This is a genomic window from Leclercia sp. (assembly GCF_036780805.1).
In the GTDB taxonomy this organism is placed as follows: Bacteria; Pseudomonadota; Gammaproteobacteria; order Enterobacterales; family Enterobacteriaceae; genus Enterobacter.
Map to the genome: position 1 here is coordinate 574,908 of NZ_DAIQCE010000001.1, position 456,106 is coordinate 1,031,013.

At 57.4% G+C, this 456,106-nt stretch carries 418 protein-coding genes, 2 tRNA genes, 4 other RNA genes, 11 pseudogenes and 1 other annotated feature (2 of these 436 only partly in view); of the genes and pseudogenes, 260 read left to right on the plus strand and 175 right to left on the minus strand.

Annotated features, from left to right (window positions below):
* A protein-coding gene (gene fadR, locus V7Q49_RS02625) for a fatty acid metabolism transcriptional regulator FadR (RefSeq protein ID WP_333849180.1) crosses the window boundary here: on the plus strand, positions 1–199 show its final stretch. Its footprint begins 521 nt before the window's first position; 199 of the gene's 720 nt are visible here — the last part of the coding sequence; its start codon lies off the left edge, out of view; its stop codon occupies positions 197–199.
* 130 nt (positions 200–329) lie between these two features.
* Here the strand turns inward: fadR and V7Q49_RS02630 are convergent, their stop codons facing one another.
* Positions 330–1,862 carry a SpoVR family protein gene (locus tag V7Q49_RS02630; protein ID WP_333849181.1) on the minus strand — a complete coding sequence of 511 codons (1,533 nt, stop codon included), beginning with the start codon at positions 1,860–1,862 and terminating at the stop codon, positions 330–332.
* 323 nt (positions 1,863–2,185) lie between these two features.
* On the opposite strand from V7Q49_RS02630, the gene V7Q49_RS02635 reads away from it, so the two are divergent.
* The 3 genes and pseudogenes from V7Q49_RS02635 to V7Q49_RS23500 form a co-directional block, all read left to right on the plus strand.
* Positions 2,186–3,484: a D-amino acid dehydrogenase gene (locus tag V7Q49_RS02635; protein WP_333849182.1), complete on the plus strand. Its 1,299-nt coding sequence runs from the start codon at positions 2,186–2,188 to the stop codon at positions 3,482–3,484.
* Positions 3,485–3,496: 12 nt separating this feature from the next.
* Complete coding sequence (gene dadX / locus V7Q49_RS02640; protein ID WP_333849183.1) at positions 3,497–4,567, plus strand: catabolic alanine racemase DadX; 1,071 nt, start codon at positions 3,497–3,499, stop codon at positions 4,565–4,567.
* A gap of 39 nt (positions 4,568–4,606) precedes the next feature.
* Positions 4,607–4,735: pseudogene (locus V7Q49_RS23500) on the plus strand (hypothetical protein); the annotation flags it as partial.
* Here V7Q49_RS23500 and V7Q49_RS02645 read toward each other — a convergent pair.
* Both V7Q49_RS02645 and ldcA read right to left on the minus strand, forming a co-directional pair.
* Positions 4,688–6,403: pseudogene (locus tag V7Q49_RS02645) on the minus strand (potassium/proton antiporter); the annotation flags it as partial. The pseudogenes V7Q49_RS23500 and V7Q49_RS02645 overlap by 48 nt on opposite strands.
* 98 nt (positions 6,404–6,501) lie before the next feature.
* Complete coding sequence (gene ldcA / locus V7Q49_RS02650; protein WP_333849185.1) at positions 6,502–7,416, minus strand: muramoyltetrapeptide carboxypeptidase; 915 nt, start codon at positions 7,414–7,416, stop codon at positions 6,502–6,504.
* 113 nt (positions 7,417–7,529) lie between these two features.
* Here ldcA and emtA point away from each other — a divergent pair, with 113 nt between their 5' ends.
* A complete protein-coding gene (emtA, locus tag V7Q49_RS02655; RefSeq protein WP_333849186.1) occupies positions 7,530–8,141 on the plus strand; it encodes a membrane-bound lytic murein transglycosylase EmtA in 612 nt (203 codons plus the stop codon).
* 36 nt (positions 8,142–8,177) lie between these two features.
* Here emtA and ycgR read toward each other — a convergent pair whose 3' ends face one another.
* Positions 8,178–8,909: a flagellar brake protein YcgR gene (gene ycgR, locus V7Q49_RS02660; RefSeq protein ID WP_333849187.1), complete on the minus strand. Its 732-nt coding sequence runs from the start codon at positions 8,907–8,909 to the stop codon at positions 8,178–8,180.
* A 206-nt stretch (positions 8,910–9,115) separates the two neighbouring features.
* On the opposite strand from ycgR, the gene V7Q49_RS02665 reads away from it, so the two are divergent.
* Positions 9,116–9,370 (plus strand): GlsB/YeaQ/YmgE family stress response membrane protein, encoded by a 255-nt coding sequence (locus V7Q49_RS02665; protein ID WP_333849188.1) that lies wholly within the window; start codon positions 9,116–9,118, stop codon positions 9,368–9,370.
* A 455-nt stretch (positions 9,371–9,825) separates the two neighbouring features.
* On the opposite strand, the gene treA is transcribed toward V7Q49_RS02665, so the two are convergent.
* Complete coding sequence (treA, locus tag V7Q49_RS02670) at positions 9,826–11,607, minus strand: alpha,alpha-trehalase (protein WP_333849190.1); 1,782 nt, start codon at positions 11,605–11,607, stop codon at positions 9,826–9,828.
* Between the two features lie 332 nt (positions 11,608–11,939).
* Here treA and V7Q49_RS02675 point away from each other — a divergent pair, with 332 nt between their 5' ends.
* From V7Q49_RS02675 to V7Q49_RS02695, 5 genes and pseudogenes are all read left to right on the plus strand, one after another.
* Positions 11,940–13,298: a glycoside-pentoside-hexuronide (GPH):cation symporter gene (locus tag V7Q49_RS02675; protein ID WP_333849191.1), complete on the plus strand. Its 1,359-nt coding sequence runs from the start codon at positions 11,940–11,942 to the stop codon at positions 13,296–13,298.
* A gap of 160 nt (positions 13,299–13,458) precedes the next feature.
* Positions 13,459–14,682: pseudogene (locus tag V7Q49_RS02680) on the plus strand (carbohydrate porin); the annotation flags it as partial.
* Positions 14,683–14,771: 89 nt separating this feature from the next.
* Entirely contained in the window at positions 14,772–15,569 is a 798-nt protein-coding gene (locus V7Q49_RS02685; protein WP_333849195.1) for an OBAP family protein, read from the plus strand.
* A 12-nt stretch (positions 15,570–15,581) separates the two neighbouring features.
* Positions 15,582–16,418 (plus strand): MBL fold metallo-hydrolase, encoded by an 837-nt coding sequence (locus tag V7Q49_RS02690; RefSeq protein ID WP_333849197.1) that lies wholly within the window; start codon positions 15,582–15,584, stop codon positions 16,416–16,418.
* 128 nt (positions 16,419–16,546) lie between these two features.
* Entirely contained in the window at positions 16,547–17,296 is a 750-nt protein-coding gene (locus V7Q49_RS02695; RefSeq protein ID WP_333849198.1) for a phage antirepressor KilAC domain-containing protein, read from the plus strand.
* A 16-nt stretch (positions 17,297–17,312) separates the two neighbouring features.
* Here V7Q49_RS02695 and V7Q49_RS02700 read toward each other — a convergent pair whose 3' ends face one another.
* Positions 17,313–18,269 (minus strand): AraC family transcriptional regulator, encoded by a 957-nt coding sequence (locus tag V7Q49_RS02700; protein ID WP_333849199.1) that lies wholly within the window; start codon positions 18,267–18,269, stop codon positions 17,313–17,315.
* 115 nt (positions 18,270–18,384) lie between these two features.
* Between V7Q49_RS02700 and V7Q49_RS02705 the strand changes: the two genes are divergently transcribed.
* Positions 18,385–19,581: an MFS transporter gene (locus tag V7Q49_RS02705; RefSeq protein WP_333849201.1), complete on the plus strand. Its 1,197-nt coding sequence runs from the start codon at positions 18,385–18,387 to the stop codon at positions 19,579–19,581.
* Between the two features lie 85 nt (positions 19,582–19,666).
* Here V7Q49_RS02705 and hpaX read toward each other — a convergent pair whose 3' ends face one another.
* A complete protein-coding gene (gene hpaX / locus V7Q49_RS02710) occupies positions 19,667–21,049 on the minus strand; it encodes a 4-hydroxyphenylacetate permease (RefSeq protein WP_333849202.1) in 1,383 nt (460 codons plus the stop codon).
* A gap of 278 nt (positions 21,050–21,327) precedes the next feature.
* On the opposite strand from hpaX, the gene V7Q49_RS02715 reads away from it, so the two are divergent.
* The 23 genes from V7Q49_RS02715 (at position 21,328) to V7Q49_RS02825 (ending at position 40,038) form a co-directional block, all read left to right on the plus strand.
* Positions 21,328–21,792 (plus strand): MarR family winged helix-turn-helix transcriptional regulator, encoded by a 465-nt coding sequence (locus tag V7Q49_RS02715; protein WP_333849203.1) that lies wholly within the window; start codon positions 21,328–21,330, stop codon positions 21,790–21,792.
* Between the two features lie 335 nt (positions 21,793–22,127).
* Complete coding sequence (locus V7Q49_RS02720; RefSeq protein ID WP_333849204.1) at positions 22,128–23,252, plus strand: amidase; 1,125 nt, start codon at positions 22,128–22,130, stop codon at positions 23,250–23,252.
* Between the two features lie 106 nt (positions 23,253–23,358).
* Positions 23,359–24,486, plus strand: a complete 1,128-nt coding sequence (locus V7Q49_RS02725) for an acyl-CoA dehydrogenase family protein (RefSeq protein ID WP_333849206.1) — start codon at positions 23,359–23,361, stop codon at positions 24,484–24,486.
* Positions 24,487–24,507: 21 nt separating this feature from the next.
* Positions 24,508–24,864, plus strand: coding sequence for an IacB protein (locus tag V7Q49_RS02730; protein WP_333849207.1), 357 nt, complete (start codon positions 24,508–24,510; stop codon positions 24,862–24,864).
* 11 nt (positions 24,865–24,875) lie between these two features.
* A complete protein-coding gene (locus tag V7Q49_RS02735; RefSeq protein WP_333849209.1) occupies positions 24,876–25,388 on the plus strand; it encodes a nuclear transport factor 2 family protein in 513 nt (170 codons plus the stop codon).
* A gap of 28 nt (positions 25,389–25,416) precedes the next feature.
* Positions 25,417–26,730, plus strand: a complete 1,314-nt coding sequence (locus tag V7Q49_RS02740; RefSeq protein WP_333849210.1) for an aromatic ring-hydroxylating oxygenase subunit alpha — start codon at positions 25,417–25,419, stop codon at positions 26,728–26,730.
* Positions 26,730–27,209 (plus strand): aromatic-ring-hydroxylating dioxygenase subunit beta, encoded by a 480-nt coding sequence (locus V7Q49_RS02745; protein ID WP_333850475.1) that lies wholly within the window; start codon positions 26,730–26,732, stop codon positions 27,207–27,209. Before V7Q49_RS02740 ends, V7Q49_RS02745 begins: the two co-directional genes overlap by 1 nt.
* Positions 27,210–27,219: 10 nt before the next feature.
* Positions 27,220–27,960, plus strand: a complete 741-nt coding sequence (locus tag V7Q49_RS02750; RefSeq protein ID WP_333849211.1) for an SDR family NAD(P)-dependent oxidoreductase — start codon at positions 27,220–27,222, stop codon at positions 27,958–27,960.
* A 9-nt stretch (positions 27,961–27,969) separates the two neighbouring features.
* A complete protein-coding gene (locus V7Q49_RS02755; RefSeq protein ID WP_333849212.1) occupies positions 27,970–28,902 on the plus strand; it encodes a PDR/VanB family oxidoreductase in 933 nt (310 codons plus the stop codon).
* A 10-nt stretch (positions 28,903–28,912) separates the two neighbouring features.
* Positions 28,913–29,407, plus strand: a complete 495-nt coding sequence (locus V7Q49_RS02760; protein ID WP_333849213.1) for a flavin reductase — start codon at positions 28,913–28,915, stop codon at positions 29,405–29,407.
* Positions 29,408–29,430: 23 nt separating this feature from the next.
* Entirely contained in the window at positions 29,431–30,756 is a 1,326-nt protein-coding gene (locus tag V7Q49_RS02765) for an MFS transporter (RefSeq protein WP_333849214.1), read from the plus strand.
* Positions 30,753–31,439 (plus strand): 3-oxoacid CoA-transferase subunit A, encoded by a 687-nt coding sequence (locus tag V7Q49_RS02770; RefSeq protein ID WP_333849215.1) that lies wholly within the window; start codon positions 30,753–30,755, stop codon positions 31,437–31,439. Before V7Q49_RS02765 ends, V7Q49_RS02770 begins: the two co-directional genes overlap by 4 nt.
* A 9-nt stretch (positions 31,440–31,448) precedes the next feature.
* The gene (locus V7Q49_RS02775; protein ID WP_333849216.1) at positions 31,449–32,111 is read left to right on the plus strand and encodes a 3-oxoacid CoA-transferase subunit B; all 663 of its coding nucleotides are present in this window, start codon (positions 31,449–31,451) and stop codon (positions 32,109–32,111) included.
* Positions 32,112–32,879 (plus strand): 3-oxoadipate enol-lactonase, encoded by a 768-nt coding sequence (gene pcaD / locus V7Q49_RS02780; protein WP_333849217.1) that lies wholly within the window; start codon positions 32,112–32,114, stop codon positions 32,877–32,879. It abuts the gene before it with no gap.
* Positions 32,876–33,991, plus strand: coding sequence for a muconate/chloromuconate family cycloisomerase (locus V7Q49_RS02785; protein ID WP_333849218.1), 1,116 nt, complete (start codon positions 32,876–32,878; stop codon positions 33,989–33,991). The genes pcaD and V7Q49_RS02785 overlap by 4 nt, the downstream gene beginning before the upstream one ends.
* Before the next feature lie 12 nt (positions 33,992–34,003).
* Positions 34,004–34,291, plus strand: coding sequence for a muconolactone Delta-isomerase (gene catC / locus V7Q49_RS02790; protein WP_307762058.1), 288 nt, complete (start codon positions 34,004–34,006; stop codon positions 34,289–34,291).
* Between the two features lie 46 nt (positions 34,292–34,337).
* Positions 34,338–35,264, plus strand: a complete 927-nt coding sequence (gene catA, locus V7Q49_RS02795) for a catechol 1,2-dioxygenase (protein WP_333849219.1) — start codon at positions 34,338–34,340, stop codon at positions 35,262–35,264.
* 156 nt (positions 35,265–35,420) lie between these two features.
* Positions 35,421–36,068 carry an EcsC family protein gene (locus V7Q49_RS02800; RefSeq protein ID WP_333849221.1) on the plus strand — a complete coding sequence of 216 codons (648 nt, stop codon included), beginning with the start codon at positions 35,421–35,423 and terminating at the stop codon, positions 36,066–36,068.
* Positions 36,069–36,359: 291 nt separating this feature from the next.
* Entirely contained in the window at positions 36,360–36,764 is a 405-nt protein-coding gene (locus V7Q49_RS02805; RefSeq protein ID WP_333849222.1) for a hypothetical protein, read from the plus strand.
* A gap of 494 nt (positions 36,765–37,258) precedes the next feature.
* Entirely contained in the window at positions 37,259–38,326 is a 1,068-nt protein-coding gene (locus V7Q49_RS02810; RefSeq protein ID WP_333849223.1) for an FUSC family protein, read from the plus strand.
* Between the two features lie 142 nt (positions 38,327–38,468).
* Positions 38,469–39,203, plus strand: a complete 735-nt coding sequence (locus tag V7Q49_RS02815; protein WP_333849224.1) for an AzlC family ABC transporter permease — start codon at positions 38,469–38,471, stop codon at positions 39,201–39,203.
* 1 nt (position 39,204) lies between these two features.
* Positions 39,205–39,528, plus strand: coding sequence for an AzlD domain-containing protein (locus tag V7Q49_RS02820; protein WP_333849225.1), 324 nt, complete (start codon positions 39,205–39,207; stop codon positions 39,526–39,528).
* Between the two features lie 108 nt (positions 39,529–39,636).
* The gene (locus V7Q49_RS02825; protein WP_333849227.1) at positions 39,637–40,038 is read left to right on the plus strand and encodes a YybH family protein; all 402 of its coding nucleotides are present in this window, start codon (positions 39,637–39,639) and stop codon (positions 40,036–40,038) included.
* Positions 40,039–40,047: 9 nt separating this feature from the next.
* Here V7Q49_RS02825 and V7Q49_RS02830 read toward each other — a convergent pair whose 3' ends face one another.
* The 4 genes from V7Q49_RS02830 to V7Q49_RS02845 all read right to left on the minus strand — a co-directional run bounded on the left by V7Q49_RS02830 (position 40,048) and on the right by V7Q49_RS02845 (position 44,085).
* Positions 40,048–40,737: an RES family NAD+ phosphorylase gene (locus V7Q49_RS02830; protein WP_333849228.1), complete on the minus strand. Its 690-nt coding sequence runs from the start codon at positions 40,735–40,737 to the stop codon at positions 40,048–40,050.
* Positions 40,734–41,141: an MbcA/ParS/Xre antitoxin family protein gene (locus tag V7Q49_RS02835; RefSeq protein WP_333849229.1), complete on the minus strand. Its 408-nt coding sequence runs from the start codon at positions 41,139–41,141 to the stop codon at positions 40,734–40,736. The genes V7Q49_RS02830 and V7Q49_RS02835 overlap by 4 nt, the downstream gene beginning before the upstream one ends.
* Positions 41,142–41,246: 105 nt before the next feature.
* The gene (locus V7Q49_RS02840; protein WP_333849231.1) at positions 41,247–43,520 is read right to left on the minus strand and encodes an FdhF/YdeP family oxidoreductase; all 2,274 of its coding nucleotides are present in this window, start codon (positions 43,518–43,520) and stop codon (positions 41,247–41,249) included.
* Positions 43,513–44,085, minus strand: coding sequence for a HutD/Ves family protein (locus V7Q49_RS02845; RefSeq protein WP_333849232.1), 573 nt, complete (start codon positions 44,083–44,085; stop codon positions 43,513–43,515). Before V7Q49_RS02845 ends, V7Q49_RS02840 begins: the two co-directional genes overlap by 8 nt.
* 267 nt (positions 44,086–44,352) lie before the next feature.
* On the opposite strand from V7Q49_RS02845, the gene V7Q49_RS02850 reads away from it, so the two are divergent.
* Positions 44,353–45,738, plus strand: a complete 1,386-nt coding sequence (locus tag V7Q49_RS02850) for a purine-cytosine permease family protein (protein ID WP_333850476.1) — start codon at positions 44,353–44,355, stop codon at positions 45,736–45,738.
* Positions 45,739–45,783: 45 nt separating this feature from the next.
* On the opposite strand, the gene V7Q49_RS02855 is transcribed toward V7Q49_RS02850, so the two are convergent.
* The gene (locus tag V7Q49_RS02855) at positions 45,784–46,179 is read right to left on the minus strand and encodes a rhodanese-like domain-containing protein (protein ID WP_333849233.1); all 396 of its coding nucleotides are present in this window, start codon (positions 46,177–46,179) and stop codon (positions 45,784–45,786) included.
* A 109-nt stretch (positions 46,180–46,288) separates the two neighbouring features.
* On the opposite strand from V7Q49_RS02855, the gene ftrA reads away from it, so the two are divergent.
* The 5 genes from ftrA (at position 46,289) to V7Q49_RS02880 (ending at position 51,816) form a co-directional block, all read left to right on the plus strand.
* Positions 46,289–47,251 (plus strand): transcriptional regulator FtrA, encoded by a 963-nt coding sequence (ftrA, locus tag V7Q49_RS02860; protein WP_333849234.1) that lies wholly within the window; start codon positions 46,289–46,291, stop codon positions 47,249–47,251.
* 313 nt (positions 47,252–47,564) lie between these two features.
* Entirely contained in the window at positions 47,565–48,539 is a 975-nt protein-coding gene (locus tag V7Q49_RS02865) for a glycosyltransferase family 2 protein (RefSeq protein WP_333849235.1), read from the plus strand.
* Positions 48,540–48,550: 11 nt separating this feature from the next.
* Positions 48,551–49,198, plus strand: coding sequence for a class I SAM-dependent methyltransferase (locus tag V7Q49_RS02870; RefSeq protein WP_333849236.1), 648 nt, complete (start codon positions 48,551–48,553; stop codon positions 49,196–49,198).
* Positions 49,185–50,039 (plus strand): hypothetical protein, encoded by an 855-nt coding sequence (locus tag V7Q49_RS02875; RefSeq protein WP_333849237.1) that lies wholly within the window; start codon positions 49,185–49,187, stop codon positions 50,037–50,039. Before V7Q49_RS02870 ends, V7Q49_RS02875 begins: the two co-directional genes overlap by 14 nt.
* Before the next feature lie 10 nt (positions 50,040–50,049).
* Complete coding sequence (locus V7Q49_RS02880; protein WP_333849238.1) at positions 50,050–51,816, plus strand: hypothetical protein; 1,767 nt, start codon at positions 50,050–50,052, stop codon at positions 51,814–51,816.
* Positions 51,817–52,088: 272 nt separating this feature from the next.
* Here the strand turns inward: V7Q49_RS02880 and V7Q49_RS02885 are convergent, their stop codons facing one another.
* Entirely contained in the window at positions 52,089–53,102 is a 1,014-nt protein-coding gene (locus tag V7Q49_RS02885) for a LacI family DNA-binding transcriptional regulator (RefSeq protein WP_333849239.1), read from the minus strand.
* A gap of 343 nt (positions 53,103–53,445) precedes the next feature.
* On the opposite strand from V7Q49_RS02885, the gene V7Q49_RS02890 reads away from it, so the two are divergent.
* Positions 53,446–54,678 (plus strand): oligosaccharide MFS transporter, encoded by a 1,233-nt coding sequence (locus V7Q49_RS02890; protein WP_333849240.1) that lies wholly within the window; start codon positions 53,446–53,448, stop codon positions 54,676–54,678.
* An 11-nt stretch (positions 54,679–54,689) separates the two neighbouring features.
* A complete protein-coding gene (locus tag V7Q49_RS02895; RefSeq protein WP_333849241.1) occupies positions 54,690–56,750 on the plus strand; it encodes a beta-galactosidase in 2,061 nt (686 codons plus the stop codon).
* A gap of 82 nt (positions 56,751–56,832) precedes the next feature.
* Here the strand turns inward: V7Q49_RS02895 and gap (V7Q49_RS02900) are convergent, their stop codons facing one another.
* Entirely contained in the window at positions 56,833–57,843 is a 1,011-nt protein-coding gene (gap, locus tag V7Q49_RS02900) for a type I glyceraldehyde-3-phosphate dehydrogenase (RefSeq protein ID WP_333849242.1), read from the minus strand.
* Positions 57,844–57,921: 78 nt separating this feature from the next.
* Positions 57,922–58,893 carry a GlxA family transcriptional regulator gene (locus V7Q49_RS02905; protein ID WP_333849243.1) on the minus strand — a complete coding sequence of 324 codons (972 nt, stop codon included), beginning with the start codon at positions 58,891–58,893 and terminating at the stop codon, positions 57,922–57,924.
* 168 nt (positions 58,894–59,061) lie between these two features.
* Here V7Q49_RS02905 and V7Q49_RS02910 point away from each other — a divergent pair, with 168 nt between their 5' ends.
* Both V7Q49_RS02910 and V7Q49_RS02915 read left to right on the plus strand, forming a co-directional pair.
* Complete coding sequence (locus tag V7Q49_RS02910; RefSeq protein WP_333849244.1) at positions 59,062–60,021, plus strand: fatty acid desaturase; 960 nt, start codon at positions 59,062–59,064, stop codon at positions 60,019–60,021.
* On the plus strand, positions 60,014–60,814 hold the full coding sequence (locus tag V7Q49_RS02915) for a phosphate/phosphite/phosphonate ABC transporter substrate-binding protein (RefSeq protein WP_333849245.1): 801 nt from the start codon (positions 60,014–60,016) through the stop codon (positions 60,812–60,814). The genes V7Q49_RS02910 and V7Q49_RS02915 overlap by 8 nt, the downstream gene beginning before the upstream one ends.
* Positions 60,815–60,869: 55 nt before the next feature.
* Here V7Q49_RS02915 and ychF read toward each other — a convergent pair whose 3' ends face one another.
* Together ychF and pth are read right to left on the minus strand one after the other, a co-directional pair.
* Positions 60,870–61,964, minus strand: a complete 1,095-nt coding sequence (gene ychF / locus V7Q49_RS02920; RefSeq protein ID WP_032611353.1) for a redox-regulated ATPase YchF — start codon at positions 61,962–61,964, stop codon at positions 60,870–60,872.
* Between the two features lie 126 nt (positions 61,965–62,090).
* Complete coding sequence (gene pth / locus V7Q49_RS02925) at positions 62,091–62,675, minus strand: aminoacyl-tRNA hydrolase (RefSeq protein ID WP_333849247.1); 585 nt, start codon at positions 62,673–62,675, stop codon at positions 62,091–62,093.
* Positions 62,676–62,949: 274 nt separating this feature from the next.
* Between pth and ychH the strand changes: the two genes are divergently transcribed.
* Both ychH and V7Q49_RS02935 read left to right on the plus strand, forming a co-directional pair.
* On the plus strand, positions 62,950–63,225 hold the full coding sequence (gene ychH, locus V7Q49_RS02930) for a stress-induced protein YchH (protein WP_333849249.1): 276 nt from the start codon (positions 62,950–62,952) through the stop codon (positions 63,223–63,225).
* A 120-nt stretch (positions 63,226–63,345) separates the two neighbouring features.
* A complete protein-coding gene (locus V7Q49_RS02935) occupies positions 63,346–64,389 on the plus strand; it encodes a MerR family transcriptional regulator (protein ID WP_333849250.1) in 1,044 nt (347 codons plus the stop codon).
* Here V7Q49_RS02935 and dauA read toward each other — a convergent pair.
* The 4 genes from dauA to lolB all read right to left on the minus strand — a co-directional run bounded on the left by dauA (position 64,375) and on the right by lolB (position 68,720).
* The gene (dauA, locus tag V7Q49_RS02940; RefSeq protein WP_333849251.1) at positions 64,375–66,051 is read right to left on the minus strand and encodes a C4-dicarboxylic acid transporter DauA; all 1,677 of its coding nucleotides are present in this window, start codon (positions 66,049–66,051) and stop codon (positions 64,375–64,377) included. The genes V7Q49_RS02935 and dauA overlap by 15 nt on opposite strands.
* Positions 66,052–66,171: 120 nt before the next feature.
* Positions 66,172–67,119 carry a ribose-phosphate diphosphokinase gene (gene prs / locus V7Q49_RS02945; protein WP_003856663.1) on the minus strand — a complete coding sequence of 316 codons (948 nt, stop codon included), beginning with the start codon at positions 67,117–67,119 and terminating at the stop codon, positions 66,172–66,174.
* Between the two features lie 123 nt (positions 67,120–67,242).
* Positions 67,243–68,112, minus strand: coding sequence for a 4-(cytidine 5'-diphospho)-2-C-methyl-D-erythritol kinase (gene ispE, locus V7Q49_RS02950; protein ID WP_333849252.1), 870 nt, complete (start codon positions 68,110–68,112; stop codon positions 67,243–67,245).
* Positions 68,109–68,720 carry a lipoprotein insertase outer membrane protein LolB gene (gene lolB, locus V7Q49_RS02955; RefSeq protein WP_333849253.1) on the minus strand — a complete coding sequence of 204 codons (612 nt, stop codon included), beginning with the start codon at positions 68,718–68,720 and terminating at the stop codon, positions 68,109–68,111. The genes ispE and lolB overlap by 4 nt, the downstream gene beginning before the upstream one ends.
* Positions 68,721–69,055: 335 nt before the next feature.
* Here lolB and hemA point away from each other — a divergent pair, with 335 nt between their 5' ends.
* Genes hemA through kdsA form a run of 6 tightly spaced genes read left to right on the plus strand, consistent with a single transcriptional unit; the run spans position 69,056 to position 74,359 of the window.
* Complete coding sequence (hemA, locus tag V7Q49_RS02960; RefSeq protein WP_106993218.1) at positions 69,056–70,312, plus strand: glutamyl-tRNA reductase; 1,257 nt, start codon at positions 69,056–69,058, stop codon at positions 70,310–70,312.
* 42 nt (positions 70,313–70,354) lie between these two features.
* Entirely contained in the window at positions 70,355–71,437 is a 1,083-nt protein-coding gene (prfA, locus tag V7Q49_RS02965) for a peptide chain release factor 1 (RefSeq protein ID WP_333849254.1), read from the plus strand.
* Positions 71,437–72,267: a peptide chain release factor N(5)-glutamine methyltransferase gene (prmC, locus tag V7Q49_RS02970; protein WP_333849256.1), complete on the plus strand. Its 831-nt coding sequence runs from the start codon at positions 71,437–71,439 to the stop codon at positions 72,265–72,267. The genes prfA and prmC overlap by 1 nt, the downstream gene beginning before the upstream one ends.
* Positions 72,264–72,656 (plus strand): invasion regulator SirB2, encoded by a 393-nt coding sequence (gene sirB2, locus V7Q49_RS02975; protein ID WP_333849257.1) that lies wholly within the window; start codon positions 72,264–72,266, stop codon positions 72,654–72,656. The genes prmC and sirB2 overlap by 4 nt, the downstream gene beginning before the upstream one ends.
* Positions 72,657–72,659: 3 nt before the next feature.
* Positions 72,660–73,469: an invasion regulator SirB1 gene (gene sirB1 / locus V7Q49_RS02980; RefSeq protein WP_333849258.1), complete on the plus strand. Its 810-nt coding sequence runs from the start codon at positions 72,660–72,662 to the stop codon at positions 73,467–73,469.
* A gap of 35 nt (positions 73,470–73,504) precedes the next feature.
* A complete protein-coding gene (gene kdsA, locus V7Q49_RS02985) occupies positions 73,505–74,359 on the plus strand; it encodes a 3-deoxy-8-phosphooctulonate synthase (RefSeq protein WP_333849259.1) in 855 nt (284 codons plus the stop codon).
* A 148-nt stretch (positions 74,360–74,507) separates the two neighbouring features.
* Here the strand turns inward: kdsA and chaA are convergent, their stop codons facing one another.
* On the minus strand, positions 74,508–75,608 hold the full coding sequence (chaA, locus tag V7Q49_RS02990) for a sodium-potassium/proton antiporter ChaA (protein ID WP_333849260.1): 1,101 nt from the start codon (positions 75,606–75,608) through the stop codon (positions 74,508–74,510).
* A 268-nt stretch (positions 75,609–75,876) separates the two neighbouring features.
* Between chaA and chaB the strand changes: the two genes are divergently transcribed.
* A complete protein-coding gene (gene chaB / locus V7Q49_RS02995; protein WP_166182724.1) occupies positions 75,877–76,107 on the plus strand; it encodes a putative cation transport regulator ChaB in 231 nt (76 codons plus the stop codon).
* Positions 76,108–76,300: 193 nt separating this feature from the next.
* The gene (locus V7Q49_RS03000) at positions 76,301–76,996 is read left to right on the plus strand and encodes a gamma-glutamylcyclotransferase (protein WP_333849261.1); all 696 of its coding nucleotides are present in this window, start codon (positions 76,301–76,303) and stop codon (positions 76,994–76,996) included.
* A 42-nt stretch (positions 76,997–77,038) separates the two neighbouring features.
* Here the strand turns inward: V7Q49_RS03000 and V7Q49_RS03005 are convergent, their stop codons facing one another.
* The 3 genes from V7Q49_RS03005 to ychN form a co-directional block, all read right to left on the minus strand.
* Positions 77,039–77,281: a hypothetical protein gene (locus tag V7Q49_RS03005; protein WP_333849262.1), complete on the minus strand. Its 243-nt coding sequence runs from the start codon at positions 77,279–77,281 to the stop codon at positions 77,039–77,041.
* 212 nt (positions 77,282–77,493) lie between these two features.
* Complete coding sequence (locus tag V7Q49_RS03010; RefSeq protein WP_333849263.1) at positions 77,494–79,278, minus strand: methyl-accepting chemotaxis protein; 1,785 nt, start codon at positions 79,276–79,278, stop codon at positions 77,494–77,496.
* A gap of 106 nt (positions 79,279–79,384) precedes the next feature.
* Positions 79,385–79,738, minus strand: coding sequence for a DsrE/F sulfur relay family protein YchN (gene ychN, locus V7Q49_RS03015; RefSeq protein WP_333849264.1), 354 nt, complete (start codon positions 79,736–79,738; stop codon positions 79,385–79,387).
* A 71-nt stretch (positions 79,739–79,809) separates the two neighbouring features.
* On the opposite strand from ychN, the gene nasR reads away from it, so the two are divergent.
* From nasR to V7Q49_RS03050, 7 genes are all read left to right on the plus strand, one after another.
* Positions 79,810–80,964 (plus strand): nitrate regulatory protein NasR, encoded by a 1,155-nt coding sequence (nasR, locus tag V7Q49_RS03020; protein WP_333849265.1) that lies wholly within the window; start codon positions 79,810–79,812, stop codon positions 80,962–80,964.
* Between the two features lie 228 nt (positions 80,965–81,192).
* The gene (locus tag V7Q49_RS03025) at positions 81,193–82,440 is read left to right on the plus strand and encodes a CmpA/NrtA family ABC transporter substrate-binding protein (RefSeq protein WP_333849266.1); all 1,248 of its coding nucleotides are present in this window, start codon (positions 81,193–81,195) and stop codon (positions 82,438–82,440) included.
* Between the two features lies 1 nt (position 82,441).
* Complete coding sequence (gene ntrB, locus V7Q49_RS03030; RefSeq protein ID WP_333849267.1) at positions 82,442–83,320, plus strand: nitrate ABC transporter permease; 879 nt, start codon at positions 82,442–82,444, stop codon at positions 83,318–83,320.
* Positions 83,321–83,329: 9 nt separating this feature from the next.
* Positions 83,330–84,118, plus strand: coding sequence for an ABC transporter ATP-binding protein (locus V7Q49_RS03035; protein ID WP_333849268.1), 789 nt, complete (start codon positions 83,330–83,332; stop codon positions 84,116–84,118).
* A gap of 11 nt (positions 84,119–84,129) precedes the next feature.
* Positions 84,130–88,110 carry a nitrite reductase large subunit NirB gene (gene nirB, locus V7Q49_RS03040; RefSeq protein ID WP_333849269.1) on the plus strand — a complete coding sequence of 1,327 codons (3,981 nt, stop codon included), beginning with the start codon at positions 84,130–84,132 and terminating at the stop codon, positions 88,108–88,110.
* Positions 88,107–90,626 (plus strand): nitrate reductase, encoded by a 2,520-nt coding sequence (locus V7Q49_RS03045; RefSeq protein ID WP_333849270.1) that lies wholly within the window; start codon positions 88,107–88,109, stop codon positions 90,624–90,626. Before nirB ends, V7Q49_RS03045 begins: the two co-directional genes overlap by 4 nt.
* A gap of 574 nt (positions 90,627–91,200) precedes the next feature.
* Positions 91,201–92,604 carry a YchO/YchP family invasin gene (locus V7Q49_RS03050; protein ID WP_333849271.1) on the plus strand — a complete coding sequence of 468 codons (1,404 nt, stop codon included), beginning with the start codon at positions 91,201–91,203 and terminating at the stop codon, positions 92,602–92,604.
* Positions 92,605–92,606: 2 nt separating this feature from the next.
* Here V7Q49_RS03050 and narL read toward each other — a convergent pair whose 3' ends face one another.
* A complete protein-coding gene (gene narL, locus V7Q49_RS03055; protein ID WP_333849272.1) occupies positions 92,607–93,257 on the minus strand; it encodes a two-component system response regulator NarL in 651 nt (216 codons plus the stop codon).
* Positions 93,250–95,046, minus strand: a complete 1,797-nt coding sequence (gene narX, locus V7Q49_RS03060) for a nitrate/nitrite two-component system sensor histidine kinase NarX (RefSeq protein WP_333849273.1) — start codon at positions 95,044–95,046, stop codon at positions 93,250–93,252. The genes narL and narX overlap by 8 nt, the downstream gene beginning before the upstream one ends.
* A gap of 309 nt (positions 95,047–95,355) precedes the next feature.
* Here narX and V7Q49_RS03065 point away from each other — a divergent pair, with 309 nt between their 5' ends.
* From V7Q49_RS03065 to narI (V7Q49_RS03085), 5 genes are all read left to right on the plus strand, one after another.
* Positions 95,356–96,750 (plus strand): NarK family nitrate/nitrite MFS transporter, encoded by a 1,395-nt coding sequence (locus V7Q49_RS03065; protein WP_333849274.1) that lies wholly within the window; start codon positions 95,356–95,358, stop codon positions 96,748–96,750.
* 381 nt (positions 96,751–97,131) lie between these two features.
* Entirely contained in the window at positions 97,132–100,875 is a 3,744-nt protein-coding gene (locus V7Q49_RS03070; protein WP_333849275.1) for a nitrate reductase subunit alpha, read from the plus strand.
* Positions 100,872–102,407, plus strand: coding sequence for a nitrate reductase subunit beta (gene narH / locus V7Q49_RS03075; protein ID WP_333849276.1), 1,536 nt, complete (start codon positions 100,872–100,874; stop codon positions 102,405–102,407). The genes V7Q49_RS03070 and narH (V7Q49_RS03075) overlap by 4 nt, the downstream gene beginning before the upstream one ends.
* Positions 102,404–103,114 carry a nitrate reductase molybdenum cofactor assembly chaperone gene (gene narJ / locus V7Q49_RS03080; RefSeq protein ID WP_333849277.1) on the plus strand — a complete coding sequence of 237 codons (711 nt, stop codon included), beginning with the start codon at positions 102,404–102,406 and terminating at the stop codon, positions 103,112–103,114. The genes narH (V7Q49_RS03075) and narJ overlap by 4 nt, the downstream gene beginning before the upstream one ends.
* Positions 103,114–103,791 carry a respiratory nitrate reductase subunit gamma gene (narI, locus tag V7Q49_RS03085; RefSeq protein ID WP_333849278.1) on the plus strand — a complete coding sequence of 226 codons (678 nt, stop codon included), beginning with the start codon at positions 103,114–103,116 and terminating at the stop codon, positions 103,789–103,791. The genes narJ and narI (V7Q49_RS03085) overlap by 1 nt, the downstream gene beginning before the upstream one ends.
* Here narI (V7Q49_RS03085) and V7Q49_RS03090 read toward each other — a convergent pair.
* Positions 103,788–104,684, minus strand: a complete 897-nt coding sequence (locus V7Q49_RS03090) for a DMT family transporter (RefSeq protein ID WP_333850477.1) — start codon at positions 104,682–104,684, stop codon at positions 103,788–103,790. The genes narI (V7Q49_RS03085) and V7Q49_RS03090 overlap by 4 nt on opposite strands.
* A 107-nt stretch (positions 104,685–104,791) precedes the next feature.
* Here V7Q49_RS03090 and V7Q49_RS03095 point away from each other — a divergent pair, with 107 nt between their 5' ends.
* Complete coding sequence (locus V7Q49_RS03095) at positions 104,792–105,235, plus strand: Lrp/AsnC family transcriptional regulator (protein ID WP_333849279.1); 444 nt, start codon at positions 104,792–104,794, stop codon at positions 105,233–105,235.
* A gap of 123 nt (positions 105,236–105,358) precedes the next feature.
* Here the strand turns inward: V7Q49_RS03095 and V7Q49_RS03100 are convergent.
* The 8 genes from V7Q49_RS03100 to V7Q49_RS03135 form a co-directional block, all read right to left on the minus strand.
* Positions 105,359–105,485, minus strand: a non-coding RNA gene (locus V7Q49_RS03100) — RtT sRNA.
* 45 nt (positions 105,486–105,530) lie between these two features.
* Positions 105,531–105,657: non-coding RNA, RtT sRNA (locus V7Q49_RS03105), on the minus strand.
* 45 nt (positions 105,658–105,702) lie between these two features.
* Positions 105,703–105,787: transfer RNA gene (locus V7Q49_RS03110), tRNA-Tyr, on the minus strand.
* Positions 105,788–105,822: 35 nt separating this feature from the next.
* Positions 105,823–105,954: non-coding RNA, RtT sRNA (locus V7Q49_RS03115), on the minus strand.
* A 43-nt stretch (positions 105,955–105,997) separates the two neighbouring features.
* Positions 105,998–106,124: non-coding RNA, RtT sRNA (locus V7Q49_RS03120), on the minus strand.
* A gap of 45 nt (positions 106,125–106,169) precedes the next feature.
* Positions 106,170–106,254, minus strand: a tRNA-Tyr gene (locus tag V7Q49_RS03125).
* 156 nt (positions 106,255–106,410) lie between these two features.
* On the minus strand, positions 106,411–107,253 hold the full coding sequence (purU, locus tag V7Q49_RS03130) for a formyltetrahydrofolate deformylase (protein WP_106993192.1): 843 nt from the start codon (positions 107,251–107,253) through the stop codon (positions 106,411–106,413).
* A gap of 46 nt (positions 107,254–107,299) precedes the next feature.
* Complete coding sequence (locus tag V7Q49_RS03135) at positions 107,300–107,758, minus strand: YchJ family protein (RefSeq protein WP_333849280.1); 459 nt, start codon at positions 107,756–107,758, stop codon at positions 107,300–107,302.
* Between the two features lie 115 nt (positions 107,759–107,873).
* On the opposite strand from V7Q49_RS03135, the gene rssA reads away from it, so the two are divergent.
* The 3 genes from rssA (at position 107,874) to galU (ending at position 110,992) form a co-directional block, all read left to right on the plus strand.
* The gene (rssA, locus tag V7Q49_RS03140) at positions 107,874–108,776 is read left to right on the plus strand and encodes a patatin-like phospholipase RssA (protein WP_333849281.1); all 903 of its coding nucleotides are present in this window, start codon (positions 107,874–107,876) and stop codon (positions 108,774–108,776) included.
* A gap of 92 nt (positions 108,777–108,868) precedes the next feature.
* Positions 108,869–109,882: a two-component system response regulator RssB gene (rssB, locus tag V7Q49_RS03145; protein ID WP_333849282.1), complete on the plus strand. Its 1,014-nt coding sequence runs from the start codon at positions 108,869–108,871 to the stop codon at positions 109,880–109,882.
* A gap of 201 nt (positions 109,883–110,083) precedes the next feature.
* Positions 110,084–110,992, plus strand: a complete 909-nt coding sequence (galU, locus tag V7Q49_RS03150) for a UTP--glucose-1-phosphate uridylyltransferase GalU (protein ID WP_333849283.1) — start codon at positions 110,084–110,086, stop codon at positions 110,990–110,992.
* Between the two features lie 207 nt (positions 110,993–111,199).
* On the opposite strand, the gene hns is transcribed toward galU, so the two are convergent.
* A complete protein-coding gene (gene hns, locus V7Q49_RS03155; RefSeq protein ID WP_333849284.1) occupies positions 111,200–111,613 on the minus strand; it encodes a histone-like nucleoid-structuring protein H-NS in 414 nt (137 codons plus the stop codon).
* Between the two features lie 548 nt (positions 111,614–112,161).
* On the opposite strand from hns, the gene tdk reads away from it, so the two are divergent.
* Entirely contained in the window at positions 112,162–112,776 is a 615-nt protein-coding gene (gene tdk, locus V7Q49_RS03160; RefSeq protein WP_333849285.1) for a thymidine kinase, read from the plus strand.
* An 85-nt stretch (positions 112,777–112,861) separates the two neighbouring features.
* On the opposite strand, the gene adhE is transcribed toward tdk, so the two are convergent.
* Positions 112,862–115,546, minus strand: coding sequence for a bifunctional acetaldehyde-CoA/alcohol dehydrogenase (gene adhE, locus V7Q49_RS03165; protein ID WP_333849286.1), 2,685 nt, complete (start codon positions 115,544–115,546; stop codon positions 112,862–112,864).
* A gap of 477 nt (positions 115,547–116,023) precedes the next feature.
* Here adhE and V7Q49_RS03170 point away from each other — a divergent pair, with 477 nt between their 5' ends.
* The 6 genes from V7Q49_RS03170 (at position 116,024) to oppF (ending at position 123,029) form a co-directional block, all read left to right on the plus strand.
* A complete protein-coding gene (locus tag V7Q49_RS03170) occupies positions 116,024–116,671 on the plus strand; it encodes a YchE family NAAT transporter (protein WP_333849287.1) in 648 nt (215 codons plus the stop codon).
* 771 nt (positions 116,672–117,442) lie between these two features.
* Positions 117,443–119,074, plus strand: coding sequence for an oligopeptide ABC transporter substrate-binding protein OppA (oppA, locus tag V7Q49_RS03175; RefSeq protein WP_333849288.1), 1,632 nt, complete (start codon positions 117,443–117,445; stop codon positions 119,072–119,074).
* Between the two features lie 85 nt (positions 119,075–119,159).
* Positions 119,160–120,080 (plus strand): oligopeptide ABC transporter permease OppB, encoded by a 921-nt coding sequence (oppB, locus tag V7Q49_RS03180; RefSeq protein WP_333849289.1) that lies wholly within the window; start codon positions 119,160–119,162, stop codon positions 120,078–120,080.
* 14 nt (positions 120,081–120,094) lie between these two features.
* On the plus strand, positions 120,095–121,003 hold the full coding sequence (oppC, locus tag V7Q49_RS03185) for an oligopeptide ABC transporter permease OppC (RefSeq protein ID WP_333849290.1): 909 nt from the start codon (positions 120,095–120,097) through the stop codon (positions 121,001–121,003).
* 11 nt (positions 121,004–121,014) lie between these two features.
* Positions 121,015–122,028 (plus strand): ABC transporter ATP-binding protein, encoded by a 1,014-nt coding sequence (locus tag V7Q49_RS03190; RefSeq protein WP_333849291.1) that lies wholly within the window; start codon positions 121,015–121,017, stop codon positions 122,026–122,028.
* Complete coding sequence (gene oppF / locus V7Q49_RS03195; RefSeq protein WP_333849292.1) at positions 122,025–123,029, plus strand: murein tripeptide/oligopeptide ABC transporter ATP-binding protein OppF; 1,005 nt, start codon at positions 122,025–122,027, stop codon at positions 123,027–123,029. The genes V7Q49_RS03190 and oppF overlap by 4 nt, the downstream gene beginning before the upstream one ends.
* A gap of 43 nt (positions 123,030–123,072) precedes the next feature.
* Here oppF and V7Q49_RS03200 read toward each other — a convergent pair whose 3' ends face one another.
* Positions 123,073–123,402 (minus strand): HI1450 family dsDNA-mimic protein, encoded by a 330-nt coding sequence (locus tag V7Q49_RS03200; protein WP_142489827.1) that lies wholly within the window; start codon positions 123,400–123,402, stop codon positions 123,073–123,075.
* A 37-nt stretch (positions 123,403–123,439) separates the two neighbouring features.
* Positions 123,440–124,900: a cardiolipin synthase gene (gene cls / locus V7Q49_RS03205; RefSeq protein WP_333849293.1), complete on the minus strand. Its 1,461-nt coding sequence runs from the start codon at positions 124,898–124,900 to the stop codon at positions 123,440–123,442.
* Between the two features lie 142 nt (positions 124,901–125,042).
* Here cls and V7Q49_RS03210 point away from each other — a divergent pair, with 142 nt between their 5' ends.
* Both V7Q49_RS03210 and leuE read left to right on the plus strand, forming a co-directional pair.
* Positions 125,043–125,216, plus strand: a complete 174-nt coding sequence (locus tag V7Q49_RS03210; RefSeq protein WP_146145509.1) for a YciY family protein — start codon at positions 125,043–125,045, stop codon at positions 125,214–125,216.
* A gap of 70 nt (positions 125,217–125,286) precedes the next feature.
* The gene (gene leuE / locus V7Q49_RS03215; RefSeq protein WP_333849294.1) at positions 125,287–125,922 is read left to right on the plus strand and encodes a leucine efflux protein LeuE; all 636 of its coding nucleotides are present in this window, start codon (positions 125,287–125,289) and stop codon (positions 125,920–125,922) included.
* 36 nt (positions 125,923–125,958) lie between these two features.
* Here the strand turns inward: leuE and V7Q49_RS03220 are convergent, their stop codons facing one another.
* Complete coding sequence (locus V7Q49_RS03220; RefSeq protein ID WP_262660588.1) at positions 125,959–126,255, minus strand: YciI family protein; 297 nt, start codon at positions 126,253–126,255, stop codon at positions 125,959–125,961.
* A gap of 221 nt (positions 126,256–126,476) precedes the next feature.
* Here V7Q49_RS03220 and tonB point away from each other — a divergent pair, with 221 nt between their 5' ends.
* Positions 126,477–127,208, plus strand: a complete 732-nt coding sequence (gene tonB, locus V7Q49_RS03225) for a TonB system transport protein TonB (protein ID WP_333850478.1) — start codon at positions 126,477–126,479, stop codon at positions 127,206–127,208.
* A 42-nt stretch (positions 127,209–127,250) separates the two neighbouring features.
* Here tonB and yciA read toward each other — a convergent pair whose 3' ends face one another.
* The 4 genes and pseudogenes from yciA to V7Q49_RS03245 all read right to left on the minus strand — a co-directional run.
* Positions 127,251–127,646 carry an acyl-CoA thioester hydrolase YciA gene (gene yciA, locus V7Q49_RS03230; protein WP_106993174.1) on the minus strand — a complete coding sequence of 132 codons (396 nt, stop codon included), beginning with the start codon at positions 127,644–127,646 and terminating at the stop codon, positions 127,251–127,253.
* Positions 127,647–127,750: 104 nt separating this feature from the next.
* Positions 127,751–128,290, minus strand: a complete 540-nt coding sequence (locus tag V7Q49_RS03235; RefSeq protein ID WP_333849295.1) for a septation protein A — start codon at positions 128,288–128,290, stop codon at positions 127,751–127,753.
* A gap of 56 nt (positions 128,291–128,346) precedes the next feature.
* Entirely contained in the window at positions 128,347–129,090 is a 744-nt protein-coding gene (locus V7Q49_RS03240) for a YciC family protein (RefSeq protein WP_333849296.1), read from the minus strand.
* A 28-nt stretch (positions 129,091–129,118) separates the two neighbouring features.
* A pseudogene (locus V7Q49_RS03245) lies at positions 129,119–129,205 on the minus strand (YkgJ family cysteine cluster protein); the annotation flags it as partial.
* Between the two features lie 224 nt (positions 129,206–129,429).
* Between V7Q49_RS03245 and ompW the strand changes: the two are divergent.
* Positions 129,430–130,062, plus strand: a complete 633-nt coding sequence (gene ompW / locus V7Q49_RS03250; RefSeq protein WP_333849297.1) for an outer membrane protein OmpW — start codon at positions 129,430–129,432, stop codon at positions 130,060–130,062.
* A 32-nt stretch (positions 130,063–130,094) separates the two neighbouring features.
* On the opposite strand, the gene V7Q49_RS03255 is transcribed toward ompW, so the two are convergent.
* From V7Q49_RS03255 to V7Q49_RS03290, 8 genes are all read right to left on the minus strand, one after another.
* On the minus strand, positions 130,095–130,367 hold the full coding sequence (locus V7Q49_RS03255) for a DUF883 family protein (RefSeq protein ID WP_333849298.1): 273 nt from the start codon (positions 130,365–130,367) through the stop codon (positions 130,095–130,097).
* 107 nt (positions 130,368–130,474) lie between these two features.
* Positions 130,475–130,708 (minus strand): sulfurtransferase-like selenium metabolism protein YedF, encoded by a 234-nt coding sequence (gene yedF, locus V7Q49_RS03260; protein ID WP_039030671.1) that lies wholly within the window; start codon positions 130,706–130,708, stop codon positions 130,475–130,477.
* Positions 130,705–131,916: a selenium metabolism membrane protein YedE/FdhT gene (gene yedE, locus V7Q49_RS03265; protein ID WP_333849299.1), complete on the minus strand. Its 1,212-nt coding sequence runs from the start codon at positions 131,914–131,916 to the stop codon at positions 130,705–130,707. The genes yedF and yedE overlap by 4 nt, the downstream gene beginning before the upstream one ends.
* A 155-nt stretch (positions 131,917–132,071) precedes the next feature.
* On the minus strand, positions 132,072–132,881 hold the full coding sequence (trpA, locus tag V7Q49_RS03270; RefSeq protein ID WP_333849300.1) for a tryptophan synthase subunit alpha: 810 nt from the start codon (positions 132,879–132,881) through the stop codon (positions 132,072–132,074).
* Positions 132,881–134,074 (minus strand): tryptophan synthase subunit beta, encoded by a 1,194-nt coding sequence (gene trpB / locus V7Q49_RS03275; protein WP_333849301.1) that lies wholly within the window; start codon positions 134,072–134,074, stop codon positions 132,881–132,883. The genes trpA and trpB overlap by 1 nt, the downstream gene beginning before the upstream one ends.
* A gap of 10 nt (positions 134,075–134,084) precedes the next feature.
* The gene (gene trpCF, locus V7Q49_RS03280) at positions 134,085–135,443 is read right to left on the minus strand and encodes a bifunctional indole-3-glycerol-phosphate synthase TrpC/phosphoribosylanthranilate isomerase TrpF (RefSeq protein ID WP_333849302.1); all 1,359 of its coding nucleotides are present in this window, start codon (positions 135,441–135,443) and stop codon (positions 134,085–134,087) included.
* Positions 135,444–135,446: 3 nt separating this feature from the next.
* Positions 135,447–137,042 (minus strand): bifunctional anthranilate synthase glutamate amidotransferase component TrpG/anthranilate phosphoribosyltransferase TrpD, encoded by a 1,596-nt coding sequence (gene trpD / locus V7Q49_RS03285; RefSeq protein ID WP_333849303.1) that lies wholly within the window; start codon positions 137,040–137,042, stop codon positions 135,447–135,449.
* Positions 137,042–138,604, minus strand: a complete 1,563-nt coding sequence (locus V7Q49_RS03290) for an anthranilate synthase component 1 (RefSeq protein ID WP_333849304.1) — start codon at positions 138,602–138,604, stop codon at positions 137,042–137,044. Before V7Q49_RS03290 ends, trpD begins: the two co-directional genes overlap by 1 nt.
* A 23-nt stretch (positions 138,605–138,627) precedes the next feature.
* Positions 138,628–138,722: a sequence feature (Trp leader region), on the minus strand.
* A gap of 159 nt (positions 138,723–138,881) precedes the next feature.
* Between V7Q49_RS03290 and rnm the strand changes: the two genes are divergently transcribed.
* The 4 genes and pseudogenes from rnm to rluB all read left to right on the plus strand — a co-directional run bounded on the left by rnm (position 138,882) and on the right by rluB (position 142,186).
* Positions 138,882–139,763 carry an RNase RNM gene (gene rnm, locus V7Q49_RS03295; protein ID WP_333849305.1) on the plus strand — a complete coding sequence of 294 codons (882 nt, stop codon included), beginning with the start codon at positions 138,882–138,884 and terminating at the stop codon, positions 139,761–139,763.
* A complete protein-coding gene (locus V7Q49_RS03300) occupies positions 139,760–140,380 on the plus strand; it encodes an L-threonylcarbamoyladenylate synthase (protein WP_333849306.1) in 621 nt (206 codons plus the stop codon). Before rnm ends, V7Q49_RS03300 begins: the two co-directional genes overlap by 4 nt.
* A 305-nt stretch (positions 140,381–140,685) precedes the next feature.
* Positions 140,686–141,030: pseudogene (locus tag V7Q49_RS03305) on the plus strand (Hcp family type VI secretion system effector); the annotation flags it as partial.
* Between the two features lie 277 nt (positions 141,031–141,307).
* Complete coding sequence (rluB, locus tag V7Q49_RS03310; protein ID WP_333849307.1) at positions 141,308–142,186, plus strand: 23S rRNA pseudouridine(2605) synthase RluB; 879 nt, start codon at positions 141,308–141,310, stop codon at positions 142,184–142,186.
* A gap of 31 nt (positions 142,187–142,217) precedes the next feature.
* Here the strand turns inward: rluB and cobO are convergent, their stop codons facing one another.
* Together cobO and V7Q49_RS03320 are read right to left on the minus strand one after the other, a co-directional pair.
* Positions 142,218–142,808, minus strand: a complete 591-nt coding sequence (gene cobO / locus V7Q49_RS03315) for a cob(I)yrinic acid a,c-diamide adenosyltransferase (protein ID WP_333849308.1) — start codon at positions 142,806–142,808, stop codon at positions 142,218–142,220.
* Positions 142,805–143,566 carry a YciK family oxidoreductase gene (locus V7Q49_RS03320; RefSeq protein WP_333849309.1) on the minus strand — a complete coding sequence of 254 codons (762 nt, stop codon included), beginning with the start codon at positions 143,564–143,566 and terminating at the stop codon, positions 142,805–142,807. Before V7Q49_RS03320 ends, cobO begins: the two co-directional genes overlap by 4 nt.
* A gap of 249 nt (positions 143,567–143,815) precedes the next feature.
* Here V7Q49_RS03320 and sohB point away from each other — a divergent pair, with 249 nt between their 5' ends.
* Positions 143,816–144,862 carry a protease SohB gene (gene sohB / locus V7Q49_RS03325; protein ID WP_333849310.1) on the plus strand — a complete coding sequence of 349 codons (1,047 nt, stop codon included), beginning with the start codon at positions 143,816–143,818 and terminating at the stop codon, positions 144,860–144,862.
* Between the two features lie 34 nt (positions 144,863–144,896).
* On the opposite strand, the gene V7Q49_RS03330 is transcribed toward sohB, so the two are convergent.
* Complete coding sequence (locus tag V7Q49_RS03330; RefSeq protein WP_333849311.1) at positions 144,897–145,148, minus strand: YciN family protein; 252 nt, start codon at positions 145,146–145,148, stop codon at positions 144,897–144,899.
* Positions 145,149–145,544: 396 nt separating this feature from the next.
* Between V7Q49_RS03330 and topA the strand changes: the two genes are divergently transcribed.
* The 6 genes from topA (at position 145,545) to acnA (ending at position 153,025) form a co-directional block, all read left to right on the plus strand.
* Positions 145,545–148,139 carry a type I DNA topoisomerase gene (gene topA, locus V7Q49_RS03335; protein WP_333849312.1) on the plus strand — a complete coding sequence of 865 codons (2,595 nt, stop codon included), beginning with the start codon at positions 145,545–145,547 and terminating at the stop codon, positions 148,137–148,139.
* Positions 148,140–148,326: 187 nt separating this feature from the next.
* Positions 148,327–149,301: an HTH-type transcriptional regulator CysB gene (gene cysB / locus V7Q49_RS03340; RefSeq protein WP_032611190.1), complete on the plus strand. Its 975-nt coding sequence runs from the start codon at positions 148,327–148,329 to the stop codon at positions 149,299–149,301.
* A 317-nt stretch (positions 149,302–149,618) separates the two neighbouring features.
* A complete protein-coding gene (locus V7Q49_RS03345) occupies positions 149,619–149,780 on the plus strand; it encodes a YmiA family putative membrane protein (protein WP_333849313.1) in 162 nt (53 codons plus the stop codon).
* Between the two features lie 2 nt (positions 149,781–149,782).
* Positions 149,783–149,953 (plus strand): hypothetical protein, encoded by a 171-nt coding sequence (locus tag V7Q49_RS03350; RefSeq protein WP_333849314.1) that lies wholly within the window; start codon positions 149,783–149,785, stop codon positions 149,951–149,953.
* A 126-nt stretch (positions 149,954–150,079) separates the two neighbouring features.
* Complete coding sequence (ymiC, locus tag V7Q49_RS03355; protein WP_442913054.1) at positions 150,080–150,181, plus strand: small membrane protein YmiC; 102 nt, start codon at positions 150,080–150,082, stop codon at positions 150,179–150,181.
* 168 nt (positions 150,182–150,349) lie between these two features.
* Positions 150,350–153,025 carry an aconitate hydratase AcnA gene (gene acnA / locus V7Q49_RS03360; RefSeq protein WP_333849315.1) on the plus strand — a complete coding sequence of 892 codons (2,676 nt, stop codon included), beginning with the start codon at positions 150,350–150,352 and terminating at the stop codon, positions 153,023–153,025.
* A gap of 47 nt (positions 153,026–153,072) precedes the next feature.
* On the opposite strand, the gene ribA is transcribed toward acnA, so the two are convergent.
* Positions 153,073–153,663: a GTP cyclohydrolase II gene (gene ribA, locus V7Q49_RS03365; RefSeq protein WP_106993149.1), complete on the minus strand. Its 591-nt coding sequence runs from the start codon at positions 153,661–153,663 to the stop codon at positions 153,073–153,075.
* Positions 153,664–153,860: 197 nt separating this feature from the next.
* Between ribA and pgpB the strand changes: the two genes are divergently transcribed.
* The 5 genes from pgpB (at position 153,861) to yciH (ending at position 157,508) form a co-directional block, all read left to right on the plus strand.
* Positions 153,861–154,625, plus strand: a complete 765-nt coding sequence (gene pgpB, locus V7Q49_RS03370; protein ID WP_333849316.1) for a phosphatidylglycerophosphatase B — start codon at positions 153,861–153,863, stop codon at positions 154,623–154,625.
* A 151-nt stretch (positions 154,626–154,776) separates the two neighbouring features.
* Positions 154,777–155,085, plus strand: a complete 309-nt coding sequence (locus tag V7Q49_RS03375; protein WP_032611172.1) for a LapA family protein — start codon at positions 154,777–154,779, stop codon at positions 155,083–155,085.
* A gap of 6 nt (positions 155,086–155,091) precedes the next feature.
* Positions 155,092–156,261, plus strand: a complete 1,170-nt coding sequence (gene lapB / locus V7Q49_RS03380; RefSeq protein ID WP_333849317.1) for a lipopolysaccharide assembly protein LapB — start codon at positions 155,092–155,094, stop codon at positions 156,259–156,261.
* A 183-nt stretch (positions 156,262–156,444) separates the two neighbouring features.
* A complete protein-coding gene (gene pyrF / locus V7Q49_RS03385) occupies positions 156,445–157,182 on the plus strand; it encodes an orotidine-5'-phosphate decarboxylase (RefSeq protein ID WP_333849318.1) in 738 nt (245 codons plus the stop codon).
* Positions 157,182–157,508: a stress response translation initiation inhibitor YciH gene (gene yciH, locus V7Q49_RS03390; RefSeq protein WP_333849319.1), complete on the plus strand. Its 327-nt coding sequence runs from the start codon at positions 157,182–157,184 to the stop codon at positions 157,506–157,508. Before pyrF ends, yciH begins: the two co-directional genes overlap by 1 nt.
* Before the next feature lie 115 nt (positions 157,509–157,623).
* Here the strand turns inward: yciH and osmB are convergent, their stop codons facing one another.
* The 3 genes from osmB to yciZ all read right to left on the minus strand — a co-directional run bounded on the left by osmB (position 157,624) and on the right by yciZ (position 159,111).
* Positions 157,624–157,842 (minus strand): osmotically-inducible lipoprotein OsmB, encoded by a 219-nt coding sequence (gene osmB / locus V7Q49_RS03395; protein WP_032611163.1) that lies wholly within the window; start codon positions 157,840–157,842, stop codon positions 157,624–157,626.
* Between the two features lie 262 nt (positions 157,843–158,104).
* On the minus strand, positions 158,105–158,860 hold the full coding sequence (yciT, locus tag V7Q49_RS03400; RefSeq protein ID WP_333849321.1) for a DNA-binding transcriptional regulator YciT: 756 nt from the start codon (positions 158,858–158,860) through the stop codon (positions 158,105–158,107).
* A 68-nt stretch (positions 158,861–158,928) separates the two neighbouring features.
* Positions 158,929–159,111, minus strand: a complete 183-nt coding sequence (gene yciZ / locus V7Q49_RS03405; RefSeq protein WP_333849322.1) for a protein YciZ/DeoL — start codon at positions 159,109–159,111, stop codon at positions 158,929–158,931.
* Between the two features lie 192 nt (positions 159,112–159,303).
* Between yciZ and V7Q49_RS03410 the strand changes: the two genes are divergently transcribed.
* Positions 159,304–160,173, plus strand: coding sequence for a crotonase/enoyl-CoA hydratase family protein (locus V7Q49_RS03410; RefSeq protein ID WP_333849323.1), 870 nt, complete (start codon positions 159,304–159,306; stop codon positions 160,171–160,173).
* Here V7Q49_RS03410 and pdeR read toward each other — a convergent pair.
* From pdeR to pspF, 10 genes are all read right to left on the minus strand, one after another.
* Positions 160,170–162,161: a cyclic di-GMP phosphodiesterase gene (pdeR, locus tag V7Q49_RS03415; RefSeq protein WP_333849324.1), complete on the minus strand. Its 1,992-nt coding sequence runs from the start codon at positions 162,159–162,161 to the stop codon at positions 160,170–160,172. The two genes, V7Q49_RS03410 and pdeR, sit on opposite strands and share 4 nt — an antisense overlap.
* Before the next feature lie 324 nt (positions 162,162–162,485).
* Positions 162,486–164,420: an exoribonuclease II gene (locus V7Q49_RS03420; RefSeq protein WP_333849325.1), complete on the minus strand. Its 1,935-nt coding sequence runs from the start codon at positions 164,418–164,420 to the stop codon at positions 162,486–162,488.
* A gap of 88 nt (positions 164,421–164,508) precedes the next feature.
* The gene (locus V7Q49_RS03425; protein ID WP_333849326.1) at positions 164,509–165,516 is read right to left on the minus strand and encodes a CMD domain-containing protein; all 1,008 of its coding nucleotides are present in this window, start codon (positions 165,514–165,516) and stop codon (positions 164,509–164,511) included.
* Positions 165,517–165,678: 162 nt separating this feature from the next.
* Positions 165,679–166,467, minus strand: coding sequence for an enoyl-ACP reductase FabI (gene fabI / locus V7Q49_RS03430; protein WP_333849327.1), 789 nt, complete (start codon positions 166,465–166,467; stop codon positions 165,679–165,681).
* Positions 166,468–166,590: 123 nt separating this feature from the next.
* Positions 166,591–167,397, minus strand: a complete 807-nt coding sequence (gene sapF / locus V7Q49_RS03435) for a putrescine export ABC transporter ATP-binding protein SapF (RefSeq protein WP_333849328.1) — start codon at positions 167,395–167,397, stop codon at positions 166,591–166,593.
* Position 167,398: 1 nt separating this feature from the next.
* Positions 167,399–168,391 carry a putrescine export ABC transporter ATP-binding protein SapD gene (gene sapD / locus V7Q49_RS03440; RefSeq protein WP_333849329.1) on the minus strand — a complete coding sequence of 331 codons (993 nt, stop codon included), beginning with the start codon at positions 168,389–168,391 and terminating at the stop codon, positions 167,399–167,401.
* Positions 168,391–169,281, minus strand: a complete 891-nt coding sequence (gene sapC, locus V7Q49_RS03445) for a putrescine export ABC transporter permease SapC (protein WP_333849330.1) — start codon at positions 169,279–169,281, stop codon at positions 168,391–168,393. The genes sapD and sapC overlap by 1 nt, the downstream gene beginning before the upstream one ends.
* Positions 169,268–170,233 (minus strand): putrescine export ABC transporter permease SapB, encoded by a 966-nt coding sequence (gene sapB, locus V7Q49_RS03450; protein ID WP_333849331.1) that lies wholly within the window; start codon positions 170,231–170,233, stop codon positions 169,268–169,270. Before sapB ends, sapC begins: the two co-directional genes overlap by 14 nt.
* Positions 170,230–171,870: an ABC transporter substrate-binding protein SapA gene (gene sapA, locus V7Q49_RS03455; RefSeq protein WP_333849333.1), complete on the minus strand. Its 1,641-nt coding sequence runs from the start codon at positions 171,868–171,870 to the stop codon at positions 170,230–170,232. The genes sapB and sapA overlap by 4 nt, the downstream gene beginning before the upstream one ends.
* An 88-nt stretch (positions 171,871–171,958) precedes the next feature.
* On the minus strand, positions 171,959–172,936 hold the full coding sequence (gene pspF, locus V7Q49_RS03460) for a phage shock protein operon transcriptional activator (protein ID WP_333849334.1): 978 nt from the start codon (positions 172,934–172,936) through the stop codon (positions 171,959–171,961).
* A gap of 166 nt (positions 172,937–173,102) precedes the next feature.
* On the opposite strand from pspF, the gene pspA reads away from it, so the two are divergent.
* The 7 genes from pspA (at position 173,103) to tyrR (ending at position 178,867) form a co-directional block, all read left to right on the plus strand.
* A complete protein-coding gene (pspA, locus tag V7Q49_RS03465) occupies positions 173,103–173,771 on the plus strand; it encodes a phage shock protein PspA (RefSeq protein WP_333849335.1) in 669 nt (222 codons plus the stop codon).
* 54 nt (positions 173,772–173,825) lie between these two features.
* Complete coding sequence (pspB, locus tag V7Q49_RS03470; protein WP_333849337.1) at positions 173,826–174,050, plus strand: envelope stress response membrane protein PspB; 225 nt, start codon at positions 173,826–173,828, stop codon at positions 174,048–174,050.
* Positions 174,050–174,409: an envelope stress response membrane protein PspC gene (gene pspC, locus V7Q49_RS03475; RefSeq protein ID WP_333849339.1), complete on the plus strand. Its 360-nt coding sequence runs from the start codon at positions 174,050–174,052 to the stop codon at positions 174,407–174,409. The genes pspB and pspC overlap by 1 nt, the downstream gene beginning before the upstream one ends.
* A gap of 14 nt (positions 174,410–174,423) precedes the next feature.
* Positions 174,424–174,642 carry a phage shock protein PspD gene (pspD, locus tag V7Q49_RS03480; RefSeq protein WP_285125832.1) on the plus strand — a complete coding sequence of 73 codons (219 nt, stop codon included), beginning with the start codon at positions 174,424–174,426 and terminating at the stop codon, positions 174,640–174,642.
* A gap of 111 nt (positions 174,643–174,753) precedes the next feature.
* Positions 174,754–176,151 carry a YcjX family protein gene (locus V7Q49_RS03485; RefSeq protein ID WP_333849340.1) on the plus strand — a complete coding sequence of 466 codons (1,398 nt, stop codon included), beginning with the start codon at positions 174,754–174,756 and terminating at the stop codon, positions 176,149–176,151.
* Positions 176,148–177,197 (plus strand): YcjF family protein, encoded by a 1,050-nt coding sequence (locus V7Q49_RS03490; protein WP_333849341.1) that lies wholly within the window; start codon positions 176,148–176,150, stop codon positions 177,195–177,197. The genes V7Q49_RS03485 and V7Q49_RS03490 overlap by 4 nt, the downstream gene beginning before the upstream one ends.
* Before the next feature lie 128 nt (positions 177,198–177,325).
* Complete coding sequence (tyrR, locus tag V7Q49_RS03495) at positions 177,326–178,867, plus strand: transcriptional regulator TyrR (RefSeq protein ID WP_333849342.1); 1,542 nt, start codon at positions 177,326–177,328, stop codon at positions 178,865–178,867.
* A 39-nt stretch (positions 178,868–178,906) separates the two neighbouring features.
* On the opposite strand, the gene tpx is transcribed toward tyrR, so the two are convergent.
* Positions 178,907–179,413 carry a thiol peroxidase gene (gene tpx, locus V7Q49_RS03500; RefSeq protein WP_032611112.1) on the minus strand — a complete coding sequence of 169 codons (507 nt, stop codon included), beginning with the start codon at positions 179,411–179,413 and terminating at the stop codon, positions 178,907–178,909.
* Positions 179,414–179,518: 105 nt separating this feature from the next.
* On the opposite strand from tpx, the gene ycjG reads away from it, so the two are divergent.
* Positions 179,519–180,484 (plus strand): L-Ala-D/L-Glu epimerase, encoded by a 966-nt coding sequence (gene ycjG, locus V7Q49_RS03505; protein WP_333849343.1) that lies wholly within the window; start codon positions 179,519–179,521, stop codon positions 180,482–180,484.
* Here the strand turns inward: ycjG and mpaA are convergent.
* Positions 180,475–181,188: a murein tripeptide amidase MpaA gene (mpaA, locus tag V7Q49_RS03510; RefSeq protein WP_333849344.1), complete on the minus strand. Its 714-nt coding sequence runs from the start codon at positions 181,186–181,188 to the stop codon at positions 180,475–180,477. The genes ycjG and mpaA overlap by 10 nt on opposite strands.
* A gap of 185 nt (positions 181,189–181,373) precedes the next feature.
* On the opposite strand from mpaA, the gene V7Q49_RS03515 reads away from it, so the two are divergent.
* From V7Q49_RS03515 to V7Q49_RS03635, 25 genes are all read left to right on the plus strand, one after another.
* Positions 181,374–182,990: a peptide ABC transporter substrate-binding protein gene (locus V7Q49_RS03515; protein WP_333849345.1), complete on the plus strand. Its 1,617-nt coding sequence runs from the start codon at positions 181,374–181,376 to the stop codon at positions 182,988–182,990.
* Positions 182,991–183,396: 406 nt separating this feature from the next.
* Positions 183,397–183,888: a type VI secretion system contractile sheath small subunit gene (gene tssB / locus V7Q49_RS03520; protein ID WP_333849347.1), complete on the plus strand. Its 492-nt coding sequence runs from the start codon at positions 183,397–183,399 to the stop codon at positions 183,886–183,888.
* Between the two features lie 42 nt (positions 183,889–183,930).
* The gene (gene tssC / locus V7Q49_RS03525) at positions 183,931–185,466 is read left to right on the plus strand and encodes a type VI secretion system contractile sheath large subunit (RefSeq protein WP_333849348.1); all 1,536 of its coding nucleotides are present in this window, start codon (positions 183,931–183,933) and stop codon (positions 185,464–185,466) included.
* Positions 185,467–185,479: 13 nt separating this feature from the next.
* The gene (tssK, locus tag V7Q49_RS03530; RefSeq protein WP_333849349.1) at positions 185,480–186,817 is read left to right on the plus strand and encodes a type VI secretion system baseplate subunit TssK; all 1,338 of its coding nucleotides are present in this window, start codon (positions 185,480–185,482) and stop codon (positions 186,815–186,817) included.
* Positions 186,814–187,485, plus strand: coding sequence for a type VI secretion system protein TssL, short form (gene tssL / locus V7Q49_RS03535; RefSeq protein WP_333849350.1), 672 nt, complete (start codon positions 186,814–186,816; stop codon positions 187,483–187,485). The genes tssK and tssL overlap by 4 nt, the downstream gene beginning before the upstream one ends.
* Positions 187,482–189,185: an OmpA family protein gene (locus tag V7Q49_RS03540; RefSeq protein ID WP_333849351.1), complete on the plus strand. Its 1,704-nt coding sequence runs from the start codon at positions 187,482–187,484 to the stop codon at positions 189,183–189,185. Before tssL ends, V7Q49_RS03540 begins: the two co-directional genes overlap by 4 nt.
* A 4-nt stretch (positions 189,186–189,189) precedes the next feature.
* Positions 189,190–189,681: a type VI secretion system effector Hcp gene (gene hcp, locus V7Q49_RS03545; protein ID WP_333849352.1), complete on the plus strand. Its 492-nt coding sequence runs from the start codon at positions 189,190–189,192 to the stop codon at positions 189,679–189,681.
* A gap of 172 nt (positions 189,682–189,853) precedes the next feature.
* On the plus strand, positions 189,854–192,508 hold the full coding sequence (gene tssH, locus V7Q49_RS03550; RefSeq protein ID WP_333849354.1) for a type VI secretion system ATPase TssH: 2,655 nt from the start codon (positions 189,854–189,856) through the stop codon (positions 192,506–192,508).
* On the plus strand, positions 192,505–195,006 hold the full coding sequence (locus V7Q49_RS03555; protein WP_333849355.1) for a type VI secretion system Vgr family protein: 2,502 nt from the start codon (positions 192,505–192,507) through the stop codon (positions 195,004–195,006). The genes tssH and V7Q49_RS03555 overlap by 4 nt, the downstream gene beginning before the upstream one ends.
* Before the next feature lie 14 nt (positions 195,007–195,020).
* Positions 195,021–195,785, plus strand: coding sequence for a hypothetical protein (locus tag V7Q49_RS03560; protein WP_333849356.1), 765 nt, complete (start codon positions 195,021–195,023; stop codon positions 195,783–195,785).
* The gene (locus V7Q49_RS03565; protein WP_333849357.1) at positions 195,763–196,389 is read left to right on the plus strand and encodes a hypothetical protein; all 627 of its coding nucleotides are present in this window, start codon (positions 195,763–195,765) and stop codon (positions 196,387–196,389) included. Before V7Q49_RS03560 ends, V7Q49_RS03565 begins: the two co-directional genes overlap by 23 nt.
* Before the next feature lie 368 nt (positions 196,390–196,757).
* Positions 196,758–197,279: a hypothetical protein gene (locus V7Q49_RS03570; RefSeq protein WP_333849358.1), complete on the plus strand. Its 522-nt coding sequence runs from the start codon at positions 196,758–196,760 to the stop codon at positions 197,277–197,279.
* A gap of 370 nt (positions 197,280–197,649) precedes the next feature.
* Complete coding sequence (locus tag V7Q49_RS03575) at positions 197,650–197,877, plus strand: hypothetical protein (RefSeq protein ID WP_333849359.1); 228 nt, start codon at positions 197,650–197,652, stop codon at positions 197,875–197,877.
* 96 nt (positions 197,878–197,973) lie between these two features.
* Entirely contained in the window at positions 197,974–199,182 is a 1,209-nt protein-coding gene (locus V7Q49_RS03580; protein ID WP_333849360.1) for a hypothetical protein, read from the plus strand.
* Complete coding sequence (locus V7Q49_RS03585) at positions 199,179–202,652, plus strand: ImcF-related family protein (RefSeq protein ID WP_333849361.1); 3,474 nt, start codon at positions 199,179–199,181, stop codon at positions 202,650–202,652. Before V7Q49_RS03580 ends, V7Q49_RS03585 begins: the two co-directional genes overlap by 4 nt.
* Positions 202,652–204,250, plus strand: a complete 1,599-nt coding sequence (gene tssA, locus V7Q49_RS03590; protein ID WP_333849362.1) for a type VI secretion system protein TssA — start codon at positions 202,652–202,654, stop codon at positions 204,248–204,250. The genes V7Q49_RS03585 and tssA overlap by 1 nt, the downstream gene beginning before the upstream one ends.
* Positions 204,251–204,281: 31 nt before the next feature.
* Positions 204,282–205,562 (plus strand): PAAR domain-containing protein, encoded by a 1,281-nt coding sequence (locus tag V7Q49_RS03595; protein ID WP_333849363.1) that lies wholly within the window; start codon positions 204,282–204,284, stop codon positions 205,560–205,562.
* On the plus strand, positions 205,559–206,050 hold the full coding sequence (locus V7Q49_RS03600) for a hypothetical protein (RefSeq protein WP_333849365.1): 492 nt from the start codon (positions 205,559–205,561) through the stop codon (positions 206,048–206,050). Before V7Q49_RS03595 ends, V7Q49_RS03600 begins: the two co-directional genes overlap by 4 nt.
* On the plus strand, positions 206,043–206,273 hold the full coding sequence (locus V7Q49_RS03605; RefSeq protein ID WP_333849367.1) for a hypothetical protein: 231 nt from the start codon (positions 206,043–206,045) through the stop codon (positions 206,271–206,273). Before V7Q49_RS03600 ends, V7Q49_RS03605 begins: the two co-directional genes overlap by 8 nt.
* A gap of 112 nt (positions 206,274–206,385) precedes the next feature.
* A complete protein-coding gene (tssF, locus tag V7Q49_RS03610) occupies positions 206,386–208,140 on the plus strand; it encodes a type VI secretion system baseplate subunit TssF (RefSeq protein WP_333849368.1) in 1,755 nt (584 codons plus the stop codon).
* Positions 208,104–209,189: a type VI secretion system baseplate subunit TssG gene (gene tssG, locus V7Q49_RS03615; protein ID WP_333849369.1), complete on the plus strand. Its 1,086-nt coding sequence runs from the start codon at positions 208,104–208,106 to the stop codon at positions 209,187–209,189. Before tssF ends, tssG begins: the two co-directional genes overlap by 37 nt.
* A complete protein-coding gene (tssJ, locus tag V7Q49_RS03620) occupies positions 209,167–209,727 on the plus strand; it encodes a type VI secretion system lipoprotein TssJ (RefSeq protein WP_333849370.1) in 561 nt (186 codons plus the stop codon). Before tssG ends, tssJ begins: the two co-directional genes overlap by 23 nt.
* A 1-nt stretch (position 209,728) precedes the next feature.
* On the plus strand, positions 209,729–210,172 hold the full coding sequence (gene tssE, locus V7Q49_RS03625; RefSeq protein ID WP_333849371.1) for a type VI secretion system baseplate subunit TssE: 444 nt from the start codon (positions 209,729–209,731) through the stop codon (positions 210,170–210,172).
* 22 nt (positions 210,173–210,194) lie between these two features.
* A complete protein-coding gene (locus tag V7Q49_RS03630) occupies positions 210,195–211,532 on the plus strand; it encodes a VasL domain-containing protein (protein ID WP_333849372.1) in 1,338 nt (445 codons plus the stop codon).
* Between the two features lie 12 nt (positions 211,533–211,544).
* Entirely contained in the window at positions 211,545–212,024 is a 480-nt protein-coding gene (locus V7Q49_RS03635) for a hypothetical protein (RefSeq protein ID WP_333849373.1), read from the plus strand.
* A gap of 33 nt (positions 212,025–212,057) precedes the next feature.
* Here V7Q49_RS03635 and V7Q49_RS03640 read toward each other — a convergent pair whose 3' ends face one another.
* Together V7Q49_RS03640 and V7Q49_RS03645 are read right to left on the minus strand one after the other, a co-directional pair.
* Positions 212,058–212,624: a DJ-1/PfpI family protein gene (locus V7Q49_RS03640; RefSeq protein ID WP_333849374.1), complete on the minus strand. Its 567-nt coding sequence runs from the start codon at positions 212,622–212,624 to the stop codon at positions 212,058–212,060.
* Positions 212,625–212,668: 44 nt separating this feature from the next.
* The gene (locus V7Q49_RS03645) at positions 212,669–213,901 is read right to left on the minus strand and encodes a sensor domain-containing diguanylate cyclase (protein ID WP_333849375.1); all 1,233 of its coding nucleotides are present in this window, start codon (positions 213,899–213,901) and stop codon (positions 212,669–212,671) included.
* A 756-nt stretch (positions 213,902–214,657) separates the two neighbouring features.
* Between V7Q49_RS03645 and V7Q49_RS03650 the strand changes: the two genes are divergently transcribed.
* From V7Q49_RS03650 to dbpA, 4 genes are all read left to right on the plus strand, one after another.
* On the plus strand, positions 214,658–215,608 hold the full coding sequence (locus V7Q49_RS03650; protein ID WP_333849376.1) for a methyl-accepting chemotaxis protein: 951 nt from the start codon (positions 214,658–214,660) through the stop codon (positions 215,606–215,608).
* Positions 215,609–215,710: 102 nt separating this feature from the next.
* Positions 215,711–216,694: a zinc transporter ZntB gene (gene zntB / locus V7Q49_RS03655; RefSeq protein WP_333849377.1), complete on the plus strand. Its 984-nt coding sequence runs from the start codon at positions 215,711–215,713 to the stop codon at positions 216,692–216,694.
* Positions 216,695–216,975: 281 nt separating this feature from the next.
* Positions 216,976–217,149 (plus strand): proline-rich small protein YnaL, encoded by a 174-nt coding sequence (gene ynaL, locus V7Q49_RS03660; protein ID WP_333850480.1) that lies wholly within the window; start codon positions 216,976–216,978, stop codon positions 217,147–217,149.
* Between the two features lie 27 nt (positions 217,150–217,176).
* On the plus strand, positions 217,177–218,550 hold the full coding sequence (dbpA, locus tag V7Q49_RS03665) for an ATP-dependent RNA helicase DbpA (protein ID WP_333849378.1): 1,374 nt from the start codon (positions 217,177–217,179) through the stop codon (positions 218,548–218,550).
* Positions 218,551–218,595: 45 nt separating this feature from the next.
* On the opposite strand, the gene ttcA is transcribed toward dbpA, so the two are convergent.
* Together ttcA and V7Q49_RS23505 are read right to left on the minus strand one after the other, a co-directional pair.
* Complete coding sequence (gene ttcA / locus V7Q49_RS03670; protein WP_333849379.1) at positions 218,596–219,531, minus strand: tRNA 2-thiocytidine(32) synthetase TtcA; 936 nt, start codon at positions 219,529–219,531, stop codon at positions 218,596–218,598.
* A gap of 74 nt (positions 219,532–219,605) precedes the next feature.
* Positions 219,606–219,710, minus strand: a pseudogene (locus V7Q49_RS23505) (hypothetical protein); the annotation flags it as partial.
* Between the two features lie 33 nt (positions 219,711–219,743).
* Here V7Q49_RS23505 and V7Q49_RS03675 point away from each other — a divergent pair.
* From V7Q49_RS03675 to V7Q49_RS03685, 3 genes are all read left to right on the plus strand, one after another.
* Positions 219,744–219,821 carry a hypothetical protein gene (locus V7Q49_RS03675; protein WP_225759512.1) on the plus strand — a complete coding sequence of 26 codons (78 nt, stop codon included), beginning with the start codon at positions 219,744–219,746 and terminating at the stop codon, positions 219,819–219,821.
* 239 nt (positions 219,822–220,060) lie between these two features.
* Positions 220,061–220,576, plus strand: a complete 516-nt coding sequence (locus tag V7Q49_RS03680) for a hypothetical protein (RefSeq protein WP_333849380.1) — start codon at positions 220,061–220,063, stop codon at positions 220,574–220,576.
* 72 nt (positions 220,577–220,648) lie between these two features.
* Entirely contained in the window at positions 220,649–221,071 is a 423-nt protein-coding gene (locus tag V7Q49_RS03685) for a GFA family protein (protein ID WP_333849381.1), read from the plus strand.
* Here the strand turns inward: V7Q49_RS03685 and V7Q49_RS03690 are convergent.
* From V7Q49_RS03690 to nifJ, 4 genes are all read right to left on the minus strand, one after another.
* The gene (locus V7Q49_RS03690) at positions 221,068–221,193 is read right to left on the minus strand and encodes a hypothetical protein (protein WP_333849382.1); all 126 of its coding nucleotides are present in this window, start codon (positions 221,191–221,193) and stop codon (positions 221,068–221,070) included. The genes V7Q49_RS03685 and V7Q49_RS03690 overlap by 4 nt on opposite strands.
* A 41-nt stretch (positions 221,194–221,234) precedes the next feature.
* A complete protein-coding gene (locus tag V7Q49_RS03695; RefSeq protein ID WP_333850481.1) occupies positions 221,235–221,447 on the minus strand; it encodes a KTSC domain-containing protein in 213 nt (70 codons plus the stop codon).
* Positions 221,448–221,643: 196 nt separating this feature from the next.
* Positions 221,644–222,759, minus strand: a complete 1,116-nt coding sequence (gene ompC, locus V7Q49_RS03700) for a porin OmpC (RefSeq protein WP_333849383.1) — start codon at positions 222,757–222,759, stop codon at positions 221,644–221,646.
* Positions 222,760–223,158: 399 nt separating this feature from the next.
* Entirely contained in the window at positions 223,159–226,683 is a 3,525-nt protein-coding gene (nifJ, locus tag V7Q49_RS03705) for a pyruvate:ferredoxin (flavodoxin) oxidoreductase (protein ID WP_333849385.1), read from the minus strand.
* 267 nt (positions 226,684–226,950) lie between these two features.
* Between nifJ and V7Q49_RS03710 the strand changes: the two genes are divergently transcribed.
* Positions 226,951–227,217, plus strand: a complete 267-nt coding sequence (locus V7Q49_RS03710) for a putative hemolysin (protein WP_333849386.1) — start codon at positions 226,951–226,953, stop codon at positions 227,215–227,217.
* Here V7Q49_RS03710 and hslJ read toward each other — a convergent pair whose 3' ends face one another.
* Both hslJ and V7Q49_RS03720 read right to left on the minus strand, forming a co-directional pair.
* Complete coding sequence (hslJ, locus tag V7Q49_RS03715; protein ID WP_333849387.1) at positions 227,218–227,631, minus strand: heat shock protein HslJ; 414 nt, start codon at positions 227,629–227,631, stop codon at positions 227,218–227,220. It lies immediately after the preceding gene.
* A 513-nt stretch (positions 227,632–228,144) separates the two neighbouring features.
* Complete coding sequence (locus tag V7Q49_RS03720; protein WP_333849388.1) at positions 228,145–229,134, minus strand: 2-hydroxyacid dehydrogenase; 990 nt, start codon at positions 229,132–229,134, stop codon at positions 228,145–228,147.
* A 333-nt stretch (positions 229,135–229,467) separates the two neighbouring features.
* Between V7Q49_RS03720 and V7Q49_RS03725 the strand changes: the two genes are divergently transcribed.
* The 4 genes from V7Q49_RS03725 to V7Q49_RS03740 all read left to right on the plus strand — a co-directional run bounded on the left by V7Q49_RS03725 (position 229,468) and on the right by V7Q49_RS03740 (position 232,992).
* Positions 229,468–229,632: a hypothetical protein gene (locus tag V7Q49_RS03725; protein WP_333849389.1), complete on the plus strand. Its 165-nt coding sequence runs from the start codon at positions 229,468–229,470 to the stop codon at positions 229,630–229,632.
* 204 nt (positions 229,633–229,836) lie between these two features.
* Positions 229,837–232,476: a YdbH family protein gene (locus V7Q49_RS03730; RefSeq protein WP_333849390.1), complete on the plus strand. Its 2,640-nt coding sequence runs from the start codon at positions 229,837–229,839 to the stop codon at positions 232,474–232,476.
* Positions 232,473–232,664: a YnbE family lipoprotein gene (locus V7Q49_RS03735; RefSeq protein ID WP_059307766.1), complete on the plus strand. Its 192-nt coding sequence runs from the start codon at positions 232,473–232,475 to the stop codon at positions 232,662–232,664. Before V7Q49_RS03730 ends, V7Q49_RS03735 begins: the two co-directional genes overlap by 4 nt.
* Positions 232,665–232,671: 7 nt before the next feature.
* A complete protein-coding gene (locus V7Q49_RS03740) occupies positions 232,672–232,992 on the plus strand; it encodes a YdbL family protein (protein ID WP_333849391.1) in 321 nt (106 codons plus the stop codon).
* Here the strand turns inward: V7Q49_RS03740 and feaR are convergent, their stop codons facing one another.
* Complete coding sequence (feaR, locus tag V7Q49_RS03745; RefSeq protein WP_333849392.1) at positions 232,993–233,901, minus strand: transcriptional regulator FeaR; 909 nt, start codon at positions 233,899–233,901, stop codon at positions 232,993–232,995.
* 236 nt (positions 233,902–234,137) lie between these two features.
* On the opposite strand from feaR, the gene V7Q49_RS03750 reads away from it, so the two are divergent.
* Positions 234,138–235,637 (plus strand): aldehyde dehydrogenase family protein, encoded by a 1,500-nt coding sequence (locus V7Q49_RS03750; protein WP_333849393.1) that lies wholly within the window; start codon positions 234,138–234,140, stop codon positions 235,635–235,637.
* 192 nt (positions 235,638–235,829) lie between these two features.
* Here V7Q49_RS03750 and V7Q49_RS03755 read toward each other — a convergent pair whose 3' ends face one another.
* From V7Q49_RS03755 to paaZ, 3 genes are all read right to left on the minus strand, one after another.
* Positions 235,830–237,806, minus strand: coding sequence for an alkyl/aryl-sulfatase (locus V7Q49_RS03755; RefSeq protein ID WP_333849395.1), 1,977 nt, complete (start codon positions 237,804–237,806; stop codon positions 235,830–235,832).
* A gap of 327 nt (positions 237,807–238,133) precedes the next feature.
* The gene (tynA, locus tag V7Q49_RS03760; RefSeq protein ID WP_333849396.1) at positions 238,134–240,401 is read right to left on the minus strand and encodes a primary-amine oxidase; all 2,268 of its coding nucleotides are present in this window, start codon (positions 240,399–240,401) and stop codon (positions 238,134–238,136) included.
* Between the two features lie 176 nt (positions 240,402–240,577).
* Positions 240,578–242,623, minus strand: coding sequence for a phenylacetic acid degradation bifunctional protein PaaZ (gene paaZ / locus V7Q49_RS03765; RefSeq protein ID WP_333849397.1), 2,046 nt, complete (start codon positions 242,621–242,623; stop codon positions 240,578–240,580).
* 282 nt (positions 242,624–242,905) lie between these two features.
* On the opposite strand from paaZ, the gene paaA reads away from it, so the two are divergent.
* The 13 genes from paaA to paaY all read left to right on the plus strand — a co-directional run bounded on the left by paaA (position 242,906) and on the right by paaY (position 254,079).
* Positions 242,906–243,835: a 1,2-phenylacetyl-CoA epoxidase subunit PaaA gene (paaA, locus tag V7Q49_RS03770; RefSeq protein ID WP_333849398.1), complete on the plus strand. Its 930-nt coding sequence runs from the start codon at positions 242,906–242,908 to the stop codon at positions 243,833–243,835.
* 11 nt (positions 243,836–243,846) lie between these two features.
* Entirely contained in the window at positions 243,847–244,134 is a 288-nt protein-coding gene (paaB, locus tag V7Q49_RS03775) for a 1,2-phenylacetyl-CoA epoxidase subunit PaaB (RefSeq protein WP_032611057.1), read from the plus strand.
* Between the two features lie 8 nt (positions 244,135–244,142).
* A complete protein-coding gene (paaC, locus tag V7Q49_RS03780) occupies positions 244,143–244,889 on the plus strand; it encodes a 1,2-phenylacetyl-CoA epoxidase subunit PaaC (protein WP_333849399.1) in 747 nt (248 codons plus the stop codon).
* 14 nt (positions 244,890–244,903) lie between these two features.
* Positions 244,904–245,401 (plus strand): 1,2-phenylacetyl-CoA epoxidase subunit PaaD, encoded by a 498-nt coding sequence (paaD, locus tag V7Q49_RS03785; protein ID WP_333849400.1) that lies wholly within the window; start codon positions 244,904–244,906, stop codon positions 245,399–245,401.
* Between the two features lie 7 nt (positions 245,402–245,408).
* Positions 245,409–246,479, plus strand: a complete 1,071-nt coding sequence (gene paaE, locus V7Q49_RS03790) for a 1,2-phenylacetyl-CoA epoxidase subunit PaaE (protein ID WP_333849401.1) — start codon at positions 245,409–245,411, stop codon at positions 246,477–246,479.
* A complete protein-coding gene (paaF, locus tag V7Q49_RS03795; RefSeq protein ID WP_333849402.1) occupies positions 246,476–247,243 on the plus strand; it encodes a 2,3-dehydroadipyl-CoA hydratase PaaF in 768 nt (255 codons plus the stop codon). Before paaE ends, paaF begins: the two co-directional genes overlap by 4 nt.
* Positions 247,243–248,031, plus strand: a complete 789-nt coding sequence (gene paaG, locus V7Q49_RS03800) for a 2-(1,2-epoxy-1,2-dihydrophenyl)acetyl-CoA isomerase PaaG (RefSeq protein WP_333850482.1) — start codon at positions 247,243–247,245, stop codon at positions 248,029–248,031. The genes paaF and paaG overlap by 1 nt, the downstream gene beginning before the upstream one ends.
* Position 248,032: 1 nt before the next feature.
* On the plus strand, positions 248,033–249,457 hold the full coding sequence (paaH, locus tag V7Q49_RS03805) for a 3-hydroxyacyl-CoA dehydrogenase PaaH (RefSeq protein ID WP_333849403.1): 1,425 nt from the start codon (positions 248,033–248,035) through the stop codon (positions 249,455–249,457).
* Complete coding sequence (paaI, locus tag V7Q49_RS03810) at positions 249,447–249,869, plus strand: hydroxyphenylacetyl-CoA thioesterase PaaI (RefSeq protein ID WP_307763795.1); 423 nt, start codon at positions 249,447–249,449, stop codon at positions 249,867–249,869. The genes paaH and paaI overlap by 11 nt, the downstream gene beginning before the upstream one ends.
* Positions 249,869–251,074, plus strand: a complete 1,206-nt coding sequence (gene pcaF, locus V7Q49_RS03815) for a 3-oxoadipyl-CoA thiolase (protein ID WP_333849404.1) — start codon at positions 249,869–249,871, stop codon at positions 251,072–251,074. Before paaI ends, pcaF begins: the two co-directional genes overlap by 1 nt.
* Positions 251,075–251,101: 27 nt before the next feature.
* Positions 251,102–252,451, plus strand: coding sequence for a phenylacetate--CoA ligase PaaK (paaK, locus tag V7Q49_RS03820; RefSeq protein ID WP_333849405.1), 1,350 nt, complete (start codon positions 251,102–251,104; stop codon positions 252,449–252,451).
* An 85-nt stretch (positions 252,452–252,536) separates the two neighbouring features.
* The gene (paaX, locus tag V7Q49_RS03825; protein ID WP_333849406.1) at positions 252,537–253,472 is read left to right on the plus strand and encodes a phenylacetic acid degradation operon negative regulatory protein PaaX; all 936 of its coding nucleotides are present in this window, start codon (positions 252,537–252,539) and stop codon (positions 253,470–253,472) included.
* A 10-nt stretch (positions 253,473–253,482) separates the two neighbouring features.
* Entirely contained in the window at positions 253,483–254,079 is a 597-nt protein-coding gene (gene paaY / locus V7Q49_RS03830; protein ID WP_333849407.1) for a phenylacetic acid degradation protein PaaY, read from the plus strand.
* Between the two features lie 639 nt (positions 254,080–254,718).
* Here paaY and nadS read toward each other — a convergent pair.
* Together nadS and azoR are read right to left on the minus strand one after the other, a co-directional pair.
* Positions 254,719–255,003 carry a NadS family protein gene (gene nadS / locus V7Q49_RS03835; RefSeq protein WP_333849408.1) on the minus strand — a complete coding sequence of 95 codons (285 nt, stop codon included), beginning with the start codon at positions 255,001–255,003 and terminating at the stop codon, positions 254,719–254,721.
* A 199-nt stretch (positions 255,004–255,202) separates the two neighbouring features.
* On the minus strand, positions 255,203–255,808 hold the full coding sequence (gene azoR, locus V7Q49_RS03840; RefSeq protein WP_333849409.1) for an FMN-dependent NADH-azoreductase: 606 nt from the start codon (positions 255,806–255,808) through the stop codon (positions 255,203–255,205).
* 204 nt (positions 255,809–256,012) lie between these two features.
* Here azoR and hrpA point away from each other — a divergent pair, with 204 nt between their 5' ends.
* Complete coding sequence (gene hrpA, locus V7Q49_RS03845; RefSeq protein ID WP_333849410.1) at positions 256,013–259,915, plus strand: ATP-dependent RNA helicase HrpA; 3,903 nt, start codon at positions 256,013–256,015, stop codon at positions 259,913–259,915.
* A 96-nt stretch (positions 259,916–260,011) separates the two neighbouring features.
* Here hrpA and V7Q49_RS03850 read toward each other — a convergent pair whose 3' ends face one another.
* From V7Q49_RS03850 to V7Q49_RS03870, 5 genes are all read right to left on the minus strand, one after another.
* Positions 260,012–260,671, minus strand: a complete 660-nt coding sequence (locus tag V7Q49_RS03850) for an O-methyltransferase (RefSeq protein ID WP_333849411.1) — start codon at positions 260,669–260,671, stop codon at positions 260,012–260,014.
* 63 nt (positions 260,672–260,734) lie between these two features.
* A complete protein-coding gene (locus V7Q49_RS03855; protein WP_333849412.1) occupies positions 260,735–262,153 on the minus strand; it encodes an efflux transporter outer membrane subunit in 1,419 nt (472 codons plus the stop codon).
* The gene (locus V7Q49_RS03860; protein ID WP_333849413.1) at positions 262,150–263,229 is read right to left on the minus strand and encodes an HlyD family secretion protein; all 1,080 of its coding nucleotides are present in this window, start codon (positions 263,227–263,229) and stop codon (positions 262,150–262,152) included. The genes V7Q49_RS03855 and V7Q49_RS03860 overlap by 4 nt, the downstream gene beginning before the upstream one ends.
* A gap of 33 nt (positions 263,230–263,262) precedes the next feature.
* A complete protein-coding gene (locus V7Q49_RS03865) occupies positions 263,263–264,915 on the minus strand; it encodes an MFS transporter (protein ID WP_442913055.1) in 1,653 nt (550 codons plus the stop codon).
* Between the two features lie 152 nt (positions 264,916–265,067).
* Complete coding sequence (locus V7Q49_RS03870; RefSeq protein WP_333849414.1) at positions 265,068–266,390, minus strand: MFS transporter; 1,323 nt, start codon at positions 266,388–266,390, stop codon at positions 265,068–265,070.
* Between the two features lie 390 nt (positions 266,391–266,780).
* On the opposite strand from V7Q49_RS03870, the gene V7Q49_RS03875 reads away from it, so the two are divergent.
* Positions 266,781–267,584 carry a YdcF family protein gene (locus tag V7Q49_RS03875; protein WP_333849415.1) on the plus strand — a complete coding sequence of 268 codons (804 nt, stop codon included), beginning with the start codon at positions 266,781–266,783 and terminating at the stop codon, positions 267,582–267,584.
* 198 nt (positions 267,585–267,782) lie between these two features.
* Positions 267,783–269,222 (plus strand): aldehyde dehydrogenase, encoded by a 1,440-nt coding sequence (gene aldA, locus V7Q49_RS03880; protein WP_333849416.1) that lies wholly within the window; start codon positions 267,783–267,785, stop codon positions 269,220–269,222.
* A gap of 315 nt (positions 269,223–269,537) precedes the next feature.
* Here aldA and V7Q49_RS03885 read toward each other — a convergent pair whose 3' ends face one another.
* Positions 269,538–270,464: an alpha/beta hydrolase gene (locus tag V7Q49_RS03885; protein WP_333849418.1), complete on the minus strand. Its 927-nt coding sequence runs from the start codon at positions 270,462–270,464 to the stop codon at positions 269,538–269,540.
* Between the two features lie 103 nt (positions 270,465–270,567).
* Positions 270,568–271,569, minus strand: coding sequence for a type I glyceraldehyde-3-phosphate dehydrogenase (gene gap, locus V7Q49_RS03890; protein ID WP_333849419.1), 1,002 nt, complete (start codon positions 271,567–271,569; stop codon positions 270,568–270,570).
* A gap of 184 nt (positions 271,570–271,753) precedes the next feature.
* On the opposite strand from gap (V7Q49_RS03890), the gene cybB reads away from it, so the two are divergent.
* Together cybB and V7Q49_RS03900 are read left to right on the plus strand one after the other, a co-directional pair.
* Positions 271,754–272,281, plus strand: coding sequence for a cytochrome b561 (gene cybB, locus V7Q49_RS03895; protein ID WP_333849421.1), 528 nt, complete (start codon positions 271,754–271,756; stop codon positions 272,279–272,281).
* A gap of 9 nt (positions 272,282–272,290) precedes the next feature.
* Positions 272,291–273,559, plus strand: coding sequence for an MFS transporter (locus V7Q49_RS03900; RefSeq protein ID WP_333849423.1), 1,269 nt, complete (start codon positions 272,291–272,293; stop codon positions 273,557–273,559).
* Between the two features lie 65 nt (positions 273,560–273,624).
* Here V7Q49_RS03900 and V7Q49_RS03905 read toward each other — a convergent pair whose 3' ends face one another.
* The 3 genes from V7Q49_RS03905 to V7Q49_RS03915 form a co-directional block, all read right to left on the minus strand.
* Positions 273,625–273,834 carry a hypothetical protein gene (locus V7Q49_RS03905; RefSeq protein ID WP_333849424.1) on the minus strand — a complete coding sequence of 70 codons (210 nt, stop codon included), beginning with the start codon at positions 273,832–273,834 and terminating at the stop codon, positions 273,625–273,627.
* A 125-nt stretch (positions 273,835–273,959) separates the two neighbouring features.
* The gene (locus V7Q49_RS03910; protein ID WP_039028538.1) at positions 273,960–274,142 is read right to left on the minus strand and encodes a general stress protein; all 183 of its coding nucleotides are present in this window, start codon (positions 274,140–274,142) and stop codon (positions 273,960–273,962) included.
* 298 nt (positions 274,143–274,440) lie between these two features.
* Complete coding sequence (locus tag V7Q49_RS03915; protein ID WP_333849425.1) at positions 274,441–275,775, minus strand: aminotransferase-like domain-containing protein; 1,335 nt, start codon at positions 275,773–275,775, stop codon at positions 274,441–274,443.
* A 90-nt stretch (positions 275,776–275,865) separates the two neighbouring features.
* Between V7Q49_RS03915 and V7Q49_RS03920 the strand changes: the two genes are divergently transcribed.
* The 5 genes from V7Q49_RS03920 (at position 275,866) to V7Q49_RS03940 (ending at position 278,883) form a co-directional block, all read left to right on the plus strand.
* Positions 275,866–276,744 (plus strand): DMT family transporter, encoded by an 879-nt coding sequence (locus V7Q49_RS03920; RefSeq protein WP_333849426.1) that lies wholly within the window; start codon positions 275,866–275,868, stop codon positions 276,742–276,744.
* A 241-nt stretch (positions 276,745–276,985) separates the two neighbouring features.
* Positions 276,986–277,288, plus strand: a complete 303-nt coding sequence (locus V7Q49_RS03925; protein ID WP_333850484.1) for a type II toxin-antitoxin system HigB family toxin — start codon at positions 276,986–276,988, stop codon at positions 277,286–277,288.
* Between the two features lie 3 nt (positions 277,289–277,291).
* Complete coding sequence (locus V7Q49_RS03930; RefSeq protein WP_333849427.1) at positions 277,292–277,651, plus strand: helix-turn-helix domain-containing protein; 360 nt, start codon at positions 277,292–277,294, stop codon at positions 277,649–277,651.
* A 229-nt stretch (positions 277,652–277,880) separates the two neighbouring features.
* Positions 277,881–278,300: a translesion error-prone DNA polymerase V autoproteolytic subunit gene (locus V7Q49_RS03935; RefSeq protein ID WP_333849428.1), complete on the plus strand. Its 420-nt coding sequence runs from the start codon at positions 277,881–277,883 to the stop codon at positions 278,298–278,300.
* Between the two features lie 91 nt (positions 278,301–278,391).
* Entirely contained in the window at positions 278,392–278,883 is a 492-nt protein-coding gene (locus tag V7Q49_RS03940; RefSeq protein ID WP_333849429.1) for a GNAT family N-acetyltransferase, read from the plus strand.
* A gap of 15 nt (positions 278,884–278,898) precedes the next feature.
* Here V7Q49_RS03940 and V7Q49_RS03945 read toward each other — a convergent pair whose 3' ends face one another.
* The 5 genes from V7Q49_RS03945 to V7Q49_RS03965 form a co-directional block, all read right to left on the minus strand.
* A complete protein-coding gene (locus V7Q49_RS03945; protein ID WP_333849430.1) occupies positions 278,899–279,792 on the minus strand; it encodes a dihydrodipicolinate synthase family protein in 894 nt (297 codons plus the stop codon).
* A gap of 65 nt (positions 279,793–279,857) precedes the next feature.
* Complete coding sequence (locus V7Q49_RS03950) at positions 279,858–281,222, minus strand: TolC family protein (protein WP_333849431.1); 1,365 nt, start codon at positions 281,220–281,222, stop codon at positions 279,858–279,860.
* Positions 281,222–284,332 carry an efflux RND transporter permease subunit gene (locus V7Q49_RS03955; RefSeq protein WP_333849432.1) on the minus strand — a complete coding sequence of 1,037 codons (3,111 nt, stop codon included), beginning with the start codon at positions 284,330–284,332 and terminating at the stop codon, positions 281,222–281,224. The genes V7Q49_RS03950 and V7Q49_RS03955 overlap by 1 nt, the downstream gene beginning before the upstream one ends.
* Complete coding sequence (locus V7Q49_RS03960; RefSeq protein ID WP_333849433.1) at positions 284,332–285,453, minus strand: efflux RND transporter periplasmic adaptor subunit; 1,122 nt, start codon at positions 285,451–285,453, stop codon at positions 284,332–284,334. Before V7Q49_RS03960 ends, V7Q49_RS03955 begins: the two co-directional genes overlap by 1 nt.
* A 148-nt stretch (positions 285,454–285,601) precedes the next feature.
* Positions 285,602–286,171 (minus strand): TetR/AcrR family transcriptional regulator, encoded by a 570-nt coding sequence (locus tag V7Q49_RS03965; RefSeq protein WP_333849434.1) that lies wholly within the window; start codon positions 286,169–286,171, stop codon positions 285,602–285,604.
* A 241-nt stretch (positions 286,172–286,412) separates the two neighbouring features.
* Between V7Q49_RS03965 and V7Q49_RS03970 the strand changes: the two genes are divergently transcribed.
* From V7Q49_RS03970 to V7Q49_RS03985, 4 genes are all read left to right on the plus strand, one after another.
* Positions 286,413–286,853, plus strand: coding sequence for a GNAT family N-acetyltransferase (locus V7Q49_RS03970; protein WP_333850485.1), 441 nt, complete (start codon positions 286,413–286,415; stop codon positions 286,851–286,853).
* A 143-nt stretch (positions 286,854–286,996) separates the two neighbouring features.
* A complete protein-coding gene (locus V7Q49_RS03975) occupies positions 286,997–287,674 on the plus strand; it encodes a transporter substrate-binding domain-containing protein (protein ID WP_333849436.1) in 678 nt (225 codons plus the stop codon).
* 124 nt (positions 287,675–287,798) lie between these two features.
* Positions 287,799–290,447 carry an aconitate hydratase gene (locus V7Q49_RS03980; protein ID WP_333849437.1) on the plus strand — a complete coding sequence of 883 codons (2,649 nt, stop codon included), beginning with the start codon at positions 287,799–287,801 and terminating at the stop codon, positions 290,445–290,447.
* 14 nt (positions 290,448–290,461) lie between these two features.
* A complete protein-coding gene (locus V7Q49_RS03985; protein WP_333849438.1) occupies positions 290,462–291,400 on the plus strand; it encodes a LysR substrate-binding domain-containing protein in 939 nt (312 codons plus the stop codon).
* Here the strand turns inward: V7Q49_RS03985 and V7Q49_RS03990 are convergent.
* Together V7Q49_RS03990 and bdcA are read right to left on the minus strand one after the other, a co-directional pair.
* The gene (locus V7Q49_RS03990) at positions 291,359–292,450 is read right to left on the minus strand and encodes a lactonase family protein (protein ID WP_333849439.1); all 1,092 of its coding nucleotides are present in this window, start codon (positions 292,448–292,450) and stop codon (positions 291,359–291,361) included. The genes V7Q49_RS03985 and V7Q49_RS03990 overlap by 42 nt on opposite strands.
* Positions 292,451–292,626: 176 nt before the next feature.
* Complete coding sequence (gene bdcA / locus V7Q49_RS03995; protein WP_333849440.1) at positions 292,627–293,340, minus strand: SDR family oxidoreductase; 714 nt, start codon at positions 293,338–293,340, stop codon at positions 292,627–292,629.
* Positions 293,341–293,413: 73 nt separating this feature from the next.
* Between bdcA and V7Q49_RS04000 the strand changes: the two genes are divergently transcribed.
* Positions 293,414–294,007 carry a TetR/AcrR family transcriptional regulator gene (locus tag V7Q49_RS04000; protein WP_333849441.1) on the plus strand — a complete coding sequence of 198 codons (594 nt, stop codon included), beginning with the start codon at positions 293,414–293,416 and terminating at the stop codon, positions 294,005–294,007.
* Positions 294,008–294,019: 12 nt separating this feature from the next.
* On the opposite strand, the gene V7Q49_RS04005 is transcribed toward V7Q49_RS04000, so the two are convergent.
* Positions 294,020–294,775 carry an SDR family NAD(P)-dependent oxidoreductase gene (locus tag V7Q49_RS04005; RefSeq protein ID WP_333849442.1) on the minus strand — a complete coding sequence of 252 codons (756 nt, stop codon included), beginning with the start codon at positions 294,773–294,775 and terminating at the stop codon, positions 294,020–294,022.
* Positions 294,776–294,933: 158 nt separating this feature from the next.
* Here V7Q49_RS04005 and V7Q49_RS04010 point away from each other — a divergent pair, with 158 nt between their 5' ends.
* Positions 294,934–295,812 carry an AraC family transcriptional regulator gene (locus V7Q49_RS04010; RefSeq protein WP_333849443.1) on the plus strand — a complete coding sequence of 293 codons (879 nt, stop codon included), beginning with the start codon at positions 294,934–294,936 and terminating at the stop codon, positions 295,810–295,812.
* Here V7Q49_RS04010 and V7Q49_RS04015 read toward each other — a convergent pair.
* Positions 295,809–296,438 (minus strand): annotated as a pseudogene (locus tag V7Q49_RS04015) (aromatic alcohol reductase); the annotation flags it as partial. The gene V7Q49_RS04010 and the pseudogene V7Q49_RS04015 sit on opposite strands and share 4 nt — an antisense overlap.
* Between V7Q49_RS04015 and V7Q49_RS04020 the strand changes: the two are divergent.
* Positions 296,434–296,598: pseudogene (locus V7Q49_RS04020) on the plus strand (LysR family transcriptional regulator); the annotation flags it as partial. The pseudogenes V7Q49_RS04015 and V7Q49_RS04020 sit on opposite strands and share 5 nt — an antisense overlap.
* Here the strand turns inward: V7Q49_RS04020 and V7Q49_RS04025 are convergent.
* A complete protein-coding gene (locus V7Q49_RS04025; protein WP_333850486.1) occupies positions 296,572–297,495 on the minus strand; it encodes a LysR family transcriptional regulator in 924 nt (307 codons plus the stop codon). The pseudogene V7Q49_RS04020 and the gene V7Q49_RS04025 overlap by 27 nt on opposite strands.
* Before the next feature lie 91 nt (positions 297,496–297,586).
* Between V7Q49_RS04025 and V7Q49_RS04030 the strand changes: the two genes are divergently transcribed.
* Entirely contained in the window at positions 297,587–298,441 is an 855-nt protein-coding gene (locus V7Q49_RS04030; protein ID WP_333849445.1) for an MBL fold metallo-hydrolase, read from the plus strand.
* Positions 298,434–299,345 (plus strand): NmrA/HSCARG family protein, encoded by a 912-nt coding sequence (locus V7Q49_RS04035; RefSeq protein WP_333849446.1) that lies wholly within the window; start codon positions 298,434–298,436, stop codon positions 299,343–299,345. Before V7Q49_RS04030 ends, V7Q49_RS04035 begins: the two co-directional genes overlap by 8 nt.
* A gap of 42 nt (positions 299,346–299,387) precedes the next feature.
* Here the strand turns inward: V7Q49_RS04035 and V7Q49_RS04040 are convergent, their stop codons facing one another.
* The gene (locus tag V7Q49_RS04040) at positions 299,388–300,293 is read right to left on the minus strand and encodes an SDR family oxidoreductase (RefSeq protein WP_333849447.1); all 906 of its coding nucleotides are present in this window, start codon (positions 300,291–300,293) and stop codon (positions 299,388–299,390) included.
* Between the two features lie 100 nt (positions 300,294–300,393).
* Between V7Q49_RS04040 and V7Q49_RS04045 the strand changes: the two genes are divergently transcribed.
* From V7Q49_RS04045 to V7Q49_RS04055, 3 genes are all read left to right on the plus strand, one after another.
* Positions 300,394–301,230, plus strand: coding sequence for a helix-turn-helix transcriptional regulator (locus tag V7Q49_RS04045; RefSeq protein WP_333849448.1), 837 nt, complete (start codon positions 300,394–300,396; stop codon positions 301,228–301,230).
* A gap of 239 nt (positions 301,231–301,469) precedes the next feature.
* The gene (locus V7Q49_RS04050; protein ID WP_333849449.1) at positions 301,470–301,937 is read left to right on the plus strand and encodes a hypothetical protein; all 468 of its coding nucleotides are present in this window, start codon (positions 301,470–301,472) and stop codon (positions 301,935–301,937) included.
* A gap of 282 nt (positions 301,938–302,219) precedes the next feature.
* On the plus strand, positions 302,220–302,738 hold the full coding sequence (locus V7Q49_RS04055; RefSeq protein ID WP_333849450.1) for a CbrC family protein: 519 nt from the start codon (positions 302,220–302,222) through the stop codon (positions 302,736–302,738).
* Positions 302,739–303,704: 966 nt separating this feature from the next.
* Here V7Q49_RS04055 and V7Q49_RS04060 read toward each other — a convergent pair.
* Positions 303,705–304,664, minus strand: a complete 960-nt coding sequence (locus V7Q49_RS04060; protein WP_333849451.1) for an AraC family transcriptional regulator — start codon at positions 304,662–304,664, stop codon at positions 303,705–303,707.
* A 98-nt stretch (positions 304,665–304,762) separates the two neighbouring features.
* Between V7Q49_RS04060 and V7Q49_RS04065 the strand changes: the two genes are divergently transcribed.
* The 3 genes from V7Q49_RS04065 to V7Q49_RS04075 all read left to right on the plus strand — a co-directional run bounded on the left by V7Q49_RS04065 (position 304,763) and on the right by V7Q49_RS04075 (position 306,781).
* Complete coding sequence (locus V7Q49_RS04065) at positions 304,763–305,509, plus strand: SDR family oxidoreductase (protein ID WP_333849452.1); 747 nt, start codon at positions 304,763–304,765, stop codon at positions 305,507–305,509.
* 93 nt (positions 305,510–305,602) lie between these two features.
* The gene (locus V7Q49_RS04070) at positions 305,603–306,289 is read left to right on the plus strand and encodes a LolA family protein (RefSeq protein WP_333849453.1); all 687 of its coding nucleotides are present in this window, start codon (positions 305,603–305,605) and stop codon (positions 306,287–306,289) included.
* A 15-nt stretch (positions 306,290–306,304) separates the two neighbouring features.
* Positions 306,305–306,781, plus strand: coding sequence for an SRPBCC family protein (locus V7Q49_RS04075; protein WP_333849454.1), 477 nt, complete (start codon positions 306,305–306,307; stop codon positions 306,779–306,781).
* Between the two features lie 31 nt (positions 306,782–306,812).
* Here the strand turns inward: V7Q49_RS04075 and V7Q49_RS04080 are convergent, their stop codons facing one another.
* A complete protein-coding gene (locus V7Q49_RS04080) occupies positions 306,813–307,190 on the minus strand; it encodes a RidA family protein (protein WP_333849455.1) in 378 nt (125 codons plus the stop codon).
* Positions 307,191–307,227: 37 nt separating this feature from the next.
* A pseudogene (locus V7Q49_RS04085) lies at positions 307,228–307,809 on the minus strand (tyrosine-type recombinase/integrase).
* A 138-nt stretch (positions 307,810–307,947) separates the two neighbouring features.
* Here V7Q49_RS04085 and V7Q49_RS04090 point away from each other — a divergent pair.
* From V7Q49_RS04090 to pgaD, 7 genes are all read left to right on the plus strand, one after another.
* Positions 307,948–308,811, plus strand: coding sequence for a hypothetical protein (locus tag V7Q49_RS04090; protein WP_333849456.1), 864 nt, complete (start codon positions 307,948–307,950; stop codon positions 308,809–308,811).
* A 970-nt stretch (positions 308,812–309,781) separates the two neighbouring features.
* Positions 309,782–310,528 (plus strand): Slam-dependent surface lipoprotein, encoded by a 747-nt coding sequence (locus V7Q49_RS04095; RefSeq protein WP_333849457.1) that lies wholly within the window; start codon positions 309,782–309,784, stop codon positions 310,526–310,528.
* Positions 310,529–310,565: 37 nt separating this feature from the next.
* Positions 310,566–311,996 (plus strand): porin family protein, encoded by a 1,431-nt coding sequence (locus tag V7Q49_RS04100; protein WP_333849458.1) that lies wholly within the window; start codon positions 310,566–310,568, stop codon positions 311,994–311,996.
* 386 nt (positions 311,997–312,382) lie between these two features.
* Entirely contained in the window at positions 312,383–314,785 is a 2,403-nt protein-coding gene (gene pgaA / locus V7Q49_RS04105; RefSeq protein ID WP_333849459.1) for a poly-beta-1,6 N-acetyl-D-glucosamine export porin PgaA, read from the plus strand.
* Positions 314,786–314,794: 9 nt separating this feature from the next.
* Positions 314,795–316,810, plus strand: coding sequence for a poly-beta-1,6-N-acetyl-D-glucosamine N-deacetylase PgaB (gene pgaB / locus V7Q49_RS04110; RefSeq protein ID WP_333849460.1), 2,016 nt, complete (start codon positions 314,795–314,797; stop codon positions 316,808–316,810).
* Complete coding sequence (gene pgaC / locus V7Q49_RS04115; RefSeq protein ID WP_333849461.1) at positions 316,807–318,141, plus strand: poly-beta-1,6-N-acetyl-D-glucosamine synthase; 1,335 nt, start codon at positions 316,807–316,809, stop codon at positions 318,139–318,141. Before pgaB ends, pgaC begins: the two co-directional genes overlap by 4 nt.
* The gene (gene pgaD / locus V7Q49_RS04120) at positions 318,138–318,575 is read left to right on the plus strand and encodes a poly-beta-1,6-N-acetyl-D-glucosamine biosynthesis protein PgaD (protein ID WP_333849462.1); all 438 of its coding nucleotides are present in this window, start codon (positions 318,138–318,140) and stop codon (positions 318,573–318,575) included. The genes pgaC and pgaD overlap by 4 nt, the downstream gene beginning before the upstream one ends.
* Before the next feature lie 103 nt (positions 318,576–318,678).
* On the opposite strand, the gene V7Q49_RS04125 is transcribed toward pgaD, so the two are convergent.
* Positions 318,679–319,728, minus strand: a complete 1,050-nt coding sequence (locus V7Q49_RS04125) for an NAD(P)-dependent alcohol dehydrogenase (RefSeq protein WP_333849463.1) — start codon at positions 319,726–319,728, stop codon at positions 318,679–318,681.
* A 112-nt stretch (positions 319,729–319,840) separates the two neighbouring features.
* Between V7Q49_RS04125 and V7Q49_RS04130 the strand changes: the two genes are divergently transcribed.
* Positions 319,841–320,242: a winged helix-turn-helix transcriptional regulator gene (locus tag V7Q49_RS04130; RefSeq protein WP_333849464.1), complete on the plus strand. Its 402-nt coding sequence runs from the start codon at positions 319,841–319,843 to the stop codon at positions 320,240–320,242.
* 61 nt (positions 320,243–320,303) lie between these two features.
* Here the strand turns inward: V7Q49_RS04130 and V7Q49_RS04135 are convergent, their stop codons facing one another.
* Positions 320,304–320,621, minus strand: a complete 318-nt coding sequence (locus V7Q49_RS04135) for a YebG family protein (RefSeq protein ID WP_333849465.1) — start codon at positions 320,619–320,621, stop codon at positions 320,304–320,306.
* A 230-nt stretch (positions 320,622–320,851) separates the two neighbouring features.
* On the opposite strand from V7Q49_RS04135, the gene V7Q49_RS04140 reads away from it, so the two are divergent.
* Positions 320,852–322,117, plus strand: a complete 1,266-nt coding sequence (locus tag V7Q49_RS04140; RefSeq protein ID WP_333849466.1) for a Y-family DNA polymerase — start codon at positions 320,852–320,854, stop codon at positions 322,115–322,117.
* 439 nt (positions 322,118–322,556) lie between these two features.
* On the opposite strand, the pseudogene V7Q49_RS04145 reads toward V7Q49_RS04140, so the two are convergent.
* Positions 322,557–322,658: pseudogene (locus V7Q49_RS04145) on the minus strand (SOS response-associated peptidase); the annotation flags it as partial.
* A gap of 119 nt (positions 322,659–322,777) precedes the next feature.
* On the opposite strand from V7Q49_RS04145, the gene V7Q49_RS04150 reads away from it, so the two are divergent.
* A complete protein-coding gene (locus V7Q49_RS04150; RefSeq protein WP_333849468.1) occupies positions 322,778–323,179 on the plus strand; it encodes a type II TA system antitoxin MqsA family protein in 402 nt (133 codons plus the stop codon).
* Between the two features lie 58 nt (positions 323,180–323,237).
* Here V7Q49_RS04150 and V7Q49_RS04155 read toward each other — a convergent pair whose 3' ends face one another.
* On the minus strand, positions 323,238–323,915 hold the full coding sequence (locus tag V7Q49_RS04155) for an SOS response-associated peptidase (protein WP_333849469.1): 678 nt from the start codon (positions 323,913–323,915) through the stop codon (positions 323,238–323,240).
* 83 nt (positions 323,916–323,998) lie between these two features.
* On the opposite strand from V7Q49_RS04155, the gene V7Q49_RS04160 reads away from it, so the two are divergent.
* The gene (locus V7Q49_RS04160) at positions 323,999–324,826 is read left to right on the plus strand and encodes a DMT family transporter (RefSeq protein ID WP_333849470.1); all 828 of its coding nucleotides are present in this window, start codon (positions 323,999–324,001) and stop codon (positions 324,824–324,826) included.
* A 5-nt stretch (positions 324,827–324,831) separates the two neighbouring features.
* On the opposite strand, the gene V7Q49_RS04165 is transcribed toward V7Q49_RS04160, so the two are convergent.
* From V7Q49_RS04165 to V7Q49_RS04180, 4 genes are all read right to left on the minus strand, one after another.
* Positions 324,832–326,667, minus strand: coding sequence for a glycoside hydrolase family 15 protein (locus V7Q49_RS04165; RefSeq protein WP_333849471.1), 1,836 nt, complete (start codon positions 326,665–326,667; stop codon positions 324,832–324,834).
* A gap of 48 nt (positions 326,668–326,715) precedes the next feature.
* On the minus strand, positions 326,716–327,597 hold the full coding sequence (locus V7Q49_RS04170) for an SDR family oxidoreductase (RefSeq protein WP_333849472.1): 882 nt from the start codon (positions 327,595–327,597) through the stop codon (positions 326,716–326,718).
* A gap of 206 nt (positions 327,598–327,803) precedes the next feature.
* The gene (locus tag V7Q49_RS04175) at positions 327,804–328,001 is read right to left on the minus strand and encodes a hypothetical protein (protein WP_333849473.1); all 198 of its coding nucleotides are present in this window, start codon (positions 327,999–328,001) and stop codon (positions 327,804–327,806) included.
* 180 nt (positions 328,002–328,181) lie between these two features.
* Positions 328,182–328,769 (minus strand): DUF4142 domain-containing protein, encoded by a 588-nt coding sequence (locus V7Q49_RS04180; protein WP_333849475.1) that lies wholly within the window; start codon positions 328,767–328,769, stop codon positions 328,182–328,184.
* Between the two features lie 242 nt (positions 328,770–329,011).
* Here V7Q49_RS04180 and V7Q49_RS04185 point away from each other — a divergent pair, with 242 nt between their 5' ends.
* Together V7Q49_RS04185 and V7Q49_RS04190 are read left to right on the plus strand one after the other, a co-directional pair.
* Positions 329,012–329,503 (plus strand): DinB family protein, encoded by a 492-nt coding sequence (locus tag V7Q49_RS04185; RefSeq protein ID WP_333849476.1) that lies wholly within the window; start codon positions 329,012–329,014, stop codon positions 329,501–329,503.
* Positions 329,504–329,596: 93 nt separating this feature from the next.
* Positions 329,597–330,121 (plus strand): GNAT family N-acetyltransferase, encoded by a 525-nt coding sequence (locus V7Q49_RS04190; RefSeq protein ID WP_333849477.1) that lies wholly within the window; start codon positions 329,597–329,599, stop codon positions 330,119–330,121.
* A gap of 33 nt (positions 330,122–330,154) precedes the next feature.
* Here the strand turns inward: V7Q49_RS04190 and V7Q49_RS04195 are convergent, their stop codons facing one another.
* A complete protein-coding gene (locus tag V7Q49_RS04195; RefSeq protein ID WP_333850488.1) occupies positions 330,155–330,553 on the minus strand; it encodes a helix-turn-helix domain-containing protein in 399 nt (132 codons plus the stop codon).
* Between the two features lie 80 nt (positions 330,554–330,633).
* Between V7Q49_RS04195 and V7Q49_RS04200 the strand changes: the two genes are divergently transcribed.
* Positions 330,634–331,119, plus strand: coding sequence for a DUF2938 domain-containing protein (locus V7Q49_RS04200; protein WP_333849478.1), 486 nt, complete (start codon positions 330,634–330,636; stop codon positions 331,117–331,119).
* 87 nt (positions 331,120–331,206) lie between these two features.
* On the opposite strand, the gene V7Q49_RS04205 is transcribed toward V7Q49_RS04200, so the two are convergent.
* The 4 genes from V7Q49_RS04205 to V7Q49_RS04220 form a co-directional block, all read right to left on the minus strand.
* Complete coding sequence (locus V7Q49_RS04205; RefSeq protein ID WP_333849479.1) at positions 331,207–332,229, minus strand: methionine synthase; 1,023 nt, start codon at positions 332,227–332,229, stop codon at positions 331,207–331,209.
* 27 nt (positions 332,230–332,256) lie between these two features.
* Complete coding sequence (locus V7Q49_RS04210; protein WP_333850489.1) at positions 332,257–333,240, minus strand: DUF1852 domain-containing protein; 984 nt, start codon at positions 333,238–333,240, stop codon at positions 332,257–332,259.
* A 162-nt stretch (positions 333,241–333,402) separates the two neighbouring features.
* Entirely contained in the window at positions 333,403–334,173 is a 771-nt protein-coding gene (locus V7Q49_RS04215) for a hypothetical protein (RefSeq protein ID WP_333849480.1), read from the minus strand.
* Position 334,174: 1 nt separating this feature from the next.
* Positions 334,175–334,372 (minus strand): hypothetical protein, encoded by a 198-nt coding sequence (locus V7Q49_RS04220; protein ID WP_333849481.1) that lies wholly within the window; start codon positions 334,370–334,372, stop codon positions 334,175–334,177.
* Between the two features lie 173 nt (positions 334,373–334,545).
* Here V7Q49_RS04220 and V7Q49_RS04225 point away from each other — a divergent pair, with 173 nt between their 5' ends.
* The 8 genes from V7Q49_RS04225 to V7Q49_RS04260 all read left to right on the plus strand — a co-directional run bounded on the left by V7Q49_RS04225 (position 334,546) and on the right by V7Q49_RS04260 (position 341,383).
* Positions 334,546–335,919 (plus strand): FAD-binding oxidoreductase, encoded by a 1,374-nt coding sequence (locus tag V7Q49_RS04225; RefSeq protein ID WP_333849482.1) that lies wholly within the window; start codon positions 334,546–334,548, stop codon positions 335,917–335,919.
* Between the two features lie 399 nt (positions 335,920–336,318).
* Positions 336,319–336,558, plus strand: a complete 240-nt coding sequence (ycgZ, locus tag V7Q49_RS04230; RefSeq protein WP_333849483.1) for a regulatory protein YcgZ — start codon at positions 336,319–336,321, stop codon at positions 336,556–336,558.
* A gap of 132 nt (positions 336,559–336,690) precedes the next feature.
* Positions 336,691–336,990 carry a hypothetical protein gene (locus V7Q49_RS04235; protein ID WP_333849484.1) on the plus strand — a complete coding sequence of 100 codons (300 nt, stop codon included), beginning with the start codon at positions 336,691–336,693 and terminating at the stop codon, positions 336,988–336,990.
* Positions 336,991–337,019: 29 nt separating this feature from the next.
* Positions 337,020–337,286 carry a biofilm development regulator YmgB/AriR family protein gene (locus tag V7Q49_RS04240; RefSeq protein ID WP_442913057.1) on the plus strand — a complete coding sequence of 89 codons (267 nt, stop codon included), beginning with the start codon at positions 337,020–337,022 and terminating at the stop codon, positions 337,284–337,286.
* Positions 337,287–337,467: 181 nt separating this feature from the next.
* Positions 337,468–337,743 carry a metal/formaldehyde-sensitive transcriptional repressor gene (locus tag V7Q49_RS04245; RefSeq protein ID WP_131632708.1) on the plus strand — a complete coding sequence of 92 codons (276 nt, stop codon included), beginning with the start codon at positions 337,468–337,470 and terminating at the stop codon, positions 337,741–337,743.
* A 29-nt stretch (positions 337,744–337,772) separates the two neighbouring features.
* On the plus strand, positions 337,773–338,891 hold the full coding sequence (locus tag V7Q49_RS04250; protein ID WP_333849486.1) for an S-(hydroxymethyl)glutathione dehydrogenase/class III alcohol dehydrogenase: 1,119 nt from the start codon (positions 337,773–337,775) through the stop codon (positions 338,889–338,891).
* Positions 338,892–339,066: 175 nt separating this feature from the next.
* Complete coding sequence (locus V7Q49_RS04255; protein ID WP_333849487.1) at positions 339,067–340,758, plus strand: methyl-accepting chemotaxis protein; 1,692 nt, start codon at positions 339,067–339,069, stop codon at positions 340,756–340,758.
* 172 nt (positions 340,759–340,930) lie between these two features.
* Positions 340,931–341,383, plus strand: a complete 453-nt coding sequence (locus V7Q49_RS04260) for an energy transducer TonB (RefSeq protein WP_333849488.1) — start codon at positions 340,931–340,933, stop codon at positions 341,381–341,383.
* A 36-nt stretch (positions 341,384–341,419) separates the two neighbouring features.
* Here the strand turns inward: V7Q49_RS04260 and V7Q49_RS04265 are convergent, their stop codons facing one another.
* Together V7Q49_RS04265 and V7Q49_RS04270 are read right to left on the minus strand one after the other, a co-directional pair.
* The gene (locus V7Q49_RS04265; protein WP_333849489.1) at positions 341,420–343,798 is read right to left on the minus strand and encodes a glucose/quinate/shikimate family membrane-bound PQQ-dependent dehydrogenase; all 2,379 of its coding nucleotides are present in this window, start codon (positions 343,796–343,798) and stop codon (positions 341,420–341,422) included.
* Between the two features lie 280 nt (positions 343,799–344,078).
* On the minus strand, positions 344,079–345,002 hold the full coding sequence (locus tag V7Q49_RS04270; RefSeq protein ID WP_333849490.1) for a LysR substrate-binding domain-containing protein: 924 nt from the start codon (positions 345,000–345,002) through the stop codon (positions 344,079–344,081).
* Between the two features lie 274 nt (positions 345,003–345,276).
* On the opposite strand from V7Q49_RS04270, the gene hglS reads away from it, so the two are divergent.
* Complete coding sequence (gene hglS, locus V7Q49_RS04275; RefSeq protein WP_333849491.1) at positions 345,277–346,620, plus strand: 2-oxoadipate dioxygenase/decarboxylase HglS; 1,344 nt, start codon at positions 345,277–345,279, stop codon at positions 346,618–346,620.
* Positions 346,621–346,662: 42 nt separating this feature from the next.
* A complete protein-coding gene (locus tag V7Q49_RS04280) occupies positions 346,663–348,171 on the plus strand; it encodes a carboxylesterase/lipase family protein (RefSeq protein WP_333849492.1) in 1,509 nt (502 codons plus the stop codon).
* On the opposite strand, the gene V7Q49_RS04285 is transcribed toward V7Q49_RS04280, so the two are convergent.
* A complete protein-coding gene (locus V7Q49_RS04285; RefSeq protein ID WP_333849493.1) occupies positions 348,158–349,000 on the minus strand; it encodes a LysR substrate-binding domain-containing protein in 843 nt (280 codons plus the stop codon). The genes V7Q49_RS04280 and V7Q49_RS04285 overlap by 14 nt on opposite strands.
* A 109-nt stretch (positions 349,001–349,109) precedes the next feature.
* Between V7Q49_RS04285 and V7Q49_RS04290 the strand changes: the two genes are divergently transcribed.
* The 4 genes from V7Q49_RS04290 (at position 349,110) to rimL (ending at position 353,584) form a co-directional block, all read left to right on the plus strand.
* Positions 349,110–350,279, plus strand: a complete 1,170-nt coding sequence (locus tag V7Q49_RS04290; protein WP_333849494.1) for a pyridoxal phosphate-dependent aminotransferase — start codon at positions 349,110–349,112, stop codon at positions 350,277–350,279.
* Between the two features lie 11 nt (positions 350,280–350,290).
* Positions 350,291–351,064, plus strand: a complete 774-nt coding sequence (locus tag V7Q49_RS04295; protein WP_333849495.1) for an ABC transporter substrate-binding protein — start codon at positions 350,291–350,293, stop codon at positions 351,062–351,064.
* A 252-nt stretch (positions 351,065–351,316) separates the two neighbouring features.
* Positions 351,317–352,972, plus strand: coding sequence for a glucan biosynthesis protein D (locus V7Q49_RS04300; RefSeq protein ID WP_333849496.1), 1,656 nt, complete (start codon positions 351,317–351,319; stop codon positions 352,970–352,972).
* Between the two features lie 63 nt (positions 352,973–353,035).
* A complete protein-coding gene (gene rimL, locus V7Q49_RS04305) occupies positions 353,036–353,584 on the plus strand; it encodes a 50S ribosomal protein L7/L12-serine acetyltransferase (protein ID WP_333849497.1) in 549 nt (182 codons plus the stop codon).
* Here rimL and ydcK read toward each other — a convergent pair.
* Positions 353,579–354,559, minus strand: coding sequence for a YdcK family protein (gene ydcK, locus V7Q49_RS04310; protein ID WP_333849498.1), 981 nt, complete (start codon positions 354,557–354,559; stop codon positions 353,579–353,581). The genes rimL and ydcK overlap by 6 nt on opposite strands.
* Before the next feature lie 122 nt (positions 354,560–354,681).
* On the opposite strand from ydcK, the gene tehA reads away from it, so the two are divergent.
* Entirely contained in the window at positions 354,682–355,686 is a 1,005-nt protein-coding gene (gene tehA / locus V7Q49_RS04315) for a dicarboxylate transporter/tellurite-resistance protein TehA (RefSeq protein ID WP_333849499.1), read from the plus strand.
* Positions 355,683–356,279 (plus strand): tellurite resistance methyltransferase TehB, encoded by a 597-nt coding sequence (gene tehB, locus V7Q49_RS04320; RefSeq protein WP_333849500.1) that lies wholly within the window; start codon positions 355,683–355,685, stop codon positions 356,277–356,279. Before tehA ends, tehB begins: the two co-directional genes overlap by 4 nt.
* A 217-nt stretch (positions 356,280–356,496) precedes the next feature.
* Here tehB and pepT read toward each other — a convergent pair whose 3' ends face one another.
* Positions 356,497–357,726, minus strand: a complete 1,230-nt coding sequence (gene pepT, locus V7Q49_RS04325; protein ID WP_333849501.1) for a peptidase T — start codon at positions 357,724–357,726, stop codon at positions 356,497–356,499.
* 114 nt (positions 357,727–357,840) lie between these two features.
* On the opposite strand from pepT, the gene V7Q49_RS04330 reads away from it, so the two are divergent.
* Positions 357,841–359,433 carry an ABC transporter substrate-binding protein gene (locus V7Q49_RS04330; RefSeq protein WP_333849502.1) on the plus strand — a complete coding sequence of 531 codons (1,593 nt, stop codon included), beginning with the start codon at positions 357,841–357,843 and terminating at the stop codon, positions 359,431–359,433.
* 140 nt (positions 359,434–359,573) lie between these two features.
* Positions 359,574–360,245 carry a DUF3313 domain-containing protein gene (locus V7Q49_RS04335; protein WP_333849503.1) on the plus strand — a complete coding sequence of 224 codons (672 nt, stop codon included), beginning with the start codon at positions 359,574–359,576 and terminating at the stop codon, positions 360,243–360,245.
* A gap of 35 nt (positions 360,246–360,280) precedes the next feature.
* Here V7Q49_RS04335 and V7Q49_RS04340 read toward each other — a convergent pair whose 3' ends face one another.
* Positions 360,281–361,177 (minus strand): DMT family transporter, encoded by an 897-nt coding sequence (locus V7Q49_RS04340; protein WP_333849504.1) that lies wholly within the window; start codon positions 361,175–361,177, stop codon positions 360,281–360,283.
* A gap of 186 nt (positions 361,178–361,363) precedes the next feature.
* On the opposite strand from V7Q49_RS04340, the gene V7Q49_RS04345 reads away from it, so the two are divergent.
* The gene (locus V7Q49_RS04345; protein ID WP_333849505.1) at positions 361,364–362,236 is read left to right on the plus strand and encodes an AraC family transcriptional regulator; all 873 of its coding nucleotides are present in this window, start codon (positions 361,364–361,366) and stop codon (positions 362,234–362,236) included.
* Here V7Q49_RS04345 and V7Q49_RS04350 read toward each other — a convergent pair.
* The gene (locus V7Q49_RS04350; RefSeq protein ID WP_333850490.1) at positions 362,216–363,403 is read right to left on the minus strand and encodes a benzoate/H(+) symporter BenE family transporter; all 1,188 of its coding nucleotides are present in this window, start codon (positions 363,401–363,403) and stop codon (positions 362,216–362,218) included. The two genes, V7Q49_RS04345 and V7Q49_RS04350, sit on opposite strands and share 21 nt — an antisense overlap.
* Before the next feature lie 68 nt (positions 363,404–363,471).
* Here V7Q49_RS04350 and V7Q49_RS04355 point away from each other — a divergent pair, with 68 nt between their 5' ends.
* Together V7Q49_RS04355 and V7Q49_RS04360 are read left to right on the plus strand one after the other, a co-directional pair.
* Complete coding sequence (locus tag V7Q49_RS04355; protein WP_333849506.1) at positions 363,472–363,999, plus strand: helix-turn-helix domain-containing protein; 528 nt, start codon at positions 363,472–363,474, stop codon at positions 363,997–363,999.
* 80 nt (positions 364,000–364,079) lie between these two features.
* Positions 364,080–366,044, plus strand: coding sequence for a peptidase U32 family protein (locus V7Q49_RS04360; RefSeq protein WP_333849507.1), 1,965 nt, complete (start codon positions 364,080–364,082; stop codon positions 366,042–366,044).
* Here the strand turns inward: V7Q49_RS04360 and V7Q49_RS04365 are convergent, their stop codons facing one another.
* From V7Q49_RS04365 to V7Q49_RS04380, 4 genes are all read right to left on the minus strand, one after another.
* Complete coding sequence (locus V7Q49_RS04365) at positions 366,045–366,275, minus strand: DUF2554 family protein (protein ID WP_333849508.1); 231 nt, start codon at positions 366,273–366,275, stop codon at positions 366,045–366,047.
* Between the two features lie 210 nt (positions 366,276–366,485).
* The gene (locus tag V7Q49_RS04370) at positions 366,486–366,614 is read right to left on the minus strand and encodes a DUF2474 domain-containing protein (RefSeq protein ID WP_142489576.1); all 129 of its coding nucleotides are present in this window, start codon (positions 366,612–366,614) and stop codon (positions 366,486–366,488) included.
* The gene (cydB, locus tag V7Q49_RS04375) at positions 366,614–367,624 is read right to left on the minus strand and encodes a cytochrome d ubiquinol oxidase subunit II (RefSeq protein ID WP_333849509.1); all 1,011 of its coding nucleotides are present in this window, start codon (positions 367,622–367,624) and stop codon (positions 366,614–366,616) included. Before cydB ends, V7Q49_RS04370 begins: the two co-directional genes overlap by 1 nt.
* Positions 367,624–369,030: a cytochrome ubiquinol oxidase subunit I gene (locus V7Q49_RS04380; RefSeq protein WP_333849510.1), complete on the minus strand. Its 1,407-nt coding sequence runs from the start codon at positions 369,028–369,030 to the stop codon at positions 367,624–367,626. Before V7Q49_RS04380 ends, cydB begins: the two co-directional genes overlap by 1 nt.
* A gap of 340 nt (positions 369,031–369,370) precedes the next feature.
* Here V7Q49_RS04380 and V7Q49_RS04385 point away from each other — a divergent pair, with 340 nt between their 5' ends.
* The 3 genes from V7Q49_RS04385 to V7Q49_RS04395 are packed head-to-tail and all read left to right on the plus strand — an operon-like array spanning position 369,371 to position 373,023.
* Positions 369,371–370,387, plus strand: coding sequence for an iron ABC transporter substrate-binding protein (locus V7Q49_RS04385; RefSeq protein WP_333849511.1), 1,017 nt, complete (start codon positions 369,371–369,373; stop codon positions 370,385–370,387).
* A 22-nt stretch (positions 370,388–370,409) separates the two neighbouring features.
* Positions 370,410–371,984: an ABC transporter permease gene (locus V7Q49_RS04390; RefSeq protein ID WP_333849512.1), complete on the plus strand. Its 1,575-nt coding sequence runs from the start codon at positions 370,410–370,412 to the stop codon at positions 371,982–371,984.
* Position 371,985: 1 nt separating this feature from the next.
* On the plus strand, positions 371,986–373,023 hold the full coding sequence (locus V7Q49_RS04395) for an ABC transporter ATP-binding protein (RefSeq protein WP_333849513.1): 1,038 nt from the start codon (positions 371,986–371,988) through the stop codon (positions 373,021–373,023).
* A 278-nt stretch (positions 373,024–373,301) separates the two neighbouring features.
* On the opposite strand, the gene V7Q49_RS04400 is transcribed toward V7Q49_RS04395, so the two are convergent.
* From V7Q49_RS04400 to V7Q49_RS04410, 3 genes are all read right to left on the minus strand, one after another.
* Complete coding sequence (locus V7Q49_RS04400) at positions 373,302–373,781, minus strand: DUF2778 domain-containing protein (RefSeq protein ID WP_333849514.1); 480 nt, start codon at positions 373,779–373,781, stop codon at positions 373,302–373,304.
* Positions 373,778–374,260 carry an Hcp family type VI secretion system effector gene (locus V7Q49_RS04405; RefSeq protein WP_333849515.1) on the minus strand — a complete coding sequence of 161 codons (483 nt, stop codon included), beginning with the start codon at positions 374,258–374,260 and terminating at the stop codon, positions 373,778–373,780. The genes V7Q49_RS04400 and V7Q49_RS04405 overlap by 4 nt, the downstream gene beginning before the upstream one ends.
* Before the next feature lie 182 nt (positions 374,261–374,442).
* The gene (locus V7Q49_RS04410) at positions 374,443–375,468 is read right to left on the minus strand and encodes an LLM class flavin-dependent oxidoreductase (protein ID WP_333849517.1); all 1,026 of its coding nucleotides are present in this window, start codon (positions 375,466–375,468) and stop codon (positions 374,443–374,445) included.
* Between the two features lie 378 nt (positions 375,469–375,846).
* Here V7Q49_RS04410 and ymcF point away from each other — a divergent pair, with 378 nt between their 5' ends.
* From ymcF to V7Q49_RS04450, 8 genes are all read left to right on the plus strand, one after another.
* On the plus strand, positions 375,847–376,035 hold the full coding sequence (gene ymcF, locus V7Q49_RS04415) for a cold shock small protein YmcF (protein ID WP_333849519.1): 189 nt from the start codon (positions 375,847–375,849) through the stop codon (positions 376,033–376,035).
* A gap of 113 nt (positions 376,036–376,148) precedes the next feature.
* On the plus strand, positions 376,149–377,567 hold the full coding sequence (locus V7Q49_RS04420) for an aminotransferase-like domain-containing protein (RefSeq protein ID WP_333849521.1): 1,419 nt from the start codon (positions 376,149–376,151) through the stop codon (positions 377,565–377,567).
* 292 nt (positions 377,568–377,859) lie between these two features.
* The gene (gene ydcS / locus V7Q49_RS04425; protein WP_333849523.1) at positions 377,860–379,005 is read left to right on the plus strand and encodes a putative ABC transporter substrate-binding protein YdcS; all 1,146 of its coding nucleotides are present in this window, start codon (positions 377,860–377,862) and stop codon (positions 379,003–379,005) included.
* A gap of 17 nt (positions 379,006–379,022) precedes the next feature.
* Positions 379,023–380,036: an ABC transporter ATP-binding protein gene (locus V7Q49_RS04430; protein ID WP_333849524.1), complete on the plus strand. Its 1,014-nt coding sequence runs from the start codon at positions 379,023–379,025 to the stop codon at positions 380,034–380,036.
* 7 nt (positions 380,037–380,043) lie between these two features.
* Positions 380,044–380,982 (plus strand): ABC transporter permease, encoded by a 939-nt coding sequence (locus tag V7Q49_RS04435; RefSeq protein WP_442913058.1) that lies wholly within the window; start codon positions 380,044–380,046, stop codon positions 380,980–380,982.
* Complete coding sequence (locus V7Q49_RS04440) at positions 380,972–381,778, plus strand: ABC transporter permease (RefSeq protein WP_333849526.1); 807 nt, start codon at positions 380,972–380,974, stop codon at positions 381,776–381,778. Before V7Q49_RS04435 ends, V7Q49_RS04440 begins: the two co-directional genes overlap by 11 nt.
* Positions 381,779–381,802: 24 nt before the next feature.
* Positions 381,803–383,227: an aminobutyraldehyde dehydrogenase gene (gene patD, locus V7Q49_RS04445; RefSeq protein ID WP_333849527.1), complete on the plus strand. Its 1,425-nt coding sequence runs from the start codon at positions 381,803–381,805 to the stop codon at positions 383,225–383,227.
* Between the two features lie 200 nt (positions 383,228–383,427).
* Complete coding sequence (locus V7Q49_RS04450) at positions 383,428–384,876, plus strand: flagellin N-terminal helical domain-containing protein (RefSeq protein ID WP_333849528.1); 1,449 nt, start codon at positions 383,428–383,430, stop codon at positions 384,874–384,876.
* A gap of 17 nt (positions 384,877–384,893) precedes the next feature.
* Here V7Q49_RS04450 and V7Q49_RS04455 read toward each other — a convergent pair whose 3' ends face one another.
* Positions 384,894–385,076 (minus strand): DUF1869 domain-containing protein, encoded by a 183-nt coding sequence (locus V7Q49_RS04455; RefSeq protein WP_333849529.1) that lies wholly within the window; start codon positions 385,074–385,076, stop codon positions 384,894–384,896.
* A gap of 19 nt (positions 385,077–385,095) precedes the next feature.
* The gene (locus tag V7Q49_RS04460; RefSeq protein WP_333849530.1) at positions 385,096–385,422 is read right to left on the minus strand and encodes a DUF1971 domain-containing protein; all 327 of its coding nucleotides are present in this window, start codon (positions 385,420–385,422) and stop codon (positions 385,096–385,098) included.
* A gap of 409 nt (positions 385,423–385,831) precedes the next feature.
* On the opposite strand from V7Q49_RS04460, the gene V7Q49_RS04465 reads away from it, so the two are divergent.
* A complete protein-coding gene (locus V7Q49_RS04465; RefSeq protein ID WP_333849531.1) occupies positions 385,832–386,005 on the plus strand; it encodes a GhoT/OrtT family toxin in 174 nt (57 codons plus the stop codon).
* A 124-nt stretch (positions 386,006–386,129) separates the two neighbouring features.
* Complete coding sequence (locus V7Q49_RS04470; RefSeq protein WP_333849532.1) at positions 386,130–386,918, plus strand: alpha/beta fold hydrolase; 789 nt, start codon at positions 386,130–386,132, stop codon at positions 386,916–386,918.
* 32 nt (positions 386,919–386,950) lie between these two features.
* Here the strand turns inward: V7Q49_RS04470 and V7Q49_RS04475 are convergent, their stop codons facing one another.
* From V7Q49_RS04475 to V7Q49_RS04485, 3 genes are read right to left on the minus strand one after another with little or no spacing between them, the layout of a single operon-like run.
* Positions 386,951–389,113 carry a virulence factor SrfC family protein gene (locus V7Q49_RS04475; RefSeq protein WP_333849533.1) on the minus strand — a complete coding sequence of 721 codons (2,163 nt, stop codon included), beginning with the start codon at positions 389,111–389,113 and terminating at the stop codon, positions 386,951–386,953.
* Complete coding sequence (locus tag V7Q49_RS04480) at positions 389,110–392,091, minus strand: virulence factor SrfB (protein WP_333850491.1); 2,982 nt, start codon at positions 392,089–392,091, stop codon at positions 389,110–389,112. Before V7Q49_RS04480 ends, V7Q49_RS04475 begins: the two co-directional genes overlap by 4 nt.
* Before the next feature lie 4 nt (positions 392,092–392,095).
* Entirely contained in the window at positions 392,096–393,436 is a 1,341-nt protein-coding gene (locus V7Q49_RS04485) for an SrfA family protein (protein ID WP_333849534.1), read from the minus strand.
* A 282-nt stretch (positions 393,437–393,718) separates the two neighbouring features.
* On the opposite strand from V7Q49_RS04485, the gene V7Q49_RS04490 reads away from it, so the two are divergent.
* Together V7Q49_RS04490 and V7Q49_RS04495 are read left to right on the plus strand one after the other, a co-directional pair.
* Positions 393,719–395,317, plus strand: coding sequence for an ABC transporter substrate-binding protein (locus tag V7Q49_RS04490; protein ID WP_333849535.1), 1,599 nt, complete (start codon positions 393,719–393,721; stop codon positions 395,315–395,317).
* A 110-nt stretch (positions 395,318–395,427) separates the two neighbouring features.
* Positions 395,428–395,661, plus strand: a complete 234-nt coding sequence (locus V7Q49_RS04495; RefSeq protein WP_333849536.1) for a YdcY family protein — start codon at positions 395,428–395,430, stop codon at positions 395,659–395,661.
* A 2-nt stretch (positions 395,662–395,663) separates the two neighbouring features.
* On the opposite strand, the gene V7Q49_RS04500 is transcribed toward V7Q49_RS04495, so the two are convergent.
* Positions 395,664–396,113 (minus strand): DMT family transporter, encoded by a 450-nt coding sequence (locus V7Q49_RS04500; protein WP_333849537.1) that lies wholly within the window; start codon positions 396,111–396,113, stop codon positions 395,664–395,666.
* Positions 396,110–396,628: a GNAT family N-acetyltransferase gene (locus V7Q49_RS04505; protein WP_333849538.1), complete on the minus strand. Its 519-nt coding sequence runs from the start codon at positions 396,626–396,628 to the stop codon at positions 396,110–396,112. The genes V7Q49_RS04500 and V7Q49_RS04505 overlap by 4 nt, the downstream gene beginning before the upstream one ends.
* A gap of 150 nt (positions 396,629–396,778) precedes the next feature.
* On the opposite strand from V7Q49_RS04505, the gene V7Q49_RS04510 reads away from it, so the two are divergent.
* The 3 genes from V7Q49_RS04510 (at position 396,779) to V7Q49_RS04520 (ending at position 399,380) form a co-directional block, all read left to right on the plus strand.
* Positions 396,779–397,354, plus strand: a complete 576-nt coding sequence (locus tag V7Q49_RS04510; RefSeq protein WP_333849539.1) for a helix-turn-helix domain-containing protein — start codon at positions 396,779–396,781, stop codon at positions 397,352–397,354.
* Positions 397,355–397,419: 65 nt separating this feature from the next.
* Positions 397,420–398,460 carry an NADP-dependent oxidoreductase gene (locus tag V7Q49_RS04515; RefSeq protein WP_333849540.1) on the plus strand — a complete coding sequence of 347 codons (1,041 nt, stop codon included), beginning with the start codon at positions 397,420–397,422 and terminating at the stop codon, positions 398,458–398,460.
* Between the two features lie 251 nt (positions 398,461–398,711).
* Positions 398,712–399,380 carry a GntR family transcriptional regulator gene (locus V7Q49_RS04520; protein ID WP_333849541.1) on the plus strand — a complete coding sequence of 223 codons (669 nt, stop codon included), beginning with the start codon at positions 398,712–398,714 and terminating at the stop codon, positions 399,378–399,380.
* A gap of 153 nt (positions 399,381–399,533) precedes the next feature.
* Here the strand turns inward: V7Q49_RS04520 and pqqU are convergent, their stop codons facing one another.
* The gene (pqqU, locus tag V7Q49_RS04525) at positions 399,534–401,648 is read right to left on the minus strand and encodes a TonB-dependent receptor PqqU (protein ID WP_333849542.1); all 2,115 of its coding nucleotides are present in this window, start codon (positions 401,646–401,648) and stop codon (positions 399,534–399,536) included.
* A 264-nt stretch (positions 401,649–401,912) separates the two neighbouring features.
* Here pqqU and yncE point away from each other — a divergent pair, with 264 nt between their 5' ends.
* Complete coding sequence (yncE, locus tag V7Q49_RS04530) at positions 401,913–402,974, plus strand: 7-bladed beta-propeller protein YncE (RefSeq protein WP_333849543.1); 1,062 nt, start codon at positions 401,913–401,915, stop codon at positions 402,972–402,974.
* 132 nt (positions 402,975–403,106) lie between these two features.
* Here yncE and ansP read toward each other — a convergent pair whose 3' ends face one another.
* Together ansP and V7Q49_RS04540 are read right to left on the minus strand one after the other, a co-directional pair.
* Positions 403,107–404,603, minus strand: a complete 1,497-nt coding sequence (ansP, locus tag V7Q49_RS04535; protein WP_333849545.1) for an L-asparagine permease — start codon at positions 404,601–404,603, stop codon at positions 403,107–403,109.
* Positions 404,604–404,976: 373 nt separating this feature from the next.
* Entirely contained in the window at positions 404,977–405,867 is an 891-nt protein-coding gene (locus tag V7Q49_RS04540; protein WP_333849546.1) for a LysR family transcriptional regulator, read from the minus strand.
* A gap of 207 nt (positions 405,868–406,074) precedes the next feature.
* On the opposite strand from V7Q49_RS04540, the gene V7Q49_RS04545 reads away from it, so the two are divergent.
* A complete protein-coding gene (locus V7Q49_RS04545; RefSeq protein WP_333849548.1) occupies positions 406,075–406,689 on the plus strand; it encodes a Fic/DOC family protein in 615 nt (204 codons plus the stop codon).
* Here V7Q49_RS04545 and V7Q49_RS04550 read toward each other — a convergent pair.
* The gene (locus tag V7Q49_RS04550; RefSeq protein WP_333849549.1) at positions 406,686–406,832 is read right to left on the minus strand and encodes a hypothetical protein; all 147 of its coding nucleotides are present in this window, start codon (positions 406,830–406,832) and stop codon (positions 406,686–406,688) included. The genes V7Q49_RS04545 and V7Q49_RS04550 overlap by 4 nt on opposite strands.
* A gap of 127 nt (positions 406,833–406,959) precedes the next feature.
* The gene (locus V7Q49_RS04555) at positions 406,960–408,495 is read right to left on the minus strand and encodes a methyl-accepting chemotaxis protein (protein ID WP_333849550.1); all 1,536 of its coding nucleotides are present in this window, start codon (positions 408,493–408,495) and stop codon (positions 406,960–406,962) included.
* Between the two features lie 349 nt (positions 408,496–408,844).
* Here V7Q49_RS04555 and V7Q49_RS04560 point away from each other — a divergent pair, with 349 nt between their 5' ends.
* The 10 genes and pseudogenes from V7Q49_RS04560 to pptA all read left to right on the plus strand — a co-directional run bounded on the left by V7Q49_RS04560 (position 408,845) and on the right by pptA (position 417,928).
* Positions 408,845–409,384 carry an adenylate kinase gene (locus V7Q49_RS04560; protein ID WP_333849551.1) on the plus strand — a complete coding sequence of 180 codons (540 nt, stop codon included), beginning with the start codon at positions 408,845–408,847 and terminating at the stop codon, positions 409,382–409,384.
* Positions 409,385–409,494: 110 nt separating this feature from the next.
* The gene (locus V7Q49_RS04565) at positions 409,495–410,490 is read left to right on the plus strand and encodes an LLM class flavin-dependent oxidoreductase (protein WP_333849552.1); all 996 of its coding nucleotides are present in this window, start codon (positions 409,495–409,497) and stop codon (positions 410,488–410,490) included.
* A complete protein-coding gene (locus V7Q49_RS04570) occupies positions 410,487–411,608 on the plus strand; it encodes an amidohydrolase (RefSeq protein ID WP_333849553.1) in 1,122 nt (373 codons plus the stop codon). The genes V7Q49_RS04565 and V7Q49_RS04570 overlap by 4 nt, the downstream gene beginning before the upstream one ends.
* Positions 411,609–411,623: 15 nt before the next feature.
* Positions 411,624–413,899: pseudogene (locus V7Q49_RS04575) on the plus strand (NtaA/DmoA family FMN-dependent monooxygenase).
* 9 nt (positions 413,900–413,908) lie between these two features.
* Entirely contained in the window at positions 413,909–414,418 is a 510-nt protein-coding gene (locus V7Q49_RS04580) for a GNAT family N-acetyltransferase (RefSeq protein WP_333849554.1), read from the plus strand.
* 9 nt (positions 414,419–414,427) lie between these two features.
* Positions 414,428–415,351 (plus strand): amino acid ABC transporter permease, encoded by a 924-nt coding sequence (locus V7Q49_RS04585; protein WP_333849556.1) that lies wholly within the window; start codon positions 414,428–414,430, stop codon positions 415,349–415,351.
* On the plus strand, positions 415,335–416,108 hold the full coding sequence (locus tag V7Q49_RS04590; protein ID WP_077227950.1) for an amino acid ABC transporter ATP-binding protein: 774 nt from the start codon (positions 415,335–415,337) through the stop codon (positions 416,106–416,108). The genes V7Q49_RS04585 and V7Q49_RS04590 overlap by 17 nt, the downstream gene beginning before the upstream one ends.
* Positions 416,109–416,117: 9 nt before the next feature.
* The gene (locus V7Q49_RS04595; RefSeq protein WP_333849557.1) at positions 416,118–417,005 is read left to right on the plus strand and encodes a transporter substrate-binding domain-containing protein; all 888 of its coding nucleotides are present in this window, start codon (positions 416,118–416,120) and stop codon (positions 417,003–417,005) included.
* 39 nt (positions 417,006–417,044) lie between these two features.
* Positions 417,045–417,665: a glutathione S-transferase family protein gene (locus V7Q49_RS04600; protein ID WP_333849558.1), complete on the plus strand. Its 621-nt coding sequence runs from the start codon at positions 417,045–417,047 to the stop codon at positions 417,663–417,665.
* Between the two features lie 32 nt (positions 417,666–417,697).
* Positions 417,698–417,928: a tautomerase PptA gene (pptA, locus tag V7Q49_RS04605; RefSeq protein WP_142489529.1), complete on the plus strand. Its 231-nt coding sequence runs from the start codon at positions 417,698–417,700 to the stop codon at positions 417,926–417,928.
* 149 nt (positions 417,929–418,077) lie between these two features.
* Here pptA and V7Q49_RS04610 read toward each other — a convergent pair whose 3' ends face one another.
* Positions 418,078–418,974 carry a LysR family transcriptional regulator gene (locus V7Q49_RS04610; protein ID WP_333849559.1) on the minus strand — a complete coding sequence of 299 codons (897 nt, stop codon included), beginning with the start codon at positions 418,972–418,974 and terminating at the stop codon, positions 418,078–418,080.
* A gap of 129 nt (positions 418,975–419,103) precedes the next feature.
* Between V7Q49_RS04610 and V7Q49_RS04615 the strand changes: the two genes are divergently transcribed.
* From V7Q49_RS04615 to V7Q49_RS04625, 3 genes are read left to right on the plus strand one after another with little or no spacing between them, the layout of a single operon-like run.
* Positions 419,104–420,411 (plus strand): MFS transporter, encoded by a 1,308-nt coding sequence (locus tag V7Q49_RS04615; RefSeq protein WP_333849560.1) that lies wholly within the window; start codon positions 419,104–419,106, stop codon positions 420,409–420,411.
* Between the two features lie 15 nt (positions 420,412–420,426).
* Complete coding sequence (locus V7Q49_RS04620; protein ID WP_333849561.1) at positions 420,427–421,494, plus strand: tartrate dehydrogenase; 1,068 nt, start codon at positions 420,427–420,429, stop codon at positions 421,492–421,494.
* Positions 421,495–421,497: 3 nt separating this feature from the next.
* Positions 421,498–422,760, plus strand: a complete 1,263-nt coding sequence (locus V7Q49_RS04625; RefSeq protein WP_333849562.1) for a glycerate kinase type-2 family protein — start codon at positions 421,498–421,500, stop codon at positions 422,758–422,760.
* Between the two features lie 95 nt (positions 422,761–422,855).
* Here the strand turns inward: V7Q49_RS04625 and arsC are convergent, their stop codons facing one another.
* The 5 genes from arsC to V7Q49_RS04650 all read right to left on the minus strand — a co-directional run bounded on the left by arsC (position 422,856) and on the right by V7Q49_RS04650 (position 427,176).
* A complete protein-coding gene (arsC, locus tag V7Q49_RS04630) occupies positions 422,856–423,281 on the minus strand; it encodes a glutaredoxin-dependent arsenate reductase (RefSeq protein ID WP_333849563.1) in 426 nt (141 codons plus the stop codon).
* A gap of 12 nt (positions 423,282–423,293) precedes the next feature.
* Positions 423,294–424,583, minus strand: a complete 1,290-nt coding sequence (locus tag V7Q49_RS04635) for an arsenic transporter (RefSeq protein WP_333849564.1) — start codon at positions 424,581–424,583, stop codon at positions 423,294–423,296.
* 36 nt (positions 424,584–424,619) lie between these two features.
* Positions 424,620–424,940 carry a transcriptional regulator gene (locus V7Q49_RS04640; RefSeq protein ID WP_333849565.1) on the minus strand — a complete coding sequence of 107 codons (321 nt, stop codon included), beginning with the start codon at positions 424,938–424,940 and terminating at the stop codon, positions 424,620–424,622.
* 225 nt (positions 424,941–425,165) lie between these two features.
* A complete protein-coding gene (locus V7Q49_RS04645; protein ID WP_333849566.1) occupies positions 425,166–426,155 on the minus strand; it encodes a zinc-dependent alcohol dehydrogenase family protein in 990 nt (329 codons plus the stop codon).
* Between the two features lie 88 nt (positions 426,156–426,243).
* The gene (locus V7Q49_RS04650) at positions 426,244–427,176 is read right to left on the minus strand and encodes a LysR family transcriptional regulator (RefSeq protein WP_333849567.1); all 933 of its coding nucleotides are present in this window, start codon (positions 427,174–427,176) and stop codon (positions 426,244–426,246) included.
* Between the two features lie 121 nt (positions 427,177–427,297).
* On the opposite strand from V7Q49_RS04650, the gene V7Q49_RS04655 reads away from it, so the two are divergent.
* The 3 genes from V7Q49_RS04655 to V7Q49_RS04665 all read left to right on the plus strand — a co-directional run bounded on the left by V7Q49_RS04655 (position 427,298) and on the right by V7Q49_RS04665 (position 431,033).
* Positions 427,298–428,176 carry an MBL fold metallo-hydrolase gene (locus V7Q49_RS04655; RefSeq protein WP_333849568.1) on the plus strand — a complete coding sequence of 293 codons (879 nt, stop codon included), beginning with the start codon at positions 427,298–427,300 and terminating at the stop codon, positions 428,174–428,176.
* 123 nt (positions 428,177–428,299) lie between these two features.
* Complete coding sequence (gene fusA, locus V7Q49_RS04660; protein ID WP_333849569.1) at positions 428,300–430,402, plus strand: elongation factor G; 2,103 nt, start codon at positions 428,300–428,302, stop codon at positions 430,400–430,402.
* A 13-nt stretch (positions 430,403–430,415) separates the two neighbouring features.
* Entirely contained in the window at positions 430,416–431,033 is a 618-nt protein-coding gene (locus V7Q49_RS04665) for a hypothetical protein (RefSeq protein ID WP_333849570.1), read from the plus strand.
* Here the strand turns inward: V7Q49_RS04665 and V7Q49_RS04670 are convergent.
* Positions 431,027–431,602: a flavin reductase family protein gene (locus V7Q49_RS04670; RefSeq protein WP_333849571.1), complete on the minus strand. Its 576-nt coding sequence runs from the start codon at positions 431,600–431,602 to the stop codon at positions 431,027–431,029. The genes V7Q49_RS04665 and V7Q49_RS04670 overlap by 7 nt on opposite strands.
* Before the next feature lie 136 nt (positions 431,603–431,738).
* Here V7Q49_RS04670 and V7Q49_RS04675 point away from each other — a divergent pair, with 136 nt between their 5' ends.
* From V7Q49_RS04675 to nhoA, 4 genes are all read left to right on the plus strand, one after another.
* Positions 431,739–432,431, plus strand: a complete 693-nt coding sequence (locus V7Q49_RS04675; protein ID WP_333849572.1) for an ABC transporter ATP-binding protein — start codon at positions 431,739–431,741, stop codon at positions 432,429–432,431.
* Entirely contained in the window at positions 432,428–433,396 is a 969-nt protein-coding gene (locus V7Q49_RS04680) for an ABC transporter substrate-binding protein (RefSeq protein WP_333849573.1), read from the plus strand. Before V7Q49_RS04675 ends, V7Q49_RS04680 begins: the two co-directional genes overlap by 4 nt.
* A gap of 104 nt (positions 433,397–433,500) precedes the next feature.
* Positions 433,501–435,090, plus strand: a complete 1,590-nt coding sequence (locus tag V7Q49_RS04685) for an ABC transporter permease (RefSeq protein ID WP_442913059.1) — start codon at positions 433,501–433,503, stop codon at positions 435,088–435,090.
* Positions 435,091–435,162: 72 nt separating this feature from the next.
* Positions 435,163–436,008, plus strand: a complete 846-nt coding sequence (gene nhoA / locus V7Q49_RS04690; protein ID WP_333849575.1) for an N-hydroxyarylamine O-acetyltransferase — start codon at positions 435,163–435,165, stop codon at positions 436,006–436,008.
* A gap of 619 nt (positions 436,009–436,627) precedes the next feature.
* Here nhoA and narI (V7Q49_RS04695) read toward each other — a convergent pair.
* The 6 genes from narI (V7Q49_RS04695) to V7Q49_RS04720 all read right to left on the minus strand — a co-directional run bounded on the left by narI (V7Q49_RS04695) (position 436,628) and on the right by V7Q49_RS04720 (position 445,514).
* Complete coding sequence (gene narI, locus V7Q49_RS04695; RefSeq protein ID WP_333849576.1) at positions 436,628–437,308, minus strand: respiratory nitrate reductase subunit gamma; 681 nt, start codon at positions 437,306–437,308, stop codon at positions 436,628–436,630.
* Entirely contained in the window at positions 437,305–438,000 is a 696-nt protein-coding gene (narW, locus tag V7Q49_RS04700) for a nitrate reductase molybdenum cofactor assembly chaperone (RefSeq protein WP_333849577.1), read from the minus strand. Before narW ends, narI (V7Q49_RS04695) begins: the two co-directional genes overlap by 4 nt.
* On the minus strand, positions 438,000–439,544 hold the full coding sequence (narH, locus tag V7Q49_RS04705; RefSeq protein ID WP_333849578.1) for a nitrate reductase subunit beta: 1,545 nt from the start codon (positions 439,542–439,544) through the stop codon (positions 438,000–438,002). The genes narW and narH (V7Q49_RS04705) overlap by 1 nt, the downstream gene beginning before the upstream one ends.
* Positions 439,541–443,281, minus strand: a complete 3,741-nt coding sequence (locus tag V7Q49_RS04710) for a nitrate reductase subunit alpha (RefSeq protein WP_333849579.1) — start codon at positions 443,279–443,281, stop codon at positions 439,541–439,543. The genes narH (V7Q49_RS04705) and V7Q49_RS04710 overlap by 4 nt, the downstream gene beginning before the upstream one ends.
* 68 nt (positions 443,282–443,349) lie before the next feature.
* Positions 443,350–444,741, minus strand: a complete 1,392-nt coding sequence (locus V7Q49_RS04715) for a NarK family nitrate/nitrite MFS transporter (protein ID WP_333849580.1) — start codon at positions 444,739–444,741, stop codon at positions 443,350–443,352.
* Between the two features lie 197 nt (positions 444,742–444,938).
* A complete protein-coding gene (locus V7Q49_RS04720; RefSeq protein WP_333849581.1) occupies positions 444,939–445,514 on the minus strand; it encodes a TetR family transcriptional regulator in 576 nt (191 codons plus the stop codon).
* Between the two features lie 115 nt (positions 445,515–445,629).
* Here V7Q49_RS04720 and V7Q49_RS04725 point away from each other — a divergent pair, with 115 nt between their 5' ends.
* Positions 445,630–447,117, plus strand: coding sequence for an MFS transporter (locus tag V7Q49_RS04725; RefSeq protein ID WP_333849582.1), 1,488 nt, complete (start codon positions 445,630–445,632; stop codon positions 447,115–447,117).
* Between the two features lie 172 nt (positions 447,118–447,289).
* Here the strand turns inward: V7Q49_RS04725 and V7Q49_RS04730 are convergent, their stop codons facing one another.
* From V7Q49_RS04730 to V7Q49_RS04775, 10 genes are all read right to left on the minus strand, one after another.
* Positions 447,290–447,607 (minus strand): helix-turn-helix domain-containing protein, encoded by a 318-nt coding sequence (locus V7Q49_RS04730; RefSeq protein WP_333849583.1) that lies wholly within the window; start codon positions 447,605–447,607, stop codon positions 447,290–447,292.
* Positions 447,600–447,764, minus strand: coding sequence for a hypothetical protein (locus tag V7Q49_RS04735; RefSeq protein WP_333849584.1), 165 nt, complete (start codon positions 447,762–447,764; stop codon positions 447,600–447,602). The genes V7Q49_RS04730 and V7Q49_RS04735 overlap by 8 nt, the downstream gene beginning before the upstream one ends.
* Entirely contained in the window at positions 447,755–447,988 is a 234-nt protein-coding gene (locus V7Q49_RS04740; RefSeq protein WP_333849585.1) for a type II toxin-antitoxin system RelE/ParE family toxin, read from the minus strand. The genes V7Q49_RS04735 and V7Q49_RS04740 overlap by 10 nt, the downstream gene beginning before the upstream one ends.
* 148 nt (positions 447,989–448,136) lie before the next feature.
* Complete coding sequence (locus V7Q49_RS04745; protein WP_333849586.1) at positions 448,137–449,363, minus strand: Zn-dependent hydrolase; 1,227 nt, start codon at positions 449,361–449,363, stop codon at positions 448,137–448,139.
* Positions 449,360–449,842, minus strand: coding sequence for an L-2-amino-thiazoline-4-carboxylic acid hydrolase (locus tag V7Q49_RS04750; protein WP_333849588.1), 483 nt, complete (start codon positions 449,840–449,842; stop codon positions 449,360–449,362). The genes V7Q49_RS04745 and V7Q49_RS04750 overlap by 4 nt, the downstream gene beginning before the upstream one ends.
* Before the next feature lie 17 nt (positions 449,843–449,859).
* The gene (locus V7Q49_RS04755) at positions 449,860–451,017 is read right to left on the minus strand and encodes a branched-chain amino acid ABC transporter substrate-binding protein (protein WP_333849589.1); all 1,158 of its coding nucleotides are present in this window, start codon (positions 451,015–451,017) and stop codon (positions 449,860–449,862) included.
* A 28-nt stretch (positions 451,018–451,045) separates the two neighbouring features.
* The gene (locus V7Q49_RS04760) at positions 451,046–451,765 is read right to left on the minus strand and encodes an ABC transporter ATP-binding protein (protein WP_333849590.1); all 720 of its coding nucleotides are present in this window, start codon (positions 451,763–451,765) and stop codon (positions 451,046–451,048) included.
* Complete coding sequence (locus V7Q49_RS04765; RefSeq protein WP_333849591.1) at positions 451,758–452,525, minus strand: ABC transporter ATP-binding protein; 768 nt, start codon at positions 452,523–452,525, stop codon at positions 451,758–451,760. The genes V7Q49_RS04760 and V7Q49_RS04765 overlap by 8 nt, the downstream gene beginning before the upstream one ends.
* Positions 452,522–453,628: a branched-chain amino acid ABC transporter permease gene (locus V7Q49_RS04770; RefSeq protein WP_333849592.1), complete on the minus strand. Its 1,107-nt coding sequence runs from the start codon at positions 453,626–453,628 to the stop codon at positions 452,522–452,524. Before V7Q49_RS04770 ends, V7Q49_RS04765 begins: the two co-directional genes overlap by 4 nt.
* Positions 453,629–453,637: 9 nt before the next feature.
* The gene (locus V7Q49_RS04775) at positions 453,638–454,588 is read right to left on the minus strand and encodes a branched-chain amino acid ABC transporter permease (protein WP_333849593.1); all 951 of its coding nucleotides are present in this window, start codon (positions 454,586–454,588) and stop codon (positions 453,638–453,640) included.
* A 171-nt stretch (positions 454,589–454,759) separates the two neighbouring features.
* Between V7Q49_RS04775 and V7Q49_RS04780 the strand changes: the two genes are divergently transcribed.
* Positions 454,760–455,707 carry a LysR substrate-binding domain-containing protein gene (locus tag V7Q49_RS04780; protein WP_333849594.1) on the plus strand — a complete coding sequence of 316 codons (948 nt, stop codon included), beginning with the start codon at positions 454,760–454,762 and terminating at the stop codon, positions 455,705–455,707.
* Positions 455,708–456,074: 367 nt separating this feature from the next.
* On the opposite strand, the gene yddG is transcribed toward V7Q49_RS04780, so the two are convergent.
* Positions 456,075–456,106, minus strand: the final stretch of a protein-coding gene (yddG, locus tag V7Q49_RS04785; protein WP_333850492.1) for an aromatic amino acid DMT transporter YddG. The gene runs 856 nt beyond the window's last position; only the last 32 of its 888 coding nucleotides appear in the window; its start codon lies beyond the right edge, outside the window; it ends in the stop codon at positions 456,075–456,077.

A 456,106-nucleotide genomic window follows, 5' to 3' on the forward strand; every position in this document is an offset into this window, starting at 1 on the left:
CATCGGTCGTCACTACTTCGCCAACCCGGAAGCCCGCAGCCTGGCGCTCGGCTTCTACCATAAGCTGAGCGAGCTGTGCTCAGAAGGCATGCATGACCAGGTGTACGACACCGTGCGCCGCTACGGCCGTGACAGCGGTGAGATCTGGCATCGGATGCAGAAATCCCTGCCTGGCGACCTGGTGATTCAGGGACGCTAAAATAAAAAACCTCTCAGATGAGAGGTTTTTTTTGCCAGGTGGCGGCTTCGCCTTACCCGGCCTACAAAATCTGCAACCTTCGTATGCCGGGTAAGGCGAAGCGCCACCCGGCAAAACAAGCCGCACCGAATTACAACATATTCCCTTTCACCGGGCACCGCTCCAGCAGCTCCACGCTGCCGTCTTCGTTCTGCTGCTCAAGCATAATGTCAAAGCCCCACAGGCGATGGACGTGCTTCAGCACTTCCTTGCGACCCTTATCCAGCGGGGCGCGGTTGTGCGGGATATAGCGCAGCGTCAGGGAGCGATCCCCGCGCAGATCCACATTCCATACCTGAATATTCGGCTCCAGATTGCTTAAGTTGTACTGGGCCGAGAGGCGGGAGCGGATCTCGCGATACCCCTCTTCGTTGTGGATCGCCGAAATCTCCAGATAGTTATTATGATCGTCATCCAGCACCGTAAACAGGCGGAAGTCACGCATCACTTTTGGCGACAGGAACTGGCTGATAAAGCTCTCATCCTTGAAGTCGCGCATCGCGAAATGCAGCGTCTCCAGCCAGTCGGAACCGGCAATATCCGGGAACCAGTATTTATCCTCTTCCGTCGGATTTTGGCAGATACGCTTGATGTCCTGGAACATGGCAAAGCCCAGCGCATACGGGTTGATCCCGCTGTACCACGGGCTGTTATAAGGCGGCTGGAATACCACGTTGGTGTGGCTGTGCAGGAACTCCAGCATAAAGCGTTCGGTCACTTTGCCTTCGTCATACAGGTGGTTCAGGATGGTGTAGTGCCAGAAGGTTGCCCAGCCTTCGTTCATCACCTGGGTCTGTTTTTGCGGATAGAAGTACTGGCTCACCTTACGCACGATGCGCAGGATCTCACGCTGCCACGGCTCCAGCAGCGGGGCGTTCTTCTCCATAAAGTAGAGCAGGTTCTCCTGCGGCTCGGAAGGGTAGCGGCGCGCTTCCACGACCGTTTTCTCTTCTTCACGTTTTGGCAGGGTACGCCACAGCGTATTCACCTGGCTTTGCAGGTACTCTTCGCGGCTTTTCTGCCGGGCTTTCTCCTCCTGCAGGGAGATTTTCTGCGGGCGTTTGTAGCGGTCTACGCCGTAGTTCATCAGCGCATGACAGGAGTCGAGCAGCTTCTCGACCTCCTCCACCCCGTAGCGCTCTTCGCACTGGGTAATGTAGTTACGGGCAAAGATCAGATAGTCGACAATCGAACTGGCATCGGTCCAGCTGCGGAACAGGTAGTTATTTTTGAAAAATGAGTTGTGTCCGTAGCAGGCGTGCGCCATGACCAGCGCCTGCATGGTGATGGTGTTCTCTTCCATCAGGTAGGCAATGCAGGGATTGGAATTGATGACGATCTCATACGCCAGCCCCTGCTGGCCGTGTTTGTACAGCCGTTCGGTTTCAATGAATTTTTTGCCAAACGACCAGTGGGTATAGTTAATGGGCATCCCGACGCTGGAGTAAGCGTCCATCATCTGTTCGGAGGTAATCACTTCGATTTGATGGGGATAAGCATCCAGACGGTAGAGTTTTGCCACCCGGTCAATTTCCGCCAGATAGGTGTCAAGCAGCTCGAATGTCCAGTCGGGTCCATCGCTCAGACGTGTGGTGTCCTTATTCATGGAATCAATAGTAGCCATTAGCGCGCCCTCATTGTTGGTAGCTCTCTCTGTCTGGAGAACCTCTTTTCAAGCATAGAACACGCCATTCAAAAGCGTGCTGGCACGCTATTTTTTTCTTTGCGATTTCCCGTTTTTCACGTGGCGAAAAAGGGGTGTGTAACAGAATAAAATGCTGGTTAAAAATGCCGCGCAGCAGGAGATGCCAAAACCGCGCTACCCGCGTCAGCAGGGGAAGGTGTGAGATATGTCACCATAAAAAAGGCCTATGTTGAATAATATTTTCAGCTGGGTTATCAATATGTAATCAGAAGATTGTTCTTTTGCTTATTAAGGGAGTGGCTATGCGTGTTGTCATACTGGGAAGTGGCGTTGTTGGCGTAACCAGCGCCTGGTACCTGAGTCAGGCCGGGCACGACGTGACCGTCATCGATCGTGAGCCGGGTCCGGCGCTGGAGACCAGCGCCGCCAATGCCGGGCAAATCTCTCCGGGCTATGCGGCGCCCTGGGCGGCACCGGGCGTGCCGCTGAAGGCGATTAAATGGATGTTCCAGCGTCATGCGCCGCTGGCGATCAGTCTCGACGGCACGCAGTTCCAGCTCAAGTGGATGTGGCAGATGCTGCGCAACTGCGACACCTCGCACTACATGGAAAACAAAGGGCGGATGGTGCGTCTGGCGGAGTACAGCCGCGACTGCCTGAAAGCGCTGCGCGCTTCTACCGGCATTCAGTATGAGGGCCGCCAGGGGGGCACGCTGCAGCTGTTCCGCACCGCCCAGCAGTACGAAAACGCCACCCGCGATATCGCCGTTCTGGAGGATGCCGGAGTACCGTATCAGCTGCTGGAAGCCAGCCAGCTGGCGCAGGTTGAACCGGCGCTGGCAGAAGTGGCGCACAAGCTGACCGGCGGTCTGCGTCTGCCGAATGACGAAACCGGCGACTGCCAGCTCTTCACCCAGAATCTGGCCCGGATGGCGGAGCAGGCGGGGGTGAAATTCCGCTACAACACCTCAGTCGATAAGCTTCTGTATGAAGGAGAGAATATCTACGGCGTGCTGTGCGGTGACGAAGTGGTGAAAGCCGACGCCTACGTGATGGCCTTTGGCTCGTACTCCACCGCCATGCTGAAAGGCATTGTGGATATTCCGGTCTATCCGCTGAAAGGTTACTCGCTCACCATCCCGGTGAAAGAGGACAGCGGTGCCCCGGTTTCAACTATCCTTGATGAAACATACAAAATCGCGATCACCCGTTTTGACAACCGGATCCGCGTGGGAGGAATGGCGGAAATCGTCGGCTTTAACACCGAGCTGCTGCAGCCGCGTCGTGAAACGCTGGAGATGGTCGTTGGTGACCTGTTCCCGCGGGGCGGCTTTATTGAACAGGCGACCTTCTGGACCGGGCTACGCCCGATGACCCCGGACGGCACGCCGGTAGTCGGCCGCACCCCGTTTAAGAACCTGTGGCTCAACACCGGCCACGGCACGCTGGGCTGGACGATGGCCTGCGGTTCAGGGCAGTTACTCAGTGATTTGATCTCCGGGCGCACACCCGCTATTCCGTTTGATGATTTAAGCGTCGCGCGCTACCGTCCGGGATTTACTCCGTCACGTCCACAACATTTACACGGCGCGCATAACTAACAAGGAGTCGTCATGTCCCGTCCTGTTCTGGCTCAGCTGGATCTGCAGGCCCTGAAGGATAACCTGCAAATTGTCCGTCGCGCTGCGCCAGCTTCACGCGTCTGGGCGGTGGTCAAAGCCAATGCTTATGGCCACGGTCTGGATCGCATCTGGAGCGCATTAAGCGCGGCCGATGGCTTTGCGTTGCTCAATCTGGAAGAGGCGATCCTGCTGCGCGAGCGCAGCTGGAAAGGGCCGATCCTGATGCTCGAAGGCTTCTTCAACAGCGATGAACTGCCGCTGTTTGATAAGTACCGCCTGACCACCAGCGTGCACAGCAACTGGCAGGTCAAGGCGTTGCAGAATGCGAAGCTGCACGCCCCGCTCGATATCTACCTGAAAGTGAACAGCGGCATGAACCGCCTTGGTTTTCAGCCGGATCGGGTACACAGCGTCTGGCAGCAGCTGCGGGCAGCGAAAAACGTCGGCGGGATGACGCTGATGGCCCATTTTGCCGACGCGGAAAAAACCGACGGCATCGTGGCGCCGATGATGCGTATCGAGCAGGCGGCGGAAGGGCTGGACTGTCCGCGCTCGCTCTCTAACTCGGCGGCCACCCTCTGGCATCCGGAGGCGCATTTTGACTGGGTACGGCCGGGGATTATTCTTTACGGCGCGTCACCGTCCGGGCAGTGGCAGGATATCGCCAACAGCGGCCTGAAGCCGGTGATGACCCTGCGCAGTGAAATCATCGGCGTCCAGACCCTGAAAGCGGGGGATACCGTGGGCTACGGCAGCCGCTATCGCGCCTCGGGCGAGCAGCGGATCGGCATCGTCGCCGGGGGCTATGCCGACGGTTATCCGCGCATCGCCCCGTCAGGCACCCCGGTGTGGGTGGACGGCGTGCGCACCGGTACGGTCGGCACGGTGTCGATGGATATGCTGGCGATTGATTTGACCCCCTGTCCGCAGGCCGGGATCGGTACGCCGGTTGAGCTGTGGGGCAACGAGGTGAAAGTGGACGATGTCGCCGCCGCGGCGGGCACCATCGGGTACGAGTTGTTAACCGCGTTAGCCCCGCGCGTGCCCGTTATTACGGTGTGAAGTCGTTGTAGGCCGGGTAAGGCGCAGCCGCCACCCGGCATGAACTCTGGAGCCAAATGCCGGGTGGCGCTTACGCTTACCCGGCCTACAAAACCGGGGACGTTACTCTTCGCTATCCTCCGCCACGCGCACGCCCACTTTCCGCACGGCGTTATCCTCTTTCTCCGCCACGGTCCAGATCATCCCGGCAAACTCCACCTGGTCACCGACCACCGGCGCGGCACCGAGCAGCTTCTGGACAATCTCGCCCAGCGTCTGCTGGTTATCGCGATACTCCAGCCCCTCATCCAGGCCGTAGATCAAGGCCACGTCGGCAAACTTGGCGCTGGCCTCCAGAATAAAATCACCAAAGAAGCGCTGATCCAGCGCGACCGGCGGCGACTGGCTGAACAGCTTGCCGAGAGCAGGGAGGTCATGCTCGCGGCCAATCACGCAGAGAATATCCCCCTCGCGCAGCCGGGTGCTCCCGGTGGGGTGCAGCAGGGCGTTATCGCGGAACAGGGCGGCAATACGCGTCTCGGCGGGCATATGCAGATCCCGCAGCGAGGCGCCCACGCACCACTTGTCGGCGCTAAGCTGGTACACAAACTGCTCCCACGGATTCTCCGGGTGAAGGTCCAGCCCCACGCGGGAGACCGGCCAGCCTACCGGCGGGATCACGACCCTGGCCTTTTTCGCCGCCCATGACAGGGACGTGCCCTGGAACAGCAGCGACACCAGCACCACGAAAAACGCCACGTTGAAGAACAGGCGGGCATGATCCAGCCCGGCCATCATCGGGAACACCGCGAGGATGATCGGCACCGCGCCGCGCAGCCCCACCCAGCTGATAAACACCCGCTCGCGCAGGTTAAAGCCCTTGAACGGCAGCAGGCCGGCGAACACCGACAGCGGGCGGGCAAAGAAGATCATCCATATCGACAGCAGCAGCGCCGGAACGGCAATCGGCAGCAGGTCCGACGGCGTCACCAGCAGCCCCAGCACCAGGAACATGCCGATCTGCGCCAGCCAGGCGAGTCCGTCGAAGTTTTGCAGGATGCCAAAGCGGTTGCGGATCGGGCGATTCCCGAGGAGGAAGCCGCACAGATAAACCGCCAGAATGCCGCTGCCGTCCATCGCGGTGGTCAGGGCGAAAATCAGAATCCCGCCGCTCAGGGCCAGCAGCGGGTAGAGCCCGGCAGGCAGCGAGATACGGTTGATCATCTGTTGCAGCAGGTAGCCACCGGAGAGACCAATGATGATCCCGAGGCCAAACTGCTGAATGATGTGCCAGGCGAACATCCAGCTCAGGCTGGTCTCATGCTGCTGGATCATCTCAATCAGGGTGATGGTCAGAAACACCGCCATCGGATCGTTGCTGCCGGACTCAATCTCCAGCGTCGAGCCGACACGTTCGTTCAGCCCTTTGCCGCCCAACAGCGAGAAAACCGCCGCGGCATCGGTGGAGCCGACAATGGCGCCAATCAGCAGCCCTTCCATGATGTCCAGATGGAACAGCCACGCCGCCATCATCCCGGTCAGGCCGGAGGTGATGAGCACCCCGACCGTCGCCAGCGACAGGGCCGGACCCAGCGCCACGCGAAACGAGCTGGCCTGGGTGCGCATCCCGCCATCCAGCAGGATCACCGCCAGGGCGAGGTTACTGATCATGTAGGCAAAGGGGTAGTTATCGAAGGGGATCCCCCCGACGCCATCAACCCCCGCCAGCATGCCGATGGCGAGGAAAATAACCAGAATGGGGATGCCGAGGCGAGAAGAAAATGAACTCAATAAAATACTACAGGTTACAAGAACTGAACCCAGGATAAAAAGACTGATTATTGCTGCGGCATCCAATGTGTGCGTACTCCCTGCGTGACGCGGTGACTGATACTAAAACCCTACCATATTAACGCCCCTTGCAGCGTGGAAATCCGGTGCTTTCGGGGCTTTTTTTATGCCTGCAGCACCGGATGACCGCTCAGGGTCAAAGAGGTCTTACCTGCGGCGTGAACAAGCGAAGCCTGCGCACCGAGCGGCAGGGTGACGGTCTTCTGTTCATGACCAAAATCGAGCCCGCTGATAATCGGCACCGACACCCGGGAGCGCAGGTAGTCGATCATGGTCGCCAGATCGTATCCGGCATCGTAATCATTGGCCGCCGAGCCGCTAAAACTGCCGAGCACAATCGCCTGCTGGCGGTCGAGGATCCCCGCATGGTGGAGCTGCAACAGCATGCGCTCCACGCGGAACGGGTGCTCGTTGATGTCTTCCAGCACCAGAATGCCGTTCTCAATGGCGGGCAGCCAGCGGGTGCCGATCAGCGACACCACCATCGCCAGATTGCCGCCCCACAGCTGGCCTGCACGTTCACACGCCGGGCCCTCACCCTGCCATTCCACCGAGTAGGCAGGGTTTTGCAGCGCGCGCCAGAAATGATCCAGGGTGAAGGCGTTCAGCTCCGGTGCGCCGAAGTTGCCGGCCAGCATCGGGCCGCTAAAGGTGATGACGTTATGCAGCGCCAGCAGGCCGAGCTGGATGACGGTGAAATCGCTGTGGCCGCAAATCAGCAGCGGATCCTGCTGCTGGCGGTCGGCCAGCCCCTGCCAGTCGATCTGCTCCAGCAGGCGGCTGGCACCGTATCCACCGCGTACCGCCAGCACAATCTGGTCGGCACCCGGCAGGCGGGCGAGGGCGTTGATGTCGCTCAGGCGCTGCGCCTCGGTTCCGGCAAAGCGCTGCTGGCGGCGGGGTATAATTGTCTGATTTTGCACCTGATGCCCGTCGTCCAGTAAACGCGCAACGCCCCGTTGGGCCGCTTCCTGATTAATGCAGTAACCTGATGGTGCGATGAGATGAAACTGAGACATGGCATTTCCTTGCTGACTTATAAATCTAAATGTATATATCATGCCGCCTGAGCGCATCCTTCATCAAGCGGAGGATAGGGTAACAGCGATGAATGACCATAAGGACAGATGACGTGAAATTGAGATGGTTTGCTTTTTTGATTGTGTTGCTTGCAGGATGCAGTTCAAAGCAGGATTACCAGAAACCGGAATGGAACCCGGAGGTCCCGGTAAAACGGGCGATGCAGTGGATGCCGATCAGCGAAAAAGCCGGTCAAGCCTGGGGCGTCAGCCCGCGTCTGGTGACCGCCATCATTGCGGTGGAGTCAGGCGGGAACCCGAATCTGGTCAGTAAATCGAACGCGGTAGGGCTGATGCAGCTGAAAGCCTCTACCGCGGGACGGGAAGTCTACCGGCATATGGGCTGGAGCGGACAGCCGTCCACCAGCGAGCTGAAGAACCCGGAGCGCAATATTTCGATGGGTACCGCTTACCTGAGCATTCTGGAGCACGGGATCCTGCAGGGGATTGAGGATCCGGAAGTGATGCAGTATGCGCTGGTGGTCTCCTACGTTAACGGGGCCGGCGCGCTGCTGCGCACCTTCTCCTCGGATCGCAAAAAGGCGATTGCCGAGATCAACGACATGGACAAAGACGAGTTCTTTGAGCACGTCGTCAACAATCACCCCGCCCCGCAGGCACCGCGCTACATCTGGAAGGTACAGAAGGCGATGGACGCCATGTAATCCGTTGCCGGGCAGCCACGCGCTGCCCGGTGGCGCTTAACGCACCTTGTTGGCGCGCTCCCGCGCTTCACGCTCCAGCGAGTAGATAATCCGCTGCAGTTCACGCTCCGGGCCTGGCCCGACATTAAGAAAACGGAAGCTCAGACGCGGCGTGGTGATGGTTTCGTTTTTGCTGTCCACCACTTTACGCTCGCTCACCGTGATCAACTGCGCATCGAAGAAGAAGCGACCCCAGCCGCCCATATCCAGCTCGATTTGCGAGAAGCGCATCCCCTCGACCAGGGCTTCCGGCTTCGCGCTATCCATCAACGCGCCCATGCCGCCCAGCGACAGGTCGTGCAGACGAAAACGGATCACGCTCTTGTCCGGCATTTTGGCTTTGCAGAAGTAGGCTGGATGCAGTGGCGCATTGATGCGGAAAAACTCCCGGCGCTGGATACACCACACCGAGGTGGGCAGGGCGGTGATAAAGGCGGGCAGCCCCTGGTAAGTTCCCTGTTCCAGTTTTGGCAGGTCGAACTCCACTTTCGCCCCCTGGGTGTCGGCGGCGACGGTGATGATTTCTGCGCGCAGCACCTGGCGGTTGTCGTACTCCTGGCTACCTAAATCCATCACCAGCCGCTCTGGCGTAGCATCCAGAATTTTGCTGATGAACTGGTTGTTTCCCCAGCTGATACGCACGGGAACGTCCTGTTTTTGCAGGTCGCGTATTACCCCTAATACAGCCAGCGGATTAGTTTTCAGGAACTGCTCACTGTAATTACTCACGCCCCAAGGCTCCTGGATAGATGACAGTCTGTGGATGCGTTATCGGCACCGGACCGCGGAACTTAATACAAACCAGCAATTATTTTTTCGTCAGAGCCGCAATTAAGTCAGTGTACTCAAAATGGTTTTCCGCCGATTGCCTATACTTATATGACTCGCGCGGGCGGGTGTTCTGCGCAAGCTTAACTCTGCAAGAGGGCATCGCTATGGGTATCATCGCCTGGATTGTATTTGGTCTGATCGCTGGCGTTATCGCAAAGTTCATCATGCCGGGACGGGATGGTGGCGGCTTTATTGTGACATGTATCCTTGGGGTCGTAGGTGCGGTTGTCGGCGGCTGGCTGGCAACGATGTTTGGCATCGGCGGCAGTGTAACCGGATTTAACCTGCAAAGTTTTCTGGTCGCCGTGGTTGGCGCCATTATCGTGCTTCTTGTCTACAGGATGGTACGACGCGCCTGACACGCATAAAAACGGCTCTTGTAAGAGCCGTTTTTTTTGGGCCGGGATTTTCTCCCTCTCCCTGATGAATCCCCAGTAATTTTATTGCCTTTAAAGCAATGAAATAATCACATAACGATAAATGACTTACAGCGGCTCCCTGGTCCGGCTGAAAATCGCCGAAGCGTTTCCGGAAGGCCGGGGCGAGGCGGCGAGCCCCCCTGGCACGTTCACCGGTTCTGGTGTATCAGAGAAGCAAGGGACATGAGGTGAACGGAACCACCACCAGAGCCGCATGTTCCCCCTCACCCTAACCCTCTCCCCAAAGAGGAGAGGGGATCCGTCCGTGCGAATATTATTTGTGGGGATCCCTCAGCCCTGAGGGGGAGGGTTGGAGTGAGGGGGAGCCGGCCGCACTGGTGCCACATCGCCGGGTGGCGGCTACGCCTTACCCGGCCTACAACGACTACAAAACCTTACTGCCCAACGCTTTTCTGCGTTTGCGCCGGTTCATCATTAGCCGCTGGCTGTGAAGTAGACGGGGTACTGGCCGCCGGTGGCGTTGTTACCGCTGGCTGGTCACTGGTAGCCGCTGGGGTCGTAGACGCCGGTTCATCATTGGCCGCAGGCTGTGTGGCCGGGAGTTTGTCGCAAGGGTTGGCCTGCGGGCAAACCAGATCCAGCATCTTCAACGTCACGCCGTTGGTCCAGCCAAAGCCGTCCTGCAGCGGATATTCACCGCCGCCGCCGCCCGTGCCGGTGGTGGAAACATCATATTTCTCCACCAGCTTCTGCTCGCGATCGTAGGTGTGCTGCACGTTGCTGAGGAAGCGCCAGGTCACATCCATCGCCACTTTTTTATGGCCGTAGTTCTGCAAGCCTTCGGCGGCCACCCACTGCAACGGTGCCCAGCCGTTTGGCGCATCCCACTGCTGACCGCTGTTAACGTTGGTTGTCGCTATCCCGCCGGCTTTAAGCAGCTGGGCTTCGGCGGCCGAGGCGGTTTTGTCCGCACGCTCCTGGGAGGCCGCCTGCACGTACAGTGGGAACAGCGCCGCGGCGGTCAGCTGATCGCGCACCTGTTTGGTTTTCAGATCGTAATCCGCATACCAGCCCTGTTTGTCGTTCCACAGATAGCGCTCCATCGCTTTCTGGCGATCGGATGCCAGACCCTCGTAACGGCTGGCCGCCGCGCTGTCCCCGCCGTCCTGGCTGGCCTTCGCCAGCAGTTTTTCCATCTTGAACATCAGGGCATTCAGATCTACCGGCACGATGCTGGTGGTGCGGATCGTCCCCAGCTGCTGCGGATCGTCCATCCAGCGTGAGCTAAAGTCCCAGCCGGAGGCGGCGGCGGAACGCAGATCGCGGTAGATCTCGGTCGCCGGGCGGCTCGGGTATTTTTTCGCGGTGTTGATGTCATCCAGCCAGGATTCCGGGCGCGGCGTGTCGCGATTGTCCCAGTAGCGGTTAAGCACGGCACCGTCGTCCAGCTTCACTACCCGCTGGCTGGCCTGACCCGGCTGGAGGGCATCCACCCCTTCCATCCAGTAGGCATACTCTTTTTCCATCTGCGGACGGTATTTTTTCAGCGCCTCGCTGTCGTGGGTCGCCAGCAGTTCAACCATCAGGGAGAAGAACGGCGGCTGGGAGCGGCTCAGATAGTAGCTGCGGTTACCGTTGGGGATATGGCCCCAGCTATCCAGTTCATAAGCGAAGTTAGCCACCATATCGGCGACTTTGTCCCAGTGCCCGCTCTCGGCCAGCCCCAGCATGGTGAAGTAGCTATCCCAGTAGTAGATCTCGCGGAAACGCCCGCCTGGCACCACGTAAGGTTTCGGCAGCGGCAACAGCGAATCCCACTTCCCGGCGCTGGAGGTGGTGCGGGTCAGCACCGGCCACAGGCCGTCGATATGCGCGCGCAGGCTCTGTCCGGCAGGCGGAACGTACTTTTCCTTTTCCGTCGGCAGGGTGAAGTTCATATCGACAAAATGACGCAGGTCGAAGCCGGACTGTTTGCGCTGCATGTGGTAATCGGCAAGGATCGCCTGAGGATCGTTTTTCGGCACCGCATCGGCAAAGGTTTTCTGGTCGGGGAAGAGTTTGGCGCTTTGCACATCGTTAAACAGCGGGCCAAACAGGATGTCCGGGGGCTGTTTCTGGCCGCTGGACTGGTCGTCCGCGTAGCTGAAGGCGGTGATCCCAAGCAGGATGCCGCCAATCGCCAGCCGCAAGGTTGCGTGGCGTTGAGGTCTCATCATGGTTGTTCTCCTAAGTTCGCTGGGCAGCGTGGCCGCTGTCATTAATCACCTGAAAACCTTAGACGAATATCTGCAACTTCGCGTGTTGGATGTCCCATTTTCAGTAAAACCAGACTATTTACCGCTGCGTTAATGGGGGCTCAATACGGGCATATAAATATATAAAACGCGTAATTCATTTGCCGTGTAAATAACGATTAATCGCACGGATCACATAAAGCGAAAATCATAACTTCTTAGCGAGAAAACATAATGGATTGCGCCTCCAGGGATGTGGGAATTATGTCGGCAGTACTATTAAGCGCACTAAAAATAACAGGGAGAGACCTACAATGTCGTCAACGGAAAAATTAGCGGTAAAAGAAAAAATAGGTTATAGCCTCGGCGATGCGGCCAGCCATATTGTATTTGATTCCTCGGTAGCGATCCTCGCCTATTTCTATACGGATATTTACGGACTCCCCCCGGCGGTGATGGGCACCATGTTTTTGCTGGTCAGGCTGTTGGATGCTATTACCGATCCGATCATGGGGGCGATTGCCGACGCGACCTCCTCGCGCTGGGGACGTTTTCGCCCCTGGCTGCTGGCGATCTGTGTTCCGTTCGCGGTGAGCTGCGTGCTGGTGTACACCATCCCGTCGTTTTCTGACAGTGGAAAGGTGGTTTACGCCGTGGCGGCCTATATCTTTATGACCCTGATGTACACCGCCATCAATATTCCCTACTGCTCGCTGGGCGCGGCGTTAACCTCCGACCCGCGGGAAAACCTCTCGTTGCAATCCTGGCGTTTTGCCATCACCCCACTCGGGGGCGCGCTGGGTACCGCCTGTATCCTGCCGCTGGCTGACATGCTGTTTCCGCAGGATCGCGCCACCGGCATTCAGGTGGCTATGGCCCTTTTCGGTGGCATTGGCTGTTTGATGTTTATTATCTGTTTCGTCACTACCAAAGAGCGGGTCCAGCCGATCAAAGAAGAAAACCTGAACATTGTTCGTGACGTCAAAATTCTGTTTCGCAACGAGCAGTGGCGCATTCTGTCGATCTACAACTTCATGATGCTGGTGGCGGTAGTGATCCGCGGCGGAGCGGTGGTCTACTACGTCAATACCGTGCTGAAACAAGGCACCACTATTATTTCGCTGTTTATGCTGGGCGGGATGATCGCCTCGATGCTGGGCTCGGTGCTGGCGCAGCCGCTGGGCACGCGCTTTTGTAAAATCAAACTCTCATTCTGGATCAATATGCTTAATGCCGGGCTGGGCGTGGTCTGTTTCTGGCTACCGGTACAGTACTGGATCATTCCTCTGGTGGCGCATTTTCTGATCCAGACGGTGCAGGGCGGAAATGGCGCGCTGCAGTGGTCGATGATTACCGACGCCAATAATTACGGCGAGTGGAAAACGCAGCGCCGCATTACCGGTATGAACGTCGCCGCCAATATTTTTGTTATTAAATTAGGGGTGGCCGTTGGCGGTGCTATTCTCGGCTGGGTTCTGGCCGGCTTTGAATATCAAACCAGCAGCGTCGTGCAATCGTCGCAGGCGATCCAGGGCATTATCTGGTTATTTACCCTCATCCCTTCACTCTTTTATCTGCTGACCGCGCTGGCGATTAAATTCTATCGCCTGGACGAACAGACGATGAATAACGTGGTGGGCGATTTAAATAAGGGCCAGTTTGCTAAGTCGTAATCAAACAGTGGATCAAAATTAACCCTACAGGATGGAATCTATGCGTATCAATACTATTACGCTGCTGGCCAGCGTCTGTATTCCGGCATCAACCCTGGCGGCCACGCCAGCGGACAGCGTGGACGAGAAAATAGCCCGGCTGGAAGCCAGTCTGGCAAGAGCCGAAGCGAAAATTGCGGCGCTGGAGCAGACGCAAACGAAGCCAACCATAAACCTTGAGTCCGCAGAGCCGTCTGTTAGCCCGGCCCCCAAATTGACCCTCTCCGGCTACGGCGATTTACGCTTCTACGGCGACGTGGAGTTGAATATGGACGCCGCCAGCCGCAGCGGCAGCCTTACCTCCACGAGAACCAGCGCCAACAAGGACTGGGCTCCGTCAAACAATGAACGCTGGGATATCAATGGCCGCCTGCTGCTGGGTTTTGACGGCTACCGGCGGATGAGTAACGGGCAGGTTGCCGGTTTCTCAGTGCAACCGCTGGCGGATGTTACCGGCAGGATGAACCTTGATGACGCGGTATTTTTCTTCGGCCAGGAAAACGACTGGAAAATCAAAGTCGGGCGCTTCGAAGCTTACGACATGTTCCCGCTCAATCAGGATACCTTTGTCGAATACTCCGGCAACACGGCCAACGATCTCTACAGCGACGGTTACGGCTACCTCTACATGATGAAAGAGGGGCGCGGACGCAGCGACAGCGGCGGTAATTTCCTGATGAGTAAAAACCTCGGCAACCTCTACTTTGAGGTCAATACCCTGCTGGAAAACGGCAGCTCGCTGTTTGTTGATAAGCAGTACCACGGCATGGCGCTGGATAATGACAAAAACGTGGCCTATGTCCGTCCGGTTATCGCCTGGACTGAGGGGCGCTTCTCCACGGCGCTGGCGATGGAGAGCAATCTGGTCAATAACGCCTACGGCTACCGGGATGCCGCAGGTCGCTGGGTCGATCAATCCGATCGCACCGGCTACGGCCTGACCATGAGCTGGAACGGGCAAAAAACCGATCCGGATAACGGCGTGGTGGTTAATCTCAACGCCGCCTGGATGGACGCCAGCGACGAAACCGACTTCAGCGCCGGGATGAACGGCCTGTGGAAGAATTTTGAGCTGGGCTATATCTATGCCCATAACGAAATCGACAGATTTAACGCTGCCGGGCTGGATGCCGACTGTGACAGCGACTGCTGGATAACCGATCCGGGCGATTACGACATCCATACGCTGCACGCCTCGTATTTGTTCCCCAACGTGATGAAAATGAAAAACTTTAATATCTACCTCGGGGCCTACGCCTCGTGGATTGAAGCCCATCCAAACGAGGGCCATGACAGCACCGACTCCCGCTACGGTGGCCGCGTGCGCTTTAAGTATTACTTCTGACCCCATGCCAGCCAGACTCTTTGCAACGTCTGGCTGGCATTCCGCACCTGCACTACCTTCATAACTGGGCTTAATGAAAGGGAGTGCCAATGAAATCGTTACCTTTGATCGTTCCTGCCATCCTGCTACTTGCCGGCTGCGGGGCGAACAACTCACCGCCGCAGACACCTATCCCCGGTGAAAGCACCTCTGCCAAAATGCGCACCCTGGAAACGGGCGCCCAGGTGATTCAGTCCCGCCCGCCGGTGGAAGCCATCAGCGCTTACCTCGACGGCTTTCATTTTTACAGTGGGGATAAAAACGGGCAGATGGAGGCCCACCACTACGTGACGGTGCTTAATGAAGATGTGATGCAGGCGGTCATTTACGACGGCAATACGAAGGATGCCCGGCTGATGGGCGTCGAGTACATCATCAGCGAGCGCCTGTTTAATACCCTGCCGCCGGAGGAGAAAAAGCTCTGGCACAGCCATCAGTATGAAGTGAAATCGGGCAGTCTGGTGGCCCCCGGCCTGCCCGCTGTTGCTGATAAGGCGCTGATGAGCAAAATCGTCAACACCTACGGCAAAACCTGGCACACCTGGCATACGGACCGCGACAAAACCCTGCCGCTCGGCATACCGGCCCTGATGATGGGCTTTACCGGGGAAGGGCAGCTCGATCCGGCGCTGCTGGCGGATCGCGATCGGCGTCTGGGGATCGATACTCAGGAGATTAAACGCCAGCGTGCCGATATCGTTGCTCGTCCGGTGGCGAAAGGGGCGAATGCCTGGCAGCAGGGCGAGGTCATTCAGCTCCGGCGCGTGCAGGGCAGCGGTGAACACGGCCACGGCGACACCGCCTATTTTGGCACGTCCGAGCAGAGCCAGCAGACGCAATCACGTTGATGAGGAGGCGATATGAAGATCCATCACCTTAACTGCGGGTGTATGTGCCCGCTGGGCGGCGCATTCTACGACGGTTTCAGCAAGGGGCTGCATGCGCACCTGGTCTGCCACTGCCTGCTGATTGAAACCGAGCGCGACGGGCTGGTGTTAGTGGATACCGGTTTCGGGCAAGGGGACGTGCGCGACCCCTCCAGGCTGTCGGGCTTTTTCCGGGTGCTGAATAACATCCAGCGTCGGGAGTCGCTCACGGCGCGCGCCCGGGTCGAGGCGCTGGGCTTCAGCGTGGCCGACGTCCGCCATATCATTCTGACGCACCTCGATTTCGACCACGCGGGTGGGCTGACCGATTTCCCCCACGCGCGCATCCATTTAATGCAGCAGGAGATCGACACGGCGCAGCAGCGCCACAGCTGGCTGCAGCGGGAGCGCTATCGCCCCGGACAGTGGAGCGCCACCTCTGGCTGGGAGGGCTATCAGGTGCAGGGCGAGCGCTGGTTTGGCTTCGATGCGGTAACGGCGCTCAACGGACTGCCGCCGGAGATTCTGCTGGTGCCGCTGGCCGGCCACACGCCGGGCCACGCCGGGATTGCCGTGCAGCAGCCGCAGGGGTGGCTGCTGCACGGGGGTGACGCCTGGTTTTACCGGGAGGAGATGCGCCAGCCGCAGCGCCACTGTACCCCCGGGCTGCGCTTTTACCAGTGGATGATGGCGATGGACAACGATGCCCGGCGGCGCAACCAGCAGCGGCTGCGCGAGCTCTCCTGTTCGCACGCCAGGGATATCACTTTTTTCTGTAGCCATGACGCGCGGGAACTGGAAAGCCTGGCAACGTCGCCAAAACCGTCCTGATTACGGCAACTTAGGCGTGGCCTGCTTTTCAGAGGGTACGCTTAAAAATTATACTGGATATTTGAACAGGTATTTGTATACTATTAGAGCAAATTACCCGAGTAATGTATGAGTGAGGGGTGAAACCTATGGTAATTCCTGTTCAAACTTTCCAGTCCAACAACCCGCTTGCCACCATCAGCAGCCGCGAAATCGCTAAGATGACCGGTATTGCCCATACCGAGGTGAAGCGCATGGTGAAGAGTCTGGAAACAGCGCAGCGTCTTTCGCAGCCGGTAACGGCCAGTCTGTACGAGCGCGAAGGTGAAACGCGGCAGGAGTTTATGCTGAACAAACGAGACTCCCTGCTGACGGTTTCGCGCATCTCACCGGGCTTCACGGCTGCCATGCTGGATCGCTGGCAGGAGCGTGAGAGAAACGCCAATCTCCCGGACTTCACTAACCCGGCCGCGGCGGCGCGCGCCTGGGCCGAGCAGTATGAAAAATGCCACCGGGCGGAGGAGCAGCTTGCGCTTTGGGCCCCAAAGGCGGTGTTTTTTGACCAGTTCGTCAGAGTGAAAGAGGCGATGGGTTTTCGTCAGCTCTGTAAAATGCTGAAGGCCAAAGAGCCGCAGTTCCGCGAGTTCCTGCTGGAGCGCAATATCATGCAGCGCGTCGGCGGCAATCTGGTTCCGCCGCAGCACCATATCGACGCGGGCTATTTTACGCTGCACAGCGGCGTGGGCGAAAACCAGCACACCTGGTCCCAGGCGCGCTTTACCGCGCGCGGCGTGAAATGGGTGGCGGATCTGTGGTCAAAACACCTCTCCACGCTCACCATCGAGCTGCCGCGTGAGGAACGCAGCGAAGGCACCCCGTCGCAGCAGAGCTGGCTTTAACCATTAGTCAATCCGGTCAGATCTCCTGTGGAGTCTGACCGGCTTCGCGTAATGCCCCCGGCGACTGGCCGACAATCCGCTTAAACGCCCGGCTGAATGCCGCCAGCGAGCCGTAGCCGAGGCGCAGCGCCACGGTCTCAATCGCCTGATTCTCCTGCCCGATATACTGGATCGCCAGCCGCATCCGCAGCTCGGTCAGGTATTTCGCCGGGGTCGTGCCGGTGGCCGAGAGAAACCGCTCGGCAAACACCGACCGCGACGTTCCCGCCTCTTTTGCCAGCTCTGCCACGCTCCAGTTAACCCCCGGCTGCTGGTGCATGGCGTAGATCGCCCGGCTGAGGCGCGGATCGCGCAGCACCTGGATCCAGCCGGTGGCTTTCCCGCACCCGGCTTCAACCCAGCCGCGCACAATCAGCGCCGCCACCACGTCCGCCAGCCGGGCGAGGATCCCGGCAAATCCCACCTGGCGGGTCATCGACTCCCGCTCCATCGCCTCCAGCAGGGGATGGATCTCCGGCCAGGTGGTCATCAGGCGACTGACCATCATCACCTCCGGCATCGCCTTGATCAGCGGCTGCATCCCGCCGAGATCGAAATCCATACACCCGCTGAATATCACCACGTTATCGCTGTCCGGGCAGGGCTCGCAGTGGATGTCGCAGACGCTGCTGCAGATCGGCTCGCTTGGGAAAGCCGAAACCGGCGTGACCGTCGCCTCATCCCCGGAGAGCAGGGCGTGGGCATCGCCGTTGGGGATGAACACCGCATCGCCGCTGTTCAGCTCGAAACGCGCGCCGCTGTGCATCCGCAGTACCGCCGGACCGCGGCTGATAAAGTGGAACTGCGCTTTTCCCGCGGCCGCGCTGAAGGCCACGCCAAAAGGCGTGCTGGCCTCAATCCGGCGGTACTTCACCCCCGACAGGCGCATCCCGCGCAGCAATTCACTGATCAAATCAGGCGACTGTAGCGTCATTTCTTTATTCCCGGACGAATAATCAATAAGTGAAGATTATATGTCATAGATCGTCCGCGGTGAACTGCCTATGCTTTGCGACATACGTCACATTTTCCTAACGGGAGTATTACAAATGCATTCATCCATCGCCGCAAACGAGGCCAACGCCCCGGCCAGACCCGCCTGGCGCGCGGTCTGGTCGCTGGGGCTGGGGGTATTCGGCCTGATCATCGCCGAGTTTCTGCCTGCCAGCCTGCTGACGCCCATGGCCGCCAGTCTTGGGGTCAGCGAGGGGGTGGCCGGGCAGTCGGTCACCGCCACCGCGCTGGTGGCGCTGGTCACCGGCCTGCTGATCACCTCCGCCACTAAAAGCATCGACCGCCGCTGGGTGCTGATGTTCTTCTCGGTGCTGCAAATTATCTCCAGCCTGATGGTCGCCTTCGCCCCCTCGCTGCATGTCCTGCTGATGGGGCGCTTGCTGCTCGGCGTGGCGATTGGCGGGTTCTGGGCGATGTCCACCGCCACCGCGATGCGCCTCGTGCCCGCCAGCGACGTGCCAAAGGCGCTGGCCATTATCTTCTCCGGGGTGTCGATTGCCACCGTGGTGGCCGCGCCGCTGGGCAGCTATCTCGGCAGCCTGATCGGCTGGCGCAACGTCTTCATCCTCGGCGTGATACCCAGCGCGCTGGCTCTGCTGTGGCAGCTGTGGGTCCTCCCGTCGATGCGCCCTGAAAACAGCGGCAGCCTCAGCACGCTGCTGCGGGTTCTGCGTCGTCCGGGGATGATCGGCGGTCTGCTGGCGACCATTCTGATCTTCAGCGGTCATTTCGCCTTCTTTACCTATCTGCGTCCGTTCCTCGAGACGGTAGGGCAGGCGAGCGTGGAAACCATTTCCCTGATCCTGCTCGGTTTTGGCGTGGCGAATTTCGTCGGTACCTCCATCGCCGGACATCTGCTGGCGCGCAACCTGCGTCTCACTCTGGCGCTGGTGCCGTTGGCGATGGGGATCCTGGCGTTGCTGATGGTGGCCTTTGGGCATCTGGCGCTGGTGGACGGTCTGCTGGTGAGCCTGTGGGGCTTTGCCTTCAGTCTGGTGCCGGTGGGCTGGTCCACCTGGCTGGCGACCACCGTTACCGACGAGGCCGAAAGCGCGGGCGGACTGATGGTTGCCGCGATCCAGCTGGCGATCGGTGCCGGTGCAGCAGGCGGTGGGGCAGTGTTTGATCTCAACGGTGCGAGTGGAGTCTTCACCGCCAGCGGCGTACTGCTGGTGGCGGCGATGGTCATGGTCTTTGCCGGGGTTCGGGTGAAACCGGTGGCAGCGGAGTAAGATTGAATGCCCGGCGGCGCTAGCGCTTGCCGGGCCTACAAAAACCGTAGGCCGGGTAAGGCGTAGCCGCCACCCGGCGATGCCACTATTGCTGCGCTGCCTTTTTCATTGGAATCAACGCAATTACCACCGCGCCCAGCACCAGGAAACCGGCCACCATAAAGATCCCGGCGTTGAAGTTGCCGGTGATATCTTTCATCAGCCCCATCAGCAGCGGGCCCAGCGCGGCACCGGTCATCCCGGTGGCGTTGATCACCGCAATCCCCACGGCGCGGGCGCGAAGGGAAATCGAGCGGTCCGGCGTCGTCCAGAAGATCACCATCGCCGCAAAGGCACCGGACGAAGCCATCACGATCCCGGTGAACTGCAGCATCGGATCGCTGCTGGTGGCGGTCAGGATCCAGCCTGCGGCGGCAAACAGGTACGGCAGCAGGGTATGGACCTTACGCTCGTTGCGCTTATCAGAACGCTTACTCCACCAGACCATCGCCACGATGGTACAGACCTGCGGGATAGCGCTCAGGATCCCGATGGTCACGTTGCTGCTCTCCTCGCTGATGCTGCGCAGGATCAGCGGCGTCCAGACGCTCAGGGCGCTCAGGGTATTGGTCAGGCAGAAGTAGGCGAGGGTGTAGAGCATGATGGTCGGGGTGAACAGCTCCCGCAGCAGGCTGCCCTGCTTCGGCGCCAGCGCGGCTCGCTCACGCTGCTGGGTGCTCTCGGCATTCAGGCGATCCGCCTCCAGCATCTCCTTCAGGCAGGCTTTATCATCCTGGGTCAGCCAGCGGGCTTTATCCGGGCTATCGTCCAGCCAGAACCACACTACAAAGCCCAGAATCACCGACGGGAAGCCCTCCAGCAGGAACAGCCACTGCCAGCCCTTCAGGTTCATCACCCCATCGAGGTTGAGAATGTACCCGGAGGCCAGCGAGCCCAGCGCCATGGTCACCGGCATGGCAATCATAAACAGGGCGTTGGCACGGGCGCGGTAGTGCGCCGGGAACCAGAAGGTTAAATAGAGCAGCAGGCCCGGCAGGAAACCGGCTTCGGCGATCCCCACCAGCATACGCAGCACATACAGGCTACCAGGGCCGGTGGCGAACATGGTGGCGGTGGACGCAATCCCCCACACCACCATCAGAATAGCGATCCAGCGTCGCGCACCCACCACGCTCAGCATCACGTTGCTGGGGATCCCGCAGATCACGTACATCACGTAAAACAGGGTTGTTGCCAGGCCAAACATGGTGCTGGTGAGGCCCAGATCCTTGCCCATCGTCAGCCCGGCAAAGCCGATGTTGATGCGATCGAGGTACGAGAAGACGAACAGGATGAACAAAAAAGTGATGAGTCTGCGGAATAACTTTTTAATCACCCGCTGTTGACGCGGATCGAGCGTGGCGTCAGCAGGGGAAGGCGGAGCCAGCACGTCGGTGCGTGTCGGTTCCAGCGATGGACTCTCGTTCATGAAAAGCTCCACATGGCGATTATTGGTATTGTTGTATCGTGCAACCTGAACACGTGCGCTAACGTATAGGAAATCGCACACATAAACGTCAATGTTATGTTTGAAAAATGATACGCAATTGTTAATCACGTAGCGTTTTCGAATCATATTGCGATATCGATCGGCTTTCGTGGCGCGGAGGTAATAAGAGAAGCCATTGCTTGAGGTGAAGTGGCTATAGCGGGCGGACAATAGCGGGTATAATTGCGGCCATTGCATCACTTCTGGAACGTCATTTCATGAGTCAAACCACACCATCATCAGACACCGGCTCCACTTTTCATCGCGAAGAGTTCCCGTTCTACTGGATCGTGAATGTCTATGCGCGCTACACGCAAGTTATGGAAATCACACTGAAAAAGGTGCAGCTCGATGTTTCCCGCTTTCGGGTGCTGATGATTACCGAGCAGTACGGTAAGGCCAGCATCTCGCAGATCTCCGAATATGCGATGACCAAGATGCCAACCGTGACCAAAATCGTCGGTCGCCTGCGTGATGACGGCCTGGTGACCACCGCCAGCAGCGTCCAGGACGCCAGGGTCACGGAGGTGATGCTGACCGAGACCGGACGTGAAAAAGTGGCCGAGGCACACCGCCTTGCCAGCAAGGTTTTCGAGAAGGGTTTTAAGGGCATGACCGCCGCGCAGATGGAAAAAATGAACCTGTCGCTGGCGAAGGTGCTCGATAATCTGAACGAGCTCTGAGGGCATCACGGAGAGAATTACGGATTTGTGACCGCCTTAAAAATTCCCTTTAATATGCTTTAAAACAACCACTTAAATACATGCCGCGTTGTCACTCAGCGCGGCTTTTTTTTGCTGTCCGCGCCGTTTTTATTGTTAATTATCATCATCATAACCCTCCCTCTCGCAAGTGTTATAAAAATGTTTCCATGTTATTTTTACGTAAAATTAACGTGAAAAATTACTTGAATATTCATCTAAATCTTCCATGATTGACCTGAGTTCACGTGGGTCGAATCGCAGCGCAGACTGCTCCGCCCGAATATGATTCGTTTTTTCTGGTTGAGGTGCGAATTATGCAGCCTGTTACTGAGAGCAATGGTTACGTAGAGCGGTTTACCCTCGGCGAGGGCGACCTCTGCTTCGCGGTGAAAGACACCCTCGACATCGCTGGCTTCCCGACCCGCGCTGGCTGCCCGGCGCTGGTATCCAACCCGGCGGCGGAGCAGCATGCCGACGTGGTGGCGACCCTGCTCGGACAGGGCTGCGTCCTGACCGGAAAAACCACCCTGCACGAACTGGCGTTTGGCGTCACCGGGATCAACCCCTGGAGCGGCACGCCCATAAACCCCCAATTTCCTGACCTGATCCCCGGCGGCTCCTCCAGCGGCTCGGCCGCGGTAGTGGCCTCCGGTGAGGTGGATTTCGCTCTCGGCACCGACACCGGCGGCTCGGTGCGGATGCCCGCCGCCTGCTGCGGGATCCTCGGTTTAAAACCAACCTACGGCATGCTGAGCCGGGCAGGGGTGATGCCGGCCCACAGCTCGCTGGACTGCGTGGGCATCTTCGCCCGCAGCAGCAACGTTCTGCGCCAGGTTCTGACCCGTCTTGCCATTCCGGTGAACGCGCCGCTGACCGCGCTGCCCGCCATCGGCTATATCCCGGCGGCCAGCAGCGACGTTGACGCGCTGCTGCTGAATTTCCTTGCCCAGGCCGACCTGCACCCCCAGCAGGTTGAACTGCCCCTGCTGGAGGACGCGCATCGCGCCGGGCTGACGGTCATCAGCCGCGAAAACTGGCAGGCCTTTAACCCGTTATTAAGCGATACGAGAGTCTCCGCCGACGTGGCAACCCGCATCCGCGCCGGTGAAAGCATTGATGCTGAGGCCCTGAACGCCGCCGAAGCGATCCGCCGCCAGTTTACCGCTCAGGTCGATGCCCGGCTGGCGACAACCCCGCTGCTGGCGCTGGCCACCCTGCCGGAGCTGCCCCCGACCCTGGAGGAGGCGCAGGATCCGCTCAGCGTGGTCAATCTCACTAGGCTGGTGCGCCCGTTCAACCTCAGCGGCCACCCGGCGCTGACCCTGCCTGCGGGCACGCTTCATAACCGCCCGGTGGCGCTGCAGCTGATCGCCGCCAAGGGGCAGGAGGGCCTGCTGATCCAGGCCGCCGAATGGCTGGCTGAACGACGACGCCGCTAACCATCCCGTTTTAGCAAACACAGTTTTAACAATAACTCAGTGAGTACCACTCATTGCGGCAGCGCTCGTCTCTCTGCGGGCCGCACACTCTTTTCGGGAGGAAGCTATGTCAGCCGTTCATGTTCGTGAGGAACTCGTTCCACTGCTGAATGACGTTGCGGCCCGCAGCGCCGATTTTGAGCAACAGCGTCATATCTCTGACGACATCATCGCCCGGTTTAAGCAGGTCGGCGTCTACCGCGCGCTGGTCCCCAAACTTTACGGCGGCGAGGAGTGCTCCCCGGCGCAGTTCTGTGAGCTGATCGAGCAGATCGCCACCGCCGATGGTTCCGCGGGCTGGGTCGCAAGCTTCGGCATGAGCCCGTTTTATCTCGGCGCGCTGCCAAAGGACACCCTGAAAGCACTCTACCGTGACGGCCCGGACGTGGTCTTCGCTGGCGGCATCTTCCCGCCGCAGAAGGCGGTGCTGGCCGACGGCGGCTATCGCGTGACCGGACGATGGGGCTTTGCCAGCGGCAGCATGGGCGCGTCGGTGTTTGGCGTCGGCATCCTGCCGGAGAGCGGGGAAACCCTGCCGCGGATGGCGGTGCTGCCGCGCGACAGCGTCCAGATCGACCCGGTGTGGAACACCGTCGGGCTGGCCGGCACCGGCAGCCACGATCTGGTGGTCAACGACGCCTTTGTGCCCCGGGAGTGGACCTTCGTGCGCGGCGGCGCGCTGAACCTCGACGGGGCGCTCTATCGCTATCCGGTGCTCTCCCTCGCCACCCAGGTGCTCTCGGTGGTGGCGCTCGGCGTGGCCCGTGCCGCCCTGAATGAAATCTATGCCATTGCCCATCGTCAGCAGTCGGTGACCGGTGCCCCGCGGCTGGCAGACCGTCCGCAGGCGCAGATGCAGATTGCCCGCTGCGAAGCGGATCTGCGCTCTGCCCGGGCCTGGTTCTACGACGCCATCGACGATGTCTGGCAGTGCATTCTCGCCGGGGATGAACCCGCCTGCGAGCAGATCAACGCCCTGCGGCTCTCCTCCACCCACGTCACCCGCGTGGCTGCCGAGGTTACCCGTCAGGCGCTGGCGCTGAACGGCATGGGCGGCATCACCATGAAGAGCCCCCTGCAACGCTACGTGCGCGACACCATGGTGATCACCCAGCACGCCTTTATGGGCGACCTCTCATATCTCAACGCCGGTACGGTCTACTTCGGTGGCCAGCCACTGCCGGGTTATTTGTAATTTTGACGAAAGGAGCAACAGATGAGCCAGACAACAACCTTACGCGTGCTGTTTTGCATCGGCGTAAACCAGAACTTTTTTGATGCCACCCCGGCGGAAGCCAAACAGGTGTGGAGCGCGTTCGGCGTGATGATGAAAGGCATCGACGAAACCCAGGGCATCCGGGTGATCGGCAACATGGACGACGACCGCCTGATGGTCGGCCCGTCCACCACCTCGCCCTGGACCACCTACGTGCTGGCCGATGCCGACAACCTCGACAGCGTGGTGGCCGTCTGCAACCTGTTCCGCACCACCCCGGTGGGCGAAGGCGAGAGCAAGCTGTGGAAGTACTGCAAGATCGAAGCCCGCGTCGGGCGTGAACTGATCGTTCAGTAACGGAGCCCACCATGAGCCCACAGGATGCGCTGCGTTTACAGCAGCTTGAAGATCAGCAGGCAGCCCGGGTCTGTATCAGCAACTACATGCGGTTGTGCGATCGGCTGGACAACATGGCGACGGTACAGGCCATCGGGGCGCTGTTCAGCGCAGACGCCTGCTGGGAAGGGGTGGGTGAGCCATACGCTACCCGGCTGGGCAGGCATCAGGGGCGCGAGGCGATTAAGGCGATGATGGCGGGCTACGTCCGCCACCCCGCGCACTTCACCCTCAACGGCCACTTTTTATGCTCGGAAGCGCTGTATCAGGATGCCGACGGCGAGCTGCACGGCCGCTGGCTGATGCTGCAAACCTCCGCCTTTACCGCAGGCGGTGCGCACCTGAACGCCGCCGAGTTACAGATTATTTTCCGTCGCGAGGCGGGGGTGATGACCATGCGCCATTTCACCACCCGCAACCTGTTCAGCAGGCCGGTGAGTCACTGGCAGGCGGCGGATGCGCTCCCGGTACCTGACAACAATTAGAACCCCGACGACGAGCAGGAGAGAGATTATGCAGTGTGACCACATCATCAATGTCAAAAATATCGATACCACGGCGCAGCCCGTCCCGACGCGGGAGGAGATCGCAGCCCTGGTGAAGGCGGACCGCGTCCACACCTCGCTCTATACCTCAGACGCGCTGTTCCAGCTGGAGCTGGATCGTATCTTCACGAAGACCTGGGTCTGGGTGGCGCACGTCAGCGAGATCCCGGAGACCGGCAGCTTCAAAACCACCGAGATCGGCACCCAGCCGGTGATCGTGGTGCGCGACCGTAAAGGGGCCATTCACACCCTGCTGAACCGCTGCCGCCACCGGGCAGCCACCGTCTGCGAGCACCGCAGCGGCAAAACCAACAGCTTCGTCTGCCCGTACCACGGCTGGGGCTACGCCCTCGACGGCAGCCTGCGCGGCGTGCCGCACCCGGAAAGTTACGCCGACCAGCTGGAGAAGAACGAGCTGGGGCTGGTGTCGCTGCGTACCGAACAGTACGCGGGCATGGTGTTCGCCACCTTTAACGAGGAGATCGAACCGCTGGAGGATTTCCTCGGCGCGGCGAAGAAGTGGATGGATCTGTTTATGAAGCAGGGGGCGGGCTACCCGATCAAGACCGGGCCTGCGCACCGCTTCCGCTTCCCGGGCAACTGGAAGATCCAGCTGGAGAACACCACCGACGGCTATCACTTCCCGGTGGTTCACCGCTCGTTCCTCAGTTCGGTCGATAAGCAGACCGAAGAGATGCTCAACTTCGTCGACGGCAGTGGCTATGTCGAAGATCTCGGCAACGGCCACAGCGTGATGGTGATGATCCCCGAGCTGGTGGATCTGGAGGCCAATCTCGATGCGCCGATCCCGGAACGCTTTGTTGAGCTGGCCGATGCGCTGCGTAAAGAGCACGACGAAGATCAAGTCCGTCGCATCGTGCGTGCGGTGGGCGGCTCCGGCTTCAACCTCAACCTGTTCCCGAACATCGCCTGTTCGATGGCCTTCTTCCGCGTCCTGCAGCCGATCTCGGTGATGGAAACCGAGATCCATCACGCGGTGATCACCATGGACGGCGGGCCGGAGATCGCCAACCAGGCGCGTCTGCGCCTGCACGAACACTTCCAGGGCCCGATGGGCTTTGGCACCCCGGATGACTCCGAGGCCTGGGAGCGCGTCCAGCGCGGGGCCACCGCGGGGGACGACCTGTGGATCATGCTCAACCGCGGCCTGGCCGGGGAGTACCGCACCGACGACGGCCTGCGCAGCGACGTCAGCGCCGAAACCGGAATGCGCGCGGCCTACCAGCAGTGGAAAACGTTAATGACGGAGAGCGAAAAATGATGACGCCAGATTCTGTGCTGTTCGCGGCGATGTCCGTAATCAACCTCGAAGGCGATCTACTGGACCAGGGCGAGTTCAACGCCTGGCTGGATCTGTGGCAGCGCGACGGCCTGTACGTGGTGCCCATCGACCCGAACGAGAAAGATTTCAAAAACACCCTCAACTACGCCTGCGACGATCACCACATGCGCGAGCGCCGGGTAAAGCGCCTCTACAGCGGGGAGTCAATCTCCACCACCCCACGCGCCAGAACCCTGCGCACCCTGTCGCGCTTCCGCCTGCTGGAATCCAGCGAGGATCGGATCGTGGTGCGCGGGGCGCAATCCCTGTGGGAGCACCGCAAAGGCCACAGCCGCCACTACGCGGCAGACATCACCTGGCACCTGAAACCGCAGGACGGCAAGCTGCTGATTACCCAGAAGGTGATCCGCCTGGTCAACAGCGACGATGTGCTGCACAGCATCGGGTACATCCTCTGAGGAGCCCTTCATGACGCAAACCGTATTAGTGACCGGCGCGGCCGCCGGGCTGGGCAACGCGATTGCCGCTCATCTGCTGAAGCAGGGTTATCAGGTGGTGCTGACCGATGTCGATGTGGCTCGTGCCCGGGAGGCCGCGGATCGTCTCGATGACGGCCAGGGCAGGGTGCTGGCGCTGGGGCTGGATATCTGCCAGCCGCAGGATTTCACGCAGGCGCTCGAGGCGACCATTGAACGCTTCGGCAGCCTGCAGGTGCTGGTCAACAGCGCCGCTCTGACCCTCGCCACCCCGGTGATGGAGATTACGGTGGAGGAGTTCGACCGGGTGATCGCCACCAACCTGCGCGGCACCTTTGTCGGCTGCCAGACCCTGGGGCGCTACTTCGCCACCCGCGGCTACGGCCGCATCATCAACCTGGCCTCCTTAGCCGGGCAGAACGGCGGCACCGCTTCCGGGGCGCATTACGCGGCCTCGAAGGGCGGGATCCTGACCCTGACCAAAATCTTCGCCCGCGAGCTGAGCAAATCTGGCGTGACGGTAAACGCCATCGCCCCCGGGCCGCTGGATCTGCCGATGGTTCACGCTCTGGTGCCGGAAGAGAAGATGGCCGGGCTGCTGCAGATGATCCCGGTCGGTCAGTTGGGTGAAGCGGAGTTTGTCGCCCAAGCCGTGGCCTTGCTGGCATCTGAGCAGGCGTCGTTTGTCACCGGGGCGACCTGGGACATCAACGGCGGCCTGTTTATGCGTTAAGGAGTCAACATGCTGACATTACAGGTTATCAGGCGGGAGTTGCAGGGCGAGGTGGTCCTGCTGACCCTGGCGCATGCTGAGGGTATCGACCTCCCGGCCTTCCGCGCCGGGGCGCATATCGATCTGCATCTGGCAGAGGACCTGGTGCGTCCGTACTCCCTGTGCGGCGACCCAAAAGATCGCCGCCACTACCAGCTCGGCATTCTGAAAGAGACACAATCTAAGGGAGGTTCGCTGGCTGCCCATACCCTGAGCGTGGGGGATCGGATCCAGGTCAGCGATCCGCGCAATCTGTTTGCGCTGGATGAGACCGCCAGCCACAGCCTGCTGATTGGCGGCGGGATTGGCATCACCCCGATGCTGGCGATGGCCGCCGAGCTGCACGCCGCCGGACGCCCGTTCAGCCTGCACTACTGCACCCGCACGCGCGAGGGGGCAGCCTTTATGACTCAGCTGGAGCAGGCCGCGTATGCCGACCGCGTTCAGCTGCACTTCAGCGACACCCAGCGCCTGAACCTTTCGGCAGTGCTGACCGACGTCCCGGCCAATACCCACGTCTACACCTGCGGCCCGACCCGGCTGATGGATGCGGTTACTCAGCAGGCCGCGGCAAGCGGCTATCGCCCGGAGCAGGTGCATCAGGAGTGTTTTAGCGTCGAGGTGGAAACCGGCGGCGCGGCTTTTGAGGTCTTCGCGGCGGCCAGCGGCATCACCGTGCAGGTGCTGGAGAACCAGAGCATCGTCGAGGCGCTGGCGCAAGCCGGGCTGAAGGTGTGCGTCTCCTGCAAACAGGGGATCTGCGGCAGCTGCCTGACCGACGTGCTGGAGGGCGAGCCGGACCATCGCGACAGCTACCTGACCGATGAAGAGAAAGCCGACGGCGACCAGATTTTGTTGTGTTGTTCCCGGGCCAAAAGCGCCCGTTTAGTCATCGATCTGTGAGGAAACCCTTATGACACTGCAAACCGAATTTCGTAATGCCATGGCGCAGCTGGGGAGTGCGGTCTCGGTGATCACCACCGACGGCCCGGCGGGCAAGTTTGGCTTTACCGCCTCCGCCGTGTGCAGCGTTACGGACTCGCCGCCAACGCTGCTGGTGTGCATGAACCGCAACTCCTTTGCCAACGAGCACTTCAAGCGGAACGGGGCCTTGTGCGTCAACGTGCTGTCCAGCGACCACCAGGATCTCTCCGGGGTGTTCGCCAACGCCAGCCTGCGCTCCGAACAGCGTTTTGAGTATGACTCCTGGCAGGTGCTGGCCAGCGGCGCGCCGGTGCTCAGCTCGTCGGTCGCCAGCTTCGACTGCCTGATCGACACCTGTCATGAAGTGGGCAGCCACAGCGTTTTCTACTGCCAGGTGCAGGCGATCCGCATCAGCGAAGCCCCGCGCGGGCTGGTGTACTTCAACCGTCGCTATCATGCCGTCGGGCATGACCTGGAAGCCTGACACCCACAATAAAGGTAACGCGGATGAGCAATGTCGTGACTCAAACCACCGCCGCCCCGGCTGCGGTTACGCAGGATGCCGGACAGCTGCGCAAGCTGGTGATCGCCTCGGTGCTGGGCAATGCCCTGGAATGGTATGACTTCTTTCTGTACGGCACCGCCGCGGCGCTGGTCTTCGGCCCGCTGTTCTTCCCGGTGGGCGGCGACCCGATGCAGGGCACGCTGCTGGCCTTCTCCGGTTTTGCGGTGGGCTTTCTCGCCCGTCCGCTGGGCGGCATCGTCTTCGGCCATATCGGGGATCGCTACAGCCGCAAGATGACGCTGATCATGACCCTGACCCTGATGGGGGCCACTACCTTCGTGATCGGCCTGCTGCCGGTTTATGCCCAGATTGGCATCTGGGCACCGATCTCGCTCATCACCCTGCGCTTTTTACAGGGCGTGGCGTCCGGTGGCGAGTGGGGCGGCGGGGTGCTGATGCTGAGCGAAAACGCCCCGGCATCGCGTCGCGGCTACTTTACCGCCTGGAGCCAGATGGGCGTCTCTGGCGGGTTTGTGCTCTCGGCCTTTGCCTTTTATCTGGTGCAGAAGCTGCCGGAAGACGAGCTGATGAGCTGGGGCTGGCGCGTGCCTTTCCTGCTCAGCATCCTGATCTTCCTGGTCGGGGTCTATATCCGCAAAAACATCCGCGAGAGCAAGGCTTTTGCTCAGGCAAAACCGGAGGCGAAGCACGAGAAGATCCCGCTGATGGTGCTGATCCGCGAACACCCGAAGGCGCTGCTGCAGGCCATTGCCCTGCGCCTGCCGGAGAACGGGGCCTCCTACATCTTCTTCACCTTCTCGGTGGTCTATGCCAAACACATCGGGATTGGCACCGGGGAGATCATCAGCGCCGTGACCCTGGCGATGCTGGTGGAGTTCTTCTCGATCCTGTTCTGGGGGGCGCTCTCGGATCGCATCGGCCTGAAGCCGGTCTACTACATCGGCGTGATCGGCCTGCTGGTGATGGCCTTCCCGTTCTTCTGGCTGCTCTCCACCGGGGACTACGGCTGGATCATGCTGGCGATGCTGCTCGGCCTGCCGTTCTGCCACGGGGCGATGATCGGCACCCAGCCCTGCATCATGAGCGACCTGTTCCCGGTGCGCGTGCGCTACTCCGGCCTGGCGCTGGGGCACGAGGTGGGCTCGATCTTCTCCGGCGGCCTCGGGCCGATGCTGGCGGTAGCGCTGCTGATGCATTTCGACGCCTCCTGGCCGGTCTCCCTGCTGCTGATGGCCTACGCGCTGCTGGCGTGGATCGCCCTGCGCAGCCTGCCGCCCACCCATAAAAACAACGAGGTAAGCAAATGATTGATAAACGGATTGCCGCCACCGATGCCGCCGTGGCCGACATTTTTGACGGCGCGGTGGTGATGGTGGGTGGTTTTGGCCCCGCCGGACAGCCCGCCGAGCTGCTGGACGCCCTGATCCGCCGTAAGCCGCGGGATCTGACTCTGATCAGCAACAACGCCGGTAACGGCGATTATGGCCTGGCGGCGCTGCTGAAGGCCGGCTGCGTGAAGAAGGTGATCTGCTCCTTCCCGCGCCAGACCGACTCCTGGGTCTTTGACGACCTCTACCGCCGCGGCGAAGTCGCGCTGGAGCTGGTGCCGCAGGGCAACCTCGCGGCGCGCATTCAGGCGGGCGGCTCCGGGCTGGGGGCGATCTTCACCCCCACCGGGTTTGGCACCGAGCTGGCGGCGGGCAAAGAGACCCGCCACATCGACGGCAAAGATTATGTCCTCGAGTACCCGCTGAAAGCCGATTTTGCGCTGATCAAGGCCCTGAAGGCCGACCGCTGGGGCAACCTGGTGTATGACAAAACCGGGCGCAACTTCGGGCCGATCATGGCCGCCGCCGCCAGCTGCACCATTGTCCAGGTGAGCGAGATAGTCGCCCTCGGCGAACTCGACCCGGAAGCGGTGGTGACGCCGGGGATTTTTGTGCAACGCCTGGTGACGGTCGCGCCCGTTCGCCTGCCAAAGACGGCATAAGGAGATCCCGTGAATAAACTGACCCATCAACAGCTGGCCGAACGCATCGCCCGGGACATCCCCGAAGGGGCCTACGTGAATCTGGGTATTGGCCTGCCGACCCGGATTGCCAACTACCTCCCGGCGGATCGCGAGATCTTCCTGCACAGCGAAAACGGCATTCTTGGCATGGGCCCTGCGCCAGAGCCGGGCGAAGAAGACCCCGAGCTGATTAACGCCGGGAAGCAGCCGGTGACGCTCCTCGACGGCGGCTGCTATTTCCACCACGGCGACTCCTTCACCATGATGCGCGGCGGCCACCTCGATATCTGCGTGCTGGGGGCCTATCAGGTCTCAGAGCGCGGCGACCTGGCGAACTGGAGCACCGGCGAACCCTCCGCCATTCCGGCGGTCGGCGGGGCGATGGATCTGGCGATTGGCGCGAAGCGGGTGTATGTGATGACCGAACATCTGACCCGTCAGGGCGAGTGCAAAATCGTCCAGGCCTGCACCTATCCGCTGACCGGGATGGCCTGCATCGACCGGATCTACACCGACATGGCGGTGATGGATATCACCGCCGAAGGCATTGTGGTGCGCGAGCTGTTTGGCGACGTGACCGAAGAGTACCTCCGGTCCGTCACCCCGGTGGCGCTGACCTTTGCCCTCAACGCCGAAACCGAGGAGGCGTGAATGGATCTCGACTATCGCCTCGATGGCCCGGAGACGGCCCCGGTGCTGGTGCTCTCCAACTCGCTGGGTACCACCTGGCAGATGTGGCAGCCGCAGATGGCTGAGCTCACTCAGCACTTCCGCGTGCTGCGCTACAACACCCGCGGGCACGGTCGCTCACCTGTTCCGGCAGGGGGCATCTCCCTCGACTCGCTGGGGCAGGACGTGATTGATCTGCTGGATCATCTGGATATTGAGCACGCCTTCTTCTGCGGTATCTCCTTCGGCGGGATGACCGGGATGTGGCTCAACCGTCATGCCCCGTCGCGCTTTCCGCGCATCGTGGTCGCCAATACCGCGGCGAAGATCGGCGAGTCCAGAGGCTGGTTGCAGCGTGCCGCCACCGTGCGTCAGCAGGGGATGGCCCCGGTCGCCAGCACCGCGGCGGATCGCTGGTTTACCCCGGCCTTCCGCAAGCAAAACCCCGGCATAGTCCAGCTGCTGATCGACGATCTCGCCGCTACCCCGCCCGAAGGCTATGCCGCCTGCTGCGAAGCGCTGGCCGCGGCGGATCTGCGCGAAGACGTGGCCGCCATGCTGCGCCCGATGTGGGTGATTGCCGGTACTGAGGATCCGGTCACTACCGTGCAGGACGCACAGTGGCTTGCCGCCCAGGCGAAGCAGACCTCATGCGTCGCCTTGCCCGCCTCACATCTGTCGAACGTGGCCTGCCCGGACGCCTTTAATCACCATGTGATCGCCTTTTTAACCGCAGGAGCTGCGACATGAGTATCACCATTGAATCCCTGGCCTGCTGGCTGGTGGATATCCCGACCATTCGCCCGCACAAGCTGTCGATGGCGACCATGGGTTGCCAGACGCTGACCCTCGTCCGCATGCAATGCGCCAACGGCATTACCGGCTGGGGGGAAGCCACCACCATCGGTGGCCTCAGCTACGGCTCGGAAAGCCCGGAGGCGATCAAATCCGCGATTGAAACCTATCTGGCCCCGCTGCTGTGCGGCCAGTCGTTCCACGGCGTGGCTGACCTGGCGGAGAAGATGAACGCCAGCGTGAAGGGCAACACCTTTGCGAAATCCGCCCTCGAAACCGCATTCCTTGATGCCCAGGGCAAAGCGCTGGGGCTGCCGGTGAGTTCCCTGCTGGGCGGGGCGTTGACGCAGCGCCTGCCGGTGCTGTGGACCCTGGCGAGCGGCGACACGCAAAAAGACATTGAAGAGGGCAAACGCCTGCTGGCGGAAGGACGGCACAACACCTTCAAGCTGAAGATCGGCGCCCGCGGGCTGGATGTGGACGTTCATCACGCCCTGGCGATCAAAGCCGCGCTGGGGGATGCGGTGAGCGTGCGGGTCGACGTCAATCAGGCCTGGGATCTGACTACCGCCATCAAAGGTATGACCCAGCTGCAGGCTGGCGGCATCGACCTGGTGGAACAGCCGATCCCACTGTGGGATAGGCAAGGACTCATCACCCTCAGCCAGCGTTTTGCGGTGCCCATTCTGGCCGACGAAGCGGTAGCAACCAGCCATGACGGCTACGCCCTGGCAAGCGGCGGCTTTACCGGCGCGTATGCCCTGAAGATCGCCAAAGCGGGCGGCCCAGCGCAGACCCTGAAGCTGGCGCACGTGGCGCAGGCGGCGGGCGTGGCGCTGTACGGCGGCACCATGCTGGAAGGCACGCTCGGCACGGTGGCCTCGCTGCACGCCTGGTCGACGGTAAAAATGCAGTGGGGCACCGAGATGTTCGGCCCGCTGCTGCTGAAGGATGACATCGTGGTACGTCCGCTGGAGTTCAGCGAGGGACAGGTGACGTTACCGCAGGGGCCAGGATTGGGCGTCGACATCGACGAAGACAAGCTGCGTCATTACGCACGGCAATAAGAGGAAAACGCGATGCTTTTTAAAGTGGAAATGACGGTCAACATCCCGTCGTCGCTGCCGTCGGCAGAAGTAGAAGCGATCAAAGCGAAAGAGAAAGCCTACTCCCAGCGTTTACAGCGCGAAGGCAAATGGCCGCACATCTGGCGCGTGGTCGGGCAGTACGCCAACGTCAGCATTTTTGACGTGGCGGACAACCAGGAGCTGCACGACATCCTGACCGCGCTGCCGCTCTACCCGTGGATGGAGATCAGCGTGCAGCCCCTGTGCATGCATCCGTCCTCGATTCATAACGAACACTAGTCGTCAAAAAACAACAACAAACGTACCCTACAAAGAGGAAGATGCAATGTCTGTGAATCCTGTACATCAAACCGAACTGGACACTTTACTGGCGATCAGCAGCGGCTTAAATTCTACCGGCGGCAACGATCGTCTGAAAAACATCATGCACCAGCTGCTGAGCGATCTGTGCAAGACCATCAAGCAGTTCGACGTGACCGACGAAGAGTTCTGGGTGGCGGTGAACTACCTCAACGAGCTGGGCGGACGCCAGGAAGCGGCGCTGCTGGCAGCCGGTCTGGGCCTGGAGCACTATCTGGATATGCGTGCCGACGAGAAAGAAGCGGCATCCGGCAACGAATCAGGCACCCCGCGCACCATCGAAGGCCCGCTGTACGTGGCGAATGCGCCGCTGAGCGAAGGCTTTGCCCGCATGGATGACGGTCAGGAGCAGGCCGAAACCATGTGGCTCCAGGGCCAGGTAACCGATCTGCAGGGTAAGCCAGTGGCAGGCGCTATCGTGGATATCTGGCACGCCAACACCCTCGGTGGCTACTCCTTCTTCGACCAGTCCCAGAGCGAATACAACCTGCGCCGCCGCGTCCGTACCGGTGATGATGGCCGCTACACGGTGCGCAGCATCGTGCCCTGCGGCTACGGCTGCCCGCCGGATGGCCCAACCCAGAAATTGCTGACCGCCATTGGCCGCCACGGTAACCGCCCGGCGCACGTGCATTTCTTCGTGTCGGCCCCGGGATATAAGCACCTGACCACCCAGATCAACCTGAACGGGGATGAGTATCTGTGGGATGACTTTGCCTTTGCGACCCGCGCGGAGCTGATTGCGGATCCGGTGAAGATTACGGATGCGGCTGTAGCGAAGGCGCGGGATCTTGACGGGGAGCATACGGAGGTGAACTTTAGTTTCACGCTGGTGGAAGCGAATGAAGGTGGGGAAGAGCAGAGAGGGAAGCGGGCGCGGGTTATGGAGTGAGTATTAAAAGTTGAGAGAGCCGGGGTCGCATAGCGGCCCCGTTTTTTTTGGAGAAAACAATGAGTAATACCTATGTTTTGCCAATTTCAACTTAAAGAAAATTTTAAAAAGGTCGATAAACATAAGGGTTACTGTTTTTGTTAAGAGGATAGGGAAATGGCTGAGAAAATTAGTGAAGGAAAAATAATGCAAGCCCTTGACTGGGCTTATGAAAAAGCCCTGGATGGGAGCATCCCAGGTACGGATTCAGCATATGAAATGGCTGATAACTACCTGAAGGGAGAAGAGGATTTAGTGGCAAAGGTGAATTCTCTCATCAGATGGCAAAATACTAAATCGGTTACCACCGGCTTTGTTTCCGGACTGGGTGGGGTTATCACGATGCCAGTGGCAATCCCTGCCAGTATCGCAACTGTAATGTATGTCCAAATTCGCATGATAACCGCAATAGCCGTTATGGGAGGGTATGACGTTAAAGACGATCGCGTTAAAGCGCTGGTCTACACTTGCCTTGCGGGCAATGCTGCAAAAGATATTCTTAAAGGAACAGGCATCGTAATCGGTTCGAAGATGTCTGCTCAGTTGATTAAGAGCATCTCAAAGGAGACGATTTTTGCCATCAACAAGATGGTAGGATTTAGATTGCTCACAAAATTTGGTCAAAAAGGGGCAATCAACTTAGGTAAAATGATTCCACTAGTAGGCGGCGTTATCGGTGGCACATTTGATGGTCTCTCAACAAATGTCGTAGGAAATGTAGCTCGAAAAACGTTCATCGAGTCTAGTGCAGTAAACGAATCGTGAAAATTTACTGAGATGAAGGCATCTGAAATTCTAAATGATTTTCTCATCTCTAAAAGACATTGAAGCAGGAGTTTTTTCAGGACGTTGCTAATATTTTACAACGTCCATTAACGTTTGTAGTTTAACTGATTAAACTTAAATTATCATGCGGGGCCAGAATTTGTATTCATTGACATCAATTAGAAATATGACTATCACAATTGATTGTGGTGTTTTAGTCATGTCGATGTCATAGGTCTTTACGCATTTTATGTTATCAACTACTTGTCAACTTCATAATCGGATGTATTAATGCGATACCATCAAATTAAAGCGGAAGCACACTCACAATCCATTAATAAGGTTGTCACTCGTTTTGAAAGCGAGTTTGATGTCAAAGCAACGGGTAAAATACCCACTGCAAAATTAGAAAACTTAATCGAACAACTTAAAATTAAAGGGTTAAACAATGATGAAAACATCGATCAACTGATTCTTGAAGCATTTTCAATCGGGGCGCAATCCGCATTTGACCGCGCGTTAGCCAGATTCGAAGATGGAAGTATAACGGCAAGAAAAGTTCCAGGCGAAGAACAATGGATCCTGTCTACTCATTCCACGAGATATCAAATCACAAAGGATTTGCCTTCCGCTAAAGAGGGTGAAATGAGGGCTACAGTATATTTGAATCTATCCGATAGTGGTTTCAAAAAATAGGCGTGAGAACAATTCAAATTTTCTTTTATATTTAAAGGTTGATGGGGTAAGGTTTTAGGGTTATGCATGATACGCCAGATTATAAATGGCCAGGCGTTAACCTTACGCATAGTCATCTTTCCATACCTCATCTACAAATTTCTGAGCGGGGCGCTCTACAGCCCCGTCGATAATATTATTCGAAAACGTTCAATAATTTTCAACTACGTTTGTTGCACCGCAATATACGGCTCCTTCACAAATTTCGCCCACAACCACACCCTATCATGCAGCAAACCGGTTATATCCATGATTTCCTACGCCCGATTGCGGATGTGCCGCAACGCCGTCACTCTACGACGCCGATCCCCTGGAAAAAAGACTCCCCCCCGAATTACATCAGGTTACTTGAGCCTTTGCGAGGCGGCTTCCAGAAAGGTCATACCGGGTGATTGGCTTGCCCTGCGCGGCTAACTACACTCCTTGTTAGCCACATACAAAAGAGGGGGCAGATCGTGAACATCCGCTTTCATTCCCCAACTGCTCAACTCAAACAATGGCTACGTCGTCTGGCTGCAGCAACCTTGAAAGAAACCTTCGCGATTCAGGTCATCGCTGCCGTGTTGGTGTCGGTGCTGTTGTCCGATCTGGCGGGGTTCGATTACCCTGGCTGGGCAGCGCTGAGTAGCTATGCGGTGATGAACACCTCAGTAAAGGCTTCGACGGTTCGGGCTTTCAACCGGGTGACAGGGACCGTGCTTGGCGGTGTGCTGGCGCTCTTGCTTTCCGCGTATCTGATCCAGGATGCGGCGTTTTTGATCCTGTTCTGCACGATAGTCGGGGGCGTGGCGGTATGGCGGGCGGACGTCTCCCGCTGGTCATATTCCTGGGTGCTGGGCGCGGTCACATCCATGATGGTGATGGCGGAAGCGCAGAAGAACAATGAGTTTCGTCATCTGTTGCGGTTTACGTTTAACCGCATCGAAGAGGTGGTGTTGGGCTGTATTGTCTGTATTGCGATTACGGTACTTTTTTATCCGTTGAACCGGCGTAAACAGGCTGTATCGCCGCAACAAAATAGTCACCCTGAGCCACCCCGACGACCGCTGTTACCCCTCCAGGCCGGGATCACGCTGTTACTGCTGACGCCGGTACTGCTTGCTTTTCATATGACGGGATTCTGGCAGGCGATGGTTTCGGTACTGGCCGTTTTTATGCTTCCGGCCTCGACTCAGCCCGCACAGCAGCAGATCGGCCAGCGAATGCAGCAACGTTTATACGGCTGTATGGCCGCTACGCTGTTGAGTTTGCTCCTTTTACCCTTCATGCATCATTATCCCCCGGTTTATATCGCCACGCTGGTCGCGGGATTATGGCTGGGGTGTCATCTGCAGCAGGAAAAACCGTCCATCAGCTATTTTGGGCGTCAGTTTACCGTGGCCTGGATCATCGTTTTTATACAGGATACGTTATGGCTGACCGCGCCCGTTCAGGCTGTTATGCGCAGTATCAGCATACTGATCGCCATTATTATCATTGGCATGGTGATGGCGGTATTTCGCGCGTTAAAACTGAGTGTCTGAAATAGTGCGCATCGTGGCAGGGTGGAGCAATGCCGGGGGCGCTTCGCTTGCCCGGCCTACAAACCAGAACTCATTTTTACTCTGGCTTTTGTTGTTGATTCTTAAGATAGTTATCGCACTAAGCAATACAAGGGAAGCAATAATGTTAACGAAGATACATACCGGGCACCCCGCGTCCGCGACGGGCGAATTTCGGGCCGGTATTGCCGCCTGTATTCCGACCATTGCGGGCTACTGGAGCATTGGCTTTGCCGCCGGGGCGATTGGCACCCTCTCGGGTTTTACCACCGGACAAATTGCCCTGCTGGCCAGCGCCCTCTACGCCGGGTCGGCGCAGTTTCTGTTTTACTCCCTGTGGGCGGCGGGAGCGGAGATGGCCTCCGTGGTGCTGAGCGTGCTGCTGGTCAATCTGCGCTACCTGCTGATGAGCTCGTCCATGAGCGTCTTTTTTCGCGACTACACGACGCTGCAAAAGGTGGTCAGCGGGCTGCTGCTGACGGATGAAACCTTCGGCGTGGCGGTACAGCGCGCCAGCCCGCAGGGCAACATCAGCTATGCCTGGATGCTGGGCCTGAACGTGACCGCCTGGCTGAACTGGATTATCGCCTGCGTGACCGGTGCCTGGCTGGCGACCACGCTGCCTGCATCGCTGATGGAAGGGCTGGGTTTCAGCCTGGTGTCGATGTTTATCGGCCTGATCCTGATGATGTGGTTCGCCAGCCGCAGAAAGGTACTGGAAACGATCAATATCGCGGTTGCGGTGGTCATTACGCTGTTAACTGCCGGGAGTGGCTCGCTCAGCCTGGTGGTGATTGTGGCCGCCTCTCTTGCCGCCACCCTGGCGACGCTACTGTTACGCACCCGGAAAGGAAAATAGGATGGAACGACATATTCTGCTGACCATTCTCGCCTCGGCGCTGGTCACCGCCCTGATGCGTACCGTGCCGGTATTGCTGTTATCCCGCTTTCGCCTGCCGGAGGTGCTGCTGCAGTGGCTGAGCTTTATCCCCACCGCCATCATGGCCGCCCTGGTCGCCGCCGAACTGCTGAGCAAGCCCGCGATGACCGATTCCGGGATCAGCATCTCGCTGCTGGCGGCGGGGTTTGCCACCTTGGTGGGCATTCTTACCCGTGGATTATTTGCGACGGTGATTGCCGGGGTGGTGGCGTTTTGCGCGGCGGGGTATTTTTTAGCGCATTAATCTTCAAACAAAATAGATATGCCGGGGGCGCTTCGCTTGCCCGGCCTACAAAGTTGGCGATCCAGTGATAGAGTGAATACAGGCAGCCACTCACCAGGAGAATACCGCATGAACGAACATCCGCTTCGCCAGATCATTAAGTCCTGTGACAGGGCGATCTCCGCCAAAGATTTTGACTCGCTGATGGAGTACTACGCAGAAGACGCCGTGCTGGTGGTCAAGCCCGGGACGATTGTCAGAGGTAAAAACAATATCCGCAACGCGTTTATTTCCATCTCCGATTATTTTCAGGATCGGCTGATCGTGAAACAGGGCGAAATGGAGATTATCGAAGGTGGCGGCGATGCGCTGGTGATCATGGAAACCCAGCTTTTTTATCCCGATGAACTGGGTGGAACCGCTGAGTTAACGCGTCGGGCAACCTATGTCTTCCGCCAGGAAAACGACCGTTGGCTCTGCACCATCGACAACTCTTACGGCACCTCGATTTTAGATGGTGAAAATGCCTGAATGCTGTGCTCAGGTGGGGGTCACCAGCCCGACGCTGACAATACCTTTGTCCCAGATGATCTGGTGCAGGGAGGTCTGAATAATGCTGGTGATGTTTTTCGGCGTTAACAGCGCCCAGCAGATGCCCTCCCGGTGACGAACCGAGCGGTAAATCACACCGGTTTCACCCGCGACGCGCAGGCTGGCACCCAGCTGTTGCGGTGCGCGGTAGTCCGTTGGATGGTACCAGGGATGCGTGTCCGGCAGGCCGGTGATATCGGTAAATGACGAGCCGCTCAGTTCCGTCTCCAGACAACGGTACTCGAATCGTTCGAACTTCAGTTCAGGTACGTTCCGCCAGTAGCGCTGGCAGTGGTAGACCACTTCGGCCAGCGCTGTTTCCTGACAGTCTCCGAGGTAATAGACGCCAAAATCGCCATTCGAAAAACGGCTGCCGTCGGGGTTGATGTGGGTGAAAGCCGCCATCGCGTAATGCGCCCCGCGGATCCCCAGCACCCACTCCTCACGAGGGAGCAGATCCAGATTACCCACCTCCTGCGTCAGGCGCGGATTCGTTAATTTCTGAATGTCATAGAGAACGTCGAACTCCTCCGGAGTGGCCACGTCCTCGAACACGTAAATGGCAGGATACTTGGTATGGAGCAGGCGGTAACCGGTGACGGGAGTCAGTGCCGTTCTGGGAAGTTCGGGATGAATCATCCGGACAGGCCTCCGCGCAGGACGTCCACCCGCTTGGCGACTTCATGCAGGTTGCCGAACTCGCCCCCTTCAATCAGGGATAACGGCGTTGCCCCATTGAAGTAAGCATTGTGGTTCGCCATCGACATAAACCCGTAGACGTTCTCCGGGTTGCTGAACACGATCCGCAGCGCCGAGTGCATATTCAGCAGGTAGCTGATCCGGGTTAACTGATCGTGGGTCAGCGAGGCCGTCTTCGTCTCTTTCTGGCGGTATTTGTAGAGCGCCGCTCTGGAGAGCTGCAGAATGTTCTGCTGTTGCTCAGTCGAGCAGCCCCATTTATCCAGAATATTCATTGCGGCTCTGATGGCGATCAGATCGCGATCGCCGCGGGCTTCAGAGTCAAGGTTCAGGTGCTTCGTCATGTGATTACTCCTCAGCTCAGCGTCACTCATATAGTCTTAGCATGAACTAAATAAGATAATCTGTCTACGTGAAGACACCTTTGCCGGGTTAAGGCGCATGACGTTTTATAACGTCCGAATCTCTTTTGAACGCAGAGTGATATGCACCGGCACCGATTTATACGACGGCGTGCCGCTCTCTTTATCAAGATAATTCAGCGGCACCAGTACGTTAGCCTCCGGGTAGTAGGCGGCCACCGTGCCCGGCGCAATGTTGTAGGCCACCAGGGTGATGTCGTCGAGGCGCTGCTGGCTGTCGGGCAGGGCGGTGGTGATATCCACCCGATCGCCGTGCTCCAGCCCCAGCTGCTGCATATCCTCTTCGTTCATAAACAGCACGTCGCGGCGGCCGAACACCCCGCGATAGCGGTCATCCAGGGCGTAGATGGTGGTGTTGTACTGGTCGTGACTGCGCAGGGTGACCAGGCGCAGGACGTTTTCGCCTTCCCCCGGGCTGTTCTCGGTTACGCCATCAAACAGAGAGAACATCGCCTTGCCGCTGGCGGTCGGCCAGATGCGCTCGGTAGGTGGCAGCGGCATGCGGAAACCGCCAGGCACCCGGATGCGGGCGTTGAAGTTCTCAAAGCCGGGAAGAGTCTGCTCAATCCGGTCGCGGATACGGTCGTAGTCGGCCACCAGCGCCAGCCAGTCGGTGTTGCTGTTCGTCAGGGTGGCGTGGGCGAGCCCGGCGACAATGGCCGGCTCCGAGCGCAGCCACGGCGAGGCCGGTTTTAGCTTCCCGCTGGAGGCGTGCACCATCGACATCGAATCCTCTACGGTGATCGACTGCTGGCCGCTGCGCTGCATGTCCAGCTCGGTGCGCCCGAGGCAGGGCAGGAGATACGTCTCTTTACCCACCAGCAGGTGGGTGCGGTTCAGCTTGGTGGCAACATGCACGCTGAGATCCAGCGTTTTCAGCGCCGGGAAGGCTTTATCGTGATCGGGCATCGCCACGGCAAAATTGCCCCCGAGGCACAGCAGCGCTTTCGCCTCGCCGTCAATCATCGCCTGGGCGGCCTGCACCGCATCATGGCCGTGGGCGGCAGGCGGGGTAAAGCCAAACACCGTGCCCAGCCGGTCGAGGAAGGCGGCGGTCGGTTTTTCAGTGATCCCCACCGTGCGGTTGCCCTGCACGTTGGAGTGGCCGCGCAACGGGCAGATGCCCGCCCCGGGCTTGCCGATATTGCCGCGCAGCAACAGCAGGTCGGCAATCAGGCGCACGTTGGCAGTACCTTTGTTGTGCTGGGTGATCCCCATGCCGTAGGTAATGATAGTGGCGCGGGATTTGGCGTAGATCTGCGCCACGCTCTCCAGATCGGCCCGGCTGAGCCCCGACTCCCGTTCAATCGCCTCCCAGGATGTTGCCGCGATATCAGCGGCAAACCCGGCGAACCCCTGGGTCTGGGCGGCGATAAAGTCGTGATCCAGCGCGTCCAGCACCAGCAGATGTTTGGCAATGCCTTTTAACGCGGCGGCGTCGCCCCCGGCTTTTACCTGATAGTAGGTCGAGGCGATATCGGTAGCGCTGTACGTCGCCATCTCCCTGACGCTTTGCGGATCGGCAAAACGTTCTAACGCGGTTTCGCGCAGCGGGTTAAAGACGATAATCGGCACGCCCCGGCGGGCAAGCTCGTGCAGGGTGCCCATCATCCGCGGGTGATTGGTGCCCGGGTTGTGGCCGATGGAGATCACCAGCTCGGTGTGGTCAAAATCCTCCAGCGAGACGGTGCCTTTACCTATCCCGATGGAGCGCGGCAGGCCAACGCTGGTGGCCTGGTGGCACATATTGGAGCAGTCCGGGAAGTTATTGGTGCCCAGTTCGCGGGCAAACAGCTGATACAGGAACGCGGCTTCGTTCGAGGCGCGCCCGGAGGTGTAAAACTCCACCTGATCCGGTGCCAGGCCGCGCAGTACCTCGCCGATCCGGGCAAAGGCTTCGTCCCACTCCACCGGGCGGAAGGTGTCGCTCCGGGGATCGTACTTCATGGGATGGGTCAGACGGCCATAGCCCTCCAGCTCGAAATCGCTCTTCGCCCACAGGGCGCTGACCGTATGTTCGGCGAAAAATTCCGGCGTGACGCGCCTGGTGGTTGCTTCCCAGGTCACCGCTTTGGCGCCGTTCTCGCAAAACTGGAAGGTGGACTTGTGCTCTTTGTCCGGCCAGGCGCAGCCCGGGCAGTCAAAGCCGTCGGGCTGGTTGGTGCGCAGCAGGGTTGCAGGGGCGTCAAAGGCGTCCATCTGCGTACGCACGGCAATCGCCGTGGCTTTTAAGGCTCCCCAGCCGCCTGCCGGTCCGGCGTAATGACGGATCCCGGGAACCGCTCGTCTGTTGTTACTCATCTGTACTCCTGTCTGGTCTTTCGTCATGGCGGCGGATCTCCGCCAGCAGCAGCGACGCCTCCTCTGAGTGTGGCACAAGCTCACCCGGCGTCTCCCCCTGCCACCAGATCCCGCTGCCTGATGAGTGATGTTTTCCGGCTAACTGCCAGTGGCCGTTCAGCACATACGCAATACCCTCCGCGCCGGGTCGCAGAGCGCGGCTGGCAATCGTCACCTGCGCCCGGGCACGGCTGCGCTGGGTCATCACGTTAAAGTCCATGCCCGGCCCGGTGATGCCCTCGCTGGCAAGCGGCCACTCCCCGGGAAAAGCCCAGGGCACGCCGGGCTCAAGGCGATGCAGCAGGTTGTCGCCGCGCAGCCACAGCCCGGAACCGGCGAGCAACATAATCACCCGGTCGACGCCGGGAAAGAGGGAAAAAGGTCCATCCTGGCCGAGCGTGGCAATACTGGCTCGCCACAGAAAGGGGGCATCCCCAGAGGGAATGCGGACGATTTCGCGGGTTTCGCCCGCTCCGTTTTTCCACGGGGTGACAGGCAGAGAAGCAAGCGTAAAAGGGGTAATCATGTCCGTTTAGCCCAGATTGTGGGAGTTGATAATGCATCTGCGCTACAGATGCTTTTCATAATAATTACAAATTATTCACAGTTCAGTTCACAAATCCATCATCAGATCCGTGTCGGCAGATGTCAATGGTTGTATATACATGAGCTGTCAGGTGGCTTTTACCTGACGCAGGCAGGGTGTCTGACGGCCATTAATCATCCATTCAGAGAGGAAACTATGTCGTCTTTTTCGTCTTCAGAAGAGCAGTCAAAGAAAAACGGGACGCGGATATCGGAAACGCGCTCTATCGATTACATCCCGGATAATGAGCGTCACGGCCACCCCTTCAGTCAGTTTACGCTGTGGTTTGGCGGCAACCTGCAGATCACGGCCATCGTCACGGGTGCGCTGGCGGTGGTGCTGGGCGGCGATGTGGTATGGTCGATTATTGGCCTGCTGGTGGGGCAGATCCTCGGGGCGACGGTAATGTCGTTCCACGCGCTACAGGGGCCACGTCTGGGCCTGCCGCAGATGATCATTAGCCGCGCCCAGTTTGGCGTGCTGGGTGCGGTGATCCCGCTGGTGCTGGTGTGCGTGATGTACGTGGGTTTCTCCGCCAGCGGCACGGTGCTGGCCGGACAGGCGATGGCAAAACTGCTGTCAGTGTCCAACGTGGCGGGGATGATCCTGTTCAGCGCGATCATTATCGTAATTGCGGTGCTGGGCTATCGCGTGATCCACAAGCTCGGCAAGGTCGCGAGCGTGGTGGGGGTCCTGGCGTTTGTCTATCTGTTTATCGCCCTGCTGATGTCCAGCGACCTGGCGGCAATTGCGGAGAATAACCACTTCTCGATGCCGATGTTCCTGCTGGCGGTGTCGCTCTCCTCCTCGTGGCAGATCGCGTTTTGCCCCTACGTGTCAGACTATTCACGCTATCTGCCGCGCGACGTCTCCGGGGTGAAAACCTTCTTCTCGGTCTTCAGCGGCACGGTGCTCGGCACCCAGGCCTCGATGACCCTCGGGGTGATCACCGCCGCGATTGCCGGCAGCGCCTTTAAGGGCCATGAGGTGAGCTATATCGTCGGGCTGGGTAAAAGCGAAGCCATGGCGATGGTGATCTACTTTGCGATCTGCTTCGGCAAAATCACCTTCACCACCCTGAACGCCTACGGCAGCTTTATGTCGCTGACCACTATCGTGTCGGGTTTTCGCAACCAGACCACGTTAAGCCAGAGAAGCCGGGTGATCTTTGTGGTGCTGATGGTGGCCATCTCCTGCGTGATTGCGCTGCTCAGCGAGCCTGCATTCCTGAAACACTTCACCCATTTCCTGCTGTTCCTGCTGGCGTTCTTCGTGCCGTGGAGCGCCATCAGCCTGACCGACTACTTTATTATTTCCCGTCAGGCGGTGGATATTCCGGCGCTGTTCGATCCGCGCGAACGCTACGGATACTGGAATATGTTTGGTATCAGCGTGTATGCCATTGGCGTGCTGATCCAGCTGCCGTTCATTGAGAACCCGCTCTACCACGGCTCTCTGACGTGGATCTTTGCCGACAACGATGTGTCGTGGATCATCGGCTGGTTCTGCACGGCGGCGCTTTACTACGCGTTCCGACGTTTTGATCGCCGGGTGCTGCCGGAACAGACGATCTATCCGGCGACGGGCAGGTAAGGGGAGTGCCAGCGACCCCGGCGTTAATACGGGGTCGCGGGTATTTTACCGATCGTTAAAAGTAAACCCTTCGTCAGCCCATCCGGTCATGCCACCCATCATTATCTTCACCGGACGACCCAATTGCGCCAGCTTCAGCGCCGCGCGATCGGCACCGTTGCAGTGCGGCCCGGCACAGTAGACCACGAACAGCGTATCGGCTGGCCATGCTGCCATCCGCTGGGCATTGATCTCCCGATGAGGCAGATGCAGGGCACCAGGAATGTGGCGCCGGGCAAAGCTCTCCGGGCTGCCCACCACGTGCAGCAGCACAAAATCGATATCCCCTTGATTGAAGGCGCTCCAGACATCGGCGCAATCTGTTTCCACACTCAGTCGCTGTAAAAAATGGTTTGCCGCGTTTTCCGCCGTCGCCGTCGGGTAATCAGTCACATAGCTCATTGTTTCCTCCAGGGTTGAGGCGTAACTCTACGGCGGCAGCGCGGTTTTGACAGCTGGCAGAAATGCCATATACCATCAGGATCATGACAAAAATGCCCTGAGTGCGGTGATGAATAATTCTCTGGTGGTCGCCCTGGCCTATGACGGCTTATGTACGTTTGAATTTGGCATTGCGGTGGAAATTTTTGGCCTTGCCCGCCCCGAAATGGGGGATAGCTGGTATCGCTTTGCGGTGGCGGGTGTCGAGCCGGGGGAGCTGCGCGCCACGGGCGGCATCCGATTGATGGTCGACGGCGGGCTGGAGCTGCTGGCGCAGGCCGGCACCATTATCGTTCCCGGCTGGCGAGGGGCTGATGTCCCGGTGCCCGCCGCACTGTGCGAGCAGCTTGTCACCGCCCATCGGCGTGGGGCGCGGATCCTCTCCATCTGCTCCGGGGTCTTTGTGCTGGCCGCCGCAGGGCTACTCGACAACCGTCAGGCGACCACCCACTGGCGATACACCGACCTGCTGCAACAGCGCTATCCCGCCATTCAGGTGACCCCTGACGTGCTCTATATCGACAACGGTGATCTCCTGACCTCCGCCGGAAGCGCGGCGGGTATCGACCTGTGTCTGCACCTGGTGCGCCGGGATTATGGCAGCGTGGCGGCAAACCAGGTGGCGCGTCGGCTGGTGGTGTCCCCGCATCGCGACGGCGGCCAGGCTCAGTTTATTCAGCAGGCGGTGCCCGTCGCCTATGAGGGCCATCGGCTGGGGGCGCTGTTTGATTACCTGCTTGCAAACATTGCCGCGCCGCACAGCGTCGATTCGCTGGCGAAATTTGTCGGCATGAGCCCGCGCACCTTTTTGCGTCGTTTTGCCGCAACGACCGGTAAAACGCCCGCCCAGTGGTTATTGCACGCCCGCCTGAGCCGCAGCCAGGACCTGCTGGAGAACAGCCAGCTGTCGATAGAGCGGATTGCCGAGCAGGTGGGGTTTGGCAGCGTGGCGACGATGCGTCATCATTTCAGAAATCAGCTGTCGACCACGCCTGCGGCGTACCGGAGAGGGTTTGCTTCAACTGTGCCATAACGAACTTAAATAATTACCTTTATAAACAGTCATTTAAATTATAAATTATGAACAGCATCCGACAGATTGTGTGAGTCGTCTTGCTCACACGGCGGACCAGGAAGATGAGTGGCTCTTCCTTTTTAATTGAATGTGATGAAATAGTTAACGCTGTTTAATTGAGAATAATCTCTCATTAGCCAGTAAAATCTGTTTGCTGGTTACACAGCACTCATTGCCGAAAGTTTGTAAAGCGATTCGTTTAAATATAAAATATTTGCAGTTCATAAATGGCTAAAACCCTCCGGCATGGAAAAAGTAAGGTGAAGGGAAAGTGAAATTAATCATACAAATCCCCTGTTACAATGAAGCTGAAACACTTGCTATTGCGTTAAATGCACTGCCCAGACAGGTAAATGGTTTTGATAAAGTTGAATGGTTAATTGTCGATGATGGTAGTACTGACGACACCATCAACGTCGCCAGACAAAATGGTGTTGATCATGTTGTTAAGCATGCCGGTAATAAAGGGTTAGCAAAAGCATTTATGACGGGGCTGGATGCTTGTCTGAATTTAAATGCGGATGTTATCGTGAATACCGATGCGGATAATCAATACTCCGCGGATGATATTCCTTTATTAGTTGCGCCTATACTTGAACACCGTGCAGAAATGGTTATCGGTGAACGGCCTATTTCAGCTATTGATCACTTTTCGCCAATTAAAAAATACCTGCAAAAACTGGGAAGTTGGGTGGTGCGTGTAGCCAGTAATACCAATGTTCCTGATGCGCCAAGTGGTTTCAGAGCAATGTCGAGAGCGACTGCGCAAAAATTGATGGTTTTTAATGACTACACTTATACCTTAGAAACCATTATTCAGGCAGGCCAGAAAAATATCACCATTACGTCGGTTGCTGTTCGGGTGAATGAAGATTTGCGCCCGTCGCGTCTGGTAAAAAGTATTTCGTCGTATATCAAAAGAAGCATTATTACCATCGTTCGTATTTTTGTTATATATCGTCCATTCCGATTCTTTGGCGCAATTGGTGCCGTGCTTTTCACCTCTGGATTTTTATTAGGCGTCCGGTTCTTGTACAAATATATCACGGGTGACGGAAATGGTTATATTCAGTCATTAATCTTAGCATCGATACTGATGGGGATGGGCTTTCAAACTATTCTTGTTGCCTTTATCACCGATCTGTTATCAGCCAACAGAAAACTGCTTGAAGATTTGCGCTTTAAGGTCGCACAACTGTCTTCGAATGAAGCAGATAAAGCTGATAAAAAATTAGAACAGAAATAGACGAGGTGACTATGAATTTCAAAGTATCGGGCGGGAAGTCAGAAGATGGCGTGGTTTTCGGGAATGCCTATGACAAATACGGCTCTAAAAATCCGATAGTTAAATGGATGATGAATGGTTTTGATTCTTCGCTGGAACAATTTGTTGCGCAAGCTAATCCTGAAACCATTCATGAGGTTGGCTGCGGAGAGGGTTTTTGGGTAAATAAATGGAATGGTAAAGGGAAAACTGCGGTCGGCAGTGATTTCTCGCATGATGTTATTTCCCTGGCACGTGAAAATGCGCTGGCAGCGAATCTGAGACCTGAGGTCTTTAACGCAAAAAGTATCTATGATCTTAAGCCTGGAACCGATAATGCTGATTTGATCGTCTGCTGTGAAGTAATGGAACATCTGGAAGATCCTGAAAGAGCGATGAAGGTATTACAAAGCCTGGCCGATAAATATCTGATCATCAGTGTTCCACGGGAACCAATCTGGTGTGGTTTAAACATGGTCCGCGGGAAATATCTAAAAAGTTTTGGTAACACGCCAGGACATATTCAGCACTGGTCAAAAAAATCATTTATCAGATTTGTCGGAAAATATTTCAAAATCGTGGAGGTTTCTTCACCATTCCCATGGACTATGTTGTTGTGCGTGCCGTATGACGAAAAGTAATTTACGTAAGGCCCTGAATTATTCAGGGAGTGTCATTGCTATATTAAGTGTCATTTTTGTTGGGCACCGGATTACGCAATACTGGAAGCAGTTACCCGACGATACCTTCACCGTAAAATTACTGCTGCTCATTTTATTATTAGCGGGTGTCTATGGTGCCGCCAACACCATCCTCGCCTCAGCGTGGCGTATTTTGATGGTGGGCCAGGAACAGGCGATCGGTAATCGGGTTGCAACCCGGATCTACGGCATGACCCAGTTAGCTAAATATGTGCCTGGCAATATCTTTCAGTTTGCCGGTAGACAAATACTGGCGATGTCATATGGTTTTTCTGGAAAGGCGATAGCTAAGACTACTTTTCTGGAACTGTTGCTTTTAATTGTAACAGGCGCTGTTTTTATCTTATGGATGTTACCCCTGTTATATCCAGCATTCAATATTTATTATAGTCTCTTACTGTTTGCCATTGTTGCGTTATTAATCACATACGGACTTCAACAGCAAGGAAAGGGGAATTTAATAAAGGTAATCGCCAGATATTTCTCTTTCTTATTAGTTTCTGGTGGCGTTTTTGTCAGCGTCTTGTACATAGTCTCAGATGATTGGCTCCTGAATCCCGCACTAACATTGCCACTTATTGGTGCCTATGTCATTGCATGGCTGGCAGGGCTTGTCACGCCTGGTTCTCCGGCGGGGGTAGGCGTCCGAGAGTTTATACTTATTTTATTATTGCGACCATTTTTCGCTGAGATTGATATTGTAATCGCTGTCGTGCTTAGTCGAATAACGACAGTTGTGGGTGATTGTTTTTTCTATATATATTCTATCACATTAAGATAAGATGATTATTATGCGCAAGCAAAAACGAGAAGTTTTTATCATCACCGCGTTTCTTTCTTTGTTATTTGTCATCCTGGGATTGGGGTATTCCCACTCTTATTATCCGGGGACTTTTCCTGATGAGTTAGCCCATATGGGATATGTGGCTGATGTTATTAAAAATAATTTCCCTAATTATAATGAGGGTCTGATTTTTTCTAAGGAAAAGCTAAACTACCTTAATCATCCAGCTTTGTATTATATGATTGTTGGTGAACTGGCAAAGCTTCTGAATTTACAAGATAACTATGCGAGCTTAGGTCGGTATGTAAGCATGGCTATTTCTGTCATTATTATTACAATGACATGTAATTTGGTATACAAAAACACAAAATCTCTGCTGGCAACTTTTGTTGGAGGGGCTTTTTTATTAGTTATTCCAATGTTTGTGGTTTTGGGTAGTGCAATAAATAATGATCAAATTAACATTCTGGGATGTACTTTTTTCATCTACGGTTTGATAGATTTATTGAGAAGAGAAAGAGAGGAGGCAGTCCTTACTTCGAATATCGTTTTGATTTGTGCTGGTGGTATTATCGCTTCACTTAGTAAAGCGACGGGTTCGTTAGCTATCGTCTGCCTGATAGCGTCAGTTTCGTTGTTCAACTACTTCACCTTAATAAAAATAATAAAGAAAATTTCTCTTAAACAATGGTTACTTGTATTTTTATCTGGGGTAGTTGTAGTTCTTTATTTCGCCTGCATTCATGCAAGTTACGGTAAGTTTTATCCGGCTCCCCAGGGTAATCCTGCAACGTGGTTTTTTGTTGATAATCCAACGTCGAAAAGATTCACTTTATTAGAATTTGTGGTTTACTTCTTTCAAAATAATTTATTAAGCCTTGTCATACCCTATGGTCATGTTCAATTTATTGATAGTCAAATTAGAGCCATTATTTTAAAAGGCATTTTGATTATGCTGGGGATTATGGCAGCATATATCCTCGTTAAGAAAACAACAAAAAATGGAAGTAATTTTAATCTTGAGTTTTCTTTGGTTATAGGATTTGTTTTATTTTTTGTAATTTATCTGTTTACAATTAGACAATTGCATCTGAATACAGGTTATACAGGAGCAATGCAGGCCAGATATTTTTTTGGCTTTTTACCTATTTTTTCTTTAATAATAGCGAGGGTGATGTCTCGCCTGAATAGCAAAATAGTTCAGCTATCTGTTACGACAATTATGGTAGCCGGTTTGGTCACTTCATTTTATCCAGCATTAGTGAAGTTTTCAGATTTACGTATGTGGCAATCGAGCATATTTGTAGAGCAATCCCTTTTTGACACCCACTATGGATTTCTGACAAGAGGGCGTACTTTTGAACAGACATTCATGGCTGAGTCAAATTCCATTAATGGTGTTGAATTAATGCTGGCTACCTTTGCACGAACTAATCACGGGGAACTGACGCTGGAATTGTTGGATCGGTCTGGGGTAGTGATCACGCGTGAGCCAGTCAAGATGGAGACACTGAATGATACTTCTTATGCATGGTTTGATTTGCATCATGCAAAATTATTAAAAAACCAGACTTATCGCTTACGGTTAAAATGCGATAGCTGTATTCAGGATAACTCCATTACCTGGTGGGCATTAAAACCAGACTATGAAGCACCGGTGTTCTTATTTTCGAAGTTTGGGCCTGGTGCCAAAAACATGTATCCAAAAGGTGATGCATATGTAGATGGCGTTAAAGTTGGTGGTTCTTTCTCATTCCGACTTTATTTTCAATAGCTTTATCGGTTGTTATCATGAGAACGGCGGCGAATACAAGGATGCGTATTCGCAGGTATTTACGATAATGAGAATGTGTCATTAAAAGGGCATCGGAAAGTGTAACGCCAGTCAGTAACGTTACTGACTGGCTATTTTCGAGGCTGTGGAAAGCGCCTTGCTTTTATTGCTTCCAGGAATGCTCTCTGCATCTTGTTGGTAGCCTTACCATTGTCAGCATCAGTCTGCGCAGATGAGTGCAGAATCCTGGCATGCTGCTTACACAGTCTCATTTATACCTGCGACATCAATTCAATCGAATCACGCAAGATAAACTCTGCAGGCAAAATACAATTGTCAGGCACACTCTCTTCGGTCGCCGCGAGCACTCGGGTCACCGCCTCTTTACCCTGGGCGTCTAAATCAAGCCGCACGGTGGTGAGCGAAGGAATAAAGAAGGCGCTTTCATAACTGTCATCGTAACCAATGATGGAAACCTGCCGGGGTACCGCGATGCCCGCCTTATTCAGTGCGCTCAGTGCGCCCAGTGCCATCTGGTCGTTGCCCACCAGCAGGGCGCTGAATTCAATCTTATTGTCGATAAGCTGTTGCGCCCCGTCGTGACCGCTTTGGGCATCCCAGGTGCCGAAGATCACGGTCGCGGGCGTTTTGCCGAATGCCGCCAGGCTGGTTAACCAGTTTTCCAGGCGCAATTTGGCCGCAACAGAGTTCTGCGGCCCCGGCATCAGGGCAATGTTGTGATGCCCCAGTTCACATAAGCGTTTAACGCTCTCCTGAGTGCCGTTTGCCGGATCGAAGATGACGTGAAACACCCCGCTATCCGGGGCGACGTCGAGAAACAGGCAGGTGACATCGGTGTTCTGTTCGGCCAGCTCCCGGGCAGGGGGCGTTTCCAGCGGGACGTTTATTAAAATTTTGTCGATAAACTGAGATTTAAAATCATTGATGGACTGCTGAATGGCGGCGGGGTCTGCTTCATCAATCATCGAAATCAGAACCTGGTATCCCGCTTCGCGGGCGTGCTTTTTCACGGAGGCGGCGATTTGCGATGGCGCATGCAGCGCGAGGGAGGTGGTCACTAACCCCAGCGTCTGGGTGCGTTTCCCGACCAGCTGTTGCGCCAGGCGGTTAGGAACGTAGCGCAGATCTTCAATCGCCTGCTCGACACGAATCCGCGTTTTTTCAGCCACGTTTACCGATTTATTGAGTACCCGGGACACCGTCTGATAGGAGACACCCGCCTGGCGAGCGACATCTTCCAGCGTCGCATTTCTGTTTTTATTCACCCTCAATCCTTTCTTATCTCGTGACTAAAAATACGCGTTTCATCACCGCCTCGAGCAGACATTATATCAAAATGTCATACGTTCACATGGCGCAATTTGGTGATATTGCTCACCTTTTGGCGCTTTTAAAATTGCGTTCTGTGATATCGCTTGCAGTTTTCATCAAGGGGAGTTGTTCGCGACTTTTGTCAGGTATTGTATGTAACACATTGATGTGAACGTCGTACATTTTGTTGGTGACGATAACGCGCGCTGCATATCAGCACTGACAGGACCCAAAAGAACGCTACTCACTGAGCCTTCAGCGAAGCACCGATCCTGTTCCTTCTTGAGGAAGAAAAATATGGTTACCGGTAAAAGGAACTACGTCCTTTTAAGCATTTTTGATTTTCTCTACCTGTTTGCCTGGTCGTCGACGATGGCCTTTTTTGTTATCTGGACGACACAGCATTTAGGGATCAGCGCCACCCAAACCGGGTGGTTATATGCGATAAACGCCTTTATTGCCCTGACCATGCAGCCGTTCTTTGGTTTTATTTCCGATAAATTTGGTACCAAAAAGTCGCTCATCTTTTTAATTATTGCGCTGCTGCTGCCGGTCGGACCGTTCTTTATTTATGTCTATGCCCCCTTGCTGGTGAGCTCATTCTGGCTGGGTGCGATTCTGGGCGGTATCTATCTGGGGGTAATTTTTAACTCCGGGTGTGGTGTCATTGATTCCTATATCGACAAAATATCGCGCCGTTATGCTTTCGAATATGGACGGGTGAGAATGTGGGGCTCCCTGGGTTGGGCGGCCGCAGCGTATATTGTCGGGCGCAATATTAACGATAACCCAAACCTCTCGTTCTGGCTGGCCAGTATTGCCATCGTGTTAGCGGCGGTCTGCTTTATGCTGACCAAAATTACCGTCACGCTGGAAGAGGAAAAAATGACCTCTTCATTAAAAGCCGGGCATGTTTTTGAGTTAATGAAAGACAAGCAGTTCTGGATGTTGATTATCTTTACGCTGTTCGTCACGCAAATCTATGACACTTACGACCAGCAGTTTGCCCAGTACTTCTCATTACAGTTCCCGAGCGTTGACGAAGGGAATAAATGGTACGGCACCCTGGCATCGATTCAGGTGTGTGGCGAAACCTTATTCCTGGGGCTGATGCCGTGGTTTGTTAACCGCGTCGGCGCGAAGTGGGCGCTGGTGATTGCCGGAACGATTATGTCGGTACGTATTCTGGGGTCGGCGGTGCCGCTGGGCCCGGTATGGATCGCCGCAGTGAAAATGATGCACGCCATTGAAAAACCGTTAATTCTGATCTCCGTCTTTAAGTTTATTGCGCAGAATTTTGACCATAAGTTGTCCTCCACAATCTATTTACTGGTGCTGTTTGCAGCATCCATAGCGACGACGGTCTACTCCCCGGTGGTAGGGCATTTATACGACACGATAGGGTTTGCCAATACCTATATTATTCTGGGCGTTGTTTCAGGACTCTTTACGCTGTTCTCGGTCTTTTCGCTGCGAAACAAAAAAGACAAGGTGATTACGCTTTCTCCAGAGAGAGAGTCTTTAGCATAAAGGAGAAGGTGATGAGCAAGTTATTTACACAACTCAATTTTTTACACGGTGCGGATTATAATCCCGACCAGTGGCTCACTCAGCCCGATATTCTTGAGAAAGATATCGCGATGATGAAAGAGACCAAATGCAATGTGATGTCGGTGGGCATATTTAGCTGGTCCAAACTTGAGCCCGCAGAAGGCGAATATCAGTTTGGCTGGCTGGACAGCATTCTGGATACCCTTTATGCCAATGGGATTTATGTCTTCCTGGCAACACCGAGTGGTGCAAGGCCCGCCTGGGTATCAGAAAAATATCCGCAGGTGCTGCGAACCAATAAAGATCTGACCAAAAATCTGCACGGGGAACGACATAATCACTGTATATCATCTCCTGAATATTTACGCCTGACCGGGAAAATTAACGCGCAGCTGGCGAAACGTTATGCGCATCATCCAGGCGTCCTGGCCTGGCATATCTCCAATGAGTATGGCGGCGACTGCCACTGTGAAATCTGCCAGCAGGCATTTCGCCACTGGCTGAAGCAGAAGTATCAAACCTTAGAGAACCTGAACCAGCGCTGGTGGAGTTCATTCTGGAGTCATGAATATTCAAGCTGGAGCCAGATCCATTCGCCGGGACCTCTGGGCGAACAGTCGGTTCATGGGCTGAATATCGACTGGCGACGCTTTATGAGTGAGCAGGTGGCGCTGTTTTGCCGCCATGAAATTCAGGCGGTGAAAGCCTTCAATCCTGCGTTACCGGCGACCACTAACTTCCACGGCGTGTTCAGTGATTACGACTACTGGCGGCTGGCGCAGGAGGTGGATTTCATCTCCTGGGACAGCTATCCGGAGTGGCATAAACCTCAACAGCAGCAGGATATCGCCGCGTACACGGCTTTCACGTTTGACCTGATGCGCAGCCTGAAACATGGACAGCCGTTCCTGCTGATGGAGTCTACGCCCGGGACGACGAACTGGCAGGCTGTCAGCAAGCTGAAACGACCGGGGATGCACCTGCTGTCGGCTCTGCAGGCGGTGGCCCACGGTTCCGACTCGGTGCAATATTTCCAGTGGCGAAAAAGCCGCGGCTCGATCGAAAAATTACACGGTGCGGTTGTGGATCATGTCGGCCACATCAATACCCGCGTCGGGCAGGACGTAAAGCAGGTCGGGGCGGTGCTGGAAAAACTGGCACCTGCGGCGGGCGCGGATTATCGGGCTGAGGTGGCGATGGTCTATGACTGGGATAACCGCTGGGCGGTTAACGATGCTGCCGGGCCACGCAACTGTGGCATTAAGTTTGAAGAGACGGTGCAGCAGCACTATCAGGCGCTCTGGCAGCAGAGTATCCCGGTGGATATCGTTTCCCAACACGCCGATCTCAGCCGTTACCGGGTGGTTGTCGCGCCGATGCTCTATATGGTGAATGACGCTTTTGCCGAACGCGTTAATCAGTTCGTGGCGGCTGGCGGGGTGTTTATTGCGACCTACTGGACGGGGATCGTCAACCCGGATGACCTGTGCTTTACCACCGGTTTCCCCGGGCCTTTGCGCAACGTTCTGGGGATCTGGTCGGAAGAGATTGACGGTCTGTACGACGGCGAAACGAATCAAATAAGCATCACATCGTCCATCTGGGATCGCCCGGTACGGGATTATGAATGCCGGGAACTCTGTGATGTGATCCATGCGGAAACGGCTGAGGTGCTGGGTGTTTATCAGGAGGATTTTTACGCGGGCAGGCCAGCGTTAACCCGTAACCTCTATGGCAAAGGGCAGGCCTACTATCTGGCGGCCAGAACCGGCGTTGATTTTCTGCGGGATTTTTACCAGGCGATTGCACATCAGCATGGTGTTACCGCCTGCACTTCTATGCAACTGCCGGAAGGTGTCGTCGCATCAGCAAGGCAGAGCGAAGGCCAGGCGTATGTTTTTGTGCAGAACTATAGCGATCGGGCCGTCACGCTTGATTTGGCAGAAGAAAGCCGGGAGCTAAAACCGTTACTCCACGGCGAGGTACTCAGGGGGCATCATTATCCGCTTCCTGCGTATGGCGTGGAGGTGTTTTTAACGGGAAACAAATAATCTGCTATCCCTTGATCAAAAAAATCCACGCACTGGCGTGGATTTTTAGTGGGGCTGCAGGTGTGTCAGCCAATAGAGACGATTACACGCCTTTGCGATCCATCAGCAGCGCCAGATCCACCAGCCGATTCGAGAATCCCCACTCGTTGTCATACCAGGCGAGGATCTTCACCATCCTGCCGCCAATCACCAGAGTGGACAGTCCATCAATAATTGAGGAGCGCGGATCGCCCTGGTAATCGCTGGAGACCAACGGCTCATCGCTGTATCCCAGGATCCCCTTCAGCGGCCCGCTCGCCGCCGCGCTGCGAAAGGCGTTGTTCACCTCTTCGGGGGTGACTTCCCGGCTCAGCGTAACGGTCAAATCGACGATGGAAACCACCGGCACCGGCACGCGAAGCGAATAGCCCGTCAGCCGACCATCCAGCTCAGGAATGACTTTCCCCAGCGCCTTCGCCGCCCCACTGGAGTAGGGCACAATCGACAGGGCCGCCGCACGCGCGCCGCGCAGATCTTTTTCCGGCTGGTCGTGCAACGCCTGGCTGTTGGTATAGGCGTGGGTGGTGTTCATCAGTCCGTGCTCAATGCCAAACTGCTGGTGCAGTACCTGCGCCGCGGGTGCCAGTCCGTTGGTGGTGCAACTGCCGTTACTGACCACGAAATGTTGCGCCGGATCGTACAGGGTATCGTTAACCCCCATCACCACCGTCAGGTCGTCGTTTTTACCCGGCGCGGAGATGATGACGCGCTTTGCGCCGCCGCTGTGAATATGGACCGCCGCCTTCTCGCGCTCGGTAAAAAAGCCCGTGGCCTCAATAACCACATCCACTCCCGCCTCAGCCCAGCGGATGTTTGCCGGGTCGCGTTCGCTAAATACGGCGATGCGCTGACCATCCACCTGAAGCACGCCTTCACCGGCTTCGACGGCTGCCGGCAGGGTGCCGAGCAGGGAGTCGTATTTCAGTAAATGGGCCAGGGTTTTACTGTCCGTTAGATCGTTAATCGCTGCTATATGAATATCCGGGTTGCCCAGCGCGGCGCGTAAGAAATTACGTCCGATCCTGCCGAAACCATTAATACCGACCTTAACCATGATTGACTCCTTTTCTGTGATCTCTGGAGTCACTGTAGGCGGCAGGTGCAATGGCGTAAATGACAAAAAAGGATCACATTAAGCCATTTTGCGACTGTGAAAACGCTGGCGGTACTCGCCGGGGGTCAGGTGGAGCTGTTTTTCGAATACCCGGCGCAGATTGATGCTGCTGCCAAACCCGCTCTGTTCCGCGATGCGCTCCAGCGGCTCAGCGGTTTGCTCCAGCAGATGTCGCGCCGCGGCCAGACGCGCCTCGGTGACGTAGCGGGCAGGGGATGCGCCGGTTTCGCGGGTGAAGACGCGGGTAAAATTGCGCGGACTCATCGCGGCTTTTTCCGCCAGCTTTTCCACGCACAGATCCGCAGTAAGGTTTTGCAGGATCCAGTTTTGCAGCTCTGCGATCGGACCGGAGCTGCCGGGCTGCGGCAAATGATAGCGGCTAAATTGCAGCTGTCCGCCGGGGCGGCGCAGATACATCACCATGTCCTGTGCGACGTCACGGGCGAGGCTAAAGCCGTAATCCTCCTCAACCAGCGCCAGCGTCAGGTCGAACCCGGTGCTGACGCCGCCGGATGTCCAGACCGGGCCGTCCTGAATATAGAGCGGGCCGCTTTCAACCTTCACCTGCGGCCAGCGGCTTTGCAGGGTTTCCAGCAGCCGCCAGTGGGTAGTTGCCCGGCGGCCATCCAGCACTCCAGCCTGCGCCAGAAGCAGCGCGCCTCCGCAGACCGAGGCAATGCGCTGCGCGTGCGGAGCGGCGAGATGCAGCCAGTCGACAACCGCCGTGCTCTCCTGCTCGTTGAGCCCGCGTCCGGTGATGATGATGGTGTCGAGCGGCTCGCGCGGATCCAGCTCCGGCAGGCGGTAGTCGGCCAGCAGGTTCAGGCCGGACTGACCGTGGATCACCTGGTGGGGCTGGGTTGTGGCGATAATAATCCGGTAGCAGGGGCCTTCCGGGCGCAGCTGGTTGGCCTGCGTCAGAATGTCGGCAATGCCTGCGGCCTCAAACAACATACCGCCATCAGGAACGATAATCAGGATCTTCTTCATGTCCTGAAAAGTACCTTCAATACATAATAAGTCAAGTTTACTTTCGTCAGTGCTGGCTTGCCGTGTGCTATTTGTGGCAAAGCATTGCGATTTAAGTTCGTTGTCATTCCAGGCGTTATCCCGGATGGTCACACCATCTTGTCCCTGAAGGAAACGGCGTCGGAAGGAATGGCCCTCTACTTACACTCAGACCAGCGCGAGCAGATCCGTCGCCTTTCGGCCAGCCTGCTGTGGCGCAGCGAATTGCCGACCTGGCTGTTAATCGTCGTGATTTACGGCGGCTGGTTTATCACGCTGGCGTACTGGCACAGGCTCGGCCTCATTCCCGCTACCCTGTTACTGATCGGATTTAGCACCTGGTACATGTCGCTTCAGCATGAGCTGATCCACGGTCATCCCACGCGTTTCCCCTGGCTTAACCAGCTGTTTGGCACCTTGCCGCTGGCGGTCTGGTATCCCTACGGCCTGTACCGGGATTCCCATCTGGCGCACCACCGACACGAGAGTCTTACCGTGCCGGTGGACGATCCGGAATCGTATTACCTTTCCGGGGCGAGCTGGGCACGCTTCTCTCCGTGGCGCAAACGTGCGATCCGGGCGCGTAATACCTTTGTCGGCCGGCTGATATTGTCGCCGCTGCTGGATATCGTGCAGACGCTCGGCAGCGCGCTGATGGCATTTCGCCGCCTGGAGTATGCGGCGATGACGATGTGGCTGGTTCACGGCGCACTGCTCGCCGGGCTGTTTTTCTGGATGGCGCAGCGAGGGTTTTCGCCGCTCTGGTTTGTGCTGGCGGTGAGCTACCCGGCGCTGGCCCTGACCAAAGTGCGCTCGTTCCTGGAGCACCGGGCGGCGGATGATCCGCTGGCGCGCTCGGTGATTAACGAGGCCGGGGTGTTCTGGCAGGTGCTGTTTTTAAATCTCAACTACCATTCAGTGCATCACGATCTCCCCGGCGTACCCTGGTACGGTCTGAAGACCCTCTACCGACAAAATCGTGAGGCGTACCAGCAGCGAAACCAGGGCTTTGTGGTGCAGGGCTATGGCCAATGGCTGCGGCATTTCTGGCGCACGCCGGTGGATGTTACGGTACATCCTGGCATTGCCAGAGGTGAAGGTCATGAGTGAGGCGTTGGCATTTCCCATGTATAACATTAACCGCGCGGACACTGGGGCGCTGTGGCGGGCGGTGCAACGGCTGCTGGCTGACGGCGGCGTGGCGGCGGGCAGCCTGAGCCCCTCGTTTGTCGGAGAAGCGCTGCTGGCGCACTGGCGACATCCCGGCCTCGTTCTGAGCCAGACCTGCGGCTTTCCACTGGTGACACAATTGCCGGATGTGCAGGTTGTCGGCTGTTTCCACTACACCGCGCCGGGCTGCGAGGGGCGAAACTACCGCAGCCTGTTGGTGGTGCGGGCGCAGGATAGCGATAACACGCTGGCCGATTTTCGCGGTCGGCGGGTGGTATGTAATGCCCCGGATTCGCAGTCCGGCTACAACGTGCTGCTGAAAATGGTTGCTCCCCTGGCGGAGCAGGGGCGTTTTTTCTCCGGCGTGACCTTCAGCGGTAGTCATCGCCAGTCGTTAATCGATCTCCGGCGCGGTGAGGGTGATATCGCGGCCATCGACTGTGTGACCTGGGCTCTGCTGCAGAGGCATGAGCCTGAGCTGCTTTCGGGGCTGGTGGTAATCGACCGCAGCCCACTGGCGCCGGGACTCCCGTTGATTACCGCCGCCAGTACCTCACCAGAAACGCTACAGGCGATACGCGCCGCGCTTAAGGTGCTGGTGAGCGCTCCGCAATACCGGGAGATCTGTTCGGCTCTGTTTATTGGCGGGTTCAGCGAAGCAACGCGCCAGTCTTACCAGGTATTGCTGGACTGGCGCCAGGAGGCCGCAGAGGCAGGTTTGCATCAGCTTTGAGTGTCATAAAAAAAATCCACGCAAGCGCGTGGATTTTTTGTCTGTTTAGTAGCGATTAGACGTTAAACAGGAAGTTCATCACATCGCCATCTTTAACGATGTAGTCTTTCCCTTCAGCACGCATCTTGCCCGCTTCTTTCGCGCCTTGCTCACCCTTGTAGGTGATGAAGTCTTCAAAGGCGATGGTCTGCGCACGGATAAAGCCTTTCTCGAAGTCGGTGTGGATCTTACCCGCCGCCTGTGGAGCGGTCGCGCCAACAGGGATGGTCCATGCACGCACTTCTTTCACGCCAGCGGTGAAGTAGGTCTGCAGGTTCAGCAGTTCGTAACCGGCGCGGATCACGCGGTTCAGACCAGGCTCTTCCAGACCCAGCTCGGCCATGAACTCTTCACGGTCGGCATCGTCCAGCTCGGCGATATCAGATTCCACTGCGGCACAGACAGCAACCACTACAGAACCTTCGGCCGCGGCGATTTCGCGCACTTTGTCGAGGTATGGGTTGTTTTCAAAACCGTCTTCGTTGACGTTAGCGATGTACATGGTTGGCTTCAGGGTCAGGAAGCTCAGGTATTTGATCGCCGCTTTGTCTTCTTCGGTCAGGTTTTTCAGCGCGCGCAGCATGCCGGCGTTTTCCAGCTGTGGCAGACATTTTTCCAGCGCAGCCTGTTCCGCTTTCGCGTCTTTATCGCCGCCTTTGGCTTTCTTCTGCACGCGGTGCAGAGCGCGCTCGCAGGTGTCGAGGTCAGACAGCGCCAGCTCGGTGTTGATCACTTCGATATCGTCAGCCGGATCCACTTTGTTGTTCACGTGGATGATGTTGTCGTTTTCAAAGCAACGGACAACGTGGCCGATGGCTTCGGTTTCACGGATGTTGGTCAGGAACTGGTTGCCCAGGCCTTCACCTTTGGACGCGCCTTTTACCAGACCGGCGATGTCCACGAACTCCATGGTGGTTGGCAGAATGCGCTGCGGCTTAACGATCTCCGCGAGCTGGTCCAGACGCGGATCGGGCATTGGCACGACACCGGTGTTTGGCTCGATGGTGCAGAACGGGAAGTTAGCTGCTTCGATGCCCGCTTTAGTCAGCGCGTTAAACAGGGTGGATTTGCCAACGTTAGGCAGACCAACGATACCGCATTTGAATCCCATTTCTGAATCACCTTAATGTCTTGATATTCAACACGTTAACATTAACGAGTCGAAGAAAAGTAAATAACTTTGCCTATTATACACGTAACCCGCAGGCTGCGGGGCAAAAAAGGCGTCTCGCGCCGCTTATTGCGCTTTGAAAGCGTGCAGACGGTTAGTCGCTTTGGTTAAGCCATCCTGCAGCCAGATTTCGGTGCAACGCACCGCTTCGTCAACCGCTTCGTCGATCAGCTTCTGTTCCGAAACCGGGGGCTTACCGAGGACAAAGCCGACAACTTTGTTTTTATCGCCCGGATGACCGATACCGACGCGCAAACGGTGAAAATTGGGGTTATTGCCCAGTTTGCTGATGATGTCTTTGAGGCCGTTATGCCCGCCGTGACCGCCGCCGAGTTTGAATTTTGCCACCCCCGGCGGCAGATCCAGTTCGTCGTGCGCTACCAGGATCTCATCCGGATTGATTCGGTAGAAGGTGGCCAGCGCGGCAACGGCTTTGCCGCTTAAGTTCATAAACGTGGTCGGTACCAGCAGACGCACATCGGCTCCGGCCAGGTTCACGCGTGAGGTATAGCCGAAGAATTTCGGTTCCTCGCGCAGGGGAGCGCGCAACCGCTCGGCCAGCAGATCAACATACCAGGCGCCCGCATTATGGCGGGTGGCCGCATATTCCGCGCCGGGGTTGGCCAGGCCGACAATCAGTTTAATCGTCACGTTTTTGTTCCTGAAAGTGCTAAGTCTGGCGCGTAGTGTACTGTCTGCCGCGTCGCTTGACAAAATTCTGCGCGCCGTCACGCTGAATCTGAATAATACCGCACCTGAATCATTAGAATTTCATGCTACTCAAAGGCTTATTTGTAAAGTTTTGTTGCACCGATGTGCGTAAATGTGATCCCTCACGCAATCAGCAAAAGGGGTGTTGTCTATACTTTACACACAAGGATTAGGGAGATTATTTCCCTGCAACCCAAAGTTCCGGAGGTGACATATGAAACGCAGAAACGCTTCGTTACTCGGTAACGTGCTGATGGGGTTGGGATTGACGGTCATGGTTGTCGGTGTCGGTTATTCCATTTTAAACCAGCTGCCGCAACTTGACCTGCCGCAATACTTTGCACATGGTGCAGTGCTGAGCATCTTCCTGGGTGCTGTATTGTGGCTGGCGGGTGCCCGCGTCAGCGGTCATGAGCAGGTCTGCGACAGATACTGGTGGGTGCGTCACTACGATAAGCGCTGCCGTCGCGATCAGCATAAGCACAGTTAACGTGCTAAACCAATGAACACCGCAACGACTCCCTCTGGAGTCGTTTTTTTTGCATCACGTATTGACCCTCACGTAACGTAAGGCTCCAGAGTGACGCCACTGGCACAAGAAGGAGCCGTTATGTTAATTCAGGTCGGGGAACTGGCGAAACGCGCCGGGATCACCGTGCGCACCTTGCACCACTATGAGCAAACAGGGTTGCTGCTGCCTTCTGCCAGAAGCGCGGCAGGTTACCGGCTCTACAATCTGGCCGATGTTCAGCGTCTGCATATGATTCAGGCGCTGGCTAAGGCAGGGCTGGAACTTGCTGAAATCAGGGACTTTCTGGAGAAAGATTCACTCTCGCTATCGGAACTGCTCGAGGCGCAAATCCGCCTGCTGGATAAGCAGGTGCGCAGCATCACCACGCTGCGCGACCGGCTTGTGGATTTACGCGCTGGGCTCGAAGCCCATGAGGATCTCGATCTGGAGTCCTGGCTACAGACTCTGGAGTTGATGAAAATGTACGATCGCTGGTTTAGCAAAGAAGAGTTACAGCAGCTGCCATTTGCGCAGCACAAAGAGGCGCTGGCCGATATCTGGGCCGCGCTGGTTCAGGAAGCGAAAACCCTGCTGGAGAATAATGTTGCGGTGGCGGATCCCCGAGCGAGGGAGCTGGCCACGCGCTGGATGGTGCGTCTCGAGCAGGACACGGCGGGCAAACCGGAGTTTCTGACCCGGCTCAACGAGATGCACAGCGTTGAGCCGCAGATGCGCGAACAAACGGGCATCACGGCGGAGATGACGGATTACATCACCCGGGCATTTGCCGAATCAAAGCTTATCATCTGGGAAAATTACCTCTCGCCGGAAGAGATGGCCTTTACCCGGACGCACTATTTTGATCGCATGATGGAGTGGCCGCCACTGGTGGCGAAGCTGCACCGGGCCCAGTCGGAAGCGTGGGATCCCGCGGCTGACGCAGCGCAACAGCTGGCCGAAAACTGGCTGGAGCTGTTCCAGTCTTATGCGGGTACTCACCCGGCAACGCAGCAAAAATTCCGTCAGGCGATGCAGCAGGAGCCGCATCTGATGAAGGGAACCTGGATGACGCCTGCTGTGCTTGGGTGGCTCCAGCAGGCGATTGGCATCATGATGCAGCGGCGGATGTCACAGGTCCGCTAACGCCGCCTCGCGGTTCGGATAGAACGCCAGACGACCCGCAATGGGCTTCACCCCTGCGCGGGCCATGGTGCGCAGGGGCTGGAACTCGAGATTGCTCACCCGCAGTTCACAGCCTTCCGGCAGGCGCTGTACAAAGCGCTGGAAGGCGTCCAGCCCACCTGCATCCAGCACCGGGACCGCATCCCACTTCAGGACCACAATCCGTTTCCCCGCAATGCGCGACTCCAGATCGCTGAACAGGCCTTCGGCGGCGGCAAAGAACAGCGGGCCAATCACCCGCAGCACCAGCACGTCGTCCGGCACCGTGACGTTGACCGTCGCCAGACGGGTCATCCGGGCAATGCGGCGCATAAACAGCAGCGAGGCCAGTACAATCCCGACGCTGATGGCAATGACCATGTCAAACAGCACGGTCAACGACATGCAGATCAGCATCACGATGATGTCGTCTTTTGGCGCGCGGCGCAGCAGGTTCACCACTTTATGCGCCTCGCTCATGTTCCATGCCACCATCAGCAGCAGGGCCGCCATGGCCGACAGCGGCAGCCACGACAGCAGGGGAGCCAGCACCAGCAGGGCGAGGATCACCAGTACCGAGTGGATCACCGCCGAGACCGGAGAGGTTGCCCCGGCGCGCACGTTCGCCGCCGAGCGGGCAATGGCCGCCGTTGCGGTGATCCCGCCGAAGAACGGAGCGATGATATTCCCCAGTCCCTGGCCGACCAGTTCGCTGTTGGCTTTGTGTTTGGTGCCGGTCATGCCGTCCAGTACCACCGCGCAGAGCAGGGACTCAATCGCCCCCAGCATCGCCATTGAAAAAGCGGCAGGCAGCAGGGCGCGCAGGGAATCCCAGCTCAGGGTGAAGCTGGAGCCGGGCATATTCCACGGCAGCACCAGCTGCGGCAGAAGCTGCGGGATACCGTTACCCTGGGAGCCATCCGCCAGCACATAGTGGAACTGCGAGCCGATAGTGGCGACGTGACCACCCAGCAGATTGACCACTCCCATCACCGCACAGCCCAGCAGCAGGGCGGGCAGATGCCCGGGCAGACGGATACCCAGCCGCGGCCAGAGGATCAGCGTGCCCAGCGTTACCACGCCGATTGCCGCATCGCCCGGGTTGGCCGTCGGCAGCGCCATTGCCAGCGCACCCACTTTTTGCAGGTAATGTTCCGGCACGTGGGCCAGCTGCAGGCCGAGGAAATCCTTAATCTGCATGGTCCCGATGGTGATGCCGATCCCCGAGGTAAAGCCCAGCGTGACGGAAAGCGGAATGTACTCAATCAGCCTGCCAAAGCGCGCCAGGCCGAACAAAATCAAAAATACCCCGGACATCAGGGTCGCCACCAGCAACCCGGCGAGGCCGAACTGCTGGGAAACCGGATAGAGGATCACGACAAAAGCCGCAGTTGGCCCGGAGACGCTAAAGCGCGACCCGCCGGTCAGGGCAATCACAATCCCGGCGACGGCGGCGGTGTACAGGCCGTACTGCGGTGCCACGCCGCTGCCAATCGCCAGCGCCATCGCCAGCGGAATGGCAATGATGCCGACGGTGATCCCGGCGATCAGGTCACGGGTAAAGCGTGACAGGGTATATTTCTCTTTCCAGCAGGCGTCGATGAGGGCGCGGAAGGGAAGAACATGAGAGGAAGCGTTTTTCACAATCATTATCCATGTGCGCATCATCTGTCATGTCAATGGCAGGTGAAGGAGGCATTAATCATACAAATAAATACCACAGACAAAAAAACCCGCCGTAGCGGGTTTTTCGACTGCGTCCGATTAGTGTTCGAACATTGCAGAGATGGATTCTTCGTTGCTGATACGACGAATCGCTTCGGCCAGCATCCCGGACAGGGTCAAAGTACGCACGTTTGGCAGCGCTTTGATTTCGTCGCTCAGTGGGATGGTGTCACACACTACAACTTCATCAATGACGGAGTTGCGCAGGTTGTTCACTGCATTGCCGGAGAAGATCGGGTGAGTCGCGTAAGCAAATACGCGTTTTGCACCACGCTCTTTCAGCGCTTCGGCGGCTTTGCACAGAGTGCCGCCGGTGTCGATCATGTCGTCAACCAGCACGCAGTCACGGCCAGCGACGTCACCGATGATATGCATCACCTGAGAAACGTTAGCGCGTGGACGACGTTTGTCGATGATCGCCATGTCGGTATCGTTAAGCAGTTTGGCGATAGCGCGTGCGCGAACCACGCCGCCGATGTCCGGAGAAACCACAATCGGGTTGTCCAGGTTCAGCTGCAGCATGTCTTCCAGCAGGATTGGGCTGCCGAATACGTTATCAACCGGAACGTCGAAGAAGCCCTGGATCTGCTCGGCATGCAGGTCAACCGTCAGAACGCGGTCAACGCCAACACTGGAGAGGAAGTCAGCAACAACTTTTGCGGTAATTGGCACACGTGCGGAACGGACGCGACGGTCCTGACGGGCATAACCAAAGTAAGGAATAACAGCAGTGATACGGCCAGCGGAAGCACGGCGCAGGGCATCGACCATAACAACCAGTTCCATCAGGTTGTCGTTAGTTGGAGCACAGGTGGACTGGATGATGAAAATATCACCACCGCGTACATTTTCGTTAATTTGTACGCTGACTTCGCCATCGCTAAAGCGACCTACGGCGGCGTCGCCAAGAGAAGTGTACAGGCGGTTGGCAATACGTTGTGCTAGTTCCGGGGTGGCGTTACCAGCAAAAAGCTTCATATCAGGCACGAGAAGAACCTCAGGCATGCGTCCAGTGGTGGATAGTTCGCCGTAAACTGTGCGGGCCAGGCGAATGCTATCCAGGCGGTGTATTAAAGAGCGCGATGCAACGTCTGGAACAGGGTGACGTTGTCACCGAAACTCAGATTGCGCCAGAATGGCCTGCTGCAGCGGGGAGATGTTCATACCACGCGCTACGAAACCATGCAGCCACTCTGGAGCCAGCTCGAGCACCTGACGTGCAGCGGATTCCGTATCAAATTCAGCAAAGACACAGGCCCCTGTGCCAGTCAGGCGCGACGGCGCGTATTCTAACAGCCAGGAAAGCGCGACATCAACCTCGCGAAAACGTTTTCTTGCGATAACCTCGCAATCGTTGCTGAATTCACAGTTTAATAACGTTTCTATTGACCTTATTGGGGTATCCCGCGGAAGGTCCGGATCTTTAAAGATAACCGGCGTCGGAATGCTGACCCCCGGGTGGGCCACCAGATACCATTTTTCCGCAGGCTCCACCGGGGAGAGGATCTCGCCCACGCCTTCGGCAAAAGCCGCATGCCCGCGGACAAACACCGGCACGTCGGCCCCGAGCGTCAGCCCGAGCGCGGCCAGTTCATCCACCGTGAGACTGCAGCCCCACAGATGATTGAGCACCACCAGCACGGTGGCGGCGTTAGACGATCCGCCGCCGAGCCCGCCGCCCATCGGCAGACGTTTCTCCACGCGGATATCCGCGCCGCTGCCCGCTGGCAGACGCCCGGACTGTTCTGCGGCGCGCATCAGCAGACGGGCGGCGCGCACGATCAGGTTATCCTCGTCGGCCACGCCTTCGACCGGCGTCAGCAGCCGGATCTGTCCATCATCGCGCAGTTCAATGGAAATCGTGTCGCCGTAGTCAACAAACTGAAACAGCGTCTGCAGGGTGTGATACCCGTCAGCACGCTGGCCGGTGATGTATAAAAACAGGTTCAGTTTTGCGGGCGAAGGCCAGTGGGTCATCATTTGACAATCCAGTTATCCATTTTCAGCTTGATGCGCTGGCCGCCTTCGGTCAGTTCCAGGCTGGACGGCAGGGCCGGCTTGCTGCTGCTGTCGTAGCCGCCGTACACCACTTTCCAGCTTTTACCGTTCTGGCTGTAGTTCACTTCGCTCAGGCGGTACTGGTCGTCGAGCTTATAATCGGTGGCGTCGCCCGGCAGGCCAAGGATCCACTGACGCAGGCTGGTAATCGGAATAGGCATCCCGGTCAGCTTGCCAATCATCTCTTCGGCATCGGTACCGGTGTATTTCTTGCCTTTATTGTCGGTGACCTGCGCGCTACCAGGCTGAGCAATCAGCTCCATTTCCGTGCTGCCAAGCGGGTTCAGCAGCAGCAGGCGATAGCGGTCCTGACCGGTCTGCTGCCAGAAGAAGCGGGCATACACTTTCTGCTGATCGGACAGATAAGCAAAGGCCCCGCGGGTCTGATACTGGTTTAATGCACGCACTTCTTGCTGGTGCTGGCGCCACTGTGGCGAATCCGGGCTTTTGCCCGGCCCTTTCGGCGGCGTAATGGAACATGCGGTCAGCACCAGCGCGGCCAGGGGCAGCAGGCGAATGAGTCTGGTCATAATGGTGACAAATCCTTGAGAAACGTGGCAGTTATATCGCTTAATGCTAGCGCCCGGTAGCGGCAGCGTCTACGCTCATATTGTCTTAAATCATCAAATTAACCTTCATATTTCACGTTGCAGATGCGTTGGCCGCATTCGCTCACCCCAGTCACTTACTTTTGTAAGCTCCAGGGGATTCGCTCATTTGCCGCCTTCCTGCAACGCGAATTATTTTGGTTAATAACAATTGATAACCTATTACTCCGAAAGGGGGCAGTCTCTTTTATTGATCTCGCGCATCCTGTATGATGCGGCCTGCTAACCTTATTAACGCTGGTACTACTCCCGCTCATATGACCCTTTTAGCACTCGGTATTAACCACAAAACAGCCCCGGTATCACTGCGAGAACGTGTAACGTTTTCGCCGGACACGCTCGACCAGGCGCTGGAAAGTCTGCTTGCCCAGCCGATGGTGCAGGGGGGCGTGGTGTTGTCTACGTGCAACCGTACTGAGCTCTATCTCAGCGTTGAAGAGCAGGATAACCTGCACGAAGCGCTGGTGCGCTGGTTATGCGAGTACCACAATCTGAACGAAGAAGAGCTGCGCAACAGCCTGTACTGGCATCAGGATAACGATGCGGTCAGCCATTTAATGCGCGTGGCCAGCGGTCTCGATTCGCTGGTGCTGGGCGAGCCGCAGATCCTCGGCCAGGTCAAAAAAGCCTTTGCTGATTCGCAAAAAGGCCACCTTAAGGCCAGCGAGCTGGAACGCATGTTCCAGAAATCCTTCTCCGTCGCCAAGCGAGTGCGAACCGAAACCGATATTGGCGCCAGTGCCGTTTCGGTTGCTTTTGCTGCCTGTACTCTGGCGCGACAAATCTTTGAATCGCTCTCCACGGTCTCGGTACTGCTGGTGGGCGCGGGTGAAACCATCGAGCTGGTGGCGCGCCACCTGCGCGAACACAAAGTTAAAAAGATGATGATCGCCAACCGCACCCGCGAGCGCGCTCAGGTGCTGGCGGATGAAGTGGGGGCGGAAGTAATTGCCCTCAGCGACATCGACGCCCGTCTGAGCGAAGCGGATATCATCATCAGCTCTACCGCCAGCCCGCTGCCGATCATCGGCAAAGGCATGGTGGAGCGCGCCCTGAAGTCCCGCCGTAATCAGCCGATGCTGCTGGTGGATATTGCCGTTCCGCGCGATGTCGAGCCCGATGTCGGCAAACTGGCGAACGCCTATCTGTACAGCGTGGACGATCTGCAAAGCATCATTTCGCACAACCTTGCCCAGCGTAAAGCGGCAGCGGTGCAGGCTGAAACGATCGTCGAGCAGGAAACCAGCGAATTTATGGCCTGGCTGCGCGCGCAAAGCGTCAGCGAGACCATTCGCGAGTACCGCGGTCAGGCGGAACAGGTCCGTAATGAACTGACTGCCAAAGCGATGGCGGCCCTCGAGCAGGGCGGCGATCCGCAGGTCATCATGCAGGAACTGGCATGGAAACTGACCAATCGCCTGATCCATGCCCCAACCAAATCACTTCAACAGGCCGCCCGTGACGGGGACGATGAACGCCTGAATATTCTGCGCGACAGCCTCGGGCTGGAATAGCGCGCCATACCCATTTTATTATTATAAGGTGCACTTACGCCTATGAAGCCCTCTATCGTCGCCAAACTGGAAGCATTGCACGAGCGCCATGAAGAAGTTCAGGCGCTGCTCGGTGATGCCGCAACCATTGCCGACCAGGAACGTTTTCGCGCCCTGTCGCGCGAGTATGCACAATTAAGTGATGTTTCAAAATGCTTTACCGACTGGCGACAGGTTCAGGAAGATATCGAAACCGCGCAGATTATGCTCGACGACCCGGAAATGCGCGAGATGGCGCAGGAAGAGTTGCAGGATGCTAAAGTCCGCGCGGAAGAGATGGAGCAACAGCTGCAGGTGCTGCTGCTGCCGAAAGATCCCGACGATGAACGCAACGCCTTTGTCGAAGTCCGCGCCGGAACCGGCGGGGATGAAGCGGCCCTGTTTGCCGGGGATCTGTTCCGCATGTACAGCCGCTATGCTGAATCCCGCCGCTGGCGCGTGGAGATCATGAGCGCCAACGAAGGCGAACATGGTGGCTATAAAGAAGTGATCGCCAAAATCAGCGGCGACGGCGTGTACGGTCGCCTGAAGTTTGAATCCGGCGGCCATCGCGTACAGCGCGTCCCGGCTACCGAATCCCAGGGCCGTATCCACACCTCCGCCTGCACCGTGGCGGTGATGCCCGAGCTGCCGGAAGCCGAGCTGCCGGACATCAACCCGGCGGATCTGCGTATCGATACCTTCCGCTCCTCCGGCGCGGGCGGTCAGCACGTAAACACCACCGATTCCGCAATCCGAATCACCCACCTGCCAACCGGCATCGTGGTTGAGTGCCAGGACGAACGTTCCCAGCACAAAAACAAAGCCAAAGCGCTGTCGGTGCTGGGCGCCCGTATTCACGCCGCAGAGATGGCGAAACGCCAGCAGGCCGAAGCCTCGACCCGTCGCAACCTGCTGGGCAGCGGCGATCGCAGCGACCGTAACCGCACCTATAACTTCCCGCAGGGCCGCGTGACCGATCACCGCATCAACCTGACGCTCTACCGTCTGGATGAGACCATGGAGGGCAAGCTGGACTCCCTGATCGAACCTATCGTCCAGGAGTACCAGGCCGATCAGCTGGCGGCGCTGGCAGAGCAGGATTAATGGATTTTCAGCACTGGCTACAGCAGGCGATACGCGAGCTGGCGGGAGGTGAAAGCCCCCGTCGCGATGCGGAGATCCTGCTGGAGCATGTGACGGGCAAAGCGCGCACGTACATTCTCGCCTTTGGTGAGACGCAATTGACCGCCGAACAACAGGCTCAGCTTGATGAACTTCTGGCCCGCCGCAAAACCGGCGAGCCGGTGGCGCACCTGGTGGGCGAGCGCGAGTTCTGGTCGCTGCCGCTGTATGTCTCCGCGGCCACCCTGATCCCCCGTCCCGACACCGAGTGTCTGGTGGAGCAGGCCCTTGCGCGACTGCCCGCCACGCCCGCGCGCATTCTCGATTTAGGCACCGGCACCGGGGCCATTGCCCTGGCGCTGGCCAGTGAACGCCCGGATTGTCAGGTCACCGCGGTGGATGTCATGCCCGATGCGGTGGCGCTGGCGACGCGCAATCTTGAGCGTCTGGCGCTGCCTAACGTCACCGTGCTGCACAGCAGCTGGTTCTCCGCCCTTGCCGACCGGCAGTTTGAGACCATCGTCAGTAACCCGCCCTACATTGATGAAGCCGACCCGCATCTCGCTGAAGGCGACGTGCGCTTCGAGCCGCGCAGCGCGCTGGTTGCGGCCGATTGCGGCCTGGCCGATCTTAGCCATATCATCACTCAGTCTCGTCAACACCTTGTGAGCGGCGGCTGGCTGCTGCTGGAGCACGGCTGGACGCAGGGCGAAGCGGTGCGGGCACTCTTTTTGCAGGCTGGTTTTGAACGCGTCGAAACCTGTCGCGACTATGGCGGCAATGAGCGCCTGACGCTGGGCCAACTGCCATGAACAGCTTCTCTGTGCTGATTACCTTGCATGTGGCTGCCGTCACCCTGACCATCAGTTTTTTCGCGCTGCGTTACTGGTGGCGTTACAGCAATAATCAGCTGATCAACGCCCGCTGGGTGCGGGTGCTGCCGCACTGCATCGACACCGTACTCTTTGCGTCGGGCGCGGGGCTGATGTGGGTAACAGGCTATCTGCCGTTCACCGATGACGGTGCATGGCTGACTGAGAAGCTGTTTGGCGTTATCATCTACATCGTTTTGGGTTTTATTGCGCTGGGACGTCATCGTCCGCGCAGCCAGCAGGTGGGGTTTATCGCCTTTCTGCTGGGGCTGGTGGTGCTGTACATCATCATTAAACTCGCCACCACAAGAATACCGTTACTGGGGTAAGTCATGGAGTCCTTGGCCGATTTCGAATTTAACAAAGTGCCGTTGTGCGATGGAATGATCAAAGTATCAGAGATGATCCGCGATGATTTCGTTTCACAATACGTCTACGACGAGCTGGAGAATCTGGTGAGTCTGGCGCGTGAAGAGATAAGTCAGGCGCGCCCGCAGGACTGGCAACTGGAGAAACTGATTGAGCTGTTCTACGGCGAATGGGGCTTTTGCGATACGCGTGGCGTGTATCGACTCTCCGATGCGCTGTGGCTCGATCAGGTACTGAAAAACCGTCAGGGCAGCGCCGTCTCCCTGGGGGCTATTTTATTATGGGTGGCGCACCGCCTGGATATTCCGCTGGTGCCGGTCATCTTCCCGACGCAGATGCTGCTGCGCGCCGAGTGGCTTGACGGTGAAATGTGGTTAATTAACCCGTTCAACGGCGACACCCTCGACGATCACACGCTGGATGTCTGGCTGAAGGGCAATATCAACCCTATGGCGGAGCTGTATAACGAAGATCTGGACGAAGCGGATAACGCTGAAGTGGTGCGTAAGCTGCTGGATACCTTAAAATCGGCGCTGATGGAAGAGCGGCAGATGGAGCTGGCGCTGCGAGCCAGTGAAGTGCTGCTGCAGTTTAACCCGGAAGATCCGTATGAGATCCGCGATCGCGGTCTGATCTACGTCCAGCTCGAGTGCGATCACGTTGCGCTGACTGATTTGAGTTATTTCGTTGAGCAGTGCCCGGAAGATCCGATCAGCGAGATGATCCGCGCGCAGATTAATTCCATCGCGCATAAACAGATTACACTGCATTAATCTTAACTCCGATTCACCCTGAATAAGGCGATCCTATGAAACAAAAAGTGGTTAGCATTGGCGATATCAACGTGGCGAACGACCTGCCGTTCGTGCTGTTCGGCGGCATGAACGTTCTGGAATCCCGCGATCTCGCGATGCGTATCTGCGAACATTACGTGACCGTGACCCAGAAGCTGGGTATCCCGTACGTGTTCAAAGCCTCTTTTGACAAAGCCAACCGCTCCTCTATTCACTCTTACCGTGGCCCGGGCCTGGAAGAGGGGATGAAGATTTTCCAGGAGCTGAAGCAGACCTTTGGCGTGAAAGTGATCACCGACGTCCACGAAGCAAGCCAGGCGCAGCCTGTTGCTGACGTCGTCGACGTGATCCAGCTGCCAGCGTTCCTCGCCCGTCAGACCGACCTGGTCGAAGCGATGGCGAAAACCGGCGCAGTGATCAACGTGAAAAAACCGCAGTTCGTGAGCCCTGGCCAGATGGGGAACATCGTCGATAAATTTATCGAAGGCGGTAACGACAAGGTGATCCTGTGCGACCGTGGTGCTAACTTCGGTTACGACAACCTGGTCGTCGACATGCTGGGCTTCAGCGTGATGAAGAACGTCTCTAACCAGTCGCCGGTGATCTTCGATGTGACCCACGCCCTGCAGTGCCGCGACCCGTTTGGCGCAGCCTCTGGCGGCCGTCGTGCGCAGGTTGCCGAACTGGCGCGCGCCGGTATGGCAACCGGTCTGGCAGGTCTGTTTATCGAAGCGCACCCGGATCCTGCCAACGCGAAATGCGACGGCCCATCCGCACTGCCGTTGGACAAGCTGGAGCCGTTCCTGAAACAGATCAAAGCCATTGACGACCTGGTTAAGAACTTTGAAGAGCTGGATACGTCCAACTAATAAAAAACCCGCGAAATAAAAGCAAAAAGGCAACGTAAGTTGCCTTTTTTTATGTGTTCTTCCTCTCCCCGTGGGAGAGGGCATCAGGCCGCACCGGGCAGTCTTTGTAGGCCGGGTAAGGCGTAGCCGCCACCCGGCAAAACTACGGTCACGCAAATATCGTCATCAAATAGGCCGCAAACAACGCCATATGCGCCGCGCCGTTAAGCACGTTGGTGCGCCCGGTTGAGAACGAAATCTGGCACAGCAGCAGCGATGCCACCATCACAATCATCTCCGGGGCACCCAGGCTAAACACCAGCTCGTTGCCGGTGAGGAAGGCAATCAGCGTCACCACCGGAACGGTCAGGGAGATGGTCGCCAGTACCGAACCAAAGAACAGGTTCATCGCGCGCTGCACCTGATTGTTCAGCACCGCACGCAGCGCACCCAGCCCTTCCGGGGAGAGGATCAACAGCGCCACCAGGAAGCCGGTAAAGGCCACCGGCGCGTTCAACTCGGTCAGCAGCGTTTCCAGCGGGCCCGCATTCATCTTGGTGACCGCGATAACCGCAATCAGATGCACGATCAGCCAAACGGTGTGCCACAGGCTGCTGTGGGCGGACGGCTTGCCGTGGTGCGGGTCATCATCGTCACCCTCGTCTTCGTGTTCATAGACGAACAGGCTCTGGTGCGTTTTGGTCTGGATCAGCAGGAATACGCCGTACATTGCCGCTGAGATCAACGCCACCAGCAGGGCCTGACCGGTGGTGAAGTTGGCACCCGGCAGCGCCATCGGGAACACCAGCACGATAATCGCCAACGGGAAGAGGGCGATCAGATACTGCTTAATCCCAAACAGGTTCATGTACTGGGTGGCGAATTTACGCCCGCCCAGCAGCAGCGAGAAGCCGACCAGACCCCCGGTTACGATCATGATGATGGAGTAGAGCGTATCGCGCATCAGGGTAGGCGCGGCGTCACCGGTCGCCATCAGTGCGGAAATGAGGCTTACTTCGAGAATAACGACGGAAAGACTTAAAATCAGCGAGCCGTAGGGCTCTCCCAGACGGTGGGCCAGCACGTCGGCGTGACGGACAACGCTGAAGGCGCTGCTCAGAATACCCACAAGTGCCAAAATATTAATGCCGATGACCACTGGCAGTGACTGACTACTTCCCCAGAAGAGCAGCACGGCCAGGGCCAGCACCGGGAAAATGAGAGACGTCTCCTTATGACGGGTTTTCACCGTCTCGTGTGCAGTTGTCATGTGATTCTCCAGAGTTGCAGGTGCTTATAATAGTAGTTAGAAAAAGAGGACGTTAAATTAACAGATTAGCGTTACATTCTGATGATATTTTACTTAATTTTACGGTATAGATAGATTATTGCCTGAGAGCATCATAATGACCACTCTTAGATAAATATATTCTTAATAACAGTGAATTAAGCAAAAGAATTATCCGATTATCAATTTCACTGGAAGCCTCTGGCATTGTCTACCACACTTATTAATTGATTAAAAAGAGGGGTTTGATATGCCATACAAATCGAAAAGTGATTTACCGGATAACGTTAAGCACGTGCTGCCGGCGCATGCGCAGGATATTTATAAAGAAGCTTTCAACAGCGCCTGGGATCAGTACAAGGATGAAGAGGACCGCCGGGGCGATGCCAGCCGGGAGGAGACCGCGCACCGCGTGGCCTGGGCGGCAGTGAAGAATGACTACGAGAAGGGTGACGATGACAAATGGCACAAGAAGAAATAGCGCCAGCCTGATTGCCTGTGCTTAATAGTTTGCACCCTGCATTTTGACTTTTGTGGCGGTTGACCTGTCGTCCTGTTGCACCCGGCGAAATTATTGCATATCGTCACGGTACTGCTTTCTAATTGAGCAGTAAAAAGACCCGGAAGGTTCAAAAAAGCGTGGGCAGGGAAGCAGGCAGTGGCGGAGGTGCAATATGTTAACGCGTGATTTTCTTATGAAGGCCGACTGTAAAACGGCCTTTGGTGCGATTGAAGAATCGCTGCTGTGGTCAGCCGAACAGCGGGCGGCATCGCTGGCTGCAACGCTTGCCTGCCGTCCGGACAACGGTCCGGTGTGGCTCTTCGGCTATGGCTCGCTGATGTGGAATCCGGCGCTGGAGTTTGTCGAATCTGCTACCGGCACCCTGCCGGGCTGGCACCGCGCCTTCTGTCTGCGTCTGACCGCCGGCCGCGGTAGCGCCTGTCAGCCAGGACGCATGCTTGCACTAAAAGAGGGCGGACGCACCACGGGCGTGGCCTATCGCCTGCCGGATGCGACGCTGGAAGAGGAGCTGGCCCTGCTGTGGAAGCGCGAGATGATCACCGGCTGCTATATGCCGAGCTGGTGCAAGCTGGACCTCGATGACGGACGCACCGTCAATGCGCTGGTGTTTATTATGGATCCGCGCCATCCGCTGTTTGAAGCCGATACCCGGGCGCAGGTGATTGCCCCGCTGATTGCCGCGGCCAGCGGCCCGCTCGGGACTAACGCGCAGTATCTGTTCTCGCTCGATCAGGAGCTGACCCGGCTGGGCATGCAGGATGATTGTCTGAATGAGCTGGTGTCGCGGGTGCGGGCCTTGCTGGACGGTTCCCAGCCCGATAGCCCGCTGAGCGCGAGCTTTGCCTGAAAAAACGCCCGGTGGCTTTGCAGCCTACCGGGCGATTGTTAATCAGGCAGCGACGTAGCTGATGGAGTGCTCCAGCGACTGGCTGTGACTGTCGATGAGCACCTCCCAGGTGCCGGTGTAGGGCACCGTGAGCCAGGCGCTGTCCCTGTCCTGCACGCTTAAAATATCCGCCTGCGTTTTACGTGGTGCTTTGTTACTCATCAGATGAATATGACAACGCTCTGAACAGCGCACCACTACCGTATCCCCGCCAAACAACGTCAGACTTGCTTTTACCAATGCCATTTTTTTACCCCGTATCTGAAAACAACGCTCTCCCTGCGCCTAATCCTGAACGTGATGTTGTTCACAATTCACTCATGGCATAACACCAAAGGGGAAGGTCAGAGGTGCTGATTTTGATCAAAAAATGGCATAACCCTTAAACAAAAATGACAATATGCCTGAAAGCGTTCAGCGGACGCCGCTTTCCTCCGCTTTCAGGCAGCGGGTTAACATTAAATGCGGAAATGTCCGGCGGTTTCAGCCAGCTCGCCTGCCTGGCCCTGCAACGCGCTGGCGGCGGCGGCGGACTGCACCACCAGCTCGGCGTTCTGCTGGACCATGCTGTCGAGGTGCGTCACTGCCCGGTTGATCTCCTGAATGCCTTTCATCTGCTCGCTGGTCGCCACGGTGATCTCCCGCATGATCCCCGACATGCTGCCGATGCTGGTGACAATCTCATCCATGCTCTGTCCGGCCAGGTGCACATAGCGTGAACCGGTCGCCACGCTGTCGGTGGTGGAGTCGATCAGGCTTTTAATCTCTTTTGCCGCCTGGGCGCTGCGGCTGGCGAGGCTGCGCACTTCACCTGCGACAACCGCAAAGCCACGGCCCTGCTCACCCGCACGTGCGGCTTCAACCGCCGCGTTAAGCGCCAGGATGTTGGTCTGGAAGGCGATGCCGTCAATCACGCTGGTGATATCGCCAATTTTGGTCGAGGCGGCTTCGATGGACTGCATGGTGGTGATCGCCTGGGAGACCACGCTGCCGCCGCGGGTGGCGGCCTCGGAGGCTTTGCCCGCCTGTTCGTTGGCGATGGCGGCTGATTCGGTCGACTGGGCAACGGAGGCGGTGATCTGCTCCACGGCGCTGGCGGTTTCGCGCAGGCTGGAGGCGGCGCGCTCGGTGCGGCCAGAGAGATCCTGGTTACCGGCGGCGATCTCCTGGGCGGCGTTTTTCACCGAGGCGCTGGCGTCGCGCAGCTGCACCATCACCACCGAGAGTTTATCGCTGAAGGCGTTAAAGGCATGGGCGATCTGCGCCACCTCATCCTCGCCTTTCTCCGGCAGACGCTGGGAGAGATCGTTGGTGCCGTTGGCGATGGCGTGCATCGCATCGCGAATCTCCGACAGCCGTTTCAGCAGACGGGCAATCACGAAATGCACCACCACGGCGCTGAGCAGAACCAGGATGACCAGCGACAGGGAGGAGGCCTTCAGCAGGGTGCGCATCCCGGAGGTGGCATCATCGCTGTCGAGGGCGACAATCAGCTGCCACTGGGTCCCGGCAATCGGGGTGGCGGCAAAGGTTTTGCTCGCGCCGTTAAACTGGCCTTCGGCGCTTTTGCCGCTCTTCAGGACATTCAGATCAACGCCGCGGATGACATCGGTGAAGGCCTTCAGGGTCAGCTCAGGGTCATTGGCGGCGATCACCGTCCCGTCGCTGTCAATCAGCAGCCCGCTGCTGGCCGGGGTCGGACGAATGCCGCGCACGTTGGCGATCACGCTGTCCATCGCCACATCACCCGCCAGCACGCCTTTCAGCTCGCCGTTCTCTTTCACCGGCACCGCAAAGGTCACCACCAGCTTTTTGGTGCCGGTATCGACATAAGGGGCGGTGACGATGGCGCGATCCTCTTTCACCGCCTGCTGATACCACGGGCGCACCGTCGGATCGTAGTCGGCAGGAACCCCGTCAGGATTGGAAAACTTCGCGGTTTTGCTGGCGTAGCCCATGTAGACGTTGATAAACCCGCCCGCCTGCGCCAGCTGTTTGAACATCGGCACCGGATCGTCGCTCAGGGCGACGCTCTGCAGGGAGTTAATAATGGTGGTTTTGCTGCTAACCCAGTCGGCAATCGCGAGGCCGTGGCTGGCGCTGGTGCTGGCCAGCATGTCGCGTTGCGACTGTTGATTGTCCTGGCGCGTGACCTGGAAATTAATCACGGTATTCAGAAGGAGCGCGGCGATCAGACATCCGACCGTCGCCGCAATAATACGAGCGCGAATTGACCTGAACATAATGTAATACCTGCTGTGTTGTTGTAAGAAGCCTATCGGCATCGGGCAGGCAAACTTGATGCTGGAACCGCGCTCATAAGAAAAAAATATTTTAGTTAAATCATTATTAGAAAGTTAATAGTTTATCGGCGGACAGCGTCCACTGCGCCAGCTCCACCAGGGTGCCGATTTCCACCCCGTCGATCAGCGGCAGGGCGCTGATGCCACGGCCGTCGGTGCAGGTCTTGCACAGCTTCACCGGCACGTTCTGCGCGGTGAGGATCTCCAGCATCTGCTGGATGTTATAGCCCTCGGCAGGCTTCTGGCCGCGCAGCCCGGCGGTCACCGCGTCGGACATTAAAAACAGGCGCAGATCCAGCTCGCCCTCCTGCTCGCGTAAGGCAATCGCCAGCCGCAGGCTGTTAAACAGGGATTCACTGCCATAGGCCGCGCCGTTGGCGACAATCACGATCTTCTGCATCTCGACTCCTGAAAGGTAAAAAGGCATGAAAATTGCTTCTCTCTGTCAAACACTGACCCGGGAGAGAAAGCATGACGAACATCACCGGCGCCACCGAATGGTTTCAGCACGCCAGGCTGATGCGTAAACAGCAGCTGTGCAAACTGGCGCAGCTGGGCACGTTAGTGAGCCGGATCGGCCATCTTGCGCACATGCTACAGTGCGAACGCGGGGCCTCCAACATCTGGCTCTGCTCGAAGGGCACGCTGTACGCTCTTGAGTGTAAGGCCAGCCGGGCGTTGGTGGACGATCACCTCCAGGCGTTGCACCTGGCGCTCGGCACGCCGCTGACGGCGAGCGGCACCCTCAGTGAACGGGTAGGAAATGCCCTGCAGAGCCTGGAGCAGCTCCCCGCGCTGCGCGAGGCGATCGCCGCCTGCGCTTTATCCGCCGACGTGGCGATGGAGCGCTACAGCCGCGCGCTGCGCAACCTGCTCAGTATCGTGCCCCAGCTCAATGACAGCATTGACGATCCGCAACTCGCCGGCCGGTTTGTTGCCCTTTATAGCCTGATGCAGGGCAAAGAGCTGGTCGGCCAGGAGCGGGCGCTGGGGGCAATCGGCTTTACCCAGGGCTTTTTCAGCGAGGAGATGCGCCAGACCCTGGTGGACCGCATCGACGGGCAGCAGGCCTGCTTCGAGGTCTTTCTCTCCCTCACCCCCGCCAGCGTACATGATCACTTTACCCTCAGCGTACCGGGGGCCGAAACCGAACAGCTGCGGCGGCTGGCCTGCACGCGGCAGCCCGCAGCGGATAAGGGCGTGCTGGCACTGCACTGGTTCTCGCTGCAAACCGAACGTCTGGAACATCTGCGCGGCCTCGAAGAGATGCAGATTGCCGATCTGATGCTGGCCGTGGAGGCGCTGATTAACCGGGCCGACGACGCTCTGCCGGAGGAGCCGCCGTCGGAAGCGCCGCTGGCCCTCTATCCGCAAAAGCCGCTCCTGCCGCTGGTGCGCCAGCAGGCGCGGGAGATTGAACAGCTCTCCCGCCAGCTGGCCTCGATGCGCGACAGCCTTGAGGAGCGCAAGGTGATCGATAAAGCCAAAAGCGTGCTGATGACCCATCAGCAGATGAGCGAGGAGCAGGCCTGGTGCCAGCTGCGCAAGATGGCGATGGATAAGAACCAGCGAATGGTGGATATCGCCCGGGCGCTGCTGACGGTGAAAGCGCTCTGGCAGGAGTAGATGCACCTCTGGCGGGCAACGCCTGCATGGTTGAGGTGCGTTGTGGTGGCGGGATGACAGAAAAGGCCCGGAAAATAAGCCGTTAAAATCTGGCATCGGCTTTGCATTAGTTCATTCACAATTTAAGACAACGCGCCAACGGCGGTGCGTTCGTCTTGAGGATAAAGGCGTCCTGCAGTGCTTCGGCACTGCCGGGCGCTTTTTTTTGGGCTTTTTTCAGGAGTGAGCATGGTGGAATGGACAAGGCGGCGTTTTTTACAGGCCAGCGCGCTGGCAGGCGGGGCGCTGATGTTGCCGGGCGTGATGCAGGCCGCATGGGCCGCAGGCTCCGATAAACCGGAACTCGAGACGGTGCGCGTGGGCTTTATCCCGCTTACCGACTGCGCGCCGCTGGCGATTGCGGCGTACAAAGGGTTCGATAAAAAATACGGCTTCACCCTGGTGCCTACCAAAGAGGCCAGCTGGGCGGCGGTGCGTGACAAATTGGTGGCTGGAGAGCTGGATGCCGCGCACATTCTCTATGGCCTGCTGTACGGTCTGGAGCTGGGGATTGCCGGCAAACCCAAGCCGATGGCCAACCTGATGACCCTCAACCAGAACGGGCAGGCGATCACTCTGTCGAGCGATCTGGCCCAGCAGGGCGTGCGCGACGTCGAAGGGCTGAAGAAGCTAATCGGCCAGCAGGCGCCGGGCACTTATACCTTCGCCCACACCTTTCCCACCGGCACCCACGCCATGTGGCTCTATTACTGGCTGGCCAGCGCGGGCATTAACCCCTTTGACGACGTGCGCACCGTGGTGGTGCCGCCGCCGCAGATGGTGATGAACATGCGCATCGGCAATATGGTCGGCTTCTGCGTCGGCGAGCCGTGGAACGCCCGGGCCATCAACGATCGCATCGGTTTTACCGCCGCCACTTCGCAGTCCATCTGGCCGGAACACCCGGAGAAGATCCTCGGCACCCGCCGGGAGTGGGTTGATGCCCACCCCAACACCGCCCGGTCGCTGGTCAGCGCATTGCTGGAGGCCCAGCGCTGGATCGATGCCTCCCCGCAGAACAAAGAAGAGACCGCCCGGCTACTGGCTCGTCGCGCCTGGCTCAACACCAAAGAGCAGTACCTCACCGGCCGCATGCTGGGCGAGTACGACAACGGCGTGGGCCAGCGCTGGCAGGATGCCCATCCGATCCGCTTCTTTGAGGACGGGGCGGTCAGCTATCCGTGGCACTCCGACGGGATGTGGTTCTTAACTCAGTTCCGCCGCTGGGGGCTGCTGAAAACCGATCCGGACTACGCCGCCATCGCCCAACGCATCAACCGCACCGACGTCTGGCAGGACGCCGCCACGGCGGTGGGGGGCATTCGTGCGCCATCGTCGCCGCTGCGCAGCAGCCGGCTTATGGACGGCACCGTCTGGGACGGCAGCGATCCCCATCGCTACGCCAACAGTTTCACTCTTCACCGTACAGGGGTCTGATATGAAAAAAGTGAACACCAAAGCGGCACCCGCCGCGCCGGTCAGCGGGGAGGTGATCGCGCTGCCGCCGGTGCAGGTACGCCGCCGCACGCCTGCGTTTGCCCGCCGGATCAACGACCTGCTGCAACGCCTTATTCCGGCTCTGCTCGGTCTCGGGCTTTTGGTCATCGCCTGGCAGCTGGCGGCCATCAACAGCAAAGGCTTCCCGACGCCGCTCAGCACCCTGGACTCGGCCATCACCCTGTTTTCGGATCCGTTCTACCGCGATGGCCCGAACGACATGGGGGTGGGCTGGAACGTGCTGGCTTCGCTGCAGCGGGTTGCCATCGGCTTTGGCCTGGCGGCGATGGTGGGGATCCCGCTGGGCTTTATGATTGGCCGCTTCACCTTCCTGGCCCGCATGTTTAACCCGCTGATTGCGCTGCTGCGCCCGGTCAGCCCGCTGGCCTGGCTGCCGATTGGCCTGCTGCTGTTCCAGAAGGCGGAACCCGCTTCCAGCTGGACCATTTTTATCTGCTCGATCTGGCCGATGGTCATCAACACCGCCGAAGGGGTGCGCCGCATCCCGGAAGACTACCTCAACGTGGCGCGGGTGCTGCAACTCTCCGAGTGGACGATGATGCGCCGCATTCTGTTTCCCGCCGTGCTACCGGCGGTGCTGACCGGGGTACGTCTCTCCATCGGCATCGCCTGGCTGGTGATCGTCGCCGCCGAGATGCTTACCGGGGGGCTGGGGATCGGCTTCTGGATCTGGAACGAGTGGAACAACCTCAACGTCGAAAACATTCTCATCGCCATCGTCATTATCGGCGTGGTGGGTTTGCTGCTGGAGCAGGGGCTGATGCTGATCGCCCGCCGTTTCAGCTGGCAGGAAAAATAAGGAGCGCACATGAAACCACTTATTCAGGTCCAGGCCGTCAGCCAGCGTTTTTCCACTGCCAGCGGCGAGTTTCTGGCGCTGCAGAACGTCTCTTTTGATATTCACGAAGGGGAGACCGTCAGCCTGATCGGCCACTCCGGCTGCGGCAAGTCGACGCTGCTCAACCTGATCGCCGGGATCACCTTGCCGACGGAAGGCGGGCTGATCTGCGACAACCGGGAAATCGCCGGGCCGGGCCCGGAGCGGGCGGTGGTGTTCCAGAACCACTCCCTGCTGCCGTGGCTCACCTGCTTTGACAACGTGGCGCTGGCGGTGGATCAGGTGTTCCGCCGCAGCATGAGCAAAGTCGAGCGCCGGGAGTGGATCGAACACAATCTCGATCGGGTGCAGATGGGGCACGCCATCCACAAGCGTCCGGGGGAGATCTCCGGCGGCATGAAGCAGCGGGTCGGCATTGCCCGGGCCCTGGCGATGAAGCCGAAAGTGCTGCTGATGGATGAGCCGTTCGGCGCGCTGGATGCCCTGACCCGCGCTCACCTGCAGGATTCGGTGATGAAAATTCAGCAGGAGCTCAACACCACCATCGTACTGATTACCCACGACGTCGACGAGGCGGTGCTGCTCTCGGATCGGGTCCTGATGATGACCAACGGCCCGGCGGCGACGGTGGGGGAAATTTTACGCGTCGACCTGCCGCGCCCGCGTAACCGGGTGCAGCTGGCGGAGGAAAGCCGCTATCACCATATGCGTCAGCAGATCCTCCATTTCCTCTACGAAAAACAGCCGAAAGCGGCCTGAGGAGCGCCACTATGCGCCTGGTCATTATTGGAAACGGCATGGCGGCAACGCGACTGATTGAATCGTTGACCGACCGCGCGCCCGGGCGCTTCGTCATTACCGTCATTGGTGACGAGCGGGCACCGGCCTACAACCGCATTCAGCTCTCCCCGGTGCTCGGCGGCGAGAAAGCGGCCGCCGCCACGCAGCTGCACGATGACGCCTGGTATCAACAGCGCGGCGTCACGGTGCTGAGCGGCGAGCGGGTGCTGGCGGTGGAGTGCGCGGCGCGGATGCTGCGCACCGACAAACGGCTGATGGGGTGGGATGAGCTGGTATTTGCCACCGGCTCGCAGCCGTTTGTGCCGCCGATCCCCGGCAGCGACCTGCCGCACGTCTTTACCTTCCGCACCCTCGATGACGTTCATGCCATTCTGGCGACCCCCGGCCCGGCAGTCGTGCTGGGGGGCGGGGTGCTCGGGGTGGAAGCCGCCGCAGCGTTACAACGTCACGGTGACAACGTCACGTTAGTCCATCGTGGCCCCTGGCTGATGGATCAGCAGCTGGATCAGCAGGCCGGGCTGCTGCTGGAACAGGCGCTGGCGGAGCGGGGCATTGGCTGCGAGCTGAGCGGCGGCCTGACGGCGATTGCAGCCGAAAGCGTGACCCTCAGCAACGGACGCACCTTAGCTGCCGCACGCGTCGTGCTGGCGACCGGCGTGACGCCCAACGTTGCCCTTGCGCAGGCAAGCGGGGTGCCCTGCGGGCGTGGGATTCGGGTGGATGACCAGATGCGCACCGCCTTAGAGGGCATCAGCGCCATCGGCGAGTGTTGCGAAATCAACGGCCAGACCTGGGGGCTGGTGGCCCCGTGCCTGGCTCAGGCGGAGATCCTCGCCGCCCGTCTGGCCGGGGAACACGTCACCCCCTTTACCCCGATGCACAACGGCATGCGCCTGAAAGTGACCGGCATTGAGCTGTTCAGCGTCGGGGAGATGAACGCGCAACAGGATGACGCGGTATGGACCAGCTGGGATCCGCTGACCCGCCACTACCGTCGCTTGCTGGTGCGCAACGGCACCCTGGCAGGCGTGCTGCTGATGGGAGAGTGCCGCAGCGCGGCTACCCTGACCGATTTACTGGCTACGTCAGAACCCGCCCAGGCGGACTGGCTGTTCGATCGATTCACTACGCAGCCGCAGGTTGCAGGACAAAACGCGATGACAAAACCTACTCTGATTGTGGTCGGGCACGGCATGGTCGGCCACCATTTTCTTGAAGACTGCGTGAACCGCGGTTTGCATCAGCAATACCAGATTGTGGTCTTTGGTGAAGAGCGCTATGCCGCCTACGACCGCGTCCATCTGTCGGAATATTTTGCCGGACGCAGCGCCGACTCGCTGTCGATGGTGGCCGGGGATTTCTTTGCCGATAACGGCATTGAGCTGCGTCTGTCCCAGCCGATTGTCGCCATCGACCGCGACGCCCGGGTGGTGCGCACCGCGGGCGGGCACGAAACGCACTGGGACAAGCTGGTGCTGGCCACCGGATCCTGGCCCTTTGTGCCGCCGGTGCCGGGGCGCGAGCTGCCGGGCTGCTTCGTCTACCGCACCCTTGACGATCTGGACAGCATCGCTGCCCACGCCAAAGGTTCACGCACCGGGGTGGTGATCGGCGGCGGGCTGCTGGGGCTGGAGGCGGCCAACGCCCTGAAACAGCTCGGGCTGGAGACCCACGTGGTGGAGTTCGCCCCGAACCTGATGGCGGTGCAGCTCGATAACGACGGGGCCGCCATGCTGCGGCGCAAAATCGAAGCCCTCGGCGTGGGGGTGCATACCAGCAAAGCCACTACCGAGATTGCCGATACCGACGCGGGCAAGGTGCTGCGCTTTGCCGACGGCAGCGAGCTGGCCACCGACATGGTGGTCTTCTCCGCCGGGATCCGCCCGCAGGATGCGCTGGCCCGGGGCTGCAATCTGCTGCTGGGCGAGCGGGGCGGGATCGCCATCGACAACCAGTGCCGTACCTCCGACGAGGACATCTTCGCTATCGGGGAGTGCGCCCTCTGGGAAGGGAAAATCTATGGCCTGGTAGCCCCCGGATACCAGATGGCGCGGGTGGCGAGTGCCGCGCTGGCCGGGGAGGCGAACGCCTTCACCGGGGCCGACATGAGCACCAAACTCAAGCTGCTGGGGGTAGATGTGGCCTCGTTTGGCGATGCCCATGCCCGCACCCCAGGCGCGCAGAGCTACCAGTGGACCCACGGCCCACAGCAGATCTACAAGAAGATCGTGGTCAGCGCCGACAACACAACCCTGCTGGGCGGGGTGCTGGTGGGCGATGCCAGCGAGTACGCCACCCTGGTGCAGATGATGCTCAACGACATCCGTCTGCCGAAGGATCCCGAGACCCTGATCCTGCCCGCGGTGGCGGGCAGCGCCCCGAAAGCGCTGGGCGTGGCGGCCCTGCCGGAGAGCGCGCAGATCTGCTCCTGCCATAACGTCAGCAAAGGCGATATCTGCCAGGCGGTGAGCAACGGCGCGACCGACATCGGGGCGCTAAAACAGTGCACCAAAGCGGCCACCGGCTGCGGCGGATGCAGCGCGCTGGTGAAACAGGTGATGGAGTTCCAGCTCGCGGCCCAGGGCGTGGAGGTGAAGAAGGATATCTGCGAGCACTTCGCCTACTCGCGTCAGGAGATCTACCACCTGGTGCGCGTCAACCGCATCCACACCTTTGAGCAGCTGATCGGCCGTTACGGCCAGGGCCACGGGTGCGAGATCTGTAAGCCGCTGGTGGGCTCGGTGCTGGCTTCCTGCTGGAACGAATACCTGCTGAAACCGGCCCATCTGCCGCTGCAGGACACCAACGACCGCTACTTTGCCAATATCCAGAAGGACGGCACCTACTCGATTGTGCCGCGTATGGCCGCGGGAGAAGTGACCGCCGACGGGCTGATCGCCATCGGGCAGATCGCCAAACGCTATCAGCTGTACAGCAAAATCACCGGCGGGCAGCGTATCGACCTGTTTGGTGCCCGGCTCGAGCAGCTCCCGGAGATCTGGCAGCAGCTGATCGACGCCGGGTTTGAAACCGGCCACGCCTACGGCAAATCCCTGCGCACGGTGAAATCCTGCGTCGGCTCCACCTGGTGCCGCTACGGCGTGCAGGACTCCACCGGGCTGGCGGTGACGCTGGAGAACCGCTACAAGGGGCTGCGCGCGCCGCACAAGATCAAGATGGCCGTTTCGGGCTGCACGCGAGAGTGCGCCGAAGCCCAGAGCAAGGACGTGGGGGTGATCGCCACCGACAAGGGCTGGAACCTCTATCTGTGCGGCAACGGCGGGATGAAGCCGCGCCACGCGGATCTGTTTGCCAGCGATCTCGATGACGCCACGCTCCTGCGCTACGTCGATCGCTTCCTGATGTTCTACATCCGCACCGCCGATCGCCTCCAGCGCACCAGCACCTGGCGGGACAATCTCGAGGGCGGGCTGGCGTATCTGCGGGAGGTGATCATCGACGACAGCCTCGGTATTGCCGACGAGCTGGAGCAGGAGATGCAGCGGGTGGTGGACACCTACCAGTGCGAATGGCAGACCACCCTGCAGGATCCAGGGCGTCTGGCGCAGTTCCGCACCCTCGATGCCGCCCCGGTGGCATCGAAACGCTGGCAGGCGGTGTGTACCCTTGAGGAGATCCCCGAGGAGGCCGGGATCGGTGCCCGTCTTGGCGAACAGTTGATTGCCTTGTTCCGCTTCGGCAAAGCGGTCTATGCCCTCGAAGACCGGGAGCCGGGCGGCAGCGCCAGCGTGCTCTCCCGCGGTATTCTCGGCGATGCCGGGGGCGAGCCGGTGGTGATCTCCCCGCTGTATAAAACGCGGATCCGCCTGCGCGACGGGCGGCAGGTTGATACCGGCGAAGTGGCGGTGCGCGCCTGGCCGGTGAAGCTTGACGGCGACCGGGTGCTGGTGGGCAGCGAAGAGTTAGTGATGCGCGCGGAGGCCTCATGACGGAAACCCAAACGACCTGTCCCTACTGCGGCGTGGGCTGCGGGGTGATCGCCCGCGTCGACAACGGCGAGGTGAGCGTGCGCGGCGACGACAGCCATCCGGCCAACGTCGGGCGGCTGTGCGTCAAAGGCTCGTCGCTCGGGGTGACCACCGGCCTGGCGGGCCGGCTGCTGCACCCGGAGGTGGACGACCTGCCGGTGAGCTGGGCGCAGGCGCTGGACACGGCGGGAGCCCGCCTGCGCGAGATTATCGACACTTACGGGCCGCAGGCGGTGGCCTTTTATGCCTCCGGCCAGCTGCTGACCGAGGACTACTATGCCGCCAACAAGCTGATGAAGGGCTTTATCGGGGCCGCCAATATCGACACCAACTCCCGGCTCTGCATGTCCTCGGCGGTGGTGGGCTACAAGCGCGCCTTCGGGGAGGACATCGTCCCGTGCAGCTACGAAGACGTGGAGCAGACCGACCTGGCGGTGCTGGTGGGCTCCAACGCCGCCTGGACCCACCCGGTGCTCTATCAGCGGCTGGTGCAGGCGCGCGCCGCTAACCCGGCGATGAAGGTGGTGGTGATCGACCCGCGGCGCACCGCGACCTGCGACCTTGCCGACCTGCATCTGGCCCTGACGCCGGGCAGCGATGCCGGGCTGTTTGTCGGCCTGCTGCACGCCATTGACCCTGAGCAGGCCCGCGACTGGCCGCCTGAGCGGGTGGCGGACTCCTGCGGCCTGTCGCCCGACGAGGTCGCTACCTTTTACGCCTGGTTTAATGCCGCCCCGCGGGCGGTGACGCTCTACACGATGGGGATCAACCAGTCCACCAGCGGCAGCGACAAGTGCAATGCCATTATCAACGTCCATCTGGCGAGCGGCAAAATCGGCCGGGAAGGCTGCGGGCCGTTTTCGCTGACCGGTCAGCCCAATGCCATGGGCGGCCGCGAGGTGGGTGGGCTGGCGAATCAGCTGGCGGCGCACATGAACTTCACCCCGGACGATCTGAGCCGGGTGGCGCGCTTCTGGGGGACGGAGCGGCTGGCGCAAACCCCGGGTCTGATGGCGGTGGAGCTGTTCGAGGCCATTGCCCGCGGGGAGGTGAAAGCGGTGTGGATCATGGGCACCAACCCGGCGGTGTCGCTCCCGGACAGCCATGCGGTCTGTCAGGCCCTGGCGGCCTGCCCGCTGGTGATGATTTCGGAGGTGATGCGCGATACCGACACCAGCCGCTTCGCCCATATCCGCTTTCCGGCGCTCGGCTGGGGCGAGAAAGAGGGGACGGTGACCAACTCCGAGCGCCGCATCTCGCGCCAGCGCGCCTTCCTGCCCGCCCCCGGCGATGCGAAACCCGACTGGTGGATCATCGCCCGTATTGCGGAGCGGCTGGGCCACGGCGCGGCCTTTGCCTGGGATCATCCTCACGCCATCTTTACCGAACACGCCGCACTGACGGCCTTTGAGAACGCCGGCGAGCGGCAGCTGAACCTTGCGGCGCTGACCCAGCTCACCCGCGCGGAGTGGGATAGCCTCACCCCCTGGCAGTGGCCGATCAACCGCGAGGCGTTAATCCACGCCCGGCAGGTGCCGGTTATTCCGCAGCCGCACGGCGCCACGCCGGATCTGCTCTATCCCTTGATGCTCAACAGCGGCCGACTCCGGGATCAGTGGCACACCATGACCCGCACCGGCTATGTCCCCCGTCTGATGCAGCACCGGGATGAGCCGACGGTGGATATCTCGCCGCAGGACGCCGCCCGGCTGGGGGTTCAGGATGGACAGTTGACGCGCATCAGCGCCCCGCGCGGGCTGATGGTGGCCCGGGCGCGGATGAGTGACGGGCAGCGCGTCGGGGAGCTGTTTGTGCCGATGCACTGGAACAGCGGTTTTTCGCGCCAGGGCAAGGTTAATGCGCTGGTGGAGGGGCGCTGCGATCCCCATTCCGGCCAGCCGGAGAGCAAGCAAACCGCGGTGCGGCTGATGCCGTGGCAGCCCGCCTGGCAGGGCGAGCTGTACAGCCGGGAGGCGCTGAGTCTGCCGACGCACGTTCACTGGTGGCGCAAGGCGACGACCGGGGTGTCGCGCCTGACCCTGGCAGGGGACAAGCCCCTGCTGGCGTGTCTGATGGCACACTGCACCGCACAGGGCTGGCAGCTGCAAATTGCGCAAACCGGCGAGCGCAGCAGCGTCCTGGCCTGGCATGACGGAGCACTGATGCTGGGATTCTGGCAGGACACAGAGTTGCCGACGCTGGCGCATAGCGTTATCGAGGCGGCGTTTCGTACCCCACCGGTGGCGCTGGCCGAACGCCATGCCCTGCTGAACGGGCAGGGTGCTGGCGAGCGTGTGGCGCCCGGACGCATGATCTGTAGCTGTTTCAGCGTCGGCGAAAACGCGATCCGTGCGGCGATTGCGCAAGGCTGCGACTCGGCGGCGGCGCTGGGGGCGAAACTGCGCTGTGGGACTAACTGTGGCTCCTGCGTGCCGGAGTTAAAAGAGATGCTTTCTGTGCGGGTGTCAAACGCCTGATGGCGCTACGCTTATCAGGCCTACGGGACCGTAGGTCGGGTAAGCGCAGCGCCACCCGACAAGCAGGCACCCCAGGCAGTTGTAGGTCGGGTAAGCGTAGCGCCACCCGACAAGCAGGCGCCCCAGGCAGTCGTAGGTCGGGTAAGCGTAGCGCCACCCGACAAACAGGCACCCAGGCAGTCATAGGTCGGGTAAGCGCAGCGCCACCCGACAAGCAGGCACCCAGGCAGTCGTAGGTCGGGTAAGCGCAGCGCCACCCGACAAGCAGGCACCCCAGGCAGTTGTAGGTCGGGTAAGCGTAGCGCCACCCGACAAGCAGGCGCCCCAGGCAGTTGTAGGTCGGGTAAGCGCAGCGCCACCCGACAAGCAGGCACCCCAGGCAGTCATAGGTCGGGTAAGCGCAGCGCCACCCGACAAACAGGCACCCCAGGCAGTCATAGGTCGGGTAAGCGTAGCGCCACCCGACAATCTTCAGGTTATTCCTGAAATTTCCCTTAGGGCTGAAATTTTTCCCCAATCACGCTAAGGTGTTATCTCTGTTTTCTCTCAACACAGGCCCCCTTTCACGACGGTGATGGTTGTTTCTCCCCGCATTCGCTGGCTGTTTCTCCTCCTCTGTTCTGCCGGAGCCGTTCATGCTGCTCCGAATTCCTTTATCCAACAGGCGCAAAACCCCTTTGATAATAACGGCGACAGCCTGCCGGACTTAGGCATGGCGACCCCAACGGGAGAGGGCGAAAAGCATCTGGCGGAGATGGCGAAAGCCTTCGGCGAGGCCAGCATGACCGACAACGGCCTGACCACCGAAGAGCAGGCCCGGCAGTTTGCCCTGAGCCAGGTGCGGGACGCGGTCAGCCAGGAGGTCAACCAGCACATCGAATCGTGGCTCTCTCCCTGGGGAAACGCCAGCGTCGATCTGCTGGTGGATGATGAGGGGCGCTTCACCGGCAGCAAGGGCAGCTGGTTTATCCCCTGGCAGGACAACAATCGCTATCTGACCTGGAGCCAGCTCGGCCTGACCCAGCAGGAGGACGGCCTGGTCAGCAACGCGGGCATCGGCCAGCGCTGGGTGGCGGGCAAATGGCTGCTGGGTTACAACACCTTTTACGACAATCTGCTGGATGAAAATCTGCAGCGCGCCGGGCTGGGCGCCGAAGCCTGGGGCGAATACCTGCGGCTGTCGGCCAACTATTATCAACCCTTTGCCAGCTGGCGTGACAGCTCGGCGGTAGAGGAGCAACGCATGGCCCGCGGGTACGACGTCACCGCTAAAGCCTGGCTGCCGTTCTGGCATCACCTCAATACCAGCGTCAGCTTTGAGCAGTACTACGGCGACAACGTCGATCTGTTTCACACCGGGACCGGCTATCGCAACCCGCTGGCGGTCAATCTGGGACTCGATTACACCCCGGTGCCGCTGGTGACCTTCTCCGCCGCGCACAAGCAGGGGGAGAGCGGAGTGAGCCAGAATAACCTCGGCCTGAAGCTTAACTATCGCTTTGGGGTGCCGCTGAAAAAACAGCTCTCCGCCAGCGAAGTGATGGACAGTCGCTCGCTGCGGGGCAGCCGCTACGATCCGCCGGAACGCGAGAGCCTGCCGGTGCTGGAGTTCCGCCAGCGCAAAACGCTGTCGGTATGGCTGGCGACGCCGCCGTGGGATCTGCAGCCGGGTGAGACGGTGGTGCTGAAGCTGGATATTCGCAGCCGTAACGGGGTGCGGACGCTGCACTGGCAGGGGGATACTCAGGCGCTGAGTCTGACCTCACCGGCGCAGGCCAGCGACAGCGATGGCTGGAGCATCATTCTGCCGGCGTGGGATAACCGCGAGGGGGCGAGCAATCGCTGGAAGCTGTCGGTGGTGGTGGAAGATAAAGCCGGGCAGCGTGTCTCTTCCAATGAGATCACGCTGGCTCTGACGCAGCCGCTACTGGCCCTGCCAGAAGAGGATCCGCGCTGGGCGCTGCTGCCGGGCGAGTAAAGTCAGAAAATACGGTCCTGATGTACCCACACCGCGGCTTCCACCCGTGATTTCAGCTTCATCTTCTTCAGCATATGCTTCACGTGCACTTTCACCGTACTCTCGGTGATGTCCAGACGGCGGGCGATCATCTTGTTTGGCAGGCCCTGGGCAATCAGCTTGAGGATATCGCGCTCGCGCGGGGTCAGCTGGCTGACGTCGCGGTCGGAGGTGGCGCGGTTGGCGCGCAGGCTGGCCGCCAGCACCGGGGTCAGGGCTTCGCTCAGCACCATGTCACCGGCCGCCGCCTGCTGCAGGGATTTCAGCAGCTCTTCCGGCTCCATGTCTTTCAACAGGTAGCCATCGGCACCGCGTTTCAGGGCGGTAACCACGTCCTCTTCATGATTGGAAACGCTGAACACCACCACGCGGCCGGAGAGGGATTTCTCGCGCAGCTTATCGAGGGTTTCGAGGCCGTTCATGCCGGGCATGTTGAGGTCGAGCAGGATCAAATCAGGATCGAGCGCTTCGGCCAGTTCAATACCCTGTTCGCCGTTGCTGGCTTCGCCCACAACGGTGATATCCGAGGCCATGCTGATAAGTTGTTTTACGCCGGTGCGCAGCATCGGATGGTCGTCGATCAACAGGATTGTGGCTGGATCCTGACTAGACATGGTGTTCTCCTTGGGCAGTGAAAAGAGGCTTTTCGGGAATAAAGGTGACGATAACGTCGGTTCCGCCTGATTCGCCTGGGCGGACCTGACAGTCTCCACGCAGGCTTTGTGCGCGGTCACGCATGATAATCAGACCGTAGTGGTTACTTCTTTCGGCGTTGGCCGGCAGGCCGCAGCCGTTGTCGCGCACCACCAGCTTCACCTGGTTATCGTGCTGGCTCACGGTGAGCGAGACCGCCGTCGCCCCGGAATGTTTCAGCGCGTTGCTTAAGGCTTCGCGGGCAATCTGCAACAGATGGATGGCCTGGTGAGAGGGGACAAACCGCGGCGGCAGCTGGTAGTCCAGCGTGACGGTAAAGCCGAGCCGGGCGCTGAACTCCTGGCAGCTGGCCTCCAGCGCCGGACGCAGGCCGGGCTCGGTCAGCTGCAGGCGGAAGGTGGTCAGCAGCTCACGCAGCTGCACCCAGGAGGTGTTCAGCTCGTTGCGGATCTGGCTCAGCAGCTGCTTGCTGCTCTCGGGCAGGTCGGTGTCCTGCATCTGCAGACAGCTGACCTGCATCTTCATGCAGGAGAGCGACTGGGCGATGGAGTCGTGCAGCTCCCGGGCAATGGTGGCGCGCTCTTCCATCACAATCAGCTGCTGCTGCTTTTCCTGATGGCGGTCGAGCGCCAGGGTGGCGGTCAGCTGCTCCACCAGAGTATCGACCAGCTGCTGCTGATCGTGGCTCAGGTGGCGTCCGGCGGGCAGGGTGGCCAGTAAAATGCCGTACTGCGTCAGGTTATCCGCCAGCCGCCACTTCAGGGTCGTGCCGCTGGTGGTGAGCGGCGGCAGTCCGCGTGGGCAGAGGTGGCAGCCGATTTCATCGCAGCTCATATCTGACTGACAGGTAAATTCCTGATGATTCTCTTCATCTTCCAGGTCATACACCCGCAGCTCGATATCGTGTAGCAGGGTCAAATTCTGCAAGCCGTTAAGCACCGGCGAGAGCCGCTCGCACAGCGGCACCTGGGAGTGCAGGCGGCGGTTGGCCTGCCAGAGGAAGGAGAGGATCTCGTTTTTGTGCTCCAGCCCGGCGGTTTTTTCCCGCACCCGCTGCTCGAGCACCGCATAGCTTTCGGCCAGCTCGCCGGACATGGTGTTCAACGCCTCGCCGAGCATCGCCATCTCGTTGCGCCCGTGGATATGCGCGCGCTGGGTAAAATCGCGCTGGGTCACCGCGCGGGCCACCGCCAGCAGCTGCCGCCAGGGGTGCAGCAGTCTGGCGCGTAGCCAGAGAATGGTGAACACCAGCAGCAGGGCCATAAACAGCACCATCAGCCGCTGCATCAGCACCACCCGCTCAATGCGTTGCTCGGTGCTGCTGTCGAAGGCGGTGACCAGATTATCGATCCGGCTGACAAAGGCGGAGACGTCGCTGGCGACCGCATCAGGGTTTTGCGCCTGTTGGAGTCCCGGTGCCAGCTGGTTTTGCCAGTAATCCTGCAGGGCTTTCAGCTGCGCCTGCTGGTTATCGCGTCGCGCCGCGCTTTGCAGCGCCGGGCTGAACGCCGTGGCGTTCATTTCGTCGAGCAACGCCTGGTCTTTGGTTTCCAGCGGGATCGCCGCCAGCAGGCGGTAGCTCTGCATGCGCAGCGAACCGGCTTTGTTGATGGCGTGCGCGCTGCCCTGAACGCCCTGGACCAGCCAGCCGGAAATTGCCATCCCCGCCACCCCGATTGCGGTGGACAGCATGACAATCAGCACCAGTTGGTTAACCAGCGTCAGCGGTGAAAAACAGCGTTTAAACATAGGGCAGTCTGGCTCCTGACAATGCCTGGACTCGGCAGGGGCTCTATTCTCAGGCATACCCTGGAGTATACCCATACCTCAAAAGGATTACCTACTAATTGCCATTTGTCGGACGAATGGGAGGAGGGGGTAAGCGGGGAGTAGCAGCACCGTGAAAAACCACATCTTTTTTACCGAATAACGCTACTCATCAGGGAGTATAGCGACTTTTGCCCGCGGAATTTGCCCGCCTTCCCCTTGATTTATATCAACTTCCTGTCTGCTTAAAACCCTGATCTTTGTAGCATCTTTTAAGAATCAGAGGTGTCTATGAGTCACTCAACTACCCCCGAAAGGGATTCTGGCGCGACGATTACCGAGTGGCGTCCGGAAGATCCGGCGTTCTGGCAACAGCGCGGCCAACGTATAGCCAGTCGTAATCTGTGGATCTCCGTTCCCTGTCTGCTGCTGGCGTTCTGCGTCTGGATGTTGTTCAGCGCCGTCGCCGTCAACCTGCCAAAAGTGGGCTTCAAATTTACCACCGATCAGCTGTTTATGTTAACGGCGCTGCCGGCACTTTCCGGTGCGCTGCTGCGTGTGCCTTATGCCTTTATGGTGCCGCTGTTCGGCGGTCGCCGCTGGACGGCGTTCAGTACCGGGATCATGATTATCCCGTGCGTGTGGCTGGGCTTTGCGGTACAGGATACCTCTACGCCGTTCAGCGTTTTTGTGATTATCTCTCTGCTGTGCGGCTTTGCCGGCGCTAACTTTGCCTCCAGCATGGCCAACATCAGCTTCTTCTTCCCGAAACAGAAGCAGGGCGGGGCGCTGGGGATCAACGGCGGCCTGGGCAACATGGGCGTCAGCGTTATGCAGCTGATTGCACCGCTGGCGATCTCAGTCTCCATCTTTGCGGCCTTTGGCGGTGCGGGCGTTGAGCAGGCCGATGGCTCGTACCTGTTCCTGCAGAACGCGGCGTGGATCTGGGTGCCGTTCCTGGTGGTATTAACCCTGGCCGCCTGGTTTGGCATGAACGATCTGGCGGCGTCGAAAGCCTCCCTGAGCGAACAGCTGCCGGTGCTGAAGCGTGCCCATCTGTGGATCATGGCGCTGCTCTATCTGGCGACTTTCGGCTCCTTTATCGGCTTCTCCGCCGGGTTTGCGATGCTGTCGAAAACCCAGTTCCCGGACGTGCAGATCCTGCACTATGCCTTCTTCGGCCCGTTCATTGGCGCCCTGGCGCGCTCTACCGGGGGGATGATCTCCGACCGTCTGGGCGGGACCCGCGTCACGCTGGTGAACTTTGTGGTGATGGCGATCTTCTGTGCCCTACTGTTTATGACCCTGCCGGTGAACGGCGTGGGCGGCAACTTTGGTGCCTTCTTCGCGGTGTTTATGGTGCTGTTCCTGACCGCCGGGCTGGGTAGCGCCTCGACCTTCCAGATGATCTCGGTGATTTTCCGTAAGCTGACGATGGATCGCGTAAAAGCGCAGGGCGGCAGTGAGCAGCAGGCCATGCGTGAGGCTGCCACCGACACCGCCGCTGCGCTGGGCTTCATCTCTGCAATTGGCGCGATTGGCGGCTTCTTTATCCCGAAAGCGTTTGGCATTTCGCTGGATCTGACCGGCTCGCCGGCGGGAGCCATGAAAATCTTCCTCGTTTTCTATATCGTCTGCGTGTTTGTCACCTGGCTGGTATATGGACGCAATTCTAATAAAAAATAAGTAAGTTGATTATCCGTTTGCGCGGCCTGGTGCCGCGCTTTTTTTATTCGCCAATTAGTTACAACATACTTATCGAAGCTGCCGTGTCTGCCGCGCCACCACTGTGATCGTCATCGCTTATCAGGGCGCTCTACCCCTTAATACCCCTCTGCGCATCGGCAACGCATGCTTTTGTACGATAAATTAAAAATACCCATACAAAACAATGCGTTGAAACGTGGGTTTTTGTACCGCTTTAGGGGTAGTCCCGGATTAGCCTCCCTTCGTATCCCCCGTTCCTCTTGATCGTTATCAATTCCCGCCATCTTTCAGAGCGTTACCTTCGCTGCAAATCAGCAATGTCGATTTAGAGAGCCACAGGCTCCACACAGGAGATACCCGATGAGCAAATTTTTGGACCGGTTTCGCTACTTCAAACAGAAGGGTGAAACTTTTGCCGATGGGCACGGCCAGGTTCTGGAGACCAACCGGGACTGGGAAGACGGTTACCGCCAGCGCTGGCAGCATGACAAAGTCGTCCGTTCCACCCACGGCGTGAACTGTACCGGCTCATGCAGCTGGAAGATTTTCGTGAAAAACGGTCTGGTGACCTGGGAAATGCAGCAGACCGACTACCCGCGCACCCGCCCGGATATGCCAAACCACGAACCGCGTGGCTGCCCGCGTGGCGCCAGCTACTCCTGGTATCTCTACAGCGCCAACCGCCTGAAATATCCGCTGATGCGTAAACGCCTGATGAAAATGTGGCGTGAAGCGAAGGTGCAGCACAGCGATCCGGTTGAGGCCTGGGCCTCTATCATCGAAGATGCCGACAAAGCGAAAAGCTTTAAGCAGGCCCGCGGCCGCGGCGGTTTTGTCCGCTCTTCCTGGCAGGAAGTGAATGAGCTGATTGCCGCCTCTAACGTCTATACCGTCAAAACCTACGGCCCGGACCGCGTGGCGGGCTTCTCACCGATCCCGGCGATGTCGATGGTTTCTTATGCCTCTGGCGCGCGTTATCTGTCGCTGATCGGCGGCACCTGCCTGAGCTTCTACGACTGGTACTGCGACCTGCCGCCGGCGTCTCCGCAGACCTGGGGCGAGCAGACTGACGTGCCAGAATCCGCTGACTGGTACAACTCCAGCTACATCATCGCCTGGGGCTCTAACGTTCCACAGACCCGTACCCCGGACGCGCACTTCTTTACCGAAGTGCGTTACAAAGGCACCAAAACCGTTGCCGTGACCCCGGACTACGCCGAAATCGCCAAGCTGTGCGACCTGTGGCTGGCACCGAAGCAGGGTACGGATGCCGCGATGGCGCTGGCGATGGGCCACGTGATGCTGCGTGAGTTCCACCTCGACAAGCCAAGCCAGTACTTCACCGACTACGTGCGCAAATATACCGACATGCCAATGCTGGTGATGCTGGAAGAGCGCGACGGGTACTACGCCGCAGGCCGTATGCTGCGTGCCGCCGACCTGGTGGATGCGCTGGGCCAGGAAAACAATCCTGAGTGGAAAACCGTTGCCTACAACAGCAATGGCGACATGATTGCGCCGAACGGTTCCATCGGTTTCCGCTGGGGCGAGAAGGGCAAATGGAACCTCGAGCAGCGCGATGGCACTTCCGGCGAAGAGACCGAATTGCGTCTGAGCATGCTGGGCAGCCAGGACGAGATCGCCGATGTCGGCTTCCCGTACTTTGGCGGCGAAGGTACTGAGCACTTCAACAAGGTTGAGCTGCAGAACATCCTGATGCACAAACTGCCGGTGAAACGCCTGCAGCTGGCCGACGGCTCCACCGCGCTGGTGACCACCGTTTACGACCTGACCCTGGCCAACTACGGTCTGGAGCGCGGTCTGAACGATGAAAACTGCGCCACTAACTATGACGACGTCAAAGCCTACACTCCGGCCTGGGCAGAGCAGATCACCGGCGTACCGCGGGCGCACATTATCCGTACCGCACGTGAATTTGCCGATAACGCGGATAAGACCCACGGTCGTTCGATGATCATCGTCGGTGCCGGTCTGAACCACTGGTATCACCTCGATATGAACTATCGCGGCCTGATCAACATGCTGATCTTCTGCGGCTGCGTCGGTCAGAGCGGCGGCGGCTGGGCGCACTACGTGGGCCAGGAAAAACTGCGTCCGCAGACCGGCTGGCAGCCGCTGGCGTTTGCCCTTGACTGGCAGCGCCCGGCACGCCACATGAACAGCACCTCCTACTTCTATAACCACTCCAGCCAGTGGCGCTACGAAACGGTCACCGCGCAGGAGCTGCTGTCGCCGATGGCGGATAAATCCCGCTACAGCGGCCACCTGATTGACTTCAACGTGCGCGCAGAGCGCATGGGCTGGCTGCCGTCAGCGCCACAGCTGGGGACCAACCCGCTGCGCATCGCCGAAGAGGCAAAGAAGGCGGGCATGACGCCGGTGGATTACACCGTCAAATCCCTGAAAGAGGGTTCGATTCGCTTTGCGGCGGAACAGCCGGAAAACGGTAAAAACCATCCGCGTAACCTGTTTATCTGGCGATCCAATCTGCTGGGCTCGTCCGGTAAAGGCCACGAGTACATGCTGAAATACCTGCTCGGTACCGAAAACGGTATCCAGGGTAAAGATCTCGGCAAGCAGGGCGGCGTGAAGCCGGAAGAGGTGGAGTGGAAAGACAACGGCCTCGACGGCAAGCTGGATCTGGTGGTGACCCTGGACTTCCGTCTGTCCAGCACCTGCCTGTACTCCGACATTGTGCTGCCAACCGCCACCTGGTACGAAAAAGACGACATGAATACCTCGGATATGCATCCGTTTATTCATCCACTGTCTGCGGCCGTTGATCCGGCGTGGGAATCGAAAAGCGACTGGGATATCTACAAGGACATCGCGAAGAAATTCTCTGAAGTCTGCGTGGGACACCTCGGCAAAGAGACCGACGTGGTAACGCTGCCTATCCAGCACGACTCCGCCGCCGAACTGGCGCAGCCGCTGGACGTGAAGGACTGGAAAAAAGGCGAATGTGACCTGATCCCGGGCGTGACCGCGCCGCACATCATTCCGGTTGAACGTGACTACCCGGCGACCTACGAACGCTTTACCTCTATCGGCCCGCTGATGGAGAAAATCGGTAACGGCGGGAAGGGGATTGCCTGGAACACCCAGACCGAGATGGATCTGCTGCGTAAGCTCAACTACACCAAAGCGGACGGCCCGGCCAAAGGCCAGCCAATGCTGAACACGGCGATTGATGCGGCAGAGATGATCCTGACCCTGGCCCCGGAAACCAACGGCCACGTCGCGGTGAAAGCCTGGGCGGCGCTGAGCGAGTTTACCGGCCGCGATCACACGCATCTGGCGACCAATAAAGAGGAAGAGAAAATTCGCTTCCGCGATATTCAGGCCCAGCCGCGCAAGATTATCTCCAGCCCGACCTGGTCTGGCCTGGAAGATGAACATGTCTCTTATAACGCCGGTTACACCAACGTGCACGAGCTGATCCCATGGCGCACCCTGTCCGGTCGTCAGTCTCTGTATCAGGATCACCAGTGGATGCGCGACTTCGGCGAGAGCCTGCTGGTGTACCGTCCGCCAATCGACACCCGCTCTGTGAAAGCGGTGATGGGTGCGAAATCGAACGGTAACCCGGAGAAGGCGCTGAACTTCCTGACGCCGCACCAGAAGTGGGGTATCCACTCCACCTACAGCGACAACCTGCTGATGCTGACCCTGTCGCGCGGCGGCCCGATTGTCTGGATGAGCGAAGCGGACGCCAAAGATCTGGGTATTGAAGATAACGACTGGATCGAAGTGTTCAACAGCAATGGTGCCCTGACGGCGCGTGCGGTGGTGAGCCAGCGTGTACCGGCCGGGATGACCATGATGTACCACGCGCAGGAACGTATCGTTAACCTGCCGGGTTCAGAGATCACCGAGCAGCGCGGCGGGATCCACAACTCCGTGACCCGTATTACGCCGAAGCCGACCCACATGATCGGTGGCTATGCGCAGCTGGCCTACGGCTTTAACTACTACGGCACCGTAGGATCGAACCGCGATGAGTTCGTGGTGGTACGTAAGATGAAGAATATTAACTGGTTAGACGGCGAAGGGTGTGACCAGGTACAGGAGAGCGTAAAATGAAAATTCGTTCACAAGTCGGCATGGTGCTGAATCTGGATAAATGCATCGGCTGTCACACCTGCTCGGTCACCTGTAAAAACGTCTGGACCAGCCGTGAAGGGATGGAGTACGCCTGGTTCAACAACGTAGAGAGCAAGCCGGGCACCGGCTTCCCGACCGACTGGGAAAACCAGGAGAAGTGGAAGGGCGGCTGGATCCGTAAAATCAACGGCAAGCTGGTGCCGCGCATGGGTAACAAAGCGCTGCTGCTGGGTAAAATCTTTGCTAACCCACATCTGCCGGGCATCGACGATTACTACGAGCCGTTTGATTTTGACTACCAGAACCTGCATAACGCGCCGGAAAGCAAACACCAGCCGATCGCCCGTCCTCGCTCGCTGATCACCGGTCAGCGTATGGACAAGATCACCAGCGGGCCAAACTGGGAAGAGATTCTGGGCGGCGAGTTCGAAAAACGCGCCAAAGACCAGAACTTCGAGAACATGCAGAAGGCGATGTACGGCCAGTTCGAAAACACCTTCATGATGTATCTGCCGCGCCTGTGCGAGCACTGCCTCAACCCGGCGTGCGTGGCGACCTGTCCGAGCGGCGCCATCTACAAGCGTGAAGAAGACGGCATCGTCCTGATCGACCAGGATAAGTGCCGCGGCTGGCGTATGTGCATCACCGGCTGTCCGTACAAAAAGATCTACTTCAACTGGAAGAGCGGCAAGTCCGAGAAGTGCATCTTCTGTTACCCGCGTATCGAAGCCGGTATGCCAACCGTCTGCTCCGAGAGCTGCGTAGGCCGTATCCGCTACCTCGGCGTGCTGCTGTATGACGCGGACGCGATTGAAAATGCCGCGAGCACCGAGCACGAGAAAGATCTCTATCAGCGTCAGCTGGACGTGTTCCTCGATCCGAACGATCCGAAGGTGATCGCTCAGGCACTGAAGGACGGCATTCCGCAGAGCGTGATCGACGCCGCGCAGCAGTCTCCGGTCTACAAAATGGCGATGGACTGGAAGCTGGCCCTGCCGCTGCACCCGGAATACCGCACGCTGCCGATGGTCTGGTATGTGCCGCCGCTGTCGCCGATCCAGTCTGCCGCGGATGCGGGCGAGTTGGGCGGCAACGGTATCCTGCCGGATGTCGAAAGCCTGCGTATCCCGGTTCAGTATCTGGCAAACCTGCTGACCGCGGGTGACACCCAGCCGGTACTGCTGGCCCTGAAACGTATGCTGGCGATGCGCCACTTCAAACGTGCCGAGACCGTTGACGGCGTCATCGATACCCGCGCGCTGGAAGAGGTGGGCTTAAGCGAAGCGCAGGCTCAGGAGATGTACCGCTACCTGGCAATTGCTAACTACGAAGATCGTTTCGTGGTGCCGAGCAGCCACCGTGAGCTGGCGCGTGAAGCCTTCCCTGAGAAAAGCGGGTGTGGCTTTACCTTCGGCGACGGTTGCCACGGTTCTGACAGCAAATTCAACCTGTTCAACAGCCGCCGCATTGATGCGATGGATGTGACCAGCAAAACGGAGCCGCACCAATGATTGAACTCGTCATTGTTTCGCGTTTGCTCGAGTACCCGGATGCTGCCCTTGTGCAGCATCAACAGGAACTCTTCGATGCACTCGCGTCATCGGAAAACCTGGACAAAGAGGATGCCCAGCGGCTTGGCATTTTCCTGCGCGACCTGTTAGCGCGCGATCTGCTGGATGCACAGTCTGACTACAGCCAGCTGTTTGACCGCGGCCGCGCCACCTCGTTACTGCTGTTCGAACATGTTCACGGTGAATCCCGCGATCGGGGCCAGGCGATGGTCGATCTGATGGCGCAGTACGAGCAGCACGGTATGCAGCTCGACAGCCGCGAGCTGCCGGATCACCTGCCGCTGTACCTGGAGTATCTGGCGCAGCTGCCGAAAGAGGAGGCGCTGGGTGGTCTGCAGGATATCGCGCCGATCCTGGCGCTGCTCGGCGCGCGGCTTCAGCAGCGTGAAAGCCGCTATGCGGTGCTGTTCGATCTGCTGGTGAAGCTGGCAAATGCGGCTATCGACAGTGAAAAAGTGGCGGAGAAAATCGCCGATGAGGCCCGCGACGATACTCCGCAAGCGCTGGATGCGGTCTGGGAAGAAGAGCAGGTGAAGTTCTTTGCTGACCAGAGCTGTGGCGAGTCGGAAATCTCTGCTCACCAGCGTCGTTTTGCCGGTGCCGTTGCCCCGCAATATTTGAATATCTCTAACGGAGGACAGCAATAATGCACTTCCTGAATATGTTCTTCTTCGATATCTATCCGTACATTGCGGGTTCGGTATTTCTGATTGGTAGCTGGCTGCGTTACGACTACGGCCAGTACACCTGGCGCGCCGCCTCCAGCCAGATGTTGGATCGCAAAGGGATGAACATGGCCTCGAACCTGTTCCACATCGGGATTCTGGGTATCTTTGCCGGTCACTTCCTTGGGATGCTGACCCCGCACTGGATGTATGAATCCTTCCTGCCGATGGATGTGAAGCAGAAGATGGCGATGATTGCCGGCGGTGCCTGCGGAGTGATGACCCTGGTGGGCGGCCTGATGCTGTTGAAACGTCGCCTGTTCAGCCCGCGCGTACGTGCTACCACCACCGGGGCGGATATCCTGATCCTCTCCCTGCTGATGATCCAGTGTGCGCTGGGTCTGCTGACGATTCCGTTCTCTGCGCAACACATGGACGGCAGCGAAATGCTGAAGCTGGTGGGTTGGGCGCAGTCGGTGGTGGCCTTCCACGGCGGGGCGTCTGAGCATCTGGACGGCGTGGCCTTTGTCTTCCGCGTGCACCTGGTGCTGGGTATGACGCTGTTCCTGCTTTTCCCGTTCTCCCGTCTGGTGCACATCTGGAGCGCGCCGGTGGAGTACCTGACGCGCCGGTATCAGATTGTACGCGCCCGTCGCTAATCCGCTGTTTTAATCTGAACCCCGCTCTGGCGGGGTTTTTTTTCGCCCCAGCCGAGGTTGTTGCCCGCCGCGGCCAGCAGAATCAAGGCCCCGCCCGCCAGCTGGGTGAGGCTCAGCGCATGGCCAAACGCCAGGTTATCGACAATCAGCGCAACCACCGGATAGATAAACGACAGCGAGCCGATAATGGGGGTAGGGAGCTTCTGAATGGCGCTGTAGAGCAGCTGATACATGATCCCGGTGTGGACAATCCCCAGCGTCAATAAAATCCCCCACGGGAAATCACCTGATAAAGCGGGCATATGCGCCAGCGGCAATAGCATCACTACGCCGGTCAGGACCTGAATAAAGGCGATATGCTGTGGCGCGATACTCTTTAACTTCCGGGTGATGATGGCGGTGAGGGCGTAGAAGAAAGCCGCGCCCAGCGCCAGACCGATACCGGCCAGCCATCCGGCTTCATGCCCGCCCGTCAGTTCGCTGGAGAGCAAAATCACCACGCCGCCAAAGGCGAGGAATAACCAGCCCCATTTCACCAGGCTCACTTTTTCGCCCAGAAGTATGCCCATCAGCACCAGCATAAACGGCTGGGTGTTGTAGACCACCGTCGACAGTCCGATCGAGATACGCTCAAAGGCGGCGAACAGCAGCAGCCAGTTCACCACCAGCGCGACGCCGCCAAGAATGGCGAGGCTCAGCGTGACTTTGGTTAGCGGGCTGAAAGGCTGTTTACTGAAACGAATAAAAAGAAACAGCGCAAGGGCACCGATCAGACAGCGCCAGAACACCACGTCGGTTACCGGTAAGCCGGAAAGCAGAACAAACGCGCCGATGGAACCGGATATCAGCATCGCCAGGCTCATTTGCCAGACGCCCTGTTGAATGTCACGCATCATATACCTCCTGATTAATGACCTTATTGTTAAAGAAAAGTATCCGGATTTACAGCGCTGAATTAAGGTGATAAACGATATTTGCTTTTATAAATTAGGTGAATGATATGGATTACCTTATCGATGAGATCGACTGCCGGATTCTGGCCTGCCTGGTGGAGGATGCGCGCATGTCGCTGAAGGTGCTGAGCGGTAGGGTTGGGCTCACGTCACCCAGCACGGCAGAGCGATTAAAGAGGCTGGAAGAGCGGGGCGTTGTTCAGGGATATGGCGCCCGGGTGAACCTGGCGGCGTTAGGCTATACCCTGCAGGCGCTGGTGCGCGTGCGGCCGTTGCCAGGGTTATTACATCAGGTAGACAAATATATTCAGGCGATGCCGGAGTGTATTGAAAGCGACAAAGTGACCGGCGAAGACTGTTTTGTCATCAGGCTGGTGGTGCGCTCGATTGAGCAGCTGGATACGTTGCTGGACGGACTGGCGGAACATGCCCAGTGCAATACGTCGATCGTGAAGAGTTCGCCGGTGACGCGTCGGTTGCCACCGTTGTAGCGTTTTTTGCCGGGTGGCGGCTGCGCCTTACCCGGCCTACGGATACGGTGCGGTGTTGTCGTTTTGTAGCCCCGGTAAGCGCAGCGCCACCGGGGGAGCGGGTGCGCGGAGGCCGGATAATGATGGTGGTGGGGGAAGGATTACTCGGCTGCGCCTCGCCCTTCGGGTCGTTGCCTGCGGCAACGCTTTCTCGCTACGCTCGAATCGAACCTTGGTCGAAGCTTCTCATCCTTCCCTGCATCGGGAGAATATAAGGCAGTGTACTTGTTTGAGAGTCGGTAGACTTTGGAAGTGATGGTGGTGGGGGAAGGATTACTCGGCTGCGCCTCGCCCTTCGGGTCGTTGCCTGCGGCAACGCTTTCTCGCTACGCTCGAATCGAACCTTGGTCGAAGCTTCTCATCCTTCCCTGCATCGGGAGAATATAAGGCAATGTGCTTGTTTGAGAGTCGGTAGACTTTGGAAGTGATGGTGGTGGGGGAAGGATTCGAACCTTCGAAGTCGATGACGGCAGATTTACAGTCTGCTCCCTTTGGCCGCTCGGGAACCCCACCAGGGGTAATTCATATTTTGAGGTACAGCGTGGAGATGGTGGTGGGGGAAGGATTATTCGTCGCTTCGCTCCTCACCCTTTGGGCCGTTGCCTTTGGCAACGTTGTCTCGCTTTCGCTCGACTCGAACCTTAATCGAAGGTTCTCACCCTTCCCGATAAGTGCAAACTTCGCTACATCTCATCGGTATTACCACATCGCTGTGGTGAATAATGGTGGTGGGGGAAGGATTACTCGGCTGCGCCTCGCCCTTCGGGTCGTTGCCTGCGGCAACGCTTTCTCGCTACGCTCGAATCGAACCTTGGTCGAAGCTTCTCATCCTTCCCTGCATCGGGAGAATATAAGGCAATGTGCTTGTTTGAGAGTCGGTAGACTTTGGAAGTGATGGTGGTGGGGGAAGGATTCGAACCTTCGAAGTCGATGACGGCAGATTTACAGTCTGCTCCCTTTGGCCGCTCGGGAACCCCACCACGGGGTAATGCTTTTACTGGCCTGCTTCCTTGCGGGAAGCGGGGCGCATCATATCAAATGACGCGCCACTGTAAAGACTTCCTTTGCTAAATTGAATCGTTTGCCTGATTTTTACGCATAAAGCCGCAAAGCTAATCAATTCATTTTATACAGGATTAAAGAATGATGGTTCGGTTACCGTAGACGAAGACGCGCTGCGCCAGCACCTGATACAGCGCCCGGCTTAACACATTTTTTTCGACGTCGCGTCCGGCACGCATCATATCTTCTGCCGTGTAGGTGTGATCCACATGAATCACGTCCTGCATGATGATTGGGCCTTCATCCAGGTTGTCATTCACGTAGTGCGCCGTGGCGCCAATGATCTTCACGCCGCGCTCATACGCCTGGTGATAAGGACGCGCACCGATAAAGGCCGGCAGGAATGAGTGGTGAATATTGATGATCTTATTCGGGAAGCGAGAGACGAAAGAGGGCGTCAGTACGCGCATGTATTTCGCCAGCACCACGTAATCCGGGTTATGCGCTTCGATGGCCTGCGCCATCAAATTATCATGCTCTTCGCGGGTATGGCCTTCATGGCTGACCAGCTCAAACGGAATATCAAAACGTTCGACCAGGGTGCGCAGGGTTTCGTGATTGCCAATGACCGCGGCGATCTCCACATCCAGACCGCCGTAGTTGGCTTTCATCAGCAGATCGCCCAGACAGTGCGCCTCTTTCGTGACCAGGATAACCACCCGGCGACGACCGGCTGGGGTCAGCTCGCGGACGGAGCCTTCCGGCAGCGCGCCGTCGAGATCGGCCAGCAGCGTCGCGTCGTTGAAAATCCCTTCCAGCTCGGTACGCATAAAGAAGCGACCGGTACGGTGATCAACAAACTCGTTGTTCTGCACGATATTCAGTTCATGCTTGTAGCAAATGTTGGTAATACGGGCGATCAGCCCTTTCTGGTCGGGACAAATGGTGCGCAGCACTTTGCGTTGTGTTGATTGCATTGCCGGAAAATCCTTTGCGTGTTTGCTGAAACGGTGTCGTCAGGCCTTATTGCCCGCAACACTTTTTAAATTTTTTACCTGAACCACAGGGGCAGGGGTCGTTACGACCGAACTGCGGACGCGTACCGTCAATATAGTACCACCGTCCGCCCTCCTTTAAAAAACGCGAGCGTTCAATGATGGCACCCGCTTTTCCCTGCTCGGTAAAGCGGGCCACAAAACTGACAAACCCCTCGTTCTCATCCTGGCCTGCCGCCGTTTCGTACTGGGTCAGCCCGGCCCATTGCGTGTTCGCAAATCCGGCCTCGATCTCCTGACGAAAATCAGCGGCATGGCACGAGGGGTGCCAGGTTTTAATCAGGTAGTCTGCGTCCCGCATCACAAAAGCGGTATATCGGGACCGCATCAGTGAGGCCGGGTCGGGTGCAACCTGTTCTCCAGTAAGATATCGCTGGCAACATAGGCTATACTCGAGGGCGCTACCGCAGGGACAGAGTTGAGACACGATGCTCTTCCTGATACGTAAAAATGAATGGCGCATGACGCCAGGGTGGCACTATGTTAACTGAGCGGTTGCAATGACGCTATGCCAGGAATCCAGGGGACGTTAAACAGGGCTAATGAGAAAAGTTAAAATCGGACTGGCGTTGGGCTCAGGAGCAGCCCGGGGCTGGTCGCATATTGGTGTGATCAATGCCTTACAACGTTTAGGTATCGAAATAGACATTGTCGCAGGGTGTTCAATCGGTTCTCTGGTGGGGGCCGCTTATTCGTGTGGCAAACTCCCCGAGCTCGAAACCTGGGTACGATCCTTTAGCTACTGGGACGTCCTGCGCCTGATGGATCTCTCCTGGCAGCGTGGTGGGTTATTACGCGGTGAACGCGTCTTTAACCGTTTCCGCCAGGTTATGCCCCTGACCGAATTCTCCAGCTGCCAGATGCCTTTCGGCGCGGTCGCGACCAACCTCAGCACCGGCCGCGAAATCTGGTTCACCGAAGGCGATATCCATCTTGCCGTCCGCGCCTCCTGCAGCATGCCGGGCCTGATGGCGCCGGTTCCGCATAATGGCTACTGGCTGGTGGATGGCGGCGTTGTTAATCCTGTACCCATTTCTCTGACCCGCGCGATGGGGGCCGATATCGTCATTGCGGTCGATCTCCAGCATGATGCCCACCTGATGCAGCAGGACCTGATGCCGGTAAACACCCAAACGGATGACGGCGCACTCGACGATCTCGCCTGGCATGAAAAGCTGCGCGGGCGGCTGAGCCGTGTGGCGACGCGTAAACGGGTCGCCGCGCCGACCGCGATGGAGATAATGACGACCTCCATTCAGGTGCTGGAAAATCGCCTGAAACGCAATCGAATGGCGGGTGACCCGCCGGATATATTGATTCAACCTTTTTGTCCACAAATTTCAACGCTCGATTTCCATCGTGCAGAAGCGGCGATAGCCGCTGGCGCGCAGGCTGTCGAGAAGAAAATGGATGAATTATTACCTTTGGTGCGGGCTTCTGCCTGAGCACGCTTTTTTTGATTACTTCAGCAAAATCTGACAGGCGATAGTACCGATAGCATGCCACTATTGATCTATTGTCAGCGCCGGGAGAGACCATGACACAGCCATTAGCCGGGAAACAAATTCTGATAGTTGAAGACGAGCCTGTTTTCCGCTCACTACTGGATTCGTGGCTTTCATCACTGGGAGCAACAACAGCACTCGCGGGGGATGGCGTCGACGCCCTCGAAAAAATGGCGGGCCTTAAGCCCGATCTGATGATCTGCGATATCGCTATGCCGCGGATGAATGGCCTGAAGCTGGTGGAGCATTTACGTAACGCGGGGGACCAGATCCCTATCCTCGTTATTTCTGCCACCGAGAATATGGCCGACATCGCTAAAGCGTTGCGTCTGGGCGTGCAGGATGTCCTGCTTAAGCCAGTGAAAGATCTTAATCGCCTGCGTGAAACCGTCCTCGCCTGCCTCTATCCCAATATGTTTAATTCCCGGGTAGAAGAAGAGGAGCGACTTTTTCAGGACTGGGATGCGCTGGTGAATAACCCCACTGCGGCGGCGAAGCTTTTGCAGGAGTTGCAGCCACCGGTGCAACAGAACATCTCCGGATGCAAAGTGAATTACCGTCAGCTGATGGCGGCCGACCAACCTGGGCTGGTGTTGGATATCGCTCCGTTATCCGATAACGATCTGGCGTTTTATTGTCTGGACGTGACCCGGGCGGGGGATAATGGCGTGCTGGCTGCGTTATTATTACGCGCCCTGTTTAACGGCTTGCTTCAGGAACAACTTTCTCATCAGGGACAACGCCTGCCAGAGTTAGGGAGTTTACTTAAACAGGTTAACCAGCTGCTGCGTCAGGCAAGTTTGCCCGGGCAGTTTCCGTTACTGGTGGGTTATTACCACAGCGGGCTGAAAAATTTGATTTTGGTTTCTGCGGGACTTAATGCCACGCTTAATACTGGTGACCATCATATTCAGGTTAGCAACGGCGTTCCGTTAGGAACCTTAGGCAATACGTATCTCAATCAAATAAGCCACCGCTGCACCTCCTGGCAATGCCAAATTTGGGGGACAGGGGGTCGGTTGCGCTTAATGTTGTCCACGGAATAATCAGTTGAAATTTTAACGGTAGATAGCTTTACCGTCGTTTCATCGGCAATGCTACTATCGGTACACGTTTTCATTCGTATTTATCCTAATTAAGCGGTAGCGCGTCCTTTTCAGACCCGGACTCCATCCTCCGACTGATATACTGAACGCGTTATTAATGCAGACTAAAGTTCAAAACATGAACAGTTCAGGAGAGTTTCAATGGCTGCCGTAAATTCGAAAGTGACAAAGGCCGTTATCCCGGTTGCCGGGTTGGGAACCAGGATGCTGCCAGCAACGAAGGCAATTCCAAAAGAGATGCTGCCACTCGTTGATAAGCCATTAATCCAGTATGTGGTTAACGAATGTATTGCCGCCGGCATTACTGAAATTGTGCTGGTAACACATTCATCCAAAAACTCTATCGAAAACCATTTCGATACCAGTTTTGAACTCGAAGCGATGCTGGAAAAACGTGTTAAGCGTCAGCTTCTGCAGGAAGTGCAGTCTATTTGCCCGCCGCACGTCACTATTATGCAGGTTCGTCAGGGTCTGGCAAAAGGTCTGGGTCATGCCGTGCTGTGCGCCCATCCGGTTGTCGGTAACGAGCCGGTGGCAGTTATTTTACCGGACGTTATTCTCGACGAGTTTGAATCCGATCTGTCCCAGGATAACCTGGCAGAAATGATTAAACGTTTCGACGAAACGGGCAGCAGCCAGATTATGGTTGAGCCGGTTGAAGACGTGACCGCGTACGGCGTTGTCGACTGCAAGGGCGTCGAGATGAAGCCGGGCGACAGCGTGCCAATGGTGGGCGTGGTTGAGAAGCCAAAAGCCGACGTAGCGCCGTCTAATCTGGCTGTAGTAGGGCGTTATGTCCTGAGCGCAGAGATTTGGCCGCTGCTGGCGAAAACGCCTCCAGGCGCCGGTGACGAAATCCAGCTGACCGATGGCATCGACATGCTGATCGAAAAAGAGACCGTAGAAGCCTACCATATGAAAGGTAAGAGCCATGACTGCGGTAATAAACTCGGTTACATGCAGGCCTTCGTTGAATATGGTGTTCGCCACCAGTCCCTGGGTGAAGAATTTAAAGGCTGGCTGAAAGAGACGCTGGGCATTAAAAACTAACCAGGCGCTGATGCGTCAGGCAAAAAACCGGTGATAGCCTGGCTACACCGGTTTTTTTATGCGCTTTTTCAGCAAGGCTAACCTTCCGCCGGGGAATAATGGTCGCTTAAACTTTATATGACAGCATGTAACTGAATGTCACACCGTATAAAACACAGGCATAAAAAAATCCCGCATTAAGCGGGATTTTTCGGATGATTCGCTGACTTATTCCTTAATCAGGAAGTCGTCCAGTTGTTTACCTTGCTCGTCCATGGCTTTTTTGATAACAGCTGGAGTACGACCCTGACCGGTCCAGGTTTTAGATTCGCCGTTCTCATCGATGTAGCTATATTTAGCCGGGCGTGCAGCGCGTTTAGCTTTGGTGCTTGTTTTAGCGGCAGCCATGCTGTTCAGCAATTCGTTTGGATCAATACCATCAGCGATCAGCATTTCACGATATTGCTGCAGTTTACGTGTACGTTCTTCGATTTCAGCAGCCGCGGCGTTTTCTTCTTCACGACGCTCGTTAACAACGACTTCTAATTTCTCCAGCATTTCTTCAAGCGTTTCCAGAGTGCATTCTCTCGCCTGGGCACGAAGAGTACGGATGTTGTTCAGAATTTTAAGTGCTTCGCTCATTGTAGTAATCTCAAACTTATAATGTGGGGGGTTTGTTGAACTAATAATAGAGGCATAAATTGATATATGCAATAGGTCAGAATGTAAGGAATCTAAAAAACACCCAATATTTGTCACTATTATTAATAACGCTAACTTAAATTCCCGCAGCCAAAAGTGGGTTACGTTATCAAAAGATGCGTTGTAAACCTGACGGCGAACTTTTTTTTGTGGGTAATTTTATCCGGAATTATTGTTACTCCGGATAAATATCAACCTTTCGTATTAGTACTGAAAACACGGTTGCCCGCTGAAACTGTTAATTATTCCTGCTTCATTTCTGAGCCTGTTTCGTCATCGAAATAACAGAATTTTCCTGAACTTACCGTTTTAAAACCGTAATTCATTTCCGGTTTTTAATCGGCGTTTATCGACGCCCGGTGTATATCCAGGCAGAGGATAAAAGGCTGCGGAACCACCGTAAAGCGTGCTACAGCACGGAAGACCAGACAAAATATGGTACAATCGCGCATCGGTAATAATACTCATTGATTAGGGTTTAAGGGCCAATGGCACAACTGTATTTCTACTATTCAGCAATGAACGCAGGTAAGTCGACCGCATTACTGCAATCCTCCTACAATTACCAGGAGCGCGGTATGCAGACCCTGGTTTACACCGCAGAGATCGATGACCGTTTTGGCAGCGGAAAGGTTAGCTCGCGAATTGGTCTCTCATCACCGGCTAAGCTATATAACCCACAAACCAATCTGCTGGCAGAGATCCGCGCCGAGGTTGCCACTCAGGCCGTGCATTGCGTGCTGGTGGATGAGAGCCAGTTTTTAACGCGTCAGCAGGTGCATGAGTTATCAGAAGTGGTCGACGAGCTGGATATTCCGGTGCTCTGTTATGGTTTGCGCACTGATTTTCGCGGCGAGCTGTTTATTGGCAGCCAGTATTTGCTGGCCTGGTCGGATAAACTGGTTGAATTGAAAACTATCTGTTTCTGCGGCCGCAAAGCGAGTATGGTGCTGCGCCTGGATCAGGCCGGTAAACCCTATGCGGAAGGTGAGCAGGTGGTGATTGGCGGCAATGAACGCTATGTCTCAGTTTGCCGTAAGCATTATAAAGAGGCGCTGGTTGTCGGCTCTCTGACGGCCATTCAGGACGCCTGCCGTCGTTAACAGCGCTATTTCACAGGCTCTCTATTCAGCCTGTATGACAGACATAAAAAAACCCGCCGGAGCGGGTTTTTTATTTAGCGACTAATTAAGCGCTTTTCTTCGCTTTCTTATCCGCTTTTACTGGCACGACTACAGCAGCAGGAGTAGCTGGTGCAGATACGCCTTCTGAATATTCACGGCCGTAGTAGGTATCCAGCAGAATCTGTTTCAGCTCTGCGATCAGTGGGTAGCGCGGGTTCGCACCAGTACACTGGTCATCAAAGGCATCTTCAGACAGCTTGTCTACGTGTGCCAGGAAGTCAGCTTCCTGAACACCGGCTTCGCGGATAGACTTCGGAATACCCAGTTCAGCTTTAATGCTTTCCAGCCATCCCAGCAGTTTCTCGATCTTCGCAGCAGTGCGGTCACCAGGTGCGCTCAGGCCCAGGTGGTCAGCAATTTCTGCGTAGCGACGACGCGCCTGCGGACGGTCGTACTGGCTGAATGCAGTCTGCTTGGTCGGGTTATCGTTCGCGTTGTAACGGATAACGTTAGAGATCAGCAGGGCGTTCGCCAGACCGTGAGGAATGTGGAACTGTGAACCCAGCTTGTGCGCCATGGAGTGACACACACCCAGGAAGGCGTTCGCAAACGCGATACCGGCGATAGTGGCGGCACTGTGCACACGCTCACGGGCAACCGGGTTTTTAGAGCCTTCGTTATAAGATGCTGGCAGGTTCTCTTTCAGCAGTTTCAGCGCCTGCAGAGCCTGACCGTCAGAGAACTCAGACGCCAGCACAGAAACGTAAGCTTCCAGGGCGTGAGTAACGGCATCCAGACCACCGAACGCACAGAGTGATTTCGGCATATCCATCACCAGGTTGGCATCAACAACTGCCATGTCCGGCGTCAGGGCATAGTCTGCCAGTGGGTATTTCTGGCCAGTGGTGTCGTCGGTTACAACGGCAAACGGCGTGACTTCAGAACCGGTACCGGAAGTGGTAGTGATCGCAACCATTTTTGCTTTCACGCCCATTTTCGGGAACTTGTAGATACGTTTACGGATATCCATAAAGCGCAGCGCCAGTTCTTCGAAGTGCGTTTCTGGGTGCTCGTACATAACCCACATGATTTTGGCTGCATCCATTGGGGAGCCGCCGCCCAGCGCGATGATCACGTCTGGTTTGAAGGAGTTTGCCAGCTCTGCGCCTTTACGAACAACAGACAGGGTTGGGTCAGCTTCAACTTCGAAGAACACGTCCACTTCTACGCCAGCTGCTTTCAGCACAGAGGTGATCTGGTCTGCATAGCCGTTGTTGAACAGGAAACGGTCAGTCACGATGAGCGCACGTTTGTGGCCATCAGTAATCACTTCATCCAGCGCGATTGGCAGAGAGCCACGACGGAAGTAGATAGATTTCGGAAGTTTATGCCACAACATGTTTTCAGCTCGCTTAGCAACGGTTTTCTTGTTGATCAGGTGCTTAGGACCAACGTTCTCAGAGATGGAGTTACCACCCCATGAACCACAACCCAGAGTCAGGGAAGGCGCGAGTTTAAAGTTATACAGGTCACCGATACCACCCTGAGAAGCAGGGGTGTTAATCAGGATACGTGCGGTTTTCATCATCTGGCCGAAGTGCGCCACACGCTCAGGCTGGTTATCCTGGTCGGTGTACAGGCAGGAGGTATGACCGATACCGCCCATGGCAACCAGTTTTTCCGCTTTAATGACCGCGTCGTCGAAATCTTTCGCACGGTACATTGCCAGCGTTGGAGACAGTTTTTCGTGAGCAAACGGCTCGCTTTCATCGACATCAGTCACTTCACCAATCAGGATCTTGGTAGTAACCGGAACGGTGAAGCCTGCCAGTTCAGCGATTTTGTACGCTGGCTGACCCACGATAGCGGCGTTCAGTGCGCCATTTTTCAGAAGGATATCCTGAACGGCTTTCAGTTCCTGGCCCTGCAGCAGGTAGCCGCCGTGGCTGGCGAAACGTTCGCGAACGGCGTCGTATACGGAGTCAACCACTACAACGGACTGCTCGGAAGCACAGATTACGCCGTTGTCGAAGGTTTTAGACATCAGTACGGATGCAACAGCACGTTTGATATCGGCAGTTTCGTCGATAACAACCGGAGTGTTACCTGCACCTACGCCGATAGCCGGTTTACCGGAGCTATAAGCCGCTTTAACCATGCCTGGACCACCGGTCGCAAGGATCAGGTTGATGTCAGGGTGGTGCATCAGTGCGTTAGACAGCTCCACAGAAGGCTGATCGATCCAGCCGATCAGATCTTTCGGTGCACCTGCAGCGATCGCCGCTTGCAGTACGATATCGGCCGCTTTGTTGGTCGCATCTTTAGCACGTGGGTGTGGAGAGAAAATGATTGCGTTACGCGTCTTCAGGCTGATGAGCGATTTGAAGATAGCAGTAGAAGTTGGGTTGGTTGTCGGAACGATACCGCAGATGATGCCGATAGGCTCTGCAATGGTGATGGTACCGAAGGTGTCATCTTCAGACAGGACGCCGCAAGTCTTCTCATCTTTATAGGCGTTGTAGATATACTCAGAAGCGAAGTGGTTTTTAATCACTTTATCTTCAACGATACCCATACCGGATTCGGCAACGGCCATTTTAGCGAGAGGGATTCGAGCATCTGCAGCAGCCAGAGCGGCGGCGCGGAAGATTTTATCAACCTGTTCTTGGGTGAAATTGGCATATTCACGCTGGGCTTTTTTTACGCGCTCTACAAGTGCGTTAAGCTCTGCGACATTAGTAACAGCCATAATGCTCTCCTGATAATGTTAAACTCTTTTAGTAAATCAGCTGCCCGACACGAAAACAGTATAGTCAGCGTCATTGCCACTTGCTTAACTTACATAAAAACAAGGTGTTAACGTTTCTATCGTTCCCCTGATTTACTAAAAGAGCCTCCCATCAGTAGCCTACGTTCAGATACTGAGTCTCCGTGGTGGCGTAATCAAGATTACTCACTTCTGAGTACGGAAAACATGATCTGTATCAATTTATCCATAAGCTGATACCTTTCAGCAGGGGTATTTTGGGGTGTTTCGTCAAATGTTAAGTAATTGCAAAAGCAATTGAAACACAGGCATGCATTTAGTACACAAATATTTTACATCGTCAAACCACTATAATTCGCAATATTGTGATGAAGTGCATGCGTAAAAAGCGTATCTTCTGCGCGGTTATTGGTTTTGCCATATCTTTACTTTGAGTCTTGCTTACCAGCGGAGCTAACTGTGAGCCTATCGCTCTTTGATTTTCCAACCTATTTCAAGTTTTTTATTGGTCTTTTCGCGCTGGTCAACCCGGTGGGCATTATCCCTGTCTTTATTAGCATGACCAGCTATCAAACCGCGCTTGCCAGGAATAAGACTAACCTGACGGCTAACCTTTCAGTGGCCATCATCCTGCTGACCTCTCTCTATCTTGGCGACTCTATATTACAGATTTTTGGCATCTCTATTGATTCGTTCCGGATTGCCGGCGGGATCCTGGTGGTGACTATCGCGATGTCGATGATCAGCGGCAAGCTGGGGGAAGACAAACAAAACAAGCAGGAAAAATCAGAGACCGCTATCCGTGAAAGCATCGGCGTGGTGCCGCTGGCGTTGCCCTTAATGGCGGGGCCGGGCGCCATCAGTTCCACTATTGTCTGGGGAACCCGCTACCACAACCTGATGCATCTGATTGGCTTCTCGATCGCCATTGCGCTGTTTGCGTTCTGCTGTTGGGGCGTATTTCGCCTTGCCCCCTGGCTGGTGCGACTGCTTGGCCAGACCGGCATCAACGTTATTACCCGTATTATGGGTTTGCTGCTGATGGCGCTGGGGATTGAATTTATTGTTACCGGACTGAAATCAATATTCCCGGGTTTATTGGGTTAACCATTTCAGATGAAAGTACGGCGCCGGTGGCGCCGTTTTTTTTGTCATTATCAGCAAATCATATAATGAAAGTTGAAAAACGCGTTAACTATAATAAATTTTACTAATAATTTTGTTTTGTTAACTATCAACGACTTGTTACCCACCTCCCTGGCACGCTGTTCATATTCCGTGCAATAAGACTGTTATTTTACTCACACGATACTCTGGGGCTTGCTGCGGGATAACTGAGATGATATTAGTAATTTGCTGAATGATTCAGATGAATGTGCTAAATAAGAGACAGTTGTTAATTTTTTGTACAAACAACGCGTCGTCCTCAGCACAGCGACGCTATCGTCGAGAGCTCTTTCTACATCCCATTGAATAGCGGTGACTTTTTCCGCTTTTGATGCGCGGCAGGGTAGCCCACAGCGTGACGGTAACTTCCGTAAAAGAGAATTGGTTAACAAATTTGCAAAATGTATTGGCACCCGAGAAAGCCATTTGGTATTTTCCGGCCCTATATTTCCCGCAAAATTTTTTAGATGAGAACCTTTTTCATTAACGATTTTGATCTAAAAAAATTAAGGCGGGCCTCGACAGGGGAGGCCTGTTAAGAATCGACGCAAGGCGGCCAGACGAGCCGTTAGTAATAGTAAAGTCGGTGATAGCGAGAAGTAAAAACGCCTGACAGCAGCATAAACTCCTACGTTGTCAGGGAACCCCAAAAAGGGGAATTAAACAGGCTGGTAAAAAACCAGTAATTATAAAGAGTGGAGTATCAACACAATGTCCATCATCACAAAAAAAAGTCTGGTCGCGGCGGGGATTTTAACTGCGCTAATCGCGGGTAACGTTGCAATGGCTGCTGACGTTCCTGCTGGAGTACAACTGGCGGAGAAGCAAACGCTGGTGCGTAACAACGGTGCTGAGGTCCAGTCTCTGGATCCGCACAAAATTGAAGGTGTACCGGAGTCTAACGTTAACCGCGACCTGTTCGAAGGCCTGCTGGTCACTGACGTAGACGGCCATCCGGTCGCTGGGGTGGCTGAGAAATGGGAAAACAAAGACTTTAAAGTCTGGACCTTCCACCTGCGTAAAGACGCAAAATGGTCAGACGGCTCCCCGGTCACCGCACACGATTTCGTTTATAGCTGGCAGCGCCTGGCGGATCCAAATACCGCCTCTCCTTACGCGAGCTATCTGCAATATGGTCATATCGCCAATATCGATGACATCATCACCGGCAAAAAACCGGTTACCGATCTCGGCGTAAAAGCGATTGATGACAATACTTTTGAAGTTACCCTGAGCGAGCCAGTACCGTATTTCTACAAACTGCTGGTTCACCCGTCCGTTTCCCCAGTTCCAAAAGCAGCGGTTGAAAAATTCGGCGAGAAGTGGACTCAGCCAGCCAATATCGTCACCAACGGTGCCTATAAGCTGAAAGCCTGGGTTGTTAACGAACGTATCGACCTGGAGCGTAATACCAATTACTGGGATAACGCGAAAACCGTTATCAATCAGGTCACCTACCTGCCAATCTCTTCTGAAGTGACTGACGTTAACCGCTACCGCAGCGGCGAAATCGACATGACCTATAACAACATGCCGATCGAACTGTTCCAGAAGCTGAAAAAAGAGATCCCGACTGAAGTTCACGTTGACCCGTATCTGTGTACGTATTACTACGAGATCAACAACCAGAAAGCGCCATTCACTGACGTCCGCGTGCGTACCGCTCTCAAGCTGGCACTGGATCGCGATATCATCGTGAATAAAGTGAAAAACCAGGGCGACCTGCCGGCATACAGCTACACCCCGCCGTACACCGACGGTGCAAAACTGACTCAGCCAGAGTGGTTCGGCTGGTCACAGGAAAAACGTAACGAAGAAGCGAAGAAACTGCTGGCCGAAGCCGGTTATACCGCTGACAAGCCGTTGACCTTCAGCCTGCTGTACAACACCTCCGATCTGCATAAAAAACTGGCTATCGCCGTCTCCTCCATCTGGAAGAAAAACCTGGGTGCGAACGTGAAGCTGGAAAACCAGGAGTGGAAAACCTTCCTGGACAGCCGTCATCAGGGCACCTTTGATGTGGCGCGTGCAGGCTGGTGTGCGGACTACAACGAACCGACCTCCTTCCTGAATACCATGCTGAGCGACAGCTCGAACAACACCGCGCACTATAAGAGCGCAGAGTTCGATAAGCTGATCGGCGATACCCTGAAAGTCACAGACGAAGCGCAGCGCGCTGAGCTGTATTCGAAAGCAGAACAGCAGCTCGATAAAGACTCTGCGATCGTACCGGTTTACTACTACGTGAACGCCCGTCTGGTGAAACCGTGGGTAGGTGGTTACACCGGTAAAGACCCGATGGATAATATCTACGTTAAAAACTTGTATATTATCAAGCATTAATGGCAATGAGTGGGGCAGGCGATGCTTGCCCCACGGTGTCTACTCATCGTAATACTATATAGGCACACGCCAGAAGGTACGGGCAATGTTGAAATTTATCCTACGTCGCTGTCTTGAAGCGATCCCAACGCTATTTATTCTCATCACGATCTCCTTCTTTATGATGCGTCTCGCGCCGGGTAGTCCATTTACCGGTGAACGTACGCTGCCGCCAGAAGTGATGGCGAATATCGAAGCGAAATATCATTTAAACGATCCGATCTCCACCCAGTATTTCAATTATCTGAAGCAGCTGGCCCACGGCGATTTCGGCCCGTCATTTAAATATAAAGATTATTCCGTAAACGATTTGGTGGCCTCCAGCTTCCCCGTTTCGGCTAAATTAGGCGCCGCGGCATTTTTACTGGCCCTTATTCTTGGCGTCACCGCGGGCGTCATTGCCGCGCTGAATCAAAATACCAAATGGGACTACGCCGTAATGGGGGTGGCAATGACCGGGGTCGTCATACCGAGTTTTGTCGTCGCACCCTTGTTGGTCATGATATTTGCCATCACCCTGAAATGGTTGCCCGGCGGCGGCTGGAACGGCGGGGCGCTGCAGTACATGATCCTACCGATGGTGGCGCTGTCACTGGCCTATATTGCCAGCATCGCGCGTATCACCCGCGGTTCGATGATTGAAGTGCTGCACTCTAACTTCATCCGTACCGCTCGCGCGAAAGGGCTGCCAATGCGCCGGATTATTTTCCGTCACGCGTTAAAGCCCGCGTTATTGCCGGTTCTCTCTTATTTAGGCCCGGCATTCGTCGGTATCATTACCGGTTCAATGGTTATCGAAACCATCTATGGTCTGCCAGGTATCGGCCAGCTGTTCGTTAACGGCGCGCTGAACCGCGACTACTCGCTGGTATTGAGTCTGACCATCCTCGTCGGTGCGCTGACCATTTTCTTTAACGCGATTGTTGACGTGCTGTATGCCGTTATCGATCCGAAAATCCGCTACTGACACTGGAGCTCGCCATGATGTTAAGTAAGAAAAACAGCGAGGCGCTGGAAAACTTCAGTGAAAAACTGGAAGTCGAAGGACGCAGTCTCTGGCAGGATGCCCGCCGTCGCTTTATGCACAACCGCGCGGCGGTTGCCAGCCTGGTTGTGCTGGTGATTATTGCGCTGTTCGTGACCTTCGCGCCAATGCTGTCGCAGTTCAGCTACTTCGACACCGACTGGGGCATGATGTCTAACGCGCCGGATAGCGCATCGGGTCACTACTTCGGTACCGACTCCTCCGGGCGTGACCTGCTGGTCCGTGTGGCCATCGGCGGACGAATCTCGCTGATGGTAGGCATCGCCGCGGCCTTCGTGGCGGTAATTCTGGGTACCCTCTACGGATCGCTGTCCGGCTATCTCGGCGGCAAAGTGGATTCGGTGATGATGCGTATCCTTGAGATCCTCAACTCCTTCCCGTTCATGTTCTTCGTGATCCTGCTGGTGACCTTCTTCGGTCAGAACATCCTGCTGATCTTCGTTGCGATCGGCATGGTCTCCTGGCTGGATATGGCGCGTATCGTGCGCGGCCAGACCCTGAGCCTGAAGCGCAAAGAGTTTATCGAAGCGGCGCAGGTGGGTGGGGTCTCTACCGGCAATATCGTGGTCCGTCATATCGTGCCGAACGTGCTGGGTGTGGTGGTGGTCTATGCCTCCCTGCTGGTGCCGAGCATGATCCTGTTTGAATCCTTCCTCAGCTTCCTTGGTCTCGGTACCCAGGAGCCGCTGAGTAGCTGGGGTGCGCTGCTGAGCGATGGCGCGAACTCCATGGAAGTATCACCGTGGCTGCTGCTGTTCCCGGCAGGTTTCCTGGTCGTGACACTGTTTTGTTTCAACTTTATCGGCGATGGCCTGCGTGATGCCCTCGATCCGAAAGACCGTTAAGGAGCGCCGCCATGACCATAATTGAAACGGCATCTGCGCCACAAATCCAACAGCAGGGCAATGCTCTGCTGGATGTGAAAGATCTGCGCGTCACCTTTAAAACGCCGGATGGCGATGTCACCGCGGTAAACGATCTCAACTTCAGCCTTAGGGCGGGTGAGACGTTGGGGATCGTGGGTGAGTCCGGTTCAGGTAAATCCCAGACGGCGTTTGCGCTGATGGGCCTGCTGGCGCAAAACGGCGTCATCGGAGGTTCTGCCACCTTTAACGGCAGACAGATCCTCAACCTGCCGGAAAACGAGCTGAACAAGCTGCGTGCCGAGCAGATCTCAATGATTTTCCAGGATCCTATGACCTCCCTGAACCCGTACATGCGTGTGGGCGAGCAGCTGATGGAAGTGCTGATGCTGCATAAAGGGCTGGGCAAAGCCGAAGCGTTTGAAGAGTCGGTGAAGATGCTGGATGCGGTGAAAATGCCGGAAGCGCGCAAGCGCATGCGCATGTTCCCGCACGAGTTTTCCGGCGGGATGCGCCAGCGCGTGATGATTGCCATGGCTCTGCTGTGTCGGCCAAAACTGCTGATTGCCGATGAGCCGACCACCGCGCTGGACGTGACCGTTCAGGCGCAGATCATGACCCTGCTGAACGAGCTGAAGCGCGAGTTCAATACGGCAATCATCATGATTACCCACGACCTGGGCGTGGTCGCCGGGATCTGCGACAAAGTACTGGTAATGTATGCCGGTCGTACCATGGAGTACGGTAAAGCGCGCGATGTGTTCTACCATCCGGCGCACCCGTACTCTATCGGCCTGCTCAACGCCGTCCCGCGTCTCGATGCGGAAGGTGAATCGCTGCTGACCATTCCGGGTAACCCGCCAAACCTGCTGCGTCTGCCGAAAGGCTGTCCGTTCCAGCCGCGTTGTCCACACGCGATGGAGATCTGCAACAGCGCGCCACCGCTGGAAGAGTTTGCCCCAGGCCGTCTGCGTGCCTGCTTTAAGCCGTACGAGGAGCTGGTATGACTGTCATTGACGAAAAACGTAATGTCCTGCTCGAAATCGCGGATCTGAAAGTCCACTTTGATATCAAAGATGGTAAGCAGTGGTTCTGGCAACCTTCGAAAACCCTGAAGGCCGTGGATGGCGTGACCCTGCGTCTGTACGAAGGGGAGACCCTGGGCGTGGTGGGCGAGTCGGGCTGCGGTAAATCCACCTTTGCCCGCGCGATTATCGGGCTGGTAAAAGCCACAGAGGGCAAGGTGGCCTGGCTGGGCAAAGATCTGCTGGGGATGAAACCTGACGAGTGGCGCGCCGTGCGTAGCGACATTCAGATGATTTTCCAGGATCCGCTGGCCTCTCTGAACCCGCGTATGACCATCGGCGAGATCATCGCTGAGCCGCTGCGCACCTATCATCCTAAAATGCCGCGTACGGAAGTGCGCGATCGCGTCAAAGCGATGATGATGAAAGTGGGTCTGCTGCCTAACCTGATCAACCGCTATCCGCACGAATTCTCAGGCGGCCAGTGTCAGCGTATCGGCATTGCCCGGGCGCTGATCCTCGAGCCGAAGCTGATTATCTGTGACGAACCGGTCTCGGCGCTGGACGTGTCGATTCAGGCGCAGGTGGTTAACCTGCTGCAAAAACTGCAGCGTGAGATGGGTCTGTCGCTGATCTTTATCGCCCACGATCTGGCGGTAGTGAAGCACATCTCGGATCGCGTGCTGGTGATGTATCTCGGCCATGCGGTAGAGCTGGGCACCTATGATGAGGTGTACCACAACCCGCTGCACCCGTACACCAAAGCCCTGATGTCTGCGGTACCGGTGCCGGATCCGGATCTGGAGAAGAATAAACAGATTCAGCTTCTGGAAGGGGAACTGCCGTCGCCAATCAATCCGCCATCCGGCTGTGTGTTTCGTACCCGCTGCCCGATTGCCGGGCCGGAGTGTGCGAAGACGCGTCCGGTGCTGGAAGGCAGCTTCCGCCATGCAGTGTCCTGCCTGAAGGTCGACCCGCTCTAATTCGGGAAAACCCAATAAAAAAGGCTGCATTCGCAGCCTTTTTTTATTCGCGCCAGAGGATGTGGCACAGCTTGTGGTCTTTCTCGCGGCACAGCAGGACGCGGGCAAAGATGTCGTTGATCTCGCCGCCATCTTCATCTGCCAGACCAATGACCACCTCGGCAAAGAAGTCCGGGTTCAGGTCATAATCGACGTGCTCTTCCCAGTCTTCAGACGGGTCGAACAGCTCGGCACCGCCGCGCTCTTCAAACTGCAAATTGAAGAGGATCACATCTGCCGGGTCGAGATTATCGACGGCCAGTTCCAGAAAGATATCGTAGGCCTGCTCAAGCGTTTCGTCTTCGGTCAGGCGATTGTTCAGATCCATTTCCATGATGACTACCTGTTTAACATCGTTGGTTGGGCACGTTTTACAGCAACGGACTAAAGAAGTAAAACAGTCGTTCGGTAATTCGCTGCCACAGCGGCCTTTTCACCCACAGGCGCGCATCCAGCAGGCGGGAGCGGGAGATATAGTCGTCCTGGACGGCGGCCAAATCGCCGCCAAAACCGGCGTCATCGATCACCAGGGTGATCTCAAAATTGAGCCACAGGCTGCGCATGTCCAGGTTAACCGTCCCCACCAGGCTAAGCTCGCCATCCACCAGCACGCTTTTGGTGTGCAGCAGCCCACCTTCGAACTGGTAAATCTTCACCCCGGCGGCCAGCAGTTCGCTGAAGAAGGCCCGGCTGGCCCAGCCGACCAGCACCGAATCGTTCTTGCGCGGCAGGATGATGCTGACATCAACCCCGCGCTGGGCGGCGGTACAGATGGCGTGCAGCAGATCGTCGCTCGGCACAAAGTAGGGGGTGGTCATGATCAGGTATTCGCGGGCGGAATAGGCCGCGGTCAGCAATGCCTGGTGGATCAGATCTTCCGGGAAGCCCGGACCGGAGGCAATGGTGTGGATCGTGTGCCCGCTGGCCTGCTCGAACGGCATGATATTGGCGTCGGGAGGTGGGGGCAGAATGCGCTTGCCGGTTTCGATCTCCCAGTCGCAGGAGTAGACAACCCCCATCGCGGTAGCGACCGGGCCCTCCATACGTGCCATCAGATCGACCCACTGGCCCACGCCGGCGTCCTGTTTAAAGAAGCGCGGGTCGACCATGTTCATACTGCCGGTATAGGCGATGTAGTTGTCGATCAGCACCATTTTACGGTGCTGGCGCAGGTCCATCCTGCGCAGGAACACACGCAGCAGATTGACCTTTAACGCCTCGACCACTTCCACCCCGGCATTGCGCATCATCGACGCCCAGGGGCTGCGGAAAAAGGTCACGCTGCCAGCGGAATCGAGCATCAGACGGCAGTGAATGCCCCGGCGCGCGGCGGCCATCAGGGACTCCGCAACCTGATCGGCCATCCCACCCGGTTGCCAGATGTAGAACACCATCTCGATATTATGCCGTGCCAGCTGAATATCGCGGATCAGCGCATTCATCACGTCATCGGAGGTGGTCATCAGCTGGAGCTGGTTGCCCTTGACCCCGGCAATGCCCTGACGGCGCTCGCAGAGCTGAAACAGGGAGGCGGCGACGTCGCTGTTCTCCTCGGCAAAAATATGTTTGCAGGATTTCAGATCGTTGAGCCATTTAGCCGTAGAAGGCCACATGGCGCGGGCGCGTTCCGCCCGCCGTTTACCGAGGTGTAGCTCGCCGAAGGATAAATACGCAATAATGCCGACCAGCGGCAGGATAAAAATAATTAACAGCCATGCCATGGCGGAGGGAACGGCTCTGCGCTTCATCAGGATGCGTAATGTTACACCCGCGATGAGCAGCCAGTATCCCAGAATGAGCAGCCAACTCACCACGGTGTAGAAGGTTGTCATAATAAAAAATCCTTTTGAAAGCGTATTGTTAAGAGTTTACGCGTCAGGATTTTTCTGGCAAATAAAAACGCCAGATAAAAGCGCTGGTTTGCCGCAGGCAAGGGTCTATAATGAGCGCTCTGTTTTGGGAAGAGTTGTTAACATGAAGCGCAGTAGAACAGAAGTAGGGCGCTGGCGCATGTTGCGACAGACAGGTCGTCGCAAAGCGCGTTGGCTGGAAGCACAATCCCGCCGTAATATGCGTATCCACGCCATCAGAAAATGCAGTACGAACCGTCATCGCAATGCGTTGCTGTTCGCCGTTCAGGATTACTGAATGACACAAGGGCACCCTCTGAGGTGCCCGATGTTTTTTAAAGATTCGCGATTTCGAAAAGGAGGATGAAGTGTTTGCGGATTTTGGTGTACTTAATTTCTGGACCTATGTTGTTGGGGCTATTTTCATTGTTCTGGTTCCGGGCCCTAATACCCTGTTTGTCTTAAAAACCGGCATTGGTCACGGCGTAAAAAAAGGCTATCTGGCCGCCAGCGGCGTGTTTATCGGCGATGCAGTGCTGATGTTTCTCGCATGGGCTGGGGTCGCGGCGCTGATCCAGACCACCCCGGTGCTGTTCAATATTGTCCGCTATCTCGGGGCGTTTTATCTGTTATGGCTGGGCGGTAAGATGCTCTGGTCGGTGATCCGGCATAAACAGCAGGGCGAAGCGGGTGGTATCGAACCGGCAAAAACCATCATGAAGCGTTCGCTGGTGCTGAGTATGACCAACCCGAAAGCGATCCTGTTCTATGTTTCGTTCTTTGTGCAGTTTATTGACGTTCAGGCGAACAATACCGGCGTGGCGTTTATGATCCTCGCGATCACGCTGGAGGTGATTAGCTTTATCTATATGAGCTTCCTGATTTTCTCCGGGGCCTTTGTCACGCGCTACCTGAAGACCAAAAAGAAACTGGCGAAGCTGGGGAATGGCTTAATCGGATTGTTGTTTGTCGGGTTCGCGGCGCGGCTGGCGTCGCTGCACTAATGAGAAAAGGCTCCTGATAAGGAGCCTTTTTTGATCCTAGAAAACTTTCTTAAATGGCTTCACCACGACGTTGTCATACACGCCAGCTGCCACGTAAGGGTCGTCCTGCGCCCAGGCCTGAGCCGCTTCGAGCGATTCAAACTCGGCAATCACCGTCGAGCCGGTAAAGCCGGCCGCCCCCGGATCGTTGCTGTCGACGGCAGGCAGGGGGCCTGCGGTCAGTAATCTGCCTTCGTCATGCAGCAGCTGTAAGCGCGCCAGGTGGGCAGGGCGCACGGAGAGACGTTTTTCCAGAGAATCAGCAACATCTGCAGCGAAAATCACATAAAGCACAGCGGAGCTCCTTAACCGATAAAAGTGTGAATTACGTTATGTGAAAGTGCAGGGGACTGCAATGTAAAGATGGCAACATTGTTAAAACCCTGCTCAATGCGTGCCTTTTTTCGCCTGACAGACGGTTAATTCAGGTGAAGTGTAACTGGCTTATTGAATATGATTGCTATTTGCATTTAAAATCAGGGCCTGGCTTTTTAACTGAAACGATTATGACTTCAATGACCCTTGAACTCCCTCGCCGCTTTCCCTGGCCGACGCTGTTGTCCGTCGGAATTCATGGAGCCGTCGTGGCGGGTCTGCTTTACACATCGGTACATCAGGTTATTGAAATGCCAGCGCCCGCGCAGCCGATTTCTGTGACCATGGTAACCCCTGCGGAGCTGGAGCCCGTGCAGGTCGCGCCACCACCGGAACCCGTTGCCGAACCCGAGCCGGAACCGGAACCCGAAATCGTTCCTGAACCGCCAAAAGAAGCGCCTGTGGTGATCCATAAACCGGAGCCCAAGCCAAAACCGAAGCCGAAACCAAAACCGAAGCCGGAGAAAAAGGTCGAAGAGCGTCCGAAGCGTGAAGAGCGCCCGGTTGAGCCTCGCACTACCCAGCCGGTTGAGAGAGCGGCCCCGGCCCGTCCGGTGATGAACGCTTCGCCAACAACCGCTAAGCCTGTCGTTGCGGCACCTTCCGGCCCACGTGCCCTGAGCCGTAACCAGCCGGTCTACCCGGCGCGTGCGCAGGCGTTACGCATTGAAGGGCGTGTTCGCGTGAAATTTGACGTGACCGCAGACGGGCGGGTGGATAATGTCGAAATCCTTTCCGCGCAGCCATCAAATATGTTTGAGCGGGATGTGAAGACCGCGATGCGCAAATGGCGTTACGAAGCCGGTAAACCCGGCAGCGGGCTGATCGTGAATATTGTTTTCCGCCTCAACGGCGGGGCACAGATGGAATAAAGAGAAGAGCCTCCTGATGGAGGCTTTTTTTTGGCCTGAACCTCAGACCTGGGGCAATGGCCGCGGTTTGCCGTCGTTATCCACGGCGACATAGATAAACAGCGCTTCGGTTGCTTTATAACGCTGGCCGATAGGCTCAGAAGAGACTTTCTTCACCCACACTTCAATGTTGATCGACACCGAGGTATTTCCACGCTTCACGCAGCGCGCGTAACAGCAGACGACATCACCGACTGCGACAGGGCGCAGAAAGGTCATGCCATCGACCCGAACCGTCACCACCCGGCCCTGAGCAATCTCTTTGGCGAGGATCGCCCCGCCCATATCCATCTGCGACATCAGCCAGCCGCCAAAAATATCGCCGTTCGCATTGGTGTCGGCGGGCATTGCAAGTGTGCGTAATACCAGTTCGCCCTGAGGGGCGTTCGTTGTTGTCATTATGGACTCTACTCATTACGGAGGACTTCAGGCGGGATGCTACTATGATTTACAGCGAGAGAGAACAGAAGAAAACGCCAGGCTGATTAAGCCTGGCGGAAGGATTACTGCTTGTCGTCCTGCGGCATGTGGCGATAGATGTAGATGCCGCTCAGCAGGGTGAATATCAGCGTTAACGCGGTCAGACCAAAGACTTTGAAGTTGACCCAGATATTCTGCGGCAGCCAGAAGGCGATATAGATATTCGCCAGACCGCAGAGAATAAAGAACACCGCCCAGGCGATATTCAGGCGCGACCAGACGCTCTGAGGCAGGGCCAGCTCTTTACCCAGCATGCGCTGAATAAGCGGCTTTTTCATCACCCACTGGCTGAACAGCAGGGCACCGGCAAAGAGTACGTAGATCACGGTTACCTTCCACTTGATGAATTCATCGTTGTGGAAAAAGATGGTCAACCCGCCGAAAAAGGCCACCAGCACGAAGGTGATCAGGGCCATCTTTTCAACCTTACGGTAGCGCACCCAGCTGTAGATCAGCACTATCGCCGTAGCGACGATCAGGGCGGTGGTTGCCGCATAGATGTCATACAGCTTGTAGAAGGCAAAAAAGACGACCAGGGGTAAAAAATCAAGAAACTGCTTCATTCTTCGATTCCATCATCGGCGACAGCCTGTGCGGGATGCCCAGGCCATCAGAAAAATTACTGGCGAATTAACGTATACAGGCGGAACAAGTAGACGAGCAATACCGCTGAGATCAGGTTGCTCACCGTATTTGCCACGATGGCGCCAACGTTCGGGGTCAGTACGGCCAGGTTTGGCGCAAACAGCAGCAGCAAGGTTTTAGCCAGCAGCCAGCTCATTACCGCCGGAGCAACCAGACGCATATTAGACCATGCCAGCCGAATGCTGCTACGCATAGCGACAAAAATGCCCATTCTGTCCTGCACCACCATAATTGGCGCGAAGGCGAGCACAATGGCTAACAGCACCCCCGGCACCACAACAAGCATAATCCCTAATTGCACCAGCATGGTGGTTAAAAAGATCAGGATAAACAGTTTTGGCAGCAGCGGTGCGCTGGCACCAATCGCCCGCAGGGCGCTGACGCGATGTCCGGCCGAGACCAGCTGGATCATTAACAGCACGCCCCCCGCCAGAATGGCATTGCCAATCAAACCGGAAAACGTGGTGGCGGCAGAGGCGCGCAACAGGATCTGCTGCTGCTCTGGCGTCATATTTTGCACCATCTCAAACAGCCCGACGCTGCTGGCGATCTGATCGCCTTGACTCAGGCTGGCAATCTGCTCCTCACTCGGCGAAAAGGCATGACCAAGTACCACCGTGATTAATGCGCACAACAAGGCGATCAGTAAAAAGGTAATGAACTGATTGCGGAAGAAATTCCCCGTGTCACGGTAGACAGACTTCGCCGTGATAGACATGCACTCTCCTTGAGTATTGCAGGTATTGATTAGCGGGCAATTGTACCCTGGATAACTGCCCGGTGGCAGTATCAAGCCTTGTATGGAAAAGCATATCTTTGTAAAGCGCCCGTAATGCGTCGCTGTTATTTTGCGCGATAGCTATCGCGCTGCGTTTTGTTTGCCTGAAATGACAAAATTGATTCAGCACCAACTACCAATTTTTGCCAGAAGTTGAAAAAATTAATTTAGATCAATGAATGTTAAATCGCTGAATCTAATGTGATCCCGACGAGATCACTTAGTAATCATTTATGGGTATATTCCGTCCTTCAATAAAACCATAACGAGGGAATGGATATGAAAAAAACAGCGATGGCAGCACTGATTCTGAGCACGCTTTCCGGCGGCGCAATGGCCCACGAAGCAGGCGAGTTCTTTTTCCGTCTGGGAACCGCCACGGTACGGCCTACGGAAGGCTCGGACAACGTTCTGGGTCTGGGCGGTTTTAACGTCAGTAACAATACCCAGGCCGGGATGACCTTTACCTGGATGGCGACGGATAACGTCGGCGTTGAACTGCTGGCAGCCACGCCGTTTCGTCATAAGGTCGGTACGGGCCCAACCGGGGATATCGCCACGGTTCACCATCTGCCACCCACCCTGATGGCTCAGTGGTATTTCGGCGATGCGGGCAGCAAGGTTCGCCCCTATGTTGGCGCCGGGGTTAACTACACCACCTTCTTTGATGAGAAGTTTAACGACACTGGTAAAGCGGCGGGACTTTCCGATCTGAGCCTGAAAGATTCCTGGGGTGCGGCGGGGCAGGTAGGGCTGGATTACCTCATCAACCGCGACTGGCTGATTAACATGTCGGTCTGGTATATGGATATCGACACCGAGGTGCGCTTTAAGGCGGGGGATCAGCAGCAAAATATCAGCACTCGCCTGGATCCGTGGGTATTTATGTTCTCGGCGGGCTATCGCTTCTGATAGAAAGAAGGCCCCGAAGGGCCTTTTTTTATTTATTTACGACCCAGCAACAGGCCGAGGACAATACCTACCGCCCCTGCGGCAATAAGGCCGGTAAGAGGATTATTTTTCACCGCGTCAGTAACATCACTCACAACGTCACTGGCCTGAGCGGCATATTTACGCCCGGCACCTTTCAACTGGTGTTTTGGCGAATCAACAAACTCGCCAAACTGCTGCTGTGCAGCACCGGCAGCCTCATTCAGTTTGTTCTTGGCTTTTTCACCAGCATACTGTGCATCATTATCAAGATTTTGGTCTGACATAACGTTCTCCTTTTGTAGTCAATGTAAAGCATAGACTCCATTGGGATATCCTGAAGAAAATGGGATTAATACTTAAGAAAGAGGGGTGGCATGTCGCCACCCGGGCATTATTTCTGGATCAAATAACGGATGGTGGGACCATCCTGTTGAATATCCAGCACCGTATAACCGTGGTTTTTGGCATCCAGCGGAATGTTGTTAATGGATTGCGGACAGTCGCTTACCACCTCGAGGATCTCGCCTTTTTTCAGCTGCGGCATGGCTTCAAGGGTAGCAACGGCCGGGTAGGGGCAGGGCTCACCCACCATATCGAGGCGGTAGTCGGGAACGATCTCTTTCATGCGGCATCCTCACGTAATGCAGTTTTCATGGCAGCGCGACGAAAGAAGCGTTTCTCCTGCGCCAGAACCAGCAAAAAGGCGATCAACAGCATCAGGTAGGTCACCAGCAGCCCGCCCAACGGGCCAAAGGTGTCGAGCAGATTAACCTTGTCCCAGTGGGTTGCCAGCGCTGGGGCAAAATCATCCCACCAGTAGGCCAGCAGGGTGGAGCCAATCACATTACCCAGACCGACCCACCAGTAGTGAACCTGGCCTTCCACCGCGCGGTACATCCAGCCTGTCTCGCAGCCCCCCGCCAGCACGATGCCGAAGCCGAACAGCAGCCCGCCGATAATGGCATTTGGCCCGGCCCACATGATTTTTGGCGCCACGCCCAGCTGGACGTAGCTGAAAATGCCGATGGCGCTCACTGCCATCCCGGCGATAATCGCTTTGGCCATCATCGTGCGGCCGGTGATCCACATGTCGCGAAACGCCGAGGTAAAGCAGATCTGCGCCCGCTCAATCAGCAGACCAAAGCCAACGCCGAACAGCATCGCCAGCCCGAGTTTGGGCTGATTCAGGGCAGTGCAGAGCGCCCAGGCCAGCATGCCGAAGAAGACCAGCATCCCGAGACGAAAGCGACGACGCGCCTGATCCGGCTTCTGGGTCAGGGGCGAGGCGGCGCTGACCTTTTGTATTTTGACCGGAATACGGAACAGCGGCAGCAGCGTAAAGCGTGCGCCAAAGTACGAGCCCACGGCAGTGGCCAGGGCAAAGAACCAGGCATGGAGGGAGAACTGGGGAATTCCGGTGAAGAACGCGGCCAGGTTACAGCCCATCGCCAGACGCGCGCCAAACCCGGCGATGATACCGCCGGCTACCGCCTGGGCGATGCGGATCCGGCTCTGCGGCATGCGCAGTTTGACGTTGTTAGCCCACAGCGCGGCAGCGAAACAGCCGCCGAACATGCCGATGATCATCATCCCGTCGATACGGGTGAGCGGGGTGCCTTCAAGGTGGATCAGTTTAAAGTAGCCCCACTCTTCGGTGTGAACGCCTGCCAGCTGCAATAGCTGACCGCCCCAGCGGGTGAATTCGCCGGTAACCGCCCAGAAGGTGCCGGTGATGCCGAAGTAATAGGTGGAGAGGATGCCTGCTGCAATAACCGCAGGAACGGGGGACCAGAACTTAATTAAATAAGCCTGTTTAAAGTGTTGCCACGACATAGATAAGCCTCTGAACTCAGAAGGTTTAAGGGGAAAGAATAAAAGACGGGGGGATAATACGCCGGGAAATTCATTTGAACAGCGTTAAATGCATTAAAGCTCGAAGGGATCAATTTACGCAAGAAGCCGTCTGGCAAAACCAGACGGCGATGTCATTACTGCGGACGGGTCGCCGCTTTCATGGCGCTGACGAAGGTTTTCAGCTCGCTCAGCATCTGCTCAGGCCTGTCGACGTTGTTCTCGATAATTTTCACGATTGCCGAACCGGAAATCGCCCCGGCAGCCCCGGCTCCCAGCGCCGCAGAGACCTGCTCCGGGGCCGAAATACCAAAGCCCTGCAGCGGCGGTGCGGCATGGTACTCCGCCAGTTTCTCAACCAGATGGTGCAGCGGCAGGGCGGCTTTGTTCTCCGCACCCGTTACCCCAGCGCGGGACAGCAGGTAAGTATACCCGCGCCCGTGGGAGGCGATCTGGCGCAGCAGTTCGTCGTCGGCGTTTGGCGGACAGATAAAGATTGGCGCGACGTTGTAACGCATCGCCGCCTGGCGAAACGGGGCTGACTCTTCGACGGGCACATCGGCCACCAGCACGGAATCCACCCCCACGCGCGCGCACTCGGCGTAGAACTCGTCGATGCCGCGGTTGAAGACCAGGTTGGCATACATCAGCAGCCCGATGGGAATGGTCGGGTATTTCTGGCGAATCGTCGCCAGCATCTCAAAGCACTGGGTCGGGGTCACCCCTGCGGCGAACGCGCGCAGGGTGGCGGCCTGGATGGTCGGGCCGTCGGCCAGCGGGTCGGAGAAGGGAATGCCCAACTCCAGGGCATCGGCACCGGCTGCAATCAGGGTGTCGATAATTTTCAGCGACTGCTCAGGAGAGGGATCCCCCAGGGTGACGAAGGGAACAAAGGCGCCTTCCTTGCGGGCTTTCAGCTCAGCAAACACGTTATCGTAACGTTCCATCAGATTTCCCCTCGTGCTTTCAGAATATCGTGAACGGTGAAGATGTCTTTATCACCGCGACCGGAAAGGTTCACCACCAGCAGTTGCTCTTTTTCCGGGTTGTCTTTGATTATTTTCAGGGCATGGGCCAGCGCGTGGGAAGACTCCAGTGCCGGAATGATCCCCTCTTTACGGCACAGAGTTTTAAACGCTTCCAGCGCTTCGTCATCGGTAATCGACACGTACTCGGCGCGGCCGATGCTGTTCAGGTAGGCGTGCTGCGGCCCGACGGACGGGAAGTCCAACCCGGCAGAAATGGAGTAGGACTCCTCAATCTGCCCTTCGTCGGTCTGCATCATCGGCGCTTTCATGCCGAAGTAGATCCCCACGCGGCCATGCTTCAGCGGCGCGCCGTGCTCGCCGGTTTCAATCCCGTGACCGGCAGGTTCGACGCCAATCAGCCCTACGTTGGTGTCGTCGATGAAATCGGCAAACATACCGATAGCGTTAGAGCCACCGCCCACGCAGGCGATCACTGCATCCGGCAGACGCCCCTCTTTTTCGAGGATCTGCGCTTTGGTCTCTTCACCGATCATGCGCTGGAACTCACGCACGATGGTCGGGAACGGGTGCGGGCCCGCAGCGGTGCCCAGCATATAGTGGGCATTTTCATAGTTACCGGACCAGTCGCGCAGCGCCTCGTTGCAGGCATCTTTCAGGGTGGCGGAGCCGCTGTATACCGGAATCACTTCTGCGCCCATCAGACGCATACGGAAGACGTTCGGTGACTGACGCTCAACGTCTTTGGCCCCCATGTAGATACGGCATTTCAGGCCGAGCAGGGCGCTGGCCAACGCCGAAGCGACACCGTGCTGACCGGCACCGGTTTCGGCGATGATTTCGGTTTTGCCCATCCGTTTTGCCAGCAGTGCCTGACCCAGCACCTGGTTGGTCTTATGCGCGCCGCCGTGGAGCAGATCTTCACGCTTCAGATACAGCGTGGTGTTCGTGCCCTCGGTCAGGTTACGACATTTGGTCAGGGCCGTCGGACGACCGGCATAGTTTTTCAGCAGGTCGGTAAATTCAGCCTGGAAGAGCGGATCTTTTTGCGCGCTCACGAACGCCTCTTCCAGCTGGCGCAGGGCGGGCATCAGGATCTGCGGCACATACATGCCGCCGAATTCGCCAAAGTAAGGGTTTAATAATGTGGTCATCTTCTCTTCCTTAATATGCACGCAGCGTTTTAAACACCGAAGCCAGCTTGCCGGCATCTTTGATGCCCGGCTGCGACTCAACGCCTGAATTGAAATCGAGACCTGTGCAGCCTGACTTGGCGGCTTCAACGCAGTTGTCCGGGCTTAAGCCCCCGGCGAGCAGGACGTTATCCAGCTTCTCGCCGTTGAGCAGCGACCAGTCAAAACGCTGCCCGGTTCCGCCCTGGCCATTATCCAGCACGTATTTATCAACATGATTGAGCGTGCGCGGCGGCAGGGTCCCGGCCACGCTCAGCGCTTTCCAGATTTGCACCTGCGGGCTCAGGGCTTCACGCAGGGTATCGATATAGCTCTGGTCTTCGCTGCCATGCAGCTGCACGGCGGCGAGCGAAAGCGCCTCTGCCGTGGCAACCACTTTTTCGACGGCCGCATTGCGGAATACGCCCACGTACTGCAGTGGTGCGGCGGCAATCACTTCGCGCGCCTGGGTTTCGCTGACGTTGCGCGGGGAGGACTCAACAAAAATCAGCCCGCCGTAAATAGCACCCGCTTCATGAGCCGCCGCGGCATCCTGAGGACGCGTCAGGCCGCAGACCTTGTTCTCACCCAGCAGGACACGACGCACCGCCGCGCTGAGATCGGCCTGCTCCATCATCGCCGAACCAATCAGGAAACCGTTGGCGAAGTGACTCAGCTCGCGCACCTGGGCATAACTGTTAATGCCGGACTCGCTAATGACCGTCACGCCAGCGCCCAGACGCGGCGCCAGCTGGCGGGTGCGGTTGAGGTCGATAGAGAGATCGCGCAGGTCGCGGTTATTGATACCCACCACCTTCGCCTCCAGGGCGATGGCGCGCTCCAGCTCCTCTTCGTTGCTCACTTCGGTCAGCACGCCCATGTTCAGGCTGTGCGCCACCGCGGCAAGCTGGCGGTACTGCTCGTCGTCCAGCACGGAGAGCATCAGCAGGCAGGCGTCGGCCTGATAAAAGCGCGCCAGCCAGATTTGATACGGGTCGATAATAAAGTCTTTGCACAAAATCGGCTGCGGGGCGATCCCGCTGACGATAGGCAGAAAATCAAAGCTACCCTGGAAATATTTCTCATCGGTCAGCACCGAAATGGCCGAAGCGTGGTGCTTATAGATGGCGGCGATCTGAGCCGGGTCAAAATCATCGCGGATCACCCCTTTCGACGGGGAGGCCTTTTTGCACTCCAGGATAAACGCGGTGCGTGCGCCACGCAGGGCATCATAAAAACGACGGCTGCTCGGCACTACCTCATTCTGGAAACTGGCGAGCGGTTGCTGCGCTTTACGGGCTTCAACCCAGATGGCCTTATCGGCAACAATTTTCGCTAATACGGTCTGCATTATTTACCCTCTTGCCGCAAGTGCGGTCACTCGGTCGTAGGCTGAGCCAGAGCGCAACACGTCCATCACTTTTTGCGCGTTATTCTTGAGATCTTCTTCGCCGTGCAGACGCATCAGCATGGCGACGTTAGCGGCCACAGCGGCCTCATGCGCGGGCTCACCTTTACCTTGTAACAGGCGCGTCAGAATGTCACGGTTTTCTTCCGGGGTGCCGCCTGCCAGTTGCTCCTGGTGATACGGCGTTAAACCAAAGTCTGCGGCTTCAAGCTGATAGCTTTTGATTTCGCCGTTATTCAGCTCTGCCACCAGGGTTGGCGCATGCAGGGAGACTTCGTCCATCCCGCCGCTGTGTACCACCGCGGCGCGCTGATAACCGAGCACGCGCAGGGTTTCGGCAATGGGCAGCACCAGCTCCGGGCTGTAGACGCCAATCAGCGCCAGCGGCGGATGGGCCGGGTTGATCAGCGGCCCGAGCACGTTAAACAGGGTGCGGGTTTTCAGCTGCTGGCGCACCGGCATCGCGTGACGGAATCCGGTGTGATACTTCGGAGCGAACAGGAAGCAGACGCCCAGCTCGTCCAGCGCATCCCGGGATTTCTCGGCGTTCATATCCAGATTGATGCCGAAAGCGGCCAGCAGATCCGACGAGCCGGAACGGCTGGAGACGCTGCGGTTGCCGTGCTTCGCCACCTTCAACCCACAGGCTGCGGCCACAAAGGCGCTGGCGGTGGAGATATTGATACTGTTGCTGCCGTCGCCGCCGGTTCCGACGATATCCGCGAACAGATAGTCCGGGCGCGGGAACGGGGCGGCGTTTTCCAGCAGGGCGGTGGCCGCGCCAGCGATCTCCTGCGGCTGCTCACCGCGCACTTTCATGCTCACCAGCGCGGCGGCCAGCTGCTCGGGCTTCAGCTCGCCGCGTACCACGGCGGAGAAGAGCTGGTGGCTCTCCTGCTGGCTCAGGGTCTGCGCCTGATAGAGTTTTTCCAGAATCGGCTGCAGGCTGTTGGTCTGCTCCAGCTTCTGCAGCGCCCAGTTGAGGGTCTGCTCCAGCAGGCGCGCGCCCTGGGAAGTCAGGATGGATTCCGGGTGGAACTGCATGCCGCACACCCGGTCTGCATCGTGACGCACCGCCATCACCATCCCGTTGTAATGGGCGTTAATGGTCAGACCCGCCGGGATATTGCTGCCCACCAGCGAGTGATAGCGCGCTACCGGCAGCGGGTTCATCAGCCCGGCAAACATCGCCTGGCCGTCATGTTCAATGCTGGAGGCTTTGCCGTGCAGGATCTCACCCGCCTGGCCGACGTAACCGCCGTAGGCTTCGACAATCGCCTGGTGACCCAGACAGATGCCGATGATCGGCAGCTTGCCGCGCATGCGGGTCAGCAGCTCCGGCATACAGCCCGCTTCACTTGGCGCGCCCGGCCCCGGGGAGAGCATCAGCACCGGGTTTTGCATGGTGGCCAGACGGTCGATTAAGGTCTGAGCCGGAACATGGTTACGGTAAATCACCACGTTGTGACCGTTAGCACGCAGCTGATCTGCCAGGTTGTAGGTAAATGAGTCGATATTATCGAGCAGCAGAATGTCAGCCATCAGAAAATCTCCTGTGCGTGATGGGCGGTCGCAATCGCGCGCAGTACCGCGCGGGCCTTATTGCGGGTTTCGTCAGCTTCAGACTGCGGAACCGAGTCGAGCACGATGCCTGCGCCCGCCTGAACCGTAGCAATGCCTTCTTCAACGTAGGCGGAGCGGATCACGATGCAGGTGTCGAGATCGCCGTGGGCGGTGAAGTAACCCACCGCACCGCCGTAGCTGCCGCGACGGCGACCTTCGGCCTGAGCGATAAGCTGCATAGCGCGGACTTTCGGCGCGCCGCTCAGGGTGCCCATGTTCATGCAGGCCCGGTAGGCGTGCAGCACATCCAGATCCCGACGCAGCTCGCCCACCACGCGGGAGACCAGGTGCATCACGAAGGAGTAGCGGTCCACTTTGGTTAAATCGGCCACGTAGCGGCTGCCCGGGGTGCAGATGCGCGCCAGGTCGTTACGCGCCAGATCCACCAGCATCAGGTGCTCGGACATCTCTTTCTGGTCGGTGCGCATCTCCAGCTCAATGCGGCTGTCGAGATCGCGATCCAGGGAGCCGTCGGCGCGGCGACCGCGCGGGCGAGTGCCGGCAATCGGGTAGATTTCAATCTGACGGCTGGTGGCGTCGTATTTCAGGGAGCTCTCCGGCGAAGCGCCAAACAGCGTAAAATCGTTATCCTGCATAAAGAACATATACGGGCTGGGATTGCTCTTCTTCAGCACGTCGTAGGCCGCCAGCGGGGACGGGCAGGGCAGGGAGAAGCGACGGGATGGCACCACCTGGAAAATTTCCCCGGCGCGAATCGCTTTCTGCATCTGGCGAACCACCACGCCGAACTCATCGTCCGTCTGGCTGACGTCACAATGCATCTGCTCCACGCGCTGCACCGGCAATTCCGGTGGGGCTTCATTCATGTGCGCCAGCAGCTGGGCGATGCGCTGTTCCAGACGCTGTTTCTCAGCCAGTAACGGGGTAAACAGGCTGGCCTGAATGCGGGTGTATTTTTTCTGGTGGTCGATCACCAGTAAGGTTTCTGCCAGATAGAAGCAGTAGTCCGGGCAGCGGTTCCCCTGCTCCAGCTCCGGCAGCTCTTCAAAACCGGCCACCAGGTCATAGGCAAACAGCCCGCCGAAGAACATCGCTTCGCGCTCATGTTCCGGCACGTTCACCAGATTCTGCAGCAGGCGGAAGGCATCAAACACCGACAGAGAACAGAGGCGAGCATCTTCGTCCAGCAGTTGGCTGACCGGCGGGAAGTGCAGGATCCGCTGGTCCGGGCGATGTTCATTCTCAATGCCTGCCGGCAGAACGCCATCCAGCAAACAGAGCAGCGCTGCGCCGTTTTCGGAGAGGGCCTGCAGGGTGACGGTGTTGCCGAGGGCGGTGATACGCAGCGCGCTGTCGACCAGCAGAAGGCTTTTCAGGTCGTCCTTACTGTCGATGTCTGCCGACTCCAGCAGCAGCGTAGCAGGGCGTGCGCCGCAGACCTGATGGAACAGGGCGGTCGGGTTGTGGCGATACGCCGCCTCACGGGTCAGCAGTTCGAGGGTCGGTTTGGCTGTTTGCATTTTTTGTTCTCTTTATTCTGTTCATAAAAAAGCCCGCTCAGTGGCGGGCCAGGTATCTGTTTGCATGACGCAGACGTACGACACTGCCCGATAATCAGGAGGTGCGCCACCAGCTATGCAGGGTGAAATGTGCCGTCATTTTCAGATACCTCGTTGAGTGAACTTGCGTACTAGTTAACTAGTTCGATGGCCTAATGTCAACCCCCCGATTTCAGAATTTCATCACATACCGCTATTATGGCGGCGCAGATATTGAAGATGAGTGACGGGAGCCGCTTTGAGCGACACGAATTACGCAGTGATTTACGACTTACACAGCCATACTCAGGCCTCTGACGGCCTGCTTACGCCCGAAGAACTGGTCCACCGTGCCCATGAAATGCGCGTCGGTACGCTGGCGATCACCGATCACGATACCACCGAGGCTATTGCGGCCGCGCGGGCTGAGATTGCCCGCAGTGAATTGCCGCTTACACTCATAGCAGGCGTGGAAATTTCTACCGTCTGGGAAAATCATGAGATCCATATCGTCGGACTGAACATTGATATTGAGAACCCGGCCATGCGCGCGTTGCTGGATGAGCAGAAGGCGCGTCGCGTTTTGCGCGCAGAACTGATCGCCGAGCGGCTGGATAAAGCCCATATCCCCGGCGCCTGGGAAGGGGCGCTGCGTCTGGCCAAAGGCGGCGCGGTCACCCGGGCACACTTTGCCCGTTTTCTGGTTGAGGCCGGGAAGGCGAATAACATCGCGGATGTATTTAAAAAATATCTTGCACGGGGGAAAACCGGATACGTTCCTCCCCAGTGGTGTACAATAGAACAAGTTATTGATGTCATTCATCATTCTGGCGGTAAGGCGGTGCTGGCCCATCCCGGGCGGTACGACCTCTCCGCCAAATGGCTGAAACGTTTGCTGGCATACTTTGCCGAACACGGCGGGGACGCGATGGAAGTCGCGCAGTGTCAGCAGGCGCCCAACGAGCGCAGTCAACTGGCTGAATATGCCCGCCAGTACGGCCTCCTTGGCTCCCAGGGCTCTGATTTCCATCAGCCTTGCCCCTGGATCGAGCTGGGGCGCAAGCTCTGGTTACCTGCCGGCGTCGAGCCGGTGTGGCAACTCTGGGAGCAGCCAACGCCAATTGAAGAGAGGGAAGTATGAGTCAATTTTTCTATATCCATCCTGACAATCCGCAGCCGCGTTTGATTAATCAGGCTGTGGAGATCGTGCGTAAGGGCGGCGTTATCGTCTATCCCACCGATTCGGGTTACGCGCTGGGCTGTAAGATTGAAGACAAAGGCGCGATGGAGCGCATTTGCCGGATCCGTCACATCCCTAACGGGCATAACTTTACCCTGATGTGCCGCGATCTCTCTGAGTTATCAACCTACTCCTACGTGGATAACGTGGCGTTTCGGTTGATCAAAAATAACACGCCGGGGAACTACACCTTTATCCTCAAGGGGACAAAAGAGGTGCCGCGCCGCCTGCTGCAGGAAAAACGTAAAACGATCGGGATGCGCGTGCCGTCTAACCCGATTGCTCAGGCGCTGCTTGAGACGCACGGCGAGCCGATGCTCTCCACGTCACTGATGCTGCCAGGCAGCGACTTTACCGAATCCGACCCGGATGAGATTAAAGACCGTCTTGAGAAGCAGGTGGATTTGATTATTCACGGTGGCTATCTCGGCCAACAGCCGACCACGGTGATCGATTTAACGGAAGATGCGCCGGTGGTGCTGCGTGAAGGGGTGGGGGACGTAAAACCTTTCCTGTAACGTCCTCCAATACGGGGCCATCTATTTAGCATTATTTTCCACGCTATAATGGCCCTGATATTAATGCTCTGCTTATTTCCCTCGCGCGTTTAATATGATGGCTTAGCCACACGCATTGGTCATCATATTTATTGACCGGACGAGAATGGCGCGGATAATTTTTATGATCTGTATTTGTACATTCATATAATTACTATCTTACCTGGGGCTATATTTATCTATGCTATGACAATGAAGTTAATCAGAAAAATTAAGGAGAAAATAAAATGCCAATACCTCCTTATAATGCGGTTGAAAGACGATGAATCACCGGAACACGCCAGCACTCATCCATGATGATTGAAAAGGAAGTGGATAGCTCGACGCCCTACCTTTATAAAGCAGCCGCTACAGGCCAGACGCTGAAAAGTGCGGAAATTAAGTTTTATCACATCAACGATGCAGGACAAGAAGTCTGCTACTACAGGGTGTTGATGGAAAACGTGAAGATCACTGGCGTTAACTGCGCTGTGCCTAACGTTAAATTATCGGGTAACGATAAAATGAATCACGTAGAAAGCGTTAGCATTCAATACGAAAAAATCACCTGGTGCATCGTGGATGGCAACGTTCAGCACACCGATGCCTGGAACGATCGCCCTACGGCATAACGAAACATGCATGCCCCACGCGGTACGAGAGGGGCAATCCGCTGGGTTTGTTTCAGGTTATCAGCACCAGAACTCGGCTGCGCAAAACTTGTTGAATCATTTAGTCTAAAATTCGTGTAGTATGTGCGGCCATGAATCACTATGTGCGACACAATGTCTGCCATACTGTGTGCTATGAAAGAGTTATAGATCAGCGAGTTAAGCTTTGTTTTAGTTTAATTCGTTGTTTTCGAAAGTATACCAGACGCCTGTGAAGGCGACACCTGAAGGAAGCTCAATGAGCGAGAAGTTACAGAAAGTGCTGGCCCGCGCCGGCCACGGTTCACGCCGTGAAATCGAAACCATCATCGAAGCAGGTCGTGTCAGCGTGGACGGTAAAATCGCCACCCTGGGCGATCGTGTGGAGATCGTGCCAGGCCTGAAAATCCGCATCGACGGCCATCTGATCTCGGTGAAAGAGTCTGCCGAGCAAATTTGCCGCGTGCTGGCCTATTACAAGCCAGAAGGCGAGCTCTGCACCCGCAACGATCCGGAAGGCCGTCCGACCGTCTTCGACCGCCTGCCAAAACTGCGCGGTGCGCGCTGGATCGCTGTAGGTCGTCTGGACGTGAACACCTGCGGTCTGCTGCTGTTCACCACCGACGGTGAGCTGGCAAACCGTCTGATGCACCCAAGCCGTGAAGTCGAGCGTGAATACGCAGTTCGCGTGTTTGGTGAAGTTGACGAGAACAAGATCCGCGATCTGTCCCGCGGCGTGCAGCTCGAAGATGGCCCGGCCGCCTTCAAAACCATCAAATTTACCGGTGGGGAAGGCATTAACCAGTGGTACAACGTGACCCTGACCGAAGGCCGTAACCGCGAGGTGCGTCGTCTATGGGAAGCCGTTGGCGTGCAGGTTAGCCGTCTGATCCGCGTGCGTTACGGTGATATCCTGCTGCCGAAAGGGCTGCCGCGTGGCGGCTATACCGAGCTGGATTTAACCCAGACCAACTACCTGCGTGAGTTGGTGCAGCTCACGCCGGAAACCACCTCAAAAGTGGCGGTAGAGAAAGATCGTCGTCGCATGAAGGCGAACCAGATCCGCCGGGCGGTCAAACGTCACAGCCAGGTCAGCGGCAATAATCGCCGCTCTGGCAGCCGTAACAACAACGGCTAAAAAACAAAACCCGGCATTGCCGGGTTTTTTGTTAATAGTCGATACCGATTTGCGCTTTCACGCCGGCATCAAAGGCGTGTTTGACCGGGCGTAACTCGCTGACCGTATCCGCCATCTCCAGAATATCCCGATGACAGCCGCGCCCGGTGACAATCACCGTCTGGTGCGTCGGACGGTTGTTCAGCGCATCAATGACCTCCTGCAAGGGCAGGTAGTCGTAGGCCACCATGTAGGTGATCTCATCGAGCAGCACCATGTTGAGCGACGGATCTGCCAGCATGCGTTTAGCCTGCTCCCAGACCGCCAGACAGGCGGCGGTGTCGGTGTCGCGGTTCTGGGTGTCCCAGGTAAAACCGGTCGCCATAACCTGAAATTCCACTCCGTGAGGCTCAAGCAAATTACGCTCGCCGTTCGGCCACTCGCCTTTGATGAACTGGATCACGCCCACCTTTTGTCCGTGACCGACGGCGCGGGTCGCCGTGCCAAAGGCCGCAGTGGTTTTGCCCTTACCGTTGCCGGTGAAGACAATAATAATCCCGCGCTCATCCTGTGCCGCGGCAACGCGGGCATCGACCTGCTCTTTCAGGCGCTGCTGGCGCTGCTGATGACGTTCATCACTCATTGCGATATTCCTGGTTTACGGCCGGGTTGGGCATCAAAGGTCATGCCGGTTTTCCGGCGGCTGTCGTCGCCCATCAGCCATAGATAGAGCGGCATGATATCGGCAGGGGTTTTTAGTTTTAGCGGATCTTCCGTCGGGAACGCGCTGGCGCGCATGCCGGTACGCGTGCCGCCGGGATTAATGCAGTTGACGCGCAGATGGCGGCTCTGATACTCCTCCGCCAGCACCTGCATCATCCCTTCGGTAGCAAATTTCGAGGCAGCATAGGCGCCCCAGTTGGCACGTCCCTGGCGTCCGACGCTGGAAGAGGTGAACACCAGCGAGCCGGAATCTGACTGCAGTAATAAAGGAAGCAGTGCCTGGGTGAGGAAAAAGGTACCGTTGACGTTGACCTGCATCACCTGCTGCCAGATCTCAGGGGTCTGCTCATCCATCGGGCGCACTTCCCCGAGGAAGCCTGCATTGTGCAATACCCCATCCAGACGGGGATAGTCTTCGGCGATACGCCGGGCCAGCTGCTGACACTCCTCTGGGGTGCAGGTTAACAGGTCGAGCGTATAGGCGTGCGTCGGAGCGCCACCCTCGCTGGCGATTGCCTGAGCAACGTCGCGCAGTTTTTCTTCATTACGGCCCAACAGAATAACGTGCGCGCCATGGCGGGCGTAAGTCAGCGCCGCCTCACGGCCAATACCGTCGCTGGCACCGGTGACCAGGATGATACGGTTTTGCAGTAGATCTTTTTTGGGTTGATAGTGCAAGGTCACTCCTCTGGCGCGCGTTGGCGCGGCCCATGCTGTGCGGTCTCTTTTCGGCTTTATGCCCGAAAGCGCGCCTGATTACAATCAGTCTACCGGTGAGTTCGCTGTAAAATTAACAATTTGCAAATATTTCATTCATAAATAAACATTCCTGAAGACGCCTCGCAAGGGTATCGTCAGGTGCGAGACGCCTGGCGGAGGCTGTTGTACACTGGGTGAGAAAACAAGTGGTTAAACCAAGGTGGACGCGTGGAATTACTTTCTGAATACGGTTTATTTCTGGCCAAAATTGCAACGGTCGTGATTGCCATTGCGGTGATTGCAGTGCTGATTGTCAACCTGACGCAGCGCAAACGTCAGCGCGGCGAGTTGCGGATTACCCGGTTAAGCGAGCAGTACACGGAGATGCAGGAAGAGATGTCGGTGGCCTTGCTCGACCCGCATCAGCAAAAACTGTGGCATAAGGCGCAGAAGAAAAAGCACAAGCTTGACGCGAAAGCCGCAAAGCAGAAAGCAAAGCTGGAGCAGCGCCCGGAAGCGGTAAAACCGCGGGTCTACGTGCTGGATTTTAAAGGCAGTATGGATGCGCATGAGGTCTCCTCCCTGCGCGAAGAGATCACCGCCGTGCTGGCGGTGGCCAGAGCCGAAGACCAGGTGGTCCTGCGTCTCGAAAGCCCCGGCGGGGTGGTGCACGGCTACGGGCTTGCCTCCTCGCAGCTGCAGCGCCTGCGTGACAAACAGATCCCGCTGACGGTAGCGGTCGATAAGGTTGCCGCCAGCGGTGGCTACATGATGGCCTGTGTGGCCGATAAAATCGTCGCCGCGCCTTTCTCTATTATTGGTTCGATTGGCGTAGTGGCGCAGATCCCGAACTTCAATCGTTTCCTGAAAAACAAAGATATTGACGTTGAGTTGCACACGGCGGGGCAGTATAAGCGCACCCTGACGCTGCTCGGCGAAAATACCGAAGAGGGACGGCAGAAGTTCCGCGAAGATCTGAATGACACCCATCAGCTGTTTAAAAGCTTCGTGCACCAGATGCGCCCGTCGCTTGATATCGAGCAGGTGGCGACCGGCGAACACTGGTATGGCACCCAGGCACTGGAGAAGGGGCTGGTGGATCAGGTGGGGACCAGCGACGATCTGCTGCTGGGGCTGATGGAGGGCCGCGAGCTGGTAGGCGTGCGCTACACCCGCAAGAAAAAGCTGATGGATCGCTTTACCAACAGCGCTGCGGAGAGCGCGGACCGACTGCTGCTCCGCTGGCTACAGCGTGGGCAAAAACCCCTGCTGTAAAGAAAAACGCGAGGCCAGTGCCTCGCGTTTTGCTTCAATCGACCAGGTGGTACTTATCCGAGAGCGCGTGGGCCAGGTATTTAAACATGTTGAACACCGCCGTGCTGCGTGGGGTAGGTAACCCCTGCTCATCGAGAAAATAATCGCCGCTGAACACCAGCACACCGTTACGTTGTTCCACACCTGTGGCTTCGATCCCTGCCAGGGTGTCTTCATGTTCACGAATGAGTTTATTTGCTTCGGCAAGCAAGGTTACGCGGTCAATGGGTTGGGTAGTTTGCTGCATTATCCCCTCCTTAAACAGTGACATTAGTCTACGCCGCCGCGGTCCCGGGAGCAAATTTTCCCCGTTTTCAGGCATGCTGAGCAAGACGGACAGCGCTGGCGTGATTTGCTTTTGCATGCTAATAAAGTTGCGTAACGGATTTTATCAGGTAGAGTGTGCGCTTTCGTCATTCTGGCAATAGATTTGCTTGACATTCGACCTAAATCTCGTCGTGCAGTCACACCGGAGCGAGAAAAAGCCCGTAAACTCAACCACCTGGCCGAAGTCGTTTTTAGCGGCTGGACCGAAAGGGGGTTGATATCCACTAATGACGTCGTTATATAGATGTCTCGTCGGCAGTGGAAGGTGAACTCACGCGACGTATTCCTGGAAGAAACAAATTAGGTAAAGGTGAATATGGGTAAAGCTCTCGTTATCGTTGAGTCCCCGGCAAAAGCCAAAACGATCAATAAGTATCTGGGTAGTGACTACGTGGTTAAGTCCAGCGTCGGTCATATCCGCGATCTGCCGACCAGTGGCTCAGCCAAGAAGAGCGCCGACTCTACCTCCACCAAAGGGGCCAAAAAGCCTAAAAAGGATGAACGTAGCGCGCTCGTAAATCGCATGGGGGTTAACCCGTGGGATAGCTGGCAGGCACAGTATGAAGTGCTGCCGGGTAAAGAGAAAGTCGTCTCCGAGCTGAAACAGCTGGCGGAAAAAGCCGACCATATCTATCTCGCAACCGACCTTGACCGCGAAGGGGAGGCCATTGCATGGCACCTGCGGGAAGTGATCGGGGGAGATGACACCCGCTACAGCCGCGTGGTGTTTAACGAAATTACCAAAAACGCGATCCGTCAGGCTTTTGAAAAGCCGGGCGAGCTGAATATCGATCGTGTTAACGCTCAGCAGGCGCGCCGCTTTATGGACCGCGTCGTGGGTTACATGGTTTCTCCACTGCTGTGGAAAAAGATTGCTCGTGGCCTCTCAGCAGGCCGCGTACAGTCGGTAGCCGTGCGTCTGGTGGTTGAACGTGAACGCGAAATCAAAGCGTTTGTGCCAGAAGAGTTCTGGGAAATCGACGCCAGCGTAACCACGCCGGGTGGCGATACTTTACCGTTGGAAGTGTCGCACCAGAACGACAAACCATTCCGTCCTGAAAACCGCGAACAGACTATGGCCGCGGTCGCGTTGCTGGAGAAAGCACGCTATCAGGTGCTGGATCGTGAAGACAAACCGACCAGCAGCAAGCCGGGCGCGCCGTTTATCACCTCCACGCTGCAGCAGGCGGCAAGTACCCGTCTGGGTTACGGCGTGAAGAAAACCATGATGATGGCGCAGCGTCTGTACGAAGCGGGCCATATTACCTATATGCGTACTGACTCTACCAACCTGAGCCAGGACGCGGTAAACATGGTGCGTGATTACATTGGCGATAACTTCGGTAAGAAGTATCTGCCAGAGAGCGCCAACCAGTACAACAGCAAAGAGAACTCGCAGGAAGCGCACGAAGCAATTCGTCCTTCTGACGTGGCTGTTCTGGCGGAATCCCTGAAGGATATGGAAGCCGATGCGCAGAAACTGTATCAGCTGATCTGGCGCCAGTTTGTCGCCTGTCAGATGACGCCAGCGCAATACGACTCCACCACGCTCACCGTCGGTGCGGGTGATTTCCGCCTGAAGGCACGTGGACGTATTCTGCGTTTCGATGGCTGGACCAAAGTCATGCCTGCGCTGCGTAAGGGCGATGAAGATAAAACTCTGCCAGCGGTCAACGCCGGGGATGAACTCTCCCTGGTTGAGCTGACCCCGGCCCAGCACTTCACCAAGCCACCGGCACGCTTCAGCGAAGCTTCTCTGGTGAAGGAGCTGGAAAAACGCGGTATCGGTCGCCCGTCCACCTATGCGTCGATCATTTCGACCATCCAGGATCGTGGCTATGTGCGTACGGAAAACCGCCGTTTTTATGCCGAGAAAATGGGTGAAATCGTCACCGATCGCCTGGAAGCTAATTTCCGCGAGCTGATGAACTACGACTTCACCGCGCAGATGGAAAACAGCCTTGACCAGGTTGCTAACCACGAAGCCGAGTGGAAGAAGGTGCTCGACAGCTTCTTCGGCGACTTCACCAACCAGCTGGAAAAAGCCGAGAAAGACCCTGAAGAGGGTGGCATGCAGCCGAACCAGATGGTGCTGACCAGCATTGACTGTCCGACCTGCGGCCGCAAGATGGGGATCCGTACCGCCACCACCGGCGTGTTCCTCGGCTGCTCAGGCTATGCCTTATCGCCGAAAGAGCGCTGCAAAACCACCATCAACCTGGTGCCGGAAAACGAAGTGCTGAACGTGCTGGAAGGTGACGATGCGGAAACAAACGCATTACGCGCCAAGCGCCGCTGTAATAAGTGCGGCACAGCGATGGACAGCTACCTGATCGATCCAAAACGTAAGCTGCACGTGTGTGGTAACAACCCGACCTGCGACGGCTACGAAATCGAAGAGGGCGAGTTCCGCATTAAGGGCTATGACGGTCCGATCGTCGAATGTGAAAAATGTGGTTCTGAAATGCACCTGAAGATGGGGCGTTTTGGTAAGTACATGGCTTGCACCAACGACGACTGTAAAAACACCCGTAAGATCCTGCGTAACGGTGAAGTGGCACCGCCGAAGGAAGATCCGGTTCCATTGCCGGAGCTGCCGTGCGAGAAGTCTGACGCCTACTTCGTCCTGCGTGACGGTGCGGCGGGCGTCTTCCTGGCGGCCAACACCTTCCCGAAATCACGTGAAACCCGTGCGCCGCTGGTGGAGGAGCTGTACCGCTTCCGCGACCGCCTGGCAGAGAAGCTGCGCTATCTGGCTGATGCGCCGCAGCAGGATCCCGACGGGAATAAAACGGTGGTGCGTTTTAGCCGTAAAACCAAGCAGCAGTATGTTGCTTCTGAGAAAGACGGTAAAGCGACCGGCTGGTCAGCATTTTATGTTGACGGAAAATGGGTTGAAGGTAAGAAATAAGCCTTAATTACCGTAACTTACCTGTGAAAGGGCCGGACATCCGGCCCTTTTTTGTTGCCTGGTTATTATTTTTTGTTACGGGCTATACAGCAATGATATAAATGATATAGTGGTTATAGTTAACCCTTTTCTTATTATCAAATCGTCTTAAGCGATTGCCCGTGTGCGCTCAATCGGATGGTCCGGCATGAAACTACAGCAGCTTCGCTATATCGTTGAGGTGGTCAACCACAACCTTAACGTCTCTTCGACCGCAGAAGGTCTTTATACCTCGCAACCCGGCATCAGTAAGCAGGTCCGTATGCTTGAAGATGAGCTGGGCATCCAGATTTTCGCCCGCAGCGGTAAACACCTTACCCAGGTAACACCGGCGGGGCAGGAGATCATCCGTATCGCCCGCGAAGTGCTGTCCAAGGTCGATGCCATTAAATCTGTAGCAGGTGAGCACACCTGGCCTGATAAAGGCTCGCTGTATATCGCTACCACCCACACTCAGGCGCGCTACGCTCTGCCTGGCGTGATCAAAGGCTTTATTGAGCGTTATCCTCGCGTTTCGTTGCATATGCATCAGGGCTCGCCGACGCAGATTGCCGAAGCGGTCTCGAAGGGCAATGCGGATTTTGCTATCGCCACCGAAGCCCTGCATCTATACGATGACCTGGTCATGCTGCCTTGCTATCACTGGAATCGCTCGATTGTCGTGACCCCGGAACATCCGCTAGCGGCCAAAACCTCGGTGTCAATCGAAGAACTTGCCCAGTATCCGCTGGTGACCTACACCTTTGGCTTTACCGGCCGTTCGGAGCTGGACACCGCATTTAATCGCGCAGGGTTAACCCCACGGATCGTCTTTACCGCTACCGATGCCGACGTGATCAAAACCTACGTGCGGCTGGGGCTGGGAGTCGGGGTAATTGCCAGCATGGCGGTAGATCCGGTTGCCGATCCTGACCTGGTGCGCCTGGATACCCAGGGGGTGTTCGGCCACAGCACCACCAAAATTGGTTTCCGCCGCAGCACCTTCCTGCGTAGCTATATGTATGATTTCATTCAGCGATTCGCACCACATTTGACCCGCGATGTGGTGGATACCGCAGTGGCGCTGCGTTCCAACGAAGACATCGAAGCGATGTTTAAAGATATTAAGCTGCCAGAAAAATAATACCCTGCGGTATCTTTCCTGCGGGAAAGATACCGCTATCCCCGTATTAATCTGAATTAGAATCCCTCTCTTTAACCCTTTCATTTATCCCAGTAACCATAACGTTACCGCGCTTTTTTTCCGACTCTGTTACAAAAAGGCAACTAAAATAGAAAATAAATAGCCGCTACGCAAATTCCCCGTTTCATTTATATCTATCCGCTCAAAAGATTAAATATTTAACCCTATACGATTCGTAAATTCGCTGGATTTTCAACTAAAGTTTCTTTAGGATTTATCTCAGTGATGATTACTTATACCAATTGTTTGGTAGCCAAATGATAAGCAAAGTCGATTGTACGAGGTTAGCAATGCCGTCAGGACGTCATGAGCCGCAGCGGGATCCAGGGCTCAAGCGCAAAGCCTGGTTGGCGGTATTTCTCGGTTCCACGCTGTTCTGGGTGGTGGTGGCGTTACTGGTCTGGAAATTCTGGGGTTAACTATGACGGTACAGGGGCGCAGTGAAGCAGTGAAACCTATGTGTCAGCAACGTGACACTCGCCGCAAAGTCCGTAAAGAAGTGACTGAACACACGCCGGCTTCCTGGACGCTGTCACCGCAGCAGCAAGCCTTCATTGATTCGTTCGCAGAAGACGAAAACAAAAAACAATAATTCTGCCGTTCAGGCATAGTGCATTAATAATCCGGTGCGCTTTTGTACTCTTTAATAAATACACTTCAGCAATACCGAACTGAGCCAGACTCAGCCGTAAACAAATAAATAAAGACGGGTGTCACAATGATGAATAATATATCCGGAGTCAAATACTGGTCGTGGATCGCCGCGTTCTCCCTGTCGATTCTCTTCTGGTACCAGCTTATCTCGCTCTCCCTACACTGAAAAATAAAGCCTCGCGAAAGCGGGGCTTTTTGTTTTTGACCTCTCCATTCCTCTGTAAATTTGTCCATTTGGGTTGTTATCAAATCGTTACGGTGACGATGTGTTATCTTTAATTACGGCCCTGAGAAAGGTCAGGGTATCGCAATCCCGGTAATTAAGGAGGAGCTTATGTCGTTAACCTTACGCGAAGCCAGTAAGGACACACTGCAGGCCGAGAACAAAACCTATCACTACTACAGCCTGCCGCTGGCCGCCAGGGAACTTGGGGACATCGCCCGTTTACCCAAGTCGCTTAAAGTGTTACTGGAAAACCTCCTGCGCTGGCAGGATGACGTCTCTGTTACCGCCGAGGACATCCACGCTCTCGCCGGGTGGCTGCAAAATGCCCATGCTGACCGGGAGATAGCCTATCGGCCAGCCAGGGTCCTGATGCAGGACTTTACTGGCGTCCCGGCGGTGGTCGATCTGGCGGCGATGCGCGAGGCGGTTAAACGTCTTGGCGGCGATACCGCCAAAGTAAACCCGCTTTCCCCTGTGGATCTGGTGATTGACCACTCTGTGACCGTCGACCACTTTGGTGATGATGAGGCGTTTGAAGAGAACGTGCGTCTGGAGATGGAGCGTAACCACGAGCGCTATGTCTTTTTAAAGTGGGGCCAGCAGGCTTTCAGCCGCTTCAGCGTTGTTCCACCCGGCACCGGCATCTGCCATCAGGTCAACCTCGAATACCTCGGCAAGGCGGTGTGGAGTGAGCTGCAGGATAAAGAGTGGGTGGCCTATCCGGATACGCTGGTCGGTACCGACTCGCACACCACCATGATCAACGGTCTGGGCGTGCTGGGCTGGGGGGTAGGGGGTATCGAAGCGGAGGCCGCTATGCTTGGCCAGCCGGTATCCATGCTGATCCCTGATGTGGTCGGCTTTAAGCTGACCGGCAAACTGCGCGAAGGCATCACCGCCACCGATCTGGTGCTCACTGTCACCCAGATGCTGCGTAAGCACGGCGTGGTGGGCAAATTTGTTGAATTCTACGGTGACGGTCTCGACTCGCTGCCGCTGGCTGACCGGGCCACCATCGCCAACATGGCCCCAGAATATGGCGCGACCTGTGGCTTCTTCCCGATTGACGGTGTGACGCTGGAGTATATGCGTCTCAGCGGACGCAGCAGCGAACAGGTCGAGCTGGTAGAAGTCTATGCCAAAGCGCAAGGGATGTGGCGTAATGCGGGTGATGAACCGGTGTTCACCAGCACCCTTGAACTGGATATGGGCGAAGTGGAAGCCAGCCTCGCCGGCCCGAAACGTCCCCAGGATCGGGTTGCCCTGCCGGATGTGCCGAAGGCGTTTGCCGCCAGCAATGAGCTGGAGGTTAACACCGCGCAGAAAGATCGCCGCCCCATTGATTACGTTATGAACGGTCACCCGTACCAGCTCCCGGATGGTGCGGTGGTGATCGCGGCTATTACCTCCTGCACCAACACCTCTAACCCCAGCGTGCTGATGGCTGCCGGGCTGCTGGCAAAAAAAGCCGTCACGCTTGGCCTGAAACGCCAGCCATGGGTCAAAGCCTCGCTCGCCCCGGGTTCCAAAGTGGTCTCCGATTATCTGGCTCAGGCGCGGCTCACGCCATACCTGGATGAGCTGGGCTTTAACCTGGTCGGCTATGGGTGTACCACCTGTATCGGCAACTCCGGGCCGCTGCCGGATCCTATCGAGACGGCGATCAAGCAGGGTGACCTGACGGTCGGGGCGGTGCTCTCGGGCAACCGGAACTTTGAAGGCCGCATCCATCCGCTGGTGAAAACGAACTGGCTGGCGTCACCGCCACTGGTGGTGGCCTATGCCCTGGCCGGAAACATGAATATCAACCTCGCAACCGAGCCGCTGGGGCACGATCGCAAAGGGGATCCGGTTTATCTGAAAGATATCTGGCCGTCAGCGCAGGAGATCGCCCTCGCGGTGGAAAAAGTCTCCACCGACATGTTCCGCAAGGAGTATGCCGAAGTGTTCGAAGGCACGGCGGAGTGGAAAACCATTGAGGTGGCGCGCTCGGATACCTACAGCTGGCAGGATGATTCCACCTACATCCGCCTGTCGCCATTCTTTGATGAGATGTTAGCGGAACCCAAACCGCTGGAAGATATCCACGGCGCGCGGGTGCTGGCCATCCTCGGCGACTCGGTGACCACCGACCACATCTCCCCGGCGGGGAGCATTAAAGCGGACAGCCCGGCCGGGCGGTATCTGCAGAGCCGTGGCGTGGAGCGACGTGACTTCAACTCCTACGGCTCGCGTCGTGGTAACCATGAGGTGATGATGCGCGGCACCTTCGCCAATATCCGCATCCGCAACGAAATGGTTCCCGGCGTTGAAGGCGGTATGACCCGCCATCTGCCAGGCACGGAAGTGGTCTCGATTTACGATGCTGCAATGAAGTATCAGCAGGAAGGCACGCCGCTGGCGGTGATCGCCGGGAAAGAGTACGGTTCTGGCTCGAGCCGCGACTGGGCAGCAAAAGGCCCACGGCTGCTGGGCGTGCGCGTGGTGATCGCTGAGTCGTTTGAACGTATCCACCGTTCAAATCTGATCGGCATGGGGATTTTACCGCTGGAGTTCCCGCAGGGGACATCGCGTAAAACGCTGGGGCTGACCGGGGAGGAGCGCATTGATATTGCGGATCTGCAAAGTCTGACGCCAGGCGCCACCGTACCGGTCAAACTGACGCGTGCGGATGGGCAAACCGAGGTCGTGAACTGTCGCTGTCGAATTGATACTGCTACAGAACTTACCTACTACCAGAACGACGGCATTCTGCACTATGTGATTCGCAATATGCTGAATTAATACGCTGTAACCAGCCCGGCACGCATTGCGTTGCCGGGCTATTCGTTTTACTCGCTAAGCAGATGCCCAAGCTTCGCTGCTTTGGTATCGAGATAGTGCTCGTTGTTTGGATTACGGCCTACGATCAGCGGCACACGTTCAACGATGTTGATTCCGGCTTCGGTGAGGATCTCGACCTTACGCGGGTTGTTGGTCAGGAGACGCACTTCGTCCACACCCAGCAGCTTGAACATATCGGCGCACAGGGTGAAATCACGCTCGTCGGCAGCAAAGCCTAACTGGTGGTTCGCTTCCACGGTATCGTACCCCTGATCCTGCAGGGCATAGGCGCGGATCTTGTTCAGCAGGCCGATATTACGACCTTCCTGACGGTGATACAGCAGAATGCCGCGGCCTTCTTCCGCAATGTGCGATAGGGCGGCTTCCAGTTGAAAACCACAATCGCAGCGCAGGCTAAACAGGGCGTCACCCGTTAAACACTCGGAATGAACGCGCGCGAGGACTGGCGTCTGCCCGGAGGTATCCCCGAACACTAACGCAACGTGATCCTGCCCGGTTGCCAGTTCTTCAAAACCCACCATCAGGAAATCGCCCCAGGGGGTTGGCAGATTAGCTTCTGCCACACGTTTAAGCTGCATGTGATTCTCCAGAAAATGCTGACACGCCTTGTGTCTGTTGCCTGTTTGGCTGTCGGTATTGTCTTATTTTGCCACAAGCTTCACAGGTTCACCTAATCACCGCCGGCTTAACGAACGTTAAACGCACAATCCGACATTTTTACGCAGCTCTGTTTTTTCAGTTATGATTGTGGGGCTTATCGAAAAAAGGAGACAACATGCTTTCAATTGCCCGCCGTACGGCTGTTGGCGCCGGGATATTGCTCATCATGCCTGTGGCTGTCTGGATCTCAGGCTGGCAGTGGCAGCCTGGCGCGAATAGCGGATGGTTGAAGGCGCTGTTCTGGATCACGGAGACGGTCACCCAACCCTGGGGCATCATTACCCACACGCTGCTGTGCGGCTGGTTTTTGTGGTGTCTGCGCTTTCGTCTACGGGCGGCCATTATGCTCTTTGCCATTCTTGCCGGCGTGATCCTTATCGGACAGGGGCTAAAATCCCTGGTGAAAGATCGGGTTCAGGAGCCGCGTCCGTTTGTCGTCTGGCTGGAAAAAACTCACCATGTCCCGGTCAACGACTTCTACAATTTAAAGCGTAAAGACCGCGGTATTCTGGTGAAAGAACAGCTTACTGAACAGCAGGCTGTGCCGACATTTTTACGCAAGCACTGGCAAAAAGAGACCGGATTTGCCTTCCCGTCCGGACACACCATGTTTGCCGCCAGCTGGGCATTGCTGGGGGTAGGGCTGCTGTGGCCGCGTCGACGCACGTTGACCATCGCGTTTCTGCTGACCTGGGCGACGGGCGTCATGGCGAGCCGTCTGCTGCTCGGCATGCACTGGCCGCGGGACCTGGTGGTCGCCACCTTGATGTCGTGGCTGCTGATCACCTTCGCCACCTGGCTTGCTCAGCGCGTCTGTGGCCCACTCACACCACCGGTAGAAGAGAAGCGGGAAATAGCCGACAGAGACCAGGAAAGCTGACTGCGGTTGAAATTCTCATATTTAGCCGCAGATCTAAGCGTGGCGCGATGCTTTTTCCGTTTCGCGCCCGTCCTGAAAATGGTAGTTTATAAGGCTGGCTACGCTATGGTGAACACTCTTTATTCGCTCAAACCACATAACGGGAAGTAATGTGAAATATTTACTCATTTTCTTACTGGTGTTGGCGATTTTCGTCATTTCCGTCACATTGGGTGCGCAAAACGATCAACAGGTAACCTTTAATTATCTGCTGGCGCAAGGCGAATATCGGATTTCCAGCCTGCTGGCTGTGCTCTTTGCGGCAGGGTTTGCGATCGGCTGGCTTATTTGCGGCCTGTTCTGGCTGAAAGTTCGCGTATCACTGGCCCGTGCCGAACGTAAAATTAAACGTCTTGAATACCAAATTGCGCCCCCGACCGACGTTCCGGTAAGTTCAGGTGTGCCGGTAGCGAAGGAATAATCGAAGATGCTGGAGTTGTTGTTTCTGCTTTTGCCTGTAGCCGCAGCCTATGGCTGGTATATGGGCCGCAGAAGTGCGCAACAAACAAAACAGGATGAAGCTAACCGCCTTTCACGCGACTATGTGACCGGGGTTAACTTCCTTCTGAGCAACCAACAGGATAAAGCGGTCGACCTGTTCCTTGAGATGTTAAAAGAGGATACCGGCACCGTTGAAGCCCATCTTACCCTCGGCAATCTGTTCCGCTCTCGTGGCGAAGTCGACCGCGCCATCCGCATCCACCAGACCTTAATGGAAAGCGCCTCATTAACCTATGAGCAGCGTCTGCTGGCCGTACAACAGCTGGGTCGCGATTATATGGCGGCAGGGTTGTACGATCGCGCCGAAGAGATGTTCAACCAGCTGGTGGATGAAACCGATTTTCGCATCAGCGCCCTGCAACAACTCCTGCAGATTTACCAGGCCACCAGCGAATGGCAGAAAGCGATCGACGTAGCAGAACGTCTGGTGAAGCTGGGTAAAGACAAACAGCGCGTTGAGATTGCCCATTTTTACTGCGAGCTGGCCTTGCAGCAGATGGGCAATGAAGATATGGATAAAGCCATGGCGCTTCTGCGCAAGGGCGCTGCCGCCGATCGCAGCAGCGCGCGCGTCTCCATCATGATGGGGCGCGTCTACATGGCGAAAGGGGATTATCAGAAAGCGGTAGAAAGCCTGCTGCGGGTTATCGATCAGGATAAAGAGCTGGTCAGCGAAACCCTTGAGATGCTGCAAACCTGCTATCAGCAGTTGGGGATGGCCGAAGAGTGGGTGGCCTTCCTGCGCCGCTGCGTGGAAGAGAACACCGGGGCGTATGCGGAGCTGATGCTGGCCGATGTCGTCCAGGAGCACGAAGGCAGTGACACGGCGCAGGTCTACATTACCCGCCAGCTGCAGCGTCATCCCACCATGCGCGTTTTCCACAAGCTGATGGATTACCACCTGCACGATGCCGAAGAGGGTCGCGCCAAAGAGAGCCTGATGGCGCTGCGCGACATGGTTGGCGAGCAGATCCGCAGCAAGCCGCGCTATCGCTGTCAGAAGTGTGGTTTCACCGCCTATACGCTGTACTGGCACTGTCCGTCTTGCCGCGCCTGGTCCACCATCAAGCCGATTCGCGGCCTCGATGGGCAGTAATCTTTAAAAAAAAGCCCATTTTAGTTACAACATACTTCTTGGTCGATTTCAGTTTGACCGGTGCGCGCTTTGGCCCGGCAGGACGGAAAATGGAGCCTGTTAATTTCAGCGAAGCACAGGTAGAATGCACGCCGTTTAACATTCCCGCGCCGATGCGGCGCCCATCGACGAGAAGGTCCGGTCATGACGTCTGTAGCTCCCTCTTCTTCCCGCGCAGTTACTGAATCTCCTGTTGTTGTCGCTCTGGATTACAACAATCGCGATAACGCGCTTGCGTTCGTTGATCGTATTGACCCGCGCGAATGCCGCCTGAAAATCGGCAAAGAAATGTTCACGCTCTTTGGCCCACAAATTGTGCGCGACATGCAGCAGCGCGGTTTTGATGTCTTTCTGGATCTGAAATTTCACGATATCCCTAACACCACGGCCCATGCGGTTGCCGCGGCGGCCGAGCTGGGCGTCTGGATGGTGAACGTCCATGCTTCAGGCGGGGCGCGAATGATGACCGCTGCCCGCGAGGCCCTGCAGCCCTTTGGCAAAGACGCGCCGTTACTGATTGCTGTCACCGTGCTGACCAGCATGGAAGCCAGCGACCTGCTGGATCTCGGCGTGACACTGTCACCGGCAGAGCATGCCGAGCGTCTGGCGCGCCTTACGCAAAACTGCGGGCTGGATGGCGTGGTGTGCTCAGCGCAGGAAGCGGTGCGCTTCAAAAGCGTCATCGGCCAGGACTTTAAGCTGGTCACTCCCGGCATTCGCCCTCAGGGAAGCGACGCCGGCGATCAGCGCCGCATTATGACCCCGGAGCAGGCGCTGGCGGCGGGCGTGGACTATATGGTTATTGGTCGTCCGGTAACCCAGTCTGCGGATCCGGCCCAAACCCTGAAAGACATCAACGCATCACTTCGCAAGGGGGCGTAATGCGCGATACCAACAGTCGCCTGGTCTATTCAACTAACACCGGGCGCATCGATGAACCGAAAGCGGTCGCTGAGCGCCCAAAAGGTGACGGCATTGTCCGCATTCAGCGCCAGACCAGCGGACGTAAAGGGAAGGGCGTATGCCTGGTGACCGGCATTGATGCCGACGATGCCACCCTGGCCTCCATTGCCGCCGAACTGAAGAAAAAGTGCGGCTGTGGCGGGGCGGTCAAGGATGGCGTAATTGAAATCCAGGGCGACAAGCGAGATCTGATTAAATCCCTGTTGGAAGCCAAAGGGATGAAAGTTAAATTAGCGGGCGGTTAACGCGGCTCAGAAACAATTAAGCCACGGCCTGAGCCGTGGCTTAATATTCTTATATTCAGCTTAGACCAGAAACAACATGGTCTTATAACTGACTGCGGTGGCAATCAGTATTTATTTATTTGCTCACTTCATGACCGATAATACCACCCACCGCGGCACCACCTAAGGTCCCCAGGGCACTACCATCAGTTAAGACTGAACCACCGATTGCACCGGCACCGGCACCAATCGCAGTGTTACGACTCTGTTTGCTCATGCCGGAGCATGCACTCAGTGATAACGCCAGCGTGACAGCCAGCATAGCAGCGGATAATTTTTTGCTGTTAATAGACATAACTCGTTCTCCTGAAATAGTGATCCACGGAATTAACTCTGCTTAAATAAGTGTAAAACTATTAAGCCAGTTTTCCATGAAACTGTTCGCGCAGGCGTTACAAAATCACGCAGGTGATAGTCACTTCCTGTTATATCGCTAACATTAATTCTACGTCTTTATCCCTGATCCAACAGGTAAATAGTCTTAAAGGAATGGTCAGAATAATCTCAGAGCGGTAGGACAAAGGAAAACGCCCGACGAGGCGGGCGCAGAGGTGGGTTCAGGCAGGTTTTTTGACGATATCGACGATCAGCCCGTCGTGCTGCAACGTCTCGCTGTGAGCCGCTTTGATGCCTTCATCGGTGATCACCCGGCTAAAGCGGGAGACAGGGCCCATGGTGTAGGGATGCACCGCGCCGAACTTGGTGCTGTCGGTGAGCACAATGGCTTCCCCGCCTTTCTCCAGCACCGCGTTCACCACGTCCGAACGCATCATATCCCGTCCGGTAAAGCCGGTTTCCGGCTGCCAGCCATCGATGCCGATAAAAGCCTTGCTGAAATGAACCTGCTGAACATACTGGCGCGTCAGCGGGCCAACCATACTTTCACTTTTTTTCTGATAGATGCCGCCCAACAGGATCACTTCGCTGCGCGTCTCTTTCAGGAGATGAGCAATGTAGCTGCTCACCGTCACGATGGTGACTTCCTCTTTCTGCTCGGCCAGGGTACGTGCCAGCAGGGCGTTACAGCTGCCGTTCTCGATAAACACCGTTTCGCCGTTATTGACCAGAGAAGCGGCAAACTCCGCCAGCTCACGTTTCAGGGCGTAATTGTTCATCATGCGCGTTTCGACATCTTCGCTGTCGAGCGGCACGGCATAGCCATGCGCGCGGCGCAGATAACTCATTTTTTCCAGAAGATTAAGGTCCTGGCGGATGGTGACTTCAGACACGCCGGTACTTTTAGCCAGATCGACGACGCTCACACGTCCTGTGTCGATCACCATCTGTAATATTATTTGTTGTCGGGAATTCATAGCATCCATATTAAAACGGCCGAGCCGTTAGTTGAAAACTGACATAACCACGCGAGCTGCTGTGACCCTTAAACTTCCCACGGCGATTTAGGCTGTGCCGTGTCGGCATTTTTCTGCGCGCCCGCCTGGGCCAGTAATTCTGATTTTAATATCTCGAGATTACGCAGAGCAGAGTTCACATCACCTGCAACCAGAATATCCAGCACAGTATCAATACGTTGGGCAACTTTTAGTGCATCGATATCAGACATAATCTCATCCCTAAATGAAAAGTGAATAAATTCAATGATGCAGAAATTGAAGGCAAAAGAGAAGGGAAAAAGTGTGCTAACGAAAGTACATTAATAGTAGTGATATATTCCTACTTCTTTATGCAGGGAACTTAGGTAGTGCATTAGTCTAATTCTGCGCGCAAGGCGCTTTTTTCTATGAGGAATTGGACTATGACAATTATCAATCAGGCTACCTGTAAACTGTTTACTGATTCTGTACGATTCACCCAACTCGCAGCTTACTATGAAGAGGAAAGACGCACCGTGTGGATGATGCTGCGAGCGCAGCCACGCCCATGCTTCAATCATGCCCTGATTGAGGAGATCATGAACCTGTCCTGGCTGGTAAGGCAGTCCGGGTTCGAGGTCGATTTTTGGGTAACCGGATCGCTGGTGCCGGATATGTACAACACCGGCGGCGATCTGCGCTTTTTTGTTGAGTGCATTGAGAATGGTCGGCGAGAAGCGCTTCGGGCGTATGCCCGCGCCTGTGTGGACTGTGTTCACGCTGCGTCGCGTGGCTTCGATACCGGGGCGATTACTCTGTCGATGGTGGAGGGCAGTGCGCTTGGCGGCGGGTTTGAGGCCGCGCTGGCGCACCACTTCTTACTGGCACAGCGGGATGCGCGTTTAGGCTTCCCGGAGATCGCCTTTAACCTTTTCCCCGGCATGGGAGGCTACTCGCTGGTGGCACGCCGTTCCGGCATGAAACTGGCAGAGGAGCTGATCTACAAAGGGGAGTCACACACGGCGGAGTGGTATCAGCAGCAGGGGCTGGTGGACGTGCTGTTCGAACCCGGTCAGGGCTACGTGGCGGCACGGACCTTCATCGACACGTTACAACCAAAGATGAACGGCGTCAGAGCCATGCTTCGCGCCCGTCAGCGGGTGTTGCAACTGCCGCGCAGTGAGTTGATGGACATCACGGAAGACTGGGTGGACGCCGCATTCTGCCTGCAGGCGAAGGACGTAGCCTATATGCAGCGGCTGGTTCAGCTTCAGGATCGCCACACCGCATCAGGCCTGCGTAAAGCCAGCTAGCGCGCGTTGCGTGCCTGGTAACGTTTAAACCATCGCTCGAATGCGACAGCGGGCATGGGCTTAGCAAAGAGAAAACCCTGTCGTTCGTTGACGCCATTCTTTGTCAGAAAGGCGTCTTCTTTTGCGCTCTCCACCCCTTCGGCAATCACCTGCAAATTCAGCGCCTGGGCGACGGCAACAATCGCGCGTACCAGCGACTGCGACACCGACTGCTTATGGATATCCCGGACAAAAGCCTGATCGAGCTTAATGGCATCGATGGGGAAGCGGGCCAGCTGCGACAGCGACGAATAACCGGTGCCGAAATCGTCGAGATGGATCTGTGCCCCCAGCTTGCTGAACTGCTGGATAACCGACAGTGCCAGCTCTTCGTTCTCAATCAGGCAGCTTTCTGTTAGCTCCACATCCACCGGGCAATACTCAAAGTTAAGATCTTTCAACGCCTGTTTGAGATCGCTGAAGATGGTCTGATCCGCCAGCTGACGAGCCGATACGTTGACCGCCACGCGCAGGTTGATACCTTTATCGCGCCATTTCGCGATCTGGCGCACCACATCCAGCATGACCCAACGACCCAGGGGCACGATGAGCCCCGATTCCTCGGCGTAGGAGATAAACTCCAGCGGCGGGATCAGCCCGCGCTCCGGCGACTGCCAGCGAACCAGCGCTTCGAGAGTTTTCACCTCGCCCCGCCAGGTGATTTTCGGCTGGTAGTGGATCACCAGCTGGTCGTTATCCAGCGCCTTGCGCAGATTCGTATCCAGCCACAGGTATTCAAAGACGCGCTGATTCATCTCGGGCGAGAAGACGCAAAACGTGCCGCGCCCGTTCTCTTTGGCGGTGTACATGGCGGTATCGGCATTGCGGATCACGCTTTCACGGTCGGTCCCGTGCTGCGGGGCGAGGGAGATACCCAGCGAACAGCCGGAATAGACTTCGATTAAGCCAATACGGAAGGGCTGGCGCAGCCGGGTCAGGATCCGCGAGGCCATGGCTTCCAGCGCGCCCTGCGAGGTGCCGGTGGCCAGCACGATGAACTCATCGCCACCCAGACGGGCCAGTACCTGGCCATCTTCCAGGCAGCTGAGGATCGCCAGCGCCACGGCCTGTAAGAGCTGATCGCCGAACATATGCCCGTAGGCGTCATTCACTTTTTTGAAATTATCGAGGTCGAGATAGACCACGCCCACCTGAGTATCGCCGCGCGTGTCGATGGCTTCGCTGATCATATCGTGGATGGCGTTACGGTTTGGCAGGCCGGTGATGGTATCGGTATTGGCGAGTACCCGGAGTCGCTCCTGGGCGCGGCGCTCTTCAGTGATATCCGTGCCGGAACAGATAAGAAAAATTTCATTTTTGCCGCTGCCGCTGTGCACAAATTTATTACGAAACAGAAACAGGCGTTGCCCTTTGCGGGTTTTAATCCAGCGCTCCACTTCATAGGAGCTTCCGTCCCGGAAAAAACCGCTGATATTGCGGCGGGAGGCAGCGGCTTCGCTGCGGCTCATAAACAGCTTGAAAACGTTCTGGCCAATGACTTCATGCTCTTTCATCCCGGTATATTCTTCGCTCAGGCGGTTAAAGCGTTGAATATTGCCGTGCCGGTCGAGGATGACGATGACCGAGTTGGCCTCAGAAACTACCTGTTCGGCAAAGGAGAGACCCTGCGCCAGGTCGCGTGCGACAGCGGAGGTATCATGCCAGGCGGAGGCGGTACCGGCCCACTCTTTTTTATTGATTTTACGGCCCACCAGGTGCACAGGTACCTCGGTACCGTACAGGGAGAGCGTCATGGTTATGCTGGAGGTGATCACCGTCATCTGGCGGATATGGCTGGCCTGCTCATCGGAGAGCGCAACAACTTGCGTCGTATCGGCGCTTTCACTGGCCGCAAGATGAAGAGCATTGCTGTCCGCCGCCAGCCGCCACCAGGGACTGTGGGTGCCCATGTAACGAAACAGCAAATTTTGCTCCAGATCGTCAATCATGCTCTCTCCCAGGCGCACTTAATTGCACAGATTGTGCATTTCCAGTCGGTTTGATCGTGCTTACACGGCGGCTATGGCAGGCTAAACTTATTGTTTTTTCCCGGTATTCTTATATTAGAACGAGAACGGCGAAAAAGGATACCGGCGAATGAATATTCCTCATGCCCATTATCACGTGAATGCCTCTGCCGCTAATAATTGTGATCGCTTTTTGCCATTTGTGGGAGGAAAAGGTAAGAGAAAATAATGAGTATGGCGTTTCAGAGGTAATAAAAAAGTCGGATCGCCCGGGGTGGGCGGATCCGACTTTTTAGCAGGCGACAATCAGATGGCTGGGCGGGCGATAACGCTGCGTGTTTCCATGCGGACTTCAGCGATAGTGACGTCGATAACTTCGGTCACTTTAAAGGCCACTTCCCCTTTGATCTGAACGGTGCCGTTCTCCTGGCTGCAGACCAGTTCGTCACGCACGGCGTGCAGGAACGGCGCCGGAATGAAGGCTACGGCGCCGTTGTCCACCAGACGAACGCGCATGCCGCCACGGCTGATATCGATGATCTCGGCCGCAAAACGGGTATCGGTCCCGGCTTTGTCCTTCAGGAAGCGGGCATACAGCCAATCGCCGACATCGCGCTCCGCCATGCGGTTGAGGCGACGACGCTCCGCCATCTGCACGGTAGTCTCGTCCTGAGGACGGGCGATGGTCTCACCCTTGACGATCGCTTTCAGCAGACGGTGGTTAACCATATCGCCATACTTACGGATTGGGGATGTCCAGGTCGCATAGGCTTCCAGACCCAGGCCAAAGTGCGGGCCCGGTTCGGTGCTGATCTCAGCGAATGACTGGAAACGGCGAATGCGGCTGTCGAGGAAACCGGACGGCTGCGCATCCAGTTCACGACGCAGCTTGCAGAAGCCGTTCAGGGTCAGGACTTCCTGCGGATCGACGTGCACGTCGTGAGTCTTCAGCAGGGCAGCCAGCGCTTCGCTGTTAGCCGGGTCGAAGCCGGTATGGACGTTATAAATACCAAACCCGAGCTGGTCGCGCAGGACGCGGGCCGCGCAGATGTTCGCCGCAATCATCGACTCTTCAACAATGCGGTTAGCGATACGACGCGGTTCGGCAACGATATCCAGCACTTCGCCTTTTTCACCGAGAATGAAGCGGTAGTCAGGGCGATCCTTAAACACCAGCGCGTGGGTCTTACGCCACTCGCTGCGGCTCAGGCAGACGCGCTGCAGCAGACGGATCTGTTCGGCGATGGCGTCATTTGCAGGCTGCCAGCTACCGCTGTTTTCCAGCCAGTCAGACACTTCGTCATAAACCAGCTTGGCTTTCGACTCGATGGTGGCGGCAAAGAATTCGATGTTCTCTTCGATGGTGCCATCGGCAGCAATGGTCATGCGACAGGCGAGGACCGGGCGCACTTCATTGGCGCGCAGCGAGCACAAGTCGTCAGACAGTTCGCGCGGCAGCATCGGGATGTTGAAGCCCGGCAAATAGTTGGTAAAGGCGCGGATTTTGGCGGACTCATCCAGCGGGGTGCCTTCAGCAATCCAGGCCGTTGGATCGGCAATCGCCACGGTTAGCAGCAGTTTGCCGTCAGCCTGCTCTTCGACATACAGCGCATCGTCCATATCTTCGGTGCTGGCACTGTCGATGGTGACAAAATTGAGAGCGGTGAGATCGCGACGCTCCAGACCTTCGTCCAGCATCTCCGTCGCTGCGCCTTCTGGCGCCTCTTTTTCCAGATTATGGCGCGCCAGGGTAACCCACCATGGCACGAAATGGTCGTCGCCAAAGGTAATAAACTGGGTCAGTTCGGCATAAAAACCGCGGTCGCCTTTCAGAGGGTGACGGCGCATTTCTGCCACGGCCCAGTCACCTTCTTTAAAATCATGCGCAACGCCCCGCTCGGCGCGACAAGGGATGGCGTCTTTCAGCAGGGGATGGTCCGGAATGATGGACAGACGGTCATCTTTACGCAGTACCTTACCCACAAAGCGGGTCAGGAACGGTTCAATTAACGCTTCAGGCTCGGCGGATTCACGATCCTTTTCGCTATGGATCACGGCGGTAATACGATCGCCGTGCATCACTTTCTTCATCTGCGGTGGCGGAATGAAGTAGCTTTTCTGTGCATCGACTTCAAGGAAGCCAAAGCCTTTTTCCGTGGCTTTTACGACCCCTTCAGCACGTGGCGTCTGGGAATGCAGTTGCTGTTTAAGCTGCGCTAGCAGCGGGTTGTCCTGGAGCATAGTGATCTATTTTCGTAGCCATTGAGCGGCTGACAGTTTTACGCGAATCTCACTGCTACAGCAAGCGCTCTTTAGGTAATGAGTAGGGTTATTCGCCTCTGCCAATGGCGATTTTCAGGCGGTTCAACCAGCCGCAAAAAGCGCTCCAGGTCAGCAGGTTGATAGCCTGAGCCGGGGAAAGACCCTCATCCGTCAGCGGGGTAAATTGCGCGGCGCTGAACCGATCCGGAGAGCGTGCCAGCTGTTCTACGGCACGTTGCACCGCCTCATCCGGCGCATCGGCTGGCTCGGCAGCATGAAGCCCGCTAACCAGGATTTCACCGGTGTAATCGAGGATAGCGGGTTCATGGCACAGTACCGGCGTAAGCTGCTGCAATAGCGGCTCGGTCTGCCAGCGCTCGAGCGACGCCAGCTGCTGTGCGCTGGCGTTCCGTTGCTCCACGCCTGGCACCACAGGCGCCCATGTGTCCATGTTCAGCGCATTATCGTCAATCAGGGCATGCGGCGGGATGTGATGCCCGGGCAGCCAGCGGACAGGATGGCCGAGCAGGGCCTGAAACACCGCCACGACCCGCGCCTGAAAACCGACAAAACCGATAATCTGGTTGATGGTCACGATGTCATACACCGTCAGGCCCACCTCATCGAGCTCCTGCTGCGCCTTACTGTCGATGACGTCGGGTGAGCTGGCAAGCTGGCGGGCATACTGGGTGATCTGGGCGAGGCGGCGATTGCTTTCACGGGAGGAGTCAGGACCGGGGAGCGGGGCGAGAAGGGCGGCGTAGTGATTACAAAGACGCTGCACGCCGCACACCTGGGCCACGGTTAGCGCGGTACTGAAACGGTCATACGCGCTGAGCGTGCGCAGGCGATTGACCGGCACGGCACGCGGGAAAAAGAGGTCACACAGCGCCCGGGCCGGGGTTAACCAGCGTTCACAGGCCGCCAGCAGCGACGCCGGTAACGTGAGGTTCAGCAAAAAACGATCCGCGACCTGTGCGGCTTCGGGAACCAAAGGCAGGACTTCCGTCGGGCTGCTACTGGACTGGGTCTCATGATACCAGTGGCCTTTGCCAGAAATACGGCGTTGTTCCATGTGCGTTCCTTGATCTCAAAATGGCGATCAATATCCTGGCGTAAGGCGGATAAGCGGAAAAATATTGTTAGGTGATAACAAATAGCGGAACGGAATAACGAGGGGAAAAACGGGGCGAACAGGCGGGCAAAACCTTCCCGCCGCAGCGGGAAGGTGACGAACTTATTTGATTTCCAGCTCGTTCATTGCGGCGATGTTGAAACCGCCATCAACGTGAACCACTTCGCCGGAGATGCCAGCAGAGAGGTCAGAGCACAGGAACGCCGCGGAGTTACCCACGTCTTCGATGGTGACGGTGCGGCGGATTGGGGTAACGGCTTCGCAATGCGCCAGCATTTTACGGAAGTCTTTGATGCCGGACGCGGCCAGAGTACGGATTGGACCCGCAGAGATCCCGTTCACGCGCACGCCTTCCGGACCCATGGCGTTCGCCATGTAACGCACGTTGGCTTCCAGAGAGGCTTTCGCCAGACCCATCACGTTGTAGTTCGGGATGGCGCGCTCAGCACCCAGATAGGAGAGGGTCAGCAGGGCAGAGCCCGGGTTCAGCATGCTGCGGCAGGCTTTTGCCATCGCCACAAAGCTGTAGGAGCTGATGTCGTGAGCAATTTTGAAGCCTTCACGGGTCACCGCGTTCACGTAGTCGCCATCCAGCTGATCGCCAGGTGCAAAACCGATGGAGTGAACGAAACCGTCAAATTTCGGCCAGGTTTTTGCCAGCTCAGCGAACATGCCATCGATGCTTTCATCTTGTGCAACGTCGCATTCCAGAACAATGCTGGAACCCAGCTGCGCGGCAAACTCTTCTACGCGGCCTTTCAGCTTGTCGTTCTGGTAGGTGAATGCCAGCTCAGCGCCTTCGCGATGCATCGCCTGTGCGATACCGTATGCGATGGACAGTTTGCTGGCAACGCCAGTCACCAGAATCCGCTTACCGGAAAGAAAACCCATAGCTCTAATCCTTTTAATCAATGTTGTGGCGGCTGTCTTCGGTACAGACAACCGTCGTTAAAACGCGGCGATAATAGCATGTGTCGCAAACAGTGTAATCCGACCACTCTGTGCAGCGGTAGGTCAGCGATCTTTGCGCCATGCATCGGCGGTTAAGGCTTCACCAAAATGGCCGGCGATTAAGCGTTTTGTCAGATCGTGAAGCGGCGAAGCCAGCACCGACGCGGTACTGCCGCGCTCCACTACCGAGCCTTCATGCATCACCATCACCTGATCGCTGATGTGCTTCATCATCCCCAGATGCTGGGTCACGTAGATATACGAAATACCCTGTTTCTCCTGCAACTCCAGCATCAGATTGATTAACTGTGAACGCATCGACATATCCAGCGAGGCCAGCGCTTCGTCAGCGATAATCACTTTTGGCCGCAGGATCAGCGCCCGGGCAAGACCCAGACGCTGTTTCTGACCGGGGGCCAGCATGTGCGGATAATAGCTGACGTGATCCGGCAGCAGCCCGACCATCCTCAGGGTTTCAATAATCTGTTTACGTCGCGCTTCAAACTCAAGATCGGTATTCAGACGGAGCGGGAAATCGAGGATCTGCGAGATACGCTGGCGCGGGTTCAGCGAGGTTGAGGGATCCTGAAAAATCATGCGGATCCGCTGACTGCGGAACGAATAATCGCCAAACTTCAGCAGATGGTCATCAATTAAGACTTCGCCATCGGAGGGTTCGATCATCCCGGCCAGCATTTTCGCCAGCGTCGATTTCCCCGAACCGTTCTCCCCGATGATCGCCAGAGTCTGCTTTTCGCGCAGGGTAAAGCTCAGCGGCTTCACCGCTTCGACGGTCTGGCGATGAAAAAGACCGGTGCGATAGCGAAAGGTTTTACTCAGGTTGCGCACTTCCAGCAGGGTTTCGACCATGTCACTCTTTCTCCATGTTCAGCGGGAAATGGCAGGCAAAAAGATGGTTCCGCGGCCCGGCCAGGCGTGGGGTTTCAATGCATTTCCGCTGCGCATAAGGGCAGCGCGGCCCCAGCCGACAGCCGATCGGCAACTGCTCCAGCAGCGGGATCGCCCCCGGCAGGGTGTTGAGGCGGCTTTTATGCGGCATGGAGCTGCCAAAGTCGGGGATAGCGCGGATCAGCGCCTGGGTATAGGGGTGGTGCGGCATGGTCACCAGCTCTTCGCTACCCGCGGTTTCAACGGTCTGGCCGCAGTACATCACGTCTATCTTATCCGCCCATTTGCTCAGCATCTGCAGGTCATGGCTGATCAGCAAAATGGTGGTGTTGTTGTTCTGGTTAAGTCTGGTGAGCAGGCGGAAAATTTGCGCCTGAGTGGTGGGCTCCATTGCATTAGTCGGTTCGTCGGCAATCAGCAGGCGCGGCTGGTTGGCGAGCGCAATGGCGATCATCACTTTCTGGCACTCGCCGTCGGTCAGCTCATAGGGGAAGCTGCGCATGGCGTCTTTATGATCCTTGATCCCCACCCGGTGCAGCAGCTCGATGGCCCGGCGTTTACGCCAGCCAAAACGCTGCCACCAGCGGCCTTTATAGGTCCAGGCGGGAATGTTTTGCATCAGCTGTTTGCCTACCCGCTCCGACGGATCGAGACAGGACTGCGGCTCCTGAAAAATCATCGACACGTTGTGGCCTACCAGCTTGCGTCGCTCGCGGACGGAGAGACGCAGCAGGTCGATATCGTCAAAGCGCATGCGGTCGGCGGTGACGCGCCAGTTATCTTTTGCCACGCCGCAAATGGCTTTGGCAATCAGGCTCTTGCCCGATCCTGACTCGCCGACCAGGCCGCGGATCTCGCCTTCACTCAGCGTAATACTGACGCGATCAACCGCTTTCACCCAGCCTTCGCCGGTTTTAAATTCAATCGTCAGATTGCGAATATCCAGTAACGGCATTATTCCACCCCCGCCACAATGGCGCGACGAATACCGTCGCCAAGCAGGTTTACCAGCAGCACGCTAATCATAATCGCGGCACCCGGCAGCATTACCGTCCATGGTGCCACATAGATCAGCTCCAGCGCATCGCCCAGCATCGCCCCCCATTCCGGGGAAGGAAGCTGCGCGCCCAGATCGAGAAAACCGAGCGCGGCGATATCGAGGATCGCCATCGACAGGGCGCGGGTGATCTCGGTGACCATCCCGGAGGCGATGTTGGGCAGTACCGCGAACCACAGAATATTTAAGGTGGTGGCACCATCCAGACGGGCAGCAACCACGTACTCTTTTTCCAGCTCATCGTGAACCAGGCTATAGACCGAACGCACCATGCGCGGCAGCAGCGCCAGCCACACCGCAAACATGGCGTGGATCAGATGTGGCCCGGAGAATGCCACTACGATAATCGCCAGCAGCAGCGACGGAATAGAGAGCAGGGTATCGAGAATATGGTTTGTCACCGCCGAACGCAGGCCGTGGGTTGCCCCGGCGACAATGCCGAGCAACAGACCGCACAGCGTGGCCGCCAGGGTAACCACAAAGGCACCGCCGACCGTGGGCGCCGCGCCGCTCAGCAGTCGGCTTAAGACATCGCGCCCGAGGTCATCGGTACCGAGGAAGAACGAGACTTCGCCATAGCGCGACCAGGAGGGCGGTAACAGCTGATAGCCAAGAAACTGCTGGTCGATGCCATAGGGGGCAAACCAGGATCCCAGCACGCACAGCAGCACCAGGCCGCCGCAGCCGTACAGGCCGATCATCGCCGTGGTGTCGCCGTAGAAATTACGCCACGCGGTGCGCAACGCCCCAGGCGTGCGCTTTTCACTGTATACGCTATCGTAAGGCATACCATTCCTTATGTTTCAGCGGGTTAGCCATAGCGCCCAAAATATCGGATATCACGTTAACAATAATCACCAGCGCGCCAATGACCATCACGCCAGCGGAGATCGCCGCGTAGTCCTGCTGGCGGATGGCGTTGATCAACCAGCGTCCCAGACCCGGCCAGCTAAAGACCATCTCGGTGATCATCGCCAGGGTCAGCATGGTGGAGAACTGAAGGCCAAGACGCGGGATCACCGGCGGCAGGGCGTTATGCAGGACATGGCGACGTAGAATCGTCAGCCGCGACAGGCCGCGCGTGGCGGCGGCTTTGACATAGTTCTGATCGAACACCTCGATGGTGCTGATGCGCATCAGGCGGATCACCTCGGTGGTCGGCGCAACGGCCAGCGCCAGCACCGGCAACACCATGTGACGCACGGCGCTGATAATCATCTCATGGCGCCAGACCGAATCTGAGAGCCAGGCGTCAATAATCGCGAAACCGGTGACCGTCTTCACCGCGTACAGCAGGTCGAAGCGCCCGGACACCGGCAGCCAGCCAAGCGTCAGCGAGAAAAAGAGCGTCAGCAGCAGGGCCAGCCAGAATACCGGAACCGAAAAGCCGAGCAGGGCGACGGCGCTGATGAGTTTATCCTGCCACTTGTTGCGGGTGATCCCGGCGAGCATCCCGACCGGGATCCCGACCACCAGCGCAAAGCCGAACGCCAGGATGCACAGCTCCATGGTGGCGGGGAACACCTCCTTCAGCTGCTCGGCGATGGGCTGGCCGTTAATGCTGGAGACGCCGAAGTCCCAGTGCAGCACGCCTTCAAACCAGAACCACCACGCATTCCACAGGGAGGCACCCTGCAGCGGCGCGTGGGGCGTGAAATAGCTCAGGCTGAAGCCAACAAAGGTCAGAAAGAAGAGGGTGATCAGCAGCAACAGCAGCCGACGTAAGGTAAAAATAATCACGGTTTTTTCACCTCTTCTTGCTGCTCACGGGAGACGCCGGCAAAGGACGCGTTACCAAACGGGCTGAGCACCAGGCCTTTAATATCGTAACGGTACGCCTGCAGACGCAGGGAGGAGGCCAGCGGCAGCACCGGCAGCTCTTTAGCCAGAATATTTTGTGCTTCGTCATAGGCATCAATGCGCGCCGCCAGCTGCTGGGTCGACAGCGCTTTGCGCAGAATGTCGTCAAACTCGCGATGGCACCAGTGGGCATAGTTGGTCTGTGAATCGATCGCCGCGCAGCTCAGCAGCGGCCGGAAGAAACTGTCCGGATCGTTACTGTCGGTTGCCCAGCCTGCAAGGGTTAAATCATGATTCATGTCCATCAGGCGCGCCTCCTGAAAACGGCCTTCGACCGGGATAATCACCACCTTGACGCCCACCTGGGCGAGGTCGGCCTGCAGCAGCTCGGCGGTCTTCAGCGGACTCGGGTTCCAGGCCTGGGAGCTGGTGGGCACCCACAGTTGCAGAGTGAGGTTATCCGCCCCCAGCGCCTTGAGCTGCTCGCGTGATTTATCCGGGTTGTATTCAGTAATTTTAGCCTCGCTATCGTAAGCCCACGAGGCGCGGGGCAGGATTGAGGCGGCGGTTTCTGCGGTACCGTAATAGATTGACTGCATCAGACGCTGGTTATTGATCGCCAGCGCCAGAGCGTGACGCACGGCCGGGTTGTTCAGCGGCGGCTTATTGGTGTTAAACGCCAGATAAGCAATGTTCATCCCCGGACGCAGCGTCAGGCGCAGACGTGGATCGTCGCGCAGGATGGTCAGCTGGCTGGCGGCGGGCCATGCCAGCACATCGCACTCGCCGGTGAGCAGTTTCGATAATCGACCTGTGCCGCCGGAGCCTAAATCCACCACGACCTGAGGCATCAGCGGTTTGCCGCGCCAGAACTTCTCGTGGCGTTGCAGGCGCACATACTGCCCGGCGCGATACTCGGCGATCTGGAACGGCCCGGTGCCTACCGGCTGGCGATCCATTAGCTCCTGCTTGTCCTGCAGGGTCAACTGGGTGGCGTATTCGGAGGACATCACCGAGGCATAGTGCGTCGCCAGATGCCACAGGAAGGAGGCATCCGGACGGGCGAGGGTGAACTCCACCGTGCGGTTATCCAGCTTGCGCACGTTTTTCACCGTATCGGCAAACTGCAGGCTGTCAAAGTAGGGGAAGCTGCCGCCGTTGACGTAGTGCCACGCATGGTCGCGGTTAAAGATGCGCTGGAAGGTGAAGACCACATCATCCGCATTCAGTTTACGGGTGGGTTTAAACCACGGCGTGGTCTGGAAGTTCACATCGTCACGCAGACGAAAACGGTATGTAGCGCCGTTGTCTAACACTTCCCAGCTTTCGGCCAGTTCCGGCACCAGGCGGTAGGTATAGGGATCGACATCCAGCAGGCGATCGTACAGCTGCGCGGCGAGGGTATCGACGATCAGGCCGCTGCTCGCTTTCTGCGGGTTGAAGGTATTGACCTGCCCACTGACGCAGTAGACAAAGCCGCTGTCGCGAATATCGGCGCGATCCGCAGGCGTGGGCGCAGCAAAAGCCTGGCTACTTAACAGACAGAGCGCAATCAGGGACGAGAAAACCAGACGCATAATTTTTAAGGTTTTTAGTGACGATCTGCAAAGTGTATCGCACTTACACCTGCTTCGTAAAAATGTCTGCGGATAAGTGCTGATATTGTCAGCGCATTTGATGCTTTTTGAGCAATGCCCTCAATTGATGGTAGGTCAGCCTCAGCAGTTCAGCCGCGCGTTTCTGATTAAATTTTGCCTCCTGCAGACTCTGCTCCAGCAGCTGCTTTTCCTGCTCATGCTGAAACTGGCGCAAGTCCAGCGGCAGGGTGAGCGGCGCTGCGGCGTGGGGCTTACTGGCTGAGGATAGCGTGGGGCGATTGAAAGGATCGATCACAATCTCATCCAGCTCGGTGTCGCTGCTGCCGTGGCGATAGACGGAACGCTCAACCACGTTTTTCAGCTCACGGATATTGCCTGGCCAGCGGTAGTCGAGCAGCGTTTCGCGGGCGTGCTGGCTGAAGCCAGGGAACAGCGGCAAACCCAGCTCGCGGCACATCTGAATGGCAAACTGCTCTGCCAGCAGCATGATATCGCTGCGCCGCTCGCGCAGCGGCGGCAGGTTGACGACGTCAAACGCCAGACGGTCGAGCAGGTCGGCGCGAAACCGCTCCTGCTCAACCATCTCCGGCAGATTGGCGTTGGTGGCGCACACCAGACGCACATTTACCTGTAGTGGCTGACTGCCGCCCACGCGCTCAAGCTCGCCATATTCAATCACGCGCAGCAGCTTTTCCTGCACCAGCATCGGGGCGGTGGCCAGCTCGTCGAGGAACAGCGTCCCGCCGTCGGCGCGCTCGAAACGCCCGGGGTGGCGCCGTTGCGCGCCGGTAAAAGCACCTGCCTCATGGCCGAACAGTTCGGTATCGAGCAGATTTTCGTTCAGCGCGGCGCAGTTCAGGGAGATAAACGGCCCGTCCCAGCGTCCGGATAAATAGTGCAGGCGGTTGGCAATCAGCTCTTTCCCGGTACCGCGCTCGCCGATAATCAGTACCGGCTTATTCAGCGGTGCCAGGCGCGAAACCTGCTCCAGTACCTCAAGAAAGCTATTGGCTTCCCCAAGTAATGTATCTTTAAATTCAGCCATGATGAAATTAACCCTTTTTTGGTGTAATTCACCAAGCGAGAGTAGGCTGGAACGGGTTGAAAAGCAATCACCTTACGTAAAATCAATAAGATAAAAAATTGGCACGGGATTTGTATTAGCTAAACAGCAGGGCTTAGCCCGATAACAGAAATGTGAGGATTCAATTATGGGTATTTTTTCTCGTTTTGCCGACATCGTGAACGCCAACATCAACTCGCTGCTGGAAAAGGCGGAAGATCCGCAGAAGCTGGTGCGTCTGATGATTCAGGAGATGGAAGATACACTGGTCGAAGTGCGTTCCACCTCTGCCCGTGCGCTGGCTGAGAAGAAGCAGCTCTCACGCCGCATTGAACAGGCCACCGCCCAGCAGAACGAATGGCAGGAAAAAGCGGAACTGGCGCTGCGTAAAGATAAAGACGATCTGGCCCGCTCGGCGCTGATCGAGAAGCAGAAGCTGACCGACATCGTGGTCACGCTGGAACAAGAAGTCACGCTGGTGGATGAAACCCTGGCCCGCATGAAGAAAGAGATTGCGGAGCTGGAGAACAAACTGAGCGAAACCCGCGCCCGCCAGCAGGCGCTGACGCTGCGCCATCAGGCGGCAAACTCTTCCCGCGACGTGCGCCGTCAGCTCGACAGCGGCAAGATTGACGAAGCCATGGCCCGTTTCGAGTCGTTTGAGCGCCGTATCGATCAGATGGAAGCCGAAGCCGAAAGCCACAGCTTTGGCAAACAGAAGACGCTGGATCAGCAGTTTGCTGACCTGAAAGCGGATGATGAAATCAGCGAGCAACTGGCCGCGCTGAAGGCCAGAATGAAACAAGACAATCAATAATAACACCTGCGGCGCCGGCTGGCGCCGCCACTCATCGTAAGACAAGGAGTAGACATGAGCGCGCTTTTTCTTGCCATTCCGCTGACCATTTTCGTGCTGTTTGTATTGCCGATCTGGCTGTGGCTGCATTACAGCAACCGTTCTTCCCGGGGGGAGCTGTCGCAAGGCGAACAGCAGCGTCTGGCGCAATTAACTCAGGACGCAAATAAAATGCGTGAACGTATTCAGGCGCTGGAAGCGATCCTGGATGCGGAACATCCGAACTGGAGGGATCGCTAATGGCCAGACTGAACCTGAATAAAAAGTTGTGGCGTATCCCCCAACAGGGAATGGTACGCGGCGTCTGTGCCGGGCTGGCGCACTACCTCGACGTGCCAGTGAAGCTGGTGCGGGTGGTGACGGTGCTCTCCATTTTCTTCGGGCTGGCCTTTATTACCCTGGTGGCCTACATCATTTTATCCTTCGTGCTGGATCCGATGCCGGACAGCGCGATGAGCGATGAAAACGCCCCAACCAGCAGCGAGCTGCTGGACGCGGTGGATGCCCAACTCTCGGCAGGTGAGCAACGCCTGCGCGAGATGGAGCGGTATGTCACCTCTGATACGTTCTCGCTGCGAAGCCGTTTTCGTCAGCTTTAATTGAGAGATCGACTATGAATCAACGCTGGCAACAGGCCGGGCAGCAGGTAAAGCCGGGCCTGAAATTCGCAGGTAAGCTGGTTTTACTCACCGCCCTGCGTTACGGTCCGGCAGGCGTGGCGGGTTGGGCGATCAAATCGGTCGCCCGTAAACCCGTCAGGATGCTGCTGGCGGTGGCGCTGGAGCCGATGCTGAAAAAGCTCGCGAACCGGCTCTCCGGTAAACTGAAATAGATCGCAACGGCACACCGCTGGACGTGCCGTTGCGGCGCTTTTATTCCCTTCTCCTTGTCCCCATGTCATATTTCTCAGAACAATAATTCCTTCAGGCAGAACAGGATGGCGATGAAGCGATTTAAAAATGAACTCAATTCTCTGGTCAATCGCGGGGTTGACCGTCATTTGCGCCTCGCGGTCACCGGACTGAGCCGCAGCGGCAAAACCGCCTTTATCACGGCGATGGTCAATCAACTGCTCAATCTGCATGCCGGGGCGCGTTTACCGCTGCTGAGCGCCGTGCGCGAAGAGCGCCTGCTCGGCGTGAAGCGCGTACCCCAACGCGATTTTGGCATTCCCCGTTTTACCTATGACGAAGGGCTGGCTCAGCTGTATGGCTCCCCGCCGACATGGCCTACCCCGACCCGCGGCGTGAGCGAAATACGCCTGGCGCTGCGCTATCGTTCCAACGATTCGCTGCTGCGTCACTTTAAAGAGACCTCCACCCTCTATCTGGAGATCGTCGATTATCCCGGCGAATGGTTGCTCGATCTGCCGATGCTGACCCAGGATTATCTGAGCTGGTCGCGACAGATGACCGGCCTGCTGCAGGGGCAGCGCGCGGAGTGGTCGGCCCGCTGGCGCGCACTGTGTGAGGGGCTGGATCCGCTGGCACCCGCCGACGAAAATCGGCTGGCGGCCATCTCGGAAGCCTGGACCGATTACCTGCATCAATGCAAAAAAGAGGGACTGCACTTTATCCAGCCCGGCCGCTTTGTGCTCCCGGGGGATATGGCCGGTGCCCCGGCGCTGCAATTCTTCCCCTGGCCGGACGTGGACGCCTTCGGTGAATCGAAGCTTGCCCAGGCGGATAAACACTCTAACGCCGGGATGCTGCGCGAGCGCTTCAACTACTACTGCGAAAAAGTGGTGAAGGGATTCTACACCAACCACTTTTTACGCTTCGACCGCCAGATTGTGCTGGTGGATTGCCTGCAGCCGCTCAACAGCGGGCCGCAGGCCTTCAACGATATGCGTCTCGCGCTCACTCAACTGATGCAGAGTTTCCACTATGGGCAGCGCACGCTGTTTCGCCGCCTGTTCTCACCGGTGATCGACAAACTGCTGTTCGCCGCCACCAAGGCCGATCACCTCACTGTGGATCAGCACGCCAATATGGTGTCGCTCCTGCAACAGCTGGTGCAGGATGCATGGCAGAACGCGGCGTTTGAGGGCATCAGCATGGACTGCCTGGGGCTGGCCTCGGTGCAGTCTACCCAGAGCGGGTTGATTGACGTCAATGGAGAAAAAATCCCGGCGCTGCGCGGGCATCGGCTCAGCGATGGTGCCCCGCTGACGGTTTATCCTGGCGAGGTGCCTGCCCGGCTGCCCGGCCAGGCATTCTGGCAAAAGCAGGGCTTCCAGTTCGAAGCTTTCCGTCCGCAGACAATGAATGTTGACCAGCCGTTGCCGCATATTCGTCTCGATGCCGCGCTGGAGTTTTTAATTGGAGATAAATTGCGATGACCGAACCCTTAAAACCGCGCATGGATTTTAGCGGTACGCTGGAGCAGGAACAGCAGGAGGCCTTTAAGGCGGCACAGACTTTTGATACGACTCAGGCCGGGCAGTTTGCTCCGATAGTAGCCGATATGCTCCCCGCCGAAGAGGGGCAGGCAGAAGCCGTGGTCGAGGCTGCGCTGCGCCCTAAACGCAGCCTGTGGCGTAAAATGGTCAGCGCCGGATTGCTGCTGACCGGCGTTACGGTGGTGGGGCAGGGCGTGCAATGGGCGATCGATGCCTGGCAGACCCAGGACTGGGTGGCGCTGAGCGGATGCGCGGCAGGCGCTCTGATTGTCGGTGCGGGCGTGGGCTCCATCGCCACCGAATGGCGACGCTTATGGCGACTGCGCCAGCGCGCGCACGAGCGTGACGAAGCCCGGGATCTGCTCCACAGCCACGGTACCGGTAACGGACGGGCGTTTTGCGAAAAACTGGCGAAACAGGCCGGGCTCGATCAGTCTCATCCGGCACTGCAACGCTGGTACGCCGCGATCCATGAAACGCAGAACGACCGGGAAGTGGTCTCGCTGTATGCCCATCTGGTCCAGCCGGTTCTGGACAGTCAGGCGCGGCGAGAGATCAGCCGTTCGGCGGCGGAATCGACCCTGATGATCGCCGTCAGCCCGCTGGCGCTGGTGGACATGGCCTTTATCGCCTGGCGCAACCTGCGGCTGATCAACCGCATCGCCACACTGTATGGCATTGAGCTGGGTTATTACAGCCGCCTGCGTCTGTTCCGCCTGGTGCTGCTCAATATGGCCTTTGCCGGGGCCAGTGAGGTGGTACGCGAAGTGGGGATGGACTGGATGTCGCAGGATCTGGCCGCGCGCCTGTCGGCTCGCGCGGCCCAGGGGATTGGTGCCGGACTGCTCACCGCACGGCTGGGGATTAAAGCGATGGAGCTGTGCCGTCCTCTGCCGTGGACAGCGGACGATAAACCACGGTTGGGCGATTTCCGCCGGGAATTAATCGGCCAGCTGAAAGAAACACTCAACAAAAAACCGCAGTAACCATTCCGCCTCGCACATAATTCCGCCACTCGCCTCACAGGCTGTCAATATTTGTTGACAGCCTTCTTCCCGATCGCCGATATCTGGCTTATCATTTCAGAGTTACTGGTTTATAGAGTGATTTTCCCATGCGTCTGGAAGTGTTTTGTAAGGACCGTCTCGGCCTGACTCGCGAGTTACTCGATCTCCTTGTTTTGCGTAGCATTGATCTGCGCGGGATTGAGATCGACCCTATCGGGAAGATTTACCTGAACTTTGCCGAAATTGCATTCGATACATTCAGCAGTTTAATGGCTGAAATCCGCCGTATCGCTGGCGTTACGGACGTGCGCACCGTGCCGTGGATGCCCTCCGAGCGTGAGCATCTGGCCCTCAGCGCGCTGCTGGAAGCGATGCCGGAGCCGTTCTTATCCCTGGATCTGAAGGGCAAAATTGACCGGGCCAACCTGGCGAGCTGCCAGCTGTTTGCCCAGGAGCAGGAGAAACTGAGCAGTCAAAATGCCGCTCAGCTGATCCCCGGCTTCAACTTCCAGCGCTGGCTGGAGAGTAATCCGCGAACGACCCACAGCGAGCATGTGATCATCAACGGGCAGAACTTCCTGATGGAGATCACCCCGGTCTACCTGCAGGGCGACAACGACGACCGCACCCTGACCGGGTCGGTGATCATGCTCCGCTCCACCGTGCGCATGGGACGTCAGCTGCAAAACCTGTCGAGCCAGGATGTCGGCGCCTTCAGCCAGATTATTGCCGTCAGCCCGAAAATGCGCCACGTGGTAGAGCAGGCACGCAAGCTGGCGAATCTGGCGGCACCGCTGCTGATCACCGGCGACACCGGTACGGGCAAAGATCTGCTGGCCCATGCGGTACACCAGGCAGGGCCGCGCGCGGCTAAACCTTACCTGGCGCTGAACTGTGCCTCTATCCCGGAAGATGCGGTTGAAAGCGAGCTGTTCGGCCACGCCCCGGAAGGTAAAAAAGGCTTCTTTGAGCAGGCTAACGGCGGGTCGGTACTGCTGGACGAGATTGGCGAAATGTCGCCACGCATGCAGGCCAAACTGCTGCGTTTCCTCAACGACGGAACCTTCCGTCGGGTGGGGGAAGATCATGAGGTGCATGTGGATGTGCGCGTGATCTGCGCCACCCAAAAGAATCTGGTAGAGCTGGTGCAGAAGGGCGTCTTCCGGGAAGATCTCTACTATCGCCTGAACGTGCTGACGCTGAATATCCCGCCGCTGCGCGATTGTCCACAGGACATCATGCCGCTGACCGAGCTGTTTGTGGCGCGCTTTGCCGATGAGCAGGGCATCCCACGACCGAAGTTCTCGGCCGATCTCAACACGGTACTCACCCGTTACGGCTGGCCGGGCAATATCCGTCAGTTGAAGAACGCGATCTATCGGGCGCTGACCCAGCTTGAAGGCTATGAGCTACGGCCCCAGGATATTTTACTGCCGGATTACGACGCCGGTACGGTGGCGGTAGGCGAAGAGGCGATGGAAGGGTCGCTGGATGACATCACCAGCCGGTTTGAGCGCTCGGTGCTGACGCAGCTTTATCGTAATTATCCCAGCACCCGTAAGCTGGCGAAACGGCTGGGGGTTTCTCACACCGCTATCGCCAATAAACTGCGCGAGTATGGTCTGAGCCAGAAGAAGGGTGACGAGTAAAAACAAGAAAGCCTCCGCAGGGAGGCTTTCTTTTTGGTATTACGCTTTCAGCGCTTCCAGCGCGGCGGCATAGTCCGGCTCGGTGGTGATTTCATTTACCAGGTGGCTGAACACGACGGTGTCGTTTTCGTCGATCACCACAACCGCGCGGGCTGCCAGGCCTTTCAGTGCGCCTTCAGCGATGCCCACACCGTACTGCTCCAGGAATTCCGGGTTACGCAGGGTGGAGAGGGTGATAACGTTGCTCAGGCCTTCGGCACCGCAGAAACGGGACTGGGCGAACGGCAGGTCGGCGGAGATGCACAGCACAACGGTGTTGTCCATTTCTGTCGCCAGCTGGTTGAATTTACGCACAGATGCGGCACACACGCCGGTATCGATGCTTGGGAAAATGTTCAGCACTTTGCGCTTGCCGGCAAACTGGCTCAGCACGACGTCAGACAGATCTTTTGCCACGAGCGTAAATGCCTGCGCTTTGCTGCCAGTCTGAGGAATGGATCCTGCAACAGAAACCGGGTTGCCCTGGAAATGAACGAGTTGTGACATAGTTATCTTCCTGTTTACATATAGTTAACGTCGCCGTTAGTGTATGTCATCAGCCAATAGCACAGCAAACCCTATTTACGCGAAGCCGCTATACAGGAGTGAGTGATGAGAACCCTCAAGGTTTATGAAGAAGCCTGGCCATTGCATACGCCGTTTGTCATCTCCCGGGGTACCCGGAGCGAGGCCTGCGTGGTGGTGGTCGAAATAGAGGAAGAGGGTGTTAAAGGAGTGGGGGAATGTACCCCTTACCCGCGGTATGGTGAAAGCATCGCCTCGGTGATGGCGCAGATTATGGCGCTGGGGCCGGAGCTTGAGCGAGGGCTTAGCCGGGAAGCCCTGCAGGCGCTATTGCCGCCCGGCGCGGCGCGCAACGCCATCGACTGTGCCCTGTGGGATTTAGCTGCGCGCCAGCAGGGGATCCCGCTAGCCGCTCTGGCCGGGGTGACGTTGCCGCAAACGGTGGTGACCGCGCAGACGGTGGTGATCGGCGAACCCGCCCAGATGGCCGCCAGCGCCAAAGCCCTGTATGCCGCCGGGGCGCGCCTGCTGAAAGTGAAGCTGGACGATCGCCTGATCAGCGAGCGGATGGTCGCCATTCGCGCCGCGGTGCCGGAGGCCACGCTGATCGTCGATGCTAACGAATCCTGGCGAAGTGAAGGGCTGGCCGCCCGCTGCCAGCTGCTGGCCGATCTGGATGTCGCCATGCTCGAGCAACCCCTGCCTGCTGGCGACGATGCCGCGCTGGCAAATTTCATTCATCCGCTGCCCATCTGCGCCGACGAAAGCTGCCATACGCGTGCGAGCCTGCCCGCCCTGAAAGGTCGCTATGAGATGGTGAATCTTAAGCTGGATAAAACCGGGGGGATCACCGAGGCGCTGGCGCTGGCCGCCGAGGCGCGGGAGAACGGTTTTGCGTTGATGCTCGGCTGTATGCTCTGCACCTCGCGGGCGATTAATGCGGCGTTACCGCTGGCGGGCGAGGTACAGTTTGCCGATCTGGATGGCCCGACCTGGCTGGCGGTGGACGTTTCACCGGCGCTGCATTACACCACCGGCGTGGTTCATCTCTGAGGTTCCCAGCGCAGCAGATCGGTCATCGCTCTCAGGTACTTCTCGCTGGCCTCGTCGGACGAGATCGGCGGGAACTCGGCGGTGATGCAGTGCAGGCCTAAATCCGCGCACCAGCTGCCGAACGAACCCGGCGTTTCATATCCGACGCTGGTGACCAGCGGCAGCGAAAAGGCATCAGCCAGCCAGCGTCCCAGCGTGGTATGGGCTGGATCTTCAATGCAGGCCAGCGGATCGTGAAACGATACCACCCAGGCCGGATGCAGCTTGTGGATCAGGTGACACAGCGCTTCCGTTTCCGGTTCAGAGCCGGGTTTATCCCCGGTCAGCAGCACCACATCCCGATCCTGCGCCGCACTGTTCCAGCGATAGACCGTCTCACCTTCACGCCAGTTGGCCGCCGGGAAGTTACGGTTCAAATCCACGCCGCGGGCGTTGGCGCGCAGCCCCAACTGACAGCCGTCCGGGTTGACGGTTAACACCACATGGTGGCGACGCAGCTCAGGGGCCAGAGTGCGCAGGGCACAGGAGAGGGTCACAATGGAGGAGTTTTCATCTCCGTGGGTTCCGGCAATGATCAGGCCGCTGTTGCGATCGGCCTGCGGGGCAGGGAACCAGATCAAGGGCGCGCCGAGGAATGAACGGCCATAATGTTCGGTTCCAGGCGGGAAAGCGCCACGTTCCGTTCTTGGGCGAGTTAGGGACATAGACGTTCCTGAATCAGAGTTATACTACTGGCAGTGTTGTGCAAAACACACGGTTAATCAAATAGTTTCAGCGCGGGGGCAAAACCGGCTGATATCAACTTTCCGACGGAAGTTGTTTGCATTTCCCTGTTCTGAAACAAATAATTACGCATCTGCTCGTTACCCATCATTTCAAAGGGGATCTTATGAAGCATCCGGTTTCGTTGATTTGTTCTGCCCTGTGGTTGTGTGGCCTCTCTTCTTATTCTTTTGCTGCGGATGTTCCCTCCGGGACGACGCTGGCGCCAAAGCAGGAGCTGGTGCGTCATATTAAAGATGAACCTGCTTCACTGGATCCCGCCAAAGCGGTAGGGCTGCCCGAAATTCAGGTGATCCGCGATCTGTTCGAAGGCCTCGTTAACCAGAACGAAAAGGGCGAGCTTGTGCCGGGGGTTGCCAGCCGCTGGCAAAGTAACGATAACCGCGCCTGGACCTTCACCCTGCGCGAGAACGCACAATGGTCTGACGGCACCCCTGTCACTGCACAGGATTTTGTCTACAGCTGGCAGCGCCTGGTCGATCCGAAAACGACTTCACCGTTCGCCTGGTTTGCGGCGCTGGCCGGGATCAGCAACGCGCAGGCCATTATTGACGGCAAGGCCACGCCGGATAAGCTGGGCGTGACCGCAGTGGATAACCGAACCCTGCGCGTTCAGCTGGATAAACCGCTGCCGTGGTTCGCCAATCTGACGGCAAGCTTCGCCTTCTACCCGGTACAAAAAGCCAACGTGGAGAGTAGCGCAGAGTGGACCCGCCCTGGGGCGCTGGTGGGCAATGGGGCCTACATCCTGAAAGACCGGGTGGTTAACGAGAAGCTGGTCGTCGAGCGCAACAGTCATTACTGGGATAACGACAAAACGGTGCTGCAAAAAGTCACCTTTATTCCGATCAACCAGGAGTCGTCTGCCACCAAACGCTATCTGGCGAACGATATCGACATCACCGAGTCCTTCCCGAAAAACCTCTATCAGAAGCTGCTGAAGGACATTCCGGGCCAGGTCTACACTCCGCCGCAGCTGGGCACCTATTATTACGCCTTTAACACCCAGAAAGGCCCGACGGCGGATGCCCGGGTGCGTCTGGCGCTGAGCATGACCATCGACCGGCGGATCATGGCCGAGAAAGTACTGGGCACTGGCGAAAAACCGGCCTGGCATTTTACCCCGGACGTGACCGCAGGCTTTACCCCGGAGCCATCCCCGTTTGAGCAGATGAGCCAGGAAGAGATGAACGCGCAGGCCAAAACGCTGCTGCAGGCGGCAGGTTATAACGCGCAGAAACCGCTCAAGCTGACGCTCCTGTACAACACGTCGGAAAATCATCAGAAGATCGCCATCGCGGTAGCGTCGATGTGGAAAAAGAATCTTGGCGTCGATGTGAAGCTGCAAAACCAGGAGTGGAAAACCTATATCGATAGCCGTAATACCGGCAATTTCGATGTGATCCGTGCCTCCTGGGTGGGGGACTATAACGAGCCGTCGACGTTTCTCTCGCTGCTGACCTCAACGCACACCGGTAACATCTCCCGCTTCAACGATCCGGCCTATGACAAAGTGATTAACCAGGCGTCACTCGAGACCACCGCGAAGGCTCGCAACGCGGATTACAATACGGCAGAGAAAATCCTCGCGGAAAAAGCACCGATCGCGCCGATTTATCAGTACACCAATGGGCGCTTAATCAAACCCTGGGTGAAAGGGTATCCGATTAACAACCCGGAGGACGTGGCGTATAGCCGCACGATGTATATCGAAAAGCATTGATGGGCTATGACAGCCTTTAAATGGATGGAATAACCGGGACTGGCGCAGGTTTAAGCGCCAGTTTTTTATTAAATGTCAGATTATTCCCGAACCTATCCTGGCTTTTATTTTTTCTGTAAATCAATAATTCTCATCTATTTTTATTAAAGCTGTTGCTGGATGTTAATATATTATCCATTTCGCTAATGTATGTGATCTGTTTTATATGTATCTGAATGATCAGTATCGCGAATATATAACGCTTATTAAATATTTATCGCTGGTGGGAATTAAATATAAGCTTTTGAGGGAGGTCTATTTTTGGACCATGAGTTAGTTGCTTCATTGTTATTACTTGTTCTAATATCGCCTTTGCGAACAATTGTAGTTTTACTTAATAACTCTTCCTTAAGGAAAAGGGACTGCTATGGCTGATACATTTCAGAATGAAGTGCCCAAGGCACGTATAAATCTCAAACTGGCTCTCCATACGGGGGGCGCCCAAAAGAAAGTTGAATTGCCGCTTAAGCTTCTAACCGTTGGTGATTTCAGTAATGGTAAAGAGACCCGGCCGTTATCAGAGCGAGAGAAGGTCAACGTCAATAAAAATAACTTCGACAGTGTACTTTCAGAATTTAACCCGGAAATTAACCTTGCCGTACAGAATACGCTGGCTGGCGAGGGTACAGAAGAAAATGTCCGACTGCATTTTTCCTGCATAAAAGATTTCGAGCCCGAACAGGTTGCCCGCCAAATCCCTCAACTACGCGCCATGCTGGCGATGCGTAATTTGTTACGCGATCTGAAATCCAATCTCCTTGATAACGCCACTTTCAGAAAAGAGCTCGAGAAAATTCTTAAGGATCCGGCGCTGTCTCAGGAATTACGCGACGAAATGAGTGCGCTTGCCCCGAAATAAAACGTGGGCATCTCTTTTAATGGATTAACCGGGAATATGCTGATGTCTGTAAATACTGAAACTGGCTCTGCTCAGGGGCAAACCACCGTACTGGAAAAAGAGGGGGTTTACGCCTCCTTATTTGAAAAAATCAACCTGACCCCAGCGTCCCGCCTGGGCGATATCAACGACTTTCTCGATGATGCTGCATTATCCGATGCGCCTGCGGGTGAGCGCCTGACTGCCGCTATGCAGGTATTTATGGACTGTATCCGTAAATCCGGTCAGCAGGTGGAAAAGCTGGATAAAACGCTAATCGATCACCATATCGCGGAGCTGGATTTTCAAATTAGTCGCCAGCTGGATGCGGTAATGCACCATGAAGAATTCCAGAAAGTTGAGTCCCTGTGGCGCGGCCTGAAACAATTGGTCGATAACACTGACTATCGCCAGAATGTGAAAACGGAAATTCTGGATGTTTCTAAAGACGATCTGCGGCAGGACTTTGAAGATGCGCCGGAGCTTATCCAGAGCGGTCTTTATTGGCACACCTATACTGCCGAGTACGACACCCCGGGCGGTGAGCCGATTGGGTCGGTGATTTCTGCCTATGAGTTTGATGCCAGCCCCCAGGACGTTGCTCTGCTGCGCAACATCTCCAAAGTATCCGCTGCGGCGCATATGCCGTTTATCGGTTCTGTCGGCCCAAAATTCTTCCTGAAAGAGTCGATGGAAGAGGTGGCGGCCATTAAGGATATCGGCAACTACTTCGACCGCGCCGAGTACATCAAATGGAAATCCTTCCGTGATACCGACGACTCCCGCTATATCGGGCTGGTGATGCCGCGTGTGCTCGGACGCCTGCCATATGGCCCGGACACCGTACCGGTGCGCAGCTTTAACTATGTTGAGCAGGTGAAAGGCCCGGACCACGAAAAATATCTCTGGACCAGCGCGTCGTTTGCCTTTGCTTCCAACATGGTGAAGAGCTTCATTAATAATGGCTGGTGCGTACAGATACGCGGCCCGCAGGCGGGTGGCGCAGTGAAAGATCTGCCGATCCATCTGTACGATCTGGGTACCGGCAACCAGGTGAAGATCCCGTCCGAAGTGATGATCCCGGAAACTCGCGAGTTTGAATTTGCCAATCTCGGTTTCATCCCACTGTCGTACTACAAAAACCGCGACTACGCCTGCTTCTTCTCGGCCAACTCGACGCAGAAACCAGCGCTGTACGACACCGCAGATGCAACGGCCAACAGCCGCATCAACGCGCGCCTGCCCTATATCTTCCTGCTGTCCCGTATCGCGCACTATCTGAAGCTGATCCAGCGCGAAAACATCGGTACCACCAAGGACCGTCGCCTGCTGGAGCTGGAACTCAACACCTGGGTGCGCGGTCTGGTGACCGAAATGACCGACCCGGGCGATGAGCTGCAGGCCTCCCATCCGCTGCGCGATGCGAAGGTCGTCGTGGAAGACATTGAGGATAATCCAGGCTTCTTCCGCGTGCGGCTGTATGCGGTGCCGCATTTCCAGGTGGAAGGGATGGATGTAAATCTGTCGCTGGTGTCCCAGATGCCAAAAGCGAAAGCGTAAGGCGGTAGCAGGGATGAAAATTTATCGTCCGCTGTGGGGGCGGGGCCAGATGGTCTCCCCCCAGCATTTCCAGCAGCAGGCGGCTGAAACCGCCTGGCAGACCGAGTGCATCGCCCATCTTGGGGCGATGCATCCTTGGGGAATTATTCGTGCAGAATTTGATGCGGCACTGCTGAAACAGGGAAAACTGAAGGCCAGCCATCTGTGTGTGCGTTTCGCTGACGGCACGCTGACTGACACCGATAACGCTGATGCGCTACCGCCGGTAATGACCTTACCGGAAACCCATGAGCTGACGGTAGTGCTGGCGTTGCCTCATGAGCATGAAAATGGCGGTAATTGCCTGCTACCGGAGCAGAGCGCGGAGCGTCCTGTGCGCTGGCGTCTGGTGTGGCGGGAGGTACGTAACCGCTATGGAGATGACAACCGCCAGATTGCGGTAATGCAGCCGGAAATGACGCTACGCGCGGCGGATGATGACAACGGTAATTATCAGACTGTCACCGTCGCCAGTCTGCGCCGCGACAGCCAGGGCAACTGGTCGCAGGATGAAGATTTTATCCCGCCGCTAATGCGCGTGCAGGCGAGCCGCTTGTTGATGGAGCAGCTCGAACAACTAACGGGCCAGCTTCGAGCACGCCTGGAACGTCTGATGGCAATGCGCCGCGAAAGCAACGACCGAATGGCCGACTTTGCGGTGGCGGATGTCTCACTGTTTTGGCTGCTGAATGCGTTAAACAGCGCAGAGCCAGTGTTGAATCACTTCGAGCGTCATCCGCAGGTCCATCCTGAACGTCTTTATGAGGTACTGGCCGGTCTTGCGGGTAGCCTTCTGACCTTTTCTCTTGACCACACCACGGCCGATATTCCGTCTTACCGCCACGATCAACTGACAGAGGTTTTCCCGCCACTGTTTGACCTGCTGGGCGTGTTGCTGGAAGCCAGTCTGCCATCGCGGGTGCTGGCGATTGATATGACCCGGGATGAACGGCGCAGACGCTGGCATGCCCGCCTGTACGATGCGCGGTTGCGTGAGGAGGCCGATTTCTATCTGTCGGTACGCTCTACGCTTCCGGTAGCGCAACTGCTGGAACAGTTCCCGCTGCAGTGTAAGGCAGGCAGTCCTGATGAAGTGGACAGGGTGGTGAATAGTTCCCATCCCGGTATTCCGCTGAAGGCCATGAGTCATGTTCCGGCGGCTATACCACTGCGTCTGGAGAACCAGTATTTCACGCTTGATATGACGCATCCTGCGGCACAGGCGATGTTGGCGGAAGGAAGCTGCGTGTTTTATGTGCCTGGCTTGCTGGGTGACCCTGAACTTGAACTCTTTGCGGTGCTGCGCTCATGAAACAGGATCAGGATATCGATATCGACGCCCTGATGGCGAATGCCTGGCTGACGGTAACGGAACTGCGCTTCGGCGCACGCCTGGCTGATGGAGAAGGCGAAATTCTCTGGCAGCGATGTGTGGACGATATCGAGCAGGTGATGGCGCGGCTTGAGCAGGCGAACGTCAGTGACGCCAGCCGTCAGCATATATTGTATGCCTGGTGCGCGCTGATGGATGAAACGGCCAAGGGACGTCAGGTGGAAGATGATGCCTGCATCGTATGGTATCACCGCCCGCTGCAGGCGAAATACTTCGGCACCATGGATGCCGGGGATGCCCTGTATGAACGGATGCGCCAGGTATTGCGGGAACCTGCACCGGATATGGCGGTTCTGATCTGTTTCCACCGGGTACTGATGCTTGGCTTTAAGGGCGGATATTCCCTTAAAGATCCGGCCCGGGAACAGCTGGTACGTGCGATGACTGAACGCGTGCCGCCCTTTGAGGCAGCGCAGAACCAACCGGTGCTGGCGAACATTGCCGGGCGCAGCGGGCTGGTTGACTGGCTGCGTCACTGGCCAGTTTGCATCGGGTTGTCGCTTGTTCTGGTCGCAGCACTGTGGCTGGGGCTGAATCACTGGCTTGACCAGCTCATTGCGACGCTGCTGCCGGGAGCCGGAAAATGAGTGTGCGTCATCTTCGGCTGTTATGGCTGTGGGGTGGGTTGCTTGCCGCCCTGGTGTGTCAGCTGTTTCTACCGCTGAGTTCGGGCTGGCACATTGTTGCGCTTTTGCTACTCACTGCGGTTGTCATCGCAGGCTGGGTTTATACCGGTCGCAGGGTGGGAGAGCCCCTCAGGGATAATACCTGGCTGCACGATCTGCCGGATGCACCGTACCGCCTGCCAGTGGTGCTGGTGTGCGGTAACGTGGCCGACTGGCCGGGCAGTGTCGCGGTATACCGTACCGCACAGGGTTGCTGGCTGAAGGTCGCCACGGCTGAACTTCAGCAGACGGCCCGTTATCTCCTGTGGAAGCGCCCGGAACTGGTGTCGCAGCTGGCGGTGATGTTCCGCATCTGTCCTCAGCAGGAGGTTGATGAAGCGGCGATGACGGCCCGGCTTTATGAACTGCGCTGGCAAATGGGCCAGGTGCGGCGCGATAGCCATCGGGCTGTGCCATTACTCCTGAACAGTGCGGTGGCGGGGGTGACCGTCTCCCAGCCGCTATGGCAGACAGCGCTGAACGGAGAAGCAATGCAGGTATGGCAGCCAGATGAAGCACCGTGCAGCATCCGAACATGGTTATCGCAAAAGGGAGGGGAAGATCGTCTGGCCGTACAGGTGAGGATGAGCGCTCACGTTCGCTTTGTGGGGCAGACAGCATTGAGTGCGCTGGTCTCTGCGTCAGACGATATGCCACTCGCCGTTCCGTCGGTGATGCTTTATCACATGAGCCTGTCAGGTGCGCCCGCCCTGGATGAAAATCTGTGGCAGCGCTGGCTTTCACACCATACCACACTGAATTTGCTACCGGGCTGGCAATCCGTTGCAACACCGGATGGCATACCGTTACCTGATTTTATCCTGCCGATGTTGCCACAGGGCGGTGCAGTCACGCCGCAAAGCCGCGCCCTGCTAAGGGCATTCTGTATGTTTACTCTCGCAACTGTCATCGCCCTGTGTGCCAGCGCGTGGAACAACAAGCAGTTACTGCAGCGGGTGAGCTTCGACATTCAGCATTACGACCTCATTGCGATGAACAACTACGAGCCAAAGGCTAATGCAGTTGAGGTATTGCGGGAAGATGCGGCGTTGCTGGACCAGTGGGCACGTAACGGTGAGCCGATGAAAATGAGCCTCGGCCTGTACCACGGCGAGCGTCTTCGCCTGCCGTTGATGGAGGCGATTCGTTCCTATGTTCCGCCTCCGCTGCCAGTCAAACAGGTAGAACACGCCTCGCCAAAAATCATCCGCCTCGACAGCATGTCTCTCTTCGATACCGGCCGATGGGCGCTGAAACCCGGATCCACCAGGCTACTGGTTAACTCGCTGGTCGGCATCAAGGCGAAGCCCGGCTGGCTGATTGTCGTGACGGGCCATACCGACAGCGTGGGTGATGACAAGTCCAACCAGACGCTCTCCCTGAAACGTGCCGAATCCGTTCGCGACTGGATGCGCGATACCGGTGACGTACCGGAAAGCTGTTTTGCGGTGCAGGGCTACGGTGAAAGCCGTCCTGTCGCAACAAACGACACCCCGGAAGGGCGTGCGCTCAACCGCCGTGTCGAAATCAGTCTGGTACCGCAGGCCAATGCCTGTCAGATACCCGGCATAACCCAGGCGTCATCGCAGGATGATGACGCATCACTACACAATGGAGAGTAATTCCATGGCAATTCCTGTTTATCTGTGGCTGAAAGACGACGGCGGCGCGGACATCAAAGGGTCAGTGGACGTTCAGGATCGTGAAGGTAGCATCGAAGTGGTCGCTCAGAAACACAACCTGTATATCCCGACCGATAATAATACCGGCAAGCTGACTGGCACGCGTATTCACACCCCGTTCCTGTTCACCAAGGAAATCGACTCCTCCAGCCCGTATCTCTACAAGGCGGTAACCACCGGCCAGACACTCAAGTCTGCCGAATTCAAGTGGTACAAAATCAACGATGCAGGTCAGGAAGTGGAGTACTTCAACACCAAACTCGAGAACGTGAAGGTAGTGAAAGTGAATCCGATGATGCACGACATCAAGGATCCGTCTTTCGAAAAACATAACCACCTCGAGCAGATCGAACTGCGTTACGAAAAAATCACCTGGACCTACAAAGACGGCAACATCATTCATTCCGATTCCTGGAACGAACGCGCCACCGCGTAAGTCGCAAGCGGGCAGAGCTTCTCTGTCCGCTTTTTCTTTTTTGCTGAATGTCTGCTGTCGCGGACGTTGAGCAAAGAAAACATCACATCCCGGAAACAAGACCTTATGGGCCTCGGTAACGGCCAGGGGCGGTAGCGTGTCCGAAAGGTCCTCAACAGTGAGTAAATTCAACATGGAAAACCCTGCAATCCTCCTTCGACGTCTGAACCCTTACTGTGCCCGTGCGATGGAAGGCGCGGCTTCGCTCTGCCAGACCCGCGCCCATGCGGAAATTTTGCCGGAGCACTGGCTGCTGAAGCTACTCGAACAAGGGGAAGGAGATCTGACGGTGCTGGCACGTCGTTACGAATGGGATATGGACAGCATCTGGCAGGATTTACTCTGCTGGCTCGATAAGCAACCCCGCTCTGTGCGCCATCGGCCTCAGTTGTCTGACGACATCCAGACTCTGATGCAGCAAGCCTGGCTGATCGCTTCACTCAGCGGAGAAGAGCAAATCCGCAGTGTTCATCTACTGATGGCCATGGTGAATAAACCGAAACTGGCACGCTGCGACGGCCTTTGGCCACTGTTAACGCTTGCTCAGAGCCAGCTGGAACGCCTTCGTCCGTTGCTGGACGCGCAGTCGGATGAGCGCCCGGAAATGCAGCACGATGCTGAGCTGGCACAGAACCACGGTGGCGAAGTGGCGTTTGTAGGGCGCCCGGTCGGAGTGGAAATGAATACGGGTGAACTGAACCCGGCGCTACAAAACGCCCTGGACAAATTTACGCTCGACGTCACTGCGAAAGCGAAAGAGGGCAAAATCGATCCTGTATTTGGTCGCGATACAGAGATCCGTCAGATGGTGGATATCCTCTCTCGTCGCCGTAAGAACAACCCGATCCTGGTCGGTGAGCCGGGTGTGGGAAAAACCGCACTGGTGGAAGGTCTGGCGTTACGCATTACCGAAGGTAATGTGCCGGAGTCCATGAAAACGGTCAGCCTTCGCACGCTTGATTTGGGCCTGTTGCAGGCGGGCGCGGGGGTGAAAGGCGAGTTTGAGCAGCGGCTGAAAAACGTGATTGATGCAGTACAGCAGTCGCCTGTGCCCATTCTGTTATTTATCGACGAAGCGCACACCATTATCGGCGCAGGCAATCAGGCGGGTGGGGCGGATGCCGCCAATCTGCTGAAGCCCGCGCTGGCACGAGGTGAACTGCGCACCATTGCCGCCACCACCTGGAGTGAATACAAGCAGTACTTCGAGCGTGATGCGGCACTGGAGCGCCGCTTCCAGATGGTGAAAGTGGACGAGCCAGACGACGATAGTGCCTGCCTGATGCTGCGTGGCCTGAAATCCCGCTATGCAGAGCATCACAATGTGCACATTACCGACGATGCCGTACGAGCAGCCGTCACGCTGTCGCGCCGCTACCTGACGGGACGCCAGCTGCCGGACAAAGCGGTGGATTTGCTCGATACCGCGAGCGCCCGAGTGCGTATGAGCCTCGATACCGTTCCAGAACAGTTGACACGCATTCGTGCGCAGCTCACGTCACTTGCAATCGAGAAGCAGGCGCTGCTGGAAGATATCGCTGTGGGTAATCAGAGCCATGGTGAACGCCTGACGGTGATTGAACAGGAAGAAGTGCGCCTGATTGTGGAACTTGATGAACTGGAGACGCAGTACGGTCAGGAGCTAAAACTGACCGAACAACTGCTGGAAAGCCGCCAGGATCTCTCCCGCCAGAGTGAAACCCTCAAATCACAGCAAGAGCTTAACGAAATGCAGCAGAGTAACCCGCTGCTCTCTGTTGATGTGGACGTGCGCACCGTTGCCAACGTGATTGCTGACTGGACCGGCGTCCCGCTGTCTTCGTTGATGAAAGATGAGCAGACGGAACTGCTGACTCTGGAAAACGAAATCGGTAAACGCGTGGTTGGTCAGGATGTGGCGCTTGGCACTATAGCCCAGCGACTGCGTGCCGCGAAAACCGGGCTAACGTCTGAGAACGGTCCGCAGGGCGTGTTCCTGCTGGTTGGACCTAGCGGTGTCGGCAAAACCGAAACCGCCCTGGCGCTGGCCGATGTGCTGTACGGCGGCGAAAAGTCGCTTATCACTATCAATCTGTCGGAGTACCAGGAGCCGCACACCGTTTCCCAGTTGAAAGGTTCACCACCGGGTTACGTCGGCTACGGTCAGGGTGGCATTCTCACCGAAGCGGTGCGCAAACGACCTTACAGCGTGGTCCTGCTTGATGAAGTCGAAAAAGCGCACCGCGACGTGATGAACCTGTTCTATCAGGTCTTCGACCGCGGCTTTATGCGCGACGGCGAAGGGCGTGAAATCGACTTCCGTAACACCGTTATCCTGATGACCTCGAACCTCGGCAGCGACCATCTGATGCAGCTGCTCGACGAACAGCCGGATGCGACCGAAGGCGAGCTGCACGAACTGCTGCGCCCGATCCTGCGTGACCATTTCCAGCCGGCCCTGCTAGCCCGCTTCCAGACCATTATTTACCGCCCGCTGGCGCAAGCTGCCATGCGCACCATCGTGGAAATAAAGCTGTCGCAGGTCAGCAGGCGATTACATCGTCACTACGGCCTGACAACGCATATCGACGAAAGCCTGTATGACGTCCTGACCGCCGCGTGCCTGCTGCCGGATACCGGCGCGCGCAACGTCGACAGCCTGCTGAATCAACAGATTCTGCCGGTACTGAGTCAGCAGCTGCTGACCTGTATGGCCGACAGACAAAAACCACAGTCGTTAAGCCTTAGCTGGAGCGAAGACGAGGGTATCGGTCTTGAGTTTGACGTGCAACAGGGAGTGGACGCATGAGTAATAATCCCCCGTTAAGATACAGCCACAACCATCACCTGCTTTCGGTGAAGGGATGTGAAGCAGAGCCTGATGTGCTGGCGTTTGAAGGTGATGAAGCCCTGAGCACGCCGTTCCGCTACCGGATTGAGTTCACCAGCGCTGACCACGCCATCAGCAAAGAGATGATGCTGATGAAGCCCGGCTCCCTGACGCTGCAGGCCCCGGTTGACCAGGGTTACGGCATCAGAATCCAGCAGCCGGTGCGGGTGATACAGGGCGTGGTGACAGGTTTTGAACGGCTTGGCACCTCCGCAGATGAAACCCGCTACGCCCTGACGCTGCGGCCACGCCTGGCGCTGCTCGACCGCTCGCACCAGAACGCCATTTACCAGGACATGTCGGTCCCGCAAATCGTGGAAAAAATCCTGCGCGAGCGCCACGGCATGCGCGGCCAGGATTTTCTGTTCTCGCTGAGTAAAGAGTACCCGCGCCGTGAGCAGGTGATGCAGTACGGCGAGGACGACCTGCACTTTATCACCCGCCTGCTGGGTGAGGTCGGTATCTGGTTCCGCTTTACCACCGACACGCGCCTGAACATTGACGTGGTGGAGTTTTACGACAGCCAGCAGGGTTACGGGAAAGGCCTGACGCTGCCGTCGGTGCCGCCGTCCGGGCAGCATGCGAAAGGCATGGACTCGGTGTGGGAGATGGAATGTCGTCACAACGTGGTGCAGAAGCAGGTCAGCACCCGTGATTACAACTACCGTCAGGCCACGGAAGACATGAACACCCGGGTGGACGCGACCCGGGGCGACAGCACCACTTACGGCGATGCCTATCACTGGGCCGATAACTACCTGGCGGCGGGAACGTCCCATGACCGCAATCCGGCCCCGGAGTCCGGGGCGTTTTGCGCCCGCATCCGGCACGAACGCTACCTGAATGGCCAGACCCGGACCCGGGCCATCACCAGCTGTCCGACCCTGTCTCCGGGGCAGATTCTGAAAGTCACCGGCGGGTACGAAGTGGCGGAGGTATTCGCCCATGGCGTGGTCGTCACGGCAATGCACTGCCATGCCCGGCGTGACGAGGACTTTGCGGTTGATTTTCACGGTATCCCGGACAGCGCTGATTTCAGTTTCCGCCCGGAGCCAGGCTCACGCCCGGTGATGGCCGGCACCTTACCGGCCCGCGTCACCAGTACCACCGAAAATGACACCTACGGGCATATCGACAAGGACGGCCGCTACCGCGTTAACATGCTGTTTGACCGGGACAACTGGGAGACCGGGTTCGAGAGCCTGTGGGTGCGTCAGTCCCGGCCGTATGCCGGCGACACTTACGGCCTGCACCTGCCGCTGCTGGCGGGCACCGAAGTGGCGATAGGTTTTGAGGACGGTAACCCGGACCGGCCGTATATCTCTGGTGTGCTGCACGACTCGGCCCACGGCGACCACGTCACCATCCGCAACTATAAACGCAACGTCCTGCGCACCCCGGCGAACAACAAAATCCGTCTCGACGATGAGCGCGGGAAAGAGCATATCAAGGTCTCGACGGAGTACGGCGGCAAGAGCCAGCTGAATCTCGGTCACCTGGTCGACAGTGAGAAACAGAAGCGCGGGGAAGGCTTTGAGCTCAGAACCGACAGCCGGGGGGCCATCCGGGCGCAGAAAGGAATTTTTATCAGTGCTGACGGGCAGGCCAGGGCGCAGGGCCAGGCGCTGGAGATGGAGCCGGCGGTCAGCAACCTGGGTGATGCGCGGGCGCAGATGACGTCCATCTCGGATGACGCGCAGAAGGCGACCGCGAACCCGGCAGACCTTCAGGCGCAAATCACACTGCTGGAACAGCAGCTGACGGACCTTAAAAAATCGGTGCTGCTGATGAGCGCGCCGGACGGTGTGGCGCTGACCAGCGGACAACACCTTCAGGTCTCAGCCGGGCAGAACCTGATTGCCACGGCGGGTAAAAATGCGGACGTCAGCGTGGTGAAAAATCTGTTCATCGGGGTGGGCAATGCCCTGAGCGTGTTTGTGCGCAAGCTGGGGATCAGGCTGATAGCGAACCAGGGGCCGGTGCAGGTACAGGCGCAGAACGATTTAATGGAATTACTGGCCCGTAAGGAAATCAGCATCGTCAGCACGGAAGATGAAATCAAAATCCTTGCGAAGAAGAAGATCACGCTGAACGGTGGCGGGAGCTATATCACACTGGATGCGAATGCGATTGAGACGGCGACGCTCGGGGATTTCAGGTCAAGAGCCGGGCATTATGCGAGACAGACTCAGGCTCAAAATAAACCTGAAATAAGAAAATTACCTCTGGAGATATTTCCTTCTTATAATCGAATGTTTAATTTCAAGGATGAGAAGGGCGTCCCTTATTCTGGAACTAAATACTATGCGCTTATGAGTAATGGTGTGGAAATTTCAGGAGTTACAGACGAACATGGTAATACAGAAGTTTTTAATGGGAATGAAATAGGCATTGTTTGTGTGTATTTGGCTATTTAATAAGGATTAGAAAGGTGGATAAGTTTGATCAAAAAACATCCTCTTCCGCTGAGTTATCAGGTGCGGATTCAAGAGAGGATATAAACATAACAAATGTTCAGATAAGAAGGAAAACATATATTCTTACTGTTGGTTTTGAGGTGAATCATCCAAGTGCATTTATCAATGGGATTCAAGATCTTTCTGTGGATTACGGACATGCTTTTTTTTATATCACTAAAAACAATGAGGTTGATATTTTTTTTAGTTTTGGACCAAAAGGTCTGGCCGTACCAGGAAAAATTACAGATGAATATTCGGGGGCAAGGCCCGGAAGTACAAATTATAGTATAACTGAAGTCACACGGCTATTTAGACTAAAAATCAGCGAGGAAATAGCTATAAACGTTAAGGATAATGCGGATGCGTTCACTGCTAAAGTTAATGCAGGTACGGAACATTATTATGCCTTTATGAATGACACATGTGCTGAAACGGCAAGAGATATCTTAAGTGCAGGAGGTGTATCGACACCTCCTGGAAGTGGTCCTATCAAAGGTGTTGGGTCTGATGAAATCACAACGATGGGGAGTTTTGTGAATCCTTATAGTTGGTATTTTGATTTTTTAAAGAAGTATGAAAATACTGGGATTATATGTTATGGAACTGATGGGGCTGGAAATGTAGCTAATGATCTGATAACACTTTATAATTCATGGGTTCTTTATCCGGGAGATAATGATGTGTTGCTATCAACAGGCCTGGAGACGATAATTCATGGCGATCTTACAAAAGATTAATGCGACGCTTAATACTGTTATTTTTTATTCGTGCATAATATTGTTTTCAAATCATGAAGTATTTTCATCTGAAAAAATTATAAATATAGACAGCAACTACAAGGATAAAACTATGGCTTGCGACAACCAGGGTTCTTTTCTACACGTCATTAATACTGTAGTGCAGATCATTTCACAAAAAAGTACAATCGAAGAGCAGTTAGAAGAATATAAAGAATTTTTCGACAGGGCAGAAGCCCATTACTCTAAAAATGGTCCCGTAGATAGATATTATCTTTCTCATAAAAGGGAGGTAGAAATAAATTTTTTTAGAGATGAGTTCTCGAATGTATGGAACTCTGCTTATATTTCGTTTGGTGCTTGCACTGGAATGTTACTTGATTTTGATAATATCAGGAAGGCAAATTTGTTTTTTGAAGGAATATATGAAAAAGAAGGGGCTTACCCAGATGGTAATGGGAAGAAAGTAACTTATAAATTCAATGTTGCACGCTATCGTCATAATCATAGTGTCATTGTTGATTTTAAGTTAAAGAGCAAAGAGCAAAGCGGAGAGGTATACCCAATTAGGTTTTCTCAAGTGCACATTTACACTGAGTTTTAGACTTAACTTAATGATTCTGTCTATTATCTTTTCTATTGTTTTAGCAATATTAGTGATGATGATTACATTGTTAATTTATATTGATAATGTCTGATGTATCAATGCGGTAAAGCATATGGTGAAGGTACTATCAAGTTATCGAGATATAGTGCCACGAAACCAACATCTAAATTCAGAATGACCGTCAGAAAAATTGACGAAATTCCAGTGTATATAAAGGTTTATAAGTATTATATCTATGTGGTGTATAGAGAATGTTATTCAAAAATTTTAGTGGAATTATCTTTAATTGATATTGGCAATGTTAATAAGAATTTATTCGGGTTTGATAGCAATACTCAATCTGCGAATGATGAAGGTGATGGTCGATGAAAAATTATAGAATTATAATTGTGTTACTGTTGTTGTCATCTAGAGTGCTGGCAGGAGACCCCGGTGGAATATCCTTACTTGTTAAGGCCTTGCCGTCTGCTAGTGATTATAAATATGTCCTTGATGGTTTTTTTAGAAATTATTACGGTGTGGACAATCCTCGTACCCCTGTGTGTGATCAAAAAGATTATGTCCCATATATTGATAATATATATCTGAATACTCTTCCTGGAGGTATTGATGACAATATTTTAATAAAGTCTATAACAGACTCATCGGCCAGAACTCAGATTGCTAAAATATTATCATCTTACTCTGATGATCAAATTTCCGGGTTTGATGGTGTTCTTTTTTATGCAGTTAACGATAATGAATTATTTATTTACACGTTTGACTCAAAATCTCCAGTATATATTTTCAAAAATGACTTGAATGTTAAAGATATTATTAATTTTAAGCTTTTGGGAAGATCTATTTGCCAGTCTATAAGCTCAAAAATACTCCCTCGTAGCCCTTGATTATATTGAGGTAAGTAAATTTATTTCGATGCGATTTGATATCGGAGGAAAATAGTGTGAGTGTAGACGGCATAGCTCTGCAGTATAATATATCAGCTCCTAATGAATGCACCCTTAGCATCAATTTCTGTAAGCAAAAGTGGTAGAATAGTACTGATTGGTCTGAAAAACCAGCAGTAAATCCTCCAGCCTCAAAATCAGTGAATAAACAACCACAACAAAATAGAGACGTAAGTACCAATAAAAAATGCTGGAATCGGTTGGGGGGGTTAGTTCTGGAAATCCGATTGCGTTACTCACTCAAGAATAGAGAAACTCCTGGATGGTTGTTGCATTCGAGGAGGGAGAGACTCGATGGAAGTGGGGGCGTGTGAAAGAAGGAGATGGCGGAATAAACTACCATAAGAAGACTGGCGTTAATATGTCATCAATGGTTGGTAATTCTACTCCTTGGTGCGCTTCATTTATTAATTATTGCCTCAAAGAGTCAGGTTATTCAATGTCTGGTAGCGCCAGTTCTCAACCCTTAAAAAAACAAAAATTTTATAAAATATATTACCGCCATAATTCTTTATTAAAAGAGCAGTCATTTATTTGAGTGTGGGTTTTAATGGAGTTGGTAATGCAATGGTTTTAATCTTCGCCTCATTTTCATCTCAAGCCAATTTGGCTATCCTGTAATATGAGAAAATGAATGTCATATACACTTAAATATTTTCCAGAACGTTATCCCAGGCCTAAACCTCTGAGATTTTCTCGTTGGTTTATTGCTCTGGTTGTCATGCTTTCTATTAGTATTAACTTAATGCGTATATTTGGGAGTTATGTCGAAAACATGTTCTTTTGGGAATTAGCTCTAGGTTTACCTATTGCTTTGTGGAGTGTCCTGTTTTCTTCATGTCTTCTTCTTTGGGCATTACAGGATAGTAAAGCAAACGCTTTTGACAAACAGCGTGAACATTGGATTCTACGCGAAACCTGTAAGGCACGGCGTGCACTACAGGTACTGAATGCAACATTTATTACCGGCCACTCATCAGTTGCTCAGAAAGATATAGCTATTGCCATGCAAAGCAACGATAGCATCATCATTTCACAGGTCGACCGGGATGGTAATGAAAGCATCCGAATGAGCCAGTTTTCTTCTAGCCCGCAGGACTCGCCAAAATTCGTGATAACTAACATTTTTTCACAGTTAATCGCTCACATTCCTTTTGCACAAATTCCTGACAAATTACCACTGGTCGTAGTTTTTGATATAACAACATCCCTGCCTTTGGAGAGCATTCGCCATTACTGGGATGAGGCTTGGCAAAAGTATAATATCGCTCTTCCTGTTGAATATGGTGAAGGGAGCGGGCTTTGCGTAATTGACCGCTGGTTAAATGTACGTATTAAAGATAATGCAATGTTATTGATTGTGGGGCTCCAGTTTAATCCAGCCGATTCCGACAACACAGCTGAGGCCGGTGTAGCGCTGCTTCTGGGCAACCGCCTGACACAGAATGCACTCGAACCTCTCGCGTTGCTGCACCGGCCAGATGCTTCCCCTCCAGGTGAACTGAGCGAGGGGATGAATATGGCCGCTTATAATGTCCCACTCAAAGAAAATGTAGTGAAAAATTTATGGCTTTCCGGGATGACGGGTGAGCAGCATGCAAAAGTGATCGCGTGTCAGAATGCTCATCCTGCGCAGTCTGTAGCAGACGACTCCGTCATTTCACTCGACAGGTCTATGGGACATGCCGGAGCCGCAGCCCCTTGGCTGGCCATCGCTGCCGCCACTGAAATTGCCCAACAAACACAGGCACCACAGATGATTATCTGCGGTGATACCACACAGAATGTGCTGTGGAGCACGCTCATCACCCCGATTGCTTCCCGACAGGAGATGGATCCGTGAAGTTACCTTTTGCTTTCGCACCGAAGACTACGGAAGGCCGCTATCTTTCTGTCGCATTTATTCTCTTTTTACTCTTTGCCATAATGACGTTTGTGGTCTGGAAGCATCCAGACATGGCAGGGCTGGAAGACGGTAGCCAGCAGCAGATTTACTGGCTTATTGGCGGGGGCTGCATTACCGGGTGCACATTTATCATGCTGGCTGTGCTCCTGCGGGCTGCTCTCAGTGCCGGCAAAAAAGAGTTTAATGCTCTCATCGACGATATTCGTGGCGACGACGAGAAGAAGAAACGGAAAGGTGAAAAAGTCCCTGTTCACCCTGCGGTGGCCATGTGTGACAGAATTCGGGCGCATCTCCGCTCTCGTATTAGTCTTTACTGGCGTAGCAAAGTCCGTCTGCTGTTAATCACTGGCGATGAGGCGGCAATCGAGCAGCTGGTTCCCGGCCTGCAGCAAAACCAGTGGCTTGAAGGCAACCGTACCGTTCTGATTTACGGCGGCAGCCTGGCATCGGAGCCTGACCGCGAAAAATACGCCGCGCTGCGCAAACTGCGCCGCGGACGCCCGCTGGACGGGATTGTCCGTGTCATGCCCCAGTCGCTTAACCTGACCCCACAAATCAGCGACAACGATTTACGCGGACTGGAAAAAATCAGCGAACTGCTCCGTTATTCCGCCCCGGTCTGGCTGTGGCAGCTGTGCGACAGCAGCTGGTCGCAGCGTATGCGTCCTGAGCAGGCAGTGGGAGCAAGCTTTCCCCTGCGTGCAAAAGAAGACGATATTATCCGCCAGCTTGAGCTGATGCTTCCGGCCCTGCGGGGGCAGGGGATGAGGCAGGTCGCCGAGAACAACAGCCACGACTTCCTGCTGCGTCTGGGCCAGAACCTGAAAGAGGGTGGTATCGCCCGCCGGGCTCAGCAACTTCTGCCATGGCTCTATACCTCCCAGCAGCGCATTCCGCTGCGCGGCCTGATGTTCAGCCTGCCGGAGAATAAACCCACTCATCCGTCAGGCGGGACAGCCGACGCTGAGAAATATGTCCCGGAGTCACAACGCCATGCCCTGACCCTGCCGGCGACCTGGCAGGGAATCGTTGACGACTGCACTCGTGTACGTGGCCGCCGCGTCGGCATGGCGTGGGAGAGGACGCTTGCCTGGACCCTGATGGCCATCATCGGTCTCTGGAGTGCGGGGACGCTGCTGTCGTTTATGGTCAACCGCCAGCAGATAGTCTCTGTGGCGCAACAAGCCCATGCCCTGGTGGAGCATCCTTCCGTACCGGATGACCAGCTGACGGCCCTGCACGAACTGCGAAACGACGCGGGTCGCCTGCTGCACAATGTTCAGGAGGGCACGCCCTGGTATCAGCGCTTCGGTCTTGACCATAACCAGCAACTGCTCGATGCGATGCTTCCCTGGTACGGCGCGGCGAACAACCGCCTGATACGCGACCCGGCGAATACCGCTCTGAAGCAGAAGCTCAGCGCGCTGGCAAACTCCGCTCCTGACAGCGACCAGCGCGTACAGCTGGCGAAACCGGGCTACGACCAGCTGAAGGCCTGGCTGATGATGTCCCGACCGGATAAAGCCGACGGTGTGTTTTACGCGCAAACCATGAAAGCCGTGCAGCCGACGCGAACGGGTATCTCAGCCAGCCTCTGGCAGAGCCTGGCGCCGGATTTGTGGGCTTTTTATATTTCCGAACTGCCAGCGCAGCCACAGTGGGCTATCACGCCGGATGCGCAGCTGGTCAGTCAGAGCCGACAGGTGCTGCTGCAGCAGATTGGACGGCGTAACGCGGAAAGCACCCTGTATGAGAACATGCTCAAATCCGTGCGTCGTAACTTCGCTGATGTGTCTCTGGAAGACATGACCAGCGGAACCGATGCCCGCAGGCTGTTCACCACCGGGGAGGTGGTGCCGGGCATGTTCACCCGCCAGGCCTGGGAGGGCGGTATTCAGCCGGCTATCGATAAGGCTGCAAATTCACGCCGGGATGAAATCGACTGGGTGCTGAGCGATGCCCATAAAGCTGTATCAGCCGACCTGTCGCCGGAAGCACTGAAAGCCCGTCTGACGCAACGTTACTTCACCGACTTTGCCGGCAGCTGGCTGAGCTTTCTCAACAACCTGAGACTTCATCCGGCAAACAACATTGCGGATGTCACCGACCAGCTGACGCTGATGAGTGATGTCCGGCAGTCGCCGCTGATTGCCCTGATGAATACCCTTGCCTGGCAGGGACAGACCGGTCAGCAAAGCGAAGGCCTGTCGGACTCCCTCATCAAATCAGCTAAAGACCTCGTAGGCGGGCAGGACAAACCCGTGATTGACCAGTCTGCGTCAGGCCCGCAGGGGCCGCTGGATGAAACCTTTGGCCCGCTGCTTCAGCTGCTGGGCAAAAACACAGGCAGCAACGTCATGTCAGCGGATAACTCCCTGAGCCTGCAGACGTATCTGACCCGTATCACCCGCGTGCGCCTGCGCCTGCAGCAGGTGGCCAGCGCCTCCGACCCGCAGGAGATGATGCAGACCCTGGCGCAGACCGTATTCCAGGGCAAAAGCGTGGACCTCACCGACACACAGCAGTACGGCAGCCTGATTTCGGCAAGCCTTGGCGAGGAGTGGAGCGGCTTCGGGAATACGATGTTTGTGCAGCCGCTGACTCAGGCCTGGGAGACCGTGCTTCAGCCGTCGGCGGCGAGCCTGAATGATAAATGGAGCCGCGCCGTGGTGGCAAACTGGCATACCGCGTTTGACGGGCGTTTCCCGTTTGCTGCAGGTAAAAGTGATGCCTCCCTGCCGATGCTGGCTGAGTTTGTGCGCAAGGACAGCGGGCGCATAGAGCGCTTCCTCACGACGGAGCTCAGCGGCGTGCTGCACAAGGAGGGCAGCCAGTGGGTGCCGGATAAGGTCAACAGCCAGGGGCTGAGCTTTAACCCGGCCTTCCTGCGGGCCATTAACCAGCTGAGCCAGCTGTCGGACATTCTGTTCACCGACGGCAGCCAGGGTATCAGCTTTGAGCTGCAGGCGCGCCCGGTCCCGCAGGTGGTGGAAACCCAGCTGACCATCGATGGACAAAAGCTGCATTACTTCAACCAGATGGCCGACTGGCAGAGCTTCCGCTGGCCGGGAGAGACGTACAGGCCGGGAACCATGCTGACCTGGACCACGGTCAACGCCGGTGCGCGCCTGTTCGGGGATTACAGCGGGGTCTGGGGCTTTATTCGCTGGCTGGACCAGGGCAAGCGCCAGCAGCTTGACCGCAGCCAGTGGATGATGAGTTTCACCGCGCCGGATGGTCGTAACCTGCAGTGGGTACTGCGCTCACAGCTGGGCAGTGGCCCACTGGCGTTACTGGCCCTGCGTGGCTTCACGCTGCCGGAGCAGATATTCAGCGTCGACAGCGCGGCAACGGCTCAGGCGCTGATGACCAAAACGGAAGACAGTGATATGGACGGAATTGAATAATGGACTCTTTGCCGAACCTGGTTGCTGCCTGTCAGATGGATGAAAATCTGCTGCGACAGCAGGCGCAGGCACGTACGGAAAGCTGGCAACCCTGGCTTGCCCCGGTCAGCGCTACCCGTCCGACGGGAGAAGACCCGGGATATGACGATGATTTCCAGCGCATCCGGGAGGAGGTCAATAAACTTTCCGGCATTGATACCGGTCTGATATGCACGCTTGCTGAAAAGCTGCTAACCACTACCGCCAAAGATATCCGGGTTGCCACTTATTACTGCTGGGCGCGCCTGCACCAGGACGGCGAAACCGGCTTTGCCGAAGGGCTTGAACTGCTGGCGGGATTGCTGCAACGCTACGGCGCTCAACTTCATCCACAGCGCGAGCGGAGCCGTAAACCGGCGCTGGAGTGGCTTGCGGGCTCCCGTGTGCTCGACAGCCTGACACTCTGGCCGGAAGTAGTACGCGAGGATGCCCTGCACACGGCCGGTGCGCTGCTGCTTATTCGCGACAGTCTGGAGACAGAGCCGGACGCGTCACGGCCAGCGCTGAATGCTCTGTACAGCGCGCTGGAATCCCGCCTGATGAAGGCCGGTGGCGTGGATGCCGTGGTACCGCAGAACGCGGGTAACAAGGCGCAATCACAGGCTTCACTCTCAACAGAACATGACGCACCGGTCCTGAGCCGCATCACGTCCGGTCAGGATTTACTGGCCCAGGCCCGAATTCTGACAGGGTATCTGCGCGAACAGCCCGATGGCTGGCTTGCCGCACACCGACTGATGAAAAGTCTGCGTCACGACACGCTGAGAGCGATCCCTGCGCCGGATGCCGAAGGGAAAACGCGCATCGAACCGCCCCGGGCTGACCAGAAGGCCATGCTCAAACGGCTGTACCTGCAGCAGAGCTGGCTGGAGATACTGGAGCAGGCTGACAACACTTTCTCGCGCGGCGCCAATCACCTCTGGCTGGATTTGCAGTGGTATATCCATCAGGCCCTGATGAAGTTGGGGCAGGATGTGCTGGCCGATATCATCACCGCCGACCTGAAAGGGCTGCTGCGCCGCCTCACCGGCCTTGAAACTCTGGCTTTTAACGACGGGACGCCGTTTGCCGATGAGGTCACGCTCAACTGGATAAACCAGAGCGTGCTGGACGATATGTCCGGTTGGAGGGATGAGCCGGTCAGCGCTGTCAGTGAGACGGACAATGATATTCTGGCCCTTGAGCCGGAAGCGCTGGAGAAAGCGGACACTGACGGCCTGGATGCCACACTTCACTGGCTGCAGACCCGTCCGGGTATCGACTCCACAAAAGACAAATGGTTGCTACGCCTGCTGATGGCCCGCGTTGCCGAGCAAAAGGGCAAAAATGAACTGGCGTTGCATCTGCTGGATGAACTTGACGGTGCAGCGCAGTTAATCACTCTCACGCAGTGGACGCCGGCGCTGCTATTTGAAGTGAAATCGCGCCGCCTCAGACTGCTGCGCATGAAAGCCGCCCGCAGTGAAATCGATAAAACGCGGTTACAGCCAGAGATGGACCAGCTTCTGGCGGGTCTGATTGCGCTGGACCCGGCAGGCAGTGCGGTGCTTTGCGGATAACCGGGACTGAATTCAGCTAAAAGGGAAACGTATGCCAGCAAAAGGCTTTTATCTGGTGCAGGGGGACAAAACGACCTGCGGGGGGAGAATAACCACCGGTGCAGAGGATCACCGGCTGTTTGGTAGACCGGTTGCCCGGGAACAGGACAGCGTAACCTGCGGTCTCAATGTAGGGCTTTACAGGATAGCCGGTGGCATCGACAACGATACCATACACGGCAGGCGAATGGCCGGAACACTCGACAGCTACAGTTCATGTCCGTGTAAGGCTAAATTTATTCCATCGATGATGGATGATACGTATGAGAAGAATTCAGCCGGGGCAACTTCAGCAGCAGGAGAATCTAGAAAGACATCTCTGGCGAATGCTCTTTCTCAGGCGTTTCTGGCTAGCTCACAGGCGGATACAATGTTAGCGCCAGGATATCCTGTGTTAATTAACACTCATACCGTACCGGATGACAATGTTCGAGGGATGCTCAGAGCTAACAGACATGATTTTCTCTTACTGACGCTGGAGGAATGTCAGCGGATTATTGACGGTTGGGATTTTGTAAAGAAAACATGGAAAGATGCTTTGGCAAATCCCGTTGGTAATACTGTTAAAACATATGCAACGAATATCGATGATGCAGCCAGTGCTTCAGCTATGGTTTACAAACTGGGAAGCATCGGTATAACCGCAACGGTATTTGTTAACCACAAAGGAACACGCCTGATAAAAATCAGTGGTTATGCAGCAATCAGGAAAACACTCAATGCCCCTGTCTTTGCAGAGATGAACCCCAAAGTCATCGAAGCTGGAATTGGAAAATTTGGATTAAAGAAGTCCATCATTCAAGGTGCGATTCTCGGTTTTGTATATGTGTCGGTAATAGATACAATTGATTTTATATTGAATGATGAAACAACTCTTGCAAAGTTCCTAGGGACGCTTGCTACTGATATCGTCAAAGTAGGAATTACATCGGCAGCGCTTTATGCTGTTGGATTATATACAATGTCTGCGTATATAGTCCTGAATATCGCTGTTGTTCTTGTCTTTGGAGCTGGTTTAGCTTGGGTGTTAAACACGCTTGATAGGAAATACCGTATTACGGATAGTCTGATTGAGTTCATGGCACCGTACATCGAATCTGCACAGCAAGAGTTTGTTGAAAAATCCCGGGAAATTTCAAATGATTTACTCGATTTGGGAGCTATGTATATTGATGGAATGCTCAGAAAAGGGCGGCAAGTAATAGAATCTGAAATAAAACAGTATGTTAAAAGATATGTTGGCGATCTGGCTCCCCAGGTAATTGACTTATGAGTGCGAAGCGGAGATTTTTGGGGAATGTTATTATTTGGTGTGTTTCATCCTTAGGCTCCCTTTGGTTTGCAAATGATGCATTTATTGAGTTATTTGGATTTGGAAATGATATAGTATTTTCACCGATTGTTTCCGCTCTGTTAATGATTCCGTTAATTCTTCTCTTTCCATGTATATACTGGTATATGGTCATGCGATACGGAGAGAAGCAGGCAATTATTAAATGCAAAAAAACAAACAGGATCTTTATAGGTCTGATTGGTGTTTTTATCGTCACTTCTGTCATTTTTTCCTTTATGTATACTTCGACTCTTGAGAGTAAAGGCTATGTGAAATGCGCTGCTCGCCCTGATGGATGGATGCCGGGAATGGCCACCGAATACGTACTCCCACCATCAGTATGTGGAGGACGTGGGCTCGCCGGAAAAGGTTCGAGCGGTTATGCTCCCACAACATTTAGTCAGTCCCAGGGAGTTGAGAATGATTAAGCGTCTGTTGCTTGTTTGTGCACCCGCAGCCTTATTTTTACTGGCCAGTACAGCAGTTCTTTCCCTTTCATTTATGGATATCAAATACACGTATGAACCTGTGTTAACTGGAACACGTCTGGATTCTCTGGTTGACGAAACCTATTCCATGGTTTGGTTATTTTTTTTGTACATCGAATATTGCATTTTTTGTTATTTATATCGTATTTCTTCTGGTTTTTAAGCGATTAAGCAAAAAATGTTAGTCGGTACTATCTCATTTCATTAAGTTGTAAGCTGTCATGGCTTCGCTTTATTCCTGAGCACAGTAAGTCACTCAATCATATTGGTTATCTATGGACGATTTAACCCTGCGTTATTACGACGCTGAAATGCGCTATCTGCTGGAAGCTGGCGAAGAATTCGCTCGCGCTCATCCCGAACAGGCGGCAATGCTCAATCTGGATAAAGCGGGCGCGCGCGACCCGTATGTGGAGCGCCTGTTCGAAGGCTTTGCCTTCCTGATGGGCCGCCTGCGAGAGAAGCTTGACGATGATTTGCCGGAGCTGACAGAAGGGCTGGTCAGCCTACTGTGGCCACAATACCTGCGCACCCTTCCGTCAATGTCGGTGGTGGAGTTCACACCCGACTGGCGCGAGATGAAAGAGCCGATGCGCATTGCCAGAGGCTTCGGGGTCAATTCGCGGCCGATCGGCGAGAAGGGCACGCGCTGCCGGTACACCACCACCAAAGAGATAACCCTTCAGCCGCTGTCACTGGAGCATGCCCGCCTGTCGACTGATCCTGACGGGCGTTCGGTCATCAGCCTGCGCTTCAGTTGCAGCCTGCTTGCCGACTGGAGCCGTGCCGATCTCAGCCAGATCCCGTTCTACTTCAATGCAGACGCACCGCTGGCCTGCGCCATGCATGAAGCCTTTACCATGAATACTGCGCGTCTCTGGCTGCGGATGCCGGGTGACACGGACAGAAAGCCACTCGACGGGTATTTCACCGCGCTGGGATTCGGCGATGATGACGGGCTGTGGCCGAAGGATAGCAGCAGCTTTAGCGGTTATCAGCTTTTGCTGGAGTACTTCACCTTCCGCGAGAAATTTATGTTCACGGGCCTGCGCGGGCTGGAGACCGTCGTCTTTCCGGCTGAGCTTCCCTGGTTTGAAATCCACGTGGTGCTGGCGGAACGCTGGGAGCATGATTTCAGCTTTACCGAAAAGCATCTGCGCCTGAACTGCGTACCGGTGATTAACCTTTTCCCGCTGGAATCTGACCCGCTGACGCTGAATTCACTGCAGACCGAATACATGCTGCGCCCGATGCGCGTGCAGGATGGCCATACCGAAATTTATGCCGTCGACTCGGTGATCTCCTCAAGCCAGCATAACTATGTACCGTTCTCCAGCTTCCGCCACAAAGGCGGCATGATGCGTCATGAAGCGCCGGAGTATTATTACCATACCCGCGTGCGCCGCGGTCCGTCAGGACTGTATAACACCTGGCTAATCCTTGGCGGCGAAGCCTTTGATAATCACACGGTGCCGGAAAACGAAAGCCTGTCCCTCACGCTTACCGGCACCAATGGCCAGCTGCCGCGACGCGCATTGCAAAGCACCGTGCTTGATACAGTGATGAAAACCACCTCAGCCAGCATCGCCGTGCGTAACCTGTGTGCGCCGACGCTGCCCTGCTATCCTCCGGCGCAGGACCGTTTTCACTGGCGCGTGCTGAGCCATCTTGGCAGCGGGTTCCTGTCGATGATGGATAATGCCGACGTGCTGCGCGGAACCCTGGCGCTGTATGAATGGACCGACAGCGAGATGAACCGCCGCCGCCTGGAAGCCATCCTCGATGTGAAACACAGCGAAACCGAGCGCTTTGAGCAGGGCTATCTTGTCCGTGGCGTGCAGATTGAGGTGACGCTCGACAGCCACGGTTTTGCCGGGCGCGGCGACATCTGCCTGTTCGGCGAAATGCTGAGCCGTTTCTTCGCGCTCTATACCGACATCTATCTGTTTAACCGCTTGATTATCACCCTGCAACCGACCGGAGAGCGCCTGGAATGGGAAGAGAAGCACAACCGCCGCATTCCCGGCTGACCCCGCGGCTGGAAGCCGATCTTAACCGAATTAACTTTTACCGTTTATGTCAGCTGCTGGAGAAGCACAATCCGGGCAGGCCGCTGATGGGCTCGACCAGCCATCCCGCGGATGACCCGGTACGCTTTGCGCCGCATCCGGGAATGGGGTTTCCGGCCAGCGAGCTGAAAACCGTCGAATATGACGAAGACGATGACAGCAAGCCACCGGTTATTCGTACCACGTTTGTGGGGATATATGGTGTCGACTCACCACTGCCGACAGCCTATCTCGATGACATTACCCAGCGCCGGGAAGGACATGACGTGCTGCAGGGCTTCCTGGATATTTTCAGCCACCGCATCCTGACGCAGTTTTACCGCATCTGGCGGAAATATTCTTATCCGGCCACCTTTGAGCCGGGCGGCACTGACAGCATTTCTCAGTCGCTACTTGGCCTGGTAGGACTGGGCATACCAGGCACCGCGGACCACATTGCCACACCGGTGTCCCGTTTTCTGGCGCTGCTGGGCGTGCTGCAGCAACCGGGGAAAACCCAGGAGGGTATGCAAGCTCTGGTGAGCCTGCTGGCCCCGGATACCACCGTGCAGGTCAGCCCGTACTGCCTGCGGCCAGTTGAAATCAGCCAGCCGTTGGGTTTTTACGGCGATGATGATTTTTTGCTGGATGGCAATACGCCGCTGGGTGACGAAGCGATGGATCCCAACAGCCAACTGCTGGTTGCGCTCACGACGGATAATGAACAAGAGGCGCAGGGCTGGAAACCGGATGGTTTGCTGTATCTGGATTTTCTGGTGATGCTGCGTGTCTATCTCGGCTGGCGTTTTAAGGCAAAGATCACCCTGACCACCCGGACCCGCCTGCTGGCCGTTCCGCCGCTCGGCGTGGGCCCGTTTTGGCTCGGGATGAACGGTGTGCTGGGGGCTGATGAGGATGAGATTGCAGATGATATCCCGCCGACCTTTACGACAGAGCTGGGTTACTACACCGGCCTGAAGCCTGCAAAAACACAACAAGGAAACCTACGTGTTACGTACAAGTTTGACTAAAACGCTCTGGCTGATGCCCCTGATGCCCCTGATGCCCCTGATGGCATTCAGTCTGACTGGCTGCGGGGTTACGCAGGGCGTCGCCGATGGTACCAAATCGGCGTTTAATGCTGTTTTCTACAAAAAAATAAAGGTGCTCCATCTGGATTTCACGGCGCGTGAAGCACTGAACACCGATTCCCGCGAGAGCCACTCACTCTCTGAGCCGGTGGTGGTACGTGTCTACCAGCTAAAAGACCGCAAAATCTTCGACAAAACGGTTTATCAGCAACTCCTTAAGGACGGCGACACGATCCTGAAAGCCGACCTGCTGGCGACCCGCGACCTTGTGGTGAAACCGGGTGAAGATGTCAGCCTTAATATGCCGATGGAGGCCGATGCTCAGTTTGTGGCAGTGGCAGGATTGTTCCGCCATCCGGATATGGTCAACAACACCTGGAAGCAGGTGATTGGGCGCGAAGACCTCGATCCTGACAAGCCGCGTGTTCTGGAAGCCAGTAACAATCAACTGACGCTGCAACCGTTCAAGGAGGACTGAAATGCCCCGTCCTTCCCTGTATGAAATGCTGTATGGCAATTTCGCCGGAGGCCTTGACCTGCACAGCGTTAACGAGGAAAACCAGGCCATTCTGTCGGTACTGGATAATATGCAGCGTATCCTCAACTGTCGCGCCGGTACGCTGGCGCATCTGCCGGACTATGGCCTGCCGGATATGACCAAAATCCTGCAGGGGATGCCGGGTTCGGCACATCAGCTGATTACCACGTTGTCGGCGGTATTGCTGAAGTACGAACCGCGCCTGAGCAAAATCACGGTGGTCATGCTGGAGCAGACGCAGCCCGGCGAACTGCGCTACGCCATTGACGCCGAACTTAAAGGTATCGGCCTGGTGCGCTACGGCACCGAATTTATGCCCGAAGGCCGGGTGCTCATCCGCCATCTGAAACAACAGCAGTATCTGGATGCCCGCTCCGCACTATAATTTTTAATTCTGGCTGCCCCCCATGACAACACATCCTGAACGCCACCTGAAAACCGGTGGTGATCCGCGTACGCTTGCGGATTACGCCGCCCTGCGCGATGAAATGAATAAGTTGAGCCATCCGGCGCGTCCGGATGTGAACTGGCAACAAGCGGAAAAACTGAGCCTGTTGCTATTTGAACACAACGGTGTGGAACTCCAGACAACAGCCTGGTACACCCTTGTGCGCACCCACCTGGCTGGGCTGTATGGCCTGAATGAAGGGCTGGCGATACTGGAGGCGCTGGTTGTCCGGCAGTGGGGCAAAATCTGGCCTCATCCGGTGCATGTGCGGGTCGAAATCCTGAATGCGCTCAGCAAACGACTGCAGCAGGTGATGCGCACGCTGACTCTGACGTCTGCAGATTTAAGCCAGCTACATGAGGCTGAAGGGCATTTGAACGCGCTTATCGACGTGCTGCAGCGTCTGGAATTAAAACATAGCAGCCAGCTCGGTGCGCTGTGCGCTCTGATGCGAAACGCCGCGGCTCGGCTTGAAAAAAATGCGGGTATGGGCGGGAGTGACAGCACGCAGCCAGAAGGCGTTATCATACCCGCTGAAGCTTATATTGCTGCCGGCATCCCTACTGACGAGACAATAGAGCAAGTTAAAAGGGTATATGTCACACAACCTGAAGTAAAAGATAGCCATGCGTCGGCGAAGCCCTGGAAGCCTTTTGTCGCGGGGATGATGACTATGCTAATGATGGCCGGAACCCTGATACTGGGATGGCAGGCGATGCACCAGCCTGACCCTATGCAGGTAAAATTTGCGGCCACCCTTGCTCCTTTGCCCGTAACGCTTTCAGCCGACCAACTACAGTCGCTCCGACCGGAGGCACTGTCACCCAAGATGGGTATCCGTCAAACACAGCAACAGTTAGCCCGACTTTTACAGTTAAAGCCTGACTGGGCTCTCAGCTATGGCGATAGCCTGGTGCAGCAGGCGTTGAAACTATGGACTGAACAGGGCAAAGCCCTGGCGCAGCAGTGGCATCAGCAGATGAAGGCGACTGCACTTCCGGCAATAAATATGAACGGCTGGCATGAGGGGATGACCCAGTTACAGCAACTGGCGAACCGGCTAAATGCATTGGATGAACAGAAGGGCAAATACATGACGGTCAGCGAGTTGAAATCAGCGGTTTTTGCCATCACGCAATCCTTTAGCGGCACTGTTCCGGCAGAGGAGCAGTTGCGCCAGTTGGCCGCGGTTCCAGAAGGCGAGCCCTGGCCTGCTGCGCAGCAGAGTCAGCTGGAACTGCATCTGCAGCAACTCATCTCCCGGTATGCATTGTTAAAACAAAACAAGACGGAATAACAGGACGATAACGTGTCAGCCAGAGAACGTTTTTTCAGGAAAGTGCAGCACAGTAACGACGGGATACCGCCCGGCATAAAATCCGCTGACGCAGAAGTCAGGGCATTTCGCGTACGAATGGACGATCTTGCGCAGCAAATAGGCCAGTGGTTTGCGGGGTCTGGCATTGAGGTGACGTTTTCAACCAAACATCTCCACGATCTGAGCACCGTTGGCTACAGCCTGAACAGCGGTATATGCCGGTATGACATCACCGCCATCCGGTTGCAAAACGGCGACCGTAGCGTCCGTATCCTACCGGAGCAGCTCTGGAATGGCAGCGAAACGGGTATTGTTACCCTGCATGTCGATGCGCCAGGAATCAGGCAGGTGTTTTATCTGAGCATGGCGCCGGAAACGGGTTGGTTTATTCGGCACCCACATCAGAGTGCAAAAGAGAACCTCAACATGACCGAAGAGCGCTTTTTTGATGCGGTTGACAGGCTGGCCTGAAACCACCGAGCCTGTCTAATATCCCACTTACGCTTACTTCTGCAACACTTCAGCAAATTTCGCCAGCCACTGCGGATGGGCAGGCCAGGCGGGGGCAGTGACCAGATTGTCATCGACATAGGCTTCATCGATGCCGATGTCTGCATAGTACCCGCCGCTGAGGCGGACTTCCGGCGCACAGGCAGGATAGGCACTGCAGGTACGTCCTTTCAGGACATCGGCGGCTGCCAGTAATTGAGCACCATGGCACACGGCGGCAATCGGCTTACGTGCCTGGTCAAAAGCCTGCACCAGTTTGATCACCTGTTCGTTCAGCCGCAGATATTCCGGTGCCCGTCCACCCGGAATTAACAGGGCGTCATAATCCTCTTCTTTCACTTCAGCAAAATCGGCGTTGAGAATAAAGCGGTGACCAGGCTTTTCGCTATAGGTCTGGGCGCCGTCAAAATCGTGGATCGCCGTCATGATAAAGTCGCCTTTGGCTTTGTCAGGACAGACCGCGTCAACCCGATGGCCAATCATCTGCAATGCCTGAAACGGCACCATGGTTTCGTAATCTTCAGCGTAATCTCCGACCAGCATCAGGATCTTCTTGCTCATCTTAATCACTCCTCAAGGGATACATTAAAAGACAGAAGGCGACATCACGCCGCCAGCACTTTATTACGACCATCATTCTTTGCGCGATACAGCGCATCGTCCACGCGCTTAAACAGATCGTCGATACTTTCATCCGGGTTATGCCGCGCTACGCCAATGCTGACGGTGAAGCGCGGCAGGCCGGGGAGGGCAATGCGGGCGATCGCCGCACGCAGGGTTTCTGCGATCTGCATCGCCGCGTCCAGCGAGGTGCGGGGCAGCAGCAGTACAAACTCCTCGCCACCCCAGCGGAAAACGTAATCGTCTTTCCGACAACCGCTCTCCAGCATCCGCGCGAGGGCTATCAACACCTCATCGCCTTTCTGATGCCCAAACAGGTCGTTAATGCGCTTAAAGTGGTCCGTATCCACCAGCAGTAAGCTGAACTCCTGCTGGGCCGGAAGATGGGTTGGTGAAGCCCGATCGGTGAGATTATAAAACTGACGGCGGTTGAGCAGGCCGGTTAACGAGTCGCGGAGTGCGGCGTGTTCAAGCTCCTGTTCAAGCCGTTTTTGCTCGGTAATATCGTGAATAATGCACAGCATCAGCTTATCGCCATAGATCTCAATCGGACCGGCATAGGTCTGTACGTGTCGTGTCGTGCCGTCAGCGAGTCGATGGACGAAGTTAAGCGGCTTATGACCGCCGGGCAGGCGCGCAATCTCCATCATCACCGGCAGAATATTGCGCCCCAGGGTATTGATCTCCCAGGTGTGCTTGGTGCACATCTCATCATGGGTATAGCCGTAAAAATGGAGTGCTGCGAGATTGGCATCAACGATCTGGCCGTCCCGGGACGGATCGATCAACAGCATGGGCGCACTGTTGGTCTGGAAGAACCGGGCATAAAACCCCTGTTTTTTGCGCTGGTAGGTGCCTGAGCTGGTGGCTTTGAGACCGGCTACCGGCTGCCGGGCAATACCCTCAAAAATAATGACCTCGCCGCAGGTGTCAACATTAGCCAGCGAGAGCCGACAGCTGAGGCTGCTCGGCTGGTTATTCACCTGCACGCTCCAGATTTCGATAATCTCTTGCTGGGTTTTTAAATCGGGTACATACATCGCAAGCGTCGCCTGAGCATGTGCAGAGCAGAGTCCTTTGCGCAGGTCGTCCAGCGTCGCGCCCTGCATGATCTTTTTTGCTGCCGAATTGACGAACAGAACATCCTCCGTAATCGGGGATACGACCCAAACGGGTGTTTTAAGCAGATCCAGCGCAGTAAACCCTGAAAGCGACATAGGCCTGTCTCAATTATCAGCACGTCAGGTGCCTGAGATCCACGACGGAGCGGTACGCGTGGGCTTCTTTGAAACATACTCTACTTCATAGAGTCAGGCAGGATTTTTTTGTGATATTCGTATGAAATTCGTATAAATTTTACCAACTGGAATAGTTTTATTCTCCGCTGACGCAGCAGCAATTATTAAATAAGTTTTACTATCCGCTCTCAGCTAAAGAATCGCTGTTTTAAACGAAAATATGCTTAGTATCGGACAGGCGTTAAAAAACATTAGTGTTATTTTTAATAAGGCCCAAAGAACATATTTATTATCGAGAAGTTTAAGTCCGGCTAACGAATCTGCGCGCAGAGTGTGCTTGCGGCTTAAGTATGAAATTTACCAGGACCGCGATTTTTCTTTGCGTCAGGCGCTTAATATACTTTTTATCAGAGGTAATACGCGTTAGCCTGAGGCCTAACAGCGTTTACCGCCTCCCTAAAGTAAATTTCAAAACCTTTAATTTTAATAAATTGTCCTCATGAAATGAGGATGAAAAATTAAAAGCATAATGCTATATATTCCCTATCATCTAAACATTCCGTTGTGGGATATATTATGCTCAGAAACATTAGCGTAAGGACCTTTATTCTTTCTTATCTGGTGGTCGTGTTTCTGTTAATTGATGGGTTGGTCATTTTTTTAGCACCGCAAACCTCTCTGTTAATTTCACTTAATAGCTTATTTGTCATCGCCTTTCTGTTTCTGCTGCTTTACATGACCCAATACCTGGTTGTACCCATCAATACGGTTAAAAAAAGCATTGAAGAGGTTGTCAGTGGCAATCTGGGCGTCACGATCCCTGAATTTGGCAATAACTGCGCGGGGCGACTGATTCCGGGCATCAACACCCTGTCGAGCAACATTGCCACTCTGGTGCGTGAAATCCGCTCCTCTTCCGCGACGGCCATGGGGCTTTCTGAACAGCTGGCCGCCCGCAGTTCGGCGCTGGCAGCTAAAACCGAGCTGCAGTCCGCATCGCTGATCCAGACCTCTGCCAGTATGGAACAGATGGCCGCCACTACCAAAAACACCGCTGATAACACCCGCCTCGCCAATGAGAAGGCCAACGTGGCGACCCGACAAGCGCAGAAGGGCGGCGAGCTGATGGGGCAGGTTGCCAATAATATGCACTCCATTACCGAATGCGCCCAGCAGATGACCGAGATCATCACCATGATCGACGGTATCGCCTTCCAGACCAATATCCTGGCGCTGAATGCGGCGGTTGAAGCTGCCCGGGCCGGTGACCATGGCAAGGGCTTCTCGGTCGTAGCCGGAGAAGTGCGCAGCCTGGCGCACCGCAGTGCCGAGGCGGCAAAAAGCATCAAATCGCTGATCGCTGTGACCAGTAGCAACGTCAGTCAGGGGGCAATGGTGGTGGCGGAAGCCGAGAAGAACATGCAGGAGATCGTCAGCGGCTCCGGGCAGGTCAGCAGGCTGATGGATGAAATTTCCACCTCGACCTATGAGCAGGAGAAGGGTATCGCGCAAATCACTCAGGCGTTAACCGATCTGGAGAACGTCACTCAGAGTAACGTCGGGATGGTAGAAGAGCTGTCCGGCTCCTCGGCAGTGCTAAAAAATCAGGTGGTTGAGTTACAGACCCGCACGCGAAACTTCCACCTGGAACCGGCATTTTCTGCGCCGCGCTTGCTTCAGGAATAGTCTCTTTTATGAGCAAATTCAGCGCGATGCCGGAGTAAAGTGTTGCTTAACTTGCCAGGGTGTCTAGACTGACAGCAAAGAACAGCTACTGGCGGAGGCGCTGTGGAAGGCATAAAAGGATCGGAAGTTAACGTTCCTGACGCAGTTTTTGCGTGGTTACTCGACGGTAAGGGCGGGGCAAGACCGCTTACCAATGACGATATTATCGATCAGCAACATCCCTGCTGGCTGCACCTGAACTATACCCAGCCGGAGAGCGCCCACTGGCTGGCCTCAACCCCGTTATTGCCTAACAACGTGCGCGACGCGCTGGCCGGGGAAAGCCTGCGGCCGCGCGTGACCCGCATGGGGGAGGGAACGCTCATTACCCTGCGCTGTATTAATGGCAGCACCGATGAACGCCCGGACCAGCTGGTGGCGATGCGCCTTTATATGGATGAGCGGCTGATTGTCTCGACCCGGCAGCGTAAAGTGCTGGCGCTGGACGACATCGTCGGGGATTTAAAAGAGGGCACCGGCCCGGAAGATTGCGGTAGCTGGCTGGTGGATGTCTGCGACGCGCTCACCGATCATGCCAGTGAGTTTATTGAAGAGCTGCACGATAAGATCATCGATCTGGAGGATAACCTGATCGATCAGGTTATTCCGCCTCGCGGATTTCTGGCGCTGCTGCGTAAACAGCTGATCGTGATGCGCCGCTACATGGCTCCGCAGCGCGATGTTTACGCCCGTCTGGCGAGTGAACGGCTCCCGTGGATGAATGACGATCAGCGTCGCAGAATGCAGGATATTGCCGACCGGCTGGGGCGTGGCCTCGATGAAATCGACGCCTGTATTGCCCGCACGGCGATCCTGACCGACGAAATTGCCCAGGTCATGCAGGAGTCGCTCTCCCGCAGAACCTACACCATGTCGCTGATGGCGATGGTCTTTCTGCCCAGCACCTTCTTAACCGGATTGTTCGGCGTCAATCTCGGGGGGATCCCCGGTGGAGACTTCCGCTTTGGCTTTTCACTGTTCTGCATCATGTTAGTAGTTTTAATTGGTGGTGTTGCGTGGTGGTTACATCGCAGTAAATGGTTGTAAATTTGCACTATTTTGACATTCTGGTGCGCCTGAAACGCTATTTTAATTGAGCGAAGTCAAAAAACAATTTACCCATTAGGTGCACTATCTCTCTCGCAGGTGAATGCAACGTCAAGCGATGGGCGTTGCGCTCCATATTGTCTTACTTCCTTTTTTGAATTACTGCATAGCAAAATTGATTCGTACGACGCCGACTTAAATAAGTCGGCTTTTTTTTGCCTGCAGCCCAGCAGCGACTACCCTAAAAGAGACAACCCGATCCCCTGGAGGGTAACATGGCCATGCTCTTAACACTGCTGCTGCAAACGCGGCAATCGGACCCGGTTCCCACCGATCCGGTGCCCGTTCCCGAACCGATCCCGCGTCCGCAGCCGATGCCGGATCCGCCACCGGATGAAGTCCCGATTAAAATGTCGCATCAGAGGCGGAGATCTGCGAGGATACGCGCCTGCTGATGTGAGTCTTTTACCGCGAGAATAACTGTGACTGCTTTTTCAACGCTGAACGTACTGCCTGCCGCCCAACTCGATAACCTTAACGAGTTGGGTTACCTGACGATGACCCCTGTACAAGCTGCCGCGCTGCCGGCGATCCTCGAAGGACGCGATGTCCGCGTGCAGGCCAAAACCGGCAGTGGCAAAACGGCGACCTTCGGCCTTGGTCTGTTACAGCATATCGACGCCACCCTTTATAAGACCCAGTCGCTGGTGCTTTGCCCGACGCGCGAGCTGGCGGATCAGGTGGCGGCGGAGCTGCGTCGTCTGGCGCGTTTTCTGCCGAACACCAAAATTTTAACCCTCTGCGGGGGTCAGCCGTTTGGCGCCCAGCGCGACTCTCTGCAGCATGCGCCGCATATCATCGTCGCCACTCCGGGTCGTCTGCTCGATCACCTGCAGAAAGGCACGGTCTCCCTCGACGCGCTGCAGACCCTGGTGCTGGACGAAGCCGACCGGATGCTGGATATGGGCTTTAGCGAAGCCATCGATGAGGTGACCCGTTTTGCGCCGCCGTCGCGCCAGACCATGCTCTTTTCTGCCACCTGGCCAGAGGCGATTGCCGCCATCAGCGGTCGCGTACAGCAAAACCCGCTCGCCATTGAAATTGACACCGTCGATGCGCTGCCGGCGATTGAACAGCAGTTCTTCGATACCACCCAGCGCGGCAAAATCCCGCTGCTGCAAAAGCTGCTCAGCGTTCACCAGCCTGCCTCCTGCGTGGTGTTCTGTAACACCAAAAAAGATTGTCAGGCGGTGTGCGATGCCCTGACCGAGGCCGGACAAAGCGCGCTGTCGCTGCACGGTGACCTCGAGCAGCGCGATCGCGATCAGACCCTGGTGCGTTTTGCCAACGGCAGCGCCCGCGTGCTGGTGGCGACTGACGTGGCCGCGCGCGGTCTGGATATCAAGTCCCTGGAGCTGGTGGTGAACTACGAGCTGGCCTGGGATCCGGAAGTACACGTTCACCGCATTGGCCGTACCGCTCGCGCGGGTAACAGCGGTCTGGCAATCAGCTTCTGCGCCCCGGAAGAGGCGCAGCGCGCCAATATTCTGGCGGAAATGCTGCAAATCAAACTGAACTGGGTCGATGCGCCGGCCAACGTCAACGTTGTGCCGCTGGCCGCGGAGATGGCAACGCTCTGTATCGATGGCGGTAAAAAAGCCAAAATGCGTCCGGGTGATGTACTGGGCGCGCTGACCGGTGATATTGGGCTGGAAGGTGCTGATATCGGTAAAATCGCGGTGCATCCTGCGCACGTGTATGTGGCGGTGCGTCAGCCAGTGGCGCAAAAAGCGTGGAAACAGCTGCAAAACGGTAAGATTAAAGGCAAAACCTGCAAGGTTCGTCTGCTGAAATAAGCGGACGGGAGAGCGTCTCAGCGGTAGCGCTGAGACGCATACAGATTACTTCACTTCAATAACGTTCAGACGCATCTCATCCAGCTGAGAATCGTCTTCTTCCGGCTGCCAGCCCGCGGGTTGCATCGGGATCTCTTCGCGATCGAATGCCAGGTCGCCGCCGTTTACCACTTCCGAACCGTGTTTAATCCCTTTGAAATCAAACAGGTTGATATCGCTCAGGTGCGAAGGCACCACGTTCTGCATCGCGCTGAACATGGTCTCGATGCGGCCCGGGTAGCGTTTGTCCCAGTCGCGCAGCATATCGCCAATCACCTGACGCTGCAGGTTTGGCTGGGAGCCGCACAGGTTGCACGGAATGATCGGGAAAGCTTTCGCCTCGGAGAAACGCTCGATGTCCTTCTCGCGGCAGTAGGCGAGGGGGCGGATCACAATATGCTTCCCGTCGTCGCTCATCAGCTTCGGTGGCATCCCTTTCATTTTGCCGCCGTAGAACATGTTCAGGAACAGGGTCTGTAAAATGTCATCGCGGTGGTGACCGAGGGCAATCTTGGTCGCACCCAGCTCGGTCGCTGTGCGATAGAGAATGCCGCGACGCAGGCGAGAGCAGAGCGAGCAGGTGGTTTTCCCTTCCGGGATCTTCTCTTTGACGATGCCGTAGGTATTCTCTTCGACAATTTTGTACTCAACGCCCAGCTTCTCCAGATATTCCGGCAGGATATGCGCCGGGAAGCCTGGCTGCTTCTGATCCAGGTTGACGGCCACTAACGAAAAGTTGACCGGCGCGCTTTGCTGAAGATTGCGCAGAATTTCGAGCAGGGTGTAGCTGTCTTTGCCGCCAGACAGGCAGACCATGATGCGGTCGCCTTCTTCAATCATGTTGTAATCCGCAATGGCTTCACCGACGTTGCGGCGCAGACGCTTTTGCAATTTGTTGAGGTTGTACTGATCTTTTTTGTTAATTTCTTGATTTTGCAACATTTAATAGTGGCTCAATTCGTTTGTGGCTAAAGCCGCCCAGGCGGCCCACCGTTAAGATGGGGGGCAGCAGGTCAACATGAAAAAGTATGGCGTGTATGGTACGGATTACGACGGTGAATGTCAGCACGTTTTACAGCAAACGCTTGCCGCCTGGCTGGTTTTGAGCAACAAACGCTATAGTTGTAGTCCATCCACAAAAACGGGAGGTAGTCATGCAGTATGTTGAAAAAGATGACCCGCGCGAGGCCCCGGAGTCGGGCGATAAAAAGCCCCAACCCGTCAAAAAATAGCTGACCGTGCGTCATGCCCACGCCACCGGCATTCGCTGGTGGCTTTTTCATGCGTTCACCCCGGTCCGCTCCACCCTAACGGCGTCTATCCCTGGCTCAGTAAGTAGTGCTGTATTGGCCGTGCGCACTCACTAAAAAGGCGCATGTGTTGTTGAAGATCAATTCTGTACGATGGCGAAGAGACAGGTACTGAAGACGATGGTCAGCAAAAACAAGACTGATACGATGAGGTGCTAACGATGAGTAAACAGTGGCAATTACTTCTGGGTATGTTTGTTTTAATGGCAATGATTTCACCTGCCAGGGCGGACACCACGGCGATGGGTCTGACGTTAGGTAAAACCACGCTGCCGCAGTTCACCAAAGCCTATCCTTCGGCCCTGCATGAGGGGCGCAGTAAGTGGAGCGACGGCGATATTTTCTCTATTCCGAATAACGAACTGGGATTAGAGGGCGCTAAAAATAACGCGGTTATCTTCAATAAGTCGGGAAGGATCACCGCCATTATGCTTGAGCTGGATAAGAGCCGGTTTGATGAGGTTCAGAGTATGCTGGAGCATAAATATGTGGCGGTGAAAAAACAGATCTCTTTCGCCGGTGATAAATACGCCAAATACCAGAATGAAAATGATCTTATTGAACTTGATGCCCCGTACCTGGCGCCTGTTATGAAACTCACCTACTCAGAGCAACTCTTTCAGGAAGCCTGGCTGAAAAAGAGTGCGCAGGAATTTAGCAGCAGAGGGGGAGACTGAATTACACTTAGCCGGTACGCGGCGTGCTGACACGCCGCCCGTGTGGGTCATGCTTTCTGAAAGGAGCCTGTGATGGCGAACAAAGTCTCTGCCCAGTGTCATTGCGGTGCGGTCAGGTTTACCGTTGAACTCTCGGACGGGTTCAACACCATCCGACGCTGCAACTGCTCGTTCTGCCGGATGCGCGGGGCAATTGCGGTCTCCGCGCCGTTGTCCGGGATCGACATTATTGAGGGCGAATCCCTCCTGACCGAGTACCGTTTTAATACCCAGGCGGCGGTGCACTATTTTTGTTCGGTCTGTGGGATTTATACCTTCCATCAGCGGCGTTCCAGGCCGGATCAATATGGCGTCAATGTCGCCTGCATTGAAGGCGTCTCGCCGTTTGATTTCCCGGAGGTGCTGGTGATGGAGGGAAGACATCATCCCAAAGATGGTGGTGGGGGTGTAGCCGGCGTGCTGAGCTATCGCGCTAAGGATGCTTCAGAGGACTAATTGCCATCCAGCCGCTGCAGGATATCACCGAGATGACCGACAATATTGGCGACATCAAAAATGAGGGCGAACCACAGGCAGGCCAGGAAGGCCAGCGCAAACAGCGCAAAACGATTGATCACGGGATCCTCCTCCGGTGTGGCATGGACACAGGGATGTGCGCTCAGGCAATTTTTCTCTCTTTAAATTTGCCTTTCACCACGCCGTCATAGAAACGCCCTTTTGAAACTACATTCAAAAAATCGTTAAAAATACGCATGGGTACAGGCTGATATTGCCAGGCGCTGTGATCCCGAAAACGGACTTCCAGCGTTTCGTTGCATTTATCGTAGGCAATCGAGGCGATGCGCGAAGATTTAACAGCATGATGGTTCACGATAGCGAGTCCTCTACAGCCGACAGACATGAGATTTATCTTGGATCAAATTGTCCGGATGGCGCAACTAAAAGTGTGTAAAAGAGGCGAGGGCAAAGTCAGGATATTTGAACGGGATACAGAAATGGATAATAAAGAAGCAAAGCGTTTAATCAATATAAAGAGATAGCCCGCGTCGTAACGCGGGCTAATTTCATCAGAACTGGTAAACCAGACCGAGAGCGACGATGTCATCGGTGCCGATGCCATTGTCTTTGTAGAACTGGTCGTCTTCGTCCAGCAGGTTGATTTTATAATCAACGTAGGTGGACATATTTTTGTTGAAGTAGTAAACCGCGCCCACTTCAGCATATTTAACCAGATCCTGATCGCTCTGACCCTTGCCCAGGTCTTTACCTTTCGACTGCAGGTAGGAGACCACCGGACGCAGACCGGAATCAAACTGATACTGAGCCGTCACTTCAAAGTTCTGGGTTTTGTTCGCTACCGCATCATCATGGTCGCCGTATGGGGTCATGTTGCGGGTTTCAGAGTACATGGTCGCCAGATAGATATTATTGGCGTCATACTTCAGACCGGTGGTCCAGGCGTCGGCTTTATCGCCGCCAGCCGTCGTATTTTTCACCTGATCGTTAGTACGGTCGGAAGAGGTGTAGGCCGCCGCCGCGCTGATGCCCATGCCCAGGTCATAAGAGGTGGAGATACCGAAGCCGTCACCGTTCTCATGACGCACGTCACGGCCATTGTTATTGTTGGTGCCTTCGTTACCGTTACCGCTGCCTTCGTTGTTACCCTGGTACTGCAGGGCGAAGTCCAGGCCTTCAACCATGCCGAAGAAATCGGTATTACGGTAGGTCGCCACGCCGTTCGCACGGCCGGTCATGAAGTTATCGGCTTTGGTGTAGGAGTCGCCGCCGAACTCTGGCAGCATATCGGTCCAGGCTTCCACGTCGTACAGCACGCCGTAGTTACGACCGTAATCGAATGAGCCGTACTGGTCGAATTTCAGACCGGCAAACGCCAGACGGGTCCAGGACTGATTTGAAGAACCTTCGGTGTTGTTTGCCTGGATGTTATATTCCCACTGGCCGTAGCCGGTGAGCGTATCGTTAATTTGGGTTTCGCCTTTAAAGCCGATACGCATATAAGTCTGATCGCCATCAGCGCTGCTGTCGTCGGAGAAATAGTGCAGACCGTCAACTTTACCGTAAAGATCTAATTTATTGCCGTCCTTATTATAAATCTCAGCGGCGTGAGCTGCGCCTGCCATTAACAGGGCAGGGATCATCAGAGCCAGTACTTTTCTTTGCATTGTGACTATTCCTTATGCTGTTTTTTATATTTAATATTTTTAAACTTTCCGTGGAACTTTCTGCGGTGGAAAGTGGTCTCATGCTAAATCACTCTCTCTTCCAGCGATAAAGCATAATTGTTACCAATTAAGTGAAATCTCAAGAATTTACTGCCAAAGAAACAGTCATAAGTTCAGTGAATATATTAATTAAATCCATATAAAACAAAAATTACTCATTTCTTAATAAAATCAGTAGACTCAGGCTCGTTATATGCCTGTAGTATTTTTATCCATTTATTTAATAAATATGTTTTGAATTCGTAACTGTTATTTGTTACTGAACAGGATCGCCCGCCAGCACATGCTGGCGGGTTTTTTTATGCCAAAAGAAAGCCCGGACATGCCGGGCTATATCGATTATTCGCTGACCGATTTTTCCGCTTTTCCGGCTAACTGCGCCAGGAAGTCGTAGCGTTTTTGCAGATCGGCAGCGGCATCTTTCCACAGCTGTTCTGCTACTTCGGGCTGCTGGGCGTTGAGGCGACGGAAGCGTTGCTCCTGCATCAACGTCTCTGCCAGCGCATCCGACGGTGGACGGGAATCCAGCGCCAGCGGCAGTTTGCCTTCATCGGCACGGCGTGGGTCAAAGCGGTACAGTGGCCAGAAGCCGGTTGCCGTCAGCTGGCGCATCTGATCGTGGCTCAGCGCCAGATCGTAGCCATGCTCCTCGCAAGGGCTGTAGGCGATGATCAGCGACGGGCCAGGATAGGCTTCCGCCTCCTGAATCGCTTTCACCGTCTGGTTCAGCTGCGCCCCGAGCGAGATCTGTGCCACATACACATGGCCGTACATCATCATGCTGACGCCCAAATCTTTGCGCGCTTTGCGTTTGCCATGCTCGCCAAACTTGGTCACCGCCCCCAGCGGGGTCGCTTTCGACGCCTGGCCACCGGTGTTGGAGTAACACTGGGTATCCAGCACCAGAATATTGACGTTTTCGGTCAGGCTGAGGACGTGATCGAGACCGCCAAAGCCGATGTCATACGCCCAGCCGTCACCGCCGATCAGCCAGATCGATTTCTCGACCAGCGCATCGGCATCGGTTAACAGCTGTTCAGCCCCTTCGACGCCCGTCAGATGCTGACGCAGCTCCGCCACCTGCTGACGACGCACGTCAGGCGTGGCCTCGCTATGCAGGGCGCTGTTCAGCTCTGCCGGGATCTTATCGGCAAACGCCTCCAGCAGGCGCATCACGCGCGCCCGGTGCTGATCCACCGTTAAGCGGAAGCCCAGACCAAATTCGGCGTTATCCTCGAACAGCGAGTTCGCCCACGCCGGGCCGCGGCCGTTGGCATCGGTGGTGTACGGGGTTGACGGCAGGTTACCGCCATAGATCGACGAACAGCCGGTGGCATTGGCGATCAGCATCCGGTCGCCGTACAGCTGGGTCAGCAGCTTGATGTATGGCGTTTCGCCGCAGCCGGAACAGGCACCCGAGTATTCGAACAGCGGGGTGATCAGCTGCGAGGTACGAATATCAATCCGCTCGAGGCTGTTGCGATCGATTTCCGGCAGGTCGAGGAAGAAGTCGTAATTCACTTTCTCCTCTTCGACATGCTCAAGGCGCGACATCATATTGATGGCCTTGATCTCCGGGTTCTGGCGATCTTTCGCCGGACAGACCTCAACGCACAGGTTACAGCCGGTGCAGTCTTCCGGTGCCACCTGCAGAACATATTTCTGGCCGCGCATGTCGCGGGATTTCACGTCAAGCGAGTGCAGGCTGGCCGGGGCTGTTTCCATCGCCTCAGGAGAGACTACTTTGGCACGGATCGCGGAGTGCGGGCAGGCCGCCACGCAGTGGTTACACTGGGTACACAGCTCCTCTTTCCAGATCGGGATCGCTTCGGCGATATTGCGTTTTTCCCAGCGGGTGGTGCCCATCGGCCAGGTGCCGTCCGGCGGCAGGGCCGAGACGGGAAGGGCATCGCCCAGACCGGCCAGCATTGCGGCGGTAACGGTTTTGACAAAGTCCGGCGCGGCATCGGAGACCACCGGTGGGCGGTTCGGGCTCTGAGCGTTTACCTGCTGCAACGGCACTTCCGCCAGCGACTCCCGGGCCAGCGCCAGGGCCTGCCAGTTGCGCTCCACCAGCTCCTGGCCTTTGCTGCTGTAGCTTTTGGCGATCGCCCCCTGCAGCTCTATCAGGGCGCTGTCGCCCGGCAGGATTTGTGTCAGATGGAAAAATGCCATCTGCATAACGGTGTTGATACGCGCTGCCAGGCCGCACTCGCGGGCGATTTTCGCCGCGTTAACGACGTAGAATTTCGCTTTTTTCTGGTTCAGAACCGCCTGTACTTCCTGCGGCAGACGCCCCCAGACCTCATCGGCGCTGTACGGGGTATTGAGCAGGAAAATGCCGCCTGGCTTCAGGCGCTCGGCCATCTGGTATTTGTCGATAAACTGCAGCTGGTGGCACCCGACGAAATCGGCCTGCGACACCAGGTACGCGGAGCGGATCGGCTGCTCGCTGACGCGCAGGTGGGACACCGTCAGGCCACCGGCTTTCTTCGAGTCATAGACGAAATAGCCCTGGGCATACCACGGCGTGGAGTTACCGATGATCTTGATGTTGTTTTTAGTGGCCGACACGCTGCCGTCACTGCCCAGACCGTAAAACAGCGCTTCCAGCTTCGCGGTGGACGGCAGGGTGTTCTCCGGCAACGACAGGGAGAGATTGGTCACATCGTCATAGATGCCGACGGTGAAGCGCGGCTTCGGCTTCGCGGCGCTGAGCTCGTTGAAGACAGCCAGCACGCAGTCCGGGCCAAACTCTTTTGACGACAGACCATAGCGCCCGCCAATCACTCGCGGCAGGGTTTCACGCTCGCCGCCGTTAAAGGCCTCGGCCAGGGCGGTCATCACGTCCAGATAGAGCGGTTCGGCCTGGGCGCCCGGTTCTTTGGTGCGATCCAGCACCGCCACCGACCGCGCGCTTTCCGGCAATACCGCCAGCAGGTGTTTCGCGGAGAACGGACGGTAGAGGCGCACTTTCAGCACGCCCACTTTCTCGCCGCGGCTCAGAAGTTCATCCACCACCTCTTCACAGGTGCCGATGGCGGACCCCATGATCACAATCACGCGCTCTGCCTGCGGATGGCCATAGTACTCGAACGGTTTGTACTCGCGTCCGGTGGCGGCGGCAAAATCGGCCATCGCCTGTTCCACGTGGTCATAGACCGCGTTGTACCACGGGTTGGTGGCTTCGCGGGACTGGAAGTAGGTGTCCGGGTTGGCGGAGGTGCCGCGGATCACCGGATGTTCCGGGTTCAGCGCGCGGGCGCGGTGTGCGTCAATCTCCGCCTGCGGGAGCAGGTTGCGGATGGTGTCATCGGAAATCGACACAATCTTATTAATTTCGTGTGAGGTGCGGAAACCGTCAAAGAAGTGGATAAACGGCACCCGGCTCTTCAGGGTCGCCATGTGGGAGATCAGGGCAAAATCCTGCGCCTCCTGCACGCTGGCGGAACAGAGCATTGCGCAGCCGGTCTGGCGCACGGCCATTACGTCAGAATGATCGCCAAAAATCGACAGGGCGTGGGTAGCGATGGTGCGCGCCGCGACGTGCAGTACGAAGGGGGTAAGTTGTCCCGCCAGCTTGTACAGCGTCGGGATCATCAGCAGCAGCCCCTGCGACGAGGTAAAGGAGGTGGACAGCGCTCCGGTCTGTAGCGCGCCGTGGACGGTGGCAATCGCCCCGGCTTCCGACTGCATTTCGACCACCCGGGGCACATCGCCCCAGACGTTTTTCAGCCCGTTTCCGGCCCAGGCATCGGCCTGTTCAGCCATCGTCGAGCTGGGTGTAATGGGATAAATGGCGATCACTTCACTGGTGCGAAACGCCACGGACGCGACTGCGCCATTCCCGTCAATAGTTTGCATATGACACCCTTACATTGCGCAAAGAAAGAGGGACCCGTGATACATCGACAGGTCCTGTAGTTATCCTTGTATTTTAGCAAAGGCCTGCTGAAACGATTTTCGCTTTTGTGTCCTGCTTATTAATGCCATCAATGGTTTGATCAAACTTTTGCCTGAAAATAGTCTGCAAATGTTTTGACAGCGCAGAAAACCGCGCTTCGGCTCTCGACGGCAAGGCGTCGGGTGCCTATTATGCATAGGTTTTGCAATTCAACGTGGGGAGAGATTATGCGCGCAGCATTTTGGGTTGGGTGTGCCGTTTTGTTACTGTCGGCCTGCAGCAATGAACCAGTACAGCAGGCTACCGCCGCGCACGTCGCGCCGGGGATGAGGGCGGCGATGTCCAGCTCCGGGCAGGCAAATTGCGCCATGATTGGCGGATCGCTGTCCGTTGCGCGTCAGCTCGATGGCTCAGCCATCGGCATGTGTGCGCTGCCGAACGGCAAACGCTGCAGTGAACAGTCGCTTGCCGTCGGATCCTGCGGAGCTTACTGATTACTCTGCGCGTTTAAAGACCAGAGTCGTCTCAGCCGTCGCCAGGGTTAATACGTCTTCCGTCAGATCGACCTGCGTCCCGTTACGCAGCATAGTGCCGATCGCGTGATCCAGGTCATTGAGCTGTGGCTCGGTACACAGCTTACGCGTCATGGCGAGCGCTTTAACTTTGAGCTCGCCGTCAGACAGCTTGCCCTGGCCGCTGAAGCGGTTGCACATCACGCCTGATACCGCCAGGTCTTCACCAAAGGCGATTTCCGGTGGCGTGTTGGCCGGGTTAATGGCAGTGCCGTTGATACTTTGCAGCACATAGCGGTGCTGCTGAAGCTGTTCTTCCTGAACAGAAGCTTTCCCTGGATTGACACAGCCTGCCAGCGCCATGCTGAGGATCGTTACTGCGACGAGCGTTTTCATGGTTCTTCTCAATACATTCACTTCATAAATAGCTAATGCATAGTCTATTGCGCTGGCGGGAATTGTCTTGCGGGATAATCTGAAACTGGCTCATGAGGTTGAGAGATGGCCGTAGGTTGATGATTTGCACAGGTTACCCCCTCTCCATTTAGGGAGAGGGTTGGGGTGAGGGGGAACATGCGGCTCTGGTGGTGGTTCCGTTCACTTCCAGACCAGTGCTTCTCTGTCGCGCCAGAACCGGTGAACGTGCCAGGGTGGCTCAATCGCCACCACCCTGGCGACCCGGGCTCCCGGCAAGAAAATCGCCGCTTTGCGGTCCCTTCGGCTTATTCCTTTCGGCTTTCGGGTCGGGCACCAGCCTGCATCCCTGCAGGCTATGCCCTCTCGGCGCGTCCCTGCGCCTCGCCCCGGCCTACAGGAAACGCCTCAGCGATTTTCAGCCGGACCAGGGAGCCGCTGTAAGCTCTCTATTCTCTTTGGGGTATTTATTGCTTTAAGAACAAACGATTCCAATCAGAACAGCGCGTTCGGGCTCGCTTCGCCTTTCTCGAGCTGGCTCAGGTTACCCAACGTGGTTTCTGAAATACTGATCAGCGCCTCGGCGGTCAAAAACGCCTGATGTCCGGTAAAGAGTACGTTGTGACAGGCAGACAGGCGACGGAACACGTCATCCTGGATCACGTCGTTAGACTTATCTTCAAAGAACAGATCGCGTTCGTTCTCATACACGTCCATCCCCAGCGCGCCAATTTTTTGTGTTTTCAACGCTTCAATGGCCGCCTGAGAATCCACCAGCCCACCGCGGCTGGTATTGACGATCATCACGCCATCTTTCATCTGCTCGAACGCGCTCTGGTTCAGCAGATGGTAGTTGTCTGCGGTCAGCGGGCAGTGCAGGGAGATCACGTCAGACTCCGCGTACAGGGTCGGCAGATCGACATACTCCACCCCCAGCTCCAGCGCGGCTGCGCTCGGGTATGGATCAAACGCCAGCAGGCGCATACCAAAGCCCTTCAGGATCCGCAGCGCCGCGACGCCGATTTTACCGGTGCCGATCACGCCAGCGGTTTTGCCGTACATGGTAAAGCCGGTCAGCCCTTCCAGCGAGAAGTTAGCATCACGGGTGCGTTGATAAGCACGGTGAATACGACGGTTCAGCGACATCATCAGGCCGATGGCATGTTCCGCCACCGCTTCCGGGGAGTAGGCCGGGACGCGCACCACCTGCAGGCCCAGCTCTTTGGCCGCGTCGAGGTCGACATTGTTAAAGCCCGCGCAGCGCAGGGCGATGTACTTCACGCCCTGTTTTTTAAGCTCTTCCAGCACTGGACGACTGCCGTCATCGTTAACGAAAATACAGACCGCATCAAAGCCGTGCGCGGTTTTGGCTGTTTTTTCGTTAAGCAGAAAGTCGAAAAATTCAAGTTCGAATCCATATCCCTCGTTAACATGTTGCAGATACTTTTTGTCGTACTGCTTTGTGCTATAGACCGCGAGTTTCATAAGACTTTCTCCACTGGTTTTGGAACTACGTTAGCATGATTCAAATAATCATACAAATATTAAAATATTACTTAATTCAATAAGTTCAGGTGATGATATTATCCCACCTGACCGGAATTTTCTGCCGTCGCGCTCGATATAAATATAAGTGTAACTTATAGTTTTATGGTGGCGACGTGCTACATCTACAACTGGAGTTTCAAAATGAAATCCACCGTACAACATGTCTCTAAAGACCAACCTAAGCAGCCGCAAAAGAATCAAGATGAGAAGAGTAAACAGAAACCGGATAAATCGAAATAACCTCTCATAACACATTTTGACGGAGGCTTTATGGCTGATCGTCCAGATTATATTGATCCCATTCCTGATGACGAACCGCTTCCTGGCGGCAGCGATCCCCTTCCAGGTGACACCGATCCACTCTTCCCTGGTGATGACATACCTGATGTGAATGACCCGCTGGATCCTGATGACCCCGATGTGATCAGAAGATAGCGTCAGAACGACTTTTATAAACCGCCTTCATGAAGGCGGTTTTTTGTTGCTCAGAAAGGGAGTGAGCGAACAAGAAAAACGCCCACATTCAGGAACATCACATCTATTCTTAAACAGGCCTTCGCTTCACCTGCCTGACGAAACATGCCACAATATTCGATACTGTCGGCTAATTTTTTCGCTAAATCAGGATATTAACTGCCCATGAGGGGTAAATACAAAGCCGCAATCGCGCTACTGCTGCTGATCGTTCTTTTGCCGCTGACGCTGCTGCTGACCCTTGCGCAATGGGTTCCCACGCTTGCCGGTATCTGGCTGCCCGCTGGCACCCGGATCGCCTTTGAAAAAAGCCCGCGCCTGACCCGCAACGCTCTGGTGATCGCCGATCTGCGCTATCTGGTGGACGACTGCGAGATTGCCCGCATTGAGGACGCCACGCTCAGTCACCCGAGCCGCTGGAAAATCGACATCGCCGGGCTGGATCTTAACAGCGCCTGTCTGAGTAAAATTCCTGCCAGCGAGCCTACGCCCGCCGCACCGCGAACGCTGGCCGAATGGCAGTCGCTGCTGCCCAATACCTGGCTGACCATCGATCGCCTGACGCTCTCCCCCTGGCAGCAGTGGCAGGGGAAATTAACCGCCTCGCTGACCCCGTCGCGCCAGGATATTACTTATCATGGGGATCAGTTTAGCCTGCGTGGCACACTCCGTGGGCGATCCCTGACCGTCAGCGACGTCACGCTTAATCTGCCCGATAACCCGCAGCCGGTGACGCTGGTGGGGGAATTCACCCTGCCGCTGGTGCCGGACGGTCTGCCGGTGCAGGGGCATGCAACGGCCACCTTCTCGGTGCCGCAGCTTCCGTCGCTGGTGGATGCCGATCTGGCTTGGCAGGACAATCAGGGCCAGCTGGTGTTGGTTGAGCGGGAGAGCGGCGAGCCGCTGCTGGATCTCCCCTGGCAAATGACTCCCGAACAGCTGACCATCAGCGACGGGCGCTGGCACTGGGATCGGGCTGGCATTCCCCTGAGCGGACGCCTGGGGCTTAAAATCGAAAATTGGCAGCAGGGCACGGAAAAGGCCGTCATCAGCGGGCGGCTGAACGTGCTGACCCAGGGCGATGCCGGGAAAGGTAACGCGGTGCTCACCTTTGGTCCCGGCAAGCTGAGCGTGGATGACAGCGCCATGCCGTTACAGCTTACCGGCGTGGCCAAACATGACGATCTTATCCTTTACGCAAAGCTTCCCGCCATGTTAACCGGCAGCCTCGCCGAGCCCCGGCTGGCGTTCGCGCCGGGGGCGCTGCTGCGCTCCCGCGGGCGGATCATTGATTCTCTCAATATCGACGAAGTGCGCTGGCCGCTGGCCGGCGTGGCGCTGACCCGCAACGGCATCGACGGTCGTCTACAGGCAATATTAAAGGCCCATGAAAAGGAGATGGGGGATTTCACCCTGCATCTCGACGGTCGGGCCAATGACTTCCTGCCGGATCGCGGCCTGTGGCAGTGGCGCTATTGGGGCGAAGGCAACTTTACGCCGATGCAGGCCCGCTGGGACGTGGCGGGGAAAGGGGAGTGGCGCGATAGCGTCATTGAACTCAGCGAACTCTCGACCGGATTCGACCAGCTGAAGTACGGCACCATGCATGCCAGCACGCCGCGCATGGTGCTGGATAGCCCGATCCGCTGGCAGCGCGATCCCGCCCGGCCGCACTTCAGCGGCGCGTTATCCTTTGACGCCGGAGAAACCACCTTCACCGGCGGCAGCGTATTACCGCCCTCGACGGTCAAATTCAGCGTCGATGGCAGCGATCCCACCCTGTTCCGGTTCAAAGGTACCCTCAACGCCAAAGCGATCGGCCCGGTGCAGCTGAACGGCCGTTGGGACGGGGAGCGTCTGCGCGGCCAGGCCTGGTGGCCGAAGCAGTCCCTGACCGTCTTCCAGCCGCTGGTCCCGCCAGATTGGAAAATGACCCTGCGCGAAGGGGATCTGTATGCCCAGGTGGCGTTCTCCGCGGCGGCGGATCAGGGCTTTGAGGCTGGCGGCCACGGGGTAGTAAAAAGCGGCAGCGTCTGGATGCCCGATAACAAAGTGAACGGCGTTGATTTTGTCCTGCCGTTCCGCTTCAGCCAGGGCACCTGGTCGCTGGGCACCCATGGCCCGGTGACCCTGCGCATTGGCGAAGTGATCAATCAGGTCACGGCCCGCAACATCACCGCCGATCTGCAGGGGAACTACCCCTGGAGCGAGGCGAATCCGCTGCTGCTGACCGATGTCAGTGTCGAGCTGCTGGGCGGCAAGGTAAACATGCAGCAGCTGCGGATGCCGCAGCACGATGCGGCTCTGCTGCGGGTCAGCAATATCTCCTCCAGCGAGCTGATTAGCGCCGTTAACCCGAAACAGTTTGCCCTGTCCGGACCGTTCAGCGGGGCGCTGCCGTTCTGGCTGGACAATGACAAGTGGATCATCAAAGATGGCTGGCTGACCAATGCCGGGCCGATGACCCTGCGCCTCGACAAAGACACTGCCGATGCCCTGGCCAAAGAGAACGGGTCGGCGGCGGGGGCGATTAACTGGCTTCGCTATATGGAAATTTCGCAGTCGTGGACGACACTCAATTTAGATAACCTGGGTGAATTAACCCTGGCGTCGACCCTGCGTGGCGCCAGCCGCGTCGAGGATCAGACGCAAGCCGTTAACCTCAACTATACCCATCAGGAGAACCTGTTTACCCTCTGGCGCAGCCTGCGTTTTGGCGACAATCTGCAAACCTGGCTGGAGCAACACGCAGCATTACCGGATAACCGCTGCCCGACAGGCAAGGAATGTAAGGAACAACCATGAAAAAGCTGGCCGGTGGATTCACCGCGATTGTGATACTGACGCTGACAGGCTGTACGCCGAGGATCGAAGTCGCGGCGTCGAAAGAGCCGATCACCATCAACATGAACGTCAAAATTGAACATGAAATCCATATCAAAGTGGATAAAGACGTGGAGACGCTGCTGAAATCACGCAGCGATCTGTTCTGAGGCTGCCATGAGAAAACGCATTTTGCTGATGATATTAACGCTGGGGCTCTGCGCACCCGCGCTGGCGTTAACCCTCAACGAGGCCCGCAGTGCCGGGCGGGTGGGGGAAACCCTGAGCGGGTACATTGCGCCGCGAAGTCAGGATCGCGAGACGCTGGCGCTGGTGGAGCAGATCAACAAGGCCCGCACCGACAGCTATCAGAAACTGGCCGACAACAATAACATTCCGGTAGATGAAGTGGCGAAAATGGCCGGGACAAAACTGGTCGCGCGCGCCAACCCCGGCGAGTATGTCCAGGGGATCAACGGCAAATGGATGCAGAAGTGATCAGCGGTGGCGTTTGCGGTATTCGCCAGGCGAAACGCCAAAACGCTGCTTAAAGGCCGTGGAGAAATGGCTGTGATCGGTAAATCCCCAGCTGTAGCCAATCCCCGCCAGCTTCTCGTCGTCGCGGGTGCCGCGCAGCATCTGCGCACACAGATCCAGTCGACGATTTTTAATGTACTGCGCCACCACCAGCCCTTTCTCGGCAAACATCCGGTACAGGCTACGCACTGACATCCCACACTCCGAGGCGATCCACTCCGGGCGCAGGTGCTCGGCCTGAATATGGTCGTCAATCAGGGTCAGGACGTGGGTAAACTGGCGCTCTTTGCGCGGCTGTACGCTTTCACGCTGCTGCAATACCGGGCGCAGCAGGCAGACCATCGCCTCCAGCGCCGCTTCACTTTCGGTTTCGCTTAACGCCGGATTATTCATGCTGTCCTGCAGCAGACGGTAGCTGAGCTGGACGGTGGGCAGGCTGTGGGAGAGCTTTTGCGCGCAGGTCACACCCTGAAAGCGAAAGTGCTGCTCGAGGATCTGACGCGGCAGCAGGAGCGAGATCTGGCGTGATTTTTCCGGCCAGTAGATCGAGCAGGGGCGAGAGGCATCAATCAGGGTGATATCCCCGGCGTTCAGCACGATCTGGCGATTGTCCTGCTCCAGTCCCGCTTCCCCCTCCAGCTGAAACACGGTGTAGAACCAGGCGTCGTTGCTGGTTTTGATCTCCTGACGGGTGCGAAACAGGTTCACGCCGCCCGCGGTGACGGTGCTCAGTTTCAGGTTACCGGTCCAGGTTGACTCCAGCTCGCCATAAAACTCGCCGCTCATGGGCCGGGCGGCAAAACTGCCGCACACCTGGTTAATCTGCGCCAGCCAGCGCTGGTAGTTGTCCTGTTCGTTTGCACACGCCATCGTCATACCCGCTACGTCGTCAATGTTTAAACATTGTTGCATTTATGTTGCTAATTGCCCGTGACCTGGGGCGAAATCCAGAAAAAAACTCCGCGCTGGGCCTGAGCGAAACGGCGTTATTGTCGCGTTTTGCGGTGCCTGTCACAGCGGGCAAAGCGAATGTCACAGAGATAAAAGCGCATTCTGCAAAGCCATCTTAGACTGCGTTGACACCCTGCGAATAATAAGGAATCGCTATGTCTGATACACAGGTCGACGTACTGCACAGCGTGCAGCAATTTCTGGATCGCCAACATGGCCTCTGGATTGAGGGACGCCAGTCCGCCTCCGACAGCGAAAAGCGTCTGGAGATCTTTAACCCGGCCACCGGCCAGGTGATTGCCTCGACGGCCGATGCCAGCGCGCAGGATGTGGACCGCGCGGTGATGTCCGGCTGGCGCGCCTTTGTCGCCCGCAGCTGGTCAGGCAAACTGCCTGCTGAGCGGGAACGTATTCTGCTGCGCTTTGCCGATCTGGTAGAGCAGCACACCGAAGAGCTGGCCCAGCTCGAAACCCTGGAGCAGGGTAAATCCATCAATATCTCCCGCGCCTTTGAAGTGGGCTGCACCCTGAACTGGATGCGCTACACCGCCGGGCTGACCACGAAAATCGCCGGCAAGACGCTGGATCTCTCTATTCCGATGCCGCAGGGGGCCCGCTATCAGGCGTGGACCCGTAAAGAGCCGATTGGCGTGGTGGCCGGGATCGTGCCGTGGAACTTCCCGCTGCTGATCGGCATGTGGAAAGTCATGCCCGCCCTGGCCGCGGGCTGCTCTATCGTGATCAAACCGTCGGAGACCACGCCGCTGACCCTGCTGCGCGTGGCGGAGCTGGCTAGCGTTGCCGGGATCCCGGACGGCGTTTTCAACGTGGTAACCGGCAGCGGGGCGGTGTGTGGCGCGGCGCTGACCAACCATCCGCATATCGCCAAAGTAAGCTTTACCGGCTCAACCGCCACCGGGAAACAGATTGCGCGCTCCGCCGCCGATCGCCTGCTGGGCGTAACCCTGGAGCTGGGCGGCAAAAACCCGGCCATCGTCCTGAAAGATGCGGATCCAGCGTGGGTTATCGAAGGGCTGATGACCGGCAGCTTCCTCAACCAGGGGCAGGTCTGCGCGGCAAGCTCGCGTATTTACATCGAAGCACCGCTGTTTGATACCGTCGTGAGCGGCTTTGAACAGGCGGTGAAATCCCTGAGCGTCGGGCCGGGTATGTCCCAGGAGGCGCACATCAACCCGCTGGTCTCCCGCGCCCACTGTGACAAAGTGCAGAGCTTCCTTAACGAGGCGCAGTCGCGTCAGGCCGAGCTGATCGTTGGTAATCGCGGTCCGAACGGTGAGGGGTACTACGTTTCGCCGACCCTGGTGGTTAACCCGGACGCCAGCCTGCGCCTGACCCGCGAAGAGGTGTTTGGCCCGGTGGTGAACCTGGTGCGCGTCGCCGACGGCGAAGAGGCGCTGCGCCTGGCGAACGACACCGAATATGGCCTGACCGCCAGCGTCTGGACGCAAAATATCAGTAAAGCACTGGAGTACACCGACCGCCTGCAGGCCGGCACGGTATGGGTCAACAGTCACACCCTGATCGACGCCAACCTGCCTTTCGGCGGCATGAAGCAGTCCGGCACCGGCCGCGATTTCGGCCCGGACTGGCTGGACGGCTGGTGCGAAACCAAATCGGTGTGCGTGCGGTATTAATGTTTGCTCCCTCTCCCTGTGGGAGAGGGCCGGGGTGAGGGTATCAGGCCGCACAGTTGCCGTTGGCAATGCCCGGCGGCGCTGCGCTTGCACGGGCCTACAGTTCGTAGGTCGGGTAAGCGTAGCGCCACCCGACAACAAACCGCACAGTCCCGTAGGCCGGGTAAGGCGCAGCCGCCACCCGGCAATAAGTTACGGTGTCACAATATTGAACCAGAACTCAAACTTATCCATATAGCCCAGCAGGGTATCCAGTTTCGTACCGTCCCCGGTTATCTTCACCGCACCGCTGTCCTCAGCCTGTTTCAGGGTGGTTTCTTTGAGGATGATTTTGTTCAGCGTGTCGCGGTCAAGGCTAATGGTGGCATCCGCATCGGTGGCTTCCGCATTGGCGGTGTGGTTCAGCACCCCGTTCTCCAGCTCCAGCTTGTATTTCCCGCCGTCGCTGCCGAGGTCGATGTTAAACACCGATTTCGCCGTCCCGGCTTTTTCACCGTTAATGTGTACCGCCAGATAGTCAAAGAACATCTCCGGCGTCATCGCCCGCACCGTATCCGGGCTGGCGGTGTTCGGGGTCGGGCCTTTCACCACGCCGTTACGCAGCTCCTGCGCGCCGGTGAGATAGAAGTTACGCCACGGGCCGGACTCTGCCTGATAACCCAGCTGTTCCAGCGCATCCGCCTCCAGATTACGGGCCGCCTGGTTGTTCGGATCGGCAAACACCACTTTGCTCACCACCTGTGCCACCCAGCGATAGTTCCCCTGGTCGAAGTCGGTTTTGGCTTTCTGCAGAATGGTGTCCGCACCGCCCATATACTCAACGAATTTTTTAGCCGCCTCTTCCGGTGGCAGCTCATCCAGGGTCGCCGGGTTGCCGTCGAACCAGCCGAGATAGAGCACGTAGGTCGCTTTCACGTCGTGGCTCACCGACCCGTAATAACCCCGGTTGGCCCAGGTGTGCGCCAGCGAGTCCGGCAGCTTGAAGTTGGCGGCGATTTCGTCCCGGGTCAGCCCCTGGTTCGCCATGCGTAAGGTCTGGTCGTTGATATAACGGTACAGATCGCGCTGGCTTTTCAGCAGATTATTCACGTTCTCCTTGCCCCAGGTTGGCCAGTGGTGCTGGGCCATCAGGATCTCGGCTTTATCACCCCAGCGTACAATGGCTTCGTTAATGTATTTCGACCACGGCAGCGGCTCGCGGATCTTCGCCCCGCGCAGGGAGTAGGTGTTGTGCAGGGTGTGGGTCACGTCCTCGGCGGATTCAATCAGCTTTTTCTCTTCGATAAACCACAGCATTTCCGACGGTGCTTCCGAGCCCGGGGCCAGCATAAAATCATAGGTCAGGCCGTCGATGGTCTCCTTCTGCCCGTCTTTTTCGATGATATTGGTTGGCGCAAGCAGGGTCACGGTCCCGGCAGAGGTGGTGGTACCCAGCCCGGCACCGACCTGGCCTTTAGCATCCGGTTTCAGCAGGTTACCGTACATGTAGCTGGCGCGGCGGCTCATCACGTTACCGGCCATAATGTTCTCCGCCACCGCGGCCTCCATAAAGCCTGATGGGGCGTAGATTTTCACCTTGCCAGCTTTAACATCGGCTTCATCGACCACCCCGCGCACGCCGCCGTAATGATCCACGTGGCTGTGGGTGTAGATCACCGCCACTACCGGCTTCTGTCCGCGGTTTTTAAAATAGAGATCCATCCCGACTTTCGCCGTTTCCGCCGACACCAGCGGGTCAACGACGGTGACGCCCGTGGTGCCTTCAATAATGGTCATGTTCGACAGGTCGAGGTTGCGGATCTGGTACACCCCGTCCGTCACCTCAAACAGACCGCTGATATTAATTAGCTGCGCCTGACGCCATAAGCTGGGGTTAACGGTGTCCGGCGCTTTATCGCCCTCTTTAATAAACGCGTATTGCTGCGGATCCCAGACCACGTTGCCCTGTTCGCCTTTGATCACCTCCGTAGGGAGCGGGGCGATAAAGCCTTTATGGGCATCGGTAAAGTCGGTGTTATCGGAGAAGGGCAGTTGACTAAAGAGGGCGTTATTGGCTTGTTGGGTGGCGGCGGCGGCGTCTTTCGGCGCTTCTGCGGCAAACGCAGGCGTGCCAGCAGAAATAAAAAGCCCGGCGAGCGCAAGGCTTCTTGCTATCAAGTTGAATCTCATCCTGAAAACCTCTCAATGTGCATACAGCGGCGTAGGGGAAAACTTCGCGTGATGACCAAAAAAATGTTTTAAGAAAGGCAACCCGGACGGCATGGGTATAAATAACTATAAACAGACAAATACATTCAGCAAATAAATCTCTTATGGATAATTAATTACTTTGCAACGGCATTGCCCGGCGGCAAGGTAAAAGCAAAACGGTCACCTCCGGTGACCGTTTTTAATGTTTGCACCCTCTCCCTGTGGGAGAGGGCCGGGGTGAGGGCATCAGGCCGCACAGTGCCTCGGCTATGCCCGGCGGCGCTGTGCTTGCACGGGCCTACGGATTTACTGCGCGTCTTTCTTCTTACCCAACGACGGGGTTTCGTCGAAGAAGTTCCAGGGTTTGAGCAGGGTATGCACCCACTCGGTTGGCATGATGGGCCACTCCTCCGCCCGCGCCACGTGGGTGGTGCCGGTGGTCATCCATACCACGTCATCCTGGTTGTCCAGCGACTCGTTATCCTTGCTGAACTGGCCCAGACCTGTGTCCTGAGTGGAGCGGTTCGGGAATTTCCCTTCCGGATACATCTCGTTCGGATGGTAGCGGGTCACCCACAGCTGTTTATCCATAAAGCTCAGACGGTGATAGATCCACTCGTCCGGGGCGAATTTCGCGCCGGTCGCCACCGGGTGCGTCCCCCCCGCGTACGGGATGATCTGGTAGGAGACCGGGTTGCCCATGCGGTTTTCTTTGCTGGTGTTGCTCAGCAGACGAATGGTGCCCGGGTCAAACTTCTGCGCGGCCTGCTGCTCGGTATCGATGTTGTACTGGTTGATCTGCATGGTACTGGTACGCGGGCCGCCCGCGGTGTTTGGCTTCACTTCCGGATCCATCGCCACCAGGCTATTGTTGGTGCCATCAACGTCCATATCCAGTCGGAAGTTATAGATGTGCTGGTGGGTGGTGCCAACGATGTTGTGGTCGATCAGGGTGCCGTACTTGGTATCCTCTTTGGCGCTCGGATCGTGCATGGTTTTCGCCGTCACCCCTTTCACCGCTTCGATACCGGTCGCCCCGGCATCGATGCCGATGGTGCCGTTTTCGTGGAAGATCCAGTCGAAGATGTAGTCGTAGTTCCCCACGGTACTGATCCAGCGCACCACCAGCTCACGACGTTCGGTGCTGACGTTCGGCTGGTTCATCTCCTGGTGCTTATACTCCGGCCCGGCGTAGCGTTCGAAAATCGCCATCGCCCGCGGGATCTCCATTGGTGCACCGGTGTAGTCCGGGATGGTCTGATTGAGCAGCACGGCGTTGGACGGCACATCTTTGCCGCGCACCAGCGGCGAGGTGAGGGTGCCCATGCCGTAGTCGCCGGAATCCAGATAGGCCTTGAAGTACCAGCCCACGTCCGGGTCGCCGTAAGGGACGATCATCCCGCCGAGCGATCCTTCGTACATCACCTGGCGTTTTTTGCCGTTGTCGTTAAAGGTGACGGTAGAGATGATTGGCCCGACGCGGGAGTCGAGGCTCAGGTGGAAGTCCCAGTTCTGCCAGTGGATCATGTTGCCGGTGATGGTGTAGTTCTTGCCTTCTGGCTCAACGATCTCCAGCGGTTTATGCTCTACCGACTCGCGGTCGCGGCCGTCATAAGGGCGTGACTCCATCGGTACCGGAACGACCGCGCCTTCTTCGATTTTGACGATCTTCTTCTCGACCAGGTCCACCACCGCGACCAGGTTTTCAATCGGGTGCGCCCAGTAGTTGCCGTCGCCAGTATCCAGATAGCTCACCACTTTCAGCAGGCGATCTTCCTGCTTCAGGCCATCTTTGCCGTCAAAGTAGCCGACGGTCAGCGGCGTGGTCATTACCTTGCTCGGGTCGTTGATGCCGTGCTTTTTCAGCGCGTCGATATACTCCTGGCTGCCGATGACGATCTTCTGCACCGCCATAAAATCATCCAGCAGCACCATGCCGTGGGCGTCCTTGATTGGCTCCCAGTGCATGATTTTCTTATCCTTCAGATCCACCAGCGCTTCGACAACATATTTACCGTCCAGCATGGTGATACTGGCCTGACGCGGCGCATCCACCGCCGTACCGTTCAGCACGAAGTCCCACACTTTGGCTTTTTCCGGCTCGGCCAGCGCAATCTGGGTAAAGCGGGTGTTCGGTTTGAAGTCCGGCGAGGCTTTCACAATCTCGACGGCCTGTTTAATTTCATCCGCTGACAAGGCGTTCAGCGGGTGAGGCGTCTTCTCTACCTGGAAGGTCTGGTCGAGGCCGGACTGGAACACATCGTTGACAAAGGTATCGGAGATCCAGGCCTTATTGTCTTTCATCACCACTGGCACCTGCAGGGTCAGCGATTTGCCGTTGACGATGGCGGTTTTTGCGCCCGGCTTCACTTTGATGAAAGCCCCGTCTTTGGTGATGGTGTAGATCTGGGCATAGTCATCCCAGGTCACATCCGCGCCAAAATCGGTCAGGGTTTTATCCATCTCGACCATATGTGCTTCACCACCGTGAGCCAGCACCTGACCGGAAAAGAGACAAGCAACGGCCAGCGCCAGCACCGTTTTACGTGGAGAAAAGATTGAGGAGCTTCCCATGATTAACCTCTGTTGTATGTGTTGTTATCCACTCGGGACCGCTGTTCTGCGCGCGGTTTATTCATTGCCAACATAGCAATAACGCTGTGCGTACCGTTTGCCTGCATTTGCCAGATGTTTTGTCAGATGTGCCAGAAGCCGGGTAACGTGCGCGACGTTACCCGGCAGGAGGGGGATCAGGCGTCAAAATCTCCGCGTTGACGGGAGACGAGGGTCAGGATCGAGTAGAGCGCCACCGGCTGCTGATGCTGGTTAAAGATTTCAACCGACCACTCCACCACGCCGGTCGGTTTCTCTTCCGCCGTGCGCTGCTTCTTCAGCGTCTTGCGCTTACAGGTCAGACGCACCTGGATGGTATCGCCCGGTTTGACCGGCTCGATAAAGCGCAGGTTCTCCATGCCGTAGTTGGCGATCACCGGCCCGACGCCCGCATCAACGAACAGACCAGCCGCAGCGGAGATCAGGAAGTAACCGTGTACCACGCGCTCGCCAAAAATCGACTCCGCCGCGCCAATCTTGTCCATATGGGCGTAGAAATGATCTCCGCTCAGGCAGGCAAAGTTGACGATATCGGTCTCGGTCAGGGTGCGGCGCGGGGTCAGCAGGCTGTCGCCCGGCTGCAGCTCCTCGAAATATTTGCGGAACGGATGGACGCGATCCTCCTGCACCTGGGCCCCGCGTACCCACTGCTGGCTGATGGCGGCCAGCATGCTCGGGCTGCCCTGGATTGCGGTGCGTTGCAGGTAGTGTTTCACCGCCCGTAACCCGCCCAGCTCTTCACCGCCCCCGGCGCGACCCGGGCCGCCGTGCACCAGCTGCGGCAGCGGGGAGCCGTGGCCGGTAGACTCTTTGGCCGACTCTTCGTTGAGGATCTGGATACGCCCGTGGGCGCGCGCGGCCCCGGCGATAAACTGACGCGCCAGGCGCAGATCGGCGGTAACCAGCGTCCCGGCAAGGCTACCTTCCCCGGCGCGGGCGAGGGCCATCGCGTGTTCGCGGGTCTGATAGGGCATCAGGGTGGCAACCGGGCCAAAGGCTTCGGTGGCGTGTACGGCCGGGGTTTCGTCCGGCTGCGGGCAGAAAAGCAGCGTCGGCGGGAAGAAGGCACCGACGGCGTTGAGGTCAGCTTTACCGCCCAGACGGACCTGGCAGCCGGCGGTCACTAAAGCATCCACCTTCTCCTGCACGTCGGCGCGCTGCTCGGCGTTGACCAGCGAGCCCATCTTGATCCCTTCCTGGGCCGGGTCGCCGTACGGCACCTTTTCCAGCCGGGCGACCAGCGCCTGGCTGACGGCCTCCACCTGCGCCTGCGGGACGATGATGCGGCGGATAGCGGTACATTTCTGTCCGGCTTTGGCCGTCATCTCCCGCACCACTTCGCGGATAAACAGGGCAAACTCCGGCTGCTCCGGGGTAACGTCATCCCCCAGCACGCAGCAGTTCAGGGAGTCGGCTTCCATGGTAAAGGGAATCGACCGGGCAACGATATTTGGATGAACGCGCAGCTTCTGGCCGGTGACGGCGGAGCCGGTAAAGGTCACCACGTCCTGGCTGTCGAGCTGGTCGAGCAGATCCCCCGCGCCGCCGCAGATCAGGCTAATGGCACCGTCCGGCACCAGGCCGCTGTCGACAATAGCTTTCACCATCGCCTGGGTCACCTGAGCGGTGGCGGTGGCCGGTTTGATGATTGCCGGCATCCCGGCCAGCCAGGTCGGGGCCAGTTTTTCCAGCATTCCCCAGCAGGGGAAGTTAAAGGCGTTGATATGTACCGCCACGCCGGATTTCGAGGTCAGCACGTGGCGCGCGGCAAACCCGCCCTCTTTTGACAGGGGGATCAGCTCATCTTCCGGCCACAGAGTATCGTCCGGCAGTTCACGGCTGCCGAGGCTGGCGAAGGTGAAAAGGGTGCCGATCCCGCCCTCAATATCCACCCAGCTGTCGGCGCGGGTCGCTCCGGTCTGCGCAGAGAGGGCATAGAACATCTCTTTCTGGCTCAACAGATGCTTTGCCACCGCTTTCAGCATCGCGGCGCGCTCGATGAAGGTCATGGCGTGAAGTGATTCACCGCCTTGCTCAATGGCGTAACGACGCGCGGCGGCCATATCCAGCCCTTCGCTGGTGACCTGCCAGAGGGTTTCGCCGCTGATGGCGTGCTGAATCTTGCGCTCACGGCCCCGGCCAGACTGCCAGGTGCCGGACAAGAAGCTGGCTAACTGCTGCATGTTTCTCTCCAGGTGGTTCGTGATTTCACTATAGATAGTTCGTTTGTGAATCATAAAAAGCAAGTTTCTTGTTAATGATTTATTAACATTGTGATCTCGCTATATCTTCCACTCTACGGCAGGCCGCGCCAGGACGGGCCTCCTGAAATGTCTTGCGAGCCGCATCACAAAATAAACAAACACTCCTTGGGGTTATATTTAACCTTTGTGTAACTTTTAAGAAACGAAGTGATTCATCATTGAATGAAATTTACTAGTTAAACGAATCATAAGGGTGATGACGTGACGGAAGAACAACGCTTTGAACAGCGAATCGCGCAAGAGACGGCCATCGAGCCGCAGGACTGGATGCCTGACGCGTACCGCAAGACGCTGATCCGCCAGATTGGTCAGCATGCCCACTCCGAAATTGTCGGCATGCTGCCGGAAGGTAACTGGATCGCTCGCGCCCCGACGCTGCGCCGCAAGGCCATTCTGCTGGCGAAAGTGCAGGATGAAGCCGGGCACGGCCTTTATCTCTACAGCGCGGCGGAGACGCTGGGCTGCGCCCGGGAAGACATCTACCAGAAGATGCTCGACGGCAAGATGAAGTATTCCTCCATCTTCAACTACCCAACCCTGAGCTGGGCCGATATCGGCGTGATTGGCTGGCTGGTGGATGGCGCGGCCATCGTAAACCAGGTGGCGCTGTGCCGGACCTCCTACGGCCCTTATGCCCGGGCGATGGTGAAAATCTGTAAAGAAGAGAGCTTCCACCAACGTCAGGGCTTTGAAGCCTGCATGGCGCTGGCCCAGGGCAGCGAGGCTCAGCGCCAGATGCTGCAGGATGCCATCAACCGTTTCTGGTGGCCGGCGCTGATGATGTTTGGCCCGAACGACGACAACTCCCCGAACAGTGCCCGCAGCCTGGCTTGGAAGATCAAACGTTTTGGCAACGACGAGTTGCGCCAGCGCTTCGTCGACAACACCGTGCCGCAGGTGGAGATGCTGGGGATGACCGTCCCGGATGCGGATCTGCACTTCGATGCCGAAAGCGGTCACTACCGTTTTGGCGAGATCGACTGGCAGGAGTTTGACGACGTTATTAATGGCCGCGGCGTCTGCAATCACGAGCGCCTGGCCGCCAAAAATAAAGCCTGGGAAGAGGGGACGTGGGTGCGCGAAGCCGCCCTGGCGCACGCAGAAAAACAACACGCCCGCAAGGTCGCGTAAGGGGAATCACGATGAGCAAAACATACTGGCCGTTATACGAAGTGTTTGTCCGCAGTAAACAGGGGCTGTCTCACCGCCACGTCGGCAGCCTGCACGCCGCCGATGACCGCATGGCGCTGGAAAACGCCCGCGATGCCTACACCCGCCGCAGCGAAGGCTGCTCCATCTGGGTGGTGAAGGCGAGCGAAATCGTCGCCTCGCAGCCGGAAGAGCGCGGTGAGTTTTTCGATCCGGCGGAGAGCAAGGTCTACCGTCACCCAACCTTCTACACCATCCCTGATGGCATCGAGCACATGTGAGGTCGGGGATGAAAATGTTAACGCAATATGTTCTGCGCCTGGGTGATAACGGCCTGGTGCTCTCCCAGCGTCTTGGGGCCTGGTGTGGCCATGCTCCGGAGCTGGAGATTGACCTCGCGCTGGCCAATATCGGCCTCGACCTGCTGGGTCAGGCGCGCAACTTCTTAACCTACGCTGCCGAGCTGGAAGGCGCGGGCGATGAAGACACGCTGGCCTTCCAGCGCGACGAACGCCAGTTCAGCAACCTGCTGCTGGTTGAACAGCCGAACGGCAACTTCGCCGACACCCTCGCCCGGCAGTACTTTATCGACGCCTGGCACGTGGCGCTGTTTACCCGTCTGACCCAGAGCCGCGATGCGCAGCTTGCCGCCATCGCCGCCAAATCCATCAAAGAAGCCCGCTACCACCTGCGCTTCAGCCGCGGCTGGCTGGAACGCCTGGGTAACGGCACCGCCGTCTCCGGGCAGAAAATGCAGCAGGCGGTGAACGACCTGTGGCGCTTCACCGCCGAGCTGTTCGAGGCCGACGAGATCGACTTAGCCCTGGTGGCCGAGGGTATCTCCGTCGATCCGCGCACCCTTCGTGACGAGTGGGAAGCGGAAGTCTTTGCCGGGCTGAAGGCGGCGACGCTGAGCGTGCCCGAGGAAGCAGCCTACCGCAGCGGCGGCCGTAAAGGGCTGCACACCGAACATCTGGGACCGATGCTGGCAGAGATGCAGTATCTGCAGCGCGTTTATCCCGGGCAGCAGTGGTAACGCAGGAGAACACTATGCAGCATGCCGTCGAACTCGCACCTGCCGCCGTCCCGCAGATCTGGTCTCTGTTAAGCCAGATCCCGGACCCGGAGATCCCGGTGCTGACCATTACCGACTTAGGTATGGTGCGCAGCGTTACCCCGCAGGGTGAAGGCTGGGCTATCGGCTTTACGCCGACCTATTCCGGCTGTCCGGCTACCGACCATCTGATGGGGGCGATCCGCGACACGCTGAGCGCCCACGGCTATGCCCCGGTGCAGATCACCCTCCAGCTCGACCCGGCGTGGACCACCGACTGGATGACCCCGGACGCCCGGGAGCGCCTGCGTCAGTACGGCATCAGCCCCCCGGCCGGCCACAGCTGCCATGCGCATCTGCCCGCCGAGGTGACCTGTCCGCGCTGCGCCAGCACCCGCACCACGATGATCAGTGAATTTGGTTCCACGGCCTGCAAAGCGCTCTATCGCTGCGACAGCTGCCGGGAACCCTTCGACTATTTCAAATGTATTTGAGGTCGCCATGACAACGTTTCATTCCTTAACGGTGGCAAAAGTGGAACCCGAAACCCGCGATGCGGTGACCATCACCTTCGCGGTTCCCCAGGCTTTGCAGGAGGCATATCGCTTCCGTCCGGGCCAGCATCTGACGCTGAAGGCCCGTCTCGCGGGGGAAGAGCTGCGCCGCTGCTACTCCATCTGCCGCAGCGTACAGCCGGGCGAAATCAGCGTGGCGGTAAAAGCCATCGACGGCGGGCGCTTCTCGCGCTATGCCCGGGATGAGATCAAACAGGGGATGGCGCTGGAGGTGATGGTGCCTCAGGGTCACTTTGGCTATCAGCCGCTGGCGGAGCGTGAAGGCTGCTACCTGGCGATTGCCGCCGGGTCCGGCATCACCCCGATGCTGGCCATTATCTCCAGCACCCTGAAAACCGAACCCAACAGCCAGTTCACGCTGATCTACGGCAACCGCAGCAGCCAGAGCATGATGTTCCGCCAGGCGCTGGCGGATCTGAAGGACAGCTACCCGACCCGCCTGCAGGTGGTCAACATCTTCAGCCAGGAGACGCTGGACAGCGAGCTGCTGCACGGGCGCATCGACGGCGAAAAGCTGCAGGCGCTGGCAAAACACCTGATCGACTTCAGCCAGTTTGACGAAGCCTTTATCTGCGGCCCGGCGGCAATGATGGACGACGCCGAGCAGGCGCTGAAAGCGCTGGGGATGCCGGAGAAATCGCTGCATCTGGAACGCTTTAACACCCCGGGCACCAGCGTGAAACGCGCCCATACCGTACAGGTGGAAGGGCAGAAAGTGACGGTGCGCCAGGACGGGCGCGACCGCGAGATCACCCTCACCGCCGACGACGAGAGCATTCTCGACGCCGCCCTGCGCCAGGGGGCCGATCTGCCGTACGCCTGTAAAGGTGGGGTCTGCGCCACCTGCAAATGCAAAGTGGTGCGCGGCAAGGTGGACATGGTCACCAACTACAGCCTTGAGCCGGACGAACTGGCGGCGGGCTACGTTCTGAGCTGCCAGGCCCTGCCGCTGACCCACGACGTGGTGGTGGACTTTGACGCGAAGGGGATGGCATGAGCGATCTGATTGTCACCCGTCAGGGTCGGGTTTTGCACCTGACCCTGAACCGCCCGGCGGCCCGCAACGCCCTGAACAATGCTCTGCTGAGCGAGCTGGCGACCACCCTCGAAGCCGCCGCGACCGACAGCGAGATTTCAGTGTGCGTGATCGGCGGCAACGAACGCTTCTTTGCCGCCGGGGCCGATCTCAACGAGATGGCCGAAAAAGATCTGGCCGCCACCCTCAACGACATTCGCCCCCAGCTGTGGGCGCGGATCAACGCCTTCAGCAAACCGCTGATTGCCGCCGTTAACGGCTATGCGCTGGGCGCGGGCTGTGAGCTGGCGCTGCTGTGCGATGTGGTGATTGCCGGGGAGAATGCCCGTTTTGGTCTGCCAGAAATTACGCTGGGCATTATGCCGGGCGCGGGCGGTACCCAGCGACTGATCCGCAGCGTGGGTAAATCGCTGGCCAGCAAAATGGTGCTGACCGGGGAGAGCATTACCGCCCGCCAGGCGTTGGCCGCGGGTCTGGTGAGCGACGTATACCCCGAAGCCCTGACCCTGGAATATGCCCTCCAGCAGGCCGCGCTGATGGCGCGCCACTCGCCGCTGGCGTTGCAGGCGGCGAAGCAGGCGTTGCGCCAGTCTCAGGAGGTGGCCCTGCAGGCCGGGCTGGCCCAGGAGCGCCAGCTCTTTACCCTGCTGGCGGCCACCGAGGATCGCCGTGAGGGCATTGCTGCCTTTCTGCAAAAACGCACCCCCGACTTTAAAGGACGCTAATCATGGATTTCATTCTGAGTCACGTTGAGCAGGGCGTTATGACTATCACCCTGAATCGCCCGGAGCGTCTCAACAGCTTTAACGAGGAGATGCATCTTCAGCTGGCCGAGTGCCTGAAGCAGGCCGAACGTGACGACAATGTGCGTTGCCTGCTGATTACCGGGGCCGGACGCGGTTTCTGCGCCGGGCAGGATCTCAACGACCGTAACGTCGACCCGAACAGCCCCGCGCCGGACCTCGGAATGTCGGTGGAGAAATTTTATAACCCGCTGGTTAAGCGCCTGGCAAAACTGCCGAAGCCGGTGATCTGCGCGGTCAACGGCGTCGCCGCCGGCGCCGGTGCCACCCTGGCGCTGGGCTGCGATATCGTCATCGCCGCCCGCTCGGTGAACTTTGTGATGGCCTTCAGCAAGCTGGGTCTGGTGCCGGATTCCGGCGGAACCTGGCTGCTACCGCGTCTGACCGGCCGCGCCCGGGCGATGGGCCTGGCCCTGCTGGGAGAGAAGATCAGCGCCGAGCAGGCCCAGGCCTGGGGGATGATCTGGCAGGTGGTAGATGACGCCGAACTGACCGACACCGCCCGCCAGCTGGCCGTGCATCTGGCCGCCCAGCCGACCTTTGGCTTAGGACTGATCAAGCAGGCGATCAACGCCGCCGAAACCAACACCCTTGAGGCCCAGCTGGATCTGGAGCGCGACTATCAGCGCCTGGCCGGACGCAGCGCCGACTACCGCGAAGGCGTCAGCGCCTTCCTCAACAAACGTGCGCCGCAGTTCACGGGGAAATAAGATGACGACTATTCATACCGTGGCGGTCATTGGCAGCGGCATCATGGGAGCCGGGATCGCTGAAGTGGCGGCCAGCCACGGCCATCCGGTGCTGGTGTATGACATTAACGCCGAGGCCATCTCCCGCGCCATCGACGGGATCCGCAGTCGTCTGGCATCCCGCGTGGCGCGCGGCAAGCTGAGCGCCCAGGCGAGCGAGCAGACGCTCCAGCGCCTGATTCCGGTGACCGACATTCACGCCCTGGCGGCGGCCGATCTGGTGATTGAAGCCGCCTCTGAGCAGATGGCAGTCAAAAAGGCGCTGTTTGCCCAGCTGGCGGAGATCTGCCCGGCCAACACGCTGCTGACCAGCAACACGTCTTCTATCTCGATTACCGCCATTGCCGCCGAGCTGCGCCACCCTGAGCGCGTTGCCGGGCTGCACTTCTTTAACCCGGCCCCGGTGATGAAGCTGGTGGAGGTGGTGAGCGGGCTGGCGACCTCCGCAGAAGTGGTGGAGCAGCTGAGCCAGCTGGCGGTGAACTGGGGCAAACAGCCGGTGCGCTGCCAGTCCACCCCGGGCTTTATCGTTAACCGCGTGGCGCGTCCGTACTACGCCGAAGCCTGGCGCGCGCTGGAAGAGCAGGTTGCCGCGCCGGAAGTTATCGACGCCGCGCTGCGCGACGGCGCGGGCTTCCCGATGGGGCCGCTGGAGTTGACCGACATGATCGGCCAGGACGTCAACTTCGCCGTCACCTGTTCGGTATTCAACGCCTTCTGGCAGGAGCGTCGTTTTCTGCCGTCGCTGGTGCAGCAGGAGCTGGTCCTGGCGGGGCGTTTAGGTAAAAAGAGCGGCCAGGGTGTTTACAACTGGCGCAGCGACAAGCCTGCAGTGAACTGGCTGGAGACCGTTGGCGATACCTGGAGCGCCATGCACGTGCAGCGAAGAAGTGACGGTGTCACCGAAATTGACGACCTGCTGCTGATCGAAACCCAGGGCGAGACTGCCCAGGCGCTGGCGAACCGTTACGGCCAGCCGGTGGTGGTGGTCGATCGTCAGGAAGGGGATGTCGCAGTAATTGCGGCTGCGGCCAGCAACCCGGTCTACGCGACACTGAAAGCGGTCTGGCATTTGCAGCAGCAGGGCAAGCGCGTCCTGCAGGTGGCCGATTATCCCGGCCTGCTGATCTGGCGCACGGTGGCGATGATTGTCAACGAAGCGCTCGACGCCCTGCAAAAAGGGGTCGCCAGCGAACAGGATATCGATACCGCCATGCGCCTCGGGGTGAACTACCCGCGCGGTCCGCTGGCCTGGGGAGAACAGCTTGGCTGGCAGCGTCTGCTGATCCTTCTGGAAAACCTGCAACGCCACTACGGCGAAGAACGCTATCGCCCGTCATCCCTGCTGCGCCAGCGTGCGCTTCTGGAGAGTAGCTATGAGTCATAACGCCTGGCGCAACGCCCGCGCCATGTATGAAAACGATGCCTGCGCCCAGGCCTATGGCATCGACATTATTGAGATGGATGAGGGCATGGCAGTCCTGACCATGACCGTCACGCCGCAGATGCTCAACGGCCACAAAAGCTGCCACGGCGGCCAGCTGTTTACCCTCGCCGACACCGCCTTCGCCTACGCCTGCAACAGCCAGGGGCTGGCGGCGGTGGCCTCGGGCTGCACTATCGATTTTGTTCGTCCGGCCTTTGCCCACGACAAGCTCACCGCCACCGCGCAGGTGCGCCATCAGGGGAAACAGACCGGCGTGTACGACATTGAGATTGTTAACCAACAGCAAAAAACCGTTGCCCTGTTCCGTGGGAAATCCCACCGCATCGGCGGCACTATTACAGGAGAAGCATAATGCGTGACGCCTTTATTTGTGACGGGATCCGTACCCCCATCGGCCGCTATGCCGGGGCATTGTCCGGCGTGCGCGCGGACGATCTGGGCGCTATCCCGCTGCGCGAGCTGCTGGCGCGTAATCCGGGTCTGGATGCGGAACGTATTGATGATGTGATTTTTGGCTGCGCCAACCAGGCGGGGGAAGACAACCGCAACGTGGCGCGCATGTCCCTGCTGCTGGCTGGGCTGCCGCAGACCGTCTCCGGCACCACCCTGAACCGCCTGTGCGGCTCCGGTCTGGATGCGCTGGGCTTTGCCGCCCGCGCCATCCGCGCCGGTGATGGCGACCTGATGATCGCCGGTGGCGTGGAGTCGATGTCCCGCGCGCCGTTCGTGATGGGTAAGGCCACCAGCGCCTTCCAGCGCCAGAATGAAATATTCGATACCACCATCGGCTGGCGTTTTGTGAACCCGCTCATGGCGCAGCAATTTGGTTCTGACAGCATGCCGGAAACGGCAGAGAATGTAGCAGAATTGTTACGAATTTCCCGCGAAGACCAGGACGCCTTCGCGTTCCGCAGCCAGCAGCGCACCGCTCAGGCCCAGGCCAACGGCATTCTGGCCCAGGAGATCGTTCCGGTGATGATTAAAGGCAAAAAAGGGGCAGTGACCGAAGTGGTGCATGACGAACATCTGCGCGCGGACACCACCCTGGAGATGCTGGCCGGGCTGAAAGCCCCGTTCCGCGCCGGTGGGGTCGTCACCGCGGGCAACGCCTCCGGCGTCAACGACGGTGCTGCGGCGCTGATTATCGCCAGCGAAGAGATGGCGGCAACGCAGGGCTTAACCCCGCGGACCCGCATCGTGGCGATGGCGACTGCCGGTGTCGAACCGCGTCTGATGGGACTCGGCCCGGTGCCTGCCACCCGCCGCGTGCTGGAGCGCGCGGGCCTGAGCATCAACGATATGGACGTTATCGAACTGAATGAAGCCTTTGCTTCGCAGGCGCTGGGCGTGCTGCGCGAGCTGGGGCTGCCGGACGATGCTGCGCATGTAAACCCCAACGGGGGCGCGATAGCCTTAGGCCATCCGCTGGGCATGAGCGGGGCCCGTCTGGCGCTGGCCGCCAGCAACGAGCTGCATCGTCGTAAGGGGCGCTATGCGCTCTGCACGATGTGCATTGGTGTCGGTCAGGGCATTGCCATGATCCTTGAGCGTGTCTGAACAATTATAAAATGTGAGTACCCTACAATGACAATCACAACGACAGCAACGACAACGACAGCCACTTCGACCACTAAACTTGACCCAATCGAAACCGCGTCCGTGGATGAGCTGCAGGCCCTGCAAACCCAGCGCATGAAGTGGACGTTAGAACACGCTTATAACAACGTCCCGATGTACAAGCGCAAGTTTGATGCCGCGGGGGTCCACCCTGACGATTTCAAAGAGTTAGCGGATATCCGTAAGTTCCCGTGCACCACCAAACAGGATCTGCGCGACAACTATCCGTTCGACACCTTCGCGGTGCCGATGGAGCAGGTGGTGCGTATTCATGCCTCTTCCGGGACCACCGGGAAACCGACCGTGGTCGGCTACACGCAAAACGACATTGATACCTGGGCCAACATTGTGGCGCGTTCCCTGCGCGCCGCCGGGGGCAGCGCGAAGGACAAAATTCACGTCGCCTACGGCTATGGCCTGTTCACCGGCGGGCTGGGGGCTCACTACGGTGCCGAGCGTTTAGGCGCGACGGTCATCCCCATGTCCGGCGGCCAGACCGAGAAACAGGCCCAGCTGATCCGTGATTTCCAGCCGGATATGATCATGGTGACGCCGTCCTACTGCCTCAACCTGATCGAAGAGCTTGAGCGTCAGATGGGCGGCGATGCCAGCCAGTGCTCCCTGCGCGTCGGCGTCTTTGGTGCCGAGCCCTGGACCCTGGCGATGCGTCGCGAAATTGAGAAACGCCTCGGGATCACCGCCCTCGATATCTACGGTCTGTCCGAAGTGATGGGCCCGGGCGTGGCGATGGAGTGTATCGAAACCGCCGATGGCCCGACCATCTGGGAAGATCATTTCTACCCGGAGATCGTCAACCCGAACGACGGCACGCCACTGGCCGACGGTGAGCAGGGCGAACTGCTGTTCACCACCCTGACTAAAGAGGCGCTGCCGGTGATCCGCTACCGCACCCGCGACCTGACCCGCCTGCTGCCGGGCACCGCCCGCACCATGCGCAGGATGGATCGCATCAGCGGACGTAGCGACGACATGTTAATCATCCGCGGCGTCAACGTCTTCCCGTCCCAGCTGGAAGAGGAGATCGTGAAGTTCGAGCACCTGTCGCCGCACTACCAGCTGGAGGTCAATCGCCGGGGCCATCTTGATTCGCTTTCGGTGAAGGTGGAGCTGAAACAGAGCAGCTTAACCCTGACCCACGAGCAGCGCTGCAACGTGTGCCATGAGCTGCGCCACCGCATTAAATCGATGGTGGGGATCTCCACCGACGTGACGATTGTGAACTGCGGCAGCATCCCGCGTTCCGAAGGCAAAGCCTGCCGCGTCTTCGACCTGCGTAAGGTCGCCGCCAACGGCTAACCTGGCTGCTGACCCTCTCCATGTTGGGGAGGGTCGCGCCTCTGGCGCTATGCTATGATTCATCCGGAAAAATAATCACAACAGAATGAATCAGATGAGTAAACTCGACGCCTTTATTCAGCACGCGGTCAGCTCCGTTCCCGTCAGCGGTACTTCGCTGATCTCCTCTTTGTACGGTGATGCGCTCTCCCATCGCGGGGGCGAAGTCTGGCTGGGTAGCCTGGCGGCACTGCTGGAGGGGATGGGATTTGGCGAACGCTTCGTGCGTACCGCGCTGTTCCGCCTGAACAAGGAGGGCTGGCTGGATGTGGTCCGCATCGGCAGACGCAGCTTTTACCGGCTGAGCGACAAAGGGCTGCGCTTAACCCGGCGAGCAGAGGCGAAAATTTACCGTGCGGAGCTTCCTGCCTGGGACGGCAAATGGCTGCTGCTGTTGTCTGAAGGGATGGATAAAGCGACGCTGGCGGATGTGAAAAAGCAGCTGATCTGGCAAGGCTTCGGCACCCTGGCACCCAGCCTGATGGCCTCGCCGTCGCAACAGCTGGCGGACGTACAGACCCTGCTGCACGAAGCGGGCGTCGCCGAGAACGTGATCTGCTTTGAGGCGCATTCGCCGCTGGCGCTCTCCCGCGCCGCGCTGCGCGCCCGGGTTGAGGAGTGCTGGCAGCTCAGCGAGCAGAACGTCATGTATGAAACCTTTATCGACTCCTTCCGGCCGCTGCTGCCGCTGCTGCGTGAGGCCACCCCGGAGGAGCTGACCCCGGAACGCTGCTTCCAGATCCAGCTGTTGCTGATCCATTTTTATCGCCGGGTGGTGCTCAAGGATCCGCTCCTGCCGGAAGAGTTACTCCCATCGCACTGGGCAGGCCAGACGGCCCGCCAGCTGTGCATCAATATTTATCAGCGCGTCGCGCCGGGTGCGCTGGCGTTTGTCAGTGAGAAAGGGGAGACCAGCGTTGGCGAACTGCCGTCGCCGGGCGCCTCTTACTGGCAACGCTTCGGCGGCCTGACGCCTGCGTAAAGGAGGTAATGTGCCTGTATATCAAATCGACGGGATGACCCCGGTTGTTCCACCCGAGAGCTACGTCCACCCGACCGCGGTGTTGATTGGCGATGTGATCCTCGGCAAGGGCGTCTACGTAGGGCCCAACGCCAGCCTGCGCGGCGATTTTGGCCGTATCGTGGTGAAAGACGGGGCCAATATTCAGGACAACTGCATCATGCACGGTTTCCCGGAGCAGGATACGGTGGTGGAAGAAGAGGGCCATATTGGTCACGGCGCCATTCTGCATGGCTGCATCATCCGCCGGAATGCGCTGGTGGGGATGAATGCGGTGATCATCGACGGGGCGGTGATTGGCGAAAACAGTATCGTCGGTGCGGCCGCGTTTGTGAAAGCGAAAGCGGAAATGCCGGCCGACCATCTGATTATCGGCAGCCCGGCCAAAGCGATCCGCGTGCTGAGCGAGCAGGAAAAAGCGTGGAAGCAGCAGGGCACCCGGGAGTATCAGACGCTGGTGGAACGCTGTAAGCAGACGATGCATCAGGTTGAGCCGCTGCACGAGGTTGAGCCGGACCGTAAGCGGCTGGTGTTTGACGAGAATCTGCGTCCAAAATCGTCCAGCTGAGCGGCAAAACTCCTGACAAAACGAGATCGGGATCACGTAATTATCTGTTTTAATGATATTAAACAAGAAAATATAATAGGGCGTGATTTGCGTGTTGACAGTGCGTCTATAATGAGTAAATTAGAACTCAGCACCACAGAGAAATAAATGTTTCACGGTGCGGTAATAAAGCAGTAAAGAGATGCGATAAAGGCCACGAAGTAGTGTAGTTTGGGTCCTGGTAATAAGTAAATGCCAGTGTGAACACGCTTTCAGGCCATGCAGTAAATCAGTACGATCGCATGATGGGGAAGTCAACGCGATGATGTAAGGCCTTGTTTCAAAGAGTAATGGTCGCGATCTGGGGACGTAAGTATGGCGTTAAGACTATCGCGACGCAATTAAGGCAACGCATCAAGAGTATATATCGCGTGGGTGATGTACACGACAGGAAATGATGTTATTTCACATACTTATCAGAGGAGGTAGCGTTAACTTGTTTAATCGGTAATCCTGTGAGAATACGTACATCTTTGAAGTTGTAGTGTGTAATTAAGTTGATGAATGTTAATTATTAATTTGGTAGTAACCTAAAAGCCCCGGCAAAATATATTGCTGGGGCTTTTTCATTTCCGCTGTTCGCTTCGTTAAAGCGACCATTTAATGCGCAGCCAGTTCGTAAAAGAACGCCGGGTTTGCCTGGATGGTGGCCAGCACTTTTGCCGCCAGACCGGTTGGGTTACGCCGTCTGGATTCCCAGCTTTTAATGGTGTCCACGCTGGTGCCCAGTGCTTTTGCCATTTCAGCCTGAGACACGTTGAGCTGCTCTCTGATCGCTTTTACATCGGCAATCTCATAACGGGTCACGCGGGCAGGGGCTTTTTTCCCGCTTTTGATCTCCACCGCCTCTTCAAGGGAGGTTTTAAGTTCGTCAAAAAAATCCATTTCACACCTCTTCGTACGTTTGTAATTATCCAGACAAAGGTACCCTGTACACCTAACGGCGTACATCGGTCGTGACCAAAACCAGGATAATGCCAGGAAAATTTTAAGGGATGCTGAATTTACGAGGCGTCTCGTAAAGTTGTGGGTTAAAGCAGGGGGGAATAAAAAAACTCCCACCGGGCGGTGGGAGTGGGAAACCTTATGCAGCCACCAGGCTGTCGATCGCGGCTTTCGCATCGTTCTGCGCTTTAGTCGCCACTTCCGGGCCATAGGCGATACCTTCAGCGAACACGAAGTTCACGTCGGTTATGCCGATGAAGCCCAGGAACAGGGTCAGGTACGGCGCAACCAGGTCGGTTGGGGTATCTTTATGAATACCGCCACGGCTTGACAGCACGACCGCACGTTTACCGGTCACCAGACCTTCAGGGCCTTTCTCAGTGTAACGGAAGGTAACGCCCGCGCGAGCTACCAGGTCGAAGTAGTTTTTCAGCTGCGTTGGGATGTTGAAGTTGTACATCGGGGCGTTAATCACGATCACGTCGTGCGCCTGCAGTTCGGCAATCAGCTCATCGGACAGCGCCAGCGCTTCCTGCTGACGTGGGGTCAGTGGCGCATCGCTTGGACGCAGGGCACCAACCAGTTCACCATCCAGTACCGGGATTGGCTGAGCGGCCAGATCGCGGACGGTGATTTCGTCACCGCTGTGCTGTTCACGCCACTGCTCAACGAAATAATCAGACAGCTGACCAGACTGAGAGTACCCTGCCAGAATACTGGATTTGAGAACTAATACTTTGCTCATGGGTGATTCCTTTTATGTATTTGATGAGGGGGGGTTACCCCGTTGCTTGCTGACACTCTATTCACAATCCTGTCGCAGGGATAGCGCAATATATCGAAGCCTATGTTCGAAATTTTTGAATAAGGCGCAAAAACCGGCGATGTGGTACTCTATATCAATCATTAAAAAGAGATTTTATCCGGCAGTGCACTGCCCGTTAACGCTATGACAGAACAACAGAAATTAACCTTCCCGATGCTGATGCAACAGCTGGAACCGCTGATGCTGCGTGATAAACAGCGGTTTGCCCGCCGTCTCCACGGGGTCAAGAAGGTTAAAAATCCTGATGCACAACAGGCTATCTACCAGGAGATGGCAAAAGAGATTGAACAGGCAGCGGGTAAGGTCGTGCTGCGCGAAGCCGCGCGCCCGGAAATTACCTACCCGGAAAACCTGCCCGTCAGCCAGAAGAAACAGGCGATCCTCGAGGCCGTGCGCGATCACCAGGTGGTGATTGTGGCGGGGGAGACCGGCTCCGGTAAAACCACCCAGCTGCCTAAAATCTGTATGGAACTGGGGCGTGGGATCAAAGGCCTGATCGGCCACACCCAGCCGCGGCGTCTGGCGGCGCGTACCGTCGCGAACCGTATCGCCGAAGAGCTGCAAACCGAGCCGGGCGGCTGCATCGGCTACAAGGTGCGTTTCAGCGATCACGTCAGCGATAACACCATGGTTAAGCTGATGACCGACGGGATCCTGCTGGCGGAGATCCAGCAGGACCGGCTGCTGATGCAGTACGACACCATCCTCATCGATGAAGCGCACGAGCGCAGCCTGAACATTGACTTCCTGCTGGGCTATCTGCGCGAACTGCTGCCGCGTCGCCCGGATCTGAAAGTCATCATTACTTCGGCCACCATTGACCCGGAACGTTTTTCGCGCCACTTCAACAATGCGCCGATCATTGAAGTCTCCGGGCGTACCTATCCCGTAGAAGTGCGTTATCGTCCGATGGTGGAAGATGCCGACGACACCGAGCGCGATCAGCTGCAGGCCATCTTCGACGCGGTAGACGAGCTGGGCAATGAAAGCCCGGGCGATATTCTGATCTTTATGAGCGGGGAGCGCGAAATCCGCGATACCGCCGACGCGCTCAGCAAGCGCGACCTGCGCCATACCGAGATCCTGCCGCTGTATGCGCGTCTGTCCAACAGCGAGCAGAACCGCGTGTTCCAGTCCCACAGCGGCCGCCGTATCGTGCTGGCGACCAACGTGGCGGAAACTTCCCTCACCGTGCCGGGCATTAAATACGTTATCGACCCGGGTACGGCGCGTATCAGCCGCTACAGCTACCGCACCAAGGTGCAGCGTCTGCCGATTGAGCCAGTGTCGCAGGCCTCGGCAAATCAGCGTAAGGGCCGCTGCGGCCGCGTGTCTGAAGGGATCTGTATTCGTCTCTATTCGGAAGACGATTTCCTGTCGCGCCCGGAGTTTACCGACCCGGAAATTCTGCGCACCAACCTGGCGTCGGTCATCCTGCAGATGACCGCCCTCGGGCTGGGCGATATCGCGGCGTTTCCGTTCGTCGAAGCGCCGGACAAACGCAATATCCAGGACGGCGTGCGCCTGCTGGAAGAGCTCGGGGCGATCACCACCGACGAGCAGGCCACCGCCTACAAGCTGACCCCGCAGGGCCGTCAGCTCAGCCAGCTGCCGGTGGATCCGCGTCTGGCGCGGATGGTGCTGGAGGCGCAAAAACACGGCTGCGTGCGCGAGGCGATGATCATCACTTCGGCGCTCTCCATTCAGGATCCGCGCGAGCGCCCGATGGACAAACAGCAGGCCTCCGACGAAAAACATCGCCGCTTCCACGACAAAGAGTCTGACTTCCTCGCCTTTGTGAACCTGTGGAACTATCTGGGCGAGCAGCAAAAAGCGCTGTCGTCGAACCAGTTCCGCCGCCAGTGCAAGCTGGATTACCTTAACTACCTGCGGGTGCGCGAGTGGCAGGATATCTACACCCAGCTGCGTCAGGTGGTGAAAGAGCTGGGCATCCCGGTGAACAGCGAGCCGGCGGAGTATCGTGAAATACACATCGCGCTGCTGACCGGTCTGCTGTCGCATATCGGGATGAAAGATGCCGATAAGCAGGAATTTACCGGCGCGCGTAACGCCCGTTTCTCCATCTTCCCGGGCTCCGGTTTGTTCAAGAAGCCGCCTAAATGGACAATGGTGGCCGAGCTGGTGGAGACCAGCCGCCTGTGGGGCCGCATTGCCGCACGTATCGATCCCGAGTGGGTTGAGCCGGTTGCGCAACATCTGCTGAAGCGCTCCTACAGTGAACCGCACTGGGAGCGGGCGCAGGGCGCGGTGATAGCGACGGAAAAGGTCACCGTCTACGGCCTGCCGGTGGTGGCCGCGCGTAAGGTTAACTACAGCCAGATCGACCCTGTGCTTTCCCGCGAGCTGTTTATCCGCCACGCGCTGGTGGAGGGTGACTGGCAGACCCGTCACGCCTTCTTCCGGGAAAACCTGAAGCTGCGCAGCGAAGTGGAAGAGCTGGAGCATAAAACCCGTCGCCGCGATATCCTGGTGGATGACGAGACGCTGTTTGAGTTTTACGACCAGCGCATCAGCCACGACGTGGTCTCGGCCCGCCACTTTGACAGCTGGTGGAAAAAGGTCAGCCGCGACACCCCGGATCTGCTCAACTTTGAAAAGAGCATGTTGATCAAAGAGGGGGCGGAGCAGGTCAGCAAGCTCGATTACCCGAACTTCTGGCATCAGGGCAACCTCAAGCTGCGCCTGAGCTATCAGTTTGAACCGGGCACCGATGCCGACGGCGTAACCGTCCACATCCCGCTGCCGCTGCTTAACCAGGTGGAAGAGAGCGGTTTCGAGTGGCAAATTCCCGGCCTGCGGCGCGAGCTGATTATCGCCCTGATCAAATCCCTGCCGAAGCCGGTGCGTCGCAACTTTGTGCCTGCGCCGAACTACGCCGAAGCTTTTTTAGGCCGGGTGGCGGCGCTGGAGCTGCCGCTGCTGGATGCGCTGGAGCGCGAGCTGCGCCGGATGACCGGTGTCACCATCGACCGGGAAGACTGGCACTGGGATCAGGTGCCCGATCACCTGAAAATCAGCTTCCGCGTGGTGGACGAGAAGAACAAAAAGCTACAGGAAGGTCGCTCCCTGACCGAACTGAAAGAGGCGCTGAAAGGCAAAGTGCAGGAGACCCTCTCTGCCGTGGCCGACGACGGTATCGAACAGAGCGGGCTGCATATCTGGAGCTTTGGTCAGCTGCCGGAAAGCTACGAGCAGAAGCGCGGCAATTATAAGGTGAAAGCCTGGCCGGCGCTGGTGGACGAGCGCGACAGCGTGGCGATCAAGCTGTTCGATAACCCGCAGGAGCAGCAGCAGGCGATGTGGCGCGGGCTGCGCCGTTTACTGCTGCTGAACATCCCGTCGCCGATCAAGTATCTGCACGAGAAGCTGCCGAACAAAGCCAAGCTGGGGCTCTACTTTAACCCGTACGGCAAGGTGCTGGATCTGATCGACGACTGCATCTCCTGTGGCGTGGACCAGCTGATCCACGCCGCGGGCGGCCCGGTGTGGACCGAAGAGGGCTTTGCGAAGCTGCACGAAAAAGTGCGCGCCGAACTCAACGAGACGGTGGTCAACATTGCGAAGCAGGTCGAGCAGATCCTCACCGCGGTGTTCAATATCAACAAGCGTCTGAAAGGGCGGGTGGATATGACCATGGCGCTGGGGCTGTCGGACGTGAAGGCCCAGATGGCGGGGCTGGTCTATCGCGGGTTTGTCACCGGCAACGGGTACAAGCGTTTAGGCGATACGCTGCGCTATCTGCAGGCGATTGAAAAACGTCTCGAGAAGATGGCGGTCGATCCGCACCGCGACCGGGCGCAGATGCTGAAGGTGGAAGCAGTGCAGCAGCGCTGGCAGCAGTGGCTCAACAAGCTACCACCGACCCGCCGCGATGACGAAGACGTGCAGGAGATCCGCTGGATGATCGAAGAGCTGCGCGTCAGCTTCTTTGCGCAGCAGCTGGGGACGCCGTACCCCATCTCCGACAAGCGTATTTTGCAGGCGATGGAGCAGATTTCGGCTTAAAAAACGCCGGGCGGCGCATGCGCTTGCCCGGCCTACGGTGTTCTCCCTCTCCCTGTGGGAGAGGGTCGGGGTGAGGGCATCAGGCCGCACAATGCCTTACCCGTTCACCATCGCCAGCGTAAACCCATCCCACCCCTTCACGCCCACCGTCTGTAATGCCGTCGCGGTCAGGCGCGGGTTATCGCCAATCATCTCAATAAACCGCCGCACGCCGTGCACCCGGGCATCATCACTCTGGCCGTTAATCACTTCTCCGTCGCGCACCACGTTGTCACCGATGATCAACGTGCCTGGCCGGGAGTAGTGCAGCGCCCACTCCAGATAGCCCGGATTATTCGGTTTGTCGGCATCGATAAAGATCAGATCGAAGGGCGGAATGTTGTCGAAGCGTTCAAGAGAGAGCAGGGCCGGGCCTTCAATCAGCTCGATACGCTGCTCCAGCCCTGCCAGATGGATGTTCTGCCGTGCGACCTTCGCGTGAACCGCATCGGCCTCGAGGGTGATCAGCTTCCCGTCCGGTGGCAGGGCACGCGCCATCCAGATGCTGCTGTAGGCCCCCAGGGTGCCGATCTCCAGGATGCGCCTGGCCTGGGTCATGCGCACAAACAGCGCCAGCAGCTGACCCTGATTGGCGGCGACGTCGTGCGCCGGTAAACCGGCTCGCTGGTTATTCTCAAGCACCTGCTCAAGCACCTCATCCTGAGGAATAAGCTCGGAAATCATGTAATTATCTACGGCAGACCACTGTTGTTGCATAGATTGACCCCTTAGTGAGAATTGTCACCCAAAAACGCCGGGCGGCGCATTCGCTTGCCCGGCCTACGATCCTGTAGGCCCGGTAAGCGTAGCGCCACCGGGCATGTTTTCAGACCACCCGCCCCCCAGCGCCTTATACAGATCGATCTGCGCCAGCAGCAGGTTATTTTTCGCCTGCACCACGCTGGTCTGCACCGAGAATAGCGTACGCTGGGCGTCCAGCACGTCCAGATAGGAGGAATAGCCATTGTTATAGCGGTTCTGCGCGATCCGCAATGTCTCCTGGGCGACCTCCTGCTGCGCCACCAGCTCGGTCAGCTGCTCGCCGTACCGGGTGATGGCATCGAGGCTGTCATTCACCTCTTTGAAAGCGTTGCGCACAGTTTTTTCATAGCTGTAGAGCGCCTGGTTACGCTGCGACTGGCCGATGTCCACCTGGGCGTTCAGCGCCTGCCGGTTCAGCAGCGGGGCCAAAATACTGCCGCCGATGCTCCACAGCTCCAGCGGGTTGTCCAGCAGGCCGGGCAGGGTGCGATCCTGAATCGAGCCGGTGGCGGTCAGGTTGATCGACGGCAGCAGGCTGGCGCGCGCGGACGCCAGCGAGGCATCGGCGGCGATCAGCTGGCGTTCCGCCTGCACAATGTCCGGGCGGCGATTAAGCAGCGACGAAGGCAGCTGCGACGGGATGCGCAGCGGGGTCAGGGTGTCGAAATCCGCGCTGCGGGCAATCGCCCCCGGGTTGCTCCCCAGCAGCAGAGTCAGGGCATTCTCCTGGCGGGCAATCTGATTTTGCACCTGCGGGATCTGCGCCCGCGTCGAGCGCAGCTCGGAGTCGGACTGCATCAGCTCCAGGCGCGAGCTGTAGCCGGTCTGATACTGCCGCTGCGCCAGGTTAAAGGCCTCCTCCCGCGCTTTGAGGGTCGACTGCGTCACCCGGAGCTGCTCGTCCAGCGCCAGCAGGGTGACGTAACCCGAGGCCACCGACGAGGCCACCGTCAGGTCTGCCGCGGCGGCGGCCGCTTTTTGCGCCTCGAGGGTCGCCTGGGCGGCATCGGTGGTGCGGCGGTTCACACCCCAGATATCCACGTCATAGCTGGCGGTCAGGCTGCCTTTATACAGCGCACCGTAGGTGGGCAAACCGGTGGCCGCCGACTGGGATCGGGCGCGACCCGCATTCAGATTGGCATCCAGGGTGGGAAACAGACTGCCCTCGCTGGCATAGACCCGCGCCTGATACTCGTTGATCCGCTCCCTGGCGATTAGCACGTCGCTGTTGTTGCGCAGGGCCTGGTCCACGTAGGCGTTGAGATGGCTGTCGTGAAAATTACGCCACCACATCTGCTCTGCCGGGCTGGCAGGGCCGGTGCTGGCCCGCCACTGGGCGGGGATTTGCAGGGTCGGTTTTGCCGGGGTGACATCTACCGACTGGCAGGCGCTCAGGGCGGCGGCAATCAGCAGGGCGGTGAGCGGGCGGCGGATCATTCTGCCTCCCGGGTATCAATCGTCACCTGCACCGACATCCCCGGCCTCAGCCGCGCCGCGTCTTCTGCCTTGCCCAATACTTCAATGCGCACCGGAATGCGCTGGGCGATTTTCACGAAGTTGCCCGTGGCGTTATCCGGGGTAATGGCGCTGAACTCCACCCCGGTGGCGGGAGAAATGCTCTGCACCCGGCCTTCATAGGCTTTGTCGTTCAGGGCGTCGACGGTAAATTTCACCGGCTGGCCGACGCGCAGGTTCGCCAGCTGGGTCTCTTTGATATTGGCGATCACCCAGTGCTGCGGCGGCACCAGGGTGGTGAGATGGGTTCCGGCGGTCACGTAGGCACCCAGGCGGACGGCAATCTGCCCCAGCTGGCCGTCGCGCGGGGCAACGATGCGGGTGTTCTGCAGGTCGATCTGCGCCAGCTCCAGCGCCGCCTTCGCGTTTTCGACGTCGGCCTCCAGCGCGGCGCGGTTGACGATCGCGGTCTGCAGATCCTGGCGCGACATCTCCAGCGTGGCTTTCGCCTGGTCGATGTCGGCGCTGCCCTGGGCGGCGCTCGCCAGGGCGGCATCCCGCTCACGGATCGACAGCGAGCCGTCGGCGGTGAGGTCTTTCACCCGTTTCAGGTCGGCCTGGGTTTTCTGGCTCTGCGCGCGGGCGTTTTTCAGCGCCGCATCGTTACGCTGGATCACCGCTTCGGCGCTTTTGCGCTGCTGCAGGTTGTTATTCAGGCTGGCGATTTTCATCGCCAGCTGGGCCTCGGCCTGGTGTACCCGCTGGCGGTAGATGCGGTCGTCGATCTGCAGCAGCAGATCGCCTTTCTTCACCTGCTCAAAATCCTGCACCTTCACCTCGGTGATGTAGCCATTGACCTGGGGGCTGATAAAGGTGGTCTGGCCGCGCACGTAGGCGTTATCGGTGAACTGGACGTGGCGGGTAAAGGGCGGCAGTTGCCAGGCGTAGAGGATCACCAGCACGCCGACGATGCCGATCGCGGCGGCGGCGAAGATTGACACCACGCGCAGATTATTACGGGTATTGGCCTGCTCTTTAGCGGCATCCTGCTGACTCATAACTTCTCCAGAAACATCATTTATTTTTATCCATTACTGACTGCCGGTGGCCTTTCTCAGTGCCAGACGGGCGGTGATGCGCAGGCGCAGCAAGCGCCATAAAATCCAGACCAGCGTGGCGGTGGCAATGCCAGCCGTCAGAAGATAAGTATCGTTGTAAGCGAGAATATTTGCCTCCAGCGTGCTGGTGTTCTGTAGCTGGAGCACCGACTGGGTGCTCAGCAGGGCGCTGTCGCCAATCTGGCTCTGGTACATCTGGCTGTAGAGCTGTAGCCGCTCATTCACCAGCGGGTTGAGGCTGGTGAGCTGTTCGGCCAGCAGGCCGGAGTGGTACTTCTCGCGCCAGGTCTGGAAGGTACCCAGAATCGCGGAACCCAGCAGGCCGCCGATGTTCTGGCTCATGCCGAACAGCACCGAAAAGCTGACCAGGTTTCGCGGGTCGGCAATCACTCCGCCAATCCCGGCCAGCATCGCCGGGGCGAGGAAGAAGGCGCTGCCGAATCCGAGCAGGAACTGGCTCAGCATCAGCTGATCCGGGCGGGTGAGGCTGGTGGACTGGCTGTCGAGCAGCGAGGCGATAATCATCAGCACCAGCGAGGTGATAATCGGCCAGGCGAGTTTGGTCGGCTTGATGGTCAGGCAGCTGGCGGCGATACCGCAGGCGATCCCGGCAAAAATCGCCCATGCCAGGTGGGTCATCTGTTCGTTCTGCAGGCCGACATACTGCAGCCAGCCGATCACGCCGGTGTTTTGCTCTGCCAGCACGATGCGGATCAGCAGCATGATCAGCCCCAGGCGCAGGATACTGCCGCTGGAGAGCCAGCGCGTATTCAGCAGCGGGTTGCTGCGGTTATGCTCGAAAACCACCGCGGAGACGATGAGCACCAGCGAACCTGCCAGCGCCCAGCCGATCCACGGCGCTTCAAACCACCAGTCGAGCCGTCCGAGCGACAGCACCGCGCACAGCAGGGCCATCCCCGGGGCCAGCAGGATAAAGGTGATGAAATCTTTCTTCTCGAATACCTTGCGCCGGTCGCCGGGGGGCAGCTTGAGGGCGATCACGCAGCCCAGCGAGATCAGCGCCAGGCCCAGTTCAAACAGGTAGAGCCCGCGCCACTCGTCCAGCTGCAGCAGCTCGGTGGAGAACAGCCGCGCAATGGGGATCGCCAGTGACGAACCGGTGATGCCGATGGTCAGGGCCTTCAGACGATGCTTCGCCGGCCAGGCCTGGATCTGATAGTAGATCCCCAGCGAGCTCAGCGCCGCAGCCACCATACCGTGGGCGGCGCGTACCATCAGGGCCGAGCTGAGATCGTTGACGAACAGGTGAAAGAAGGTCACCAGCACATACAGCACCAGGAAGCCTTCGGTAAAGGCGCGCAGGCCAAACTGCTGGCGAAACTTCACCAGCAGCAGGTTTATCGACACGTTGGTCATCACGTAGACCGCGGGCAGCCAGGCGATCTCGGTGGACCAGGCGGAGAAGGTGCCCTGCAAATTTTGCAGGTTGGCGGCAACCATCGCATTGCCCAGCGCCCCGGTCAGACAGACCAGCAGACCCACCACCCCGTAGGCGATGCGTTTCGGGGTGCTGTGCACCGGCGTGGACGGCGAGCCTAACAGCATCGGCTTTTCGTGAGGCTGCCACTCGCGAGGAGCATAGGGGTCGCGTTGGGGCAGTCGCATAGCGGTAAATACCTGTGGTGTTAATGATTAATTAGAGGGCTAATGATTCTACTTCTGCCGCAAAGTATCTTTCAAGTGAATATGATAATAGCGGGTTAAGCAAATGTGAGCGGTAAGTATGATAGCGGCCAGCGACGCTGGCCGCCTGGGGATCAGAGTTCGTTGGTTTGTGCGTTGACGACCGGCGCGCGTTTAATCCGGCTGGCGCAGAAGATGGCAATCAGGGAGATGGTCACGGTGATCGCCAGATACCAGGCCACCGGCACCCAGTCGCCGTGATATTTCGCCAGCAGGCCGGTAGCAATCAGCGGCGCGGTGCCGCCCGCCAGGGCAGCGCCCAGCTGATAGCCGAGGGTGATGCCGGTGTAGCGCACGTTGGCGGTGAAAATTTCCGAACAGAGGGTGCCGAGCACCGCGGTGACCGGCGCCCACAGCACGCCGAAGGCAATCACGGTCGCGAGCACAATGCCCCAGGTGGTGCCGGTGTTGAGCAGCATAAACCACGGCACGATAAACAGGCCGAGGACAAAAACGCTGACGGCATACATCCGCTGGCGACCGACCTTATCCGACAGCAGCCCCATCAGCGGGATCATAATTGTCGCCACCAGCGCTCCGAGGGTGACCGCCTCCAGCGCCTGCGATTTTTGATAGCTGAGCGTGGTGGTGGCGTAGCTGACCACAAAGGTGGAGAAGATATAGAACGGGGCGGTCTCAACCACCTTCAGCCCGGCGGCGATCAGCACTTCGCGCCAGTGGTATTTCAGGGTATCGCGCAGCGGGGCTTTGGCCACCTTGCCGGAAGATTTAACCTTTTTAAACTCCGGCGTTTCGTCGATATCCTTGCGGATCCACAGGCCCAGCAGCACCAGCACCGAGCTCAGCAGGAACGGAATACGCCAGCCCCAGGAGAGGAAATCATCTTCGCTGAACAGGGTCATCAGCGAGACGATAAAAGTCGCCATCAGCATGCCGATAGTCACCCCGGCCTGCGGAATACTGCCGAAGAACCCTTTGCGCTTCTCCGGGGCGTACTCATAGGCCAGCAGCAGAGCACCGCCCCATTCGCCGCCGATCCCCATCCCCTGAATAATGCGCATCAGGATCAGCAGGGCCGGGGCCCAGAGGCCAATCTGCTGATAGGTGGGTAATAGGCCAATCATCACGGTTGCACCCCCCATTAACGACAGGGTTAACACCAGCGTTTTTTTGCGCCCGATACGATCCCCGATGTGGGCGAAAATCACGCCCCCAATAGGGCGGATAAAGAAGGTTAATGAGAACGAGAGATACGACAAAATCAGGCCAATGACCGGGTCGACCATCGGAAAGAAGATCTTGTTAAACACCAGCGCGGCGGCCGTGCCGTAGAGAAAATAGTCAAACCATTCAATGGCGCTGCCGGTGAGGCTGGCGATCAGCACCTTTTTATTTTTGCGTAAAACTGCGGTACTGCTTTCGTGTTGTTGTGTCATACCCGTGATCCCGCCCAGTGGATGATGAAGCGGGTGACACCCGGCGCGCTTCGGGTGCAACCCATAAACGAAAAAGGTTGTCGAATTGTTAAGCAACTTAGGGAGGGCTGTTACTTTTGGCAAGCAGTGAGAGGCGAAAACTGGTCAGATCACGCTGAAATAAGCAGCAATCACTGCTTTTGATAGTGATATTTCTGGCGCTTAATTTTTTTAATGGCGTAAATTGCAGCATATAATGCAGGTGCAACCGCCTGATTTTTGGACGTTTCTGGTTATTTCAGTTTAATGACTATTCTTATAGGGCAACTGCCGATTTCGCTTTCAGAGGGATCCTCTGTTAACCGACGGCCCGCGCGTTACCCTTAACGTAATTGCTGGAAGGAGGTAACGATGAGTCTCACAATCTTCCCATCTCTGCCGGATAAAACGCTGGCCGCGGTCAATACCGTCGGGGCCTGGCTTGCTGAAGATAATCTTCCTTATAATCCGCCCGCGCTGCAGCCGGATCTGGTGGTGCTGGCCGGTAATGCGGTGATCCCCTCCATTGACGCGGCCTGTCGTCTGGCATCGGAGCTTGCCATCCCTTTGCTGATCAGCGGCGGCATTGGCCATTCGACCACCTTTTTATACGCTGCCATTGCGCAACACCCGCGTTACAACCGAGTACGTACCACCGGTAAAGCCGAAGCCACCATCCTGGCGGAGATCGCCCGTGAGTTCTGGCATATTCCGTCGGAACGTCTGCTGGTGGAAGATCAGTCCACCAACTGCGGTGAAAATGCCCGCTTCAGCGCCGCCATGATTACCCATCATCAGCTGGCGGTGAAACGCGGGATTGTAGTCCAGGACCCGACCATGCAGCGCCGCACCATGGCCACCTTTGCCCGGGTCTGGCGCGATAAGCCGGATGCGCCGGAATGGACCAGTCATCCGGGCATCATCCCGCAGCTGCAGAACAGCGAAGACGGGCTGGTATTCCGCGGCGGCGGCGAGGGGCTGTGGCCGGTGGAGCGGTATCTGTCGCTGGTGCTGGGTGAGCTCCCGCGCCTGCGCGATGACATTAACGGCTATGGCCCGCTTGGCCGTGATTTCATCGTTCATGTCGATATTCCTGCCGAGGTGGAGGCCGCCTGGCAGATCCTGCGTAACGACGCCATTCTCACCGAGGCGTTGACCAGCCGCTCCCTGCTGTAACCTGATGCCCGTTTGCGATGGCTTTCCCGCAAACGGGCACGCTTTGTTGTCGAATTGTAATTAATTCCTCCTGCTGACCCGTTTCTTTTATGAGATATCTCACAAAAACAGCGCGATAGACTGGGATTGCCGATCGGGAACTGTAGTTTTTAACAATAATTTTACTTGTTAAAAACAGTGCAATTACAGGAGCAGGTCATGACAGTACCCGTACAACATCCTATGTATATCGATGGACAGTTTGTTGCCTGGCAGGGTGATGCCTGGATTGATGTGATCAATCCCGCCACCGAAGAGGTCATTTCCCGTATTCCCGACGGCAGCGCCGAAGAGGCCCGCAAGGCCATCGACGCCGCCGAGCGCGCCCAGGCCGACTGGGAGGCGCTGCCCGCCATTCAGCGCGCGGGCTGGCTGCGTAAAATCGCCGCCGGTATTCGTGAGCGCGCCAGTGAAATCAGCGCTCTGATCGTGGCTGAAGGCGGCAAAATTCAGCAGCTCGCGGAGGTGGAAGTGGCGTTCACCGCCGACTATCTCGACTACATGGCCGAGTGGGCGCGTCGCTACGAGGGCGAAATTATCCAGAGCGATCGCCCGGGCGAAAACATCCTGCTGTTCAAACGCGCCCTTGGCGTGACCACCGGTATTCTGCCGTGGAACTTCCCGTTCTTCCTGATCGCCCGCAAGCTGGGTCCGGCGCTGCTGACCGGCAATACCATCGTCATCAAGCCGAGCGAATTCACGCCGAACAACGCCATTGCCTTTGCCAAAATTGTTGACGAGATTGGCCTGCCGAAGGGGGTCTTTAACCTGGTGCTGGGCCGGGGTGAAACCGTGGGCCAGGAGCTGGCGGGCAACCCGAAAGTGGCCCTGGTCAGCATGACCGGCAGCGTGGGGGCAGGCGAGAAGATCATGGCCGCGGCGGCGAAGAACATCACCAAAGTCTGTCTGGAGCTGGGCGGTAAAGCCCCGGCCATCGTGATGGACGATGCGGATCTGGAGCTGGCGGTGAAAGCCATTGTTGACTCCCGCGTGATCAACACCGGGCAGGTCTGTAACTGTGCCGAGCGCGTGTATGTGCAGAAAGGCATCTACGACCGCTTTGTGAACCGTCTCGGCGAAGCGATGAAGGCGGTGCAGTTTGGCAACCCGGCCGAGCGCAACGACATCGCCATGGGGCCGCTGATCAACGCTGCGGCGCTGGAGCGCGTCGAGCAGAAAGTGGCGCTGGCGGTACAGCAGGGGGCGAAAGTGGTGCTGGGCGGCAAGGCGGCAGAGGGGAAAGGGTATTACTATCCGCCGACGCTGCTGCTCGACGTGCGTCAGGACATGACCATCATGCACGAAGAGACCTTCGGGCCGGTGCTGCCGGTGGTGGTGTTTGATACCCTGGAAGAGGCGCTGAAGATGGCCAATGACAGCGACTATGGCCTGACGTCCTCGATTTACACTCGGGACCTGAACGTGGCGATGAAAGCCATCAAAGGGCTGAAGTTCGGTGAAACCTACATCAACCGCGAGAACTTTGAAGCGATGCAGGGCTTCCACGCGGGCTGGCGTAAATCCGGGATCGGCGGGGCAGATGGTAAACACGGTCTGCATGAGTATCTGCAGACCCAGGTGGTCTATTTGCAGTCCTGAAGCTGAACATGCCGGGTGGCGCTGCGCTTACCCGGCCTACAAAATCCACAAACCGGCACCGGTTTTCCCCCTCTCCCTGCGGGAGAGGGGAGCAGTCTGCTTGCCGGGTGGTGCTGCGCTTACCTGACCTACAACACCCACAACCCGGCACCGGTTTTCTCCCTCTCCCTGCGGGAGAGGGTTGGGGTGAGGGGATCAGGCGGCACATCCGTCTGCTTGCCGGGTGGCGCTGCGCTTATCCGGCCTACAACATCCACAAACCGGCACCGGTCCTGTAGGCCGGGTAAGGCGTAGCCGCCACCCGGCACAACAGACTCACACCTTGCTCGCAATCCAGTTCATCATCAGCTCCGGCCAGACGGCCACCGGCAGGCCCTGGGCATCGCGGATGCCAAACCCATGTTTTCCACGCTCGAAGATATGCATCTCAGCCGGGACGCCCAGGCGGCGCAGGGCGCTGAACATCGCCAGGCTGTTTTCGACTTTCACCGCCGGGTCGTCGGCGGCATGCAGCAGGAAGGTGGGCGGCGCGTCACGGGTGGCTCGCTCCTCCAGCGAGTAGTGGTGGATCTGCTCCTCTGTCGGGTTATCCCCGATCAGCTCATGGCGCGACCCCGAATGGTGATGCGCGTCACGCATGGTGATCACCGGATACACCAGCGCCATAAAGGCCGGGCGGGCAGGGAGCTCGTCGGCGGCATCCACCGGGGCATACACCGCTTCATCGTGCCGGGTGCCGAGACTGGCCGCTACGTGCCCACCTGCGGAGAAGCCCAACACCCCAATGCGGGCCGGATCCAGCTTCCACTCCTGAGCACCGGCGCGGATCACCCGCATCGCCCGCTGCACGTCGGCCAGCGGCGCGTCGGCACCCTCTTCATGACCATCCCCCGGCATACGGTAGGTCATCACAAACAGGGTATAGCCGCGGGCGTTAAAGAAGGAGGCCAGCGCGCTGCCCTCTTTATCCAGCACCACGCGACGGTATGAACCGCCGGGTGCCACCAGAATACCCACGCCGTTAGGGCGGGCGGGGGCGTAAACGGCGATCTCCGGCGCGCGGATGCCGGTGACTGCGCGATCGTAGTCGGAGGTGCCAGTATGGCGGGGTTCGGGGGTAAAGACGGCGTCGCTGGTGTGCGCGCCAGGGGCCTCATTATCGGGCCAGACGGTAAAAGTGGTCGAGCGGCCAACGGCGTGCGCCATCTGTTGTTCTAATGTTTCGCGGCTCAGTGCTTCCATATTAACGCTCCCTCTCTGGAAAGCGTTTGTTATAGCAGGGTTACCAAAATGAAAACCTGAACAGATTCACAGGTTGCGGACAGCAGGGCTGTCCGCGGTGTGATTACAGGGCAGCGAATTTATCTAAGGTTCGCACCAGCTGGGTGACAAACCCGTACTCGTTATCGTACCAGGCCACGGTTTTCACCAGCTGGACATCGCCCGCGTCGGTGACTTCCGTCTGGGTGGCATCGAAGATCGAACCAAAGTGCGAGCCGATCACATCCGACGAGACAATCTCTTCATCGGTATAACCAAAGGACTCATTGCCCTCGGTGGCCTTTTTCAGCGCCTGGTGGATCTCATCCACGCTCACCTTTTTCTCCAGAATCGAGACCAGCTCGGTCACGGAACCGGTTTTGACCGGCACGCGCTGGGCATGGCCCTTCAGCTTGCCGCTCAGCGCGGGGATCACCAGCCCGATGGCCTTCGCTGCGCCGGTGGTGTGCGGGATGATGTTTTCCGCTGCGGCACGTGAGGCGCGCAGATCTTTGCCGCGCGGGCCATCTACCAGCGCCTGGGTCCCGGTATAGGCGTGAATGGTGGTCATGGTGCCCGCCTTGATGCCAAACGAATCGTGCAGCACCTTCGCCAGCGGCGCCAGGCAGTTAGTGGTGCAGGAGGCGACCGAGATAATGGTGTCGCTGGCCTCGATGGTGTCGTCATTGACGTTAAAGACGATGGTTTTCATCTCCCCGGCCGGGGCGGAGATAAGCACTTTTTTCGCCCCGGCGTCCAGATGCGCCTGCGACTTCTCCTGCGAGGTGTAGAACCCGGTGCACTCCACCACCAGATCCACCCCGGCGGCTTTCCACGGGATATGTTTCGCCTCTTTTTCGGCATACACCGAAATAGATTTACCGTCGACGATCAGGGAATCTTCCGTGAAGTCCACGCTCCAGGGGAAGGGTCCGTAGTTGGAGTCGTGTTTTAGCAGGTAGGCCAGCACTTTCGGGGAGGTTAAATCGTTTATTGCCACCACGCTGTTACTGTCCTGGGTTTCCAGTAACCGACGAAGAACCAGTCGGCCAATACGACCAAAACCGTTAATGCCAATCTTACTCATGGTGTTCTCCTGGATGATGTACGGGACGTTAAACTCATCCAGGCTTAGACCAGGAAGCCCAGCGAGGCAATTGAAGATGCTTCATCTGCGCGGAAGTTTTTGAAAAGTCGGGGGCAAAAGTTAATGAATTTTTAAGGAAAGCTGGTTATTTTACCTTTTTATTAGCCTTCTATCAGGAAAGACTATGCGCAATAAATATACCGGCCTGCAAATTGCAATTCACTGGCTGGTTTTTCTGCTGGTGATCGTGGCCTACTGTGCCATGGAGTTTCGCGGCTTTTTTCCCCGCAGCGACCGCCCGCTGATCAACATGATCCATGTCTCCTGCGGTATTTCTATTCTGGTATTAATGGTGGCGCGCCTGCTGGTGCGTCTTAAGTATCCCGCACCGCCCATCGTGCCTAAGCCAAAACCGATGTATATCGGCTTATCCCATCTAGGCCACCTGGCTATCTACCTGCTGTTTATTGCCCTGCCGCTGATTGGCCTGGTGATGATGTATAACCGGGGCAACACCTGGTTCGCCTTTGGCCTGGGGATGCCGCACGCCGCCGAGGGCAATTTCGACCTGGTGGACAGGCTGAAAGCCTGGCACGTCACCCTGGCGAACCTGGGGTACTTTATCATCGGCATCCACGCCTTTGCCGCGCTGCTTCATCACTACTTCTGGAAAGACAACACCCTGCTGCGCATGATGCCGAAAAAGCGTTAAGGGAAGCCTGTGTCCCGCAATCTGCGTAAGGTGCTGTGCGCCACCGGCATCGGCCATTTTGTCGAGTGGTTCGATTTCGGGCTCTACGGTACCCTGGCGACCATCATCGGCATGCAGTTCTTCCAGACCGACGACCCGGCGACGGCGCTGCTCTCATCGTTCGCGGTATTTGGCGCCGGGTTTGTGATACGCCCGCTCGGCGGGCTGTGGTTTGGATCCCGCGGCGACAGGACTGGACGGCGCAAGGTGCTGGCCACCGTGATCCTGCTGACCTCCGGGGCCACCTTTGCTATCGGGCTTCTGCCCACCTATGCCCAGGCCGGGCTGCTTGCCACGGTCCTGCTGGTGCTGGTGCGGATGATCCAGGGGTTTGCCGCCGGGGGCGAAAGCGCAGGTGCCACCACCTTTCTGGCCGAATATGCTCCCGCCGATCGCCGGGGCTTCTTTACCTGCTGGACCGACAGCGTCGGCTTTATGGCCTTTGTCGCCGGGTCGGGCCTGGTGCTGCTGCTGACCGCGGTGCTGGGGGAGGCGGCGATGAACGACTGGGGCTGGCGCATTCCGTTTCTGCTGGCCGGGCCGCTGGGCTGGATTGGTCTTTATCTGCGCAACAATCTGCAGGACTCCCCCGAATTTCAGGCGCTGGTGAACAGCCGTCAAACGGAACCCGCGCCGCTGTACAGCGCCGTGACCACCGGCAGGCGGGCGCTGGGCTTCTGCATTGGGTTTGTGGCGATCAAGGCGGTGGTGCACTGGATGCTGCAAACCTTTATTCCCGCTTATCTGGTCACGACGCTGCACTACCCGGCGCTGGATGCTTACACCATCACCACCTCCGGGCTGTTGGCCGTCGTCGTGCTGGTGCCTTTTATGGGCTACCTGTCGGACAGGGTGGGCCGTAAGCCGCTGATGCTGGTCGGGTGCCTCGGGTTGATCCTCGTCGCCTGGCCGGCCATGAAGATGATGGCGAGCGGCGAGGTCTTCTCCGCCGTGCTGGGGCTGCTGCTGCTGGGGCTGTTCATTGCCGCCTTTGACGGTGCCAGCAACGCGGCGATGGCGGAACTGTTCCCCACCCGGATCCGCTATGGCAGCATGGCGATTGCCTATAACTCTGCGGTGGCGCTCTTTGGCGGGGTGACGCCGTGGCTGCTGGCCTGGTTGCTGATCGCGACCGGCAACCCACTCTCCCCGGCGCTGTACGTCATGGCGGCGGCGCTGATTACCCTCCTGACGGTGCTGCGTGCCAGAGAGACCGCCGGGCTGCCGCTGCGGACATAAAAAAACCCGGCGGGGAGGCCGGGCAAATAACAAAGCACAACAAGTTTGCATCACTTAACAGCTGCTTACTTCAGATCGCGGTGCGCCATGGCGTTGACCAGATACGACTGACGCTGGCTGAGCCTCACCTCACTGCTGGCGTCATCATCTCTTCTGAGCTGGAGTGCCGGGCCACTATCCGGCGAACGGGTACGTTCAGCATCCCCCGGAATAATCCAGCCGACATCATCACTGGTGCGATGATTATTACGTGCGTTGCGAACTCTTCTTCTCAAATGCAGCATATAACCTCCGCATAATTTATCGAACTGCCTGTTAAAGGTTCGGTGTTTATACCGTCTCGCCGTTTCAACTATATTGTCTGACAAAAGTGGCTCAGACAGAGAATATATTATAGAACTTACGCCGCTGGCTTACGACCGCCGCCCCGGCTATTCTGTCCGCCTTTTTTTCCGGCTTCGGATGCGCGCTGCGGGTCATTTTTAAAATTCCCGCCGCTACTCTGCCCACCTTTGCGGCCCGCCTGGGATGCACGTTCCCGGTCTTCTGCGAAATTGCCGGAACCGCCTCGATGTTTAGTCATAACATGTCTCCAGTGTTTCGTTGAGAATTTTCATTGAGAGGAAATTAACCTCTTCAAATATGTGCAGAAATAAATGTAGACAGAACGGCAGAAACTGCAATAAGCCTTTCGGCGCGTTTTTGCGCTCTGCCTGAATATATTTTAGGTGTTTTCGAAGGTTGAGGAGAATATATCCGCTTGAATAAATAAGTTAGCAAAAGTTACATGTGGCCCGAATAATTTCAGGAGTAATATTTACTGTGATCAAGCGCCAGAAAAATTCACTTCTCTGGATAAATTAAGATGAGTCTTAATAAGCTTAACGGCTCTGTTCCAGTTCCACTGCCGCTCTGACCTGCAATAGCGCCTGACGTAAATTATCGATCGTTACCGACCCGAGGGCGATGCGGATCGCCTGGGGTACCGTACCGGAGGTGGAGAACGGCTCCGCGGTCGAGACTGATATATTGTTGTCCATCAGCTGCTTAACTACCCGATCGGCTCTGGCTTCGTCTGCAAGCGGCAGCCAGGCAAAGTATGAATCGGGGTGGGTGATACAGGGCAGATCGCCCAGCACCGCTTTCAGGACGGCCTGTCGCTGGCGGGCATCGCGTCTTTTCAGCGTTTCAAAACGGGCCACGGTGCCGTCCTGGATCCAGTGACAGACCATGGCGGTCATGACCGACGGCGTATTCCAGGTGGTAGCCCGGATGGCCCTTTCGAGGGCCGGGCGCAGATCCGGCGGGCAAACCACCGCCCCGACCCGCAGACCGGTTGCCACATTTTTGGAAAAGCCGGTGACATACACCGTGCGTTCCGGGGCGAAGCTGGCAACGGGCGGTGGCGGGCGAGGGATCAGCCAGCCGTAGGCGGTATCTTCGATAATCAGCAGATCGTGCTGACGGGCAATCTCCGCCAGGGTCCTGCGCTGCTCGCGGTTCAGGACCCAGCCCAGCGGGTTGTGCAGGGTGGGCATGGTATAAACTGCCCGCACGTGACGCCGCTGGCAGAGCTGACGTAATGCCGCCAGATCCGGGCCGGTTTCCGTGCAGGGGATGGCGAGAAGCTCCAGGTGATAGAGCGCCGCCAGCGCCTTAAAGCCCGGGTAGGTGAGGGCGTCCACCGCCACCACATCGCCGGGCCGGAGCAGCCCCATCACGGCGACAGTCAGGCCATGCTGGGCACCGTTGACGATCAGCACATTGTCCGCTGAGGGTTGAAAATGCGGCCCCGCGAGATGCGCGGCGACGATCTCCCGCTCGGCCTGTCTACCGGCATGCGGCTGATAGCGCAGGTGCGATTCGATATCGCCTCCGGCGGCGACCTGCCTGAGCGCCTCCCGCAGCAGCTCCCCCTGGCCCGGCAGGGCGGGATAGTTGAAGTTCAGATCCAGCACATCGGTGGCGACTGCCTGCTGATCGATCCCCTGACCCGACGGCAGCATGATCTCCCTGACGAAGGTCCCGCGCCCGGTTTCGCCGCTGACCAGCCCCATCTTCTCCAGCTCGGCATAGACCCGCGTCGCGGTGGCGAGGGAGATATGTTCCCGGGCGGCGAGCGTGCGGTGCGTGGGCAGGCGGCTGCCTGCCGGGAGCTGGGCAGATCGAATCAACTCGGCGTAGCGATCCACGATCCCTTTGTAGCGGGCTTTCATCAAATGTATCCATGACAATAATTTGATTGTATTAGATTGACGAGACTACCATCCGCGCAACAGAGGCTCAAGATCGGGAAGGTAACGGGAATGGACGTTGCGGTAGATAAAAACGCGTTTTCAGGCTGGCTCAACGGCCTGCTGGGAGTGGTGATTTTCAGCGGTTCCTTGCCCGCCACGCGGATTGCGGTGCAGGATTTTGATCCCTTTTTCCTGACCTTTGCCCGGGCCTCCCTGGCCGGGGTGCTGGCCCTGATGCTGATCCTCGGATTAAAGGAAAAACGCCCGCCCGCCGCGAAGATTGTGCCGCTGCTGATGGTCTCGCTGGGCGTGGTGGTCGGCTTTCCGCTGCTCACCGCCCTGGCATTGCAGCATGTCACCGCCGCCCACTCGATTGTGTTTCTCGGGCTGCTGCCGCTGATGACCGCCATTTTCGCGGTGCTGCGCGGCAAGGAGCGTCCTGCCCGGGCCTTCTGGATCTTCTCGGTGCTGGGCAGCCTGCTGGTGATGGGGTTTGCTCTCTCGCAAGGTGCCGCGCTCTCCCTGACCGGCGATCTGCTGATGCTCGCAGCGGTGATCGTCTGCGGCCTGGGTTATGCCGAAGGGGCCGCGCTCACCCGCGAGTCAGGCGGCTGGCAGGTGATCAGCTGGGCGCTGATCCTGGCGCTGCCGTTTATGGTGCTGGCCTCCCTGCTGACGATACCGGCATCCTTCAGCGGCATTGGTGTTCCGGCCTGGGGTGCGCTCGGCTATGTGTCGATGTTCAGCATGCTGATTGGGTTTATCTTCTGGTACAAAGGGCTGGCCCAGGGGGGGATCGCGGCGGTGGGGCAGTTACAGCTGCTGCAGCCGTTTCTGGGGCTCGGGCTGTCCGCCACGCTGCTGCATGAGAGGGTGAGTCCGCTGATGATGGTAATTACGTTGGGGGTGATTTTGTGCGTGATCGGCTCGCGGAAATATGGCCGGTAATGTTCCCGGACCGTACAGGGGGAGGGTCAGGGGCGTGGGGAACATGCCGTACGCAGGCACGAACTGTTCCCTCTCCCTGAGGGAGAGGGTTAGGGTGAGGGGGAACATGCGGCGGCGGAGGTGGTTCCGTTCACTTCACGTTCCTTGCTTCTCTGATACGCCCTCTCGGCGCATCATTATTCATGTCCCAAAATGGGACTAAAGGATTGCTGTAGTCCCATATTGGGACTACCATATGTACATGAAGATCATATCGGTGAAAATATTAAGGGATTTCTGGGCGGAGAACCCCGATGCCGAACAACCGCTGAGGGCTTGGGTGGATGAAGCTACAAAAGCTGCCTGGAAAACTCCAGCAGAAATTAAAGAACAGTACCGCAGTGCCAGTATCCTTAAAGACAGGCGTGTGGTCTTCAATATCAAAGGAAACAGTTACCGGTTAATAGTTGCAATTGCCTATCAGCGTGGATGGATTTTCGTTAAGTTTATCGGAACGCATAAGGAATATAATGCAGCAGACGCGGATACGATTGGCCTGGAGTAAACGATGAATATTAAACCTATCCGAACTGAACAAGACTATGAAGCGGCCCTTCGAGCGGTCGAACCGATGTTCGAAAATGAACCTGAACTGGATACACCAGAAGGTGATTATTTTGAAGTGATGTGCCTTTTAATTGAAGATTATGAGAAAAAGCACTATCCGATTGAACCCCCTTCGCCGGTTGATGCCATTAAGTTCCGCATGGAACAGCAAGGTCTGAGTGCTAAGGATCTCGAGCCGGCCATCGGTAAGTCGAATCGTGTTTACGAAATTTTGAACGGAACGCGGACTCTCACTTTACCGATGATCCGCCGTTTGCATGCTCAACTTGGTATTCCTCTCGAAAGCCTGGTTGGCGTGTAACAGCGCAGTAGAAGCAAAAAACTAAGGCGAATGGAGTCGCCCCGTTCACTCAAGAGAGATGAAGCCGTCCATACAACGCCATGAAATATTTACAAAATCAATATTCTTAAACACATTAATCACTTATAAGCGAAGCGGTTACGCAATAAACAGCCGCTGCAGCCCCGTGACTTGCCTGCGCTCCTCGCTACGACTACTGTATATAAAAACAGTATTCGAGGAACGAATCATGGTGTTTTACCAACTTGCAGCGCTGCGCGAGGTGATCGCGCTACCCCTTTTCAGCGATGTTGTACAGTGCGGCTTCCCCAGCCCGGCGCAGGACTACGTGGAACAGCGTATCGACCTGAACAAATTGCTGATCCAGCACCCCAGCTCAACCTATTTCGTGAAAGCAGCCGGAGATTCGATGATTGATGCCGGGATTGGCGACGGCGATCTGCTGATTGTCGACAGCGCCAGAACGGCGCAGCACGGGGATATTGTGATCGCGGCGGTGGAGGGAGAGTTTACGGTAAAGCGCCTCCAGCTCAGACCCCAGGTGCAGCTTAATCCGATGAACAGCGCCTATTCGCCGATCCTCGTGGGCAGCGAAGATTCGCTCGATATCTTTGGTGTGGTGACCTTTATCGTCAAATCGGCGGATTAGCCAGCATGCGCCAGTTAGTGCATAACATGCAGCGCAAATATGCCGGGAACAAGGTAACCTGTCGCCCACAAAATAATGAAGAGGCAAACACATGACCACCCCGGTATTCCGCCACGCAACCCCAGCTGACGTTGATCGCTGCTATGAAATTGAAATCACATCCTACGAAGAGGATGAAGCGGCAACGCGTGTGAAAATTGCTACCCGCATTCACCGTTACCCTGAAGGCTTCCTCTGCATGACGCAGGAGGATCAGGTGATCGGGTTTATTAATGCGGGCTGTGCATGGGAAGTGGTGATGTCCGACGAAGCGTTTAAAGAGCTGGTGGGCCACGATCCGGATGCGCCAAATGCAGTGATCATGTCCGTAGTGGTGCATCCGGATTTTCAGGGGAAAGGCTACTCGTCGCTGCTCATGCGTGAGTTCATATCACGCATGAGGGCAATGAACAAAAAGACCATCCACCTGATGTGCAAAGATCGCCACGTCGATCTGTACGCCCATTTTGGCTACCGCTATATCAAGCCATCGGCATCCGATCACGGTGGGATGGCGTGGCATGAAATGATGATGACGCTCTGATTTTCCAAAGGCGTTTTATTTCAGTTCCAGCTCGTTTATCACCCGGGCAATCTCTGCAATATCGTCCGCTGGCAGCGGCTGCAGAGGGCGGGGCAGGCAGTCGGTATCGGTCAGCCCCAGCACGCCTGCCGCGGCGGCAATCACCCGGATGCTTCTGCCATGCTTGCGGAAAAGCGCCCACAAGGGTTCCAGGCGGGCGATCAGGGCGGTGACGCGGGCAGGATCGTTCATCGCCGCGGCCTGAGTGATCTGTTTTGCCGTTTCCGGGAACAACCCGCCACATACGGAATACCACACCTCGCAGCCGGCATTTAATCCCAGCCCGGCAAACGCATCCCCGCTGATCCCGATCGCCACGTCAGGGCGAAGACGGTGGCGTAACGCCGCGACGCGATCGACGGCCGCGGCGGGCGTATCCGGGACGCCCGGAATTTTAATCGAACGCACGCCAGCCAGCGACGACAGGCGTCCGTGCAGGTCATCCGTAAAGGTAAAATGGGTGGTGCCGGGATTGTCATAGACGCAGACCGGAACCGAAACGTGCCGGGTAACAGTTTCAAAGAGGCTAAATACCTCGTCATCCGTGAGCGGCTGGTAGCTGACTGCCGGAAGGAGCAGGGCATCTGCGCCTGCCGCCTGCGCATCCTCAGCCAGACGCAACACCGCATCGGTGCTGACCGCGCCCACGCAAACCATCATCGGAATATCGCCGGCATGCTGCTTTGCCAGGGTGGCAACACGCTGGCGCTGCTCCCGGGTCAGGTAAGCGTAGCTTCCGGTAGAACCCAGAATGCCCAGCGAATCCACCCGGGCGGCCGTCAGGCGGGCCAGAAGTTTACTGAATCCCGCTTCATCAATGCCGCTGGCAGTGAAGGGGGTTAACGGGAAAGCACACAAGCCGGTGAACATGTTGTTTCTCCTGAATGATATAGCGCCCGTAGGCCGGGCAAGCAACGCACTGCCCGGCAACGATATCACTGAATGCCGCCCCCGAGCGACTGCCACAGGGTGATGCGGTTTTCCAGGTCGGTCTGTTGTAACGCGATTAGCGACGACTGCGCCGACCACAGCGACCGCTGCGCGGTCAGTACCGTCAGATAATCCCCCGCGCCCGCCTGATAACTGCGGGTTGCCACGTCCAGCGTTTTTTGCTCGGCCGCCACGTATTCGCGCTGGGCATCCAGCTGCTCGCTCAGCGTTTCCCGGCGCGCCAGCGCGTCGGTCACGTCTTTAAACGCACTCTGGATCGCTTTCTCGTAGGTCGCAATTAACCCTTTTTTCTCGGCTTCTGCATAACGCAGCTGCGCCATGTTATTCCCGCCGCTGAACAGCGGCAGGGTGATGGACGGCGCAAACGACCAGACCTTCATCCCGTGGCTGAACAGGGACGACAGCGAATCGCTGCCGACGCCCGCGCTGGCGGTGAGCGAGATGGTCGGGAAGAAGTTGGCGCGCGCGGCACCGATGTTGGCGTTGGCGCTCAACAGGTTATGCTCGGCTTCCTGAATGTCCGGACGACGCAGCAGCGCGCTGGAGCTGACGCCCGCCGGGATCAGCTTGATGGCGTTATCGCTCAGGCTCTCTAGCGTGCCCGGCAGCAGGTTGTCCGGCACCCTGTCGCCCGCCAGCAGGTTGAGGGCATTTTTGTCCTGCATCACCAGCGTCCGGTAGCTTGCCACGCTGGCGCGCGCCTGCTGGTAAACCGCCATCGCTTCGCTGACGTCCGTTGCCGCCGCCACGCCGACTGCCTGCTGGCGCTTCACAATCTTGAGCGAGTTCGCCGCGCTCTCCTGAGTGGATTTCGCCAACGCCAGGTTGCTGTTATCGGCGGCCAGGGTGACCCAGGCTGTGGTGAGTTCACTGACCATCGTCAGGCGTGTGTTTTGCGCGGTAAATTCGCTGGCAAGCCAGGTTTCACGCGCGGCGCGCGACAGGCTCTGGTTGCGGCCAAACAGATCCAGCTCGAAGCTGGAGACCGCGCCGTTGGCCTCATCGCTTGTCGCGACGCCGCTGGCCAGCGTGCGGCTGCGGGTGTGGCTCAGCTCCGCGTCCACCGTCGGGAACAGGGACGAGCGCGTTTCACCGTACTGGGCGCGGGCGGCGTCGATATCGGCAATCGCTTTTTGTACGTCGCGGTTGCTATTCAGCGCCATCGTCACCACGCTTTTCAGCCGCGTGTCGTTCATTACCTGCTGCCACTGGCTTACCACGACGGTGGCTTCGCCGTGCGCGCCAGGCAACGTCGCCGGGACGGGGGCGTTCGGGCGCTGATAAGAGGGATCTAACGACACGCAGCCCGCGCTCAGCAGCGCTAACGTTAATACGGTTACACGAAACATTATGACCTCCGGTTGGTGTGCTTACCGGAGAACAGACGTTTCACCAGTACAAAGAATAAAGGAACAAAGAAGATCGCCAGCAGCGTGGCGGCGAGCGTGCCACCGATAATGCCGGTACCGATTGCCACCCGGCTGTTGGCCCCCGCACCGGTGGCAATTGCCAGCGGCGTCACGCCTGCGATAAACGCCAGCGAGGTCATGATGATGGGACGCAGACGCGTCTGCGCGGCACGCAGGGCGGCGCGCGTCAGGGAGTAACCTTCGGCGACTTTGGCTTCGGCAAACTCCACAATCAAAATGGCGTTCTTCGACGACAGGCCGATGGTGGTCAGCAGCGCCACCTGGAAGTAGACGTCATTGCTCAGGCCGCGCAGGGAGGCGGCAAGCGCCGCACCCAGCACCCCAAGCGGGATCACCAGGATGACCGAAATCGGCACCGACCAGCTCTCATACAGCGCCGCCAGGCACAGGAACACCACCAGGATTGAGAGGGCATAGAGGCTCATCGCCTGGCCGCTCGCCAGTTTTTCCTGTAAGGACAAACCGCTCCACGCCCAGGTGCTGCCCCCCGGCAGGTTATTCGCCAGCTGCTCCATTTTGCTCATCGCCGTGCCGGAGCTGGCGCCGCTGGCGTTCTCGCCCTGAATCTCATACGCCGCCGAGCCGTTGTAGCGCACCAGGCTTTCCGGGCCGTACTCCCAGCGGGTGGTGGCGAAGGCGGAGAACGGCGTCATGGTGCTGTCGCTGCCGCGCACATACCATTTGTTGAGATCGGACGGCACGGCGCGATAGTCGCTGTCGCCCTGGATATAAACTTTCTTCACGCGACCGCGGTCGATAAAGTCGTTCACGTAGGTGCCGCCCCAGGCGCTGGAGAGGGTGCTGGTAACATCGCTCAGGGAGAGCCCCAGCGACACGGCTTTGTTGTTATCGATATCCACCTGAAGCTGCGGCATCTGCGGCAGATCGTTGGCGCGCACCGCGTGCAGCGAGACGTCCTGATTAGCTTTGCCAATCAGCTGGTTACGCAGTTTCAGCAGCGTGTCGCGGTCGGTGCCGCCGCTGGCCATCAGCTCGAAGGTAAAGCCGTTGCTCTGGCCTAAACCGTCCACCGCCGGTGGCGTCATGGCAAAGATGGTGGCATCGCGGATGGTGCTCAGCTCCTGCGTGGCGCGCAGGGCAATGGCCTGAGCGGTGTTTTCATCGCCCTTACGTTCGGACCAGTTTTTCAGGGAGACAAACGCCATCCCGGCGTTCTGACCGCTGCCGCTAAAGCTGAAGCCCTCGACGGTGAAGATCACGTCGGTGTTGGCCTTCTCTTTGTTCAGGAACCACTCGCGCACCTGGCGGCTGACCTCGGCGGTACGCACCGCCGTTGCGCCTGCCGGCAGGGTGTACTGCACCATGATTTCGCCCTGGTCTTCCGTGGGCAGGAAGCTGCCCGGCAGTTTCAGCATGGCGAACCCCATCGCGCCGCAGAGCAGGGCGTAGATGACCAGCATGCCGCCGGAGCGGCGCAGAGCACGCAGCACCTTGTTTTGATAGCCATGCTCGGTCCTGCTGTAGAAGCGGTTAAACGCACCGAAGAAACCTTTCTTGTGCGGAGCCGTGTGGCTCAGAATGGAGCCGCAGAGCGCCGGCGTCAGGGTCAGGGCCACCACCACCGAGAGGAACATCGCCGAGATAATGGTGACCGAGAACTGACGGTAAATCACCCCGGTGGAGCCGCCGAAGAAGGCCATCGGCAGGAATACCGCAGAGAGCACCAGCGCAATGGCGATCAGCGCGCCGGAGATTTCGCCCATCGATTTTTCGGTCGCTTCCCGGGCGGGCAGCCCTTCGTCGCGCATAATACGCTCGACGTTTTCCACCACCACGATGGCGTCATCCACCAGCAGACCAATCGCCAGCACCATCGCAAACAGCGTCAGGGTGTTAATGGAATAGCCGAACAGCGCCAGCACGCCGAAGGTGCCCAGCAGGACCACCGGCACCGCCAGCGCCGGGATCAGCGTGGCGCGGATGTTTTGCAGGAACAGGTACATCACCACCACCACGAGGATAATGGCTTCGAACAGGGTCTGGATCACGTCCTCAACCGAGATCTTAATGAACTCGGTGCTGTCTTTCGGGTAGGCCACGTCGTAGCCTTCCGGCATCGACTTTTTGAACTCGGCGATTTTATCCTTCACCGCCGTGGCGGTGTTAAGCGCGTTCGCGCCCGGCGAGAGCATCACCGCCATACCCGCCGCCGGGTGGCCGTTGAGCTTCGCGGTGGCGGTGTAATCCTCGCTGCCCATCTCCACGCGGGCGACGTCGCTGATGCGCACCACCGCACCGCTGGACTGGCTCTTTACGATGATATTTTTGAACTGATCCACCGTCTGCAGGCGCGACTGGGCGCGCACGGTGGCGGTCAACTGCTGGGCGTTCGACGAGGGCAGCGCGCCGATTTTACCGGCGGAAACCTGCACGTTCTGCGCCTCGATCGCGCTCTGCACATCTGAAGGCATCAGCGAGTAAGAGGCCAGCTTCGCCGGGTCGAGCCAGATGCGCATCGCGTATTCCGCCCCGAACACCTGCAGGCTGCCGACGCCTTCCACGCGCGCCAGCGGGTCCTGCATATTGCTCACCAGCCAGTCGGCGATATCCGAGCTGCTGGCGGTGTCGGTTTTATCGTACACGCCCATGATCAGCAGGAAGTTGCTCTGGGATTTTTCGACGGTGATCCCGGTCTGCTGCACCTCGGTGGGCAGGCGCGATTCCGCCTGCTGGACTTTGTTCTGCACCTGCACCTGAGCGGTGTCCGGGTCGGTGCCCTGCTCGAAGGTGACGTTAATGCTCACCGAACCGTCCGAGCTGCTGGTGGAGGTGAAGTAGAGCAGGTTATCCAGCCCTGTCAGCTGCTGCTCGATCACCTGCGTCACGCTGTTTTCCAGCGTCTGCGCGGAGGCACCGGTATAGGTGGCGGAGATTTTGATCGACGGCGGCGCGACGTCCGGGTACTGCGCCACCGGCAGCGTGCGGATGGCCAGCATCCCGGCGAGCATGATCAGAATGGCGATCACCCAGGCAAACACCGGACGACGCACGAAGAAACGGGAAAACATCAGGCGTCTCCTCCGGTGGCTTTCATCTCTTCGGCCTTCACCTGCTGGCCGGCGGTGACTTTGTCGGTACCTTCCACTATCAGCCTGTCACCCGCCTTCAGCCCGCTCAGCACCAGCCATTTGTCACCGTAGGTGTCGCCCGTCTCCAGCTGACGCTGCTCGACTTTGTTGCTGGTGTTCACCACCAGCGCGGTAGCGGCACCTTTGGCATCGCGTGTAATGCCCTGCTGAGGGGCCAGGATGGCGTCATCCATGATGCCTTCGTCCACTCTGGCACGGACAAACATCCCCGGCAGCAGCTGATGCTGCGGGTTCGGGAAGACGGCGCGCAGGGTCACCGAGCCGGTCGATTCATCCACCGCGACTTCGGTGAGCGCCAGACGCCCCTTTTCGCTGTAGGTACTGCCATCTTCCAGGGTTAACGTCACGCTGAGCGTATCGCTGTTAGTGGCCAGGGTTTGTTTGCGTAATCGCAGCAGATCGGCGCTGGAGCGGGTGAGATCGACATACATACTGTCCAGCCCGCGAACGGTGGCGAGCGCAGTATCCTGCTGGGCAGTCACCAGTGCGCCCGGCGTAACGGAGGAGATGCCGATGCGTCCGGCAATGGGCGCGGTGACGGTGGTCCAGTTGAGATTAATGCGGGCGCTCTCCTGAGCGGCTTTCTTTGATTCGACGCTGGCCTTGTCCTGCGCGCAGGTGGATTTAGCGTCCTCCGCGTCCTGGCGCGACACGCCGTCGTCTTTCACCAGCTGCGCATAGCGCTGGGCCTTCTGGCAGTCGGCCTGCACCAGCGCCTGGGCCTGCTTGAGCGCCGCAGCGGCTTCATCAAACGCGGCGCGATAGCTGGAGGGATCGATTTGATACAGCGCCTGTCCGGCTTTGACGCTATCGCCTTCGGTGAACAGCCTTTTTTGAATAATGCCACCCACCTGCGGGCGCACTTCGGCGCTCATGGCGGCGGCGGTGCGGCCGGTCAGCTCGCTGACAACGGGCACCGGCTGGCTCATGAGGGTGACAATCCCCACTTCCGGAAGAGGACGCTGGGGAGCAGATGTTTGCGCATTATCGCACCCCGAAAGGAGGAGTAATGCCGCGATGGAGGTTGTTATGGTTTTCATAATCTTTTTCCAGGGTGAACGATGTCCGCCCGGTTAATGGCGTAACCGGGAGGAGGGCTATTTAAAGGCACAGCGATGCCGCATCTCCGGCAGCGCCGGAAATGACAAAATGGGAAATGACTTATTCCCGTTAATTATTCACATGCGATTACTTCGCAGAGAAAAGCAGTTTTAGAATATTCTGATAAATAGGCTCTAATTGTTCTGAAGGGACTTTTAACGGCGTGAGTCGACGGTAAATGGTGCCCTCGATCATCACCGCGGTGATTTCCACGCAGCAGCGAATATGGTCATCGCTCAGGTGGGGAAATTGCTTCTTCAGGTGCTCGCAGGCGTTAGCAAACATCCGGGCCTCCGCCTCGATCAGCATGGCGGCTACCTGCGGGTTACGCGTCGCCTCGGCGGACATCTCGAGCATCAGGGCGTCATCGTCTTCACTGAGGGTCTGTCGCCAGGCAAGCGCCTGCGGCATCCCTTCGACCAGGGTTTTGCCCTGCATCTCCTCGATGCGCGAGTCGATGATGCGGCGGATCATCTCTTCGATAATCGCGTCTTTGTTACTGAAATAGCGATAGATTTGCCCGACGCTGAGCTTCGCCTCGCTGGCGATTTGCGACATGCTGGCGGCATGAAACCCGCTGGCGCGAAAGCAGCGGCGCGCGGCGATGATGATCTCGTCCTGGCGCTGTTTCTGTCGTTCTTCCAGTTTTGTGCTCATCGAAAGCTATCCTGTAAAAGTGAGAATGATCGTTCTCATTATGCATTTTGGGAGTGTATTGGAAAGGCTTTTTTTATTTACATATTGAATGAATATTTCTGGATGTGAAAAATGGAAGGAATAAGGAGTTTTTATGGAGGTTACGCCAGAAGGCAAAAAGAATATGAATAAAATATGGGGGGTAATTACGCCGGAAGCGGGTATAAATTTGCGTTGAACTTAACGTAAGGAGTTAATGGCAATGGCCTTAATAAGGGCAGCAGCGTTAAAAGATATTCCCTCTCTGCAAACGCTTTTTTTGCAGTTGGGCTACCAGACAGAGCCGGAGAACCTGGCACGACACATTAACGAAGCAAATACCAGCTTCAACCTGTTAGTGGCTGAAGCAGGGCAGGACGTTTGCGGCGTGATCGTGGTGAACTATCTTACCCCGGTTCACGAAAATGGCCTGTGGGCACTGATCTCTGCGCTGGTGATCAATGAGTCTGCACGGGGAACAGGTATAGGCCAGAAACTCCTTATCGCTGCTGAGCGGCTCGCCCTTGATAAAGGCTGTACCCAGATTGAGCTTTCAAGCAGTGAAAGAAGGGTCAGGGCGCATAATTTTTATGAAAATAACGGTTATAAGGAGGTCAGGAAGCGCTTCGTTAAGCGCCTCGCTGACCCTCCGCCGCAAGAATAACGTATAGACTCACTGGTTAGAGATCGCTTTCCCGCAGGTCAGTTCCGCCGTCTCCTGCGCGGTGTTAAGCAGCCCGCAGTAAATAAATTAAAGCGGGTGAGGAATACACTTCATTGACCCTACTCGTTTTTCGGAGGCACTGCATGTCACGTATTCAACCCCTGCGTTTCGCCATTAATCTGGGCAATGCCGTGCTGGCGAAAGCCTTGCCGGACGGCAATCCGGGCGGGATCACCGTTGAACTGGCGCATAGAATCGCCGCGGAGTGGGGCCGGGAGGCGCAGTTGAGGACCTATCCGACCGCCGGAAAGGTGGTGGATGACGCGCAGAAGGGGCTCTGGGATATCGCCTTTCTGGCGGTGGATCCTCAGCGCGAAGAGGTGCTGCACTTTACCCAGCCCTATATCCAGATCCAGGGAACCGTTCTGGTTAACGACAGCAGCCCGTGGCACAGCGTGGCGCAGATGGATACAACCGGGGTGGTGATCAACGTCGGTAAAGGCGCAGCCTACGATCTCCATCTGACGCGCGAGCTAAAAAACGCCACCCTGAACCGGCTCGCCTCCTCTCAGGCCGCTATTGATGCGTTTCTGAATGGCGAAGGGGATATGGCGGCCGGGATCCGCCAGCCGCTGGCGCGCGCCGCCGCAGAACACCCCGGATATCGGGTGCTGCCGGACAATTTCGGTCAGATAAACCAGGCTATCTGCGTGCCGCGGGATAATGACGAACGCTATCAGGATCTCGTAGCCCTCCTGACTCGCTGGCAGGCGGAGGGCAGCGTGCAGCAGATTATCGACAGAGAATTAGCCGTTTCGTGATACCCCTCTTAGCGTTCTCCATCGGAGAACGCTATCTTATCCAACGTTCAATTTTCACCCGGTCCCGGTCATGGCAACGTTATCCCCTCAGGAACATAACCCTACTGCTGTGACGGAAGGCCCTATGACATCACCCCTGGCTCTCAAACGTTCAGACCTGATGATTGATCATCAGCGCTATCATTTTGTCGATCTCACCCAGCTGCTGCCCCTGGCGCAGCTGGAGACAATCCCTTTCAGCCTGCGCGTGCTGCTGGAAAACGTCGCGCTGCGCTCCCCGGAGGCCCTGCCACAGTTTTTGCAGATGCTGGCCGGGGCGGCGGACAACGGCGAGGTTGAGTTCTATCCCGATCGGCTGATGTTCCACGACACCACCTGCCTGCCGGCGCTGGCGGATTTCGCGGCGATGCGCGATCTCACGACCGAGCTGGGCGGCGACGCCACGGCGATCAACCCGCGCATTCCCGCGGTACTGACCATCGATCACTCGGTGATTGTCGAAAGCTATGCCTCCGCCTCGGCGCTGGAAGAGAACCTGCAATGTGATTTTCGCCGCAACGCGGAGCGCTACCGCTTTATCCGCTGGGCTGAAAAGAGTCTGGACAATTTCCGCGTCATCCCGCCGGGCACCGGGATCATCCATCTGATGAACCTTGAAGCCATTGCCGAGGTGGTGACGGTAGATACCACCGCGCCCGTGCCGCTCCTGCATGCGGACTGCATGATCGCTACCGACAGCCATACCCCGATGATCAACGCCCTCGGCATTCTGGGGTGGGGCGTGGGCGGGCTTGAAGGGCAGGCCGCGCTGGTGGGGGAGCCCGTCACCCTGCGCTTCCCCGAGGTGATCGGCATTTCGGTCACAGGCGCGCTGTCACCGGACGTCAGCGACAGCGATCTGGCCCTGCATATCACCCGCTTGCTGCGCGAAACTGGCGTTGTAGGTAAATTTGTCGAGTTTACCGGGCCGGCGTTAGCCAGCATGTCCGTCGAATCCCGGGCCACCATCGCCAACATGGCCCCGGAATACGGCGCGACGGTGGTGTTCTTTCCCTTTGACGAACGCAGCGCGGAATACGTGGCCTTAACCGGACGTAGCGAAGAGAAGCAGGCTCTCATCAGCACCTATATGCAGGCGCAGCACCTGTGGCGGACGGCGGATGCACCGCAGCCTGAATTCAGCCAGCTGATTGCGCTCGACCTGTCGACCATTGAGCCGTGCATGGCCGGGCCTGTTAATCCCCATCAACAGATCCCGCTGGGTCAGGCGGGCAGCAGCTTTGTCGATACGCTCAGTCCGCAAGTGCGGGATCGCCACTGGGATCGGCCTGAATACCCGGAGCCGATCCGCCAGGGGGCGGTGGCCATCGCCGCCATCACCAGCTGTACGACCACGGCGAATCCCTGGCTTGTCATTCAGGCAGCGCTCTTTGCCCGCAATGCCGCCAGACACGGTCTGAGGCCAAAGCCGTGGGTCAAAACCTCGTTCTCGCCGGGCTCCCGGGCGGTCACTGACTACCTCAGCGCGTCGGGGTTGCTGAGTGAACTGGAAAAGGTGGGCTTTGACGTCACCGGCTACGGGTGCATGACCTGCATTGGCAGCTCGGGGGCGCTGCAACCGGCCATGGAGACGCTGGTGAGCGACGGGCTGCAGGCGGTGTGCGTCCTGTCCGGCAACCGTAACTTTCCCCGCCGCGTGAACCCCTCGCTCGGACACGGCTATCTCACCTCTCCGGCGCTGGTGATTGCCTGGGCGATTGCCGGGCATATCTCTCATGACATGGTGAACGACCCGCTGGGCGTTGATGAGGCAGGTCGACCGCTCACTATGCGCGATTTAATGCCGTCGCGGGAGGAGGTGGAAATGTGGCTTGGGCGGATCATGAAACCGGAGCACTACGTCAAACGCCGGGACATTATCTGGCAGGGGACCCCGCACTGGCAGCAGATTGCGGCCCACGGCAGCGTGCATTATCCCTGGGAGGCTGCCTCCACCTATCTGCGCCGTCCGGGGTATCTTGAACGCCTCCCCCGGGATCCCGCCGCGCCGCTGACCCTCTCTGGCGCGCACCCCTTCCTGTGGTTAGGGGATGACGTTACCACCGACCATATCTCTCCGGCCGGGGCGATCCCGCTTGAGAGTCTGGCGGGGCAATGGCTGGTTGAGCATCATGAAGATCCGCAGGACCTGAACCTCTACTCCACGCGGCGCAGTAACCACGAAGTCATGGTTCGCGGCGCGTTCACTCATACCGCGCTGGTTAACCGCCTGCTGCCGCAGGCGCAGCGCAGCGGCGGCGGCAAGGCCTGGGATGTGCAGCATCAGCAGATCCTCCCGGCGTATGACGCGGCGCAAAGCTGGCTCCAGTGTGAAACCCCGCTGGTCATCTTTGCCGGTGAGCGTTATGGCGCAGGCTCCAGCCGGGACTGGGCCGCCAAAGCGCAGGCGCTGCTGGGGGTTAAGGCGGTGGTGGCGCACAGTTTTGAACGTATCCACCGCACCAACCTGATCGGGATGGGGATTTTGCCGTTACATATCACGCCTGACGAGGCGGCGCGTTTACCGGAGATGGACGGACGCGAGGAGATTGACGTTGACGGGCTGGAACATTTACAGCCGGGCTGCACGCCACTAAGGATGCGTATCCGGCGCGGCACAGAACGGCTGGGCGAATTCAGGCTGACGCTGACCCTCGATTCGCAGCAGGAGCTGCGCTATCTCCGGCACGGCGGCATTCTGCCTTATGTCATTCAGCAAACACTGCAACACTAATCACGGATAAAACGATGCGCTTTGATCTGGTCTCTTTATCTCTCTTCGTGGCGGTCGCGGAGACGCAAAACCTTACCCATGCGGCCCGCAGGAAGCACACGGCGGTATCTGCGGTCAGCAAACGTATCGCCGAGCTGGAACAGCAGGTGGGCACCCAGCTGATGCTGCGTATGCCGAGGGGCATCACCCTGACCCCGGCGGGTCATTCTCTGCTCTATCATGCCCGTCAGGTGTTCCGCAATCTGGAGAAGATGGAGGAGGAGCTGAGTGATTATGCCGCCGGTATCCGCGGGCATATCCGTATTTACACCATCTCTGCGGCGCTGATGAATCATCTCCCGCGGGTGGTGAGCGACTATCTGTCGCTCTATCCGCAGACCGATATTGAGATCGAAGAGCACACAGGGATGAGCGTGGTTCAGGGGTTACTGGCAGGCGAGGCCGACGTCGGCTTCTTCTCCAGCTGGACGCCCGCGGCAGGGATCGCATTCTGGCCCTGGCAGCACGATCTGCTGTCGGTGCTGGTGTGGCCCGATCACCCCCTGGCCGCGCGCAGCGAGTTAACCTTTGCCGATATCGTGAATGAGAAACTGATCGGCTCGCACCGCAACAGCGCCGTGAGCCATATCCTTGAGCGGCAGGCGCGCGCCCTGGGAAAAACCCTCAACGTGGGGCTGCGCGTCAGCAGCTTTGTCTCGATGGCCGAGCTGGTGGCGCAGCAGCTGGGGATTGCCGTGCTGCCGGTGAATGAAGTGGCGTCCTCAACGCTGCACAGCGGCGTCAGGGTCATTCCGCTGGCGGAGCCCTGGGCGAAACGGGAGCTGCTTGTCGGCGTCCGGGACTACGGGCAGGCCTCTCCTTCCGTGAAAACGCTTATCGGCAGCCTGCTCCCGGCAGAGCAGGCGGCGGGATCAGACAAAACAGAGGCAGGTTGGGCTGGGAGAGGAAACTGAAATCGCTGTTGCTGACAGCATCCCGGTTTCCCCGTCCACATCGAACACCTGGATGGTGTCGGAATCTTCATTGGCGCTGAAGAAGCGTGAGCCATCGGGCGACAGGGTGGTGAAGCGGGGCGTTTTCCCGCCGCAGGGCACCCATCCCGTGAGCGTCAGCGAGCCATCCTGCTGATGGATGCTGAATACGGCGATAGAGTCGTGGCCCCGATTGGCGGCATAAACAAAACGCCCGGACGGATGCACCTCTATTTCACTGGCATCGCTCCGGCTGGCGTAGCCCGCAGGCAGCGCGCTGAGGGTTTGCTGGAGTGAGAGCGCACCTTTTTCCCGGTCGAGATGATACACCGTGACGGTGCTGCTCAGCTCGCTAATGCCATATACCCACCTGCCGTTGGGGTGAAAATCGACGTGACGTGGCCAGCTGCCTTCCGGGAGCCGCACCTCATCGGCCAGGCATGAGCGGGTCTGCTCCCAGTGATAAAGACGGATCATATCGATGCCGCTGCCAGCCTTTCGGCCCTGAACCGGCACGGCAAACAGCGCACTTTCCGGGGCAAAAACGATTTCATGCGGGCGCGACAGGGTCGCATGCGCGGCAGTATGGCCTTCGATGGCGGCAAGATGCACTGGCGGCTCCAGACCCCGATCGCTTATGGGCAGGGCGGCAATGTTGCCCCCTTCGTGGTTGGCGATCAGCAGGGTGTTGCCGTCGGGGGTTAGCGAGGCCGCGACCGGATTGTTTCTGCGGGCGGGATCCAGATCCGGGTTGCTGTGGCGCGGGCCGGTGGTTTGATCCTGCCAGAAACTCAACAGGCCGGTGTCAGGATCGCGGTTAAACACCGCCACGCGGTCGCCATCGCCATGCAGCACGTACAGCCGGTTACGCGGCAGATCGAGCGTCAGCCAGGAGGGGTTATCCTGCACGGAGGCAACGCATTGCAGCAGTTCCCAATGACCCGAATCCGCAATCCGGTACAGGCTGATCCCCTTTCCACGCGCGCCGCGCCATGCCGAGGTCCGGCAGCCAACATAAGCATAGGTTGTCATGATGACCCTGCCTTTAATGTTAATGAGTGGTTGAACATAGCAAATCGGATCGCCGGGTGAGCCGATTTTTTTTGGCAGGGCTTAAGTTTCCGCGCTGATTCGGCACGTCAGGTTTCGCGGGGCGTCACAACCATAGCCTGTGCGCCCCGCCACAACTCACTCTTTACGGCTGACAACTATGCGCCAAACGCGCCGTCGATGGTGTGCATCGCCCCGGTCACGAAAGAGGCTTCCGGACCCGCCAGCCAGGCGACCATGCCCGCCACCTCTTCCGGACGCCCGTGCCGTTTGATGGCCATAAAGCTGTGCATCAGCTCTTTCATCGGACCGCTTTCCGGATTCGCATCGGTGTCGATAGGGCCAGGCTGGACGACGTTCACCGTAATACCGCGTGGACCGAAGTCACGCGCCAGGCCGCGCGCCAGCCCCTGAAGGGCAGATTTGCTCACCGCATAGGAGGCCATTCCCGGGACGGGCATGCGATCGCCATTCACGGAACCGATGATAATAATCCGTCCGCCGTCCGGCATCTGCCGGGCAGCCTCGACCGCAGCATGGTAAGGCGCGTGGATATTGATACGGAACAGACGATCGACGGCGTCACTATCCAGCTCCAGCGCATCACCGAAGAGCGCGATGCCCGCGTTGACGACCAGAACATCCAGCGGCCCGCTGTCACGCACCCGTTTTATCACCGCCTCCCGGTCGGCGCTGTCGGTCTGCACCGCGACACTGCCGGTTTCAGCGGAGAGCTGCGCGGCGGCGTCGGGCGATCCGGCGTAGCTAAACACCACCGACGCGCCATCGGCAGCAAAGCGCCGGACGATAGCCGCGCCAATCCCACGACTCCCGCCTAAAACCAGTACTGATTTCTTCTGTAATGCAGCCATAATCTGTTCCTCATGATATTGTAGTGAGGATTACAATATTCGTCGGCAGCATATGCCGTCAAGGAGTAATGTAGTGGTTACTACAAAAATAGGCCGTACCCCAGGACGCCCTCGTCGGTTTGATGCTGAGCAGGCCGTTGAAACGGCACAATATCTCTTTCATTCGCGCGGGTATGACGCGGTCAGTATTGCGGACCTGACAAAGGCGTTTGGCATCAATCCGCCCAGCTTTTATGCGGCCTTTGGCAGTAAATTCGGGCTCTATACCCGCGTCCTTGAGCGCTATAGCCACACCGGCGCGATCCCCTTTACGGCGCTTTTGCGTCACGATCGTCCGGTCGTTGACTGTTTGATGGACGTGCTGAACGAGGCGGCAAGACGCTATATTGCCGATCCGACGGCGGCCGGGTGTCTGGTGCTGGAAGGCACCCACTGCCACGATCCCGAGGCACGCGAGGCGGCGTGCGGTTTGCATACCGCGGCTGAAAATAGCATTCGGGCCTATATCGCCGAACAGCACCCCGAGGACGCCGTTCGGCTGACGGACTTTATCAGTACGCTGATGTCTGGCCTCTCCGCGAAAGCACGGGCGGGGGATAGCCTGGCGCGTCTTCAGGAAACCGTGCGGCTGGCGGGACTGGCATTAGTGCAACTGCTTCCACGCTGACCCCAGATCCTGTCAGATGGTCTGGCCGCCCGACACCTCGATACGCTGGGCGGTCACCCACCGGTTGTCGTACCGCAGCAGGCTGGCGACCATCGGCCCGATGTCATCGGGAACGCCGACGCGCCCGAGCGCGGTCATGGCGGCGAACTGAGCGTTAACATCGGCGTTATCGCGCACCAGCCCGCCGCCAAAATCGGTCTCAATGGCACCAGGTGCAACGGTATTGACGGTAATACCGCGCCCGCCCAGCTCCCGGGCCATGTAAACGCCCAGCATTTCCACGGCTGCTTTGGCGGCGGCATAGGCCGAAAATCCAGGGTAAGAGACCCGGGTTAACCCGGACGAAAAGTTGACGATCCGCCCGTCGTCGGCCAGCAGCGGTAAAAGCGTCTGTACCAGGAAGAACACGCCTTTGACATGGACGCTGAACAGCCCGTCGAACTGCGCTTCGGTCGTATCGGCCAGGGTGGCAAATTCACCGTGACCGGCGTTGTTAATCAGGTGGTCGAAGGTGTCGCGCCCCCAGACTTTGGCCAGTTGCGCGCGCAGCGTTTCGGCAAATGCCGGGAAGCTCGCCGTCTGCGCCATATCCAGCTGGAGGGCAACAGCCTTGCGGCCAAGGGTGCGGATCTCCGCCACCACCGCTTCAGCCTGATCGGTATTTCCTCGATAAGCGACGATGACATCGCCTCCCTGGTGTGCAATGGCGAGGGCAGTATTACGGCCGAGGCCACGGTTGGCTCCGGTGACAAGTGCGATTTTACTCATGAGAGTTCCTTACTATTGGGTGGTGTCCCTACAATAAGAGAAGCCCACCCGCCCGCATTGCCCGATCCTTGTTATTTTTTGCTCATTCCTCTTTTTGGGGTACGTTTTGTCGCCCGTTATTGCATACTATCGCGTAAAAACTTGCCTGAAAGGATCCTATGCATACTGCACTGTTTGAGCTTTGTCGCCGTTATGCGGACACCCATGCCGATCGTCACGGTGTGGCCGTAACGCCGGTGCCGGGGTTAACGATTATCCGGGCGTTGCATCCCGGCGACCTGCAGGCGGCCATCAACCGACCGCTGATTGCGATGCTGTTGCAGGGACGCAAGTGCGTTACCACCGGTGCTGAACGTTTTGAATATGGGCCGGGTGAGGCGATGGTGATTGCTGCGGATGTGCCGACGACCAGCCAGATCACCCAAGCCAGTCTTCGGCATCCCTATTATGCCCTGGTGCTTGAGCTGGATGTTGCTATCCTGCGCGAGTTGCAGAGCGCGGCCCCGGCAGAGCAGGAGGACGGACTTTACGTCGGTATTGAGCCGATGAATGCTGAGGTGACGGATGCGGCTTACCGACTGACAAGACTGGTCGAACACCCGCAGGTGCTGGCCGTACTGGGGGAGGGATTACGCCGGGAATTGCACTACTGGCTGCTGCACAGCGTGCATGGGGCGGCTATCCGTGCGTTGGGTGCGGCGGACAGCTATTCAGAACGCATTAGCCGCGCGGTTGCCGTGTTGCGTAAGGATTTTTCCCGCACGCTTAGCGTTGAAGAGCTGGCCGGCGTGGCGGGGATGAGCGTGTCCGTGTTCCACCAGCATTTCCGGGCGATCACCACCACCTCGCCGTTACAGTTTCAGAAACAGCTGCGCCTGATCCACGCCCGCCGACTGATGCTGGCGGAGGGGACAAGCATCGCCCAGGTGGCCTGGACGGTAGGCTATGCCAGCGTGTCGCAGTTCACCCGGGAATATGCCCGGATGTACGGCGTGCCGCCAGGGCGTGACCGGCGGATAGCCAGGGAGGGTGCTTAAACGACAGTGTTAAGCCAGGACGCAATATCCTGCGTGGGCAGATTATTTTGCGCGTTCCAGGTGTCGCGCATCGGCCACCACATGCCGTCGCCCCGGGCGAAGGCGGCGCGATAGCGAAGCATCACGTCATCCGGATTAGCACGCAGCTCATCCAGTAGCGCGGACAGGGTCAATACGTCTTTCGCAAAGGTCTGTCCGGTGACGCGTTCCACCGTCTCCGCCAGTTTCCCGTAGGAGGTGGTTTCTCCCGCGACAAAGACCACCTCGTTGATAATACGCGGCTGCTGCAAATAAATTGCCGTGGTCAGTCTGCCAATATCCGCCGGAGACGTGACCGTGACCTGGGTTTCCCATCCTCCGAGCGCATGAAGGGTGTTTTGCGCCAAATTCACCACATCAAATGCCGGTTCGAAGAGAAAAGAGGTAAACATACCGGTTGAAACGATCACCCACTCCGTATCGCTCTGTTCCCGCAGCAGGGTTCTGACATCATACTGTTCGTCCCAGACCGGCTGGCCGCTTCCCTTGCCGACCACGTCGTAATTGACGCCAAACTGCCAGGGAAAATAGCGCTTCACGCCCGCTTCCAGCACCGCGCGGGTCATTTTTATCTGCGTCCCTGCGCCCTGGCTGCAAAGCGGCGCGCTCATCTCCTGCATGGATAACGTCTCGTATGATCTGCCCCTGTCGCTGGTCTATCCGCAAAACAGGTATTTACCGCCTGCGGTACGCGCGTTTTATGACTGGAGCCGCGCGGTACTAAACGCGCAGCATGACAGTTTTTAACTGCGCCATCAGCCAGTTCAGCGCGGGATCCTGTACCCGGCGCTTGTGGCGCAAAATGCACAGCGTAAACGTGGGATAACTCACCGGCGTCGCGCTGGAGCGTAAGTCAAAGTGCTGTTGCCAGCGGCGGGCCAGCCCGTCTGGAACCGTGGCGAAAACCGGCAGGGTAGTTAGCAGCAGCGGAAAGGTCGAAAAATTGGCGGTGACATAGCGCACGCGCCGTTGTAATCCCTGGCTGGCAAGTTGGCGGCCAATTTCACTGTCGTTTGATTCGCGATACGCCACCATGACGTGCTCCCGGGCGATAAAATCGTTGAGCGCTAACGGTCCATCACAGGGGATCTGCTCCGCCGACCAGAGCGTGGTCACCCCCATCGTCATGACGGGTTCGCTCAGGATCTCCCCCGTACTCTGCTTATTCAGCGAAACGGCAATATCAATGACATCCTCTTCCAACAACCGGCGAACCTGAAAGGGATCGGCAGGGACAATATGCAGTGCCACGCCGGGGGCTTGTTGAGCGATGGCGGGCAACAGATCCGGCATCAACCAGTGCTCGCTCCAGTCGCTCAGCCCCACTCGAAAGGTGTGCTTTGCGGTTGCGGGAGAGAAGTCCTGGGCACCAAACATTACGGTATGCAGGTTTTCCATCAGCGGCTGCATATGCACCATCAGCGCGTCGGCGCGCGGGGTCGGCAGCATCCCTTTAGCCCCGCGCACGAACAGCGGATCGTTGAACATCTCCCGCAGCCTTTTCAATGCCCCGCTAATGGCCGGTTGCCCAAGATGCAACACCTCTGCGGTGCGGGTGACGCTGGCTTCCCGGTATAACACCAGAAACACCGTCAACAGATTCAAATCTATCCGGCTAAAATCATTTTCAATGATTTTCTTCATCATAATAATCAATTTGAATGTTATTCCAGCCAGAAGGATAGTGAACATCACCCTGATAAATCAACCATGCGCAGAATGCGCGGAGGACGTAATGCAACATTACCGAACCGGCGACACGGATATTTTTAAAGTGATGGAGCGGGAAATAGAAATACCAGCAGCGGATTTATATCCAGGCGATTTTCGGCCCGAGGACGCCGACGAGATCCGCCAGATCGTTCCGCTGTCGATACACAGCTGGGTCATTCGTACCCCCGACGATATTATTGTGATTGATACCGGCACCGGCAATGGCCGCGATCGCGGTGATAATCCGTTCTACCATCAGTTGCACACGCGCTATCTGGAGAATTTTCTGGCCTCCGGTATTAAGCCGGAAGAGGTGACCCTGGTATTACTGACCCATCTGCACACTGACCATGTCGGCTGGAATACACGGTGGCATGAAAACCGCTGGGTGCCGATGTTTCCCAACGCCCGTTATATTTGCTCTGAGAAAGAGCTTATTCGGGTAAAAACCACCGATCGTTACCGGAGCTTATGGCTAGACAGCCTGTTGCCGATTATTGACGCGGGTCTGCTGGACACCATTAATGTCGCTGCGCAGCCGGTATTTGGCGGCAGAATTAAATATACCCCGACGCCCGGGCACAGCCCCGACCATGCCTCGCTGATCCTCTCCGCTGGCGGTGAATATGCCTTTTTTGCCGGGGATATTGCCCATTCACCGTTGCAGTTCAGCCACCCGGAATGGAACTCGGTGTTTTGCGGCGATCGTCACCAGGCCGAGCAATCGCGGCGGCGGGCAATGGCGTGGTGTGCGGAACATCACGCCCTGTGGTGTAGCGCCCATTTCTCCGGCCCCTCCTGCGGCTGGCTGAATATCGTTGAACAGGGGAACTATCGCTGGACTGAGGCGAGCACGGGAGTACGCAATCATGAGTAACGCGAATCTGATTCTGGTGTTTGGCGCGACGGGTCAGCAGGGCGGCTCGGTGGCGAATGCACTGCTGAATAACGGCTGGTTGGTGCGCGTGATGGTGCGCAATCCCTCCTCTCCGGCGTCACTCGCGCTGAAGGCGGCCGGGGCTGAGCTGGTGGCCGGGACCTTCGATGATATTGATGTCATGAGGAGGTCGATGGTCGGGGCATACGGCGTCTTCAGCGTTCAGCCCAGCTCGCCCGGCGGGACGGTGACCGACAACGATGAGGTGCGCTATGGCAAAACGGTCGCCAGTCTTGCCGCCGAGTGCGGCGTCCAGCACCTGGTCTACTCTTCAGGCAGCGCGGTGGGTGATAAGCCAACGGGCGTGGCGCACTTTGACACTAAGGCGGAAATCGAACGGCATATTCGCACTTTGCCCCTCCCTGCCACTATCGTGCGGCCCGCTGCGTTTATGGAGCTGCTGGTGATGCCCGGATTCGGGCTTGATGAGGGACACTTTCACTTCTTCATGCCGCCCGGAGGCTCCATGCAGGTTGTCGCCGTGGAAGACATCGGCAAAATTGTGGCCGCCATCTTTGCCCAGCCGGAGCGGTTCCAGGGCAAAACCTTTGATATCGCCAGCGATGTTGTCACTGGCGTGCGGATACAGGAACTTTTCACCGCGGCGGCGGGACGGCTCATTCCCTATGCGCGTTTTTCCGACGACGAACTGGCCGCCAGCCCATTCCTGCAAAAGCTCACCGCGCTGGTGGATGACGGTCGGCTGGCCGGGAACGCCGATCTGGCGGCGATGCGAGAGATGAACCCGCACCTGCAAACCTTTGAATCCTGGCTGGCCGGGAGCGGACGGGCTGCTTTCCAGCGGGCACTGGCAACCTCTGCCGACTGGGCCTATAACCAGTAGCGCTTACGCCCGGCACCACAACGGTAGTGCCGGGCAGGATGGCTAGCGGGACGATTCCAGCTGCGCGTAATCCATGTGCTCTAAATCCTCCAGCAGGCCGGGGCCGGTGGGATGCCAGCCCAGCTGTTGCCGCGTCCAGGCGGAGGAGGCGCGCAGGTTCAGACCAGCAAAAATGGCGAACCAGCCAAAATGCGCTTCTGCCTCTGACGGCGGGAGCGCTATCAGCGGCAGACTGAGCTTACGGGCCACGATTTCCGCGATCTGCCTGAGGGGAACCCCTTCTTCGGCAACGGCATGGTAGCGCTTGCCGCGTTCGCCATCCTCCAGCACCCGCCGGTACAGCGCGGCGACATCGCTGACGTGCGCCGCCGACCAGCGGTTATCGCCCTCACCGATGCAGGCCACGACGCCTTTCTCAATGGCGTGCTGAATGTACAAGGTGATGAGGCCCTGACGCCGGGTGTCATGCACCTGCGGCAGACGCACGACCTGGACATTCACCCCTTCCGCGAACAGCGCATTGCCCTCGATTTCGGTTGCCACCCGGGGATTATGGTTCCCGGCTTTAAACTGATGTTCCTGCGCAATGGCCATAGCACCGTCATCGCCGATGCCGGTTCCTGAGGTGATGATCAACGGGCGATCGCTGCCTTTTAGCGCCTGGCCCAGGGCGTGGATAACCCGCCGGTCCTTTTCGCAATTCTCGACAAAACGGTGAAAGTCATGATCAAAAGCCGTATGGATCACCGCATCAGCACGCTCTGCGCCTGCGGCTAAGGTATCGGGATCGTCCAGCGTCCCGCGATGGACGTCGGCACCGGCACGGTTCAGCGCCTGGGCGCTGCTCTCCGAGCGGGCGAGGCCGGTGACCTGATGCCCGGCCGCCAGCAGTTCAGTGAGGATCCGGGAGCCAATAAAGCCACTTGCACCGGTCAGAAAAACTCGCATAACACACCTCCAGATTAGGGTTCCGGAACAGAGTAGCGCTATAGTCAGACCAGAAAAGTAGAGACATTATCAGGGTATAAACCTTAACAGGATAACGGCGATGCAAACGGCAATGCAGTCACTGGGCGATTTCCTGCGGGCGCGGCGTTTGCGCCTCGATCCCGCCACGTTTGGCTTTATGGCGGGCAGACGGCGCACGCCCGGATTGCGTCGTGAAGAGGTGGCTCAGCTCGCCAGTATCAGCCCGGCCTGGTACACCTGGCTTGAACAGGGGCGCGGTGGCGCGCCGTCGCGGGAGGTGCTTAACCGTATCGCCAGCGGGCTGCGCCTGACCTCACCGGAACGCGAGCACCTGTTTATTCTGGCGTTCGGCCATCCACCCGAGACGCAGTTCACCGTGTCTGCCGCTATCACGCCGCGTTTGCAGCGGGTTCTGGATGCCTTTAGCATTCCGGCGATCGTCAAAACCATCACCTGGGATGTCATTGCCTGGAATCGCGCCGCCGCCTGCGTGTTAACCGATTATTCGCGGTTGCCCGCGCCGGAGCGTAACGTTCTGCGCCGGTTGTTCACCGATCCGCAAGTTCGCCGCGCGCAGGATGACTGGCAGGCGATAGCCCGGCTAGTGGTGAATGCGTTTCGTGCTGACGTGGCGCGAGCGGGAGCATCGCCGGAGACCGACAGCCTTATTACTGAGCTGTCCCGCCAGAGTCCTGAATTCGATGCCTGGTGGCGCAGCAACGATGTTGCCAGTCACGGCGAGGGGGTGAAACGTATTTATCACCCCCAGGCCGGGGCGATCGATCTGGAGTTTTCGACCTTTGCGGTCGAGGGGCGGCCAGACCTGTCTATGCTGGTGTTTAACCCGGCCACAGAGGAGAGCCGACAAAAAATTGAGGCTCAGGTTGTACTGACCGGTAAAAAATACGGAGATTAAGGCGGCCGGTACGCCAATCAACGTGCGAGAGTTTGTGCCTGCTGCAAGACTGAGCTAATAACGTGAGAAGAAGGTAAAAGGCCGGAATGTCCGCTTTGTGGCAGAGGGGCACTAAATAATCGCCAGTGGCATTGCTGATAATCATCTTAAGTCCCGATGGCAGCCTTAGAGGTTGTGCCCTAATGTTAATGAACGTTAAAGTTGCTCAAAATTATTATGGCAATATCAGGAAGTAACTTATGGCACGTCGACGTGAACTAAAAGGTATAGCGAATGCTATTAGCGGGAGTTTTGTAAGCAGAAACAACGACTTTAATGGTTACTGGTCAATAGGCCAGATTAAATCGTTCGCTCTGGATAACGGCCTTACCTCAGTGATTCTTCCTCTCACCCTTCCTATTACCAACCCCGTAGACAATCTGCAAAGCTACACGGTTAACCGCTATGCTAAAATGCTCAAAAGCCTATTAATTAAACAGAAATTACCTGGCATTTGGGTAAGAAATGCAGTCATTAAGGTCGACTTTAACGCTAATGCGAAACATGCAAAATTCTACGAATACACCACCTCAGGCGAACCTTTCCAATGCACCTGTAAGATAACTGATGATATTGACCGAGACTACTCATCCATAATGTATGGACGTTGCTTGCCGCATTCTGCTGTTCGGGAGTTAAAATCGACTCGAAATTCACCATTAATTTAACTTCCGCTTCTCGCTCAGAGCATACGTTGGCCCACAACATAGCTCGCTTTGTGTGGGAGCGGATATTTATTTACCATAACTGTCTAAAGTAAATCGTTGAGTTTGCTTATCCGCTTCAGAAAACAGTCATTTTGAATAAGCGGATGCATCCAATAAAGCTGTGTAATCGACATCCCTATAGCAGCCATCTGAGAGGCTTTGACGACACCTACGTGTTCGTAGGAATAACGCTTTACCTGTGTTATTGTGTTAATAAGTGAGTTAGTAAATTAAGGTTGATATATGCCCCGATTTAATTACATGAGCGACAACTACTTGCCGACAGTATTTGCCGATGAGTCATTTACTTGTGATTGCTGTAAAAAAATTAGCAATGTTAAATATATCGGCCCCCAATATTCCCCTGCGGATAATGATGCCATGCTGTGCCAGGATTGCATTCACACTGGCGAGGCTGTTAAATCCGGCTTAGTCGATTTTTTTAATGAAATAGATCCTGAATGTGTCGATTGTGCCGTGTCGAGTGAAATTTCGTGCCGCACACCGGGCATCTTTACCTGGCAAGATCAGGAATGGGCCACGCATTGTAATGATGCTTGTGAATTTCATGGGGATGCTACGGCTCAGGATATAATCGAAGCAGATGAAAAAACTATCCAAATCTGGATGGAAAGATACGACCAAAGCCGGAATGACTGGGATACCTTCATGAGCGGGTATCAACCCGGAGGAGAACAGGTGCTTTATAAATTCTCGTGTAAACACTGCAGCGCTATCGTTCTTAATTGGGATTTCTCATAGTTCCTGAGAACAAAGAGAGTTGAATGGCCACGAAGCCGATATGCACGTTTGAATTCTTTGATAACGGGTAACATCCGCTTCTCGCTCATAGCAGACCTTGCAACGCTTCAGACGGTCTACTTTGTGCCAGAAGCAGACGTTAATTATCGTGAGTTTTGCTGGATTAAGATAATTGGTAAGCGTACCTCCGTAATCTCTTATGTTTACATTTAATTACAAATGTTCTCTATTCGCACACATTTCGTATATGCAATAGTCAGACAGCACATTTTGCCAAAACAATGTAAGAGGGATTTTATGTCAGGAATTAGAGAGTTAAGCCTTAATCAGATAGCCATAGTAAGTAGTGGTGAAGGGCATGGTACTGAGGTAAATCACGATCGGCAGGAAGCTCGTTGAAAAGGTAGTACTTCTTATGGCGGACAGGCTAATGGTTTTCAACCTAATTATGCCGCTGGTGCTGTTTCTTCTCTTGCCGGCATGGTTGCAGGTTGTAAGCCTGATTCCAGGGCTGCGTCGAAAAATGGCTCTCCATTTCGTTGATTTATCATAGGTCTGTAAACTATGAACTTCAGTAAGTATCTTAACATTGTGTTAGCTTCCATTTTCTCGGTTTTTGTTACTTACTATTCAGTCATTCTACTTAATTTCAATGCCCCATCAACTGGGGCTGAAAAAGCAGCTTATGTTTTTACAATATTTAGTGTTATTTATACTTGTGGGAAGTTAGTTCCATTAACTATGGGTAAACTAATCTCTGCTTCAGAGAGACTAATAAAGTTTATAGTCAAAAATTAAGCGGTCAGAGCACACACCCCTTTTATGATAAATTAGAGGGGGGGTTATTTTCAAAAAATATGCACCTCCACTCACTTGGGTTAGCAGCAACTTAACCGAATTTTTAAGGAGTCTGTGACCAGCCTCCGTTGATTATCACACGGAAATGCTATAAATGCCCTTCGCGATTCAGTTGCGAACTCGCGCTTCTCGCTCACAGGGGACCTGTACCCCGGCATGACGAACCTGCCCGCTGTTTGTTACCGCCGCGCGATGCTGCGCGTATTTCCCGGGCGGAACACCGACATAGCGGGTAAAGGCCACGCTGAAGGCGCTGGCTGAGCCATAACCAATCCGCTCAGCGACCTGCGCGACCGTGACGCCGTTCTGGCAAAGCTGCTGTATCGCGAGCGTCATGCGCCAGGAGAGGAGGGTGACGCCGGTCAACGCCGTAAAGCGCTCAAACAGCGTCGAGCGCGATAACGCGCAGCTGCTGGCCAGCGCGTTCACCGTCCACCGCCGGGCAGGATCCTGATGTATCAGCCGTATGGCCTGGCCGATCCGCGGATCGGCCAGGCCACGCACCAGTCCGGGCGTGGCGAGCGAAGTGGCAGACCGGATAGCCTCGATAAACAGCAGCTCAATGATGCGCGCCAGAACGAACGCTTTTCCGGAACGCTGCGCCTGGGCTTCTTCTTTCAGCATTCCGACAAGCAGCGAAAGACGCTGTTCATCACGCACAAAAACACATTCCGGCAGCAGGGAAACCAGCAGGCCCGCATCGGGCGATTCAGACATACAGTGGCCGACGAGGGCCAGCATTTCAGGGGCCGCGTGCGTATCGCCAAGCCTGAAATGCCTCTCTGCTATTTCGACGGGCGTGGTGTTTACGTCAGAGGACGCAGGAGGAACGAGGCTCGTCAAGGCAAAGTGATAGGCCGCGGGTATCAGAACGAAATCACCGGCGTGAAGCGTGAGGGGATCATGTCCTGCAAGCTCAAGACAACACGCCCCTTCAAGTACCGCGCAGTAAAATGACAGCCCCTCGTCTGAACGACGGATCCGCCAGCTGCCCGCGCCCGTTACCGTTTTTGTCAGCACCGCTTTCAGTTTTAACATGGCGATGGCTTCGGCTAACGGGTCGCTCATATCCGGACTCCTGCTAATGAATGACGGATTTTTGAATATAGTCCGTCCGGCGAGGGGTGTCTATTATTTGCTCAGGTCAACCACACGCAGGAGTGAATATGAAAACGGTTATGATTACGGGCTGTTCATCCGGTTTTGGTCTCGAAACCGCACGTTACTTTCTTGAGCAGGGCTGGAAAGTGATTGCCACCATGCGCACCCCGCAGAAGGGGCTCCTCCCGCAAAGCGATCGTCTGCGCCTTTTAGCGCTCGACGTTACCTCTCAGCAGAGCATTGACCGGGCTGTCTCAGACGCGGGTGATATCGATGTTCTGGTCAACAATGCTGGCGTCGGCATGTTAAACGCGCTTGAAGGGGTCTCCCCGGAGGCGGTGAGGGAGGTTTTTGCAACCAACACCCTTGGCACCATCGCCATGACCCAGGCCTTCCTCCCGCAGTTCAGACAACGGCGTTCAGGCGCGATCGTGAATGTCACTTCTGCCGTCACGCTCAAACCGCTGCCGCTGCTGGCGGTTTATACCGCCAGTAAGGCGGCGGTCAATGCGTTCACGGAATCGCTGGCGCTTGAGCTTGCGCCCTTTACTATCCGCGTGGGCCTGGTTCTGCCCGGACGCTCGCCCGCAACCCGTTTCGGCGAAAATGCGCAACGCGTCATGGGGGAGATCCCTGAGGAATATGCCGCGTTTAGCCAGCGAATCTTTCACGGCATGCAGGATGAACGTGCGAAGGTGACCCGTCCCGAGGAGGTGGCTCAAGCCATCTGGCAGATGGCAACCGACCCGGCTACGCCGCTCCGTTTGCCAGCCGGAGAGGATGCGCGGGAGATGGCAGGGAGCCGCTTTTAACGACCTGTCCGGCACATTCAACGGTTATCCGACATACTGATCCTATTCCCGATCGTGTTATTGCAGGAGACCATCATCGGCGGCGTCCTCTCTGTGGCAGTAATACTGACAACATTGCTGCTCGTCAGCCTTCATGAGTCTGCGCACGCCGCGGACAGGATGGTGGTGGCCGCCGCTTTTTTGCAGGGCGCTACCCCCTCCGATCCTGTTGCGCGCGCCCTGCAACGTTTTGCCCAACTCCAGTCTTATCAGGTGACGGTGCGCTCCGTCTCCTCGCAGGATGAAACCAAAGTCATCCGCTATCGCTACCGTAAACCGGGCTATGTGCGGATGGATTTCTCCACGCCGCACGCCGGGGCGGTGCTTATTTATAATCCGGCCAATGGCAAGGTGAAGCTGTGGCCCTTTGGCGTGGGGACCTTTCCGGTGCTGAACCTGTCGCCCGCGGATCCACTGATAATGGATGAAAATGGTCATCGGGTGGATCAATCCGACATGGGCGTGCTGCTGAATAACCTCCGTCGTTTGCAGCAGGGGGGCACCACCGCTCTTGCCGGTGAAGAGACGGTCGCCGGGAAACCGACCCTACATCTGTCGGTGGTTGGCCCGGCAGGTAAGACCGTGGATGCGGTTCATCGCTATGAGGTTTGGTTCGATAAACAATCCGGATTGCCCGGCAAAGTGGTCAGCTATGGACTGGGGGGAAAATTGCTGGAAACCGTGCTGATGGAGGACATGACGATCAACGTGCCTTTCCCTGCTGATATTTTCGCACCCTGACGGGAGACCTGCGCTATGGCTGACTTCCAGTTTTCTACCGTCTGGCGGGTTGAGGCTTCGGTTCAGGAGGTCTGGGAGATCCTGTCCCATCCGGATTTATGGCCTGAATGGTGGGGAAGCCTGGAGCAGATCCTCGAAATAAAAAAAGGCGATGTTCGCGGGATTGGCGCTCTGCATCGATACACCTGGAAGGGCGCGCTCCCGTATCGCATCACCTTTGATATTCATGTTTTAACCATTCAACCTTTATACCTGCTGGAAGGGGAGGCCCGCGGCGAGGTGACAGGGCGGGGCGTGTGGACTTTGACTGACCGTGGGCGGGAGACCATCGTCCGCTATGACTGGGATATCTGCACCAATACCCGCTGGATGAACCTGCTTGCGCCGCTGGCAGGCCCGGTTTTTCGCTGGAACCACCACCGGGTAATGCGCGACGGCGCCACAGGGTTAGCCCGGAAATTAGGTGCGCGTGTTGAGGTGTATGGCGGGTAAAAGAGCAGGGCTCTCAGCAAAGAGTTATGAATTAAAGTCCGAGTATCGCTTCAATTTCAATTGAGAGATCCGGTGAGAAGAGGCGGCTGACCTCCACGAGCGAACTCGCTGGCAAGCAATCGCCGTAATTTCGGTACAACACTTTTCGTAGCGCGTCGATCTCCGCAAAAGAGGTGATGAATAGAGTCACTTTAATCAGGGCGGAAAAATCCGTGCCTTCTGCGCTGGCGATTTTCCTGAGTTGGTTGAAGATCTCTTCAGCCTGCTCGGTAATACCCTGGTGTTGAGCTGCAGTGCCAAAGGCAGTAAGTCCTGAAATGTAGAGCGTGTTGCCATGCTTTACGGAATGGACGTAAGGTGCCTTTACTTCACCTAATTCAGGATAATTCTTTCTAATCACATTACTCATGTCGCAGCCTTTTTAGAGTGAATAAACCACTACCTTATCATCCATTTGTTAATTCGACTTCAATACCCAGATAAAGGACTGTGCTTTCCAGTTTCTTATGGCCCAACAGAAGTTGGATCACCCGGAGATTCTTGGTTTTCTTGTAGATCAGGTAAGGTTTTGTTCTTCTCATGGAATGTGTGCTGTAAAGCGAATCTTCAAGACCAAGCTTTTCTACCCACCCATGAAAGATTCGGTTGTATTGCCGAGTTGAAATGTGCTGGTTAGTTCCGACTCAAGACCGAAACAAGAAGTCTTTACTGTGCAAATTGCCAGGCTTTATCAATGCAGTAATAGCTTCTCTTGTCCCTTTGGTTATCTCAAATTGCACAGGGGTACCGGTTTTTTATTGCAATACCGTTGCTCTGCTTGAAAGAGAGCCACCATATGCAACATCAGTTACTTTGAGTTTGACCAGCTCACAGCCTCGTAGCTTACTGTCAAGGGCCATACTGAACAGAGCTAAATCGCGCGTTTTACCTTCCAGTTCAAGTCGGATTCGGATACCCCAGATATGAGATATCTGAAGTGGTCTTTTTTGGCCTATGATACGGTCTTTGTTCCACGGTGACGTGTTCATACTCAAATCTCCCACATTGCAGGAGATTTGAGTATGGTTGTCCCTTATGAGCGAAGAGCTGAAGCTATCATCAAGCTTAAAGAAAGCTATTGCAGAACAGACTGATAGGTTATTATTGATGCATGTAAGGTTAAATAAATGAATATTCCTATGCTTTATTTTACAACCGGTCCAGCTACAGTTGTCGATCCATCCTATATCGAGTATATGAACCAACCGCCAGGAATGATGGAGGGTGTAAAAGTAATTCGCATTAGCGAAGATCATCGTTTATTTTTACAGGGTGAGTTTGGTGGTTTCCGAATATACTCTCTAGTTACCCATTCAAGGGCTGAGGTTATTCCGAGTTCTATACGCAAAATTTCTTCGACCCATTTCGTATCCACCGTTAAATTTGAGTTCACGCCGGGTTCAGTTACGGAGCACAAAATTGTCTTTCGGTCTCCGATTCCATTTGCGGATGTACGCGCGACAAGTTACGGTATTTTTCCAGACAGCTTTGAGTTTAGAGGCTCCGGCCCTGGTACTGAGAGCTTTCCATGCAACCTGTCCTTTCTTTTAATTTACGCGGAAAACTGTCCGTCAATTCCATTGCGCATTGAATACATTGGAATCGCCAAATCGGCGAAACGTGAAGCTCAAGACCGTCTTGGTGAGGGTCACGAGAAACTACAGAAGTTACTGGCGGAACAAAACCGACGACCAAGCAAGCAGACTACCTCTATTGTTCTGTATCGCCCATCCCCTCTCGAACCGCCAATCCTGCCTTTCTCTGATATTATCGAAACAATTGAAGCAACTATGATTCAATACTTTAAGCCGCACCCCTTAAATGTAGAACGCCTCAATTTTCCACATGATTCCCCAGCATTATCCAACAAAATAAAAGGAATTGGAGCTTGCAATGTCATTACAAAAGTTAGCGCGCCAAAGGGAACAAAACTGTTCTCTAATTCTGTCAGTCTCGCGGAAACACACATTATTAAGGTTTCGCTTGAGTAGTATCCGCCAACAATCCACACTTACAGGTACCTCAAATGTTCCCGAGTGTCTTTTTTTCGAAGGCTTGTTCGGTAGCGCTACCCTGATCAACAAGAATAAAACTATGTGAATCAGGAAAATGTTGTGGCACCGAAAACTGACTTGCTCCCCGACATTATTTATGTCTTCATCAGCAACATGAGGCTAGACTAGTGCAACACTCACTCATTTCGTGAGTGTTAACACTTTGAACCAAACCATCATATTTATTCCAGCTCCCTACTAATTAACATTGTTCGATTACCTCAATGTCCGCTCCTGGCACAAAGCGGACCATTACTGAATCCAGATTTAATCCGGATGCGTATCGTCTGCTTTATCCTGAGTCGTAACTTATCTCTTTAGCGGTATATCCAGTCCTTTTGGTGCCTGAATATCGCATTGAGTATCGTTATGCATATTCTGATGCAGAGCGGTAATGCTATCGCGGCCTTCCGCCAGCGCCAACACTTTACTACACGCACCCTCTCGCTCGCCACGCGCCATCTTCCGCAATTAGCCTGGCGCACAGTGCTGTACGGTTCACGCGATCTCCCGCAGAGAGAATTTCACGGATAAGCTGACGCATACGTCATTCCTCCTATATAGGGTTTAAAATGCGTTCAGCGTCGTTCCGTTAAAGAAATCCTTAATGTTGAAAAAAATGTAAAGATCTAAGTGACACTATTTGTCATAAGCAGGAAAGAGGGGATGAATAAGGGCACATAATAGAAAGCGCGTAAAAAACGCTAATGAATCGCCTTAAGTTAAATTAACGCCGATTAACAGATGCATAGGCGCAACGTCATGTAAGTGCTTGTTAAGATTAATCTTAGAATTAACGGGGATAATAACTATTCATTAGAGATGCTGAATGTTTTGACGTAAATTTATTCGTAAAAATTATGTTACAAATCCTACGAATTTATTCACAACCAAGGACGTTTAGCGTATGGGGATCTTAAAACCTGGTTTATTACTGACTGCTTTTGTGCTGACTGCATGTGGCGGTGGTGGTGGTGGTGGTGGCGGCGGCGGTGGCGACAGCACGCCCCCGGTAACCACTGCGCCTGTGCAAACGGATAACGGCAATACGGGCACCACACCGGAAACCCCTGCCACGGCACCGGTTAGCCTGACCACCGGCGGTACCCTTTCTGGTTGGACCTATACCACCCCTGAGGGCCGTGAATATGTTATGCGCGGCACCGGGATCTCTGCGGGCCTGGTGCAAACCCAGCGGCTCACCCGTGATGACCATTCCCCGGTCTCCTCAACGTCATGGTGCTGTGGCCGTATGAGTTACACCACGTTCGGTACCTGGACACAATTTGAAAAAGGTCAGCATGACGTCTTCTACACCGGGGATGCCACGCTCGCGGCTAACGTGCCAACCCAGGGAACTGCGACCTATGTGGGTCACGGTATGCGTGAAAATAACCTGAGTGATGCTCGCTTTAACATTGATTTCGCTGCGAAAACCATCAACGGCACCATTGCCGGAAATGATACCTTTGGTAGCGAAGTTGCGATGCAGGGCAACATTGCCAACGGTGGTTTCACCGGTAATGCGCAATCCGACGGGCAGGCGGGGACGTTCACCGGACATTTCAATGGTCCCACGGCTGAAGAGTTAGGCGGTCTGGCGCAGTTTGCAGACACAACTAAAAACGCATCCTTTGGCGCGACACGTCAATAAATCGTTTTCCGGTCAGCCTGGCTGACCGGACCTTCAGATGGTAAGCCTTTCTATGAATATTTTGCGTACTGGCGCACTGAGTTTGCTGTGCCCGCTCAGCGTTGCGTTTGCTGCGCCGCCGGAAACCGACTCGATTCCTGCTGCTCCCCATTTTGAACGACTGACCACGCCGGACAAGCGCACCGACACTGGCGAAAAGACGCTGCATGTTACCAATGCTCAACTGGCGGAACAGCCAGAGCTGGCGATGGCGCTGCTCGATCAGGCCATTCGTGAAGAGAAGTGGCCGATGGTTCAGGCCATTTTACCTGTCTATGCGGCGTCACCTAATCCGGATTCCACCCTGATTCATTTTGCAAAAGCCGGTCTGGCGCGTAGCCAGGGGCATTATGCAGAGGCGATTGAACACTATCGCGCGATTCTGGCCAGGCATCCTGACTTTGCTGCGGTGCGTCTGGATTTAGCGCGTGCCATGTTTGAAAATCGTCAGTTTGACGCGGCTGATTATCAATTTCGTCGTGTATTACAAAGCAATCCGCCTGAGAATATTCAGCAGGTCATTGCACAATATCTTGAGCGCATTCAGAAAGGCAGCGCATTAACCGGTTCATTCAGCGTGAGTTATCTGAATGACAGCAATGTAAATAATGCTTCATCGGGTAAAACCATTCGGGTTGGCGATCGTCTGTTTATTCGTAATAAGGATAGTTTCCCTCAGCGCGGTGAAGGTTTCTGGTTCAATGGCGCATTACAAAAAGATGTTCAACTCTACGATCAGCATGGCTTGCGATTTCTGGGTACGGTAAACGGTAAGAGTTACTGGAATAATCATGATTTTGATGATATTACCACCCGTGCATATGCTGGATATCAGTGGCGTAATTTCCGGCAACAATTTGCCCTGTTGCCTTTTTATGAAAAAAGATGGTATGGCACCGAGGCATATTCTTCTGGTCCTGGCGTCCGCGCTGAATACAGTTATTTACTTACGCCCACCTGGCAGGTGAGTCAGGCGCTGGAATATCAGAAACTGGATTATGATGATGAAGATTATCGATTTTTGCGCGGGCAAAATCGTTACTCTTCCACAACCTTGTCCCATGCCTTCAGTAACCGGGTATCAGGATTTGCCGGCTTCGATCTGCTCGATCAGCAGACCTTCACTCGCAGTGAATCTAACCATCGGGTAGGTTTGCGCAGCGGGGTGCAGGTTGAGATGCCCTGGCAACTCTCTTTTGCCGCCACCACGGCCATTGCCAGACGCAATTACCAGGCCGACAGTGATATCTTCTCGACGCGACGCAAAGATAACGAACAGATCTATAACCTCTCGCTCTGGCATCGAGACCTCTATTTCTTTGGGGTGATGCCGAAACTGAATTTCACCTATAAGCGGGTCGATAGCAATATCGATTTCTATGATTATCGACAGAGGAATGTCACGCTTTCTCTGGATAAGAATTTTTAACGGACGCTTACCAGGGCATTTTACTGAGTAGGCAAAAAAGTCTGATACGAAAGCATGAAATTAACATGAAAAGCACGCTCCGGCGTGTTTTTCGTATTGTGTGAATTTGTAAAAAATAAACGTTGCTGCTAACTTTTTGAGTGGCGTTCAGGTGTGATTTTAAAAGAAGTAGTCCTTAACCGGATAATGATAAATACGAAAAAAGCATGACATTTTAAATTTGGCTGTGCTTTTTTGTTTCTTGTTTATTTATTAAGTTTTTGTCATCTTTTAGTCATGAGTAAATGAAAAGCTCACGTTAAAACAGAGATAAAGGGATAGCTATGTTCAGAATTTCCTGCTCCTTTTGCGTTATTAAACCATTGCGTTCAGGAAAATACTTATTAATGGTGAGCATGTTGTTCCCGACATGGGTATACGCCCAGGCGTCTACCTACGACGAACTTATTATTCAGGCACGGGATGGCGACCGCCAGCCTTTATTGCAATACCTTGCCGTTCGGGAAAAGCAGACCCAGTTAACGGCGGGAGAGATTGCTGACTGGCTTCAGGTTTCCTCATGGGCCAATAATGACGTTGAGACGCTGGCGGTATGGGATCGTTATCGCCAACGTATGGCCATCCCTGCCAGAGGGCAAGTCGCTGCCGCCCGCGCGCTGCGTAACCAAAAGAAGTGGGATGCCTCGCTGGCCGTCTGGGAAACCGTTCTGCAAAGTGAGCCCAGCAATAGCGACGCCCGAACCGGCTGGATAATGACGCTCGCAGATGCCCATCGTAACGAGCAGGCCATCACCGAAGCCCAGCGCTGGTTAGACGAGGAGCCGGGGCCAGAGAGAGAGGCACTGCTGGCGTATGTTTATCATGCTCAGGGTAAAAACTGGGATTCAGTACTGGCGGCCAGCCAAATCGATACCGATTCAGACCGCAACAAAAACGTGGTGCCCACGCTGCTGGCTGCCATGTCTGCCAACCGCATTGCCGGCCCCGCGCTGACCCTTTCAGAGCGCTACCCGCAGCCTGATGCCATTACACGTCAACTTGAACTGGATGCGGCGGCGCAAACCGTCCGCGCTGCGTTCACGCCCACCCGCAATGAAGATGAACGATTTCTGGTGGCAGATAAAGCACTGGCTCGCTATGACGCGCTGATTGCCGAGTGGAAACAACATCCCGAGGCGCAAGGTGATGTGCGACGCGCCAGAATTGACCGGCTGGGGGCGCTGGTTATCCGCAAACACATGGATGAAGCGATCGCCGAATTTGAATCGCTCGAGGCGAGCGGAACGCCTGTTCCTGACTACGCCAGAAGATGGGTCGCTTCTGCATATCTTGCGCAGAAGCAGCCGGACAAAGCCGAGTCGCTGCTTGAAAGCATCTATTTTCCGCGTGGCACGACCCTGGCATCAAAGCCGCTGACCATGGACGATCAACAGGAACTGCTGCATGCCCGTCTCGATAACAACCATTTCGACGAGGCGAAAGAACAACTGGATGCATACAGCAAAGAGACTCCTTACCTGATCCGGGTCTATGGTTCTCCCACGCCGCAGCCCAATGACAACTGGCTGCTGGCCAGAACCTTACAAACCGAATATCTGGTGACCATCGATAATTTGCCTGCAGCCGAGAAGCATGCGGAGCGGTTGGCGCGTACAGGATCGGGTAACCAGGCACTGCGTATTGCCTATGCGTCAGTGCTGCTGGCGAGAGGATTACCTCGTGCCGCAGAGCGCGAACTTAAGCTTGCCGAAGTCATTGAACCCAGCAACCTGGAGCTGGAAAGGCAACAAGCATGGACGGCCATGGAGCTACAGGAGTGGCAGCAGGCCGACGAACTGGCGAAGGATGTGGTTGTCCGCAGCCCGGATGACGCCGCCACGTTGCAGCTTGAACGACTGATGGCGGTGCATAACAAAGCTGAACTGCGGATAGCCGGATCTCAGGGCATCGCCTCCGACAGTCCGATCAGTGGTAAACATGATTTTACCCTCAACACTGCGCTTTATAGCCCACCTATAAACCAAAACTGGCGACTGTTTACCGGCTACAACTTTGCCCGTGGCGAGTTTGAAGAGGGGAAGGGAATAAGCCGCGACCTGCTGGCGGGCGCGGAATGGACGTCAAGGGATAGCTGGGCCGAAATGGAGGTCTCCGGGCGCAACGATGGCAGCGATCAGAAAATCGGCGGACGCCTCTCTGGCTGGTACGATTTCAGCGACAGCTGGCGGGTCGGGGGCTCGGCGGAGCGGTTATCCCGTAACACGCCCCTGCGTGCCCTGCGCAATGGGGTAAACGCCAACGGTGGCGATCTGTGGGTACGCTGGTATCAGAACGAACGACGCGAATATCAACTTTCGCTTTCCGGCGCCCATTTCACCGACGGCAACGATCGACTGGAATACGGCATCAGCGGTAAAGAACGCCTCTGGACGCTGCCACTTTTCACTCTGGATTTTATCCCTGGCATCAGCGGTAGCTATAACAGCAAAGAAAATGTGCCTTATTACAACCCCGAACGTGATGTTTCGGCGGTTGCAGGGCTGCGCGCCGAACATGTGCTCTACCGCCATTACGACACGGTCTGGAAGCAGCAGTTTGAGGCCGGGGCGGGCGGTTACTGGCAAAAAGGGCACAGCGCGGGGCCCATCAATCAGTTTGGTTACGGGCAACGTATTCAATGGAATAACGTAGTGGATGCCGGGGTGAAACTGACCTGGGATAAGCGTCCTTACGATGGGAAGCGGGAGCGCAATATTGCCCTCGCATTTGAACTGAATGTCAGGTTTTAAGGGCGCATCATGATGAAACGATGGCTTCTCGCCGCGAGGGTAATCGTCGGGTGGATGATGATGAGCATGTGTGCATTGGCCGCGGCACCGCGTTATCTTCCTCCCGCCGAGCGAGCGCCGCTGTATGCGGACCAGCGCTGGCCCACAAACAGCTTTCTTGTGCTGGCCTGGCATGACGTGGAAGACGGCGCCGCCGATCAGCGCTATCTGTCCGTGCGCACCAGCGCCCTGAACGACCAGTTTGCCTGGTTGAATGATAACGGCTACCACCCGATTAGCGTGCAGCAGGTGCTGGATGCCCATGCCCGGAAAATCACCTTGCCTGAAAAGGCGGTGCTGCTGACCTTTGATGATGGATACAGTAGCTTCTCGACGCGCGTTCTGCCGCTGCTTCGGTTGTTCAAATGGCCTGCTCTGTGGGCGCCTGTCGGCAGTTGGGTGGATGCACCGGAACACTCGATGGTGGATTTTGGCGGACTAAAGACGCCGCGGGAAAAATTTGCCACCTGGAAGATGGTACGCGAGGCCAGCGAGTCGGGATTGGTGGAAGTGGGTGCGCACACCTGGGCATCCCATTACGGCCATCAGGCCAATCCGCAAGGCAGTAAGGAGCCCGCGGCCGCTAACCGTTTTTACGATAAAACCAGCGGGCAGTACGAAACGGATGCGCAGTTTGAACAGCGTATGAATGCCGACCTGTCGCGCATTTCGGGCAAAATCAAAGAGGTCACCGGGAAAGCTCCGCGAGCCTGGGTCTGGCCCTACGGTGCGGCGAGCGGGACAACACTGAAGCTCGCGCATCAGCAGGGCTACCAGATGGCTTTCACCCTGAACCAGGGGCTGGCGAATGCCGCCAATCTGGAAGACATTCCCCGGGTGCTGATTTCCAACAACCCTTCGCTGCGTAGCTTCGCCAGCCAGATAGCTCAGGTCAGGGAACCTGATACCATGCGGGTTATGCATATCGATCTCGACTATGTGTACGACAAAAACCCGACTCAACAGCGTAAAAATATCGATCTGCTCATCCAGCGTGTTTTCGATATGAAGATAACCCATGTCTTTTTACAGGCCTATGCCGATCCGAAAGGGGACGGCAACGTCCATGCCCTCTATTTCCGCAGTCGCTGGCTACCTATGCGGGCGGATCTGTTTAACTTCGTTTCCTGGCAGTTGCAGACCCGTGCCGGGGTGAAAGTTTACGCCTGGATGCCGGTACTGGCGTTTGGGTTAGACTCCTCGGTGCCTCGCGTGGGGGCGTGGTCGTCAGACACCGGACGAATTGCGCCAGATAACCGCCACTATTTGCGCCTGTCACCCTGGAATGCGGTTGCCCGCCAGAGAATCAACGACATCTACGAGGACCTGGCGCGCCATGCCAACTTCAGCGGCATCCTGTTCCACGATGACGCTTTTTTGACCGACTTTGAGGATGCCTCCCCGGATGCGCTCAAAGCCTATCGTCAGGCAGGCTTCCCGGACAACCTCGCGCAGATCCGCGCCAACCCGGAGCTGCTGGCGCGCTGGACGCGCTTTAAAAGTCGCGCCCTGATTGATTTTACCCGACAGCTCACGCAAACCGTGCGTGCCGTGCGCGGCCCACAGGTCAAAACCGCCCGCAACATTTACGCCATGCCGGTACTGGATCCGCAGAGCGAAACCTGGTTTGCGCAGAATCTGAATGATTTTCTTGGCACCTATGACTGGACCGCCCCGATGGCGATGCCGCTGATGGAAAATGTCCCGGTCAACGATGCCAATGCCTGGCTGGACAGACTCGTCGGGCAGGTGGCCCGTTACCCTGGCGCGCTGGATAAAACGGTTTTTGAACTTCAGGCACGCGACTGGCGTAAGGGGGCAGGGCAGGACAGTGTTAGCAGTGAAATGCTTAACGGGTGGATGCGGCAGCTCAAGCTGAGCGGTGCCGGAAACTATGGCTATTACCCGGACGATTTCATTAACGATCAACCCCGGATGGCAGAGATCCGTTCTGCTTTCTCCTCTTACTGGTATCCGCAAAAATGACCGATCGCCTCATCGCCTTCCTGATCCTTTGCCTGATGTTCAGTTTTCCGCTCGGCGTGGCGGTGATTTTTACCGGTGAAGTGATCCTTGATTTCGTCTTTTTCTGGCCGCTGTTTATGTCGGCCCTCTGGATAAGCGGTGGGCTTTACTTCTGGTTCCACCGCGAGCGCCACTGGCCATGGGGGCCGGGCACACCGCCACCTACGCTCGCAGGCAATCCGCTGATTTCCATTCTTGTGCCGTGCTTTAACGAAGGGGTGAATGCGCGTGAGACTATCGAAGCGGCGCTGGCGCAACGTTATGAAAACATAGAAGTGATTGCTATCAATGACGGTTCTAAAGACAACACTGCGGCCGTGCTGGACCAGTTAGCGAGTGAATATACGCGGCTGCGGGTGATTCATCTGGCGGAAAATCAGGGCAAAGCGGTAGCCCTGCAGGCGGGTGCCGCGGCGGCGCGCAGTGATTTTCTGGTGTGCATTGATGGTGATGCGCTGCTGGATAAGGATGCGGCGGTGTATATGGTCGCACCGCTGCTAAATTACCCTCGCGTGGGGGCCGTGACCGGTAATCCGCGTATCCGTACCCGTTCAACGCTGATTGGGCGCGTCCAGGTGGGGGAATTTTCATCTATTATCGGCCTCATCAAGCGTACCCAGCGCGTCTATGGTCAGGTCTTTACCGTTTCCGGAGTCATTGCCGCTTATCGCCGTCGCGCCCTGGCAGAGGTGGGGTACTGGAGCCCGGATATGATCACGGAAGATATTGATATCAGTTGGAAGTTACAACTGCGCCACTGGTCAATTTTCTTCGAACCTCGTGCGCTGTGTTGGATTTTAATGCCCGAGACGCTGATAGGGCTTTGGAAGCAGCGTCTGCGCTGGGCGCAGGGGGGGGCGGAGGTGTTTATTGTCAATATGCGTCGCTTGTGGAGCTGGGAGTACCGGCGCATGTGGCCTCTGTTTCTTGAGTTTTGTATGTCAACCGCATGGGCCTTTGCCTATGCCGTCACCATTCTGTTGTTTCTCATCGGGCTGCTTATTCCGATGCCCGATTCTTTATATGTTCAGCACCTTTTCCCACCGGCTTTTACTGGCCTGATGCTGGGCGTGGTCTGCCTGGTGCAGTTCGCGGTCAGTCTGTTTATTGAACGACGCTACGAGAACGGTATTGCGGCGTCACTGTTCTGGGTTATCTGGTTTCCGGTGGTGTACTGGATGTTGAGCTTGTTCACTACGCTTGTGGCTTTCCCGAAAGTCATGCTGCGCCGCAAACGCAGCAGAGCTCGTTGGGTGAGTCCCGATCGCGGTATTGGGAGGTTAAAACCATGATCCAACCTTTAATTTTTACTGAACAACGGCTGTTTCCACGCGCGATGGACTCCCTGTTAACAATCGTTGCCTGGCTGGGGTTTAGCTGGCTGATTTTCAGTGGTCTGCTAAACGCGATTGAACATGATCCTTTATTGGGGGCCAGGCCGTTCTACACCACGCTCAGTACGTTGCGTATCTACCTGCTGGTGGCCAGTCTTATTGTTCTGGCGCTGATCGGCTGGGCAAAATACAACCAGCTGCGCTTTCGTATTGAACGTCGTAAGCGTCGGCCTGGACTTGAGCGCCATGAAGTTGCGGCAAGTTTTAATATCACCCCCGAACTGGCGCTAATGATGAGTCAGGCCCAGGTCTTTACTCTCGGCCATTATGATACGGGGGCAATTGACCGCGTGTGGATGGCGAAAATCCTCACTCACGCGCAGAGCGAGTAACGAAAAACCTGCCGGTAATTCGGGATGTTTGCTGGCAGGTTTTTTATGGATTACGGCTCGCCAGGAATTGAGTCAGCGTCGGTAATACGCCAATCTCAGAGGGCTACCAGTTCGTCGCCTGCATATCAATGACAAAGCGATACTTAACGTCCCCTTTAAGCATCCGGGCAAAGGCTGCCTCGATATCCTCGCCGCCAATCATTTCAATGTCGGCGGTAATATTGTGCTCGCCGCAGAAGTTCAACATCTCCTGGGTTTCCTGAATGCTGCCAATCGACGAACCGCTGATGCTTAAGCGTCGAAATACCATGGGCGTAATATCCGGCGCGTTGTGTGGCTGATCCGGAATGCCTACCAGCACCAGACGGCCATTGGTTTTCAGCGTGGCCAGATAAGGATCCAGATCGTGCGGTGCCGCTACGCAGTCAATGATAAAGTCCAGCGAGGTCTGGCAGGCGGCCATTTGCGCGGGATCGCGCGATACCACCACCCGTTGTGCCCCCAGACGACGGGCATCTTTGCCCTTTTCCGGGGAGGTCGTAAACAGCGTTACTTCCGCCCCCATCGCACTGGCCAGCTTCACTGCCATATGGCCTAAACCTCCCAGACCCACAACCCCAACACGATCGCCCGCCTTGACCTTGAAATGGCGCAGCGGCGACCAGACCGTCACCCCCGCACACAACAGCGGTGCAACTCCGGCAAGGGGCAGGTTTTGCGGTACAGCAACCACAAAATGTTGATCGACAATCACGCTCTGCGCATAGCCGCCCAGGGTTCTTTCCCCGGTATATTTATCAATGCCGTTGTAGGTCGCCGTAAATCCCGCTTCACAGTACTGCTCTTCGTGGTGCTTGCAGAAATGGCACTCGCGGCAGGAGTCGACCATCACGCCCACACCGACGATATCGCCGGGCTTAAAACGGGTGGCCTCGTCCCCAACGTCCACGACGCGTCCGACTATTTCATGTCCCGGCACCAGGGGATACTGACTCACCGCCCACTCGTTACGCGCCATATGGAGATCGGAGTGGCATACGCCGCAGTAGAGGATCTCGATTTTGACATCCTGCTTTTGTAACGCGCGCAGCGAAACCTGGCCGGATGTTAAGGGTTGTGCCGCGTCATGGGCGACTAATGCGTTGATTTTCATCTTACCTCTGGAATGTGCTGGTGTTGGCTACCTCAGGGGGGCAGACTATAGTCAACAGGGTTCCATATTGATAGTAGTTACCATTTGGTGACCATAAGCAGAGGACAGCACAATGCCAGCCTGGGTTGAGGGTAAGCTTTTTTTCTATGCGGATTCGCCGCCGCGCCGCCTGATGGAACTCTTTTCAGTTAAATGGAGCACCATGGTGCTGCACGCGCTGTATCACTGGCCGGATGAACGGGCCCGCACCGGTGAATTACAACGCAGCCTGCAGGGGATTTCCAAAAAAATGCTGTTCCAGACGCTGAAAGAGCTGGAGATGCGGGGGCTGATCGCCCGCCATGTGTATGACGTGATCCCACCCAAAGTCGATTACCGTCTCACTCCACTTGGCAGAACCTTTGCCGAGCCCATTGAGCACATGTACCAGTGGGGGTTAGACAATCAGTCGGCGCTGGATGAAATGGATATCTGTTATCAGGCCGCGTCGTCTGAATCCGCTGTGGATCCCTGAACGCAAAAAAAAAGCCGTAAGCAGTTTCCCGCTTACGGCGACAGAGGATGTCTTCTGGCGATCAGGCCGCTTTCACTGCTCTGATTTTTTTACTGCCTTCTGCATCTGACTCTGTTTTATCTGTTGCAGCTGGAGCATTGAGATCGGGAAGCTTGCTGGTACGCAGAATATGCTGCACGGCCTCTTTCTGCTCCGCAAGATACAGCCCAAGATTCTCGGCCTGGGTTTCATCCATCTGCATGCTGCTTTGTAACAGCCAGTCGGTGAACGCTTCTGCCAGGTCGAGCAGTTTGTCGTGAGCGTCAGCCTCTTTCTTACTGGCAAATGTCATTTTCTCTTCACCTTTTCTTACGACAACAAATTTTGTTTCAACAGCCATTATGCGCCTCCTACTGTAATTATATACAGTATAGCACTTCCCGGTCTGTGTTGCAGCCAAAATGTGCTTGCCTGCCTTGTGGGCAGGGGGCTGGTTGATACGGTTACCGTCAGCACCTTGATTTCGCCATAAATTCATAGATACTGTATAAATATACAGTTAAATGGATTTGATACTATGCCATTCATCCTTCCGCGCGTTACCGCGCCCGTTAAAGCGCGCCAATAATCATGTTTGCGCTTGTAGACGTGAATAGCTTCTATGCCTCCTGCGAAACGGTGTTTCGCCCGGATCTCAAGGGGCGCCCGGTGGTGGTGCTGTCGAATAACGATGGCTGCGTTATCGCCCGCAGCGCCGAAGCGAAAGGGCTGGTGACCATGGGCGCGCCGTATTTCAAACAGCGAGAGATTTTCCGCCGCCACGGGATTGTGACCTTCAGCAGTAATTACGAACTCTACGCCGATATGAGCCACCGGGTGATGACCACCCTTGAGGAGATCGCTCCCCGGGTCGAAATCTACTCCATTGATGAGGCTTTTTGCGATCTCACCGGCGTCAGTAATTGTCTCAATCTGGAGGTTTTTGGCCGTGAAATTCGGCAAACGCTGCTGCAACGTACGCATCTGACCGTCGGGGTCGGTATTGCGCCAACCAAAACGCTCGCCAAGCTGGCGAACTTCGCGGCGAAAAAATGGCAGCGGCAGACCGGCGGCGTGCTCGATTTATCCAGCGTTGAGCGGCAGCGTAAACTGATGGCGGCGCTGCCCGTCGAAGAGGTGTGGGGCGTCGGGCGGCGGTTGAGTAAAAAGCTCGATGCGATGGGAATCAAAACCGCGCTGGATCTGGCGGATACCCATACCGCCGTGATCCGCAAACACTTCAGCGTGGTACTGGAGCGCACCGTGCGGGAACTGCGCGGCGAACCCTGCCTGGGGTTTGAGGAATATCCGCCGCATAAGCAGGAGATTATCTGCTCCCGCTCGTTCGGCGAGCGGATCAGCGATTATGAGTCGATGCGCCAGGCCATCTGTAGCTATGCCGCCCGTGCCGCCGAAAAAATGCGGACCGAGCACCAGTACTGCCGGTTTATCTCCGCCTTTGTGAAGACCTCGCCATTTGCGCTGAACGAGCCTTACTATGGCAACAGCGCCTCAGTCAAACTGCTGACGCCCACCGAGGACAGCCGGGATATTATTAACGCGGCAACGCGCTGTCTGGATGCCATCTGGAAAGAGGGGCTGCGCTATCAGAAGGCCGGAGTCATGCTGGGCGATTTTTTCAGCCTTGGCGTCGCGCAGCTCAATCTGTTTGATGAAAATCCTCCCCGGCGCAACAGCGCAGAGCTGATGGCGGTTATCGACGAACTTAATAAAAAAGAAGGGCGCGGCACCCTCTGGTTTGCCGGGCAGGGCATCGAACAGCAATGGCAAATGAAAAGAGAGATGCTATCTCCCCGATATACCACGCGTTTCTCTGATTTATTACGGGTAAGATAAGTCTTTATCGCGGAAATATTATGGATAGCGAAAAGAAATATAGGCGAAAAGGCAGTTTTTTATACGATATATCCCTGGTCGATTGATAATTGCGTTAAGGTGGTGGTTCTACTCACCTGCCCGGAGGGGCTATTCCCAACCTAAAATTTGAGTGCCCGGTTTGCACAAGTACGCGATTTCGTTTTACTACGTTTAGCCCAGCGCAAACCCAACCTCATGGTGCTGTATGTTCCGTCTGTGGAACCCGCCTCACCCCCCACTCATGCGTGCCACTCCCGAAAAGGAGACGCTGGCCAAAACAGGTTGTTTAAGTGTAAAGCGGGGGCCCGATTGGGGCCTCCTGAATGGTATTTTGCCGCTTCGCTTACGACACATTTTATATTTGTAGAGTGTGAGTAAATTCCAGTAAATAACGGTTATCAATTTCATCCGCTTTATTTTACGCGCGGCTGTTCTCCTCAATTAATTCCGGTCCCTGATTTTTCACATTCCCCACCGCCCGGGTAACGGCGTGCCAGTGGAACTGATCGGCGGGAACTGCGGCCATCCTCGCATTTCAACATCAGCTATCTTTACTTGCTATTTTCGGCGATTTAACCTCTTTGCACAATTTGGCATATAGGATAGCGTGCTGGTGGTGTCATTTAAGGAGCTATGAAGATGAAATGTCCTGTTTGCGGTGGCGCGGAGCTACAACATGAAAGCCGCGATATTGCTTATGAATACAAAGGCCAGAAAACGATCTTTCATGCCGTTAAAGGGCAGTTTTGCGATGCGTGCGGCGAAATTATTTTCGGCAATGGAGAAGGGGATGAGTACTTCGCCGCCATTCTGGAATTTAACCGTAAGGTCAACGCCGAAGAGGTTGATCCAAACTTCATCGCTAAGGTGCGTAAACGCCTGAATCTGGATCAGCGGCAGGCGGCTGAAATTTTCGGCGGCGGGGTCAATGCCTTTAGCCGTTATGAAACGGGACGTGTCGCGCCGCCACGGCCATTAGTATTGTTGTTTAAAGCGCTGGAAAAACATCCTGAACTTCTGGACGAGCTGAAACAGGCTTAACCGGGCATGATGCCAGGCAAGAAACGATTCTCAGGCGATGGGGCGGCACGGTTAGCGGTTAAGGGGTGCTGATTCCCTCAATTAGTTCCGGCCCCTGATTTTTCACATTCCCCACCGCCCGGGTAACGGCGTGCCAGTGGAACTGATCGGCAGGAACTGCGGCAGTGTGGGCAATCTCTTCTGCGTCCTGGCCGCTCACCGACTCGCGCAGCCATTCCCGTGCCGCCTCAGGCGTTAATACCAGCGGCCGCCGGTCGTGAATATCCACCAGCCCTTTATCCGCTGCGGCGGTGACGATCAGGAACCCTTCAGCCTCGTCGCCGCGTTCAAACGGCGTGCTGCCGATGGCCGCCATAAAAATCGGTTGCCCGTCGGCGCGAGAGATAAAGTAAGGCTGCTTTTTATCCCCCTCTTTTTTCCACTCAAACCAGCCGTCGGCAAAGACAATCGCCCGGCCATGATGCCACAGCGGTTTAAACATCCGGCTGCTGGCGGCGGTCTCCAGGCGGGCATTGATCAGCGGCGGCTTGTCCCACCAGCCAGGGGCGTAGCCCCAGAAGACCGGGTCGAGATGCAACAGATCCTCACGCTCGCTGAGCAGCAACACTTTGGTGCCGGGCGCGACGTTATAGCGCCCAATAGGTTCCGGGTCGTAGGGGATGTCGCAATCCGCTTCATCGGCCAGAAAGGCAAGATACTCTTCCCGGGTCTGCGCCTGGGCAAAACGTCCACACATAGTTACCTCCGAAGGTTTGCTTAAGTATAGGATAGGGGGCATAGCTGAAGGGCTTCGGGCAGGTTTCACTTGTGAGAGACGATATGACAGGAAAAATAATACTCACCATGCTGGCGTTTGCCGCGAACTCCGTCCTGTGCAGGGTGGCGCTGACCGGCGGATACATCGATCCGGCGACCTTCAGCGATGTGCGGATCCTCAGCGGTGCCCTGTTCCTGGTGATTCTGATGAGCGTCAGAAAAAAACCGGCAGCGAAAATACATTATGACTGGCGCAGCGGCCTGGCCTTAACGCTGTATGTGCTGGCGATGTCCTGGTCCTATCTTAAGATCGATACCGGGACGGGGGCGCTGCTGCTTTTCGGCACCGTTCAGACGGCCATGGTCATCTACGGCTGGCGGCAGGGAGAACAAATCGGTTTGCTGAAGGGTGCAGGGCTGTTTCTGGCGGTGGCAGGAACCGTGCTGCTCCTGCTGCCTGGCGCGCATGCTCCGGAACCGACCAGCGCGCTGATGATGATCGGCTCAGGGCTGGCATGGGCGTACTACTCGGTGAAAGGAAAAAGCATGCCGGAGGCGATACCGGCGACGACGGGAAACTTTATTCTCGCCGTACCTTTCACTCTCATTCTCTCTCTTTTGCCGTCGGTGGAACGATTTGCCCGCGCGCCCGGACTGTTGTTAGCCATCACGTCCGGAGCACTGGCCTCAGGCGCGGCCTACGCCCTCTGGTATACGCTGCTGCCGAGGATGAAGGCCATGACCGCCAGTACGGTGCAACTGAGCGTTCCGTGCCTTGCCACCCTGGGCGGCGTGGTACTGCTTGGCGAAACATTCAGCCTGCGCATGCTGCTGTCGATGTGCGCCGTGCTGCTCGGCATTATGATGGTGATCCGGGCGGGCCGCGCCTGACGGTTTTATTTCTCCTTCCTTTGATGCTCGCTGATGGCCTGCGCCGCGCAGATCAGCGCCAGGTGGCTCAGGCCCTGGGGCATGTTGCCAACCCACGCGCCGGTGCGGGTATCAAACATCTCATTGAAGGTTTCGACGTTGCCGCGGTGGCACAGCGTATGCAGAATCTCATCCATGCTCTCTGCAGCCGCCGCCGGTTCGCCCATCGATGCCCAGGCCTCTGCCAGCCAGAATGAGCAGGCAATAAAGGTGCTCTCCTCCTGCTCAACGCCGCTGTAGCGGTAGACCATCGCGCTGTTATGGCCCAGCTGCTGGTGGATAGCCTTGTAGGTCAGCTTCATGCGTTTCGGGTTCACTGTCATACCGTAGCGTGAAACCAGCCCCAGCGAGGCATCCAGCTGCCCGCCGTCGCCGACGTAGAAACAGTAGAACTGATGGGTTTCCGACCAGCAGTGCTCTTCCACCCAGTCGCGGATCCGGTCCCGCTCCCGTTCCCAGCGCGCCTTCCATGTAGGTTCAATATGGCTGTGCTCCGCCAGCACCACGGCGCAGTCCAGCGCCAGCCAGCAGGACATTTTGGAGTGGGTGTAATGACGCTCTTCCGGCAGCTCCCAGATCCCCGAGTCCTTCATGCGCCAGCGGTCGGCGCACTGATTGGCAAGGTGTCCGAGGAAGCGCGAGGTGCCCGTGTCGAGGATATGGCCCGCTTCAACAAACAGCTTTGCCACCCCGAGCATATCGGCATACATGCTCAGCTGACGCTGGTTACGGGCGTTATTACCCACTCGCACCGGCTGCGAACCCTGGTAACCCTGGAGTTGAATGTACTGCTCTTCCGGTACCAGCTCGCCTTCGAGGGTATAGCAGGCCTGCATCTCCGGGCCGTGCTTGATAATGGTTTTCGACAGCCAGGAAAACGCCGCCTTACACTCTTCAAGGGTGCCCAGATAGGTAAAGGCTTTGATGATCAGGCAGGCATCTCTCACCCAGGCAAAGCGGTAGTCGTAGTTTTTCTTACCGCCGATCCCTTCCGGCAGGGAGGTGGTGGCTGCCGCGGCCAGCGCGCCGGTTGGCGAGTACCAGAGGAACTTCAGCGCCAGCGCGGAACGGATAACGTGATCTTTATAGAGGCCATCGTATTTAAGCCCCTGCACCCAGTCCTGCCAGGCGGCATGGCTGGTTTCGATGCGGTTATCAATCGCCTGAATGTCCGGCACCGCCAGCGGTTCACTCTGGGTGACGAGCAGGGCGACAACCTCCCGGCTGCCCTTCCTGAGGACGATCTCCGCTTCGATCTCCTCGTCATCAGCTCGGGTGATGACGACGTTTTCGCTGGTATGCAGCATCGCCATCAGATCGCCGATATGGTAAACGCTGCCCTTGAAGGTGTCGGACCGCCAGGGCGAGCGCGTTTCGACCATCGTCCCGAAGCGCAGATGGAGCCGGAAAGGCACGGTGCCGCGCACGCCTTCCAGCCGCCGCGCCAGTTCACTCCAGGGCAGACGCCCCGCCAGGGTGCTGTTGATCGATTCGGTTAACAGCACCGTGCCTTCATCCGTCTCATAACGGGTTTCCAGAACGTTGCTGTCCTCGCGATAGGCGCGCGAGACGGTATAGTCAATCGTGGGCGTCAGGCTGAAAAATCCGCCGATCTTCGGGTCAAGCAGCCGGTCGAAAAGGGGCGGCGAGTCCAGGTTGGGCGCGCTCCACCAGTCAATCGAGCCATCCGGGGCGATGAGCGCCACGGAGCGGCCCTCACCAATTGCGGCATAATCCCCCAGACCAATAAACCCTTCCTCGCGTGTGGGCATCGTGTATTTAGCATTTTTCAAATGTGTCATCCCTTTAGTCTGGCGCAGCAGGCCGCGTTATCTTCTCGTTACGGGTAATTAAAGGGTCCCGTTACCCCCGTCTGCACACCAGACCTGGCCCGAGCAATAGCTGCTCTCATCCGAGGCCAGAGTCACATAAAGCGAAGCGATTTCAACCGGCTGCCCCGGGCGTGCCATCGGCGTGCCGGAGCCCATGCTGACGATCTTCTCCTGCGGCTGGCCACCGCTTACCTGCAACGGCGTCCAGTAGGGACCGGGTGCCACGGCATTAACGCGAATGCCTTCACTGGCCAGCTGTTTTGCCAGCGATTTGGTAAAGGCCACGATGGCGGCTTTGGTCTGGGCATAGTCCAGCACGATGGCGTCTGGATCGAACGCCTGTACGGACGAGGTGTTAACGATCGCGGCGCCCGTCGAAAGATGGTTGAGGGCGGCACGGGTGATCCAGAACATGGCATAGACGTTGGTTTTGAAGGTGGCATCAAAGTCGGCGGTAGAGAGCGTGCGAATCGAGGTGGAAAACTGCTGACGTCCGGCATTGTTCACCAGGATATCAAGCCCGCCCAGCGCCGAAGCCGCGCGTTCCACCAGGGTGTCGCAGAAGGACTCGGTGCGAATATCGCCGGGGATCGCGACGGCCTCACGGCCTTCAGCCTGGATAAGTTTGATCACTTCTGCCGCGTCGCTCTCCTCTTCGGGCAGATAGCTGATGGCCACGTCTGCACCTTCACGCGCGTAGGCAATCGCCACGGCCCGACCAATCCATGAATCGCCGCCGGTGATAAGCGCTTTGCGGCCTTTGAGTCTACCGGTACCGCGATAGCTGGTCTCGCCATGATCGGCCTGAGGCGTCATCTGCGAGGCGAGCCCCGGCCAGGGTTGAAGCTGCTCGGGGAAGGGAGGGCGAGGGTACTGATCCGGTGAGTTGTTATGCGACATATCAGGCTCCTTATATTTCGGTGATGAATATAAAGCCTGGCATAATGTGATGAATATCGCGCTTTCAGGCGGAACATTTGAGAAATCAGCCCGTTATCGGGCTGATGTACAGACGGGTTTATCGTGTCACCACGACATCGCTAAAGGTAAAGCGTTTCGGCTGAAAGTTGTCCTGATAGCCAATGCGAATAAACACCCGCAGCGCCTCAAACCAGGCATGTTTCCGGGCCGCTCTGGGTATAGGTGAGAGAGCGAAAGGCTGGTTGATAGAGCGGATCGGAGAAGGTTTTGTTGATCACAGTAGTAACCGCCGTCGGCAATGCAAAACGCTGCAACGCGGCGGGGGTATTGTGTTCTAAATCCGGCTGCACGGGAGCCGGATCGGCCAGGTCTTTATGACGCAATGTGAGGGTGCCGGTCCCGTTAAAGTGCGCAAAATGGGGCTGCGTTGTAACACCAGAATCGGGGGTTTTAAGGGGAAGACAGCATGCGCCCATACAGTGCCAGAAGGGATGCTTCGCAAAGTTAGCGCCATGCTGCCTGGCGGTAGTGCGGGTTGCAGAACCCGGCACCCACCGAACAACTTACTTATTGGCTGGCATCTTCATCTGCTCGGCAGACTTCAGGTGCTGCTCAACGACCGGAACGTGCGCATCGGCAAGGGCTTTCACATCGGGATCCTTGATGTTTTTGGCGTCACTCTGCAGTTTTGACAACACCATTTTGTGGTCTTTGGTGCCGGCGTTTTCCATATACATCCTGTCAAACGCGTCGCCGCTCTCTTTTTCCAGCTTGTCGGCCATGGCTTTATGTTTGGCGTCCGGCGCCGTCGGCAGCGTCACGTCCTTCTGCTTAGCGACCGTCTGAACTTTGGTCAGGGCATCGCCGTGGTCATCGACCATCTTCTGCGCGAAGGCTTTAACTTCGCTGCTCTTGGCCTTGCTCAGAGCGAGCTTACCGGCGGCGACTTCATTGATATTGGCCTGCGCCATATCTTTTAATGCTTTTTCGTCGCCGGAGCTGAGCTTAGCCATCGAACCTGTCGAACTGGTCTGGGCTGAGGCGTCGCTCTGTGCGGCACCCGTCGTCTGGGCCTGCACGCCGACAGTGCTGAACATCGCTGCGACTGCTGATGCAATCAGCAGGACTTTCAGGTTCTTACGCTTTTGCATGTTGTTCTCCTGATGGTTATGAGTAGGGTAGGTGTCAGGTAATTAACCGTGCGTATTCTCCTGTAAAAATGATAACTGCACTGGTCAGTATAGTGGATCGACGGGTTGGGGCAGCAGATTCAGCTATTGTCCTGGTCGGAGGATGGGAGGAAATGATGCAGGCGAAGAGCCGGAAGCAAAAGCGAGTGGAGTGCCTTGGTATGTTGCTGATATGATAATAAAAAGTATAGAAGAGGTGGCGTATGGGTACAGACAAAATAGTGACGTTGTTTAGATATAAGCGCTGGATAGACAGTGAAACTTTACAAGCGATTAAAAGCGTTGATGCTTCTGCTAATGCAGAAAAGCGCCATCTGACGCTCAGATTGATGAATCACATCTACGTCGTTGATATGATTTTTCGAGCTAACGTTACCGGTCAGAAGCACGCCTGGACTGCGTTGAATACGCCAGAAACCCCATCTGCAGATGAACTTTTGACAAAAATGACGGAATGCACAGAGTGGTATATTCAACATGTCGATTCAATGACCCCCGCTGACCTTGTAGAAACCATAAAATTCCAGTTTGTCGATGGCGGACAGGGCGAAATGAACGCTGTCGATATGCTCAACCATGTGCTGTTTCATGGAACTTATCATCGGGGCGCGGTGGGCTGGCTGCTTTCAGAAAGTGGCATCACCCCACCTAAGGATGTACTGACCGTTTTTCTCAGAGATCACAACCACGTTTAAAGAAGACGTTAGGTAGCGCTTTGTCATCGATATGCAGGCTACGTGCGGGTAGCGGACAGGCATAATTTGGTCTTACTGAGTGGGGAGGAACAGATGAAAAACCCAGGTCCGGACATGACTATCAGCCCTGCGCAGCCTGAACATTTTGCTGCATTACGCGCCATTGAATTAGCTGCTTTTGAGACACTACGCGAAGCAGGGGCGGTAACAGGCCAGGCTGTCGCAAATAGCCTGAAAGATTTTGCTGATTTCAGCCGCGACGGTTTGCTACTCGCTGCGTTTACTCCGGATTCGACCCCCGTAGAATTCGTAGCAGGCGTAGTCGAGAACAGATGGCTGCATATTGCCGAAATTGATGTGCATCCAGACTGGCAGCGCCGTGGGATCGGCAGAGTGTTAATGCAGGCACTGCTCTCTACCGGACAACAACGCGGCCTGGCTGGGGCGACATTGACAACAGATAATATGGCCGCCTTCAATGCAAAATTTTACGCCACGCTGGGTTTTGAGGTAGTGGAGGGCGAATCGTGCCCGCTTCATCTGAGAAGCCAGAAAGAAGAGGAAGTTGAAAAGGGTTTCGATCCGGCGCGGCGCGTAGGGATGCGGTTGGACTTTTAAGGTGGCGGGAAGGTCTTAGCGTAAGAAATGGATTTATCCGACGAACCTTAGCCCTTTGGCAACCACTCTTTTGAATTCTTCGCAATCGGTATGCTCTGGCTGCGTACACTGCGCAATATGCTTTAGCCCCCGGCTTAACAGCTGCAGTTTGCGAATGGTCGCGTCAATCTCCCTCGAACGTTGGTTAAGACGCTCGCGATCTAAGGCTAACTTACCTTCCGTCCCAAACATCGACGCAATGTCATCCAGAGTAAATCCCGCCGCCTGTCCCAACGTAATCAGTTGCAATTTACTAAGGACATTTTCATGGTACTGCCGCCTCAGACCATTACGGCCGACAGGTTTGATTAACCCTTTCTTTTCGTAATACCGCAACGCTGAGGGTGTAACCCCGGCAAGAGCCGCAATTTCTCCGATATCCAGTTCTTTCATCATTGACTTAAACCATGCTTTAAGTTGCACACTGGCGTTCAGCTTATCATTTCATGGAAAAAAGGACGCAGGCATTGGATATGTTTATTGTTTTTAAAACTGTCATCGTCGGAATTGGCGCAACGCTGGTGATGGATGTATGGTCATGGTGTCAAAAACGCCTCCTCAAGGTTCCGCCACTGAACTATGCCCTGGTAGGGCGCTGGATATTAAGTTTGCCCGGAGGAAGGTTTTACCATCATACGATTATCTCGACGCCGCGCATGCCGGGTGAGTTATTTACTGGCTGGGTATTCCACTATCTGACCGGGATAGTTTTTGCTTTGATACCGCTTTTGCTGAACGGCACTGTCTGGCTCAGTGAACCCACTCTTGCAGCAGGCCTGCTGACTGGTCTGATAACGTTACTGGCACCTTTCATGATCCTGCAGCCCGCATTGGGATTTGGTATAGCCGCGTCACGCACGCCCCGCCCGTGGCTGGCTCGCCTGCTGAGTCTGCTCACGCATATGGCGTATGGGTTCGGGCTTTATGTCGCGGCCCTTGCGATGGCTGTCTGGGAATGACGTCTTTACAGCCAGCGGGTGCTGGCTGACTTTTCAGGAGAAAAGCCGGGGGCGCTGCGCTTGCCCGGCCTACGCTCAAACTACACCTTATAGCTCTCTGCGGATAATTTCCGCTCCGGCGCTTAAGGCATTGAGCTTGCCGTTGGCAACCTGGCGGGATAATGGTGCCATCCCGCAGTTGGTTGAAGGGTAGAGCTTGTCGGCATCAACGAACTGCAGCGCTTTGCGTAAGGTGTTGGCCACCTCTTCGGGCGTCTCGACGGTGTTGGTGGCTACATCGATAGCGCCCACCATCACTTTTTTACCGCGGATCAGCTCCAGCAGATCCATCGGCACGCGCGAGTTATGGCACTCCAGGGAAATGATGTCGATATTCGAGGTCTGCAGTTTAGGGAACGCCTCTTCATACTGCCGCCACTCCGAGCCCAGCGTCTTTTTCCAGTCGGTATTAGCTTTAATGCCATAGCCGTAGCAGATGTGTACCGCCGTTTCACACTTCAGCCCTTCGATGGCGCGCTCTAACGCGGCGATGCCCCAGTCATTCACTTCATCGAAAAACACATTAAAGGCCGGTTCATCAAACTGGATAATATCCACACCCGCCGCCTCTAACTCGCGGGCTTCCTGGTTGAGGATTTTGGCGAATTCCCAGGCCAGTTTTTCGCGGCTTTTATAGTGGTTGTCATAGAGGGTGTCGATCATCGTCATCGGGCCCGGCAACGCCCATTTGATCGGCTGGGTAGTGAGCTGACGGAGATATTTGGCATCGTCAACAAACACCGGCTTCTGGCGGGCGACGGCCCCCACGACGGTCGGCACGCTGGCATCGTAGCGATTACGGATCTTAACGACTTCGCGTTTCTCAAAATCGACGCCGCTGAGGTGCTCAATAAAGGTGGTGACGAAATGCTGACGCGTTTGCTCACCATCGCTGACGATATCAATGCCCGCCCGCAGCTGATCGTCGAGGGATAAACGCAGCGCATCCTGCTTGCCGGCGAGTAATTCCTCATTTTCCAGCTTCCAGGGAGACCACAGGGTCTCAGGTTGCGCGAGCCAGGACGGTTTAGGCAAGCTGCCGGCCGTGGAGGTGGGGAGCAATGTTTTCATAACAGGTGACCTTATATTTTTAATGAATCAACGCGCGTACTGAGCAGACCATTGCTCAAGAATATTTTTGTACGGTTTGATGAAATGTTTTTCAGTAAACTTTCCCTGCTCAATCGCTAACTGACTACGCTCTTCGCGATCGTAAACAATTTTGGTCAAGGAGTGATCCTGGTTGGTCAGGCTGGGTTGATACTGTTGCCCGGCGACCGAGTTCGCGTTGTAAATCTCAGGGCGATAAATTTTCTGGAACGTCTCCATCGTACTGATGGTGCCGATCAGCTCGATAAAGCTGTAGTCGTTCAGTAAATCGCCGATGAAAAAGAATGCCAGCGGCGCGGCGCTGTTTGGCGGCATAAAGTAGCGCACCTGCAGGCCCATTTTTTTGAAGTAGGCTTCGGTCAGCGACGAACCCTGCTGCTGATATTCGATGCCTAACACCGGATGTTCATTTCCGATGCGTTGATAGACGTTTTTATTGGAAACGCTAAGGCAAATCACCGGCGGCTTGTTAAAGCTCTGCTGATATTCTGGCGAATTAACGAAATGTTTGAAGATATTGCCGTGTAGCGCGCCAAAGTCCTGCGGAATGCTGAACTCAGTCTGATGTTTATTGTGATTCGGCAGCAATACGCTGAAATCATAATCCCGCACGTAGGAAGAGAAGTTATTCCCGACAATCCCTTCAATACGCTCGTTGGTGTGTTTATCAACAATATTGGTTTTCAGGATTTCAATGGCCGGGAAGGTAAAACGATTATTTTCCGCATCAATATTCATCTCGACGGAGATAATATCCAGTTCAACGGAATAACGATCACCTTTGGGGTTATCCCAGTGCGCTAAGGCGTTGAATCGGTTGTCGATCATGACTAACGTATTACGCAGGTTCTGCTGGCGGTTGTCGCCCCGGGCCAGATTAGCAAAGTTAGTGGTAATACGCGTGTTTTCTGAGGGGTTATAATTCTCATCGAAACGACTGCGCTTAATCGTGAAGGTGAAGTCTTTATTCATTGTCATCTCACTTCCTGAGCTCTGGCATAAAAACTGAAGCGTTATAACTTCAGTCTTTATGTTGCTGATACGTTAATGCATCTTTTATGCCAGAGCCCCTGGAAGAGGGAAAGCGACTAAATTTCACGACAACATGAGCTATCTTCATGATCGGCGAACCGATCAGTCGATTTTCTCCGCACGCTGCTCCAGATCCAGCGCGCTGGCGCTGGCGGGATCGAAGAGTGAAAGACTTTCAATTTGATCCAGCATAATCACCTTTCGGAAGGCCATCGCGCTTCTGGGTTGTGAATCGAGGGTAATGTCATGCTCGGCGTACCACTTGCTGTAATTGTGCTCAATGCACAGATTCAGCGTGGTACCGTCACGGTAGCCGCTGAGCATCGGGATCAGCACGATATTGGCGGTCTTTTCATATTCCAGGGTCGCGGTATGGATCATGCCGACATAAATACGCCGCGACTTCAGCGTCACCAGCGCCAGCTCGCCTTCCTCCATGCACTGATACAGCAGCTGTTCAATACCGCTGGATTGCGACAGGCGCTTGTACAGCTTTTTCCGGCCTTCACCGTCCAGCCTGGCGCTGCCCGCCCAGTTTGAGCGATAAAGACAAAACAGGATGGCAAAGGCCAGCATCACCACTACCGGCGCCTGGATCCCCAGAAAGCTCCAGTTCATAAAATCCACTTGCCAGTTGGCGTTGTCCTGGGCGGTTAAGTGGAACGTATTGGCTGCATAAGAGCACCCGAGCAGCACCAGCCAGAGCAGGCCGGTTGCGATGACGCCCTGCAGCACGAAGATACAGCCGTACAATGCGACCAGAAAATAGACATCCCAGCCGAAGGAGCGCTTAATTTTAAACCGGGTGGAGAGGTCGCGACTGGTGTACCAGTATCCGCTTACCATCAGCACCATAAATATCGCCGTTCCCATATCAGGCCCTCTTTAGCGCGTTAACATGGCGCAGAAAGTCCTCTCGCACCTCTTTGCTTTTGTAATTGACCGAGGCGTTACCATCCTGATCGATAATAATGCGGTCCCCGTCCTCGACGGCTTCAATAATTTCCTGCTGACTCATCACCTGCAGCAGCGACTCCGGGCTGGAGAAGATCGACATAACCAGACGTTTCATCGCGTGGCATCCTTATAAACAAAAAGGTTAAGTCTGGCCGATCCGCGCAGGCGCTGCCTTAAGGTTATGCTGAAAATGTTTAGCTTAGGGTCATCGGGTGAAGGCGAATTACCCTGCTATGGCGCGCAAAACCCACCATAATTAGTAGGGTTAAACAACGCCAGGTGACAATCATGAAGGTCAATATCGAAGAGTTCAAAACGCACTTCCAGGGGGAAGTGCTGCTTCCGGACGATGCCGGTTACGACGAGGTGCGCCAGATCTGGAATGCCATGATCGACCGCAAACCCGCGATAATCGCCCGCTGCACGTCCACGGAGGATGTTATCCGCGCCATCCAGTTTGGCCGCACGCAACATCTCCTCATTTCGATCCGCGGCGGTGGGCATAACATCGCCGGCAACGCCGTCTGCGACGAGGGTCTGATGATCGATCTCTCGCTGATGAAGGACGTGCAGGTGGATGTGACTACCCGCACGGCCAGCGTCGGCCCCGGCTGCACCCTGGCCGAGTTTGATCGGGTTGTGCAGGCTCATGGCCTCGCCACGCCGCTGGGCATCAATTCAACCACCGGGGTGGCTGGCCTGACCCTCGGCGGCGGGTTCGGCTGGCTGAGTCGCAAGTACGGAATGACCATCGACAATCTGCTCTCTGCCGAAGTCATTACGGCGGACGGCCAGCAGCTGAACGCCAGCGAATCGGAAAACCCGGATCTCTTCTGGGGACTGCGGGGCGGCGGCGGCAACTTTGGCGTCGTGACGCGCTTTGACTTCCAGCTCCATCCCGTCGGGCCAGAGGTGCTGAGCGGACTCATCGTCTTTCCGTTTGAGCAGGCCAAATCGGTGATCGCGCAGTTTGCCCGCTTCACCGAAACCATGCCGGACGAGCTGAACGTCTGGATGGTCACGCGCAAAGCGCCGCCGCTGCCGTTCTTGCCCGGGGAGGTTCACGGCAGGGAGATGATCGCGCTGGCCCTGTGCTATGTGGGCGATCCGGAAGAGGGCGAGAGGCTTATCGCGCCGCTGCGCGAGTTCGGCACGGTGCTGGGGGAACATGTCGGGGTGCAGCCCTATACGGCCTGGCAGCAGGCCTTCGACCCGCTGCTGGTGAAAGGGGCGCGCAACTACTGGAAGTCGCACAACTTCGCGCAAATCAGCGACGGTGTGATCGATGCCATCATCGAATACGCGGCCAGGCTGCCGTCACCGCACTGTGAAATATTCATCGGGACGATTGGCGGCCAGACGACCCGCGTCGCGCCCGAGGCCATGGCCTACTCCAGCCGGGATGCGAATTACGTGATGAACGTGCACGGGCGCTGGGAAACCGCCGCCGAGGATGAGCGCTGCATCGCCTGGGCGCGGGAGTTCTTTGCCAAATCACAGCCCTTTGCCAGCAGCGGGGCCTACATCAACTTTCTCACTCAGGAAGAGACCGACCGCATCGCCTTTGCGTATGGGGCCACCTGGAACCGGCTGGTGGAGCTCAAGAGTAAGTACGACCCCACAAACCTGTTTCGGATGAATCAAAATATTAGGCCGGTTTAATACCTGAATTGCGCCTGACAAGAGTATGCAGTTGCCTACTGCGGGGATTAAACGTCAGGCGCGGTTCGGCAAAAGTATTTAACTCTGGCAAAACCAGAGAATATATTTTCCCTGTTCAGGACAATATATGATTCGCTGAAATCCTTGGTTTCAGGCAGGATTCTCGCGTTTATGAATAATAGTTAAGTTTCATTAATGAAAGGCTTAAGTACAATATTTTTGTAAATTTTTAAATTTATTATTAAATGTAAGTTATTGTTAAATATGAATTATTTTTAAATTTAACTTGGATGGCAATTTAAAAAACCAGAAAGTTGTACAATCGGTGTGTACAGCTATCACAAATTAGTATATTTTTTTAGCAAGTTTTTAACCACTCAACGTCGACACGGAGCACCTATGCGAGGTAACAGTTCGCGCCAAAGTTCAGCTCAGGCAATCACAGCCTATTTTAATAAAGCCAGCATGCGCAGCCAGCAGGAGACGCTGGGTTTAATCGTGGGTGAGATTCTGAGTGAAGGACGTCATCTGAGCCGACTGGCTATCTGTACAAAATTATTACGGCGGGTGGAGCAGACGGATGATGAAGCAGAAATAGCACACTATAACGCGCTAATAAGCCTTTTTTTTGAACGATAACAGTAACGCGCTGCTTTAGCTTCAATCACTCGATATATGAGTATGCGTTGGGTGGGCAAGGTCTGACGCAGAAAATAGTATTGATAGCGTGCTGCGGAGTGCCTTGCTACCGACAGCAATGTGAGAAAAGTTATGCATAGAACAAGATTTGAAAAACTGAAAGACGATCTTATTGGCGAGGCTGTTTTGTTAATTTTAAAAGACAAAGGTCCAATAAATTTTAGGTCTCTCGCCATTAAACTGAAGAAAATGGCCAGTACAGAATTTGATTCTGAAAGACGAAATGCGCTTTCGGCCGCGATAGTAGAGATAGAACAACGGGTTAAAGCCAGTGCCGGAGAGCATTCGGACGTCAGAGGGAATTATAATATCGAAAATATGCACCGTCTTATCGCGCGCGATGAGCCTTTCAGGTCTGTTAAGAAACATTAATTTTTTGAGTGGATACTATGAAACCCAACATTACTCAGCACACACAGCATTTCAATGCGCTAAACGACCAGGCGCTGGCGTCCTACTTTCGTTCCTCAGGAAATACCTTATATGAGGAGGCGGCAGTATTAGGTTCAGCGATAAGATGTATCTTGCTCGGTGGAGATAATCTGACAAATAAACAGATTATCCTGCAATTAATTTATGCCCTTGAACTCACATCCGATCAGGATGCTGCCGAAGTGATACGCAATACGCTCGAGATTGTGGTCGGTTTCACGCATGATGATATCTAAGTCGCCTGCTTAGGGTTTATTGACTGTCCACTCCTGAAATAGCCAGACTGCCCCTGTTCGGGGCAGTCTGGCTGCCTGTTCTGTAATTACCCCCCTGACAATACCTGCACAAACATTCCTGTTTACACTACGCGCTAAAATCACATACCATACCCCCCTACAGTATCAAGGAGCCCATTCCATGCCACATTCACCTGAAGATAAAAAACGTGTCCTGACGCGCGTGCGCCGCATTCGCGGGCAGGTCGATGCCCTGGAGCGGGCGCTCGAATCCGGCGAACCCTGTCTCGCTATCCTGCAGCAGATCGCCGCGGTGCGCGGGGCGGCTAACGGGTTAATGGGCGAGATGGTTGAAATTCACCTCAAAGATGAGCTGGTGACGGGCGAAACCACCCCCGATCAGCGGGCGGTCAGAATGGCAGAAGTCGGTCATTTGCTGCGCTCTTATCTAAAATAAAAACCTGACATCACTAAAAGGAAAGCAAGATGAAATCACGTGCTGCTGTTGCATTTGGCCCAGGCCAGCCGCTGAAAATTGTTGAAATTGATGTGGCACCGCCAAAGAAAGGCGAAGTGCTGGTCAAAATCACCCATACCGGCGTGTGCCACACCGATGCGTTTACCCTGTCCGGTGACGATCCGGAAGGCGTTTTCCCGGCGGTGCTCGGCCATGAAGGCGGCGGCGTGGTGGTGGAAGTGGGCGAGGGCGTGACCAGCCTGCAGCCGGGCGATCACGTCATCCCGCTGTACACCGCCGAGTGTCGCGAGTGTAAGTTCTGTAAATCCGGCAAAACCAACCTCTGCCAGGCGGTTCGCGCCACTCAGGGTAAAGGCCTGATGCCGGACGGCACCACCCGTTTCTCTTACAACGGCGAGCCGATCTATCACTACATGGGTACCAGCACCTTCAGCGAATACACCGTCTGCGCCGAAATCTCGCTGGCGAAAGTCAACCCGCAGGCACCGCTGGATAAGGTCTGTCTGCTGGGCTGCGGCGTGACGACCGGGATCGGCGCAGTACACAACACCGCAAAAGTGAAAGAGGGCGATACCGTAGCGGTATTTGGCCTGGGCGGGATTGGTCTGGCGGTTATCCAGGGGGCGGTGCAGGCCAAGGCCGGACGTATTCTGGCGGTGGACACCAACCCGGAAAAATTCAAACTGGCCGGTGAAATGGGCGCGACCGATTTCGTCAACCCGAACGACTACGACAAGCCGGTGCAGGACGTGATTGTTGAACTTACCGACGGCGGCGTCGACTTCAGCTTTGAGTGCATTGGTAACGTTAACGTGATGCGCGCGGCGCTGGAGTGCTGCCACAAGGGCTGGGGCGAAAGCGTGATCATCGGCGTGGCCGGTGCCGGGCAGGAGATCAAAACCCGTCCGTTCCAGCTGGTCACCGGACGCGTCTGGCGTGGTTCCGCCTTTGGCGGCGTGAAAGGCCGCACCCAGCTGCCGGGCATGGTAGAGGACGCAATGGCGGGCAAAATCCAGCTCGATCCGTTCATTACCCACCGCCTGCCGCTGGAGCAGATCAACGAAGCCTTTGACCTGATGCACGAAGGGAAATCCATCCGCACCGTTATCCATTTCGGCGATAACTAACAGACCCTCTCTCTCCCGCTGCGCCGTTATGGGCAGCGGGACGCCATTTCGTTGAAAATCATTACGAAAGTGTGACCAGTGTTGCGATTTTAGCCGTAATCAAATCCAGTGTAGTGCCGATGACTATTTTACAGGCGTGTTTCCACGCATCTTACCTATGAGAGAGTCAACGGCTATGGACAAAACAACAACAGTTCGGGCGCAGCATAAGCTGGGCTTCCTGCATCACATCAGGCTGCTTCCGCTTATCTCCTCGATTTTGGGTGGTATTATTCTGCTGTTTGCCCTGAGCGCCGGGCTGGCAGGCTACTTTTTACTGCAGGCAGATAAAGACCAGCAGGATGTCACCGCCGAAATTCAGGTGCGTACCGGGTTATCAAACAGTTCCAACCACCTGCGCACGGCGCGTATCAACATGATCCACGCGGGTGCCGCCAGCCGTATTGCAGAGATGGACGCGATGAAAAAGAACATCGCGGAAGCCGAACAGCGTATTAAACAGTCTCAGGACAGCTTTGCCATTTACATGAACCGCGGCGTTCGTACCCCAGCGGATGAAGCCCTGGATGGCGAGCTGAAATCGAACTATCAGGCCTACATTGCTGGCATGCAGCCGATGCTGAAATATGCCAAAAACGGCATGTTCGAAGCCATTATCAACCATGAAAATGAGAGCGCGCGTCCGCTGGATGACGCCTATAACGAGGTGTTGCTGAAGGCGATCAAGATCCGTACCGACCGCGCCAATATGCTGACCGAACAGGCCCATACCCGCACCCAGCTGGGGCTGATGTTTATGATCGGCGCCTTTGGTCTGGCGCTGGTGCTGACGGTGATCACCTTTGTCGTGCTGCGTCGTACGGTGATTAACCCGCTGCAGCGCGCGGCGAATCGTATTGCCCATATCGCCAAAGGCGACCTGACCCTGGCAGAAGATCTGACCGGGCGCAGCGAAATTGGCCGTCTGACTCACGACCTGCAAACCATGCAGCGCTCGCTGGTGGGCACCGTAGGCACCGTGCGTCAGGGGGCGGAAGAGATCTATCGCGGGACCAGTGAAATCTCCGCCGGTAACACCGATCTCTCATCACGTACCGAACAGCAGGCCGCGGCCATTGAGCAGACGGCTGCCAGCATGGAGCAGCTGACCGCGACCGTGAAGCAGAACGCCGATAACGCGCATCACGCCAGCAAACTGGCGGAAGATGCCTCCGGTAAAGCCAGCCGTGGCGGCCAGATGGTCTCCGGCGTGGTGAAAACCATGGGTAATATCTCCAGCAGCTCGAAGAAAATTTCTGAAATTACCGCCGTGATCAACAGCATCGCTTTCCAGACCAACATCCTGGCGCTGAACGCCGCGGTGGAAGCTGCCCGTGCCGGTGAGCAGGGCCGTGGGTTTGCCGTGGTCGCCAGCGAAGTCCGTACGCTGGCCAGCCGCAGCGCCAACGCCGCGAAAGAGATTGAAGGACTGATCAGCGAATCGGTAACGCTCATCGATCAGGGCTCCGGCGAAGTGGTGGCAGCAGGTAATACCATGAATGAGATCGTGGAAGCGGTGAAACGCGTCACCGACATCATGCTGGAGATCGCGGCGGCTTCTGACGAGCAGAGCCGTGGCATCGTGCAGGTCAGCCAGGCGATCTCGGAGATGGATAAAGTGACCCAGCAGAACGCCTCGCTGGTGGAAGAAGCCTCCGCCGCGGCGGCCTCGCTGGAAGATCAGGCTGCCCGTCTGACCGAAGCGGTCGGCACCTTCCGTCTGCACGGAATGACCCAGACCCGTAGCAGCAGCAAAGCCGCCCCGGCCACGCCTTCCGCACCGCTGCGCCCGGCGGTGGTCGATGGCGATAACTGGGAAACCTTCTGATTTTGTAATCCGTGCGACGGGTTTTGCCGGGTGGCGCTGCGCTTACCCGGCCTACAAAATCGTAGGCCCGTGCAAGCGAAGCGCCGCCGGGCAATAAGGGTTCATGTTTCGACATGAACCCTTTTTTTATTCCCCGCTATGCTGGTTGTAAGGGCTGAAGAGGAACAGGGTGATGAAACACTTTATGCAGGTGGTTTGTACCGCAGGGTTACTGGCAGGGTGTGCGTCCGGCGGCAGTGTAGGAGTTGGCGGCGTGGGCATAGGCGGCGGTGGCGGCAGCGGCGGCGTGGGGGTCGGCCTCTCCTTTCCCGTGGGGGGTAGCACCTCGACCGCGGAGAGCGGGCAGGCAGACTGCGAAGGCGATGTTTACCGGGTTCAACCGCGCTATCCCGAGCAGGCGGCGGCGCAGAACTACTCCGGCAGGGTGACGGTGTCGTTTAACGTCAAGCTGAACGGGCGGGCGGCGGACTACGAGGCGGCGGGGGATAAACCTTTCTTTGACGAGACGAAGCGGGCGGTGATGCGCAGCTGCTGGCCAGCCGGGGTCAGACAGAGCTGGGTGGTGAATTACCAGGGCGGCAAAACGGCGACCTGGGTCCAGAATGCTTTATCCGGCACGCCGTGAAAAAAAACCGGCCACACGAGGTGGCCGGCTGGGTCATTACTGCTTATCAGGCAAGGCGTACGCGATGATGTAATCCCCGCGATCCGGTGACTGACGTGCGCCACCCGCATTGATGATGATGTACTGCTTCCCGGTTTTCGGTGACACGTAGGTCATCGGGCCGGACTGGCTGCCCACCGGCAGACGGTCTTTCCAGATCTCTTTCCCGTTGGCAGTATCGAACGCGCGCAGGTAGAAGTCCTGAGTACCGGCGAAGAACAGCAGGCCGGACTGCGTGGAGAGCGACGCGCCCAGGGTCGGCATCCCGATTGGGATTGGCATGTGCATGCGGATCCCCAGCGGGCCGGTATCTTCCACGGTGCCTACCGGTACCTGCCACACCAGTTTGCCGGATTTCAGATCCACGGCAGACATGGTGCCAAACGGCGGTTTCTGGCACGGAATGCCCAGCGGCGACAGGAAACGCTCGCGCATCGCGCCGAACGGCGTACCGTCCATCGGCACGATCCCCATCTCAATCCCGCTGGCGTTTTTGGCTACATTGGCGCGCGGCACCATGTAGTTCGCCAGACCCAGACGCATATCGTTAACGAACATCAGGCTGTTGTTCGGGTCAACCGAGACGCTGCCCCAGTTCATCCCACCCAGCGAGCCCGGGAACTGCAGAGAGCGATCCAGGCCCGGCGGGGTGAAGACGCCCTGATGGCGCATCTCTTTAAACTGAATGCGGCACAGCAGCAGGTCAACCGGCGTCGCGCCCCACATATCCGACTCGTGCAGGGTCTGGTTGCCAATCATCGGCATACCGACCGAGTACGGCTGGGTAGGTGAGTAACGCTCGCCCTCGACGTTCCCGGCAGGCACCGGACGCTCTTCCACTTTCGCCACCGGCTCGCCGGTTTCGCGGTTGAGCATAAAGATCATGCCCTGCTTGCTGGTCTGCACCAGTACCGGGGTGGTACCGCCTTTATCATCCGGCAGATCGTACAGCAGCGGCTGGGACGGCAGGTCGAAGTCCCACAGATCGTGGTGGGTGGTCTGGAAATGCCAGCGTACCTGGCCGGTCGCGGCATCCACCGCCACAATCGAGGAGCTGTATTTATCGTCCAGCTCGGTACGTTCACCGGCCCAGAAGTCCGGGGTGGCGTTACCGGTCGGGAGGTAGATCAGGTTCAGCTTCGCGTCATAGGACATCGCTGACCAGACGTTCGGCGTCCCGCGGGTGTAGGTCTGGCCTTCCGGCGGCAGGCCGGTCAGGTTCGGGTTGCCCGGATCCCAGGCCCAGGTGAGTTTGCCGGTATGCACGTCATAGGCACGCACTACCCCCGGCGGTTCACCGGTAGAGAAGTTATCCGCCACGCGACCGCCCACTACTACAACGTTACCCGCCACCAGCGGGGTGGAGGTCTGCTGATAGTAGCCAGGCTTCACGTCACCCATGCCCACGCTCAGGTCAACCACGCCGTGGTCGCCAAAGTCTTCGCACAGCTTGCCGTTGTCGGCGTTGATAGCAACCAGACGGGCATCGGTAGTCGGCAGGAACAGACGGCGCGCGCAGGCGGCAGGCTGAGTCTCTTTCGGTGACGTTGTCACGTTAGAGGTGTCTTCGAAATAGCCCAGGCCACGGCAGCGCTGCCAGTTTGGCGCGGTGGCTTTCGAATCATAACGCCACTTCTCTTTCCCGGAGTCCACATCCAGCGCCAGCACCTTGCTGTACGGAGTACAGACATACAGCGTGTCGCCAATCTGCAACGGGGTGTTCTGGTCTTCTGCGCCGGAGCCGTTGCTTTGCGGAATGTCGCCGGTATGGGCAACCCAGGCCACTTTCAGATCGTTAACGTTCTGCTTGTTAATCTGGTCGAGGGCGGCAAAACGGTCGCCGTGGGTGGTATTACCCCAGTGCTCCCAGTTCTTCTGCTGCTGGCCCTCGGCTACCGGTTTAACCGGGACGGGTTCGTTAGCGGCAACCAGCGTTTGCGGCTTAAACATCCAGCCGACGCTCACCAGCATGACCACCGCCAGCACGGCAGCAAGACCGAACGCCGGGGCTTTGTTGACCGGCTCACCCGCGCCACGCAGGAACGGCCAGAGGATAGCGGCCAGGAAGGCCAGCACCGCAAAGGTGAACAGGCGCGAGAACAGCGGCCAGAAATCCCAGCCCGCGTCGCTCACGGCCCAGATCAGAGAGGCGATAAACGCCACCGCGTACAGGACGATGCCGCTGGCGCGGCGACGTGCAATAAGGAACGCGGCGATCAGCATCACCACGCCCATGATCAGGAAGTACCAGCTTCCCCCAACGGTGACGAGCTTAAAGCCCAGCCCACCGACGGCCAGTCCGATGAGTGTCATCAGACCAACCAGCAGCCACAGCAGGATCCGGGGGAACCCACGTAGCGAATTACCTATAGCCATTTCTGTCTCCTGAAATAATCTTGTCTTCATGGGACAGGCAGAACCCGGCCTGAACCAAATGGGTAACAGAAGAAAAGATCCATGATGAAAAAGTCGGACATGACGCCGTTACAGCGCCAGAGAATTCACCGCTGCGTTATTTGAATGAACCATTTGGTGAATTCGGCGGGTATGATAAATCTGTTAAATTGTTTAGCGCAATTGTTAATGAATGATTTCGCATTATTTGAGTAATGGAAACAAAAAGCCCGTCATCAAGACGGGCATAGAGGAAGTGTGATCACACCGGCATGGATTTACGTATGGCGCTGAGCAACGTCTGGGTGGCGGTGGAGAGCGGGGCTTCCACGCGGGTTAATACCCCAATGGGTTCGCCGGGGCTGGAGGTCGTTACCGGCAGCGCCACCAGCGAGCCCTGGCGCAGATCTTCTTTCACCGCGCCGGAAGGGACAAACCAGACATAGTCATAATCCACCGTCAGCTGGCGCGACAGGGAGGCGGACAGGGTTTCGATGCAGCCCGACGGCAGCTTGCACCCCTGGGCATGCAGTAAGGTTTCCGCGGTCTGGCGCGGAACGGTGCCTTTGGGGGAGACCACCACCGGCCACTCCATAACCCGGCTGAGGGTCACGGTATCATTGAGGATCGGATGGCGCGGACGCACCACCAGCTTCAGGGATTCCAGGAACAGCAGCTCATAGTTGAGACCGCTCATCAGCTCCGGGTCCGACATTCTGCCGATCCCAATATCCAGCTCCCCGGTCTTCAGTCCTGCCAGCAGCATGGTGTTATTCATGGTGGCGACCTGCAGCGTGATGTTGCGCTGCTGCTTGTGGAACTGGCCGATAACCGCAGGCAGAATGCCCAGCGCCGCGGTAGGGAGGGCACCAATGCGCACCACATCGCCCGGCACGTCGTTGCGCCGCGTCAGGGACTGACCCGCCGTATTCAGGGCATCAAGCACTTTAATAGCGTGGGTCAGGAACTGCTCTCCCACCAGCGTCAGCTGCGCGCCCAGTCGTCCACGGTCGAACAGGCGGGTACCGGTCAGCTGTTCCAGCTCGTTCAGCGTTTTTGAGAGCGCAGGCTGGCTCAGATTAAGTGTTTCGGCCGCACGCCCCAGCGTTCCCTGTTGAGCGACGGCCACAAAAGTGTGCAGATGGCGCAGACGAATGCGCTGACTAAACAAACCATTTTTTTCCATAGGCGATGTTAAAAACAGAGGCAGAGAAGTGACAAGTAAAGTTGTTTAATTTTGATAACCTGCTAGCAAAATATTATTAACATCCAATCTAATTGAGTAACAAGCATTTTTTGGATCTGCCCGGAAATAGTTGTGCAGACGCCTGAATCGCTTCCTTTCTCCGCGCGTCAGGAAATGTACGCCTCTCCATCTGGATCACAATTTGTAAATTCTTCCAGACGCCGTCAATGGCCTTCTCTACACTCCAGATAATATTCACTGGAGGCATTAAATCATGGCGAACAACATCACGGCTGATGATATTCGGGAGACCTTTTCACAGGCGATGTCGGCAATGTATCAGCAGGAAGTTCCGCAATACGGGACGCTGCTGGAGCTGGTCGCGGATGTGAATCTGGCGGTACTGGAAAATAACCCGAAACTGCATGAACAACTGGCCAACGCGGATGAGCTGGCTCGCCTTAACCTTGAACGCCACGGGGCGATCCGTGTCGGCACGGCCCTGGAGCTGGCCACCCTGCGGCGGATGTTCGCCATTATGGGGATGTTCCCGGTCAGCTATTACGATCTCTCCCAGGCCGGGGTGCCGGTCCACTCCACCGCGTTTCGTCCGGTTGAGGATGCCGCCCTGTGCCGCAACCCGTTTCGCATCTTCACCTCGCTGCTGCGCCTCGATCTGATTGATAACGTTCCCCTGCGCGAGCAGGCGGCGGCGATCCTCGCCCGTCGCACTATCTTCACTCCCCGCTGTCTGGAACTGATTGACCTGTACGAAGCAGAAGGGGCGTTCACCCCGGCGCAGGCCGAGGAGTTTGTCCAGGAGGCGCTGGAGACCTTCCGCTGGCATCGCCATGCCACCGTCGATCACGAAACCTACCTGGCGTTGCACAACGAACACCGGCTGATTGCCGACGTGGTCTGCTTCCCTGGCTGCCACATCAACCACCTGACGCCGCGCACCCTGGATATCGACCGGGTCCAGGCTCTGATGCCGGAGTATGGCATTGAGCCGAAAATGGTGATTGAAGGGCCGCCGCGCCGGGAGATGCCGCTCCTGCTGCGCCAGACCAGCTTTAAGGCGCTGGAGGAGCCGGTCCTGTTTGCCGGCGAGCAGCGCGGCACCCATACCGCCCGCTTCGGCGAGATCGAGCAGCGCGGCGTGGCCTTAACGCCAAAAGGGCGCGAACTGTACGATCGTCTGCTTAACGAAGCCGGAACGGGCAAGGACAACCTGACTCACCAGCTGCATCTGCAGGAGGTGTTCCAGGAATTTCCCGACAGCGACATCTTCCTGCGTCGTCAGGGGCTGGCGTGGTTCCGCTACCGCCTGACCCCGGCCGGGGAGTCGCATCGTCACTCCTTTGGCCCCGGCGACGACCCGCAGCCGCTGATTGAGCGCGGCTGGGTGGTGGCGCAGCCCATCACCTATGAAGATTTCCTCCCGGTGAGCGCCGCCGGGATCTTCCAGTCGAACCTCGGCAACGAAACTCAGGCCCGCACCCACGGCAATGCCAGCCGCGATGCCTTTGAGGAGGCGCTGGGCTGTCCGGTGCTGGATGAGTTCACCCTCTACCGGGAGGCGGAAGAGCGCAGCAAGCGGCGTTGCGGTTTGCTCTGAAAACGGTACTCTGCGGGGATGGGTTATTAACTTAAGGTCAGTATGGAAAACGACGCTTCCCCGATAATCACCACGCGCCAGGGTGCGCTGAACGGCATCACGGATGGCGATGTGCAGGTCTGGCGCGCCATTCCCTACGCCGCGCCGCCGGTGGGGCCGCTGCGCTGGCGTTCGCCGCAGCCTGTTGAAAGCTGGCAGGGCGTGCGTGAAGCCACTGCCTTTTCGCCGTCGAGCTGGCAGAGCAGCGAGTATTGCCAGCAGCTGGGCGGGGGCGATCCGGGACGTTTCTCGGAAGATTGTCTCTACCTGAACGTCTGGTCTCCGGTTCAGCGTCCGACGCCGCTACCGGTGATGGTGTGGCTGCACGGGGGCGGTTTCACCATCGGCGCGGGCGGGCTGCCGCCCTATGACGGCAAGGCCCTGACGCAGCGCGGCGCGATTGTGGTGACGCTCAACTACCGGCTGGGCCATCTGGGCTTTTTTGCCCATCCGGCGCTGGCAGGAGAAGAGGAGCGGGTGGTGCATAACTTTGCCCTGCTGGATCAGATCGCCGCCCTGACGTGGGTGCGTGACAACATCGCGCAGTTTGGCGGCGACCCGAACCACATCACCCTGTTTGGCGAATCCGCCGGGGCCCGCAGCGTGCTCTCCCTGCTGGCCTCCCCGCTGGCAAAGGGGCTGTTTCATAAGGCGATTATCCAGAGCGGGTACACCCTGCCGGATACGCCCCGGGAGCAGGCCCTTAAAAAGGGCGAGGCGCTGGCGGCCCATTTTGGACTGAAAGACGCCACCGCGGAGCAGCTGCGGGCGATCCCGCCCGAGGCGCTCTGGCCGCTGACGGCTCCGCTGAACGTCGCGCCCGCGCCGATTGTCGGGGATTGCGTCCTGCCGGAGCCGATGCTGGAGGTCTTTTTTGCCGCCCGCCACCATCCGGTGCCGATCATGGTGGGCTCCAACAGTGACGAAGCCAGCGTGATGGCGGTATTTGGTATCGATCTCGCGGGGCAGATCCAGAAGCTGCGTCGGGAGCGGCGGCTGGGACTGGGGTTGATCAAGCTGCTCTATCCCGGCATCAAAGACGATGCCGAGTTAGGGCGCCAGGTGTGCCGCGATATGGCCTTTACCACCCTGGGGTTTGTGGTGATGCAGGCCCAGCAGCGGGTCGGGCAGCCGTGCTGGCGCTACTGGTTCGACTATGTGGCCGAAGCCGAGCACGCCACCTACGTCAACGGGGCCTGGCATGGCAACGAGGTGCCGTACGTGTTTGATACCCTCACGCTGGCTGAGCCCGCCCGGCGCTATGTGAATGATAACGACCTGGCGTTCTCAGCCCAGGTTGCCGATTACTGGGTCAGCTTCGCCCGCCATGCCAGCGGGCAGTGCGATACTCTGGATGGCCCGACGCGCTGGCCTGCCTGTCACCACAGGCGGGACGTCTTGTTGCGCATCGGAGTGAATAAACATGCGGGATTTAAGCTTGAAAACCGCTTTATGCGTGCCCGCATGGCGCTGTTTAAGCGGGTGATGAAGCACCACGTCAGCCTGGATTGAGCAGACACGCGCGAAAGGCGGCCAGCCCGGCCGCTTTGCCGCGCGACTCCCGCAGCACCAGACGGTAGCTGGCGCCGGTCCTGACGCTGCTGGCATAAGGCCGCACCAGCCGCCCGGCGCGGATGTCTTCCGCCACCAGCGTCTCGTCGGCAATGGCGACCCCAAGCCCCTGAATGGCGGCGGTGATCGCCAGATCCATGGTGTCGAAGTGTTGATTTTTGTGCATGACGGCCGGCAGCTCCGCCTGTTTTTCCAGCCACAGCGACCAGTCGGTCTTATCCCGGGTCGGGTGCAGGAAGGTCAGTGACTCCACGGCAGAGCCCTGGCGCAGGGGGCTGATCACCGGGGTTAACGCCTCTTCGAACAGCAGATCCCCGGCGCTGAGCTGGGTGCCAAATACGATGGCGGCGTCATAGGATTCGGTTTTGAAATTGACGCTGTGCTCGTTGGTGGTGGTTAAAGCTATCTGCAACTCGGGCTGTTCGCGCTCCACCTGCAGCAGCCGCGGCACCAGCCAGCGCATGGCGCAGGTGGGAACTTTAAGGCGCACCACGGTTTGCTGAGCGCGCGCCTGGTCCGCCACCGTCAGAAAGTGTTCATACGAGGCGCGCAGATCCGGCAGCAGGGCGCTGCCCTGGGAGGAGAGGCGCAGCCCGCGGGCGTGGCGCTCAAACAGCGGAAAGCCGAACCAGCTTTCGAGGGCAGCGATCTTGCGGCTCACCGCCCCCTGGGTCAGGCACAGCTCTTTGGCGGCATGGGTCAGATTCAGATGCCGCCCGGTAACGATAAAGGCCTCAACGGCGGTAAGCGGGAAAGAACGACGCGACACAGAACCTCCAGGTATGATTTTTTGTCATGGCTATTATGACAACAATTCGATTGTCGCCACAATAGCGTTCGGGTTGAATAGTTATGCATCTCTACCAGAGGAATTTCCGATGACGCTGCGTACTCCGATACAACCCCGTTCCAAACTGCCGGACGTTGGCACCACCATTTTTACCGTTATCGGTCAGCTCTCCGCTGAACACAATGCCATCAACCTTTCACAGGGGGCGCCGAACTTCGAGTGCGATCCGGCGCTGGTTGCGGGCGTCCACCGGGCGATGCAGGCGGGTCACAACCAGTACGCGTCCATGACCGGGCTGGCACCGCTGAAAGAGCGCATCGCCGATAAAATCGCCTCGCTGTATGGCACCCAATACGATCCCGCCAGCGAAGTGCTGATCACCGCCAGCGCCAGCGAAGGGCTCTATTCGGCGATTAGCGGGCTGGTGCATCCCGGCGATGAGGTGATCTACTTTGAGCCCTCGTTCGACAGTTATGCGCCGATTGTGCGTCTGCAGGGCGCGACGCCGATCGCCATCAAGCTGACGGTGCCGGATTTCGCGGTGAACTGGGATGAAGTGCGTGCCGCCATTACCGCGCGCACCCGGATGATCATTATTAACACGCCGCATAATCCGAGCGGGCAGGTCTTCTCAGCCAAGGATCTGGCGCAGCTGGCGGCCATCACCCGCAACACCGATATCATTATTCTCTCTGACGAAGTGTACGAGCACGTGGTGTTTGACGACCTGCCGCATCACGGCATGGCGACCCATCCCGGGCTGGCGGAGCGCAGCGTAATCGTCTCGTCGTTTGGTAAAACCTACCACGTCACCGGCTGGCGCGTCGGCTACTGCGTGGCCCCGGCGGAATTGATGGAAGAGATCTGCAAGATCCATCAGTTTTTAATGTTTTCCGCCGATACGCCTATGCAGTACGCTTTTGCCGAGCACATGGCCGATCCGCAAACCTGGCTGTCGCTGGCGGCGTTTTACCAGCGCAAACGCGATCTGCTGGTCAATCTGATGGCCGATTCACCGTTCCGACTGCTGCCGAGCGCAGGCTCGTTCTTCCTGCTGGCCGATTACAGCCACTTCAGCGACGAGCGCGACAGCGAGATGGTGAAACGACTGATTGTTGACTACGGTGTTGCCACCATCCCGCTTTCGGCGTTTTATACCGACGGGACAGATAACAAATTAATCCGTCTCTCTTTTGCCAAAGATGAGGCAACATTACGGGCAGGTGCGCAGGCCCTGTGTCGGGTAACACCACGCTAAGGAGTTCAGTCATGAAATTAAAAGCCTTCGTTGTCGGCCTGGGATTGGTGTGTTCGTTTTCTTCCTTCGCGGCAACCGAATTACGTTACGGCGTAGAAGCCGAGTATCCGCCATTTGAGAGCCGCAACGCCTCGGGTGAGCTGGAAGGGTTTGATATTGAGCTCGGCAACGCGATTTGCGCCGCCGCAGCGCTGAAATGCAACTGGGTTGAAACCTCGTTTGACGCGCTGATCCCGGGGCTGGTGGCGAAGAAGTTCGACGCCATTAACTCGGCGATGAACATCACCGACCAGCGTCGTCAGAGCATCGACTTTACCCAGCCGATCTACCGTATTCCGTCCCAGCTGGTAGGCAAAACTGGCAGCGCCGTAGATGCCACGCCGGAAGGGCTGAAAGGCAAGACCATCGGCGTGTTGCAGGGCTCCATTCAGGAGACCTACGCCAAAGAGCACTGGGAAAAGCAGGGCGTCACCGTGGTGTCGTACAAAGATCAGAACATGGCCTGGGGCGATCTGCTCAATGGCCGCATCGACGCCTCGCTGGTGATGTCTGCCGCCGGGCAGGCCGGTTTCCTCAGCAAACCGCAGGGGAAAGGCTTCGGCTTTATCGGCAAACCGGTGTCGGATGACACTATTCTCGGCAGCGGTATCGGCTATGGCCTGCGTAAAGGCGATGAGGCCACCAAAAAGCAGCTGGATGCCGCCATTGATAAAGTCCGCGCTGACGGCACTATCGATAAGCTGGCGAAGAAGTACTTCCCGGGTATCGATGTCAGCGTAAAATAACAACAATCTGACCTTTTAGCCCCTGGCGCTGATGTCCGGCAGGGGCTTTTTTAACCATTTCTTTACCTCCGATTCAGGCAATTCTCCTCGACATATAAATCTTTCTCCCTTTGGACACATTCTCGCCTGTCAATAATTGGATTCTTAACCGTTTTTGTTTAGGCTGTGCCCTCTTAATGATGTTCTTTCTTGCCGTTGTTTCGCCCTGAGCGAAACCCACCACCCCACGACCATAAGGACGTTTTTCCAGGCATGAATCGCAGACGTTTTTTAAAAGGCTCTTTGGCCGTTGCCGCACTGAGCGGGACTTCCGGCCTCACCGCGCTCTTTTCCCGGGCGGCCAGTGCCGCTGAATCGGATATTGCGGACGGTTCGAGCCGTCGTTTCGACTTTTCTGTGCTGCAGTCCATGGCGCATGACCTGGCGCAAACACCGTGGGGCGGTGCGCCGCGTCCGCTGCCGGATACCTTAGCGACGCTGACGCCGCAGGCCTACAACAGCATCCAGTACGATGCAAAGCAGTCGCTGTGGAACAACATCGAAAACCGCCAGCTGGACGTGCAGTTTTTCCACGTTGGAATGGGCTTCCGCCGCCGGGTGCGCATGTTCTCGCTGGACAGCCAGACCTCCCAGGCGCGTGAAATTCACTTCCGCCCGGAGCTGTTCAACTACCACGACGCGGGCGTCGACACGAAACAGCTGGAAGGGCAGAGCGATTTAGGCTTTGCCGGTTTCCGCGCCTTTAAATCCCCGGAGCTGGCCCGTCGCGATATCGTCTCCTTCCTCGGCGCGAGCTACTTCCGCGCGGTGGATGATACCTACCAGTACGGGCTTTCCGCCCGCGGTCTGGCGCTGAATACCTACGCCGACAGCCAGGAAGAGTTCCCGGACTTTACCTCGTTCTGGTTTGAAACCGTCAAACCGGGCGCGACCAGCTTTACGGTCTATACCCTGCTCGACAGCCCGAGCATCACCGGGGCCTATAAGTTCGTGATCCACTGCGAGAAGACGCAGGTGATCATGGACGTCGAAAACCACCTGTACGCCCGCAAGGAGATCCAGCAGCTGGGTATCGCCCCGATGACCAGCATGTTCGCCTGCGGCAACAACGAACGTCGCATGTGCGACACCATTCACCCGCAGATCCACGACTCCGATCGTCTGGCGATGTGGCGCGGTAATGGCGAGTGGGTCTGCCGTCCGCTGAATAACCCGCAGAAGCTGCAGTTCAACGCCTATACCGACAACAACCCGAAAGGGTTTGGCCTGCTGCAGCTTGACCGGGATTTCTCCCACTATCAGGACATCATGGGCTGGTACAACAAACGCCCAAGCCTGTGGGTCGAGCCGCGCAACCAGTGGGGCAAAGGCACCGTGGGGCTGATGGAGATCCCAACTACCGGCGAAACCCTGGATAACGTGGTCTGCTTCTGGCAGCCGGAAAAACCGGTGAAGGCGGGCGATAAGCTCGACTTCCAGTACCGCCTTTACTGGAGCGCGAAGCCGCCGGTTCGCTCTCCGCTGGCGAACGTGCTGGCAACCCGTACCGGGATGGGCGGCTTCCCGGAAGGCTGGGCGCCAGGCGAGAATTATCCGCAGGTGTGGTCGCGGCGTTTCGCGGTCGACTTTGTTGGCGGCGATCTGAAAGCCGCCGCGCCGAAAGGGATCGAGCCGGTGATCACCCTCTCCAGCGGTGAAGCGAAGCAAATTGAGATCCTCTACGTGGAGCCGTTCGACGGGTACCGCATCCTGTTTGACTGGTACCCGACCAGCGACTCCACCGATACGGTGGATATGCGAATGTTCCTGCGCTGCCAGGGTGAGGCGATCAGCGAAACCTGGCTGTATCACTACTTCCCACCGGCACCGGATAAACGCCAGTACGTTGATGACCGCGTAATGCGTTAAACCGCCCGGCACAGACCGTAGGCCGGGCAAGCGCATGCGCCGCCCGGCATTGCAGAGGACTCAATGACGACAACAAACGAAGAAATTATTCCGGTCACCGAGCGTATCGAACTGCGCGCGACCGACGAGCGTTACACCGCTGAGCTGCACAATCTGGTGATCAAAAACCGGGCGTATCTGCAGGACTACCTCAACTGGCCACAGTTTGTTGGCTCCGAAGACGACAGCCGCAAGAACATTCAGAGTAACCAGATGCTGCATCAGCGCGGTTACGCCAAAATGTTCCTCATCTTCAGTGATAACGTTCTGGTGGGGGTGCTGTCGTTCAACTCCATCGAGCCGCTGAACAAAACCGGCTATATCGGCTACTGGCTGGATGAAGCCCATCAGGGGCAGGGGATTTTATCTCAGGCGCTGGAGGCCTTTATTCGCTACTACGCCGGACGCGGCGAGATCCGCCGCTTTGTGATCAAGTGCCGCGTCGATAACGCCGCCAGCAACCAGGTGGCGCTACGCAACGGCTTCCTGCTGGAAGGGTGCCTGAAAGAGGCCGAGTTCCTCAACGGGCGCTATGACGATCAGAATATTTACGCCCGGATCTGCACCTCATAATGCCCCGAGCAATGGCGTGCGGGTGATGTGCTGCGCGCCGTTAATCATTTTCTCGCCGCGCAGGTGAATCACTTCTCCGTCTGACGCTTCAATCACCGCGTCATCGGTAATTTCAATATGATGCTCGATCAGCACTTCGCCGCGAATGCGCGCCCGCCCCTGGATCACCACTTTGTCGTCAATCAGGATCGGCCCGCCGCGCAGCCAGGCGTCACCGCCAATCAGAACGTGATGTTTGATCACGCAGTTACCCTCCACCAGGGCGTTTTCCGCTACCTGGGAGCTGTAGCGCAGGGTCGGGATAGCATCCTCTTCCAGCCCGGCGAGCAGGCGGGCGTTGCCATACACTTTGGCGCAGTCGCACACCCAGACGTTATTTATCTCGTTGCCTTCCAGCAGCGCATTCTCAAACACTTCGGCGCGATGCTCGACAAAGGCATAGCTGACGATGGCGTTGCCATAGATCTGCGCCTGATGCACCACCCGCGACTGGCTGACCGTCGCCTCGCCGAAGATGCGCAGGATCTGGCTCGGGTCCGGGGTTAAGCCTTTGGCGGCGATCACCATGCTGTTGTGCAGGACGCGGGCGTTGTCGAACAGATGACATTCGCCGCGCACCACCGAGGATTGCACCGTGACGTTATGGCTCAGTCGCGCTCCGTGACTGATTTGCGCCCCGTCGACCCAGACGTTATCGCTCACAGACGCCTGATGGCTGATGACGCAGGGCTGGGTGATCCGCGCGTTGCCGCTGACCTGCGCCCCGGCAAATACCACGCTGTTCTCATCGTAGATCCAGCAGTCGTGCTCCTGAGATAGCGCCGATTCATCGTCGACCCAGCCGCCCCGGGTACCGCTTTTCACATCACTGAAATCTCGTTCGGCGATAATCTGCCGCACCTTTACCGCTGTCTTCGTCTCACCGTCCTGCCAGTGGTGCAGACGGCTTTCATCGCTAAGTCGATATTTTTTCATCACTGTGCCCGCAGTTGTCCTCTCCACTAAACGTAGCAAACTTTAGCTTGATCGAAACAGTGGCATCCGCAAATGAAACCTTTTAAACTAGTATTTCAAATATATTTTATAGATTAAAATTTATGTACAAAACGCAAGCGACTGAACGCGTGCTTAATTTACCCGCGGGCTACTACGGTATGGTGCTGGGGACCATTGGGATGGGCTTCGCCTGGCGTTACGCCAGCACCCTCTGGCCGGTGACGCGCTGGCCGGGTGAGATCCTGGTGATGCTGGCGATGGCGATCTGGCTGCTGCTGACGCTGGCCTTTATCACCCGCGCAATACGTTTTCCGCGCAGCGTGCTGGCGGAGATGCGCCATCCGGTGATGAGCAGCTTTGTCAGCCTGTTTCCCGCCACTACCATGCTGGTGGCGATTGGCTTTGTGCCCTGGTATCGTCCGCTGGCGCTGGTCCTGTTCACCGTCGGGGCGGTGGTACAGCTGAGCTATGCGGCATGGCAGTCTGCCGGACTGTGGCGCGGTAAGCATCCGGAAGAGGCGACCACCCCGGGCCTCTATCTGCCGACGGTGGCGAATAACTTTATCAGCGCCATGGCCTGCGGCGCGCTGGGGTTTCATGATGCCGGGCTGGTATTTCTCGGCGCGGGCGTTTTCTCCTGGCTGAGCCTGGAGCCGGTGATTTTGCAACGTCTGCGCAGTGCAGGCGAACTGCCTGCGGCGATGCGCACGTCGCTTGGGATCCAGCTGGCCCCCGCGCTGGTGGCCTGTAGCGCCTGGTTGAGCGTCAACGGCGGCGAAGCCGATACCTTCGCCAAAATGCTTTTCGGCTACGGCCTGCTGCAGTTGCTGTTCACCCTGCGCCTGATGCCCTGGTATCTGTCGCAACCGTTTAATGCATCGTTCTGGAGTTTTTCGTTCGGCGTCTCGGCGCTGGCCACTACCGGTCTGCATCTGGGGCAGAGTAGCCCGTCCGGTTTTTTCCACGCCATCGCCATCCCGCTGTTTATTTTTACCAATGCCATCATTGCGCTATTACTGGTGCGCACGTTTGTCCTGCTGATGCAGGGGAAATTGTTGGTCCGTGCAGACAAAGCAACGCTTATGCAAGCTGAGGAAAGAGAATGACTGTGTTTGATGAGAACTACTTTACCGAAAAATATGGCATGACCCGCACCCACTCCGAGGTGGTGTATAGCGCGGGGATCGTTAAACCGGGCAAAACCCTCGATCTTGGCTGCGGCAACGGGCGCAACAGCCTCTACCTGGCGGCAAACGATTTTGATGTCACGGCGTGGGATAAAAATGCCAACAGCATCGATAACATCGAGAGCATCAAGGCCAAAGAGGGCATCACTCACCTACAAACGGCGATTAAGGATCTCAACAGCCTGCGCTTTGACGGCGAGTACGATTTTATCCTGTCGACCGTGGTGCTGATGTTCCTGCAGGCGGAAACCATTCCGGGCCTGATCGACAATATGCAGCGCTGCACCAAACCTGGCGGCTATAACCTGATTGTCGCGGCGATGGATACTGAAGATTACCCGTGCAACGTCGGTTTCCCGTTTGCGTTTAAAACCGGCGAGCTGAGCGGCTACTATGCGGGCTGGGAACAGCTGAAGTACAACGAAGACGTCGGCGAGTTGCACCGCACCGACGCCCAGGGGAATCGCATCAAGCTGCGTTTCGCCACGCTGCTGGCGCGTAAACCGGCTTAACCTTGTTTGCTCCCTCTCCCTGTGGGAGAGGGTTGGGGTGAGGGCATCAGACCGCATCGATTCCTCTGCGGTGTCCTTGCCCGGCGGCGCTTCGCTTGCACGGGCCTACAAGGTCACTCCGTAGGCCGGGTAAGGCGAAGCCGCCACCCGGCACAAATGCGGGCACAATATGAATACAGACCCTGTAGGCCGGGTAAGGCGTCAGCCGCCACCCGGCTTAACGTGCCGCCAGCAAACAGAGTTGCAGCGCCGTATTGTACGAAGCCTCGAACGATTTCAGCGGTAAAAACTCAAACTTCGAGTGGAAGTTATGCGCCCCGGTGAAGAAGTTCGGGGTCAACAGCCCTTTCGCTGAGAGCGCTGCGCCGTCGGTACCGCCGCGCATCGGCGTCGGTTTCGGCGTGATGCCCAAGCTTTCCATCGCCTCGAACATCAGGTCAATCGCGCGGCGATCTTCTCCCACCGCATTGCTGATGTTGCTGTAGGTGTCTTCGATATGCCAGCTCACCTTCGCGGTGGGATGCTGGGCAGCGATCTTCTGCGCGACGTCGCCAATCTGCGCCTTGCGCGCGGCAAAGCTGTCGCGATCGAAATCACGAATATTGGCCTTCAGCACCGCCTCGTTTTGCCCGGCCTGGATACCGTTAAACCAGATATAGCCTTCGCGGCCTTCGGTGTGCTCCGGGGTTTGCAGGCGATCGAAGTGGCTGATGTAATCGGTAGCCATCAGCAGCGGGTTCACCAGCACGCCTTTCGCCGACATCGGGTGCGCCGTCACGCCGGTAAAGCGAATTTCCGCCGCCGCCGCGTTAAAGTTCTCGTAAACAATCTCCCCCAGCTCGCAGCAGTCGATAGTCCAGGCGAAATCGACGTCAAAACGCGCCAGATCTAGCGCTTTCGCTCCGCACAGGCCAATCTCTTCATCCGGCACGAAGGCCACCACAATATCGCCATGCTGATGCTCGGCGGTGAGGTTCTCCAGCAGCGTCATCACCACGGTTACTGCCGATTTATTGTCAGCACCCAGCACGCTGGTGCCGTCGCTGAAGATGATCTCTTCGTTGAGGTAGGCCAGAATTTCAGGGTGCTCGCTGACCCGCAGCCAGATGTCTTTTTCGGCGTTGAGACAGAGATCATCTCCGGTAAACGTGAGGATTTGCGGATAAATATCCGGTGACAATCCCACGTCGACGGTATCGATATGGGTGATAAAACCGATGCGCGGCGCACCGGGCACATTGCCCTTTTTGACCGCAGTGACGGTGGCAAATTCGTCGATCACGATGTCGTCCAGACCCAGCGTTTGCAGCTCCATCGCCAGCGCTCGCGCCATCTCGTGCTGGCCGGGGGTAGAGGGCAGGGTTTTCACCTTCGGATCGCTCTGGCTGGTGATGGCCAGGTAGCGAAAGAAGCGTTGGGTTAATTGTCTGGCGAGTGCGTGAGCCATGGTGGATCCTTCTTTATTTGAGTTATCAGGTGTTTGCAAAATCACTTTAGTGTTATTTATGGTTTGGCACGACAAAAATTCATTAGCCGTCAAATTAAAAGACAGGAAAACGCGATGAAAAGCAACCTCACAACGTTGGCACTGACCGTAGCCGCGCTGACGGTCAGTTCCTCCGTTGCCGCTAAAACGCTGGTCTATTGTTCAGAAGGATCGCCGGAGAACTTTAACCCGCAACTCTATACCTCGGGCACCAGCGTGGATGCCAGCGCCGTACCGATCTATAACCGGCTGGTGGATTTTACCCCGGGCACCACCCATCTGGTGCCGAGCCTGGCCGAAAGCTGGGACGTCAGCGAGGACGGCAAGGTTTATACGTTCCATTTGCGTAAAGGGGTGAAATTTCAGAGCAACAAGCTGTTTACGCCGACGCGAGACTTTAATGCCGATGATGTGATCTTCTCGTTCATGCGTCAGAAAGACGCGAATCATCCGTATCACAACGTCTCCAACGGCAACTACTCCAATTTCGAGAGCCTGGAGTTCGGCAAGCTGATCACCGCCATCGATAAAGTCGACGATCATACGGTGCGCTTCACCCTGGCCCACCCGGAAGCGCCGTTCGTGGCTGACCTGGCCTGGTATTTCGCTTCCATCCTCTCCGCTGAATATGCCGACGCGATGCTGAAAGCCGGCACCCCGGAGAAAGTTGATATGGAGCCGATCGGCACCGGGCCGTTTACGTTGACGAAGTACCAGAAGGATTCGCGCATTCTGTTTACCGCGTTCCCGGAGTACTGGCAGGGCAAAGCGAAGCTGGACCGCCTGGTGTTTACCATCGTCCCGGATGCGTCAGTGCGCTTCGCCAAGCTCGAGAAAAACGAGTGCCAGGTAATGCCCTTCCCGAATCCGGCCGATCTGCCCCGGATGAAGGCCAGTAAAGATCTCAACCTGATGAGCAAGGCGGGGCTGAACACCGGTTTCCTGTCGTTCAACACGCAAAAACCGCCGCTGGATAACGTTAAGGTGCGCCAGGCGCTGGCGATGGCGATCAACAAACCGGCCATTATCGAGGCCGTCTTCCAGGGCACCGGCACCGCGGCGAAAAACCTGCTGCCGCCGGGCGTCTGGAGCGCGGACACTGAGTTGAAAGACTACGATTACGATCCTGAAAAAGCCAAAGCCCTGCTGAAAGAGGCCGGGTTTGCCAACGGGATGACCATCGACCTGTGGGCCATGCCGGTCCAGCGCCCGTATAACCCCAACGCTAAACGGATGGCGGAGATGATCCAGGCCGACTGGGCGAAAATTGGCGTACAGACCAAAGTCGTCACCTATGAGTGGGGCGAATACCTCAAGCGGGTGAAGGGCGGCGAACATCAGGCGGCTCTGATGGGCTGGACCACGGCAACGGGCGATCCGGATAATTTCTTCGGCCCGCTCTTTACCTGTACCTCGGCCAACGGTGGATCCAATTCCGCTAAATGGTGTTATCCGCCATTTGATAAAATTATTGCCGAAGCAAAAACGATTACCGATCAGAATAAAAGGGGGGCGTTATATAAACAGGCGCAGCAGATGATGCACGATCAAATGCCGGCGGTAATGATTGCGCACTCAACTATTTTCGAGCCGGTACGTAAAGAAGTAACAGGTTACGAAATTGACCCGTTCGGTAAACATTTATTCTGGCAAGTGGATATAAAATAAACGGTTTACTCTGCCCGTCTCCCCGGCGGGCACTCTTTTTTCAATTTGTGCTGTCTTCCTCATTTTTTGTCACTTTTTTTTCAGCCAGCTTTTGCTATAACTTCAATTGCATATTTGCACTTAACAGGGATACACCCATTATGCGTACTAATACTTTATTTAAAGTTGCCGCGCTCTCCGGCCTGTTGCTTCTCGCCGGCTGTGCGTCAAAAGTGGCGGCACCTGATCAATATTCAGGTTTTTTAAAAGACTACTCCGGGCTGAAAGAAACCACCTCTGCATCGGGTAAACCGACGCTGCGCTGGGTTGACCCATCTTATAACGAAGCAAACTACGACAGCATTGTCTGGAATAATATCACCTATTATCCGACTCCCAAGCCAACCACCCAGATCGGTCAGCGCACGCTGGATGAACTGTTAAACTATACCAACACCAAAATGAAAACCGCCGTCGGCCAGCGTAAGCCGATTGTGGCATCGCCAGGTCCACGCAGCCTGATCTTCCGTGGCGCCATCACTGGCGTCAGCTCGAAGAAAGAAGGCCTGCAATTCTATGAAGTTGTCCCTGTTGCGCTGGTCGTTGCGGGCACGCAGATGGCAACCGGTCACCGTACCATGGATACCCATCTCTACTTTGAAGGCGAATTGATTGATGCTAAGACCAACAAGCCGGTCATCAAAGTAGTGCGTAAGGGTGAAGGTAAAGAACTGAGCAACGAAAATACACCAATGACCTTCGCGACCCTGAAGCAGGTTGTTGATGACATGGCGGCCGATGCCACCATGTTTGATGTGAATAAAACCAAATAACACCAGACCGGCCTGCATCACACAGGCCGGTTTTTTTACGCCGTTCGCAGCCTTCTGAACCAGTTCTCCGGTCGGGCAAACATCACCAGGTTCCCCGTTAAGATCAGCAGCAGCCCAGCAATGCCGTTGCTGTGCCAGACGTACCCCTCGTACAACGTCGAAAATGAGAGCGCCACCAGCGGGAACAGCAGGGTGCTGTACGCCGCCTTGCCCGCGCCAATCCGTCCGACCAGCGTGAAGTACGCGCCAAAGGCAATCACCGAGCCAAACAGCGCCAGATAGAGCAGGGCACCCATATAGCTCACCGACCAGACCGGCGTAAAGTCATCCCCGCGGATCAGCGCAATGGCTCCCATCACCAGCGTGCCGTACAGCATCGCCCAGGCATTGGTGGTCATGGTTTCCAGCCCGTTGCGCTGGTGGCGCAGGCTGATCATATTCCCGAGCGAGAAGCCGTAGGTGCCCAGCGCCGACAGGGCAATGCCGAACAGCAGACCGGCGCTCCAGCCGCTGGCGAGCAGGTCGTGCCAGAACAAGGTGATAATGCCGAGCAGCCCCAGCGCCGCCGCCAGCCAGAAGCGTGACGGCGGGCGCTGGCCAAAGAACAGGAAGCTGTTGAGGGCGTTATACAGCACCGCCATTGAAAAAATCACTGATTCGAGGCCGGTATTGATATAGGCCGCTGCCGTGTAAAAGCACCAGAAGTTGAAACAGAAGACGCAGCAGCCCTGCAGGCCGCAATACAGATGGTCGCGCAGGGCGAGCGGTCGCAGGCGGCGCAACAGTAACAGCACCGTCATGATGGTGGCGGTGGCGACGGCAAAGCGCCAGAAAATAGAGACCGGGGCAGGCACCGGGCCCTGCTGTAAAAAGATGGCAATCCATGTGGTACCCCAGATCACGACCACCAGCGCGTACAGTAATGCATTCATCGTTATGTCTCTTATCAGCAAAGTCTGCGGTCAGTATGACTACGTGGAGAAGGGCCTTCTTTCACAGGCTTGCGCCGGACTTGCATATTCTTGCGCTTTTTTCCCGACGGAGAGTGAACAGGACTGGCACTGAATGACAGATCTTTTTAGACTTGAAGGTTCTTATTCATCAGTGTGCGAGTGGTTATGGCTGAGATGTACGGTGCCTTTGAAAATCTGCGCAGGCATAAAGCGGTGTTGCACAATGCCGTGGCGCTGAATTCAGGGATCCAGCTGGCGGCCTGGTCAAATAAACGCGACACCATTACGCAATATTGCGATCACCACACCCTGAGCCTCTATATTGCCGACGGTTACGAGAGCTATCACAAAACCAACGCGGGCTGGAAAAACGGCGGCGGCCCGGACCGCTTCTGCCTGATGCCGAAAGAGAGCGAGTCCACCTGGGATATACGCGACGATCTGTCGTTTATCCACCTTTACTGTACCGACGATCACCTGCGCAGCGTCGGGGAGCAGATCTGGGATAAAAGCCCTTACAGCCTGACCCTCGATGAAAATCTGTTTGGCGACGACGCCAGCATTACCGCCCTGTATCGGCACTTTATCCTCGGCTGCGACTGGCAGCAGTCGGCCAATCAGCTCACCCTGAGTACCGCCTCGACGCTGCTTCTGACCCATCTGGTGCAGCATTACAGCAACGTGCAGTGGGCGCTGCCCACGGTAACGGGCGGCCTGTCGCCGTACGTGCTGCGTAACCTGCTGGGCTTTATCGAAGAGAATCTGGCCCAGCCGCTGACGTTAGCGGATCTGGCCGCGCAGGCGAGCCTGAGCGAGTTTCATTTTGCCCGCATGTTCCGTCAGTCGATGCAGATGGCGCCGCACCAGTATGTGATGCAGCGGCGCATGGAGAAGGCCAAATCTCTGGTGCGATCCACCCGCCAGCCGCTGACCGAGATCGCGCTGGCCTGTGGGTTCAGCTCCGCCAGCCACTTCAGCAACCGCTTTCGTGCGGCCACCGGGCTGACGCCGTCCCAGCTACGCGCGTCGGGTGCGTAACAGCAGGGCGTAGCAGACGCCGCCCGCCACTAATCCCCAGAATGCCGATCCGATTCCGGCCAGCGTCGCCCCGCTGGCGGTGAGCAGAAAGGTCACGATAGCGGCGTCGCGTTCGGCCTCATTGTGCAGCGCCTGATGCAGGCTGCCGCCGATGGTGCCCAGCAGCGCCAGTCCCGCCAGGGTCTGGATCCAGCTTAGCGGCAGGGCTGCCATCAGCCCGCTAATCGAGCCGCCGAAAATCCCCGCCAGCAGATAAAAAAATCCCGCCGCCGCCGCGGCCAGCCAGCGTTTATCGGCATCCGGGTGCGCATCCGGGCTCTGACAGATGGCGGCGGTGATCGCCGCAATACAGATCGAGTACACCCCAAACGGCGACAGCAGCAGCGCCAGCCCGCCGGTAAAGACGATCAGCGGCGAGACGGCAACCGGATAGCCGGAGGCTTTAAGGGTGGCGAACCCTGGCGCATTCTGCGAGGCCATGGTCACCAGGAAGAAGGGCAGGCCGATACTAACCAGGGTGGTCAGATTAAAGGTCGGGGCGATAAATTCCGGCATCACCACTGCGAAACTTAACTTGTCCGTGACAACGTCACCACCGAGCGCCGCCACCGCACCGCCCACCAGCAGGGTTGCGACGATGGCATAGCGCGGGGCAAAGGCTTTGGTCACCAGCCAGGCCAGCAGCATACTGCCGCATAGCAGCAGATGCCCCTCGAGGTTGCTGAAGGCCTGTAACCCAAAGCGCAGCAAGACGCCCGCCAGCATCGCCGCCGCCAGCGAATGGGGAATGATCTTCATCAGTCGGGCGAACAGGCCGCTCACGCCGCAAATCAGGATCAGGGCATTGGCAAAGATAAAGATACCGATGGTCTCTGACAGCGTCACCCCCTGCAAGCTGGTCGCCAGCAGGGCGGCACCGGGCGTCGACCAGGCGGTGAGCACCGGGGCTTTATACCACCACGACAGCGCCAGGGTGCTGATTCCCATGCCGATCCCCAGCGACGTCATCCAGCCGGCGATCTGCGGGGCGGTGGCACCTGCCGCCGCAGCGGCCTGCCAGATAATGGCCGCAGAGCTGGCGTAGCCCACCAGTACGGCAACAAAACCCGATAGCAGAGTGGGAAAGGTGAGCGAGGATGCGCGCATGAGAACTCCGTTGTGCGTTATAACAGCCGTGAATGTAGCACTGTGCGTTATAGCATACAAGTGCTACACTCGCGGCAACGGGAGGGACCATGGACATCACGCAACATCTTGCTATCACGCTGAAAACGCTGCGTCAGGCGCGCGGCTGGAGCCTGTCGAAGCTGGCAGAAGAGACCGGAGTATCGAAAGCGATGCTCGGCCAGGTCGAACGCAACGAATCCAGCCCGACGGTCTCAACGCTGTGGAAAATTGCCACCGGGCTGAACGTGCCGTTCTCCACCTTTATCACGCCCGAAGCGGAGAACCCGCCGGTGTTTGACCCGCAGCAGCAGGCGATGGTGGTCAAACCTCTGTTCCCCTGGGACGAGACGCTGAAGTATGACCACTTCTCGATTACCCTCGCGCCGGGCACGCTCAGCGAGTCCACGCCGCACGAAGCCGGGGTGATTGAGCATGTGGTAGTCATCAGCGGGGAGCTGGAGATGCAGATCGACGGCATCTGGCAGACGTTAGCCCCCGATACCGGCCTGCGTTTTGCCGGGGATAAACCGCACGCCTACCGCAACAGCAGCGGCCAGACGGTGCACTTTCACTCGCTTATCCATTATCCCCGCTAAAGGCACGCAAAACTGTTTCACTGGCCCATACTTCTGACTACAATAGCCGCCATTTTGACCATAACGGATAACGACGAAGTATGCGCCTGCCATCCCATCATCTTGAACTTTTAAGCCCGGCTCGTGATGCCGCCATTGCCCGTGAAGCGATCCTTCACGGTGCCGATGCGGTCTATATCGGCGGCCCTGGATTTGGCGCCCGCCATAATGCCAGCAACAGCCTGCGCGATATCGCCGACCTGGTGCCATTCGCCCACCGTTTCGGGGCGAAGGTGTTCGTGACCCTGAACACTATTCTTCATGATGATGAACTGGAGCCAGCGCAGCGTCTGATTACCGACCTGTACCAGACCGGCGTCGACGCGCTGATCGTGCAGGATATGGGCGTGCTGGAGATGGATATCCCGCCGATTGAGCTGCACGCCAGTACCCAGTGCGATATCCGCAGCGTGGAGAAAGCGAAGTTTCTCTCTGATGCCGGTTTCACCCAAATCGTGCTGGCGCGCGAGCTGAACCTCAATCAGATCCGCGATATCCGCCAGGCGACAGACGCCACCATCGAGTTCTTTATTCACGGCGCGCTCTGCGTGGCCTATTCCGGCCAGTGCAACATCTCTCACGCCCAGACCGGGCGCAGCGCCAACCGCGGCGACTGCTCCCAGGCCTGCCGTCTGCCATACACCCTGAAAGACGATCAGGGCCGGGTGGTAGCCTTTGAAAAACACCTCCTGTCGATGAAGGATAACGACCAGACCGCCAACCTGGGCGCGCTGATCGACGCGGGCGTGCAGTCCTTCAAGATCGAAGGGCGCTACAAAGACATGAGCTACGTGAAGAACATCACCGCCCATTATCGTCAGATGCTCGATGCCATCATTGAGGATCGCGGCGGCCTGGCGCGCAGCTCTGCCGGGCGCACCGAGCACTTCTTTATCCCGTCTACTGACAAAACCTTCCACCGCGGCAGCACCGACTATTTCGTGAATGCCCGTAAAGACGACATCGGCGCCTTCGATTCACCGAAATTTATCGGCCTGCCGGTGGGTGAAGTGCTGAAGGTGGCGAAAGATTATCTCGACGTGGAAGTGACCGAGCCGCTGGCGAATGGCGATGGCCTGAACGTGATGATCAAACGTGAGGTAGTGGGCTTCCGCGCCAATACGGTTGAGAAAACTGCTGAAAATCGCTATCGCGTCTGGCCAAACGAAATGCCGGCCGACCTGTACAAAGCGCGTCCGAATGCGGCCCTGAACCGCAACCTCGACCATAACTGGCAGCAGGCGCTGCTGAAAACCTCCAGCGAGCGCCGCATTGCGGTGGATATCGAGCTGGGCGGCTGGGAAGAGCAGCTGATCCTCACCATGACCAGCGAAGACGGTATCAGCGTGACCCACACCCTCGACGGGCAGTTTGAGGTGGCGAATAACGCCGACAAAGCGCTTAACAACCTCAAAGACGGCGTCGCCAAACTGGGCCAGACTATCTATTACGCCCGGGATATTCAGGTTAACCTGCCTGGCGCGCTCTTTGTGCCGAACAGTCTGTTGAACCAGTTCCGTCGTGAAACGGCCGAGATGCTGGACGCGGCGCGTCTGGAAAACTACCCGCGCGGCAGCCGTAAGCCGGTCTCCGTGCCGCCGCCGGTTTACCCGGACACGCACCTGTCGTTCCTGGCAAACGTCTATAACCATAAGGCGCGGGCGTTTTATCAGCGCTACGGCGTAGAGCTGATCGATGCCGCTTATGAAGCGCACGAAGAGAAGGGCGACGTGCCGGTGATGATCACCAAGCACTGTCTGCGCTTCGCCTTCAACCTCTGTCCGAAGCAGGCGAAGGGCAGCATCAAGAGCTGGAAGGCCACCCCGATGCAGCTGGTGAACGGCGACGAGGTGTTAACCCTGAAATTTGACTGCCGTCCGTGCGAAATGCACGTCATCGGCAAGATGAAAAACCATATCTTCAAAATGCCGCAGCCGGGCAGCATCGTTGCCTCCGTCAGCCCTGACGATCTGCTGAAAACGCTGCCGAAGCGAAAAGGCAGTTAATCACAGAAAGTGAGTATCCGGTTTGCGCGACTTCTGCCAGTGGTGGTGTTCGCGCAAGCCTTCTGCTGAATCCTCCGCTGCCGCGCGCAGCTCATCGCTGTCCGCCTCGTGGCGCAGCTGCTGGTCCACGTTCTTCACCCAGAAAAATTCATGTCCTTTGTGACCCGCCATCAGCTGACCGGAAAATAACGCACAGGTCAGTAACACTACCAATAACGCTTTCGTAAACATTCTGCCACCACCCGGTTACGTTGAGCGGCCATCATGCCGATAGTTGCGTTGAGTTATTATTCAGCTTTTCAAAGACGGGAAAGGTTTTGTCAGATTTTGTCGGTGAATGAGGTACCGGATTGTTCCCTCTCCCCTATGGGGAGAGGGTTAGGGTGAGGGGTACTATCACTTTAGCCGCATGTTCTCCCTCAAGGGAAAGGGAGCAGGCAATTAGTGCGCTTTAAACCCTGCCGCGGTCATCAGCACGCGGAAGAACATCCCCACCAGCGCCAGGGCCAGCACGCTGCCGCCCCAGATAATCACCATCCACATCAGACGTTTCCAGACAGGTTGATTCATCAGTGATAGCCCTCCCCAGGCTGGACTTTGCCGCGAAACACGTAATAGCTCCAGAAAGTGTAGACAAGGATGATCGGGATAATGAACAGCGCCCCTACTAACATAAACCCCTGACTCTGCGCCGGAGCCGCGGCCTGCCATAAGGTAATCGACGGCGGAATGATATGCGGCCAGATGCTGATCCCCAGCCCGCTAAAGCCAAGGAAGATCAACCCAAGCGTCAACAGGAACGGCAGATGGTGGCTGTGCGGGTTATTCAGGCTGCGCCACTGCCACAGACCCAACACCACCACCAGCATCGGCACCGGCAGCAGGAAGAACAGATTCGGCAGGCTGAACCAGCGGGCGGCAATGGCGGGCTGGGAAAGCGGTGTCCAGATACTGATCGCTGCGATAATCCCCACCAGCGCCAGCAGCAGACGTTTCGAGACCTGACGCATCCGCCCCTGCAGCGGGTTTTCACTTTTCATCACCAGCCAGGTGGCGCCTAAAAAGGCATAAGCCACCACCAGCCCCAGGCCGCAGAACAGGTTGAACGGGGTAAACCAGTCGAACGGGCCCCCGGCAAAGGCGCGACCGCTGACAGCGAAGCCGTTGATCACCGCACCCACTACCACGCCCTGGGTAAAGGTGGCCAGCACCGAGCCGCCGATAAAGGCCTTATCCCAGAACGGACGGTGCGCGGGCGTCGCCTTGAAGCGGAACTCAAACGCCACGCCGCGGAAAATCAGACCGATCAGCATCAGGGTCAGCGGGATGGTCAGGGCATCGATGATCACCGCATAGGCCAGCGGGAAGGCACCGAACAGCGCCGCACCGCCCAGCACCAGCCAGGTTTCGTTCCCGTCCCATACCGGGGCAACGCTGTTGACCATCACATCCCGGTCGTCGGCGTCCTGAATGGCGGGGAACAGAATGCCAATGCCCAAATCAAAGCCGTCCATCACGATATACATCAGGGTGGCGAAGACGATAATCACAAACCAGATCACAGAAAGATCGATACCCATTATGGTGTCTCCCGGGTAGTAAATTCAGTGCTCGCTGCGGAGAGCGGGCGCGCCGGGCGGCCATCCTGTTCGGTCGGGAAGGACTCATCTTCCTGCGGCCCCTTTTTAATCAGGCGCACCATGTAGCTGTAGCCCACGCCAAACACCGAGGTGTAGACCACAATAAAGGCCAGCAGGCTGACGCTCATGTGCAGATCGCCATGCGCCGACACCGCATCTTTGGTCCGTTGCAGCCCGTACACCACCCACGGCTGACGGCCCACTTCGGTGGTCACCCATCCGGCAAGAATGGCAATTAACCCCGAGGGCCCCATCAGCAGGGCAAACCACAGGAAAGGCCGGGAGTGGTAGAGCCGCTGTTTGTAGCGCAGCCACAGGGCGACGGCCCCCAGCAACAGCATCAACATCCCCAGCCCGGCCATAATGCGGAACGACCAGAAGACGATGGTGGAGTTGGGCCGATCCTCTTTCGGGAACTCCTTCAGCGCCGGAACCTGCTTATCGAGGCTGTGGGTGAGGATCAGGCTGCCAAGCGCCGGGATCTCAAGACCGTAGCGGGTGCGTTCCTGCTCCATATCCGGCCAGCCAAACAGCAGCAGCGGGGTCGGCTCGCCGGGCGGGTTCTCCCAGTGGCCTTCAATGGCGGCAATTTTGGCGGGCTGATGCTTCAGGGTGTTGAGGCCGTGCATATCCCCGACCATCGCCTGAAGAGGCGCGACGATCAGCGTCATCCACAGCGCCATGGAGAACATGCGGCGAATGGCGGAGGTATTGTTGCCGCGCAGCAGGTGCCACGCCGCCGAGGCTGCGACGAACAGCGCGCTGCTGAGAAAGGCGGCAATCGACATATGCAGCAGGCGATACGGGAAGGAGGGGTTAAACACGACAGCAAACCAGTCCACCGGCACCACCTGGCCGTTGACGATCTCGAAGCCCTGCGGGGTCTGCATCCAGCTGTTGGAGGCGAGGATCCAGAAGGTCGAGATGATGGTGCCCAGCGCCACCATGCAGGTGGCAAAGAAGTGCAGCCCCGGCCCAACTTTGTTCCAGCCGAACAGCATCACACCAAGAAAACCGGCTTCGAGGAAGAAGGCGGTCAGTACTTCATAGGTCAGCAGCGGGCCGGTAATGCTGCCTGCAAACTGGGAGAAACCGCTCCAGTTGGTGCCAAACTGGTAGGCCATCACCAGCCCGGAGACCACGCCCATACCAAAGTTGACGGCGAAGATCTTCGACCAGAAATGGTACAGCGAGCGCCAGACGGGGTTTTTACTTTTCAGCCATAACCCCTCCAGCACCGCCAGATAGCTGGCGAGGCCAATGGTGATCGCCGGGAAAATAATGTGGAAGGAGACAGTAAAAGCAAACTGGATCCTCGCCAGATGAAACGCATCTAAACCAAACATGCACAACCTCAAGGTCAATCGGTGTGGCTGTTATGGTAATGAGGCTGGAAGCTGAGTATCAGAGACAGAAAAGGGGAATTTAACTATAACAGTTTAATGAAATAAGGTGAATTAACCATCCTGTTATAGCTGTGAAGTATAACCTTAAGGCTTTCTTAATCTTGCGATGACCTATGGTTTAGATTCAGGATTTTTATGGAAGTAAAGTCGCAATCCGCGGCATTTCTTACCAATATTTAAAAACGGTAATCATATTCATTATCATTTCCATGCCGTTGTGATTTAATCCGCCCGCTCTCCACTCTGGTGTTATGTGCTCATTTCTGTGAAGGATTAACGTATGAAATATGGCTTATCGTCTTTTTGCACGCTTGCTGTGATGATTTCCTCTGTTTTGCTCACACCTGTTGCCGTTGCGGCGGAGAACAACGACGGGATCGTGGTCTATAACGCCCAGCATGAAAATCTGGTCAAATCCTGGGTTGACGGCTTCACCAAAGAGACTGGCATCAAAGTGACGCTGCGTAACGGTGGCGACAGCGAACTGGGCAATGCCCTGGTGCAGGAGGGCAGCGCCTCTCCGGCCGACGTCTTCCTGACCGAAAACTCCCCGGCCATGGTGCTGGTGGATAACGCCAAACTCTTTGCCCCGCTGGATAAAGCTACACTCGACCAGGTCGCCCCGGCGTATCGCCCGGCGCATGGCCGTTGGATCGGCATCGCCGCGCGCAGCACGGTGTTTGTCTATAACCCGGCGAAACTGAATGAATCCCAGCTGCCAAAATCGCTGATGGATCTGGCGAAGCCAGAGTGGAAAGGGCGTTGGGCGGCTTCTCCATCCGGGGCCGATTTCCAGGCGATCGTCAGTGCGGTACTGGCCCTGAAAGGCGAGCAAGCGACGCTGGAGTGGCTGAAAGCGATGAAAACCAACTTCGTGGCCTACAAAGGTAACAGCACGGTGATGAAAGCGGTCAACGCCGGGCAGATTGATGGCGGGGTGATCTATCACTACTACCGTTTTGTCGATCAGGCAAAAACCGGTGAAAACAGTAAGAACACCCAGCTGCACTACTTCAAACATCAGGATCCGGGTGCCTTCGTCAGCATCTCCGGTGGCGGCGTGCTGGCCTCCAGCAAACATCAGCAGCAGGCTCAGGCCTTCGTGAAGTGGATCACCGGCAAAGCGGGTCAGGACAGCCTGCGCACCAACGATGCCTTTGAATACGCGGTGGGCGTCAATGCCGAATCCAACCCGAAACTGGTGCCGCTGAAGGATCTGGACGCGCCGAAAGTTGAGCCTTCCACGCTCAACAACAAAAAAGTCATCGACCTGATGACCCAGGCCGGTCTTCTTTAATTAATGCAGTGGTGAGTGCCTGATGTCAGTGGTCAATATTACCCACACGCCGGATGTCCGGCGGCGTGGGGTACAACGCCGTCCGGCGTTGATGATGATTTTGCTCGCGATACTGTTTTCACTGTTATCGCTGATCCCGCCGGCCTTTGTGGTCGTCATTGGTTTTGACACCGGCTGGGAGACGGTCAAGGCACTCATCTTTCGCCCGCGTGTGGCTGAGCTGCTCAGCAATACGCTGCTGCTGGTGATTATCGCGGTTCCCCTCTGCGTGATGGTGGGGGTGATGCTCGCCTGGCTCACCGAACGCACGACCCTGGCCGGACGACGCATCTGGTCGATCCTGGCCGTCGCGCCGCTGGCGATCCCGGCCTTTGTACAGAGCTATGCCTGGGTCAGCGCGGTACCGTCGATCCACGGCCTGAGCGCGGGGGTGTTTCTCTCGGTGCTGGCCTATTACCCCTTTATTTATCTTCCCGTCGCGGCGGTGCTGCGTCGCCTCGACCCGACGCTGGAAGATGTCGCGGCCTCGTTAGGTACCCCGCCGTGGGCGGTCTTTTTCCGTATTGTGATGCCACAGCTGAAGCTGGCGGTCTGGGGCGGGGCCCTGCTGGTAACGCTGCATCTGCTGGCGGAGTATGGTCTCTACGCGATGATCCGTTTTGATACCTTTACCACCGCCATTTACGATCAGTTCCAGTCCACCTTCAGCGGCCCGGCGGCCAATATGCTGGCGGGCGTGCTGGCCCTGTGCTGTCTGCTGTTCCTCACTCTCGAAGGGACGACGCGCGGCAAAGCGCGTTACGCCCGGGTGGGTTCAGGCGCGCCGCGGGAGCAGCATCGCCTGCAGCTCAATCTGCCTCTGAGCCTGGTCAGCCAGCTGTTCTCCCTGGCGGTCATAGTGCTGGCGTTAGTGGTGCCGCTGGCGGTGCTGGGTCGCTGGCTGTGGCTGGGCGGCATCGAGAACTGGACTCAGGCGGATCTCTGGCTGTCGCTGCGTCAGACGGTGGTGCTGGCCTCCGGCGGCGCGTTGCTGATTATGCTGGCCGGGATCCCGGTCACCTGGCTGACGGTGCGCCATCCGCGCCCACTGTTCCGCATGCTGGAAGCATGCAATTATTTCACCAGTTCGCTGCCGGGGATCGTGGTCGCCCTGGCGCTGGTGACGGTAACCATCCACTACTTCCGTCCCATCTACCAAACTGAAATCACCCTGTTTCTGGCCTACCTGCTGATGTTCCTGCCCCGCGGGCTGGTGAACCTGCGCGCCGGGATTGCCCAGGCGCCGCTGGAGCTGGAGAACGTCGCTCGCAGTTTAGGCAAAACCCAGGCCAGCGCCATCTGGGGGATCACCATGCGGCTCGCCGCGCCGGGTGTGGCAGCGGGTGGGGCGCTGGTGTTCCTTGGGATCACCAACGAACTCACCGCCACGCTGCTGCTCTCTCCGTCGGGAACACGCACCCTTTCCACCGGTTTCTGGGCGCTGACCAGTGAGATCGATTACGTTGCCGCAGCGCCTTACGCCCTGCTGATGGTGCTGATCTCGCTGCCGCTGACCGGAATATTGTATGTACAGTCGCAAAAATTAGCGGGCCTGTAAGATGATTGAATTAGCGAATATTTCCAAAAAATTTGGCCAGACCCCGGTACTGGAAGGGCTGGATCTGACGGTGGTACCGTCGTCCCGGACGGTGATCGTCGGCCCCTCCGGCTCGGGAAAAACCACGCTGCTGCGTATTCTCGCCGGGTTCGAGTCACCGGACAGCGGACAGATCCTGCTTAACGGCAAAACGCTGTTTGATGAGCATACCTTTATCCCGGCGCACCAGCGCGGGATCGGCTTTGTGCCGCAGGAAGGGGGGCTTTTCCCGCACATGAAGGTGGGGGACAACATCGCCTACGGCCTGAAGGGCTCCCGGCAGGAAAACCGACGCCGGGTAGCAGAGCTGATGGATCTGGTTTCGCTCAGCCACGACCTGGCGGATCACTGGCCGCACGAGATCTCCGGCGGCCAGCAGCAGCGCGTGGCCCTGGCGCGGGCCCTGGCTCAGGAGCCGGTGCTGATGCTGCTCGACGAACCTTTCTCGGCGCTGGATACCGGACTGCGCGCCGCGACCCGCAAAGCCACGGCGGACCTGCTGGATCATGCGGGGGTAGCTTCGATTCTGGTGACTCACGACCAGCAGGAGGCGCTCTCCTTCGCCAGCCAGATCGCGGTGATTCGTGAAGGGCGTTTCGCCCAGGTGGGATCGCCGGTCGAGGTCTATTCCCATCCGGTGGATGAAGCCACGGCGCTGTTCCTTGGCGACGCGCTGATTTTCAGGGCTCAGGTGAGCGGTGGGGTGGCGACCTGTCCTCTGGGCAACATCCCGGTGGACAATCCTCTGGCCAGCGGTGAAAAGCGCATCATGCTGCGGCCTGAACAGGTGCAGATTGCGCCTCTGGCAGCGGGCGAAAATCCCGCGCAGCCGGTAATGATTACCGGGGTGGATTTTACGGGGTATCTCTCAACCCTGATGCTCTCCTCGCCGGGCTGGCCCGACGCGCTACAGGTTAAAACGGTCAGCCAGCAAAACTGGCAGGTGAATATGCCGGTGCAGCTGGCGATTAACGGACAGGCGTGTGTGCTAGCAGGTTAACGGAATGACGGGGCAAATGCCCCGTCATCGTCAGAGTTTTTTGCGCTTATCCAGATATCGGGCGATAAGCCAGATTATAAACGTTGTTAAAAGGAGAGATAACACTGACAAACTGAAAATATAACGGTCATACCATTGTGCTTCGGTCAGAAAACCAAACCTATCCGTGTAAATGTCATATAAATAGATGTCGGGCATAAGGATACAAATTAGCGAATAAACGAGACACAATAGCGCCAACTCCATCAACCATATAACTACGCTTGTGCTGGGTTTCATCAGTATACCTGTATAGTGCCAAACGCTTTAAGCTCGGCAGTAATGAGTAAAGAACCGGTTCTTAATAATGCGTGATGGAGAATTCGATAGTGAGAATGGTTTGGCAACGTAATACACCCTTCACTAATACCAGAAGTACCTGCTGGGTGTAGACGAAAAGCACCTCGTTCTACATTACCAATAAAAGTTAAGTCATCTATAGCCCCATCATCCCGGTAAAGCGCAAACCAAAAGTCACGATTCGAACCGCTCTCCAGTTCTTTGAGCATATCGTGCCATCGGGATCCAGTGCCGCCACGGGAACGAGTAACGATGAAATATTTCCCGGGAGGTAATGGGCCTTTCTTTTTCAGGGCGATAGCATCTGGATTATTTCTGTTGGCGCCTGCATGTCCTGAATAAGCCGGAAAGAAACCTATCCCCGGACAACTTAAGGTCGACATCTGCCCACCGTTTAAATGAAACGTACAGCGGATCATCGCTCATTCCACGCATCGGAGAAAATGATATTCCCATCACAATGCTTCCATGTGATCCTTTCGTAGCGAAGGGCAACGGACTCCAGGTGATTATGTTTTTCAGTTGAGGGATTTTTCACGTCGTGCATGAGAGGACAGATAGAAACGACTTTGACGCCTTCAAGGAGCATATTGAAGTACTCCTCTTCCTGCCCTGAGTAGTTGATTCGATACCACTTAAACTCAGCTGATTTTAATGTTTGTCCGTGGGCAACTGCTTTATAAAGATATGGGCTTGATGAATCGAATTCTTTTTCGAATACCAGTGCACTATGAACTCGCGTGCCGGTAATTTTGCCAGTATTATTGTCTGTGGGTAAATGAAGGCCGTGACCAAAACCTAATATTTCAATGCTTCCTTCACGATCTTTTACATCGACAGAACCCCGGATAGTCGCTCCGCCATCATCTTTTAACCACAGATAAGCTGGTATTGCCATGTCAAACTCCCTTTGTCAGTTAGCGAAAACAGCCATTACTTAACATTGGTTTATTAACAAAGACCAGGCATATTGTGCCATAGTTATTTAAGATATATCGTGCGGTTATATTTGTTTTGTTTATTCAAAGAATACGATATTTACGCCTCGCGTGATAATAACAACGTGAGGCGTTTTATTAATTAATCGCGCCAGCCCATCGCCGGAGCCACGTGCTTCAGAATCGACTCAATCACGTGCACGTTATACTCCACGTCGAGCTGATTCGGCACGGTCAGCAACAACGTATCCGCTTCGGCGATCGCTTCGTCCTGTTTCAGCTGCGCAATCAGCTTGTCCGGCTCGGCAGCATAGCTGCGCCCGAAAATGGCACGCGTTTTCTCATCCAGATAACCTACGCTGTCGCTCTCGTTACGACTGGCACCGAAGTACATCCGGTCGCGATCGTTCATCAGGGCGAAAATGCTGCGGCTGACCGAGACGCGCGGCGTGCGGGTATGTCCCGCTGCGGCCCAGGCTTCACGGTAGGCGCGGATCTGTTTTGCCTGCTGGATATGGAACGGCTCACCGGTCTCGTCATCCTTCAGGGTGGAGCTTTGCAGGTTCATCCCCAGCTTTGCGGCCCACACGGCGGTAGCGTTCGAACCCGCGCCCCACCAGATACGGTCGCGTAGCCCTTCGGAATGCGGCTCGACGCGCAGCAGGCCCGGTGGGTTAGGGAACATCGGCTGTGGATTGGGTTTAGCAAAACCTTCGCCGCGCAGGGCTTCTAACAGCACTTCGGTATGGCGGCGCGCCATATCAGATTCGTTTTCCCCTTCGCCCGGCACATATCCAAAATAGCGCCAGCCGTCGATCACCTGCTCCGGTGAGCCGCGGCTGATGCCCAGCTGCAAACGTCCGCCGGAGATTAAATCGGCTGAACCCGCATCTTCGGCCATATAGAGCGGGTTTTCATAGCGCATATCGATAACGCCGGTACCGATCTCAATCTTGCTGGTTTTCGCGCCAATCGCCGCCAGCAGCGGGAAAGGGGAGGCGAGCTGGCGGGCAAAATGGTGGACGCGGAAGTAAGCACCATCCGCGCCCAGCTCTTCGGCGGCAACCGCCAAATCGATAGATTGCAGCAGGGCGTCAGCGGCGGTGCGGGTGCCGGACTGCGGGGACGGTGTCCAGTGACCAAATGACAAAAATCCGATCTTTTTCATGTCGGGTTATCCTGGTTTCAAATAATGAGCGTAGTCTTACTTTACGGATTGCCAGATGAATGAAAATGCCCTTTATTTCACAGAAGCCATCAAATAATTTGACTGAGAGCACGGAGGGCCGACTAAGGGACTGAATTTTTATCGATAAAAGCGCTTGCATCCTTCACGCCGTTGTGCGTAAATGGATTTTCGGTTTGAATGCCAAAAAAATATCTGTCGCAGTCCCTTAAAGCATCTCTCAACACGTTGTGCCTCTCCGCAGCCTCTCTTGGGTTTTTTCTTTACGCTCTGAACGCTCTGATTAGTTTTGTCTCAGACCACGATCGCCTTTTAAAGGCCCAATTTAGTATTTGACGTTTTTACGTTCAGGAGATTTACATGAGTTCTACTATCCATTTTCGTTGCCCGTGCTGTCATGGTTCGCAGTTCCGTACTTCCATTTTCGACGTGTCTGACAAAAATCCACACGGCGCGAAGTGCATTTTCTGCAAATCGTCGATGATCACGCTCGATCATTTAGCGGCCTCACGCCATGCGCGTCAGGTGCCGTTTGAGTTCCGTAAGTAAGCCAGTCGGGCGCCGTCACGCCTGCTGAAATCCTCACTACGACCTATAACAGTTTATTAATCCTGCCTTTTTTCTCCTGCTGATATACACTGTGATGCAGCAAGGAGAACCCGATGAAAAAATACCAGCGCCTGGCGCAGCAAATCATTTCGCAGATCGAACTTGGCGTCTGGCAGCCCGGCGATAAGCTGCCCTCCCTGCGTGAGCAGGTCACCAGCAGCGGAATGAGCTTTATGACCGTCGGTCATGCGTATCAGATGCTGGAGAGCCAGGGGCGCATTGTGGCCCGTCCGCAGTCGGGCTACTACGTCGCGGCCCGTCCGACCGGGCAGCAGCCGATGCCGCCCGCGCAGGTGATGCGCGACGAAGCGGTAGATATCAATACCTATATCTTCGATGTGTTACAGGCCAGCCGCGATCCCTCGGTGGTGCCTTTTGCCTCTGCCTTTCCCGATCCGCGTCTCTTTCCCCTTCAGCAGCTGAACCGCTCCCTGGCAAACGTCAGTAAAACCGCCACCGCCATGAGCGTGATTGAGAACCTGCCGCCGGGCAACGTCGATTTGCGACACGCCATTGCCCGCCGCTATGCCCAGCAGGGGATGAACATCTCCCCGGATGAAATTGTTATCACCGCCGGGGCGCTCGAAGCGTTGAACCTCAGCCTGCAGGCGGTCACCGAACCGGGCGACTGGGTGATTGTCGAAAACCCCTGTTTCTACGGGGCGTTACAGGCGCTGGAACGTCTGAAGCTCAAGGCGCTGTCGGTGGCCACCGACGTGCGCGAGGGGATCGATCTCAATGCCCTGGCGCAGGCGCTGAACGACTATCCGGTCAAAGCCTGCTGGCTGATGACCAACGGCCAGAACCCGCTGGGCTTTACCCTCAGCGCCGAGAAAAAGGCGCAGCTTATCGCCTTGCTTACCGAACATAACGTCACGCTGATTGAGGATGACGTCTACAGCGAGCTTTACTACGGGCGCGAAAAGCCGCTTCCGGCGAAAGCCTGGGATCGCAGCGACATGACGCTGCACTGCTCCTCCTTCTCTAAGTGCCTGGTCGCCGGGTTTCGCATTGGCTGGGTGGCCGCCGGGAAACATGCCCGCCGTATCCAGCAGCTGCAGCTGATGAGCACCTTATCCACCAGCTCCCCGATGCAGCTGGCGCTGGTGGATTATCTGGCCACCAAACGCTACGACGCCCATCTCAGGCGTCTGCGCCGCACGCTGGCGGAGCGCAAGCAGCAGGCGTGGCAGGCGCTGCTGCGCCATCTGCCCGCCGAAGTGAAAATTCACCACAGCGACAGCGGCTATTTCTTATGGCTGGAGCTGCCCGCGCCGCTGGATGCCGGGGAGCTTAGCGCTCAGGCGCTGATACATCACATCAGCATTGCGCCGGGCAAGATGTTCTCGACGTCCGACACCTGGACGCCGTTTTTCCGCTTTAATACCTCATGGGCCTGGGGAGAGCGTGAGGAGCAGGCGGTGATCCAGTTAGGACGGATAATTAGCACGATGTTAAAAGAGCAAAAATAGTATTTTCGCCCTATTGATCCGCGCCTCTGAATAATTATTTCTTATCCCGTTAATAACGCCGCAATTAATTTGCGGCGTTTTTTATTGTCGCTCATAGGAAATATGCATAACGCCTGCGTCTGCTAACCCCTTGTCTATAATCCAGTTACCGGGGAATGCGCCCCCGGTCACAACCTGATGAAATTTCCACAACCCGCCGGGTGCGCGGCAATGGCGCGGTCTACGTTTAATTCAGGAGATATTCTTATCGGCACGGCTGCCTTCTGATTTCATTACGACAGGAGTAATACGTATGAGCAAAAAATTTGCCCGTAGCAGCCTGTGCGCGCTCGGCATGACGGTGTTAACTGCGCAGGCGGCGGAACCGCCAAAAGAGATCGGTCAGGGCGAAGGGCGATTGGATATCATTGCCTGGCCAGGCTATATCGAACGCGGCGAGACTGATAAGGCCTACGACTGGGTCACCGCCTTTGAAAAAGAGACCGGCTGTAAAGTGAACGTCAAAACCGCCGCCACCTCCGACGAGATGGTCAGCCTGATGGCGAAGGGCGGCTATGACCTGGTGACCGCTTCGGGTGACGCCTCTCTGCGCCTGATCATGGGCAAACGCGTTCAGCCAATTAATCCTGATCTGATCCCCAACTGGAAAACCCTCGACCCGCGGATCGTCAAAGGGGAGTGGTTTAACGTCGACGGTAAAGCGTACGGCACGCCTTATCAGTGGGGGCCAAACCTGCTGATGTACAACACCAAAACGTTCCCAACCCCGCCGGATACCTGGGGCGTCATCTTTAAAGAACAAAATCTCCCGGACGGCAAAACCAACAAAGGACGAGTCCAGGCCTACGATGGCCCGATCTATGTGGCCGATGCGGCGCTGTACGTCAAAGCCACCCAGCCGGAGCTGGGGATCACCGACCCCTATCAGCTGACGGAACAACAGTATGCCGCGGTCGTGAAAGTGCTGAAGGATCAACACCCGCTGATCCACCGCTACTGGCACGACACCACCGTGCAGATGAGTGATTTCAAAAACGAAGGGGTGGTCGCCTCCAGCGCCTGGCCGTATCAGGCCAACGCCCTTAAGGCCGAGAAGCAGCCGATTGGCACCGTCTTCCCGAAAGAGGGGGTGACGGGCTGGGCAGACACCACCATGCTGCACGCCGACGCCAAACACCCGATGTGCGCCTACAAGTGGATGAACTGGTCGCTGACGCCAAAAGTGCAGGGCGATCTGGCGGCGTGGTTCGGTTCGCTGCCGGTAGTGGCGGAAGGCTGTAAAGCCAGCACCCTGCTGGGCGACAAAGGCTGTGAAACCAACGGCTATAACTATTTCGACAAGATCATGTTCTGGAAAACGCCGATCGCCAACGGCGGCAAATTTGTGCCTTACAGCCGCTGGGTTCAGGACTACATCGCCATCATGGGTGGTCGTTAAGCGCCAGGGAGCGGATTATGACGTACGCAGTAGAGTTTAATGACGTCTCACGCCTGTATGGCGACGTGCGTGCGGTGGACGGGGTAACGATCCGGATCCGTGACGGCGAGTTTTTCTCCATGCTGGGGCCTTCGGGCTCCGGCAAAACCACCTGCCTGCGCCTGATTGCCGGTTTCGAACAGCTGAGCGGGGGCTCCATCTCAATTTTTGGCAAAGACGCCAGCGAACTCCCACCCTGGGAGCGCGACGTTAACACCGTCTTTCAGGACTACGCGCTGTTTCCCCACATGTCGATCCTCGAGAACGTGGCCTACGGGCTGATGGTCAAAGGGATTAACAAATCCACCCGTCAGGCCCAGGCGCGAGAGGCGCTGGAGAAGGTCGGCCTCAGCTTCGCGGAAACCCGCAAGCCTTCGCAGCTCTCCGGCGGCCAGCGTCAGCGGGTGGCGATTGCCCGGGCGCTGGTCAATCAGCCCCGGGTGCTGCTGCTGGATGAACCCCTCGGGGCGCTGGATCTGAAACTGCGCGAGCAGATGCAGTTTGAACTGAAAAAGCTACAGCAGGAGCTGGGCATCACCTTTATTTTCGTCACCCACGATCAGGGGGAAGCGCTGTCGATGTCTGACCGGGTGGCAGTGTTCAACAATGGCCGAATCGAGCAGGTGGACACCCCGCGCGAGCTTTATCTGCGCCCGCGCACGCCGTTCGTTGCCAGCTTCGTCGGCACCTCAAACGTCTTCACCGATGCCCTGGCGCAGCGCGTCTGCGGCCTGACGGGAAGTTACTCCCTGCGCCCGGAACATATCCGCCTCGATGGTGAGGGGGAGATTCAGGTTCAGGGTCGGGTGCAGGCCGTACAGTTCCAGGGGGCGGCGACCCGTTTCGAGCTCCGTCTTGCCGAGGGGGAAAAGCTGCTGGTGAGCCAGGCGAACCTGACCGGTGCCGGGCTGGCCGCGGGAGTGGAGCCGGGGCAGATGGTGACCGCCTCGTGGGCGCGCGACGCCATGGTACCGCTGCATGAGGAGGGGTGACATGGACATGAGCGTGGCACCCACACCGGCACCGCACGGCCCGGCGAGCCGTCTGTCGGCGCTGTTCTGGCGCCGACCGGCGCTGGGGCTGTTCTTACTCCTGCTCGGCCCGCTGATGTGGTTTGGCATAGTCTATCTGGGGTCGCTGTTAGCCCTGCTGTGGCAGGGGTTCTACACCTTCGATGACTTCACCATGTCGGTGACGCCGGACCTCACCTTCGCCAACATCCGCGCGCTGTTTAACCCTGCCAACTACGACATCATCCTGCGTACCCTGACGATGGCGATTGCCGTTACTCTCGGCAGTGCGATCCTCGCCTTCCCGATGGCCTGGTATATGGCGCGCTACACCCGCGGGAAGTGGAAAGCCTTTTTCTACATCGCGGTGATGCTGCCGATGTGGGCCAGCTATATCGTCAAGGCCTACGCCTGGACGCTGCTGCTGGCGAAAGACGGCGTGGCGCAGTGGTTTCTCAGCCATATGGGGCTGGAGCCGGTACTGACCTCGCTGTTGACGGTGCCGGGCATCGGCGGCAGTACGCTCTCCACCTCCGGGCTGGGGCGTTTCCTGGTGTTTGTCTATATCTGGCTGCCATTTATGATCCTGCCGGTTCAGGCGGCGCTGGAACGTCTGCCGGCGTCACTGCTGCAGGCCTCTGCTGATCTGGGTGCCCGCCCGCGGCAGACCTTCCGCTACGTGGTGTTACCGCTGGCGATCCCGGGCATCGCCGCCGGGTCGATCTTCACCTTCTCCCTGACGCTTGGCGATTTTATCGTGCCGCAGCTGGTGGGGCCGCCGGGGTACTTTATCGGGCAGATGGTTTACTCCCAGCAGGGGGCGATTGGCAATATGCCGATGGCGGCAGCCTTTACGCTGGTGCCGATTGTTCTCATCACTGTCTATCTGGCGTTCGTGAAGCGCCTGGGAGCGTTTGATGCACTCTGAACGCGCACCGCTGTTTCTGAAAATTGCCACCTGGGGCGGGGTGATCTTCCTGCACTTCCCGCTGCTGATTATCGCCATCTATGCTTTTAATACTGAGGATGCGGCGTTCAGCTTTCCACCGCAGGGGCTGACCCTGAAGTGGTTCAGCGCGGCGGCCGGGCGCAGCGACATCATTGAATCGGTGACGTTGTCACTGAAAATTGCTGCCCTGTCGACGGTGATTGCCCTGGTGCTCGGCACTCTGGCGGCCGCGGCGTTGTGGCGTCGGGAGTTCTTCGGCAAGAACGCGGTGTCGCTGATGCTGATCCTGCCGATTGCCCTGCCGGGGATCATTACCGGTCTGGCGCTGCTGACGGCGTTCAAGACCATCAATCTGGAGCCCGGTTTCTTCACCATCATTCTCGGTCACGCCACATTCTGCGTGGTGGTGGTGTTCAATAATGTGATTGCCCGTTTCCGGCGCACCTCGTGGAGCCTGATCGAGGCCTCGATGGATCTGGGTGCCAACGGCTGGCAAACCTTTCGCTACGTGGTGCTACCCAATCTGGGGTCGGCGCTGCTGGCGGGGGGCATGCTGGCCTTCGCCCTGTCGTTCGATGAGATCATCGTGACGACCTTTACCGCCGGACATGAGCGCACCCTGCCGCTGTGGCTGTTAAACCAGCTCGGTCGCCCGCGCGATGTTCCGGTGACCAATGTGGTGGCCCTGCTGGTAATGCTGGTGACCGCCATTCCCATTCTGGGGGCCTGGTGGCTAACCCGTGACGGCGAGAGCGTCGCTGGCAGCGGGAAATAACATTGATTTCAACAGGACAATACTATGCAAACTCAACTGCTGATTAATGGTGAACTGGTCAACGGCGAAGGGGAAAAACAGCCGGTCTATAACCCGGCGACCGGCGAGGTGCTACTGGAGATCGCAGAAGCCTCGGTCGCGCAGATCGATGCTGCCGTGCAGGCCGCCGATCGGGCCTTCGCCAGCTGGGGGCGCACCACGCCGAAAAGCCGCGCCGAGTGCCTGCTCAAGCTGGCTGATACCATCGAAGCCCATGCCGACACCCTGGCCCGGCTGGAGTCGCAAAACTGCGGCAAACCGCTGCACTGCGTGCTGGGGGATGAAATTCCGGCGATAGCCGACGTGTTCCGCTTCTTTGCCGGGGCGGCGCGCACCCTGCACGGATCGGCTGCGGGTGAGTATCTGGAAGGGCACACCTCGCTGATCCGCCGCGACCCGGTGGGCGTAGTGGCCTCGATTGCCCCCTGGAACTATCCCCTGATGATGGCGGCGTGGAAGCTGGCTCCGGCGCTGGCTGCCGGGAACTGCGTGGTGCTGAAACCCTCTGAGATCACGCCGCTCACCGCCCTCAAGCTGGCGGAGCTGGCACAGGCGATCTTCCCGGCCGGGGTGCTCAACGTGCTGTTCGGGCGGGGTAAAACCGTCGGCGACCCGCTGACCGGACATGAAAAGGTGCGGATGGTGTCCCTTACCGGCTCTATTGCCACCGGGGAACACATCATCGGCCATACCGCCTCGTCCATTAAGCGCACCCACATGGAGCTGGGCGGTAAAGCCCCGGTGATCGTCTTTGATGACGCCGACCTCGACGCGGTGGTGGAGGGGGTTCGCACCTTCGGCTTTTACAATGCCGGGCAGGACTGCACCGCCGCCTGTCGTATCTATGCGCAAAAGGGCATTTATCCGGCGCTGGTGGAGAAACTGGGTGCCGCGGTTGCCAGCCTGAAAATCGGCGATCCGAATGACGAGAGCACCGAACTCGGCCCGCTGAGTTCACAAGCGCATCTCGACCGGGTCTGTAAAGCCGTGGACGAGGCCAAAGCCCTGGAACATGTGCAGGTCATTACCGGCGGCAGCAAGCACGACGGTAAAGGTTACTGGTTCCAGCCGACCTTGCTGGCGGGCGCGAAGCAGGAGGACGCCATCGTGCAGCGGGAGGTGTTTGGCCCGGTGGTGAGCGTCACCGAATTTGACGACGAAGATCAGGTGCTGGCCTGGGCTAACGCATCGCAGTACGGGCTGGCCTCCTCGGTCTGGACGCAGGACGTGGGCCGCGCGCACCGCCTCAGCGCTCACCTGCAGTATGGCTGCACCTGGGTGAACACCCACTTTATGCTGGTGAGTGAAATGCCGCACGGCGGGATGAAAATGTCGGGCTACGGCAAGGATATGTCGGTTTATGGCCTTGAGGATTACACGGTTATTCGCCACGTGATGATTAAGCACTGATTTCTGTTGCCGCCGGTTGCCTGTGCTGTAACCGGCGGATTTTGAATATATTTAATTTTTTAATATATCAAACAAAATATATCCCTTCCTGCCGACATCACGGCGTAAGAATATATCGTTTGGAATTATTAAATATTTCCTAAATAAAATTTTGAGCAGGCCGATAGAGTAGTCAGACCAGATAAACGGCCCTGTTCATCATGCTTGCAATTAATCATAACGAGATTGCCGGGCTCTCGCTTAAGTCCCGGAATATTAATAGCTCTATGTTGTCCCAGACCATTGAGCGGCTCTCTTCTGGCCTGCGAATCAATAGCGCAAAGGATGATGCCGCCGGGCAGGCGATTGCCAATCGGATGTTCGCCAATATCAATGCGGACAGTGCAATCTCGCGGGGCCTGGATGACGCCATCAGCCTGGCGCAGACGGCTGAAGGGAGTCTGAGCGACATCGGCACTATGCTGATCAGAGCCAAAAGTCTCGCCATTCAGGCGGCAAACGGCACCTTATCGCCGTCCGACCGGGACAGTATCAACGCCGAGTATCAGCAGATCCTGGCGAATATTACCCAGGTCTCGGAGCAAACGGAGATCTTTGGTCAATATCCGCTGGCGACCGATAAACCGATATTACCGCCGCAATTAATCGGCGACGTTGCGCCGTTGAGCACGAAATTCCCGGTGTCGGGAACCGATTACACCTTCAGTTCCGGTATTATTCCGCTGGCTTATATTCCGACCGGATCGAAAGACATCACCATTTCGATTGATTCGTTGGGACTGGATGACGATATCCAGTTATTTACCCGGGATGGTAAACATCTCACGGGCACGCCATTATCCGGCCCGGACGCAGATTATACCTGGGTCAGCCGCGGCATCACCGATGATGCTAAAGCCACCGCATCGGTGCTGAAGACAAAGAACGGGTTCAGCAGCGGGGCGGTGTATGACGACTCGCAGCTGATTCAGGGGGGCGCCAGCTGGAGCGCCAGCGGTGAAACCCTCAACTATAACGGTATGACCATCACCTACAGCGGGGATGGCGATCGCTATGAAGATAAAGCGACCGGTGCCTGGAATGACGGGGCCAACGGCTCGAACCGCATCGAGCGCGTCACGCTGGATACCGTTACGGAAGATTTACTGGTGATGGTGGTGGGAAGCGGCTCCTTTACCAGCAAGATTACCTGGGGTTCCTTGCCGACGCCGACAATTACCCCGGAGGTTCCGCCGAAGCAGAGTCGTCCCATCGAGGTCGTCACCAGCGCTAATTTCGGTGAAGCGATGCAGTCCGTGACCATAGAGCCCACGCCGACGGATCTGAAAACGCTGCAGCTGGAAAATACCGACATGTCCACCGACGCGGGGGCCAGGAAATGCATGGGATTACTGGATGCCGCGCTGGAGAAGGTGAGCAGCTATCGCTCGCAGTATGGCGCGACGATCAACCGGTTCGAATCCAGCAAAGCGGTGCTGTCCCAGCAGAGCATCTCCCTGCAAACGGCCCGCAGCCGCATTCAGGATGCTGACTACGCCGCCGAGGCCAGCCAGCTCGCCCGGGCTCAGATCCTGGAGCAGAGCCAGAATGCGGCACTAAAAATGGCCAATCAGGTGCCGCAGACGGTATTAGAACTGCTCAAAATGTAACGGGGCGCGGCTTCAGACTACCAGCCGCAGACCTCATGCTCATTCTCGGTGTCGTAGGCGCGCACGGTATTGACCAGATCTTTCACTACCTGAGCGGCGACGTCCGGGATCATCAGCTCCATCGGGGTTTCCGTCTCGTAATCCACCGACACGCCGTTGCTGTTATTGGTGACGGTGACGGTATAGGTTGCTTTGCTCATGATGCTACTCCTGCTGTAGTTACGACTTTAACAACACGTCGCGTTCAACAAAAAAGTCGATATTGAAATACGTATCGTCGGTCATCACTTCGATGTGGTGCCAGCGCTCAGGCGGGAACACGCCAAAATGGCCGGCTTCAATGACCAGGACGCGGTCGGGCTCGGGCGAGGTCTCGTCGGCATAGCCGAGATACCGCACCGCACCCTGCATCACGCTGAGGCGCGGATAGACGCCGGGGCGGGTGCCGGTATCCAGATGGCGTTTGAAAATCCCCGGCGGCGCAGTGTCTTTGGTCCAGAATGGGGTTGAGCGGGTGTGAATACAGCTTTGCGGAATACGCAGCATAACGTCCTCCTTGTAAAACGTGAGGTTATTACAGCACGATTAGCTAATGTTAACTTGCCAAAAAGTGCATTTATAATGCGACTTTAAAGTGGTACTCCCGAGGTAGGCTATACTTACTTATTCCGAAGGTCACAAAGGAGCGTCTTATGCCAGAAGTCGATAAAGACAAATCCCGTAAAGTGCCCGACTCGGGTAATAAAAAACCTCAGCCGGTGAAGAAGTAGTCCCGGAAACCAGGGCCGCATATTGCGGCCCTAATTGTTGGGGAAGCCAGGCGAGGGTGCAGACGCTACTCAATTGTTATTAGCCGTAAATTTTATGTGGTTAATATGTAACAAAAAAACTTGATCTGTCTCAACTTTTGCCGCATATTGCGCGCGGTTATTGAACAGCAGATTGGGTGATTGGAATGTCGTTGTACCAGAAGATGTTGATGTTTTACGCCGTCATGGCGGCTATCAGTGCACTTATCACCTGGTTTCTCTCCAAAGATCGCAAACGCATTCGCTTCCTGAGCGCCTTTCTGGTGGGCTCCACCTGGCCGATGAGTTTCCCGGTCGCGCTGCTGATTTCACTCTTCTAAAAGCCGCCCCTGCGCGGCTTTTTGCCGGATGCGGTGCGCGCACCTTATCCGGCCTACAAAATCTGGCGATGGCATTTCTCTTTGGTGAGCTGTATAAATACACAGTCATCTGAAAGGAGTGCTAATGAACAGTTTTTATTCGCAACAGGCCCATTGCACGGTTCGCTGGCAGGAACTGCCCGGACAGGGCGAACCGCTGGTGTTTATTCACGGTCTCGGCTGTGCCTCTTCTTACGAATATCCCCGTATCGTCTGTGACCCCCTGTTCGGTTCCCGCCGCGCCATTCTTATCGATCTGCCGGGCAGCGGTTATAGCGATAAACCTGAGACTTTTAGCTATCAAACCTCGGCGCAGGCGCAGGTCGTCATCGAACTGCTCAATCATTTAGCCATCACGTCATTCTGGCTATATGGGCACAGCATGGGCGGCAGCATTGCAATAGAAACGGCAGAGCTGGCTGGCCGTCGTCTGCTCGGCCTGATGGTATCAGAACCTAATTTCCATGCTGGCGGTGGCGCCTTTAGTCGGGGCATCGCCGCCCAGACGGAAGACCACTTTGTCAGTCAGGGGTATCAGGCCATGCTGGAGGCGGAAACCTCACCCTGGAAGGGATGTCTGCAAAGCAGTGCTCCATGGGCGGTGTGGCGCGGTGCCGCGAGTCTGGTGAAAGGCGTACAGCCCAGCTGGAGCACGCGTTATCTGCAGTTACCTTGCCGGGTATGGCTGATTTTTGGCGAGCTTTCGCTGCCCGATCCGGACCTGGAGGAGATGCGTCAGCAGGGTGTTGAGGTAAAAATCATCCCCGATGCCGGACATTCGATGTCGTGGGAAAACCCCTCGGCGCTGGCGAAGGCGCTATCTGACTGCCTGTCAGAAAGAAACGACCCGCATTCATACGGGCCGGTAGTGTAGGCCTGATAAGCGTAGCGCCATCAGGCGTCTTTTCAGCCGAGCAAGCCCAGCAACGCCTGACGATCTTCCATCGTCATATCATGCGGATGCTGATACCCGATATTGTCAATCGCCTGGGTGTACAACGCCACCAGCCAGTCATATACCCAGGCCGTGGCCGCATGCACCGGCTGCTCGCCGAGACGGGTTAAGCGTGGGGCGCTGCTGTTGACCGTTGGCGTGACAAACACCGGCTGGCCTTTGCGGATGCGGCTGGCAGGGCGATCGGCGGCGGGTGTCTGCGCATAGCCGACCCAGCCCACGAAGTTCCCCAGCGCGGCATGCAGCTGCGCGGCGCTGCTTTTATCGGTATCGACAATCTTTTTCAGCTGGGCGAGCAGGTTCAGACGGTAGCTGGCGATCACCAGCACATCACCAATCTGCTGCAACACCGCGCTGTCGAGACCCAGACGGCTGGCGACGGCTTCGTCACGGCTCCACTGGCGCAGGTGATTCACCCAGACCTGATGGGCGAGGCGGGCTTTGTCCGTCGGCTGCCATAACTCATCGGCGTCCTGGGTGCTGTCGGCAAACAGGTCGATGGCGTCGGTAAACAGGCCGTTGACCTGCTCTTCGCGCGGCTGTTGCACGGCGAGCAGTGTTTCAAAGGCGCGCAGCGGCGGCAGTAACCCTTCCAGCAGCTCCCCGTGACGGGCGGCGCTTCCCTGCAGGGCACGCACCATCGCTTCAGCGGCGCTGCGCTGGGCGGCAGGATCCTGCGTCAATGGCGTCAGATACCCCTGCATCAGCTGATGCAGGTCGCGCTGATGCCGCTGGCGCAAGGCCAGCAGACGCGTCTGGCGCTGGGATGGCAGGGTCGCCTGCGACAGCCACTCGATCACCCGCTGCATGCTGCTGCTGTCCAGCGCCTGTAGGGTACCCCAGTACTGGCCGGGTTTACCGAGTAGCTGCTGCACCGCTTCGTCGAGGTTGGTCCGGCGGGTAAAGCGCGCATCCTGCGGCGTAATGGCCCACACCAGCCCCGGCAGGGCCGCGTCGTCCCCCGGCTGGGTCTCTTTCACCCAGTTGAGCAGCGTTTTCGCGGTTTTTGCCGTCTGCCCGTGATGCGCGGTGGCGTTGCAGATCACCAGCACGTCCGGCTGGAGATGCTGGCGATAGTGCTCCAGCAGCCACTGCTGTTTGGCCTGCGCCAGGGGCAGATCGGGCTGCGCCGACGGGGCCGGAATATCGATGATATCCACCCCGGCGAGCGCGCTGTTTTCTATCGGCAGGATCAGCTCGCGGGTCAGCAGGGCCAGCACGTCCAGCGGAATGCTGATGGCGTTAAGCAGCTCGCCGTTGTGCAGCGGGTGCAGCACCGCCTGCTGCACGTCCGGCAGGGCGATATCGCCCCGGGTAAGGAACCCTTCGGTCGGCAGGCCAAAATTATCCACCAGCAGGCTCAGCGGCGCGGCCAGCGCCTGCGCATGGCTGGTCTGGTGCAGAATATGCGCCAGCTTCAGCCACTGCTGCGTCAGCTCCTGCTGTTCGCCCCACAGCAGCGACCAACAGCTTGCGCGGGTGCTCAGATCCAGCGACGGCAGCAGCAGGGCAAACTGATGCCACAGGGCATCATCCATCTGCCGGGCCGCGGCAGGCACCGTATCGCGCCAGTAGTGTGCGATGGTGCCCACGTCGGCCGCGGTGATCCCCGGTACGCTCTGGGGCTGACGCAGGGCGCGCCACTTCTCCAGCCGCGCTTCAATGACGGTTTTGTCCACCGCCGGCAGCGTGGCGCGAGCCAGGAAGACCTGTACCAGCTCGGCCTCGGTGAGCAGGCTCAGGCGCAGCGGAAACGCGTCGTCAGCGATCTCTGCCGCATTCGGGCTGAAGCGCAGCGCCATGTTAGTCAGGGCATGGCCGGGGTTGATATGCGAAAAGTAGTCAAAGGTCCGCTGGCCGACAATCACGTTCATCCGCTGGTTGTCGCTGCCGCACAGGGTGGCGAGCAGATGGGCTTTTGCCGCCTGGGAGTGACCATATAAACCAATGGTGCTCCCCGAGTTCATCGCCTGTTCGATGGCCTGTTCCCGCGCGTCGGCCACGGCCAGTCTCGCCAGCAGGGCGTCAGCGTCGTTATCGAGGGTCGGGGCGTGCTGGCGCGTTGTGTTGATCCACCCGATTAACGCCTGAGTTGTAGTCGTCGTGGCTGTCATTTCAGGTATACGCTCCCGCTGTCGATCCAGTAGTGGCTGCCGCTGTGACGGCGGTCGGCCAGGGTATTCAGTTTAAAGGTCAGGGCATCGGGCGGTACCGGCGTGCCGTCCTGCAGCCAGGCATCGCTCAGCTCAAAGGCTTCCGGGCCATCCTGTTTATTGCCGCCGCACAGCTTCAGGCGCACGTTCAGCACCCCGTCACCGGCGATGGATTTCGCCAGCTCCGCGGAGTTAATGCTCAGCGTATAGAGCGGGGTGGCCGGCCAGCGGGCGTTCGCCAGCTGACGGAAGCCCAGAGTCACATTGCCGCGCAGGGGGAAGTGCAGACGCGCATCCAGCTTCGCGCCCGGCTTGTCGAGGTCGATATCCTGATACCAGACGTTCTCATCGCGCAGGGTATTAACCGTGTTATCCAGCACGCCCAGGTAGCGCACGGTGGAGTACGCCCCGATGTCCGCCGCCTTAAAGTTAAAGCGCGGCAGGCGCAGATCCAGTGCCAGGCTACAGAGCATTGCCCCGACCGCCGCGGTGGATTTCGGGTTGCCGATGCGCCCCTGCTGGCTGAACGGATACCACTCATGCACCCGGTACTTATCCAGCCACACTATCCGGCTGACCGGCACCGGCTGGAGATGGCGGATCAGCGCCTGCACGCCGGGCAGGCAGCCCGGACGCCCGGTGATCAGCAGAATATCGCAGGCGTAGTGGGAGATCGCCTCTGCCACCGCGTGCAGCGGCGCGGCCAAGGTAAAGTGCCCGGCCAGCATCGCATCCTGCATCTCGCGGAAGTTAACGTGCAGCGGCACGGCAAACAGGTCGAACGGCTCCGACCCGGCAGGCAGGGCGTGTTCGATGGCCTGCTGCAGATAGTTCATCACGTTGCGCGTCGGCTTGCGGGTCAGCAGATCGCCAAAGGTGGCGTGCAGCCCGTCGAGCGGATTGTCGATATCGCTGGCTTCCCAGGCGGCGAGGATCGCATGACCCATCGGCATAAACAGCTGCAGCGCCGTCTGCTGGCGCAGCACCGCCTGGGTATCGATGCGCCCGGAGTCGCCAAACAGCGAGGCCATCAGCAGCGAAGCATCGGCAATGCCGGATTTTTGCAACTGCGTTTGCAGGGCAGGCAGGACGTAACGCTGGATCACATCCAGCAGGGTGTCATCGCCCGCCACCTTAAAGCCTTCGCGGAACAGCAGCTGCGGGGTGATTTTGACGTTACTGCCCGAGCCATCGTCGAGCTGATAATGGGTGATCGCCATATCGGTGGTGCCGCCACCGATATCAATCGAGGCCACGCGCAGGGCGCGCCCCGGCGCACAGCCTGGCTCCGGCTCGCGATCCGGGCGGGCCACCGCGGCGAAGAAGGCTTCGGTCTGGCCGTTGTAATGAGAGATGGCTTCGTTATAGAGCCACACCAGCTGGCCACAGCTGGCTTCGTCCCACTCCATCTGGATCTCCGGCACCGGCACCACGCTCTTCTCCTGCTGCTTGCGGCTGGAGAAGTCGTCATCCTGCGGGTGCCAGCCCATCGCTTTCCAGACGATGGCGATGGCTTCGAACATGCGGCGGCGGAAAATCTCCCGCTCCTGCTTCGGCATCGCCGAGGGCAGGGTGAGGATCAGGGTGCGCAGCTGGCGCGGCGAGGCCGGGAAGCCGAGACGCAGACGAGTCGCGACGCTGTTGATCTGCCCCAGCGCCTGCGCCAGCAGCTCGCAGAGCATATGGGTCATCAGGGTGCTGCGGCTGTACTGCGGCGAGAAGACCGGCAGACGCTCGTCCTGCGGCAGGGTGAACAGCGGCTGGCCGTCATCGTTCATCAGGTTCATCAGCGGGAAGGCGGTCGCCAGCGGCTCGCGCTGGGTTTTGCTGTTCATCTGGCTGAAACGCCAGTCCTGCACCACCGGGGTTTCATCCCACAGGTAGCGGCGCGGGCTGGAGATGCCGCTGTTGCCTTCGGTGCCCAGACGCTGGGTCGCCAGTTTTCGCGCTTCGTCGCCGACGCGCACGATAGAAGGCCAGACGAAGGCGTCTTCGCGACCGCTCTCCACCGAGAAGTGCTGCTTGCCAAAGCGGGCTTCGGAGAACTCCAGGCGGCTGGTAAACAGCGGCTCATTGAGGAACTGCGGTTCGCTCAGGGAGCGCACCTGCAGCTCGGCAGTCTGGCGCAGGCCGTCGTTGGCGTCGCCGTGGTCTTCGATGATCACCCCACAGGTATGGGTGTTGCCGACATCGAGAATCAGATCCACCGGGATCGCCGGGGTGCTGAGGGTATGGGTGACGAATTTCACCTCCGGCACCGTCAGCTGCTCGCCCAGCATCGCCATAATGTTCAGCCAGTGGGCCTGGTACTCAAAGTTACGCATCGCCAGCTGGAGGTCGCGATCGGCGCGGTTCTCCACGCCCGCGGCGTACTGGGTAAAGGCCTCGCGCAGCCAGCCGTCAATCCAGGTCTGATCGAGGAAGTTAGCCACTTCGTCATCACGCCAGGCCAGCGCGAAGCGGGTGCCGTTAAGAATGTCGTTCTCCACCGGCGACAGCGGGCTGGTGGCGTGAGCCGCAATCTGGCTGTCCAGGGCCAGAGTCACACGGTGACTATTCCCGGCGTTGTCCGGGGTCTCCAGCTTGCGCACCTGCACCCGCGCCCAGTTATCCGGGCCTTCAACAAAGGTGCGCGGCGGGTTAAAGCGTAAAAATGGAATTGGCAGCCAGACGCCGTCCAGCACCGCCAGCGACTGCTGGAGCAGAATGGTGCTTTCGGGTTTGACCACTTCCGGCTGTCCGCCGCCCGCGGCAGGCAGGGTGTAGCGGCCATTTACCAGATCGAAATCCAGGCGCAGCAGGGGGCCATTGGCGGTTTTACGCACGAAACGTCCGCTCTGGGCGGAGTCCTGCGGCGTCAGGCCAAAATCAAGAAACTGAACGCCGCTGTTCGCAATCAGCGTGACGCTCTGTTTGTAGTCGCAAAGGTTTACCAGCATAGGATCACGCACCTGCCTTCCTGAATGTCAATGGAACCACGGTTTTCGCGTCGTAGCGCGCGCTGCATTCTGCCACGTCGTTGGTACCGGCTTTGCAGGTAATTTCCGGCATCGGGTAGCGGGAGCCGTCGGCGCAGCGAGCGTTGCCACGGGTTTTAATCAGCAGCTCCCCGTTGCTGTGCAGCCCGGAGAAGACCTCCGCGCGGCAGACCACGTTGTCGCCGTGAACGACGCGGGCCGTCCCTTTATTGTTCTGGATCTGATAGCGCACTGACGGCGGCTTACCGGTGATCGGATCGGTCACCTCCAGCATCGCCCGCCAGCTGCCGTTAAGAAAACGGGTCGAGCCGGATTTCACCTGACCGGCTTCCATCACCATTGCATCTTTCGGGATCGCGGTAATCACTACCGGTTCCGGCGCAACCGGCGCAGGCGCTTTCACGGCGGCCACTTCCGCCTGGTGCAGCGGTAAATTCAGCGGCAGAGGTTCGACCGCGGCAACCGGTTTAGGCTCGATGGCCACCGGCGCGGCCACCACGGCGTTAACCGCCTCAGCGGTGGGTGCCTGCTTCGGCCACAGCAGCGGGGCGGCCACGGCGGCAACCACCACCGCGGCGACCGGCAGCGCCCACAGCGGAACGCGGCGTTTTTTTGTGGCGATGACCACCGGGGCCGGTTCTGGCTCAGGCTCAGGCTCGCTGGCGGTCATCACCGGAGCGGGATGCGCCTCGTACAGATCGTCGGCGGTGATATGCACCGTTGCCGGGGCAGCAACCAGGGGTTCATCGGCTTTTTCAAAGACGATGGCCGGTTCCGGCTCGGGCTCAGGCTCTACAACCGGGGCAGGCATCGGGACCGGCAGCAGGGAGGCGCGCAGGCAGTCGAGAATATCCTCGCGCGCGTTTTCATTGAGGTTCACAAAACCCCAGAAGGTGATCACCGGCTTACCGTCCACCAGGAACAGGAAGTTTTCCCCGGGGAACTGAAACGCTTTTGACAGCAGGGAACCAAACAGCTGCTGGGCGGTTTTTGGCGACTGGAGCGATTTTTTGCTCAGGGATTCCACGCTGGACAGGGTGCTTTCCAGCAGGCGCAGCGCCCGGAAGCGCGCATCTTCGTCGGCGGCTTTCCAGCTGGTCACCGCGCCTTCCGTAGGCGAGTACCAGTCTACCCGGTCGCCTTCATCGTTGACCTGCGGGATCGCCAGACAATCGACAATCGACTGCTGTTTACGCAGGCGCAGGGCCTCACGGATTTGCAATGCTGATTCAAATACGGCCTGTCCGCCGCCGCCAACGGCCTGAAAATCATCCAGATTGCCGCTGCGTAAAAGGGTTTTTGCCACGATTTGGTCCCATAGACTTTTTCACGCGTCTACTTTACGAAATCTGCGGGCAAGCAAACGGCAGAAGAGACGGCAAAAGGGGCGATTTCTTACAGCATTGAGCGTGCGGAAAGTGCTTGACGGGGAATGTACCTTAAGGCAAATCACTGTCCCGGCGCGGGTGGAAAAAATCAGCGGAAATAACTGCTTTAGAATAACCTGATAGTGTTTCGTTATTTGCCAGGGGCAGTGGGCTGTGCTGTTATTACTATTCTAAATAATAAATCCAAACAGGTAATAACCATGTCTACAGGGAAAACTCTCCTCGCGCTGGCATTAAGCGCGTTGTTGCCAGCGGGAGCCGCGTGGGCGGCCAATAACGACACCATTATCTACTGCTCAGAGGCCTCGCCTGAGTCGTTTAACCCGCAGATCGCCAGCTCCGGCCCGACCTTTGTCGCCAGTTCGCAGGTGCTGTATAACCGCCTGATTAACTTCGATCCGGTGAAAAACACCCCGGTACCGTCGCTGGCGGAGTCCTGGACCATCTCCCCGGATGGCAAAACCTATACCTTTACCCTGCGCCAAGGGGTCAAGTTCAACAGCAATAAATTCTTTAAACCGACCCGCGACTTTAACGCCGATGACGTTATTTTCTCGGTGATGCGTCAGAAAGACCCGAAGCATCCGTATCACAACGTATCGCAGGGCAACTATGAATACTTCAACGACGTCGGCCTGGATAAACTGATCCAGGAGGTGAAGAAGGTGGATGATACCCACGTCCAGTTTGTGCTGAGCGAACCCAATGCCGCGTTCCTCGCCGACTGGGGGATGGACTTTGCCTCGATCCTCTCCGCGGAATATGCCGACGCGATGCTGAAAAAAGGCACCCCGGAGAACGTTGATACCTGGCCGATCGGCACCGGACCGTACGTGCTGCAGCAGTATAAAACCGACTCGCAGATCCGCTATCTGGCGAACCCGAACTACTGGGATGGCGCGGTGCCGACCAAACACCTGATCTTCTCCATCACTCCGAATGTCGAAACCCGTCTGGCGAAGCTGCAGACCAACGAGTGCCAGATCATTCCTGCGCCATCGCCGGTGCAGTTTGATGTGATCAAGAAAAACAAAGACCTGACCCTGCACTCGGTGGATGCGCTGAACGTCGGCTATCTGGCATTCAATACCGAGAAAAAGCCGTTTGATAACGTGCTGGTGCGTCAGGCCCTGAACTACGCCACCGATAAAAAGGCCATTATCAACGCGGTGTTCCTTGGCTCTGGTACGGTAGCAAAATCGCCGATCCCGCCAAATATGATGGGCTATAACAAAGATCTGCAGGACTACGGTTACGATCCGGAAAAAGCGAAAGCGCTGCTGAAACAGGCCGGGCTGGAGCAGGGGGCGGAAGTGACGCTGTGGTCGATGCCGGTGCAGCGCCCGTATAACCCGAACTCACGCCGCATTGCCGAGATGATACAGAACGACTGGGCGAAGGTGGGGATCAAGGCGAAAATCGTCTCCTACGAGTGGGGCGAATATCTCTCCGGGATGCGCAAAGGCGAGCACGACAGCGCGCTGTTTGGCTGGATGTCGGATAACGGCGACCCGGACAACTTCGCCGACGTGCTGCTGGGCTGTGACAGCATTAAGACCGGCTCCAATGCTGCACGCTGGTGTGACAAGGGCTATGATGGCCTGGTCCAGAAGGCGAAGCTCACCAGCGATCCGGCTGCCCGCGCGAAGCTTTACAGCCAGGCGCAGGAGATCTTCTACCAGCAGGCTCCGTGGATTGCGCTGGCGAACGGCAAAACCTTCTATGCCACCCGCAGCAATATCAGCGGGTACAGCGTAAGCCTGATGGGGAGCGATTTCTCGAAGGCGAAGCTGAATTAAGTCTGGTGCGGCCTGAGCCCCTCACCCTGACCCTCTCCCCACAGGGGAGAGGGAACAAACCGTAGGCCCGGCAAGCGTAGCGCCGCCGGGCAATCTCGCAAGGAGTGACAATGTCACATTTAGAGGAAGTTATCGCCCGCGTTGATGCCGCGGTAGCGGAAAGCGTGATCGTGCATATGAATGAGCTGCTGATCGAATTAAGCGAAGACACCGAATTAAGCCGGGAAGATCGCTATACCCAGCAGCAGCGTCTGCGCAATACCATTGCCCATCACGGCAAACACTATAAAGAGGACCAGGAAGCCCGCGAGGAGAGCCTGACCAAAGGCGGGGTGATCCTCTGAACTCAGAATGAGCGCCTTGCCACCAGCCAGGCGCCAATCACCAGCAGCACCGCCCCGCACACCGGGCCGATCAGTGCTTTCAGCGGTACCCCCTGACTGCGCACCACATCCATCACCAGACCGCCAATCAACTGGCTGGCGACCAGCACCGCGATGGTCGTCGCGGCCCCGACATACTGATAGCCGCTGATGCTGGCGAAAACAAAAAACGACCCCAGCAGGCCGGGGATCAAGGTCCACCAGCGCACCTGGTGTGCCAGCTCGCTGAATCCCGCAAAGCCGTTTTTAATCAGCAGGATCGACACGAACAGCACAATCCCTACCAGCGAGTTGAGCAGCATGGCGATCAGAATGGTGCTTGAGGTCTGGGTGATGCGCACCATCAGGGTGTTCTGCACCACCAGGCCAATGCCTGCCGCCACCAGAAACACCAGCGTCAGCGACTGATTCATCCGATAGCATCCGGGTCGGTACGCTCGTCGAGCTGGAGCTGCATAAAGGTCAGGTCCAGCCAGCGGCCAAATTTGGTCCCCACCTGCGGCATTTGACCGGTAGTGACAAAGCCCACGGTCTCGTGGAGATGAATGGAGGCGCTGTTCTGCGCTTCAATCCCGGCCACCATCACGTGTTTGCCGATGCGCTTAGCTTCCCCGATCAGGGCCTTCATCAGCTCGCGGCCAATGCCTTTACCCTGATGTTCGGGATGAACGTACACCGAATGTTCTACCGTGTGACGGAAACCATCAAAGGCGCGCCAGTCGCCAAAGGAGGCATAGCCGGTCACTACGCCATCATGCTCGCTGACCAGCACCGGGTAGCCCATCAGCTGGCGCGCCTCGAACCAGGCGATACGGTTATCGGTATCGACGGTGGTATCATTCCAGATGGCCGCTGTGTGCAGCACCGCATGGTTATAAATCTCGCCGATAGCGGCGCAGTCTTCTTTGATGGCATGGCGAATGATCATGGTAAACCTCAGGCTGTTTTGTTCACTATAGTAGTACGTTGTGACACGATATTACACAAACCAACATCGATACCGCTACGGCATAAGTCATATCTTTTTGTTATGAAAAAAGGCCGTTGTAATCCATTTCTTTCACTATAGTATGACGAGATGAATACTATGCCAGACAATATCAATGAGCGGATCAGCGCCCGCATTCGGCTGGAGCGTGAATCCCGCGGCTGGTCGCTGAGCGAGCTGGCGGAACGCGCCGGTGTCTCACGGGCGATGATCCACAAAATTGAACGCGCCGAGAGCAGCCCGACGGCAACGCTGCTGGCCCGTCTTTCCGGCGCGTTTGGCATCAGCATGTCCACGCTTATCGCGCGCGCTGAACTGCAGGAAGGCAAGCTGTTGCGCTTTGCCAACCAGCCGGTGTGGCGCGATCCGCAGACCCACTATTTGCGTCGCCACGTCTCGCCGCGCTCCGATCTGCCTATCGACATGGTGCAGGTGGAACTTCCCGGCGGCAGCGACGTGCCGATGCCTGCCTCGTCTTATGCGCTTGCCCGCCAGCTGATCTGGCTGCAGTCGGGTGAACTGGTGTTTCTGGAGGGGGATACCCGCCATGAAATGCGGGCCGGAGATTGTCTGGAATTAGGCCCGCCTAATGACTGCCGGTTTATCAACGAAAGCCGCGAGCCTTGCGTGTATCTGGTTGTCAGGCTGAACCAGTCTGGCTCGTAATGTCAAAGCGGACAGGAGAAGATGCGGCTAGTCTCTAAGGACGTTTGTCTAAACAGGAGTGAGATATGAGTCAATCTTCAACGCAGAATCGTCAATGGGTTCTGGCTTCTCGTCCCCATGGCGCCCCTACCGCTGATAACTTTCGCTTAGAAAACACATCCATTCCCGAACCTGCCGACGGCCAGGTTCTGCTGCGCACAATCTGGCTCTCGCTCGATCCCTACATGCGCGGCCGCATGAGCGATGCGCCATCCTACTCGCCGCCGGTAGATATCGGTGCGGTGATGGTGGGGGGGACCGTTAGCCGCGTCGAGAAGTCGAACCATCCTGACTATCAACCTGGTGAATGGGTGCTGGGCTACAGCGGCTGGCAGGACTATGAAGTTTCTGATGGCAGTGGGCTGGTCAAACTGGGCGCGGATCCTGAACATCCCTCCTGGTCGTTAGGCGTGCTGGGGATGCCCGGTTTCACCGCCTACATGGGCCTGCTCGATATCGGCCAGCCGAAAGCGGGTGAGACGCTGGTGGTAGCCGCGGCTACCGGGCCGGTGGGGGCAACCGTCGGCCAGATTGGCAAGCTGAAAGGCTGCCGGGTGGTGGGCGTAGCCGGCGGCGCGGAAAAATGTCGCCATGCCATTGAGGTGCTGGGCTTTGACCACTGTATCGATCACCATGCTGATGATTTTGCCGAACAACTGAAGCAGGCGTGCCCGCAGGGTATTGATATTTACTATGAGAACGTGGGCGGGAAGGTGTTTGATGCCGTGCTGCCGCTGCTGAATACCGCGGCCCGTGTGCCGGTGTGTGGGCTGGTGAGCGGATACAACGCCACCGACCTGCCGCCAGGGCCGGATCGTCTGGGGCTGCTGATGGGCACCATCCTGAAAAAACGCATCCGCATGCAGGGTTTTATCATCAACCAGGATTATGGTTATCGCATTGCTGAGTTCCAGCAGGAGATGGGCCGTTGGGTCCAGGAAGGCAGGATCCACTACCGTGAGCAGGTCACGGACGAGCTGGAAAACGCCCCTCAGGCGCTGATCGGCTTGCTGGAGGGTAAAAACTTCGGAAAAGTCGTGATACGTGTCGCGAACAATAACTTATAGTACCTGCTATGGCGGATTATTCCGCCATAATTACCTGGGCAAAATTCGAAATAACGTCTTTAATTATACCAACATAGATTAGTCTGCTCGTCATACACGTAATGAGGAACATTAAATAATCAATTAATTTTGGTTTGATGGATGATTTTTTTAAAAGTTAATCAGGCATGAAGATACAGGATATATCCGGGCCTCGTGTTTCGTTTATCTACTGTGGAATATAAGTTAAGTGTTAGTAACAGGAATTGAACATGCTGGATTTGGACAATTTAGAAAAAGCTCAACGAATGAGCCTGACGATGCAGGTTGAGGTGAGTCTGAAAGGAGCCCTGATTGCAGGGGCCCTGAAACCAGGCGCACGGCTCGTCACTAAAGAGATTGCGGATAAGTTAGGTACCAGTATTACTCCTGTTCGTGAAGCGCTGCTGCGGTTGGTCTCCGCTGGCGCGCTGCACGCCACCCCGGCGCAAGCGTTTCTGGTGCCGGAAGTCTCGCTTGAGCGTTACAACGAAGTCAATGCCATCCGTAAGGAGCTGGAGTGCATGGCCGTTGCGGCGGCCTGCGAACAGATGTCTGATGAGCGGATTGCCACGCTGCGTACTCTCTCCGACAATTTTCATGATGCGATGAACAGTGGCGAAGTGGAGCGCGCGCTCCATGCCAACCGGGCCTTTCGCTTCACGCTCTATCACTATGCGGATATGCCGACGCTGATGGCCCTTATTGAGCAGTTGTGGGTGCGTATCGGGCCCTGTTTTAACTGCCTGTACGATCCCGAACTGGTGCTGCCGTGTCGCTCTTATCGCTACGATGAACTGCTCACCGCGCTGGAACAGGGTGATGCGCAGGCCAGCCGCGCGGCAATTGATAAAGTGATCGACGAGGCAAATGACCTGTTGATTAAACAGTTTTTACCGTAATTGTCTTAAACAAGCGAAGCGGTAATATTGCGGAATATATCTTCTTATTATTTCCGGTGGTGATTGTGCTGCCGGGAACATTATTTTGTATAAAACAGTAAAGCGCTCTGAAATTGCCTGAAAAAGCCGGCAGCCCTGGCTGCCGGCTTTTTATTACTCGAAGCGATACGAGACTGAAAGGCCCACCCCGTAGTTACGCCCCGGCGCCGGTTCGTAGTAACGGCCGTTTGATTCGTTGACGATCACCGAGCCGACATACTCTTTGTCGAACAGGTTATCCACGCGACCAAAGACGTCCATACCCCAGTTGCCGACGTTCAGCTTATAGCCGGTATTCAGACCCACCACGGTGTAAGAGGGGGCTTTGGCGTTGTTTTCGTCATCGGCCTCGATGTCGCTCATGTAACGCACATCGGAACCCGCATACCAGCCCTCTTCAGGCTGCCAGCCAAACGAGGCAAAGCCCATATTGCGCGCAATGCCCGGCATCCGGTTGCCGTTACAGTCTGCGTCGCCACACACGTTGGTGCGGTAGGTCGCATCCAGGTACGTCCACGCCATTTTCAGCTTCCAGTTTTCGGCAAACTGCTGATCGAGTGAAAGCTCCACGCCCTGACGACGGGTTTTACCGGCGTTTTTGTAGCTGGTGCGTCCGCCAGAGCTGGCGTCAACCACGATCTCGTCGTCGGTATCGGTGCGGAACAGCGCCGCGGTGAACAGGCCGTTACCAACCCGCGTTTTACTTCCCACCTCATACGTATTGTTGGTCGACGGCTTGAGGCCGAAGTTCAGGCCGCTCTGGTTATCGGAACGGTAGGAGAGTTCGTTGATGGTCGGCGTCTCAAAACCACGGCCCGCCGCGGCATAGAGGTTCCAGGCGTCGGTGACGCGGTACTTCAGCGCGCCTGCCGGGAGCCATTTGTGGTAGCTGGCGTCGCCGCTGTCATCGCCGTTCGCGCCCTGCACGTAGTGGTCGTTCGAGTCGAACCACACGGAGCTGTAGCGCACGCCCGCGTCGAGAGAGAGTTTTTGCGTCAGCTGCCAGTTGGTTTGCAGGTAGGGATCGACGTTCCACATCAGGTTGCGTTCATCGCGGCGTTTCGCCCCTTTGACGCCGTAATCCGGCACGCCATTGTTCATGACGTAGTTTTCATACCCGCGACGATCTTCGCTCAGGTTCTCGTAGTTCAGGCCGGTGGTGAAGGTCATCGGCACCAGCAGCTCACCACGGTGGGTCCAGCGGGTGTCGATCCCCTGGTAGTGGCGCTGCATGTCAATCACGCCGCCCGCATGGGTCGGACGAAGCTGCGGCTGGTACGGGATCGACTGGTACTGGGTCATCTCACGTTCACCGGCGTAGGCCATCACGCTGAGGTCGTCCTGCGCGCTCAGCTGGCGCTCATAGCGCAGGCCGGCCTGGGTCTGCTTGATGGTTTTACGGGTGTTGTACTGATCCCCACGCGGAGACTGGCGCGGGTTGTCCCGCCACTCCTGATAGTCCAGCCCGCCGGGATCGTTGGCCTTCATATCAACGCTGTTGAAAATAAGGGTCAGCTTGCTGGCATCGTCGATGCGCACGCCCAGTTTGGCGTTGGCAAGATTTTTACGCGCGCCGCTGTGATCGCGATAGCCGTGGGTGGTGAAACGGGTGGTGGAGACGGTGTAATCCACATCCCCAGGCTGAGTGCCGTCGCCCATCGCGCCGGTGGCCTTCATGCCGTAGCGCCAGCTGCCGTAGCTGCCGTAATAGCTGCTGGCCTCCACGGTGGTGGGCTGGCGACCGGTTTCGGTGGTCATGTTGATCACGCCGCCGGAGGCGTTACCGTACAGGGCGGAGAACGGCCCACGCAGCACCTCTACGCTCTCGATGCTGTTGATATCGATATTCGAGGTTTGCCCCTGGCCGTCCGGCATGGTGGCCGGAATACCGTCGACATACAGACGAATGCCGCGCACCCCGAAGGTGGAGCGGGCGCCGAAACCGCGGGTCGACAGCTGGAGATCCTGGGCGTAGTTCTGCCGGTTCTGGATCTGCAACCCCGGCACGCTGCCGAGAGATTCGGAAAGGTTAATGCGCGGCGTGGCCTGGCGCATATCGTCGCCGTTGACCACGCTGACCGCCGCAGGCGTATCCAGCTCGGAGAGGGTTTGTGGCGACGCGCTGACGATCATAGTCTGCTCTTCGGCCGCCATCGTGGCGACAGGAGAGAAAATAACAGGAACCAACAGCAGGGGAAGCGAAGCCTGACGGGCAGAAATGATTTTCATGAATAGAAGCCGGTTAAGGGAATGACGAACCAAATGGAACATGTGCGTATATGGTAAATCTTTTGTAAATGTTTTGAAAACCAAAACAGCACATAGCGTTAACCTAAGTGTAGGTTAATTCGGCGGATCGTCTTGATGCGATCAAGAATTACTCCACATTACGATAAATAATGATTATTATTCGCATCAATAATCAGGTGAAGCGATGACTTTGCCAGCCGGAAGCGATGTCAGCGGTACCATTTACGTTAAAAGGGAGTTGTTATGAATTTACGTCACCTGTGCTCGCCGCGTCTGCGTGGCTCACTGCTGTTAGGTTCTCTGCTGGTCGCCGGGACTTTTAATGTTCATGCCGCAGAAGAGATGCTGCGTAAAGCGGTGGGTAAAGGCGCGTATGAGATGGCCGTCAGCCAGCAGGAGAATGCGCTGTGGGTTGCCACCACGCAGAGCCGCAAAACCGATAAAGGCGGGGTAGTTTACCGTCTCGATCCGCTGACCCTGGAGGTAACGCAGGCCATTCATAGCGATCTGAAACCTTTTGGCGCGACCATCAATAACGCCACCCAGACGCTGTGGTTTGGTAACACCACTAACAGCGCGGTGACTGCCATTGACGCGAAAACCGGTGACGTGAAGGGCCGTCTGGTGCTGGATGACCGTCAGCGCAGTGAAACCGTCAAACCGCTGCAGCCGCGTGAGCTGGTGGCAGATGACACGACGAACACCGTCTATATCACCGGTATCGGTAAAGAGAGCGTCATCTGGGTCGTTGACGGCGAAACGCTGAAGCTGAAAGAGACCATCACCGGCACCGGCAAGTTCAGCACCGGCCTGGCGCTGGATGCGCAGGCGAAACGTCTGTACACCACCAACGGCGACGGCGAACTGCTGACCATCGACACCGCGACTCACAAAATCATCGAGCGCAAGAAACTGCAGGACGACGGGAAAGAGCACTTCTACCTCAACCTGAGCCTCGACGTGAAAGGCCAGCGCGCGTTTATCACCGACTCCAAACAGCCGGAAGTGCTGGTAATTTCCCTGAAGGACGGCAGCGTGCTGAGCAAAGTGGCGGCACCGGAATCCCTGGCGGTGCTGTTCAACCCGGTACGTAATGAAGCCTACGTGACCCACCGTGAAGCGGGCAAGGTGAGCGTGATTGACGCGAAAACCTATAAAGTGACGAAGACCCTCGACACCCCGACCTTCCCGAACAGCCTCGCGCTCTCCGCCGACGGTAAAACCTTGTTCGTAACGGTGAAGCAGAAGTCTTCTCGTCAGCAGGAAGCGACCCAACCGGATGATGTAATTCGTATCGCGCTGTAAGTTGGGTGCCGTGCCGGGTGGCGGCTTCGCCTTACCCGGCCTACGAACTTCTGACCCGTAGGCCCGTGCAAGCGCAGCGCCGCCGGGCAAAAAAAAGGGAAGGCATTTGCCTTCCCTTTTTTATGAGTGCTTTTACCTGGAGGTCTCTTCCACCAGCGGACCATCCTGCTTTTCATCGCCCGGGTGTTTCGGCGCGGTGCTGTGGATCTCGTGCACGCGCTTACGCACGCCAAACCAGCCGGCCACCAGCAGAACCGCCAGCAGCGGGATCGTGGCGATGGTGTAAGTGCCGTTCGGATAATCGAACGCCATCAGCACCAGCACGCTGAACAGGAACAGCAGGGTCAGCCAGGAGGTGACCGGTGCGCCCGGCATCTTGAAGCTGACGTCGGCCGCGGTGCCTTCTTTGATCGCTTTGCGCAGACGCATCTGGCACACCACGATAAAGGCCCAGGAGGCGATAATGCCCAGCGCCGCCACGTTCAGCACGATCTCAAACACCTGCGATGGCACCAGATAGTTCAGGAACACGCCGAAGATGTAGACCACCAGGGTTGCCAGAATGCCCGCGTACGGCACCTGCTGCTTGCTCATCTTCGACATAAACTTCGGCGCAGAGCCGCCCATCGACATGGAGCGCAGGATACGGCCCGTTGAGTACAGACCGGAGTTCAGGCTGGAGAGCGCTGCGGTCAGCACCACGATGTTCATGATGCTGCCCACGTACGGCACGCCCAGCTTGGTGAAGAAGGTCACAAACGGACTTTGACCCGCCTGATAGGCGTTCCACGGCAGGAGCAGAACCAGCAGCACCACAGAGCCCACATAGAACAGGCCGATACGCCAGATCACGCTGTTGATCGCTTTCGGCACCATGTTCTCGGGATCTTTACATTCACCCGCCGCCGTACCGACCAGCTCAATGGAGGCAAAAGCGAATACCACGCCCTGGACCAGCACAAGCGCAGGCATCAGGCCGTGCGGGAAGAAACCGCCGTTATCGGTGATCAGGTGGAAGCCGGTCATGTTACCGTCCAACGGTTTGCCGCTGCCGAGGAACACTGTACCGACGACCAGGAAGATGACAATCGCCAGCACCTTAACCAGCGCAAACCAGAACTCCATCTCGGCGAACCACTTCACGCCTATCATGTTCATGGTGCCGACAATCGCCAGCGCGCCAAGGGCAAACACCCACTGCGGCACATCGCCAAACGCGCCCCAGTAGTGCATGTAGAGCGCCACCGCGGTGATATCCACGATACCGGTCATCGCCCAGTTAACGAAGTACATCCAGCCCGCGACATAGGCGGCTTTTTCACCGAGGAACTCACGGGCGTAGGAGACAAAGCTGCCGCTGGACGGACGGTGTAACACCAGTTCGCCCAGGGCACGGAGGATAAAGAAGGAGAAGATACCGCACACCAGATAGACCAGTGCGAGGGCCGGGCCAGCCATCTGCAGGCGGGCGCCTGCACCTAAAAACAGCCCCGTACCGATAGCGCCGCCGATGGCGATCATCTGCACCTGACGGTTGCCCATCGCCTTGTGATAGCCCTCTTCGTGGGCGTTCAGCCAGCGACGTTTCGCAGCGTGATGATCGGCTGCGCTTTTATTGCTTGTTTTCATTGAGTTACCTGTTTACCTGTCTGAATCATGTTTCATGATGTCCTCTCCGGCGGTGGGCAATACAAACGATTGCTTTTGCGCGGAAATGTGCTGCCTTTCCAGTCATTCTGCGTATGGATAAGGCAAAACATGGCGAAGCATCCTACCTGCAAATAGTAAGGGACGCAAAATATAACGGGCCGAAAGTGAGGTGGCTCTAAGTAATTGGTCGGGGCAGTGCTGTCGGGGGCTACGGGCAGCTGAATCGGGTAAATTTTTGAAACACTTTTCCGCGTTTTACCGCAATATCGATGAGTTTTGCTTAATGGTTGCCCGGTGATATTACGGCAATGCCGACCCGATCGCAGGACGGCAATCCGGGGCAGGGGAATCGCTAGGTATGACGCAGGGCCTCGACCAGCAGGGCAAAGGCGGTGGTGTGCTGTCGACGACTGGGGTAGTAAAGATGATAACCCTCAAACGCCGGACAGTACGCCTCCAGCACCCGCACCAGCCGCCCCTGGCTGATGGCCTCCTGCACCGTGTCCTCCGGGATATACGTCAGCCCCAGTCCGGCCTCGGCGGCATCGAGTCGCTGTGGCAGGTTATTCAGGGTCAGTTGCCCGTCCACTCGGACGCGGATCTCCCGCCCCTCGCAGGTAAATTCCCAGGCATACAGCCCGCCGAGCGTCGGCAGACGCATATTGATGCAGCGGTGATCCGCCAGCTGCTCGGGCGTTTGCGGTTCGCCGTGGCGGGCAAAATAGTCCGGGGAGCCGACAACGGCCATCCGCATATCCGGGGCGATCCGTACCGCAATCATATCCTTCGCCACCTGTTCACCCAGGCGAACGCCGGCATCGAAACGCCCGTCGACGATGTCCGTCAGGCCGTTATCCACCGTCACTTCAACATTGATATCCGGGTACTGCGCCATAAAAGATTTCAGCACCGGCCACAGCACTGCACTCATGGCATGCTCCCCGGCGGTAATACGGATATTGCCCGCGGGGGTATCGCGCATGTCGCGCAGGGCGGTCAGCTCCTGCTCGATCTCCAGCAGGTGCGGGCTCAGGCGCATAAACAGCTGTTCACCCGCTTCGGTGGGCGCCACGCTGCGGGTGGTGCGGGTCAGCAGGCGCATATCGAGACGTGCTTCGAGGTTACGCATCGCGTGGCTGAGGGCGGACTGCGATACGCCCAGCTGCGCCGCCGCGCGGGTAAAGCTGCGCTCCCGGGCGACCACCATAAAGGAGAGCAGATCGTTAAAATTATCCTTCAGCATCATGGCGCTCCCGATATATGAACTTGATTCATAGTTTGTGTCTGATTATGCATTCTAATCCGCATTCTTTTCAGCCGTAAACCATCCCTTCGTGATCAGGTCGTTCTTGTTGTAGATAAGATGAACCCAAATCGCTACGATCGTTCGATTAACCGACAGTAAAGCGCAGGGCATAACGTTGTCATTTTTTGGAGCGGAGGTAACGGCTTGTCAAAATATGAACTTCATTCAGCGGAACAGCGTTACCAGCCTGGCTCTGGCGACACGGTTCTGGCGAACAAGTTAGGGATCATCGATATCGATGAAATGGATGCGCTGGAATCGGGCTTGTTACTTATGCTCTATGAAAAGCTGTTTATTGCAGGCCAGTCGCCTGCGGTGCTGGCTTTCGCACATATCAGCGAGTGGCATCGCCAATGGCTGGGAAATGTCTACGAATGGGCCGGCAGATTGCGTAATGCTAACCTGACGAAGGACGGTTTTCAGTTTGCAGCAGCCGACAGGATCCCCTCGCTGATGACTGGCTTCGAGCAGCAGTATCTTTCCCGCTCCGGCGAACTGAAATCCCTGACTCGACCTGAACTGGTGAGTTATCTGGCTGAATGCCATGTTGAGTTTATTTTGATCCATCCATTCAGAGAGGGTAATGGGCGTCTGTCGCGGCTACTATTCGATGTGCTGTCAGTTCTGGCGGGAAAGGGGGTGCTGGATTACAGCTTATGGGACGAGCATAAGATGTTTTACTTCAAGGCAATTCAAGCCGGTGTATCAGGAAACTACAGCCCCATGATGCAACTGATAAGCGATATATTGCCCGATTAACGGGCGAGGCCAACGGCTTTCGCCTGAAGGAGATTTTGTTTGAGTTGCTGCTCTATTTTCTGCACAGAAACCCCTGTTTCGATTGCGGTTGAGCTGGCAACGGAACGATAAATTTGAGCTTTGGTAATGGTTTTTTTTCTCAAGCGATCTACCTCCTGAACGACTCTGGAAATTCTAGGGAGGAACAGTGTTATTAGCAAGGTGGTTTGTCCCGTTACCTTGCTCCTGACAATTCCTCGGGACGAAAATGAAAATTCGCCCCGATATTCATTACTCGCCAAACACCGCAATCGCCTGCTGCAACCTTGTGGTGCGCTGGGTAAGGTGATTTGCCGCCTGGGTGACGTGCTCCACCATCCCGGCGTTATTATGGGTCATCACCCCGATACGGGAAATGGACTCATTAATCAGGGTCAGCGCCTGGGTCTGCTCCTGGGTGGCGTGGCCGATCTCCTTGATCAGGGCTGACATGTTCAGCACATTGCCGATCATGGTGGTCAGCTGGGTTTCGGTCTGTTCCACCATATTCACCCCGGCATTAACGCTGGCGACGTTTTTCTCGATAAGCGCTGCGATCTCTTTCGCCGCCGACGCCGAGTGCTGGGCCAGATTACGCACTTCGGCGGCGACCACCGCGAAGCCGCGTCCGGCTTCCCCGGCGCGGGCGGCTTCTACCGCGGCGTTCAGCGCCAGGATATTGGTCTGGAAGGCGATACGGTCGATCACCGCAATGATATCGACAATCTGGCCGTTATCGCGCGATACCGACTGCATCACGCCGATAGTCTGCTTCATCACCGCTTCGCCGCTGTGCGCGCTGGCGCTGGTCTGATCGGCCATGCGGATCGCCTCTTCCGCCGTCTGGGCGGTCTGTTTTACCGCGCTGGCGATCTCTTCCACCGCCGCGGCGGTTTGTTGCAGATCGCCTGAGGTCTCCTCCGAGCGGGCCTGCAAGGCGTCACCTTCTTTCGCCACCTGCTGGCTGATAGCGCGGATGCCGCTGATTTGCGTGCCGACATCATCCACCAGCGAGTTGAGGTTTAATCCTGACTGGTTAACCAGGCGCATCATCAGGCCAATCTCATCGACGCGATCGAAGTGGTAATAGCGCGTCTTACGGCCCGACACCACGCGCTGCATCTGTTTAACAATGGTTTTTACCGGACGACAGATCTGCGCATTAAGAAATAACGCCAGCAAAATAAACAGCAACGCCAGGCCGCCGGATTGTATTATCCCCGCAGGGAGTAATACAGGAAGAGCCAGAGCGAGCAGGGCGGTAATCCCAAGTGAGTAATTAACCCGCTTCGCGGTGCTGAGCCGTTTTAATATTGAGAGAACGGAGAATATTCCCCGCCGCACCAGCACCCCTTTATAAAAGCGGTGGCCTTTTATTTCATTATTTCGCACCCGCTGATAAAGCGCTTCGCTGGCGTCGATTTCACTGCGCTCCGGAATATTGCGCACCGAGATATAGCCGGTGAGGGTGTCATTCTGGTAAACCGGCGTCACGTTGGCCCGTACCCAATAGTGATCCCCGTTGTGGCGGCGGTTCTTCACCAGCCCGGTCCAGCTCTCGCCCTGCTGCAGGGTAAACCACATATCGCCAAACGCCTCCGGGGGCATATCCGGATGGCGGATCACATTATGCGGTTCGCCAATAAGATGTTCTTCTTTATAACCACTGGCTTCAATAAAGGCCGAGTTCGCGTACGTAATATGACTTTGGGTATCGGTGGTCGACATTAAAGTCGAGCCTTCGTTAAGCAAAAACTCGTTTTGTGTAACGTGATTGTTACGCCTCATGAATAACTCCATGGTGATGTCTGTGTGAAGAGAAGCCGCCCGAAAAAAAGTTTCAGGCAAGGTTTTATCATTATTGTTAAATATTACGGCTGGCGTATTCTCCACAAAATCTAATCAATTAGAAAGCGCCTGAATTAACTATTTTTTCGTCGTAACCGTTACTTATGTAATAAAAATGCAATCACGACGGTGTGAATAACAACGCGGGCGGGAATTAAATCGACTTAAGGCAAATATAAAGGAAATAATGACTCTGTGGCGAAAACTACACTCCCGAAATAATGTTTCATTAACATTCATAAAACATTATTATTGTTGGCCCGGTTTTCCCGACGCATCAGGACCTGTGATGAAAATCAATATTATTGGCACCAGCGGCAGCGGTAAAAGCACCCTGGCCCGCAGGATCGCCGCCGAGCTGGCGCTGCCCTGTATCGAAATGGACACCCTTTACTGGCGTTCCGACTGGCAGGGCACCCCGGACGACGTTATGTTTGCGAAGCTGGAGGCGGCCCTCAGCGCAACGCCGGGCTGGGTGCTGGACGGCAATTACAACCGCACCCGCCCGATAAAATGGCGCAACGTCGATCTGGTGGTGTGGGTGGACTACGGCCTGGCCCGCACCCTGCGTCAGGCCATCACCCGGGCGGTAAAACGCGCCTGGACGCAGCATGAGCTGTGGCCCGGCACCGGCAACCGGGAAAGCTTCCGGCGCACCTTCTTTAGCCGGGAGTCGATCCTGCTGTGGACGATCAAGACCTGGCGCAGCAACCGGGTGCGCTATGAAGCCGACATGCAGAACCCTGATTTTGCCCATATCCGCTTCGTGCGCATTACCTCCCGCCAGCAGGCCAACGCCCTGATCGCTGAGCTGCGTTCTTCGCTGTAACCCAACGCGGTATTTCTGAAATCCGGCAAACCAAATGTAAATTAATTGTTTCTCAGTGGTGAAATCGCCCCTTAATAATGGCGACATGTTTAGTCAAACGAGATTGCAACATGTCCTGGCGAATCAGCATTCTGGATAAAAGTCCTGTCGCAGAAAACGAAACGGCCGCCGATGCGCTGTCGCGCACCTTAAGCCTGGCGCAGCAGGCCGAAACCCTGGGTTATCACCGCTTCTGGATTGCCGAACACCACAACACCCCGCAGCTGGCGAGCCCGTCGCCCGAGCTGCTGATTGCCTGGATCCTCGGGCAGACCCGACGCATTCGCGTCGGCTCCGGTGGGGTAATGCTGCAACACTACAGCCCGTACAAAGTGGCGGAGAACTTCAATCTGCTGGCGGCCATCGCCCCCGGTCGGGTGGATCTGGGCGTCGGCAAAGCGCCGGGCGGCCTGCCGCTCTCGACCCGGGCGTTACAGCTCGGCCTCAGCCAGCAGGAGAAGGGCGATTTTGCCTCCCAGCTGGCGCAGCTGAATGGCTGGATCAACCCGACGTCACAGGAGGAGGCGGTTCGCGCCACCCCGTTACCCCAGGTTCCGGCGGCGGGCTTCCTGCTGGGGGCCAGCGCGGAGAGCGCGCGCCTTGCCGCCAGCATTAACTGGGACTTCGTTTTTGCCGCCCATCTGAATGGCGATCCTGACCTGCTGCGCGAGGTGATTGGCACCTGGCGCGCCCACAGCGCCCGGGAGGTGATTGTCGCCGTGCAGGCCATCGTCGCCCCAACCCAGGCGCAGGCTGAATCGCTGGCAAGCGCAGTAGAAGTGTGGGGCGTTGAGTTGGCCAACGGCCAGCGGGTCACCGTCGCCAGCGAAGAGCAGGCTTACGCCTTTGCCCGTCAGGCGGGCAGCGAGCCGCTGCGCATTGCCCGTCGCGCCCAGTCCCTGCTGGCGGGCACCGCGGAGTCGGTGCTCGAACAGCTTGACGCGCTGCATCAGCAGTGGGGCATTGATGAGTTCATCATTGATACCCCGGTCGCCGATGGCACCGCCCGCGTGCAGTCCCTGCGCCTGCTGGCTCAGGCCCGACAGCTGCGCGAGGTGGCCGTATGAGCCTCGAACAACAGCTGATCGCCTGGCGCCGGGAACTGCACCAGAACCCGGAACTCTCCGGGGAAGAAATCCAAACCACCGCCCGCCTGCGCCAGTGGTTAGGCGACGCCGGAATTAAGGTACTGCCTTACGATCTGGCGACCGGCGTGGTCGCCGAGGTAGGGAAGGGTGAAAAACAGATCGCCCTGCGAGCCGATATCGACGCCCTGCCGATTGAGGAGCGTAGCGGCGTAGACTTTAGCTCCCAGCGCCCCGGCGTCATGCACGCCTGCGGGCACGATATTCACACCAGCGTGATCCTCGGCGCGGCCCTGAAGCTGAAAGAGCGGGAAGAGGCGCTGAATGGCCGGGTGCGGATCCTGTTCCAGCCCGCGGAGGAGAACTTCGGCGGCGCGAAAAGCCTGGTGCGCGCCGGGGCCCTGCGCGACATCAGCGCCATCTTCGGTATGCATAACGAACCCGGTCTGCCGGTGGGCAGCTTTGCCACCCGCGGCGGCCCGTTCTATGCCAACGTCGACCGCTTCGTGTTCCGCATCACCGGCAAGGGGGCCCACGCCGCCCGTCCGCACGAAGGGAGCGACGCGATTGTTCTCGCCAGCCAGCTGGTGACCGCCCTGCAGAGCGTTGCCAGCCGCAACGTCAACACCCTGGATTCGGTGGTGCTGAGCGTGACGCGCATTACCGGAGGCAATACCTGGAACGTGCTGCCGGAGAGCGTCGAGCTGGAAGGAACGCTCAGAACCCATCGCACCGAAGTGCAGCAGAACGTGAAGGGCCGGGTGGCGGAGATCGCCGCCGGGTTTGCCGCCGCCTTTAATGCGCAGATCGACATTACCTGGTATGCCGGACCCACCGCGCTGGTGAACGACGCCAACTGGGCCGAGTTTGCCACCTCGGTGGCACGGGAAACCGGCTACGAGACCCGACTGGCCGAGCTGCACATGGGCGGGGAGGATTTCGCCGTCTACCTGCAGCAGATCCCCGGCGCTTTCGTCAGTATCGGCAGCGCCAGCCAGTATGGCTTGCATCATCCGGCCTTTAACCCGGACGAGGCCTTAATTGAACCCGCCGCGCGATATTTCGCCCAGCTTGCGGAAAAAGCACTGAATCAACTTTAAGGGTAAGGAGGGACTATGTCCGCAACACGACAGCTGCGACTGGGCACGATTTTGCACGGCGCCTCGGGAAATATGTCAGCCTGGCGCCATCCGGCAGCACCGGCCGATGCCAGCATCAATTTTAACTTCGTCAAAGAGACGGCCCTGAAGGCCGAAGCGGGCAAGCTCGACTTTATCTTTGTCGCGGATGGCCTCTACATCAACGAGAAGTCGATCCCGCACTTTCTCAACCGCTTTGAGCCCCTGACCGTGTTGTCGGCGCTGGCGACCGTCACATCACGGTTGGGGCTGGTGGGGACTTTATCCACCTCCTACAGCGAGCCCTTCACCGTGGCGCGCCAGTTTGCCAGCCTCGATCACCTGAGCAACGGCCGGGCGGGCTGGAACGTAGTGACCTCGCCGCTGGAGGGATCGGCAAAGAACTTCTCCCGCGACAAGCACCCGGAGCACGCCCTGCGTTACCGCATCGCCGATGAGTATCTCGACGTGGTGAAAGGGCTATGGGACTCCTGGGAGGGCGATGCCTTCGTGCGTAACAAAGAGACCGGGCAGTTCTTCGATCCGCAAAAACTGCACACCCTCGATCACCACGGCGATTTCTTTAAGGTGGCCGGGCCGCTGAACATTGGACGCACGCCGCAGGGCAGGCCGATTGTCTTCCAGGCCGGGGCCTCGGACGACGGCAAAAAGCTGGCGGCGAAACACGCCGACGCCATCTTCACCCACCATGAAACCTACGAAGAGGCGCAAGCCTTCTGGCACGACGTCAAAAGCCAGCTCAAACAGCATGGCCGCAGCGCCGATGAGCTGCATATCTTCCAGGGGGTGAGCGTGATCGTCGGGAAAGACGCCGATGACGTGGAGGAGCAGTACCAGACCACCGCCGCGCTGGTCTCCATTAACGATGCCCTGAACTATCTTGGCCGCTATTTTGAGCACCACGATTTCAGCCAGTATCCGCTGGATGAAGCCTTCCCGGACATTGGCGATCTGGGGAAAAACAGCTTCCGCAGCACCACCGACGAGATCAAACGCAACGCCCGGGAGCGCAACTTAACCCTGCGCCAGGTGGCGCTGGAAGCCGCCTCGCCGCGCCCGCGTTTCTCCGGCACCCCGGAACAGGTCGCCGACGGCTTGCAGCAGTGGTTTGAAGGCTATGCCGCGGACGGTTTCATCATCCAGGGCGGCACCCCGGATACCTTCCCACGCTTTGTTGATCAGGTGGTGCCGCTGTTGCAGGCGCGCGGCCTGTTCCGCACCGAATACCCCGGCACCACCCTGCGTGAGAGCCTGGGATTAGCGCAGCCCGTTAATCAGTACACACAACAATAACGCACACAACAATAAGAGAACCTGCCATGAAAAAATCATCGCTTATTCTGGCGCTCGCGCTGGCCTTTACTCCTGCCGTCTGGGCAGAGAACGTCAACATTAACGGCACCGGGGTCAGCCTCGAGGCCAACAAAACGCCGATCAACACCGCGAAAAACCCGCAGGCCGTCGCCCAGTTGCCGGCCAGCTTTAAGCCGGTAGTGCCGGGTAAATTCACCGTGGCGATTGCCGGGCTGAGCCAGCCGCCGCTGACGGTGTTTGCCGATGACAACAAAACCCTGATTGGCAGCGAGGCCGACATCGCCCGTCTGGTGGCCGACAGCCTCGGGCTGGAGCTGAACGTGGTACCTACCTCCTGGGAAGACTGGCCGCTGGGCGTCGCCTCCGGGAAATACGACGCGGCGATCAGCAACATCACCGTCACCAAAGAGCGTAAAGAGAAGTTCGATTTCGCTACCTACCGTAAAGATTCGCTGGGCTTCTACGTGAAATCCACCAGCCCGATCAAGAAACTTGAGACGGCGGAAGACATCGCCGGGCTGCGGATTATCGTTGGCTCCGGCACCAACCAGGAGGCGATCCTGCTGGCCTGGGATGCGGAAAACCAGAAGAAGGGCCTCAAGCCATTCACCCCGATCTACACCAAGGACGATGCCGCCCAGACGCTGGCGCTGCAGTCCGGTCGCGCGGACGCCTACTTTGGCCCGAACGTAATTGGCGCATGGAAAGCGGCCCTCAACGGTAAAACCAAACTGGTGGGCAGCGTCGACGGTGGCTGGCCGAAAGCGGCGCACATCGCTGTGACTCTGAAAAAAGGCAGCGGCCTGGCCGAGCCGGTGCAGACCGCGCTCAACGGCGTGATCAAGAACGGCGACTACGACAAAGTGCTGAACCGTTGGGGTGAAGGCGTGGAGCGTATCCCGAGTTCCGAAGTTAACCCGGCCGGTCTCGGCGATTAAGGAGAACCTATGAGCGACCTTTTTCGTGACGTATCGCCGGAGGACGCCGATCTTCAGCCCATCATTGATGGGCTGTTCGGAGAATATGCGGCGCGCTACGGCGACTACTTCTCTAAGGATGCCGAGATCGAACTGACCGAGTGGTATCTCGCGCCGCAGGGGCTGTTTATTGTCCTGGAGCGCGACGGAAAGATCATCGCCACCGGGGCCTATAAACCCTTCGATGCGCAGACCGCCGAAATCAAACGGATCTGGACCGACAAATCCCTGCGCCAGCAGGGGCTTGCCGCCCGTGTGGTGCAGGAGCTGGAGCGCCGGGCGGTACTGGCCGGCTACAGCCAGATCTACCTCACCACCGGCTTCCGTCAGCCGGAAGCGGTGCGGCTCTACCTGAGCCAGGGCTACGCGGCGCAGTTCGACCTGACCCGCGACCCGGAAGAGTACAGCCAGCCGCCGTTCGACGGGCGACTGCGCTTCACCAAAACGCTGGTACGCGAAGCGTTCAGTAAATCGGCATGAGGAACGACGATGAACAACGTTGAAACCATCAAAGTGGTCCCGGCGCGCTACCCGCTGCGCACGGTGGGGGCAATTGTTGCGCTGTTTGTGCTGGCGGTTGTCATTCAGTCGGTAGCCTTTAACCCCCGCTGGGAGTGGAGCGTGTTCGCGCGCTGGTTCTTCGACCCGGTGATCCTTGAAGGGGTGGGGCAGACGCTGCTCCTGACCCTGATCGGCACCGTGCTCAGCGTGGTGATTGGCGGCATGCTGGCGCTGGCGCGGCTGTCGTCCTCGTGGCTGCTGAGCAGCCTCGCCTGGGGCTATATCTGGCTGTTCCGCTCCCTGCCGCTGATTGTGGTGCTGATCATCCTCTACAACTTCTCCTATCTGTACGACACGCTGTCGCTTGGCGTGCCGTTCACCAGCATCACCTGGGGCAGCTTCGAGACCATCAACGTGCTGGGGCAATTCTCCACCGCGGTGGTTGGCCTGACGCTGGTGCAGAGCGCCTATACCGCGGAGATCATTCGCGGCGGCTTCCTTGGGGTCGATCACGGCCAGTATGAAGCAGCAGCAGCGCTGGGGTTACCGGCTTCGCGCCGCACTCTGCGCATCATCCTGCCGCAGGCGCTGCGCACCATTCTGCCCGCCGGGTTTAACGAAATCATCAGCCTCGCCAAGGGCACGGCGATGGTTTACGTCCTGGCGATGCCGGAGCTGTTCTACACCATCCAGATGATCTACAACCGCACCCAGGAGGTGATCCCGCTGCTGATGGTCGGTGCCGTCTGGTATCTGGTGATCACCACCGTGCTTTCCGCTATCCAGCATCTGGTTGAACGTGCCCTGGCCCGCAGCGAGCGCCGCTCGGCGGTGAACAGCACTCGCGCCACCCGCACCCGTTCCGTCACCACCCAAACCACACAGGAGCCTATCCATGCAAGCCTCTCCTGAAGGACATATTTCGATTACCGGCGTGAGCAAGTTCTTTGGTCGCCACAAGGCGCTGGATAACGTCTCGCTGGAGATCCCGCCGGGCTCGGTGACGGTGATCCTCGGGCCGTCCGGCTCCGGTAAATCCACGCTGCTGCGCACCATTAACCATCTCGAGCGCGTTGATGAAGGCTTTATCCAGATTGACGGTGACTACATCGGCTATCGTCGGGAGGGCAACACGCTGTACGAGCTGAAAGAGAAAGCGATCCTCAAACAGCGCGTCAACGTGGGCTATGTGTTCCAGAACTTCAATCTGTTCCCGCACCTGACGGTGCTGGAAAACCTGATTGAGGCACCCATCGCCCACAAGCAGCTGAGCCGTAAAGAGGCCGTCGAGCGGGCCTACGATCTGCTCGACGTGGTGGGGCTGCGCGATAAGGCCGATGCCTGGTCGCGACATCTTTCCGGCGGGCAGCAGCAGCGCATCGCCATTGCCCGCGCCCTGGCCCTGCGCCCGCGGGTGATGCTGTTTGATGAGCCGACGTCGGCGCTGGATCCCGAGCTGGTGGGCGAGGTGCTGGACGTGATCAAAAAGCTGGCCCGCTCCGGCACCACCCTGGTGGTGGTGACCCATGAGATTGGCTTCGCCCGGGAAGTGGCGGACCAGGTGGTGTTTATGGTCGACGGCAAAATCGTTGAACAGGGCAGCAGCGACGAGGTGCTGAACCGTCCATCCCACGCGCGAACGCGGCAGTTCCTGTCGAAAGTGCTGTAAGGAGAGAAGATGAAAAAGGGATTACTGGCGTTGCTGGTGGTGGCATCCGCAAGCCACGCCGCGATTGATTTACAGGCTAACGAGCAGCCCCTGCCGGTGACGGTGGATCAGCAGGCGGTGGCGAAGATCCCCGCGCACTACAAATTTGTTGAACCGGGCACCTTAACCGTCGCCATTTCGGCCCTCAACTCGCCGCCGCTGGCATTGCTGGCCAGCGATAACCGCACCCGCATCGGCAGCGACCCGGATATCGCCCGGCTGCTGGCGGGCAGCCTCGGTTTAAAACTCAAGCTGGTGCCAACGGCGTGGGAGGACTGGCCGCTGGGGATTTCCTCCGGGCGCTACGACGTGGCGCTGGTCAACATTGCGGTGACCGAGCAGCGGAAACAGAAGTTTGATTTTGCGACCTATCGCGTCGATAACCTGGCCTTCTCGGTGAAATCCACCAGCGAGGTGCAGTCGATCAAGGGTGCCGCCGATCTGTCAGGTAAAAAGGTGATTGTTGGCTCCGGCACTAACCAGGAGCGCATTCTGCTCGGCTGGAACGAGGAGAACAAAACCGCAGGGCGCGAGCCTGCGCTGCCGGTCTACCTGACCGACGACGCCTCCGGCAATCTCTATATCCAGTCCGGCAGGGCGGATGTGTTCTTCGGCCCGCAGTCGGTATCGGCTTACAAAGAGGCCCTGACCGGTAAAACCCGGGTAGTGGGTTTAGGGCCGAAAAAGGCCTACGTTGCGACGACCACCAAAAAGGGGAACGAGCTGGTGTATGCCCTGCAGGCGGCGCTCGACGGGGCCATCCAGCGCGGTGACTACCAGAAAGTGCTGGCCCGCTGGGGCGAGCAGGGCGAAGCGGTGGTGCAGTCGGAGGTTAACCCGCCAGGGATAACCTACTGAGGCTGCTCTACACTTAAGGCTTTGACCGAGGTATAGCCGATGATCAAAGTCTATGGCGTTCCCGGCTGGGGCTCAGCCATCAGTGAAGTGATGCTGACCCTCGCCGACATTCCGTATCAGTTTATCAACGTCGACGGGTTCGATAAGCCGGGTGCCACGCGCGAGCTGCTCGAAAAACTTAACCCTCTGTGTCAGGTGCCGACTCTCGAGCTGGAAAACGGCGAGATCATGACGGAAACGGCAGCGATTGCGCTGCTGGTGCTGGATCGCTGTCCCGATCTGGCACCTCCCGTCGGGCGCGCGGAGCGCCAGCAGTTTCAGCGCCTGCTGATCTGGCTGGTGGCCAACGTCTATCCCACCTTTACCTACGCCGACTACCCGGAGCGCTGGGCGCCGGATGCCCCGGAACAGCTGCAGCAAAACTGCCGCGAATACCGCAAATCGCTCTACCTGTGGCTGGACAATCACCTCAAAGCCGCGCCGTACGCCTTTGGCGAGCAGATCACCCTTATCGATTGCTATCTGTGCGTGATGCGCACCTGGGGCCCACGCCCGGAGTGGTTTGCCGCCAACACGCCGAACATTACCGCCATTGCCGATAGCGTGGCCAGGCTCCCGAAACTGCACAAGGTGCTAAAAGCTAACGACATACTCTGCTAGTCTGGAACGCTTACTCAAAAGGAGTCCTGCCCATGCCACACGTTAATATCAAATGCTTCCCCCGCGACCTGAACGACGAGCAAAAAACCGCCCTGGCGGCGGATATCGCCGAGGTGATTACCCGTCATCTGAACAGTAAGGATCGCTCTATTTCCGTGGCCCTGAATGAGGTTCAGGAAGCCGACTGGAAAGCGCAGGTCTGGGATACGGAGATTGGCCCGAAGCTGGATGAGTTGATTAAAAAGCCGGGTTATTCGATGTAAGTAGGGTGCCTTTGCCGGGCGGCGCTGCGCTTGCCCGGCCTACGGTTCCGTGCTCTTGTAGGCCGGGTAAGGCGCAGCCGCCACCCGGCAACGCAGTGCGGCCTGATGCCCTCACCCCGACCCTCTCCCATAGGGAGAGGGCGAAAACACTAAACATACAGCTCCGGATGCTCATCCAGCATCGTCAGCATATTATCCCGAATCTCATCCTGCGCCCCGGCCATCCACACCGCCTCCAGCGGCATGCCCATCTGCTCGGCGCCGTTCAGCTGGACAAATTTCACCCCCGGCATCAGATAGCGGCTGCTCCACGCCGGAACAATCGCCAGCCCGATCCCCGCCGCCACCAGGTTGATGATGGTCTGCTTTTCGTCCGCCATCTGTGACACTGTCACTTCAATGCCCGCATTATGGAACAGGTTCATGGTCAGGTCGTGGCTGTGGGGGCGCGAGCGCCGCTCCGGCAGGATCATCGGCATCCCTTCCAGTTCCGCGATATCGACCCTTTCCCGGTCGGCAAAGGGGTGGCTGGCAGGCAGGGCCAGAATGCCCGGCTCGTTGCACAGAAATGCCCGGCCAAACTGCCCATCCAGCTGGGCGGGAGGGCGGATAAACACCAGATCCAGCCTGCCGCTTTTCAGCTTCGGCAGCAGATGGACGGTCTTATCTTCGAAGAGCTGGATCTCCACCGTCGGGTAGTGCTGGCGAAACAAGTGCAGCAACCCAGGCAGCAATCCGATGGCCGCGCTGTCGATGGTGCCGACGCGTAAAAGCGGCTGCACCCGGCGTGGATTTTGACGAAATTGCAACATAATCGCGTCGGCATGGGCGAGCAGCTTTCGCGCCTCTTCCCGCAGCAAAACGCCGTTCTCCGTCAGCGCCACCCGGCGGGTCGAGCGGGTGAACAGCCGCGTGCCAAGTACCTCTTCTAAAAGACGAATATTCCTTCCCAGGGCGGAGGGCAGCATATCCAGGCGCTGGGCCGCCTGTCCGAAATGCAGGGTCTCTGCCACCGCCAGGAAACAGCGCAGGTGTTGTAGTTCCATTTTGGCTCGCTCGCGATTATTGCATTTTTTTGTATAAACCGATGCGCATGATCATGCAAGAAATATCAGCATACTCATCAAGGCAGCCCGACTGCGTACCCTACAAAATAATTATGAGGAACACCTCACATGACCTGCACAATTGAACAACGGGTTATGCGTAAGATCACTTTGCGCATCGTGCCCTTCATCATGCTGTTGTACTTCATCGCCTTCCTCGACCGCGTCAACATCGGTTTCGCGGCGCTGACCATGAACGCCGATCTCGGCTTCTCCCCGGCGGTGTTTGGTTTTGGTGCCGGGATCTTCTTCCTCGGCTACTTCCTGTTTGAAGTCCCGTCCAACCTGATTTTGCATAAGGTCGGAGCGCGCATCTGGATTGCCCGGGTGATGATCACCTGGGGGCTGGTCTCCGGCGGCATGGCCTTCGTCCAGAGCACCACCAGCTTCTACAGCCTGCGTTTTCTGCTCGGCGTGGCGGAAGCGGGCTTCTTTCCGGGGATCATTCTCTACTTAAGCTACTGGTTCCCGGCGCAAAAACGCGCCCAGGTGACGGCGATCTTTATGGCCGCAGCGCCTATCTCCACCGCGCTCGGCTCACCGATCTCCGCGGCACTGCTGGAGATGCACGGGATGATGGGATTTGCCGGCTGGCAGTGGATGTTTGTCCTCGAAGCGGTGCCGGCGGTGATCCTCGGCGTGGTGGTGCTGTTCTGGCTCACCGATCGCCCGGAGAAGGCGAAATGGCTCAGCGAGGAGGAGCGCGGCTGGCTGATTGCCACCCTTCAGCGTGAGCAGGCCGCGAAACAGGCCACGGCGCAGCACAGCGTCTGGAAAGGGCTGCTGGACAAGCGCGTTCTGGCCCTGTCGCTGGTCTACTTCGGCACCTCCGCCGGGCTCTACACCCTGGGCATCTGGTCGCCGCAGATCATCAAAACCCTCGGCGTCTCCTCCATGACCGTCGGCCTGCTGAATGCGATCCCGGCGGTGATGGCGGTGGTGGCGATGGTGCTCTGGGCGCGTCATTCCGACAAAACCGGCGAACGTTCGTGGCACGTCATTGCCGCCTGTATCGTGGCGGCGGCCGGGCTGTTTATGGCCGGCAGTACCGCGAGCATTGTCGGGGTGATCCTCGCCCTGACCATCGTCAACTGTGGCATCAGCGCCTCCAAACCGCCGCTGTGGAGTATGCCAACCCTGTTCCTGTCCGGGTCGGCGGCGGCGGCGGGCATCGCCACCATCAACTCGCTCGGCAACCTGGGCGGCTTTGTCGGTCCGTTCATGATCGGCCTGATAAAGCAGCAGACCGGCAGTTACACCTGGGGGCTGTGGTTTGTCGCCGGGCTCCTGATCCTCTCTTCAATCGTGGTGCTGTGGCTCTCGGCGTCCAGCCGCAAGGCGCAGGCACACGACGCATTAATTCAGCCAAAACATTAACTTAAGGAAACAGAGATGAAAGATTACGCCATTGCAGCCATCCCCGCAGACGGTATCGGCCCGGAAGTGATCACCGCGGGTGTTGACGTGTTACACGCGCTGGCTCAGCGTCAGGGAGATATGCGTTTCTCGGTGCACACCTTCGAGTGGGGCTCGGACTACTACAAAAGCCACGGGGTGATGATGCCGGAAGACGGGCTGGAGCAGTTGAAAGCCTTCGACGCCATCTACTTTGGCGCGGTAGGGGCCCCGGACGTGCCGGATCACATCACCCTGTGGGGGCTGCGCCTGCCGATCTGCCAGGGCTTCGACCAGTATGCCAACGTCCGTCCGACCAAAATCCTGCCGGGCATTCAGTCTCCGCTGCGCAAGGCGGTGCCGGGCACTCTCGACTGGGTGATCGTCCGTGAGAACTCGGAAGGGGAATATTCCGGCCACGGCGGCCGCGCCCACCGCGGTCTGCCGGAAGAGGTGGGTACCGAGGTGGCGATTTTCACCCGCACCGGGGTCACGCGCATCATGCGCTACGCCTTCCGTCTGGCGCAGACCCGTCCGCGCAAGCTGTTAACCGTGGTCACCAAGTCTAACGCCCAGCGTCACGGGATGGTGATGTGGGACGAGATCGCCGCCGAAGTGGCACGCGAGTTCCCGGACGTCACCTGGGACAAAATGCTGGTGGATGCCATGACCGTGCGCATGACCCTGCATCCGGAATCGCTGGACACCATCGTGGCGACCAACCTGCATGCCGATATCCTCTCGGATCTGGCCGGGGCGCTGGCGGGCAGTCTGGGGGTGGCACCGACCGCCAATATCGATCCGGAGCGTCGTTTCCCGTCGATGTTTGAACCGATCCACGGCTCGGCATTTGATATCACCGGCAAGGGCATCGCTAACCCGGTCGCCAGCTTCTGGACCGCGGCGCAGATGCTGGAACATCTGGGTGAAGGCGAGGCCGCCGCGCGTCTGATGGCCGCCGTTGAGGCCGTCTGTGCGCAGGGCATCATGACCCCGGACGTGGGCGGTACGGCCAACACCCGCGAGGTCACCCAGGCGGTGATCCGCGCCATTGCAGAAGGCTGACCTATGGCACAACACGACGACAGCGCCCTGCGAGGGGCGCTTACTGAAATATTCATGGCGGCGGTGAAAAGTGCCGACCCCCATGAAGCGTTGATTAACGCCCTGCCGGAGAAACCGCGCGGGCGCTGCATCGTGGTCGGGGCAGGGAAAGCCAGCGCCGCCATGGCCGCCGCGCTGGAGGCCGCCTGGCCGGATGTTGATTTACAGGGCGTGGTGGTGACGCGCTACGGCCACGCGGCACCAACGCAAAAAATCCGCATCGTCGAGGCGGCGCACCCGGTCTCGGATGCGATGAGCGAAGTGGCCTCAATGCTGATGATGGAGCAGGTCAAACACCTCACCGCCGACGACTGCGTGATTGCGCTGATCTCCGGCGGCGGCTCGTCGCTGCTGGCCCTGCCGCGCCAGGGGATTACCCTGGCCGATAAGCAGGCGGTGAACAAAGCATTGTTGAAGAGCGGGGCAACCATCCATGAGATGAATACCGTGCGCAAGCAGCTGTCGGATATCAAGGGCGGACGCCTGGCGCTGGCGGCGCTTCCTGCCCGGGTGATCACCCTGATTATCAGCGACGTGCCCGGCGACGATCCCCAGAGCATCGCCTCCGGTCCGACGGTGGCGGACAGCTCGACGGCAGAAGAGGCGCTGGAGATTATCGCCCGTTATCGTCTGGCGCTGCCGGAGCCGGTGATGCGGGTTCTGCACACGCCGCGCGCGCCGGTAACGTCAAAAGAGATTGAGGAAGATATCCGCCTGATCGCCACCCCGTCCGGCGCGCTGGCGGCTGCCGCTGCCGTGGCGCAGCGGATGGGGTTCACGCCGTTGATTCTGGGGGATGCCCTGGAGGGCGAAAGCGCCCAGCTGGGGATTATGATGGCCGGGATTGCAAAATCGGTGAAGCAGCACGGCCTGCCGGTCAAAGGCCCGGCGGTGCTGCTCAGCGGTGGGGAAACCACGGTCACTATTGGGAGCGCAGGTGCCGGGCGAGGCGGGCGCAATACCGAATTCCTGCTGGCACTGGCCTGCGCGCTGAAGGGCGAGGCGGGGATTTACGCCATCGCCGGGGACAGCGACGGGATTGACGGCACCGAGGATGCGGCAGGCGCGATCGTCACGCCGGAGACGCTGCAACGCACCTCGCTGGATGCGAAGGCGATGCTGCGCGGGCATGACAGCTACAGCTACTTTGCCGATGCGGGGGATCTGCTGGTGACCGGCCCGACGTTAACCAACGTGAATGATATTCGGGTGGTGTTGATTACGTAGCACCGCAATGCCGGGCGGCAGCTTCGCTTTGCCCGGCCTACAACACCGATCCCGTAGGCCGGGTAAGCGTTAGCGCCACCCGGCGTTTTTCAGCCTCAGCCCAGTCGCTTCCCGGTACTATCAACCACTTTCTCACCGTCCTCTTTGGTGAATTCACCTTGCTGCGGCTCCGGAAGAATATCCAGCACCACCTCTGAAGGACGGCACAACCGGGTACCCAGCGGGGTCACAACGATGGGGCGATTAATCAGAATCGGATTTTGCAGCATATATTCAATCAGCTGTTCATCTGTCAACCGCTCGTCGGCCAGACCAAGCTGCTCATAAGGTTCAACATTTTTACGCAATAAGGCCCGGACGCCGATCCCCATATCGGCAATGAGCTTCACCAGCTCATCCCGCGACGGCGGGGTCTCAAGATAATAAATTATGGTCGGTTCGTTGCCGCTATTGCGGATCATCTCCAGCGTGTTACGTGACGTACCGCAGGCCGGGTTGTGATAGATAGTAATGTCGCTCATATCAGGATCTCATTACAAAGTGACAGAGAGCCGCAACGCCAGCGCGGCCAGAGTGATAAACAGCACAGGCAAAGTCATGATGATGCCGGTGCGGAAGTAGTATCCCCAGGTGATGGTCATATTTTTCTGAGCAAGCACGTGCAGCCACAGCAGCGTCGCCAGGCTGCCGATAGGGGTGATCTTAGGGCCTAAATCGCAGCCGATGACGTTGGCATAGATCATCGCCTCTTTGATCACACCAGAAGCTGTACTCCCGTCAATCGACAAGGCACCAATCAGCACCGTCGGCATGTTATTCATCACCGATGAAAGAAAGGCCGTGATGAAGCCGGTGCCCAGGGTTGCCGTCCATAAGCCATGTTCTGCCAGCAGATTCAGCACGCCGGAAAGCGAGTCCGTCAGCCCGGCATTGCGCAGACCGTAGACCACCAGATACATCCCCAGCGAGAAAATAACGATCTGCCACGGGGCACCGCGTAGCACTTTACCGGTATTAATGGCATGGCCTCTTTTCGCTACCGCAAACAGGATTATCGCGCCAGCGGCAGCAATCGCGCTGACCGGGATCCCCAGCGGTTCAAGCACAAAGAATCCGGCAAGTAACAACAGCAGGACAATCCAGCCAGCCCGGAACGTCGCCGGATCCTTAATCGCAGAGACCGGCGCTTTCAATAGCGAAACGTCATAGGTTGCCGGGATATCCTTGCGGAAGAAGAGGTGCAGCATTACCAGCGTGGCGGCAATGGCGGCCAAATCTACCGGGATCATCACCGACGCGTAGTCGGTAAAGCCCAGCCCGAAGAAGTCAGCGGAGACGATATTGACCAGGTTGGAGACGATAAGCGGCAGGCTGGCGGTGTCGGCGATAAAGCCCGCTGCCATTACAAAGGCCAGCGTCGTGCCCGGACTGAACCCCAGGGCGAGGAGCATGGCAATGACGATAGGTGTCAGGATCAGCGCCGCCCCGTCGTTGGCAAACAACGCCGCGACCACTGCGCCAAGCAGCACAATCCAGGTAAACAGTAGGCGACCGCGCCCGTTACCCCAGCGAGCGACATGCAGCGCAGCCCATTCAAAGAACCCGGACTCGTCGAGCAGCAGGCTAATGATGATGACCGCGATGAAGGTCGCCGTCGCGTTCCAGACGATATTCCAGACCACCGGAATGTCGTCGACACGAATAACGCCGAGCGCCAGCGCCAGCAGTGCCCCGATGCTCGCACTCCAGCCAATGCTGAGGCCTCTCGGCTGCCAGATAACCAGTACCAGCGTCAGTAAAAAGATGATCCCTGCCAGTAACATTCCAGACTCCATTACATATGATTTAGTGTATGCGTGTTAGCAGGATGAGCAGGCTGATTTTGCCAGCCATTCGCGAACATCCTCCCGCATGCAGTGCCAGGCTGTGGTGATTGTTTCTGCTGCCCATGCGGGCATGTGCGGTGAAAGGCGGTAGTGGATCCATTTCCCTTCCCGGCGATCGAGCACCAGCTCAGCCTCACGTAATATCGCCATATGGCGGGAAATCTTGGGTTGCGATTCTGCCGTCGCGCCACAGATATCGCAGACGCATAACTCCCCGGACTCCCTGAGAAGCATGACGATCGCCAGCCGGGTCTCATCCGACAGTATTTTGAAAAGCTGAACAGGCTGTAGCATTTCCCACTCCGATACGTTTAACATACACATATGCTAAATCATATATGTTAAGTTTGGAATAGCCTGCTTTCTCTGGAGGTGAAAGAATGGAACACTTCCCGGGCTGAACGCTGGGCAGCAAAAGCCAGGCGCGAATGCCGGGCGGCAGCTTCGCTTTGCCCGGCCTACAACACTACAACACCGATCCCGTAGGCCGGGTAAGCGTTAGCGCCACCCGGCATGTGTTCACACCGTCACTACTATCTTACCCACCTGGCCGTTCGACTCCATATAGCGCTGTGCATCAGCAATATGTTCAAGCGGGAAGGTTTTGTCGATGAGCGGCTGAAGTGCGCCAGTGCGTAATCCTTCACTGACAAAGGCTTTCGCACGCGCCATTTTTTCAGCGTCGGTGGTGATCTCGAAAAGCTCATAGCCCCTGAAGGTCAGATGTTTGCCCAGAATGGCAAAGACCGGAACCGAGAGATCGCGGCTGTCCAGCGCGCCATACTGGAAGAAAATCGCGCCGTCGGACATCGCTTTCGCAATCTCTGCCACGCCCGGGCCGCCGACCGGGTCAAAAGCCATCTGAATCCCTTTACCCGCAGTGAGCCGGTTAATCTCCTCAGCCACGCTCTGCTCCTGGCTGGCGACCACCGCCGCGGCACCCGCTTCCAGCAGCAGGGCACGTTTATCACCGGTACGCGTCATGGCGATGGGGATGGCACCGCGCATCCTGGTGATCTGGATTGCCGCCAGCCCGACGCTGCTGGACGCGGCATTGATCAGCACATGATCGCCTGCTTTCAGGTTGCCGTACTCTATCAACGCCCCGAAGGCGGTGACGTACATCATCCAGCTGGCGGCAGCCTGCTCAAAACTGAGATTCTGCGGATGTTTCACCACCGCGTGAGCCGGGGCGTTGACTATTTCGCCGTACATCCCATAGTCACTGAACGTAAAGGCGGGGATCACGCTCACGCTGTCGCCAGGAGCAAACTCCGTGACGCTGGTGCCCACGGCTTGCACCACTCCGGCGGCTTCGTAGCCCAGGCGAGCCGGAAATTGCGGCTCGATAACGTACTGACCGGTGCGGTACATGATCTCCGCGCGGTTAATGCCGATGGCGCGCACGGCAATCTGCACCTCATTCGGGCCAGGACTAGCTACAACAACATCCTGAATTTCAAGCACATCGGCGCTACCCGTCTGGTTAAATACGACAACTTTTGACATCTTTCACCTCGAAGAATGATACGGACAATTGCATGCGCAAAATGTACCGGGCAACGTTCGGGGGAAAAACCGCTGTCGCGGAACTTCACTATTTCTCTGTGGGTAACAATCCATTGAGCTGTGCCGATTTTCCGGCAAATAGCTCCGTCAACCAGTCGATAAACACCCTGACTTTGGGGGCCAGATAACGTCTGTCGGGATAGAGCACCGAGATAGGTTTGGTCACGGTGGTGTAGTCAGCAAGCACTTCAACCAGCCTGCCGGCCTGGAGATGCGGGGCCAGAACGGCATGAATCCCCTGTAACATTCCCAGCCCGGAAAGGCCGCACGAGAGCAGGATATCGGAATTATCGACCAGCATGGTTCTGGCCGGACGGTGGATCACGGGGGTGCCGTCTTTGACAAAACGCCAGTCCATCACCGCGCGACTGTGGCCCGAAAAGAACATCACGGCTTTATGTCCGGCCAGATCGTCTGGCGTCTCTGGCACGCCGTATTGTTCCAGATAGGCAGGGGCGGCGCAGGTGACCAGACGTGCGTCGCCAAGGCGGCGTGAGATCAGCGTCGAATCCTGCAGTTCCCCCATACGGATCACGCAGTCAATGCCTTCCGCTACCATGTCGACACGGTGGTCGGAAGAGGTCAGCTCCAGCTCGATGTCAGGATACTTTTCCTGAAACGCTGACAGGGCCGGGATCAGCACGGCATGTGCCAGCGACAGGGGCGTATCCACGCGCAGGCGGCCTCGCGGCGGTCGCGTGGGCGAGAACGAGGCCAGCACATCATCCACCTCATGCAGCACGGCTTTCGCGCGTTGTAAGAACACTTCACCTTCGGATGTCAGGCTGATTTTGCGGGTGGTGCGGTGCAGTAATTTACTGCCAAGCTCATCTTCCAGCTGCTGCAGGGCTTTGGTGACGGCAGGGCGGTGAAGATGCAGGACATCCGCCGCCCGGGCAAAGCTGCCCTGTTCAGCCACTTCAACAAATATGCTCATTAACTCAAACATTCTGGCGCGCATCTTTCTCAGCCTTCCGCGTGGGATTATTACTTTATTGATAACAGTGTAATACGAAAACGCCGCTTTTTACTGCATCACCAAATACTTATGCTGAGATCACTCCAGTCAACAAGGTGATGATATGTCGTTATTCCATAACTACCAGGCGCCAATGGTCAACCGCAAAAAAGTGGGGGATACGATCATAACCCTGCTGAGCGATGGCTATCTGGATGCCTCATTTGAACTGCTATCCGGCATAACCGGTTCACAGGCGGAAGCGGTACTGCAACGACGCGGGGCGTCGGTGCTGCCCCGGATGAACATTAACGTCTACGTCATTCAGAACGGCAGGCAGACTATTCTGGTCGACAGTGGGGCGGGAAACTTCAAAGGCTGGGGTGGGCGTCTGCCTGTGGCGCTGGCAGCGGCGGGTATCGATCCGTTGCAAATCGATACGATCCTGCTGACCCACGCGCACCCTGACCACATAGGCGGCCTGGCGGGCCCGTTGCAAACCCCTCACTTCCGCAACGTGGAACGGCTGTTTGTTCATCAGGATGAACTGGCTTTCTGGCGCAACCAAACCCTGCAGGCCAGCGCCCCGGATGGCTTCAAGCCCGCCTTTGTTCTGGCACAAAATGCGTTTGCAGCATACGAGCAGAAGCTGGTGCCGTTCTCTCACGAGGATATTCTGCCTGGCATCCAGGCCGTGGCGCTGCCGGGGCACACGCCTGGCCACAGCGGCTATGTTGTCGGAAACGAGAGGGAATCGCTGCTCATCTGGGGCGATATTGTCCATTTCCCGCATATCCAGGTGGAACACCCGGAGGTGACCATCGCCTTCGATAGCGACGCGGCCGCGGCGGCCTTCACCCGCAAGCGCCTGCTGGAACGGGTGGCCAGCGATAACCTCAGCGTTTCAGGCATGCACTTCAACGCGCCCGTCACCGCAACGGTGAAGCGTGGCCCTGAGCAACAGTTCGCCTTACATTATGATGGATGGTCTCCGGCAGTATAAATCCTCCCGCCTTTCGACCGCAGAATCACCCGTCCCCCCATTCACAGGGCACTACACTGATCTACATACCTGCACGCGCTCACCCAGCGCGTGATTGTCATGTCCATTAAATAAGGATGCATCATGATCCGGCCCATTCCTCTCGAGCGTTATCGCAACATCGGTATCTCCGCGCATATTGATGCCGGGAAAACCACCACTACCGAGCGCATCCTGTTTTATACCGGGGTGAGCCACAAGATGGGGGAGGTCCACGATGGCGCGGCAATCACCGACTGGATGGCACAGGAGCAGGAGCGGGGCATTACCATCACCTCGGCGGCGGTGAGCTGCTTCTGGTCGGGGATGGATCGCGGTTTTGAGCCGCATCGAATCAACATCATCGACACCCCCGGGCATGTCGATTTTACCATCGAGGTGGAGCGCTCCATGCGGGTGCTGGACGGGGCGGTGATGGTCTACGACTCGGTGGGCGGGGTGCAGCCGCAGTCGGAAACTGTCTGGCGGCAGGCCAATAAGTACCGGGTGCCGCGCATCGCCTTCGTCAATAAGATGGACCGTCCGGGGGCCGATTTTTTCCACGTGGTGCAGATGATGGTTGACCGGCTGAAAGCCCACCCGGTGCCGATTGTGATCCCCATCGGGGCCGAAGATCATTTCACCGGGGTGGTCGACCTCATCCACATGCGGGCGATTATCTGGGATGACGCCACCCAGGGAATGACCTTCAATTATGCCCCGGTGCCGGAGGATCTCGAGGCCACCGCCCAAACCTGGCGGGATAAAATGGTCTCGGCGGCGGCGGAGGCCAGCGACGACCTGATGGATAAATACCTCGAAAGCAACGATCTCGATGAGGCGGAAATCATCCGCGGCCTGCGCAAACGCACAGTGGCCGGGGAGATCCAGCCGATGCTCTGCGGCAGCGCCTTCAAAAATAAAGGGGTGCAGCGGATGCTGGATGCGGTGATTGAGCTGATGCCGTCGCCCCTCGACGTGCCCGCCATCGACGGGGTGGATGAAAAAGGCCAGCACGCCGAGCGTCACCCCAACGATGACGAACCCTTCTCAGCGCTGGCGTTCAAACTGATGTCCGACCCCTACGTCGGCCAGTTGACCTTTATCCGCGTCTACTCCGGGGTGCTGAAAAAAGGCGATGCGGTGTTCAACCCGGTGAAGGGCAAGAAAGAGCGCATCGGGCGCATCGTGCTGATGCATGCCAACGACCGGCACGACGTCGAGGAGCTGCGCACCGGGGATATCGCCGCCTGCGTCGGGCTGAAGGATGTGACGACCGGCGACACCCTGACCGATCCCAACGCGGTGATCACCCTCGAGCGGATGGAGTTCCCGGACCCGGTGATCTCCCTCTCCATCGAGCCGAAAACCAAAGCCGACCAGGAGAAAATGGGCATCGCGCTGCACCGGCTGGCGGCGGAAGATCCCTCCTTCCACCTGCATACCGATGAAGAGTCCGGCCAGACGATTATCTCCGGGATGGGCGAGCTGCATCTGGAGATCATCGTCGACCGCATGCGGCGCGAGTTCGGCGTCGAGGCCAATATTGGCCGTCCTCAGGTCACCTACCGGGAGACCATTCGCAAAGCGGTGAACGACATCGAGGGCAAGTTTGTTCGCCAGTCCGGCGGGAAAGGGCAGTACGGCCACGTGGTGCTGAGCCTCGAGCCACAGGCGCCGGGCAGCGGATTTGCCTTTGTCGATGCCACCAAAGGTGGGGTGGTGCCGCGGGAGTACATTCCGTCGGTGGAGAAAGGGCTGCGGGAAGCGATGAACAGCGGCGTGCTGGCGGGCTACCCGGTGGTCGATATCAAAGCGACCCTGACCTTTGGCTCTTATCACGAGGTCGACTCCTCGGAGATGGCCTTCCGCATGGCGGCCATCTTCGGCTTTAAGGACGCGGCGCGCAAGGCCGACCCGGTGATCCTCGAGCCGATGATGCACGTCGAGGTCGAAACCCCGGAAGAGTATGCCGGAAATATTATGGGCGATCTCTCCTCCCGGCGCGGGCTGGTGCAGGGGATGGAGGAGCAGTTCGGCAGCCAGATTATCCGCGCCGACGTGCCGCTGGCGGAGATGTTCGGTTACGCCACCACGCTGCGCTCCATGTCCCAGGGGCGGGCGACCTACAGCATGGAGTTCCACCATTACGCCGAGGCCCCGCGTATCGTGGCCGATGAGATCATCGCCGGGCGGTCGAAAAAGTAGATCCGGACCAACCATGAAGCGTCTGCATTATGCTCTCGCCTCACTCATGGCACCCCTTACCCTGCTGGGGTGTGTGGTGATGTCCGGTACCAGCCGGACTGACTTTACCGCAACGAAGCAGGCGGATTTAGTTTTTATCGGCCTGCCTGCGCCGCTGAACTGGTTTGTGGCCGGGATGCAGGGCACCACCTTTCCGGTCTCAAGCACCCTGTCTCTCACCGCCGCCCACGTCGCGGTGCCGTTGCTCAAGCCCATCAGGGCCGAACATCCCACCTGCGACGTGGCGGTGATAGCCGATAACAACCGCGGCAAGATCGTGCATCAGCTGGCCTGGGCCAGGGTCGGGCGCAACGTCACCCTGTTCGGCTACAGCGCCATCAACAGCCTGCCTAAATCCAGCAGGGGCAAGATCGACGGTTTCGTGAAGCGCGACGGCTGCTACTACGGCATCATCACCGGGGCGGGGGCGGTATCAGGGATGTCCGGCGGACCGGTGATCGACAGCCTGACCGGGGAGACGGTGGGAATTATCACTAACGTCATCCCCGGTAAAGGGGCGGTGGTCTTCGTGGCAGTGCAGGATTTTACCAACGTGCTGGATCGGCTGCGGATCCCTTATAAGACCTACTGACCCGGCGCTTTCACCTGCTTCCCGCTGGTCACAAAAGTCCCGGCCCCCAGGTGGTGCAGGGTATTGCGCTTATCGTCGTCAAACTGCCATCGTCCGGCGATAAACGCCCGCTCATCCGCCGCAGCAGAGACCACTTCGCCAAACAGGGTGTCATATTTTTCCGCCGCCGAGGTGGCGGGCAGCAGACGGCACTCCATCCACGCCAGGCACTTCTCCTCGATCACCGGCAGCCCCAGCACCGGGCCGTCGATGGCCGGAATGCCGTAGCAGTTGAACTTATCCTCATCCCGACCGCTGACGCTGCCCACCGCGTAGGTCCAGTTGGTCGCCGCCACGCCGGGGATAACGATCCCGAACCGGCCGCTGCGCTCAATCAGCTCCCGCGACCAGGCGCTTTTATCCACCACGATGGCGATCCGCGGCGGTTCGAACTCCACCGGCATCGACCAGGCCGCGGCCATCACGTTGCGGCGGTCGATTGTCTCGTCGCGGCTGGTGATTAAGACGGTAGGGCCGTGATTCAACAGGCGGCTGGCGTGCTTTAACTCAACGGGGCGGAAGTGGCTCATGGATTTTCCTCATAAATAGCGTCAGAGCATTAAACGGCTGAAAGCCATTGGAAATCAATACGCAATAAATGCTTCATGGTTTAGTCACATAAGCGGCCTACAGTGGCGAGCATCAAATCCCAAAGAGGATAACAATATGCTCACTTCCATCACGCTCAAAGGCGTCTCGTACGCTTTTGGCGCGAATACCGTTTTGAATCAAATCGATCTGCATATCGAGCCGGGTAGCGTGGTTGCGCTGCTGGGGCCGTCGGGCTGCGGGAAAAGCACCCTGTTGCGCCTGCTGGCGGGGCTAACCCAGCCCGCACAGGGGGAACTCCATTTTGGCGATCGCCTGGTGGCGAAAACCGGATGGGCCTTGCCGCCGGAAGCCCGTGACATCGGCATGGTGTTCCAGGACTACGCCCTCTGGCCGCACATGACCGTGGCACAGAATGTGATGTTCCCGCTGAAGATGCGTCATATCCCGCGTCAGGAACGCGACAGCCGTGTCGCCCAGGCCCTGGCTCGCGTCGGCTTAAGCGAGTTTGCCCACCGCAAGCCCGCAGGGCTCTCCGGCGGGCAGCAACAGCGCGTGGCCCTGGCCCGGGCGATTGTCGCCGAGCCGCGGGTGCTGCTGTTTGACGAGCCGCTCTCCAACCTCGACAGCGAACTGCGTGGAACCTTGTGTCACGAGATGGCCACGCTGCTGCGCCAACTCGGCACCACCGCCGTCTATGTTACCCACGACCGCCGGGAGGCTGAAATCCTGGCCGATCGCATCGTGCATTTGTCTGCTGGCAGCGTCGCTGCCGATCGTTTGATTACATCCTCAGGGGAGTTCGCATGAAAGCTGCAATGTCCGTTAAAAAGGGAGTCCTGTTAGCCATGGCGTTATCGTCCGTAATGATGTCCAGCGCCCACGCGCTGACCGTCTACACCGCAGGGCCGGGGTCGCTGGCTAAAAGCCTCGCCAGCGGCTTTGAAAAGAAAACCGGCGTGAAGGTGGATATCTTCCAGGCGACCACCGGCAAAGTGATGGCCCGTCTCGAAGCGGAACAGGCGAATCCGCAGGCCGATATTCTGATCTCCGCCTCCTGGGATACGGCGGAAGATCTGCACAACCGCGGCTGGCTGCTGCCGTACCAGAGCGCCAATGCGGCAAATGTGCCCGCAGACCTGAAATCCGAGGACTATGTGGCGCAGGGCGTGTCGGCGTTAGGCATCGTCTGGAACACCAAAAGCGGCACCCCGGAGCCGAAAGAGTGGCGCGATCTGACCACCGACGCCTTCAAAGACAAAGTCACCACCCCGGACCCGGCGCTGTCCGGCGCGTCGCTCGATCTGCTGATCGGGCTGCAAAACGGCATGGGCGACAAGGCCTGGACCCTGTTTGATGCGCTGAAAAAGAACGGCATGGTGGTCAGCGGCCCGAACGCCCAGGCGGTGACCCCAGTGATGCAGGGAGCGAAAGCGGCGGTGTTTGGCGCGGTGGACTATGTCTCTTATGGCAACATCAGCCAGGGGGAATCCCTGAAGGTGATCTTCCCGGCCAGCGGCACGGTGATTGCCCCGCGCCCGATGATGATCCTCAAATCCACCCAGCATGCGGAGGAGGCCAAAGCCTTCGTCGATTACGTTCTGTCGCCAGAAGGTCAGGCAATGGTGGCCGATGCCTGGCTGATGCCGGCCCGCGAAGACGTGCAGGCGAAGCGTCCGCTGCTTAACGATCTGAAAATCCTGCCGACAAAAAGCGATGGTTCCAGCGAACGCAGCGATATCCTCAAGCGTTTCCACACGCTCTTCACCTTATAATCAGGCGACGGGGGCAACCCCGTCTTCAGGACTGCTTTGTGAATCCTAAATTCTTGTCGGTGACGACGCTGGCGCTACTGGTGATCCTGGTGGCGTTTCCGCTCATGTTTATTTTGCTGCAGGCAGTGTTTCCGCAGTTCAGCGCCGGGATCTTCTCCGGGGCCTTCAGCGGCGTGGCGACGCTGCTGGCCGAGCCGCAGCTGCCCACTATGCTGGGTGGTACCTTGCAGGTTGCCGTCGGCGTGGCGCTGATCAGCGCCCTGATTGGCTTTCCCCTCGGCGTGGCGCGCGGGCTGCTTAACCTGCCGCTGCCCCGGCTGTGGGATCTGCTGTTTCTGATCCCGTTTTTAACCCCGCCCTATATCGCCGCGCTGTCGTGGATGCTGGTGCTGCAAACGAACGGCTATCTGCAACAGCTCACTGGCCTTAACCTCAATAATTTGCTGTTCAGCCAGACCGGGATGGTGCTGGTGATGGCCCTGAATATCTTCCCGGTGGTCTATTTCGCGGTGTCGCGCAGCCTGCTGGCGAGCGGGCAGCGTCTGGCGCGGGTGGCGCAGGTCCACGGAGCCTCACCCGGACGGGCCTTCTGGCATATCACTTTGCCGATGCTGTCACCCTCGCTGGCGGCGGGGATGCTGCTGGCCTTCACCCTGGCGATTGAGGAGTATGGCGTGCCCGCGGCGCTCGGCACCCGCGCCGGGGTGCTGATGCTGACCACCGATATCGAAAAAAAACTCGCTGAATGGCCGATTGATTTGTCCGGCGCGTCGATGCTCTCGGTGGTGCTGGTGACTATCGCCCTCAGCGCCTGGTGGCTACAGAAAAAGCTGACCGGCAATCAGGATGTGACCAGCATTACCGGCAAGCCGACGGAGAACATGGGCGCGGATGCCGGCGGCTTTATCCTGCCGGTGGTGGTGCTGCTGGCGCTGACCGGGTTTATTGCGGTGATCCTGCCGGGCGCTTCCATGGCGTTGTCCGGGGTGCTGGGAACCCTGTCGGGTGGGGTGACGCTCGCCAATCTGACCGGCTCCCACTATGCGGCGCTGTTCAGCCAGCAGGGGGATGCCCTGGCGGCGCTGGGCACCAGCCTGTCGCTGGCCCTGGGCGCGGCCTGCATCACCGGGTTGCTCGGCCTGCTGGTCGCCTGGCTGGTGGTGGTGCAAAAGATCAAAGGCCACGGACTGCTGGATGCGCTGTCGCTGATGCCCGCCGCTCTGCCCGGCGTGGTGGTTGGGGTGGGGCTGATCCTGCTGTGGAACCAGCCGTTCTGGCCGGTCTCACCCTATAACAGCTGGGCGATCCTGCTGCTTTCCTATTGTTGCCTGCTGCTGCCGTGGCCGGTGCGCTATGTCGGCAGCGCGCTGCGCCAGCTCGGCGGTAATCTGGAGCCTGCCGCGCGGGTGCATGGTGCGTCGGCGCTGCAGGCGTTGCGCTTTATCGTTCTGCCGCTGGTCTCCCCGGCGATGCTGGCGGCGATGCTGATGGTGTTTGCCATCGCCTCGCGCGAGCTGGTCACCTCGCTGCTGCTGGCCCCGGCGGGAACGCAAACCGTGTCGGTGTTTATCTGGCGGCAGTTCGAGCAGGGATCCGTCGGGCAGGGGATGGCGATGGCGACCCTGACGCTGCTCACCGGGCTGGTGTTAATGCTGACGGCGCTGGGGATCATGCAACGCACGGCGCGCGGGTAAAAAGCACTTTTGCGACAGTGGGCGGATCAAAATAGTTTATAAACAAGGAAGAACTGTAAAAGGAAACTGACTATGACCCCGTTTTTGACCGCGTATTTCGCCCGCACCGGCTGGCAGCAGCCGGTTGCTGTGGATATCGACACCCTGCGGGCGCTGCATCTGCAGCACAACAGCGCCATTCCTTTTGAAAATATCGATGTGGTACTGCCCCGGGAGATCCAGCTCGACGATCAATCCCTGGTCGATAAGCTGGTCACCGCCCGGCGCGGGGGCTACTGCTTTGAGCAGAACGGCCTGTTCGAGCGGGCGCTGCGTGAGGTGGGGTTTAACGTCCGCAGCCTGCTGGGCCGGGTGGTGCTGGCAAATCCGCCCCACATGCCGCCACGCACCCATCGCCTGCTGCTGGTGGAGCTGAACGGCGAACGCTGGATCGCCGATGTCGGCTTTGGCGGGCAGACGCTGACCGCGCCGATTCGTCTAATCGCCGAGGAGGAGCAGGCGACGCCGCACGGGGTCTACCGGCTGATTAACGACGGCCAGGACTGGGTGCTTCAGTTCCGGCATCACGATCACTGGCAGTCGATGTATCACTTCGATCTCGCGGCGCAATATCAAACCGATTACGTGATGGGCAACTTCTGGTCTGCACACTGGCCGCAGTCCCATTTCCGTCATCATCTGCTGATGTGTCGGCATCTGCCGGACGGCGGCAAACTGACCCTCACCAACCTGCACTTTACCCACTGGCAGGACGGGCACGTGGTTGAGCAGATTAATCTGCCGGATGCGGAGGCGCTTTATCAGCTGATGCAGACGCGATTCGGGCTGGGCGTAGACGATCCTAAGCACGGTTTTTCACTGGCAGAACTGACGGCGGTAATGGCCGGGTTTGAAACCCATCCGCAGGCGGGGAAATAGGGCGCAACGCCGGGCGGCGCTTGCGCTTGCCCGGCCTACGTGCCGCAGTTTTTGTAGGACGGGTAAGGCGCAGCCGCCACCCGGCGTTGTTGTGCGGCCTGATCCCCTCACTCCGGCCCTCTACCACAGGGCTGAGGGATCCCCAGTAATTCCTTTGCATTTAAAACAATGAAATAATTACATAATCATAAATGACTTACAGCGGCTCCCTTGTCCGGCTGAAAATCGCCGAAGCGTTTCCGTAAGGCCGGGGCGAGGCGCAGGGACGCGCCGAGAGGGCATAGCCGCACGGATGCAGGCTGGTGCCCGACCCGAAAGCCTGAAGGAATAAGCTGAGGTCACCGCGAAGCGGCGATTTTCTTTGCCGGGAGCGGGATTGTGAAGGGGGCGGCGGCGAGCCCCCTTCGCACGTTCACGGGTGACGCGGTTGACAGAGAAGTGCAGAACGTAAGGTGAACGGAACCACCACCTCAGTCGCATGTTCCCCCTCACCCCAGCCCTCTCCCTGAATGGAGAGGGGGCCGATCGTGCCAATATTTTTGTAGAGATTCCCCCGCACACAGTTGTGCGGTCTGATGCCCTCACCCTGGCCCTCTCCCACAGGGAGAGGGAACCAACTTTACCTTCTGGCTCTCACCAGCTGATAGCGCCGGGTGATGTATTCGAACGGCGCGCTCCAGACGTGCACCAGGCGGGTGAAGGGGAAGATCAGGAAGATAGTCATCCCCAGCACCAGATGGACGCGGAAAATAATGGCTACGCCGGTCAGCATCTCGGACGATCCCCCCTGGAAGGTAAAGATCCCCTGGGCCCAGCCGACCAGCTTCAGCATTTCGCTGCCGTCCGGGTATTGCGCCGAGAACGGAATGGTCGTCAGGCCGAGCACGCACTGGGTTAACAGAATGCTCATGATGATGATATCCGGGGTGGTGGAGGTGGCGCGCACCCGCTGATTGAACAGGCGACGATACAACAGCATTGCGCCGCCAATCAGGGTCAGTACGCCGCAAATCCCCCCGGCAATCATCGCCAGCTGCTGTTTAACCGCCATCGGCAGGAACCAGGCGTACATCCAGTGCGGGGTTAACATCCCGAACAGATGGCCGAAGAAAATCCCCAGAATGCCGATGTGGAACAGGTTAGAGCCCCAGTTCATGCCGCGCTTGCTCAGCAGCTGGCTGGAGGAGGCGCGCCAGGTGTACTGGCCGTAGTCATACCGCAGCCAGCTGCCGAGGAAAAAGACCGCGGCGCAGATGTACGGATAAATGTCGAAGAAAAAGACGTTCAGATGGTGTGTCATTTTGGGCCTCCGGCACTGACGTCTACGTACTGCGGCGCGACGTCCTGGCTAAAGCGTCGTTGATATTGCTGCATCGGCGAGCTGTCGCAGGCCGTCGCGTTATCCTCGATAAACTTCACCTGCTCCTCTTCCCAGACCGCATCCAGCGCCTGGCGGGTGTCGTCCCGTTTTTCACCCGCCACCTGCTGCGTGACACTGTCACTGGAAAGCGTGCTGCCCGCGAATCTTAGCAGGGCGTCAAACAGCTGATAGTGCGCCACCTCGCGCTGTTTCAGCCGCCCGCCAATCAGGGCCAGGATCGGCGCGACGTTCTGCAACCCCTCCCGGGCCTGCGTCTCAGGCAGAATGCTTAAATACTCCAGATAGAGCGGCAGATAGTCCGGCAGCTCGCGGCAGTCGAGCTGTAGCCCGGCCTGCTCGTACTGGTTCATCAGGTCGACCATCGCCTGACCGCGATCGCGGGATTCGGCATGCACATGTTCGAACAGCAGCAGCGAGGTGGCGCGCCCGCGCTCGAACACCTCACACCACTCGGCCTGCCGGTCGAGCAGCGGGGCGTTGAGATAGTGCTGCGCAAAGGGCAGCAGCCCCGGCGCATCCTGCTTCACCAGGGCGATTGCCTCATCACGACTCTCCCACAGCGCCTCGTCAGGATACTCAATCAGCAGGGCGATAATTTTGAGGATCTGCATTACTCTCCCTCCCCGTGTTCACGCACCTCGGTAATGTTGATGGCGTCGATGCGGCTGCTGTTAAACAGGTTGAATTTGGTGTCGGAGCCGTGGCAGCCGTCGCCGAAGGTAAAGCCGCAGCCGTTTTTCTCCGGGAAGGCGTCGCGGGCCATTTCCCGGTGGCTGGTGGGGATCACGAAGCGGTCTTCGTAGTTGGCGATGGCGAGATAGCGGTACATCTCCTCCACCTGCTCGACGCTGAGGCCCACTTCCTCAATGGCGCGGGTATCGGTCACGCCTTCCACGGTCTGGGAGCGTTTGTAGTGGCGCATCGCCATCATGCGTTTGAGGGCGCGCAGCACCGGGCCGGTATCGCCCGCGCTGAGCATGTTCGCCAGATACTGCACCGGAATACGCAGGCTTTCCACCGCCGGGAGGATGCTGTCGGTCTGCGGCAGACCCCCGGCATCAGCGTAAGACTGGATCGGCGACAGCGGCGGCACGTACCAGACCATCGGCAGGGTGCGGTATTCCGGGTGCAGCGGCAGGGCCAGCTTCCAGTCCATCGCCATTTTGTAAACCGGGGAGCGCTGGGCCGCGTCGATGACGTTCTGCGGAATACCTTGCTTCACCGCCTCTTCAATAATGGCCGGATCGTGCGGGTTCAGGAACACGTCGCACTGACGCTCATAGAGATCGGTTTCGTGCTCGGTGCTGGCGGCCTCTTCGATACGGTCTGCGTCATACAGCAGCACGCCGAGGTAGCGGATGCGCCCGACGCAGGTTTCCGAGCAGACGGTCGGCTGGCCGGATTCGATCCGCGGATAGCAGAAAATACATTTTTCCGACTTGCCGCTCTTCCAGTTGAAGTAGATTTTTTTGTACGGACAGCCGCTGATGCACAGCCGCCAGCCGCGGCATTTGTCCTGGTCGATCAACACGATGCCGTCCTCTTCGCGCTTGTAGATCGCCCCGCTCGGGCAGGTCGCCGCGCAGCTCGGGTTCAGGCAGTGCTCGCACAGGCGCGGAAGATACATCATGAAGGTGTTTTCGAACTGGCCGTACATCTCCTTCTGCATCCTGTCGAAGTTACGGTCCCGGGCGCGCTTCTCGAACTCGCCGCCGAGCAGCTCCTCCCAGTTCGGCCCCCACTTAATTTTGTCCATCCGCTTGCCGTCAATCAGCGAGCGCGGGCGGGCGGTAGGCAGGTGATTGCCCTCCGGGGCGCGGTGCAGATCCTGATAGTCGAAGGTGAAAGGTTCGTAGTAGTCGTCAATCTGCGGCATCTGCGGGTTGGCGAAGATTTTTGACAGCACCCCCAGCTTGCCGCCGAGGCGCGGCGTCAGCTTGCCGGTAATGCCGCGGATCCAGCCGCCTTGCCACTCCTCCTGATCCTCCCAGTTTTTCGGATAGCCGATGCCCGGCTTGGTTTCGACGTTGTTAAACCAGGCGTACTCCATGCCTTCGCGCCCGGTCCAGACGTTTTTGCAGGTCACCGAGCAGGTGTGACACCCGATGCATTTATCGAGATTGAGTACCATGCCAACCTGTGAGCGTATTTTCATTTTTTCGCCTCCTGAACCTGATCCCGACCTTCGCCATCCAGCCAGTTAATGTTTTTCATCTTGCGGATCATGATGAACTCGTCGCGGTTAGAGCCGACGGTGCCGTAGTAGTTGAAGCCGTAGGCCAGCTGGGCGTAGCCGCCTATCATGTGGGTTGGTTTCGGGCAGATGCGGGTCACCGAGTTATGAATGCCGCCGCGCCGCCCGGTCACTTCGGATCCCGGAATGTTCAGAATGCGCTCCTGGGCGTGGTACATCATGGTCATCCCCGGCGGCACGCGCTGGCTGACCACCGCCCGGGCGGTGAGGGCGCCGTTGGCGTTGAAGCACTCGATCCAGTCGTTATCCTCAATGCCCAGCTCGCGGGCGTCGGTTTCGCTGATCCAGACAATCGGCCCTCCGCGCGACAGGGTCTGCATCAGCAGGTTTTCGCTGTAGGTGGAGTGGATGCCCCACTTCTGGTGCGGGGTCAGGAAGTTCAGTGCCTTCTCCGGGAAGCCGTTCGGCGGGATCTCGCGCATATGGGTCACGCTGCGGGTATCAATCGGCGGACGATAGGCCACCAGGCTCTCGCCGAAGGCGCGCATCCACTGATGATCCTGATACAGCTGCTGGCGGCCCGAGAGGGTGCGCCACGGGATCAGCTCATGGACGTTGGTGTACCCGGCGTTGTAGGAGACGTGCTCGCTCTCAATGCCGGACCAGGTGGGGCTGGAGATGATTTTGCGCGGCTGGGCCTGAATATCGCGGAAACGGATCTTCTCGTCCTCCTTGTTCAGCGCCAGATGGGTATGCTCGCGGCCGGTGAACTCGGCCAGCGCCTCCCAGGCTTTGACCGCCACCTGGCCGTTGGTTTCCGGGGCGAGGGCGAGGATCACCTCCGAAGCGTCAATGGCCGTCTCAATGCGCGGGCGGCCTTTCGCCGGGCCGTCGAGCTTGACGTAGTTGAGCTTGCCGAGGAAATCGACCTCGTCCTGGGTGTTCCACGAGATGCCTTTCCCGCCGTTGCCGAGCTTGTCCAGCAGCGGCCCGAGGGCGGTAAAGCGCTCATAGGTTTCCGGGTAGTTACGCTCCACTACGGCGATATTCGGCGCGGTTTTGCCGGGGATCAAATCGCATTCGCCTTTGCGCCAGTCGGCGATGTCGAACGGCTGGGCCAGCTCTGCCGGGGAGTCGTGCTGCAACGGTTGCAACACCACGTCGGTTTCGCTGCCCAGATGCCCGACGCAGACCTCCGAGAAGACTTTGGCGATGCCCTTGTAGATCTCCCAGTCGCTGCGGGATTCCCACGCCGGATCCACCGCGGCGGAGAGCGGATGAATAAACGGATGCATATCCGAGGTATTCATATCGTCTTTTTCATACCAGGTGGCGGTGGGCAGGACGATATCCGAGAACAGGCAGGTGCTGGACATGCGGAAATCCAGCGTGACCAGCAGATCCAGCTTGCCCTCGATGGCGGCGGTCTGCCACTCCACCTCTTCCGGCTTGACGTCATCCGTCGAGCCGAGGTCATCGCCCTGAATGCCGCTCTCGGTGCCGAGCAGGTACTTGAGCATGTATTCGTGCCCCTTGCCGGAGGAGCCAAGCAGGTTCGAGCGCCAGACGAACAGGTTGCGCGGGTGGTTATTGCCGCTGTCCGGCTGCTCGCAGGCCATGCGGATATCGCCGGATCGCAGCGCCTGGGCGGTGTACTCCTGCGGCGACATGCCGACGGCATCCGCCTGGGCCTTGATGTGCAGCGGGTTGAGGTTGAGCTGCGGCGCGGACGGCAGCCAGCCCATGCGCTCGGCGCGGACGTTAAAGTCGATCAGATGCCCGGTGAACTTAGAGGCGTCCGCCAGCGGGGAGAGCAGCTCCTGGGCGGTCAGTTTTTCATAGCGCCACTGGCTGGCATGATTGTAGAAGAACGAGGTGCTGTTCATCTGGCGCGGCGGACGGTTCCAGTCGAGGGCAAAGGCCAGCGGCAGCCAGCCGGTCTGCGGGCGCAGCTTCTCCTGGCCAACATAATGCGACCAGCCGCCGCCGCTTTTGCCCACGCAGCCGCAGAACACCAGCATGTTGATCATCCCCCGGTAGTTCATGTCCATGTGATACCAGTGGTTCACCCCGGCCCCGAGAATGATCATCGACCGGCCGTGGGTTTTATTTGCCGTATCGGCGAACTCCCGGGCGATTTGCTCGATATGACGACGCGGCACGCCGGTGATCTGCTCCCCCCAGGCCGGGGTGTAGGCTTTGATCTCAGCGTAATCTTTCGCGGCGTGAACATCCTCCAGCCCGCGGTCGAGGCCGTAGTTGGCCAGCACCAGATCGTAGACGCTGGCGACGTGCAACTGGCGACCGTCGGCGAGGGGCAGGATTTTTACCGGCAGCTGGCGGACCAGCACCGGCTCCTGCTTCACGCTGCGGAAGTGCGGGTTTTCATTGCCGCCAAAGTAGGGGAAGGCCACCCCGGCGACGCTGTCGCGGGTGCCCAGCAGGGAGAGGGCCAGCTCGGTCTCCTGGCCTGCCGCCTGCGGTTCGAGGTTCCATTTGCCTTTTTCACCCCAGCGGAAGCCGATAGAGCCGTTGGGCACCACCAGATCGCCCGTGGCGGTGAAGGCGACGGTTTTCCACTCCGGGTTATTGGCTTCGCCCAGACCGTCGGCGAGATCCGAGGCGCGCAGCATCCGCCCCGGCACGTAGCTGCCGTCCTCGTGCGGATCGAGCATCACCAGCATCGGCATGTCGGTATAGCGACGGCAGTAGTTGAGGAAATAGTCGCTCGGGTTATCGAGGTGGAACTCTTTCAGGATCACATGGCCCATCGCCATGGCTAAGGCGCTGTCGGTGCCCTGTTTGGGTGCCAGCCACTGGTCGCTGAGCTTCGCCACTTCCGAAAAATCGGGGGTGATGGCGATGGTTTTGGTCCCTTTGTAGCGCACTTCGGTAAAAAAGTGGGCGTCCGGGGTACGGGTCTGCGGCACGTTGGAGCCCCAGGCGATGATATAGCTCGAGTTATACCAGTCGGCAGACTCCGGCACGTCGGTCTGCTCGCCCCAGGTCATCGGCGAGGCGGGCGGCAGATCGCAGTACCAGTCGTAGAAGCTGAGGCAGGTACCGCCCAGCAGGGAGAGATAGCGGGTGCCCGCGGCGTAGGAGACCATCGACATCGCCGGGATCGGCGAGAAGCCCGCCACCCGGTCCGGGCCGTAGTGTTTGATGGTCCAGACGTTGGCGGCGGCGATAAGCTGGTTCAGCTCTTTCCAGTTCGAGCGGATAAACCCGCCGTGACCGCGGGCCTGCCTGTAGCTCTGGCTTTTTTGCGGGTCATTCTGGATGGCGTTCCAGGCCAGCACCGGATCGCTGTGCTGGGCCAGCGCCTCGCGCCACAGCTCGATCAGCTTGCGGCGCACCAGAGGGTACTTCAGGCGGTTGGCGCTGTAGAGATACCAGGAGTAGCTGGCCCCGCGCGGACAGCCGCGCGGCTCGTGGTTCGGCAGGTCGGGGCGGGTGCGGGGGTAGTCGGTCTGCTGGGTTTCCCAGGTCACCAGGCCATTCTTGACGTAGATTTTCCAGCTACAGGAGCCGGTGCAGTTCACGCCGTGGGTGGATCGCACGATTTTGTCGAACTGCCATCGCTGGCGATAGCTGTCCTCCCAGTCGCGGTTGGTGTGCATCACCTGACCGTGACCGTCGGCGAAGGTCTCGCCTTTAAGTTTGAAATAACGAAAGCGATCCAACAATTTACTCATGACGTTTCTCCTGACGGGGCGACTCCCGCCCCGTGGTTACACTGCTCACAAAAAATTGAACTGACGCGTTATGCTTTGACGTGTTTCTGCCGACGGCCATACACCAGCCAGGTGACGAACACGCAGACGATGTAGAACACCAGGAAGACCTTCATCGCCCCCACCGGCGAGCCGGTCATCGCCAGTGAGGTACCGAAGGCTTTAGGGATAAAGAACCCGCCGACGGCACCGATTGCCGAGATAAAGCCCAGCGCGGCGGCGGTGTCAGTAACGGCCTCTTTCTGGGCCTGCTCTTCGGTGCCGCCGTGCAGTTTGACTCTATAGACGGTGATTTGCCGGAAGATGACAGCGATCATCTGGAAGGTAGAGCCGCTGCCCAATCCGGCGGTGAGGAACAGCCCCATAAACACCAGATAAAAGGCGGTAAAGCTGCCGGAGCCTGAGCCCGGCAGGGTGAGGAACAGCAGGGCGGAGAACACCGCCATAAAGATGAAGTTGACCAGCGTGACGCGCACCCCGCCGAGCTTGTCGGATATCACCCCACCGGCAGAGCGCGCCAGCGCCCCAATCAGCGGACCAAAGAAGGCCAGATGCAGGATATTGACGTCCGGGAACTGGGTTTTCGACAGCATGGCAAAGCCGGCGGAAAAGCCGATAAACGAGCCGAAGGTGGCCAGATAGAGCAGGCTCAGCAGCCACAGGTGCAGGCGTTTCAGCACCGGCAGCTGGCTGGCGATGGTCGCCTTTGAGCTGGCGATATCGTTCATGCCGAAAAAGGCGGCGACAGTTGCCAGCAGCAGCAGCGGGGCCCAGATCCAGGCGGCGTTGGCGAGAAACAGCGACGAGCCATCCTCCTGCGGCACGCCGTGTACCCCGAGGAAGGTGAACATCGGCAGGAAGATCGCTACCGGGGCCACCATCTGCATCACGCTGACGCCGAGGTTGCCCAGCCCGCCGTTAATGCCCAGCGCGCTGCCCTGTTTGGCTTTCGGGAAGAAAAAGCTGATGTTGCCCATGCTGGAGGCGAAGTTCGCCCCGGCAAAACCGCACAGCAGGGCGATAGTAATAAATACCGCATAAGGGGTAGCCGGGTTTTGAACCGCAATACCGAGCCACACGCAGGGAATAATCAGAATAACGGTGCTTAATACCGTCCAATAGCGGCCGCCGAATATTGGCACCATAAAGGAGTAGGGGACGCGTAATATTGCGCCGGAGAGAGAAGGCAGGGCCGTTAACATAAACAGCTGATCGGTCGTGAAATTAAAACCCACTTTATTAAGATTCACCGCCACCGCGCTAAATAACATCCAGACGCAAAACGCCAACAGCAGACAGGCAACCGAAATCACTAAATTTCGTCGCGCAATTTTTTTACCTTTATTTTCCCAAAATGCGGCGTTTTCCGGTTTCCAGTTGTTCAACAGATAATGATTATTCTTCTCAGCTTGTTGTGACATATTACCCTCTTGCGTATCCGAAAATGGCAGAAAGAGAAATACATTCAGACGGTTGCCTGAATTTTTGATGAGAAATTATTGGGTGTTTTTGGGAGTCTTCTGAAAGGATAGATAAAAAAGCGAACCCCTGAAGTTATAAGGGAGAAAGGGGCTCGCTTAATGTGTTACAAAGCGTAACAGTTAAGGGGTATTGATGATTAGCCCAGCTCGAGGGTAATTAACGTATTCAGGTGTTGATTAAATGCGGCATCATCCATCTGCGGCATTGATAACACATACAGTCCGTCCAGTCCGCAGACCAGGCCAATCAGCCGCCAGGCGATGTTTTCCGCACTGTCTTTCAGCCTGAAGGCGTTCGCCTGCTCACCCGCCCGTATGATGGCGACCGTCTCCTGATGCCACATCTCCATGGTTAACACATAAGCGCCCTTTATTTCGACATCGCGGGTGGCTAACAGCTGCGCTTCGCGCCACAGGCGAATGTAAGGTTCAAAGCTGCGATCGTCGCTGCCGAGCATGGCGTGGAGCCGTTCGCGCCAGCTGGCGTTTTCAGCCACCACGTCGGCATCCAGCAGGGCGCGGATCAGGCGGATAAACGCCTGCGACTTCAGTTCGCCAGCGGAGGCAAAATGGTGATGCACCTGGCCGGTCGCCACTTTCGCTTCGGCGGCAATACTTCGCACGGTCATCCCGGTAAAGCCCTCGCTCAGCGCCACGCGCATCGCCGCCTGCAGGATCTCTTCCCGCCGCTCGTCCTTGCTCAGATAGCTCATTTTTTTCACTCTCAACTGGGGGACAACGAGTGTAACAAAAAGCTGGACACGCGTTCAACTTTCCGTAGGATCGCAATCTGGACATGTGTCCAGGTTTAGGTAAATAAGGATTGTTATGTTTCGTCAGTGGTTAGCGTTAGTGATTATTGTGCTGGTCTACATCCCGGTGGCGATCGACGCCACGGTGCTGCATGTTGCCGCGCCGACGCTGAGCATGACCCTGGATGCCAGCGGCAATGAATTACTGTGGATCATTGATATCTACTCTCTGGTGATGGCCGGAATGGTGCTGCCGATGGGGGCGCTCGGGGATCGTATCGGCTTTAAGCGGCTGCTGATCCTGGGCAGTACCCTGTTTGGCCTTTCGTCGCTGGCGGCGGCGTTTGCCCCCTCGGCGGGGTGGCTGATTGCCGCGCGGGCCTCGCTGGCCATTGGCGCGGCGATGATCATTCCCGCGACGCTTGCCGGGATCCGCACCCTGTTCCCGGATGCGCGTCGGCGCAACATTGCCCTCGGCGTCTGGGCGGCGGTGGGCTCCGGCGGAGCGGCCTTTGGTCCGCTGGTGGGCGGCATGCTGCTGGCGCACTTCTACTGGGGGGCGGTGTTTTTGATCAACGTCCCGATTGTGCTGCTGGTGGTCTCTCTGGCGGCGCGTTTTGTGCCAGCCCAGCAGGGGCGGCCTGAACAGCCGTTAAACATCACCCATGCCCTGATGCTGATCGTGGCGGTTTTACTGCTGGTCTACAGCGCCAAAACGGCGCTGAAAGGGGGCCTCTCTGCGTGGCAGGTGGCGGGTACGCTGCTGACCGGGGCGGCGCTGCTGTGGATCTTTGTCCGCATTCAGCTTCGTGCCGCTACGCCAATGATCGACATCCGCCTGTTCGGCCATCGCGTTATTCTCAGCGGGGTGGTGATGGCGATGACGGCGATGATCGCCCTGGTGGGCTTTGAGCTGCTGATGGCCCAGGAGCTGCAGTTCGTCCACGGCTTCACCCCGTTTGAGGCGGGAATGTTCATGCTGCCGGTGATGGTCGCCAGCGGCTTTAGCGGCCCGATTGCCGGGGTGCTGGTGGGGCGTCTGGGGCTGCGGATCGTGGCGACCGGCGGCATGGGCCTGAGCGCACTCAGCTTTATCGGACTGTCGATGCTCGATTTCAGTACCCAGCAGTGGCAGGCCTGGAGCCTGATGGTGCTGCTGGGCTTTAGCGCAGCGAGCGCCTTGCTGGCCTCCACCTCAGCAATCATGGCCGCCGCGCCGAAAGAGAAGGCCGCTGCGGCCGGGGCCATTGAAACCATGTCCTATGAGCTGGGCGCTGGATTGGGGATTGCGATCTTTGGCCTGCTCCTGACCCGCAGCTTCTCGGTGTCGATTGAACTGCCGCCAGGGCTGGATGCTTCGCTTGTGGAGCACGCTTCCTCCTCCATCGGCGAGGCGGTGAAGGTCTCCCGGCAACTCACGCCGTCGCTGGCGGAGTCGGTGATTGAGGCAGCGAAAACCGCGTTTATCACCTCGCACAGCGTGGCGCTGGGCAGCGCGGGGGCAATGTTGCTGCTGCTGGCAATGGGGATTTGGTTCAGTCTGGCGAAGGTTTCGCAGCGGTAAAAATGCCCGGCGGCACGGTATGCTCCCTCTCCCTTGAGGGAGAGGGTTGGGGTGAGGGGGAGCAGACCGCACAAAAATGCCCGGCGGCGCTGCGCTTGCCGGGCCTACAAAGGCAACAAATACGGAGTGGTTTTACGGCTTCTGTGCCGCAGCGTTTATTTCATAGCGGGCTTCAGACCATGAATACTTCAGGCCCTTTAATATCTATGAGATTGATTATGCGGAGTGCGGCTTTGTTGGGCTTACTTTCGTTACGCTCCCACTTAGAAACGCTTTCAACAGACATCCCGGTTGTTATCGCCAGCGCTGCCTGAGACATGTTATAGCGTGTCCGAACTTCTTTAATCTCGCCACCTGTCATTTCGCGTACTGCAGGGATACTACGTGCCGCTACTGCGGCATCGATGGATGCCACCGTCTCGTCTTTCACAACACCTAATTTGTTGTAACGCTGAGCCATGCCCTGAATACGCTTTAACCGTTCAGTCATCACAAGTCACCTCTATCAGTTCTTTAACATTCAGCAGGCGTTTTATCTGTGCTGGTGTCAGCGCAATGAAATCTTCTGCGATTCTGCAATAAGCATCAATTTCGTCATCTTCTAATTCCTTGCCTCTTTTTTTAGAAAGATGACTTTTCAGATACATATCAAAAAATAAACGTTGGGGCCATGATGAAAAAACACGATTGCCCGCGCACCCTCTCGCGGACTCACCGCAGGTAAGGCCAGCCGTTTTTTATAGGTGTATTTACCTAAATGGTCGCCATGCAGGCCAGAAATAATTGCCTTTGCGGCCTTACATAAAATGGTATTGCTGATGCGAGCGTCCTTGCGCTCCGCCTCAAACTCAGGCGTTAGAAAGATCCCCATGGTTATTCCTTAACCTCGCCACCCGTAACCATTACTATAGTCATCTTTACGGGTTGGTTCAACTTCGTCTCCGGTGATAAGGTTTTGCCCGGCGGCGCTGCGCTTGCCGAACCGTAGGCCGGATAAGCGCAGCGCATCCGGCGTTGTTTTACGGCTCCTGCGCCGCACTGAGCACGCTGTGAAGCAGCACGTTGGCCCCTTTCTCTGACCACTCCGGCCAGATCTTTTCGGCTTCGTTATGGCTGATGCCTTTCACGCAGGGGATAAAGATCATGCTGGCCGGGGCGATTTTGCTGATATAGCAGGTATCGTGCCCGGCACCGGACACCATCGGCTTCGCGGTGTAGCCCAGCTCCGCCACCGCTTTCTCGCTGCGTGCCAGACAGTCGGCGTCAAAGATGATGGGCGCATAATCGAAAATGCGCTCCACCTCGGCGGTGACGCCGCGGGCAGCAAGGCTCTCCGCCGCCTGATGCAGCGCAGCTTCCATCGCCACCAGCGCCTCGCTTTCCGGATGACGGAATTCGACGCTGCACACTACCCGTGACGGCACCACGTTGCGGGAGTTCGGCGTGATCTCCGCCATCCCAATCGTCGCGCGACCATCTGGCGCATGCTGGAAACCTATCGCTTCCACCTTCAGCGCCAGTTCCGCAAAGGCGGTTAAGGCGTCACGACGGCTGTGCATCGGCGTGGTGCCCGCATGAGCGGCAAAACCGTCCAGCGTAATCGTAAACCAGCGCTGGCCCATCGCCGCGCGCACCAGCCCGATATCCACGGCTTCATCTTCCAGAATCGGCCCCTGTTCGATATGCAGCTCGTAGCAGGCGTGGATCGGGAAGGCGCGGGCAGGGCGTGCCCCGCGATAGCCAATGGCTTCAAGCGCTTCACGAACCGTGACTTTTTGGCTATCCATTCTGGCGTAAGCAAACGCTTCGCTAAGCTGACCCGCCCAGACGCCGGAGGCGAGCATGGCCGGAGCAAACCGCGCCCCTTCTTCGTTAGTCCAGTTCACCAGCACAATATCGCGCTCGGTTTCAATCTGATGGTCGTTGAGGGTACGCAGCAGCTCCAGCCCGGCCAGCACGCCGTAGATGCCGTCGTAGTTACCGCCCAGCGGCTGGGAGTCTACGTGCGACCCGGTCATCACCGGGGCGAGGGCTGAATGCTTACCCGCGCGGCGGATAAACATATTGCCCATGCTATCGACATCGCAGGAAAACCCCGCCTGTAGCGCCCAGTCGCGCAGCAGGTTACGGGCAATCCGATCTTCCTCGCTCAGCGCCAGACGGGTGACGCCGCCCCCGGCCGTACCGCCGATGTGCGCCATTCTCTCCAGCGTCGACCATAGCCGGTCGGCGTTCACGCGGATCATGCTTTGTCCTTGATGCTGCGGTAGCGGAAGTCACAGCACTTACCGCCCTGCATGATGGTGGTGGTGCGGGTCAGCTCCACGTCCGGCGCGTAGCCGACGATAAATTTCTCATCGCGGGCGCACGACAGCAGGTGGCCAATCTCGCCCAGTCCCATCTCGTGATACATCTCGGCATAGCGGCAGCGGGTGACGTTGTAGTTGTACTGCTGGTCGTCGGCGTCGATCACCTTCACGTCCAGAGCGTTATCCTTCTCCCACAGGTATTGCAGGGCGATAAAGCTCTTCACGTCCGCGCCGTTCGGCTCCTTGCTGGCAAACTCCTTGCCCGCGTTAATGGCGGCCTGCTCAATGGCCTCGCCAATTACTGCCTGAGCGCGAGTCTTGCCGATCTCGCGCACCAGGATCTCGTAAATTGGCTTAATAATTTCTGCTTCAATTTTGCGGCGGGCGAGAATGCCCAGCTCATTATTATCACTCATCACATTGCCTCACTGCGTTACTTAGCTTTTGCGCCGCCCAGCACGGTTTGCGGCTGCCATTTACCGTCGACCACTTTATAAACGGTGAACGACGGGGCCTTCAGGTTGCCCTGGTTGTCAAAGGCGATCTGTCCGGTCACGCCGGAGTAGCTGATGGCGCGCAGGGCTGGCAGGTACTCTGCCGGATCCACCGAGTCGGCTTTCTCCATCGCCGCCACCAGAACGCGGGTGGCGTCATAGGCGAACGGGGCGTGCAGTTCGATATGGGTGTGGTAGCGGGACTGATACGCCTGCTCGAAGGTTTTGCCGCCCGGCATCTGATCCACCGGCAGGCCCGGCTCCAGCGCCACCACGCCTTCACCCTCTTTCTGCGCCAGCTGCAGGAAGGTCTGGCTGACAAAGCCGCCCGCGCCCATCAGGTTAGCGTTCATGCCCAGCTGTTTGATCCGACGCGCCAGCGGTGCCGCCTGGCTGTCCACGCCGCCAAAGAAGATCAGATCGGCGTTTTTACTGCGGATCGCGGTCAACACGGCGCTAAAGTCGACGGTTTTGTCATCAACGTACTGACGGTCGACAATCTTCACGCCCTGGGCTTCGAGGGATTTAATAAACTCATCCGCCAGCCCCTGACCAAAGGCGGTACGGTCGTCGATCACCGCGATGCGTTTGGCTTTCAGGGTATCGATGGCGTACTGCCCGGCAAACTGGCCGCCATCATCGTCATGGCCCATCACCCGGAAGCTGGTGTCAAAGCCCTGTTTGGTATAGGCATGGCCGGTGGCAACCGGGGCGACCTGGGCGATACCGGCATCGTGATAGACGCGCGCTGCCGGGATGCTGGTGCCGGTGTTCCAGTGACCGACCACGCCCGCCACGCCGCTGTCCACCAGGCGCTGGGCCACGGCTACTGCGGTACGTGGATCTGACTGGTCATCTTCGGACTGCAGTTTGAACGTCACCGCTTTGCCGCCGATGGTCGGGTGCTGCTTGTTGATGTCGTCAATCGCCAGCTGAGCGCCGTTCTCCAGGTCCTTACCGATACGGGCGGACGGGCCGGTGAGCGGGCCCGCCAGGCCAATCACCACGGTTTCGCTGTCGGCGGCCCAGGCTGCGGTTGAGGCAAACCCGCTGAGCAGAATTGCGGCGCTGAGCGCGCTGATTTTTACGGATTTCATTATTTTTCCCTGATGTTGGTTGGTGTTGTTAAACGGGCATTTCGCCCAAATAAATCTGTGCAATCTGGTCGTCGTCGAGCATTGCTTTCGACGCGCCGTGGTGGACGATGCTGCCGCTGTCCATCACCCAGGCCTGGTCGGTTACTTCCAGCGCCAGGCGGGCGTTCTGTTCGATCAGCAGCAGGGCCACGCCGCGCTCGCGCAGCCCGGCGATGACGGCAAAAATGTTCTCTACCATCTTTGGCGCGAGACCCATCGACGGTTCGTCGAGGATCAGCAGGCGCGGGCGGCTGAGCAGGGCGCGGTTCAGGGCTAACAGCTGCTGTTCCCCGCCGGAGAGCAGCCCGGCCAGCTGGTGCTGGCGTTCGCCGAGACGCGGGAAGCGCTCGAAGATTTCGTTCATCTCCTGCTTAACGGTGACAGTGTCACGACGCAGCCAGGCCCCCATCTGCAGGTTCTCCAGCACCGTCATCCGGGCGAAGATGCCGCGGCCTTCCGGGACCATCACCAGCCCGTCGCGCAGCAGCCCTTCGGCCTTCTGCTTACGTACCGCTTTGCCGTTAAATGCAATGTGGCCGCCAAAACGCTCCAGCCCGGTGATGGCCCGCACGGTGGAGCTTTTGCCCGCGCCGTTGGCACCAATCAGGGTGGCCTGTTCGCCTTCGCGCAGGCTAAAGGAAACATCGCGCACCGCCTGGATGCCGCCGTAATGCACGTCCAGACGTTCCACTTTCAGTAATTCAGACATGGGCATTGCCTCCAAGCCAGGCGGCGATCACCGCCGGGTCGCGACGCACGCTGTCCGGGGTGCCGCTGGCCAGCGTTTTGCCGTAATCCAGCACCGTGAGGCGATCGCAGATCCCCATCACCAGCTTCACGTCGTGTTCAATCATCAGCAGGGTTTTTCCGTCGTCACGTATGCGGGTCAGCAGTTCGCCCAGCGCCACTTTCTCCGCCGCGTTCATCCCGGCGGCGGGTTCGTCCAGCGCCAGTAGCAGCGGATCGGTGGCCAGCGCGCGGGCGATCTCCAGCCGACGCTGATGGCCGTAAGCCAGGTCGCAGGCGCGGTAGTGGGCGAACTTCGCGATGCCGGTGTACTCCAGCCAGTGCCAGGCCTGCGCCAGGGTCTGCGCTTCTTCCTCCCGGGCACGCTTGTGACGGCTCAGCGCCGCCCATAGCCCGTTGCGGGTCCGCACGTGGCGACCGACCATCACGTTCTCCAGCACCGACATCTCGTTAAACAGACGCACGTTCTGGAAAGTACGGGCGATGCCCGCGGCGGTCACTTTCTCGATCTGCGTCGGGAAATAGGGGGAATCGGCAATGGCGAATTCACCGCTGTCTGCCGGATACAACCCGGTGATCAGGTTAAAGCAGGTGGTTTTGCCCGCGCCGTTAGGGCCAATCAGGCCGTAGATTTCACCCTTGTTAATCGACAGCGAGACGTTATCGACCGCCGTCAGACCGCCAAAGCGTTTGGACATATTGCGCACGGTTAACAGGCTCATGCTTGCACCTCCTTGTGGCGCTTCGGCCAGATGCCCGACGGGCGAACCAGCATCACCAGCACCAGCGCCAGACCGTAAAACAGCTGACGCAGGATCTCCGGGTCAATCAGCACCGAGCCAAACAGCGCCTGCTGCACCGGGGCCGCCTGGCTGCGCAGCAGCTCCGGCAGGGCGGTGAGCAGCACCGCGCCGAGGATCACCCCCGGGATATGGCCCATCCCGCCCAGCACCACCATCGCCAGCACGGCAATGGATTCCTGCAGGGTGAAGGATTCCGGCGAGACAAAGCCCTGGAAGGCACCGAACAGCGCCCCGGCTACGCCGCCGAAGGAGGCACCCATGGCAAAGGCCAGCAGCTTAAAATTGCGCACGTTGATGCCCATCGCCCGGGCGACGTCTTCATCTTCGCGGATGGCGTGCCACGCCCGGCCAATGCGCGAGTGTTGCAGGCGCAGGCAGACAAATATGATCCCGACAATCACCAGCATCAACAGGTAGTACCACAGCCACAGGGCCGGGACTTTGAAGCCGAACCAGTGGTAAACGCCGCTAAACTTCAGGCCGAACAGGTTGAGGGTATCGACGCCGGTAATGCCTTTCGCGCCGTTGGTGATGTTCACCGGGCGGTCGAGATTACGCATCAGAATACGGATGATCTCCCCGAAGCCGAGGGTGACGATCGCCAGGTAATCGCCGCGCAGCTTCAGCGTCGGGGCACCCAGCAGAATGCCGCACACCGCCGCGACCAGCGCCGCAATCGGGATAATCAGCAGATACGAGGTGTGCAGCCCGTCCGGGAACCAGACGTTAATAATCGGGAACACCTCCGCCAGATGCGGCGAGGCCAGCAGCGCCGCCAGATAGGCGCCGACGGCATAGAAGGCGATAAAGCCCATGTCCAGCAGGCCGGTGTAGCCCACCACGATATTCAGCCCCAGCGCCAGCATGATGTAGAGCAGAGCGAAGTCGATCACCCGCACCCAGTAGTTGCCACCCAGCTGGGTCGCGACAACCGGCGCAATAAGCAGGGCAAGGACGAAGAGCGTCATGCCGGACCAGAATTTACCGCTGGTCGCCGGTGTTTTGAGTTCAATGGCAGTCATGATTTCCTCTTACGCCCTGTGCGCCACGCGCTCGCCCAGCAGACCCGCCGGACGGAAGACCAGCACCAGAATCAGCACGATAAAGGCGAATACGTCCTGGTAGTTGCTGCCGAACACGCCGTGAGTCAGCTCGCCCAGATAACCGGCACCCAGCGCTTCGATAATGCCGAGCAGGATCCCGCCAATCATTGCCCCGCGAATATTGCCGATGCCGCCGAGCACCGCTGCGGTAAAGGCTTTAATGCCGGGCAGAAAGCCCATAGAGAAGCTGGCGTTGCCGTAGTTGCTGGCCATCATCACCCCCGCCAGCGCCGCAAAGATGCCGCCGATGGCGAAGGTCAGGGTGATGATCGCATTCGGGTTGACGCCCATCAGGGTGGCGACGCGCGGGTTTTCCGCCACCGCACGCATGCCGCGACCGAGGCGGGTGTACTCCACCAGCAGCCACAGGCCGGTCATGACGATCAGGGCCAGCGCCACGGTGACGATGCCGGTGACGGTGATAATCGCCGGAGGGTGCGCCTCGCTGCCCGCAGTGATGGCAATCGGGTCCATCGGCAGGATCTGCGGGAACATCAGCGGATTACGCGACCAGATAATCATCGCCACGGTTTGCAGCAGCACCGACACGCCAATCCCGGAGATCAGCGGTGCCAGGCGAGGGGCGTTACGCAGGCGGCGATAGGCAAAGCGCTCAACGGCCATTGCCAGCAGGGCGCAGACCGCCATGGCAATCAGCAGCGCAAAGCCGAGCTGCAGAAGTTGCGGCATGGCCGGAAAATGGTGGCTGAGAAGATTCAGCGCCGACAGGGTGGTCAGCGCGCCGACCATCAAAATATCGCCGTGGGCAAAGTTAATAATGCGCAAAATGCCATACACCATGGTATAGCCCAGCGCGATCAGCGCGTAGATGCTGCCCAGCATCACGCCGTTGATCAGTTGTTGTATAAGTGTGTCCAACGTTCCTACCCGACAAAGTGCTCTTTCCAGCGGGTAACATCTAATAATTGAATTAAATTGTGAAATACGCATATATTCTTTCTTATGATTTTTGGAGCTTGCGTTATCTCATTGATTTTAATAATGATGATAAATGGCTGATTAACCTGATTATCCATAACAGATCAATATATGAATAAAACAGAACAATCTCTGACGCTCGCGGCTTTTGCCGAGAGCCGACTGGCGAACGATCCGCCGCTGCGGGCGGTGCGGGCCTTCGAGGCGATAGCCCGGCTGGGCAGCGTGACCCTGGCGGCGCAGGAGCTGGACATCTCTCCGTCGGCGGTGAGTCATCAGTTGAAGGTGCTGGAAGGGTATCTGCAAATGCCGCTCACCGAGCGCCAGGGGCGCAGGCTGATCCTCAGCCAGCAGGGGCGGGACTATTACCGCTCCATTCGCGCGGCCTTCAACGTGCTGCGCCAGGCCACGGAACATCTGCTTGAGCAGGTACAAACCCGCCAGGTGACCATCAGCCTGATCCCGCTGTTTGGGATGGGGTGGTTTATTCCGCGTCTGCCGGGGTTTATGCGCGCGAATCCGCAAACTGAGATTAACGTGGTCTACGCCAACCACCGCAACTACCTGAGCGATGCCTCGGATATGTCGATCCGTTTTGGTAACGGCCAGTGGGCGGGCTACCAGAGCGAAAAGCTGATCTCCGGGCAGATGGTGCCGGTCTGTAGCCGGGCGTTTTTACGTCTGCACGGGCATATCGATACCCCTGAACAACTGCTGCAAATGCCGCTTCTGCACGACGAGGAGCGCACCACCTGGCAGCAGTGGTTTGTCCAGCAGGGCGTGAAGCGCCCGCCACGGCGCAGCGGACCGATGTTTGAAGATGGGTTGTTAACCCTGGCGGGTGTGCAGGCCGGGCTGGGCTGTGCCCTGATGCGCGAACCGCTGATAGCGCCTTATCTGGAGAGCGGCGAGCTGGTGAAGATCTTCGATCTGCCGATCGACGATGGCCGGGATTATTACCTGTGCGTGCGTCAGGACGGTGAGATGAGTGAGGATGGCAAGCTGTTGCAGAGCTGGCTGCGACGCAACAGTTCCCTCTCCATTGAGGGAGAGGGTTAGGGTGAGGGGGAAAGGGCCGCACCGCAGCCACCTCGCCGGGTGGCGGCTGCGCCTTACCCGGCCTACAAAAGCGGTGACGTTGGAGGGTGGGCACGACCGGTTCCCTCTCCCTTGAGGGAGAGGGTTAGGGTGAGGGGGAAAGGGCCGCACCGTAGCCACCTCGCCGGGTGGCGGCTACGCCTTACCCGGCCTACAAAAGCGGTGACGTTGGAGGGTGGGCACGACCGGTTCCCTCTCCCTTGAGGGAGAGGGTTAGGGTGAGGGGGAAATGACCGCACCGCAGCCACCTCGCCGGGTGGCGGCTCCGCCTTACCCGGCCTACAAAAGCGGTGACGTGGAGGCGTTACAGACCGCACAGCCCGAAACCTCAGGCAGCCCGAGCCCGCGTCGCATACCAGC

What these genes read in the sequence shown, in the direction of transcription:
- V7Q49_RS02630 (WP_333849181.1), bottom strand. Translation starts at nt 1,862, where the DNA reads ATGGCTACTATTGATTCCATGAATAAGGACACCACACGTCTGAGCGAT.
- V7Q49_RS02635 (WP_333849182.1), top strand. Translation starts at nt 2,186, where the DNA reads ATGCGTGTTGTCATACTGGGAAGTGGCGTTGTTGGCGTAACCAGCGCC.
- dadX (WP_333849183.1), top strand. Translation starts at nt 3,497, where the DNA reads ATGTCCCGTCCTGTTCTGGCTCAGCTGGATCTGCAGGCCCTGAAGGAT.
- ldcA (WP_333849185.1), bottom strand. Translation starts at nt 7,416, where the DNA reads ATGTCTCAGTTTCATCTCATCGCACCATCAGGTTACTGCATTAATCAG.
- V7Q49_RS02665 (WP_333849188.1), top strand. Translation starts at nt 9,116, where the DNA reads ATGGGTATCATCGCCTGGATTGTATTTGGTCTGATCGCTGGCGTTATC.
- treA (WP_333849190.1), bottom strand. Translation starts at nt 11,607, where the DNA reads ATGATGAGACCTCAACGCCACGCAACCTTGCGGCTGGCGATTGGCGGC.
- V7Q49_RS02675 (WP_333849191.1), top strand. Translation starts at nt 11,940, where the DNA reads ATGTCGTCAACGGAAAAATTAGCGGTAAAAGAAAAAATAGGTTATAGC.
- V7Q49_RS02685 (WP_333849195.1), top strand. Translation starts at nt 14,772, where the DNA reads ATGAAATCGTTACCTTTGATCGTTCCTGCCATCCTGCTACTTGCCGGC.
- V7Q49_RS02690 (WP_333849197.1), top strand. Translation starts at nt 15,582, where the DNA reads ATGAAGATCCATCACCTTAACTGCGGGTGTATGTGCCCGCTGGGCGGC.
- V7Q49_RS02695 (WP_333849198.1), top strand. Translation starts at nt 16,547, where the DNA reads ATGGTAATTCCTGTTCAAACTTTCCAGTCCAACAACCCGCTTGCCACC.
- V7Q49_RS02700 (WP_333849199.1), bottom strand. Translation starts at nt 18,269, where the DNA reads ATGACGCTACAGTCGCCTGATTTGATCAGTGAATTGCTGCGCGGGATG.
- V7Q49_RS02705 (WP_333849201.1), top strand. Translation starts at nt 18,385, where the DNA reads ATGCATTCATCCATCGCCGCAAACGAGGCCAACGCCCCGGCCAGACCC.
- hpaX (WP_333849202.1), bottom strand. Translation starts at nt 21,049, where the DNA reads ATGAACGAGAGTCCATCGCTGGAACCGACACGCACCGACGTGCTGGCT.
- V7Q49_RS02715 (WP_333849203.1), top strand. Translation starts at nt 21,328, where the DNA reads ATGAGTCAAACCACACCATCATCAGACACCGGCTCCACTTTTCATCGC.
- V7Q49_RS02720 (WP_333849204.1), top strand. Translation starts at nt 22,128, where the DNA reads ATGCAGCCTGTTACTGAGAGCAATGGTTACGTAGAGCGGTTTACCCTC.
- V7Q49_RS02725 (WP_333849206.1), top strand. Translation starts at nt 23,359, where the DNA reads ATGTCAGCCGTTCATGTTCGTGAGGAACTCGTTCCACTGCTGAATGAC.
- V7Q49_RS02730 (WP_333849207.1), top strand. Translation starts at nt 24,508, where the DNA reads ATGAGCCAGACAACAACCTTACGCGTGCTGTTTTGCATCGGCGTAAAC.
- V7Q49_RS02735 (WP_333849209.1), top strand. Translation starts at nt 24,876, where the DNA reads ATGAGCCCACAGGATGCGCTGCGTTTACAGCAGCTTGAAGATCAGCAG.
- V7Q49_RS02740 (WP_333849210.1), top strand. Translation starts at nt 25,417, where the DNA reads ATGCAGTGTGACCACATCATCAATGTCAAAAATATCGATACCACGGCG.
- V7Q49_RS02745 (WP_333850475.1), top strand. Translation starts at nt 26,730, where the DNA reads ATGACGCCAGATTCTGTGCTGTTCGCGGCGATGTCCGTAATCAACCTC.
- V7Q49_RS02750 (WP_333849211.1), top strand. Translation starts at nt 27,220, where the DNA reads ATGACGCAAACCGTATTAGTGACCGGCGCGGCCGCCGGGCTGGGCAAC.
- V7Q49_RS02755 (WP_333849212.1), top strand. Translation starts at nt 27,970, where the DNA reads ATGCTGACATTACAGGTTATCAGGCGGGAGTTGCAGGGCGAGGTGGTC.
- V7Q49_RS02760 (WP_333849213.1), top strand. Translation starts at nt 28,913, where the DNA reads ATGACACTGCAAACCGAATTTCGTAATGCCATGGCGCAGCTGGGGAGT.
- V7Q49_RS02765 (WP_333849214.1), top strand. Translation starts at nt 29,431, where the DNA reads ATGAGCAATGTCGTGACTCAAACCACCGCCGCCCCGGCTGCGGTTACG.
- V7Q49_RS02770 (WP_333849215.1), top strand. Translation starts at nt 30,753, where the DNA reads ATGATTGATAAACGGATTGCCGCCACCGATGCCGCCGTGGCCGACATT.
- pcaD (WP_333849217.1), top strand. Translation starts at nt 32,112, where the DNA reads ATGGATCTCGACTATCGCCTCGATGGCCCGGAGACGGCCCCGGTGCTG.
- V7Q49_RS02785 (WP_333849218.1), top strand. Translation starts at nt 32,876, where the DNA reads ATGAGTATCACCATTGAATCCCTGGCCTGCTGGCTGGTGGATATCCCG.
- catC (WP_307762058.1), top strand. Translation starts at nt 34,004, where the DNA reads ATGCTTTTTAAAGTGGAAATGACGGTCAACATCCCGTCGTCGCTGCCG.
- catA (WP_333849219.1), top strand. Translation starts at nt 34,338, where the DNA reads ATGTCTGTGAATCCTGTACATCAAACCGAACTGGACACTTTACTGGCG.
- V7Q49_RS02800 (WP_333849221.1), top strand. Translation starts at nt 35,421, where the DNA reads ATGGCTGAGAAAATTAGTGAAGGAAAAATAATGCAAGCCCTTGACTGG.
- V7Q49_RS02805 (WP_333849222.1), top strand. Translation starts at nt 36,360, where the DNA reads ATGCGATACCATCAAATTAAAGCGGAAGCACACTCACAATCCATTAAT.
- V7Q49_RS02815 (WP_333849224.1), top strand. Translation starts at nt 38,469, where the DNA reads ATGTTAACGAAGATACATACCGGGCACCCCGCGTCCGCGACGGGCGAA.
- V7Q49_RS02820 (WP_333849225.1), top strand. Translation starts at nt 39,205, where the DNA reads ATGGAACGACATATTCTGCTGACCATTCTCGCCTCGGCGCTGGTCACC.
- V7Q49_RS02825 (WP_333849227.1), top strand. Translation starts at nt 39,637, where the DNA reads ATGAACGAACATCCGCTTCGCCAGATCATTAAGTCCTGTGACAGGGCG.
- V7Q49_RS02830 (WP_333849228.1), bottom strand. Translation starts at nt 40,737, where the DNA reads ATGATTCATCCCGAACTTCCCAGAACGGCACTGACTCCCGTCACCGGT.
- V7Q49_RS02835 (WP_333849229.1), bottom strand. Translation starts at nt 41,141, where the DNA reads ATGACGAAGCACCTGAACCTTGACTCTGAAGCCCGCGGCGATCGCGAT.
- V7Q49_RS02840 (WP_333849231.1), bottom strand. Translation starts at nt 43,520, where the DNA reads ATGAGTAACAACAGACGAGCGGTTCCCGGGATCCGTCATTACGCCGGA.
- V7Q49_RS02845 (WP_333849232.1), bottom strand. Translation starts at nt 44,085, where the DNA reads ATGATTACCCCTTTTACGCTTGCTTCTCTGCCTGTCACCCCGTGGAAA.
- V7Q49_RS02855 (WP_333849233.1), bottom strand. Translation starts at nt 46,179, where the DNA reads ATGAGCTATGTGACTGATTACCCGACGGCGACGGCGGAAAACGCGGCA.
- ftrA (WP_333849234.1), top strand. Translation starts at nt 46,289, where the DNA reads ATGAATAATTCTCTGGTGGTCGCCCTGGCCTATGACGGCTTATGTACG.
- V7Q49_RS02870 (WP_333849236.1), top strand. Translation starts at nt 48,551, where the DNA reads ATGAATTTCAAAGTATCGGGCGGGAAGTCAGAAGATGGCGTGGTTTTC.
- V7Q49_RS02875 (WP_333849237.1), top strand. Translation starts at nt 49,185, where the DNA reads ATGACGAAAAGTAATTTACGTAAGGCCCTGAATTATTCAGGGAGTGTC.
- V7Q49_RS02880 (WP_333849238.1), top strand. Translation starts at nt 50,050, where the DNA reads ATGCGCAAGCAAAAACGAGAAGTTTTTATCATCACCGCGTTTCTTTCT.
- V7Q49_RS02890 (WP_333849240.1), top strand. Translation starts at nt 53,446, where the DNA reads ATGGTTACCGGTAAAAGGAACTACGTCCTTTTAAGCATTTTTGATTTT.
- V7Q49_RS02895 (WP_333849241.1), top strand. Translation starts at nt 54,690, where the DNA reads ATGAGCAAGTTATTTACACAACTCAATTTTTTACACGGTGCGGATTAT.
- gap (WP_333849242.1), bottom strand. Translation starts at nt 57,843, where the DNA reads ATGGTTAAGGTCGGTATTAATGGTTTCGGCAGGATCGGACGTAATTTC.
- V7Q49_RS02905 (WP_333849243.1), bottom strand. Translation starts at nt 58,893, where the DNA reads ATGAAGAAGATCCTGATTATCGTTCCTGATGGCGGTATGTTGTTTGAG.
- V7Q49_RS02910 (WP_333849244.1), top strand. Translation starts at nt 59,062, where the DNA reads ATGGCCCTCTACTTACACTCAGACCAGCGCGAGCAGATCCGTCGCCTT.
- V7Q49_RS02915 (WP_333849245.1), top strand. Translation starts at nt 60,014, where the DNA reads ATGAGTGAGGCGTTGGCATTTCCCATGTATAACATTAACCGCGCGGAC.
- ychF (WP_032611353.1), bottom strand. Translation starts at nt 61,964, where the DNA reads ATGGGATTCAAATGCGGTATCGTTGGTCTGCCTAACGTTGGCAAATCC.
- ychH (WP_333849249.1), top strand. Translation starts at nt 62,950, where the DNA reads ATGAAACGCAGAAACGCTTCGTTACTCGGTAACGTGCTGATGGGGTTG.
- V7Q49_RS02935 (WP_333849250.1), top strand. Translation starts at nt 63,346, where the DNA reads ATGTTAATTCAGGTCGGGGAACTGGCGAAACGCGCCGGGATCACCGTG.
- ispE (WP_333849252.1), bottom strand. Translation starts at nt 68,112, where the DNA reads ATGATGACCCACTGGCCTTCGCCCGCAAAACTGAACCTGTTTTTATAC.
- lolB (WP_333849253.1), bottom strand. Translation starts at nt 68,720, where the DNA reads ATGACCAGACTCATTCGCCTGCTGCCCCTGGCCGCGCTGGTGCTGACC.
- hemA (WP_106993218.1), top strand. Translation starts at nt 69,056, where the DNA reads ATGACCCTTTTAGCACTCGGTATTAACCACAAAACAGCCCCGGTATCA.
- prfA (WP_333849254.1), top strand. Translation starts at nt 70,355, where the DNA reads ATGAAGCCCTCTATCGTCGCCAAACTGGAAGCATTGCACGAGCGCCAT.
- prmC (WP_333849256.1), top strand. Translation starts at nt 71,437, where the DNA reads ATGGATTTTCAGCACTGGCTACAGCAGGCGATACGCGAGCTGGCGGGA.
- sirB2 (WP_333849257.1), top strand. Translation starts at nt 72,264, where the DNA reads ATGAACAGCTTCTCTGTGCTGATTACCTTGCATGTGGCTGCCGTCACC.
- sirB1 (WP_333849258.1), top strand. Translation starts at nt 72,660, where the DNA reads ATGGAGTCCTTGGCCGATTTCGAATTTAACAAAGTGCCGTTGTGCGAT.
- kdsA (WP_333849259.1), top strand. Translation starts at nt 73,505, where the DNA reads ATGAAACAAAAAGTGGTTAGCATTGGCGATATCAACGTGGCGAACGAC.
- chaA (WP_333849260.1), bottom strand. Translation starts at nt 75,608, where the DNA reads ATGACAACTGCACACGAGACGGTGAAAACCCGTCATAAGGAGACGTCT.
- chaB (WP_166182724.1), top strand. Translation starts at nt 75,877, where the DNA reads ATGCCATACAAATCGAAAAGTGATTTACCGGATAACGTTAAGCACGTG.
- V7Q49_RS03000 (WP_333849261.1), top strand. Translation starts at nt 76,301, where the DNA reads ATGTTAACGCGTGATTTTCTTATGAAGGCCGACTGTAAAACGGCCTTT.
- V7Q49_RS03005 (WP_333849262.1), bottom strand. Translation starts at nt 77,281, where the DNA reads ATGGCATTGGTAAAAGCAAGTCTGACGTTGTTTGGCGGGGATACGGTA.
- V7Q49_RS03010 (WP_333849263.1), bottom strand. Translation starts at nt 79,278, where the DNA reads ATGTTCAGGTCAATTCGCGCTCGTATTATTGCGGCGACGGTCGGATGT.
- ychN (WP_333849264.1), bottom strand. Translation starts at nt 79,738, where the DNA reads ATGCAGAAGATCGTGATTGTCGCCAACGGCGCGGCCTATGGCAGTGAA.
- nasR (WP_333849265.1), top strand. Translation starts at nt 79,810, where the DNA reads ATGACGAACATCACCGGCGCCACCGAATGGTTTCAGCACGCCAGGCTG.
- V7Q49_RS03025 (WP_333849266.1), top strand. Translation starts at nt 81,193, where the DNA reads ATGGTGGAATGGACAAGGCGGCGTTTTTTACAGGCCAGCGCGCTGGCA.
- ntrB (WP_333849267.1), top strand. Translation starts at nt 82,442, where the DNA reads ATGAAAAAAGTGAACACCAAAGCGGCACCCGCCGCGCCGGTCAGCGGG.
- V7Q49_RS03035 (WP_333849268.1), top strand. Translation starts at nt 83,330, where the DNA reads ATGAAACCACTTATTCAGGTCCAGGCCGTCAGCCAGCGTTTTTCCACT.
- nirB (WP_333849269.1), top strand. Translation starts at nt 84,130, where the DNA reads ATGCGCCTGGTCATTATTGGAAACGGCATGGCGGCAACGCGACTGATT.
- V7Q49_RS03045 (WP_333849270.1), top strand. Translation starts at nt 88,107, where the DNA reads ATGACGGAAACCCAAACGACCTGTCCCTACTGCGGCGTGGGCTGCGGG.
- V7Q49_RS03050 (WP_333849271.1), top strand. Translation starts at nt 91,201, where the DNA reads ATGGTTGTTTCTCCCCGCATTCGCTGGCTGTTTCTCCTCCTCTGTTCT.
- narL (WP_333849272.1), bottom strand. Translation starts at nt 93,257, where the DNA reads ATGTCTAGTCAGGATCCAGCCACAATCCTGTTGATCGACGACCATCCG.
- narX (WP_333849273.1), bottom strand. Translation starts at nt 95,046, where the DNA reads ATGTTTAAACGCTGTTTTTCACCGCTGACGCTGGTTAACCAACTGGTG.
- V7Q49_RS03065 (WP_333849274.1), top strand. Translation starts at nt 95,356, where the DNA reads ATGAGTCACTCAACTACCCCCGAAAGGGATTCTGGCGCGACGATTACC.
- V7Q49_RS03070 (WP_333849275.1), top strand. Translation starts at nt 97,132, where the DNA reads ATGAGCAAATTTTTGGACCGGTTTCGCTACTTCAAACAGAAGGGTGAA.
- narH (WP_333849276.1), top strand. Translation starts at nt 100,872, where the DNA reads ATGAAAATTCGTTCACAAGTCGGCATGGTGCTGAATCTGGATAAATGC.
- narJ (WP_333849277.1), top strand. Translation starts at nt 102,404, where the DNA reads ATGATTGAACTCGTCATTGTTTCGCGTTTGCTCGAGTACCCGGATGCT.
- narI (WP_333849278.1), top strand. Translation starts at nt 103,114, where the DNA reads ATGCACTTCCTGAATATGTTCTTCTTCGATATCTATCCGTACATTGCG.
- V7Q49_RS03090 (WP_333850477.1), bottom strand. Translation starts at nt 104,684, where the DNA reads ATGCGTGACATTCAACAGGGCGTCTGGCAAATGAGCCTGGCGATGCTG.
- V7Q49_RS03095 (WP_333849279.1), top strand. Translation starts at nt 104,792, where the DNA reads ATGGATTACCTTATCGATGAGATCGACTGCCGGATTCTGGCCTGCCTG.
- purU (WP_106993192.1), bottom strand. Translation starts at nt 107,253, where the DNA reads ATGCAATCAACACAACGCAAAGTGCTGCGCACCATTTGTCCCGACCAG.
- rssA (WP_333849281.1), top strand. Translation starts at nt 107,874, where the DNA reads ATGAGAAAAGTTAAAATCGGACTGGCGTTGGGCTCAGGAGCAGCCCGG.
- rssB (WP_333849282.1), top strand. Translation starts at nt 108,869, where the DNA reads ATGACACAGCCATTAGCCGGGAAACAAATTCTGATAGTTGAAGACGAG.
- galU (WP_333849283.1), top strand. Translation starts at nt 110,084, where the DNA reads ATGGCTGCCGTAAATTCGAAAGTGACAAAGGCCGTTATCCCGGTTGCC.
- hns (WP_333849284.1), bottom strand. Translation starts at nt 111,613, where the DNA reads ATGAGCGAAGCACTTAAAATTCTGAACAACATCCGTACTCTTCGTGCC.
- tdk (WP_333849285.1), top strand. Translation starts at nt 112,162, where the DNA reads ATGGCACAACTGTATTTCTACTATTCAGCAATGAACGCAGGTAAGTCG.
- adhE (WP_333849286.1), bottom strand. Translation starts at nt 115,546, where the DNA reads ATGGCTGTTACTAATGTCGCAGAGCTTAACGCACTTGTAGAGCGCGTA.
- oppA (WP_333849288.1), top strand. Translation starts at nt 117,443, where the DNA reads ATGTCCATCATCACAAAAAAAAGTCTGGTCGCGGCGGGGATTTTAACT.
- oppB (WP_333849289.1), top strand. Translation starts at nt 119,160, where the DNA reads ATGTTGAAATTTATCCTACGTCGCTGTCTTGAAGCGATCCCAACGCTA.
- oppC (WP_333849290.1), top strand. Translation starts at nt 120,095, where the DNA reads ATGATGTTAAGTAAGAAAAACAGCGAGGCGCTGGAAAACTTCAGTGAA.
- V7Q49_RS03190 (WP_333849291.1), top strand. Translation starts at nt 121,015, where the DNA reads ATGACCATAATTGAAACGGCATCTGCGCCACAAATCCAACAGCAGGGC.
- oppF (WP_333849292.1), top strand. Translation starts at nt 122,025, where the DNA reads ATGACTGTCATTGACGAAAAACGTAATGTCCTGCTCGAAATCGCGGAT.
- V7Q49_RS03200 (WP_142489827.1), bottom strand. Translation starts at nt 123,402, where the DNA reads ATGGAAATGGATCTGAACAATCGCCTGACCGAAGACGAAACGCTTGAG.
- cls (WP_333849293.1), bottom strand. Translation starts at nt 124,900, where the DNA reads ATGACAACCTTCTACACCGTGGTGAGTTGGCTGCTCATTCTGGGATAC.
- V7Q49_RS03210 (WP_146145509.1), top strand. Translation starts at nt 125,043, where the DNA reads ATGAAGCGCAGTAGAACAGAAGTAGGGCGCTGGCGCATGTTGCGACAG.
- tonB (WP_333850478.1), top strand. Translation starts at nt 126,477, where the DNA reads ATGACCCTTGAACTCCCTCGCCGCTTTCCCTGGCCGACGCTGTTGTCC.
- yciA (WP_106993174.1), bottom strand. Translation starts at nt 127,646, where the DNA reads ATGACAACAACGAACGCCCCTCAGGGCGAACTGGTATTACGCACACTT.
- V7Q49_RS03235 (WP_333849295.1), bottom strand. Translation starts at nt 128,290, where the DNA reads ATGAAGCAGTTTCTTGATTTTTTACCCCTGGTCGTCTTTTTTGCCTTC.
- V7Q49_RS03240 (WP_333849296.1), bottom strand. Translation starts at nt 129,090, where the DNA reads ATGTCTATCACGGCGAAGTCTGTCTACCGTGACACGGGGAATTTCTTC.
- ompW (WP_333849297.1), top strand. Translation starts at nt 129,430, where the DNA reads ATGAAAAAAACAGCGATGGCAGCACTGATTCTGAGCACGCTTTCCGGC.
- V7Q49_RS03255 (WP_333849298.1), bottom strand. Translation starts at nt 130,367, where the DNA reads ATGTCAGACCAAAATCTTGATAATGATGCACAGTATGCTGGTGAAAAA.
- yedF (WP_039030671.1), bottom strand. Translation starts at nt 130,708, where the DNA reads ATGAAAGAGATCGTTCCCGACTACCGCCTCGATATGGTGGGTGAGCCC.
- yedE (WP_333849299.1), bottom strand. Translation starts at nt 131,916, where the DNA reads ATGTCGTGGCAACACTTTAAACAGGCTTATTTAATTAAGTTCTGGTCC.
- trpA (WP_333849300.1), bottom strand. Translation starts at nt 132,881, where the DNA reads ATGGAACGTTACGATAACGTGTTTGCTGAGCTGAAAGCCCGCAAGGAA.
- trpB (WP_333849301.1), bottom strand. Translation starts at nt 134,074, where the DNA reads ATGACCACATTATTAAACCCTTACTTTGGCGAATTCGGCGGCATGTAT.
- trpCF (WP_333849302.1), bottom strand. Translation starts at nt 135,443, where the DNA reads ATGCAGACCGTATTAGCGAAAATTGTTGCCGATAAGGCCATCTGGGTT.
- trpD (WP_333849303.1), bottom strand. Translation starts at nt 137,042, where the DNA reads ATGGCTGACATTCTGCTGCTCGATAATATCGACTCATTTACCTACAAC.
- V7Q49_RS03290 (WP_333849304.1), bottom strand. Translation starts at nt 138,604, where the DNA reads ATGCAAACAGCCAAACCGACCCTCGAACTGCTGACCCGTGAGGCGGCG.
- V7Q49_RS03300 (WP_333849306.1), top strand. Translation starts at nt 139,760, where the DNA reads ATGAGTCAATTTTTCTATATCCATCCTGACAATCCGCAGCCGCGTTTG.
- rluB (WP_333849307.1), top strand. Translation starts at nt 141,308, where the DNA reads ATGAGCGAGAAGTTACAGAAAGTGCTGGCCCGCGCCGGCCACGGTTCA.
- cobO (WP_333849308.1), bottom strand. Translation starts at nt 142,808, where the DNA reads ATGAGTGATGAACGTCATCAGCAGCGCCAGCAGCGCCTGAAAGAGCAG.
- V7Q49_RS03330 (WP_333849311.1), bottom strand. Translation starts at nt 145,148, where the DNA reads ATGCAGCAAACTACCCAACCCATTGACCGCGTAACCTTGCTTGCCGAA.
- topA (WP_333849312.1), top strand. Translation starts at nt 145,545, where the DNA reads ATGGGTAAAGCTCTCGTTATCGTTGAGTCCCCGGCAAAAGCCAAAACG.
- cysB (WP_032611190.1), top strand. Translation starts at nt 148,327, where the DNA reads ATGAAACTACAGCAGCTTCGCTATATCGTTGAGGTGGTCAACCACAAC.
- V7Q49_RS03345 (WP_333849313.1), top strand. Translation starts at nt 149,619, where the DNA reads ATGATAAGCAAAGTCGATTGTACGAGGTTAGCAATGCCGTCAGGACGT.
- V7Q49_RS03350 (WP_333849314.1), top strand. Translation starts at nt 149,783, where the DNA reads ATGACGGTACAGGGGCGCAGTGAAGCAGTGAAACCTATGTGTCAGCAA.
- ymiC (WP_442913054.1), top strand. Translation starts at nt 150,080, where the DNA reads ATGATGAATAATATATCCGGAGTCAAATACTGGTCGTGGATCGCCGCG.
- acnA (WP_333849315.1), top strand. Translation starts at nt 150,350, where the DNA reads ATGTCGTTAACCTTACGCGAAGCCAGTAAGGACACACTGCAGGCCGAG.
- ribA (WP_106993149.1), bottom strand. Translation starts at nt 153,663, where the DNA reads ATGCAGCTTAAACGTGTGGCAGAAGCTAATCTGCCAACCCCCTGGGGC.
- pgpB (WP_333849316.1), top strand. Translation starts at nt 153,861, where the DNA reads ATGCTTTCAATTGCCCGCCGTACGGCTGTTGGCGCCGGGATATTGCTC.
- lapB (WP_333849317.1), top strand. Translation starts at nt 155,092, where the DNA reads ATGCTGGAGTTGTTGTTTCTGCTTTTGCCTGTAGCCGCAGCCTATGGC.
- pyrF (WP_333849318.1), top strand. Translation starts at nt 156,445, where the DNA reads ATGACGTCTGTAGCTCCCTCTTCTTCCCGCGCAGTTACTGAATCTCCT.
- yciH (WP_333849319.1), top strand. Translation starts at nt 157,182, where the DNA reads ATGCGCGATACCAACAGTCGCCTGGTCTATTCAACTAACACCGGGCGC.
- osmB (WP_032611163.1), bottom strand. Translation starts at nt 157,842, where the DNA reads ATGTCTATTAACAGCAAAAAATTATCCGCTGCTATGCTGGCTGTCACG.
- yciT (WP_333849321.1), bottom strand. Translation starts at nt 158,860, where the DNA reads ATGAATTCCCGACAACAAATAATATTACAGATGGTGATCGACACAGGA.
- yciZ (WP_333849322.1), bottom strand. Translation starts at nt 159,111, where the DNA reads ATGTCTGATATCGATGCACTAAAAGTTGCCCAACGTATTGATACTGTG.
- V7Q49_RS03410 (WP_333849323.1), top strand. Translation starts at nt 159,304, where the DNA reads ATGACAATTATCAATCAGGCTACCTGTAAACTGTTTACTGATTCTGTA.
- pdeR (WP_333849324.1), bottom strand. Translation starts at nt 162,161, where the DNA reads ATGATTGACGATCTGGAGCAAAATTTGCTGTTTCGTTACATGGGCACC.
- V7Q49_RS03420 (WP_333849325.1), bottom strand. Translation starts at nt 164,420, where the DNA reads ATGCTCCAGGACAACCCGCTGCTAGCGCAGCTTAAACAGCAACTGCAT.
- V7Q49_RS03425 (WP_333849326.1), bottom strand. Translation starts at nt 165,516, where the DNA reads ATGGAACAACGCCGTATTTCTGGCAAAGGCCACTGGTATCATGAGACC.
- fabI (WP_333849327.1), bottom strand. Translation starts at nt 166,467, where the DNA reads ATGGGTTTTCTTTCCGGTAAGCGGATTCTGGTGACTGGCGTTGCCAGC.
- sapF (WP_333849328.1), bottom strand. Translation starts at nt 167,397, where the DNA reads ATGGTCGAAACCCTGCTGGAAGTGCGCAACCTGAGTAAAACCTTTCGC.
- sapD (WP_333849329.1), bottom strand. Translation starts at nt 168,391, where the DNA reads ATGCCGTTACTGGATATTCGCAATCTGACGATTGAATTTAAAACCGGC.
- sapC (WP_333849330.1), bottom strand. Translation starts at nt 169,281, where the DNA reads ATGCCTTACGATAGCGTATACAGTGAAAAGCGCACGCCTGGGGCGTTG.
- sapA (WP_333849333.1), bottom strand. Translation starts at nt 171,870, where the DNA reads ATGCGTCTGGTTTTCTCGTCCCTGATTGCGCTCTGTCTGTTAAGTAGC.
- pspF (WP_333849334.1), bottom strand. Translation starts at nt 172,936, where the DNA reads ATGGCTGAATTTAAAGATACATTACTTGGGGAAGCCAATAGCTTTCTT.
- pspA (WP_333849335.1), top strand. Translation starts at nt 173,103, where the DNA reads ATGGGTATTTTTTCTCGTTTTGCCGACATCGTGAACGCCAACATCAAC.
- pspB (WP_333849337.1), top strand. Translation starts at nt 173,826, where the DNA reads ATGAGCGCGCTTTTTCTTGCCATTCCGCTGACCATTTTCGTGCTGTTT.
- pspC (WP_333849339.1), top strand. Translation starts at nt 174,050, where the DNA reads ATGGCCAGACTGAACCTGAATAAAAAGTTGTGGCGTATCCCCCAACAG.
- pspD (WP_285125832.1), top strand. Translation starts at nt 174,424, where the DNA reads ATGAATCAACGCTGGCAACAGGCCGGGCAGCAGGTAAAGCCGGGCCTG.
- V7Q49_RS03485 (WP_333849340.1), top strand. Translation starts at nt 174,754, where the DNA reads ATGAAGCGATTTAAAAATGAACTCAATTCTCTGGTCAATCGCGGGGTT.
- V7Q49_RS03490 (WP_333849341.1), top strand. Translation starts at nt 176,148, where the DNA reads ATGACCGAACCCTTAAAACCGCGCATGGATTTTAGCGGTACGCTGGAG.
- tyrR (WP_333849342.1), top strand. Translation starts at nt 177,326, where the DNA reads ATGCGTCTGGAAGTGTTTTGTAAGGACCGTCTCGGCCTGACTCGCGAG.
- tpx (WP_032611112.1), bottom strand. Translation starts at nt 179,413, where the DNA reads ATGTCACAACTCGTTCATTTCCAGGGCAACCCGGTTTCTGTTGCAGGA.
- ycjG (WP_333849343.1), top strand. Translation starts at nt 179,519, where the DNA reads ATGAGAACCCTCAAGGTTTATGAAGAAGCCTGGCCATTGCATACGCCG.
- mpaA (WP_333849344.1), bottom strand. Translation starts at nt 181,188, where the DNA reads ATGTCCCTAACTCGCCCAAGAACGGAACGTGGCGCTTTCCCGCCTGGA.
- V7Q49_RS03515 (WP_333849345.1), top strand. Translation starts at nt 181,374, where the DNA reads ATGAAGCATCCGGTTTCGTTGATTTGTTCTGCCCTGTGGTTGTGTGGC.
- tssB (WP_333849347.1), top strand. Translation starts at nt 183,397, where the DNA reads ATGGCTGATACATTTCAGAATGAAGTGCCCAAGGCACGTATAAATCTC.
- tssC (WP_333849348.1), top strand. Translation starts at nt 183,931, where the DNA reads ATGTCTGTAAATACTGAAACTGGCTCTGCTCAGGGGCAAACCACCGTA.
- tssK (WP_333849349.1), top strand. Translation starts at nt 185,480, where the DNA reads ATGAAAATTTATCGTCCGCTGTGGGGGCGGGGCCAGATGGTCTCCCCC.
- tssL (WP_333849350.1), top strand. Translation starts at nt 186,814, where the DNA reads ATGAAACAGGATCAGGATATCGATATCGACGCCCTGATGGCGAATGCC.
- V7Q49_RS03540 (WP_333849351.1), top strand. Translation starts at nt 187,482, where the DNA reads ATGAGTGTGCGTCATCTTCGGCTGTTATGGCTGTGGGGTGGGTTGCTT.
- hcp (WP_333849352.1), top strand. Translation starts at nt 189,190, where the DNA reads ATGGCAATTCCTGTTTATCTGTGGCTGAAAGACGACGGCGGCGCGGAC.
- tssH (WP_333849354.1), top strand. Translation starts at nt 189,854, where the DNA reads ATGGAAAACCCTGCAATCCTCCTTCGACGTCTGAACCCTTACTGTGCC.
- V7Q49_RS03555 (WP_333849355.1), top strand. Translation starts at nt 192,505, where the DNA reads ATGAGTAATAATCCCCCGTTAAGATACAGCCACAACCATCACCTGCTT.
- V7Q49_RS03565 (WP_333849357.1), top strand. Translation starts at nt 195,763, where the DNA reads ATGGCGATCTTACAAAAGATTAATGCGACGCTTAATACTGTTATTTTT.
- V7Q49_RS03570 (WP_333849358.1), top strand. Translation starts at nt 196,758, where the DNA reads ATGAAAAATTATAGAATTATAATTGTGTTACTGTTGTTGTCATCTAGA.
- V7Q49_RS03580 (WP_333849360.1), top strand. Translation starts at nt 197,974, where the DNA reads ATGTCATATACACTTAAATATTTTCCAGAACGTTATCCCAGGCCTAAA.
- tssA (WP_333849362.1), top strand. Translation starts at nt 202,652, where the DNA reads ATGGACTCTTTGCCGAACCTGGTTGCTGCCTGTCAGATGGATGAAAAT.
- V7Q49_RS03595 (WP_333849363.1), top strand. Translation starts at nt 204,282, where the DNA reads ATGCCAGCAAAAGGCTTTTATCTGGTGCAGGGGGACAAAACGACCTGC.
- V7Q49_RS03600 (WP_333849365.1), top strand. Translation starts at nt 205,559, where the DNA reads ATGAGTGCGAAGCGGAGATTTTTGGGGAATGTTATTATTTGGTGTGTT.
- V7Q49_RS03605 (WP_333849367.1), top strand. Translation starts at nt 206,043, where the DNA reads ATGATTAAGCGTCTGTTGCTTGTTTGTGCACCCGCAGCCTTATTTTTA.
- tssF (WP_333849368.1), top strand. Translation starts at nt 206,386, where the DNA reads ATGGACGATTTAACCCTGCGTTATTACGACGCTGAAATGCGCTATCTG.
- tssG (WP_333849369.1), top strand. Translation starts at nt 208,104, where the DNA reads ATGGGAAGAGAAGCACAACCGCCGCATTCCCGGCTGACCCCGCGGCTG.
- tssE (WP_333849371.1), top strand. Translation starts at nt 209,729, where the DNA reads ATGCCCCGTCCTTCCCTGTATGAAATGCTGTATGGCAATTTCGCCGGA.
- V7Q49_RS03630 (WP_333849372.1), top strand. Translation starts at nt 210,195, where the DNA reads ATGACAACACATCCTGAACGCCACCTGAAAACCGGTGGTGATCCGCGT.
- V7Q49_RS03640 (WP_333849374.1), bottom strand. Translation starts at nt 212,624, where the DNA reads ATGAGCAAGAAGATCCTGATGCTGGTCGGAGATTACGCTGAAGATTAC.
- V7Q49_RS03645 (WP_333849375.1), bottom strand. Translation starts at nt 213,901, where the DNA reads ATGTCGCTTTCAGGGTTTACTGCGCTGGATCTGCTTAAAACACCCGTT.
- V7Q49_RS03650 (WP_333849376.1), top strand. Translation starts at nt 214,658, where the DNA reads ATGACCCAATACCTGGTTGTACCCATCAATACGGTTAAAAAAAGCATT.
- ynaL (WP_333850480.1), top strand. Translation starts at nt 216,976, where the DNA reads ATGCTCTTAACACTGCTGCTGCAAACGCGGCAATCGGACCCGGTTCCC.
- ttcA (WP_333849379.1), bottom strand. Translation starts at nt 219,531, where the DNA reads ATGTTGCAAAATCAAGAAATTAACAAAAAAGATCAGTACAACCTCAAC.
- V7Q49_RS03675 (WP_225759512.1), top strand. Translation starts at nt 219,744, where the DNA reads ATGCAGTATGTTGAAAAAGATGACCCGCGCGAGGCCCCGGAGTCGGGC.
- V7Q49_RS03680 (WP_333849380.1), top strand. Translation starts at nt 220,061, where the DNA reads ATGAGTAAACAGTGGCAATTACTTCTGGGTATGTTTGTTTTAATGGCA.
- V7Q49_RS03685 (WP_333849381.1), top strand. Translation starts at nt 220,649, where the DNA reads ATGGCGAACAAAGTCTCTGCCCAGTGTCATTGCGGTGCGGTCAGGTTT.
- ompC (WP_333849383.1), bottom strand. Translation starts at nt 222,759, where the DNA reads ATGCAAAGAAAAGTACTGGCTCTGATGATCCCTGCCCTGTTAATGGCA.
- nifJ (WP_333849385.1), bottom strand. Translation starts at nt 226,683, where the DNA reads ATGCAAACTATTGACGGGAATGGCGCAGTCGCGTCCGTGGCGTTTCGC.
- V7Q49_RS03710 (WP_333849386.1), top strand. Translation starts at nt 226,951, where the DNA reads ATGCGCGCAGCATTTTGGGTTGGGTGTGCCGTTTTGTTACTGTCGGCC.
- hslJ (WP_333849387.1), bottom strand. Translation starts at nt 227,631, where the DNA reads ATGAAAACGCTCGTCGCAGTAACGATCCTCAGCATGGCGCTGGCAGGC.
- V7Q49_RS03720 (WP_333849388.1), bottom strand. Translation starts at nt 229,134, where the DNA reads ATGAAACTCGCGGTCTATAGCACAAAGCAGTACGACAAAAAGTATCTG.
- V7Q49_RS03725 (WP_333849389.1), top strand. Translation starts at nt 229,468, where the DNA reads ATGGCTGATCGTCCAGATTATATTGATCCCATTCCTGATGACGAACCG.
- V7Q49_RS03730 (WP_333849390.1), top strand. Translation starts at nt 229,837, where the DNA reads ATGAGGGGTAAATACAAAGCCGCAATCGCGCTACTGCTGCTGATCGTT.
- V7Q49_RS03735 (WP_059307766.1), top strand. Translation starts at nt 232,473, where the DNA reads ATGAAAAAGCTGGCCGGTGGATTCACCGCGATTGTGATACTGACGCTG.
- V7Q49_RS03740 (WP_333849391.1), top strand. Translation starts at nt 232,672, where the DNA reads ATGAGAAAACGCATTTTGCTGATGATATTAACGCTGGGGCTCTGCGCA.
- feaR (WP_333849392.1), bottom strand. Translation starts at nt 233,901, where the DNA reads ATGGCGTGTGCAAACGAACAGGACAACTACCAGCGCTGGCTGGCGCAG.
- V7Q49_RS03750 (WP_333849393.1), top strand. Translation starts at nt 234,138, where the DNA reads ATGTCTGATACACAGGTCGACGTACTGCACAGCGTGCAGCAATTTCTG.
- V7Q49_RS03755 (WP_333849395.1), bottom strand. Translation starts at nt 237,806, where the DNA reads ATGAGATTCAACTTGATAGCAAGAAGCCTTGCGCTCGCCGGGCTTTTT.
- tynA (WP_333849396.1), bottom strand. Translation starts at nt 240,401, where the DNA reads ATGGGAAGCTCCTCAATCTTTTCTCCACGTAAAACGGTGCTGGCGCTG.
- paaZ (WP_333849397.1), bottom strand. Translation starts at nt 242,623, where the DNA reads ATGCAGCAGTTAGCCAGCTTCTTGTCCGGCACCTGGCAGTCTGGCCGG.
- paaB (WP_032611057.1), top strand. Translation starts at nt 243,847, where the DNA reads ATGAGCAAAACATACTGGCCGTTATACGAAGTGTTTGTCCGCAGTAAA.
- paaC (WP_333849399.1), top strand. Translation starts at nt 244,143, where the DNA reads ATGAAAATGTTAACGCAATATGTTCTGCGCCTGGGTGATAACGGCCTG.
- paaD (WP_333849400.1), top strand. Translation starts at nt 244,904, where the DNA reads ATGCAGCATGCCGTCGAACTCGCACCTGCCGCCGTCCCGCAGATCTGG.
- paaE (WP_333849401.1), top strand. Translation starts at nt 245,409, where the DNA reads ATGACAACGTTTCATTCCTTAACGGTGGCAAAAGTGGAACCCGAAACC.
- paaF (WP_333849402.1), top strand. Translation starts at nt 246,476, where the DNA reads ATGAGCGATCTGATTGTCACCCGTCAGGGTCGGGTTTTGCACCTGACC.
- paaH (WP_333849403.1), top strand. Translation starts at nt 248,033, where the DNA reads ATGACGACTATTCATACCGTGGCGGTCATTGGCAGCGGCATCATGGGA.
- paaI (WP_307763795.1), top strand. Translation starts at nt 249,447, where the DNA reads ATGAGTCATAACGCCTGGCGCAACGCCCGCGCCATGTATGAAAACGAT.
- pcaF (WP_333849404.1), top strand. Translation starts at nt 249,869, where the DNA reads ATGCGTGACGCCTTTATTTGTGACGGGATCCGTACCCCCATCGGCCGC.
- paaK (WP_333849405.1), top strand. Translation starts at nt 251,102, where the DNA reads ATGACAATCACAACGACAGCAACGACAACGACAGCCACTTCGACCACT.
- paaX (WP_333849406.1), top strand. Translation starts at nt 252,537, where the DNA reads ATGAATCAGATGAGTAAACTCGACGCCTTTATTCAGCACGCGGTCAGC.
- nadS (WP_333849408.1), bottom strand. Translation starts at nt 255,003, where the DNA reads ATGGATTTTTTTGACGAACTTAAAACCTCCCTTGAAGAGGCGGTGGAG.
- azoR (WP_333849409.1), bottom strand. Translation starts at nt 255,808, where the DNA reads ATGAGCAAAGTATTAGTTCTCAAATCCAGTATTCTGGCAGGGTACTCT.
- hrpA (WP_333849410.1), top strand. Translation starts at nt 256,013, where the DNA reads ATGACAGAACAACAGAAATTAACCTTCCCGATGCTGATGCAACAGCTG.
- V7Q49_RS03850 (WP_333849411.1), bottom strand. Translation starts at nt 260,671, where the DNA reads ATGCAACAACAGTGGTCTGCCGTAGATAATTACATGATTTCCGAGCTT.
- V7Q49_RS03855 (WP_333849412.1), bottom strand. Translation starts at nt 262,153, where the DNA reads ATGATCCGCCGCCCGCTCACCGCCCTGCTGATTGCCGCCGCCCTGAGC.
- V7Q49_RS03860 (WP_333849413.1), bottom strand. Translation starts at nt 263,229, where the DNA reads ATGAGTCAGCAGGATGCCGCTAAAGAGCAGGCCAATACCCGTAATAAT.
- V7Q49_RS03865 (WP_442913055.1), bottom strand. Translation starts at nt 264,915, where the DNA reads ATGCGACTGCCCCAACGCGACCCCTATGCTCCTCGCGAGTGGCAGCCT.
- V7Q49_RS03870 (WP_333849414.1), bottom strand. Translation starts at nt 266,390, where the DNA reads ATGACACAACAACACGAAAGCAGTACCGCAGTTTTACGCAAAAATAAA.
- V7Q49_RS03875 (WP_333849415.1), top strand. Translation starts at nt 266,781, where the DNA reads ATGAGTCTCACAATCTTCCCATCTCTGCCGGATAAAACGCTGGCCGCG.
- aldA (WP_333849416.1), top strand. Translation starts at nt 267,783, where the DNA reads ATGACAGTACCCGTACAACATCCTATGTATATCGATGGACAGTTTGTT.
- V7Q49_RS03885 (WP_333849418.1), bottom strand. Translation starts at nt 270,464, where the DNA reads ATGGAAGCACTGAGCCGCGAAACATTAGAACAACAGATGGCGCACGCC.
- gap (WP_333849419.1), bottom strand. Translation starts at nt 271,569, where the DNA reads ATGAGTAAGATTGGCATTAACGGTTTTGGTCGTATTGGCCGACTGGTT.
- cybB (WP_333849421.1), top strand. Translation starts at nt 271,754, where the DNA reads ATGCGCAATAAATATACCGGCCTGCAAATTGCAATTCACTGGCTGGTT.
- V7Q49_RS03910 (WP_039028538.1), bottom strand. Translation starts at nt 274,142, where the DNA reads ATGACTAAACATCGAGGCGGTTCCGGCAATTTCGCAGAAGACCGGGAA.
- V7Q49_RS03915 (WP_333849425.1), bottom strand. Translation starts at nt 275,775, where the DNA reads ATGAAAGCCCGCTACAAAGGGATCGTGGATCGCTACGCCGAGTTGATT.
- V7Q49_RS03920 (WP_333849426.1), top strand. Translation starts at nt 275,866, where the DNA reads ATGGACGTTGCGGTAGATAAAAACGCGTTTTCAGGCTGGCTCAACGGC.
- V7Q49_RS03925 (WP_333850484.1), top strand. Translation starts at nt 276,986, where the DNA reads ATGAAGATCATATCGGTGAAAATATTAAGGGATTTCTGGGCGGAGAAC.
- V7Q49_RS03930 (WP_333849427.1), top strand. Translation starts at nt 277,292, where the DNA reads ATGAATATTAAACCTATCCGAACTGAACAAGACTATGAAGCGGCCCTT.
- V7Q49_RS03935 (WP_333849428.1), top strand. Translation starts at nt 277,881, where the DNA reads ATGGTGTTTTACCAACTTGCAGCGCTGCGCGAGGTGATCGCGCTACCC.
- V7Q49_RS03940 (WP_333849429.1), top strand. Translation starts at nt 278,392, where the DNA reads ATGACCACCCCGGTATTCCGCCACGCAACCCCAGCTGACGTTGATCGC.
- V7Q49_RS03945 (WP_333849430.1), bottom strand. Translation starts at nt 279,792, where the DNA reads ATGTTCACCGGCTTGTGTGCTTTCCCGTTAACCCCCTTCACTGCCAGC.
- V7Q49_RS03950 (WP_333849431.1), bottom strand. Translation starts at nt 281,222, where the DNA reads ATGTTTCGTGTAACCGTATTAACGTTAGCGCTGCTGAGCGCGGGCTGC.
- V7Q49_RS03955 (WP_333849432.1), bottom strand. Translation starts at nt 284,332, where the DNA reads ATGTTTTCCCGTTTCTTCGTGCGTCGTCCGGTGTTTGCCTGGGTGATC.
- V7Q49_RS03960 (WP_333849433.1), bottom strand. Translation starts at nt 285,453, where the DNA reads ATGAAAACCATAACAACCTCCATCGCGGCATTACTCCTCCTTTCGGGG.
- V7Q49_RS03965 (WP_333849434.1), bottom strand. Translation starts at nt 286,171, where the DNA reads ATGAGCACAAAACTGGAAGAACGACAGAAACAGCGCCAGGACGAGATC.
- V7Q49_RS03970 (WP_333850485.1), top strand. Translation starts at nt 286,413, where the DNA reads ATGGCCTTAATAAGGGCAGCAGCGTTAAAAGATATTCCCTCTCTGCAA.
- V7Q49_RS03975 (WP_333849436.1), top strand. Translation starts at nt 286,997, where the DNA reads ATGTCACGTATTCAACCCCTGCGTTTCGCCATTAATCTGGGCAATGCC.
- V7Q49_RS03980 (WP_333849437.1), top strand. Translation starts at nt 287,799, where the DNA reads ATGACATCACCCCTGGCTCTCAAACGTTCAGACCTGATGATTGATCAT.
- V7Q49_RS03985 (WP_333849438.1), top strand. Translation starts at nt 290,462, where the DNA reads ATGCGCTTTGATCTGGTCTCTTTATCTCTCTTCGTGGCGGTCGCGGAG.
- V7Q49_RS03990 (WP_333849439.1), bottom strand. Translation starts at nt 292,450, where the DNA reads ATGACAACCTATGCTTATGTTGGCTGCCGGACCTCGGCATGGCGCGGC.
- bdcA (WP_333849440.1), bottom strand. Translation starts at nt 293,340, where the DNA reads ATGGCTGCATTACAGAAGAAATCAGTACTGGTTTTAGGCGGGAGTCGT.
- V7Q49_RS04005 (WP_333849442.1), bottom strand. Translation starts at nt 294,775, where the DNA reads ATGAGTAAAATCGCACTTGTCACCGGAGCCAACCGTGGCCTCGGCCGT.
- V7Q49_RS04010 (WP_333849443.1), top strand. Translation starts at nt 294,934, where the DNA reads ATGCATACTGCACTGTTTGAGCTTTGTCGCCGTTATGCGGACACCCAT.
- V7Q49_RS04025 (WP_333850486.1), bottom strand. Translation starts at nt 297,495, where the DNA reads ATGAAGAAAATCATTGAAAATGATTTTAGCCGGATAGATTTGAATCTG.
- V7Q49_RS04030 (WP_333849445.1), top strand. Translation starts at nt 297,587, where the DNA reads ATGCAACATTACCGAACCGGCGACACGGATATTTTTAAAGTGATGGAG.
- V7Q49_RS04035 (WP_333849446.1), top strand. Translation starts at nt 298,434, where the DNA reads ATGAGTAACGCGAATCTGATTCTGGTGTTTGGCGCGACGGGTCAGCAG.
- V7Q49_RS04040 (WP_333849447.1), bottom strand. Translation starts at nt 300,293, where the DNA reads ATGCGAGTTTTTCTGACCGGTGCAAGTGGCTTTATTGGCTCCCGGATC.
- V7Q49_RS04045 (WP_333849448.1), top strand. Translation starts at nt 300,394, where the DNA reads ATGCAAACGGCAATGCAGTCACTGGGCGATTTCCTGCGGGCGCGGCGT.
- V7Q49_RS04050 (WP_333849449.1), top strand. Translation starts at nt 301,470, where the DNA reads ATGGCACGTCGACGTGAACTAAAAGGTATAGCGAATGCTATTAGCGGG.
- V7Q49_RS04055 (WP_333849450.1), top strand. Translation starts at nt 302,220, where the DNA reads ATGCCCCGATTTAATTACATGAGCGACAACTACTTGCCGACAGTATTT.
- V7Q49_RS04060 (WP_333849451.1), bottom strand. Translation starts at nt 304,664, where the DNA reads ATGAGCGACCCGTTAGCCGAAGCCATCGCCATGTTAAAACTGAAAGCG.
- V7Q49_RS04065 (WP_333849452.1), top strand. Translation starts at nt 304,763, where the DNA reads ATGAAAACGGTTATGATTACGGGCTGTTCATCCGGTTTTGGTCTCGAA.
- V7Q49_RS04075 (WP_333849454.1), top strand. Translation starts at nt 306,305, where the DNA reads ATGGCTGACTTCCAGTTTTCTACCGTCTGGCGGGTTGAGGCTTCGGTT.
- V7Q49_RS04080 (WP_333849455.1), bottom strand. Translation starts at nt 307,190, where the DNA reads ATGAGTAATGTGATTAGAAAGAATTATCCTGAATTAGGTGAAGTAAAG.
- V7Q49_RS04090 (WP_333849456.1), top strand. Translation starts at nt 307,948, where the DNA reads ATGAATATTCCTATGCTTTATTTTACAACCGGTCCAGCTACAGTTGTC.
- V7Q49_RS04095 (WP_333849457.1), top strand. Translation starts at nt 309,782, where the DNA reads ATGGGGATCTTAAAACCTGGTTTATTACTGACTGCTTTTGTGCTGACT.
- V7Q49_RS04100 (WP_333849458.1), top strand. Translation starts at nt 310,566, where the DNA reads ATGGTAAGCCTTTCTATGAATATTTTGCGTACTGGCGCACTGAGTTTG.
- pgaA (WP_333849459.1), top strand. Translation starts at nt 312,383, where the DNA reads ATGGTGAGCATGTTGTTCCCGACATGGGTATACGCCCAGGCGTCTACC.
- pgaB (WP_333849460.1), top strand. Translation starts at nt 314,795, where the DNA reads ATGATGAAACGATGGCTTCTCGCCGCGAGGGTAATCGTCGGGTGGATG.
- pgaC (WP_333849461.1), top strand. Translation starts at nt 316,807, where the DNA reads ATGACCGATCGCCTCATCGCCTTCCTGATCCTTTGCCTGATGTTCAGT.
- pgaD (WP_333849462.1), top strand. Translation starts at nt 318,138, where the DNA reads ATGATCCAACCTTTAATTTTTACTGAACAACGGCTGTTTCCACGCGCG.
- V7Q49_RS04125 (WP_333849463.1), bottom strand. Translation starts at nt 319,728, where the DNA reads ATGAAAATCAACGCATTAGTCGCCCATGACGCGGCACAACCCTTAACA.
- V7Q49_RS04130 (WP_333849464.1), top strand. Translation starts at nt 319,841, where the DNA reads ATGCCAGCCTGGGTTGAGGGTAAGCTTTTTTTCTATGCGGATTCGCCG.
- V7Q49_RS04135 (WP_333849465.1), bottom strand. Translation starts at nt 320,621, where the DNA reads ATGGCTGTTGAAACAAAATTTGTTGTCGTAAGAAAAGGTGAAGAGAAA.
- V7Q49_RS04140 (WP_333849466.1), top strand. Translation starts at nt 320,852, where the DNA reads ATGTTTGCGCTTGTAGACGTGAATAGCTTCTATGCCTCCTGCGAAACG.
- V7Q49_RS04150 (WP_333849468.1), top strand. Translation starts at nt 322,778, where the DNA reads ATGAAATGTCCTGTTTGCGGTGGCGCGGAGCTACAACATGAAAGCCGC.
- V7Q49_RS04155 (WP_333849469.1), bottom strand. Translation starts at nt 323,915, where the DNA reads ATGTGTGGACGTTTTGCCCAGGCGCAGACCCGGGAAGAGTATCTTGCC.
- V7Q49_RS04160 (WP_333849470.1), top strand. Translation starts at nt 323,999, where the DNA reads ATGACAGGAAAAATAATACTCACCATGCTGGCGTTTGCCGCGAACTCC.
- V7Q49_RS04165 (WP_333849471.1), bottom strand. Translation starts at nt 326,667, where the DNA reads ATGACACATTTGAAAAATGCTAAATACACGATGCCCACACGCGAGGAA.
- V7Q49_RS04170 (WP_333849472.1), bottom strand. Translation starts at nt 327,597, where the DNA reads ATGTCGCATAACAACTCACCGGATCAGTACCCTCGCCCTCCCTTCCCC.
- V7Q49_RS04180 (WP_333849475.1), bottom strand. Translation starts at nt 328,769, where the DNA reads ATGCAAAAGCGTAAGAACCTGAAAGTCCTGCTGATTGCATCAGCAGTC.
- V7Q49_RS04185 (WP_333849476.1), top strand. Translation starts at nt 329,012, where the DNA reads ATGGGTACAGACAAAATAGTGACGTTGTTTAGATATAAGCGCTGGATA.
- V7Q49_RS04190 (WP_333849477.1), top strand. Translation starts at nt 329,597, where the DNA reads ATGAAAAACCCAGGTCCGGACATGACTATCAGCCCTGCGCAGCCTGAA.
- V7Q49_RS04195 (WP_333850488.1), bottom strand. Translation starts at nt 330,553, where the DNA reads ATGAAAGAACTGGATATCGGAGAAATTGCGGCTCTTGCCGGGGTTACA.
- V7Q49_RS04200 (WP_333849478.1), top strand. Translation starts at nt 330,634, where the DNA reads ATGTTTATTGTTTTTAAAACTGTCATCGTCGGAATTGGCGCAACGCTG.
- V7Q49_RS04205 (WP_333849479.1), bottom strand. Translation starts at nt 332,229, where the DNA reads ATGAAAACATTGCTCCCCACCTCCACGGCCGGCAGCTTGCCTAAACCG.
- V7Q49_RS04210 (WP_333850489.1), bottom strand. Translation starts at nt 333,240, where the DNA reads ATGAATAAAGACTTCACCTTCACGATTAAGCGCAGTCGTTTCGATGAG.
- V7Q49_RS04215 (WP_333849480.1), bottom strand. Translation starts at nt 334,173, where the DNA reads ATGGGAACGGCGATATTTATGGTGCTGATGGTAAGCGGATACTGGTAC.
- V7Q49_RS04220 (WP_333849481.1), bottom strand. Translation starts at nt 334,372, where the DNA reads ATGAAACGTCTGGTTATGTCGATCTTCTCCAGCCCGGAGTCGCTGCTG.
- V7Q49_RS04225 (WP_333849482.1), top strand. Translation starts at nt 334,546, where the DNA reads ATGAAGGTCAATATCGAAGAGTTCAAAACGCACTTCCAGGGGGAAGTG.
- ycgZ (WP_333849483.1), top strand. Translation starts at nt 336,319, where the DNA reads ATGCGAGGTAACAGTTCGCGCCAAAGTTCAGCTCAGGCAATCACAGCC.
- V7Q49_RS04235 (WP_333849484.1), top strand. Translation starts at nt 336,691, where the DNA reads ATGCATAGAACAAGATTTGAAAAACTGAAAGACGATCTTATTGGCGAG.
- V7Q49_RS04245 (WP_131632708.1), top strand. Translation starts at nt 337,468, where the DNA reads ATGCCACATTCACCTGAAGATAAAAAACGTGTCCTGACGCGCGTGCGC.
- V7Q49_RS04250 (WP_333849486.1), top strand. Translation starts at nt 337,773, where the DNA reads ATGAAATCACGTGCTGCTGTTGCATTTGGCCCAGGCCAGCCGCTGAAA.
- V7Q49_RS04255 (WP_333849487.1), top strand. Translation starts at nt 339,067, where the DNA reads ATGGACAAAACAACAACAGTTCGGGCGCAGCATAAGCTGGGCTTCCTG.
- V7Q49_RS04260 (WP_333849488.1), top strand. Translation starts at nt 340,931, where the DNA reads ATGAAACACTTTATGCAGGTGGTTTGTACCGCAGGGTTACTGGCAGGG.
- V7Q49_RS04265 (WP_333849489.1), bottom strand. Translation starts at nt 343,798, where the DNA reads ATGGCTATAGGTAATTCGCTACGTGGGTTCCCCCGGATCCTGCTGTGG.
- V7Q49_RS04270 (WP_333849490.1), bottom strand. Translation starts at nt 345,002, where the DNA reads ATGGAAAAAAATGGTTTGTTTAGTCAGCGCATTCGTCTGCGCCATCTG.
- hglS (WP_333849491.1), top strand. Translation starts at nt 345,277, where the DNA reads ATGGCGAACAACATCACGGCTGATGATATTCGGGAGACCTTTTCACAG.
- V7Q49_RS04280 (WP_333849492.1), top strand. Translation starts at nt 346,663, where the DNA reads ATGGAAAACGACGCTTCCCCGATAATCACCACGCGCCAGGGTGCGCTG.
- V7Q49_RS04290 (WP_333849494.1), top strand. Translation starts at nt 349,110, where the DNA reads ATGACGCTGCGTACTCCGATACAACCCCGTTCCAAACTGCCGGACGTT.
- V7Q49_RS04295 (WP_333849495.1), top strand. Translation starts at nt 350,291, where the DNA reads ATGAAATTAAAAGCCTTCGTTGTCGGCCTGGGATTGGTGTGTTCGTTT.
- V7Q49_RS04300 (WP_333849496.1), top strand. Translation starts at nt 351,317, where the DNA reads ATGAATCGCAGACGTTTTTTAAAAGGCTCTTTGGCCGTTGCCGCACTG.
- rimL (WP_333849497.1), top strand. Translation starts at nt 353,036, where the DNA reads ATGACGACAACAAACGAAGAAATTATTCCGGTCACCGAGCGTATCGAA.
- ydcK (WP_333849498.1), bottom strand. Translation starts at nt 354,559, where the DNA reads ATGAAAAAATATCGACTTAGCGATGAAAGCCGTCTGCACCACTGGCAG.
- tehA (WP_333849499.1), top strand. Translation starts at nt 354,682, where the DNA reads ATGTACAAAACGCAAGCGACTGAACGCGTGCTTAATTTACCCGCGGGC.
- tehB (WP_333849500.1), top strand. Translation starts at nt 355,683, where the DNA reads ATGACTGTGTTTGATGAGAACTACTTTACCGAAAAATATGGCATGACC.
- pepT (WP_333849501.1), bottom strand. Translation starts at nt 357,726, where the DNA reads ATGGCTCACGCACTCGCCAGACAATTAACCCAACGCTTCTTTCGCTAC.
- V7Q49_RS04330 (WP_333849502.1), top strand. Translation starts at nt 357,841, where the DNA reads ATGAAAAGCAACCTCACAACGTTGGCACTGACCGTAGCCGCGCTGACG.
- V7Q49_RS04335 (WP_333849503.1), top strand. Translation starts at nt 359,574, where the DNA reads ATGCGTACTAATACTTTATTTAAAGTTGCCGCGCTCTCCGGCCTGTTG.
- V7Q49_RS04340 (WP_333849504.1), bottom strand. Translation starts at nt 361,177, where the DNA reads ATGAATGCATTACTGTACGCGCTGGTGGTCGTGATCTGGGGTACCACA.
- V7Q49_RS04345 (WP_333849505.1), top strand. Translation starts at nt 361,364, where the DNA reads ATGGCTGAGATGTACGGTGCCTTTGAAAATCTGCGCAGGCATAAAGCG.
- V7Q49_RS04355 (WP_333849506.1), top strand. Translation starts at nt 363,472, where the DNA reads ATGGACATCACGCAACATCTTGCTATCACGCTGAAAACGCTGCGTCAG.
- V7Q49_RS04360 (WP_333849507.1), top strand. Translation starts at nt 364,080, where the DNA reads ATGCGCCTGCCATCCCATCATCTTGAACTTTTAAGCCCGGCTCGTGAT.
- V7Q49_RS04365 (WP_333849508.1), bottom strand. Translation starts at nt 366,275, where the DNA reads ATGTTTACGAAAGCGTTATTGGTAGTGTTACTGACCTGTGCGTTATTT.
- V7Q49_RS04370 (WP_142489576.1), bottom strand. Translation starts at nt 366,614, where the DNA reads ATGAATCAACCTGTCTGGAAACGTCTGATGTGGATGGTGATTATCTGG.
- cydB (WP_333849509.1), bottom strand. Translation starts at nt 367,624, where the DNA reads ATGGGTATCGATCTTTCTGTGATCTGGTTTGTGATTATCGTCTTCGCC.
- V7Q49_RS04380 (WP_333849510.1), bottom strand. Translation starts at nt 369,030, where the DNA reads ATGTTTGGTTTAGATGCGTTTCATCTGGCGAGGATCCAGTTTGCTTTT.
- V7Q49_RS04385 (WP_333849511.1), top strand. Translation starts at nt 369,371, where the DNA reads ATGAAATATGGCTTATCGTCTTTTTGCACGCTTGCTGTGATGATTTCC.
- V7Q49_RS04390 (WP_333849512.1), top strand. Translation starts at nt 370,410, where the DNA reads ATGTCAGTGGTCAATATTACCCACACGCCGGATGTCCGGCGGCGTGGG.
- V7Q49_RS04395 (WP_333849513.1), top strand. Translation starts at nt 371,986, where the DNA reads ATGATTGAATTAGCGAATATTTCCAAAAAATTTGGCCAGACCCCGGTA.
- V7Q49_RS04400 (WP_333849514.1), bottom strand. Translation starts at nt 373,781, where the DNA reads ATGATCCGCTGTACGTTTCATTTAAACGGTGGGCAGATGTCGACCTTA.
- V7Q49_RS04405 (WP_333849515.1), bottom strand. Translation starts at nt 374,260, where the DNA reads ATGGCAATACCAGCTTATCTGTGGTTAAAAGATGATGGCGGAGCGACT.
- V7Q49_RS04410 (WP_333849517.1), bottom strand. Translation starts at nt 375,468, where the DNA reads ATGAAAAAGATCGGATTTTTGTCATTTGGTCACTGGACACCGTCCCCG.
- ymcF (WP_333849519.1), top strand. Translation starts at nt 375,847, where the DNA reads ATGAGTTCTACTATCCATTTTCGTTGCCCGTGCTGTCATGGTTCGCAG.
- V7Q49_RS04420 (WP_333849521.1), top strand. Translation starts at nt 376,149, where the DNA reads ATGAAAAAATACCAGCGCCTGGCGCAGCAAATCATTTCGCAGATCGAA.
- ydcS (WP_333849523.1), top strand. Translation starts at nt 377,860, where the DNA reads ATGAGCAAAAAATTTGCCCGTAGCAGCCTGTGCGCGCTCGGCATGACG.
- V7Q49_RS04430 (WP_333849524.1), top strand. Translation starts at nt 379,023, where the DNA reads ATGACGTACGCAGTAGAGTTTAATGACGTCTCACGCCTGTATGGCGAC.
- V7Q49_RS04435 (WP_442913058.1), top strand. Translation starts at nt 380,044, where the DNA reads ATGAGCGTGGCACCCACACCGGCACCGCACGGCCCGGCGAGCCGTCTG.
- V7Q49_RS04440 (WP_333849526.1), top strand. Translation starts at nt 380,972, where the DNA reads ATGCACTCTGAACGCGCACCGCTGTTTCTGAAAATTGCCACCTGGGGC.
- patD (WP_333849527.1), top strand. Translation starts at nt 381,803, where the DNA reads ATGCAAACTCAACTGCTGATTAATGGTGAACTGGTCAACGGCGAAGGG.
- V7Q49_RS04450 (WP_333849528.1), top strand. Translation starts at nt 383,428, where the DNA reads ATGCTTGCAATTAATCATAACGAGATTGCCGGGCTCTCGCTTAAGTCC.
- V7Q49_RS04455 (WP_333849529.1), bottom strand. Translation starts at nt 385,076, where the DNA reads ATGAGCAAAGCAACCTATACCGTCACCGTCACCAATAACAGCAACGGC.
- V7Q49_RS04460 (WP_333849530.1), bottom strand. Translation starts at nt 385,422, where the DNA reads ATGCTGCGTATTCCGCAAAGCTGTATTCACACCCGCTCAACCCCATTC.
- V7Q49_RS04465 (WP_333849531.1), top strand. Translation starts at nt 385,832, where the DNA reads ATGTCGTTGTACCAGAAGATGTTGATGTTTTACGCCGTCATGGCGGCT.
- V7Q49_RS04470 (WP_333849532.1), top strand. Translation starts at nt 386,130, where the DNA reads ATGAACAGTTTTTATTCGCAACAGGCCCATTGCACGGTTCGCTGGCAG.
- V7Q49_RS04475 (WP_333849533.1), bottom strand. Translation starts at nt 389,113, where the DNA reads ATGACAGCCACGACGACTACAACTCAGGCGTTAATCGGGTGGATCAAC.
- V7Q49_RS04480 (WP_333850491.1), bottom strand. Translation starts at nt 392,091, where the DNA reads ATGCTGGTAAACCTTTGCGACTACAAACAGAGCGTCACGCTGATTGCG.
- V7Q49_RS04490 (WP_333849535.1), top strand. Translation starts at nt 393,719, where the DNA reads ATGTCTACAGGGAAAACTCTCCTCGCGCTGGCATTAAGCGCGTTGTTG.
- V7Q49_RS04495 (WP_333849536.1), top strand. Translation starts at nt 395,428, where the DNA reads ATGTCACATTTAGAGGAAGTTATCGCCCGCGTTGATGCCGCGGTAGCG.
- V7Q49_RS04500 (WP_333849537.1), bottom strand. Translation starts at nt 396,113, where the DNA reads ATGAATCAGTCGCTGACGCTGGTGTTTCTGGTGGCGGCAGGCATTGGC.
- V7Q49_RS04505 (WP_333849538.1), bottom strand. Translation starts at nt 396,628, where the DNA reads ATGATCATTCGCCATGCCATCAAAGAAGACTGCGCCGCTATCGGCGAG.
- V7Q49_RS04510 (WP_333849539.1), top strand. Translation starts at nt 396,779, where the DNA reads ATGAATACTATGCCAGACAATATCAATGAGCGGATCAGCGCCCGCATT.
- V7Q49_RS04515 (WP_333849540.1), top strand. Translation starts at nt 397,420, where the DNA reads ATGAGTCAATCTTCAACGCAGAATCGTCAATGGGTTCTGGCTTCTCGT.
- V7Q49_RS04520 (WP_333849541.1), top strand. Translation starts at nt 398,712, where the DNA reads ATGCTGGATTTGGACAATTTAGAAAAAGCTCAACGAATGAGCCTGACG.
- pqqU (WP_333849542.1), bottom strand. Translation starts at nt 401,648, where the DNA reads ATGAAAATCATTTCTGCCCGTCAGGCTTCGCTTCCCCTGCTGTTGGTT.
- yncE (WP_333849543.1), top strand. Translation starts at nt 401,913, where the DNA reads ATGAATTTACGTCACCTGTGCTCGCCGCGTCTGCGTGGCTCACTGCTG.
- ansP (WP_333849545.1), bottom strand. Translation starts at nt 404,603, where the DNA reads ATGAAAACAAGCAATAAAAGCGCAGCCGATCATCACGCTGCGAAACGT.
- V7Q49_RS04540 (WP_333849546.1), bottom strand. Translation starts at nt 405,867, where the DNA reads ATGCTGAAGGATAATTTTAACGATCTGCTCTCCTTTATGGTGGTCGCC.
- V7Q49_RS04555 (WP_333849550.1), bottom strand. Translation starts at nt 408,495, where the DNA reads ATGAGGCGTAACAATCACGTTACACAAAACGAGTTTTTGCTTAACGAA.
- V7Q49_RS04560 (WP_333849551.1), top strand. Translation starts at nt 408,845, where the DNA reads ATGAAAATCAATATTATTGGCACCAGCGGCAGCGGTAAAAGCACCCTG.
- V7Q49_RS04565 (WP_333849552.1), top strand. Translation starts at nt 409,495, where the DNA reads ATGTCCTGGCGAATCAGCATTCTGGATAAAAGTCCTGTCGCAGAAAAC.
- V7Q49_RS04570 (WP_333849553.1), top strand. Translation starts at nt 410,487, where the DNA reads ATGAGCCTCGAACAACAGCTGATCGCCTGGCGCCGGGAACTGCACCAG.
- V7Q49_RS04580 (WP_333849554.1), top strand. Translation starts at nt 413,909, where the DNA reads ATGAGCGACCTTTTTCGTGACGTATCGCCGGAGGACGCCGATCTTCAG.
- V7Q49_RS04585 (WP_333849556.1), top strand. Translation starts at nt 414,428, where the DNA reads ATGAACAACGTTGAAACCATCAAAGTGGTCCCGGCGCGCTACCCGCTG.
- V7Q49_RS04590 (WP_077227950.1), top strand. Translation starts at nt 415,335, where the DNA reads ATGCAAGCCTCTCCTGAAGGACATATTTCGATTACCGGCGTGAGCAAG.
- V7Q49_RS04595 (WP_333849557.1), top strand. Translation starts at nt 416,118, where the DNA reads ATGAAAAAGGGATTACTGGCGTTGCTGGTGGTGGCATCCGCAAGCCAC.
- V7Q49_RS04600 (WP_333849558.1), top strand. Translation starts at nt 417,045, where the DNA reads ATGATCAAAGTCTATGGCGTTCCCGGCTGGGGCTCAGCCATCAGTGAA.
- pptA (WP_142489529.1), top strand. Translation starts at nt 417,698, where the DNA reads ATGCCACACGTTAATATCAAATGCTTCCCCCGCGACCTGAACGACGAG.
- V7Q49_RS04610 (WP_333849559.1), bottom strand. Translation starts at nt 418,974, where the DNA reads ATGGAACTACAACACCTGCGCTGTTTCCTGGCGGTGGCAGAGACCCTG.
- V7Q49_RS04615 (WP_333849560.1), top strand. Translation starts at nt 419,104, where the DNA reads ATGACCTGCACAATTGAACAACGGGTTATGCGTAAGATCACTTTGCGC.
- V7Q49_RS04620 (WP_333849561.1), top strand. Translation starts at nt 420,427, where the DNA reads ATGAAAGATTACGCCATTGCAGCCATCCCCGCAGACGGTATCGGCCCG.
- V7Q49_RS04625 (WP_333849562.1), top strand. Translation starts at nt 421,498, where the DNA reads ATGGCACAACACGACGACAGCGCCCTGCGAGGGGCGCTTACTGAAATA.
- arsC (WP_333849563.1), bottom strand. Translation starts at nt 423,281, where the DNA reads ATGAGCGACATTACTATCTATCACAACCCGGCCTGCGGTACGTCACGT.
- V7Q49_RS04635 (WP_333849564.1), bottom strand. Translation starts at nt 424,583, where the DNA reads ATGTTACTGGCAGGGATCATCTTTTTACTGACGCTGGTACTGGTTATC.
- V7Q49_RS04640 (WP_333849565.1), bottom strand. Translation starts at nt 424,940, where the DNA reads ATGCTACAGCCTGTTCAGCTTTTCAAAATACTGTCGGATGAGACCCGG.
- V7Q49_RS04645 (WP_333849566.1), bottom strand. Translation starts at nt 426,155, where the DNA reads ATGTCAAAAGTTGTCGTATTTAACCAGACGGGTAGCGCCGATGTGCTT.
- V7Q49_RS04650 (WP_333849567.1), bottom strand. Translation starts at nt 427,176, where the DNA reads ATGCGCGCCAGAATGTTTGAGTTAATGAGCATATTTGTTGAAGTGGCT.
- V7Q49_RS04655 (WP_333849568.1), top strand. Translation starts at nt 427,298, where the DNA reads ATGTCGTTATTCCATAACTACCAGGCGCCAATGGTCAACCGCAAAAAA.
- fusA (WP_333849569.1), top strand. Translation starts at nt 428,300, where the DNA reads ATGATCCGGCCCATTCCTCTCGAGCGTTATCGCAACATCGGTATCTCC.
- V7Q49_RS04665 (WP_333849570.1), top strand. Translation starts at nt 430,416, where the DNA reads ATGAAGCGTCTGCATTATGCTCTCGCCTCACTCATGGCACCCCTTACC.
- V7Q49_RS04670 (WP_333849571.1), bottom strand. Translation starts at nt 431,602, where the DNA reads ATGAGCCACTTCCGCCCCGTTGAGTTAAAGCACGCCAGCCGCCTGTTG.
- V7Q49_RS04675 (WP_333849572.1), top strand. Translation starts at nt 431,739, where the DNA reads ATGCTCACTTCCATCACGCTCAAAGGCGTCTCGTACGCTTTTGGCGCG.
- V7Q49_RS04680 (WP_333849573.1), top strand. Translation starts at nt 432,428, where the DNA reads ATGAAAGCTGCAATGTCCGTTAAAAAGGGAGTCCTGTTAGCCATGGCG.
- V7Q49_RS04685 (WP_442913059.1), top strand. Translation starts at nt 433,501, where the DNA reads ATGTTTATTTTGCTGCAGGCAGTGTTTCCGCAGTTCAGCGCCGGGATC.
- nhoA (WP_333849575.1), top strand. Translation starts at nt 435,163, where the DNA reads ATGACCCCGTTTTTGACCGCGTATTTCGCCCGCACCGGCTGGCAGCAG.
- narI (WP_333849576.1), bottom strand. Translation starts at nt 437,308, where the DNA reads ATGACACACCATCTGAACGTCTTTTTCTTCGACATTTATCCGTACATC.
- narW (WP_333849577.1), bottom strand. Translation starts at nt 438,000, where the DNA reads ATGCAGATCCTCAAAATTATCGCCCTGCTGATTGAGTATCCTGACGAG.
- narH (WP_333849578.1), bottom strand. Translation starts at nt 439,544, where the DNA reads ATGAAAATACGCTCACAGGTTGGCATGGTACTCAATCTCGATAAATGC.
- V7Q49_RS04710 (WP_333849579.1), bottom strand. Translation starts at nt 443,281, where the DNA reads ATGAGTAAATTGTTGGATCGCTTTCGTTATTTCAAACTTAAAGGCGAG.
- V7Q49_RS04715 (WP_333849580.1), bottom strand. Translation starts at nt 444,741, where the DNA reads ATGTCACAACAAGCTGAGAAGAATAATCATTATCTGTTGAACAACTGG.
- V7Q49_RS04720 (WP_333849581.1), bottom strand. Translation starts at nt 445,514, where the DNA reads ATGAGCTATCTGAGCAAGGACGAGCGGCGGGAAGAGATCCTGCAGGCG.
- V7Q49_RS04725 (WP_333849582.1), top strand. Translation starts at nt 445,630, where the DNA reads ATGTTTCGTCAGTGGTTAGCGTTAGTGATTATTGTGCTGGTCTACATC.
- V7Q49_RS04730 (WP_333849583.1), bottom strand. Translation starts at nt 447,607, where the DNA reads ATGACTGAACGGTTAAAGCGTATTCAGGGCATGGCTCAGCGTTACAAC.
- V7Q49_RS04735 (WP_333849584.1), bottom strand. Translation starts at nt 447,764, where the DNA reads ATGTATCTGAAAAGTCATCTTTCTAAAAAAAGAGGCAAGGAATTAGAA.
- V7Q49_RS04740 (WP_333849585.1), bottom strand. Translation starts at nt 447,988, where the DNA reads ATGGGGATCTTTCTAACGCCTGAGTTTGAGGCGGAGCGCAAGGACGCT.
- V7Q49_RS04745 (WP_333849586.1), bottom strand. Translation starts at nt 449,363, where the DNA reads ATGATCCGCGTGAACGCCGACCGGCTATGGTCGACGCTGGAGAGAATG.
- V7Q49_RS04750 (WP_333849588.1), bottom strand. Translation starts at nt 449,842, where the DNA reads ATGAGTGATAATAATGAGCTGGGCATTCTCGCCCGCCGCAAAATTGAA.
- V7Q49_RS04755 (WP_333849589.1), bottom strand. Translation starts at nt 451,017, where the DNA reads ATGAAATCCGTAAAAATCAGCGCGCTCAGCGCCGCAATTCTGCTCAGC.
- V7Q49_RS04760 (WP_333849590.1), bottom strand. Translation starts at nt 451,765, where the DNA reads ATGTCTGAATTACTGAAAGTGGAACGTCTGGACGTGCATTACGGCGGC.
- V7Q49_RS04765 (WP_333849591.1), bottom strand. Translation starts at nt 452,525, where the DNA reads ATGAGCCTGTTAACCGTGCGCAATATGTCCAAACGCTTTGGCGGTCTG.
- V7Q49_RS04770 (WP_333849592.1), bottom strand. Translation starts at nt 453,628, where the DNA reads ATGACTGCCATTGAACTCAAAACACCGGCGACCAGCGGTAAATTCTGG.
- V7Q49_RS04780 (WP_333849594.1), top strand. Translation starts at nt 454,760, where the DNA reads ATGAATAAAACAGAACAATCTCTGACGCTCGCGGCTTTTGCCGAGAGC.